Source organism: Sphingomonas sp. (assembly GCF_041661825.1).
Classification (GTDB): Bacteria; Pseudomonadota; Alphaproteobacteria; order Sphingomonadales; family Sphingomonadaceae; genus Sphingomonas.
Map to the genome: position 1 here is coordinate 281878 of NZ_JBAZTU010000003.1, position 461373 is coordinate 743250.

At 64.6% G+C, this 461373-nt stretch carries 412 protein-coding genes, 3 tRNA genes and 1 pseudogene (2 of these 416 cut by a window edge); 194 read left to right on the forward strand and 222 right to left on the reverse strand.

The features are described 5' to 3' along the window. On the reverse strand, positions 1 to 627 hold the 5' portion of the coding sequence (locus WC729_RS14265) for an SPFH domain-containing protein (protein WP_372853857.1). Its footprint begins 348 nt before the window's first position; only the first 627 of its 975 coding nucleotides appear in the window; the start codon lies at positions 625 to 627; its stop codon lies off the left edge, out of view. Between the two features lie 171 nt (positions 628 to 798). Here WC729_RS14265 and guaB point away from each other — a divergent pair, with 171 nt between their 5' ends. Continuing rightward, positions 799 to 2256 carry an IMP dehydrogenase gene (gene guaB / locus WC729_RS14270; RefSeq protein ID WP_372853859.1) on the forward strand — a complete coding sequence of 486 codons (1458 nt, stop codon included), beginning with the start codon at positions 799 to 801 and terminating at the stop codon, positions 2254 to 2256. Between the two features lie 35 nt (positions 2257 to 2291). Here guaB and WC729_RS14275 read toward each other — a convergent pair whose 3' ends face one another. Then, positions 2292 to 2816, reverse strand: coding sequence for a gamma carbonic anhydrase family protein (locus WC729_RS14275; RefSeq protein ID WP_372853861.1), 525 nt, complete (start codon positions 2814 to 2816; stop codon positions 2292 to 2294). Positions 2817 to 2998: 182 nt separating this feature from the next. Here WC729_RS14275 and WC729_RS14280 point away from each other — a divergent pair, with 182 nt between their 5' ends. Next, complete coding sequence (locus tag WC729_RS14280) at positions 2999 to 4525, forward strand: hypothetical protein (protein ID WP_372853863.1); 1527 nt, start codon at positions 2999 to 3001, stop codon at positions 4523 to 4525. 9 nt (positions 4526 to 4534) lie between these two features. Here WC729_RS14280 and WC729_RS14285 read toward each other — a convergent pair whose 3' ends face one another. The 4 genes from WC729_RS14285 to WC729_RS14300 all read right to left on the reverse strand — a co-directional run bounded on the left by WC729_RS14285 (position 4535) and on the right by WC729_RS14300 (position 11191). Next, a complete protein-coding gene (locus WC729_RS14285; protein ID WP_372853865.1) occupies positions 4535 to 5269 on the reverse strand; it encodes a GDSL-type esterase/lipase family protein in 735 nt (244 codons plus the stop codon). Between the two features lie 73 nt (positions 5270 to 5342). After that, the gene (locus WC729_RS14290) at positions 5343 to 5708 is read right to left on the reverse strand and encodes a hypothetical protein (RefSeq protein ID WP_372853867.1); all 366 of its coding nucleotides are present in this window, start codon (positions 5706 to 5708) and stop codon (positions 5343 to 5345) included. A 470-nt stretch (positions 5709 to 6178) separates the two neighbouring features. After that, positions 6179 to 8104, reverse strand: coding sequence for a pyrroloquinoline quinone-dependent dehydrogenase (locus WC729_RS14295; protein WP_372853869.1), 1926 nt, complete (start codon positions 8102 to 8104; stop codon positions 6179 to 6181). A gap of 162 nt (positions 8105 to 8266) precedes the next feature. Beyond that, positions 8267 to 11191 carry a TonB-dependent receptor domain-containing protein gene (locus WC729_RS14300; protein WP_372853871.1) on the reverse strand — a complete coding sequence of 975 codons (2925 nt, stop codon included), beginning with the start codon at positions 11189 to 11191 and terminating at the stop codon, positions 8267 to 8269. 435 nt (positions 11192 to 11626) lie between these two features. Here WC729_RS14300 and WC729_RS14305 point away from each other — a divergent pair, with 435 nt between their 5' ends. Beyond that, positions 11627 to 13357: a PQQ-binding-like beta-propeller repeat protein gene (locus WC729_RS14305; RefSeq protein WP_372853873.1), complete on the forward strand. Its 1731-nt coding sequence runs from the start codon at positions 11627 to 11629 to the stop codon at positions 13355 to 13357. Positions 13358 to 13422: 65 nt separating this feature from the next. On the opposite strand, the gene WC729_RS14310 is transcribed toward WC729_RS14305, so the two are convergent. Beyond that, positions 13423 to 13734, reverse strand: coding sequence for a hypothetical protein (locus tag WC729_RS14310; RefSeq protein WP_372853875.1), 312 nt, complete (start codon positions 13732 to 13734; stop codon positions 13423 to 13425). Between the two features lie 363 nt (positions 13735 to 14097). Between WC729_RS14310 and WC729_RS14315 the strand changes: the two genes are divergently transcribed. Further along, the gene (locus tag WC729_RS14315; RefSeq protein ID WP_372853877.1) at positions 14098 to 15204 is read left to right on the forward strand and encodes a ComEC/Rec2 family competence protein; all 1107 of its coding nucleotides are present in this window, start codon (positions 14098 to 14100) and stop codon (positions 15202 to 15204) included. A 27-nt stretch (positions 15205 to 15231) separates the two neighbouring features. Here the strand turns inward: WC729_RS14315 and WC729_RS14320 are convergent, their stop codons facing one another. From WC729_RS14320 to WC729_RS14430, 23 genes are read right to left on the reverse strand one after another with little or no spacing between them, the layout of a single operon-like run. Beyond that, complete coding sequence (locus WC729_RS14320; protein WP_372853879.1) at positions 15232 to 15813, reverse strand: T6SS immunity protein Tdi1 domain-containing protein; 582 nt, start codon at positions 15811 to 15813, stop codon at positions 15232 to 15234. Positions 15814 to 15826: 13 nt separating this feature from the next. Next, positions 15827 to 19273 carry a DUF4157 domain-containing protein gene (locus WC729_RS14325; protein WP_372853881.1) on the reverse strand — a complete coding sequence of 1149 codons (3447 nt, stop codon included), beginning with the start codon at positions 19271 to 19273 and terminating at the stop codon, positions 15827 to 15829. A gap of 1 nt (position 19274) precedes the next feature. Beyond that, entirely contained in the window at positions 19275 to 21227 is a 1953-nt protein-coding gene (locus WC729_RS14330) for an ATP-binding protein (protein WP_372853883.1), read from the reverse strand. After that, positions 21224 to 22960: a hypothetical protein gene (locus tag WC729_RS14335; RefSeq protein WP_372853885.1), complete on the reverse strand. Its 1737-nt coding sequence runs from the start codon at positions 22958 to 22960 to the stop codon at positions 21224 to 21226. The genes WC729_RS14330 and WC729_RS14335 overlap by 4 nt, the downstream gene beginning before the upstream one ends. Before the next feature lie 7 nt (positions 22961 to 22967). After that, positions 22968 to 24983 carry a hypothetical protein gene (locus tag WC729_RS14340; RefSeq protein WP_372853887.1) on the reverse strand — a complete coding sequence of 672 codons (2016 nt, stop codon included), beginning with the start codon at positions 24981 to 24983 and terminating at the stop codon, positions 22968 to 22970. Between the two features lie 21 nt (positions 24984 to 25004). Then, complete coding sequence (locus tag WC729_RS14345; RefSeq protein ID WP_372853889.1) at positions 25005 to 26330, reverse strand: IPT/TIG domain-containing protein; 1326 nt, start codon at positions 26328 to 26330, stop codon at positions 25005 to 25007. 18 nt (positions 26331 to 26348) lie between these two features. Next, positions 26349 to 27623 carry a hypothetical protein gene (locus WC729_RS14350; RefSeq protein ID WP_372853891.1) on the reverse strand — a complete coding sequence of 425 codons (1275 nt, stop codon included), beginning with the start codon at positions 27621 to 27623 and terminating at the stop codon, positions 26349 to 26351. Beyond that, positions 27620 to 28885 carry a hypothetical protein gene (locus WC729_RS14355; RefSeq protein ID WP_372853893.1) on the reverse strand — a complete coding sequence of 422 codons (1266 nt, stop codon included), beginning with the start codon at positions 28883 to 28885 and terminating at the stop codon, positions 27620 to 27622. The genes WC729_RS14350 and WC729_RS14355 overlap by 4 nt, the downstream gene beginning before the upstream one ends. A gap of 60 nt (positions 28886 to 28945) precedes the next feature. Further along, a complete protein-coding gene (locus tag WC729_RS14360; protein ID WP_372853895.1) occupies positions 28946 to 31711 on the reverse strand; it encodes a phage tail protein in 2766 nt (921 codons plus the stop codon). Continuing rightward, positions 31711 to 33975 (reverse strand): baseplate J/gp47 family protein, encoded by a 2265-nt coding sequence (locus tag WC729_RS14365; RefSeq protein ID WP_372853897.1) that lies wholly within the window; start codon positions 33973 to 33975, stop codon positions 31711 to 31713. Before WC729_RS14365 ends, WC729_RS14360 begins: the two co-directional genes overlap by 1 nt. A 10-nt stretch (positions 33976 to 33985) precedes the next feature. Continuing rightward, on the reverse strand, positions 33986 to 34375 hold the full coding sequence (locus WC729_RS14370) for a GPW/gp25 family protein (protein ID WP_372853899.1): 390 nt from the start codon (positions 34373 to 34375) through the stop codon (positions 33986 to 33988). Next, positions 34372 to 36456, reverse strand: a complete 2085-nt coding sequence (locus WC729_RS14375; protein WP_372853901.1) for a hypothetical protein — start codon at positions 36454 to 36456, stop codon at positions 34372 to 34374. The genes WC729_RS14370 and WC729_RS14375 overlap by 4 nt, the downstream gene beginning before the upstream one ends. Beyond that, positions 36453 to 37172: a phage baseplate assembly protein V gene (locus WC729_RS14380; protein WP_372853903.1), complete on the reverse strand. Its 720-nt coding sequence runs from the start codon at positions 37170 to 37172 to the stop codon at positions 36453 to 36455. The genes WC729_RS14375 and WC729_RS14380 overlap by 4 nt, the downstream gene beginning before the upstream one ends. Positions 37173 to 37174: 2 nt before the next feature. Beyond that, the gene (locus WC729_RS14385) at positions 37175 to 38242 is read right to left on the reverse strand and encodes a phage late control D family protein (RefSeq protein WP_372853905.1); all 1068 of its coding nucleotides are present in this window, start codon (positions 38240 to 38242) and stop codon (positions 37175 to 37177) included. Positions 38243 to 38245: 3 nt separating this feature from the next. Continuing rightward, positions 38246 to 38398, reverse strand: coding sequence for a hypothetical protein (locus tag WC729_RS14390; protein WP_372853907.1), 153 nt, complete (start codon positions 38396 to 38398; stop codon positions 38246 to 38248). Positions 38399 to 38408: 10 nt separating this feature from the next. Beyond that, positions 38409 to 39242 carry a peptidoglycan-binding protein gene (locus WC729_RS14395; protein ID WP_372853909.1) on the reverse strand — a complete coding sequence of 278 codons (834 nt, stop codon included), beginning with the start codon at positions 39240 to 39242 and terminating at the stop codon, positions 38409 to 38411. Beyond that, on the reverse strand, positions 39239 to 39715 hold the full coding sequence (locus tag WC729_RS14400) for a phage tail protein (protein WP_372853911.1): 477 nt from the start codon (positions 39713 to 39715) through the stop codon (positions 39239 to 39241). The genes WC729_RS14395 and WC729_RS14400 overlap by 4 nt, the downstream gene beginning before the upstream one ends. Continuing rightward, on the reverse strand, positions 39715 to 42546 hold the full coding sequence (locus WC729_RS14405) for a phage tail sheath C-terminal domain-containing protein (protein WP_372853913.1): 2832 nt from the start codon (positions 42544 to 42546) through the stop codon (positions 39715 to 39717). Before WC729_RS14405 ends, WC729_RS14400 begins: the two co-directional genes overlap by 1 nt. A gap of 3 nt (positions 42547 to 42549) precedes the next feature. Continuing rightward, positions 42550 to 43005: a phage tail protein gene (locus tag WC729_RS14410; protein ID WP_372853915.1), complete on the reverse strand. Its 456-nt coding sequence runs from the start codon at positions 43003 to 43005 to the stop codon at positions 42550 to 42552. Positions 43006 to 43017: 12 nt separating this feature from the next. Next, entirely contained in the window at positions 43018 to 45297 is a 2280-nt protein-coding gene (locus WC729_RS14415) for a phage tail sheath family protein (RefSeq protein WP_372853917.1), read from the reverse strand. 15 nt (positions 45298 to 45312) lie between these two features. Then, the gene (locus WC729_RS14420; RefSeq protein ID WP_372853919.1) at positions 45313 to 46206 is read right to left on the reverse strand and encodes a hypothetical protein; all 894 of its coding nucleotides are present in this window, start codon (positions 46204 to 46206) and stop codon (positions 45313 to 45315) included. Then, positions 46203 to 46796, reverse strand: coding sequence for a DUF4255 domain-containing protein (locus tag WC729_RS14425; protein ID WP_372853921.1), 594 nt, complete (start codon positions 46794 to 46796; stop codon positions 46203 to 46205). Before WC729_RS14425 ends, WC729_RS14420 begins: the two co-directional genes overlap by 4 nt. Next, the gene (locus WC729_RS14430; protein WP_372853923.1) at positions 46796 to 47134 is read right to left on the reverse strand and encodes a hypothetical protein; all 339 of its coding nucleotides are present in this window, start codon (positions 47132 to 47134) and stop codon (positions 46796 to 46798) included. The genes WC729_RS14425 and WC729_RS14430 overlap by 1 nt, the downstream gene beginning before the upstream one ends. Positions 47135 to 47641: 507 nt before the next feature. Here WC729_RS14430 and WC729_RS14435 point away from each other — a divergent pair. After that, positions 47642 to 48334, forward strand: a complete 693-nt coding sequence (locus WC729_RS14435; protein WP_372853925.1) for a LuxR C-terminal-related transcriptional regulator — start codon at positions 47642 to 47644, stop codon at positions 48332 to 48334. 13 nt (positions 48335 to 48347) lie between these two features. Here WC729_RS14435 and WC729_RS14440 read toward each other — a convergent pair whose 3' ends face one another. After that, positions 48348 to 49004, reverse strand: coding sequence for a TetR/AcrR family transcriptional regulator (locus WC729_RS14440; RefSeq protein ID WP_372853927.1), 657 nt, complete (start codon positions 49002 to 49004; stop codon positions 48348 to 48350). An 86-nt stretch (positions 49005 to 49090) separates the two neighbouring features. Between WC729_RS14440 and WC729_RS14445 the strand changes: the two genes are divergently transcribed. From WC729_RS14445 to WC729_RS14455, 3 genes are all read left to right on the forward strand, one after another. Continuing rightward, entirely contained in the window at positions 49091 to 49627 is a 537-nt protein-coding gene (locus WC729_RS14445; protein ID WP_372853929.1) for a GFA family protein, read from the forward strand. Further along, a complete protein-coding gene (locus tag WC729_RS14450; protein ID WP_372853931.1) occupies positions 49624 to 49920 on the forward strand; it encodes a hypothetical protein in 297 nt (98 codons plus the stop codon). Before WC729_RS14445 ends, WC729_RS14450 begins: the two co-directional genes overlap by 4 nt. A 156-nt stretch (positions 49921 to 50076) precedes the next feature. Further along, a complete protein-coding gene (locus WC729_RS14455) occupies positions 50077 to 50691 on the forward strand; it encodes a VTT domain-containing protein (protein WP_372853933.1) in 615 nt (204 codons plus the stop codon). 490 nt (positions 50692 to 51181) lie between these two features. Here WC729_RS14455 and WC729_RS14460 read toward each other — a convergent pair whose 3' ends face one another. Genes WC729_RS14460 through WC729_RS14470 form a run of 3 tightly spaced genes read right to left on the reverse strand, consistent with a single transcriptional unit; the run spans position 51182 to position 55107 of the window. Beyond that, positions 51182 to 52087, reverse strand: coding sequence for an NAD(P)/FAD-dependent oxidoreductase (locus WC729_RS14460; RefSeq protein WP_372853935.1), 906 nt, complete (start codon positions 52085 to 52087; stop codon positions 51182 to 51184). 14 nt (positions 52088 to 52101) lie between these two features. Next, the gene (locus WC729_RS14465) at positions 52102 to 54090 is read right to left on the reverse strand and encodes a LodA/GoxA family CTQ-dependent oxidase (protein ID WP_372853937.1); all 1989 of its coding nucleotides are present in this window, start codon (positions 54088 to 54090) and stop codon (positions 52102 to 52104) included. A gap of 24 nt (positions 54091 to 54114) precedes the next feature. Then, on the reverse strand, positions 54115 to 55107 hold the full coding sequence (locus WC729_RS14470; RefSeq protein WP_372853939.1) for a hypothetical protein: 993 nt from the start codon (positions 55105 to 55107) through the stop codon (positions 54115 to 54117). A 111-nt stretch (positions 55108 to 55218) separates the two neighbouring features. Here WC729_RS14470 and WC729_RS14475 point away from each other — a divergent pair, with 111 nt between their 5' ends. Genes WC729_RS14475 through WC729_RS14495 form a run of 5 tightly spaced genes read left to right on the forward strand, consistent with a single transcriptional unit; the run spans position 55219 to position 59257 of the window. Further along, on the forward strand, positions 55219 to 56025 hold the full coding sequence (locus WC729_RS14475) for a hypothetical protein (protein WP_372853941.1): 807 nt from the start codon (positions 55219 to 55221) through the stop codon (positions 56023 to 56025). A 30-nt stretch (positions 56026 to 56055) separates the two neighbouring features. Next, positions 56056 to 56262 carry a hypothetical protein gene (locus WC729_RS14480; protein WP_372853943.1) on the forward strand — a complete coding sequence of 69 codons (207 nt, stop codon included), beginning with the start codon at positions 56056 to 56058 and terminating at the stop codon, positions 56260 to 56262. 42 nt (positions 56263 to 56304) lie between these two features. Further along, a complete protein-coding gene (locus tag WC729_RS14485) occupies positions 56305 to 56910 on the forward strand; it encodes a hypothetical protein (RefSeq protein ID WP_372853945.1) in 606 nt (201 codons plus the stop codon). Further along, positions 56898 to 58091, forward strand: coding sequence for a hypothetical protein (locus WC729_RS14490; RefSeq protein WP_372853947.1), 1194 nt, complete (start codon positions 56898 to 56900; stop codon positions 58089 to 58091). Before WC729_RS14485 ends, WC729_RS14490 begins: the two co-directional genes overlap by 13 nt. A gap of 38 nt (positions 58092 to 58129) precedes the next feature. Beyond that, positions 58130 to 59257 carry a DUF3800 domain-containing protein gene (locus WC729_RS14495; protein ID WP_372853949.1) on the forward strand — a complete coding sequence of 376 codons (1128 nt, stop codon included), beginning with the start codon at positions 58130 to 58132 and terminating at the stop codon, positions 59255 to 59257. 183 nt (positions 59258 to 59440) lie between these two features. Here WC729_RS14495 and WC729_RS14500 read toward each other — a convergent pair whose 3' ends face one another. Further along, positions 59441 to 59752, reverse strand: coding sequence for an excalibur calcium-binding domain-containing protein (locus WC729_RS14500; protein ID WP_372853951.1), 312 nt, complete (start codon positions 59750 to 59752; stop codon positions 59441 to 59443). Positions 59753 to 59998: 246 nt separating this feature from the next. Between WC729_RS14500 and WC729_RS14505 the strand changes: the two genes are divergently transcribed. The 10 genes from WC729_RS14505 (at position 59999) to WC729_RS14550 (ending at position 76214) form a co-directional block, all read left to right on the forward strand. Then, a complete protein-coding gene (locus tag WC729_RS14505) occupies positions 59999 to 61633 on the forward strand; it encodes a serine/threonine-protein kinase (protein WP_372853953.1) in 1635 nt (544 codons plus the stop codon). 152 nt (positions 61634 to 61785) lie between these two features. Then, positions 61786 to 62160 (forward strand): hypothetical protein, encoded by a 375-nt coding sequence (locus tag WC729_RS14510; RefSeq protein WP_372853955.1) that lies wholly within the window; start codon positions 61786 to 61788, stop codon positions 62158 to 62160. A gap of 100 nt (positions 62161 to 62260) precedes the next feature. Next, complete coding sequence (locus WC729_RS14515; RefSeq protein ID WP_372853957.1) at positions 62261 to 62509, forward strand: hypothetical protein; 249 nt, start codon at positions 62261 to 62263, stop codon at positions 62507 to 62509. An 80-nt stretch (positions 62510 to 62589) separates the two neighbouring features. Next, a complete protein-coding gene (locus WC729_RS14520) occupies positions 62590 to 63831 on the forward strand; it encodes a TolC family protein (protein ID WP_372853959.1) in 1242 nt (413 codons plus the stop codon). Further along, positions 63828 to 65057 (forward strand): efflux RND transporter periplasmic adaptor subunit, encoded by a 1230-nt coding sequence (locus tag WC729_RS14525; protein WP_372853961.1) that lies wholly within the window; start codon positions 63828 to 63830, stop codon positions 65055 to 65057. The genes WC729_RS14520 and WC729_RS14525 overlap by 4 nt, the downstream gene beginning before the upstream one ends. After that, on the forward strand, positions 65054 to 68209 hold the full coding sequence (locus tag WC729_RS14530) for an efflux RND transporter permease subunit (protein ID WP_372853963.1): 3156 nt from the start codon (positions 65054 to 65056) through the stop codon (positions 68207 to 68209). The genes WC729_RS14525 and WC729_RS14530 overlap by 4 nt, the downstream gene beginning before the upstream one ends. A gap of 302 nt (positions 68210 to 68511) precedes the next feature. Continuing rightward, on the forward strand, positions 68512 to 69228 hold the full coding sequence (locus tag WC729_RS14535) for a M50 family metallopeptidase (RefSeq protein WP_372853965.1): 717 nt from the start codon (positions 68512 to 68514) through the stop codon (positions 69226 to 69228). A gap of 271 nt (positions 69229 to 69499) precedes the next feature. Then, positions 69500 to 70243, forward strand: coding sequence for a helix-turn-helix domain-containing protein (locus WC729_RS14540; RefSeq protein ID WP_372853967.1), 744 nt, complete (start codon positions 69500 to 69502; stop codon positions 70241 to 70243). Continuing rightward, positions 70240 to 70371 (forward strand): hypothetical protein, encoded by a 132-nt coding sequence (locus WC729_RS14545; protein WP_372853969.1) that lies wholly within the window; start codon positions 70240 to 70242, stop codon positions 70369 to 70371. The genes WC729_RS14540 and WC729_RS14545 overlap by 4 nt, the downstream gene beginning before the upstream one ends. A 3656-nt stretch (positions 70372 to 74027) precedes the next feature. Next, positions 74028 to 76214, forward strand: a complete 2187-nt coding sequence (locus WC729_RS14550; RefSeq protein ID WP_372853971.1) for a TonB-dependent receptor domain-containing protein — start codon at positions 74028 to 74030, stop codon at positions 76212 to 76214. 229 nt (positions 76215 to 76443) lie between these two features. Here the strand turns inward: WC729_RS14550 and WC729_RS14555 are convergent, their stop codons facing one another. Next, positions 76444 to 77826 (reverse strand): MFS transporter, encoded by a 1383-nt coding sequence (locus WC729_RS14555; RefSeq protein ID WP_372853973.1) that lies wholly within the window; start codon positions 77824 to 77826, stop codon positions 76444 to 76446. Further along, a complete protein-coding gene (locus WC729_RS14560) occupies positions 77823 to 78413 on the reverse strand; it encodes a TMEM175 family protein (protein ID WP_372853975.1) in 591 nt (196 codons plus the stop codon). Before WC729_RS14560 ends, WC729_RS14555 begins: the two co-directional genes overlap by 4 nt. Before the next feature lie 279 nt (positions 78414 to 78692). Here WC729_RS14560 and trxC point away from each other — a divergent pair, with 279 nt between their 5' ends. Next, positions 78693 to 79157, forward strand: coding sequence for a thioredoxin TrxC (gene trxC, locus WC729_RS14565; RefSeq protein ID WP_372853977.1), 465 nt, complete (start codon positions 78693 to 78695; stop codon positions 79155 to 79157). Positions 79158 to 79221: 64 nt separating this feature from the next. Here the strand turns inward: trxC and WC729_RS14570 are convergent, their stop codons facing one another. The 4 genes from WC729_RS14570 to WC729_RS14585 all read right to left on the reverse strand — a co-directional run bounded on the left by WC729_RS14570 (position 79222) and on the right by WC729_RS14585 (position 84789). After that, the gene (locus WC729_RS14570; protein ID WP_372853979.1) at positions 79222 to 79554 is read right to left on the reverse strand and encodes a hypothetical protein; all 333 of its coding nucleotides are present in this window, start codon (positions 79552 to 79554) and stop codon (positions 79222 to 79224) included. Positions 79555 to 79739: 185 nt separating this feature from the next. Then, complete coding sequence (locus WC729_RS14575) at positions 79740 to 80330, reverse strand: uracil-DNA glycosylase family protein (RefSeq protein ID WP_372853981.1); 591 nt, start codon at positions 80328 to 80330, stop codon at positions 79740 to 79742. A gap of 19 nt (positions 80331 to 80349) precedes the next feature. After that, positions 80350 to 81615 (reverse strand): acetyl-CoA C-acyltransferase, encoded by a 1266-nt coding sequence (locus WC729_RS14580; RefSeq protein ID WP_372853983.1) that lies wholly within the window; start codon positions 81613 to 81615, stop codon positions 80350 to 80352. Positions 81616 to 81717: 102 nt separating this feature from the next. Then, entirely contained in the window at positions 81718 to 84789 is a 3072-nt protein-coding gene (locus WC729_RS14585) for a two-component regulator propeller domain-containing protein (protein ID WP_372853985.1), read from the reverse strand. A 549-nt stretch (positions 84790 to 85338) separates the two neighbouring features. Between WC729_RS14585 and WC729_RS14590 the strand changes: the two genes are divergently transcribed. Together WC729_RS14590 and WC729_RS14595 are read left to right on the forward strand one after the other, a co-directional pair. Next, entirely contained in the window at positions 85339 to 86340 is a 1002-nt protein-coding gene (locus WC729_RS14590) for an NAD-dependent epimerase/dehydratase family protein (protein WP_372853987.1), read from the forward strand. Then, on the forward strand, positions 86333 to 87214 hold the full coding sequence (locus WC729_RS14595) for a LysR family transcriptional regulator (RefSeq protein ID WP_372853989.1): 882 nt from the start codon (positions 86333 to 86335) through the stop codon (positions 87212 to 87214). Before WC729_RS14590 ends, WC729_RS14595 begins: the two co-directional genes overlap by 8 nt. A 36-nt stretch (positions 87215 to 87250) precedes the next feature. On the opposite strand, the gene WC729_RS14600 is transcribed toward WC729_RS14595, so the two are convergent. From WC729_RS14600 to WC729_RS14640, 9 genes are all read right to left on the reverse strand, one after another. After that, positions 87251 to 87760 carry a DoxX family membrane protein gene (locus tag WC729_RS14600; protein WP_372853991.1) on the reverse strand — a complete coding sequence of 170 codons (510 nt, stop codon included), beginning with the start codon at positions 87758 to 87760 and terminating at the stop codon, positions 87251 to 87253. Between the two features lie 276 nt (positions 87761 to 88036). Continuing rightward, positions 88037 to 88477 (reverse strand): GNAT family N-acetyltransferase, encoded by a 441-nt coding sequence (locus WC729_RS14605; protein ID WP_372853993.1) that lies wholly within the window; start codon positions 88475 to 88477, stop codon positions 88037 to 88039. Positions 88478 to 88795: 318 nt separating this feature from the next. Further along, on the reverse strand, positions 88796 to 89356 hold the full coding sequence (locus WC729_RS14610; RefSeq protein ID WP_372853995.1) for a GAF domain-containing protein: 561 nt from the start codon (positions 89354 to 89356) through the stop codon (positions 88796 to 88798). Positions 89357 to 89425: 69 nt separating this feature from the next. Further along, the gene (locus tag WC729_RS14615; protein WP_372853997.1) at positions 89426 to 90802 is read right to left on the reverse strand and encodes a lactonase family protein; all 1377 of its coding nucleotides are present in this window, start codon (positions 90800 to 90802) and stop codon (positions 89426 to 89428) included. A 195-nt stretch (positions 90803 to 90997) separates the two neighbouring features. Beyond that, the gene (locus WC729_RS14620) at positions 90998 to 91669 is read right to left on the reverse strand and encodes an RES family NAD+ phosphorylase (protein WP_372853999.1); all 672 of its coding nucleotides are present in this window, start codon (positions 91667 to 91669) and stop codon (positions 90998 to 91000) included. Further along, positions 91669 to 92448, reverse strand: coding sequence for a hypothetical protein (locus tag WC729_RS14625; RefSeq protein ID WP_372854001.1), 780 nt, complete (start codon positions 92446 to 92448; stop codon positions 91669 to 91671). The genes WC729_RS14620 and WC729_RS14625 overlap by 1 nt, the downstream gene beginning before the upstream one ends. A 206-nt stretch (positions 92449 to 92654) precedes the next feature. Beyond that, positions 92655 to 93875, reverse strand: a complete 1221-nt coding sequence (locus WC729_RS14630; protein WP_372854003.1) for a hypothetical protein — start codon at positions 93873 to 93875, stop codon at positions 92655 to 92657. Positions 93876 to 94003: 128 nt separating this feature from the next. Then, entirely contained in the window at positions 94004 to 94276 is a 273-nt protein-coding gene (locus tag WC729_RS14635) for a hypothetical protein (protein WP_372854005.1), read from the reverse strand. Beyond that, entirely contained in the window at positions 94273 to 94575 is a 303-nt protein-coding gene (locus WC729_RS14640; RefSeq protein WP_372854007.1) for a hypothetical protein, read from the reverse strand. The genes WC729_RS14635 and WC729_RS14640 overlap by 4 nt, the downstream gene beginning before the upstream one ends. Positions 94576 to 94810: 235 nt before the next feature. On the opposite strand from WC729_RS14640, the gene WC729_RS14645 reads away from it, so the two are divergent. The 6 genes from WC729_RS14645 (at position 94811) to WC729_RS14670 (ending at position 101241) form a co-directional block, all read left to right on the forward strand. Next, positions 94811 to 95431: a response regulator gene (locus WC729_RS14645; RefSeq protein WP_372854009.1), complete on the forward strand. Its 621-nt coding sequence runs from the start codon at positions 94811 to 94813 to the stop codon at positions 95429 to 95431. Between the two features lie 133 nt (positions 95432 to 95564). Next, positions 95565 to 98612, forward strand: coding sequence for a two-component regulator propeller domain-containing protein (locus WC729_RS14650; RefSeq protein WP_372854011.1), 3048 nt, complete (start codon positions 95565 to 95567; stop codon positions 98610 to 98612). A gap of 358 nt (positions 98613 to 98970) precedes the next feature. Then, positions 98971 to 99204 carry a hypothetical protein gene (locus WC729_RS14655; protein ID WP_372854013.1) on the forward strand — a complete coding sequence of 78 codons (234 nt, stop codon included), beginning with the start codon at positions 98971 to 98973 and terminating at the stop codon, positions 99202 to 99204. 5 nt (positions 99205 to 99209) lie between these two features. After that, a complete protein-coding gene (locus WC729_RS14660) occupies positions 99210 to 99902 on the forward strand; it encodes a sensor histidine kinase (RefSeq protein WP_372854015.1) in 693 nt (230 codons plus the stop codon). Next, positions 99902 to 100519, forward strand: a complete 618-nt coding sequence (locus WC729_RS14665) for a sigma-70 family RNA polymerase sigma factor (protein WP_372854017.1) — start codon at positions 99902 to 99904, stop codon at positions 100517 to 100519. The genes WC729_RS14660 and WC729_RS14665 overlap by 1 nt, the downstream gene beginning before the upstream one ends. 278 nt (positions 100520 to 100797) lie before the next feature. Next, positions 100798 to 101241, forward strand: a complete 444-nt coding sequence (locus WC729_RS14670; protein ID WP_372854019.1) for a carboxymuconolactone decarboxylase family protein — start codon at positions 100798 to 100800, stop codon at positions 101239 to 101241. A 52-nt stretch (positions 101242 to 101293) separates the two neighbouring features. Here WC729_RS14670 and WC729_RS14675 read toward each other — a convergent pair whose 3' ends face one another. Further along, positions 101294 to 102709 (reverse strand): PLP-dependent aminotransferase family protein, encoded by a 1416-nt coding sequence (locus WC729_RS14675; protein WP_372854021.1) that lies wholly within the window; start codon positions 102707 to 102709, stop codon positions 101294 to 101296. Between the two features lie 90 nt (positions 102710 to 102799). Between WC729_RS14675 and WC729_RS14680 the strand changes: the two genes are divergently transcribed. The 8 genes from WC729_RS14680 to WC729_RS14715 all read left to right on the forward strand — a co-directional run bounded on the left by WC729_RS14680 (position 102800) and on the right by WC729_RS14715 (position 113921). Next, positions 102800 to 103213: a cupin domain-containing protein gene (locus tag WC729_RS14680; RefSeq protein ID WP_372854023.1), complete on the forward strand. Its 414-nt coding sequence runs from the start codon at positions 102800 to 102802 to the stop codon at positions 103211 to 103213. Positions 103214 to 103266: 53 nt separating this feature from the next. Continuing rightward, positions 103267 to 104355 carry a TlpA family protein disulfide reductase gene (locus tag WC729_RS14685; protein ID WP_372854025.1) on the forward strand — a complete coding sequence of 363 codons (1089 nt, stop codon included), beginning with the start codon at positions 103267 to 103269 and terminating at the stop codon, positions 104353 to 104355. Between the two features lie 252 nt (positions 104356 to 104607). Then, positions 104608 to 105801 (forward strand): efflux RND transporter periplasmic adaptor subunit, encoded by a 1194-nt coding sequence (locus tag WC729_RS14690; RefSeq protein ID WP_372854027.1) that lies wholly within the window; start codon positions 104608 to 104610, stop codon positions 105799 to 105801. A gap of 10 nt (positions 105802 to 105811) precedes the next feature. After that, positions 105812 to 109039 carry an efflux RND transporter permease subunit gene (locus tag WC729_RS14695; RefSeq protein WP_372854029.1) on the forward strand — a complete coding sequence of 1076 codons (3228 nt, stop codon included), beginning with the start codon at positions 105812 to 105814 and terminating at the stop codon, positions 109037 to 109039. Beyond that, positions 109036 to 110553, forward strand: a complete 1518-nt coding sequence (locus tag WC729_RS14700; RefSeq protein ID WP_372854031.1) for an efflux transporter outer membrane subunit — start codon at positions 109036 to 109038, stop codon at positions 110551 to 110553. Before WC729_RS14695 ends, WC729_RS14700 begins: the two co-directional genes overlap by 4 nt. Beyond that, positions 110516 to 112066 (forward strand): aldehyde dehydrogenase family protein, encoded by a 1551-nt coding sequence (locus tag WC729_RS14705; RefSeq protein WP_372854033.1) that lies wholly within the window; start codon positions 110516 to 110518, stop codon positions 112064 to 112066. Before WC729_RS14700 ends, WC729_RS14705 begins: the two co-directional genes overlap by 38 nt. A gap of 79 nt (positions 112067 to 112145) precedes the next feature. After that, a complete protein-coding gene (locus WC729_RS14710) occupies positions 112146 to 112598 on the forward strand; it encodes a nuclear transport factor 2 family protein (protein ID WP_372854035.1) in 453 nt (150 codons plus the stop codon). A gap of 339 nt (positions 112599 to 112937) precedes the next feature. Next, a complete protein-coding gene (locus WC729_RS14715; protein ID WP_372854037.1) occupies positions 112938 to 113921 on the forward strand; it encodes a methyltransferase in 984 nt (327 codons plus the stop codon). 359 nt (positions 113922 to 114280) lie between these two features. Here the strand turns inward: WC729_RS14715 and WC729_RS14720 are convergent, their stop codons facing one another. The 7 genes from WC729_RS14720 to WC729_RS14750 all read right to left on the reverse strand — a co-directional run bounded on the left by WC729_RS14720 (position 114281) and on the right by WC729_RS14750 (position 118423). After that, positions 114281 to 114733 carry a DUF3788 domain-containing protein gene (locus WC729_RS14720; RefSeq protein WP_372854039.1) on the reverse strand — a complete coding sequence of 151 codons (453 nt, stop codon included), beginning with the start codon at positions 114731 to 114733 and terminating at the stop codon, positions 114281 to 114283. Between the two features lie 88 nt (positions 114734 to 114821). Further along, positions 114822 to 115409: a cytochrome P460 family protein gene (locus tag WC729_RS14725; RefSeq protein WP_372854041.1), complete on the reverse strand. Its 588-nt coding sequence runs from the start codon at positions 115407 to 115409 to the stop codon at positions 114822 to 114824. Positions 115410 to 115446: 37 nt separating this feature from the next. Then, positions 115447 to 116067: a cytochrome P460 family protein gene (locus tag WC729_RS14730; protein WP_372854043.1), complete on the reverse strand. Its 621-nt coding sequence runs from the start codon at positions 116065 to 116067 to the stop codon at positions 115447 to 115449. Between the two features lie 103 nt (positions 116068 to 116170). Then, positions 116171 to 116671: a Dps family protein gene (locus WC729_RS14735; RefSeq protein WP_372854045.1), complete on the reverse strand. Its 501-nt coding sequence runs from the start codon at positions 116669 to 116671 to the stop codon at positions 116171 to 116173. Between the two features lie 56 nt (positions 116672 to 116727). Beyond that, positions 116728 to 116970, reverse strand: coding sequence for a DUF2171 domain-containing protein (locus WC729_RS14740; RefSeq protein WP_372854047.1), 243 nt, complete (start codon positions 116968 to 116970; stop codon positions 116728 to 116730). A 154-nt stretch (positions 116971 to 117124) separates the two neighbouring features. Next, positions 117125 to 118105, reverse strand: coding sequence for a CorA family divalent cation transporter (locus WC729_RS14745; RefSeq protein WP_372854049.1), 981 nt, complete (start codon positions 118103 to 118105; stop codon positions 117125 to 117127). A gap of 36 nt (positions 118106 to 118141) precedes the next feature. Then, entirely contained in the window at positions 118142 to 118423 is a 282-nt protein-coding gene (locus tag WC729_RS14750; protein ID WP_372854051.1) for a GNAT family N-acetyltransferase, read from the reverse strand. A gap of 177 nt (positions 118424 to 118600) precedes the next feature. Between WC729_RS14750 and WC729_RS14755 the strand changes: the two genes are divergently transcribed. Further along, a complete protein-coding gene (locus tag WC729_RS14755) occupies positions 118601 to 120280 on the forward strand; it encodes a cation:proton antiporter (RefSeq protein WP_372854053.1) in 1680 nt (559 codons plus the stop codon). A 111-nt stretch (positions 120281 to 120391) separates the two neighbouring features. Here WC729_RS14755 and WC729_RS14760 read toward each other — a convergent pair whose 3' ends face one another. The 15 genes from WC729_RS14760 to WC729_RS14830 form a co-directional block, all read right to left on the reverse strand. Then, complete coding sequence (locus WC729_RS14760; protein WP_372854055.1) at positions 120392 to 121330, reverse strand: VPGUxxT family thioredoxin-like (seleno)protein, type 2; 939 nt, start codon at positions 121328 to 121330, stop codon at positions 120392 to 120394. 48 nt (positions 121331 to 121378) lie between these two features. Next, entirely contained in the window at positions 121379 to 121639 is a 261-nt protein-coding gene (locus WC729_RS14765) for a hypothetical protein (RefSeq protein ID WP_372854057.1), read from the reverse strand. Positions 121640 to 121662: 23 nt separating this feature from the next. Beyond that, the gene (locus WC729_RS14770) at positions 121663 to 122184 is read right to left on the reverse strand and encodes a peptide-methionine (S)-S-oxide reductase (protein WP_372854059.1); all 522 of its coding nucleotides are present in this window, start codon (positions 122182 to 122184) and stop codon (positions 121663 to 121665) included. 164 nt (positions 122185 to 122348) lie between these two features. After that, complete coding sequence (locus WC729_RS14775; protein ID WP_372854061.1) at positions 122349 to 123122, reverse strand: SDR family oxidoreductase; 774 nt, start codon at positions 123120 to 123122, stop codon at positions 122349 to 122351. Positions 123123 to 123128: 6 nt separating this feature from the next. Then, positions 123129 to 123641, reverse strand: coding sequence for a peptide-methionine (S)-S-oxide reductase MsrA (msrA, locus tag WC729_RS14780; protein WP_372854063.1), 513 nt, complete (start codon positions 123639 to 123641; stop codon positions 123129 to 123131). After that, positions 123641 to 124087, reverse strand: coding sequence for a peptide-methionine (R)-S-oxide reductase MsrB (gene msrB, locus WC729_RS14785; RefSeq protein WP_372854065.1), 447 nt, complete (start codon positions 124085 to 124087; stop codon positions 123641 to 123643). The genes msrA and msrB overlap by 1 nt, the downstream gene beginning before the upstream one ends. Positions 124088 to 124214: 127 nt before the next feature. Beyond that, positions 124215 to 125828: a GMC family oxidoreductase gene (locus WC729_RS14790; protein WP_372854067.1), complete on the reverse strand. Its 1614-nt coding sequence runs from the start codon at positions 125826 to 125828 to the stop codon at positions 124215 to 124217. Between the two features lie 144 nt (positions 125829 to 125972). After that, a complete protein-coding gene (locus WC729_RS14795) occupies positions 125973 to 126392 on the reverse strand; it encodes a c-type cytochrome (protein WP_372854069.1) in 420 nt (139 codons plus the stop codon). A 13-nt stretch (positions 126393 to 126405) separates the two neighbouring features. Then, positions 126406 to 126978, reverse strand: a complete 573-nt coding sequence (locus tag WC729_RS14800; RefSeq protein ID WP_372854071.1) for a ferritin-like domain-containing protein — start codon at positions 126976 to 126978, stop codon at positions 126406 to 126408. A gap of 119 nt (positions 126979 to 127097) precedes the next feature. After that, positions 127098 to 127586: a sigma-70 family RNA polymerase sigma factor gene (locus WC729_RS14805; RefSeq protein ID WP_372854073.1), complete on the reverse strand. Its 489-nt coding sequence runs from the start codon at positions 127584 to 127586 to the stop codon at positions 127098 to 127100. A gap of 456 nt (positions 127587 to 128042) precedes the next feature. Beyond that, positions 128043 to 129269 (reverse strand): alpha/beta fold hydrolase, encoded by a 1227-nt coding sequence (locus tag WC729_RS14810; RefSeq protein WP_372854075.1) that lies wholly within the window; start codon positions 129267 to 129269, stop codon positions 128043 to 128045. A gap of 121 nt (positions 129270 to 129390) precedes the next feature. Then, entirely contained in the window at positions 129391 to 129663 is a 273-nt protein-coding gene (locus WC729_RS14815) for a DUF6510 family protein (RefSeq protein ID WP_372854077.1), read from the reverse strand. Beyond that, complete coding sequence (locus WC729_RS14820) at positions 129660 to 130415, reverse strand: ferredoxin reductase (protein ID WP_372854079.1); 756 nt, start codon at positions 130413 to 130415, stop codon at positions 129660 to 129662. Before WC729_RS14820 ends, WC729_RS14815 begins: the two co-directional genes overlap by 4 nt. Then, positions 130415 to 131032: a molybdopterin-dependent oxidoreductase gene (locus tag WC729_RS14825; protein WP_372854081.1), complete on the reverse strand. Its 618-nt coding sequence runs from the start codon at positions 131030 to 131032 to the stop codon at positions 130415 to 130417. The genes WC729_RS14820 and WC729_RS14825 overlap by 1 nt, the downstream gene beginning before the upstream one ends. 79 nt (positions 131033 to 131111) lie before the next feature. Continuing rightward, positions 131112 to 131540 carry a DUF1810 family protein gene (locus tag WC729_RS14830; protein WP_372854083.1) on the reverse strand — a complete coding sequence of 143 codons (429 nt, stop codon included), beginning with the start codon at positions 131538 to 131540 and terminating at the stop codon, positions 131112 to 131114. Between the two features lie 527 nt (positions 131541 to 132067). On the opposite strand from WC729_RS14830, the gene WC729_RS14835 reads away from it, so the two are divergent. The 4 genes from WC729_RS14835 (at position 132068) to WC729_RS14850 (ending at position 134781) form a co-directional block, all read left to right on the forward strand. Beyond that, complete coding sequence (locus WC729_RS14835; protein WP_372854084.1) at positions 132068 to 132589, forward strand: hypothetical protein; 522 nt, start codon at positions 132068 to 132070, stop codon at positions 132587 to 132589. Positions 132590 to 132658: 69 nt separating this feature from the next. Then, positions 132659 to 132949 (forward strand): DUF2218 domain-containing protein, encoded by a 291-nt coding sequence (locus tag WC729_RS14840; protein ID WP_372854086.1) that lies wholly within the window; start codon positions 132659 to 132661, stop codon positions 132947 to 132949. A gap of 25 nt (positions 132950 to 132974) precedes the next feature. Continuing rightward, on the forward strand, positions 132975 to 133604 hold the full coding sequence (locus WC729_RS14845; protein ID WP_372854088.1) for a glutathione S-transferase family protein: 630 nt from the start codon (positions 132975 to 132977) through the stop codon (positions 133602 to 133604). A gap of 250 nt (positions 133605 to 133854) precedes the next feature. Next, positions 133855 to 134781, forward strand: a complete 927-nt coding sequence (locus WC729_RS14850; protein ID WP_372854090.1) for a helix-turn-helix domain-containing protein — start codon at positions 133855 to 133857, stop codon at positions 134779 to 134781. Positions 134782 to 134829: 48 nt separating this feature from the next. Here the strand turns inward: WC729_RS14850 and WC729_RS14855 are convergent, their stop codons facing one another. The 7 genes from WC729_RS14855 to WC729_RS14885 form a co-directional block, all read right to left on the reverse strand. Beyond that, the gene (locus tag WC729_RS14855; protein ID WP_372855517.1) at positions 134830 to 135414 is read right to left on the reverse strand and encodes a hypothetical protein; all 585 of its coding nucleotides are present in this window, start codon (positions 135412 to 135414) and stop codon (positions 134830 to 134832) included. Beyond that, positions 135327 to 136313 carry an L-histidine N(alpha)-methyltransferase gene (gene egtD / locus WC729_RS14860; RefSeq protein ID WP_372854092.1) on the reverse strand — a complete coding sequence of 329 codons (987 nt, stop codon included), beginning with the start codon at positions 136311 to 136313 and terminating at the stop codon, positions 135327 to 135329. Before egtD ends, WC729_RS14855 begins: the two co-directional genes overlap by 88 nt. A 1-nt stretch (position 136314) precedes the next feature. After that, positions 136315 to 137601, reverse strand: coding sequence for an ergothioneine biosynthesis protein EgtB (egtB, locus tag WC729_RS14865; RefSeq protein ID WP_372854094.1), 1287 nt, complete (start codon positions 137599 to 137601; stop codon positions 136315 to 136317). 154 nt (positions 137602 to 137755) lie between these two features. Beyond that, positions 137756 to 138208 (reverse strand): DoxX family protein, encoded by a 453-nt coding sequence (locus WC729_RS14870; protein ID WP_372854096.1) that lies wholly within the window; start codon positions 138206 to 138208, stop codon positions 137756 to 137758. Next, positions 138205 to 138963, reverse strand: a complete 759-nt coding sequence (locus tag WC729_RS14875; RefSeq protein WP_372854098.1) for a putative DNA-binding domain-containing protein — start codon at positions 138961 to 138963, stop codon at positions 138205 to 138207. Before WC729_RS14875 ends, WC729_RS14870 begins: the two co-directional genes overlap by 4 nt. Further along, positions 138950 to 139849: a DUF692 family multinuclear iron-containing protein gene (locus WC729_RS14880; RefSeq protein ID WP_372854099.1), complete on the reverse strand. Its 900-nt coding sequence runs from the start codon at positions 139847 to 139849 to the stop codon at positions 138950 to 138952. Before WC729_RS14880 ends, WC729_RS14875 begins: the two co-directional genes overlap by 14 nt. Positions 139850 to 139863: 14 nt before the next feature. Further along, on the reverse strand, positions 139864 to 140145 hold the full coding sequence (locus WC729_RS14885) for a DUF2282 domain-containing protein (protein ID WP_372854101.1): 282 nt from the start codon (positions 140143 to 140145) through the stop codon (positions 139864 to 139866). A 364-nt stretch (positions 140146 to 140509) separates the two neighbouring features. Here WC729_RS14885 and WC729_RS14890 point away from each other — a divergent pair, with 364 nt between their 5' ends. From WC729_RS14890 to WC729_RS14960, 15 genes are all read left to right on the forward strand, one after another. Further along, positions 140510 to 141028 carry a peroxiredoxin family protein gene (locus WC729_RS14890; RefSeq protein WP_372854103.1) on the forward strand — a complete coding sequence of 173 codons (519 nt, stop codon included), beginning with the start codon at positions 140510 to 140512 and terminating at the stop codon, positions 141026 to 141028. 64 nt (positions 141029 to 141092) lie between these two features. Then, positions 141093 to 141575 (forward strand): redoxin domain-containing protein, encoded by a 483-nt coding sequence (locus tag WC729_RS14895; RefSeq protein ID WP_372854105.1) that lies wholly within the window; start codon positions 141093 to 141095, stop codon positions 141573 to 141575. A 143-nt stretch (positions 141576 to 141718) separates the two neighbouring features. After that, positions 141719 to 142408, forward strand: coding sequence for an antibiotic biosynthesis monooxygenase (locus tag WC729_RS14900; RefSeq protein ID WP_372854107.1), 690 nt, complete (start codon positions 141719 to 141721; stop codon positions 142406 to 142408). A 255-nt stretch (positions 142409 to 142663) separates the two neighbouring features. Next, positions 142664 to 143581, forward strand: coding sequence for an NADP-dependent oxidoreductase (locus WC729_RS14905; RefSeq protein ID WP_372854109.1), 918 nt, complete (start codon positions 142664 to 142666; stop codon positions 143579 to 143581). 60 nt (positions 143582 to 143641) lie between these two features. Next, positions 143642 to 144559 carry an NADP-dependent oxidoreductase gene (locus tag WC729_RS14910; RefSeq protein WP_372854111.1) on the forward strand — a complete coding sequence of 306 codons (918 nt, stop codon included), beginning with the start codon at positions 143642 to 143644 and terminating at the stop codon, positions 144557 to 144559. Positions 144560 to 144696: 137 nt separating this feature from the next. Further along, positions 144697 to 145314, forward strand: coding sequence for a nitroreductase family protein (locus WC729_RS14915; protein WP_372854113.1), 618 nt, complete (start codon positions 144697 to 144699; stop codon positions 145312 to 145314). Between the two features lie 68 nt (positions 145315 to 145382). Further along, entirely contained in the window at positions 145383 to 146093 is a 711-nt protein-coding gene (locus WC729_RS14920) for an SDR family NAD(P)-dependent oxidoreductase (protein ID WP_372854115.1), read from the forward strand. Positions 146094 to 146117: 24 nt separating this feature from the next. Continuing rightward, entirely contained in the window at positions 146118 to 146816 is a 699-nt protein-coding gene (locus WC729_RS14925) for a glutathione S-transferase N-terminal domain-containing protein (protein WP_372854117.1), read from the forward strand. Positions 146817 to 146827: 11 nt separating this feature from the next. Then, on the forward strand, positions 146828 to 147352 hold the full coding sequence (locus WC729_RS14930; protein ID WP_372854119.1) for a pyridoxamine 5'-phosphate oxidase family protein: 525 nt from the start codon (positions 146828 to 146830) through the stop codon (positions 147350 to 147352). A 15-nt stretch (positions 147353 to 147367) separates the two neighbouring features. Continuing rightward, positions 147368 to 147817: an N-acetyltransferase family protein gene (locus tag WC729_RS14935; protein ID WP_372854121.1), complete on the forward strand. Its 450-nt coding sequence runs from the start codon at positions 147368 to 147370 to the stop codon at positions 147815 to 147817. A 107-nt stretch (positions 147818 to 147924) separates the two neighbouring features. Further along, on the forward strand, positions 147925 to 148881 hold the full coding sequence (locus WC729_RS14940; protein ID WP_372854123.1) for a cupin domain-containing protein: 957 nt from the start codon (positions 147925 to 147927) through the stop codon (positions 148879 to 148881). A 281-nt stretch (positions 148882 to 149162) separates the two neighbouring features. Continuing rightward, complete coding sequence (locus tag WC729_RS14945) at positions 149163 to 149780, forward strand: nitroreductase family protein (protein ID WP_372854125.1); 618 nt, start codon at positions 149163 to 149165, stop codon at positions 149778 to 149780. Positions 149781 to 149814: 34 nt separating this feature from the next. Then, entirely contained in the window at positions 149815 to 150360 is a 546-nt protein-coding gene (locus tag WC729_RS14950) for a carboxymuconolactone decarboxylase family protein (RefSeq protein ID WP_372854127.1), read from the forward strand. A gap of 175 nt (positions 150361 to 150535) precedes the next feature. After that, positions 150536 to 151177: an FMN-dependent NADH-azoreductase gene (locus WC729_RS14955; RefSeq protein WP_372854128.1), complete on the forward strand. Its 642-nt coding sequence runs from the start codon at positions 150536 to 150538 to the stop codon at positions 151175 to 151177. Positions 151178 to 151180: 3 nt separating this feature from the next. Further along, complete coding sequence (locus WC729_RS14960) at positions 151181 to 151939, forward strand: SDR family oxidoreductase (protein ID WP_372854130.1); 759 nt, start codon at positions 151181 to 151183, stop codon at positions 151937 to 151939. A 613-nt stretch (positions 151940 to 152552) separates the two neighbouring features. Here WC729_RS14960 and WC729_RS14965 read toward each other — a convergent pair. The 3 genes from WC729_RS14965 to WC729_RS14975 form a co-directional block, all read right to left on the reverse strand. Beyond that, positions 152553 to 153020 carry a cupin domain-containing protein gene (locus WC729_RS14965; RefSeq protein WP_372854132.1) on the reverse strand — a complete coding sequence of 156 codons (468 nt, stop codon included), beginning with the start codon at positions 153018 to 153020 and terminating at the stop codon, positions 152553 to 152555. Positions 153021 to 153056: 36 nt separating this feature from the next. Then, positions 153057 to 153848 carry a 5'-methylthioadenosine/adenosylhomocysteine nucleosidase gene (locus WC729_RS14970; RefSeq protein ID WP_372854134.1) on the reverse strand — a complete coding sequence of 264 codons (792 nt, stop codon included), beginning with the start codon at positions 153846 to 153848 and terminating at the stop codon, positions 153057 to 153059. Positions 153849 to 153931: 83 nt separating this feature from the next. Further along, positions 153932 to 155041: an FAD-dependent monooxygenase gene (locus WC729_RS14975; RefSeq protein WP_372854136.1), complete on the reverse strand. Its 1110-nt coding sequence runs from the start codon at positions 155039 to 155041 to the stop codon at positions 153932 to 153934. A 290-nt stretch (positions 155042 to 155331) separates the two neighbouring features. Between WC729_RS14975 and WC729_RS14980 the strand changes: the two are divergent. Together WC729_RS14980 and WC729_RS14985 are read left to right on the forward strand one after the other, a co-directional pair. Further along, a pseudogene (locus tag WC729_RS14980) lies at positions 155332 to 155466 on the forward strand (helix-turn-helix domain-containing protein); the annotation flags it as partial. 65 nt (positions 155467 to 155531) lie between these two features. After that, positions 155532 to 156632, forward strand: a complete 1101-nt coding sequence (locus WC729_RS14985; protein WP_372854138.1) for a tyrosine-type recombinase/integrase — start codon at positions 155532 to 155534, stop codon at positions 156630 to 156632. 17 nt (positions 156633 to 156649) lie between these two features. Here WC729_RS14985 and WC729_RS14990 read toward each other — a convergent pair. The 6 genes from WC729_RS14990 to WC729_RS15015 form a co-directional block, all read right to left on the reverse strand. Then, positions 156650 to 156725 (reverse strand) — tRNA-Lys (locus WC729_RS14990). A 114-nt stretch (positions 156726 to 156839) separates the two neighbouring features. Further along, positions 156840 to 157952 (reverse strand): rod shape-determining protein RodA, encoded by a 1113-nt coding sequence (rodA, locus tag WC729_RS14995; protein WP_372854140.1) that lies wholly within the window; start codon positions 157950 to 157952, stop codon positions 156840 to 156842. Beyond that, on the reverse strand, positions 157949 to 160033 hold the full coding sequence (gene mrdA / locus WC729_RS15000) for a penicillin-binding protein 2 (RefSeq protein WP_372854142.1): 2085 nt from the start codon (positions 160031 to 160033) through the stop codon (positions 157949 to 157951). Before mrdA ends, rodA begins: the two co-directional genes overlap by 4 nt. Next, positions 160030 to 160542 carry a rod shape-determining protein MreD gene (gene mreD / locus WC729_RS15005; protein WP_372854144.1) on the reverse strand — a complete coding sequence of 171 codons (513 nt, stop codon included), beginning with the start codon at positions 160540 to 160542 and terminating at the stop codon, positions 160030 to 160032. The genes mrdA and mreD overlap by 4 nt, the downstream gene beginning before the upstream one ends. Continuing rightward, positions 160539 to 161411 carry a rod shape-determining protein MreC gene (gene mreC / locus WC729_RS15010; protein ID WP_372854146.1) on the reverse strand — a complete coding sequence of 291 codons (873 nt, stop codon included), beginning with the start codon at positions 161409 to 161411 and terminating at the stop codon, positions 160539 to 160541. Before mreC ends, mreD begins: the two co-directional genes overlap by 4 nt. A gap of 57 nt (positions 161412 to 161468) precedes the next feature. Next, complete coding sequence (locus WC729_RS15015; protein WP_372854148.1) at positions 161469 to 162515, reverse strand: rod shape-determining protein; 1047 nt, start codon at positions 162513 to 162515, stop codon at positions 161469 to 161471. 158 nt (positions 162516 to 162673) lie between these two features. On the opposite strand from WC729_RS15015, the gene mutL reads away from it, so the two are divergent. The 8 genes from mutL (at position 162674) to WC729_RS15055 (ending at position 173061) form a co-directional block, all read left to right on the forward strand. Beyond that, entirely contained in the window at positions 162674 to 164446 is a 1773-nt protein-coding gene (gene mutL, locus WC729_RS15020) for a DNA mismatch repair endonuclease MutL (protein WP_372854150.1), read from the forward strand. Positions 164447 to 165116: 670 nt separating this feature from the next. After that, positions 165117 to 166151 carry a DUF1963 domain-containing protein gene (locus tag WC729_RS15025; protein WP_372854152.1) on the forward strand — a complete coding sequence of 345 codons (1035 nt, stop codon included), beginning with the start codon at positions 165117 to 165119 and terminating at the stop codon, positions 166149 to 166151. Between the two features lie 74 nt (positions 166152 to 166225). After that, a complete protein-coding gene (locus WC729_RS15030) occupies positions 166226 to 166693 on the forward strand; it encodes a DUF6790 family protein (protein ID WP_372854154.1) in 468 nt (155 codons plus the stop codon). A 223-nt stretch (positions 166694 to 166916) separates the two neighbouring features. Continuing rightward, positions 166917 to 167399: an SsrA-binding protein SmpB gene (smpB, locus tag WC729_RS15035; protein WP_372854156.1), complete on the forward strand. Its 483-nt coding sequence runs from the start codon at positions 166917 to 166919 to the stop codon at positions 167397 to 167399. A 46-nt stretch (positions 167400 to 167445) separates the two neighbouring features. Beyond that, positions 167446 to 167955, forward strand: coding sequence for a DUF2062 domain-containing protein (locus WC729_RS15040; protein ID WP_372855456.1), 510 nt, complete (start codon positions 167446 to 167448; stop codon positions 167953 to 167955). A gap of 83 nt (positions 167956 to 168038) precedes the next feature. Continuing rightward, positions 168039 to 170087 carry a M13 family metallopeptidase gene (locus WC729_RS15045; RefSeq protein WP_372854158.1) on the forward strand — a complete coding sequence of 683 codons (2049 nt, stop codon included), beginning with the start codon at positions 168039 to 168041 and terminating at the stop codon, positions 170085 to 170087. A 186-nt stretch (positions 170088 to 170273) separates the two neighbouring features. Continuing rightward, positions 170274 to 172670 (forward strand): response regulator, encoded by a 2397-nt coding sequence (locus WC729_RS15050; RefSeq protein WP_372854160.1) that lies wholly within the window; start codon positions 170274 to 170276, stop codon positions 172668 to 172670. A 37-nt stretch (positions 172671 to 172707) separates the two neighbouring features. Then, the gene (locus WC729_RS15055; protein ID WP_372855458.1) at positions 172708 to 173061 is read left to right on the forward strand and encodes a response regulator; all 354 of its coding nucleotides are present in this window, start codon (positions 172708 to 172710) and stop codon (positions 173059 to 173061) included. Positions 173062 to 173184: 123 nt separating this feature from the next. Here WC729_RS15055 and WC729_RS15060 read toward each other — a convergent pair whose 3' ends face one another. Further along, positions 173185 to 173700 (reverse strand): phosphoribosyltransferase, encoded by a 516-nt coding sequence (locus WC729_RS15060; protein WP_372854162.1) that lies wholly within the window; start codon positions 173698 to 173700, stop codon positions 173185 to 173187. Next, the gene (locus tag WC729_RS15065) at positions 173697 to 174707 is read right to left on the reverse strand and encodes an adenosine deaminase (RefSeq protein ID WP_372854164.1); all 1011 of its coding nucleotides are present in this window, start codon (positions 174705 to 174707) and stop codon (positions 173697 to 173699) included. The genes WC729_RS15060 and WC729_RS15065 overlap by 4 nt, the downstream gene beginning before the upstream one ends. Before the next feature lie 187 nt (positions 174708 to 174894). Between WC729_RS15065 and recA the strand changes: the two genes are divergently transcribed. From recA to WC729_RS15080, 3 genes are all read left to right on the forward strand, one after another. After that, a complete protein-coding gene (recA, locus tag WC729_RS15070; protein ID WP_372854166.1) occupies positions 174895 to 175989 on the forward strand; it encodes a recombinase RecA in 1095 nt (364 codons plus the stop codon). Between the two features lie 219 nt (positions 175990 to 176208). Further along, complete coding sequence (locus WC729_RS15075) at positions 176209 to 177045, forward strand: class I SAM-dependent methyltransferase (RefSeq protein WP_372854168.1); 837 nt, start codon at positions 176209 to 176211, stop codon at positions 177043 to 177045. Positions 177046 to 177058: 13 nt separating this feature from the next. Further along, a complete protein-coding gene (locus WC729_RS15080; RefSeq protein WP_372854170.1) occupies positions 177059 to 177691 on the forward strand; it encodes a glutathione S-transferase family protein in 633 nt (210 codons plus the stop codon). A 292-nt stretch (positions 177692 to 177983) separates the two neighbouring features. Here WC729_RS15080 and WC729_RS15085 read toward each other — a convergent pair whose 3' ends face one another. Next, positions 177984 to 179276, reverse strand: coding sequence for a dicarboxylate/amino acid:cation symporter (locus WC729_RS15085; protein ID WP_372854172.1), 1293 nt, complete (start codon positions 179274 to 179276; stop codon positions 177984 to 177986). A gap of 97 nt (positions 179277 to 179373) precedes the next feature. Between WC729_RS15085 and WC729_RS15090 the strand changes: the two genes are divergently transcribed. Next, the gene (locus WC729_RS15090; RefSeq protein WP_372854174.1) at positions 179374 to 179670 is read left to right on the forward strand and encodes a hypothetical protein; all 297 of its coding nucleotides are present in this window, start codon (positions 179374 to 179376) and stop codon (positions 179668 to 179670) included. A gap of 16 nt (positions 179671 to 179686) precedes the next feature. Next, complete coding sequence (locus WC729_RS15095; protein WP_372854176.1) at positions 179687 to 180943, forward strand: M24 family metallopeptidase; 1257 nt, start codon at positions 179687 to 179689, stop codon at positions 180941 to 180943. Positions 180944 to 181066: 123 nt separating this feature from the next. Here WC729_RS15095 and WC729_RS15100 read toward each other — a convergent pair whose 3' ends face one another. After that, a complete protein-coding gene (locus WC729_RS15100; RefSeq protein WP_372854178.1) occupies positions 181067 to 182743 on the reverse strand; it encodes a hypothetical protein in 1677 nt (558 codons plus the stop codon). Between the two features lie 101 nt (positions 182744 to 182844). Here WC729_RS15100 and alaS point away from each other — a divergent pair, with 101 nt between their 5' ends. Beyond that, entirely contained in the window at positions 182845 to 185502 is a 2658-nt protein-coding gene (gene alaS / locus WC729_RS15105) for an alanine--tRNA ligase (protein WP_372854180.1), read from the forward strand. Between the two features lie 9 nt (positions 185503 to 185511). Here the strand turns inward: alaS and WC729_RS15110 are convergent, their stop codons facing one another. Further along, positions 185512 to 186273 (reverse strand): NRDE family protein, encoded by a 762-nt coding sequence (locus tag WC729_RS15110; RefSeq protein WP_372854182.1) that lies wholly within the window; start codon positions 186271 to 186273, stop codon positions 185512 to 185514. A 64-nt stretch (positions 186274 to 186337) separates the two neighbouring features. Here WC729_RS15110 and WC729_RS15115 point away from each other — a divergent pair, with 64 nt between their 5' ends. Then, positions 186338 to 188134 (forward strand): alpha/beta hydrolase family protein, encoded by a 1797-nt coding sequence (locus WC729_RS15115; RefSeq protein WP_372854184.1) that lies wholly within the window; start codon positions 186338 to 186340, stop codon positions 188132 to 188134. Positions 188135 to 188138: 4 nt separating this feature from the next. On the opposite strand, the gene WC729_RS15120 is transcribed toward WC729_RS15115, so the two are convergent. Together WC729_RS15120 and WC729_RS15125 are read right to left on the reverse strand one after the other, a co-directional pair. After that, complete coding sequence (locus tag WC729_RS15120) at positions 188139 to 189914, reverse strand: cation:proton antiporter (protein WP_372854186.1); 1776 nt, start codon at positions 189912 to 189914, stop codon at positions 188139 to 188141. 136 nt (positions 189915 to 190050) lie between these two features. Then, the gene (locus WC729_RS15125) at positions 190051 to 191271 is read right to left on the reverse strand and encodes an NADP-dependent isocitrate dehydrogenase (protein WP_372854188.1); all 1221 of its coding nucleotides are present in this window, start codon (positions 191269 to 191271) and stop codon (positions 190051 to 190053) included. Between the two features lie 156 nt (positions 191272 to 191427). On the opposite strand from WC729_RS15125, the gene WC729_RS15130 reads away from it, so the two are divergent. From WC729_RS15130 to WC729_RS15205, 16 genes are all read left to right on the forward strand, one after another. Then, on the forward strand, positions 191428 to 192159 hold the full coding sequence (locus WC729_RS15130) for a phosphatidylserine decarboxylase (protein ID WP_372854190.1): 732 nt from the start codon (positions 191428 to 191430) through the stop codon (positions 192157 to 192159). A 10-nt stretch (positions 192160 to 192169) separates the two neighbouring features. Continuing rightward, positions 192170 to 193024 (forward strand): phosphatidylcholine/phosphatidylserine synthase, encoded by an 855-nt coding sequence (locus tag WC729_RS15135; protein WP_372854192.1) that lies wholly within the window; start codon positions 192170 to 192172, stop codon positions 193022 to 193024. 22 nt (positions 193025 to 193046) lie between these two features. Then, a complete protein-coding gene (locus WC729_RS15140) occupies positions 193047 to 193193 on the forward strand; it encodes a hypothetical protein (protein ID WP_372854194.1) in 147 nt (48 codons plus the stop codon). 231 nt (positions 193194 to 193424) lie between these two features. Next, a complete protein-coding gene (gene rpsB, locus WC729_RS15145; protein WP_372854196.1) occupies positions 193425 to 194327 on the forward strand; it encodes a 30S ribosomal protein S2 in 903 nt (300 codons plus the stop codon). Between the two features lie 86 nt (positions 194328 to 194413). Then, positions 194414 to 195334 (forward strand): translation elongation factor Ts, encoded by a 921-nt coding sequence (gene tsf / locus WC729_RS15150; RefSeq protein WP_372854198.1) that lies wholly within the window; start codon positions 194414 to 194416, stop codon positions 195332 to 195334. A gap of 206 nt (positions 195335 to 195540) precedes the next feature. Next, positions 195541 to 196284, forward strand: a complete 744-nt coding sequence (gene pyrH / locus WC729_RS15155) for a UMP kinase (protein ID WP_372855460.1) — start codon at positions 195541 to 195543, stop codon at positions 196282 to 196284. Further along, the gene (gene frr, locus WC729_RS15160) at positions 196271 to 196828 is read left to right on the forward strand and encodes a ribosome recycling factor (protein ID WP_372854200.1); all 558 of its coding nucleotides are present in this window, start codon (positions 196271 to 196273) and stop codon (positions 196826 to 196828) included. The genes pyrH and frr overlap by 14 nt, the downstream gene beginning before the upstream one ends. Before the next feature lie 14 nt (positions 196829 to 196842). Further along, positions 196843 to 197568 carry an isoprenyl transferase gene (locus WC729_RS15165; RefSeq protein WP_372855462.1) on the forward strand — a complete coding sequence of 242 codons (726 nt, stop codon included), beginning with the start codon at positions 196843 to 196845 and terminating at the stop codon, positions 197566 to 197568. After that, on the forward strand, positions 197565 to 198359 hold the full coding sequence (locus WC729_RS15170) for a phosphatidate cytidylyltransferase (RefSeq protein ID WP_372854202.1): 795 nt from the start codon (positions 197565 to 197567) through the stop codon (positions 198357 to 198359). Before WC729_RS15165 ends, WC729_RS15170 begins: the two co-directional genes overlap by 4 nt. After that, positions 198356 to 199513, forward strand: coding sequence for a 1-deoxy-D-xylulose-5-phosphate reductoisomerase (locus WC729_RS15175; RefSeq protein ID WP_372854204.1), 1158 nt, complete (start codon positions 198356 to 198358; stop codon positions 199511 to 199513). Before WC729_RS15170 ends, WC729_RS15175 begins: the two co-directional genes overlap by 4 nt. Then, complete coding sequence (gene rseP, locus WC729_RS15180; RefSeq protein WP_372854206.1) at positions 199510 to 200643, forward strand: RIP metalloprotease RseP; 1134 nt, start codon at positions 199510 to 199512, stop codon at positions 200641 to 200643. Before WC729_RS15175 ends, rseP begins: the two co-directional genes overlap by 4 nt. Positions 200644 to 200707: 64 nt before the next feature. After that, on the forward strand, positions 200708 to 203458 hold the full coding sequence (gene bamA / locus WC729_RS15185; RefSeq protein WP_372854209.1) for an outer membrane protein assembly factor BamA: 2751 nt from the start codon (positions 200708 to 200710) through the stop codon (positions 203456 to 203458). Then, complete coding sequence (locus WC729_RS15190) at positions 203458 to 204153, forward strand: OmpH family outer membrane protein (protein WP_372854211.1); 696 nt, start codon at positions 203458 to 203460, stop codon at positions 204151 to 204153. The genes bamA and WC729_RS15190 overlap by 1 nt, the downstream gene beginning before the upstream one ends. Then, the gene (gene fabZ, locus WC729_RS15195) at positions 204150 to 204626 is read left to right on the forward strand and encodes a 3-hydroxyacyl-ACP dehydratase FabZ (protein WP_372854213.1); all 477 of its coding nucleotides are present in this window, start codon (positions 204150 to 204152) and stop codon (positions 204624 to 204626) included. The genes WC729_RS15190 and fabZ overlap by 4 nt, the downstream gene beginning before the upstream one ends. A 91-nt stretch (positions 204627 to 204717) precedes the next feature. After that, positions 204718 to 204948 (forward strand): 50S ribosomal protein L31, encoded by a 231-nt coding sequence (gene rpmE / locus WC729_RS15200; protein ID WP_372854215.1) that lies wholly within the window; start codon positions 204718 to 204720, stop codon positions 204946 to 204948. Positions 204949 to 205029: 81 nt separating this feature from the next. Beyond that, a complete protein-coding gene (locus WC729_RS15205) occupies positions 205030 to 205368 on the forward strand; it encodes a PilZ domain-containing protein (protein ID WP_372854218.1) in 339 nt (112 codons plus the stop codon). A 15-nt stretch (positions 205369 to 205383) separates the two neighbouring features. Here WC729_RS15205 and WC729_RS15210 read toward each other — a convergent pair. Beyond that, positions 205384 to 205473: transfer RNA gene (locus WC729_RS15210), tRNA-Ser, on the reverse strand. A 93-nt stretch (positions 205474 to 205566) separates the two neighbouring features. Here WC729_RS15210 and WC729_RS15215 point away from each other — a divergent pair. Genes WC729_RS15215 through WC729_RS15235 form a run of 5 tightly spaced genes read left to right on the forward strand, consistent with a single transcriptional unit; the run spans position 205567 to position 210326 of the window. Beyond that, complete coding sequence (locus WC729_RS15215; protein WP_372854220.1) at positions 205567 to 206613, forward strand: lytic transglycosylase domain-containing protein; 1047 nt, start codon at positions 205567 to 205569, stop codon at positions 206611 to 206613. After that, positions 206597 to 207529, forward strand: coding sequence for an SPOR domain-containing protein (locus WC729_RS15220; RefSeq protein WP_372854222.1), 933 nt, complete (start codon positions 206597 to 206599; stop codon positions 207527 to 207529). The genes WC729_RS15215 and WC729_RS15220 overlap by 17 nt, the downstream gene beginning before the upstream one ends. Before the next feature lie 24 nt (positions 207530 to 207553). Beyond that, a complete protein-coding gene (locus tag WC729_RS15225; RefSeq protein ID WP_372854224.1) occupies positions 207554 to 208723 on the forward strand; it encodes a D-alanyl-D-alanine carboxypeptidase family protein in 1170 nt (389 codons plus the stop codon). Continuing rightward, entirely contained in the window at positions 208720 to 209349 is a 630-nt protein-coding gene (gene tmk, locus WC729_RS15230) for a dTMP kinase (RefSeq protein WP_372854226.1), read from the forward strand. The genes WC729_RS15225 and tmk overlap by 4 nt, the downstream gene beginning before the upstream one ends. Continuing rightward, positions 209346 to 210326, forward strand: a complete 981-nt coding sequence (locus WC729_RS15235) for an AAA family ATPase (RefSeq protein WP_372854228.1) — start codon at positions 209346 to 209348, stop codon at positions 210324 to 210326. Before tmk ends, WC729_RS15235 begins: the two co-directional genes overlap by 4 nt. A gap of 317 nt (positions 210327 to 210643) precedes the next feature. Here the strand turns inward: WC729_RS15235 and WC729_RS15240 are convergent, their stop codons facing one another. Both WC729_RS15240 and WC729_RS15245 read right to left on the reverse strand, forming a co-directional pair. Further along, positions 210644 to 211315, reverse strand: coding sequence for a hypothetical protein (locus tag WC729_RS15240; protein WP_372854230.1), 672 nt, complete (start codon positions 211313 to 211315; stop codon positions 210644 to 210646). 78 nt (positions 211316 to 211393) lie between these two features. Beyond that, on the reverse strand, positions 211394 to 211996 hold the full coding sequence (locus WC729_RS15245; RefSeq protein ID WP_372854232.1) for a TetR/AcrR family transcriptional regulator: 603 nt from the start codon (positions 211994 to 211996) through the stop codon (positions 211394 to 211396). Between the two features lie 121 nt (positions 211997 to 212117). Between WC729_RS15245 and WC729_RS15250 the strand changes: the two genes are divergently transcribed. The 3 genes from WC729_RS15250 to WC729_RS15260 are packed head-to-tail and all read left to right on the forward strand — an operon-like array spanning position 212118 to position 215209. After that, complete coding sequence (locus WC729_RS15250; RefSeq protein ID WP_372854234.1) at positions 212118 to 213143, forward strand: NAD-dependent epimerase/dehydratase family protein; 1026 nt, start codon at positions 212118 to 212120, stop codon at positions 213141 to 213143. A gap of 60 nt (positions 213144 to 213203) precedes the next feature. After that, complete coding sequence (locus tag WC729_RS15255; protein ID WP_372854236.1) at positions 213204 to 213881, forward strand: response regulator transcription factor; 678 nt, start codon at positions 213204 to 213206, stop codon at positions 213879 to 213881. After that, a complete protein-coding gene (locus WC729_RS15260) occupies positions 213881 to 215209 on the forward strand; it encodes an ATP-binding protein (RefSeq protein ID WP_372854238.1) in 1329 nt (442 codons plus the stop codon). The genes WC729_RS15255 and WC729_RS15260 overlap by 1 nt, the downstream gene beginning before the upstream one ends. Positions 215210 to 215824: 615 nt before the next feature. Here WC729_RS15260 and WC729_RS15265 read toward each other — a convergent pair. Beyond that, positions 215825 to 218266, reverse strand: coding sequence for a TonB-dependent receptor (locus WC729_RS15265; RefSeq protein ID WP_372854240.1), 2442 nt, complete (start codon positions 218264 to 218266; stop codon positions 215825 to 215827). Between the two features lie 348 nt (positions 218267 to 218614). Here WC729_RS15265 and metG point away from each other — a divergent pair, with 348 nt between their 5' ends. From metG to mazG, 5 genes are all read left to right on the forward strand, one after another. Further along, positions 218615 to 220150: a methionine--tRNA ligase gene (gene metG / locus WC729_RS15270; RefSeq protein ID WP_372854242.1), complete on the forward strand. Its 1536-nt coding sequence runs from the start codon at positions 218615 to 218617 to the stop codon at positions 220148 to 220150. Then, positions 220150 to 220926 carry a TatD family hydrolase gene (locus tag WC729_RS15275; RefSeq protein ID WP_372854244.1) on the forward strand — a complete coding sequence of 259 codons (777 nt, stop codon included), beginning with the start codon at positions 220150 to 220152 and terminating at the stop codon, positions 220924 to 220926. The genes metG and WC729_RS15275 overlap by 1 nt, the downstream gene beginning before the upstream one ends. Further along, complete coding sequence (locus WC729_RS15280; protein ID WP_372854246.1) at positions 220923 to 221687, forward strand: MBL fold metallo-hydrolase; 765 nt, start codon at positions 220923 to 220925, stop codon at positions 221685 to 221687. Before WC729_RS15275 ends, WC729_RS15280 begins: the two co-directional genes overlap by 4 nt. Next, entirely contained in the window at positions 221684 to 221890 is a 207-nt protein-coding gene (locus WC729_RS15285; RefSeq protein ID WP_372854248.1) for a hypothetical protein, read from the forward strand. Before WC729_RS15280 ends, WC729_RS15285 begins: the two co-directional genes overlap by 4 nt. Positions 221891 to 221998: 108 nt before the next feature. Then, positions 221999 to 222763, forward strand: coding sequence for a nucleoside triphosphate pyrophosphohydrolase (gene mazG, locus WC729_RS15290; protein WP_372854250.1), 765 nt, complete (start codon positions 221999 to 222001; stop codon positions 222761 to 222763). 1 nt (position 222764) lies between these two features. On the opposite strand, the gene WC729_RS15295 is transcribed toward mazG, so the two are convergent. From WC729_RS15295 to dusB, 8 genes are read right to left on the reverse strand one after another with little or no spacing between them, the layout of a single operon-like run. Next, positions 222765 to 223289, reverse strand: a complete 525-nt coding sequence (locus tag WC729_RS15295) for a DUF4844 domain-containing protein (protein ID WP_372854252.1) — start codon at positions 223287 to 223289, stop codon at positions 222765 to 222767. 59 nt (positions 223290 to 223348) lie between these two features. Beyond that, a complete protein-coding gene (gene hflX, locus WC729_RS15300; RefSeq protein WP_372854254.1) occupies positions 223349 to 224641 on the reverse strand; it encodes a GTPase HflX in 1293 nt (430 codons plus the stop codon). Next, positions 224638 to 225192 carry an RNA chaperone Hfq gene (gene hfq / locus WC729_RS15305; protein WP_372855464.1) on the reverse strand — a complete coding sequence of 185 codons (555 nt, stop codon included), beginning with the start codon at positions 225190 to 225192 and terminating at the stop codon, positions 224638 to 224640. Before hfq ends, hflX begins: the two co-directional genes overlap by 4 nt. A 54-nt stretch (positions 225193 to 225246) precedes the next feature. After that, a complete protein-coding gene (locus tag WC729_RS15310) occupies positions 225247 to 226620 on the reverse strand; it encodes a sigma-54-dependent transcriptional regulator (RefSeq protein ID WP_372854256.1) in 1374 nt (457 codons plus the stop codon). Between the two features lie 3 nt (positions 226621 to 226623). Continuing rightward, positions 226624 to 228840 carry an ATP-binding protein gene (locus tag WC729_RS15315; RefSeq protein WP_372854258.1) on the reverse strand — a complete coding sequence of 739 codons (2217 nt, stop codon included), beginning with the start codon at positions 228838 to 228840 and terminating at the stop codon, positions 226624 to 226626. A gap of 53 nt (positions 228841 to 228893) precedes the next feature. After that, positions 228894 to 230348: a nitrogen regulation protein NR(I) gene (gene ntrC, locus WC729_RS15320; protein WP_372854260.1), complete on the reverse strand. Its 1455-nt coding sequence runs from the start codon at positions 230346 to 230348 to the stop codon at positions 228894 to 228896. 10 nt (positions 230349 to 230358) lie between these two features. Next, a complete protein-coding gene (locus tag WC729_RS15325) occupies positions 230359 to 231423 on the reverse strand; it encodes a nitrogen regulation protein NR(II) (protein WP_372854262.1) in 1065 nt (354 codons plus the stop codon). Between the two features lie 4 nt (positions 231424 to 231427). Continuing rightward, on the reverse strand, positions 231428 to 232429 hold the full coding sequence (gene dusB, locus WC729_RS15330; RefSeq protein ID WP_372854264.1) for a tRNA dihydrouridine synthase DusB: 1002 nt from the start codon (positions 232427 to 232429) through the stop codon (positions 231428 to 231430). A gap of 86 nt (positions 232430 to 232515) precedes the next feature. Here dusB and WC729_RS15335 point away from each other — a divergent pair, with 86 nt between their 5' ends. Beyond that, positions 232516 to 233670, forward strand: a complete 1155-nt coding sequence (locus tag WC729_RS15335) for a bifunctional 2-C-methyl-D-erythritol 4-phosphate cytidylyltransferase/2-C-methyl-D-erythritol 2,4-cyclodiphosphate synthase (RefSeq protein WP_372854266.1) — start codon at positions 232516 to 232518, stop codon at positions 233668 to 233670. 2 nt (positions 233671 to 233672) lie between these two features. Continuing rightward, positions 233673 to 234188 (forward strand): CinA family protein, encoded by a 516-nt coding sequence (locus tag WC729_RS15340; protein WP_372855466.1) that lies wholly within the window; start codon positions 233673 to 233675, stop codon positions 234186 to 234188. Here the strand turns inward: WC729_RS15340 and WC729_RS15345 are convergent. Further along, positions 234134 to 234607, reverse strand: a complete 474-nt coding sequence (locus WC729_RS15345; RefSeq protein WP_372854268.1) for a type II toxin-antitoxin system RatA family toxin — start codon at positions 234605 to 234607, stop codon at positions 234134 to 234136. The two genes, WC729_RS15340 and WC729_RS15345, sit on opposite strands and share 55 nt — an antisense overlap. Further along, the gene (lipA, locus tag WC729_RS15350) at positions 234607 to 235539 is read right to left on the reverse strand and encodes a lipoyl synthase (RefSeq protein ID WP_372854270.1); all 933 of its coding nucleotides are present in this window, start codon (positions 235537 to 235539) and stop codon (positions 234607 to 234609) included. Before lipA ends, WC729_RS15345 begins: the two co-directional genes overlap by 1 nt. Before the next feature lie 150 nt (positions 235540 to 235689). Between lipA and WC729_RS15355 the strand changes: the two genes are divergently transcribed. Then, positions 235690 to 236319 (forward strand): carbonic anhydrase, encoded by a 630-nt coding sequence (locus WC729_RS15355; RefSeq protein WP_372854273.1) that lies wholly within the window; start codon positions 235690 to 235692, stop codon positions 236317 to 236319. A gap of 21 nt (positions 236320 to 236340) precedes the next feature. Here WC729_RS15355 and WC729_RS15360 read toward each other — a convergent pair whose 3' ends face one another. Both WC729_RS15360 and aspS read right to left on the reverse strand, forming a co-directional pair. After that, on the reverse strand, positions 236341 to 237117 hold the full coding sequence (locus WC729_RS15360; protein WP_372854275.1) for a polyphosphate kinase 2 family protein: 777 nt from the start codon (positions 237115 to 237117) through the stop codon (positions 236341 to 236343). A 119-nt stretch (positions 237118 to 237236) separates the two neighbouring features. Continuing rightward, the gene (aspS, locus tag WC729_RS15365; protein ID WP_372854277.1) at positions 237237 to 239057 is read right to left on the reverse strand and encodes an aspartate--tRNA ligase; all 1821 of its coding nucleotides are present in this window, start codon (positions 239055 to 239057) and stop codon (positions 237237 to 237239) included. A gap of 103 nt (positions 239058 to 239160) precedes the next feature. On the opposite strand from aspS, the gene rnd reads away from it, so the two are divergent. Next, on the forward strand, positions 239161 to 240339 hold the full coding sequence (gene rnd / locus WC729_RS15370) for a ribonuclease D (RefSeq protein ID WP_372854279.1): 1179 nt from the start codon (positions 239161 to 239163) through the stop codon (positions 240337 to 240339). Beyond that, positions 240336 to 240623, forward strand: a complete 288-nt coding sequence (locus tag WC729_RS15375) for an I78 family peptidase inhibitor (protein ID WP_372854281.1) — start codon at positions 240336 to 240338, stop codon at positions 240621 to 240623. The genes rnd and WC729_RS15375 overlap by 4 nt, the downstream gene beginning before the upstream one ends. Before the next feature lie 29 nt (positions 240624 to 240652). Here the strand turns inward: WC729_RS15375 and WC729_RS15380 are convergent, their stop codons facing one another. From WC729_RS15380 to WC729_RS15395, 4 genes are read right to left on the reverse strand one after another with little or no spacing between them, the layout of a single operon-like run. Beyond that, positions 240653 to 242149, reverse strand: coding sequence for a Ppx/GppA family phosphatase (locus WC729_RS15380; protein ID WP_372854283.1), 1497 nt, complete (start codon positions 242147 to 242149; stop codon positions 240653 to 240655). A gap of 5 nt (positions 242150 to 242154) precedes the next feature. Continuing rightward, complete coding sequence (locus WC729_RS15385) at positions 242155 to 244332, reverse strand: RNA degradosome polyphosphate kinase (RefSeq protein ID WP_372854285.1); 2178 nt, start codon at positions 244330 to 244332, stop codon at positions 242155 to 242157. After that, positions 244329 to 244964 (reverse strand): chromosomal replication initiator DnaA, encoded by a 636-nt coding sequence (locus WC729_RS15390; RefSeq protein ID WP_372854287.1) that lies wholly within the window; start codon positions 244962 to 244964, stop codon positions 244329 to 244331. The genes WC729_RS15385 and WC729_RS15390 overlap by 4 nt, the downstream gene beginning before the upstream one ends. After that, positions 244964 to 246226, reverse strand: coding sequence for a heavy-metal-associated domain-containing protein (locus WC729_RS15395; RefSeq protein WP_372854289.1), 1263 nt, complete (start codon positions 246224 to 246226; stop codon positions 244964 to 244966). The genes WC729_RS15390 and WC729_RS15395 overlap by 1 nt, the downstream gene beginning before the upstream one ends. A gap of 61 nt (positions 246227 to 246287) precedes the next feature. Between WC729_RS15395 and purM the strand changes: the two genes are divergently transcribed. Genes purM through WC729_RS15415 form a run of 4 tightly spaced genes read left to right on the forward strand, consistent with a single transcriptional unit; the run spans position 246288 to position 249036 of the window. Next, a complete protein-coding gene (gene purM / locus WC729_RS15400) occupies positions 246288 to 247382 on the forward strand; it encodes a phosphoribosylformylglycinamidine cyclo-ligase (protein ID WP_372854291.1) in 1095 nt (364 codons plus the stop codon). Between the two features lie 27 nt (positions 247383 to 247409). Then, a complete protein-coding gene (gene purN / locus WC729_RS15405) occupies positions 247410 to 247976 on the forward strand; it encodes a phosphoribosylglycinamide formyltransferase (protein ID WP_372854293.1) in 567 nt (188 codons plus the stop codon). After that, a complete protein-coding gene (locus tag WC729_RS15410) occupies positions 247973 to 248350 on the forward strand; it encodes an MmcQ/YjbR family DNA-binding protein (protein WP_372854295.1) in 378 nt (125 codons plus the stop codon). Before purN ends, WC729_RS15410 begins: the two co-directional genes overlap by 4 nt. Beyond that, on the forward strand, positions 248347 to 249036 hold the full coding sequence (locus tag WC729_RS15415) for a hypothetical protein (protein WP_372854297.1): 690 nt from the start codon (positions 248347 to 248349) through the stop codon (positions 249034 to 249036). The genes WC729_RS15410 and WC729_RS15415 overlap by 4 nt, the downstream gene beginning before the upstream one ends. 9 nt (positions 249037 to 249045) lie before the next feature. On the opposite strand, the gene WC729_RS15420 is transcribed toward WC729_RS15415, so the two are convergent. The 4 genes from WC729_RS15420 to WC729_RS15435 all read right to left on the reverse strand — a co-directional run bounded on the left by WC729_RS15420 (position 249046) and on the right by WC729_RS15435 (position 252160). After that, on the reverse strand, positions 249046 to 249564 hold the full coding sequence (locus WC729_RS15420) for a GNAT family N-acetyltransferase (protein WP_372854299.1): 519 nt from the start codon (positions 249562 to 249564) through the stop codon (positions 249046 to 249048). Between the two features lies 1 nt (position 249565). After that, entirely contained in the window at positions 249566 to 249988 is a 423-nt protein-coding gene (gene ndk / locus WC729_RS15425) for a nucleoside-diphosphate kinase (protein WP_372854301.1), read from the reverse strand. A 102-nt stretch (positions 249989 to 250090) separates the two neighbouring features. Next, positions 250091 to 250531, reverse strand: coding sequence for a DNA polymerase III subunit chi (locus WC729_RS15430; RefSeq protein WP_372855468.1), 441 nt, complete (start codon positions 250529 to 250531; stop codon positions 250091 to 250093). Between the two features lie 162 nt (positions 250532 to 250693). After that, entirely contained in the window at positions 250694 to 252160 is a 1467-nt protein-coding gene (locus tag WC729_RS15435; protein ID WP_372854303.1) for a leucyl aminopeptidase, read from the reverse strand. A 159-nt stretch (positions 252161 to 252319) separates the two neighbouring features. Here WC729_RS15435 and WC729_RS15440 point away from each other — a divergent pair, with 159 nt between their 5' ends. The 4 genes from WC729_RS15440 to rsmA all read left to right on the forward strand — a co-directional run bounded on the left by WC729_RS15440 (position 252320) and on the right by rsmA (position 257893). Next, positions 252320 to 254557: an LPS-assembly protein LptD gene (locus tag WC729_RS15440; protein WP_372854306.1), complete on the forward strand. Its 2238-nt coding sequence runs from the start codon at positions 252320 to 252322 to the stop codon at positions 254555 to 254557. Between the two features lie 124 nt (positions 254558 to 254681). Next, the gene (locus WC729_RS15445; RefSeq protein WP_372854308.1) at positions 254682 to 256058 is read left to right on the forward strand and encodes a SurA N-terminal domain-containing protein; all 1377 of its coding nucleotides are present in this window, start codon (positions 254682 to 254684) and stop codon (positions 256056 to 256058) included. 12 nt (positions 256059 to 256070) lie between these two features. Next, positions 256071 to 257066 carry a 4-hydroxythreonine-4-phosphate dehydrogenase PdxA gene (gene pdxA / locus WC729_RS15450; protein WP_372854310.1) on the forward strand — a complete coding sequence of 332 codons (996 nt, stop codon included), beginning with the start codon at positions 256071 to 256073 and terminating at the stop codon, positions 257064 to 257066. Then, positions 257063 to 257893 (forward strand): 16S rRNA (adenine(1518)-N(6)/adenine(1519)-N(6))-dimethyltransferase RsmA, encoded by an 831-nt coding sequence (rsmA, locus tag WC729_RS15455; RefSeq protein WP_372854312.1) that lies wholly within the window; start codon positions 257063 to 257065, stop codon positions 257891 to 257893. Before pdxA ends, rsmA begins: the two co-directional genes overlap by 4 nt. A 148-nt stretch (positions 257894 to 258041) precedes the next feature. On the opposite strand, the gene WC729_RS15460 is transcribed toward rsmA, so the two are convergent. The 3 genes from WC729_RS15460 to WC729_RS15470 form a co-directional block, all read right to left on the reverse strand. Then, a complete protein-coding gene (locus WC729_RS15460; RefSeq protein ID WP_372854314.1) occupies positions 258042 to 258551 on the reverse strand; it encodes a tetratricopeptide repeat protein in 510 nt (169 codons plus the stop codon). Between the two features lie 32 nt (positions 258552 to 258583). After that, on the reverse strand, positions 258584 to 259759 hold the full coding sequence (locus WC729_RS15465) for an RsmB/NOP family class I SAM-dependent RNA methyltransferase (RefSeq protein ID WP_372854316.1): 1176 nt from the start codon (positions 259757 to 259759) through the stop codon (positions 258584 to 258586). A 67-nt stretch (positions 259760 to 259826) separates the two neighbouring features. After that, entirely contained in the window at positions 259827 to 262415 is a 2589-nt protein-coding gene (locus WC729_RS15470; RefSeq protein ID WP_372854318.1) for a M1 family metallopeptidase, read from the reverse strand. Between the two features lie 120 nt (positions 262416 to 262535). Between WC729_RS15470 and WC729_RS15475 the strand changes: the two genes are divergently transcribed. Beyond that, on the forward strand, positions 262536 to 263495 hold the full coding sequence (locus WC729_RS15475) for an NAD(P)H-dependent flavin oxidoreductase (protein WP_372854320.1): 960 nt from the start codon (positions 262536 to 262538) through the stop codon (positions 263493 to 263495). 53 nt (positions 263496 to 263548) lie between these two features. On the opposite strand, the gene WC729_RS15480 is transcribed toward WC729_RS15475, so the two are convergent. Continuing rightward, positions 263549 to 263998 carry a DUF1465 family protein gene (locus tag WC729_RS15480; RefSeq protein ID WP_372854322.1) on the reverse strand — a complete coding sequence of 150 codons (450 nt, stop codon included), beginning with the start codon at positions 263996 to 263998 and terminating at the stop codon, positions 263549 to 263551. 117 nt (positions 263999 to 264115) lie between these two features. Beyond that, positions 264116 to 264313 carry a YdcH family protein gene (locus WC729_RS15485; RefSeq protein ID WP_372854323.1) on the reverse strand — a complete coding sequence of 66 codons (198 nt, stop codon included), beginning with the start codon at positions 264311 to 264313 and terminating at the stop codon, positions 264116 to 264118. 176 nt (positions 264314 to 264489) lie between these two features. Between WC729_RS15485 and WC729_RS15490 the strand changes: the two genes are divergently transcribed. After that, positions 264490 to 264645, forward strand: coding sequence for a YdcH family protein (locus WC729_RS15490; protein ID WP_372854324.1), 156 nt, complete (start codon positions 264490 to 264492; stop codon positions 264643 to 264645). A gap of 66 nt (positions 264646 to 264711) precedes the next feature. Here the strand turns inward: WC729_RS15490 and WC729_RS15495 are convergent, their stop codons facing one another. From WC729_RS15495 to WC729_RS15510, 4 genes are all read right to left on the reverse strand, one after another. After that, entirely contained in the window at positions 264712 to 265086 is a 375-nt protein-coding gene (locus WC729_RS15495; RefSeq protein ID WP_372854326.1) for a PilZ domain-containing protein, read from the reverse strand. Between the two features lie 80 nt (positions 265087 to 265166). Further along, positions 265167 to 265631, reverse strand: coding sequence for an RNA polymerase-binding protein DksA (dksA, locus tag WC729_RS15500; RefSeq protein WP_372854328.1), 465 nt, complete (start codon positions 265629 to 265631; stop codon positions 265167 to 265169). A gap of 548 nt (positions 265632 to 266179) precedes the next feature. Continuing rightward, positions 266180 to 266827: a hypothetical protein gene (locus WC729_RS15505; protein WP_372854330.1), complete on the reverse strand. Its 648-nt coding sequence runs from the start codon at positions 266825 to 266827 to the stop codon at positions 266180 to 266182. Positions 266828 to 267133: 306 nt separating this feature from the next. Continuing rightward, positions 267134 to 267574, reverse strand: a complete 441-nt coding sequence (locus WC729_RS15510) for a host attachment family protein (RefSeq protein WP_372854332.1) — start codon at positions 267572 to 267574, stop codon at positions 267134 to 267136. Positions 267575 to 267664: 90 nt separating this feature from the next. Between WC729_RS15510 and serS the strand changes: the two genes are divergently transcribed. The 7 genes from serS to WC729_RS15545 all read left to right on the forward strand — a co-directional run bounded on the left by serS (position 267665) and on the right by WC729_RS15545 (position 274114). Next, a complete protein-coding gene (serS, locus tag WC729_RS15515; RefSeq protein ID WP_372854334.1) occupies positions 267665 to 268942 on the forward strand; it encodes a serine--tRNA ligase in 1278 nt (425 codons plus the stop codon). Beyond that, the gene (gene surE / locus WC729_RS15520; protein WP_372854336.1) at positions 268942 to 269706 is read left to right on the forward strand and encodes a 5'/3'-nucleotidase SurE; all 765 of its coding nucleotides are present in this window, start codon (positions 268942 to 268944) and stop codon (positions 269704 to 269706) included. The genes serS and surE overlap by 1 nt, the downstream gene beginning before the upstream one ends. A 9-nt stretch (positions 269707 to 269715) precedes the next feature. Beyond that, positions 269716 to 270774 (forward strand): peptidoglycan DD-metalloendopeptidase family protein, encoded by a 1059-nt coding sequence (locus WC729_RS15525; RefSeq protein ID WP_372854338.1) that lies wholly within the window; start codon positions 269716 to 269718, stop codon positions 270772 to 270774. A gap of 36 nt (positions 270775 to 270810) precedes the next feature. Next, complete coding sequence (gene tyrS / locus WC729_RS15530; RefSeq protein WP_372854340.1) at positions 270811 to 272046, forward strand: tyrosine--tRNA ligase; 1236 nt, start codon at positions 270811 to 270813, stop codon at positions 272044 to 272046. Positions 272047 to 272174: 128 nt separating this feature from the next. Continuing rightward, on the forward strand, positions 272175 to 272495 hold the full coding sequence (locus WC729_RS15535; protein ID WP_372854342.1) for a PilZ domain-containing protein: 321 nt from the start codon (positions 272175 to 272177) through the stop codon (positions 272493 to 272495). A gap of 45 nt (positions 272496 to 272540) precedes the next feature. Further along, positions 272541 to 273719 carry a M23 family metallopeptidase gene (locus WC729_RS15540; RefSeq protein WP_372854344.1) on the forward strand — a complete coding sequence of 393 codons (1179 nt, stop codon included), beginning with the start codon at positions 272541 to 272543 and terminating at the stop codon, positions 273717 to 273719. Positions 273720 to 273784: 65 nt separating this feature from the next. Then, complete coding sequence (locus tag WC729_RS15545) at positions 273785 to 274114, forward strand: PilZ domain-containing protein (protein ID WP_372854346.1); 330 nt, start codon at positions 273785 to 273787, stop codon at positions 274112 to 274114. 2 nt (positions 274115 to 274116) lie between these two features. Here WC729_RS15545 and recG read toward each other — a convergent pair whose 3' ends face one another. Continuing rightward, a complete protein-coding gene (gene recG / locus WC729_RS15550; protein WP_372854348.1) occupies positions 274117 to 276177 on the reverse strand; it encodes an ATP-dependent DNA helicase RecG in 2061 nt (686 codons plus the stop codon). Positions 276178 to 276250: 73 nt separating this feature from the next. Here recG and WC729_RS15555 point away from each other — a divergent pair, with 73 nt between their 5' ends. After that, the gene (locus WC729_RS15555; RefSeq protein WP_372854350.1) at positions 276251 to 276517 is read left to right on the forward strand and encodes a succinate dehydrogenase assembly factor 2; all 267 of its coding nucleotides are present in this window, start codon (positions 276251 to 276253) and stop codon (positions 276515 to 276517) included. 160 nt (positions 276518 to 276677) lie between these two features. Further along, positions 276678 to 280133, forward strand: a complete 3456-nt coding sequence (mfd, locus tag WC729_RS15560; RefSeq protein ID WP_372854352.1) for a transcription-repair coupling factor — start codon at positions 276678 to 276680, stop codon at positions 280131 to 280133. Positions 280134 to 280254: 121 nt separating this feature from the next. Here mfd and WC729_RS15565 read toward each other — a convergent pair whose 3' ends face one another. Continuing rightward, the gene (locus tag WC729_RS15565; RefSeq protein ID WP_372854354.1) at positions 280255 to 280689 is read right to left on the reverse strand and encodes a VOC family protein; all 435 of its coding nucleotides are present in this window, start codon (positions 280687 to 280689) and stop codon (positions 280255 to 280257) included. A 217-nt stretch (positions 280690 to 280906) separates the two neighbouring features. Between WC729_RS15565 and WC729_RS15570 the strand changes: the two genes are divergently transcribed. Beyond that, entirely contained in the window at positions 280907 to 281440 is a 534-nt protein-coding gene (locus WC729_RS15570) for a GAF domain-containing protein (RefSeq protein WP_372854356.1), read from the forward strand. Between the two features lie 4 nt (positions 281441 to 281444). Here WC729_RS15570 and WC729_RS15575 read toward each other — a convergent pair whose 3' ends face one another. The 4 genes from WC729_RS15575 to WC729_RS15590 form a co-directional block, all read right to left on the reverse strand. Continuing rightward, positions 281445 to 281972 (reverse strand): DUF4199 domain-containing protein, encoded by a 528-nt coding sequence (locus WC729_RS15575; RefSeq protein WP_372854358.1) that lies wholly within the window; start codon positions 281970 to 281972, stop codon positions 281445 to 281447. 91 nt (positions 281973 to 282063) lie between these two features. Then, a complete protein-coding gene (locus tag WC729_RS15580) occupies positions 282064 to 282492 on the reverse strand; it encodes a response regulator transcription factor (RefSeq protein WP_372854360.1) in 429 nt (142 codons plus the stop codon). Between the two features lie 52 nt (positions 282493 to 282544). Then, complete coding sequence (locus tag WC729_RS15585; protein ID WP_372854362.1) at positions 282545 to 282976, reverse strand: SgcJ/EcaC family oxidoreductase; 432 nt, start codon at positions 282974 to 282976, stop codon at positions 282545 to 282547. Next, entirely contained in the window at positions 282973 to 284958 is a 1986-nt protein-coding gene (locus WC729_RS15590; RefSeq protein WP_372854364.1) for a putative bifunctional diguanylate cyclase/phosphodiesterase, read from the reverse strand. Before WC729_RS15590 ends, WC729_RS15585 begins: the two co-directional genes overlap by 4 nt. A 159-nt stretch (positions 284959 to 285117) precedes the next feature. On the opposite strand from WC729_RS15590, the gene moaA reads away from it, so the two are divergent. The 3 genes from moaA to WC729_RS15605 all read left to right on the forward strand — a co-directional run bounded on the left by moaA (position 285118) and on the right by WC729_RS15605 (position 287032). Beyond that, positions 285118 to 286113, forward strand: a complete 996-nt coding sequence (gene moaA, locus WC729_RS15595; protein WP_372854366.1) for a GTP 3',8-cyclase MoaA — start codon at positions 285118 to 285120, stop codon at positions 286111 to 286113. Between the two features lie 10 nt (positions 286114 to 286123). Beyond that, positions 286124 to 286897, forward strand: coding sequence for an NAD kinase (locus WC729_RS15600; RefSeq protein ID WP_372854368.1), 774 nt, complete (start codon positions 286124 to 286126; stop codon positions 286895 to 286897). A gap of 60 nt (positions 286898 to 286957) precedes the next feature. Then, positions 286958 to 287032: transfer RNA gene (locus WC729_RS15605), tRNA-Asn, on the forward strand. On the opposite strand, the gene WC729_RS15610 is transcribed toward WC729_RS15605, so the two are convergent. The 5 genes from WC729_RS15610 to WC729_RS15630 form a co-directional block, all read right to left on the reverse strand. Further along, positions 287022 to 288587: a recombinase family protein gene (locus WC729_RS15610; RefSeq protein WP_262504329.1), complete on the reverse strand. Its 1566-nt coding sequence runs from the start codon at positions 288585 to 288587 to the stop codon at positions 287022 to 287024. The two genes, WC729_RS15605 and WC729_RS15610, sit on opposite strands and share 11 nt — an antisense overlap. Before the next feature lie 472 nt (positions 288588 to 289059). Continuing rightward, the gene (locus tag WC729_RS15615; RefSeq protein ID WP_372854370.1) at positions 289060 to 289650 is read right to left on the reverse strand and encodes a lytic transglycosylase domain-containing protein; all 591 of its coding nucleotides are present in this window, start codon (positions 289648 to 289650) and stop codon (positions 289060 to 289062) included. Next, positions 289628 to 292582 carry a MobF family relaxase gene (mobF, locus tag WC729_RS15620; protein WP_372854372.1) on the reverse strand — a complete coding sequence of 985 codons (2955 nt, stop codon included), beginning with the start codon at positions 292580 to 292582 and terminating at the stop codon, positions 289628 to 289630. Before mobF ends, WC729_RS15615 begins: the two co-directional genes overlap by 23 nt. Then, a complete protein-coding gene (locus tag WC729_RS15625; protein ID WP_372854374.1) occupies positions 292579 to 294624 on the reverse strand; it encodes a type IV secretion system DNA-binding domain-containing protein in 2046 nt (681 codons plus the stop codon). Before WC729_RS15625 ends, mobF begins: the two co-directional genes overlap by 4 nt. Continuing rightward, positions 294621 to 294851 (reverse strand): hypothetical protein, encoded by a 231-nt coding sequence (locus WC729_RS15630; protein WP_372854376.1) that lies wholly within the window; start codon positions 294849 to 294851, stop codon positions 294621 to 294623. The genes WC729_RS15625 and WC729_RS15630 overlap by 4 nt, the downstream gene beginning before the upstream one ends. A gap of 514 nt (positions 294852 to 295365) precedes the next feature. Between WC729_RS15630 and WC729_RS15635 the strand changes: the two genes are divergently transcribed. Continuing rightward, the gene (locus WC729_RS15635; protein WP_372854378.1) at positions 295366 to 295605 is read left to right on the forward strand and encodes a hypothetical protein; all 240 of its coding nucleotides are present in this window, start codon (positions 295366 to 295368) and stop codon (positions 295603 to 295605) included. 199 nt (positions 295606 to 295804) lie between these two features. Here WC729_RS15635 and WC729_RS15640 read toward each other — a convergent pair whose 3' ends face one another. The 5 genes from WC729_RS15640 to WC729_RS15660 form a co-directional block, all read right to left on the reverse strand. After that, a complete protein-coding gene (locus WC729_RS15640) occupies positions 295805 to 297001 on the reverse strand; it encodes a DUF2493 domain-containing protein (RefSeq protein ID WP_372854380.1) in 1197 nt (398 codons plus the stop codon). A gap of 139 nt (positions 297002 to 297140) precedes the next feature. Beyond that, a complete protein-coding gene (locus WC729_RS15645) occupies positions 297141 to 297398 on the reverse strand; it encodes a hypothetical protein (protein ID WP_372854382.1) in 258 nt (85 codons plus the stop codon). A gap of 359 nt (positions 297399 to 297757) precedes the next feature. After that, complete coding sequence (locus tag WC729_RS15650; protein ID WP_372854384.1) at positions 297758 to 297988, reverse strand: DUF6117 family protein; 231 nt, start codon at positions 297986 to 297988, stop codon at positions 297758 to 297760. 12 nt (positions 297989 to 298000) lie between these two features. Then, entirely contained in the window at positions 298001 to 299050 is a 1050-nt protein-coding gene (locus WC729_RS15655) for a DUF2493 domain-containing protein (protein WP_372854386.1), read from the reverse strand. 83 nt (positions 299051 to 299133) lie between these two features. Continuing rightward, on the reverse strand, positions 299134 to 299649 hold the full coding sequence (locus WC729_RS15660; RefSeq protein WP_372854388.1) for a DUF736 family protein: 516 nt from the start codon (positions 299647 to 299649) through the stop codon (positions 299134 to 299136). Between the two features lie 183 nt (positions 299650 to 299832). Here WC729_RS15660 and WC729_RS15665 point away from each other — a divergent pair, with 183 nt between their 5' ends. Then, complete coding sequence (locus WC729_RS15665) at positions 299833 to 300009, forward strand: hypothetical protein (RefSeq protein ID WP_372854390.1); 177 nt, start codon at positions 299833 to 299835, stop codon at positions 300007 to 300009. A gap of 196 nt (positions 300010 to 300205) precedes the next feature. Here WC729_RS15665 and WC729_RS15670 read toward each other — a convergent pair whose 3' ends face one another. Together WC729_RS15670 and WC729_RS15675 are read right to left on the reverse strand one after the other, a co-directional pair. Then, positions 300206 to 304438: a hypothetical protein gene (locus tag WC729_RS15670; RefSeq protein WP_372854392.1), complete on the reverse strand. Its 4233-nt coding sequence runs from the start codon at positions 304436 to 304438 to the stop codon at positions 300206 to 300208. After that, the gene (locus tag WC729_RS15675; protein WP_372854394.1) at positions 304428 to 305315 is read right to left on the reverse strand and encodes a hypothetical protein; all 888 of its coding nucleotides are present in this window, start codon (positions 305313 to 305315) and stop codon (positions 304428 to 304430) included. Before WC729_RS15675 ends, WC729_RS15670 begins: the two co-directional genes overlap by 11 nt. Positions 305316 to 305550: 235 nt before the next feature. On the opposite strand from WC729_RS15675, the gene WC729_RS15680 reads away from it, so the two are divergent. Further along, positions 305551 to 306462, forward strand: a complete 912-nt coding sequence (locus WC729_RS15680; protein ID WP_372854396.1) for a DUF4238 domain-containing protein — start codon at positions 305551 to 305553, stop codon at positions 306460 to 306462. 95 nt (positions 306463 to 306557) lie between these two features. On the opposite strand, the gene WC729_RS15685 is transcribed toward WC729_RS15680, so the two are convergent. Continuing rightward, positions 306558 to 307172 (reverse strand): cation transporter, encoded by a 615-nt coding sequence (locus WC729_RS15685; RefSeq protein ID WP_372854398.1) that lies wholly within the window; start codon positions 307170 to 307172, stop codon positions 306558 to 306560. Positions 307173 to 307315: 143 nt separating this feature from the next. Here WC729_RS15685 and WC729_RS15690 point away from each other — a divergent pair, with 143 nt between their 5' ends. Genes WC729_RS15690 through WC729_RS15710 form a run of 5 tightly spaced genes read left to right on the forward strand, consistent with a single transcriptional unit; the run spans position 307316 to position 314831 of the window. After that, positions 307316 to 308749, forward strand: coding sequence for a TolC family protein (locus WC729_RS15690; RefSeq protein WP_372854400.1), 1434 nt, complete (start codon positions 307316 to 307318; stop codon positions 308747 to 308749). Beyond that, positions 308746 to 309744 carry a hypothetical protein gene (locus tag WC729_RS15695; protein ID WP_372854402.1) on the forward strand — a complete coding sequence of 333 codons (999 nt, stop codon included), beginning with the start codon at positions 308746 to 308748 and terminating at the stop codon, positions 309742 to 309744. The genes WC729_RS15690 and WC729_RS15695 overlap by 4 nt, the downstream gene beginning before the upstream one ends. Positions 309745 to 309747: 3 nt before the next feature. Continuing rightward, positions 309748 to 312852, forward strand: a complete 3105-nt coding sequence (locus WC729_RS15700) for an efflux RND transporter permease subunit (protein WP_372854404.1) — start codon at positions 309748 to 309750, stop codon at positions 312850 to 312852. Further along, positions 312827 to 313498 (forward strand): response regulator transcription factor, encoded by a 672-nt coding sequence (locus tag WC729_RS15705; protein ID WP_372854406.1) that lies wholly within the window; start codon positions 312827 to 312829, stop codon positions 313496 to 313498. The genes WC729_RS15700 and WC729_RS15705 overlap by 26 nt, the downstream gene beginning before the upstream one ends. Then, on the forward strand, positions 313479 to 314831 hold the full coding sequence (locus WC729_RS15710) for a sensor histidine kinase (protein ID WP_372854408.1): 1353 nt from the start codon (positions 313479 to 313481) through the stop codon (positions 314829 to 314831). The genes WC729_RS15705 and WC729_RS15710 overlap by 20 nt, the downstream gene beginning before the upstream one ends. Before the next feature lie 65 nt (positions 314832 to 314896). Here the strand turns inward: WC729_RS15710 and WC729_RS15715 are convergent, their stop codons facing one another. The 5 genes from WC729_RS15715 to WC729_RS15735 are packed head-to-tail and all read right to left on the reverse strand — an operon-like array spanning position 314897 to position 322393. Beyond that, the gene (locus tag WC729_RS15715; protein ID WP_372854410.1) at positions 314897 to 318133 is read right to left on the reverse strand and encodes an efflux RND transporter permease subunit; all 3237 of its coding nucleotides are present in this window, start codon (positions 318131 to 318133) and stop codon (positions 314897 to 314899) included. Then, positions 318130 to 319284 (reverse strand): efflux RND transporter periplasmic adaptor subunit, encoded by a 1155-nt coding sequence (locus WC729_RS15720; RefSeq protein ID WP_372854412.1) that lies wholly within the window; start codon positions 319282 to 319284, stop codon positions 318130 to 318132. Before WC729_RS15720 ends, WC729_RS15715 begins: the two co-directional genes overlap by 4 nt. After that, positions 319281 to 320549 (reverse strand): TolC family protein, encoded by a 1269-nt coding sequence (locus WC729_RS15725; protein ID WP_372854414.1) that lies wholly within the window; start codon positions 320547 to 320549, stop codon positions 319281 to 319283. Before WC729_RS15725 ends, WC729_RS15720 begins: the two co-directional genes overlap by 4 nt. Positions 320550 to 320601: 52 nt before the next feature. Then, positions 320602 to 321102, reverse strand: coding sequence for a hypothetical protein (locus WC729_RS15730; RefSeq protein ID WP_372854416.1), 501 nt, complete (start codon positions 321100 to 321102; stop codon positions 320602 to 320604). Beyond that, positions 321056 to 322393 carry an MFS transporter gene (locus WC729_RS15735; RefSeq protein ID WP_372854418.1) on the reverse strand — a complete coding sequence of 446 codons (1338 nt, stop codon included), beginning with the start codon at positions 322391 to 322393 and terminating at the stop codon, positions 321056 to 321058. Before WC729_RS15735 ends, WC729_RS15730 begins: the two co-directional genes overlap by 47 nt. A gap of 132 nt (positions 322394 to 322525) precedes the next feature. Here WC729_RS15735 and WC729_RS15740 point away from each other — a divergent pair, with 132 nt between their 5' ends. Continuing rightward, a complete protein-coding gene (locus WC729_RS15740; protein ID WP_188064310.1) occupies positions 322526 to 322795 on the forward strand; it encodes a metal-sensing transcriptional repressor in 270 nt (89 codons plus the stop codon). Positions 322796 to 322914: 119 nt separating this feature from the next. Here the strand turns inward: WC729_RS15740 and WC729_RS15745 are convergent, their stop codons facing one another. The 11 genes from WC729_RS15745 to WC729_RS15795 all read right to left on the reverse strand — a co-directional run bounded on the left by WC729_RS15745 (position 322915) and on the right by WC729_RS15795 (position 335382). Continuing rightward, a complete protein-coding gene (locus tag WC729_RS15745; RefSeq protein ID WP_372854420.1) occupies positions 322915 to 323667 on the reverse strand; it encodes a sigma factor-like helix-turn-helix DNA-binding protein in 753 nt (250 codons plus the stop codon). 56 nt (positions 323668 to 323723) lie between these two features. Further along, on the reverse strand, positions 323724 to 324914 hold the full coding sequence (locus WC729_RS15750) for a DUF932 domain-containing protein (protein ID WP_372854422.1): 1191 nt from the start codon (positions 324912 to 324914) through the stop codon (positions 323724 to 323726). 93 nt (positions 324915 to 325007) lie between these two features. After that, on the reverse strand, positions 325008 to 325301 hold the full coding sequence (locus WC729_RS15755; protein WP_372854424.1) for a hypothetical protein: 294 nt from the start codon (positions 325299 to 325301) through the stop codon (positions 325008 to 325010). A gap of 67 nt (positions 325302 to 325368) precedes the next feature. Then, positions 325369 to 325587, reverse strand: a complete 219-nt coding sequence (locus WC729_RS15760) for a hypothetical protein (protein WP_372854426.1) — start codon at positions 325585 to 325587, stop codon at positions 325369 to 325371. 53 nt (positions 325588 to 325640) lie between these two features. Next, a complete protein-coding gene (locus tag WC729_RS15765; protein ID WP_372854428.1) occupies positions 325641 to 326144 on the reverse strand; it encodes a hypothetical protein in 504 nt (167 codons plus the stop codon). Beyond that, complete coding sequence (locus WC729_RS15770; RefSeq protein WP_372854430.1) at positions 326137 to 326595, reverse strand: hypothetical protein; 459 nt, start codon at positions 326593 to 326595, stop codon at positions 326137 to 326139. Before WC729_RS15770 ends, WC729_RS15765 begins: the two co-directional genes overlap by 8 nt. Before the next feature lie 71 nt (positions 326596 to 326666). Further along, on the reverse strand, positions 326667 to 326972 hold the full coding sequence (locus WC729_RS15775) for a hypothetical protein (protein WP_372854432.1): 306 nt from the start codon (positions 326970 to 326972) through the stop codon (positions 326667 to 326669). 162 nt (positions 326973 to 327134) lie between these two features. After that, on the reverse strand, positions 327135 to 331442 hold the full coding sequence (locus WC729_RS15780; protein WP_372854434.1) for a strawberry notch-like NTP hydrolase domain-containing protein: 4308 nt from the start codon (positions 331440 to 331442) through the stop codon (positions 327135 to 327137). 38 nt (positions 331443 to 331480) lie between these two features. Continuing rightward, positions 331481 to 332518: a hypothetical protein gene (locus tag WC729_RS15785; protein WP_372854436.1), complete on the reverse strand. Its 1038-nt coding sequence runs from the start codon at positions 332516 to 332518 to the stop codon at positions 331481 to 331483. 59 nt (positions 332519 to 332577) lie between these two features. Next, positions 332578 to 334620: a ParB/RepB/Spo0J family partition protein gene (locus WC729_RS15790; protein WP_372854437.1), complete on the reverse strand. Its 2043-nt coding sequence runs from the start codon at positions 334618 to 334620 to the stop codon at positions 332578 to 332580. 33 nt (positions 334621 to 334653) lie between these two features. Then, on the reverse strand, positions 334654 to 335382 hold the full coding sequence (locus WC729_RS15795) for a toprim domain-containing protein (protein ID WP_372854439.1): 729 nt from the start codon (positions 335380 to 335382) through the stop codon (positions 334654 to 334656). Between the two features lie 407 nt (positions 335383 to 335789). On the opposite strand from WC729_RS15795, the gene WC729_RS15800 reads away from it, so the two are divergent. The 8 genes from WC729_RS15800 (at position 335790) to WC729_RS15835 (ending at position 345431) form a co-directional block, all read left to right on the forward strand. Next, on the forward strand, positions 335790 to 336548 hold the full coding sequence (locus WC729_RS15800) for a LuxR family transcriptional regulator (protein WP_188064321.1): 759 nt from the start codon (positions 335790 to 335792) through the stop codon (positions 336546 to 336548). Between the two features lie 77 nt (positions 336549 to 336625). Then, entirely contained in the window at positions 336626 to 337252 is a 627-nt protein-coding gene (locus tag WC729_RS15805) for an acyl-homoserine-lactone synthase (RefSeq protein ID WP_372854441.1), read from the forward strand. Between the two features lie 10 nt (positions 337253 to 337262). Beyond that, entirely contained in the window at positions 337263 to 338174 is a 912-nt protein-coding gene (locus WC729_RS15810) for a phytanoyl-CoA dioxygenase family protein (RefSeq protein WP_372854443.1), read from the forward strand. A 27-nt stretch (positions 338175 to 338201) separates the two neighbouring features. Continuing rightward, the gene (locus WC729_RS15815; RefSeq protein WP_372854445.1) at positions 338202 to 338573 is read left to right on the forward strand and encodes a MarR family winged helix-turn-helix transcriptional regulator; all 372 of its coding nucleotides are present in this window, start codon (positions 338202 to 338204) and stop codon (positions 338571 to 338573) included. Between the two features lie 286 nt (positions 338574 to 338859). After that, positions 338860 to 339402 (forward strand): RNA polymerase sigma factor, encoded by a 543-nt coding sequence (locus tag WC729_RS15820; protein WP_372854447.1) that lies wholly within the window; start codon positions 338860 to 338862, stop codon positions 339400 to 339402. Next, a complete protein-coding gene (locus WC729_RS15825) occupies positions 339395 to 340465 on the forward strand; it encodes a FecR domain-containing protein (RefSeq protein ID WP_372854449.1) in 1071 nt (356 codons plus the stop codon). Before WC729_RS15820 ends, WC729_RS15825 begins: the two co-directional genes overlap by 8 nt. A gap of 155 nt (positions 340466 to 340620) precedes the next feature. Further along, a complete protein-coding gene (locus tag WC729_RS15830) occupies positions 340621 to 343173 on the forward strand; it encodes a TonB-dependent receptor domain-containing protein (protein WP_372854451.1) in 2553 nt (850 codons plus the stop codon). After that, positions 343173 to 345431: an Atxe2 family lasso peptide isopeptidase gene (locus WC729_RS15835; protein ID WP_372854453.1), complete on the forward strand. Its 2259-nt coding sequence runs from the start codon at positions 343173 to 343175 to the stop codon at positions 345429 to 345431. Before WC729_RS15830 ends, WC729_RS15835 begins: the two co-directional genes overlap by 1 nt. On the opposite strand, the gene WC729_RS15840 is transcribed toward WC729_RS15835, so the two are convergent. The 5 genes from WC729_RS15840 to WC729_RS15860 form a co-directional block, all read right to left on the reverse strand. Continuing rightward, positions 345314 to 347104, reverse strand: a complete 1791-nt coding sequence (locus WC729_RS15840; RefSeq protein WP_372854455.1) for an asparagine synthase-related protein — start codon at positions 347102 to 347104, stop codon at positions 345314 to 345316. The two genes, WC729_RS15835 and WC729_RS15840, sit on opposite strands and share 118 nt — an antisense overlap. Continuing rightward, complete coding sequence (locus WC729_RS15845; protein WP_372854458.1) at positions 347101 to 347763, reverse strand: lasso peptide biosynthesis B2 protein; 663 nt, start codon at positions 347761 to 347763, stop codon at positions 347101 to 347103. Before WC729_RS15845 ends, WC729_RS15840 begins: the two co-directional genes overlap by 4 nt. A gap of 59 nt (positions 347764 to 347822) precedes the next feature. Further along, positions 347823 to 347960, reverse strand: a complete 138-nt coding sequence (locus tag WC729_RS15850) for a benenodin family lasso peptide (protein WP_188064330.1) — start codon at positions 347958 to 347960, stop codon at positions 347823 to 347825. 172 nt (positions 347961 to 348132) lie between these two features. Next, positions 348133 to 348774: a GntR family transcriptional regulator gene (locus WC729_RS15855; protein WP_372854460.1), complete on the reverse strand. Its 642-nt coding sequence runs from the start codon at positions 348772 to 348774 to the stop codon at positions 348133 to 348135. 2 nt (positions 348775 to 348776) lie between these two features. Then, positions 348777 to 349193, reverse strand: coding sequence for a helix-turn-helix domain-containing protein (locus tag WC729_RS15860; protein ID WP_188064332.1), 417 nt, complete (start codon positions 349191 to 349193; stop codon positions 348777 to 348779). Between the two features lie 133 nt (positions 349194 to 349326). Here WC729_RS15860 and WC729_RS15865 point away from each other — a divergent pair, with 133 nt between their 5' ends. The 22 genes from WC729_RS15865 (at position 349327) to WC729_RS15970 (ending at position 371581) form a co-directional block, all read left to right on the forward strand. Next, positions 349327 to 349458, forward strand: coding sequence for a hypothetical protein (locus WC729_RS15865; protein ID WP_372854462.1), 132 nt, complete (start codon positions 349327 to 349329; stop codon positions 349456 to 349458). A gap of 662 nt (positions 349459 to 350120) precedes the next feature. Beyond that, the gene (locus WC729_RS15870) at positions 350121 to 350426 is read left to right on the forward strand and encodes a hypothetical protein (protein WP_372854464.1); all 306 of its coding nucleotides are present in this window, start codon (positions 350121 to 350123) and stop codon (positions 350424 to 350426) included. Beyond that, positions 350410 to 351183, forward strand: a complete 774-nt coding sequence (locus WC729_RS15875; RefSeq protein ID WP_372854466.1) for a DsbC family protein — start codon at positions 350410 to 350412, stop codon at positions 351181 to 351183. Before WC729_RS15870 ends, WC729_RS15875 begins: the two co-directional genes overlap by 17 nt. A 226-nt stretch (positions 351184 to 351409) precedes the next feature. Beyond that, entirely contained in the window at positions 351410 to 351727 is a 318-nt protein-coding gene (locus WC729_RS15880; RefSeq protein WP_372854468.1) for a hypothetical protein, read from the forward strand. Positions 351728 to 351835: 108 nt separating this feature from the next. Continuing rightward, on the forward strand, positions 351836 to 352102 hold the full coding sequence (locus WC729_RS15885) for a hypothetical protein (protein ID WP_188064344.1): 267 nt from the start codon (positions 351836 to 351838) through the stop codon (positions 352100 to 352102). Positions 352103 to 352143: 41 nt separating this feature from the next. After that, on the forward strand, positions 352144 to 352743 hold the full coding sequence (locus WC729_RS15890) for a type IV conjugative transfer system protein TraE (protein ID WP_223177793.1): 600 nt from the start codon (positions 352144 to 352146) through the stop codon (positions 352741 to 352743). Further along, a complete protein-coding gene (locus WC729_RS15895; protein ID WP_188064346.1) occupies positions 352727 to 353494 on the forward strand; it encodes a type-F conjugative transfer system secretin TraK in 768 nt (255 codons plus the stop codon). Before WC729_RS15890 ends, WC729_RS15895 begins: the two co-directional genes overlap by 17 nt. Further along, positions 353491 to 354795, forward strand: a complete 1305-nt coding sequence (locus tag WC729_RS15900; protein WP_372854470.1) for a TraB/VirB10 family protein — start codon at positions 353491 to 353493, stop codon at positions 354793 to 354795. Before WC729_RS15895 ends, WC729_RS15900 begins: the two co-directional genes overlap by 4 nt. 35 nt (positions 354796 to 354830) lie before the next feature. Then, positions 354831 to 355448 (forward strand): TraV family lipoprotein, encoded by a 618-nt coding sequence (locus WC729_RS15905; protein WP_372854472.1) that lies wholly within the window; start codon positions 354831 to 354833, stop codon positions 355446 to 355448. Then, positions 355445 to 357970, forward strand: a complete 2526-nt coding sequence (locus WC729_RS15910) for a TraC family protein (protein ID WP_372854474.1) — start codon at positions 355445 to 355447, stop codon at positions 357968 to 357970. Before WC729_RS15905 ends, WC729_RS15910 begins: the two co-directional genes overlap by 4 nt. Positions 357971 to 357975: 5 nt before the next feature. Beyond that, entirely contained in the window at positions 357976 to 358305 is a 330-nt protein-coding gene (locus WC729_RS15915; protein ID WP_372854476.1) for a hypothetical protein, read from the forward strand. After that, positions 358302 to 358535, forward strand: coding sequence for a hypothetical protein (locus tag WC729_RS15920; protein WP_372854478.1), 234 nt, complete (start codon positions 358302 to 358304; stop codon positions 358533 to 358535). Before WC729_RS15915 ends, WC729_RS15920 begins: the two co-directional genes overlap by 4 nt. Continuing rightward, positions 358525 to 359223: a conjugal transfer protein TraW gene (locus tag WC729_RS15925; protein WP_372854480.1), complete on the forward strand. Its 699-nt coding sequence runs from the start codon at positions 358525 to 358527 to the stop codon at positions 359221 to 359223. The genes WC729_RS15920 and WC729_RS15925 overlap by 11 nt, the downstream gene beginning before the upstream one ends. Next, complete coding sequence (locus tag WC729_RS15930; protein WP_372854482.1) at positions 359220 to 360233, forward strand: TraU family protein; 1014 nt, start codon at positions 359220 to 359222, stop codon at positions 360231 to 360233. Before WC729_RS15925 ends, WC729_RS15930 begins: the two co-directional genes overlap by 4 nt. Before the next feature lie 266 nt (positions 360234 to 360499). Then, positions 360500 to 362362, forward strand: a complete 1863-nt coding sequence (locus WC729_RS15935) for a hypothetical protein (protein WP_372855470.1) — start codon at positions 360500 to 360502, stop codon at positions 362360 to 362362. Continuing rightward, positions 362359 to 363465: a conjugal transfer protein TraN gene (gene traN, locus WC729_RS15940; RefSeq protein ID WP_372854484.1), complete on the forward strand. Its 1107-nt coding sequence runs from the start codon at positions 362359 to 362361 to the stop codon at positions 363463 to 363465. The genes WC729_RS15935 and traN overlap by 4 nt, the downstream gene beginning before the upstream one ends. Continuing rightward, complete coding sequence (locus WC729_RS15945) at positions 363437 to 364294, forward strand: type-F conjugative transfer system pilin assembly protein TrbC (RefSeq protein ID WP_372854486.1); 858 nt, start codon at positions 363437 to 363439, stop codon at positions 364292 to 364294. Before traN ends, WC729_RS15945 begins: the two co-directional genes overlap by 29 nt. Continuing rightward, positions 364266 to 364871: a S26 family signal peptidase gene (locus WC729_RS15950; RefSeq protein ID WP_372854488.1), complete on the forward strand. Its 606-nt coding sequence runs from the start codon at positions 364266 to 364268 to the stop codon at positions 364869 to 364871. Before WC729_RS15945 ends, WC729_RS15950 begins: the two co-directional genes overlap by 29 nt. A gap of 11 nt (positions 364872 to 364882) precedes the next feature. Beyond that, on the forward strand, positions 364883 to 365764 hold the full coding sequence (locus tag WC729_RS15955; RefSeq protein WP_188065568.1) for a conjugal transfer protein TraF: 882 nt from the start codon (positions 364883 to 364885) through the stop codon (positions 365762 to 365764). Continuing rightward, positions 365761 to 366342 carry a hypothetical protein gene (locus WC729_RS15960; RefSeq protein ID WP_372854490.1) on the forward strand — a complete coding sequence of 194 codons (582 nt, stop codon included), beginning with the start codon at positions 365761 to 365763 and terminating at the stop codon, positions 366340 to 366342. The genes WC729_RS15955 and WC729_RS15960 overlap by 4 nt, the downstream gene beginning before the upstream one ends. Positions 366343 to 366395: 53 nt before the next feature. Next, complete coding sequence (locus WC729_RS15965) at positions 366396 to 367823, forward strand: conjugal transfer protein TraH (protein ID WP_372854492.1); 1428 nt, start codon at positions 366396 to 366398, stop codon at positions 367821 to 367823. Between the two features lie 14 nt (positions 367824 to 367837). Continuing rightward, a complete protein-coding gene (locus WC729_RS15970; protein ID WP_372854494.1) occupies positions 367838 to 371581 on the forward strand; it encodes a conjugal transfer protein TraG N-terminal domain-containing protein in 3744 nt (1247 codons plus the stop codon). On the opposite strand, the gene WC729_RS15975 is transcribed toward WC729_RS15970, so the two are convergent. Next, positions 371578 to 372111 (reverse strand): hypothetical protein, encoded by a 534-nt coding sequence (locus tag WC729_RS15975; protein ID WP_372854496.1) that lies wholly within the window; start codon positions 372109 to 372111, stop codon positions 371578 to 371580. The two genes, WC729_RS15970 and WC729_RS15975, sit on opposite strands and share 4 nt — an antisense overlap. Positions 372112 to 372303: 192 nt before the next feature. On the opposite strand from WC729_RS15975, the gene WC729_RS15980 reads away from it, so the two are divergent. The 3 genes from WC729_RS15980 to WC729_RS15990 are packed head-to-tail and all read left to right on the forward strand — an operon-like array spanning position 372304 to position 374044. Next, complete coding sequence (locus tag WC729_RS15980) at positions 372304 to 372591, forward strand: DUF1778 domain-containing protein (protein ID WP_006960007.1); 288 nt, start codon at positions 372304 to 372306, stop codon at positions 372589 to 372591. Positions 372592 to 372599: 8 nt separating this feature from the next. Beyond that, positions 372600 to 373103 carry a GNAT family N-acetyltransferase gene (locus tag WC729_RS15985; protein ID WP_372854498.1) on the forward strand — a complete coding sequence of 168 codons (504 nt, stop codon included), beginning with the start codon at positions 372600 to 372602 and terminating at the stop codon, positions 373101 to 373103. Between the two features lie 26 nt (positions 373104 to 373129). Next, on the forward strand, positions 373130 to 374044 hold the full coding sequence (locus WC729_RS15990; RefSeq protein WP_372854500.1) for a nucleotidyltransferase domain-containing protein: 915 nt from the start codon (positions 373130 to 373132) through the stop codon (positions 374042 to 374044). Between the two features lie 95 nt (positions 374045 to 374139). On the opposite strand, the gene WC729_RS15995 is transcribed toward WC729_RS15990, so the two are convergent. Continuing rightward, positions 374140 to 374367, reverse strand: a complete 228-nt coding sequence (locus WC729_RS15995) for a hypothetical protein (RefSeq protein ID WP_372854502.1) — start codon at positions 374365 to 374367, stop codon at positions 374140 to 374142. Between the two features lie 255 nt (positions 374368 to 374622). Here WC729_RS15995 and WC729_RS16000 point away from each other — a divergent pair, with 255 nt between their 5' ends. Both WC729_RS16000 and WC729_RS16005 read left to right on the forward strand, forming a co-directional pair. Beyond that, the gene (locus WC729_RS16000) at positions 374623 to 375795 is read left to right on the forward strand and encodes a cysteine desulfurase family protein (protein WP_372854504.1); all 1173 of its coding nucleotides are present in this window, start codon (positions 374623 to 374625) and stop codon (positions 375793 to 375795) included. Between the two features lie 9 nt (positions 375796 to 375804). Next, positions 375805 to 376728 carry a DUF4007 family protein gene (locus WC729_RS16005; RefSeq protein ID WP_372854506.1) on the forward strand — a complete coding sequence of 308 codons (924 nt, stop codon included), beginning with the start codon at positions 375805 to 375807 and terminating at the stop codon, positions 376726 to 376728. Between the two features lie 5 nt (positions 376729 to 376733). Here WC729_RS16005 and WC729_RS16010 read toward each other — a convergent pair whose 3' ends face one another. Next, entirely contained in the window at positions 376734 to 377318 is a 585-nt protein-coding gene (locus WC729_RS16010; protein WP_372854508.1) for a hypothetical protein, read from the reverse strand. Between WC729_RS16010 and WC729_RS16015 the strand changes: the two genes are divergently transcribed. Both WC729_RS16015 and WC729_RS16020 read left to right on the forward strand, forming a co-directional pair. Continuing rightward, entirely contained in the window at positions 377295 to 380039 is a 2745-nt protein-coding gene (locus tag WC729_RS16015; RefSeq protein ID WP_372854510.1) for a hypothetical protein, read from the forward strand. The two genes, WC729_RS16010 and WC729_RS16015, sit on opposite strands and share 24 nt — an antisense overlap. Next, on the forward strand, positions 380036 to 380875 hold the full coding sequence (locus WC729_RS16020; RefSeq protein ID WP_372854512.1) for a phosphoadenosine phosphosulfate reductase family protein: 840 nt from the start codon (positions 380036 to 380038) through the stop codon (positions 380873 to 380875). The genes WC729_RS16015 and WC729_RS16020 overlap by 4 nt, the downstream gene beginning before the upstream one ends. Positions 380876 to 380890: 15 nt before the next feature. Here the strand turns inward: WC729_RS16020 and WC729_RS16025 are convergent, their stop codons facing one another. The 31 genes from WC729_RS16025 to WC729_RS16175 all read right to left on the reverse strand — a co-directional run bounded on the left by WC729_RS16025 (position 380891) and on the right by WC729_RS16175 (position 419641). Next, on the reverse strand, positions 380891 to 386350 hold the full coding sequence (locus WC729_RS16025; protein WP_372854514.1) for an FtsK/SpoIIIE domain-containing protein: 5460 nt from the start codon (positions 386348 to 386350) through the stop codon (positions 380891 to 380893). Beyond that, positions 386347 to 387897, reverse strand: coding sequence for a hypothetical protein (locus tag WC729_RS16030; protein ID WP_372854516.1), 1551 nt, complete (start codon positions 387895 to 387897; stop codon positions 386347 to 386349). The genes WC729_RS16025 and WC729_RS16030 overlap by 4 nt, the downstream gene beginning before the upstream one ends. After that, positions 387894 to 389657: a hypothetical protein gene (locus WC729_RS16035; RefSeq protein ID WP_372854518.1), complete on the reverse strand. Its 1764-nt coding sequence runs from the start codon at positions 389655 to 389657 to the stop codon at positions 387894 to 387896. The genes WC729_RS16030 and WC729_RS16035 overlap by 4 nt, the downstream gene beginning before the upstream one ends. Before the next feature lie 263 nt (positions 389658 to 389920). Beyond that, positions 389921 to 390385 carry an SRPBCC domain-containing protein gene (locus tag WC729_RS16040; protein ID WP_372854520.1) on the reverse strand — a complete coding sequence of 155 codons (465 nt, stop codon included), beginning with the start codon at positions 390383 to 390385 and terminating at the stop codon, positions 389921 to 389923. Positions 390386 to 390559: 174 nt separating this feature from the next. Then, on the reverse strand, positions 390560 to 391045 hold the full coding sequence (locus tag WC729_RS16045) for a MucR family transcriptional regulator (RefSeq protein WP_267251936.1): 486 nt from the start codon (positions 391043 to 391045) through the stop codon (positions 390560 to 390562). 59 nt (positions 391046 to 391104) lie between these two features. Then, positions 391105 to 391584, reverse strand: a complete 480-nt coding sequence (locus WC729_RS16050) for a helix-turn-helix domain-containing protein (protein ID WP_372854522.1) — start codon at positions 391582 to 391584, stop codon at positions 391105 to 391107. A gap of 309 nt (positions 391585 to 391893) precedes the next feature. Beyond that, positions 391894 to 392382, reverse strand: a complete 489-nt coding sequence (locus WC729_RS16055) for an RNA polymerase sigma factor (protein ID WP_372854524.1) — start codon at positions 392380 to 392382, stop codon at positions 391894 to 391896. A gap of 642 nt (positions 392383 to 393024) precedes the next feature. After that, entirely contained in the window at positions 393025 to 393711 is a 687-nt protein-coding gene (locus tag WC729_RS16060; protein WP_372854526.1) for a ZIP family metal transporter, read from the reverse strand. Positions 393712 to 393730: 19 nt separating this feature from the next. Beyond that, positions 393731 to 394066, reverse strand: coding sequence for a hypothetical protein (locus WC729_RS16065; protein WP_372854528.1), 336 nt, complete (start codon positions 394064 to 394066; stop codon positions 393731 to 393733). Between the two features lie 78 nt (positions 394067 to 394144). Further along, positions 394145 to 394630 carry an SRPBCC family protein gene (locus WC729_RS16070; RefSeq protein ID WP_372854530.1) on the reverse strand — a complete coding sequence of 162 codons (486 nt, stop codon included), beginning with the start codon at positions 394628 to 394630 and terminating at the stop codon, positions 394145 to 394147. After that, a complete protein-coding gene (locus WC729_RS16075; RefSeq protein ID WP_372854532.1) occupies positions 394623 to 397157 on the reverse strand; it encodes a heavy metal translocating P-type ATPase in 2535 nt (844 codons plus the stop codon). Before WC729_RS16075 ends, WC729_RS16070 begins: the two co-directional genes overlap by 8 nt. Continuing rightward, entirely contained in the window at positions 397154 to 397510 is a 357-nt protein-coding gene (locus WC729_RS16080; protein WP_130752799.1) for a DUF190 domain-containing protein, read from the reverse strand. The genes WC729_RS16075 and WC729_RS16080 overlap by 4 nt, the downstream gene beginning before the upstream one ends. Before the next feature lie 16 nt (positions 397511 to 397526). Then, positions 397527 to 400784 (reverse strand): efflux RND transporter permease subunit, encoded by a 3258-nt coding sequence (locus WC729_RS16085; RefSeq protein ID WP_372854534.1) that lies wholly within the window; start codon positions 400782 to 400784, stop codon positions 397527 to 397529. A 415-nt stretch (positions 400785 to 401199) separates the two neighbouring features. Next, on the reverse strand, positions 401200 to 402366 hold the full coding sequence (locus WC729_RS16090; RefSeq protein ID WP_372854536.1) for an efflux RND transporter periplasmic adaptor subunit: 1167 nt from the start codon (positions 402364 to 402366) through the stop codon (positions 401200 to 401202). A gap of 119 nt (positions 402367 to 402485) precedes the next feature. After that, positions 402486 to 403751 carry a TolC family protein gene (locus tag WC729_RS16095; RefSeq protein ID WP_372855472.1) on the reverse strand — a complete coding sequence of 422 codons (1266 nt, stop codon included), beginning with the start codon at positions 403749 to 403751 and terminating at the stop codon, positions 402486 to 402488. Between the two features lie 65 nt (positions 403752 to 403816). After that, positions 403817 to 404152: a hypothetical protein gene (locus WC729_RS16100; protein ID WP_372854538.1), complete on the reverse strand. Its 336-nt coding sequence runs from the start codon at positions 404150 to 404152 to the stop codon at positions 403817 to 403819. 18 nt (positions 404153 to 404170) lie between these two features. Further along, complete coding sequence (locus tag WC729_RS16105; protein WP_372854540.1) at positions 404171 to 404830, reverse strand: cation transporter; 660 nt, start codon at positions 404828 to 404830, stop codon at positions 404171 to 404173. A 93-nt stretch (positions 404831 to 404923) separates the two neighbouring features. Next, positions 404924 to 406807 carry an FTR1 family protein gene (locus WC729_RS16110; RefSeq protein WP_372854542.1) on the reverse strand — a complete coding sequence of 628 codons (1884 nt, stop codon included), beginning with the start codon at positions 406805 to 406807 and terminating at the stop codon, positions 404924 to 404926. 175 nt (positions 406808 to 406982) lie between these two features. Continuing rightward, positions 406983 to 407402, reverse strand: coding sequence for a helix-turn-helix domain-containing protein (locus WC729_RS16115; RefSeq protein WP_372854544.1), 420 nt, complete (start codon positions 407400 to 407402; stop codon positions 406983 to 406985). A 101-nt stretch (positions 407403 to 407503) separates the two neighbouring features. Further along, positions 407504 to 407896 (reverse strand): copper-binding protein, encoded by a 393-nt coding sequence (locus tag WC729_RS16120; RefSeq protein ID WP_372854546.1) that lies wholly within the window; start codon positions 407894 to 407896, stop codon positions 407504 to 407506. A gap of 17 nt (positions 407897 to 407913) precedes the next feature. Then, positions 407914 to 411051 carry an efflux RND transporter permease subunit gene (locus tag WC729_RS16125; protein ID WP_372854548.1) on the reverse strand — a complete coding sequence of 1046 codons (3138 nt, stop codon included), beginning with the start codon at positions 411049 to 411051 and terminating at the stop codon, positions 407914 to 407916. Beyond that, on the reverse strand, positions 411048 to 412535 hold the full coding sequence (locus WC729_RS16130) for an efflux RND transporter periplasmic adaptor subunit (RefSeq protein WP_372854550.1): 1488 nt from the start codon (positions 412533 to 412535) through the stop codon (positions 411048 to 411050). Before WC729_RS16130 ends, WC729_RS16125 begins: the two co-directional genes overlap by 4 nt. Continuing rightward, positions 412532 to 413761, reverse strand: coding sequence for a TolC family protein (locus WC729_RS16135; protein ID WP_372854552.1), 1230 nt, complete (start codon positions 413759 to 413761; stop codon positions 412532 to 412534). The genes WC729_RS16130 and WC729_RS16135 overlap by 4 nt, the downstream gene beginning before the upstream one ends. Positions 413762 to 413895: 134 nt before the next feature. After that, the gene (locus tag WC729_RS16140; RefSeq protein WP_372854554.1) at positions 413896 to 414186 is read right to left on the reverse strand and encodes a hypothetical protein; all 291 of its coding nucleotides are present in this window, start codon (positions 414184 to 414186) and stop codon (positions 413896 to 413898) included. Positions 414187 to 414288: 102 nt separating this feature from the next. Continuing rightward, positions 414289 to 414663, reverse strand: a complete 375-nt coding sequence (locus tag WC729_RS16145) for a hypothetical protein (protein ID WP_372854556.1) — start codon at positions 414661 to 414663, stop codon at positions 414289 to 414291. A gap of 46 nt (positions 414664 to 414709) precedes the next feature. Then, positions 414710 to 415156: a DUF411 domain-containing protein gene (locus tag WC729_RS16150; protein WP_372854558.1), complete on the reverse strand. Its 447-nt coding sequence runs from the start codon at positions 415154 to 415156 to the stop codon at positions 414710 to 414712. 150 nt (positions 415157 to 415306) lie between these two features. Beyond that, entirely contained in the window at positions 415307 to 416452 is a 1146-nt protein-coding gene (locus tag WC729_RS16155) for a copper resistance protein B (protein ID WP_372854560.1), read from the reverse strand. Next, positions 416449 to 418311: a copper resistance system multicopper oxidase gene (locus WC729_RS16160; protein ID WP_372854562.1), complete on the reverse strand. Its 1863-nt coding sequence runs from the start codon at positions 418309 to 418311 to the stop codon at positions 416449 to 416451. The genes WC729_RS16155 and WC729_RS16160 overlap by 4 nt, the downstream gene beginning before the upstream one ends. Before the next feature lie 54 nt (positions 418312 to 418365). After that, positions 418366 to 418929: an RNA polymerase sigma factor gene (locus WC729_RS16165; RefSeq protein ID WP_372854564.1), complete on the reverse strand. Its 564-nt coding sequence runs from the start codon at positions 418927 to 418929 to the stop codon at positions 418366 to 418368. Further along, complete coding sequence (locus tag WC729_RS16170; protein WP_372854567.1) at positions 418926 to 419366, reverse strand: periplasmic heavy metal sensor; 441 nt, start codon at positions 419364 to 419366, stop codon at positions 418926 to 418928. Before WC729_RS16170 ends, WC729_RS16165 begins: the two co-directional genes overlap by 4 nt. Further along, entirely contained in the window at positions 419363 to 419641 is a 279-nt protein-coding gene (locus tag WC729_RS16175) for a hypothetical protein (protein ID WP_372854569.1), read from the reverse strand. The genes WC729_RS16170 and WC729_RS16175 overlap by 4 nt, the downstream gene beginning before the upstream one ends. A 131-nt stretch (positions 419642 to 419772) precedes the next feature. On the opposite strand from WC729_RS16175, the gene copC reads away from it, so the two are divergent. From copC to WC729_RS16195, 4 genes are all read left to right on the forward strand, one after another. Beyond that, positions 419773 to 420159 carry a copper homeostasis periplasmic binding protein CopC gene (copC, locus tag WC729_RS16180; protein ID WP_372854571.1) on the forward strand — a complete coding sequence of 129 codons (387 nt, stop codon included), beginning with the start codon at positions 419773 to 419775 and terminating at the stop codon, positions 420157 to 420159. A gap of 3 nt (positions 420160 to 420162) precedes the next feature. Then, the gene (gene copD / locus WC729_RS16185) at positions 420163 to 421086 is read left to right on the forward strand and encodes a copper homeostasis membrane protein CopD (RefSeq protein WP_372854573.1); all 924 of its coding nucleotides are present in this window, start codon (positions 420163 to 420165) and stop codon (positions 421084 to 421086) included. Positions 421087 to 421159: 73 nt separating this feature from the next. Next, a complete protein-coding gene (locus WC729_RS16190; RefSeq protein WP_372854575.1) occupies positions 421160 to 423541 on the forward strand; it encodes a heavy metal translocating P-type ATPase in 2382 nt (793 codons plus the stop codon). Then, positions 423538 to 423924: a Cu(I)-responsive transcriptional regulator gene (locus WC729_RS16195; protein ID WP_372854577.1), complete on the forward strand. Its 387-nt coding sequence runs from the start codon at positions 423538 to 423540 to the stop codon at positions 423922 to 423924. Before WC729_RS16190 ends, WC729_RS16195 begins: the two co-directional genes overlap by 4 nt. Positions 423925 to 423974: 50 nt before the next feature. Here WC729_RS16195 and WC729_RS16200 read toward each other — a convergent pair whose 3' ends face one another. The 3 genes from WC729_RS16200 to WC729_RS16210 are packed head-to-tail and all read right to left on the reverse strand — an operon-like array spanning position 423975 to position 425374. Next, positions 423975 to 424157 (reverse strand): DUF1289 domain-containing protein, encoded by a 183-nt coding sequence (locus WC729_RS16200; RefSeq protein WP_267251979.1) that lies wholly within the window; start codon positions 424155 to 424157, stop codon positions 423975 to 423977. Between the two features lie 10 nt (positions 424158 to 424167). Then, complete coding sequence (gene dmeF, locus WC729_RS16205; protein ID WP_372854580.1) at positions 424168 to 425088, reverse strand: CDF family Co(II)/Ni(II) efflux transporter DmeF; 921 nt, start codon at positions 425086 to 425088, stop codon at positions 424168 to 424170. Positions 425089 to 425098: 10 nt separating this feature from the next. Continuing rightward, positions 425099 to 425374: a metal/formaldehyde-sensitive transcriptional repressor gene (locus WC729_RS16210; RefSeq protein ID WP_010405486.1), complete on the reverse strand. Its 276-nt coding sequence runs from the start codon at positions 425372 to 425374 to the stop codon at positions 425099 to 425101. 106 nt (positions 425375 to 425480) lie between these two features. Between WC729_RS16210 and WC729_RS16215 the strand changes: the two genes are divergently transcribed. Genes WC729_RS16215 through arsH form a run of 6 tightly spaced genes read left to right on the forward strand, consistent with a single transcriptional unit; the run spans position 425481 to position 429015 of the window. Further along, positions 425481 to 425813 carry an ArsR/SmtB family transcription factor gene (locus WC729_RS16215; protein ID WP_372855474.1) on the forward strand — a complete coding sequence of 111 codons (333 nt, stop codon included), beginning with the start codon at positions 425481 to 425483 and terminating at the stop codon, positions 425811 to 425813. An 11-nt stretch (positions 425814 to 425824) separates the two neighbouring features. Next, the gene (locus WC729_RS16220) at positions 425825 to 426352 is read left to right on the forward strand and encodes an arsenate reductase ArsC (RefSeq protein ID WP_372854582.1); all 528 of its coding nucleotides are present in this window, start codon (positions 425825 to 425827) and stop codon (positions 426350 to 426352) included. Then, a complete protein-coding gene (gene arsC, locus WC729_RS16225; protein WP_372854584.1) occupies positions 426352 to 426783 on the forward strand; it encodes an arsenate reductase (glutaredoxin) in 432 nt (143 codons plus the stop codon). The genes WC729_RS16220 and arsC overlap by 1 nt, the downstream gene beginning before the upstream one ends. Next, complete coding sequence (gene arsB / locus WC729_RS16230) at positions 426780 to 427847, forward strand: ACR3 family arsenite efflux transporter (protein ID WP_372854586.1); 1068 nt, start codon at positions 426780 to 426782, stop codon at positions 427845 to 427847. Before arsC ends, arsB begins: the two co-directional genes overlap by 4 nt. Beyond that, entirely contained in the window at positions 427844 to 428275 is a 432-nt protein-coding gene (gene arsN2 / locus WC729_RS16235; protein ID WP_372854588.1) for an arsenic resistance N-acetyltransferase ArsN2, read from the forward strand. Before arsB ends, arsN2 begins: the two co-directional genes overlap by 4 nt. Beyond that, positions 428275 to 429015 carry an arsenical resistance protein ArsH gene (gene arsH, locus WC729_RS16240; RefSeq protein WP_372854590.1) on the forward strand — a complete coding sequence of 247 codons (741 nt, stop codon included), beginning with the start codon at positions 428275 to 428277 and terminating at the stop codon, positions 429013 to 429015. The genes arsN2 and arsH overlap by 1 nt, the downstream gene beginning before the upstream one ends. Before the next feature lie 529 nt (positions 429016 to 429544). Here the strand turns inward: arsH and WC729_RS16245 are convergent. From WC729_RS16245 to WC729_RS16270, 6 genes are read right to left on the reverse strand one after another with little or no spacing between them, the layout of a single operon-like run. Beyond that, positions 429545 to 430882 carry an MFS transporter gene (locus WC729_RS16245; RefSeq protein WP_372854592.1) on the reverse strand — a complete coding sequence of 446 codons (1338 nt, stop codon included), beginning with the start codon at positions 430880 to 430882 and terminating at the stop codon, positions 429545 to 429547. Beyond that, positions 430879 to 432018: a CaiB/BaiF CoA transferase family protein gene (locus WC729_RS16250; RefSeq protein ID WP_372854594.1), complete on the reverse strand. Its 1140-nt coding sequence runs from the start codon at positions 432016 to 432018 to the stop codon at positions 430879 to 430881. Before WC729_RS16250 ends, WC729_RS16245 begins: the two co-directional genes overlap by 4 nt. A 35-nt stretch (positions 432019 to 432053) precedes the next feature. Then, positions 432054 to 435296 carry an amidohydrolase family protein gene (locus WC729_RS16255; RefSeq protein ID WP_372855476.1) on the reverse strand — a complete coding sequence of 1081 codons (3243 nt, stop codon included), beginning with the start codon at positions 435294 to 435296 and terminating at the stop codon, positions 432054 to 432056. Further along, positions 435296 to 436543, reverse strand: a complete 1248-nt coding sequence (locus WC729_RS16260) for an amidohydrolase (RefSeq protein ID WP_372854596.1) — start codon at positions 436541 to 436543, stop codon at positions 435296 to 435298. Before WC729_RS16260 ends, WC729_RS16255 begins: the two co-directional genes overlap by 1 nt. Then, the gene (locus WC729_RS16265) at positions 436540 to 437952 is read right to left on the reverse strand and encodes an amidohydrolase family protein (RefSeq protein WP_372854598.1); all 1413 of its coding nucleotides are present in this window, start codon (positions 437950 to 437952) and stop codon (positions 436540 to 436542) included. Before WC729_RS16265 ends, WC729_RS16260 begins: the two co-directional genes overlap by 4 nt. Beyond that, on the reverse strand, positions 437952 to 438554 hold the full coding sequence (locus tag WC729_RS16270) for an FMN-binding negative transcriptional regulator (protein WP_372854600.1): 603 nt from the start codon (positions 438552 to 438554) through the stop codon (positions 437952 to 437954). Before WC729_RS16270 ends, WC729_RS16265 begins: the two co-directional genes overlap by 1 nt. A gap of 233 nt (positions 438555 to 438787) precedes the next feature. On the opposite strand from WC729_RS16270, the gene WC729_RS16275 reads away from it, so the two are divergent. The 4 genes from WC729_RS16275 (at position 438788) to WC729_RS16290 (ending at position 444947) form a co-directional block, all read left to right on the forward strand. After that, positions 438788 to 440251, forward strand: a complete 1464-nt coding sequence (locus WC729_RS16275) for a PLP-dependent aminotransferase family protein (RefSeq protein ID WP_372854602.1) — start codon at positions 438788 to 438790, stop codon at positions 440249 to 440251. A 120-nt stretch (positions 440252 to 440371) separates the two neighbouring features. Beyond that, on the forward strand, positions 440372 to 440899 hold the full coding sequence (locus WC729_RS16280) for a hypothetical protein (RefSeq protein WP_372854604.1): 528 nt from the start codon (positions 440372 to 440374) through the stop codon (positions 440897 to 440899). Between the two features lie 17 nt (positions 440900 to 440916). Further along, a complete protein-coding gene (locus WC729_RS16285) occupies positions 440917 to 442569 on the forward strand; it encodes an amidohydrolase (protein WP_372854606.1) in 1653 nt (550 codons plus the stop codon). A gap of 170 nt (positions 442570 to 442739) precedes the next feature. Beyond that, entirely contained in the window at positions 442740 to 444947 is a 2208-nt protein-coding gene (locus WC729_RS16290; RefSeq protein ID WP_372854608.1) for a TonB-dependent receptor, read from the forward strand. A gap of 122 nt (positions 444948 to 445069) precedes the next feature. On the opposite strand, the gene WC729_RS16295 is transcribed toward WC729_RS16290, so the two are convergent. From WC729_RS16295 to WC729_RS16340, 10 genes are all read right to left on the reverse strand, one after another. Then, positions 445070 to 445798 carry an IclR family transcriptional regulator gene (locus WC729_RS16295; RefSeq protein WP_372854610.1) on the reverse strand — a complete coding sequence of 243 codons (729 nt, stop codon included), beginning with the start codon at positions 445796 to 445798 and terminating at the stop codon, positions 445070 to 445072. Then, a complete protein-coding gene (locus tag WC729_RS16300) occupies positions 445795 to 448347 on the reverse strand; it encodes a glycoside hydrolase family 3 C-terminal domain-containing protein (protein ID WP_372854612.1) in 2553 nt (850 codons plus the stop codon). Before WC729_RS16300 ends, WC729_RS16295 begins: the two co-directional genes overlap by 4 nt. Next, positions 448344 to 448682, reverse strand: coding sequence for a hypothetical protein (locus tag WC729_RS16305; RefSeq protein WP_372854614.1), 339 nt, complete (start codon positions 448680 to 448682; stop codon positions 448344 to 448346). The genes WC729_RS16300 and WC729_RS16305 overlap by 4 nt, the downstream gene beginning before the upstream one ends. Continuing rightward, the gene (locus WC729_RS16310; RefSeq protein WP_372854616.1) at positions 448682 to 450406 is read right to left on the reverse strand and encodes an AMP-binding protein; all 1725 of its coding nucleotides are present in this window, start codon (positions 450404 to 450406) and stop codon (positions 448682 to 448684) included. The genes WC729_RS16305 and WC729_RS16310 overlap by 1 nt, the downstream gene beginning before the upstream one ends. 2 nt (positions 450407 to 450408) lie before the next feature. Continuing rightward, entirely contained in the window at positions 450409 to 452010 is a 1602-nt protein-coding gene (locus WC729_RS16315; RefSeq protein ID WP_372854618.1) for a tannase/feruloyl esterase family alpha/beta hydrolase, read from the reverse strand. After that, complete coding sequence (locus WC729_RS16320) at positions 452007 to 452876, reverse strand: alpha/beta hydrolase (RefSeq protein ID WP_372854620.1); 870 nt, start codon at positions 452874 to 452876, stop codon at positions 452007 to 452009. The genes WC729_RS16315 and WC729_RS16320 overlap by 4 nt, the downstream gene beginning before the upstream one ends. Next, entirely contained in the window at positions 452873 to 454357 is a 1485-nt protein-coding gene (locus WC729_RS16325; RefSeq protein WP_372854622.1) for a carboxylesterase/lipase family protein, read from the reverse strand. The genes WC729_RS16320 and WC729_RS16325 overlap by 4 nt, the downstream gene beginning before the upstream one ends. After that, positions 454354 to 457578, reverse strand: a complete 3225-nt coding sequence (locus tag WC729_RS16330) for a family 78 glycoside hydrolase catalytic domain (protein ID WP_372854624.1) — start codon at positions 457576 to 457578, stop codon at positions 454354 to 454356. The genes WC729_RS16325 and WC729_RS16330 overlap by 4 nt, the downstream gene beginning before the upstream one ends. Positions 457579 to 457961: 383 nt before the next feature. Further along, complete coding sequence (locus WC729_RS16335; RefSeq protein ID WP_372854626.1) at positions 457962 to 460622, reverse strand: TonB-dependent receptor domain-containing protein; 2661 nt, start codon at positions 460620 to 460622, stop codon at positions 457962 to 457964. Between the two features lie 207 nt (positions 460623 to 460829). Next, positions 460830 to 461373, reverse strand: partial view of a TetR/AcrR family transcriptional regulator gene (locus WC729_RS16340; RefSeq protein WP_372854628.1) — the 3' portion only. The gene runs 755 nt beyond the window's last position; only the last 544 of its 1299 coding nucleotides appear in the window; its start codon lies beyond the right edge, outside the window; it ends in the stop codon at positions 460830 to 460832.

Here is a 461373-nt window from a genome sequence, read left to right on the forward strand (position 1 = left end):
GATCTGCGCCTGCTTCAGGCCCTCGGCACGGTTGATCTCGTTCTGCCGCGCCGCCTCGGATTCGAGGATGGTCGCGCGCTTCTCGCGTTCGGCCTTCATCTGCCGGGTCATCGCGTTGACGATGTCGGCGGGCGGGCGGATGTCCTTCAGCTCCACACGCGTGATCTTCACGCCCCAGGCTTCGGTCGCCTGATCGACCACCTGGAGCAGCCTCGTGTTGATCTCGTCGCGCTTCGACAGAGTCTCGTCCAGGTCCATCGAGCCCATCACGGTGCGCAGATTGGTGGTCGAGAGCTGCATGATCGCGAGATAGAGATCGCTGACCTCATAGGCTGCCTTGGCCGCATCGAGCACCTGGAAGAACACGACGCCGTCGACGGCGACCATCGCGTTGTCCTTGGTGATGATCTCCTGGCCCGGAATGTCGAGGACCTGCTCCATCATGTTCACGCGCCGGCCTACCCGGTAGAAAAAGGCCGGATAGAAGTTGAGGCCGGGCCGCGCGACGGTGGTGAAGCGGCCGAAATGTTCGATCGTGTACTGATAGCCTTGGCGGACGACCTTGATGCTGGTCATGAAATAGAAAATGACGACGACCAGAACCAGGCCGGCAAGTGTGAGAGTCATGGTGTGAAACCCCCGACAAGGGCCGCGAAGAGCGCGGCCGATGCGTCAGATTAGCAGATTGGCGGGGCCGTTATAGCGAAATGCGACACGGGCCGCGGGAGCCCTAGCGCATCAGCGGCCCCTTGTTTACATGGACCGCCACGACTCGCCCCCCGCAGGAAACTGGCACCCATGGACATTCGCCTCGGCCTCACCTTTGACGATGTCCTGCTCGTGCCGGCTGAATCGGACATCGTCCCCAGCCAGACGAACACCGCGACCAGGGTGACGCGCGAGATCGCGCTCGACATTCCCATCCTCTCCTCGGCGATGGATACGGTGACCGAGGCTGACATGGCGATCGTCATGGCCCAGCTTGGCGGCATCGGCGTCCTCCACCGCAATCTCGAAGTCGCCGAACAGGTCGCCGCAGTACGCGCGGTCAAGCGTTTCGAATCCGGCATGGTGGTCAATCCGATCACCATCACGCCGGAGGCGACGCTCGCCGAGGCGCAGGCGCTGATGACGCGCCACAAGATCAGCGGCATTCCGGTCGTCGAGGCAAGCGGCAAGCTCGTCGGCATCCTGACCAACCGTGACGTGCGTTTCGCCGGCAATCCGCGCCAGCCGGTCGCCGAGCTGATGACTCACGAGAATCTCGCGACCGTCGCGCCGGGCGTCAGCCAGGAGGAAGCGCGGCGCCTGCTGCACCAGCGCCGGATCGAGAAGCTGCTCGTGGTGGACGATGCCTATCGCTGCATCGGCCTGATCACCGTCAAGGACATCGAGAAGGCCGTCACCTATCCCAATGCGACCAAGGACGCGACCGGCCGGCTGCGTGTCGCCGCAGCAACGACCGTCGGCGACAAGGGTTTCGAGCGGACTGAAGCGCTGGTCGATGCGGAACTGGATCTTGTCGTCATCGACACGGCGCATGGCCACAACCGCGACGTGGCGCGCGCGGTCGAACGGGTGAAGCGGCTCAGCAATTCGGTCCAGGTCATCGCCGGCAACGTCGCCACGGCGGAGGCGACGCGGGCGCTGATCGATGCGGGTGCCGACGGGATCAAGGTCGGCATCGGCCCGGGCTCGATCTGCACCACGCGCGTGGTCGCCGGTGTCGGCGTGCCGCAGCTCACCGCGGTGATGGATTGCGCCGAAATCGGCCTGAAGGCCGGCGTGCCGGTGATCGCCGATGGCGGCCTGCGGACCTCGGGCGACCTCGCCAAGGCGCTCGCGGCGGGCGCATCGGCCTGCATGATCGGATCGCTGCTTGCGGGTACCGAGGAAGCGCCGGGCGAAAGCTTCCTGTACCAGGGCCGCGCCTATAAATCCTATCGCGGCATGGGCTCGGTCGGGGCGATGGGCCGTGGTTCGGCCGATCGGTATTTCCAGGGCGACATCAAGGATCAGCTGAAGCTGGTGCCCGAGGGGATCGAGGGCCAGGTGGCGTTCAAGGGACCGGCGCGCGACGTCATCCACCAGCTGGTCGGGGGCATTCGTGCCGCCATGGGCTATACCGGATCGGCGACGATCGAGGATCTGCAGCGGCGCGCCCGCTTCGTCCAGATCACCGGCGCGGGCCTGCGCGAGAGCCACGTCCATGACGTGACGATCACGCGCGAGGCGCCGAACTACCCGACGCGTTGAACTCTATTCCTCTCCCATTGGAGAGGAGACCCATTTCACCCGACCCTGGTCAGTCCCTCGGTATAGGCCTTGCCTTTGTCGACATAGTGCTGGGCGGATGCCTTGAGCATCGCGGCGGCATTTTCGTCCAGGGTGCGGATCGCCCTGGCCGGGCTGCCGACGATCAGGCTGTTGGGTTCGAAGGTCTTGCCCTCGGTCACCAAAGCGCCCGCGCCGACGATACAGCCATCGCCGATCACTGCGCGGTTGAGGACGATCGCGCCCATGCCGATCAGCACATTGTTGCCGATGGTGCAGCCATGGAGGATCGCATGGTGGCCGATCGTGCAGTCGGCGCCGATCGTCAGCGGCGCGCCGGGATCGGAGTGGCACATCGCGCTTTCCTGGATGTTGCTGCGCGTGCCGACGATGATCGGGGTATTGTCCGCCCGGATCACCGCGCCGAACCAGACGCTCGATTCATCGGCGAGATGCGCGTCGCCGATCACGTCGGCGCTTGGCGCAACCCAGACGTCAGTTCCGACCACGGGCTGTTTTCCGTCGATGGCGTAGAGCGGCATTGGCATCCTCCTCGTTTCAATCCGCTTAGCGTGGCGAAGGGAAGGCGGTAAGGCCTTTTGAACGGACGGACTGTCCGCTTCCCGTTTATGGGATCGCTACCAAAGGCGTTGGCAAATATCACCTGTCCGTATATCCTATAGGATGTGAGGCGCTCAGGCGCCCCGTCCAGGAGGGGAATGCCATGAAAGTCGCGTTGCTGCGCTCGGCTTGCGCTCTCGCCATGCTGTCCGGCATGGCGATGTCGGGATTGACCCCGGCCGTGTCGCAGCAGGGGGCAATCGCGGCCTGGACCGCCGAGCAGGACCATCAGAACATGATGGATCAGCTTGGCATCAAGGCCTTGCGCCCCGGCCATAGCGGGCAGCCCGACGGGCCCAACCCGGCCAATTACGATCCGGCCAAGGCGAACCCCTTTCCTGACTGGCCCGAGATATTGACACTGAACAACGGCAAGAAGGTCACCACCGCCGACGGCTGGTGGAAGCAGCGCCGGCCCGAGATCGTCGAGGCTTTCGAGCGCGAGGTGGTGGGGCGGATTCCGGCCAATGTGCCGAAAGTGACCTGGTCGGTCGCGAGCACCGACAATGAGTTCATCGGCGGCAAGCGCATGGTGGCGAAACAGCTGATCGGTCGGGCCGACAACAGCGCCTATCCGGCGATCGACGTCGGTATCAGGATGACCCTCGTGCTGCCGTCGGAGACGACCAGACCGGTGCCGGTGCTGATCATGTTCGGCGCGGCGCGCTACCCCGCGCCGAGCCAGCCGACGGCGGACGAAGCGGCGAAGATCGATGCGGCGCTGAAGGCCGATCTTGTCGCGCGCGATCCGTCGCTTGCGGCTGCGTTCCAGGCGCATCCGGGCTTCGTCTTCGTCAACCCGCCGAGCTTCTTCCCGGCGCCGCCGAGCGATGAGCGCATTTCGGCGCTGGTCGCGGCAGGCTGGGGCGTCGCGCTGGTCGATACGGCGAGCATCCAGGCGGACAATGGCGCGGGGCTGCGCAGCGGGATTATTGGGCTGACCAACAAGGGCCAGCCGCGCAAGCCCGAGGACTGGGGGGCGCTGAGGGCCTGGGGCTGGGGGGCGAGCCGGGCGCTGGACTATCTCGAGACCCTCCCCGGAGTGGATGCGAAGCACGTGGGGATCGAGGGTGTATCGCGCTACGGCAAGGCGGCGTTGATCACCATGGCGTTCGACCAGCGCTTCGCGATGGTGCTGGTCGGGTCGTCGGGCGAGGGCGGGGCGAAGCCGCACCGGCGCAATTTCGGCGAGGCGGTGGAGAATTTGACCGGGACCGGCGGCTATCACTGGATGGCCGGCAATTTCCTGAAATATGGGGCGTCGGAGGCGAAATTCGGTGCCAGGACGCCGGGCGATATCCCGGTCGATGCCCATCAGCTGATCGCGCTGTGCGCACCGCGACCGACCTTCATCAGCTACGGCGTGCCGGAGAAGGGCGACGCCAACTGGCTGGACCAGCAGGGGAGTTACATGGCGACCGTCGCGGCGGGGCAGGTATGGACCTTGCTTGGCGCGAAGGACCTGGGCGTCGGCAACGACTATCGCACCGCGAAGATGCCGCCGGTGCTGACCGACCTGCTTGAGGGGCAGCTTGCCTGGCGCCAGCATGACGGCGGGCACACCGATGCCCCGAACATGAAGTATTTCATCGGCTGGGCCGACCGGCAGATCGGGTGGAAGGCGCCGTAGCGAACGGCGCTATTTCCCCTTCATCGCCTTGTCGATCGCTGCCTGGGCGAGCGGGGCCATCGCCGCAAAAGCCTCCGCGTTGGGGTGGACGCCGTCATGGGCGTAACCCGGCTTCATCCCACCTTCCGGGGTCGCGATGGCGGGCCAGTAATCGACATAGACGATGTGTTTCCGCGCGGCATAATCCTTGAGCCAGACGTTGAGCGCCTTGATCTTCGGCGCGGGTTTCTGGCTCTTGCGCCATGGGAATTCGATGGCGGGCGGGATCGAGGCGAGGACCACCTTGATGCCATTGGCGTGGGAAATCTCGACCATGCCGGCGACATAGCCTTCGATCTCCTCGGGCGTGGAGGGGCCGGTGTTTTCCGCGACATCGTTGGTGCCGGCCATGATGTGGACGACCGCCGGCTTCAGCGCCACCACGTCGCTGCGGAAGCGGACCAGCATCTGCGGGGTGGTCTGGCCGGAGATGCCGCGGCCAACGAAATGCGCATTGCCCTTGATGAAGGGCTGTTCAGCCCAGCCCTGGGTGATGGAATCGCCCATGAACACGACTCGCTGCGCGTCGGCGACGCCCAGCAGCGGCCGGTTGGCGTCGCGGTAGCGGCCGATAAACGCCCAGTCGCCATTCTCGCCCTGGCCGATGGGCGGCCCGGCGGTCGGGGCAGGCGCTGTCTGCACCGGGAGCTGGGCTACGGACAGCGCGGCCGCGGCGACCAGACCGAAGGTGATGAGGGCCCGCATGCGTCTCTCCCGGTCCGCCGTTCGATCCCGAAGCCTATCGGGATCGGCGGGCGGATGCACGCGGGAAGCAACGTCAGGCGAGGGCCGCGGTCTCGGGGCGGATCATCGAGCGCAGCATGATCCGGCAGGAGCGCACCGCAACCCGCAGCGCCGCGACGAGATCGGGGCGGAGCTGATCGGTCGGCGGCGTGACGTCGTCACCCTCCAGCAGATCGAGCAGGCGGTGCTCGTCCCCGGTGATCGCGCTGTCCGACGGGGCACCGGCATCGAAGCGCCGGCGGGACGCCGCCTCGAACAGGGTCAGGAGACCATCGAGTACCGGAGCGAGCAGGCCATAGCCGCGCGTCTCGAGCGGCGCGTAGAGGGCAGGCTGAATGGAGTTGCCGGTGTCGCGTGCGATTCGCCAGCTTCGCACTGCCTCAAGAATCGCCGCTGTCATGGATGGGGCGGGGGCAGGCACAGCTATAACGAGGCTCATGGTACATCCTTCCTGAGACCCCTTTTACGCTCTGCCGCTTTTTGCGACTTGTTCGCAGTCGGTACGCCGATCCCGTTACAACGGCAAGACAGCCGGGCGGATTTCCAGCCGTTTTCGGGGGCGTATCGCCCGTTTTTCGGCTGTTACGCGGCGTGCATTTTTTCTTCCGCTGTTATGTTGGATTTTCGGGGCAAATAAGCGGAAGTTTGCCAATGGGTTAGGACCCGTTTTCCCTGTTACGCCATAACAGCGGAAAACATGCTGCGAAAATCAGTAAATCGGGGCCGAACAGGGGCTGTTTTTCCGCTGTTACCAACGAAAAGCTTCCAACCTGTCGAGCATGAGAAATAGCGGCCAGGATGCGAGACACACCCTGATGCCCGGAAGGCTGCAGCAAAATATCGCAACGTTGAATCGCCGCGCCTCAGCGATCAGCGGGCAGAGCCCTTCGGCAGCGCGAACGCGGTCAGTGCATCGCTGGTGCGCGGGCTGTTATGATAGCTGCCGCCGGTCGAGACCACCGCGACATATTGCCGGCCGTCAGTGCCGCGATAGGAGATCGGGGTGGCATGGGCCGAGGCCTCGAGCTTGTGAGTCCAGACCTCCTTGCCGGTCGCGATCTCGAAGGCACGGAAGCGGGAATCGTCGGTGGAGCCGATGAACAGCAGGCCCCCCGCGGTGGTGATCGCGCCGCCGGTACCGTGGCGGCCGGTGTCGCGCTTTCCCTCGGGCAGGCTGTCGGTGATGCCCAATGTGCTCTGCCAGACGATCTTGCCGGTCTTGCTGTCGACCGCGCTGAGCTGGCCCCAGGGCGGGCGCTGGCACATCAGACCGGTACCGGGCTGCTGGAAACGACCGCCGACGCCGCCGGGCATCCAGGCGACCGGGCCGTCGGTCTTCACCATGGTGGTGACCTGGCCGAAATTGTTGGTGTTGACGAGGATATAGCCCGTCTTCGGATCGAAGGTCGCGCCGCCCCAGTTGGAGCCGCCCTCGGTGCCCGGGAAAACGATCAGCGGACGATCGGGCAGCATGGGCTGATACTGCACGCCCTCTGCCATGTTGTTGCTCTTGATCCAGTTCTCGCACCAGTACTTCAGCTCGGGCGTGACATCGGCGATGTCCTTCTCGATCGAGAAGGTGGTGCGCGCCAGCGGCGGGGTGATCGGGAAGGGCTGGGTCGGGGCGGCGAGCTCGCCCGGCACGGTGCTGGCCGGGACCGGGCGTTCCTCGACCGGATGGATCGGCTTGCCGGTGACCCGGTCGAGCATGAACAGCAGCGCGTTCTTCGCCACGACCGCGACGGCGGGTACGGTCTTGCCGCCGACCTTCGCGTCGAACAGCAGGGGCGCGGATTCGAGGTCGATGTCCCAGATGTCGTGATGCACGACCTGGAAATGCCAGAGATATTTGCCGGTGGCCGCATCGGCTGCGACGAGCGAGGTGCCGAACAGATTGTCGCCGTGCCGGTCTCCGCCATACCGATCGTGCGTCGGCGCGCCGATCGGCAGATAGACGATGCCGCGCTTCGCATCGAGACTCATGAAGCCCCAGACATTGACGCCGGAGCGCTTCTCCGTGCTGCCCGCTGCCCAGGTGTCGTAACCGAGCTCACCCCTGCGGGGCACGGTGTGGAAGGTCCAGACGAGCTTGCCGGTGCGCGCATCCCAGGCGCGGACGTCGCCGCGGGCGCCGAGCGCCGGGTTCTCCTGCACCGAGGAACCCGTGATGATCAGGTTCCTGAAGACGATCGGCGGGGTCGTCATGCCATATTGCGCGGCCGGCGACCCGTTCATGATCTCGTCGGTCTTCAGGTTGACGACACCATTCCCGCCGAAGCCGAGCGCATAGGCGCCGGTGGCGGCGTCGAGGCCGATCAGCCGGCCGTCGCGCGTGCCGAAGAAGATGCGCGGGCCGGTCTTGCCGTCACCGGCCCAATATTCGACGCCGCGCAACGAGGGCTGGCCGGGGCCGGGAATCTCGCGGACCCAGATCTCCTTGCCTGTGGTCGCATCGAGCGCGGCGACGCGGGAATAGGGTGTGGAGATATACATGCGGTTGCCGACGACCAGAGGCGTCATCTCTGAACCGGCAAATTGCGAGGCGCGCTGGGCACCGGCACCTTCGGCCGCACGGCGGGCAGCTTCGCCCGTATCGGTTGCCGCCTCGGTATGGGCCGGCTTCATCCGATAGACCCAGGCGATCTGCAGGTCGTTCACATTGGCGGGCGTGATCTGGGCAAGCGGCGAGTGGCGCATCGCGCCCTTGTCATGACCATAGGTCGGCCAGTCGGTGCCGTCCTGCGCCAGGGCCGTGGTGGAAAGCAGGGCGAGGCTCAGGAACCCGATCTTCAGCATGTACCCACCTTGTTGCGCCGCACAGGTGCGGGAGCCTTGAATAGCATGGGCTGGATGCCCCGCGGTGTCCCTTCATGGACCTTCCCTCACTCCGCGAGAGCCGAAGAGCAAAAAAAGCCCGCCTCCCCGATAGAAGGGAAGGCGGGCCATGAGGGGGGTCTCTTAGAACTTCACTTTCAGCGCGACCGTGACGGTGCGGCCGAACGGGTTGTGGATCAGGCTGTAATAGCCAGCGCCGGTATTGTAGAAGGGTGGGTCCTGATCGAAGATGTTGAGGCCGGAGACCGACAGGCGCGAGCCGTTCAGGAAGCCGCCCTTGAACTCATAGGCCATGTTCAGGTCGAACGTGGTCTGTGCCTTCACCTTGTCGCCGCCGCCATTCGGGTTGCCATTGGCGTCACGCGTCAGCGGGGTGACCGTGCTGGACGACCAGTTGCGGAAGCCGCCGGTATAGTTGGCGAACAGGCGCGCCGAGAAAGCACCGCCGGCCCAGCCGAGATAAGCACGTGCCTTGCGCTTCAGCGACGGGAAGGTGCCGTTGTTGCCCGCAGTGTTGAGCACGCTGTATTTCGGGCCGGAGCCGAACGACTGATCGAACTTGGTGAATTCCGTACCCGAAAGGCCGATGCTGAACGTGCCGGCATTGTCAGTGCGGTAATCATAGTCGATCTGATAATCGATGCCGGAGATGTCCAGGTTCAGCCAGTTCGTGTTCAGCGTGTGGAAGATGTAGTTCGTGCACGCCGCCGTCGCGTTGGTCTGCGGAATGCCCTGCGTCACCGCCGCGATCTGCGCCGCGGTGGCGCAGTTCGGATAGAAAGTCAGCAGGTACTGCGCTGACGCCGTGTTGATGACGTTGGCGAGCTGCGGACCGGTCACGCCGCCGGTGAACTTGGTGTTCCAGTAAGTGAAGGCGGCATGGAGACCGGGGATGAGCGACGGCTCGACGTCGACGCCAAGCGACCAACCGCTACCTTCCTGCGGACCGGCATTGGGGTCGCCGGTCGTGTTCTGGATGCCCTGCAGCGAACTGATGTCGCACAACGTCTTTCCAGCGCAGTTGAGCGACGGAATGAGAAGGACATCGGGATAAGCAGCGACGGGCACCGAGATGCTGTTGGTCTGCGTGTTCCAACCGGCGGTACCGAAGGCGCCGAACTTGTCGCCGATGATCGTCAGCGGCGGCGCCACGAACGAGGTCGACCAGTTGCCGCGGAAACGCAGGCCCTGGATCGGCTCGAGGTTGAAGCCGATCTTCGGGTTCGTCGTCTCGCCGAAATCGTCATAATGATCGTAGCGGCCAGCGAGCGAGATATCGAAGCGGCGGATGAACGTGTCCATCTCAGGCGAGACGATCGGCACGTTCAGCTCGACGAAACCCGAATAGACCGTGCGATCGAACGGGAAGAACAGCTGCTGCGAGCCGAGTGAGGCCGGGCCGCTGTTGTTCGCGCGCGTTACGAGCTGGCTGAGCTGGGTCTTGAGCAGTTCGGCGCCAAACGCGATCTTCACCGGGCCGCCCGGGAGATCGAACAACGAACCGCTCGCGCTCGCCCGGAACTGCTGATAGCCGCTGGTCGCACGCAGACGGTTGGAGTTGTCGAGCAGGCGCGCGATGGTCGCCGCCGACGTCCGGTTGGTCGAGCCGGCAGGATTCCAGACGTCCAGAGCGTTGTCGGCCGTCAGCGGCAATTGCGTGACGATGGTGGTCGTGCCCGGGATCGAAATCTGGGTCAGCGAGCCGGCACCGTTGGTGGTACCGTTCAGCGCCAGGTTGGCGACGCTGCTGTTGATGACGCCAGTGGTATAGGTCGTGCTTTCGTCGCGGCCGGCGCTTGCCAGGAAATCGGCATGCCAGTCATCCGTAATCTCGTAGCTGGCCGTGAAGTTGGCATACATCGAATCGGAATCGGAGCGGCCATGTGCTGGCCCGACCAGATCCGTCGCGTCCCAGGTAATGGTCTGCTTGTCGGCCTTGGTGGGATCGACGTTCGGCGGATTTACGTAGAAGGGATTGGCTTGCGCACCAGTGCGGAACACCGTCGCCTGGACCGTGCCGGCGCCTTGCAGCGTATCGTTGCGGCGGCGGGCATAAAGCAGATCGAGGCCGATCGTCAGCTTGTCAGTGACGTCGAAGCTGACCTTGCCCATCACGCTCTGACGTTCTTCCTTGCCGACGAGGTCGGTTACACCCCAGCTGGTGCAAGGATAATTGGCCGTGCTATTCGCGGTCGAGGTGGCGGTGTAGGGCGGCAGATATATGTTGCCGGACCCGCCAGGCTGAAGAGCCGCAGGCGAGCAGTTGCGTGTCAGGAAATTGGTGCCGCCCTGCGGGATATGGTTCGGATAGGTGAAGTCGCGGTCGGCGTTCCGGAGATTGTCCTGATAGCTGTACTGCGCGCCGATCACCGCCCAGCCGCGATCCCAGGTCTGGCCGGCGAGCAGGCCCGCCTGGTAGCCGGTGGTGCCGTTACGCAAGGTGACCGAGCCTTCGGCCTGGATGCCGTCGAAGCGCTTGCGCGTGATGAAGTTGATGACGCCGGCGACTGCGTCCGACCCGTAGATCGAGGAGGCGCCCTCGGCGAGGACCTCGACGCGCTCCAGCATGATGTTGGGCACGATGTTGGGATCGAGGAAAGTGTGGTTGGTGCCGCCCGTTGGGCCACGATGGCCGTCGATCAGCACCAGGGTGGAGTTGCTGGCGCTGGCGCCAAGCTGATGGATGCTGGGCTGGTAGAAGGCCGAGGTGTTGCCCTGGCCGGTGATGCCGCTGAGCGACGGGACCGAGGCGAGGGCGCCGGTGACCGTCTGGGCACCGGTGTCATGCAGTGCCTCTGCGCCGACGGCGACGAGGTTCGAGCCGATCGGTGCGACGCCGCGGATGCTGGTGCCGGTGACGACGATGTCCTGCTGCGGTTCGGCCGCGCTCTCATCGTCTGCGGCGGGCAACGGTGCCGCCGGCGTCACCTGAGTCGCCTCGGCGCCGGGCGCGGTCTGCGCCCAGGCCGGCATGGCCGCGATGCACAGGGCAGTGCCCAGCGCCATCTTCGATCCACTACGGGCGAGATTCATCAATACCTTCGACAACGTGCATCCCCTACCTGAATTCAGCCGGATTCGGCTTGTTCGCGAATCTTGTATACATCCCGAAAAGGGGGCGTCAACTCACGTGTTCGAGCTTTTGGAACGGAGTCGAAGGGTGTGGTTTTGGGGCCACAAGGGCGCGATTTGCCTGCCGTGATCGGACCATTTTCGGTGATAAATATTACGATTTATCAGCTATCTATTTCACCGCCCCAAGCGGCACGCACTGGACTGCGTTACCGTTCCCATTCGCCCTGGCGTGCCGAAAAATCAGGTTTCGGAATCCACGGCATCGGGCTTCGGACAACCACATTGACATCGAAAACCCGGTGCATCATCAAATCATGTATACCGGATGGAGAGGCCGCCGGTGAGCGTTTCGCGTCGCCTTGAGAGGCCCTTTCTCACGGCGTACTTCACCCGTCACAAGAGGCAGCGATGTCCAGAAAATATCTCCCGCTCGTCCCGGTCATGATTGCCGCTTCTGCCGTCCCCGGCGCCGCACAGGCGCAACAGGCAGCGCCCGCTGCAGCTGCAACGGAGGCGCCGAACGACTGGACGACCTGGGGTTATGATCAGGAGCGGACCGCGTGGAACCGGGGCGAAAAGACCCTCGACAAGAAGAATGTGGCGAAGCTGAAGCTGCAATGGAGCACCAAGCTTTCGACACCGGTTACCGATGTAGTGCTGTCCACCCTGACCTCGCCGATCATCGCCGCCGGAGTCGAAACGCCGCAGGGCGCGAAGAACGTCATCTACCTGCTCGGCGCTGACGATACGCTGTTCGCGCTCGATGCCGATAGCGGGGCGGCGCTGTGGCAGAAGAGCTTCCCCAACCCGATCACGGCAAAGAAGAACGCGACCTGGCTTTGCCCGAACACGGCGAACGCGACCCCGGTGGTGGACAAGGCGCGCGGCCTGATCTTCTTCATCCCGAGCGACGGCAAGCTGCGCGCGCTGAGCCTGGGCGACGGCGCCGAGAAGATGGCGCCGATCGAGATGGTGCCGCCGTTCACGCGCGCCTGGAGCCTCAATCTGATCGACGACATCGTCTACACGACCAGCGGGCGCGCCTGCGGCGAAGTGCAGGATCCGCGATCGGCCATGGCCTCGGCGGTCGGGGCGGTCGTACGGCGCAACGCGGCAGCGGCGGCAGCACCGGCCGGGCCATCGGTCATGACCGACCCGTCCGCCGTCACTGCGGTCGACGTGCGTGACCTCGCCAAGCCGGAGCTCACCCGCTTCTATACCAGCGGCGGCCGGCCGGCTGGTCCCTGGGGCCGTGGCGGGCTTGCCCGCGGGCCGGGCAACACAGTGATCTTCCAGACATCGGACGGGCTGTACGATCCGCCGGCGGGAAGCTGGGGCGACACGATCATGAAGCTGACGCCCAAGGCGACGCGGGTGGCGGATTCGTTCACACCCGAGAATTTCAAATATATCTTCGCGCACGACCTGGCCGGCTCCGCCAGCCCGGTGGTGTTCCCATTCGGCGGCAAGACCCTGGTCGCCACGGCGCAGAAGGAAGGCGTTCTCTACCTGCTCGACGCCAACGACATGGGCGGCGGACAGGCGAAGAACCATCAGCAGTTCGTCTACAAGTCGCCGCAGCTCGGCAATGACAAAGCGGCGGGCACCGACCCGAGCCAGGGCGTATGGGGCGCCGTGACGACCTATCAGAATCCCGAGGGCAAACGCTTCCTCTATCTGCCGATGTGGGGTCCGCGCTCGACGTTCGCGCCCGCGTTCAAGAGCGATGCCGGGGAATCGCCCAACGGCAGCATCATGGCGTTCCAGGTGGTGAGCGAAGGCGACAAGATTTCGCTGAACCCGGAATGGATTTCCGGCAACATGATCATGCCCGATCCGCCCGTCGTGGCGAACGGTGTGGTCTACGCGACGCAGACGGGCGGCCAGGCAATGCAGAATCCGACCCTGCCGGACGGGTCGCGGCTGAACAGCGCGACGGCGGCATCGTCCAAATTTCGCTCGACGCCGGTCGGCAACATCATCCTGTACGCGTTCGATGCGGAGACCGGGAAGCAGCTCTATTCGAGCAAGGACCTCATCAAGGACTGGACGCATTTCAGCCAGCCGGTCGTGGCGCTGGGCAAGGTGTATCTCGTGTCGCACGATGCGCGGGTCTATGCGCTGGGCGTTCGTAAATAGGGCGCCAGTCGCGCCTGCATGAAAGGAAAGGGCGGGACCGCACTGGCGGCCCGCCCTTTCTCGTTTCAGGGAGCGGGGGTGGCCGCTGGTGCCGTTGCCGCGGCCGGGGAGTCGGAGAAGTTCTTCGTGAGATAGCCGATGACGGCGTCCTGCTCATCCGGCTTCAGTTCGGCGCCGCGATCGACCATCAGCTGGACCGTGGCGGCCCAGTCGTCCGCGCTCTTGCGCTGGGAGAAGATGGTCGCGGTGGTGTGGCAGCCGCTGCAATTCTTGTTGATCAGGTCGAGCGCCGGGCCGGGCGGCGGGACCTGGGCATCGGGCATCGTCACCGGTGGCTGAGCCGACAGGCTGTGGCCCGCCAGAAGCCCGAGGGTCATCAGGGCAGCACCTGCTGCAAAACCACGCTTGATCCGCATTGTCACATGAACTCCAGTGAGGGACAGCTTCCCGGGGCTTGTCGCCGCGCCTTGCCCCTAATCATGCATGCAAGATTGCACAACGCTGAACGGGCGTGGCGTGCGTAACGCGGGGCGGAATCGCAGCCTGCCGTAATTTTCCTCGTTCGTCTGCGGAACTATGGCTATCCCGGCTGGCTCGCAAACGGCTTCGCCCCATGCGTATTTCTGTATACAAGTCTTGTGGTGTGCATGGTGGAGCGATAGAGCGATCGAAACGACGCAGCCGCCAACCGCGGACGCGATTGCCGGCCAAACGACCGGATACCCGAGAGGAGCAGGTCTGTGACGATCACCCGACATGGCAGCATCGCACGCAGGCTTGCCGCAGCCATTCCGGCCCTGCTGCTCGCCGTGCCGGCGACGTTGCCGGCCGCGGACGCACCGGCCAAGCCGCTCCGCGTGGTGTCGATCGACATGGAGGGCGGGGGCGGCACGCTGTTCGTCACGCCGCAAGGGCGATCGGTACTGCTCGATGCCGGGTGGCCGGCCGGGATCCGCGGCACGCCGCTGGCGCAATCAAGCGCCAACCGCATCCTCGCCGCGACCAAGGCGCTGGGCGTCAGCAAGATCGATTACCTGATCATCACGCATTACCATCTCGACCATGTCGGCGGCATCCAGGATCTGCTGGCCGCGATGCCGGTCGGCGAGATCATCGACCATGGCCCCAATCGCGAGCTGGCGCCGGCCGGAACGATGCCCGGGCCCACTGCCACGGCATCGCTCTATGCGCGCTACGAGGCATTGCTCGACGGACGCAAGCATCGCAGCGTGAAGGCAGGCGACCGGATCACGGTCGGGCCTTTGACGCTCGACATCGTCTCGGCCGATCGGGGTCTTGTACCGGCGGCGCTCAAGGGGGCAGGCGGGCCGACGCCGGGCTGCGAAGCGCCGAGGCTGCCCGACATAGGCAATGGCGGCGAGGAGAATCCACGCTCGATCGGCATTGTCGCCAGCTATGGCAAGGCCCGGATCGTGAGTCTCGCCGATCTCACCGCCGATGTGGAGATCGGGCTGGTCTGCCCGGTGAACCGGCTCGGGCTCGCCGACTTGCTGGTCGTGTCGCATCACGGATCGCAGTTGAGCACCACGCCGCCGTTGCTGGCAGCGCTTCAGCCGCGCGTCGCGCTGATGGCCAATGGCGCGACCAAGGGCGGCGACGCACGGGTGTTCCAGACGGTCGCGGCGGCACCGTCCCATCCGGTGGTATGGCAGCTCCATTATGCGACCAAGAGCCCCGAAGTGAACCGGCCGGCGGAGTTCATCGCCAATCCGGACGGCGTGGAGGATGGCGGTTTTGCGCTCGATGCGTCGGTGTGGCCGGACCGGCGGATGACGGTGACCAACCTGCGGACGGGATATAGCGAGGAGTATCCGGCGCCGCGGTGAACAGGATTCTTGCGTGGACCGCTGCTTTCAGGCGTCCACCGACTGGATCGGTGCCATCTGACTCAAGAGCGACAGCGCGACGCGGGCATCCTCTTTCGCTATCTCCGCGTCGCTGCGCTTGCCGCCGAGTGCCAGCGCCGGCGCGAAATTATACATCTCGTTCCATTTGAGCGGGCCACATTTCTCGCGCGCCGCCGTAGTTTCGCCAGGCAGTTCATCATTGAAGTGGAAATCGTCCTGACGAAGCGTGGAACTGAACAGCCAATCGGGATCGCTCGTTTGACCAATGCGTGCCTGATCGTGCGGCATCACGAGCCAGAATCGGTCCCCATCCCAAGCGATCAGATCGCCGAAACTCGAGCGCAACAACACGTCGCAGGCTTTCGCATCGTCCGGTAGCCAAGGCCGTGCGGCCTCTTCCCAGTCATCGGGATCGCACGACCATATCGTCTGATCGTTATAGGACGCCCAGCCGTCGCGTTCGAGGATCTCGCGCATGACCTTGGGGATTCTGCGGCCGAGCCGTTTGCGATCCTTGGCAGTGAAAGGACGATACGCCTCATCCGGCTTATAGGCAGAGAGGAAATTCCGTGCGGCTTTCGATAGCATGGCGTCACTTCTTTCAATTGTGGTCAAGTCGTACGAGCATTCCCACTCGCCTCCACAACGCACGAGCGACCTTGAGTTTCTTCATCTCATCCTTGATCTTGCCCTCGATGATCACGACGTGATTCTGGCGACCCGGGACAGGCGCCCGGGGGCTCATGCCGGCCCAATTGGCACCGATGTCGCCATTGACGATATTGCTGCCCACGTCGGTGATCTTGTTGTAGCGACCGCCCGCATATTTGTCGGGTTCGTGGAGCACGGCCTGCCCCTCCATCGCTTTCTTCGCTTCGGCCTCGGCCGTCGCCTGACCCAGGCCACGGCGTTTGGTCGAGTCCGAATAAGGCTCGAAGATCTTCTCGATCATCGACTGCGCGCCCGGCATTCCCGCCTTGCCTGAAATGCGGCGCACCGCCGGGAACAGGTTCGAGCCGATTAGCGGGTGAGTCAAACGCTCTGCCAAAGCACTTTCGATCGCTTTCCTGGCTGCCTTGCGTGCCTTGTCGTCGAGGTTGTCGGCGTCAGGCTGAGCGGAGAATTTGGCGAATTGGGCGCGGCGCTCCATCCAGATATGGACGCTCCAGGCATTGATCTTGGCTTCCTGGCGCTTGAGCTGTCCGGTGTATTCGCCGTTGAGGTCCGGATGGCTCGCCTTGAACCCCCGCATGAACATGCAAGGTACGAGGGTCATCTTGTCGGGCACCTTGGCGCCCAGCGTGTCCAGGATGGTGACCAGGGACGGCCGAAGCGTTTCCTCCTGCGCCTCGATCTGGTCGTCCAGCGCATCGCGCTCCGCGGTGCCGATCGCTTTTTTCGCGGCAACCTTGGCGTCTTTTTCGATGCTTTTGGCAATGGGTGTCGCACTGCCGATCGCAGCAAGCACCTTGCCCTTGTCCGGTTCCTCGAGGTCCTTGGCGCTTTTCTTGAAGTCCTTGAGATGATCGGTGAGTTTCTTGGGCGTGCTCGCCATCATGACGTCGGCGCTGCCGCCCTTTACATCGACCCAGAGCTTGTGGCCGCCATCGGGCGCGCTGAAGCTCACCTTCTTGCCCAGCTCGCCGTCCGTCGGCTTGTCGCCCTTGGCCGGGGGAACCGGCTTCTTGTCCTTTCCAAACAGCATTTTGCCTAGTTTCTTGGCCTGCTCGACGATCCATGCGACCGCCTTGTCGAGCCCCTTGTCGATCGGGGCGCGGACCTTGGCGACGAGTTTGAGAACCGCGTCGGAAACCTTGCCCAGCCCGGCGATGCGGGCGAGGAAGCTGATCACCAGCGTCAGCAGCCCGGCGAGGGTCTTTTCGACGCGATTGGCGGCGGGGCCGATATTGCCCGCGGCGATCGTCGCCAGCGAATCGATGAAGCTCGCGGCCACCGCCGCGATCTGCTGGAGCCGCTCGACGAAGAACATGACCGTATTGTAGATGGCGATGATCGCCTGGATCAGCGCGCCGGCTGGGCTGAGCATGGACAGGAGCTTCGTGACCGCTGCCTCCACGACCTTGCTCTTCACGAAGTCCATCACCTGCTCGATCACCATCTCCTTGAGATTGTTGAGCGATTCCAGGATTTTCTGCCACGCCGCCGCCGGCCCGTCAGTGACGAGGGTCTTGACGATGTCGAAGCCGGTTTCGAGGGCGACGACGACGGTCTCGCTGGTCGCCTTGACCAGCTTGGCACGGATGTTCGCCCAGGTGAGGCCCAGGACCGACAGGACGAACTTCAGGATTTCGCGGAGCGAGAAACCCTGCGGGATATAGACGCCAGCGCCCGACATCGCGCCGGTGAGCCAGCCGACCAGCGATGCCTTGAGATGCGTAAGGAAATTGCTCGCGAATTGGCGGAAGCCGAGCTTGCCGGCATTGACGAGGGTCTGGACGAAGCCGACCGGGTTCTTGAGGATCTTGTTGAAGGCGGCGCCTGCTTTGGCGATGTAGGGCATCGCGCCGGGCGCCACGACCTCGACGATGATCTTGAGCAGGTCGATGACGGTGCCGAGCGCCCATGAGCCGAAATCGCCCATGAAGTTGCCGAAGACCTTGGCGAGCTTGATGAAGGCGCTGGGCAGCACCACGAAATCCATGATCTCGAGGCCCTTGAGCGCGGCGATGAAGCGGCTGGGGATACTGGAGACCAGCGCCTTGATGCCGCCCATCGCGCCTTTGAACCAGGCCCAGGCGCGGGGGATCGCCTTGGCGCGCTGGATGTTCGCCCAGAGCTCGTCCTGGCCGACCAGGGTCAGCAAGCCGCCGATCACTGCCTCGGCGGTTGGCTGGACCGCTTCGCCCGTCACCGGATCGAAGCCGATCACGACTTTTAGAAGCGGGTAGCCGGCCGACCCTTCCGCGAGCGCTGCCAGGGGACGCAGCACGGCCTCGCGGACCATGCGGAGGATTTCGCTGAACAGCGACTTGGCGAAGGAGATGATCTTGCTGATCGGATCCGTGAAGATCGACTTGGCGCGTTCCCACACGCCGCTGAGGTTGAAGATGTCCTTCCAGCTCAGCGATTCGAGGAATTTGTCGATCGCGGCCTTGATCGAGGCCCCGCTGATGCCGAGCGACTTGAGCTGGCCTTCGATCCAGCCGCCGACCTTGTCGAAGATGCCGTAGCTGTCGAGCACGCGGGTGATGACGTTGCCGCCGGGCAGGAACTCGACGATCGCGCGCAGGATGTTGGCGGCGCTCGCCTCGACCGCACTCATGTTGATCGGGTTCACGCCGATCAGGATGGTGAACATGCGGAAGCCGGGGATGGCATTGGCGGCGTCGGCGAAGAAGTTGAGCGCGTCGCTGAGGCCGAGGCGGCTGGCCTGGCGTTCGGTGCGCTGGGTGACCTGCGTATCTGCGGCCGGGTCCGCCTTGCGCTGGATCGTCTCGCCCTGCTGGATGGTGTGAGTCAGTTCATGCGCGAGCAGTTCCATGCCGCCCTTGCTGTTCGGGTCGTAGGCGCCGCCGCCGAAGAAGATGTGGTTGCCGAAAGTGAAGGCGCGGGCGCCGAGCTTGGCGGAAAGCTTTGCGGCATTCCCGTCGGTATGGATGCGCACGCCGGCGAAGCTCGCGCGGAAGCGCGGCTCGAGCGTCTTGCGGACCTTGGGCGGCAGCGCGGCACCACCGGTTGCGGCCTTGCGGACTTCTTTCTCCACATCGGGGTCGGCCCCGGCGGCGGCCTTGGTGCCCTTCTTCGCGGTCGGTGCGGCGGCGCGGTGCAGCATCGGCGCACTGCGATGCGTCGCATCCGGCGCGGGAGCCGGCATCGAGACGACGGCCCTGGCGACCCGGTCGGCCTCGACCTCGGCTGCGTCGCTTGGTTGGGAGACGCGCAGCGATGGCTGGATCGTGCGCTTGCTGAGCAGGGTGGAGCGACTGCCATCGAGCGCCGAGCGGGCAAGGGTGACGCGGGCCGGCTGGGTGGCGCGCACGGTGCTGCGCGTTTCTTCGGCCTTCGCCTGGCGCGCGCTTTCAGCCATGTCAGCCGACGGCCGCGAGCGGCAGCTTCAGGGGGCAATAGTCGCCCGTTTTGCGATATTCGCGCACCACCGCGTGGCGCAGATCGGCATCCCCGATCGGCACGCCGGCATCGAAGGCGAGCAGCCGGGCATGCAGCGCGACGTTGCGGAGCTGCCCGCCGCTCAAGGCGCAGCGGCAGGCGATGTCGTGGAGCAGGCCGGGGGATACGCGGTGCTCGCCGAGCAATTGGCGCAGGATGTCGTGGCGACGGATTTCGTCGGGCGGATGGAAGGTCAGGACGGCGTCCATGCGCCGCGAAAAGGCCGGGTCGATCCGGTCGGCATCGTTGCTGGTGACGACGAGGATGCCGTCGAAGGATTCGATCCGCTGAAGCAGGAAGTTGGTTTCGAGATTGGCGTAACGATCGTTCGAGGACGAGACGTCGGTACGCCGCGCCATCAGGGCATCGCCTTCGTCGAGCAGCAGTACGATATTCAGTGATTCAGCGGCGGAGAGCGCGCGCTCGAGGCTTTTCTCGGTCTCGCCGATATATTTGCTGACCGTGGCGGCGAGGTCGATGCGGTAAAGATCCTTGCCGAGCGCGGCAGCGATATGGCGTGCGGCGAGCGTCTTGCCGGTGCCGCTGGGGCCAGCGAACAGCGCGCGGACGCCGCGACCGCCGCCGGGCTCGCCCAGCGCCTCGCGGTGGCGGCAGCGCAAGATCAGCGCGTCGAACTCGGCAGCGTCCTGGGTTTCGAGCTGGAGCGGCTCCGGCGCGCCGTTCTCGATCGGTGTTGCCAATGCGTCGAGGCCGGCATCGCGCAGATCGCGCAAGGCGATGATCACATCCTCGCGCATGATGGCGGGATGACCGGCGAGCGTGGCACGACTGGCAGCGCCTTCGGCCGCGCGGCGGATATTGCCGGAGGTCAGCGAGAGCTCGGAGAGCGTGGCAGCGAGCGGGGCGAGGCCGACGGCGCGCCATTGCGCCTGGCGCGCGGCGGCGTCGGGCATCGGGCGCGGGATCATGATGGTGGGGGCAGTGCCGGCCGCGCGGACACCGCCGATCATGCCCGTGACCACGCCGACCGGGCCGGCGAACAGGGGATGTGAGGGCAGTTCGATCGTCTCGCCCGGGGCAGGCTGGAGCTCGGCCAGGATCAGGGCATTGCCGGCATGGGCGAGCGCGCCGGCGGTGCGCCACAAGGCCGGATCAGTGAGCAGCGCGGGGGCGACGGTCAGCACATTGAGCCCGGCGCGGCGCGCGGCGGTGCGGAGCAATGTACGCCGGCCATTGCTGCGCGGGCCGCGGACCAGCAACAGGGCGCTGCGGTTCGCGGCAAGCATGTGAGCGAGGCTGGCGGGATCCGGGTCGCCGACCCAGCCATCCGGATCGGAGAGGGTGCCGCAGGGCTCGAACAGCGCGCCATCGAGGCGCGGGAGCGCGCCCGACAACAGGTCGAGCAGCGGGTTGGCGAGGCGCAACTGCCAGTCGGGGCGCGCTGCCTGTGAATCCGTGACGGTGACGACGCCGCCGGCGATCATCTCGAGCAGCAGATCGCGCACCGCGCCGCCCTCGCGGCCGGGAACTGCCTCGCGCCACAATGCGGTGAGGCCGCCCAGGGTGGCGAAGCCGGGCGTGGCCTCGGCCAACAGGGCGAAGCCGGGATCTTCCTCGATCAGCGCGATGGTCGCGATCAGGTCGCGATGGAGTGTCGGACGGCCGGATGTCAGGCGCGTAAAGGGAAGACCGGGGGAAGCGCTTGCCCAGGCGTCGACGGCAGCAGCCCATTCGGCGGCAGCGGGCGAGCCTGGGCCGCCCCAGAGTTCGGCACATTCGTCGAGATAGTCGGCAAGGAAGGCCGGGCGATCATCCGGCGCGATCAATTCGGCGAGGCGCAGGACGGTGCCGAACAGGATGAGCCGGAAATGGCTCGCAATGCCCGGATCGAGCGAGGCGAAGCGGGTGCTCATTCGAACGCGAAGGCGATCGAGCGCCCCTCCGCAGGCTGCCAGCCGGGATTGCGGTCGAGCCCGGCGAGGCGGAGTTCGATCGAGTGCCGGTCGAGGCCGAAGACTGCCTGCAGGTCGAGATCGCGGGTTTCGATGCGCGCAGGCTGGGCCAGGAGCATGAGGCCGGAACCGGTTAGATGCTCAAGCCGGGCGTTCAGATAGAGAGCAAGGCAGGCGGCCCAGCGCTCCTTCAGCGGGAGGCGCGCCGGTGCCCTCGAAGCGAGACGAGCGCGGCGCTCGCGTGGCCGTAGATCGCGCTCACCGCCGTCGACGAGCGGGAAACCCGTTGGATGCCATAGGGTGGTTCGGCGACGACGACGTGTCAGGCGGCGAGCGACGGGGGTTTCGAAACCGGCCAGCCAGTCGGGCTCGATGCGCCAGTTCGGCGGCAGCCGGCCACTCTCGGCATGGGCGGCGATCCAGTTGGCGAGCGGATCGCGGCGATAGCGCGCACCGAACCAGTAGCGGCCGATACGGTCGGCCAGCCAGAGCGGGGAGGGATCGAGGCGTTTGCCCCTGGGTTCCGTAAAATCGGGGTAAAGGCCGAGCGCGACAAAGGCGTTCAGCAGGAAGAGCAGGCCCCCGAAATCGGTCGAGAAGCGGATGTCCGGCGCGAGAAGGGTGGCCGGCAGGACGGGGCGCGGGATAGAGTCTGTTGCCGCCGCAGCAAATGCCGGCGGCGGTGCGAATGGCCGTTCGATTGCTGCGTGGGAAGCTGCAGCAATTTGCGCTGGGTCGAGGGGCACCCGAGTGGCTTTGACGCTTTCACCCACGCTGGCCGTGCGCCGCAACCGGGTCGATTGGATCTGGCGCGGCTTCGGTCGCGGCGTGGGGCCGGCAAGGGCGGGCGGCTCAATCGGATCGACCAGCGTTTCCGGTGCATGGAGAGCGGGTCGGGCGGCGAGCCTGGCGATCGCCGCGGCGACCGCCATGGGCTGGCCGGATGTGATCGCGGGTTTTCGCGCGAGTATCGCCGTGGCGAGGAGCAGGGCACGGGCGGGCTCGGGCAGGGCGTGCCACTCATTGCCGTGCTCGACCAGCCAGGCGACGGTCTCCAGGAGGAATACAGGAGTGGCGGTCGGCGCCCCGGGTATATGGAAATGGCCCGACAGGTGCGCGGCAGGTTCCAATTTGGTCGGGGCGGAAAGCGGGAGCGAGAAGCTGGTCTCGATCCCTCGGTGCGCCATGGCAATGTCGGTGGGTTCGAAACGGGCGATCCAGCGGGCGGCGATGCCGATTTCGGCCAGGCGCGCGATTGTCGCCACCAGCGCCGGAGCATCGCGAAGCAGCATGGCGCGCTGCCAGGCAACAAGGCTCACCTGGCCGGTGGCCCGGCAAAAGGCCTCCTTCGCGGCGATCGAGCCATCGCCGATCCACAACCGCACCAGCCAGGCGGAATAAGTACCGCGACTGGTGAAGCGATAGGGGCGGTCGGGCACGAAACCCCGGCCCCAGCCACGCTCCGCCCCGGCGAGCAGCTGCCGGAGCGCGGCGAGGATGCGATCGGGCATGGGCGTCGCAGCGACCCGACCGCGGTTCGGCACGCGCACGCGCAATCGGGGCACATAGAACAGCTCGCCCTCGCCGAGCCCCAGGCTTTCGACCGGGACGCGATCGAGCCAGTGTTCGACATCACCGCGCGTGACGGCGGAACCGACCACGCGCGCATGATGGACGAGGAGCGGTGCCTCCACGAGCGGCCTAGGCCGGCTTCTTGCCGAAGATGCCCATCAGCAAGGCAAGGCAGCCCTTGGGAAGATCGTCCGGGCGGGTGCCGCCATTGCCGGGCCCGTCTCCCCCGCTCCCTTCGACCGGCTTGTCGGGTTCTTGCCGCTGCGGCTTGATCGGCTGGAAGGGGGGCGCCTTGGGCAGTTCGGAAACATCGCCATGTGCCTGGTCCCGGTTCGCCGAGATGCGCACGCCGATCGTCACCGTCCCCTTGTGCGGGACCTTCAGGCTGACCATCCCCGCGCGATGGCGGACAAGGCCGCCACCCGAGAGCGACCAGTTAAGGCTGTCGTTGACCCCCTGGTGTCGCGCGGCGATGCCGAAATCACCGGGCGCATTGTCGAGGATCTCTGCCTTGATGCCGTTGATCTCGACGGTGCGTCCGGTTCGCCGGAAACCCTCGGTGATCCAGAGATAGACCACATAATCGACCCATTGCTGGCCTTGGGTACTGACCATCGATTCCCTGGCCAGGAAGACGTCGCGCTTTTCACCGGCGTCGAAATGCAGGGCGCCATTGACAAGGTTGAGTGTCAACGGATCGATCGACCTTGGGTCCTTGAGCAACTCCTGAAGCACGATCTTGCGGCAGCGGGTGAACAGCACGAATTCGTGTTCGCCCTCGGCGGGCTCGGGATAGCCGGCGCCGCTGATCTCCGCGTCGCGCTTGATTTCGGACAGGCCGGCGAAATCCATATTCCGCCGCGTGCTTGATTGAGAGAATGTGACGTCCGTCAACGCATCGAGCTGAACCCACATGCACTGATGCTGATGCGGCGGCTTGTACTCGTCCGGTACGTCTCCGGCGTTCCAGACATGCAAAGTCTCGCCGGACGCAGGGGCCATCAATGTCCCCAGACCAAGGTTGATCAGAGGCGACGGATTATCGCAGGCGCCGGGGTGCCATGCCGTGAACTGACCAGCGCCCAGGCCCCAGTTCGCGAAACGGACTTCGGTACGAACATCGGTGACGGCCGGCCCGGTATTCTCGAGCTGGGCGACCAGCACATTGTCTTCCGTGCCGCTGATGACATTGGTGAGCGGCGCGGCCGGATTGTTCTTCGGGCGACGCCCGATCCCCATCGCGCCATTCTTGAATCGCACGCCTTCGCCTTGCGATACGGCGGATTTCATGAGCCCATGGCCAAAGCTTGCCGCCGGAATATCAGTCGATGTGCCGATGACGCCTTCGAGTTCGAGCGCGTTGCGCGGGAAGCGGAATTGGGTCGCCTGATAGCCGAGCGCGCCGCCGTCATCGAACCGCCAGGCACGGAACACGTCGACGAAGAGGCCGAAATCGTCGTTGAGATTGATCCAGTCCGCACCGCCCACCGCAGTGTTGATCGGCACGCGGATTTCGATGCTCCAGGCGCATTCGGGCGGCGGCGCATCGACGGAGGGCTTCCATGAGCGCACCCGGACATTGAATTTGTTGGTGTCGCCGACGTTCGCGGGCGGATCGACCGTCCAGTTGCCGCTGTCGGAATTGCGGGCATACCAGACCGGGCCGATATGCGACGGTTTGTTGGTGCGAATGTCGTAGGTCGCATTGTCGGGAGCTTCGGGGAGGTGATCGCCCGCATGCATCGGGTCGAGATCCGGCTTGGCCGCTCCCCAGCCTATGCCCAGGTTCATCGGATCGAAGGCATCGGGCACGTCTCCCCAGACGGGAAAAACATCGACGCGACGTTGCACGCCGTTGGAACTCGTGCCGCTCGGACGAAAGGCCACGACGACGCCGTCGATATCGTCGAAACTGGAATCTCCTCGGCAAGAAATGCCGATGACGATCGTGTCGCCGTCCTTCACCGTCTGGATGACCACCGGGGGCAATCCCGCCCCGCCGAGGGTCATCTTCCCGCCATTCACATAGCCGGGCTCCGCCTCTGGCGTGTTGACGCCGGCATCGACGGTGACGAATCCGTCAAGTGTCGGCTTGCCGGTGACTGGATCAAAATCGGCGAAGACCAGCTTGTTGTCAGCGCTCATCACTCTTCTCCTTTAGGTCGGTCACTTGCCTGCGATCGGAATGCGCACGTACGAGGTGAAGTCCGGCTGGGCGCTCTGCCGGGTCGCGAAATGCATGGCGCTGAGCAGGATGTGCGAGACGGTGTCGGTATCCGCGACCGCCGAGCTACTGATCTGCAGCTGATAGGGGATGATCTTCGTCGCACCCACCTCGACCAGGTCCTCCGGCTTCGACGAGGTGGGCTCGATCGTCCACCGGCCATTTTGCGGCCCTCCGCCTCCGGATGGCGTGCCGGGTTCGGGGACCCCCTCGAACAGATAGAATCCGCTTCCCTGCGCGTTGGTCGAGACCTGCAACGGCAGCGCCAGCTTCACCTGGGATGGGGCGATCCGGAAGCCTTTCGGCTCGCCGTTGATGTTGAGCGAACTGAGCTTCGCCGAGCTGACGAACTGCGCCACGCTCAGCAAGGCACGGTTATCCGGGAGCTTCGGCGTATCCCCGACCGCGAAGTGGAGAGGGGCGCCCTGGCCCTGGATCACATCGACGGTAGTGCTTTCGGCGCGCAGCCCGACATCCGCGACGCCCGCATTGGCCGGAACCTTCACTTTCATCGCAATGTCGAGCGAGGCGCCCGGCTCGATCGTCACCGGTCCCGGCGGAATGACCTGAACCCCCGCGAGCCATGCCGCCGCATTGGCCGTGCCCGACTGGACATTGACCGTCGGGATGAGATCGAAGGTCTGGCTGACATTGACCTGGCTGTGGATGTGCCAGGTAAGATCATAGGTCGTGCCGATCACGATCACGGGCAGCGCCGCGCCCTGATAGGTCACGTGCGGAAAACCGGTGGGGGTGATCACCTGAGGCACGACATGGATCTTGACGGCGTTGGACGTCTTGCCGTTGCACGTGACCGTTACGGGGATATCGGCAGGCAGCCCCTGGAGGCTCACCGGCACGGGGAGGATGAGGTGCATTTCATCGGATTCGAGGAAGAAGTCGGTGATCTTCACGGTGCCGAACGACACGACCGTATCGACATCGTCGGGGCGGAAATTGGCGCCGACAATCGTGATCTTGCTCGTTACCGGCTTGTCGCCTTGCGGCTCGATATGATCGATCACCGGCCCGCCCGAAGCACCCTCGATTGCGGCGAGACGGATCGACAGATCGTTGATGTCGCTGAGCATCTGGTTGAACAGCTCGGCCGTGATCAGATCGCCCGGGGCGACGCCTGACGGGCGCAAGCCGATCAGCTGTTCGAACAGGGCGTTGCGTTCCGCCTCGGTGAGCACCCCTTCGAGCGCGTCGAGGATGCTCGACATCGGGACTGAGATGCTGCCGGGGTCTGAAGTGGTTTGAACCATGATCGATCCTTTCCGGCGTCAGCCGCCGCCGAGCGCGTAGTTGGCGTAGTTCCAGCGGTGGAGATTGAAGCGGGCGTCGCCGCGGAAGGCGATGTTCGCCGAAGCGAAGAGCAGATACGGGTCGGGCTTGGCCGGATCCGCGGCTGCCTTGGCGCCCGCGATCAGGTTCTCCGCGACCGCGTAGAGCCAGACGATCTCGTTGCTTGCCGAGCGGATCGCCGGGAAGGCGAGGCTTTCCCGGATCAGCTGCTCGACGGTCGCGCTGTTGATATGGACCGGACCGCGGATCGTCATCCCGCCGAAGAAATCCTTGGCCTGGTCAGCGGTCATGCGCGGCAGGATGCCGACTGGTGGCAAATGCGGGAAATGCGTTCGGGCCTTGAGCGCGGGGGTGTTCGCGGAGCGCAACTCGTTGAAATGCGCCTGGAACTGGGCCAGCATCGCGCGGCCGGTGACGATGCGGTACGGCGCGGTGGCGCCGTGAAACGCGCCAGGGGAATCGGGGAGCGAGAGCGGGCGGCGGACCGCCCAGCTGTCGAGCAGGGTCAACTCGGCCGCGCCCTTGAAGCCGATCAGCGCGAGCGCGACCTCCTGCTGGCTGAAGCCGTAATTGGCCATCTTGTCGAGCAACGGATCGGTACGCGCACCGCCGGCAACGAGCGCCGTTGCCCAATCGACCAGCACGCCCGGGCCGAAGCATTTATAGGCGAGGCCGTTGCGGAAACCCGGGTCGGTAACGGTCAGGTCCGCATAAAGCGAGGAAGGCACTTCCAGCAGGCGGAAGCGGACGCCGTCGATGCGCCGATCGATGTCACAGGGCGCGCCGGTCGCACCGAGCCCGTTGGAGGGCGCCCGGCCGGCGGCGGTCTCGGCCGGCGCAATGGTGAGGAGATACAGGCCTTCGCCCGCGACATAGGTGCCGCCCGCGAGCGGCACGCAATCGTCGAACGCACAGCCGCCAGTGGCATAGCTGGTCGAATCGGTGCGTGACAGCCGGATGCGTTCGGGCTGGGTCAGGCGCAGCAATTGGCCGGTGCGGCTGATCGCGAGGCCGGGCTGGATCTTGATCGAGGCAAGACTGTCATCGGCATCCGGCGGCAGCGCCGACACGTCGAGCCCGAAGGCAATACCATCCCCTAGCGCCTCGCCCAACCGCGCTTCGCTGCCGCGACGCGCGCGCTGCTCGCGCTGCATGTCGCCGCCGGTGAGCAGGCGGCCATTGAAGAAGTTGACGCTTTCGATGCCGCCGTCGCTCACCGGCTGCTCGAGCGCGAGGAAATCGCCGTCGCTCATTTGACCAGGCCCGTGATGTGCCAGGTGCCGGCACCGTCGGACACCAGGCTGACCGCGCCGCGCACCGCGAGCTTGAGCTCGCTGCTGCCGTCGATGCTTGTCTTGTTGGGCGTGCCGACGGTGATCTCCGCCTTGCCGCCGGCCTTGATGCTGAGCTCCGCCCCGAAATTCTTGGACGCACCCGGAACGGTGACCGTGATCGGCACGTCGGAGCGGACGATGGCGACCCGTGTCTTGCCGGAGATCGGGCCTTTCGCGGTGAGGACCTCGAAGCCCTGGCCAGTTGAATCAGCCACGACGACCCCGCCGAAGCTCGACTGGGCTATGCCTGCCGAGAGCAGCACCGGGCGGCTGCTGTCGTCAAGCGCCACGGCGCTGAAGTCTCCGTCGACCGACCAGGTTTCGTCAGTCCTGACGATCGGGACCCAGAGTTGAGCGAGGAGCACGCATTCATTGGCAGGCACCGATGCGGCGTTGCAGCGCTGCGCCGCGACCCTGGGACGGATCTTCGTCACCCACAGGGTCTTGAGCGCGGTGCGGAAGCGAATGCCGAGGTCGGGATTGATCAGGAGCGGCGCGATGTCGCCGGCGGCCGGCTCGGCCGCGTCTGCCGGATAGACGCCGAGCGCGAGCTGGAGCTGGATTTCGGCGATACGCAGCGCCTCGGCCAGCCCGGCGGCATCATTGGTCTTGCTGCCGTCGGTGCCGAGCTGGGCGAGGAAGGTGTCGAGCGCCGGGATCGCCTCGACCTCGGTCATCGGCGGGGCTTCGAAGGCGAAGTTGATGCTGTAGTCGTCGGCGATGCGCGACGGGGCCATCAGGTTTTCATCGCTGCGGCACGGCTCGCCGGGGATCGGGACCTCGGCGACGGCGCAGTCGACATAGCAGAGCGTGAGGTACAGGTTGAGGCTGATATGATCCTCATTGGGATCGGCCAGCATCAGGCGGATCTTCTCCTTGATCTCGTCGCGGGCCAGCCAGGCGTTGAGGCTTCCGCATTGCTCGCGACCGACACAGATGAGCTGACCGCTGGGTGCCGCGGCGGCGCCCGGGGTGACGCGGACGCGGGGGCCGTTCAGGCCGTCGTCCTCGACCGAGACGGCGAGGCCCGACAGCGTGCCATAGCCGAGGAAGTCGCGGACGATCCATTTGTCGCGCGCCGAATGATAGGCGAACTCCTGACGATAATCGTCGGCGCCCAGGACCATGCCGGGCACGAAGTTGACGTGGCGGCCGGGGTCCGCCGCTGAGGCCGTTGCCACGGCCGTGAATGGGCTACAGCATCCCATGAAAAGGCTCCCCCTGTTGGGTGGTGTGTTGTGTCAGCATGCGATCCGCTCCCTGCCCTGGCGCGGGGCGTCGGGTCCGCCGACGAACGAGGCGCCGACATAGGCGCGGCCTAGCACGGCGCCCGGCACGAGCTCCGGTGCGCGGCTGCCCTGGCCGATGGCGCTGTCGAGCCCGAGGCGGGCTTCGCCGACGCGATTCATCGCCCAGTAGAAGCGGACGTCGAAGATGGTGTGCGCGGGTTTTTCCAGCGTGACGATCCGCCGCGCGAGCGCGAGGTCAGCCGCTTCCTTCGCCGGATCCGCATCGACGCTGGTGCGCGGCAGCAGCACGGCGAAGCGGTGGGCGGCGCTGCCGATCGGCAGCTGCTGGCCCTCGAAGGCGAGCCAGTCGCGAGCGGCGGCAGCCGTACCGGGCAGATAGTCGGGAAGCGGCACCGACGCGACATCGTCCCAGCCGCTATTGTGCGCAGCATTGAGTCGGTCGAGCGTACGGTACCGGGCGGCAAGGAAGTCCTGCCAGCTCCGGCGATCATGGGAAGGAAGCGCGACATAGCGCAGCCACGGCTCGCTTGCCGCGGCCGGCAGGTCGTCGGCGGGACTCGCAATGCCGATCGCGTCCTGGAATGCCCGCCAGCGAGTCCGCTCGCCCCGGCCGACGGTCGGCACGAAGCCGAACTGCGCCTGGACCAGTGTGATCCAGATCGCTTCCTTGCCCGCGGGCGGGAAGAGTGGGAAGCGGCCGGTCGGGGCAGGTGTCTCAGGCCAGCGCGCCCACAGCCCTGCCGCGCCTTCCTCCGGCATCCAGTCGCCGTCGAGGCTGCGGATGCCGGGGCTGGTGATCGGGTCGGCAGGCGGGAAGACGCGGCCGCGCGTCCGGCTGACATAGGTTTCGACGATGCGGATCGCCTTGGCCGAAGGGCAGGCGGGGCGCTCCAGGTCGAAATCCTGCGTGGCGACCCTGGTATCGAGCGCCAGCTTGAGCGCGAGGAGCAGGCCGCGGATCGTACCGCGCCAACCGAAGAAGCGTGCGGCGTTGGCGATGAACAGGCGGCGGCGGCGCTCGTCCCAGGACGGATCGAGCGCGACCTCGTACCAGCTCGACAGCCATTCGAGCATCTCGGCGGGAATGGTGCGCGGGTCGAGCAGCGCTTCGGCGCCGGCGATGCGATCCTCGATGCCGGTCTCGATCCCTTCGAAATTGGCGAGGAAGCGTTCGAGGAACGATGCCGAGGCGGGTTCCTCGCGATAGACGCCGGGCAGGAAGCGCTGGACCCAGGAGAAGCGCGGATACCAGAGGCGTAGCGCGCGCAGCCGGGGCGTGACCCGCTCGTCGCCGCTCAGGGTGATGCGCAGTTGCGCGTAGCGGCCGGTGATGTTCTGGAGCAGCAGGTCCCAGCTGCCCTTGCCCGCCGCTGCATCCGTGGCGATCGCGGCGATAGCGCGCTTGCCCGGCAGTTCGGGGCCGCTCGGCGACAGGACCAGCGCGGGCTGGGTGACCCAGGCGGTAGCGGGCGTGGCGAGGGCCGACGGCTCATCCGCAGCGCGGGCCTCGATGGTGACCGACGCGCCTGGCGGGATGCAGGCATCGAGGCGGACGCGGTCCCACACGCATTGCGGCACGGCACCGTCATAGATGGCCGTGAGGAAGCTGACGCTCTTCGCGAACCGACGATGCACGACCTCGACGACGGGAACCCAGATCGGATCGATCGCGCCGCTGTCGTAGCAGACCTTGTCCTTGATCATGACGAGCGCCCGGCCGCCGAAGCGGCGCAGTGGGAGCGTGTCGGGCAATTCTTCCGCTTCCCATTGCCCATTTTGTTCGACCAGGCGAACCCGGCGCGCCTGATTGCCGCCCGCATCGGCGAGGAGCAGGAAGGGTGCCTTGTCGAGCGTGGTCGCGGTGAAGCAGGTCGCGCGGAAATCGAGCGTGCGCAGCAGGCGTAGCGCGGTCTTGCCGGGATCGACGATGTGCAGCGCGGCCGGGGCGGCCGCTGGTGCATCGAGCAGGATGACGCTGCCGTCGCACAGGGTGGCGATCGCAACCGGGGCAGTCGCGGCGCTGACGTCGATGGTGATGAGTTCGGCGCGGAAATGATCGGCCTTCGGATCCGCATCTTCGGGCGCGAAGGCCGGCGCGTCGTCCTTGACCGGTTGCGAGGCGAGGCGAAGGTCGGGATCGAGCTGGAACAGGCGCGGGCTTGCGGCATCGAGCAGCCACAACCCGCGGTCGCAGGTCGGCGCGAGGGAGGCGGGGAAGATGCCCGATGGTAGCGTCATGCGCTCCGGCGCGCCGCCGCCGACCAGATCGAAGCGAAGCAGGCCGCCTGCCTCCGCGCCAATCGTGCCGACGACCAGGAAATCGCCGGTGGTGACTGCCAGGCCGGCAAAGACCTCGTCCGCCGGGGCGTCCGGGGTTGCGTCAGTGAAGGCGCGGGAGATGCGGCGGGGGCGCGGGGTCGACGGCCAGAAGGGCGTGACGCGGCCGTCTCCCGCCGAGCGCACCATCAGGCCGCGGCGATCGTCGGCGATGACATAGAGATTGCCGTTGCGATCAGCGGCAGCATCGCGGTGGTCGGCGGCGGTGAAGCGCTGCTCGCCAGGCGTGTCGGCGATCGGTTCGACCATCGGCAGCAACGTGAGCTGGCCGCTCGCCGTGTCGAAGGCGGGGAAGGCCGGGCTCGCTACGAGCTTCTCCCATTGATCCTTCAGCAGCACGGCATCGGACGCGGCGCTGGTGCACGCGCCCCAATTCTCCTTGCCGAGCAGCATATTGAAGCGGGAGCCGTTGACGTTCATCAGCAGGTCTCCGCCAGGATCGGAACCGGCAGGCGGCTGACACCGATCGACGGCGTCGCAGTGGCGCCGCGCAGCACGTCGAGGGGAAGCGGCGGGCCGGCGACCACGGAGATGCCGAGGATCTCGGGCAGCTGGAGACCGGACAGATCGACCGAATCCGTGCCCGGCTTGCTACCCTGGGCGAGGAGCACATCGGCGACTTCGACCACCCCGGCGGCACGGGCGACCTCGGCGAGGAGCGCGCGGGAGTGGACCGGGCGGGCGAGCGGCCAGCCCCGCAGTGACGGGTCGATATCCGGGCCATAGAGCATCGGCAGCTGCGGCATCGGCGTGGTCGGTGCGGGCAGCGGGCTTAGATAGGCCTTGATCCGGGCCTTCACTGCCTCAACCACCTCAGCCACGGCATAGCCGCCAGCGACCTCGATCCCGATCGAGATCCAGATGCCGACATAGTCAGGGCCACGCAGCACCAGCTCGGTCGTGACCAGCCGGCGTGGGTCGAGATAGGTGCACAGGGCATTGAGGAACGGCCGGTCGGCTCGTGGCGCCTCCGGGTGGTTGGGATCGCGCGTCGGGATCGCCATTACGGTCACCGCGCCGGGCGCCGAACCGATCGTCAGCGGCGCGATGTCGGGATGAGCGGCCGGCAGGACCTCGACCCGGCCGATCGCCACGCCGGGGGTGCGCCAGGCGATCGCGCGGAAATCGTCGGCGGTGACCAGGCGGTCGCGGTGGGTGATGAAACGCGGGATCTGTTTTTCGGCCGCAGCGACGCTTTCCGCTTCAGCCCCGCCCCAGGTCGGGACCGGATTGGTCGCGCTGACGCCGGCGGGCAGCATCGGACCGGCCTTGAGCATGGAGGCAGCGACATTGCCCTCGGCGCCTTCAGTGCAGGCGTAGCTGGCGTAGAGCGCTTCATCGGGACGCGGCCGGCGGCCGGTGAGGCCGTCGCCAAAGCGGATCAGGCCGGCCTCGGCGTCGCAGGAAAACACTTCGACCGGATCGCCCATGTCGGGCGCGCCGGCGATCGGCAGTTCGGGCCCGGCGGCGCGGAGATCGTCGATCTCCTTCCAGTCGTGCCGGCTATTGTTCTCGATACTCGTCACCGTCACCGATCCGGCGAGAACGGGCGACTGGCGAAGCCGGCGCGCCTGGTCGGGCGAACCGTCGCCGGGGGCGAGCTGTTCCGCGCTGATCAGTAATTGCTGGCGGATCTGCGCTGCATTGACGCCGATCCAGCGGAGCTTGACGTCAGTGCTGCTGCCCGAGCGGACACGCAACCAGGTGACCAGTCGGGTGGAAACATCGGGCGCGTCGACCGCCGGGGGCAGATCGCCGACACCGGCCTCGAGCGGATCGAGATTGTCCCAATAGTCGATACCTGCGGGGATACCGGGAAGGGCGAGCTCGACGATGCCGGGCTGAGTCAACGGATCGAAATCGGCGCGTGCGGTGAGGCGCACATAGGTTGGAGAGGGACGGCCTGTCCCGTCGAGCGCCACGGGGCCGGGGCTCGGCACCTCGAAGCGGAGCAGGCCGTCAGCGGCTGGCGGCGGGGTACCGGGGCGGGCGACGATCTGCTCGGCGCCCTGATCGGGCATGAGGCCAAGCGAAAGCGTGCGGCCGGCGAGCTTGCCGCGGAGATCGTCCCAGCCGCCGGGATCGGCCGGCGTGATCTTCTGGTCGTCCTTGCGGCCGAGCAGCGCGACCCACAGGCTGTGATCGACCGTCTGGGCGAGATCGACGCCTTCGCCGTTCACCACCTCGACGGTCTCGTAGAGCGTCAGGGTCTGGGGGACTGGCTTGTCGTAGGAGGCGTAGAGCAGGGCATAATAATCCTTCTGCTCCTGGGTCGGCGTGATCGGCCGGCGAACATAATATCTGGCCTCGACCGGCAGCACGTCGAGCGAGGTCGCGGTGCGGAAGGGGATGGTGCCGGCGAACAGCTCGCTGCCGCGCGGGACCATCAGCGTTTCGGCCGGCGCGCGTTCGTTGACGAAGGCGGCCAGGCCGCGCGCTTCCCGCGCCGGGGCGAGCGGCACGCCGAGCAGCTGGAGGAACTTGGCGCGGTTGCGTTCGGGGATCTGGTTGGTGCGGTAGAGCAGGCTCTCGGTGACGTGCGCGAAGAGCTGGATCAGCGTGACGCCGGGGTCCGACTGGGTGAAGTTGGTCCATTCCGGCGTGTGTGACGGAATGCGCGCGATCAGCTCATCGACCAGCGCCTGATAGCGCCGGTTGTCGGTGGGGGGGACGGGGAGCGGCATCCGATCCTCCTCAGCTCGTGGCCAGCGGGACATCGATCGCGACACGCTGGGCAGCGCCGGTCGCGACGAGGCGATAGGTGATGGTGGCAACCGCGGTTTCGGTCGCCTTCGCGTCGGCGGCGACATCGACTGCCTCGACGGTGATGCGCGGCTCCCATTTCTTCAGCGCGGCATCGATGGCGTGAGCGACGCGGGCATGCGTGGCCGCATTGTTCGGCTCGAACAGGAAGGCGTTCAGGCTGGTGCCGAAGGCTGGCAGCTGGACGCGCTCGTTCAGGTCGGTCCGCAGGATGACCGCGATCGATTCCTGGATGTTACGCTCGCCCTGCGACCAGAGCATCCGACCTGAGGCGTCGACGCGCGGTGGGAAGGCCAGGCCTTTGCCGAAGGGGCTGCTCATCCGCCGCTCCCCTTTCCCTTGAACTTGGGCACCGGGAAACAGAAGGCGAGGAACGGCATCCAGCGGAAGATGAAGTCGAGCAGGCTGACGATGATGATCAGCAGGATCAGCGCGCAGAGCGTGACGATCGGGATCGAGAGCGAGCAGATCATGCCGATATCGATGTTGTTGCCGTTCTTGCAGCCGCCGCCGTCGCCGGTGTCGATCTCCTTGTGGAGCGGCCAGGGCAGGACCTGCAGGACGAGATCGATGAAGCCCATGCCCTTGGCGCGCTGGACCTGGCCGCAGAGCATGTCGGACAGGACGAAGGCTGTGCCGCGCGCGTGCTTGCGCAAGCCCGCGGGGCTGGTGTCCATCGGCAGGCTGATCCGCACCGGGCGTGCCGGGGCGTCGGGGTCGAAGAAGCTGGCGAGCTCGAACGGCACGCTCGGTTGCGACAGCGTCGGCGGATGGACCGGGCCGCAATCGGCATTGAGATGGACGAAGCGCAGGCGGAACTGGCCGGTATCGCCGATGCTGTCGGCCATGGTCTGGGCAAGCTGTTGCGCGAAGGGCAGGGCGCGGGCGGTCGCCTCGTCGCTGGTGTCGAGGGCGCGGGCGACCAGCACGGTGAGCTTGTCGACCTGGTTGATGTCGAACAGGCCAGGCATCGGTGGCGCGTCGAGCGAGATGGTGAGCGCGTCGATTTCCGCATCGGGGGCGGCGCCCGGATTGGCCGGCGGCAGGCTTCGGAAGGCTCCCGCCGAGACGATGCCGTTGCCTGCGCCGTCGCTGGTCGCGATGCCGGCGAGGAGATAGTGGAAGGCCGGCCATTTGGCGCGGTCGTCCTTGTGGTCGCGATACTGGGTCTCGACGCCTTCGAGCAATGCGGCGACGCCGGGCTTGGCGACGTGACGCAGCGCCTCGGCGAGGCTGCGGACATGCTCGGGGCGTCCTGTATTGTCGCCATTGTCGGGCTTGAAGCCGTTGTTGAGCTTGTCGCGGTCGCTGGTCGATATCTGGCCGGAGAGCCAAGTGAAGAGCGCGAGCTTGTCGCCGGAGAGGGTACCGGCCGAGGACTGGCGAACCGCTTGGGCGACGGTGGGGAGATGGCGGTCGAGAAACGCCATCAGGTCGAGCAGGAGCAGCCAGCTCTGCGACTGATAGCCCCAGTTGCGCTTGCGGATGCTGAGCTGCTTGTTGCCCGGCGTTGCCTTGTCGCCGTTGTCGAGGTTGATATCGGTCGCCGCCTTCATCGCCGCCTGGATCAGCGCCTTCCATGGTTCGGCGAAATCGATCTTGAACTCAGTGGTGCGCGCCAGCTTGGAGTTGCGTGGCGGGATGGGCGCGGCGCCGGTGAGCGCCTCGGCCTGACCTTCGACCAGGCGGCGCGCGGTGCGGGTGATGGTTGCGCTGAGATACTGCTCACGCCGGCCGACCGGGATCAGGCCGCCCCACATCGTCCGCTTCAGGCCATGGCCGTCGTGATGCGCGAGCGGGAAGGCGGGGAGGCGCTCCTCGCCGGGGACGAGGACGCCTTCGTCGCCCTCGGCGACGCGCTGCCAGCGGGCGCCGCTCGCATCCTTGACGAAGCCATATTCGTAAAGCGGGCTGCCCGGCGGGGCATCCTTGGTCGCGGGCATCAGGCGACGCAGCACGAAGCCGACCTGTTCGTGGCTGCCGGCGAGCTTGCGGTCCGGCAGGCCGGGGATCGCACAAGCAAGCGTGGCGGTCGCGACATAGAAACGCTGGTGGGCGGGCTGATAGAGCTTCAGGCGCGGCGTATTGGCTGGCACGGCGGCGACCGGCTTCGGCGCACGGCCGAGGCGGGTCTTGAGGCGCGCGAGCTTGAGCGGTGCCGGAAGCGGCACGCGCTCGACCAGATCCTCGGTACGGTGGTCGAACTGGGGCGAGCGCCAGGTCTCGTGCCGGGCGACATGCTCGGTCAACGCGCCGGGATCGGTCTCGAGCAGGCCGAGCAACTGCTCCATGAACTCGTCATTGGCGAAGCGCAGGATGGTCGGGGCGCGGCCGGGCGAGGCGGCGCCGCGCCACATCGGCCGCGGCGCGGCCCAGGTGAGCGGATGCGCGAGCGCGGTCACCAGATATTCCCCGCGCCCGGCGTGTAGCTGGCCGAGACGATGCTGTTGGTGATGATCGTATCGGCCTGGACCACGCCCGAGAATTTGGACATGCCGGCATCGACCTGGACCATGCCGGCCGAGATCGCGACCTGCGAGGCGTTGACGGTGACCTTGGCCGCCGCGGTGACGGTAATGCCCGCGGTTTCGAGCTTGATCGAATTGCCGTTGGAGTCCTCGATATCGACTGCGCCAGGCCCGTCCTTGAGCGTCAGCTTTTGCCCACCCGGGGTTTCGAGGATCAGCTTCTCCTGGCCGTTGCTGTCGTCGAAGGTGAGGGTGACGCCGTTGCGCGACTTGATCACCTTGTGGTTGTTCTGGCTGCTCGCGCTCTCCGGCGGGGAGTCGGTGCCGTTCCACAGGCCGCCCAGGACATAGGGACGCGAGGGATCGCCATGCTCGAACGCGACGAGCACTTCATCGCCGACATCGGGCATGAACCAGCTGCCGCGATCCTTGCCGGCGAAGAGCGTCGCCATGCGTGCCCATGCCTCGTAACGGCCGCCGCCTGAATCGGGACACCAGGGCAGGGTGACCTGCACCCGCCCGGTGCCGTCGGGATCGGAAATGTCGATCACCGTTGCGGGCGCGACGCCGTACCAGATGCCTCCCAGCCCGAATGGCATGCGCTCATCGAACTGGGCCTGGCGGCGATCGCCTTCGAGGAGAGTCAGCACGTTCACAGCGGCTTGATCCCCGGACGGTTGCAGCGGAATTCGGTGCGCGCGCCATGCTCAGGATCGTAGAGATGCGTGACCGAGATCGCCCGGTAGCTGCCGTCGAACAGCGGGCCGAGGCCGGTGAGGTCGAGCTTCACGCCGGCGCGGAGCTTCGGGTCGGTCTCGCAAGCGCCTTCGCCGGTGACGAAGCCGCGGGCCATGTGGCGATAGCTGGCTTCGGCAAGCTGCTTCGCCTCGTCGGCCGAGCGCGGGACGCCGTGCGCGAGCGTGTCGACTCGTTCGCCGAGCGCCTTGACCAGGATGTCGCCCCCCGCGGTGTCGCCGTTGAGCTCGGACTCGATCGCCGATTTGGCGCCCTTGTGGCTGACGCCCTTCTTCTCGCTCACGTCCCAGCCGGAGGCAACGACACCGCTACGCTGATGGGCGAGGTCGGCGAGCACGGTGAAGGAGCGCAGCGTGCCCGCCCAGGCGAGCTTCACGCCTTCCTGCGTGCGTGCGGGAGCGGCGTGGAGCGCGGTGCCCTGGATGAAGATATCGGCATCGAAGCGCCGCGCGATATCGAACAGGAAAGCGAGGTCGGTCTGATTGAGCTGGGCGAGCAGCGGTACCGCGGGTGCCTGGGTATCGACCTGGGCATCGAGGCCATGTTCCCGCGCGATCTTGCGGACCACATCGCCGAGCGAGGATTGCGCGAAGCAACGCGTGCGCCGGGTCATGCGCAGATCCTGCAGCCGATCCTCGGCGAACACCGTGATCCGCGCGGCTTCCCCTTCCGGGAAATCGGCGGCAATGCCGGTGATGCGGCCTTCGAACAGCACATCGGAATCACCGACACCGACCTTCAGTTTCTTGCCGAAATCCAGAACCTTGCGATCGAAATACTGGAAGCCCGGCTTGTCCTCGCCACCCCAGTTGCCGAACGAAATCTCGGCGCGCGCCATGCCTTCGATGCTGTCGCTCAGCTCATAGCGGAGCAGGCCGGCCTCGAGCTGCGCATTGCGCTTGTCCTCGATGAAGATCGAGGGCCGCGCGGGGCGCATCGGCAAACGGGCGACTTCAGCGCTCATCGATCAACGCGGCCAGACACGGGCGGAACGGATGGCGACAGCACGGGCGCGCCGCCGGGTTTCATGCGGACGCGGCTCCTGCGGCGGGCCCGCATCGCCCTTGGCGTCATTGGACGGTTCCCCGGTCGCTTCGAATTCGTCGATGACGACAGCCATTTTCCGCTCCTCAATTGATCGACAGTTTCGGGGACGACAGCGAGACCGCAGCGCTCGCCTCGACGCCTGGCGGCGCAATCGATACGCCGGCGCCGAAACCCGCTCCGACACCGAAGCTCGCGACGCCGCCGAAGCCCACGCTGCCGCCGACACTGACGCTCGCGTCGAGATCGATCAGCGCGCCGGGCGACATGCGCAGCGGATCCTCGATATTGTTGGCGGCGGCGACGCCCTGCCAGTCGTCGCCCTTGCCCGCCGCGCCTGCCATGTTCTGGAGGCTGGCATTCTGCGGCGCCGGCGTGAAAGGCCGCTGGCCCGGGCGCGACGGCACCAGGCCGGTTGTCTTCGAATAGTCAGTGACGAGGATCTTCTGCTGCGCGAGCGTCAGGGTGACGCTCGCGCGGAGCGGCTTGCCGGCGGCCGAGAAGAATTCGAGGCTCTCCTCGAACGCCTCGACCATGCCGTCGAAGATGAACGAGCCCCAGGAGAAGCGCGTGCCGGGCGGGGCGAGCTTCTTCTTGTCGCTTTCCGCTTCCTGCGGCGTCATGAAATAGAGGATCTCGGTGGTAAGGCGGCGGACATCGTCGACCGGGTTCTTGGCCATCGCGGTCACATCGAACCAGAGCGTCAGGGCCAGCTTGGTCGTGCCCGCGCCGACGAACTGACGACCGGCGGTGCCCGCCTTCTGGTCGCCGCCTTTCGGCTCGGCGACCTGGTTGGCGAAAGTTACCTTCATCGATTCCGGATTGAATTGGACGAAGACCTTCTTGCCGCCGGGCTTCTCGATCGAGAGGTCCTGTTTCAGCTCGATCATCTGCGCCATGACGAGAACCTGCTCGCTCATTTGGCACCTCCCGCCGGGGCCGGCATGGCGAGCTGGAGCTTTTCATAGGCCACCGCGAATTCCTCGATCGCGATGGTGCCGTCCTTCGCGTTGAGCGCGGGCGCCTTGATCTTGGCGGGGATGCAGCGGCTGAGCTGGAAGCGGGCGCGTTCGGTGCTGCCGTCCTCGGCGAACATCACGACCTCCGCATTGGCGCGCAGGAACGGATCGGCGATTGAGTCAGCGAACCATTTCCAGAGATCGAAATTGTCGGTGAGGCCGCGCTTCAGGGTGAGGTTGGCGTAGCTGATCGTCCCGGGCACGCGGTATGCGTGATCATTGGCGCCGCCCGAGCGGATCGTCTTGAACTCCTGCGTGATCTCCAGACCATCGCACTCGGCGAAGCTCGCCTTGACGAGCGGATCGCTCTTGCCGTCGGGATAGATCTCGACCGCGAAGTTGAAGGCGGTGAAGGGGCGCACGGCGTCGACCATCACGCCTCCTCGAGGATCGAGAGCCGCGCGCCCTGCTGGACGAGGCGGAGGGTGAGGAACCGGATCGGCTGCGAGGGGGCGACGCCGACCTCGACGATCAGGCGGCCGGCGTCGATGTCGGCATCGCTCTGCTGCACGGCGACACGGAAGGACTTTTCCGAGTTGGCCCCGGCAAAAGCGCCGCGCAGTTGCAGGTCGTCGAGCATTTCGGTGAGGCTGCGCTCGACCGCGCGACGCAGCACAGGACCGTTGGGTTCGAACACATAGGTCATGCCACGGCGGAGCAGGGTGCGGCGGAGCAGCATCATCAGCCGGCGGACATTGATCGGACGCCATTCGCGTTCCGGCGAGAGTGTATCGGCGTCGTGCAGCATGAAGCCCGCCGGCAGCTGGCGGATCATGTTGACCCGGACGCGGTCGAGCGAGAGCAGGTCCGGCTCGGGAAGCGACGGGTCGAGGCCGACCACATCCATCAGCGGATCGTTGGCGGGTGCAATCCAGGCGCCCCGATTGCGCGCCCGCGTCGCCATCAGGCCGGCAACGGCGCCGTCGGGCGGTGCGGACAACAGGCCGCTGCCGGTGCGGGCGACCAGCCAGGGGTGATAGACCGCACCGTGCGAGAGGAGACGTGCCTCGTCGGCACCAAGCTGGCCCGGCGATCCCGCGCCCGGCGCGAGCGTCGCGAGCGCGCGAACGTGGCCGGTTGCATCCGCAGTCCGGAAATGCGCCGGAAGCGAGAGGACGGCAAAGAAATCGCCATTGGCGGCGGCGATGCGCAGGATCGCTGCATGGAGCGCGGCGAGGCGCGGCGATTTGGGACCAACCTGGGTCACCGCGAAACGTGCCTTGCGGAGCACTATTTTAACGGCGGCATAGGCCGAGACGTTTCCGTCGAGCTCGAAGCGCAGACGGTAATAATGGGCGCCCTGGGCGCGTCCGGTGACAGCGTAAGTGGAGACGTTCTTCTCGCGGAGCAGCTCGACCGCGTCGGAGAAGTCGGGCTGTGCGGCCTCTTCCAGCACGGCGATGCCGCCGGCTGGGCCGGGAGACCAGGACAGCGCGAAATCGTCGGTGCCGATCGAACCGGGCAGCGGATCGAATTCGGGTGCGGCGAGCAGACGAGTCGAGCAATCGAGGAAGCCGCTGAAATCCGGCTCGGTCAGTTCCGGCGTTGCCTTGGGCGGGCACCCGCCTGAGTGATTGCGCCAATTGGCGCGCACTGGGGCGCCTGGCTCGGGCGGCGGGAAACTGTCCGCCGTGGCGTCGAGCTCCCAGCCCGGCTGAGTGGCGTCGGGAACGGCGAGCAGGCTCGGTTCGGGGAACAGATCGCCGTCGATGTCGAACGCGGCATGGACGCCGAACAAACGCTGCTCGCCAAGATCGCGGATCGCCTGGACTCGTTCGACCAGCCCAGGGCCGCGCAGGTCGGCGAGGCGGGGGTCGAGGAAGATCCGCTCGTCGAAGCGCGACAACCCGTCGCGCACCAGTGGGTCTTCGGAGCTGGGCACCGGCCCGCACGGCTCGGCAAAATCGGCGTCGAGCCCGACCGGCAACCAGGCGGCCCGGAGCGCCAGGCGATCAGCCGCGGTAAAGCCGGGCGTGCCGAACCGTGCGGCGATCTCGGTGAAACCCGACTGACCATAGCCAAGGGCGATGAGATTGGTTTCCTCAGCGGTGATGGCGAAGCCCGGGCGGATTGCCGCAGTGCGGTTCGCACGATCCTGATGGTAGATATCCGCAGCGATTAAGCCGTGGATCGCTCCGACGCTTTCCGGGGCTGGTCCGAGCCCGGTATGGACTCGATCGGCGCCGGGCCGATGCTCGGCGATGTCGATCGTGACCTTCGACGCCGCTAACGGACCGCCGGGCATGCGCGATGCCACCTGCTGCCATGCAGGGCCGAATGCCTTGTTATCCTGGACGGCGTCGACCCGGAGTGCGTCGATGCGCAGCCAGTCTGCCTCACCCTGGTGCTGGAAGCGTACCCAGCGGCCGCGGACGAGCGGCACATTCTTGTCAGTGAACGTGAGCGTGCAAACCGTGCCTTCGGTAAGGCTTGCAGGGAAAATTCCCGTCTCGCCGGCGATCGAGGCATGACCCTGCTTGACCACGACCGGGCCCTCTTCGGCCTCGACGATACGGGCGAAGGAAGCGACCCAGAGGGCGAAGACATCGCCATCCGCCAGGCGCACCACCTTGGCGTAGCGTTTGACCATGCCGCTGCCGCCGGTCAGTTCGATCAGATCGCCCGGCGTCAGCACGCCCGGATCGGCGAAGCGCAGGCCGTAGCGCAGCTTGCTTTGCCCGGTAATGCCGACAGGACGGCGCGATACACGCGCCGCGAGGTGCATCGCATCGGACCAGGATCCGAGGCTTGCGGCACCGAGTCCGGCCGGCAGGATGATGCTGGCATTGTCGTCGATGGCGGGGAGCCGGCAGAGCAGACCGGGCATCAGGAAGCTGCCCGCGGATGCCGGGGTCGACCCCGGATCCGGCACGCCCAGCTCCGCGGCGCGGGTATCGGCCAGTTCGGTAGTCTCGGCGAGGCGGATCGCCCAGGCGCGCGTGCCGCCATTGGAGAAGAAAGCGCGGACCGTTGGCGCCAGATTGCCGGTCAGCCTGCGACCGCTTTCCTGATCATAGGCAAGCGGGCAATCGCCACCGAACACGGCTTCATAGGCGGCAACGCTCGATACGGCGATCGCCACGTGACAGGGGCCGCGTTCAGCGAACCCCGCGAACACGGCGACGTCCATGCGCGGCAGCGCCTCGGCAACAGGAGCCGGGACGATGTCGACGCGGATGCCGGGAAGGGCGTCGCCGGCGAACATGGATTATTCCATCTCCAGCCGCTCATAGGCGAGGACCAGTTCCTCCATCGCCACATCGGTGCCCTTGGCGTTCAGCGGCCCGCTGGTGTGCTTGATGATGCGGGCACGCAGCAGCTTCCAGACCTGGACGTCCTGGGTATGATCCTCGTTCTTCAGCGTGATGGTGACGGTGCGCAGCGCGTCCTGGTCGCCATTGCGGATCTGATCGAGCCATTTGTAGAGGTTGAGCGAGCCGATCACGCCCCGTTTCAGGGTGACGTCGGTCGACTTGTTCATCCCGGTGATCTTCATCACCGAATTTTCCATGCTGTTACCGGGGCGGTATTCGGAGACGGTCACTTCCATCCCGATGCCGCTGATTTCCTGAAAACCCGCCTCGGGACTTTCAGGATTGCCGTCGCCCAGATCGACCAGAAAGTTGAACTGGACGTATGGCCGTTTTGCTCTCAGCACTGCCATGACAAGGTCCCCTTATGACTTGCGGTCGGCCGTCCACTGGCCGATGCGGAAGATGACGAATTCGGCGGGACGCAGCGGCGCGACCCCGACCAGGCAGATCAGCCGGCCGTTATCCAGATCGTTCTGGGTCATGGTGGAGCGGTCGCACTTCACGAAATAGGACCGTTCGGGCTTGTCGCCGAGCAGCGCGCCGGACTGCCATTCGTTGAGGAGGAAATCCTCGATCGTGCGCCGCACATTCGCCCAGAGCCGCTCGCCATTGGGCTCGAACACCGCCCATTGCGTGCCCTTGTCTATCGAACGTTCGAGATAGGCGAAGTATCTGCGAAGGTTGACATATTTCCATTCAGGATCGGAGCTCATGGTGCGTGCGCCCCAGAGCCGCATGCCGCGCCCCTCGAAGAAGCGGAAACAGTTGATCCCCTCGGGATTGAGCACTTCCTGCTGTGCCTTGTTGATCATCTTCTCGAAGCCGAGGGCCAGGGTGACGACCTCGTTGGCCGGCGCCTTGTAGACTGCGCGCTCGATGTCGTTGCGGGCATAGATGCCGGCCACGAAGCCCGACGGCGGGAAGTAATTCTCCTGGCCCGTGTTCGGATCGATCGTCCGGATCCAGGGATAGTAGAAGGCCGCGTGGCTGCTATCGAACATGGCGCGATAGGCCCGCACATCCGCGATCGACTGGCCCTTGATGCTGTCGAGCACGGCGATCCGATATTGCATGCGCTCGGCATGGCCGATCAACGCGTTGGCGATTGCCTGTGCGTCGGTCTTGGCGGCCAGCGCATAGGTCGACCCGGGCGCAGCGACGATCGAGATATCCTCGATATCCTCGAAGGCCTTCAGACCTGACTTGCGATTGGTCGTCTGATCCTCTTCGCCGGCATAGGCATCCAGACCAGGCACCTGTCCGTCCTTGCCGCCGGCCAGGAAGAACACCGCATCGAGGAAGGGCGCCTTGCCTTCGCTGCGCGCCTTGGCCGCGTCGCTGCCGGTGCCTTCGAGATCGGCAATGACGAAACGATTGTCCGCCTTGTTGGCCGAAAGATAGTCGGAGGCGATCTTGGCGCCGTTGCGTGGCGGATTGTCGTCGCCCGCGGTCGCGAAGATGTCGGCCGCGGCCTTGGCGCGTTCGGTGGCCTCGACAAGCGCGGCGGCGGTCGCCGCCTTCGCATCGGCCGCAGGCTGTACCAGCGGGAGAGCCAGATCGATCTTGGCCTGAGCAGCGGTGACCTCGAGCTCGGCGGCGGCAACCGCCGCTGCGAGAACGTTCGGGTCGTCACCGGGATCGGGATTGGCCTGCTTGTCGAGCGCGGCGACGAGCTTGGCGTCGGCAATGCCTTTTTCGTTCTCCGCGTCGGTGACCGCCTTGTTGGCGGCGTCGAGCGCCTTCTTCGCGTCCTTGTCGGCCTTGTCGGCGTTGGTCTTGACCAGATCGGCCGCCGTCTTCTCTTCCTGGGCCTGGTCAAGCGTCAGTGCGGCGACGACGATCGGGATCGAACGGGAGGCCGAAAGATTGGCCGGTTCCGCCGCGAAATAATCGAAGATCGAGTCAGGGGCGCCGGCGGTCTTGTGCCCGCGATCGAGCGCCAGATTGGCCACGGCGAAGAAGGGGAGGCCGGGCTCGCTCGGCTCGACATAGACGCTTGCGGTGATGGTGCGGATGGTCGCGTTGGTTTCGGCGAGATCCTGCAACTCGAACTTGCTCGTGCCGTCCTTGTTCTCGAAGTTCCACAGGTCCTTCTGGATGTCGTAGGAGATGAAATAGATGCCCTTCTTGGCATCGTTGCCGACATAGACGGTGTCGCGGTCGAAGGACGAGCGCAGGATCGCCTTGTGCTTGCCGCCGCCGATCGGCTCAAGCACGAGTCGGTTCTGGCTCACCCAGAATTGCAGCCTCACGCGGGCCTCACCCGCCTTGCCCGGAAAGCGGGCGCGGATGGCGATATTGGCCGGGGGAACCAGCTTGCCGGCGACCTTCGCGCAGGCGGTGTCGATATCCCCCTGGAAAGCGCGGGAGACATAGAGCCGTTTGCCGCCTTCCTCGAAAAAGGCGCGAACCGCGTTCCACATATAATTGTCGAGCGTGGTGCCGACGAACTCGAGCTGCTGGCGTCCGCCATAGATCCGCTCGAACTCGACAAGCGAGGTGATGACGTCGGGCTCGATGTCGATCGGGCCGAAGCGCGTCGCGCCGACGAACCCGGTGGTGGTGGTGCTGACACCTTCGATCGACTTGGCCCGGTAGGAGACTTCCTCCACGAAGACGCCGGGGGCGAGATATTCAGGCATGGGCAGTCTCCTCGATCAATTCGGCTTGAGGTAGAGCGTTGAGAGGCGAACATTCGCCGACTTCAGCGAGACGAGCGTGAGCGGGCGGCCGAGTGTGAGCGGCTGGCCGGGCAGGGGATCGTCCTTCCCCAGTTGCTTGAGGGCGATGCGGGGCGGGCTGGAAAGCTGGCCCAGGATCGCGTCGAGGCCAGGCAGGTCTTCCGAGAGATCATCCCAATGGACGGCGATCTCGGCGGTCCAGGTGACCTCGTCCCGGCCTTTGGCTGCCTCGGCAGGGGTCTGGGCGGGAAGCGCCGGATAGCTGCCGACCGCGGCGATCGAGCCGTTCGCGCCGGCGATGCCCAGCGCGATGATCTTGCCATCGACAGTGGCGGTCATCGCGGCCCAGGCGCAGGGTTTGTCGGACCCATCGGCCTGGCGTTCGGCAAGCTGGGCGCGGACCGTGGAACGGGGCCCCGACGCAGCCCGCGCGATTGTCGGGAAAAGCGGGAGATAGTCGGGCTTATAGGCTGCGGGCGCGCCGGCGGGCAGCAACGGTGCGATCTTCGCCTGGTCCAGTCCGGCCCAGCCCGGCCAGACGAACCGGCCACGCACCGGCAGTTTCGCCTCGAACCGGATCGGCAGGAAGCGGCGGAAGGGATCGTCGACCGATATCTTGAAGGTGCGCGCCTTGGCGGGCCAGTCGGCAGGGGTGTCGGCAAGCTCGAAACCCAGCCCGGGGAGGCGCGGGGTCATCCAGGTGCCGCTGGGCGTCGGCCCGAGCGTCGCCCGGCGAAACGGGCGCTCGGCATCGGCGATGCGCACCTCGAGCCCGTCGCCGACAAGCCCCAGGTCCGACGCGTCGCGGAAGGCGAAACCCAGTGGCACATGCCGCACGAAGCGATCGGGCGAGACGAGGACGAGCGTCATATCGCCTCCTCGGCCATGCCCACGCCGAAGCCGCGCTCAAGCACCTCGCCATTGTCGTCGAGTGCCTGATTGCTGTCGATCAGTACCATGCGGACGAGATAATTGACGAATAGCGGGTGCTTGCGGATGCGATCCCACATGTTCAACTGGTCGGCGAGGGCGAGCGGATCGCAGACCAGGTCGACATCCTCCTCGACGGTGAAGATATTGTCCTCAGTGAGATAGTCGTTGAGCTGCGCGGCGGTGATCGGCCCGGCATCCTCCAGCGCGCGCATCACCCATCCAAGCATGCGCAACTGCTTCTCCGCCGAGGAAGCGACCGGGATGATGAGGAAGCTGAGGTCGATCGGCAGCGAGGGTCTGAAGCGACGCCCGAAGATATCGACCCGCGGTCCGCGGCCGCGGCGTTGCGTGTTGATCGTCACGCGCCAGGGCAGGATCGCAAAGCCGTCGCCGGTCAGGCCCTTCTCGATCTCCTTGGCCTGGTACATCTCGACGGTGAGCGTGTTGAAGGCATCGCGCGGATAGCGTTCGCGGATCAGGCCGCGGATCGCGGCCGCAACCGCGGCGATGGCCTGATGTTGTGCCATCAGCCGGCGCGCGCCACGGCGCGAATCGCATCGGCGAGCCCATGCTCGCCGCCGGCGGCAAAGCGCCAACCCTGGCGATCGACCCGGTAGAGGCTGCCCGCCTGTCCGTCCTCGCCGATCGCGACCACGCCGATATGCGGCGCCTCGACGATCGCCCGCAGCGCAACCGGAAAGTCACGCATCGCCGCCTGATGCAGAACGACCACGTCGACATCCTCGATAACGGTATCGGGAGAGGCTGGCTGGATCAGTTCGATATCCTCACATCCGGCGAGTGCGCCATGCAGCGCTGACCTGACCATCGCCGTGGTAGCGCCGAGCAATACGCGGATCGTCATTGCGCACCCCTTCGAGGTCAGGAACACAAGCTAGGCCGATGTCGGCGTGACGCGCATGAGCCCAAGGGTGTGGAGGAAGGCCCGGGTCACCGGACCGGGATCACGGCCCGGGAGGGAGACAGGGGCCGGTGGCCGGGCCAGCGTCCGAACCGACGGTCCGGACCATTTGGTCTATTATGTCGTATCCATACAATTGGTCGACGGAGAGTCGACCGGCACGCGACAGAGAATCGTCGAAAACACCGTATTGATCTTAAATCCAGTTTTCGAATGCCCGGATCGGGACTATGATCAGCTTAGCCTAGTTGCTTGGGGTCTCCTTTGCTCTTTTGTGACAGCCAGGACCTGTTCTTGGTTCGGTAGGCCCTGCGCTGCGTGGACAATTCAGCGTTAATCACGATGTTGGGGGACAGGGTTTTCCTTCCCAGCGAGTATTGGTCCAGACCGCACCGGCCGAGCGGCATCATGGAAAGCCGGCCGGAGCGGCGCAATCAGAAGGAGTCACGGATGGAACGCCATCGCGACGCAGGCAGCGGAAAGCGACCGGCAGCGCTCGTGGTGAGCGACGTCCTGATCTATCGCGAGGGCATTGCAGCGGGATTGACGAGGATCGGCGACATCGAGGTGGTGGGTGCCATTTCAGCCGAGGAGCTTTCCGGCGCGCTCGCCGCGAGCAAGGTGGAGATCGTCTTCGTCGATATTTCGCGCGCACCATCTCGCGAGGCGGCACGGGCCGCGCGGGCGCTGTCGCCGCCAGTACTGGTGATCGGTTTCGGCATGACCAGCGAGGATGAGGGCCTGGCCGGGGCCGAAGCGGGCGTGACTGCCTTTGTCGATCATGACGGGACGATCACTGACCTGAACCTGGCGGCCAAACGCGCGTTGAGCGGAATCCCGGTATGCCCGCCGCAGCTCACGACGCGGCTTCTGCAGCGTGTCGCGCAGCTCGCGGCGCGCGGACGGCCCGAAGGCGACGCGCACCTGACTCGCCGCGAGCGCGAGATCGCCGCACTGGTGGAGGAGGGGATGTCCAACAAGGAGATCGCCTGCGCGCTCAACATCAGTCCGGCAACCGTGAAGAACCATGTCCATATGATCCTGGACAAGCTGAACCTGCCGCAGCGGCGGATGCTGATGCTGTCGCAAATAGCGCGCGGCGGCCGGACGGGGCAGGGCGTGTACGATTCGACCGCGGCCTGACGCCACGGTTCGATCAAGGTGTTTGCCGGGCGCGGTTCCCGTAGGCGGCGAAGAAGACGCGGATACCCTCAGCCGCATGGCGACGGAGGGCCGCCGGCCCTGGGATCGCCGCATCGCCGAGGAACATGGCTCGGTTCACCGGCTCGCCCATCAGCAGCCAGTTGAGGTGAGAGGCGGCTGCTTGAGGATCTTCGATCGACAACAGACCGCGGTCGGTCCAGCGGGCAAGGGCTGATGAGAGGCCCGCCACGGCGCGTCCTGGGCCGCCCTCCTGCAATGCCCGTCCAAGCTCGGGGAAGCGGCCCGCTTCGCCGATGACGAGGCGACGAAGCTGCATCAGCCGTGGGGTCAGGACCACGAGAAGTTGCCGTTCGGCATAGGCCAGCAGCTGTTTCTCGGGATCGTCCAGCTCGCCCATATCGGCAATCTCGCGCTGCACGACATCGCCGGCCGCACCGGTCATGCTGGTGACGATCGCGACGAACAGCGCCTCCTTGCTCGCAAACTGTTTGTAGACCGTCTGCTTCGACACCGCCGCCTGCGCGGCGACCTCGTCCATGCTGGTGCCGAGATAACCCTGGTGCAGGAATATCTCGGTGGCGGCATCGAGAATCGCCGCGCGTTTGCGATCAGTGCGGCTGATCGGGTCGATCTCCGTCAGGTCTGCCATGCGCGCCATTGTCTCCAGTCATCGGTCTCGATTGACTCTTGGTACTGGACAGTCCAGTTCTGTGCAAGGTCGCAATGGAGAGTCGCATGAGCGCGCAACTGCCGGAATCCCTGACATTGTCGTGCCGGTGCGGCGCGGTCGAATTCGAAGCCACGGGCAAGCCGATCGTGACTGCCGCCTGCTATTGTGCGAGCTGTCAGGCGGCGGGCGCGGGGATCGAGCGGCTGGTCGAGGCTCCGCCGGTGCTCGACGCCGATGGCGGCACCAGCTTCGTCCTGCACCGGAAGGACCGTGTCCGCTGCACCAGGGGTGGCGAGCGGCTGGAGGATCATCGCCTTTCGCCCGCCGCGCCGACCCGGCGGGTGGTGGCGACATGCTGCAACTCGGCGATGTTCCTAGAATTCAGCAAGGGCCATTGGCTGAGCCTGTATCGCAACCGGCTTTCGGGAGACCTGCCGGCGCTGGAGATGCGGGTAATGACGCGCGACCGACGCGAGGGTGTGATGCTGCCCGACGATCTGCCCAATTATGCGACGCATTCGGGCAAGTTCATGTGGAGGCTGTTGACTGCCTGGGCTGCGATGGGCTTCCGCGTGCCTGCCGTCGAAGGGATTCGGGCGTGAGCTTGGCGGCCAAGGTTCTGATGGAGAATCCCAACAGCCCCGACCGGCCGATCCGGGTGGATGCGGACAAATATCAGGCGATGCGCGACGCGATCCTGGCAGTGTTGCCGGTAACCGCGCCGGGCCTGACGGTGGCTGAGGCGAAGGCGCGGCTGCTGCCGTTGTTGCCGGAGACGCTGTTTCCCGGCGGAGACAAGGCCGGCTGGTGGCTGAAAGGCGTGCAGCTCGATCTTGAGGCGAAGGGCCTGATCACACGACAAGACAGCAAGCCGCTGCGCCTGCACCGGCTGTAGGGCACTCCTGACCGCTCGAGATAGGGCCATTTTCGGATGCGGTTCTTCATTGCTCCCGCGCCGGCAAGGGGCAATCAAGAGAGCATCATCGCCGCCTCATCCTCCTCGAGCCTCAAGGCATCGCGCTACGCGATCGCTATGCGTTGGCTCGCTGGCGTGGTCGTTCTTCTATTGCTTACCCTGATCCCGTTCTTCCTGTTCGAGGATGATATCGGCCGATGGTCCTCGACGATGCTCACGGGGACCAGGAGCAGTTCATGGGCGAGCGCCGCCATGATCGTCCTGTTGCTTGCCAGCGATATCCTGCTGCCCGTGCCCTCCAGCCTGGTCGGCGCCTATGCGGGGGGCATGCTCGGCGTCGTTTATGGTGCCGCGGTGAATTGGGTTGGGCTGAGTCTGGGCAGCGCGATCGGCTATGCGCTTGGTCGGGGCGCCGGGCGACCCGCACTGGTTCGGCTGGTCGGGGCTGACGCGGTCGACCGCGCGCGCGCACTGTTCGCCCGGATTGGACCGGCGGCGCTGCTGGTGTCTCGCGGTATTCCGGTCGTGGCGGAGGCGGGGCTGATCGCGGCCGGATCCGCGTCGATGCCGCTTGCCTCATTCATCGGATCGGTCGCCCTCGGTAACGCCGTGGTCGCGATCGCCTATGCCGTCGCTGGTTCGGCCGCATCGACGGGCAATTATGCGCTGCTCGTCGCGGTGCTCGTGCTGGTTCCCGCTACAAGCTGGCTGGTGTGGCGCGCGCTGAAGAGACCCGCGATCGCGAACTGAGGGCATTTTCGGGAAGATATGGTGGACGCACTTGGGCTCGAACCAAGGACCCGCTGATTAAGAGTGCGTCATTCTATCAATGATATCAATCACTTAGCTGCATTCGTGTCTAACAGATATCAAGCGATAATCAACTTTATCCACTTCGAACAATTTTAGCCGAGGGCACAAAATTGCTCACACAGCGGAGCGTGGCAATGCGGGAGCTGCGGCCGATTTTCACGAAAACACCACCCCCGACGACCCTTAACGAGATAGTCGCTTCCGTAAAGCGAGCAAATGCCGCACGCGCGTTCAATAGACCGACAACTAGCCAAAGGCGTGCGGACCTCGGTTCGAAGTCAGGCCTCTTTCCGCGGCGAGCGTAGCAGGGTCTTCACCTCCGGTGCCACGGTCGACTCGTCTTGATCGGCGTGGCTCGGTGAGGCCTGGCTTCGAAACTCACGGTCAGGCTAATCGGGAGCCACAATTGGGGCGATCGTAGCGCCACTCAGGTAGCCGACGCATAGACCATCGCGCGGGCTCGATCCGCGTTGAGCGCGGTCAGGCGATTGGCGGCGTCGTAGATTTCGTTGAACTCGGGGTTGCCCATGCCGCCGGCGATTATCGCGCCGGCCGCGATCAGTGCGCTGTTCACCGCATGCTCGAGACCCTGCGAGTTGACCGGGTCGAACGCAGCAGCCGCATCGCCGATCGCCACCCAGCCGTCGCCCGCGGCGGGCTGCAGCAATCGTGGACTGGCGTCGCGCGCGTTGGGTGGCCGCTGTCCCGGTGTTGGCGGGCCGACGCGCCACGTTTCACAGCCGGCGGGGCCGGCCATCGTCGTGGTCCAGCCACCGCCCTCCCAGACCACCCGCATCCTGGGTTCGGCGAACATGTCTGCCCGCTCGACCCTCGATGCAATCCGGCGGTCGCCACGCAGGCTGCGCGCACCGAGCCGCCGCGCGATGCTGGCGGGCCGGCCAGTGCCATCAATCACCTGCTGCGCGCGGATTTCGTTTCCGCCAGAAAGGGCGAGCAGGAACTGGCCGTTCGTGCGCAGGCAGCCCCGCACCCGGCCGGCAACGAACCTGGCGCCCGCGCGCACCGCGTCATCGAGCAACGCGCGGTCGAGCCTCGACCGGTCGACGACAAACCCGGTCCCGAAATCTTGTCGCGTCGTGACGCCGTGGTGATCGACATGCTCAATCCCGGCGCAGCGCCGGGCGATCGTCGGATCGTGCAGCAGCGCGGTGAGACCCACTGCGTCGAAGGCTGCCGCCGCCCGTGGCGACACGATCTCGAGGCGGCTGTGCGCCGGTTTGTTCGGGGCGACGATCGTGACCGGACGCTGAGCGCGCGCCAGCGCCAGTGCGGCCACCGCACCGGCAGGGCCGCCGCCGATGACAACGATCATGCCTGCGTTGCCGATCAGATCTCGCCCTGTCGATAGCTGCGCCGGGGTGAGCCCTCAGCTGGCGCCGGTGCCACGGCGGCTTTCAGTACCACCGGGATCGGCGTTCCGATCGCTTCGCATTTCGCCACCAGTGCGGGCTTTGGATCGCCCCGGGTGAAGGCTGCATCGCGACCGGTTTCGACATGCATCGTAGGCGGCAAGCCGAGTGATGGATCGGTTGCGATAGGAAGGACCGTGCCGAGATCGTGCCACTCTTTCACCATCAGCGCGATGCGCTGGAAATAGCTCTGACCGCGCACGTCGCGCAGCCAGTCCGAGCGCGAGGCAAAATGCTTGATCGATTGTGTGGTGCGGCCCGCTGCGCCGTTCGCGACCACGCGAGCGTAGCTTTCGTGCGACAGCACCTGATCAGGGACACGCGGCCCCCAGAATGTCGGCATCGAAAGGAAATAGGAGGGCTTGTAGTCGGCTTCCGAATTGCACGATGCGCCATCGGTTTGCCACGGCACACCGAGGAAGCGGGTCAGTGCGCCTGTTGCGACCCCATCGAAGGGACCTGCTGCACCGATGCATGTGGTCGGGTCGAGCGTCACACCGAAATCCTGCCGCGCGGGCGCATTGGTCGCGGCCACCGCGAGGCGATACGGTTCCTTCCAAACCCGCGCCAGGCGCATCGGCCAGGTCAGCTCGATACCAGGATGAAACGGTCCGCCGAGGCAATCGTGGAGACTGGCGCGCTCGAGCTGCGCGACTTGACCCGCCGCGTCCAGTGCGGCGAAGTCGGCGATCGGTGGTGGTGCCCCGGTCCAGTCGTCGGCGAACTGCCCGCTGGCCCAGCGCGTGAGATGGGCGAATTGGGTCGGCGTGACGGCGAGGCACGCGGTGTCGTCGCCGAGCTCGCCCTCCGCGTCGGAAAAGATCTGAGGCAATTCTCCGGTGTCGGCCGCAAGCGCGTTCGCGCTCGTGCGGAACAGGTGCGCGATTGCCTGGCGCTCGGCTTGCGCTGTGGCGCCGGTGTCGCGCCAGCGGGCGACGATTGCAGGATCATGCGCGTCGAGCGAGCTGCCGTGGCCATGCAGCATGAACAAGCCCTGGTTGACCCATTGCATGTCGGTAAGCCGGGCGAAGATCGGCCAGACGTCGTTGGTGAAGGACGTGGTGGTGGGCTGCGCAATCCATCCCTCCGCCACGAAAGTCTCGCGGACCGCGTCATCGAGCGTGACGAGCCCGACAATGCCGGGCGCATTGTTCGGCGGGGTGACGGCGATATAGCCGGGATCGGCGGTGAGGCGGGTGCCATCGGCGAAGGTCACCACGGCACGCACCGGGCCATCGGCAACATCATCATGCCAGCCGACATTGTTGGCGAACGTCGTCGGTTTACTGCCATCATAGGAGTTCGATGTGCCAAACCCGCCGAGGACGAGGAGGCGGCCGTCGTCATCGACGCGGATTTCGCCGAGATAGACCGGTTTGCCGACGAACTGCCCGCCCGCAAACGCCACGGCCGGGGGCGGGGTAGCGGCGCTTGTGATGTGGGCAGCAGTGGGCACGATATCGAGTTGCGCGCGGTTGCCGGCGAACGCGGCGTTGCGGCGGTTGGCCGGTTTTGCGAGCCCGTTCGGCAGGTCCATCGCCTGGTTGAACTCATACCAGCCGGCCTTCAGATTGGCGACGGCGACCTCCCAATCGATCACGGTCCCGGCGTGCGCCAGGACCTCACGGACGGTGCCGTCGTGCAACGTCGCGTAGATGCGAAAGCGCGCTGCATGCCGCCGCAAGCCGCCGTCTGCGCCGCGATAGTCGGTAAGGTCGGTGGCCGGCTGGCCATCGGGTCGGGTCGGGAGGCCGCCGATGACTTCTGGTGACAGCAGATAGTCGCTTGGAGCGATATCGGCGCAGTCGCCCACGCGTGCGATGCCAAGCGGCGGGTAGATCGCCAGCCGGGCAATGTCGCTAGCAACGAGCGCATTCTGTGCGTCTGTGTCAGTCTTCTGATCCATCGACTTGTTCCCCGTTCGTAAGAGTCACGCGCGCGGCGTATGCGGCTCCGCTTCGGGGATGCCGTTGACCTGGTGGCGAGCGGCGGCCGACGCCGGATAGGCGCGCCGCCGTGATGCGGCGATCGTACCGAGGGGCGCGTTCGCCTCGGGCACGCGCCACGGCGAGAAAGCGAGGTTGTCGCCATAGCTTTCCTGGCCCTCGGCGTTGACATCCTGGCAGCTCAACTCGAGCGTGCCGATCGCGACGAACGGCGCGGCTGCTTCCTCCCAGCGCTGTGTAGCGCGGTCGATCGGCAGCGACGTGCCGGGAAGGGGGGTCTGCAGCTCGAGGACGAATGAGGCGGGGGCTGCAAGCAGGCGCGCGTGGAGGTCGCTGCGCAGGCGATTGGGATCGCTGTCGGGCGCGCTGCTGGCGCCGGTCGCGAGCGGCCGCAGCCTGTATTTGACGGCGACATCGGGACCGCAACGATAGGGCAGCGTGCTCCAGTAGGTTGCGGTCACCGCGCTTTCCTCGCGCTTCGTCATGTCGTCGAGGATCTGTTTGGTCTCGGGGTGCTGTGCGAACCATTCGCTATCGCGGCCGGCGAGGGCCAGATCGGTGAAGACGCACATGTCCATCCCAGTATCGACGAAGAACACGTCGTGATTTTGGAATAGCAAGTCAGCCGTGGGAGCGTCGGGGTCGATTTCGGCCAGCGTTGGCGCGGACGTCCCGAACAGCTTGATACCGAAGCCGATCGTGCCGTTGCCCGAATCAGGCTCGGTCGGACCGACATCGCTTGAAAAGCGTGCCCAGCACGCGAACTGCGTGTCGTTCGCGAAGATGCCTTGGCGCGTCCATCCGGGGCGCGACGGATCGAGCGCCAATACGCCCTTCACGATGCCATGCACCTTGCGGAACACCGCACGGCGGGCTGGCCGGTAGCCGCGCGCAATGTCGCCGCCTTGGGCGACGTCGACGAACATGTGTTTGGTATGCTCGACAAAGTCCTGCGCGCACGGACTCGCAGTCGCCATGACTATCCCCTCCCACTGATTGGTAAGACTATGTGGCCAACGCTGGCAAATATCCAGTCATCTCGGAAGAAATCCTTTAGAGGGAATGTTCGTCCTTATGCATGCGACAACTTGCGTTTCATCACCAACGGTGCGAGTGTTTTCACGATTCATGGATACATCCATTTCGGTTCGATCGGTGGTGCAGCGCGCGGGGGCAGACTTCCGACGAGACATGTTTGGTGTTGCGTGGATATGACTTGGGGAGGAGGTTTGATGACTTCTAGCGAACTGAGTGGGGGCGCCATCTCGTCCGCACAGTTGATGCAGTCCCTCGATTCGACGCCCGTTGCGGCGCTAGCCCCGGCGGCCGATCCGAAGTCCGCGGTCGAAGCGCGGATCAATGCAGGAGTTAAGCCGGGCGGCCAGCCGCTCGCGGTCCGATCGCTCGAGCTCTACGTCATCCGGGGGCTAAATACGGTCGATTTCGGCAAAGGTCCGGTGCTGGTCGTCGCCTACGATCCCGAATTTCTCTACGTCGCCGACGTCGGCCTGCCGGCGCGCGCCGGGGTTTCGGTCAGCTGGAGCAACGTGGGTGCCGGCGACCCGACCTTCCCCGATTTCCAGAAGGCCAAGCTTCGCAGCATCACCGGTGCCGGTCCCACGTCGCTCATCTACCCCGCGATCGCGGGCGAGCTTTTGATCGGCGTCGATCCGGCGACGCCCCACGCCGATATTGTAAACGGTCTCCAGGCGCACGGCTTATGGGATGTACGGATCACCGGCAGCCTGATCGAGGCACGATGCGACCTTTTCCGCGAAGCGGATGTGTGTGCCGCGCTTCCGGGACAAGTCGCATTCGTTCGCTATGCCGAATCGAACCGCGTCGTTCGTTTCGTGGACATCGCGCCGGGTTGGAGCGCGACGAAAATCGCCTGAGCATCAGCAAGATAAGTGGGAGACGCTACCATGAGTGGACACAAGACCTATCAAGGCGTCGGACCGACGCTCGAGGAAGCAACGAAAGCGGCGCACGACCAGATCCATCCGCGGCCCGGCAAGGACTTTACGGTTTCCAAGGTGCTGAGCTGGGGGATGCAATTTGGTGGTTTCTCGCAGCTGACGAGCTTCTACGTGATCGTCGAGGAGGATGAGCACGCTCCCTTTCGGACCTGAAACAATGGTCGGTTTGGCGGCGGAGAAGAGACACGGCGCGGCTTGATCGTCTGGACGGTTGGCGCGGCCGTAGGAGTCGCGCAGGCGTCGCTCGCCGATCGACTGTCAGGTCCGGTCTTCCGGTCGCTGCGTGGCCTTGACCGACGTTCGTATCTGGCGCTTGGCGTTCGTCGGAAATGGCGTCCGCCTGCTCCAATCGCGAACAGAGGCGATATAGAGAACGGATTGATGACGCTGCACGCAATCACTTGGACCATCGGAGAAACGAAGTTCAAGACGAACTACAAGCATAAGCTGGACCATCGCGACGCGACGCCGGGAAAGTCGCAATGGACGATTCCGGAAATTTCCGAACGTCAGTCCTTCACGGATGCGATGGTCAATAGCTGGGTCGCCGATGGTTGGGGCTGGGGCATACACGCCCCGGGAGGCGCGTTGGCTATGCTCGGAGTCGACCGCGACCACAAAACACAGGTTTTTTTCGCGCGTTTCGACCATGATGCCGGTGAGTGGCACGGTTATCCGGTCAATTATAAAATACCGCAGCAGAAGCCGCCCGGGCAGGTCTTGCGTGCTTGGCTCGCTAAGACCTTTATAGCCAAGGCTCAGATGCGCAAAATTGTGAAGGGCCAACCATGCAGAATCTGACCCTCGGCATCGAAGGCGAATGGTGGGATTCTCTCCTCTACAAAGGGCGATTGCATCTGTTCGGCATGGACGGTTCGCTGCAGACGTTCGACTGGGAACGCCTCATACGCGATCTCGGAGAGCAGCTGCCGGCAGGTTCGAGCGACGCCTTCCGCTTCGCGTTCGCCGAGAGCAATGCCTTATACCGTGCGGTAATTGACGGCGCGGATTTGAAACAATCCTTTGCGGCGCTCGATGCAGAGCGTTTCGAGGTCTCCAAACGCAAACTATTCGATTATCTGATCGAGCAGGGCGACACGCGCTTTCCGTTCCCGCACGCGAGCAGCACCGTCTACTATGATCGTATGCTTGTCGCCTCGCCGGAGGGTATCCACGGCGCGATCTACGACCCGTTTCAGGATCGCCTGCATGGCGTCAAACGGCTGACCGAGCTTCCCGCCAATCAGGCTTGGCCAGCATATAATTCCGTTGCCATCGCCGGTGGCAGCGAGGGACTCTACGAAATCGATCTGGGCCTGGCGCAAGACGAATGGCTTGAGCCGCGTAAGCCGACACTGATTTCGTCTCGCGCGACCGACGCCTGCGACTGGATGTTCAAGAACATCGTCGCGATGTCGATCGACAGCGGGAGCTTTCTTGCACGGTACGATTCGCAATCCCTCGAAAGCTTCGATCCCTTGGTCGATGAGCCGCAGGCGGAAGATGAAGGCGGCGGGGCCACGTTACGCGTCCTGAGCGAAGTGGACGATCTGGACGCGATCCTGCCGGCTCCTTCGCGCGGAGGAAGTTCGTTCGTGTGGGGCAGCCAGGACAAGTTCTACAAGGCCGAGAGCGGACGCATAACGGCGTTCAGATTCCTGAGGGATGGAAGAATAATCCGCGCGGGCTCGGTTGCGATGCGTCACGGTATCGAAGCGCTCGTTTCGGTTCAGACTTCATTGTTCGGTGTGGTGCTCGAATTCGATACTGGGCTGCTCGTGCTGACAAGCGACGAGGTGGCGCACGATATACCGGGAGAGCCGGTAAATTGGAGGGTCTTTCCTCGCTCCAGGCGTTACGAAAACCACCTTCATGTTATTGGCGACGACAAGCTGACCATCCACTCGTTCAACCATGACGCCGACGTTGACCAGTTCACGAAGGTCATTGGCTCGAAATATTACGACCGCGCCGAGACCTAAGCCATGGTCGAGCACCTCGGCTGCGTTACAACGCAAGCATGATCGACGTTGACGAATACCGAAACATGATCCTTTCGGCGAACCATCTGCCGAACGCGGATGGGCGCTACACCTTCTACTATGACGAGACGAACAACGTCAGAAAGCTTCACCTGACCGCGGACGGGATGAACATCCGGCGCCCGGAAAGTTTCGTGTTGGGAGGAATCGTGCATCGCGGGAGTCCGAGCACTATCGATCTTGCCCCGCTGCGCGCGTCCTTGCATCTTCAGCCGAACGTCAAGGAGATCAAGCTCAAGCATCTCGGCCAGGGCGACTTCTTGCAGTTGCTCACGTCGGCCAAGGTCGAAACCTTCCTGAAATGGGTGACCGAACAGGGCTTCCTTGTCCATTATCAGGTCACCGATCTGCTCTACTGGTCGATCGTCGACATCGTGGACTCGATCCTCGCCGAAGCCCGCGAGCCGCAATTGTACATGGCGCACATGCTTCTCAAGGATGGCCTCTATTCGGTGCTGCGTGACGACGTCGACGGCACTGCTGAATTCCTGGGCCGGTATGACTATCCCGATGTCGGGCGCGAGCGTCGGCCGGCATTTGTGGCCGAACTGCTCGAGCTGGTCGAGAGCCGCGAGGACATGCTCGAGCATTTCGCATTCTACATGCTGAAAGGCCTGTTGCAGATGGCGCGGAAGCTCACCTCGCTGCCGTATCTCGAAGACGAGACGCCGAACGTGCTGATCGAGGGTTTCGGCGAGTTTTTCCGGAATCGCCTTTGCCTGTTCAAATACTCCCGACACATCCTGGACGATGAAAAGGTGATCGAGGCCTATCTCGAAGCTCGACCTTTCACCGAGAAAGGCGCTCCGCTGCGCCACTTCCGGTTCGCCAATTCTCAGACCGAACCGGGCATCCAGATTTCGGATCCGCTGGCGGGCCTGCTCGGCAAGCTCTTCAGCCATATAAATCGTACGCCGTTGGACGATCTCGAAGTCGAGCTGGAAGCCCTGAGTGCGCAGCAACGTCGCTCATTAGCGTTGCTGGCGCGTCTCGTAGACGCATCCACAGACGAATGCCCCGGTTTCGCCCAGCACATCATCGCGGATGAGGACCGCCGGCGAGCAAGCCTTTTGCTTGAAGGCGATATCCTGCGCTACGGAGTTTAGGCTTCCCACTTATTCAGCCTGACGGGAATTCTCGTACCAGGCCGTTGGCTCGTAAAAAGCGGTCAGCCTGCAGACGACCCAATTTGGGCTGCTATTCGCTCTAATTGTCGCCACCCGCGAGCGACCGCGGCGATTGGGAAAGCAAGCATGGCTTTAGGAAGAAGCGGTGGGTTAAACGGCAGCCTATTGCCCACGATACGGCTCGCAAGCGATCCCGTCGTTGTCACCGTCCATCTCGCGACGATAACCAGGTTCGCCGCGGTAGATCGGTGCGGTTCCGGCATTGCGAGCTTCCCTGCACCCGCTCCAATAGTCCCCCACCTGCGGCTCACGCTGTCGTTTCAATCCAGCAGCGACCGCCACTTCGCTCGCGCCATGAACAATGTCCGAGCGCCCGTTTGGGGAAATAGCCAAAGAACCGACGCCGAGCGTCGCGCCAATCGCTATGCCGCCCGCGAGAAACGACATCACCGAAAGTCGATTGCGAGTGGCCATTTGGCCGTTCTTAACGCTCGTGGGTAAACGACCGGTTTGCGCCCAAAAGCGAACGAGCACCGCCCAGGCTGCTGATCCGAAAAGCGGACATCTCGCGGGACACACGCTGTCGACTTAGGTACCGCCGTGCATGCCAATGCGGTGACAGGCAGCAAGTATGAAGCGACGCAAGGAGGCTCGCTCCATGGGCCGGTTGACGGGACCGGCAATGGACGCCGATGCGGCGGGTCGGCTAACGGCCGCGGCATGGCGAGAACATACGGCAATTGGACGATCGTTGGCGACCGCTTCGCGGAAGGTGGCCAAGGCGAGATCTATCAAATCACAAATGCGACCGGGATGCCGCCCGGCATCTGGCTGCTGAAGCGCCTGAAGAATCCGAGGCGGCATGAACGATTCGCGCGCGAATTGGAGACGCTGCAGCGCCTCAAGGGAGCCGCAAACGTCGTCCAGGTGCAAGAATGGGGGATCTCCAGGGGAGAGACCACCGATTATTATGTGATGGAAAAGGGGGACGGATCGTTAGAGGATTTGGCGCCCGCCGAGGGTTACGCGCCTGAGCGCGCCTTTTCTCTCTTTGCGCAAATTCTCGATGGCGCGGAAGCCGTCCACCAGGTTCCGGCCGTGCATCGTGATCTTAAGCCCGCCAACGTCATCCTGTTCGGCAACACTGCCAAGATCGCCGATACGGGCTTGGCGCTGCTAATCGACGAACCGCGCATAACGCCGACTGATGAGGCGGTCGGCCCCCGCTTCTACATGGCTCCCGAACTCGAGCACGGCCGCAACCTTGATGTCGATGCCAGCGCCGACATCTATTCGCTCGGCAAGATTCTATACTGGCTGCTGTCCGGCGGAGTGCACCTGCCCCGCGAACGCCACCTCGAGGCGCATTATCGCTTAGGGCGAATTAAGGCGCCGTCGCTCGAAGTGTTCGAGCGCGTGTTCGACGCCACGCTTACGCCGCAGAACCGGAGGCGGTGCAAGGATGTCGCGAGTCTACGCAACCTCTTTGACGAAGCGGTGGCGGCGTACCGCGAGCATCCGGACGCGGCGCTCGCGGCGTTGCTTGCCGGGCCCGGAGTCTCCGTGGTGGAGAAGCTCGCCGGGGCCGATAGCGCGATCGGAAATGCACTGTTCCGACGGGTCGAGCTCGACCTGCTCGCCGCCACGGCAGACGAGTTGATGAGCTTGATGGAGGGGGACGAGGCACTGATCGACGGCAAGAACGTTGGGCTGATCGACAAGCCTGGGCGTCTATCGCTCGATCAGCTTGCACGTGCGGCGCAGCTCTGTTTCTCGAGCGAACGGGCGATCGCTTCGCTCACGCGCCTGTTCGGAGTCGGCCGCGAACTCCGGCAAGCGATCGCGGAGACCGCGCTAGCTTCGGACAATTCGGGGGCATGGCAGTTGATGGCGGAACATTGGCAGTGGTGGCCTGAGGATCTTCCACTTGCCCATGAGCTAGTCGCCCGGTTCGCCCCTCCTCAGCGACTGCCGAGGAAGCTAGTAAAGGACCTTTCTCTAGGTGGAATATCGGTCGATCTCGGCGATGTCCTGGTTCGCGGCATTCAAGAAAATCCCGGTGATGATGAAGTCGTCCAGCTCGCGATGTTCGGCTTGACCAGGTCGTCCGATTCCCAAGCGGAAGAAAGGCTGTTTCAGGCCCTGGTTGCCGTGCGGGCCGACCCGGCGATCCTACAGGACGCTATGCTGATAGCTGTCGTCCACGAGCTCGGGGCGGCGGCCTGGTCGCGGTTCGAAGCGCATCATGCATGCCCGAACGACGTCGCGAAGATGGCTCAGATGGTGATCGAGATGGGTGTTCGTGCTCGCGAGCGCCCGAATGAAGTGGAGGGCGAAGAAGACGAGGACGCTTGAGGCGTTGCTTGCCGCGATCGGGCCGAGACTAATCTCTAATGCAGGCACGGGGTCATGCGCTGAAAAATATCGGACGAGGAGCATCGCGTCTGTAACCGTTGCGGCACGGTCAACGAATTGACTCGTATCATGTTGCGACGCATCAAGACCCCGTGCTGAAGCTGCTGCGCCATCTGTTGTGCCTCGGGCTGCTGTTCGGTCTCGCTGGGAACAGCGTGGCCGTCGCCGCGCCGTGCATGCTGATGAGCCAGGGGCAACCGGCGGCGACGGCGGCCATGCCGGATTGCCAGATGGCACACTGCGCCGATTGCGACGCAAATACCAAAACTAGCGGCAAGTCGGGCACCGACAAGTCGTCCGGCTGCATGGCGATGGCAGCTTGCGCGGCCGTACTGGGTCTGAAGCAACCGGAGCCGGCGGCCACGCCCCGGCTGCGGGCAGCGACGGTCGGGTTCTGGCCGGCATCGACAAAACTTGCAGGGCGCGACGTCGCGCCGGAACCGGAACCACCCACACTCCTTGGCTGAACCTTCGCGCTCGCGCGGCTGACCGGCTGTGCCGTCTTCGGACGGCGGCCGCGACAGGGCTGCGCGCGCATCGATTGCGATTCATTCAAGGATTCACATAATGACCAAGACGATCATGGCTGCCGTGCTGGCAGCGACGATGCTGGCTGCGCCCGCGGCACATGCCCAATCCTCCATTCTCTCCGGCAAGGGCATTCCGACCATTTCCGTGCAGGAGCGCGAGGCACAGGAGGCCTGGTGGTCGGCACGGGCCAAGCGCCAGGCCGACCGCCACATGGCGGCCTGTGTGACGATGCCTGAATGTCAAAGCAGGCAGACGATGTCTGCTGCCCCCACGAGCAAGGGCTGACGGTCACCGCCCGCGTCTGGCGCCTGCGCGCCGGTTCGCGGGCGGTCGATCCGTGTCCGTCCCATTTCAAGGAGGCCATGATGAGATTCTCCGTGCTCGCGCCCGCGCTGCTGACCGCCGGCGTGACATTACCCTCGATCGCGCTTGCCGACCCGCTGACCTATGCCGACGCGTTAACGCGCGCTGCGGCCAATGCGCCGAGCCTCAAGGCGCGGGCCGCGTCTTCCGACGCCGCGCGCTTGTCGGCGATCGCGGCCGACCGTTTGCCTGATCCGACCCTCGATCTCGGGGTCTCGGGCTTCCCGGTGACCGGCCCCAATGCAGGCAGCTTCACCCGCGACGACTTCACGACGGCGATGATCGGGTTCAGTCAGCAATTTCCCAATCTCGCCAAGCGCCATGCGCGCGCCGAACGGGCGCGCGCCGATATCGGCCTCGCCGAAGCGGGCGAGCTGGTCGAAGGGCGCACTGTCCGGCTCGAGACCGCGCTTGCGTGGATCGACCTTTATTACGGGGAGCGGCGGCTCGCGCAGCTCGACCTGCTGACCGCGAGCCTCGACGATCTTCAAAGGACCGTCGCTGCACGACTTGCATCGGGAAGCGCGCGGCCGAGCCAGGCGCTGGAGCCCGAGCAGCTTCGTGCGGCGGTTGCCGACCGCCGCGCCGAGATGGTCGCGGTGATCGCGCAAGCACGCGCGCGGCTGGCGCGCTACACCGGCGATCCGAACCCCGAGGTTTCAGGCGACGCGCCGATGCTCGACCTGGACCCGCCCGCCTTGCGCGCCGGGATCGATACATTGCCGGCCCTACGCGGGCAGGACGCGCGCATAGCGGCGGCCGATGCCGATGTGCGGTTGGCGCGCGCCGACAAACGACCTGATTGGCGAGTCGGCATTTCCTATGGCCGACGCGATCCTAGGTTCGGCGACATGGCGTCGGTCGGCGTGTCGATCGACCTGCCGCTATTCGCCGGCAAGCGTCAGAATCCGAAGATCGACGCCAGTACCAGCATGGCGCGGGGCAGCCGGTTCGACCGGGAGGCGCTGAAGCGCGAGCTGGCGGCGACGCTCGATGCCGACCTTGCCGACCATGTCATGCATCACGAGCGCTGGCGCAACGCGCGCGAAACGCTGGTGCCGCTGGCAAAGCGCCGCGCCGAGCTCGATCGCGATAGCTATGCGGCGGGCAAGCTCGATCTCGGCACCGCCTTGCTCTCGACCCTCGCGCTTGCCGAAGCCGAGGTCGAAACGCTCAATCGCGAAGCCGACGTCGCACGCGACGCGGTGCGCATCACCATCACCTATGGGGAGGAGCGGCCGTGACGCTCGACAGGAAAACTGCGATCCGCTGGCGCGGATCGCTGCTCGCAATGGCGGTCGTTGCCGGCGGCGGGGGCTTTTGGCTTGGTCACCGCGGCGAAGCACCCGCCACGGCGGTCGGCGCGGGTGGCAAGCAGCCGCTCTATTATTACGACCCAATGTTCCCGAACCAGAAGTTCGACAAACCGGGCAAGTCACCGTTCATGAATATGCAGCTCGTCCCCAAATATGCGGACGGGGGCGGCGCGGCAGGCCCGGCGGGCGTCACGATCGATCCCGCGTCGCGGCAAAGCCTCGGCATCCGCGTGGTCGCGGCGGAAACCGGCGCGCTCGCCTCATCGCTCGACGTCACCGGCGCGATCGACTTCAACCAGCGCGATGTCGCGATCATCCAGGCACGCTCGGGCGGGTTCGTTAGCCGGGTCTATGCGCGTGCACCGGGCGATGTCGTCCGCGCCGGCGCGCCGATCGCCGACCTGCTGCTGCCCGATTGGGGCGGCGCGCAGACCGAATATTTGAGCGTGCGACGGCTCGGCAAGCCAGACCTCACGGCAGCGGCACGCCAGCGGCTGCGGCTGCTGGGCATGTCGGACGGACTGATCGCCGGCGTCGAGCGAACCGGACGGGCCAATGGGATCGTCACGATCACGACGCCGATCGCGGGCGTGATCCAGGCGCTCGATGCGCGGCAGGGCGTGACCCTGGCGATGGGGCAGACATTGGCACAGGTGAATGGCCTCGGCTCGGTCTGGCTCAACGCCGCCGTCCCCGAGGCGCGCGCCGGCAAGGTCCGCATCGGCCAGAATGCCACCGCGACGCTGATCAGCTTTCCCGACGAGACGTTCAGCGGCCGGGTGATCGCGATCCTGCCGACCGCCCAGGCTGACAGCCGGACGCTGACCGTTCGGATCCAACTGGCCAATCGCGGCGGCCGTCTCCGGCCGGGGATGTTCGCAGGCGTGGCGCTCGGTAGCGACGGGAAGCCCGCATTGCTGGTGCCGAGCGAGGCGGTGATCCGCACGGGCACGCGCACCCTGGTGATGCTGGCGACTAACGACGGTCGCTTTCATCCGGCCGAAGTGCGCGTCGGCCGCGATGCCGGCGGGAAGACCGAAGTCCTTGGCGGATTGGCCGAAGGCGAGAAGGTCGTCGCTTCGGGCCAGTTCCTGCTCGATTCCGAAGCGAGCCTGACCGGCATCGCCGTGCGTCCGATCGGCGGTGCACGATGATCGAACGTATCATTCGGGCCTCGGTCCGGGCGCGCGTCTTCGTACTGCTGGCTGCGCTAGTGCTGGTCGCGATCGGCATTGGGGCTGTGAAAACGACGCCGGTCGATGCGCTGCCCGATCTTTCCGACGTGCAGGTCATCGTGCGGACCTCGTGGCCGGGGCAGGCGCCGCAAATCGTCGAGAATCAGGTTACCTATCCGCTGGCGACGGCGATGCAGTCGGTGCCCGGTGCCCGCGTGGTGCGTGGCTATTCGTTCGTCGGCGACAGCTTCGTCTATGTGCTGTTCGACGACGGCACCGACCTCTACTGGGCGCGCAGTCGCGTGCTCGAATATCTCAGCCAGGTGCAAGGCCGGCTGCCGGCGGGCGCGACCGCGTCGCTCGGCCCAGACGCCACCGGGGTGGGGTGGGTCTACGAATATGCGCTGGTCGATAAAACGGGCCGGCACGATCTCCAGCAGTTGCGAAGTTTGCAGGATTGGTTCCTGCGCTACGAGCTCAAATCCGTCCCCGGCGTTGCCGAGGTCGCCAGCATCGGCGGCATGGTCAAACAATATCAGGTGCTGGTCGATCCGCAGAAGCTGATTTCCTACGGGATCACCCAAGGGGAAGTGACCGACGCACTCAAGCGCGCCAATTCGGAAACCGGCGGCTCGGTCGTGGAAATGGCCGAGGCCGAATATGTCGTGCGTGCAACCGGCTATCTGTCGTCGCTCGACGATTTCCGCAGCGTGCCGATCCGTACTGCCGTGGGCGGTGTGCCGGTGACGCTCGGCGATGTCGCGACGGTCCAGATCGGCCCGGAGATGCGCCGTGGCATCGCCGAACTGAATGGCGAGGGCGAGGTCGCCGGCGGCGTCATCGTCATGCGCCAGGGCAAGAACGCGCGCGAGGTGATCGACGGGGTCAAGGCCAAGCTCGCCGAACTACGAGCGAGCCTGCCGCCAGGGGTTGAAGTCGTCACCACCTATGATCGCTCGGGGCTGATCGACCGCGCCGTCGACAACCTGACCGGCAAGCTGTTCGAGGAGTTCCTCGTCGTCGCGTTCGTCTGCGCGCTGTTCCTGTGGCACGTCCGTTCGGCGCTGGTCGCGATCCTGACGCTGCCGCTCGGCATTCTCGCAGCGTTCGTCGTGATGCGGGTGCAGGGGGTCAACGCCAACATCATGTCGCTGGGCGGGATCGCCATCGCCATCGGCGCGATGGTCGATGCCGCGGTGGTGATGATCGAGAATGCGCACAAGCATCTCGAACGCTGGGCGCATGATCACCCGAACGAGGCGTTGGAAGTCGACGAACGCTGGCGGGTGATCACGACGGCGGCGGCCGAGGTCGGGCCGGCGCTCTTCCTCAGCCTCCTCATCATCACCTTCTCGTTCATTCCGATCTTCTCGCTGCAGGGACAGGAGGGCCGTCTGTTCGCGCCGCTCGCCTTCACCAAGACCTACGCAATGGCCGGCGCGGCGATCCTGTCGATCACGCTCGTGCCGGTGCTGATGGGCTGGTTGATCCGCGGCCGTATTCCGGGCGAAGAGGCCAACCCGATCAATCGCGGACTGGCTCGCGCCTATCGCCCGGCGCTCGATTGGGTACTCAAGCGGCCGAAGGCTACGCTGCTGATCGCTGGCCTGGTGTTCGCCTCGAGCATCATCCCGATCAGCCAGACCGGCGGCGAGTTCATGCCCGCGATGAGCGAAGGCGACCTGCTCTATATGCCGTCGGCGCTGCCGGGCATTTCGACGGCCAAGGCCGCGCAACTGCTCCAGCAGACCGACCGGCTGATCAAGACCGTGCCCGAGGTCGACAGCGTGTTCGGCAAGGCGGGCCGCGCCGAGACCGCGACCGATCCGGCGCCGATCGAGATGTTCGAGACGACGATCCGGTTCAAGCCCAGGGACCAATGGCGGCCGGGGATGACCCAGGCGAAGCTGATCGACGAGCTCGACGCCCGTGTGAAAGTGCCGGGCCTCGCCAATTTTTGGATACCGCCGATCCGCAACCGCATCGACATGCTCGCAACCGGCATCAAGAGTCCGATCGGGATCAAGGTCTCGGGCAGCGACCTCGGCCAGATCGATCAGGTAGCGCAGCAGATCGAGGCCGTCGCCAAGACCGTGCCCGGCGTCAGCTCAGCGCTTGCCGAACGGCTGACCGGCGGACGGTATATCGACGTGCGGATCAACCGCGCAGCCGCTGCTCGCTACGGCATGAACGTTGCTGACGTGCAGGACGTGGTGTCCGGCGCGATCGGCGGCGAGTCGATCGGGCAGACCGTCGAGGGCCTGGCACGCTATCCGATCAATGTGCGCTATCCGCGCGAGCTGCGTGACAGCCCCGACAAGCTGATCAACCTGCCGATCCTGACGCCCTCGCGCAAACAGATCACGCTGGGCACGGTCGCCGATATCCAGATTGTCGCAGGCCCACCGATGCTCCGCAGCGAAAATGGACGGCCTGCGACCTGGATCTATGTTGACGGGCGCGACCGGCCCCTGACTGCGATCGTTCGCGATTTGCAGGCGGCGGTCACTGGCAAGGTCAAGCAGCCGCCGGGGATCAGCGTTGCCTATACCGGCCAATTCGAGTTCCTCGAACGCGCAACGCAGCGCCTCAAGGTCGTCGTGCCGGCGACGCTCGCGATCATCTTCCTGCTGCTCTATTTGACGTTCCGGCGGCTCGACGAGGCCGCGTTGATCATGGCGACGCTGCCGTTCGCGCTGACCGGCGGCGTGTGGTTGCTCTGGCTGCTCGGTTACAACCAGTCGGTTGCGACCGGCGTCGGGTTCATCGCGCTAGCCGGCGTCGCCGCCGAGTTCGGCGTGGTGATGCTGATCTACCTCAAGCACGCGCTCACTGAGCGGGGCGAGGGGCCAGATGCTGCCCAGATCGAAGGCGCGGTGCGGGAGGGTGCGCTGCTCCGCGTCCGACCCAAGGCGATGACGGTCGCGGTAATCCTGGCCGGCCTGCTACCGATCCTGCTCGGCACGGGCACCGGCTCGGAAGTGATGAGCCGGATCGCAGCGCCGATGATCGGCGGCATGCTGACCGCTCCGCTCCTGTCGATGTTCGTGATTCCGGCAGGCTATCTGCTCATGCGGCGGCGAACCTCGGCGGTTCCCGATCCGCTCCGTGGCAGATCGAACGGCCCGTAACGGCCCACTTTCTGGACGCCTGCGGTGGGTTTGGTTGATTCCGGAAGCGGATGTTCGACTGGCGTGTGCGGTTTGACCGACACGTGCCCGCTTGCGACATGGACTCCGATCAAGGCCGACCCGCCAAGCCGCTGTCTGCTCCTGTTGGCGTTGCCGGATGCTGAGCCACTCAGCGCAATGGCGGCAGCAGTTCCATGTCATAGTGTGAATAAATCGCTGCGACGAACCGGCTTCGGTAGCCGGACCCGCGTCATGCCTGATAGGGGTGACTCGTAGACCTTACGCCCTCATTCGGAGCGCTGATGTCCAGTATTCTTGCTGACCAAGCCCATCGACGGCGTATCGGCCTGCTGATGGGAATTGCGGTCGCCTCAGTCATGCTTTGGCAGACATCGATCGGCAGTCTTCTACTCTATCCATTCACCATATTGGCAACCTGGTTTCACGAAATGGGCCATGGAGTCGCCGCCATGCTCACCGGCTCGTCGTTCGAACGCCTTTTGATCTTCCCCGACGGTTCTGGCGTCGCTCAGTCGATGGTGCCCGCCGATGCTTCCGGACTGACAAATGCGCTGATCGCGGCAAGCGGACCATTGGGGCCTGCAATCGCCGGATCATTGCTGATTATCGCCTCGCGAACTGACAAGGCGACGCGCGCAGCGCTGGCGGTCGTGGGTTTGGCGTTGTTCATCTCAACGATCATCTGGGTGAGGACGCTCACTGGCTGGCTGGTTCTTCCGGCATTGGGCATCGCCATCCTGGCGCTCGCATGGCGCGGTACGGCAGCTCAGCAGCGCTTTGGTATCCAGTTCCTTGGCGTCCAAGCCTGCATAAGCGTGTGGCAGCAATTCGGATATCTGTTCAGCGCCGGAGGAAGCATCGGCGGAGAGTTGCATCGATCCGATACAAGCGCCATCGCCGATGCCCTGCCGCTTCCCTATTGGTTCTGGGGTGCAGCGATAAGCGCGGTGATCGTCTTCTTGTTGTGGCGGAGCTTCGCTGTCGCTTTTCGACGGTGATGCAGAAGCCCTTGCTGGACACGCGATTGGGCACGCTCAAAAGTCTCGCGGTATCGCATGTCTATTGAAAGTGCATTCCGGCTCCAGGATCGTCAAACGGCGGCATCGTGCTCAATAGAAAGTCGTCCGCGACTGACAGCGCATATTCCGAAAGCGGCCACTTACTGTGCCAGCTATCGTCTGCCTCGTTCGCCTGACCGCCTCACGCCGTTCAAAAACTGAAGGTCGTTTCGCCCTGCAATTTTGCACCGCCATCCAGTACATCTCGATCATGAGCAGCGACGTCCAGATCGACGAGATGGTGGTTCCCGATCCCAAAGGACTGGGCGCCTATGTCCGTCTGCAGCGCGAGATGCTGCACTGGAAGCAGGCCACACTCGCCGCCATGGCCGGCATTTCGGTCACCACCGTCGAGCGGATCGAGCGTGGCGAGACCGTCCGGCCCGCAAACCTCGAGAAAATCGCGGTCGCGTTCGAAATGGAACCCGACATCTTCACGCGCCCGCGCCGCCTGTTGAGCGAGGAAGAGGCGGTCGCGAACCTCACGAAATCGCTCGACTTCCTCAACCACAAAAAGCCTGTTGCGGTTGCGCCGTTCCGCACCGAGGTCCAACTGCGCGCGTTGGCGACGACGCATTTCGTGGTGCTCGACACCGATCTCGACGACGAAGCGCACGGCGACCTCGCGAGCCTTCGCGAATGGATCGACCTTGCCGCGTTCATGAAGCCCGACCCATCGGGCCTATTTTGGCGCAAGCCCGATCGCGAATATCGCGTGCGCCGCCTGTACGGCGACGTGTTCGACCACGTTGATGAGATGGAACGCCGTCACAACGCGGTGTGCCTGGTCGGCACCTATGACGCCGAATGCGAAGACCCGACCTATGGCCTGGTGCCGATTGGCCTGCTCTGTCTGCGCTCGAAACGCCGCAACCCCGCCGCCGCGCTGCTCGACCAGGTGTGGGTTGAGAAACGGATGTCGCTCCACCGTGCCTCGGCGGAGGATCCGTCGTGAAACTGGCGCAGGAAATCCGCCGCAGCTTCGCGCGCGAACTCGGCAAGTGCGCGGCGCGTGCGGTGACGCTGACGGCAGGTGGCGCGATTCTGCTGATCGCCGACGTCGCGCTCAGGCGGCTCGGCTAGTCTAGCGCAAAAACAGCCACCTCGGCCTACTCGAAAAGGCCCTGACGTCGCGGTCGCGAGCGCCCACGCTCGCTGTCCAGCCCGCGAGCGGATGGAGTTGCTCCGCGTCACCGGCGCGGCTCGCAGCCGCTCGCTCATGTCTGCGGCCAAATGCCGGGCGCCGGCGGCGTAATCTGGCTGCGTGACGGCTTCCCGATCGTGTAGGTATGTCGGGCCAAGCAAGGCAGAACAAGAAAACGAGCATTTCGAACAGACGATGGCCAGCAACAAAAGCCGAGATGAGTTTACCGCGGCGACCAGGCGCACGATTGAACGGCAAGCACGCAGCCATTGCTCGAATCCGATGTGCCGCCGACTGACCAGTGCCGCTGCATCGGATGGCGTTGGTGAAATCAATATCGGCGAGGCCGCGCACATCTGCGCCGCGGCGCCGGGTGGCCGACGGTATGACCCCAATATGACTGTCGAGGCCCGGCGCTCGGCCGAGAACGGTATCTGGCTGTGCCGTCTTCACGCGCGCGCCATCGACTCGAACGATCCGAAGTTCACGGTTGCTCTCCTGCAGGAGTGGAAACGGCTCACCGATCAGGACTCGTGGCGGAGCGTCATGAACGAAACTCCCTTCGCCCCCAATATGCGCGATCCCGAGCCGGACGGAGCGCGTGACCGACTTCATGCGGCGGCTGATGCCGACCTCGCCGTCTTCCGCAACACAAACAAATGGCCCGCGACCGCGGTCTTGCTTACGTTAACGGTCGAAAAATCAGAGATGCCGCTGACCACGCGGGCGCTTGCAAAGGCTGTCCTGTCTCTCGATGATCTGATTCTGGTCGCGGCCCCTGGGATGGGGAAGACCACCACGATCTTTCAGGTGGCCGAGGCCATCATGGATATCGGCGCGGCGACCGCGATTATCGTACCACTCGGCGATTGGGCGACCGAGGCCAACTCGTTGTTGCCCTCAATCCTGCAGCGCCCGGCGTTCGCCGGCCTTTCGGAATCCGAGTTTCGGGCGGTGGCGACGAAGTCCGGCGTCGTCATCTTGCTGGACGGCTGGAATGAGATGGATGCTACCGCGCGTGAACGAGCGCGCGTCCAGATCGCAAGACTGAAGGCCGAGCTGCCGGAGCTCGGTCTGGTCATCTCGACGCGCAGGCAGGCTCTCGACGTTCCGATGTCCGGAACCCGGATCTCACTCCTGCCCCTCGGTGATGAGGAGCAAATGGCGATCGCGCGCGCCATGCGGGGTGAAGAAGGCGAGCGTCTCGTCGATCAGGCGTGGCGCACCGAAGGCGTCCGTGAACTCGTGACTATCCCTCTCTATCTGACCACGCTGCTGTCGCTTCCGAAAGGCACGCCATTCCCGAAGACAAAGGAAGAAGTTCTCCGACGTTTTGTTGACGCTCAAGAGATGGAAGCTGGTCATGCGGCGGCCCTTGAGATCGTCGCAGGTGGCCTTCAAAAAGACTATCTCGACGGACTGGCCGTTTTCGCAACGACGACGGCGAATACATCGATCTCCGACCATAATGCGCGCGGGGTCGTCAACGATACGGCGAAGGTGCTGCTGAGCGACGGACAGATCTCCTTCATCACGGCGCAACCGCAAACACTGCTGGATACGCTCGTCAGCAACCACGTTCTGACGCGTTCAGGCGACGCACCTGGCTATTCCTTCCAACACCAGCAATTTCAGGAATGGTATGCCTCACATGAGGTTGAGCGCCGCATGTTGCAGGCGGTCGGTGACCTCGCGACGCGCAAACGGCTGAAAGAGGAGGTGCTCGATCAACGCCCGTGGACTGAGGCGATTCTGTTCGCGGTCGAACGCGCAGCGCGCGGGGATCGGGAGCACGTAGCGGCCTGTGGCGTTGCCATCCTGGCTGCCTTTGATGTCGATCCGATCCTTGCGGCTGAAATGGTCTTCCGCGCGACGGACGATGTGTGGGACATCGTCGGCACGGACGTCCTGCGCTTCGTCAGCCGTTGGCACGCTGTCGGCAAAGTCGACCGCGCGGTACGCTTCATGATCACCTCCGGGCGGCATGAGTTTCTCGACCTCCTCTGGCCGCTTCTCACGCACGAGCGCGAACAGGTTCATCTGAACGCGCTCCGCGCCGCAGGGCACTTCCGGCCGTCCGTGTTAGGACCCGCCGCCGCGGATGTGCTCATCGGGCTCGCGCCAGCGATCCGCAGGAATGTTCTCCACGAAATCGCGTCGCGCAGCGGCATGGACGGCCTCGATCTGGCAACCGCCATCGCAAAAAGGGATGGCGAACCCGAGGAGAAAGCCCTTGTCGTGGGCGCTCTGTCATTCCGACGCGCCGACCGGCACATCGTAGACCTGCTACGCGACGCTGACGACGCAACCTTCGACGCTCTGGCGGGGAAGGGCCATCTAGATGGCATTCCCGACGAGGGCGTGCGGCGGGGCTTGGAGGCTGCGCAAGCCAGGAGGATGGCATCGGCAGCGACGCCGCGCGACCGGTTGACCGCCATCCTTCAACGGCAGGACGAGAGTGGATTGGATGCCGAGATCAGCGACTTGATTGCCGAGTTGGCGATCGACCGAAAGGACGACAGCCAGCAATATCTGTTTCACGAACTTCGCAGCCGGTATCTACAGGCGTTCGCCGATGGTTTGCTTCGTCGTATTCGCGAAGGTCAGGACCTGTTCTTCGGCGCCGACAACATCCTTGCCGCTTCGGGAGTCCTCGTCGAAGACCAGGCGCTGCTCGAGACCGTGCTTCGGGATTCGGAACGTCACGACGACCACGCTGAGGCCGCCGCATCGGTGCTTGGCCCGCGCTCGGTCGAGAAGCTGATCGCCGCCTATCTTGATTTGCTCCCTCGCCGAAAGGGCGCCGACGGCAAGTTCGACCAAGCGGTATGCGACCGTTGCACCCTGCTACGTGATCGCATCGCTCACACGCCTGGGAGCAGCCTGATCGCGGCCGTGCAAGCCCGCGCCGACAAAGCGGCCAACTCTGAAATTGCAGCTCTGGCCGAGCTCTGCACGCGCGGGGAAAGCGGTGACGACGAGCGGGCAAGGCCGTTCAATGAAGCTGATCTGGCGGCGGTAAGACAATTGGCGGAGGATTGGGGGGAACGCCTGCTGGCCAGCGAAAGCGCGACGCGCTTGCAGAAGGTCACGATCGCAACCTTGATCAGCCGCGTACCTTCGACATCGCTGCTGCCGATCCTCGAACGGCTGCTCGATGATAATTTGCGCCGGTATGCGGAGTTTCGCGCAGCGGCGAGAGCGAGCGGGTGGCAGGATCGAGATGTCGTCACCGAAGCGCAGAATCCCCAGATGCACGGGTATCAATGGGCGTTTGCCGCGATCAGGGGCCCCGAGACTGACATTCTGATGGTTCGTTACCTGAAGGATGAGCATTTCGGGGAAATTGCCGCCAGAATCCTCGCCGAACACTGGACGGATGCGAACGAACCCAAAGCCGATCGAAAGTTTGGTGGCGGCGTGGATTTCTTGGCTGTCGCCACCCGCCGCGCAGCCCGCGCCGCTGACCCAGCAGCGAGTTGTGCGGCAGCAGACGCGATTTTCGACGCGATCGATCAGCTGCTTGCCGAGGGTGCCAGCGACGAACTGAAATTAAGAGCCGTCACACTCGGCATCGTTGGCGCGCGGCTGCCCCATGGGATACGCGCCGCTACAATCGAGAGGCTCCTTGAATTCGCACCCAGGCAGGCGCGTGCTCAAGTCGCAATATGGCGGCGCATCACTCGGCTCACGCATCACTTACGTTCCGATCGGGTATCGCGGCCTTGCGCTGGATGGCGTCGCTCCGCTGATCGCCAACGCCGGTCAGCAGAACCTGGCGCTATCGCCGACCGCCACCACCGGTCCCGCCGGCGACGGCCTCTTTGCACCGCTCCTCACGCCCAATCAGAGTTACAATGCGTCGCTCACGGTGAAGCGCGACTTCGCCAAGTGGCTCACCATCTATGCGGAAGGCGGCTGGTCCCGCTACGAATCTCGCAACCTCGTGAATCCGGCAGCCGGAAATTATACATTGGATGCCGCAGCAGCGGACAATCCCTTCACCCGGTCAATCATCGTCTCGGTGCCGATCGCCTCTGGCAATCAGTGGATCAAGAATGCCAGCACCAATTGGCGCCTTTTGACTGGCGCGATCGTCAAGCTGCCCTTCGATTGGCAAGCCGCAATCGACCTGACCTGGAACTGGAATAGCTACGCCCCCGGGGAAAGCCTTGCGAGCTTCGACCTCGTGACGGCTAATGCCGTCGGGAACGGGTCGATCAATCTCCTGCGCGATCTGATGGGGACGCCCCCGACCTTCACCTATCTCGACAAGCCTCAGAGCGGGCTGATTGGTCAGGGTCATGGTTCGTCCCGCTCCTACACCCTGAAGCTTGCGGGCCCGCTGCCGCTTATACGCTTGCCGGGCGGCAAGCCGATTGCGACGTTCCTGCTCGAGCAGGGCAAGCAGACTCAGGGTCAGTACGTCAATTTCCAGAATACCGTTTCGATGTCTTCGGTCTCCTACACGCCGCCGCGGTCGCAGCGGACGGACAGTGCCTATGGCGAAATCCGCTTCCCGCTGATCGGCGAGCGGAACAAGATCCCCTTGATCCGCGAGCTCGAAATCCAGACGGCCGTCCGCTATGACCGTTATGTCGGCATCGGCGCCAATGCCAACTTGACCTGTTTTCCCAACCAGCCGGCACCGCTTCCTGAAAGCGCCTATACTGCACCATGCCCGCAAGTTGGCGCCGCTCCGGCCTTTGCGACGACGCGTAACAGCTCGACCAATCCGACGATCGCGATCAAATGGGGGGTCGACAAGAACCTGACGTTCCGCGGCTCCTATTCGACCGGCTATCGTCCGCCACAACTCAATTCGGTGATCAGCTTCGATGCCGGCGGCGCGGCGGGATCGCTCCTTGCCGGCAAGACTATCGTCAACGTGACCGACCCGTTGCGCGGTAATGAGAGGGTCGGTCAGTCACTGCTCGGTCTTTTCCAAATCCTGCCGGCACGTCTCGGCGGAAATCCCAATGTTGATCCCGAGACCTCAAGATCCTGGTCGGCCGGCGCGATCCTCACGCCGACCTTCGTCCCGGGCTTGCGCATCTCGATCGACTGGACATTGATCCAACAGAAGAACCTCTACTTCCAGCCGCAGGCGTTGATCAGCAATGGCAATTTGCCGGGAGGACAGCAGGCGTTCAACGACTTCCTTGCCGCCCATCCCGAGCGCTTCCCGCGCGACACCAACCCCGCGACGTTCGGCGCATACACCGTCGGACCGATCATCTTCGCCGATGTCACGACCGCCAATCTGTCGCACGCACGCTCCGAAGCGCTCGACTTCACCCTGAGCTACGACCGCCAAATCGGGAAGGGGCAGCTCAATGTCCAGGCGTCGGCAACGCGGCTGCTCGACCTGACCATCCAGACGACAGCGTCCGCAGCACCGCTGAACGCCACCGGCGTGATCGACAATAATTTCCTGTCGCTGCTGGGGGCCGTTGGCGGCGTCGACTGGAAGGGGAACGGCTCGATCAGCTATTCAACCGACCGGTGGACCTTGGGCGCGCGAGGTCGATACATCGGATCGTATTGGCTGAACGTGCAGCATGCGATCCAGCCGCTCCAGGGGTCGGCCAAGATTCCGGCTCAAGCCTATTTCGACCTGTTCGGCAGCTTCAAGATCAATGACAAGACCCAGCTGCGCGCCGGGCTCAACAATGTGTTCGACAAGTCGCCGCCGATCAATTCGAAGACCAGCTTGTTCTACAGCTTCTATGGCGATCCGCGCCGCGCGAACTTCTACCTCAGTATCAGTCGGCGCTTCTGAAGGACCGTGGGCGCGAGTGGCTTCTCGCGCCCATCGTCTGTTCAATTTCCCAAGACGTCCGGCAAGCCACTTCCCCACGCCGGATGGTCGACGCGTATGTCCAGGCCGCGGAGCGGCTAAAGGCGTCGGCAATCCCTATCGTCCTTAGCTTCAGCCGGTAACGAGAAAGGCCCGCATTGGCGGACCTCGTGCCTCTTGCGATAGCGCGACCGGCGATCGAGCCGCTGAGTCAGACAGCGGCGCGGGGTGCCGAGAACCATCCCGCGACCCCTGCGACAACGCTCACCCCTCCTGCCATAAGCGCCGCGGCATGGAATGCTGCGATCGACACGCCGTGACCGCCGCCGGTCAGGACTAGCCCGAGCAAGGAAACCGCGACCATCCCGCCGATCCGGGCAGTCGCGCTGTTGAACCCCGACGCCGCGCCGGCGTGATGGTGGTCGACGGCCGCCATCACCGCGGTCGTCAGGGGGGCGACGGCCATCGTCATCCCGATCCCCACCAGCGTCATCGCCGGCAGGACATGCGTGACGAAGTAGATACGCTGGTCCGGGATCGTCCACATCAGCGCGAAGCCTGCACCCGCGATTGCCGGACCTGCTGCCAGCATCCGGTGCGCGCCGACGCGCTCCGAGAGGCCGCCTGCCAGACGGGAGCCAGCGGCCATGATCACCGGAAGCGGCAGCAGCGCCATTCCCGCTGCGGTCGCGAGCCAGCCGCTTGAGATCAGCAGATAGGGAAGCAGCAACAGCACCCCGGTCAAGGCGGCGTAAAGTAGGAAGGTGAGCAGGGTAAGGGCGCTGAACCGGGCGGTGCCGAACAAGGCCAGCGGTACCATCGCCCTGTCACCCAGACGCCTTTCCCACCACAGAAAGATCGCGGCCGCGACGAGCCCGCCCATGATGTATGCCGATCCGTGCTCGCCACCCGAAGTAGCCTGTGTGAGGCCCCAGACGAGAAGTCCCAATCCGATGATCGCCAATGCGCCGCCGGCCCAGTCCGGCGTGGGAGCGTCCGGGTCACGGCCGCCCTTTATTCCGATCCCGGCGAGAACTGACGCGACGACGGCCGGCGGCACGATCAGGGCGAACACCCACCGCCAGCCGAACGCATCGACCAGCCAGCCGCCCGCAATCGGGCCGGCAGCGACGGCGACCGCGCTGGCGGCCGCCCAGGTGCCGATCGCCTTGGCCCGTGCTTCGCCGTCGAAATCGGCGCCGAGGATCGCCAGGCTGGCCGGCGACAATAACGACGCACCGATGCCTTGCCCGACGCGGGCCGCGATCAGCCATCCAAGCGTCGGTGACACGGCACAGGCGACGGAGGACAGCGTGAACAGCGCCAGGCCGATGATGAAGATGCGCTTGCGTCCGGCTGCGTCGGCGAGCGCGCCGCCGATCAGGACCAGCGCCGAGAGCGGCAGCATGAAGGCGTTGACGGTCCATTGGACTCCGGCGGCATCCGCACCGAGCCCCTTGGCGATTGCCGGGAGGGCAACGTTGATCACCGTCATGTCGATCATCGCGACGCTGGAGCCGAGCACCGTCGCCCAGAGCGTCAGCGCATTTCCTGCGCGAGCGTCGCCAACCGCGGCGGTCGCGGCTTCGTTCATGCTGCTGACGCCGGGGGGAGGCGGTGCTCGATGCGCCGATCGGGTACAAGCCAGACACCGGCGATTGTCACGTAGATCAACACCGCGATCAGCGGATGAACGAAGGCGAGCGCCGTGCCGAGGAAATAACCGATCAGGGAGAGCTTGCCCTTGCGGTCTTCGCCGAGCGCTTGGGCGAGCGCGGATTCGGGGCCGCCGTTCACCCGAATGACCTCATGCTGGAGCCAGAGGTAGCCGATCCCCGCCATGCCCAGGACGAAGCCATAGGCGGCGACAGGCAGCGCCGCGAAGCCGGCTTCATTGATCCAGCGGATCACGAACGGGACGAGGCTCAGCCAGAAGAGCAGCGTCAGGTTCGCCCATAGCGCGCGCCCGTCGATATGCTCGACCGATTGCAGCAGATGGTGGTGGTTGTTCCAGTAGAGCCCGACATTGATGAAGCTCAGCAGATAGGCGGCGAGGATCGGGAGGGTGGCGAGCAGGGCACGGGGCTCGGCGCTTTCGGGCACCTTCAGCTCCAGCACCATGATGGTGATGATGATCGCGACCACGCCATCGGTGAAGGCGGTCATCCGTTCGGTCTTCATGCGGTCTGTCCCTCCTGGCGCGCCGCCATGGTAGCGGCGGCCGATCACCGGCATGATGTCCGCGACCCCGTCTCAGCCCCGTTCGGCGAAACTGCCGGGAGCAAGGGTCATGTCACGCCAGGCGAGCTTCTCGTTACCCGCTCGTTCCAGCCGAAAGGTTACACAGCGGATCAGCCCTCGGCGGCGCGGTTCACCGACGCCGCACCGGTTGCTCCGCGTTAAACTGTCACCAACCGGGCTCATCCGGCGAGTTGGTGGGAAGAGGATGGAGGTGTTTCGATGACGAACAGGGATTGCAGAATGGTTGGCTGCGCCGCATGCGGCGCCACGAACCGCGTGCCGGCGGCGAAGGCCGAGGCCGACGCGAAATGCGGACGGTGCGGAATCGCCTTGCTGAGCGGCGAGCCAGGGGTCCTCACGTCCGCAAATTTCACGGCGCTGGCCGAACGCTCCGATATCCCCGTCCTCGTCGATTTTTGGGCTCCTTGGTGCGGACCTTGCCGACAGATGGCACCCGCTTTTTCGGCAGCGGCTGGACAGCTCAAGCCAGCCCTGAGATTGGCCAAGCTCAACACGGAGGCAGAGCAGGGCCTCGCCGCGCGGTTTGGCATCCGGTCCATCCCGACACTGATGATCCTCCACAAGGGCCGGGAAATAGCTCGGCAATCGGGGGCGATGCCGACCACGGCGATCGTCGCCTGGGCGCAACAAGCGCTATCCCACAGGGGTTTCACCAGCCTCTGATCGCCGCGAACGGTTGGGGGCGTCGGCGATCCGGGGATTCCGGGCTCAAGGCTCTCGGCCGCTATTACGGCGAAGATCGCGGACGTGGCATCACGACGGTGCAGTCCGGCGCGTCGGCTTCGACCGCCAATGCGGCCAACCCCAATTCGACACGTAACGCGTAGCGGCGGGCGAGCTCCAAATGGACCCGCCGGCAACATCCATCGGCAGCACGATCCGCCGCGCTCAATTCCTGCAGCTGCCGACCCCGATAATAGGCGATATCCGTATCGAGCGTCGCGACCGCGAGCGTCGCGACCTCTTCATATCGTTCGTCGAGGCTGGGCGAGAAAATCCCGTGGTCGCCAAGCGTCCGGAGCCTCGTCTCGTCGTTGATTTGCCAACTGCCAGCAGCCATCGATGCCTCCATATGCTCGTCGGTTATCTCGGCTATCCACCGGGCCGGGTTACATTCAGAGGCCGTGCTATGCGATGAAGCGATCAGCATAGATCCGGCGACAATCGGAGGCCGCGGCTCGGTTCCGTCTGCCAGCGTTCCCGCGCGCCGTGGGGCTCGCGCCCGGCTCGGCTCCGATCCGCTTGCTAAGCTCGATCGAGTTGCCGCCGGACCGCTGCGCGCAGCTTTGGCAGCAGTTCCGCCTCGAACCAGGGATTGCGCTTCTGCCAACCTTTGCTGCGCCACGACGGATGCGGCGTCGGAAAGACAATCGGGGCGAACCGCTCGAAAGCGCGGACACGATCCGTGAGGGTCGCGCCGGCGTCCTTGGAAAGATACCGTTGCTGCGCGTACGATCCGACCAGAAGCGTAAGGCGGTCCGCGGGAAGGAGCTCGAGGATACGCTCATGCCAGCGAGGCGCGCACTCGGGGCGCGGCGGAGCATCGCCACCGGCCGCTTTTCCCGGATAGCAGAACCCCATCGGCACCAGCGCTACCTTGGCCGGGTCGTAGAATTCCTGGCTGTCGATTCCGGTCCATTCGCGCAGTCGATCGCCACTGTCATCCTGCCAGGGAACGCCGCTTGCGTGCACCTTGGTGCCCGGCGCCTGGCCGATGATCAGAATCCGCGACGAGGCACTGAACTGCACCACCGGACGGGGACCAAGCGGTAGGTGCGGCACACAGAAGGTGCAGGCCGAAATCTCGCGTAACAGGCTGGCAGCGTCATCGATCATGGCTCGGGTTTCCGTTCGATCAAACCCGCTCGAGCAAGGCGACCGTTCCCTGGCCGCCATCGGCGCAGACGCTGATGATCGTGCGCGATCCGACGGGCATCGGCCAAAGTTCCTTTACCGCCTGGCTCAAGTCGCGCGCGCCGGTCGCACCGAACGGGTGGCCGATCGCGACCGAACCGCCATTGGGATTGACGCGATCCCACGGGAAGGGTCCGAAATCGGCATCGATACCGATCTTGGTCCGGATCCAGTCGGGGCGCTCGATAGCGGCGACGTTTGCCAGCAGCTGGGCGGCAAAGGCTTCGTGGATTTCCCAGAGGTCGATGTCGTCGAACCGCAGGCCATGGCGGGCGAGCAGGCGGGGAATGGCATAGGAGGGCGCCATCAGCAGCCCCTCGCTATGGTGGTCGACCGCCGCGATCTCGTAATCGACCAGGCGCAGATAGGGCGTGTTCGCCGGCAGCCGAGCGAGGCCGGCTTCGTTTGCGATCCAGCATCCGGCAGCGCCGTCCGTGATCGGCGACGAATTGCCGGCCGTCAGCGTTCCCATGCCGCTCGTCTTGTCGAAGGCGGGCTTGAGCGCGGCGAGCTTCTCGGCCGATGTGTCGGCGCGCGGATTGGAGTCCCGCTCGAGCTCGGGCAGCTTGATGACCAGATCGGCGAAGAACCCGCTATCCCACCCGGCGAGGGCGTGTTGGTGGCTCTTGAGCGCCCAACCGTCCTGCGCCTCGCGACTGATGTGCCACTCCTTCGCGGTCTCTTCCATATGGTCGCCCATCGTGCGGCCGGTGATGCGGTTGGCCCATCCCTTGATCGGGAGGACATAGTCCTGCGGCTCCAGCGCCTTGAGCGCAGCGAGAGCTGCGGCGGGGTCGTGTCCGAACAGGTCGGTCAACCGCTTCGATGCGTCGGACGTCAGCGCGATCGGCGGACGGCTCATCACCTCCGCGCCCCCGACCATGGTAAGATCGACGCCGCCGCCGAGCATGCCGGCCGCGGCAAACCCCGCGGTCATGCTGGTCGAACAGGCCAGCACGACAGAGAAGGCAGGGACGTTGGGGTTGAGCTTGGCGTCGAGCCAGATCTCGCGCGCGATATTACTCCAACCGAGGTTGGGGATCACGCTTCCCCAGACAACGAGGTCCGGTTCGGCATGTTCGGCCATCGCCTGGACGACCGGAACGGACAGGCTGATCGCGTCATAATTGGCGAGCGCGCCGCCGCCGCGTCCGAACGGCGTGCGCAGGCCTGCAGCGACAAAGATTGGGTGGGGGAATCGGTGCATCGCTGCTCTCTTCTCTTATGATGGTCATGCCGACGAGATCGAATGCCTTGCTCGGGCGTCGCGGCCTCACTGCAGTGGTACACGCGCGTGAGGGCCATCCAGTTACGTTACAGGCGGAAACGATCGCCCGCTCTCGCGCTTCCGCCAATTAGGGCGAAAACTACGCGATGAGGCGTAGGCAGAGCGGCCGGAAAGCGAGACGCGAATATCCGCGCCTGACCCCGGATCGCTATCGACCGCGAACACCGCCCCGATCCGGGTTGCCCGTTCGCGCATGCCGGGTAATCCATAGTGCCCCGGCATTGCGCCGGACGCCAGGACCTCCGGGGGCAGCCCGGTGCCATCATCGCGAATGCTGATGGCGAAACGACGAGGATTGAAGTCGATACGGACCTGGACGAGCGATCCCGACGAATGCGCATAAGCATTTCGGATCGCCTCTTCGCCGATGCGCTGAACCTCCTGATGCACGAGTGGATGTAGCGTCCGTTGAACGCCTGTTACCGCCAGTTCGAAGCGTTTTGAAAGCGCATTTGGCATCGACGCTGACACCGCAAGGAAGGCCTTGGCCAAGTCTCCCTCGGCCGTTTGCGCTCTGACCTCCCGCACGCGATCGCGTCCTTCGACGAGAACAGCTTCCGCCTGATCGAGGGCGTGCTCCATTTCTTTTCGCGCTGACGTGCCCGCATCGAGACGGTTCGCGACCGACTGCACGCGAAGGATCAGCGCCTGGATGCCTTGCAGCAGGGTATCGTGCAATTCGCGGGCGATCCTCTCGCGCTCGGCGAGCCGTAGCTCCAGCGCCTTGCGAAGGCGGCCCGTGATCTGCTGTAGCCGAACGAGATAGGCGATCCAGAGGAGCAGCCCGACGAGGAACGCGCACATGATTTTGAAGGCGTTCGATTGAAGGAAGGTTGGAGGTATCGTGAACTCAAGGGTCGCGCCCTCCCGGTTCCAGACGCCATTGTCGTTGGCGGCGATCACGCGAAAGCGGTAGGTCCCCGGCCTGAGATTGTTGAAAAACGCTTCCCGTCGCATTCCGGGATCGATCCAATCTGAGTCAACGCCCTCAAGCTTGTACAACACCTGGACACGCTTCGGGATTGCGAGGCTGAGCGCCGCGAAATCGATCTCACCCCTCGATGTACCGGCGGGAAATACGAGTTTCGCGGGGTCGCGATACAGCATGTTCCCGACTTTGACTGACGAGATCACGACGGACGGCATGACGCGATTCTGCCAAAAGACACGCGGATCGAGCCGGACGACCCCTGCAGCCGTTGCAAACCAGAAGCGACCATCGCCGCCTCGCGCTGCGGTGCCGTACGCTGCCGGAATCCCGGAAGCGGGGAGCCCATCTTGCTCATCGAGCAACATCGTCGGGAGCGGCGCACGCGAATCCGAAAACGCCCTGTCGAGTGCGTCTGTCCGGATGCGCACGATGCCTTTTAGAGTCATCAGCCAGGTCACGCCGTCTGGCGACAATATGAGGCCCGATGTCAAGGCAAGCCGTGGATAGCGATCGGCAGAAAGAAAATCGACGTGCCGCCCACGGATGCGCGCTAATCCGTAGACTCCGCCCACGATGAAGTCATTTTTCCTAGCGTAGCCGGAGTGGAGCGAATTCAGCGCATTGCCCGACTTGACTCGCAGCAACGAAAAGGACGGGCTCATTGATGCTAAACCGCTTGGGTTATATAGACCCACCGCAGCGCTGCCGGACCGCCTAAGTATCACGCTGCCATGCATACCAACCGGCAGCGGAAAGCTTTCCCAGTTCCTTCCTGTCCATCGAGCCCGCGCTGTCGAGCCATTTATCCATAAGGCACCGTTCTGATCTGGCGCACAATAATTGATCGGCGCATCCGGTTCGCTCGACGGAGGGAGCGGCAGATAGGACCAGTGGTTGTGTTGGAAGTGCGCGACCTCGCCCGTGGAAAAGATCCACAGGCTGCGATCCAAACCTTCGCAGATTGCGTCTGGGTCTTTCTTGGTCTTCAGGATGAGTTCCGGCCGACCGCCAGGACGGATGCGATACACGCTACCGCGCTGTCCGATATAGACCGTTCCGTCAGCTCCGGAAAACATCGGAAAACCCCGGACCCCCGGATCAATGAGCTCTGGTTCGGTCACGAGATTTACAGGTCGAAAGCGCTCGAGTGAGGTCGCTGTCCCAACCCAGATATTGCCCTCGCGGTCTGCGAGCATGGCGCTAACGGTTTTTGATGCCAAGCCGTCCTTTTCGAGATAATAATCGATGTCGCCGGACGTCGAAAAAAGGGCTCCGCGCGGATCGGGTTTTGTCACCCGGAATATGCCGTCAGCGCCGCTCTTTCCCCAAAAGTTGCCGTCCCGGTCGAACATCGTGACAGTATCTATTGGGAAGCCCGGCGTACGATAATTTTGGCGTCCAGGAAGCTTGGTGTTTCGTGGGAAGATCACCCTGCTTCCATCCGTGTCCGACAACCAGACACGCCCGGCCTGATCTTCCGTAATCCCCCCTCTAGCCTTTTGGTGATCAAGGAATCTTTCGAATCTGTTTGCTCCCGGCCGAAGGATGGAAATAACGCTGTCCTGGTCGACCCACAGTGTCCCGTCCCGGGTGGTGATGAGGCGTGCAACTTCGAGATGTGGCAGAGCCTCGTTGGGACTGAAGTCCCAGCGACCGTGGACGTATCGAGCAATACGCTGAATTGTAGACGTGAAAGCAGCCCAGATCGTGCCGTCGGGCGTCTCGCTCAGCCTCAAGACAGTGTGACTGACCAGGCCCGTGTCGCGTAGAACGCCGTTCCGATACACGGCCACGCCTCCGGTCTGATAGCCGACCCAGATTGCGCCATCGCGGGCCACCAGCAACTGGCCAATCATATCGATGCGGTTCGGAATTTTTTTCTCCGGCTCGATTTTTTCGAAGCGGATCCCATCAAATCTGAAAAGCCCGTCGCGAGCGCCGATCCAAAGATAGCCATCTTTGCCTTGAACCATTGCAAATATCGGTGCCGGCACGTCGTCGTCGATGGTCCAACGGGTGTGCTTGTATTGCGATATGCGCAGTGACGGCATCTGTGCGTGAGCCCAGCCGACGCACATCAACGCTGCGAAGGTGGCGACGATCGAGCTTAAAATGCGTAATGCGCGAGCGTTGATGCCGATGATGTGGGCCGCTGGCGCCACGGCCCTGCGCTTTCTGCTCGGATGAATGGCATCGAGGCCGTTTGGGTATAGCTCGGTGACGCAATCGCCCACAATTCCACTCCATACGCCACCTGACCGGAGAAGCCGGCGACTTCAAACCGCGGTCATGTCGACCGCCACAACCCCGTGCACGATGGCGTAACCGGGTCGATCGGCCGAACGGTTACGGGGGAGGGGCGCTAAAAGGATCCGGGCCGAGCACTGGGATGCTGCGGAGCGACCGTCCTGGCGTGAGTTTCGCTCGCCGGCCGGTTAAAGGTACAAAGAAATTCCGAGGACTTGGTGCTTTATCAGGCCTTCCCGGCGAGGCACTGTCTACCGTTCGAAAAAAGGCGCCGCGCGACCGACACGGGCGCTCGCGGCCAAGCAAATGGACAGATCGATGCTGGCACGACCGGGATATAATCAGATTGCACCAAACGGCGCGAACGCGTTTGGAGCGAGCTACAGCTCTGTCGCCGAGTGCGCCCTGCCTGCCGGCCTGATCGAGCCGGCCTACCTTCGCATCTCGGAGATCAAGAAGGGCCCTTGGCGGCGAGCACAAACCAATGCGGATCCGAATTGCGCGCGTCCGTCGCGCCTCGAAGGAGCTTTCCAATGAAAATCTTTGTCGCTGGCGCCACCGGGGCGGTCGGCCTGCCCCTGGTTCGTCAGCTGTGCACGCTCGGCCATCGGGTCGTGGGGATGACGCGTGGCGGCACCGGTGTCGATCGCTTGCGAGAACTCGGCGCCGGCGTTTCGACGGCTGACGCCTTCGACCGCCAAGCCGTGCGCCAGGCGATCGCCGACGCTGCTCCCGATGCCGTGATCGATCAACTCACCTGGTTGCCGGCCAATCCCGCGGACATCATCAAGGCGATGCCGGACGACACCCGGCTCCACAAGGAAGGCGGCGCCAATCTGCTCGCGGCCGCGGAGGAACTGGGCGTCGACCGCTTCATCATGCAGTCGCGAGCATTCTTCCTCCAGGCTCGGCCGGGGCAGCTCGGAGATGAGACGGCCCGCTTTCGCGATGATGCACCCGGCCCGGTGGGTGAGAGCGCACGAGTGTTGGAGGAGTATGAGGACAAGGTTTTGGCCTCGAACGCGCTGAACGGCGTCGTGTTGCGCTATGGGTTCTTTTACGGCCCTGGCACCTGGTACCGGCCGGGTGGCGCGGTCGCCGAACAGGCGCGGAAGGGCGAGGCGAGTATCATCGGCGATGGCCCGGCGGTGTGGTCGTTCGTCCACATCGATGACGCGGTCGCTGCAACGGTCGCGGCGCTCGGCACGGGTAGCGGCATCTACAATATTGTCGATGACGACCCTCTATCCGTCTCCGAGTGGATGCCGGCGTTCGCCCGCTGGGTCGATGCGCCTGCGCCCGCACGCATTTCCGTGAACGACGCGCTCGCGGTCGCGGGCGAGGAGGCGGTCTACTACCACACCAAACTGACCGGAGCATCGAATGCCCGCGCGAAGGCGAGCCTCGGCTTCTCGCCGCGCCGGCTGCTTTGGGCATCGATCGACAAATCGAAGAGCGATGCGTGATCGACTGACGGCGCTGAAACTGTTTGCCCGTGTAGCGCACATGGGCAACTTCTCGGCCGCCGGGCGTGAACTCGGTCTTTCTCAGCCTTCGGCCTCACGCCTGATCGCCGCCCTGGAGACCGACCTCGGCGCGATGCTGTTTGTGCGGACCACGCGAGCGGTCTCGTTGACGGAGGCTGGAGCAACCTATTTGACGCGGGTTGAACAGCTTCTCGCCGGCCTCGACGAAGCCGACCACGAAGTGCGCGGCACAGGAGAGCTGAAAGGGATGCTCCGCGTCGGTACGCCGATAAGCTTTGCCCTCAGGGAAATCATTCCGCGGCTTGGCGTGTTTATGAGGCGACATCCGGCGCTTAAGATCGAGCTTCGAGCGACTGATCGATACCCGGAGCTCGTGACCGAAGGCATCGACGTATCGTTTCAGTTCGGCGCGCAGCCAGACTCGAGTGCGACCGCTCGCCGGCTCATTCAACAGCGGAAGATACTCGTCGCGTCCCCAGAATATTTACGGCGGCACGGGATGCCGGAAGCGCCATTGGCGCTGGAGCATCACTCGGTGATCAACAGTCCAGCCCACCCCTCGCCGACTTTCTCGTTCCGCCAGTGCGAGCACCACATCACCGTACGCCCGCGGAACCGCTTGGCCATCACCATCAACGAAGGCGCCATAGCGAGCGCTGTCGCTGGACTTGGGATCGCCGCCTCAAGCGAAACAAGCGCGCGAACGGAACTGGAGGCCGGACGGCTTGTGCGAGTGCTTGGTGACTGGGATTTCGGCTCGATCGAAGTGAACGCTTTGTTCGTGAACGGGAGGGCCGTCAAACCAGCCGCGCGGGCGTTTACCGACTATCTCATCGGTGAATTTCGACGCTGAATCGCACTTGCCCCATGGCTCCCGTCCAAGATGGAATCACACCAAAGAGTCGATGCTCCATCGCTTCGAACCGGCCAAGCCGAGGAAGAGAGCGCAGCACATCGCGCCGAAGACGGAATAGTCGAAGGGCGCCTTGATTCCGAGCGAGATTGCCATCGCCGAACCGTATACGAGGAGCATGCCCGCTGTGCCGAAAGCAGCCCATCGCAGAGCAAGTCCCAGTATCAACGTTACGCCGAGAAGCAGTTCCACCGCGCTCGCGGCAGTGCCGAGATAAGGCACCATCCAAGAAGGCGCGAACGAATTTACTTCGGCCGTATAGGCCAGGAAACGCTCGAACGTTCCCCACGAAACCCCGCGGTCACCTGGTTTCCCATACAGTCCGAGCCGGTCGCATACCGACAAGACGAACGATATTCCCAGCGCGAGGCGGCTGGCGAGCGAAAGGAGATCGAGGATGGCTTCTCGACCTGCGGATTGAAGGGGAAGGATCGGCTCGCCGCGCGAGCTGCGCACGATATCGCCCAGCGTTACAGATTTGAGCATGTCCGAGATTCCTATAGAAAGGAGTGAGCCGGGCTCACCTGCGCGGGCCGGTACGATTGGTTCGTTGGCGGCCGCTTGGTGGTTGGCCGTCTGCGCAACATCGCTGAATCGGGCTCCGAGCAGTAGTATCACGAAGCAAATATGACCTATTCGGGGGGAGCATGAATCGAAGCTGCCGCTACCCTCACGGATAGTTGATCGGCGCGCTTTTGGCCGGTGGTGTGCGAAACGGACCTCCGCCGTCGTGAATGCGGCGCATCCTCGCGCGGCGTCGTCTCATTGCGCGGATAACCGCTTTCGATAGCCCTCTTGATAGGGTGGTCCATCGAGGTCGCCGGCGGGGTCCGCCTTGTAGCCGCAGGAGACATAAAGGAGCGCCTGTCGCGCTATGCCCCGGCGGGCATGTAAGCAGATTTCGGTCGCTCCTGCTGCCATTGCCTGCTCCTCAGCGAAGTCGATCAGCGCCGTCGCAATGCCGTGACCTTGCGCGCGCGGATCTACGGCAAGCAATCGCAAGTCCCACGCTCCGTCCAGCCATGCTTCGCAATGGGGGGAGGGGGGCGTGAGCGTGATCGTGCCAACGATTTCTCCATTCGCTTCGTAGAGGAAGGACGTGGCGAATGCGCGGCGGGCTGCCTGGTCGCTCAGATAGGCTCGCCGCGCCTGGGACATCTCGATACCCATCGACGCATAAAGATGCTCAAAAGTGTCGATCAAGAGGCGGACTATCGACGCATCGTCCGCAGGATCGGCACGCCGTAACTTTGCGACAAGCGGAGGGCTGGCGTTCGATGTCGTGTTTTCTCGCATTCGGAAATTGTCCTTTCTAACCCCAGTGACGGACGACAATTTTGGACAGGGCTTCTGAGCCGCGGGAACGGCAAGGACCTGCCGAATATGGCCCGGTTGAAAACCGCCGCTCTCACTGGCGGGCGCTCGGCTCCGCGGTTGCGCGCTGAACCGTCGAACAACCGGTCGCACGATGCTTCCGGGCTGCTGTTTCCCCGTTCGCATGAGCCGACGGCAACCCTGCTTTCAGGCGTATGGATCGGGTAATGGCGATAGCGACTGCTGTACGCAGGCGCCCGGCGGCATGAACAAAAGTGAGGCGCAAGCCGCGAGGCCGGATAATAAAGCTGAATCGAGAAAACAGATACCGTCGGGGCGTGGACGTTGATCCATCACCGCGAGCGTCCCGATCGATTGTCCGCCGACGATGATGGGCACACCAGCATAGAAGCGCAGGTTCGGATAATCGAGGACACACGAGAGGTCCTGCGTCCGGCTGTCCCTGCCGAGGTCGCTTATCACGAGCCTGTCGCTCCCATCCAGCCGATGAAGGCGCACCAGATGCTCTATCGCGCTTCCTGCCAGTCGGGAGGCAACGCCGCTATTGTAACAGGGGGCGTCCCGGCCGAAAATACTGATGAAAGCGATCGGCATGTCGATCATCTCCGCGGCCTTCGCGGTCAACCTGGTCAACCGAACGTTCGAAGGCGCGCCGGAGCAGGAGAGGGCTGCTGGCCGCTCCGGTCCCGGCCTTTCGTCCCCTCGACCGGGCGTTGCCGTCACCGTTCGAATGCCAATCGCGTTCATAGCGGCAATCCCGAATCTAGCATGTCGGCGGCTTCGCGGTGCCCGCGCCGGGCACCGCAAAGCTCCTCCTTACAGATCATATTGGGCGATCCCGCCCAGGTCGTAGACACCGGCCTGGCCGACGGATGCCTTCGTTGCGTCGATTGTATATTGGCCCTTGTAGGTGGGCGTGCCGTCCGAACCGACGTCGTACAGGTTGATGGAGTAGGATGAGAAGGAGCCGAGCCAATACATGTGGCGGCCATCGCGCGAGATGGTCACGTCCTTTGAATCGCTATCGGGCGCAAATCCGCTGCCGCGCGTCACGAGCGGCCGACGCTCGATCACGCGGCCTGTCTTGGGGTCCAGTTTGAACGGCGTGATGACGTTCGAGACGTAGCTCACGACATAGAGCATGTCCTTCTTCGGACTGAGCACAGTCCAGCAGGCTTCGTCGATGTCCTTCGGCGCCGTCGCCCCGGTCGCGAAGTTGGCGACCTTGGTGACCTTGCCGGGTCCGTCACGGAGCACCGTCAAGCCGTTGGCGCCCTTGGCGTTGATGATCGAGAAGTTGGAGACATAGAGCGTTTTCGCCCCCGGGCCCCATTCGAGACCGACCGAGCCGGAGATGCCCGGTTCCTCGAAGAAGCGCCGCCTGCTGACCGCACCAGCGGCGAAATCATAGACATAGACCCGGCTCGGATGCATTTCCGACAACAGCGGGTCGCTGGTCAGGAAATGCGGAATCCCCCAGGTCGAGACGACGAGCTTCTTGCCATCCGGGCTGAACGAGATCTGGGCCGTGCCGCCATTTTCACGTGGATAGGTGTCGAGCGTTCGCACGAAGGTTAGCGCGCTGGCCGCTTCGTCGAGCTGGAAAAGCACGATCGAGCGATCCTTGTCCGACGGATGGGATTTGCTGAGATCGCCCTTCAGAAACGCATCGCTCGGCAGCCGTTGCAGCTTCGCGCCTTCGTAGATGACGGTCGGCTGATCCCATTGGTTGCCGACCGCCACCCAGTATTTGCCAGGCTTGCCGGCGACCGGCGTGGCGCTGATCGAAACGGGTTTTTTGCCATGCGATCCGACATTGGCAACGAAGGAGAGATTGCCGGTCGGCCGGTCGATCCGGAAGAGCGACACCATATCGGCGCCGACATTGGCTGTCAGAAGAAAGTTGCCGACCACCTGTGTCTGGCCTTGCGCGTCATAATCGCCGAGCGCCGGGGCAAGGTGATTGGCACCCCCTCGGACCCCGGTCGAAAAGGTCTTCTCATCGCCGAGGGTTCCGTCGTCGTAGCGCGCCAGCCGGACGACCTCGTTGATCCCTTCTCCGTTGGTAGTCGTATAGAGATAGCCGACGACCCGTTTCTCGCTTGCCGAAGACGCTAGAACCGGCCGAGAAGCGCCAAGCATCGAGCCGATCGTCATCGCCACCGCGACAGCGGCGATGGCCCGTCTGTTCATTACCTTGCCCAATCCGTTCATGATATCACACTCCCAAGAGGTTGCCGTGACTTCAGCCGGAGCCTGGGTCTCGCTTAGGGCATCCTCGCCGGGAGAATGGGCGACGTTACACTGCCACTGATCGGTGGATGGGTTCTGCGTGTGTGCCGTTGGGGCCGAAAGCCACAGGCAGGCGGTATTTCCGCGATCGGCCGCTCAGACGTCGACGTAATCGATCGAAAGGGAGTCGGCGAGCCTGTGGATCTCGTCGTGACACGCCGGCTCGGCGACCGCGCGCTTGTGCAACGCTTCGAGGATATTCGCCGGCGTACGATCGCCGAACAGGACCACCGCGAATTCCGGCCCATATTGATAGGAGCTGTAGAACAGGCCTTGCGCGTTGGGGCACGTGGCATGGATACGCTCTGCCCAGCTACGCGTGATCGTGTACGTGCTCCTCGGGCCGGCCAGCAGCGCATTGGCATTGACCCCGATCTTGCGCTGATCCTTGGCCTGGAGGCTCACGAGATTGAGGTCGGCCGTGGTGCGGACGCGGCTGTGAGCGTGGCTACGATAATCGTACGGATGGACGATATCGCGCGCGGCGACGGTCGCGCGATTGCGTTGAGGTGTGTCCGGGCACCGCAGGATGATCTCACAGGTAGCGCATTCGAACGTTTGCGCCGCGTAGATCGTCGGGATGATGTCGCCGGCTTGATTCCGGATCGGCGAGAAGCGCGCGTTTCCCTTGTCCGTGCCATTGAAATCGGTTGGGCCGAAGGCATCCGAGTGAATGCGATGCAGTTCGGACCCGGCGTTCAGCAGATGATATTCTTCCTTCCCGATCTTCATGCTGGTCGGGAGCGGAATCTTGGTGCTGAAGCGCATCAGCCATGGACCTCCGGTTCGATCTCGCGCTCGAAGGCCGCGATCACGGCCTCGGGATCACTTCCGAGCGCTGCGGCAGGCGTGTCGTCAAAGTCCAGATGTGGGCGGGTCAGCCAATGCAGCACCCGGAAATCGCTCCAATGCTCGGGCGTCTCGGCGATGATCCGGCTCAGCACCGGGTAGATGCGGCGACCCTCTACGTCGAACTGGAGGAGCGGATAGGCAGCCCGTCCATCGACCGTGAAGCGGAGCAGCTCGCGCTTCTCGACCTTCCGCTTCATCGTCGCCGACGGATTGGCGCCCGAGAGACCGAGCAGCTCGCAGGCCTCGGCCTGGTCCGCCATCTGCGTGCTCGCGAGAATGCGCTCCTGAAGGCGGGCGCGATTGAGCGCGGCCTTGAGCTGCGCATCGTCGCCCTTGGCGAGATTCTCCCGGAGCATCACGCGATACTCTGAGACGAGCTTGTCGAACTCGGTCGACAGTGCATTGCTCAGGAAACGCTCAGCCACCTTCTCCAATATTGCGACGAGAAGCTTGGCCGTGGCCTCGGACGGCTTTTTGCCGGGTCCTTTGGCGGCAGCCTTTGGCGCGACGGCCAAGAGCGCGTCCTTGAGGATGACGAGATTGCCCGAATCCTGCCCGATCGAGAAATCGACCGTGATGCTGCCATTGTCGATAGCGGCCGCGGCGAGCCGTTGCGAGGCGTAGAAGGTCCGCCGCTTGCCACGCCCAGCCGCGTCGGCGGACGACTCCTTGTCGATCGGGGAGGCGGTGGCCATTAGAGCGATCCTAGTATTGCTATCTGGTGGACTCCATATAGCACATCTAGTGTAAAATACGAGTCTGATGCAGCGGACCGTTCGTGGATCGGGGCGAACTCCGCGTGGCTTGCTTTCGGTGTCTTACGCCGCGAGCTCCAGCGCAGATTCCGCATCGTTCGCGCGATATGGGCGCGAACGATGCGGATCCGGCGATCGGATTGACGTCAGTTAACGCGGTACACCACTGGGCAGTTAACGACGAAACCGACCGGCTTGGGCGGGCCACCCGCGATGCTTTCGATGATGCCGCGTTCACCGGCATCCTCGATCGCGATCGCGTCGGTCATCTTGGTACGGTAGCCCTTGCGGATGGCCTCGTCGGTCCATTTGACCGGGAACACGCGCCACATCGGGCTATAGTCGAGATTGATCGTCGGGATACCGCCCAGCACGTTCAAGGGGCCGTGGCTTCCCGCGTCGCTGAGAGCGCTGTTGATGCCCTGGCGGAACGGGTTGTCGATCCCCGTCGGGCCATTGACGAAGGTATAGAGGCGCTCGGCGGCTTCACCGGGCGAGGCGTCCTCGAGCGCGAACGGCAGGTCGCTGAGCGCCGGCGCGTACGTCGCGGTTTCGAGCGTTGCGACGGTCTGGTCGTTCGCCTCGGTCGAGATATAGAAGATCGGCTTTCCGAAGGTGTAGCCGAGCGTCAGCTTGATCGTGACGGTGCCGTCGCGCGGACAGATCGCGACCACCTTGTCGTGCACCAGATGATGATCGACGTTGCCGCTGCACATCGTGTCCAGCTTCTGCTCGGACACGTTGAACGCCATCATCGGCATGTTGAACACCGCGTTCTTGCCGTTGTCGAAGCGAACCAGCGGCGAATAGTCGGCGTTGCCGACCGAACCCGGCTGGGCTGCCTTGGGAGGGAAGGGGTTCGGCGCAGCTCCCGGCGTGATCTTCCATTCGGGCGAGAAATCGACTCGTCCCGACGCGAATACGATCGTTCCGTCTTTTTCGATATGCGCTTCGCGGACCGCTTTGCCGGTGAGCCCGTAGGCGAGTTTCGGGGAATAGGGCACGCCGTGGAGCTTCGAGAGATTCTCGTCGGTCGTGTCGGTCAGGATAGACCAGACGGTCTCACCTGACGCGAGCCGACCGCGACGGAGCGGCAGGGTGACCGTGCCCGCTTCGAGGTCGACACGCGCGGACTTCATCAGCAAGACCGGGCCGAGGAACGCCTCGTTGACGTCGGACGGCGCCGGCTCGGCGGTGATCACCTTCTGGTCCGGATAGATCGACTTGGGCGCGGGCCGGATCTCCGACAGCGGCTTCCCTTCGATGCCGCGATTGACCACCTGGGCCAGGGTGGGTGACGTCGAAAACGGGAGTGCGATCGCGCTAGCGATCGCAAGGCGCCCTGCGCGGGCGAGCATGGTATTCATACGAGGGGTCTCCGTGTTAGGCACCGTGATCATGTGCAGTTAGAAGATCGACGGGCGGGCCGAGGCCCGACGTCGGACAGCTGTCGCGATTCCCAGCTTCAGGTAGGCTCGGCGTATCGATCCTGTGGTTACAGCTGCCCCGCGGGAGCAGCAGATGCGGGAGGAAGAGCACGCACGATCTCCCGATCGGCGCCGATGGCTGCTTCAAGGAGATCGGAAATATAGAGGGCTCCTGCGCGGCTGCGGCCGGCGGCCCGACGAAGTCCCGGCCCGTCGCCGCGCTCGGCTTCGACCCAGTTGAAGGTCGCCGATATCGGCGCCCGCTCAGCGCAAGAGGCGCGATCCGGTGTGGTGAGCTTGCCGCGTTCACGGTGATGCTTCAGGCGCAGCTGCCAGTTCATGCGCGATCGCGCCATGCGGAGAAGCGGGTGCGAATGACCAGCTCATCGAGCGAACAAGCACCCGCTCCCAGGAGCAAGAGCGCAATAGCGTCCGCTGCAATCGACATGAGAGCGATCAGGTCGTTGTGATCCTCGACAATAATCAGGACGATGCTTGCGGCGGCGGCACTGCGCGTGAAGAAGCCCGAGCCGATCAGGCACCCCAACATCGCGGCGGTCACTGAAACCGGGGTTGAGACGCCGTCGGAAGCCAGGGATAAAATGGCGAGCGTGATCGTCAGGGACAGCCTCAGGATCACTGATGCTGTGTCGCTTGCGAACGATCGGTATCTGCGGGGAGGGCGCGCCATCGATGGAGAATGCCCCGGCTCACACCATAGCCGTGACACTCTGCCGATGGGCGATCCGATAGCCCAGATGGGTGAGTGAAGTCCGTCGCTGCGGGTCGCATTGAATTCGCAGCATGAGACTTGGTGGCTTGTAACCACTGAACGGGTCGTTCCGTGAGAGATGCCGTGGATTGGGTAGGGCTTCATGGCTGCGATACGGATTCTGGTTGTCGACGACCATGCGATGCTGAGAGAGGGCATCGTCGCTCTTCTTGGGTCGGAGACCGATATCGAGATCGTTGGCGAAGCCTCGGATGGCGTGGAAGCCGTCGAGCGCTACGATCTGTTGCGACCCGACATCATGCTCCTCGACATGCAGATGCCCCGGCAGGACGGCGAAGCGACGATCCGGATCGTTCGCGAACGGCACCCGAAAGCCAGGATAGTTGTCCTCACCACTTATGACGGAGACGTGCAGGCGTCCCGCGCGCTGAAGGCGGGGGCCTCGGGCTATCTGCTCAAAAGCAGTCTGCGCCGCGAGCTCCTCGATACGATCCGCGAGGTCCACGCCGGAAGGCGACGCGTTCTTGCCGAGATTGCGCAGGAGATCGCACTGCACGCCGGTGAAGAGCCGCTCAGCGAACGCGAACTAGACGTCCTTCGCTGCGTCGCCATCGGCTCGGCGAACAAGGAGATCGCCCGCACCCTTTCGATTGCCGAAGACACGGTGAAAAGCCACCTCAGGAGCATTTTCTTCAAACTCGACGTGAAGGATCGGACGGAAGCAGTGGTCCAGGCGGCTCGCCGCCGGATCATTGAGCTATGACGCACCGACAATGGGAACACCGAGTTTGAGCCCCGGTCACGCCCAAAGGAGCCTTATCCTTGGGATGATAGCGGGATGGGCCAGATTGGTCGGCAGATTTTGTGTCCCATCCCGCCGGTTCATCCATACGCTCATGTTCGTTGTCGGAGCGCTTGCGGCAGGGCCTGTCGCGGCACTCGATCCGCAGCGAATGGTCACCCAATACACGCACCGGGTCTGGACCATCGGCTTCGACGGGCTGGGCAGCTCTGCGCTGTCGATCACCCAGTCTCCCGACGGTTATCTGTTGTTTGGGGCCCAGGACGGCATTTACCGTTTCAACGGAGAACGTTTTCAGCGCTGGCAGCCATGGGCGCGCACGCCGCGTTCGATCCGTTTCGTCAATAGCATGCTATTCGCTCGCGACGGCTCGCTTTACCTTTCGCTGCGTGACGGTTTGGCGCGCTACCGGGACGGGAAACTCTTCTTCTTCAAGGAGCAACTGATCGAGCCGTCTCTCTTTGAAGACGCGCGCAACACAATCTGGATCGGCTACCTCGGATATGAAGGAGGCCATAACGAGATCTGCCATGTCGATGGGGATCGGGTCATTTGCCGCGGCACTGCGGACGGCGCCCTATGCAGCTACGGCCTCGACGCCGCGCCCAGTCCTCAAGGGGGCGTCCTGTCGTTCGGCAAGGAAGGAGTTTGTCGTCTCTCGAGATCCGGTCGTGAAAGCCGCCTCGATTATCCCGGCGGTCGGTCGATGGGATATGCGCGCGTCACGTGGGACCGCGCGGGACGTGTCTACGCGATGCTGCGTAGCACCAACCAGGACTTCAATCTCGAAACCGATGGGCTGGGGTGGAAGCCCATTTCGAGTTCGCAGAAGATCGAGGATGGGCGGACCTTTTTCAAGGATCGTGAGGGTGCGCTATGGATTGGAACATATCACTCTGGTCTGTGGCGGGTCGTCAACGGCAAGGCGGAGCACTTTACCCACGCCGACGGACTTTCCAGCAATAACATAGCCTCGATCTTCGAGGATCGCGAAGGATCGATCTGGGTCGCGACGACCCAGGGCATCGATCAATTCCGCGCCCCGCGCATCGTCCGCTTCGCCGCGCAAGAAGGCTTGTCCGGCGACCGCCCGGCCAATCTTTTCGTCACAACGTCCGGCGACCTATGGGTCCCCAACGTCAACGGCGTCGATGCGTTTCGCGCCGGACACCTCCTCACTCCAGCCCCACGCGGGTCATCGCGACCAGTTGTCCTCTCGCTCGCTCAGGACAGCCATGGTCGAACCTGGTCGCTCGTCGGCGGCGTGGGGGTCTTTTACGGGAACGAACGGACGCCGGTTCGGAACGATCAGCTCGTGCCATTGCAATATCCGAAGGACCTGGCCGCAACCCCGGACGGAAGCGTGTGGACAGGAAGCATCCGCAAAGACCGGGCGGCACGCGAAGGCACGCTTGTGCAGATGCGGGCGGGCCGGGTCGTTGCCGCGTTTCCCACCCCTGAATCCGTCGATCGCGCGGAAATCCACAAACTGGCTTCCGATGGCGGCATCGGGGTTTGGGTAGGTCTCGAAAATCACGGCGCGCTTATTTTTCGAAACGGTCGCTTCTCCTCGCTGGCGCTCCCGGCGAACACGAATGTTGAGGGAATCGCGCCGATCAAACCCGGCTCTGCCTGGATGTCGACGATGGACGGGCTTTACTATGTGACGACGCGCGGCGCCGCGCGGCGCATCGGGGTGGCAGATGGCCTGCCCTGCGAGGCCTTTCCGGGCGTGACCGCGACGTCGACGGGCGATCTCTGGCTGAAATCCGACTGCGGATTGCTCCATATCGCCCGCCGCGAGCTTGACCGGTTCATGAACAACGAAAGCGCGAGGCTTCGCGCGGATCAAATTGACGCCGCCGACGGCGCTCCAATCGACGAATTCTCCAACCATCCTGTCGAGACGCCGGATGGCAGAATCTGGTTTTCCAATTTCACCGCCCTGTTCATGGTGGATTCCGGGGCCGGTAGCGCACCTGGACGACCGATTCCTGCTTTCGTCGACGATATCCTCGCCGATGGCAAAAGCCTCCTTGCAACAAAAGGTCGTCGTTCGCCGACGCGACCGCGGCGGATCGAAATCAACTTTTCCGGAACGGACTTCGACCGGCCTGATCGTCTCGAGTTCCGCTATGAACTGTCCCGCGGAAGGCAGCTTTGGCGTGGCGAGACCAAGGGGAGAAGCGTCTCTTTCACCGATCTTGGTCCGGGACGCTATCGTTTCATGGTGGTTGCCTGCGAGAACGGCATTCGCTGCAGTCGCACACCGGCGGCCCAGACGTTCGACATCCCGCCGACCTTCGTCCAGACCTGGATGTTCAAAGTCGCGATGGCCTTCCTGGCGGCCTTCGCCGCCTGGGCCGCTTATAGGATCTGGCTCCGGCAGGTAACCATCGATGTCCAGCGCCGCACCGAAGCCCGGCTGGGCGAACGCGAGCGGATCGCACGCGATCTCCACGACACGCTGCTGCAAGGGTTCCAGGGGCTGTTGCTGCGCATCCAGGGCGTCGCGAACAGTCTTCCGCGAGAAGATCACCTTCGAGCCGGACTGGAAGGCGCGCTCAACAGGGGGGAGCAGATCATCGTCGAGGGCCGCGATCGCGTTCGCGAGCTTCGGGTCGACGAGAACGGGCTGCCCGAGATCCTGCGGAAGTTCGTCGACGATGCATCATTGGACTGTGACGTCGAGATCGACCTGGAAATCGAGGGGATCCCGCGCGATCTCCGCGGCGGAATTGCGACGGAAATAGGCCAGATCGCCCGCGAGGCCTTGTCGAACGCGTGCCGTCACGCCGATGCATCTCGAATAGTGCTTACCGTCGAGTTCGGCCCCCGTCAGTTGAGCGTGCGGATCGCTGATGACGGCAAGGGAATGAGCACGCAGCGCTCGCACCCCGATGCCACCGCTCATTTTGGGCTCAGCGGAATGCGGGAACGTGCCGAGCGGCTGAAAGCATCCTTGGCGATCGACAGCGCGCCCGGGAGAGGCACCGAAATATCGCTCTCTCTTTCGTCGAGCGTCGCCTATTCGCCCAATTCGGGTGCCATGGCGGGGCTGCTGGACCGTGCCGGGGATTTGTTCGACCGGACGTGGAGCAGGCTGCAGAAGCGCTCGTCCGACATGGAACCCTCCCCATAAGCACGGACTCGCTGACGTCATTGAACCGACTTCGAGCCGTAGTGACGTGAGATCCTGGACGGATCGCAGCGGGTGATCTCCGCGCGGACAGACCGTTCGGCTCAAGATCATGCCCATCAACCTGCACCGCGCTGCGCTTGGGCTGATGCGGGACGCCGCAGGTAGGAACTGTCCATCACCCATCAGGGTGATCGCAACTTCCACCACTCGGACGTCACGACGCGGGTCGGGCGATGTCAGTTTCCTGTCATGGCCCGCTACCCTTACGGAAACCGGCATTCTTCGATCGGCATCGCAGCGGTAACGCAGCGCGCGTCGCTCGGAGGCTCCAGCGATCATATCGATATGCTCGGGCATCATGTCCGCGCCGCGGGTGATCGCGGCTTCCGCGGTAGCGGTCCAGATCGCACTCGGTCCGTCCTCCTCGCGCGCCTCGCGCGCCGGGATGCGGCCCGCGGTGCTGCTCGGTCGCCGCAACACGAGCGCGGCCTTCCTCCTCGCGAGCGGCGCGACGGCGCTCGCGTTCATTGGCGCCGGCGCCTGGTCCTTCGATTGGATCGTCCGCGATCGGCGCGCCCACGATTGGAGCTAACGATCATGACCCCGATTCATTCGGCGAAGCCCCTTGCGCCCGAGGCGTCCTCGGAGCTCCTGTTGCGCGAACAATTTCATCGGTTTTCGAACAGCTTCCAGACCATTGCTTCGCTTGTCCGGCAATGCACCCGCCAGGCCGGCGGGCTCGATACCGCGCAGATGGTCGGAGCGCTCGAAGAGCGGCTGCATGCGTTGGCGACACTGCATCGCCTTCTCGCGACAGGTTTCGAGATGCGCGATTTCGCAGGCCATGTCAGCGCGATCGCTCGCGAGCTCGTGCGCTCGTTCGGACGAACCGACGCCGTCATCCTGCGGATCGACCGTTTCTGGCTTCCCGAGGCGCACAGGTTCCGTCTCGCCCTGATCGTCAACGAGTTGGTCACCAATGTGCTCAAACACAGCCTGTGCGACTGCGCAGCGGGCCTGATCGAGATATCGGCCCGCACGAATGGCCGGGTCGTCATGCTGACGGTCGCCGACAGCAACCGCAGCCCGCTCGACAGCGGACGCCTTCTCCCGTCGCCGATCGTCTCCGGACTTGCAGAAAGCATCGGCGGCGTCGCGGACGTCGTCGACCAGAATGGTTATGCGGTGCGGGTCGTCGTGCCCTGGGACGACCACGCGCCCCGGGTGATTGAAGGGGTCTGGTCACCGACAGCGGCGCTGCGCGCGGCACCTGCAGGAGCGCCCTGCTGATGGCCACGCAGTTTCGGCAAAGCGCGCCTGGAATCGTCAGCAAGACTCCTGAGCAGGGAGCCCCGGTTCGGCCATCCACCCGCGATGCGACGGGCAACGTCTTCGATCGGTGGCAAACATTGATCATCGCGGATCGCGCGGGGGATACGGCCGCCTACGACATCTTCCTGACCGAGCTGAGGGATTGGCTAACACGCTATTTCCGTCGACGAATGCGTGATGGGGGTGTCGAAGATGCGGTGCAGGAGACGCTCATTGCTGTTTTCCTGGGGCGCTACACCTATTCCACCGAAGACACGCTCGGGCCGTGGTTGCTGACCATCGCCTATCGGAAATGGGTGGATTCGGTACGTCGCCGCACCCGCGTGACATTCGTCCCGCTCGACGAGACACATTGTGTCGACGATGATGGCGACGCGGTCATGAGCGCGGTCGTGATCGAGGACTGCCTCGCGACGCTCAAGCGCCCGCAGCGCGACGCCATCGTCTATCGCATGATCGACGGGTTCAGCGTCTCGGATACTGCCAACATGACCGGGCAATCGGAATCACTGGTCAAGGTGAATGTCTATCGCGGTCTTCGGCGCCTTGCGGCGACCCTCGCGGCAATTGGGTAATCTCTCCGCCAGCAATGCAAAAGCCGAGAGATCGCCGGCTTCCTGGTCGGGCCTTGGGATCGCGTCAGTCGGGCCCTGTGAAGCCAGCGCTCGACACGAGGACCGGCTACAATCGCCGCCGAGCGCGCGGGCAGGAGGCGAGCCTGTTGTAACCGCGGCGGTCCGCCGCTCGGTTACCGATACGCAGTGTCGCATGTCCGAGCCGGGCCAAGCGGCCCTGCCTGGAAGGCACATCTCTCGGGAGCGGCCGATGGTCAAATTGGTGGATGGACAGATAGATGCCGGCGCGACTGGACTATAACCAGATCGCGCCGAATGGCGTGCGCGCGCTGGGCGGAGTCTATGCCTATGTCTTGGAGAGCGACCTGCCGCCCGACCTGGTCGACCTGGTCTATCTGAGGGTCTCGCAGATCAACAACTGCGCCTATTGGCTGGACGTGCACACGCGCGATTTGATGAAGAGAGGCGTGTCCGTCGAGAAGATCGCGTTGGTTCAGGCGTGGAAGGAAGGCGGCGACCTCTTCGACGAAACCGAGCGCGCAGCGCTAAACTGGGCAGAGTCCGTGACGCGCATCGCCGCCACCGGCGTACCGGAAGACGCTTATCTCGCGGCGAAAGCGGTCTTCGGCGATAAGTTGCTCGTCGACCTCACCATCGCGATCACCCTGATGAACGCTTATGATCGCCTGGCGATCAGCTTCCAGAAGGACCTTACGGGGTGACCACGACCTGGGCCGAGCGCGTTGCATCGGGCTTTTGCGCCCGGCACCGTCCCTACGCGCTGAACCGGCGCACAATATCGAAAAGCCGGTCACAAGACGCTTCCAAGCTGTGCGATGGAGACGTCGCGACGCCCAGTAGGAGACCGGTTTCGGCGTTTGGGGTCGAGGAGTACCAGGTCGAAAGAGGCGAGGGGGACATGCCAAACGCGAATGCTTCCTGCACCACAGCGACGTCCGACGTTCCCCGAGGCAATTTCAACAGTACGGCCAGGCCGGCCGTGGCGACATTTTCCGGCCCGGCCACGTTTCGAAGATATTCCACCAATGCATGGCGCTTGGCCGCGTATGTCCGCTTCGTGCGACGTAGATGGCGAATGAAATGCCCTTCACGCATGAACTCGGCGGTTGCAAGTTGCACCGCCGGACCAGGCGCGGGCGCGAGACATGCCGCCACGTCGGCAAACCGGGAGGCGTGGTCGATCGGTGCGACCACAAACCCGAGACGGATATTCGGGCTGATCGTCTTGCTGAACGAGCCGATGTGGATGACCCGGCCTTCGCGATCGAGCGAAGCCAGCGCCGGCGCCGCGCCGCCGGAAAGCTGCAGCTCGCCCAGATAATCGTCCTCAACCACCCATACGTCGTTCGCCGCCGCCCAGTCGAGCAGCCGAAGGCGGCGATCGAGGGACAAGGTGGCGCCAAGCGGCGCCTGTTGACCGGGCGTCAGCACGACGAGCTTCGCGTCGGGATGATGACGAATGCCATGATCGACGTCGATGCCTTCGCCGTCCACCGGAATTGGAGCGACCGACAACCGCGCCAGCTCAAGCGCCTTTCTGGACCATGGAAAGCATGGCTCTTCTATCCAGGCCGTCTTTCCGCTTAGTCCGAGAACGGCGAGCGTCAGGCCGAGGCCGGCACAGAAACCGCCAGTGATGATCACCTGCGATGGCTGGCAATTGATCCCCCGGGCAACGGCGAGATAGCCGGCAACCTCGCGTCGCAGCTCGATCTCGCCGCGCGGGTCGGGGTATAGCGGCGGCGCGCTGGTCGTCGCGCGAACCGCATTTGCTTGTATCCTCGCAAACAGCACTGCAGGAAATATCTCGGCCGACGGGATGCCCATCTGGAAGAGCGCGGGGCCTCGCGTCATTTCCTGATAGGTCAGCATGAACGAGCCCTCGTCGGGCGCCGGCTCGGATTTTGTGCCCACGCGCGGGCGCGGAGCAACCCGGGTGCCTTTCGCTTTGGCGGCCTCGATCAGCTGGGCTGCCGCCAGCTTCTCGTAAGCCAGCCGCACCGTGCCGCGCGCTACCCCGAGCTGGGATGCAAGATCCTGCCATGAGGGAAGCCGGGCGCCGGGTGCCAGCACGCCGGTTTCGATGGCCTTGGCCACGCCCCGTCGGATCTGCTCCGTCAAGGTGACCTTCGCCGTCCGATCCAGATTGAGGTCGAGATGCTGATCCATAGGATAACCGGTACACGACTTTAGTGGGTTCTTGGTGCTTTTTCTAGACCCAAGCGGCTGGCATCATAGCGGCATAAAGGGAGATACAAGATGAGACTCCGAGCCATCGTTGCTGCCACCGCCATCGCCATCGCCGCCCCAAGCCTGGTTGCCGCGCATGGCGGCCGGTCCGAGACGGTCGTGCCAAGATTCAATGAGGCGATACCGAACATCCCGGGCAAGTCCCTGATCGCCGTCGAGGTCGATTATGCGCCGGGCCAGGCGTCCAGGCCGCACATGCATGCCAAGTCCGCCTTCATCTTCGCCTATGTAATCTCGGGTGAGATCGAGTCGAAGGTGAATGGCGGCGAGACCCGTATCTTCAAGGCCGGCCAGAGCTGGTCCGAACCGCCCGGCGCGACCCATTCGATCAGCCGCAATCCCAGCAAGACCAGACCGGCCAGGCTGCTGGCGGTGTTCGTCGTCGATACCGACGACAAGGCGCTGACCACTCCCATCAAGTGACCCGAGAGGTCGGTGCATCTCCGGTCCGACCCCCCGACGGACATCTCTTTCCAATGACGGACACCACCGAAATGAAATCCGCCCCCGCGGCCCTGCTCGCCCTCCTGTGCGCCGCCTGTCAGCAACAGCCCGTGTCCAAGACGACGGCAGGCGGCGATCCTCAAGCTAGCGCGCCGGCGCCCGGAGACCCGGCGTACATCGCGGAAGATCCGCGACTCTCCAAGCTCGTTGGTCAGCCTGGCCCGGCCATCAAGCTGCAGATGGTGGACGGGACGAAGATCGACCTCAAGAAGGTCTATGGCGCGAAGCCAGTCTATCTGAAGCTGTGGGCGACCTATTGCATTCCATGTCGGGCACAGATGCCGGGTTTCGAGAAGATCCACGAAACCTATGGCAGCCAGATGGACGTGATCGCGGTGAACGCCGGCGTCGGCGACGATGCCGAGAAGGTGAAGGCATTCGCTGAGAAGTCGGGCATGCACATGCCGCTGGCGATCGACGACGGCTCGCTCGGGGCCTGGATCAAGCTGCAGGAGACGCCGCTCCACATCATCATCGGCCGCGACGGACGCGTTCTCTACGCCGGCCACCAGGACGGTCCCCAGGTCGAGGCGGCGATCAAGACGGCCATCGCCGCCAGGGAAAGCGGACCGATCGCCACCGCGGACGTCGCCAGCATCGTTGCGCTCAAGCCCGGCGATATCGTGCCGGCCATGACGCTGCGCGACAGCCGCGATCGGCCCGTGGAGTTCAAGGCGGGCGCCACTTCTCGTCCACGCGCGATCCTGTTCTCGTCGGTGTGGTGCGAAACCTACCTCAAGGACACCGAGCCGCAGAGCGTTCCGAAGTGCAAGTTCGCGCGTGAGGAAGTCGATCGCGTGGCCAGTTCCAGCGGCGTGGAGTGGCTCGGCGTGATGAGCCATTTATGGACCAACCCGGGCGCGCTTGCGAAATATGAGGCCGACGAAAAGCCCAGGATCAGGACAGCGGTCGATAGCGACGGGACGGCGTTTCGCACCTTCGGCATTCGCCGTTTCCCGGCGATCGCGGTTATCGACAAAGAGGGACGCCTCGTCCGCGTGCTGGGGCCCGACGAGACCGACGCCACCGGCACGGTCCTCACCATCGTCAAATCCAGATAGCTGCCCGGCCAGCCGGGCCCACCGAAGAGGCGCGCGCTCGCGGCCGGCCGATAGATGCGCCCGGTCGTGACGACGCGCGCGTCCGGTCTTCGCGTCCGACGGCCTTCCACGTCCATCCGGGTCCAGTGGAATGAACTGATGCCCACCCTGTAACCGCAATCCACCCCCGAGCGTGATCATGTCGAACCCCAGCCGTCGGCGGGGTCGCACTGAAACGACGTGGCGCCCGGAGCGCCGCAACAAGGGGTGATTATGCTTCGCATTCCGGCCGCGGTTCTGGTGTTGGTCGCGTTGGGCGCGTGCTCGAAAAAGGCGCCGCCCGCGCCTCCGGCTTTGCAGGTAGCGGTTGCCAGCCCGCTGTCGAAAGACGTAGTCGATTGGGACGAATATGTCGGCCACTTCGAGGCGCCGCAATCGGTCGAGCTTCGCGGCCGCGTCACGGGTCAGATCACGAAGGTCCTGTTCAGCGACGGCCAGAATGTGCGCGAGGGGCAGCCGCTGTTCGTCATCGATCGGCAGCCGTACAAGGCCGCGCTCGACCAGGCGCGTGCCGCAGTCGAAAGCGCCAGGGCGACGCTCCAGAACGCCATCTCGATCGCGGCGCGGTCGGCGACGCTCGAAGCAACGCATGCGGTGAGCAAGGAGGAGCTGGAGACCAACCAGGCCCAGGTCCGAACGGCGACCGCCGCGCTCCACGCCGCGCAAGCGGCAGTGGAAACTGCCGAGATCAACTACAAATGGACCATCGTGCGCGCTCCCGTCTCCGGACGGGTCTCGAGCCGTCGCGTTTCGGTCGGCGACCAGGTTCAGTCGGGGACCACTCTCCTCACGACAATCATGTCGCTCGACCCGATCTGGTTCGTGTTCGACGGCGCCGAGAGTTTCTATCTGAAATATCTTCGCCAGGCGCGCGAGGGGCAGCGGCAGTCCTCGCGGGATTATGCCAATCCGATCGACATCAGGCTGTCCGACGAAAACGGCTTTTCCCATCGCGGCAAAATGGTGTTCGTCGACAATGCCATCGACACCGAGTCAGGCACGATCCAGGCCCATGCCGTCGTCGACAATCACGACCACTTCCTGACCCCCGGCATGTTCGGGCGCGCGCGCCTGCTCGGGTCCGGCAGCTATCGCGCCATGCTCGTCCCCGACGAGGCGATCGTCACCGAACAATCGCTCAAGGAAATCTTCGTCCTCGCGCGTGACGGCACCGTCACGAAGCGCACGATCGAGACCGGACCCGAGGTTCTCGGACTGCGGGCGATCAGAGGTGGCCTTGCGTCGACCGATCTCGTCATCCTGGACCATCTCGCACTGCTCAAACCAGGAATGAAGGTCGATCCGCGCCGCACCGCGATCAGGCCGCGCAACGCCGATGCCGGCCCGTCCGCACCCCCGGTCGCTGCGCCCGAGCCGTCCACCGCGACCGCCTCCGACGCGCGCTGAGGGCTGACCGATGCGCTTCCCGCACTTCTTCATCGAGCGGCCGGTCTTCGCGGCCGTGCTCGCGATCCTGATCACCATCATGGGCCTGGTGGCTTATCCGCAGCTGCCGGTCGGCCAGTATCCCGAGGTCGCGCCGCCCACCGTGGTCGTCAACGCGCGGTTCCCCGGCGCGACCGCGGAGACGATGGCATCGACTGTTGCCGTTCCGCTCGAGCAGCAGATCAACGGCGTCGAGCACATGCTCTACATGTCGACCTCGTCGACCGGTGACGGCACGGTCGCTATCACCATCACCTTCGCGCTCGGCACGGACGTCAATGAGGCGCAGGTACTGGTCCAGAACCGGGTCGACGAAGCGCTCCCGCGACTGCCCGACGAAACGAGGCAGATCGGCGTCACCGTCCGGAAGATCACCGCGGAAGATCTTGTCGGCTTCGCATTCTACTCGCCCGACAACTCGCTCGATACCGACTTCATCTCGAACTACGTCACCTTGCAGATCAACGACCGTATCAAGCGCGTCCCGGGTGTGGGGGATACGGTGCGCTTCGGTGGCCGCGACTATGCGATGCGGATCTGGATCGACCCGGATCAAGCAGCGGCGCGGAACCTGACGGTTGATGAGATCGTCGCGGCCATTCGTGGCCAGAACGCCCAGGTCGCCGCCGGCATTATCGGCCAGCCACCATATGGCACGAAAGCGAATGCCTATCAGCTCGGTGTGGACACCGAAGGGCGGCTCACCAGTCCGGAGCAGTTCGGCAACATCGTTCTCAAGCGTCGGGCCGACGGAGCACTGACGAGATTGCGTGACGTTGCAAGGGTCCAGTTGGGCGCCCAGGATTATTCGACCAATGCATTCCTGAACGACCGCAACGCGATCGGCCTGGTTCTCAAGCAGCAACCCGGAACCAACGCCCTCGCAACGGCAGACCGCGCCAAGGCGCTCGTCGCCGAGCTGTCGAAGGACTTCCCGAAGGGGATGGCTTACTCGGTGGCTCACCACCCGCTCGACTTCGTGTCCGACTCGATCCGGGACGTGAAGGAGACGCTTCTCATCGCGCTCCTCCTCGTCTCGTCGATCGTCCTGCTTTTCCTCCAGAGCTGGCGAGCGGCCCTCGTCCCATTGATCGCCATTCCGATCTCGCTGACCGGCAGCTTCGCGACGATGGCGGCTTTCGGCTTCTCGCTGAACAGCCTGTCGCTCTTCGGACTGGTGCTGGCGATCGGCATCGTGGTGGACGACGCGATCGTGGTCGTCGAGAATATCGAGCGATTGATCGTCGAGAAGCATCTGTCCCCGAAGGAGGCAGCCCACGAAACGATGAAAGAGGTCTCCGGCGCGCTGGTGGCAATCGCGCTGGTGCTCTGCGGCGTTTTCCTGCCGACCGCCTTCATCCCTGGTCTGTCGGGCGAGTTCTACAAGCAGTTCGCGCTCACGATCGTGTCGGCCACCGTGGTCTCGGCCTTCATGTCGCTCTCGCTATCCCCCGCGCTGGCCGCGTTGCTGCTCAAACCGGCCGACAAGCGCACCGAGCCCAAAACCGGGATTCTTGGAGCTCCGGGCCGATTTGCGCGGTGGTTCAATCACCTCTTTGATCGCCTTTCGGTGCATTACGGCCACCTCACCAGCAAGCTTGTGCGCCGCCTGGTGATCCTCGCGGTAGTCTACGGCCTGCTCATCTTTACGACGGGTTGGCGCTTCTACGTCACGCCGCAGGGTTTCATTCCATCCCAGGATCAGAACCTCCTGCTCGCGGTGCTGCAGCTGCCGCCCGGCTCGTCGCTCGAACGCACGACCGAGCTCTCGAAGGAAGTGCAACGGGCGGTCGCAACCATCCCTGAAGCGGATCACTCGCTGACCTTTGCCGGGTTCGATGGGGCGACCTACACCAGTGCCTCCAACACAGCTCTCATCGCCGTCCACCTGAAATCGCAGGGCGACCGTTCCGCTAATGCCGATGCAGTCGCGGACAAGCTGCGCAAGGCGTTTTCCGGCATCACCGGAGCAAACGTCCTGGTGATCGCGCCGCCGCCGGTCCGAAGCATTGGCCTCGCGAGCGGCTTTAAAATGGAGCTCGAGGACCGCACCGGCCTTGGTTATGCCGCCCTTGAGAAGGCTGCGCAGGATGTGATTGCGGAGGCGAACAAGGACCCCGCGCTGCGGCGGGTCTTCACGACCTACAACACCGCCACGCCACGCCTTCATGTAAAGATCGATCGGGAGAAGGCGGAGCAACTAGGCGTGCCCGTGGATCGCGTGTTCTCGACGCTCAGCACCTACCTTGGCTCAGCCTACGTCAACGATTTCAACTATCTCGGCCGCACCTGGCAGGTGGTCGCTCAAGCGGACACGTCGTACCGGCAATCGGCGGCCGACATTCTCCAGCTGCGCGCTCGTTCCGATACCGGGAAGATGGTTCCGCTGGCGGCCATCGCGGAGGTGGACAAGCAAGCAGGTCCATATCGCGTCGTCCGCTACAACCTGTTCTCGTCTGCGGAGATTCAAGGTGAAGCCGCGCCCGGCTACTCCTCCGGTCAAGCCATCAAGGCGATGGAAGAGATTTCGGCGCGGGTTCTGCCGAAGGGCATGGGTATCGAATGGACCGATCTCTCATATCAACAGACGCAGGCGGGCAATACCGGCATCTATGTCTTCGGGCTGGCGGTTCTCTTCGTGTTCCTGCTCCTCGCCGCCCAATATGAAAGCGTCGTGCTGCCGCTGGCGGTGATCCTCATCGTTCCGATGTGTCTCCTCGCCGCCATTCTCGGGGTCAACCTGCTCGGCATGGACAACAACGTCCTGACGCAGATCGGGCTGGTGGTGCTGATCGGCCTCGCGGCCAAGAACGCGATCCTGATCGTCGAGTTTGCGAGACAGGGAGAAACGGAAGGGCTGACCCACTGGGAGGCAGCGACACGCGCTGCCCACCAGCGTCTCCGTCCGATCCTGATGACGTCGATAGCGTTCATCCTTGGCGTGTTCCCGCTGATCGTCGCGCACGGCGCCGGCTCGGAGATGCGCAAGGCGCTGGGTGTCGCCGTATTCTTCGGGATGATCGGCGTGACCTTCTTCGGCCTGATCTTCACGCCGAGCTTCTACGTCATCAATCGCCTGATGGCGGAACGGATCTCCGCATGGACTGCGCGTGCTCGCGCCCGGTTCGGGACGCACACCGACGTCGCTTCAGGCACACCCCAAATTGCGGCCCCGGCGCCGGCGGGAGACGAGGCATGATGCCTGTACGGACACTTTCCACGGCACTGCTTCTGTCTGGCGCACTGGGGCTCGCAGGTTGCGCGGTGGGGCCAAACTACCGACCCCCCGCCGTATCCGAAGTCGCAAAGCAGCCATTCAAGGAAGGCGCATCGACCGTCGCCGTTTCCACGGCACAAGCCTCTTCCAAATGGTGGGAGCTCTATTCCGACCCGGTGCTCTCTCGGCTGATCAATGACGCCTTCCGGTACAACACCGACATCCGGGTGGCCGCGGCAAATCTCCGGCTCGCCCGAGCGCAACTCTCCGAGGCAAGGGCGGGACGCCTTCCGACGACCAATCTGTCGACCTCCTACTCGCGCCAGCGCGTCGGAGCCGACCAGCTTGGGCCGGCGACGGGTGGTAGCGCCACGGGATCCGGGTCCGATCATAGCGACTTCTATTTCTACCAGGCAGGCTTCGACGCCAGCTACGAAGTCGACGTGTTCGGCCGCGTTTCACGATCGGTCGAGGCTGCTCGAGCCGACGCGCAGTCAACCGAAGCGACCCTCGAAGGGGTCAGAATTTCGATCGCGGCGCAGGTAGCTCAAAGCTATGCCGATGCCTGCGGCGCGGCGATGCAGGCCGACGTGGCACGCGAGACCGCGTCGCTCGAGGCGAACACGCGCGATCTGACCCAACGCTTGCTCGACGCCGGCCGTGGCACACAGCGCGACGTCGATCAGGCCAACATCCTTGTCGAGCAAGCCAACGCCCAGGTGCCGGGCTTCGAGGCAGAGCGTCGCGCGCAACTCTATGCGCTGGCGACGCTGACCGGCCGGCCGCCCGCCGACATCGACGCAGACGCCTCGGCGTGTCGCATCGTGCCAAAGGTGAAGACCCAGATACCGATCGGTGATGGCGCCGCCCTCCTGGCTCGCCGCCCCGATGTGCGCGCCGCGGAACGCAAGCTCGCGGCCGATACTGCGCGGATTGGCGTTGCTACGGCCTCCCTCTTCCCGTCTGTCTCGTTGCTCGGATCGGTGTCGCTCGGCGCACCCAAGATCGGCAACATCGGAAAGTCGGCGTCGTTCGGATACTCGCTCGGTCCGCTCATTTCGTGGACGTTCCCCAATTTCAGCGTGGCCCGGGCTAAAATCCGTCAGGCGCGCGCGGGGTCGGACGTTTCCTTGGCCGAGTACGAGGGCACGATCCTCACGGCGCTTCGGGAGACCGAACAAGCACTCGCCCGCTATGCAGCAGCCCTCGACCAGAATGCCGCACTCGCGCGCGCAACTGCGTCGGCGGAAAGTGCCGCCAATCAAACGAAGCAGCGCTTCGACTCCGGGCGCGACAACTTCCTCGACCTTCTCGTCGCCGAGCAGAACCGTGCGGCGGCACGCCAAGCGCTCGCGCAATCCGACACGAACGTCGCGAACCTCCAGGTCTCGCTGTTCAAGGCGCTCGGCGGCGGCTGGGAGGGCGCGCCACCTGTCCTCGACACGCCACCGCCCGCCGTTGGCGGCGATCAGACGAAGCCCCCAAACGGAATGTGATCCCCTGGCCCCCCGAAGGAGTAAGACGATGTCCAAATCCCCCGATTTTCAGTTCGAATTGATGCGGCCCGAGCTTTGGGACGGCAAGATGTACGTCGGCTCGTGGATCGCTGCGAAGAGTTCCATCCCGATCAGCGACAAGGCGACGGGAGAAACGATCGGCACGATGGCTGACGCGAGCGCAGACGAGATGGCCGCCGCTTGCAACCAGGCGAAGGCGATCGCGCCAAGCTGGGCGGCGGTTGCGCCGAGCGAGCGCGCCATCATCCTTCGCCGCGCCGCCGAGCTGCTGGTCAAGTATCGCGAGGAGGCGGTGTACTGGCTCGTCCGCGAAGCCGGGTCCTCTCGCTACAAGTCGAACTTCGAGATCGACGTCACCCGGGATTATTTCGTTCACGCAGCTGACCTTCTCTCCGAGCCGTGGTCGACGGTGGTCAAGGACGACGCCGAGACCCTCAGCTATTATGAGCGCAGACCACTCGGCGTCGTCGGGGTCATCGGCCCGTTCAATTGGCCGCTCGTGCTTGCCCTTCGGGCAGTCGCTCCGGCGCTCGCGGGCGGGAATACCGTCGTGCTGAAGCCGAGTTCGATCACGCCGGTGTCGGGCGGTCTGCTGTTGGCCCGCATTCTCGAAGAAGCAGGGTTGCCGGCGGGCGTGTTCAGTGTCGTGACCGCGCGCGGGGGCGTTGGTGGAGCGCTGGTGCGTGATCCGAACATCGCCATGATCGGCTTCACCGGCTCCACAGCCGTCGGCCGTGACATCGGCGGAGCGGCCGGCGGCGAGCTGAAGCGGTTTTCGCTGGAGCTCGGCGGCAAGAACCCGTTCGTGGTGCTCGCGGATGCGGACATCGAGCTGGCGGCTCGCGCGAGCGCGTTCGCGAGCTTCCTGCACCAGGGACAGATCTGCGTCGCAGTGGGGCTCCACATCGTCCACGAAAGCGTCGCGGTGGCCTATTCCACACGTCTCGCGGAACTCGCACGCGAGATGACCATCGGCGACCCGTGGAAAGAGACGGTCCAACTTGGCCCCATCATCAGCGAGCATGAGCGCGACAGGATCCACCAGCTGGTGCAGGACGCCGTAGCCGAGGGCGGAAAGGTGCTGGAGGGCGGCACCTTCGAAGGCCCGTTCTATCGCCCGACGGTCGTGACCAACCTTACTCCCACGTCGCGTCTCGTGACGGACGAGGTATTCGGCCCCATTGCGCCGATCATCACCTTCCGAGACGATGCAGAAGGGGTGCGGCTGGCAAATGCCTCGAAATACGGCCTGGCGGCATCGGTCTTCGGTGAGCTGAACCACGCGCGAGAAGTCGCGAAGGGCGTCGAGAGCGGCATGGTGCATCTCAACGATCAGACGATGAAGATCGACGTCAATGCCCCATTCGGCGGGGTCAAGCAGTCCGGGAATGCCTCTCGTATCGGCACCGCGACCGATCTCGACGAATTCACCACCTTCCGGTGGATGACCGAGATGAAGGTCATTCCGTCCTACACCATGCCGACCGAATGAACGGCTGACCGTAAACGCCAGATCAAGACTGACCCGCCGGCTGCCTTTCGGGTGAAGGCTTGCCTCGAACCGAGCGCCGGTGGGTCAACCGTCCAATCGCCAGATCAACAATCCTTCCGGAGTGACTTCGATGAATTCCGTTCATGTAGACGACTATTTCAAAGCTTTGAGCAGCCGGGACAAGCTCGGTATCGCGCCGCATTTCGCGGAAGGTATCGTGCTTCACGGGCCGATCTATGCCGATGTCATCGAGGGCAGGGACGCCGTCGTGGCGATCCTCTCCGGTTTTATCGAAACGATCGAAACCCTCGAGGTAAATCTGTCGATTACGTCGGACAGGGACGTGGCGGTGTTCTTCACCTTCGCGCGCGATGGCATCACGGTCCAGGGAAACGAGCGTCTTCACCTCGATGACGACGGTCTGATCGACAGCATCACCGTGGCCTGGCGGCCGCTCCCGGCCGCAGTGGCGCTCCAGGAAATATTCGCGGCCAAGATGGGCTTTCCGGTGATGCATCTGGTTACGGAATAGCTCGCTGCGTACCGGCGGCCTTCTTCCGCGAGATGGGTCGTGAACACCTGTTCGACAAAGGCATCCCTTCCCCTGCGCCGGGAAATGGAGGGGTCGTGACCTATTTCGAGGGCGTTTACGGCCGAAGCTTCCAGGCCGGTGCGTCGATCGGGTTTTGAGACGCATCTGACGCCCAAACTATTGAGCATCGTCTCTCGCGGATTCGCGTCCAGGGACAGACGCCTGCTGTTCCAGTCTACCGCACAACATGTGCCAGTCTACCTAGGAGTACCCATGAACAACCCCCAAGGACTTGACCAGATTCCGACCGCTGACGGAATCGATCTCGGCGAGCGCATGATGGGAATGATCACCGGCTATTGGGTCACTCAGATGGTCCGAACCGCGGTGGAGTTCGGCCTGCCCGAGCGCCTCTTGGAACAACCCATGACCGCGCAGGCGCTCGCCGAAGCGGAGGGGCTGGACGTCGATGCCACCAGGCGATTCCTACGCGCCTGCGCGTCCCAGGGGCTGACCACGGTGGACGACGACGGGCGCTTCGCCGGCACGCCGTTGCTCGGCTTGCTGCGCAAGGACAATCCGCAGTCGCTGCGCGGGTTCGCGGTGGCGCTGGCGAGTCCGGGCCACTGGAAGCCGTGGGGACATATGCCCGAGGCAGTACGCGCCGGGGCGCCGCAGACGATCCCTGTGCTGGGTGCTGGTATTTTCGAATATTATCAGCAGAACCCTGTCGAGAACGAGGCCTTCACCAATGCCATGCGCGACCTGACGGCGGCGGTATCCGCTGAGGTGGCGCGGCTGCTCGACACCAGCGCTCTTGACCATGCCATCGACGTTGGGGGTGCCGGTGGCGCCTTGCTGATCGCGTTGCTCGAAGCCAACCAGGATTTGCGCGGCACCGTATTCGATCGCCCCGATGTCGTTCCGGAGGTGCCGCGGTTTGCCTCGGCCGCCGGCGTGCAGGATCGCACGGCGGCAGTCGGGGGCGATTTCTTCGAGGAAGTGCCGTCAGCTGACCTCTACCTCCTCAAGTACATCCTGCATGACTGGAATGACGAGCAATGCATTGAGATACTGCGCAACTGCCGTCGATCGGCACCCCCCAGCGCTCGGATCGCGATCATTGAGCTTCTCGTTGGCCCGGCCAATGAGCCAGGTCTCGCGCCGCTCATGGACATGAACATGTTGGTGATGGCGACCGGCCGCGAACGGACGCTGGACGAGTATCGCATTTTGCTCGCCAAGGGTGGTTGGGGCGATGTTCAGGTGATCAGGACAGAGACGCCGTTCGTGATCCTCGACGCGGTCGCACAACCGCTCTGATTATCGATCCCCGGTCGAATGGTCAGACGTTCAGCCGGGGAGAGGCAGGGCAGGGGCAGGGTGGAAGCCGCGCTAGCGCCTTGCAGGGGAGCTGCGCCGATCGTCGCGATGTCGGAGCATTGTTTGCTGGCGCGGTCCTCATGCTGATCGGTGTCGGAGCGGCACGCCAAGTACGGCGGCAACCGGGAGTACCGCGTTCACCGGTATGCCGCGCGTGACGTTGTTTGAGCTATTCCTGACACCTGGTGTCTAGGTCGCGGTTCGGAAGCCGGGCGGCGCGGTGTGGGACATGTCCGATCCATCGATCACCGGTGGTCGACCAACGTCACCACCAGCCGTCGATGTTCCTCCCGCGGCGTTCAGCCCGCCGTCGGCGGGCGTTTCATGGTCAGCAACTCCTTCAGCTCCTCACGGTCTTCCGCCGAACCGATCGCCACCGTCAGGAACCTGCCATCAGGATAGGTCTTGGTCCCGTCATAGAGTTCGACCAATTGAGGGCGCCAGAGCGACCGCCGGTCCTCGAACTTGTCGCGTTCCAATCCGCCGAACACGACCACGACCGAAAGCCGCCGGTATTCGGGGAGGAAGGTGCAGAAGGCCTTGGTCTTCTTGTAGCGCAGCGACCAACCCTTCTTCTGGCCTCCATAGAGCCATTCCGGCGTGAACACGCCGGGATAGGATTTCTCGATCCAGCTCTGCAACTCGACCCACTGCGCGAATGCCTCAGGGCCGAGCCAGTCTCGGATCGTCTCCGCACTGGGGGTCGATGATTTATCAGTGATCCTGTCACCGATCTGGGGGGCCTGTTCCATGCCGCTTTCCTTCCATCACGTTTTCGCGTCCACCCAGGGCGGTGTCGCTTCGGTCGCCGAGGGCACCCCTTGGGCGCCCTCGGCGAGGTCATTTCCGCAAGACCGGATATCCGTTCACGTAGATCCAGTCGGTCGCCTGCGCCGGCACGTGGCAGCTTTGGCAATCGTTCTTGTAGTTGGTCGATGTGGTGTGGGTCGGGTTGCCGGCATCGAACCAGGACCATCCCCAGCCGTCGCCCCATAGGGGTTTGCCCCGGTGGGAATTCTTGCTGTCCTTGACCATCACGAACCAGCCCTTGAGCTTCTCGGCATGGCTGACGGTGCCGGTCGTCATGTCGGCCGTCTGGGTCTCGTAGACTTCCTTCACGAGGACCGTTCCGTCGGGGAATTGCCGGGTCTTCTGATAGGCGGCCGCCGCTCCCGGTGAGGCATAGACGATATGCATCTCCTTCGAGCCCTTGCCGTCGGCCGCAATCGCCCAGGTACCGAGGGTCTGGTAGGTCGTGCGATAGTCCGTCGGGACCCGCATATTCCCGCCGGCATCGACGATTGATGTGTCCGCTGCCGCAGGACCCGCGCCGGTCGCGGGTTTCTGAGCGCAGCCGGCCACGAACGCAATCGCGGACCCGAGCAGCAACGTATAGCTCGCAGCAGTTCCAAGCCGCATTTTTTTCATGTCGCGCCTCCTGAAGTTCATCCAGCGTGATGCCAGCTTATTTGAGCGAGAGATTGTCGAGCAGCGGGTAGAACTGGGTCCACACGTCGTCTTTTTTCGCGCTACCGATATGGCAAGCCGCGCATTCGTCCTTCGGCTTCGGCATGGCCGTCGCTGCCTTTGGCTCGTGATGATTGAAGTTGTAATATCCCCACCCACCGGTGGCGGCATATCGCTTCGTGTCCTTCACGCTGACGTCGGCACCATTGTAGGCGCCGGGGAAATAGCCGCGACCGGAGGGCTCCGTTCTCGACCCGTCCGGACTTTCGCCCGGTAGCGTGAGCTGCAATTCCTTGAAGAAGATCGTTCCTTCGGGAAACACCCCGGTCTTCTTGTAGATCGCGTACGAACCGGGCTCGATATAGACGTTATGGAATTCGGGGAAATTGGCTTTCCCGCCGTTCAGCGCGTTCGGGGTAAGGGGCGCGCCGATAAAGACCCAGCTTCGCCAGTTCCGAGGCAGTTTTAGCGATCCGTCCGCCGCATATTCCGGCAGGTACCGCCCATTCGGCGCATCCGGTTGCGCGGACGCCTGGGCTTTCACGCGCGACTGAGCATAGCCAAGCGACGTCGCCAAAACGGCTACGCTCGCAAGAAATGGAATCCAGGCCTTCCGCATGCCACCCTCCTTGATCGCATTGAGCATTCAAGAAGATCACGGTCCGGCACAGGCTGCGGTTACAACCTGTGCCGGGGTACGGAAAAAATCCCTTCTCGCGACCTCAGGCCGAGCGTCCGGTTTCAAACAGGAACCAGGCGCGCTGCTCGGCTTCGTCGGTCAGGGTATCGATCATGGCCGAGGTGGCATTGTCCTTGGCCGCGTCCGCCGCGGCCTTCGTGGCCCGCAGCGATTCAACCAGGTAGAGATTGTCCTTCCTCAGCTCGGCAAGCATGTCGGCGGCACCGACGAAGTCGGCATCATTGTCCTGCAACGTCTGGCGCCGGGCAATGTCGCTGATCGAGCGCACCGTCGTGTTCCCGGTCTTTCGAACTCGCTCGGCGATCACATCAGTGCCGAGGAGGATTTGACCGGCCTGTTCGTCGAACAGGAGGTGGTAGTCCCGAAACGACGGTCCCGAGACATGCCAGTGGAAGTTCTTCGTCTTGAGGTAGAGCGCGAAGCTGTCGGCCAGCGTCGCGTTCAACCTATCGGCGAGGCCGGCCGCAGCGTCTCGATCGAGATCCGTCGGCGTCCGGAGCGGCTCGGGACTCACGTTCGTCATCTTCACATTTTCCCTTTTTTTGCTCAGCCGATCACTGCCGGAGCGTGGTCCTGTGCCTATTCTTCTTCCTCAAAGGTCACCGCGACATCGCCGTTCGCGCTGAGGCGGACGGTCGCGCCTTCGACCTCGGCGACCAGGCCACGGGAGATGAAATGGTGGTGGCCCTTGTGCTGGCCCTCGCCACTGTCGGCCTTGGCCAGCTTGATGCGGTCGCCGACCACGCGATCAACGGTCCCGACGTGTGCGCCATCCGCGCCAATCACTTCCATATGCTCTTTCACGGCTTCGAATCCGGCCATTTGATTGATCCCCGTTCATGTGAATTGTGGTGTCGTTCGAAAGTCTCCGGCGAATCCGACGCCGGCGACCAACATCACTCGCGCCGCTAAGGTGCCGGGTTACAGGAACCGGCCGACACTGATCCGGAGAGCCAGGCAAATCGGACTATGCGCTTCAATTGGCCTTGCCGGGCCTCAACCATCCCAGCCGCCGGAAGCGCCAATAGAGGAAGCCGCAGATAGCGGCCATGGTGCCGAATATCGTCAGCGATTCCCATGTCGTCAGCGACGAGGGGCCACTCACGAAATTCATCCCGAAGATGCCGGATATCGCGGTCGGTATCGCCAAGATGGCGGCCCAGGCGGCGAGCTGGCGGGTTATCGCCGATTGCCGTTGCTCCTCGAGGAGACTGCTGGCTTCCATCGCAGTCCGGATCACGTCGATCAAACCATCGCTCATGGCATCGATCCGCGCGAGATGATCGAGGACATCGCGGAAATAGGGCTTCGCGCCGTTGGAGACGCAAGGAAGATCGAGATTGGCGAGCTTGTTGCACACGTCGCTCATCCGGGTGAGCACGCGCTTGAAATGGATAGTCTCGCGCCGGAGCTGGAAGATCCGCGAGATCTCCTCGCGTCCCAATGAGCTGTCGAGCAGGCGCTTTTCCATCAACAGCACTTCATCGGCGAACATCTGGACGATGGGGAAATAGTCGTCGACGATCAAATCGAGGACTTGATGGGCGACGAATTCCGGCCCCACCATTTTCTTAGCGCCTATCCGATCGATCTGCTCCCTCAGCCTGTGGCCAAAGGCGGTTTCCATCCGACAAACCGTGATGATCCGTCTCTCAGCGAGGAAGATGTTGATATCGGTATATTCGATCCTGCTGTCGCTAAGAGCAGCTGCCTTCACAGCGACAAAGATATGATCGTCATAGAGATCGACCTTCGCCAGCTGCGACGCGCTCATCGAATCCTCGACGGCGAGTTCGTGTAGCCCGAACGTGTGCTGAAGCTTGCCGATGTCGTCGCCCTCGGCATCCACGACATCGATCCAGGCGAAACCCTGTTCGGGCACAACGGCGGTAGTGCCGTCCCACTCCATCCATCGCGCAACTTCGTTGCCGTCATGCACCGCGGCCAGGATGCTCACCGCGCTGTCTCCCGAGCCACAAAACCTGGGAGCAGATCACCCATCGAGCATAACGGCATATTCAGGGTTGCGGGCGGCGTAGGCGGCCATGAACGGGCATTTGGCGACCACCCGCTTACCGTCGGCCTTGAGCAACTCGAAGACCGCATGCGCGAGCCGCTTTCCGATGCCTTGCCCGCCATATTCGGGCGGCACCTCTGTGTGCCGAAGGACCACGCGACCGTCTTCCAGGCTGTAATAGGAAAGCGCCACGGCTTCGTCAGCGATCGGCAGTTCATATCTGCTCATCGACACATTGTTGATGATCTCGTCCGTCATCGCGCCTTCCTTGTGGTTCCTTGAATGGCTCGGACGGGACAGCCCAAAAGTTACATCGGCAGTGAGGGGGCAACGGATTGATCTTCGGGCGTAACCGTCCGGCCGCTCCAACCGAGACATCTCAATAGGGTTCGGAACAAAGGCCGGGTTCTGCCAACACAACCAAGGGTAGTGCTCGTGGAGATCGCCGAAGCTGTTTTTCCGATCCTGATCATTCTGGCGCTTGGTATCGCAGCCGCGGTCCTGTCGCGGATGGCGCGAGTGAACCCGATCGTCGGCTACCTTTTTCTCGGCATGATGGTTTCCGCGGTGCACCCGGCACTGCTTTCGGCAGGCGGGACGGTTCACCTCCTGGCCGAGCTCGGTGTCGTTTTCCTGCTGTTCGATATCGGTCTGCATTTCTCGACCGCTCACATTAGACGCGAAGCAGGCGACATATTCGGCTTCGGACCGCTCCAGGTCGGGGCGTCGACGCTCCTTATCGCCACCTGTGCCTGGGCGCTGGGTCTCGCTGCGATGCCCGCGTTCATCGTCGGCACCGCACTGGCGCTTTCGTCCACCGCCATCGTGGCGGGCGTTATCGCGGACCGTCGGCAGCAGAATTGTCCTGTCGCATTGACTGCGGTCGCGATCCTGATTTTCCAGGACGTGGCCGCGATCTTCCTCCTCATCCTGACGACGTCGCTGGAGAGCGGCGCGGCAGGTCCTGCCATGCTTGCGGCGCTGTTGAAGACGGTGCTGGCTATCGGTCTGTCGCTGCTGTCGGCCCGCTTCATTGTGCGACCGCTCTTCGCGATCCTCTCGAAACACGGCGCTGAGGAGGTCTTCACCGCGACCGCTCTGCTGATCGCGCTGGCGGCAGGCTGGTTGGCCGCGACGGTGGGCTTGTCGATGACGCTTGGCGCCTTCCTCGGTGGCATGATGGTCGCCGAAAGCCCGTTCAAAGCCAGCGTTCGCTCGGAGATCGGACCGTTCCGCGGCCTGTTGGTCAGCTTCTTTTTCCTCTCCGTCGGCGCATCGCTCGACCGCGCCGTGATCGAAACCGCCTGGCCCGCGATCCTTTTGATGGCGACCGGAATCATCGCGCTCAAATCGATTGCCAATATCCTGGCGAGTCTGGCCTTTCGCTGGTCCGTCCCGGGGTCCGTTCAGCTGGGGGTGCTGATGGCCGGCGGCTCGGAATTCGCCTTCGTCGTGTTCAACGTGCCCGCCGTTCGCTCTGCTGTCGGTAGTGCAAACGTTGCCCAGCTCATCGCTGCTGTTGCACTGACGCTCGCGGTGACGCCCGCGCTCGGTTACATCGGCCGGACCGCCGCGGGTCGCTTGCGGAGCCGCGCGACGCGCAGGATGCAAACCGAACTGGTGCCGCAAGGAAATGTCAATCCGGTGATCATCGTCGGGATGGGCGATGTCGGGCGGACGATCGCCGACGCCCTCGGGGAATTCGACATCGGCTATGATGCCGTAGAGCGCGATGGCGCCCGACTTCGCCGGGCCGTGGCAGATGGCTACAACGCTTCCTTCGGGGATGCCTCGGATGCCAGGCTCTGGCGTGCCGTCGATCTCGGCGGTCGCGAATTCAGTGTGATGACGGCGGCCTCGATCGAGGCCGCCCGCGACTGGATGCCATCGTCCGTCGCGCTGTTCCCCAACCTCCACCGCCTCTGGGTGGTGCGCACCGACGACGAGGCCGCCCAACTGAACGAGCTTGGGATCGAAGCAGTGGTCTCGGCCGAGGCGTCGCACGGCATCGAGGCGGCCGAGGCGTTGCTGATGGTCCTGGGCGTCGCGCCGGACGCGGTATCCGCCTGGGCCGACCGGCAGCGCGTGCGGATGGCGAAGCCCTTGGCCGCTTGAGGCGCGCCTCGCCGTCGCTATGTCTGGCGCCGGAGGTCGGATGCGGCGATCGAGCCGTCCGACCACGGCGGGCAATGTTCGCGTGTACCCCGACCGCCGGCGGATGACGGTCTATGTGCCTTTGTTGCCGATGAGGCCAAGCTGCGCCGTCAGCGCCTTCCAGCTCTCCCGAATGTCCGCGCGATAGGTTTCGTCGCCGCTCGATTGCGTCAGCCGGGGATCGGCGAGCCATGCGGATTGCTGCGGGCTGAGCAGCTCGACGATCGAAGCGCGATAAGGCACCGCCACATTGATCCGGGTACGTTGGGCTGGCGTCAAAGGCAGATGGCGCGCGGGCGTTTTGCGCAGGTAGAATTGCGGCTCGCGGTCCAACCCGAAGCCGCCGTGTTCTATCGGCTCGAATAGCTCCCCGCGGGCATAGCCATCCAGATCCACGTGCGAGACCTGGCGCGGATCGAAATGCACGCGGACCGCTTCCTCGCCATCGACCCAGCCGGCATCGGTCGTGATAATGGCGGGATGCTGGGCGAGGCTGGTTTCGCCCGACCAGAAGCACGGCGTCGTATAAGTGGCGCACTTGCTCAGCCCATTTTCGAGCAGCAGGTCGCGACCCAGCAAGCGGAAATAGCCGGGAATCTCTTCCCCGAGCTTTTCGAGAACCGCGACCATCCATTGCTGCAGTCCCAGGGCATCATAGCGATCGGCAAACCTAGGCAACGGCTCGGCTCCGTCACGGCCGATAACCCGCACCACAGGGTTGTTCCAGGATGGCTCGTCGTAGCGGCGCAGGACCTCGGCGTCCGCGCCCGCATGGTTGTTGAAGATCGCGACCGGCACGAACCGGTCGGTGATCAGTTCCACCATCAAAGGATGCGTCAGAACGTCTTGCCCGAATCCAACGCAGGTCGAACATCCGGGGACCTCTTGGAATAACAGAAGGACGGGCTTGTTCTGCTTTGCCGCAAGCGCCAGCGCGCGATCGTGATCACGCAGCCACGCGACATCGCCGAGCTCGCGATGCTCGCGAAACGAAACACTATTTTGGTGCATGCCAACAATTTAATGGGGCCAGGCCGCGATACAATGGCGCCGGCGTCATCATGATCGTGGAGCCTCTGTCGGTCGATAGTTTCGGACAAAGCCAGTCACCTTTTCGACCGACATCTCGCAGGGTCTGAGTGCAATCCGGCCGCTACTCGGGCGGTACAGGTTCAAACTGACAATATCGGAGCCGCCGAGTTCTCTGGCAAAAAGCCACCATCTGCGGCCATCGCCGGATCTGGTGATCGTCATGCCGTAGCGTCGCCCCTCGAAATGCCCTTCGGTATAGCCAAGAGGCAGCGCTTCGAGCGCTGACATGAACTCATCCTGGCCGTCCGGCATCAATGTTGTTCGTCGCCGTCCGCATTTCCGCCGCTCGCTATAACCTCGGCAAAGTTCCGGCGGATGAAATCGAGCTTGGGGTCGATATATCTACGGCAAAATGGTCTCTCCGGGTCGCTCATATAATAATTCTGGAAGCGATCATCCGATGGCCTGAATTCGCGAAAAGGAAGCACCCTTGTCCCGATCGGATCGTCGAAACCCCGCTGGAGTGCCGAGATGGCATCGATTGCCTGCCGGTTTTGCTCTTCATCAAAGGTGTAAATCGCGCTCCGATACTTGCTTTCAGCCTCGTAGGGTGCGGTTGCTCGATGCGTTCGCAGATGGACTTCGATGAGGATCGAAAGGTTGATTTTGGCCGGCTGGAAATGAACGATTACGCCCTCCGCCCATGTACCGGAGGGTGGATCGGACCGAATGAAACCTTGATCGACCTGCGCAACGCCTGTCAGCATCTGGAAGATTCCTTCCGTGCACCAATGGCATCCGCCACCGAGCCCTATCGTCTCTGCCGAAGTCATTGGCTCATCCCTCGCCAGCTTTGATCATGTCGCACCTTGGCCGTCCGCGCTATTATCGACGGCGCAATTCGCGCCATCGGTGTCCTGGTGTTTTTCGCCGCGGCGCGCGATCTGGTTACGTTGCGCGAGCGGGGCCTGTCGACACAGGCGTCGATGCGGTGCGTTCAGTCGGTCGGGATCTTCGCCCAACTGGGCTGCAGACTGTCGCGGAACCAATCGTCGAATCTGCGAGATGCGACGCGGACATCCCATCCCGGAAGAAGCGCGCGTTCCCCGATCTCGGCGCCGAAATAGGGTGCGTGGCTGTCTGGCACGACGCTGCGCTCGTCTTCGAACGCGGTCGCGATCTCGGCGGCTACGTCACAAAGCCGGATCTGCTCGGGGCCTGCGATCTCCACGACGGCGTTGGCGGGATCGCCGAACGCCGCGCGCGCCAAGGCGTCAGCGATGTCTCCACCGGAGATCGGCTGCACGAACGCAGTCGATACCGGAATCGCGCATGCGGTACCGTCCTGCACGACGTCGCGGATGAATTCGAAGAACTGGGTCGATCGCACGATCGTGAACGGCGTCCCAGACTCCCTGATCAGATCTTCCTGAAGCTTCTTTGCCTCGAAATAGCCCGCAGTCGTGAGCCGATCGACCCCGACGATGGACAGGATGATATGGTGCCGGATGCCTCCCCGATGACCGGCCGCGATGAGATTGCGGCACGACGTGCCGAAGAAGCGGATTGCCGCGGCGCCCTCGACCGAATGTGAATTGGACACGTCGATGAGGATGTCGGCGTCGGCCAGCGCTTCCGCCAGCCCGACGCCGGTCACGCTGTCGACCCCATAAGTCGGCGCGGCCGCAAAGACCTCGCAGTCGGCCAGCAGCAGCTTCCGCGTCAATATGTCGCCGATGCGGCCGCTGGCCCCGATCACCACGATCTTCATGATGCGCTAGGCCGCTTTCCCTGGACGGTGGGGCAAGACCCAGTTTGGCCGCGCGAAGTGGCAGCTATATCCATTCGGGATCCGCTCGAGATAATCCTGGTGCTCAGGTTCCGCTTCCCAGAAGGGACCGGCCGGCTCGAGCTCGGTCACCACTTTGCCCGGCCAAAAGCCCGACGCCTCGACATCGGCAATTGTGCCTTCCGCCACCGCCTTCTGCTCGTCGCTCGTGAAATAGATCGCCGAGCGATAGCTTGCTCCGCGATCGTTTCCCTGGCGGTTGGGCGTCGTGGGATCGTGAATCTGGAAGAAGAATTCGAGCAGCTTGCGATAGGATGTCTTCTCAGGATCGAAGTTGATCTCGATCGCCTCGGCATGGCTGCCGTGATGGCGGTAGGTCGCGTTCGGCACGTCGCCGCCAGTGTAGCCGACGCGGGTGGAGAGGACGCCGGGCATCTTTCGGATCAGGTCCTGCATGCCCCAGAAGCATCCACCCGCCAGTACCGCGCGTTCCGTGCTCATCAGATGTCCTCCACTTGATCGAGATAGTCGCCATAACCCTGGGCCGCCATTTCGGCCTTCGGCACGAAGCGAAGCGATGCCGAGTTGATACAGTAGCGCAAACCCCCGCGGTCCTTGGGGCCATCGGGAAAGACGTGCCCGAGGTGACTGTCGCCATGCTTCGAGCGCACCTCGGTGCGCACCATGTCGTGGCTCGTGTCGTTCAGTTCCGCGACGTTCGCCGGCTCGATCGGCTTGGTGAAGCTCGGCCAGCCGCAGCCGGACTCGTATTTGTCGGAAGACGCGAACAACGGTTCGCCCGAGACGATGTCGACATAGATGCCGGCCTGCTTGTTGCCGAGATAGGCGCCGGTCCCGGCGCGTTCGGTTCCGCTCTCCTGCGTGACGCGAAACTGCTCCGGCGTCAGCTTGGCGATCGCGTCACGGCTCTTCTCGTACTTGGCCATCGAAAACTCCTTCCTATCCATCGACCCGAAGATGGGATGTCGCCGGATCTGATCCACTGCGCCCGGCCTGGTCTTGCCATTTGGGCGAGACTCAGGGCCGGAGCGAGACGGCTTCGGCTGGTGCGCCTCAGGCGGCCAAGCTGACGCCGCTCTTCTGCAAATCCTCGACCAACATCTTCGCGGCATGTCGGGCGAGCGCCTGGGTTGGCGCGTTCGTGTTGCCGCTCGTGATGTTCGGCATGATCGAGGCATCGATGACGCGCAGGCCCTCGACGCCCCTGACCCGGAGCCTTGCGTCGACGACCGACCGCTCGTCCTGGCCCATCCGGCAGGTTCCGACCGGATGCCACATCGTCGTGACCGCTCGCTTCGCCCATTCGGCGATCTCTGCATCCGACTGAGTGGCCGGGCCGGGTTCCAGCTCCTCCTCGATCACCGCCGCCAGCGATTGCTGGGCCATGACCTTGCGGACCGCTCGCACGGCTTCGACGGTCGCCTTCAGATCGTATTCGTGGTCGAGGAACTTAGGATTGATGAGCGGCATCGAGGTCGGATCGGCGTCGGCCAAGCGTATCCAGCCACGGCTTTTGGGTTGCAGCACGACGGTCTCCAGCGTGATTCCCGAGCGGTGGCCGGTCGGTGCGAGGTCCTGGTTCGCGATGATCGGCGCGTGATAGCATTGGATCGTCGGTTCGGCCGTGAAATCCGATGGGTTCCAATGGGTGACGCTTTCGATGCCGATGCCTGCTGCCGGGCCGTCCTTGGTAATGAGATACCTGAGGCCGGCCTTCACGACGCCGAAGCCCATTGCCGTCATCTGATAGCCGAGATCGCCTTTCACATAGGCCCGCACGGGCACCATCGGGTGGTCCTGGAGGTTCTCGCCGACGTCCGGGGAGTCGACGATCACGTCGATGCCATGGTCGCGCAGATGCTCGGCCGGTCCGATGCCCGAGTGCATCAGGATCGTCGGGCTATGAAGTGCTCCCGCCGACAGAATGACCTGGCCGGCTTTGATCCTCTTGCGGTCATGGCCGCTGAGCTCGACGCCGACGGCGCGCTTGCCTTCAAGGATGACCCTCGTGATCGTCGTCCCGGTGAGAAGAGTCACCCGGCCTGATTCAAGGTGCGGACGCAGATGCGCATCGACCGAGCTGCAGCGGCGATGATTCCCGGTCGTGGACTGGACCGGCGAGACGCCGATCTGGCTCTTGCCGTTATAGTCGTGATTGAACGGCACCCCATATTCCTGGAAGGCCTTGAGGCAATATTGGTTCAGGGGATTGATCCCCTTGGGCTGCTCGACCGAAAGCCCCCCTTTGATGCCGTGATATTCGTCGTGGAAGGTGTCGTTTCTCTCCTGAGCGATGAATACAGGGAGAAGGTCCTCGTACGACCATTTGCCGGTGTCGCCGACGGCTTCCTGCCACTGGTTGAAATCGCGAGGCTGGCCGCGGACATAGGCCATCGCGTTGACCGAGGAGCCACCGCCCAGCACCTTGCCCGAGCGATAGGCTTTCACAGCACCATGTTGCGGCACGGTTTCATACTGCCAGACATTCCGGTCATGGGCGAGCATGATGGCGAAGCCGGAGGGGATATGGACGAACGGATCCCAATCCGAGTTGCCCGCCTCGATCAGCGCGATCGACGCATCGGTGTGCTCGGCGAGATAGGCCGCGACGACGCAGCCCGCAGAGCCTGCGCCAACGATAACTACGTCATAGGCTTCCCTGGACATCTATAGCTTCCTTGTTCGTCGAAAATTGCACGCGTTCGATCGATGGTCGGATCGGCGCCGCGTCATCGCGGCGGCCTTCAAACCGATCGCACGGAAACCAGCCACAGCGCCGGTCACGCGCGATCGGTCGCCCGTCGCAGCGACCTACTTCGTCGGCGTAGAGACCGACTGGAGATAAGTGATGATGACCCGGCGTTGGGCGACATCGTCCATTTGCAGGTACATCTTGCTTCCCGGCGCCATCTTCTGTGTGCCGCTCAGCCACTGATCGAGCCTGGCCGGTGTCCAGACGCCTCCCAGCTTCTTCAGGGCGTTCGAATAGCTGTAGCCCGGCACGGAAGCGACCGCGCGTCCGACCACGTTGCGGTGACGCGGCCCGATACGGTCGGCGTCGACCGAGTGGCAACCGGCGCACCGGCTCTGATAGAGCGCCTGGCCCGCCGTGACGTCGGCGACGGCGGCGCTCGGCTGGGCGCCGGTGGGCCGGGCGACCGCAACCAGGACGAATGCCCCGAAGGACAAGGCGGCAGCGACCCGAAACCTTGCGGCGGATGACTGTGGCATCAACCGTCTCCGCTCAGCCGAAGACATAGGCGCTGGGCGGGATCGGCGTTCCGGCGGCGTTGTTGAGCGTCGTCCAATGGACCGCCTCGTCCGCCGAGATCGAGGCGAACAATTTGGCGATGCTGGGGTCCTTGAGCGCGGAGATCTGGCCGATATAAGCGCTCGCGGCACCGCGCTCGAGCGTTGTCGCAAGCGCCACGATATCGCCTTCGGATTTAAGCGATCCGAGGTTCAGTTCTTCGATATATTGCGCGTCGGTCTTGGGCTCGGCCGGACGGCCGCCAAGCTGGGTGACGAGTTTGGCGAGGGAGTCGCGGTGCTGCTGGTGATGCCCCATGAAAACGAGCGCGACCTTGAGCGTTCCAGGAGTGAGCAAGCCGGACTTTCCCGCGATCTGATAGGCAGCGATGCCTTCGTGTTCCAGCGCGAGCGCCGTCTGGATCACGCCGACATCGCCCGACTGTTTGGCGGCGGCCGCGGCACGACCGGCGATCAGGCCGGACGCGCCGATGCTCAACGTCGCGGCGCCGGCACGTAGAAGGAATGCCCGGCGATCGCCGCCACCGACAGGTTGATTGAAGCCCATGATCCGTTCTCCACAATGCGGTCGAGCCGGACCCGTCGTTCGGGTGCCAACCGCTCCTGCTTGTTTCACTCGGCGGACGGGGAGGCGCGGTTACAGCAGCATGGCCAGTCGGGCGCTCGTCAGTCCGAAAGCATCTGGCCGATACGCTTCAGGCCGCGGTGGATGTTCACCTTCACCAGCGACGGTGATTGTCCGGACGCGCTGGAGGCTTCCTCGACGCTGGCATCGTGAAGCTTGACCAGCTTGATAACCAGGGCTTGTGCCGGCTTCACTTCGGAGAGGAGAAGCTCGAGGAGAATAGCTGCTCGCGCAGCGGGCCCGTGATCGGCGATCGGCACGTCGATATCGCCGAGGCTGTCCGGGGTGCGCACATGGCCGCGCAACTGGTCGATCCATTTAAACCGGGCGATTGTCTTCAGCCAAGGCGTCATCGGCGCATTGGCCTGGTATTTCTGCTTGTGGAGGTGAATGGAAAGCAATGCGTCCTGGGTGGCGTCCTCGGCGGCCGCCGGCGGAAGCCGCTTATGGAAGTATCGCGACAGCCAACGGCTCACTTCGCTCATCAATTGATTATAGGCGCGGTCGTCCCCATTCTGAGCAGCCGTCATCAGTGCATTCCACCGGTCATCGACGGTGGCAGCAGTAGCCTTCTGGTCAGCCCTTGGCTTCCCGCAGGAGCTCGGTCCGGCATCTTGCAACGATTTTGACATTCTGGCCCTCGCGCTTGGGCCGAGCAGCGACGCGCCGTTGGGTTTCAACTCGGCAAGGGGCCGGAACCTGCGCACAGTGTTCCCACCGGAGGCCGATCAATCTGAAACCGTGTCAGCAGCACATGTCGCCGGAGACGACCTACTCAACCAGGTGGCTACCCGGAAAGTCCGGGCTCCGATCCGAGGTCACAATGAGCCGCGATTTGCGTCGTTTCCAATGCTTCCCGGAGTGGGCGACCAACTTTGGACTGTCACGCACGGCGCTTGGAGCATAGCGCACGATGATGATCGGTTTGGGTGACTGGAAGGGGTGGGCGGGCGAATCAGCGAAGGTCTCGACCTCCGCGGGAGAGGTCAGCGTTCCGATGAGTGCGCTTGGCCGACGGCTTGATCGGAAAGCCGGGTCTGCACATCCGATCCGCGTATCAGGCTAAGGTCGACCGGACACCGATCGGCGATCGCCGCGATCTTCCCGCGCTGATTATCATCGAGAGGTCCGTCGAGCGTGATGACACGGGTGAATCGGTCGGACGGCTCCATGCCGGGGACCTTGTCATGCTCCACGACGGCATGGGCGCGCTCCAGCGGAAAGCCCTTGCGGTCAGCGTAGAGCCGCATGGTCATCACCGTGCAGGCCGCCAGACCGGCCGCGACCAGTTCATAAGGCGACATGCCGCTCGCCATGCCGCCGACCGATACGGGTTCGTCGGCGAACAGCCCGTGGTTACCGCAACGGATCTCGACCTGGAACTTGCCGGCACGCGTTTCGGAGGCCGCGACGCCCTGCGCGGCCTCTGTCTGCGGGATATCGAAGGACAGCGGGCGCAAATAGCGGCTCGCCCAAACCGCGATCATGCTCGCTGCATAATTGGCATCCTCGGCTCGGGTGAGAAGGTGGTCGGCCTCGTCGAGCGACACGAAGCTCTTGGGATGCTTCGCCGCATGGAACAGCCGGGTCGCGTGTTCGACGCCGACCACGTCGTCGAGCGGCGCGTGCAGGAGGAGCAACGGCCGTCGAAGTGCTGCGACACGCCTCTCGATGTCGTGGTTCCTGACATCGTCGAGGAAGCTGCGGTGGATCATGAACGGCCGACCGGCGATCTGCACTTCGGCTTTGCCGTCGGCCTCGATCCGCTCGAGATCCCGTGCCGCGAAATGCTTCAGGACATGTTCGGCGTCGGCGGGAGCGGAGATCGTCGCGATGGCCGCAATCTCCGGTAGCTCGCCGGCGGCCTCAAGCGCTGCCGTGCCCCCCAGACTATGGCCAACGAGGAGGCCCGGCGGCATGCCCGCCGCGGTCATGACGCGCGCGGCGATCACGAGGTCGGCGACATTTGTCGCGTACTGGGGCTCATGCGGCGACGTCGCGACGTCGCCATTGCCGGCGAAATCGAAGCGGAACACGCCGATGCCCGCACGCGCGAGCGCCCTCGATATGCGGACCGCGGCCAGGCTGTCCTTTCCGCAGGTGAAGCAATGCGCAAGGATCGCCCAGCCACGCGGCGTGGTCGCCGGCTCCTCGAGCGTTCCGGCCACCTGCCGCCCATCGGATCCATAAAAAGCGAAAGCCTTGCTCGTCATTGCGTCTTTCCGTGTCATCTCGCGGCGAAGGTCCGGTGCCGCGCCGCTTCGGTCAACGGCCGCCGTCAGACTCCCGAGAGGACGCAAGACGGCAAAAAGCGGTCCGAAAATTTCCGGCGGATCAGGTTGCGCGGCCGATTTCGATCCGCGCGGCGCCGCTCAGATCGAGGTTGATCGTGCGGCCGGTCTCGAGCAGCCGGATATTGACCTCGTCGCAATGCCGGCACCGCAGCACCATCGCCTGCGGCGAGCCGAAGAACCGAAGCTCGGCGAGAGGACCCGATGCATTGCAATTCCCGCAACGGACGATCGCCATCGTGACATCGAAGGCGAACAAAGATCCGAGCGCCCCGGCGGCGGCATTACCGTCGAGAACCATTGTATCGTCGGTCATCTCGCTTCTCCCGTGGGGCCAAATCGCTCTGTCCGGATCCTGGCTTCCGCGTGGCCAAGCGTCAGAAGATGGTCGGCGACCGATTCCACGAACGGGGTGGGGCCGCAGACGAAGATCTCTGGTTCCTCGCTCGCGGCGATCGCCTGGCGGGCGAGCATCGGCTTGTCGATGCGACCATGCTCGCCCGCCCAATCCGGCGGTGTGCCCCGGGTCAGCGTGTGGATGACTGCGGGCGGGAAGGGCGTAGCCGAAAGCTGATCGAGCTCGGTCCGGTAGAGGATCTGGTCGAGGGACCGGGAGGAATAAAGCAGGCGCGCCTGACCATGATCTTCCGCAATGCGGCGGGTCCGCAACATCGCCATCAGCGGCACGACACCCGAGCCGCCGGCGATCAGCATCAGCGGCCGCGCGGAACGGGGTGTCCAGGCGAAATAGCCGCCGATCGGACCGCGCAATTCGATCTGATCCCCCAGGCGGAGCTCTTCAAGCAGGAAGGGTGAGACCTCGCCATCCGCGACCTGCTGGACAGTGATCTCGATCGTCGCGCTGTGCCCGGCCGGCGACGCCAGCGAGAAGCTGCGTTGCGCGACATAGCCGTCTTCAGCGGTCAAGCGGATGTCGAGATGCTGGCCGGCGAGATGGCCTGGCCAGTCCGCGACCTCGAACGCGATCGTCTTTGCCGTGGCGGTTTCTGCGCGGAGCTCGCTGACGGTCGCGGTAAGCCAGGGGAGCCCGGTGCTGGGGTCCGCCATCAGGGATCTCCATCATAGCGTTGTTCCCGCCAGGGGTCGCCATGGATGTGGTAGCCGAGCGACTCCCAGAAGCCCGGGCTATCCTGCTCGCGGAATTCGATCCGCCGGATCCATTTCGCGCTTTTCCAGAAATAGAGGTGGGGCACCAAAAGGCGCGCGGGGCCGCCATGGGTCGGCGACAGCGGGAGCTCGTCGAAATGGGTGGCGACCATCGCCTTCCCGGCGACAAGATCCGCCACGGGCACGTTGGTGGAATAGCCGCCGTCGCAATGCACCGTCACGAACGCAGCCGGCGCGGCGTCGAGCCCTGCCGCGCGCAGCAGGTCGTCGAAGGTGACGCCTCGCCAGCGCGTGTCGAGCTTCGTCCATTTTGTGACGCAGTGGATGTCGGTCGTGATCCCCGTCTGCCGCAGCATCCCGAAGTCGTGCCAGGACCATTTCGCCAGCAGGCGGCCGGCGACCTGCATCGACAGCGTCCAGTCATCGAGCGACGTGTGCTGGGTCGGGCCCGCTGTCAGCACCGGGAAGTCGGCGGTGACATATTGTCCGGGAGGCACGCGCGAGCGCGTCGCTTCATCCTCTCTCGGCCGGCCTTTGAAGCCTCGGGTGAAAACCATGGGCTCTTTACCTTTCAGACGGAGGTGCGGCCGCGCGCGACCCGGATGGCCACGGATGAGTCCGGGCCGGTTCCGATTATCATGGACGGAGATCCAATTGGATCATCGTCGTCTCGTCGGCGCGGCAACCGAACCAGATTTCGAGCATCTGGCGCATCAGCGGTTCGTCTGCCGCTTCGGCGAACAACGTGAGCGAGGAATGAAGGTTATGCCGATCCTCTACGGAGAGCACGTCGCCGGGCTCGAGATCGTGCAGCCAGTTGAGCGCGGCGAGACTTTCCCGCATCCGGGGGCCGAGGAGCGGGTGGGCGAGATACGCGCGCGCCTCGTCGAGCGATGCGATGGCGAAGGGTTCCGTCGATGGGTCGTGATAGCAATTGACGAACCGCGGGAACACGAACGCCATCCAGGCGGGATCGAGCAGACGCCGACGCAATGCACGGATCGCGTGGTCATAGACGCCGGATTGCGCGTCAACGAAACGTTCGAGCTGGTAATCGTCGGTCATTGGCAAACGCCTTTGATGGGTCCAACCTGGCGATCCGGAGCCGGCGGACAGGGAAGTGGGTCGGCCATCGTTGAACCCCTGCGAGATCCGCCGACGACCGTGTCATTGGGACAAACACGGCGCAGGGCGGCCGCGCGTTACACGCCTGCCAGCGGGACGATACGGACCCTAGGTCTCGCGATCGAGCGCCAACACGCCAATTTTTGTGCTGAAGCGTCCATCGTTGACGGAATGCTCTGGGAGTTCGTGACGGAGGCGCGCTAGCAATCGAATATTCTTGCGGCGACCGGCGCTTCCGAGGAGGCTGGTCCGTGCCCGCGGTCGACGGGGTCGGTCCCTGGAAAAGGAGAAGCTCAGGTGAGAGTGCTCTTTTCATTGACGTCAAATGCCGGCCCGGACCGCCAAATAGGAGCGGGCGATCCATTGTCCGCGGCAGGCGGCGTCGGCAAAGCGAGTGCATTCTCGGCCCGGGACTTTGTGACCTGCGGCCGGCGGTCGTTCGTGCCCACTGCAAGGATCGAGCATCAATGGTCTCGCTGAGCCCGGCGGTGGCGCGTCTGCGCCTCTTCTATCCGCGGCCGGTTGCCCCGATGCCGGATCTTATCATGATCGACATGTCGGGGGGCGCTCACGACACGGCGCCGACCGTTCGGCGCTGCCACCCGATCCTTTGCGAAACGATCGCCGAACAGGAGGAGTTCGAAGCCTACCTCGACGAGGCGCATGATGATCCCTTCCCATCGGATCCGCTCGACGTGCGCCCTTCGGTACTGCCGACCGAGCACACCACGATCGCGCATTACGGTCCGCCGCTCGATGGCTGGCCCTATGTGCTCGTGTGCCGCTGGCCACCCGATTTGACGGCCGTGGCGCCCAGGGACCTGAACATGTTCGCCCGAGGCGCGTACACCGTCGAGCTCTTCGACGACCGCGGACAGCTCGAAAGCGCGACAGAAAGGTTGCTGGCACTGCTGAGGCGCCTGCAGCGCATGAGGGTCGAGATCATCCTGCCGGACTGGAGCGCTGCGCCCGGAGCCCTTCCTCACTGAGACCGATGTAACTCGGTGGGGCCGCGGCGCGTGTAGAGGGCAAACCGCTACATCACGTGGAGATCGCACTTGCCCGAAGCCGAAGCACGCATCGCTACCGAAGAGGCCAGCAGATACCTCACCGAGGTCGCCCAAGCCTGGGTGCATACCTATCCGGTCCGCTATGATACGCTGACCGGCGAGGTCGAACTTCCCGGCGCCGAGCTCGTGATGACCGCCGACAGCGAAAGCCTGACGCTGCGCCTCATCAGCTCGGACGAGGATAAATTCGCAGCGGCCAAGCTATCGGTCGCGCGGCACGTCGACCGGGTGGCCGGACGCGACACCGGCGTGCCGTGCGTCTGGCGTGAGCTTGCGTGACGCCGGATCGACCGAGGCGAATGCGATGATCACCGTGCACCATCTGAACGAGTCCCGCTCGCAGCGGATACTCTGGCTCCTCGAGGAGCTGGAGGTGCCGTATGAGGTTCAATTCTACTTTCGCGATCCACACACGAAGATGGCGCCCGCCGAGCTTCAGCGTGTTCACCCGCTCGGCAAATCGCCCGTCATCACCGACGATGGCCGCGCGATCGCGGAGTCGGGCGCGATCATCGACTATATCGTGCGCCGCCACGGCGGCGACCGCCTGCGGCCCGATCCCGAGAGCAAAGACTATGACGAATACATGCACTGGCTGCATTATGCGGAAGGGTCGGCATCGCTTCCGTTCATCATGCTTCCGATCGCTAACAGCTTCGGCAAATTGGCGACGCCGCTGCGGAGGCGGGTGGATTATGAACTGGGTCTCAACCTTCGCTATATCAATGAGCGCCTGCGGGGACGCGAATTCCTGCTGGGCGCGGCGTTGACTGCCGCCGACGTGCAGATGAGCTTTGTCGGCGAACTCGCCGTGAACTTCGCCGATGTCTCGACACTCCCCGACCTCGCCGCCTGGGTTGCGCGCTTCCAGGCCCGACCCGCTTACAAGGCGGCGATCGACCGTGGCGGACCGTACGGCCTGGCGCGCGGATGAGGGACGGGAAGGGCCGCGTGAAGGGGGCCGGGCGGCGATCGCCAGGCCTCGATCGCGACGGGACGATTTACCGCCCGCACTGACCTTTGCGGCCGAGCCGACATGATCGGCGGACGCGCAAACCACCCTGACGAAGAGACGGCAAGACGTGGTATCCACCGCGTGACAGCGAGCTTGGTTCAGGATTTGGAACGAGAGTATAAGCTTTGTCTGGAGATGACCGCAGCCAGAGCAAACAAGGATTGGCATGATGCGAACATCGACGCTCGATACCCTCTTTGGAGCGCTTTCGGTCGAGATCGAAGCCTTCGCGATCTGTGAGATCGGCGACGATGTCGGCCTCATGCTGCCGCCGATCGATGCGATCGAGGTCCATCATGTCCTCGAGGGCAAGCTCTACTTGAGGGTCGGGGACGGCGAGGCCGTCGAGGCCGGACCCGGCGCGATGCTGCTCGTGCCTCCGGGGAAGGTCCAGTATCTCTCAGCAACGCGCGATACGATCGTCAACCGCCCGGTTTCCGAGGCCTGTACCCCGGTCCGCGACGGCATGCTCCTGGTCGACGTGACGGATGGCAAGGACGCGACGCTTCGCATCGCGTGCGGTGCGGTGGTGCCCGACCGCAATGGCTCGTACGGACCCATGGAAGGCCTGATCCGGCCGGTGGTCGAGAATCTTTCCGATGTCCCGGTCGTTTCCGCCGCCTTCGTTTCGCTGCTCGAGGAGGTTGCGGCGCCGACGGAAGGAACGAGGGCGTTGACGAGCGCGCTCATGAAGGCCTGCCTGGTCGTCTTGCTGCGCCGGCATCTTCAGACCAGCCGTGCCGCCGGCACGGCGCCGGCGCTGTTCCAGGATATCCGTCTCGGTCGCGCGATCGCGGCGGTGCTCGAACGGCCGGCGGTCGCGCACTCCGTCACCACCCTCGCCAGGGAGGCAGGAATGAGCCGGTCCGCTTTTGCGCGCGAGTTCAAGGAAGCGCTCGATCTCACTCCCATGGATTATGTGTCGCGCGTCCGTCTAAGCCTCGCGCATCGCTTGCTCTTGTCCACCGGCATCCGGGTGGAAACCGTCGCTGCAACAGTGGGGTTCAGCAGCCGCAGCCATTTCAGCCGTCTCTTCCGCGATCATTTCGGCACCGATCCTTCGAGCCTGAGGCGGAACAGCAAGGACGCCGGGTAGGATCGGGCACGCGGCTGCCCTCTCCACCCGATCGCGGCCCAAGCCTGTCTACATCACCAGATCGATGACCAGGCGGCGTCCATTGAACGTGCAGGCATCGCCGGCGGACTTGCCCTCAAGGGCCCTGAAGAGCGGTGCCTGGAGCGATACGCCCATCAGTTCGGTGCCGTCGCAGTCGAACCGATCGGTCGCGACCGCGATGACGAAGTGGCGATCCATCAGCTTGACGATGGCACCTTCCGCGACCTTGTCCTTCGGGCCGAAATCAATCTCCCGCAGCATGGCGATCTTGTCGGCGTGCGCGTGGACCGGCTGATCGAACGCCTCGGACAGATCGCTGGCGAATTCGGCCTGGGCCCGCTCGTCGGTTTCGATCGGTTCCGTGCGATCGAGCCGCGCCGACGATACGAACGATAGATATCTCTCCTGAGACGCATTGAACTGCTGCTGCTCGAGATCGAGCATCGTCTGCTTTACGCGTTGTTTGTCCATGATTTCCTCGTCTTGATAAAAGGGCGGTTTGGGGTTCGTCGGCATCATTGCGGTCAGGGCGCCGACCGATGCTCCGTCGCGTCGGCCAGGATGAGCATGAAGTCGTCGGCCGGATCGGACCACAGGCGGATCGGCGTCCACCCGCTTGCCTGCAGGAGCAATCTGGCTTGATCAGGCGTGTATTTGTGGCTGTTCTCGGTGTGAATCGTCTCGCCTTCGGCCATTCGGATCGATTGGCCCGACACGCTGAAAACCAGGTCGTCGGTCGCCTCGAGATGCATCTCGATCCGCGACCATTCGGCGTTCCACCGCGCGACATGGCGGAAGCGGTCCGACGGGATATCGCCCCCGAGCTCGCGGTTGATCCGCTGGAGCAGATTGAGATTGAAGCGGGCGGTCACGCCCTGGCGATCATCATAGGCGGCGATGAGGCGATCGACCTCCTTGTGTCGGTCGATCCCGATGAGAAGTTGCGACCCGCCACTCAGCGTCTCTCGCATCGAGCGCAGCAGGTCGACCGCGGTATGTGGGACCATGTTCCCGATCGTCGAGCCGGGGAAGAAGCCCAATCGTGCGGCATCGGGCACCGAACCTGGCAGACGGACGGGCCGCATGAAGTTCGCCTCGATCGGGATGATCGCGAGCTGGGGGAAGTCCACCGCCAATGTGCGGCTCGCCTGACGCAGGAACTCGCCCGATATGTCGAGCGGCACGTAGGCGCTGGCGGCCGCCGCGCGCAGCAGCAAGGGCGTCTTGACCGAGCTGCCCGAGCCGAACTCGACCACGACCCGGCCTGGCCCCGTCAGCTCGGCGATTTCGCCGGCATGGGTTTCGAGCAGCCGGGCCTCGACCCGGGACGGGTAATATTCAGGGAGCCTGGTGATCTCCTCGAAGAGCTCCGAGCCGGGCATGTCGTAGAACCAGCGCGCCGGGATCGCCTTTTGCGCCTCGGACAGTCCCTGCAACACTTCGGCACGGAAGGCGAGGTCGATGCCGTCTTCGTCCTGTTCGACCAATTTGAGTTCAACGTGCATCGCCATGTCAGAGATCTTTCGCCAAACGCAGGCCGGTGAACTGCCAGCGTTGATGGGGGTGGAAGAAGTTCCGGTAGGACGCGCGCACATGGCCGCGCGGCGTGGCGCAGCTGCCGCCCTTCAGGACGAACTGGCCGCTCATGAACTTGCCATTATATTCGCCGATGGCGCCAGGTGCCGGCCGATAGCCCGGATAAGGTCGATAAGCCGACCCGGTCCATTCCCAGACGTTGCCGAACAACGACGAGAGGCCGTCGGTCCTCGGCACGAACAGCGGACGCACCGCGCGCGCGTCATCGAGCTGGACGCCAAGCAGGGGATTGTGGCCGCGGGCTGCCGATTCCCACTCCTGTTCGCTCGGCAAGCGCGCGCCCGCCCACGCCGCGAACGCGTCGGCCTCGTACAGGCTGATATGCGTGACGGGCTCGGACGGATCGATCGGATGCCAGCCGGCGAGCGTGAAAACCTCCCAGCCGTCCGGCGCGCGCCGCCAGTAGAGCGGCGCGCTGATCGCTTCCCTGGTCCGCCAGGCCCAGCCGTCCGACAGCCAGAGCGAGGCATTCCCATAACCGTTGTCGGCGATGAAGCTGCACCATTCGGCGTTCGTGATCGGCCGATCGGCAAGCGCGTGCGGCGGCAGATAGTGCCGGTGCGCTGGCCGTTCGCAGTCGAAGGCAAACCTCGCGTCGCTTGCACCGATGTCGACCGGTCCGGTGCGGCCTGTATGCCAGGCGACTTCCGAACCGGCATGATGGGTTCGTCCAAAGGGCGTGCGCTGCCACAGTGCGGGGCCAAGCGGGTTCTGGAAGAACAGGTGCTTGAGGTCGGTCAGCAGCAATTCCTGATGCTGCTGTTCGTGATTGAGGCCAAGATCGAGCAGGTCGGCGCAGCGCTCCAGGATCAGTGGCATCGCGGCGATGACCGCTTCATCCACGTGCCGCCGATAGGCGATCACCTCGTCGAGCGAAGGACGCGTGAGCATCCCGCGTCGATCCCTTGGATGGAAGGCGCCCTCGGCTTGGTAATAGCTGTTGAACAGCTCCGCCCAGCGCGCGTCGAACCGGTGATAGTCAGGGACGCGATCGCGCAGGATGAAGGTCTCGAAGAACCAGGTCGTATGGGCAAGGTGCCATTTGGCGGGCGATGCGTCGGGCATCGACTGGGCAGTGGTATCGGCGTCCGACAATTGCGCCACGAGCTCGAGACTGAGCGCCCGCAGCGAAGCGAAGCCGGTGCAAGCGTCTTCGATCGACAGGTCGCGGGTCGCAGGTCCTGCGGTTGCTGCAATGCCCATGGTGCCACATTCTCTTCATTTGGGCCTGTCGGAACGTGGCGTTGTCTGCCGTCGTCGAGCGCCTTCACCACCAGAACACGCGCCATCTCGGCTTCGGTTACAGCGTCCCGTCGATGTGGCCGTTTCCGGCATCATCGCTCGCCGACAGCCTGCCTCAAGCGTCGGACCGGGCGGACAGGCCCTTGGAGATCAGGTGATCGATCGAAATGGCACCAGGTCCGCGAAGCAACAGGAAGAGCATGAAACCGATCCATTGGATGTGATCGGGCCACGCACTTGGATAGACGAAGAGCTGTATCGTGGTGATCATGCCGAAGAGGCCAAGGACAGACACGCGGGTGAGGAGGCCCAAGAGAATGAGCGTCGAACAGCCGAGCTCCATGCTCGCCGCCAGATAAGCCGCCGCCTGATAGGGGATGACCGGGACCTTATACTCGTCCCGGAACAACATGAGCGTCGCACTCCAGTCCGACAGTTTCACGAGCCCAGACCGAAGGAACACGCTGAAGGTCGCGGCCCGGGCGACCAAAAGGGGAAGGCTGAGCGGCACGCGATCGAGCAGGGCATAGAGGTGGCCGATGGCGTTCAGGGCGCGGTTGTTGGTCAAGGGATCACCTTTTCGTGACTGGGCCGCACGCGGGCGAAGGCGGCGGCGAAGACGTCGGTCTGGAGGGTGGTCAGCACGTCGGCAGGTTGCTCGCCGGCGGCAGCCGCCAGCGCCGCGTCCGGCGTGGCGCCGGCTTTCAGGGTGGCAAGGAAGCGCATCGCCGATGGTGCCATCGGCGAGACGACGACCGAGCGACCGGAACGCCAGACCGCCGCCGCGCGTCGGCGCGGGGTGATATCGAGTTTGCCGAGCGCGCCATCGTCACCGTCGAAGATGGCGGCGCGTATCTCCACCGCCGGGAACGCCAGAGCAAGCAGCCTCAACGACCTGGGCAGTTCGAGCGAGACCGTCTCGTCGATCACGAACCGCTCGTTCGCGGCCTCCGCTCCCTGGCAATGGTCGACTGCCCGGTCGAGCCGCGCGACATCGGCGAGGTAGGGCAGACTTTGGACGGGGGCATAGCCAGCGGCGAAGCCCGGGAAGGCCTTGCCGTAATCAGCAAGGGCTGCGTCCATTCGGAGGGAAGGGGTGTCATGATAATCGAGCGCCATGCGCTCGAAAAAGCCGGCGCCGACGAGCGCCTCGACAGTCGGATAGCCGAGCGCCAGCACGCGCATGAAGCCATTCCCGATTGTCGCCCGATGAACCTCGAGGGCGCGGCCGATCGGTACCGGTCCGGAGGCGAAGATGCCGGGTATATCGATACCGCCCTCGAGCAACTCTGCGAAATGCACCTGGAGTTCAGTTAAGCGCATGCCGTCCGTCCTGGACATGATCGACAATGGTGCGGGCGCGCTCGGCCTCGGACCGAAGAGTGTCGAAGGGCGGAAGGTTGGTATCCCACTCGATCAGGACTGGGCGAGGTCCCAGCCATCGTGTCACGGTTTCGAGCATTTGCCAGACCTCTTGCGACGCCGTCGAACCATGGTCGTCGACGCACACATGCCCGCCATCCGGGAGCGGCACGATCGAATGCCCTGCTATGTGGATTTCGCCGATCGCGGCGGCAGGAACGGCTTCGAGGACCGCCGCGAGTTCCCCCGCTGCCGAGCGACCGAGGTTGGAAGCGGAGACGAGGATGTTGTTGAGGTCGAGCAGGACGCCGCAACCGGTCCGCGCGGCCAGTTCGGCGAGGAACCCGCCTTCCGAGAAATCCGCTGCCAGGAAGGCGAGATAGCGCGACGGGTTTTCGACGAGCAGGCGGCGCTTGAGCCGGTTCTGGACGCGGTCGATATTCGCGCAGCAGATGGCGAGGGCTTCGTCCGTGTAGGGGAGAGGCAGCAGGTCGGGCAGATGGCGCGACGGGAGCGAGCTCCAGGAAACATGGTCGGATACCAGGCCAGGCTCGACGCGGTCGCACAGGTCGGCGATGCGACCGAGATGCTGCTGGTCGATCCCGTGCGATGAGCCGAGCGACAGACCGATCGCATGAACCGAGACCGGATAATCCCGTCGGATCGTCAGCAGGTCGTCGAGCGCGATCCCGCCGAGATAATTCTCCGCATGGACTTCCAGCCAGTCCACCCGAGGCGACCCGTCCAGGAACTGCTGGTGATGAGGGTAACGCAGTCCCACCCCGATGCCGTGGCACGGGGCGGCGGTGGTGGCCGCATGACCTTGAGAGGGCTGGGATCTCGGCATGCGGCCATCGTCCCTTATTTGCCGGCCGTCAGGCTGCCGGCGGCGATCTTCGAGCAGGCGCCCTTCGGCAGATAGACGAACGACGCCTTGTCCATCGGACGCGTGGCATGCCCCGCGCAGCTGTGCGCGCCGGCGGCGCAGTCGTTCCGGCCTGCCTTTGCGATGCCATAGCATTTCTCCGAGCCCGGCGGCTGGGCGACGGGGCCGGCATGCGCGGCAGTGGACATGGCGAGCGTCCCGAGGAGCGAGGAGGCAAGGGCGCCAGCGCCGGTGATCATCTTCAGGTGATTGGTCATAGGTCAGTCCTTTCAAGACAAGCGGCCGCCTGGGCAGCAATGTGTGGAAGGCTGGCGCGGGGCACGGGGGGCGGGGGGAGACGCCAACCTTCCATTGACTAACTCGGCGGCGGCGGCCGTGCGTTACATCGGCTCGACCCATTCGGTGATTTTTCCGGGATTCCCGCGTGTTCACCGGGGCCGCGTCGATGTCGCCGGTACGATCGCAGTCCTGTCGCGTTGGAACGGATTGCTGATCGCAGAGGTGTAACCGAACGCCCGCGTGGCCTCGGTAGGTGGGATGACCGCCGGCGGCGCGGCGTCCTGCTGTTGCGGCCGGGCCGCTATCGGCGTGCGGAGGTTCCACACAAGGATCGCAATCGTGATGCTGCAGACAAACGACGCCTTCCCCTCGCTCTCCTTCCCACGTGCGGGCGGCGGTGAGATCCATTTGCCCGACGATCTGGCAGGCAGCTTCGGCGTGGTGCTGTTCTACCGCGGTGCCTGGAGCGCTGCCTGCAACGAACAGCTCCACGCCTTCTCGCTGGCATCGGACGACATCGCGGCCGCGGGCATCAAGGTAATCGCGGTATCGGCTGACGATCGCGAAACGAGCGAAGCGCTGGTCAGCAAATACGGCCTGACGTTTCCGGTGGGCTACGCCGCGGACGCGTCGGGCGTCTCGGCCGCGACCGGCATCCTGGTCGGCGAGGACACCGCCTATCTCGAGGCGACCGGGTTTGTCATCGATCCCCGAGGTCGGATCCACACCGCGATCTATTCGAACACCGAGGATTTCGAGGAGCGGGTCGTGACCATGGTTTCCTCGGTCGCGACGATCGACCGGCTGATGCCGGACGATCTGCTGCGCGTGGTCGCCGATACCAGGTCCTCGCCGAGGTGAGGTCTGCGCGCGGAGCGGCTTTCGCTCGGATTGCCTAATCGCACGACAATGGGAGCCCTATTTCATGCTGCAAAATGGTGAGATCTTTCCCTCCCTCCGCTTCGCGCTGGCCGGCGGCGGCGAGGTGCGCTTGCCCGAGGATCTCGCTGGCGGGACGTCGGTCATCCTGTTCCATCGCGGCGCCTGGTGTCCCTATTGCAATGCCCAACTCGCGGCCTTTGCGCGCGCGGCGGCCGAATTCGCGGCGGAAGGCATCCAGGTTGTGTCGATATCGGCCGACGACCGCGAAACCTCCGAAGCGCTCGTCGCAAAGCATGCGCTCGATTTCCCGGTCGGCTATGGCGCTGATGCGCGGGCCGTTGCGGCGGTGACGGGCGCCTATGTCAACGAGAGCCCGCTCTGCCTCCAGGCCACCGGCTTCATCCTAGATGGCGATGGCCGGATCCTGACGTCGGTCTATTCGTCGCGCGCGATCGGCCGGTTGATGCCCGACGATGTCTTGAACTTCGTCCGCTACCTCAAGTCGAAGGCGCCGGCGAAAAGCTGAGTATCGGGTCCGGTCGCTCCGACGGTGATCGTCCCCCTCCAGTTCTGGTCGAATCCGATTTCCGCACCCGCTGTAACGACACGGCTCGTTGAGCCGTGCTTTCCGTTCAACCGCCCTGGCCGGACCATTTCTGGAGAGAGTTGATGTTTTCGGTGCTTTTCGAAATCCTTCCGCACGCCGATCAACGCCAAGCGCATGCCGCGCTCGGGGAGAGCCTCCTTCCCGACCTCGAAGCTGTGGCGGGATTCGTCGACAGTATCCTCTACAAGAGCCTTGCCCGCGATGGCTGGCTGCTCTCGTTGTCGACCTGGCGCGACGAGAAGTCCGTCGTCCGGTGGCGGACAAACAAGCAGCACCACGAAGCCCAGGTGATAGGCCGGGCCGAGATGCTGGAGGACTATCGCCTGCGCGTCTGCGAGGTCACCTATGACACCGAAGTCCCCGAGGGTTGCGAGCTACGCAGCCAGCGCCTCGATGAAAGCGAGGTCGGGTCGGGCGTGGCGATCACGCTGATCGACGCGGCGCAAGTACCCGATTGGGTCGCGTCGCAAAACGCCGAGGAAATCGCGCTCTATCTCGGCTTCGACCTCTATTCCTATGGCGACTGCATTACCTGGGATGTGTTCGAAGCCATCCACGCACCCGGTGACATCATCCTGCTCTGTGCCTGGAAGGATCAGGACTCGGCCGTGGAGTTCGCCAAGTACGCGATGGGTCCAGAGGACAGCCGTATTCGCGTGACGCGGATCGTACGCGACTATTCGATGTTCGATCGGCGCGAGGCGCCGCAATATTTCCCCGACGCGCCGGGTCGCGACAGCGTCCACGGTTGAGGGTATCATGGGCGCGGATCTCCGAGCGGCGAGCGCCTCGGGCAATTGCCGTCATGGCTGGTCCGGTATGTGCGCTGCCCCGTTTTCGCAGGTCCGCAGGAGAGGCTTGCCGACCGCGGCGCGCGTCCGGAAATTTCTGCTCAGGTGTAACCTGAGCCGCGCTCGGTCCGGTTGGATGAAGATGCGCAGGGTCACAGTGGACCGTGTTGTGATCGCCATTGATGAGGCCTGCTGCGTGGCACGAGGAGATTGCAGATGAAGGCGATCGTCGTGACGGAGGAGGCCGCCGGAACCGCCGGTATGAAGCTGGTCGACCGGCCCGAGCCGGAGGCAGGCATCAATGATGTCATCGTCCAGGTCCATGCCTCGGGGTTCACGTCCGGGGAGCTGACCTGGCCTTCAACCTGGACCGATCGCTCCGGCCATGACCGCAGGCCGGTGATTCCGGGCCAGGAACTGGCTGGCGTGGTCAGCGCGCTTGGCTATGGCACGACCGGACTGTCGATAGGACAGCGCGTGGTCGGCCTCACCGACTCGTATCGCGGCGGCAGCCTTGCCGAATATATCGCCATCGAGACGCGGAACCTCGCGCCGTTGCCGGGCGACGTCGATTTCGCCGTGGCCGCTGCCGTCGCCATGCCCGGCCTGACCGCCTGGCAGGGTTTGATCGAACATGGCCAGCTTGAAGCTGGGCAGGTTGTCCTCGTGCACGGCGCGGCCGGTGCAGTTGGCTCGATGGTGACCCAGCTTGCCCGGTCCATCGGTGCCTACGTCATCGGGTCCGGTCGAGCGGCGGACGCCAAGCGCGTGCTCGATTTCGGTGCCCATGAGTTCGTCGACCTCGAGAGCGACGTCCTCGAGAACATCATCGCGGTCGATCTGGTCTTCGATATCTTCGGCGGCGACATCGCAACGCGATCGGCGCGGCTGATCCGCGCCGGCGGGAGATTGGTGACGATCGCCGGACCGACCGACGCGCGGCCAACCGACGGTTTGACCATCGATTTCGTCGTGCTGCCCGATCGCGCCCAGCTGAACGAGATCATCCATCGGGTGCGGGACGGGCGCCTTCGACCGCATATCGGGAATGTGGCGACGCTCGACGATGCCGTCGCGGCCCTAAATCCGACCAGCCGCGTCAACGGCAAGACGATCATCCGCATTCGGCCCTGAGCAAGGCGCGCCCGCAACCGATCACAATCCACGAAACAAGTGACACAGGAGACAGCCGTCATGAAAGCGATCGTAGTAACCGACGAGGCCGCAGGCACGGCCGGAATGAAGCTGACCGACCGGCCCGAGCCGACGCCGTCGAACAATGACGTCGTCGTCCAGGTCCATGCGTCGGGATTCGTGAATACCGAGCTCAGCTGGCCGTCGACTTACACCGACCGTGCCGAGCGCGATCGGACACCGTCGATTCCGGGGCACGAGCTCGCCGGTATCGTCACAGCCCTTGGCTACGGCGCGACGGGCCTGTCGATCGGACAACGCGTGTTCGGCCTCACCGACTGGTCGCGCGACGGAACGCTCGCCGAATATGTCGCGGTCGAGGCGCGCAACCTTGCGCCGCTTCCCGGCGACGTCGACTTCACCGTCGGTGCGAGCCTTCCGATCTCGGGCCTGACCGCCTGGCAGGGACTGGTTGTCCACGGCAGGCTTCAGGCCGGACAGACGGTCATCGCGCACGGCGCGGCAGGCGCGGTAGGGTCGCTGGTCACTCAGCTCGCGCGCGAGATCGGCGCCTATGTCATCGGCACCGGGCGCAAGGCTGATCGTGAGGCGGCGATCGGTTTCGGTGCGAACGAATTCGTCGACCTCGACAACGATCCCCTCGAAAAGGTCGGTGAGGTCGACCTGGTGTTCGACCTCATCGGTGGCGACATCGGGAAACGGTCAGCCAAGCTGGTCCGCGCGGGCGGACGTCTCGTCTCGATCGTGGGACCGGTCGAGGAAATGCCTGCCAACGCCTTGGCGATCGATTTCGTCGTCGAAGCCGATCGTGCGCAGCTGACCGAGATCGTCCAGCGGATCCGCGACGGACGCCTGCGGCCGCACATCGGCACCGTCGCGCCGTTCGAAGAGGCCGTCGCCACCTTCAATTCGACCGTAAGGCGACCTGGCAAAACGATCATTCGCGTCCAACCCTGATCCGATGATGGAGGGCGTGCGCCCTCCATCATCTTTTCTCACCTGCCGCCGGTCCGGCCTCAGCTGCACGCATCGAATTCGATGCGGAAGGTGAGGGGACTCGCGTTCTTCGAACCCTCTCACGACAAGGAATCGACATGAGCAATCCCGTTATCGAGTGCATCGAGAGCCGCCGCTCGACGAAATATTACGATGCCGACGCCAAAATGACCGACGCCGAGATCCAGGAACTAGTGCGCATCGGGACCACGGCTCCTACGTCTTTCCATCTCCAGAACTGGCGCTTCATCGCCGTGCGCTCGCATGAGGCGAAGGCCCGGTTGAGCCCGATCGCCTGGAGCCAGCCCGCCATCACCGAGGCGTCGGTGACCTTCATCGTCGTCGGCCAGATGGCCGATTCAAGCGTCATCCCGGAGCGGCTCGCACCGCTCGTCGCGGCCGGCGTCATGCCCGAGGCGATGGTTCCGGAATGGGAAATCCCTGCTCGTGACCTCTACATGGAATATCCGCAGCGGCAGCGCGACGAGGCAGTGCGCTCGGGCGCCATCGGCGCCACCGCGATGATGTATGCCGCGCGATCGTGGGGCCTCGGCTCGACGCCGATGATCGGCTTCGACGCCGAAGAAGTGGCTCGCGAATTCGGCCTCAAGCGGGACGAGTTTCCGGTGATGCTGCTGGCGGTCGGCAAGGAGCGTCCCGGCAACTGGGCGCAGAAACCGCGGCGGCCTGTCAGCGAAATCCTCGATCTCGTCTGATCGTCGGGAAGGGCGATGGTCACGCGTCGCGGCGGGCCGGCGGAAACAATCAATCTTCGGGTAAGAGCATGAACAATCAGTCAAAAGTCATCGTCGTCACCGGTGCATCGCAAGGCATCGGCGCCGAAGTCGTCAAGGCATTTCGAGAGCTCGGCTACCGCATCGTCGCAACCTCCCGCTCGATCAAGCCGGTCGATGACGAGGATATCCTGACCGTTGCCGGTGATATCGGCGAGCGCGACACCGCCGAGCGCGTTATCGCCGAGGGCCTCGCACGATTTGGCCGCATCGACACGCTGGTGAACAATGCCGGCAACTTCATCAGCAAGCCTTTCACCGAGCATTCCGTCGATGATTACTCCGCCGCCATGCACGTGAATATGAGGGGCTTTTTCAACATCACCCAGCTCGCGATCGCCGAAATGGAAAAGCGTGGCAGCGGTCATGTCGTCACGCTCACGACAAGCATCGACCAGGTCGCGATCTCCGGCACGCACACCGTCCTGGCGGCCATGACGAAGGGCGGCCTCAACGCCGCAACGAAGTCGCTCGCGATCGAATATGCGAAGAAAGGCATTCGCGTGAATGCGGTCGCCCCGGGGGCGATCAGAACGCCCATGTACGCGCCGGCGGACTATCAAGCGCTGTCGGCGCTCCAGCCAATTGGCCGCATGGGGGAACCCGGCGAGATCGCAAGCGCGATCCTTTTCCTCGACCGATCTCCCTTCATTACCGGGGAGATCCTGCACGTGGACGGTGGCCAAAGCGCCGGACACTGAGCCGACCGATCAGGGAGACGCATGATGACCCTCGACCATCCGATTTTCGCACGCTGGCCGGCGCGGTTCCCGGAACGGTTGCAACTCTTTTCGCTGCCGACGCCGAATGGCGTGAAGGCGAGCATCATGCTCGAGGAAACCGGTCTCGCTTATGAATGGCACCGGGTCGACATCACGGCAGACGAAAGCCACGATCCGGCATTCCTCGCGCTCAACCCCAACGGCAAGATTCCGGCGATCTACGACCCCAAGGGACCGAGCGGCACGCCGCTTACGCTGTTCGAGTCCGGCGCGATCCTGCTCTACCTGGCCGACAAGACCGGGCAATTCATCTCCGCGGATCCCAACACGCGGTACAAGACCATCCAGTGGTTGATGTGGCAGATGGGCGGCGTCGGGCCGATGTTCGGCCAGGTCGGCTTCTTCAACAGGTTCGCCGGCAGGGACTATGAGGACAAGCGGCCACGCGATCGCTACGCGAGCGAGGCCGCCCGCCTGCTCGGTGTCCTCGACCGCCGCCTTGCCGGGCGCGAATGGGTGATGGGCGCCGACTATACGATCGCCGACATCTCGCTGCTCGGCTGGGTGCGCAACCTCATCGGCTTCTACGAGGCGCGCGAGCTCGTCGGGTTCGACCGCTTCGCCCAGGTGCAGGCCTGGCTCGATCGCGGCCTTGCGCGACCAGCTGTCCAACGCGGGATCAATATCCCGCCACGCAACTAAGAGCGCGACGGATGAACCGCCCGCTCCACACATTGAAGAGCATGCCCATGGTCGACATCACCGCCGACATGGAGGCGATCATCAAGCAGGCGATCTTGTCGTTCGTCGCCACGGTCAACGACGACGGTACGCCGAGCCTTTCGCCAAAGGCATCGCTGACGGTCCGCGGTGGTCAGCTCTATTTCGCCGATATCGCTTCACCCCGGACGATCCGGAACCTCAAGCGTTATCCCGCGGTCGAGATCAACGTGGTCGATATGTTCCAGCGGCGCGGCTACCGATTCACCGGCCGCGCGGTGATCCTCTCACCGGGCGATGACGAATATTCGATGATTGCCGACTGGGTCCGCGCGACCAACGGCCAGGAATATCCGGTCGACCATGTGGTCAGGATCGAGACCATGGCGATCTCGCCATTGCTGTCTCCCGCGCATGTCTTTGCCGATCCGCCCCGGAGCCAGGACGAGATTCGAAACACCTACCTCGAAAGGTACGGGGTGGGATCCGGAGCGTGCGCGCCGCGAGACGCCGGATAGAGTTGGGAGCATCCAATGGCATCAGTCGAGATAAGAGCTGTCGATCATAACGATTTCGATCGGTGGCTGCCTCTTTGGCTGGGCTACCAGCGGTTCTACGAGGTGGAAATCCCGCAATCCGCAGGGTTGAAGACCTGGGCACGCTTTCTCGATCCCGTCGAACCCGTTCATGCAGCGCTTGCCCTTGTCGACGGACGCGCGTTGGGATTGGCGCAATGGATCTATCACCGATCGACCTGGGCGATCGACGATTATTGCTATCTGCAGGACCTGTTCGTCTCGGACGATGCGCGGGGAAACGGGCTCGGCCGTGCCCTTATCGAACTTGTGGCAGAGGAAGCGACGCGCAACGGCTCGCCCCGCCTTTATTGGTCCACGCACGAATCGAACCGGACCGCCATACAGCTCTACGACGGCATCGCCGAGCGCTCGGGTTTCGTTATATATCGGAAACCACTCGTCTGACCGGCCGGCGCCGGCCGGGCCTTGTGCCCGCAAAAGGATGACCCTCTGCCATCCGGCCGGGTTGGGATGGGAGAGGGACGAAGGGCGCCCAATGATACCGAGGTCTTATGTCCCAAGTCGACTGGTTGAGCCGTCTCCTGCAAATGGTCACCGTTACCGGCCAGCTGGAAGTCCGCTGCGCTTATGGCGCCCCGTGGCGTGTTGCCTGGGACCGATCGGCAGCACGCGAAATTCCCTACCATGTCGTGCTCAGGGGAAGGGCGGTCATCGAGGATCCGGAGTCGAGGATGGTGAGGGAACTGACGGCCGGCGACATCGTGCTGCTTCCGCACGGCTCGCCACATCTCCTTCACGACGGCAGCGGCATTGCACCGGCGCCAACGCACGAACATTTTGCCGCGGCCGGGTGGATGGTCAGTGAAAATGACAGCCAGGAAGAGCAGTTCGACATGCTGTGCGGACGCTTCGTCATCGGGCCACCCCATGATCGCCTGATCCGAAGCTACTTGCCGACGAACCTGGTGGTGCGGACCAGCGACGATGAGGGCGGGGAAGGCGCGGGGTCGGCTTCCACGCGGCTGGCCAATCTCGTGGGTCTGATGCGAATGGAATCGACTGGCGACAAAGCCGGAGGATACGCCATCCTCAACGCGCTTTCCGCGGCACTGTTCGCGCTCGTCCTGCGCGCTGCCAGCGAATCGGACCAAGCCCCGGAAGGCTTGTTGGCACTGGCCGGCCATGCCCGGCTCGGCCCGGCTATTTCGGCGATGTTCGCGGAGCCGGCTCGGCCCTGGAATCAACTCGAACTGGCCGAGATGTGCGGTATGTCGCGCGCGACCTTTGTCCGCCACTTTCAGGACAAGCTGGGACGCTCGGCCAGCGACCTGTTGACCGACATCCGGATGGGCCTTGCCGCCAACGAACTGAAGAAGCCGGGGTTGGGGACCGAGGCAGTCGCCGACCTGGTCGGATATCAGTCGGTCGCGGCGTTCCGGCGCGCCTTCACGACGACGATAGGCATGACGCCTGGGCAATGGCGCCGTCAGGCGAACGCAAGCGGGTGATCGCCCTGATCCTGTGAGAATTGGCGAGGGCCGAACGGTCCTTGCGGCGGGTAATGCGAAACCCTTCGTGTCCCGACTGTCCAATGCGGTCGCATCCGTCGCTGTAACGCCCAGCGCGCCGGCCGCGTGTCTGGATTCGTGGGGCGCGGCGCCCAGGTGGATCAACCGGCTAGTTTTTGTGCTTTTGAGCGTTTCGAGCATCTATTTGATACTTGCGCGTCTCGAAACAATCATTCTCCCGGCGTAGCTAGATCTCATCAACCGCTGATGAAGGAAGCGCCATGACAAACCCAGTGATCGAGAACATGCTGAGCCGCAGTGCCGCGAAATATTACGACACCACGGCAACGCTGAGCGACGAGCAAATCCGCGACCTCGTGCAGATCGGCACGTCGGCGCCGACGTCCTTCCACTTGCAGAACTGGCGGTTCATCGCCGTCCGCACGCCCGAGGCAAAGGCGCGCCTCCGTCCGATCTCCTGGGACCAGCCGGCGATCACCGAGGCCGCGGTCACCTTCATCATTATCGGGCAACTGGCCGATGCGAGCGTGGTGCCGCATCGCCTGGCTCCCCTCGTCGAAGCGGGCATCATGCCGGCGCGCCTGATCCCCGAATGGGAGAACCCGGCGCGTGGTCTCTACGACGACAACCCCCAGCTCCAGCGCGACGAGGCGATCCGCACCGCCACTTTCGGCGCGAGCGCGATCATCTATGCCGCCCGCTCGCTCGGCTGGGGCTCGACGCCGATGATCGGTTTCGACTTCGAGGCGGTGTCTGAGGAATTCGGCCTCGCCGACAACGAGATCCCTGTGATGCTCTTGTCGGTCGGGCCAGAGCGCGCCGGGAACTGGGCGCAAAAGCCACGCCTCCCCGTGCTCGATGTCCTCGCCTTCGCTTGACCTTCCACCAACCCACCACCCTGAGGAGACTATCATGACCCGTACTGCCACGCTGAGCCCGGATAAGGTGCCCGCCGACTCGAAGCCAACGCTCGACGCGTTCACCAAGAATATCGGCTTCACGCCCAACATGATGGCGGCGTTCGCCCACAGCCCGATCGCGTTCAATGCCTGGGCCACGTTGCTCGGATCGCTGAGCAAAGCGCTCGACGTGAAGACCCGCGACAGCATCGGCCTCGCCGTGTCTGAAGTGAACGGCTGCAATTACTGTTTGACGGTGCACAGCTTCACCGCCGAGCACATGGCCAAGATGTCGGCGGAGGACATCATCCTCGCCCGCAAAGGCCATGCCACCGACCCGAAGCGCGATGCCGCCGTCCAGTTCGCACGCAAGGTCGTCGAGAACCGTGGGCACGTCACCGACGCCGACCTGGAGGCTGTCACCGCCGCTGGCTACACTCATGCCAATGCGATGGAGATCGTCGCCTTGGTCGCCATGTATTCGCTGACCAATTTCTTCAACAACGTCTTCGATCCCGAGAAGGACTTCCCGGCCGTCGCGCCGGCCGGCTCGATCTGATCGGAGCAGTCCCGCGCGGCCCTTTCCCGCTCCTTCAGGGCCGCGCGGGATCCAGCTGTAACGCAAAGCCCGGATCCGCCGTGCACTAGGCTGAGGCCGTATCCGGGCTTTCGCGTGTGCCGAGGAAGACTCCGGATCAGACCGATACTCGGCGGACGAGGAAGGAAACGACATCATGAAAATCCTGCATATCGATTGCAGCCCCCGGCTGGACTCGCACAGCCGCGCGCTGTCGGCGGCGATCGTCGGAAAGTTATTGGCGATCGCATCTGACGCCACCATCATCCGGCGCGATCTCGGGGTTGCGCCCCTGCCTGCCGCCACAGCGGACTATGCGACGACGCTCTCCTCGCCGACGACGTTGGCGGCGCCGGTGCCGGGGTCCCTCGATCTCTCCGAGGAACTGATCCACGAAATCGAAGCCGCCGACATGATCGTCATCGGCACACCAATGCACAACCTCACCGTTCCGGCGGTCCTGAAGGCCTGGATCGACCAGATCATGCGCGCGGGCCGCACCTTTCGGTCGACACCAGCCGGGAAGGTCGGAATGATCGGGGACCGCCCGGTTTTCATCGGGATCGCGTCGGGCGGCACCTTCAGCGGCGAACGGGCAAATCAGCCCGACTTTCTCACGTCGTACCTATCGGCCGTACTGGGCAGCATGGGGCTGAAGAGCCTGCAGTTCTTCCCGGTGCAAGCCACCGCTTTTCTCGATGCGGAGCAGGGGGCGATCGCGAGAGACGCGGCGCTGGCCATGCTCGACCTCGCCGATATGAGCCCGCCTCCACGTCTCGTCGCCGCCGGAGGAGCATAGGTCATGAAGATCGTCGTTGTCGGCGGAACCGGCCTGATCGGGACGAAGGTCGTGAAGGTTCTCGCCGAACGCGGCCATCAGATCGTAGTGGCATCGCCAAAAAACGGCGTCGACTCCGTCACCGGTCAGGGTGTTCGAGATGCCGTCGCCGGCGCCTCGGTCGTGATCGATGTCTCCAACTCGCCCGCGAATGACGGTGCAGCGGCGATGCAATTCTTCACAACCTCAGGCCTCAATCTCCTCGCTGCGGAAATCACCTCCGGCGTCCGCCATCATGTGGCGCTTTCGATCGTCGGAGCCGACCGCGTGCCCGGCCAGGGCTATTATGAAGCCAAGGTCGCTCAGGAGCGGCTGATCGCAGCTTCCGGCATCGCCTTCACTGTCGTTCGTTCGACCCAGTTCTTCGAATTCCTGGGCGGCCTCGCGGATGCGGGTACAATCGAAGGCGTCGTCCGGGTACCTCTGGGCCTGCTCCAGCCTGTCGCCGCGGACGACGTCGCCGCCTACCTCGTTGAAATAGCACTCGGCGAACCGCAAAACCGCATTGTTGAGATAGCGGGACCGGAGCGCGCCTCATTCGAGGAAATCGTGCGTCGATATCTCGAGGCGATCGGCGATGCGCGGATAGTCGTGGGCGATCCCGAGGTGCGGTATTTTGGCGGGCGTCTCGCGGAAAGCTCGCTCATTCCATTAGGTGAGGTGCGCCTCGGCAGCCAATGTCTCAACGAGTGGCAGCGCCGGCCCGCAAAAGTCGAAGTCTGACGAGCCTAGGTTCATTACTGGCGGCTTTTTGGCGCGACCATTTTTGGCAATAATTGGGTGGTTAGCGGACTGGCAGGTCTTGATTGTCAAATCGAAACAGCGGACCTTTCCACTACCCTCTAACTTTGTCTGGGAGATTGCATTGCGGGTCCGGAAAGCACCTAGCGTAGCCATCATTTCTCTGGCCTTGGCTGCGGCGCTCATAGGTTGGTCGTTCTGGACGCTTTCGGACTGGACTTTGCCCCAAATCGTCAGAGGTGGTGGGGATGTATTCAGAACGCGGATTTTGCAAAGGTATCCGGTGGGATCGTCAGAACAGGCACTCATATCTGATCTCCGGAAGGAAGGGTTTCAGATTAAGATTTATGATGCGCGGTGCCCAGTTGAACGACCCACGCTAGGGCGTAGCCAGTGCTACTCGACAGCAGACTATGACCGTCCGTTCATCATCCCAGCAGCTACGCGCGGGTGGTTCGTAAACTGGATTGGAAAAAACGGTCGCATCGCCGAAATCACAGCCAACCATGGGGCTGACGGCCCATAAAGGACTGGTTTCAGCGAATCTGATTGGCGAGTTTTCGTCCGCAACTGGGTCGTGAGCCGCCCGGCAGCTTTACGAACCGACATCATCGGTCGGCCGGAGCTCGGCGCCTGGGTTCCAACCGATCGGAGCAAGTTCGAAGCCTTCGAATTCAAATCCCGGTGATACGATGCACGATACCAGTGCCCAGTCGTCACTTGCATGAGCGGCTTGCCAGTGATCGGGCTGGATAACGTGTTGTGGTGCCTGTCCGGCGAAGACGTCGCCACCGAGGATGATGTTCTGGATCGGCCCGTCATTGCCCGGCGATGTCGAGAGCAGGACGGGCGATCCCGCGTGCCAGAGCCAGATCTCCGCAGCATCGACCCTGTGCCAATGCGAGTGCTGTCCTCGATCGAGAAGGAAGTAGATGCTCGTGGCCGAAGCGCGGCCACCGTCTTGCGGCTGCGCGCGCCAAGTCTCGCTATACCATCCGCCTTCGGGGTGCGGCTGAAGATTGAGCGATCGGATCAACTCGGCGGCAGAAGTGGACGTGGTCAATGGAAAAATCCTCCATGGCTTAGGCCTGGCTGAGTTTCAGGCGGCGCTTTGGGATTCGCGTGGCCGGGACGCCAAACCGTCAAGAAACCGGCTTGCGACGCCCTCGGCGATGACGGATGCGACTTGCTCGGAGAAGCGGGCGAAATCGATCGGGGCATCATGATCGGCGCGATCGGAAATGATCCGAATGACCGAGATCGGGATGCCGAGTTCGAAACAGACTTGCGCGACCGCGGCACCTTCCATTTCAACACATTGAAGGTCGGGAAGCTGTCGTCGCAGGTCGGCAACACTCGCGACGTCAGCGATGAAGCGATCGCCGCTGGCGATGAGACCGCGCACGACGCGCGGTCGTGAGATCGAAAATGCTGCCCGAACCTCCGCCGGAACAGCGAGCTCAAAGCCACCATCGACGAAATCGGTCGCGGCGCTCACCGCGAGGCTGACCGCTCGATCGTCGACCACGAAGCGCTTCCGACCAAGCAGCGGGATCTCGAAGCGCTCGATTCCAGGAATGGCGGAGGCGTCCATATCATGTTGAATGAGCTCGGTCGCAACGACGATGTCCCCTGGTTCGAGCAACGGATCGATCGCGCCGGCGACACCCACGAACACGACATGGTCGACCTCGAAGCGGGAAATCAGGATGGCGGTTGTCGCAGCGGACGCCACTTTTCCCCAGCGCGAGAAGACCGCAACCGCGTCGAGGCCGCGCCAGCGCCCTTCCCAATAGGTCCGGTCCCCGACGTTTTGCGGGGTTTTCTCGTCGAAACTGTCGAGAATATCGGAAACTTCTTCCGGCATCGCGCCGAGAACACCAATCTTCACGTGCTGACTTCTCTGTTGAGTTTTCCGTCGGAGCATTGCCGATCCGCCGTGGAAAATGCGGGAACATGCCTCGATCTGCGCAATCAGATTTCCTCGAGCAGCGGCCCGAAGCTCTTGGCGTAGAGGCCCGTCCCGAAGCGGCTCAGGATGAAATTGCGCACCGGTCCCGGCAGCGAACGAACCGCGTCGCGCTTTCGGCCTTGCTTCTGCACCCATTGGATCCGGCCAAGCCGGCGCGCCGAGAAGGCAGTCAAGGCAGCTTCGACGTTCTTCGTCTCGGAAAGGACTTCTGCCAGGACGAGCGCATCCTCGAGCGCCATGCCGGCGCCTTGTGCCATGCTGGGGGAGGTGGCGTGCGCCGCGTCGCCGATCAGGACCACTCCTCTCTTGTACATCGGCTGGGCGGGAACTTCCCGCAAGCGTCCCGCGTGAATTATCGCCGCTGGGTTCAGGCTGTCGATGATCGGCAGCAGCGGGGGGGCGACGGAAGAGAATAGCTCCCGCATGGTGTCGGCGGGCGTGCCGGCAAAGACACCGTCGGGGGTGGCGATATCGGCGTAGACGTAAAGCTTGCCGTCCTCCACCGGGATAGCGAGCAATGTTCGCTTGCGCCCGAGCATCGCGGTCCAGCCGGTGATGCCGAACCGATTGTCAGTGATGGTTCGCCAGCTGGCGATGCCGAGATCCACCAGCTTCTCCTGGCCAAAAATGGCGCTGCGAACGGTCGACTGGATGCCATCCGCGCCGATCACCAGATCATATGTCCGCCGCGTCCCATCGCTGAACGTCACAAGTGTACCGGCGGAATCGCGTTGAAGCAGCACAACCGAGCGGCCGTAGCGGACCGGCGTTTCGGCGAGCGCATCGCTCAACGCCCGGCGCAGCGCCGAGCGCGACAGCGAAAGGCAGCCGCCGCACCGCCGCCAGAAGGAGGCGAGATCGACTTCGTTGAGCAGTCGGCCGCGCGCGTCGAAGATCTGCTGCACGTCGATCGTCGAGGCTATTTCACGAACCCTGTCGATGACGCCAAGGCGGGTCAGTGCGCGGACCGAATTGCCGGGGAGGTACATGCCAGCGCCACGCCCGGTATCGGACGGTTCGCGCTCCACCAATTCAAAGGGGATGCCCCGATTGCGGAGCGCAAGCGCCATGGCGAGACCAGCGATCCCTGCGCCGGCGATGAGAATCTTCATTCAACGGAAACCTGATTTGTAAGCCGCCCTCTACTCGGCGCGATCCGCGCCAGGGTTACATGCTCGTTGTCGGTATCTGGTCGGAGCCGTACCGCTCTGTCTCGCTGCGCCCCCGGGGACCCGATAGCTGACTTCCGCGAAGTCGAGCCAAAGATGGCCAAACTGAGCCAAACAGCGCCCTCGACGCGGCGCAGGGCGTTCGCGACACTGGCCGCTCATCAAGGATCGCCTCAGTGCGCACTCTTTTGGTCGGCAAATATGTACGTGAGTCTGCGTGAATGGCGGAAGAGATGCTCTCCGTCAGTGAAGCTTCCGCGTTCCTCAAGGTCCACCCCAACACGGTGCGCGCCTGGGCAATCGCCGGCCGGATCCCGGGTTCGAAAATCGGTCGCGCTTGGCGATTCATCGAAGCCGACCTTGTGGCGGCGATTCGCGAGGCGTATTCTGGTTCTGCACGAATGCAGCCGAGTGCCTTTCAAGAGGAGGCAATATGGCACTCTGGAACCGTGCAGGAACATATTACGTCAAGCTCACAGCACCTGACGGAACGCTCATTAGACGCACTACTGGAACGTCCGACAGGCTCAAGGCCGAGGAATATCACGACAAGCTGAAGGCCGAGCTGTGGGATCTTGCCAGGCTCAAGATCAAGCCTAAACGGACTTGGGATGAGGCAGCGCTCAGGTGGCTGCAGGAGAAGAGGCACAAAAAGTCCTACAGGGACGACGTGTCGCGGATCCGGTGGTTCACCAGGCATCTGCGTGGCAAGACATTGGACCAAGTGAGCAGGGACATGATCGACGGGATCATTTCTCGACACCATGCTCGTTCGAGCAGTCGCACGAAGGATCTCTATGTGGCGCTGATCCGCGCCATATTCCGGATGGCACAGCGCGAATGGGAGTGGATCGAGCACATTCCGGCGTTCAGGATCTACACGAGGAGTGCGAAGGTTCGCGTGCGCTGGCTAACCCACGCACAGGCCGAGCGCCTCTTGCAGGAACTTCCTCCTCACCAGCAGGACCTGATGCTGTTCGCGCTCGCCACGGGCTTGCGGCAGGGGAATATCAAGAGGCTGACCTGGGAGCAGGTCGACTTTTCCCGCCGCATCGTCACGATCGAGCACGGAGATACCAAGAACAACGAGGCGCTGGGTGTTCCGCTCAACGATCTCGCCATCTCGGTCCTCCAGCGGCAGATGGGCAAGCAGTGCGAGCATGTGTTCAGCTATGCCGGGCGACCGATCGGGCAAGTGAATACGAAACATTGGCGAGCTGCGCTCAAGCGAGCGGGGATCACCGATTTTCGCTGGCACGACCTGCGGCATACCTGGGCAAGCTGGCTCCGGCAAAATGACGTGCCCACCTGGGTGCTTCAGGAGCTGGGGGGCTGGAAATCGGAGACGATGGTGCGTCGTTACGCGCACATGTCGGTGAAGCATTTGCAGCCTTACGCAGACCAGCTGATTTTTGAGGGCAAATCAGGTCACACCGCGCCCGAGAGAGAAACGCCGGGTCAAGGTCACAAAAATGGTCACAGTGAGAGCCCGGTCCGGCTCAAACTCGTGGCCGGTACCGACTTAAGTAACTGAGATGTAAGAAGAAAGAATGGTGGACGCACTTGGGCTCGAACCAAGGACCCGCTGATTAAGAGTCAGCTGCTCTACCAACTGAGCTATGCGTCCATACCGGGCAGCGAAAGTGGCGCGTTGGAAGGCGCCGCCGCATCGGGGAGGGCGCCCGTTAGCACCCGTCGCCGGAGTTGCAAACCCTTTTTTTGCCCGCCCGGCTCGCTGGCCCTACCAGCGCACCGTCTGGCGGTTCTGGCGATCGATCGACATCAGGATTCCGATGCACAGCATGATCGTCATCTGCGACGATCCACCGAAGCTGATCAGGGGCAGGGGGACGCCCACCACCGGCGCCAAGCCCATCACCATCGCCATGTTGATCGCCACGTAGAAGAAGATCGTGGTGGCGATGCCGGCCGCGGTGAGCCGGGCGAAGCGGCTCTGCGCGCGCAGCGCGACCATCACACCCCATTGGATGATGATCATGAAGGCGATGATCAGCCCGATGCCGCCGATCAGGCCCCATTCCTCCATCATCGTCGCCAGCGCGAAATCGGTATGGCCCTCAGGCAGATAGTCCAGATGGCTCTGGGTCCCGTTGAGGAAGCCCTTGCCCAGGATGCCGCCCGATCCGATCGCGATCTTCGACTGGCTGATGTGATAACCGATGCCGAGCGGGTCGCTTTCGGGGTTGAGGAAGACGAGGATCCGGTTGCGCTGATAACCGTGCAGCACGAAGTTCACCGCGAGCGGGATCGCCGCCCCCAGCCCCAGCGCGCCGCCGATGAACAAGCGCAGGGGCACGCCCGCCAGGAACATCACCGTGATGCCGCCGACCGTGATCATCAGCGCGGTGCCGAGATCGGGCTGGGCCATGACCAGCGCCGCCGGGATCAGGATCAGCACCGCCGCCGGCCAGATCGCCCCGAACCGCCGCGTCTCGTTTGGCGGCAGCGAATGGTAGAAGCGCGCCGCCGCAAGCACGATGAACACTTTCATCAGCTCGGACGGCTGCAGGCGGATGATGCCGAGATCGAGCCAGCGCTGCCCGCCGCCGCGTACTGCCCCGATCAGTTCGACCAGGACGAGCATGATGATCAGGGCGACATAGGCCGGGATCGCCAGTGCCTGCCACGTCGATTCGCGCACCCGCGACAGCACCACCGCGCCGGCGAGGAAGACGAAGAAGCGGATGCCCTGGATCAGCGCCCAGGGCCTCAGGCTGCCGCCGGCAGCCGAATACATCACCAGCAGGCCGAAGATGCCGATGCCCAGCACCAGCAGGATGATCTTCCAGGGAAGCTGCGCCAGCGGCTCGGGAACGAAGTTGAGGCCGCTCACCGGTCAGTCTCCGTCGACCCGGTTTCAGCCACGCCCGCACCGGCGCGGGTCGCGTTGGCAAGGGCTTCAGCGGTCGCATCGGCGGCGCTGGTCGCGGCTTCGACCGCGGGCGCGTCGGTCGGCGCGGTGGCGTTGATCTCGGTCGCGGCGCCGACGGTCGGCGGGGGCGCGTTGGCGGCTTCGCGATAGGCCGCGTTCTGCGCCGTCATGCGAGTCTTGATGTCGCCGCCCCAGGTCGGCTCGACTTCCTCCAGCGACTTCACCGCACGCTCGCGGTCGAGCAGATAGGTCAGGATGTCGCGCCCGATCATCGGCGTGTCGAGATTGCGGATGAGATGCGCGTTGTGCTCGAGCACGACCGCCGCGGCGTAGCGCGGCTTGTCCGACGGCGCGAAGCAGATGAACAATGCGTGGTCGCGCATCTTGAAGGGCAGGGCGGCGTTGTTGAGCACGCCGGTGCGCCGCTCCGCCATCGAGATGCGGCGTACCTGCGCGGTGCCGGTCTTGCCCGAAATGGTGATGCCCGGGATCTGGAGCCGCGAGGCGCCGCCGGTGCCGCCGTCATTCACCACCGCGAACATCGCGTCGCGGATAATGTCGAGATGCTCGGGCGCAACGTCGAGCGGGCCCGCCGGGTGGACCTTGTCCATCAGGATGCTGGGCGTGAGCGCGCGACCCGAGGCGATACGCGACGCCATCACCGCGAGTTGAAGCGGGTTGGCGAGGACATAGCCCTGGCCGATCGACGCGTTGAGGGAATCGGCGACGGTCCAGTCCTGCTTGTACCGCTTGAGTTTCCACTCCGGGTCAGGGACCGTGCCGTAGCGCTGCGACCCGAACGGCAGGTCGTATTTCTGCCCCAGGCCGAGCTTGCGCGCGACCGGTGCGATCCGGTCGTATCCGATGTCGCGCGCCATCTGGTAGAAATAGATGTCGCAGCTCTGCGCCACGGCGCGGCGCATGTTGACGCCGCCATGGCCGCCGCGCTTCCAGCAATGGAAGGTGCCGTTGCCGACCTTCAGCGCGCCGGAGCAATTGACCGACTGGTCCGGATGCACGCCCGCTTCGAGCAGGGCGAGCGCGTTCATCGGCTTGACGGTGGAGCCGGGGGGATAAAGCCCCTGCAGCACCTTGTTCATCAGCGGCACGTGATCGTCGTCCGACAGCATCTTCCATTCGAGATGGCTGATCCCGTCCGAGAAGCTGTTGGGGTCATAGGCCGGCATCGAGACCATCGCGAGCATCTCGCCGGTCGCGACGTCGATCACCACCGCCGAACCGGAATTCGTGCCGAGGCGGCGCGCGGCATATTCCTGCAGGCCTGCATCGATCGTCAGGCGCGCCGTCCTGCCCGGCTCGTCGGGGCGGGTCGCCAGCTCCCGGACCAGCTTGCCGCGCGCAGTGACTTCGACGCGCTTGGCGCCGGGCTTGCCGCGCAGCTCTGGCTCGAGCGTCTTTTCGAGGCCGTCCTTGCCCAGCTTGAAGCCGGGGGTGACCATCAGCGGATCCTTGACCTTCTGGTACTGCTCGGCCGACGCTGCGCCGACATAGCCAGTCAGATGCGCGACCGCGGCGCCGGCCGGATAGCTCCGCGCAAAGCCGCGCGACGGCGCGACGCCGGGCAATTCGGGCAGGTGCACGCTGACCGCAGCGAACTTCTCCAGATCGAGATTCTCCGAAACCTGCACTGGCTGGAAGCCGGCCGCGCGTTTCAGGTCGGTCTTGATCCGCTCCATCTCCTCGGCCGGGAGATTGAGGATATCGCGGAGCAGGCCGAGCGTGCGGTCCTTGTTCTCCAGCCGGTCGGGGATGATGTCGACGCGGAAGTCAGTGCGGTTGTTGGCGATCGGCACGCCGTTGCGGTCGACGATCCAGCCGCGCCGGGGCGGGACCAGCGTCATGTTCACGCGGTTGCTCTCGGAGAGCAGGCTGTAATGCTCGTTCTCGGCGACCGCGAGCCAGGTCATGCGGCCAGCGAGCAGCAGCCCGACCGCTGCCTGGCCGGCGCCCAGCACCAGCGCACGGCGCGAGAAACTGTAGGTCTGCGTCGCCTCGGTGATGACGCGGGTTGGCTGGTTCATTCGCCCCCGCGCTTGCGGTCAAGCCAGGCGCAGAATCGCGCCACCAGAGGGAAGAGCATCGTGGAGATCACGATCTGGAGTAATAGCACGGTATCGACATGCGCGCCGATAGGGGCAGCGACGAGCCGTCCCACGATGAGGCAGAAGCCGATCGCGCCCGATGCGATCAGCCAATCCTGCCAGAAATCGCGGAACACGAGGCGCTGGTCGATCAGGTCGATCATGAAGAAGCACAGGGTCCAGAGCAGCATCGCGTTGCCCAGCGGCTGCCCGCTGACCAGATCGTCGAAGAAGCCGAGCGGCAGGGGTGCCCAGATGCGGAACACGTCGGGCCGGGTCAGTCGCCAGCCGAGCAGCATCATCAGCCCGAGCGGCGGCAGGAACGGGAAGGTCGCGACGAACGGCCAGGTGGTGATCAGCGAAGCGAGCAGCACCGAAGCCGGCGGCAACAGCCGCGCGGCCGCGGGCGGTGGCGCGGCGTCGAAGGGGCCGCGGGTGGGCTGCCTCATGGTGCCGGCGTGGCCGCCGGGGTCGCGACCGGCAAGAAGGCCTGCTGGACGAGCGCGAAATCGAGCGTGTCGGGCTGCGCGAAGGTGCGGGCGAGCGCAGTGTCGCGCGCGCGCTTCAGCACCCGGGCGACCGGGATGTTGGGCGAATAGATGCCGCCGGTGCCCGAGGTCACGAAGATGTCGCCGGGCTCGAACCCGACATTGGCAAGCGAGGCGGAGCGGATGTCGAGCAGCCCGTCGCCGCGGCCGGCGGCCAGTGCGGGCAGGCCGTCGCGGGTGCGGCGAACCGGCACGATGCTTTCGGGATCGGACAGCAGCAGCACGCGGGCGGTGTTGGGGCCGGTTTCCAGGATGCGGCCGATCAACCCTTCGGGGCCGCGCACTGGCTGCCCCTGCTTCACCCCTTGCCAGGCGCCCGCGTTGAGCACGGCGAAGCGCCTTGTGCTCGATGCCGACGAACTGACCAGCCGGGCCGCGACGACCGGGCCCGGCGAGCGCTCACGAAGCTGCAGGAGCGCCTTCAGCCGGCGATTGTCATAGGACAGGGTGCGCGCGCGCATCAGCAGCGCGTGATTGTCCTCGAGCTCTTTCCGGAGCTGCGCATTCTGCTTGCGCACGCCGATATAGTCTGAGGCCGAGGAGGGAATGGAGGCAATGCCCCGGCCGATCGCGGCGATGCCGGACGAGATGGGGGTGGTCACCTCCGCCACGGTCGCGCGGAGCGCGGCGAAGGCGGGGGGATCGAGCGTCGCCAGGGCAAGCAGAACCGCGCCGACAAGCGAGCCCGCCACGGCGATCACATATCCCAGGAATAGGCTGTATTGCGCCCGCCGCGAAAAACCCGGGCGCCGGTTACGAGACGGCGCCATATTCCCCCTCACAGAAGGCCCGGCGCCGCCCATCGGCACCGGGGCCTCATCAACTGATCACGCGCTGTGCAGCACACCACGGAACACCGGATCCTCGAGCGCGCGGCCCGTGCCCAGCGCAACGCAGGTCAACGGATCATCCGCGATCGTCACCGGCAAGCCGGTCTCGTCGCGCAGCACCTCGTCGATGCCCTTCAGGAGCGCGCCGCCGCCGGTGAGCACGATGCCCTGGTCGACGATGTCCGCCGCCAGCTCGGGCGCGGTGTTCTCCAGCGCGATGCGCACGCCTTCGACGATCTGACCGACCGGTTCCGAGAGCGCTTCCGCGATCTGGCCCTGGTTGATCTGGATTTCCTTCGGCACGCCATTGACCAGGTCGCGACCCTTGACGTGGATGGTGAGGCCGATGCCGTCGGGCGGCGGCTTCGCCACGCCGACTTCCTGCTTGATGCGCTCCGCGGTGGAATCGCCGATCAGCAGGTTATGGTTGCGGCGGACGTACGAAACGATCGCTTCGTCCATCTTGTCGCCGCCGACACGGACCGATGTGGTGTAGGCGAGGCCGCGCAGCGAGAGCACCGCGACTTCGGTCGTGCCGCCGCCGATATCGACGACCATCGAGCCGATCGGCTCGGTGACGGGCATGTCGGCACCGATCGCGGCCGCCATCGGCTCCTCGATCAGCCACACCTGCGAGGCGCCGGCGTTGGAGGCGGCGTCGCGGATCGCGCGGCGCTCGACCGACGTCGAGCCCGACGGCACGCAGATCACGATCTGCGGCCAGCGCATGAAGCGCCGCTGCCCGCCATGCACCTTGTGGATGAAGTGCTTGATCATCTGCTCGGCGACATCGATGTCGGCGATGACACCGTCGCGCAGCGGGCGGATCGCCTGGATGCTGTCGGGGGTCTTGCCCATCATCAGCTTGGCGTCGTCGCCCACTGCCTTGACGCGCTTGACGCCGTTGATCGTCTCGACGGCGACGACGGACGGCTCATTGAGGACGATCCCGCGTCCGCGCAGATAGACGACCGTGTTCGCGGTCCCGAGGTCGATCGCCATATCGTGCGACATGAGTCTGAAGAAACGCGAGAAGAAGGCCATTTATCGTTCCGTTCCAGGCCGGCCGCTTTACGGTCCGGCAGTTCGCACTGTCCGCTCGCAACACCTATGATGGCCCGGCCAGAGTGGGAAATTCCACGCTCTGTTTGCCGAGTAGATGCGGGTCGCGGGATGCCGTCGCTTGGGCTACAGCCACATCCATGTCAATACGCCGTCTGCCCGAACATCTCGTCAATCGTATCGCCGCCGGTGAAGTGGTGGAACGCCCCGCCAGCGCGTTGAAGGAACTGGTGGAAAACGCGATCGACGCAGGGGCGCGCCGGATCGCGATTCGTCTCGTGAGCGGCGGCACCGATCTGATCGAAGTGACCGACGACGGATGCGGCATGACGCCCCCCGATATGGGGCTTGCGCTGGAGCGGCACGCCACCTCCAAGCTGCCCGACGAAGCGATTGAAAACGTTGCAACGTTGGGATTTCGCGGCGAGGCGTTGCCCTCGATCGCGAGCGTGGCGCGCCTGACCCTGGAAAGCCGGGTGCGCGGGGCGGAAGGCTGGTCGCGCGTGGTCGACAACGGCGTGCTGGTGTCGGAGGGGCCCGCGGCGATTCCCCCGGGTACGCGGGTGCGGGTCGAGGCGCTGTTCGAGCGGGTGCCGGCGCGGCGCAAGTTCCTGCGATCGGCGCGGTCGGAATATGCCGCGAGCCTCGATGTGGTGCGCAGGCTCGCCATGGCGCGGCCGGATATCGCCTTCAGCCTCGAGCATGACGGCCGCCGGTCTCTGTCGGTGCCGGCGGGTGAGAGCCTGCCCGACCGGGTCGCCGCGCTGACCGACCGGGCGCTGATCGAAAACGGCGTCCCGATCGACCTGGAACGCGAGGGGCTGAAGCTCGGCGGGGTCGCAGGATTGCCGACGTTCAACCGCGGTGTGGCGGACCATCAATATCTGTTCGTCAACGGCCGGCCGGTGAAGGACCGGCTGCTCGTCGGCGCAGTGCGCGGCGCTTATGCCGAACTGCTCGCGCGCGACCGGCATGCCGTGGTGGCGCTGTTCCTCGAGGTGCCGGCCGATATGGTCGATGTGAACGTCCACCCCGCCAAGACCGAGGTGCGCTTCCGCGAGCCGGCGATGGTGCGCGGCATGATCGTCAGCGGACTGAAGCGCGCGCTCGACGAGGCGGGGCATCGCAGCGTGCAGCGGCCATCCGAGACGGCGCTGGCGGCCTGGACTCAGGAACCGATGGCACCCGCATCGCCGCAGCTCTGGGAAGACCGGCAATGGGACAGCCGCCCGGGCGCCGGCCAGCATGCGGTGTTCGAACGCCGCCCGAACTTCATCGCCCCGCCCATGGCGCGGGCCGAGCCGGCTTACGCCCCACCGCCCGAGACGGTGTCCTTCCCGCTCGGCGTGGCGCGCGGGCAGGTCGCCAAGACCTATATCGTCGCTGAAGCGGAGGATGGGCTGGTGCTGGTCGACCAGCATGCCGCGCATGAGCGCCTGGTGCTCGAGCGGATGCGCAAGGCGATGGCCAATGGCGGCGTCGCGGCGCAGGCGCTGCTGCTGCCCGAAGTGATCGAGCTGGACGAGCCGGCCTGCGACCGGCTGGAGGCACGCGCCGCGGAGCTGACTGAATTCGGGCTCGACCTGGAGCGGTTCGGGCCACGCGCGATGCTGGTGCGCAGCGTGCCGGCGATGCTTGGGCAGAGCGATGTCACCGGCCTGGTCACCGACCTTGCCGACGAACTGGCCGCGTTCGACGAGGCGCTGAGCCTGAAGGAACGGCTCGACCATGTCGCGGCGACCATGGCCTGCCACGGATCGGTGCGGGCAGGGCGCATCCTCTCGGTCACCGAGATGAACGCGTTGCTCCGCGAGATGGAGATCACTCCCCATTCGGGCCAGTGCAACCATGGCCGCCCGACCTGGGTGAAGCTGGCGCATGGCGATATCGAGAAGCTGTTCGGGCGGAAGTGAGGCGTTGCGATCGGAAGTAATCGTGCCGGAATAGTGCGAGATTCGTTCAGTATTCGACCGAATGTGAGAGTCGATCAACGCTATCAATCGCGTTGCGTTATTTTCAGCCGGCGCGGCTGTCAGGCTATCGCTTCCGACATCGGTGCGTATGGCGCGCAACACGCAATCGAATAGATTGACGGGCAATATTTCGCAGTTTCTTACACAATGTGAGAGTCGCTTAAGTAATACTGTCGCTATCTTGGAGGCTAGTTGAGCTTCTGAGATCGGTGTCATCATGTCATGGCCTTCGGAATCGCGAGCCGCATCTCGGGGGCAGGCATGATATCCAACGGGGGGATATGTTGAATCGAGGGAGGCCGGATCGTGTGCAGGGAGGTCGACCCTGTCCGGCGGGAACCGATCGGGCCGATAGCGCGCGATTTTCCCGATCTCGATCCTGCCAATGGCCGAAAACGCGTGGATCAGAAAAAAGGGGGCGGAGTGAATTGTAGCGCGCTACGGTGGGCCCGGTCGATACTTCACTCTGATCCCTTTTCTGGTTTGAACGGTTCGCCGACCTGGCCGGCGAACCGATGTGAGGGTAGGACGGACGCCGATCGGTCGGGCAAGAGGGGGCGGCGTGTCGACGTTGGGGGAACTCTGGCGGGCCATCCGCGACGCCCACAGGATGCGAAAGGCCGGCATCGAGCCGGAACGCCGCTACCGCCCGACCTGCCACCGCGCGCTTCCGCGCCCGGCCTGGCTGAGAAACGCGGCTGAGCTAGAGGCATTGATCGAGCGAACCGGATTTACCGCGTCGGCGCGCGACATCCGTCGCCGGGCCGAGCCCTGTCTTTACATCTTCGAGGAGGACAGGGCGCTTGACTCGCCGGTCGGCGCGACCCGGTTCGGCGGCCTGCCCGACTTGCCGCCCGACATGCCGTGGCCGGACGTCGGCGGGAATCCCCTGCGCTTCTATGCGCAAATCGATCTGTCCGACCTTGCGGGAACCGTCATCGCCGACCGGCTGCCCGGATCGGGCCTATTGTCCTTCTTCGTGAGCCCGCTCGATCTCGATCCCGACCTGATCGTCGTTGTCGTCCCGCTGGTTCCTGACGGTGCGCCATTGGTGCGGCGCCTACCGCCAGCCGATTGCGCGCAATTCGCTTATCCGACCATCGTGACGCTGGATCCCGTTTCGGTCGTGTTCGAGCCGGGGCTGTCCTTTCCGATCTTCGATTTGCGGTGGCTGGAAGAACTCGAGCGCGCCAATCCCGATGGCGATATCGACGCGTTGATGGGGGGTCTTGGATCGGCGGTCCGCGTCTTGGGGCAGATGCTGGGGTATCCGAGCTGGACCTCGGACGATTTGCGCGAGGAGATGTATTTCGAGGAGATCGGCCGTCCTGGTGCGCAAAGCCTCCGACTCTGGACCAGCTGGGATGACTGGGAGCAGGCAAAGACGATCAGCTCCAAGTCGCGTGGCGGCACGATCTACCGGCCGTGGCAGGCGAAGGACGACGCGAACATGCGCTGGATCCTGGAGAACGAGGCCGAGATCACCGAGGGTGTCGAGCAGTGGCGCGCGCTGCTGAGCATCGAATCCAACGCTGGCATGAACCTCTGGATCAATGACGCCAACGCGATTTATTTCCTGACACGTGCCGAGCGCCTGCGCGAAGGCGATTTTTCAGCCGTTCGCGCGACGACGACCCAGAGCTGATCGCGACGTGGTTCAACGCTGGACGCACAGCCGGGTCTGACGCATCCTGCTTCGCGGGGAGCGGGGAGGGTGCGATGTATCTGGCGGTTGTTCTACTGACCATGCTCGTGCTGCCGGTGGGCTCGATGCTCGCCGAGCATCTTCACGGCCCGGCACCGTGGCTGCTGCTTGCGGGAAAATGGTTCGTGTTCTGGAGCGTCGGCGTCCGCCTGATGCTCGCCGGGGTGCGCCAGTTCGCCCAGCCGTCCTTCACCGCCGAACAGATCTTCGGCACGAAGAGCCCCGATGTGCTCCCGCTCATCCGCGAGCTTGGCATCGCCAATGTCGCGACCGGGGTGGTCGGCCTGCTATCGCTCTGGATGCCGAGCTTCACCCTGCCAGTGGCGATCAGCGCCGGCATTTTCTACGGGGTGGCGGGCGTACGGCACGCGCTCGAGCCGCATCGATCGGCCAATGAGACGATCGCGATGGTCAGCGACTTGTTCGTTTTCGTTGTGCTCGCTGTCTATGTCGGCGGGACACTGCCCCATTTTCTCCCGTAAATCCCTCTCCCAGCGGGAAAGGGAAGGAGCCGCTTCAGCGGCGGAAGGGTGAGGGCGAATTGCGTGGTCACCCTCACCCCTTGACGCATTCGCGTCTCGACCCTCTCCCGGTGGGAGAGGGTTTGGTCGCGTCGCTCTCGCTGCAACAAAGTGACGGAAATGCGACACGATCCGCGCCAACCGGCTTTCGTTCTGAGGATCAAACGCCTACATCGCCCGTCCCATGTCCCGCCCCAAGCCCCCTGTCTTCGAGAAAACCAAGATCGTCGCCGAGAACCGGCGGGCGCGGTTCGATTATGCCATCGACACCGTCTACGAGGCGGGCATCGCGCTGACCGGTACCGAGGTGAAGTCGCTGCGCAGCGGCACCGGCTCGATCGCCGAGAGCTATGCCGAGGTGAAGGACGGGCAGGTCTGGCTGATCAATTCCAACGTGCCCGAATTCAGCCATGGCAACCGATTCAATCACGAGCCGAAGCGTGCCCGTAAATTGCTCCTTCATGAGCGCGAGATAAACAAGATGCACGGCGCGGTGGCGCGCGAGGGCATGACCCTGGTGCCGCTGATGATCTACTTCAATTCGAAGGGTCGCGCCAAGGTGGAGCTCGCGTTGGCGAAGGGGAAGAAGGATCACGACAAGCGCGCGACGATCAAGGAGCGCGACTGGAAGCGCGAGCAGGGGAGGATCATGCGTGATCGTGGCTGAGCAGCCTGGCCTTTTCGCACGCGTCGCCGGCTGGTGGCAGCGTACCATGCCGACGCGCGAGAGCATGGAGCAGAACCGCCTGCTTCGGCCCGTGGCGCACCGCGTGCTCGCCCCCGAACTGTGGCGCTTTACCCGTCGTTCCGTGCCGCGCGGCGTCGCGCTGGGCATGGTCACGGGCATTCTCTTCCCCGTGGCGCAGATCGCCTTTTCGGCAGTGCTCGCGCTCCCCACGCGCGCCAATATCCCGGTTGCGGCGGCGATGACCTTCATCACCAACCCCTTCACGACGCCATTCCTCTGGGTTGCGGCCTATTGGGTCGGCAACCAGATACTGCATTTCGACGCGCAGGTGCCAGGATCCCCGATCGCGACTCAGGTGGCGGCCAATTCCGACTGGCTGCACTGGCTGTTCGCCGTCGCCGGGCCGGCGACGATCGTCGGCCTGTTCATCATCACCCTGACGCTGGCGGTCCTGGGCTATGCCGCCGCGGCGCTCGGCTGGCGCTGGTGGATCGTGCGCAAATGGCGGCGCCGGGGACACGCTCGGCCGAAATAACGCGCCGCCTGCTGCGCTGAAATTGACTGAGCGTGTTATCGACTTAGAACACGGGCGCATCTCCCTCCTTTTCAGGATGCGACATGCGCCGATCACCTTTTGCCGTTCTTCTCCTTTCCGCGACGATGCTGGCCGGCCTCGCCGCGGCAAACCCTACGCCGCAACCCCAGGCAACCGCCGCGGCAGCGCCGGCGGCCAAACCCGCCTTTGGCGATTTCGGCGTCGACGAGGCCGGGATGGACAAGGCGATTCTGCCGGGCAACGACTTCTACGGCTATGTGAACGGCATCTGGGAGAAGAACACGCCGATCCCCGCCGACAAGGCGAATTACGGCGCGTTCGACGGGCTGCAGGACATGTCGCGCGAGCGGACCCATGAGATCCTCGAGGCAGAGAAGGTCAGGGCGGACTCGAAGATCGGCGCTGCCTATGCCGCCTATCTCGATACCGCGACGATCGAAGCGAAGGGCCTGACGCCGATCAAGCCCTGGCTCGACCGGATCAAGGGGCTGAAATCAAAGTCGGGTTATGCCGCACTCGTCGCCGAGGCGGATGTCAACGGCGTCGCCGTGCCCTTCCTCGCCGGGGTCGGCCAGGATGCCAAGGACCCCGAACATTACGCGCTGCAGATGCGCCAGGGCGGCCTGGCGCTCGACCGCGATTATTATCTCGCGACGGAGGGCAAGCTCGCCGAGGCGAAGGCGGCCTATCAGGTGCATATCGCCAAGATGTTCACCCTGGCGGGCGAGCCCGACGCCGCGGCGCGGGCGAAAGCGATCGTCGATTTCGAGACGGCGATCGCGACGGTGAGCTGGAGCAACATCGAGAATCGCGACGCCAACAAGACCTATAACAAGATGCCGGTCGCGAGCCTGAAGAAGATCGCCCCCGGCTTCGATTTTGCCGCCTATTTCAAGGGGGTCGGCACGCCGGTCGATACCGTGATCGTGGCGCAACCGACCGCCATTGCGGGAATCGCGAAACTGATCGCCCAGGCGCCGATCGGCGTGCTGCGCGACCAGCTGCTGCTGCGCTCGCTCGACGGCTATTCCGCGGTGCTGCCCAAGGCGTTCGACGACGAGCGCTTCGCGATGTTCGGCACGGTCATTTCCGGGACGCCGGAACAACCAGACCGCTGGAAGCGCGCGGTCGACCACACCAGCGGGATCCTGACCGACGACGTCAGCAAACTCTATGTCGCGAAATATTTCCCGCCCGAGACCAAGGCCGCGGCCGACGCGATGGTCAAGAACATCATTGCCGCGATGGGCGCGCGGATCGACAAGCTCGACTGGATGACGCCGGAGACCAAGGTCAAGGCGCATGCCAAGCTGGCCGCCTTCACCCCCCGGATCGGCTATCCGAGCCAGTGGCGGGACTATTCGGCGCTGAAGATCGTGCCCGGCGACGCTTTCGGCAATGCGCTGCGCGCCAACCAATGGGCGCATGAGTACAACATCCAGAAGCTCGGCAAGCCGATCTATCGCTGGGAATGGGGCCTGGCCCCGATGACGGTGAACGCCCAGGCCAATCCGACGCTGGTCGCGATCACTTTCCCGGCCGCGATCCTGCAGCCGCCCTTTTTCGACCCGAAGGCCGACCCCGCGGTCAATTATGGCGGCATCGGCGCCGTGATCGGGCATGAGATGAGCCATCATTTCGACGACCAGGGTGCGAGCTTCGATCTGCACGGACGACTCACCGAATGGTGGTCGCCGCAGGATGTGGAGAATTTCAACAAGCGCACCGATGCGCTCGTCGCCGAATATGACGCCTATGAGCCGCTGCCGGGCATGAAGCTGAAGGGCAAGCTGACACTGGGCGAGAATACCGCCGATCTCGCCGGGCTGAGCGCCGCGTACGACGCCTATCACGCCTCGCTGGACGGCAAGCCGGCGCCGGTGATCAACGGCTATACCGGCGACCAGCGATTCTATCTGGGCTGGGCGCAGGTCTGGCGGCGCAGTTACCGCGAAGCGGACATGCGCAACCGGCTGCTGACCGATTTTCATGCACCCTCGCAACAGCGCGCCTGGATCGTGCGCAATCTCGATCCCTGGTATGACGCGTTCCAGCCCAAGCCGGGCGAGAAACTCTATCTGACGCCGGAACAACGCGTTCGCATCTGGTGAAATTCCCTCTCCCGTCGGGAGAGGGAGGGAACAGCGAAGCTGCGGAAGGGTGAGGGTGAAGAAACTGTCACGAGCTTCGCCCTCACCCCGCGCCGCTACGCGGCTTGCCCCTCTCCCGCTGGGAGAGGGGTGAAAAGCTGCCCTTAGCCCTTGACGCCTCGCTCGTGCGGCCCAAGACAAACCGCGATGGCCAGTCTTCCCGTTTCCTCCGCATCGACGCTCTCGCCCGCCCGCGGTGCCGCGCTGATCGCCGGCGCGTGCGGGCTGGTCTCGGCGTTGGTGATCCTTGCCGTGGTCGGTAATCTTCCGGTCGCTGCCGGGTTCCTGGCGACCGCCCTGGTGATCGCCGGCGCGCTGCTGCTGTTCCGCCGGCTCTTCCCGGCCGGCCGGGCCGATGCTGCCGAGCCCGATTGGAGCGTCGCCCGCGCGCTGGCCGCGAGTAGCCCGGAAGCGGTGGCGATCACCGACCGCGCCGGGCGGCTGGTCTGCGCCAATGACCGCTATGAAACCCTGTTCGCCGGTTTCCCGACTCCGCCGGCCTTGCCGGTAGATGAGGCGGGGATCAGCGACCTCGGAGCCGCCGGCCGCACCGCCTGGCGCGATGGCGCGGCCTCGGTCGGCCGGCTGCTCGCGCGCGGCATGCCGCTCAGGGCCGAAATCGAGCGGGCAGGGGCTGACGACGATCTGCTCGTCTGGCGCTTCCGCGGAGTCGAGGCGCTCGATCTCGCGACGACCGTCGAGGGCGTGATCGGCGGGCCGACCGGCGACCGGCTCGCCGCGGCCGGCATCATGGCCGCTTTGATCGGCCCCGACGGCCGGATCCGCGCGGCGAATCGAGTCCTGCGTGCCCGGGCGATGGGGCATGAGGAAGGCGCCGTCGCGGGCCGCGATTTCGCGCGCTTCCTGATCACCGACAGCCATGGACTGGTGCGGTTCGAGCGCGAGGGGCTGACCGGCAGTCCCTTGCGCGTGCTGCAGGTGCCGTTCCTCGACGGCGACGACGCGCCGATGCTGGTGGTGATGCTCGACGAGGAAGGCGGGGCGAGCGAGCCGGCGATCGGCGCGAGCGCCAGCGCGCATGTGCGCAGCCTCGTCTCGCTGATGCCGTTCGGCATGGCGCTGGTCGATCGCGACGGCCGCTTCCTGCAGATGAACGACGCCTTCGCCCGCGCCGCGCAGGTCGATGCCGGATCGCCGCCGCTCTATCCGGGCGATCTGCTGGTCAAGGAGGACAAGGGCGTCGTCGCCGATGCGATCCGCCGCTTCGCCAATGGCGCGACTCATTCGACCGATCTCGCGGTGCGGCTGAAGGACCATCCCGACGAGCCGGTCGCGCTGTCGATCGCCGGTGCGCGCGGGCTGGGCGATGCGGCGGTGCTGCTCAGCCTGAAGGACAACAGCGAGGAGACGCGGCTGAAGCGCGAAGTCGCGCAGGCGACCAAGATGCAGGCGGTCGGCCAGCTCGCCGGCGGCGTCGCGCATGATTTCAACAATATCCTGACCGCTATCATCGGGCACTGCGACCTGATGCTGATGCGCCATTCGCCCGGCGACAGCGATTATGACGACATCCAGCAGATCCGCGCCAATTCGAACCGCGCGGCGAGCCTGACGCGGCAGCTGCTCGCCTTTTCGCGCCAGCAGACGCTGGTGCCGCAGGTGCTTCAGCTGCCCGACGTGATCTCCGAAGTGTCGCAGCTGCTCAAGCGCCTGCTCGGCGAGACGGTGACGCTCACGGTGAAGCATGGCCGCAACCTCGGCCCGGTGCGCGCCGATCCGGGGCAGCTCGAACAGGTCGTGGTCAATCTCGCGGTCAATGCGCGCGATGCGATGCTGGCGAAGGATCCCCGCGGCGGCGGCACGCTCTCGATCCAGACCATGGCGGTGACCGCAGTCGATGTGCGGCGCATGGGATCCGACATCCTGCCGATCGCCGATTATATCGCGCTCGAAGTGGCCGATACCGGCGGCGGCATTCCGGTGGAGATATTGCCCAAGATCTTCGAGCCCTTCTTCACCACCAAGGAAGTGGGCAAGGGCACGGGGCTCGGCCTGTCGACCGTCTATGGCATCGTCAAGCAATCGGGCGGGTATATCTTCGCCGACAATCGCGACCAGGGCGCAGTCTTCACCATTTACCTGCCCGTCCACACCGCGCCGCAGCCGGCCAAGGCGGCAACACCCGCCAAGAGCAGGGACAAGCCGACCGATCTCTGGGGCACCGGCACGATCCTGCTGGTCGAGGACGAGGACATGGTGCGCGCGGTCGCCGAGCGGGCATTGGCGCGGCAGGGCTATACCGTGCTGACCGCGGAGAATGGCGAGGTCGCGCTCGACCTGCTGGCGCGCAACGAGCGGCCCGACCTGCTGATCTCCGACGTGGTGATGCCGGTGATGGATGGGCCGACCATGGTCCGCCAGGTCCGGTCGCGCTATCCCGACCTGCCGATCCTGTTCATGTCGGGCTATGCCGAGGAGCAATTGCGCAAGTCTATCGACCTCGACAATGTCTCCTTCCTGGCCAAACCCTTCTCGGTTCAACAACTTGCCGAGGCCGCGCGGGACGTGCTGGCCGCGAAATGACTTGGCGATAACGGGCGCGGACGATTATGGGGCGGTAATGAGCGGGCCGCAGAATATTCTCATCGTCGAAGACGAACCCCTGATCGCGATGATGCTCGAGGATTTCCTCGACGTCCTCGGCAAGACCATGGCCGGCACCGCCGACAATGTCGCCGACGCGCTGGCGCTGATCGAGGCGGGCGGCGTGGAGGCGGCGATCCTCGACGTGAATCTGCGTGGCGGCGAGAAGAGCTGGGCGATCGCCGATGCGCTGACGGCGCGGGGCATTCCCTATATCTTCGCGACCGGAGGCTCGACCGACAGCCTGTCGGAAGCCTATCGCGACCGACCGACCCTGCCCAAGCCCTTCACCATGGACGCGGTGTCCAAGGCGCTCGATTCGCTCGCCTAAATTCCCTCTCCCAGCGGGAGAGGGTGGCCGAGCGCAGCGAGGTCGGGTGAGGGCGACTTCTAGGGTCACCCTCACCCTTCCGCCGCTTCGCGGCTCCCTCCCTCTCCCGCCGGGAGAGGGAATTTAGGCGATCCGTTCCGGCACGGCCGCCGCATCCTCGACCAGCGACTGGGCCGGCGCGACCGCTTCCCAGGGGAACACGAACCAGTCCTTGTTGAAGGTCCGATCGATCGTGCGGGCGCGATACTCGACCTTTTGCGCCGAGCTGACATTGTCGATCAGGGTGGCGAAGCGGATGCTACCGGGCACGGCGCCGGCCCCGCTCAGGACCTCGCGCAGATGGCCGATGGTGCGGCCCGAATCGTTGATGTCGTCGAGGAACAGCAGCCGCTCGCCGGCCTGGGTGCGGCGCGCCAGCCTGGCCAGCGGCGCGTCGGCGAAATCCTTCACCTGGCTCGAATAATCGACCGACAGCATCGGCATGCCGGTCGCGTGGCTGAGATAGACCGCAGGGGCGAGGCCGCCGCGGCCGATGCCGATGATGAAATCGGGCTTCCAGTCGTCATCGGCCAGCAGCGCGGCCAGCGTGTGGACGGCGGCGACGAACTCCTCGTGCGGGATGTCGGTGAAGACGGTCATCGGCTTGCCTCCACATAAGCGTCGAGTTTGGCGAGATGCGCCGCTACCGCATCATCGGGCAGGAAGGAACCGAGGAACGAGTTGCGCGCGAGCAGCGCGAGATCGTCGCGGTCCAGACCCCGCGCGCTTGCCGCCGCGCGGTAATTGTCGGCGATATAGCCCCCGAAATAGGCCGGATCGTCGGAATTGATCGTGGCGCGCAGCCCCGCCTTCAGCATCCGGTCGATCGGGTGATTGGCCATGTCGTCGACCACGCAGAGCTTCAGGTTGGACAGCGGGCAGACCGTGAGCGTCATGCCGGTACGGGCAAGGCGCGCGGTGAGCACCGGATCCTCCAGGCTGCGATTGCCATGGTCGAGCCGGTCGATATGGAGCAGATCGAGCGCCTGATAGACATAGTCGGGCGGGCCTTCCTCGCCGGCATGCGCGACGAGGCGCAGGCCCCTGGCGCGGGCCGCGGCGAACACCCGGGCGAATTTCTCGGGGGGATGGCCGAGCTCGGACGAATCGAGCCCGACCGCGTCGATCCGGTCGAGCCAGGGCTCGGCCGCGTCGAGCGTGGCAAAGGCTGCCGCTTCGTCGAGATGGCGCAGGAAGGAGAGAATCAGCTTCGTGGTCATGCCGTGGCGGGCCTTCGCCTCGGCCATGCCGGCGAGCAGCCCCTCGATCACCGTGCCAAAGGCGATGCCGCGATCGGTATGAGTCTGGGGATCGAACATGATCTCCGCATGGACGACGCCGTCGGCCGCGGCGCGGTCGAAGTAAGCCACCGCCAGGTCGCGGAAATCCTCCTGCGCCTGCAGCACGTTCGCGCCGGCATAATAAATGTCGAGGAAATCCTGCAGCCGGGAGAAGCTGTAGGCGGCGCGCACCTCCTCCACGCTGGCATAGGGGATGGCAATATTGTTGCGCGTCGCCAGCGCGAACATCAGCTCGGGTTCGAGGCTGCCCTCGATATGGAGATGGAGCTCGGCCTTGGGCAGGCCGGCGATGAAATCCTTGGTCATGGCGCTTCATCGCGCGGGCGAGGCGGGGGAGCAAGCCGGAACAGGAGGAATCGGGTGTGAGAAGGGCTCGTTCCGCCAGCCCAGCAAAAAAGTTTGTTCCGCTCTTGTTCTTATGGAACAAACTATGTACGAGGCTTCCAACACGCATTGAATGCGTCGGCACATCGGTTTAGCGACGGAGGCTCCAATGGCGGCATCTTTGAAGGTCATCGACAACAAAATGGCAGTCTCCAACGACAAGGCGAGCTCCGAGCGCGCCAAGGCACTCGACGCGGCGCTCGCACAGATCGACCGCGCATTCGGCAAGGGGTCGGCCATGCGGCTCGGCTCCAAGGAAACCATGCAGGTCGAGGCGATTTCGACCGGCTCGCTCGGGCTCGACATCGCGCTCGGCGTCGGCGGCCTGCCGCGCGGCCGCGTGATCGAGATCTACGGGCCGGAAAGCTCGGGCAAGACGACGCTCGCGCTCCACGTGATTGCCGAAGCGCAACGGGGCGGCGGCACCGCGGCCTTCGTCGATGCCGAGCATGCACTCGACCCGGTCTATGCCAAGAAGCTCGGCGTCAACATCGACGAGCTGATCGTGTCGCAGCCCGACACCGGCGAGCAGGCGCTCGAGATCGTCGACACGCTGGTCCGTTCGAATGCGATCGACGTGCTGGTGGTCGATTCGGTCGCGGCTCTGGTGCCGCGGGCGGAAATCGAGGGCGAGATGGGCGACAGCCATGTCGGCCTTCAGGCCCGGCTGATGTCGCAGAGCTTGCGCAAGCTCACCGGCTCGATCAGCCGCTCGCGCTGCATGGTGATCTTCATCAACCAGCTCCGCATGAAGATCGGCGTGATGTACGGCAACCCCGAGACCACGACCGGCGGCAACGCGCTGAAATTCTACGCCTCGGTCCGCCTCGACATCCGCCGCACCGGCCAGATCAAGGACCGCGAGGAGATCATCGGCAACACCACCCGGGTGAAGGTCGTCAAGAACAAGGTCGCGCCGCCGTTCAAGCAGGTCGAGTTCGACATCATGTACGGCCAGGGCATCTCCAAGATCGGCGAGATTCTCGACCTTGGCGTGAAGGCCGGGCTGGTCGAGAAATCGGGCGCCTGGTTCAGCTATGACAGCGTCCGCATCGGCCAGGGCCGCGAAAATTCGAAGACCTTCCTCAAGGAAAATCCCGAAATGTCCGATCGCCTGGAAAAGGCGATCCGTGCCCGCACCGACAAGGTCGCCGAAGAGATGATGGCCGGTCCCGAGCCCGAGGACGATGACGGCGATCTCTGAGACCTGACTTCACGCGGCGTTCCCCCGTCGCAAAACCCGGAAAGGCCCGCCCGCGTCGGCGGGCCTTTCATATTGCGGGGTCTGAGATTTCGGGACCTGAGGTTTTGGGCTGGGGATTCCAGCCCTGGGGTTTGCTTTTTTGCCGTGCTGGTTCGCCCGGCGGATGCGGGATAGAGCGGTTCCAGCGTGCCTTGATCGCGCCGGCGTGGAGACAAAAGCATGACGAGCGCAAACGACTGGTCGGGCACGGTCGGCGATGTCTGGGCGGAGGAATGGCCGCAGACCGATCGCTGCCTCGCCGGGCTGGCGGTGCATCTCAACGCGGCGATCCTCGACATGGCGGCCCCGGGCAGCGCGACGATCGTCGATATCGGCTGCGGCGCGGGCGCGACGAGCCTGGCGACGGCTGCGGCACTGCCCGATCGGCGCGTGGTCGGGATCGATATCTCGTCCTCGCTGGTCGCGATCGCCACGGAACGCGCCGCCGGCCTGAGCAATCTCTCCTTCCGCTGCGGCCCGGCAGAGGATCACCTCGCCGATCTTGCGCCGGTCGACCTCATCGTTTCGCGCCACGGCGTCATGTTCTTTCCCGATCCGGTCGCGGCTTTTTCGGCGTTGCGGTCCGGGACGGTGCCTGGGGCCGGCCTGGTCTTCTCCTGTTTCCGGCCGCCCGCGCTCAACCCATGGGCAACCGAGCTCGTTTCCGCCGTCGCTGGGGACATGCCGCCGCCTCCCACAGGTTATGTGCCTGGACCTTTCGCCTTTGCCGATCCCGATTTCGTGCAGGCCACGCTTGGCGCGGCGGGATGGTCGCGGATCGACGCCAGGCCGGTCGATTTCTCCTATCGTGCCGGGCAGGGGACCGATTCGGTCGGCGACGCGCTGCGCTTCCTGCAACGTATCGGTCCGGCCGCGGCGCTGTTGCGTCAGGCGCCCGTGGAAGAGCGTGCGGCAATGCTGGCGCGCGTCGAAGCGGTCATCGCGCGCCATCGTTCCGGCGATGCCGTGGATTTCCCCGCCGCGGCGTGGTTATGGTCGGCGCACAACGACACATGAGAGAGGATCGCCCGTGACGATCATCGTCCACCATCTCGAAAACTCCCGCTCGCAGCGCGTCCTGTGGATGCTCGAGGAGCTCGGCATGCCCTATGAGGTCAAACGCTATGAGCGGAACAAGCAGACCATGCTTGCCCCGCCCGAGCTGAAACAGGTCCATCCGTTGGGCAAATCGCCGGTGATCGAGGACAGCGACGACGGGCGGATCATCGTCGAGACCGGCGCGATCATCGAGTATCTGGTCGAGAAGGCCGATGGGCAGCTCGGCCCGCAGGCGCACCGCGATTCGGTGCTCCGCTACCGCCAGTTCCTCCATTATGCGGAAGGATCGATGATGCCGCCCTTGCTGGTGAAACTCGTCGTCAATCGCATCCCCTTCCTCGGCAAGAAGGTCGCGAAGCGCATCCAGCCGATGATCGACGTGCATCTCGACTATGTCGAATCCGAGCTGGTGCAGCGCCCCTGGTTCGCGGGCGAGGAGATCAGCGGCGCCGACATCATGATGAGCTTCCCGCTCGAGGCGGCGCGCAGCCGTGCCGGGCTCGACGGTTCGCGCCCGCACACGATCGCCTGGCTCGACCGGATCCATGCCCGGCCAGCCTATCAGGCAGCGCTCGCGAATGGCGGGCCCTATGCCTATGCCTGATCGGGTTGATTCAATTTCCTGCGGGATCGTTACAGAATAGGAGTTGCTCGGAATCCTCGGGGACCGGCGCGCTCTTTCTCATTGCGATATGTCCGGATTTCCCTGTTCGGCCTGGGATTTTCCCTGTTATCCGGGTGCCAATTCCCTGTTATTGGACAACAGGGAATTGGCCTATAAAGCACTGATATTGTGGCGAAATATCGCCAGAATTTGCCGAGTAGCGCGGGAAGAATAAAAGAATTCCCTGTTAATTCCCTGTTATCGGCCCCGGAACAGGGAATTCGCCCCGCCGCTACAGCACGCCCTTTGACGGTGCGTGCGGCGGTTCCACATCGGCGGGCTCGACCGGATCGAGATCGCCCTCCCATTTCGCCACGACGCTCGCCGCGATCGCGTTGCCGACCACGTTGGTGGCGGAGCGACCCATGTCGAGGAAATGGTCGACCGCCAGGATCAGCAGCAGCCCGGCCTCGGGAATCTTGAACAGCGACAGGGTCGCCGCGATCACGACCAGGCTGGCGCGCGGCACGCCGGCAATGCCCTTCGACGTGACCATCAGCACCAGCAGCATGGTGATCTGTTCGCCGATTGAGAGATGGATGCCGTACGCCTGGGCGATGAACAGCGACGCGAAGGTCATGTACATCATCGAGCCGTCGAGGTTGAACGAATAGCCGAGCGGCAACACGAAGCTGCCGATCTTGGGGGGCACGCCGAACCGGTCGAGCGCCTCCAGCGTGCGCGGATAGGCGGCCTCGGACGAGGCAGTCGAGAAGGCGAGGATCAGCGGATCGCGGATATAGCGGACGAGCAGTGCCGTGCGCTTGCCGATGAACAGGAAGCCGATGCCGATCAGCAGCAGCCAGAGCAGCACCAGCCCGATATAGAAAGTGAGGATGAAATAGCCGAGATCGGCGAGCACGCCCGGCCCGCGTTCGGCGAGCGTGCTGGCGACGGCGGCGAACACCGCGAAGGGTGCGAACCGCATCACATAATTGGTGATCTGCAGCATCACTGCGACCAGCCCCTCGAGCGCGCGCACCAGCGGCGCGGCCTTGTCGCCGACCGCCGTGATCGCGACGCCGACGAACACCGAGAAGACCACGATCTGGATGATCTCGTTGGTCGACATCGCCTCGATCATCGAGGCGGGCACGACGTGCGTGACGAAGTCCTTCAGGTTGAAGGCAGTCTTCACAATCCCGGCATCGGCGGTCGCGGGCGGGATCGGCAGGCCGAGTCCGACGCCAGGCTGAAGCAGATTGACCAGGATCATGCCGAGGGTCAGCGACAACAGGCTGGCGCAGATGAACCAGGCAAGCGAACGCAGCCCGACCCGGCCGAGCGCCCCGGTATCGCCCATATGCGCGATGCCGACGACGAGGGTGGAGAAGACGAGCGGCGCGATGATCATCTTGATCAGGCGCAGGAACAATGTGGTGATGATCGAGAAATAGCCGGCGATCTTTTCGAGCGACGCGGCGGAAGCCGGCGTGCCGTCGTCGATCGCGAGATGCAGGCCCCAGCCCACGACAAGGCCAAGCACAAGGCCGATGATGATATAGAGCGTAAGGCGCTTGGCCATGAAGATATCCCCGGAATTTGCGGGCAGGGAAGGGGATTGCAGCGGCGCGGTCAAGCGTCTTATGTCGGCGGATGGCGATATCGAAGGAACCGCGCGCATGAGCCTGCTCCTCTTCGCCTTGCTGCAGGCAGCGCCGCTGCCCGCCCCGGAATATGCGCTTGCCGAGCAGCCCGACGGTACGGTCGGCATCGTCATCGAAACCCTGCCGGAGGCGAAGCTGGCCGAAACCGAGATCGAGCTCGATGTCGCTGCCGAGAAATATTGCGCTGACAAGAAGGCGGTCAGGGGCGAGCTGAACTACGATCAGGCAATCGACAGCAACGGCAACACCAGCCCCACCATCACCAACCTGCACGTGACCTTCCGCTGCGAAGCGGTCGCGCCGAAACCATGACCGGACCCGACACATCATGCTGATCACACGCCGCGAGATATTGGCCGGGGCCGCCGTCGCGATGCCCCTGCTCGCCACGCCATCGATCCTGCGCGCGGCGGAGCCGGATCTTTCCGCCCTGAATAATATCACCAGCGGCACGGCACCAATCGGCGCGGACGAGCGCAGGGCGCGAATCGCCCGGGCTCAGGCGCTGATGAAGGCGAACGGCATCGGCGCGGTGCTGATCGAGCCGGGTTCGTCGCTGATCTATTTCACGGGTGTGCGCTGGGGCCGCAGCGAGCGGCTGACCGCGGCCGTGCTGCCGGTCGAGGGCGATCCATGCATCGTTACCCCCTTCTTCGAGGAACCTTCGGTGCGCCAGACGCTCGGCGTGCCGGCCGAAGTACGGGTATGGCAGGAGGACGAGGATCCGCTGAGAGTCGTCGCCGGCTTCCTGAAGGACCGCAAGCTCGCCGCGCGCCCGATCGGCATCGAGGAGACGCTGCGCTATTTCGCGGTGAACGGTCTTGCAAAAGCGTTGCCGGGGGCGAAGCTCGTCTCCGCCAATCCGGTCGTGCGCGGCTGCCGCATGATCAAGACCGCGCCCGAGATCGCGCTGATGCAGACCGCGACAGATGTGACGATCGCGGCTTATCGCTGGACTCACAAGCGGATCGAGAAGGGCATGAAACCGGCCGACATCGGCGCCCTGATGAACGCGGCGACCGAAAAGCTGGGCGGCGACCCGGAATTCGCGCTGATCCTGATCGGTGAGGCGGCAGCCTATCCGCATGGCAGTCGCGCGCCGCAAGTGGTGGCCGACGGGCAGATCGTACTGATGGATTGCGGCTGTACCGTGCAGGGCTATCAGTCCGACGTCTCGCGCACCTTCGTGTTCGGCACCACGAACGCCGAGCAGCGCACGGTCTGGGATCATGTCCATCAGGGGCAGGCGACCGCCTTTGCCGCGGCAAAACTGGGTGCGCCGGCAGGCAGCGTCGATGACGCGGTGCGCCGGCTCTATGAGAGCCTGGGTTATGGCCCGCGCTACAAGCTGCCGGGCCTGTCGCACCGTACCGGCCATGGCATCGGGCTGGACGGGCATGAGCCAGTCAACCTGGTCCATGGCGAGACGATGCCGCTGGCGCCCGGCATGTGCTTCTCCGACGAGCCGGGGCTGTATCTGCCGGGCAAGTTCGGGGTTCGGCTGGAGGATTGTTTCCACATGACCGAGGCCGGGCCGAAATGGTTCAGCGTGCCGCCGCCCTCGATCGAGCAGCCGTTCGGGTAAGTCCCGAGTTCATGAAAAGACAAAACCCTCTCCTCCGTTCGTTTCGAGCGAAGTCGAGAAACTTTGCTCAGTCCCTGTGCCCTGTTTCTCGACTTCGCTCGAAACGAACGGGGAGGGAGGGGCTCAGGCTAGCTTCGCCGAAAGCCCCGCCTCGTCGCCGTGCCAGCCGCGTTTAGCCAAGGCCCGGTCCTTCGCCGCGGCTTCGGTCAGCCCCAGCGCGATCTCGGCGTCGGCGCGAAGCGAAAGAGTAACGGGGTCGTTCGGGCGCCGCGCCAGCACCAGGTCGGTCTGCTTCAGCGCCTCTCGCGGCTTGCCGGCCACGAGCAGGGCGGCGGCGTAGCTGCGGCGGACCGGGTACCACCAGGCCGGCGGGTCGACCAGCACCTGCATCATGGCCGATTCGTCGAGCTTCGCGGCCTTCTCGAAGGCGGCAGCGGCACGCATCGGCTTGCCCTCGATCATCGCGGCGCGCCCTTCCAGCACCAGCCGCGCGATGCGGATCAGCCGGGTCGTGTGGGCGGTCATGTCGTCGAGCCTGACCGGTCCGACGCCGGTCGGGATCAGCGCCATCTCGGCGCGCACGCCTGCGGCATTGCCGAGCCGCGCCTGGGCCTCGCCCCGGGCATAGTGACGGAAGGCCTGAGCGAATTTCACCCTGGCACCGGGATCGGGCAGCGCGAGCACATCCGTTGGATCCGCGAAGCGCCCCTCAGCGGCATAGGCGGTGCCCATCGCCATCTGGACATAGGCGCCGGCGCCGTGCGGATCCTTCGGCCCGTCCTCGAGCATCGGCCCGCTGAGCGCGAGCGCCACCTTCGCATCGCCCGAGATCAGCGCACCGCCCGCGCCGTACTGGACGTTGTGGCCATGATAAGGGAGCTGCCACTCGCCACCCGGCTGGGGCAGGCCCAGACGCTTCGCATTTTCCACGCCCATCGCGACAGCCCGGACATTGGCATCAGCCGCATCCTGATAGCGCCCGACCCAGTAGAAAGTGTGCGACGGCATATGGATCAGATGGCTCGCTCGCGGTGCCAGCGACGGCAGCTTGTCCGCGAAGCGTTCGGCTCGGGCGGAGAAACCGCTCATCTCGGTCGCGTGGATGTAGAAATGGATCGCCGGGGTATAGTCGGGATCGCGCTCGAGCACGGTCTCCAGCAGCGTCACCGCGCGGGGCAGGTGCGTGGGGGTGTTGGTCAGCGAGGCGGGCACCATCCAGGCATCGGCGGCGATGGTCCCAATCTCGTTGTCGTCGGGATAGCGCACAGCGAGCGCATCCATCGCCCTGGCAAAAGCGGTATCGCCCGCCCCGGTACCGCCGCCCTTCTGGTAACGCAGCTTCAGCGCCGCGATCAGCTCGCGCTCCTTCGCGGGAGATGTCGGTGTGAGCAGCTTTTCGGCCGTGGCGACCCTGGCGGCAGCCGCTGCGCTCTCCTTCGCGCCGATCGGGTAGTTGATCGTCGGCCCGTCGCTCCACGCCGCGCCCCATTGGCACATGGCGCAGGACGGATCGATGCGCACCGCCTCGGCAAAGGCCGCCGTTGCCGCCTTGTGCGCAAAGGCGTGGGCGAGCTGCATGCCATTGTCGAACCAGGCCTGCGCCTCGGGCTTTGCCGTGACGATCGGGAAGCCGCCATTGCCATAGCCGGGCAGCAACTCGGGCTTCGCCGCGACCGGTCCATCGTCTCCGCTGCAGATCGTAACGCCGGCGAGCAGCACCGACAGGGGCGGCGCAATTGCACCGTCGTTCACGGATGCCGGAAGCAACGCCATCAACGGCATCAGCAGCAACGCACGCATCGGCTTTCCCCTCGCTCGATCGCATCAGCCTACCGGATCGTCGTGCGGCAAACCACTGCGATCCGCTTGAGTAGCGCCGTTCCCTCGCCTAAGTCGCCAGCATGACATCGACCAACGACATCCGCCGATCCTTTCTCGACTATTTCGAAGCCGAGGGGCACGCCCGCGTTCCGTCCGCGCCGCTGGTGCCGCATAACGATCCGACCTTGATGTTCGTCAACGCGGGCATGGTGCCGTTCAAGAACGTGTTCACCGGCCTGGAAACGCGCCCTTATGTGACCGCGACCTCCTCGCAGAAGTGCGTGCGCGCCGGCGGCAAACATAACGACCTCGACAATGTCGGCTACACCGCCCGCCACCACACTTTCTTCGAGATGCTCGGCAATTTCTCTTTCGGCGACTATTTCAAGGAGCGTGCGATCTCGCTCGCCTGGAATCTGATCACGAAGGAATGGGGCATCTCGGGCGACCGGCTGACCGTCACCGTCTATCATACCGACGACGAAGCCTATGACCTGTGGCGCAAGATCGCCGGACTGCCCGAAAGCCGCATCATCCGCATCGCGACCTCCGACAATTTCTGGTCGATGGGCGACACCGGGCCGTGCGGCCCCTGTTCCGAGATCTTCTACGATCATGGCGACCATATCCCCGGTGGCCCTCCCGGCAGCCCGGACGAGGATGGCGACCGGTTCGTCGAGATCTGGAACCTCGTCTTCATGCAGTTCGAGCAATCGGCCGACGGCACGCGCACCAATCTGCCGCGCCCCTCGATCGACACGGGCATGGGCCTGGAGCGCGTCGCGGCTGTGCTGCAGGGCGTGCACGACAATTACGACACCGACACGTTCAAGGCGCTGATCGCTGAATCGAGCGCGCTGACCCGCACGCCGAGCACAGGCGACACCCAGGCGAGCCACCGCGTGATCGCCGACCATTTGCGCGCTTCGGGCTTCCTCGTTGCCGACGGCGTGCTGCCGGCGAATGAGGGCCGCGGCTATGTGCTGCGCCGGATCATGCGCCGCGCGATGCGGCATGCGCATCTGCTCGGCGCCAAGGAGCCGTTGATGCACCGGCTGGTGCCCTCGCTGGTGACAGAGATGGGCTCCGCCTATCCCGAGCTGCTGCGCGCCCAGGCCTCGATCGAGGCGACCTTGCTGCAGGAGGAGACCCAGTTTCGCCGCACGCTGACCAATGGCCTGCGCTTGCTCGACGAGGCGACGGCAGGCATGGCACCGGGCGCGACGCTTGCGGGCGAGACGGCGTTCAAGCTCTACGACACGTTCGGCTTCCCTTATGACCTGACCGAGGACGCGCTGCGGGCACAGGGCTTCGGCGTCGACCGTAGCGGCTTCGATACCGCGATGGCCGAGCAGAAGCGCGCCGCGCGCGCCGCCTGGAAGGGCTCGGGCGACCGCGCCTCGGACGATATCTGGTTCGACATCGCCGAGGAAACCGGCGGAACCGAGTTTCTCGGCTATTCGGCAGAGGATGGCGAAGGCCAGGTGCTCGCGCTGATCAAGGACGGCCAGCGCGTCGATCGCGCCGGGCCGGGCGACACCGTCGACCTCGTGGTCAACCAGACACCCTTCTACGGCGAAAGCGGCGGCCAGGTCGGCGATGCCGGGTCGATCGCCAGCGAGAAGGGCCTGCGCGGATCGATCCAGGATACGCAGAAGCATCTCGGCCGCCTCTGGGCGCACCGCCTCTATGTCGAGGCCGGGGATATCTCGGAGGGCGATGCCGTGCGACTGACCGTCGACCATGGTCGGCGCGGAGCGATCCGCGCCAACCATTCGGCGACTCACCTGCTGCACGAGGCGCTGCGCCAGCGGCTTGGCCTGCACGTCGCGCAGAAGGGCAGCCTTGTCGCGCCTGACCGTCTGCGCTTCGACTTCTCCCAGCCGACTGCGATCGAGCCCGTGCGCATCGCCGAGGTCGAGGCCGATGTGAACCGCCATATCCGCGAGAATGGCGACGTCTCGACGCGCCTGATGACGCCGGAAGAAGCGATCAACGAAGGCGCCATGGCGCTGTTCGGCGAGAAGTACGGCGACGAGGTCCGCGTGGTCTCGATGGGTCGTGAGGGCGACAGGACCTATTCGCTCGAGCTGTGCGGCGGCACGCATGTGAAGCAGCTCGGCGATATCGGCCTGTTCAAGGTCGTTGGCGAAAGCGCGGTATCCAGCGGCATCCGGCGCATCGAAGCGCTGACGGGCGAGGCTGCGCGGCAGTGGTTCACCGCGCGCGACGAGAAGTTGCGTGAGGCGGCGGCGGCGTTGAAGGCGTCGCCCGATGAAGTGCCCGCGCGCGTCGTCGCGTTGGTCGAGGACCGGCGCCGGCTGGAGCGCGAACTGGCCGAGGCGAAGAAGGCGCTGGCGCTTGGTGGCGGCGGTTCGGCACAGGCTGGGCCCGAGCAGGTCGGTGGAGTCAATTTCGTCGGCCAGGTCGTCCAGGATTTCGACGCCAAGGGCCTGCGCGGCGCGGTCGACGAGACCAAGCAGCGGATCGGGTCCGGCGTGGCGGTGATGGTCGCCGTCAATGAAGGCCGCGCGTCGATCGCGGTCGGCGTGACCGACGATCTGGTCGGGACCTATAGCGCGGTCGACCTGTTGCGCCGCGCCGTTGCGGTGCTGGGCGGGCAGGGCGGTGGCGGCCGGCCCGACATGGCGCAGGGCGGCGGACCGGATGGGTCGAAGGGCGCGGAAGCCGTCGAGGCGATCAAGGCAGCGCTGGCCGAGCAGCCCGCGACGGCCTGAAGCATCGGATTATCCGAGCCAGGAAAAGTCCAGGCTCGTCCTGCCCGTCTCGCTGGCGTCCGACGCGAAGCGTCGTTCCATGATGACGCCGCAGCCCTTTGTGTCGATCGCGACGACGGTACTGCACCGCGTGCCATAGACCGGGTTGCGGATGAAGATCGGCGAGTGAAGCGGTTCCTGCGGCACGTCCGACGGCGAGCGCGGTTCCACGCCGATATCGGGCAGGACCTGTTCGTGGAGACCATCGAACAGCAGCTCCGGGTCTATCGCGTCGCCGGTGATCCAGTCGAGCAGGCATGATTTGATCCGCATCGTCTTGGGCCAAGGCTCGTCAAGCCTGCCGTTGGAAAGCCCATACAGGCCCGAGGCGAGGGCGCTTCGCGTGATATCCGGCCGGTTCGACAGGAAATGCGCGTCGCGTTGGTCCGCGACGATCAAGTTGACCGGGTTGAAGGTCGACAGGTCGGCCGTGAGCGGATCGGCATAGGCGCCTCTGCCTGCCAGATAGTCCGTCACCAGAGCGCCGCGCGAGGCGAGACCAGGCACCGGCGCACCGAAGCCGCGCAGATTGGTGACGACGGCCAGCCGGCCCTGCTCGGACACGCCCAGCCAGGTCCCGCCCGACTGGAGATCGCGGCCGGCGAGCAGATGATCGGGTTCTTGCCACCGCTCCAGCGGCTGTGCCGGCCGGGCATGGAGTTCGTCACGGTTGCCGGCCAGCAAAAGCCGCCAGCGGGGATGCGCTTGCCACGCAAAGGCCAGGACACACATGCAAGCTCAATAGAGTGGCTTGGGCAATTTTGACATCGTCTCGACAGGGTTCGCCCGGTGGCGCATGACATCGTCCGAGAGCGCCGGCGCCGTGCGACCGCGCCCGAAGGGGAGGGAAAAGATGGACAGCCAGCAGCAGGATTCGGCCGATCTCGATTCGTCCCCGGCGGTTCGCCGGTGGCCACGCTGGTTGCTGGCGGCGATCGGCCTCGCGATGATCCTGGGCGGGGCGCTGCTGGCAAGCGCGATCCAGACCTCCGGCAGGGCGCGTGTGAGCGATATCCGCTTCAGGGGCGCCGATGGCACGGAGATGAGCGCGTTGCTCTATGTGCCAGCGGGGGCGAGCCCGGCCAGCCCGGCGCCAGGCATCCTCGCGGTGCACGGCTATATCAATTCGCGCGAGATGCAGGACGGCTTTGCGATCGAATTCGCGCGGCGCGGCTACGTCGTATTGGCGATGGACCAGACCGGCCATGGCTATAGTGGCGGCAAGGCCTTTTCGAACGGCTTTGGCGGGCCCGACGGGCTTGCCTATCTCCGCTCGCTGCCGTTCGTCGACGAGAACCAGATCGGGCTCGAGGGGCACAGTATGGGCGGCTGGACCGTGCTCGCTGCTGCTGCGGCGATGCCCGACGCCTATCGCGCGATCGTGCTGGAAGGGTCATCCACCGGCGCGCCCTATGCAAAGGAGGGCACGCCCACATGGCCGCGCAATCTGGGGCTGGTCTATAGCCGTTACGACGAATTCTCGCAGCTGATGTGGGGCGCCGGGCGCGCCATGGATGTCGGGCAAAGCGCCAAGCTGAAACAGTTGTTCGGCACGACGGAGACAGTGCAGGCCGGTAAGCTTTATGGCTCGATCCCGGCCGGAACGGCGCGCTATCTGATGCAGCCCTCGACCACGCACCCGGGCGATCACATTTCGACGGCGGCGATCGGGGACGCGACCGACTGGTTCGCGCGCACCCTCGCCGGCGGCCATCCGCGCCCGGCCGGAGACCAGATCTGGTTCTGGAAGGAGATCGGAACCGGCATCGGCCTGCTCGGCTTCGTGCCGCTGGTGCTTGGGCTGTTCGATCTGTTGCTGGCATCGCGCTTCTTCGCCTCGCTACGGGGCAATGCCGTCGCAGCGGGACCCGGCCGGGACGCGCGGTGGTGGCGCGGGGCGATCGTCGCCGCCGGCGTGCCGATGCTGACCTTCTTCCCGGTGTTTATCGCGATCTTCCTGCTGGTGCCGGCGACGATAGTCCTGCCGCAGACGGTGACGACTCAGGTCGCCGTGTGGGCGCTGGTCGGGGCCGGGCTCACCTGGCTGTTCGGGCGACGGGGCCTTGCTGCAGAGGAACCTCGGGTGGATTGGCTGAAGACGATCCTGCTCGCGCTTGCGGTAACGCTGGCCGCCTATCTGGTCCTAGCGCTGGTGCAGGGACTGCTACTGACTGACCTTCGCTTCTGGGTCGTGGCGGTCAAACCGCCGAGCGCCCGGCAATGGCTGATCGCACTCATCTATGTCGTGCCGATCACGATCGCGTTCCTGATGACCGGACGCGTGCTAGGCTCGCTGACGGTCATGCGCGACGGAGTCCTGGCACGCTACGCGTCGGCCATGTTGACGCTGTGTGGCGGGTTCGTCGTGCTGCTCGGTCTCGTCTACGGCATCTTCTTCGCGACCGGCACACTGGTGACGGGCTTCGATCCGCTGACGACGGTCATTGCGATCCAGTTCGTGCCGGTACTGGCCGCTGTGGGCGCGATAATGACCTTTGCCTGGAGCCGCACCGGCAGTCACCGGCCCGGCGCGGTGCTCGCGGGGATGCTGGTCACGCTCTATGTCGTGGCCGGGACGGCTACCCAGGGTTGATCGATCAGGTTTCCACAGTGGCCTTGCGGGCGCGGCGCAGGCGCGGTTCGCGCACCATATCGGCCGCTTCCTTGATCTCCTTGCGCAATTCGTCGCGCTTTTCGTGGATCGAGGCAATGACCGGGCCGACCGCTATGCCGAGATCGACCAGCAGCGCTTCGGACAATTGCAGCGAGCTCTCCAGCGTCTCGGGCACGGCATCGGTCGCGCCAGCGCGGTAGAGTTCGGCGGCGTGCGCGGTGTCGCGGGCGCGGGCGACGATGGTCAGGTTGGGCACCCAGCCGCGCACCCGGCGCGTGAGCTGAACCGACAGCACCGGATCGTCCATCGTCAGGATCAGCGCCTTGGCGCGGCCGAGATTGAGACGATCGACCAACTCCGAGCGTGCAACGTCGCCGAAGATCACCGGATAGCCGTCAGCGCGCGCGGCCTTCACTGCGTCGATATCGGCTTCGACGGCGATGAAGGGCTGGCCGTGCACCTTGAGCATGTCCGCCACCATGCGGCCGACACGGCCGAAGCCGATCACGACGGTGCCGGGGCCTTCGGCGGAAATCTCGGCATCGGGCGTGTCGCCGCCGGCGCGCAGCTCGATCCTTCGGGCCACGCGCTGGCCGAGCCAGGCGAGCAGGGGCGTGATGGTCAGCCCGATCGCGGTGACCGTCTGCCAGAAGCTCGCGGTCGCGGGCAGGATCAGGCCAGCCGCCGCCGCCGTGCCGAGCACGATCAGCGTGGTCTCGGACGGGCTGCCCATCAGCAGGCCGGTTTCCGCCGCGACGCCGTTGCGGATGCCGGCAAGCTTGAGCAGGCCGAAGGTGACCAGCGCCTTCACCGCCACCACCGCGACGATCGCGCCGGCCAGGGCCGGCCAATTCTCCATGATCGAGCCCAAGTCGAGGCTCATGCCGACGGTGATCAGGAACACGCCGAGCGCGAGGCCCTTGAACGGCGCAGTCATCACTTCGACTTCGCTGTGATAATCGGTCTCGGCGATCAGCACGCCGGCAAGCAAAGCGCCGACGATCGGCGACAGGCCGACCGCTGCGGTCGCGAGGCTGGCGACGATCACCACGAGCAACGAGGCCGCGAGGAACAGTTCGGGACTCTTGGTGCGGGCGGCCTGGGCGAAGAGGCGGGGCAGGACGAATCGGCCACCGACGAACATCGCCGCAATGGTCAGCACGCCGCCGCCGATTACCCGCACGACCGGCGCCCAGCCATCACCGGCGCCGGGGCCAAGCGCCGCCAGCACGAAGATGATCGGGACGAGCGCGAGATCCTCGAACAGCAGCATGGCGAAAGCCGACCGCCCGACGGGGCTTGTCGTGCCGGCGATCGGAAGGACGAGCGCGGTGGAGGAGAGGGCGAGGGCAAACCCCAGCCCGAAGGAACCGGCCCAGCTCAGGCCGGTGAGATGGATCGCGACGCCGATGATCAGGCCGGAGCCGATCAGCTCTGCGGCGCCAGTGCCGAACACCAGGGTGCGCATCGACCAGAGACGCTTGAGCGACAGCTCGAGCCCGATCGAGAAGAGCAGCAAAATGATACCGAATTCGGCGAACGGCTCGATCGAATGCGGGTCCGAGATGGTGATGTAGTAGAGCCAGGGATAGTCGCCGACGAGCGCGCCGAGAGCCGAGGGGCCGACGAGCAGGCCGACCAGGATGAACCCGATGACCGGGCTGATCTTCAACCGCGCAAAGGCCGGAATGACGAGGCCCGCGGCCCCCAGAATCACCAGGGCGTCGCTGAAGCCCTTATTGTCCAATCCCATTGCCATGGGGGTACTTAACCACCCCCGGAACGGTTTGTCAGCCGATGAAGGGTGCTGAAGTGTCGATTGCCTGCACAAAAAACACCGCCCGCCACACCCTGTCGGATGTAGCGGGCGGTGTTCGCGCCTCCGGCAGGTGCCCTTATTTCGAGGCGCCCATGGCCTGTTCGAGGTTGATGCGAACTTCCTCGAAGAACTGCTCGGTGGTCATCCAGGGCTGGTTCGGACCGATCAGGATCGCGAGGTCCTTGGTCATCTTGCCGCTCTCGACCGTGTCGACGCAGACCTTCTCCAGCAATTCGGCGAACTCAGTCACTTCGGGCGTGCCGTCGAACTTGCCGCGATATTTCAGGCCGCCGGTCCAGGCGAAGATCGACGCGATCGGGTTGGTCGAGGTCGCCTTGCCCTGCTCGTGCATGCGGAAATGGCGGGTGACGGTGCCGTGCGCCGCCTCTGCCTCGACCGTCTTGCCGTCCGGCGTGAGCAGCACCGAGGTCATGAGGCCGAGCGAACCGAAGCCCTGCGCGACCTGGTCCGACTGAACGTCGCCGTCGTAATTCTTGCAGGCCCAGACGAACTCGCCATGCCATTTGAGCGCGCTGGCGACCATGTCGTCGATCAGGCGATGCTCATAGACGATGCCGGCTTCCTTGAACTTGTCCTTGAACTCGCTCTCGAACACCTCGGCGAACAGATCCTTGAAGCGGCCGTCATAGGCCTTGAGGATGGTGTTCTTGGTCGAGAGATAGACCGGCCAGCCGAGGTTGAGGCCGTAATGCATCGAGGCGCGGGCGAAATCGCGGATTGAATCGTCGAGATTGTACATCGCCATGGCGACGCCCGAGGACGGGAACTGGAACACTTCCTCGTCGATCACGGTGCCGTCGTCGCCTTCGAACACCAGGCGCAGCTTGCCGGGGCCGGGGACGCGATAGTCGGTCGCGCGATACTGATCGCCGAACGCGTGGCGGCCGACGACGATCGGATGAGTCCAGCCCGGGATGAGGCGGGGGACGTTCTTCATCACGATCGGCTCGCGGAAGACGACGCCGCCCAGGATGTTGCGGATCGTGCCGTTGGGCGACTTCCACATCTTCTTGAGGCCGAATTCCTCGACGCGTGCTTCGTCAGGCGTGATCGTGGCGCACTTCACGCCGACGCCGTATTTCTGGATCGCCTTCGCGCTGTCGACGGTGATCTTGTCGTCGGTCTCGTCGCGCTTCTGGATACCCAGATCGTAATAATCGAGGTCGATATCGAGATAAGGGAGGATCAGGCGCTCGCGAATCCATTGCCAGATGATCCGCGTCATCTCGTCGCCGTCGATCTCCACGACAGGCGTCTTCACCTTGATCTTCGCCATCGATACTCGCTTTCAAGAGGGGAGGTTTCGGTGAGCGTCTAGGAGGAAGGCACGCCCGGATCAACATCGTCGTGGCGACCTTTTCTCATCGGCCGTCCCCAGCGGATCGCGACACGCATCATTGTCTTGAGGGGATGCACCGGATAGACCGCGCCGATGGCTTTACACGACACACCGCCAGAGGCGCCTCCGACGATTAAATGGCGCTTTCCGGACATGCACCCCGAGGGGCGCAAATATGTTCTGATCGCAGGTGCGATCTCCCTCCTGGCCCTTTGGTGGTTCGGCTGGTTCGTCGCCTGGCCGCTCATCGGCGTCACCCTGTGGGTCGTCTCCTTCTTTCGCGATCCGGTACGCGTAACGCCGCAAGGGGAGGGGCTGATCATCGCGCCCGCCGACGGGCTGATCACCATGATCCGGCGCGTGCCGGTGCCGCGCGAACTGGCCGGCGAGAACGGCCTGGGCGACGCGCCGCTGGTGCGCATTTCGATCTTCATGTCGGTGTTCGACGTGCACATCAATCGCACGCCGATCGCGGGCACGATCCGTCAGGTCGTCTATATCTCGGGCAAGTTCCTCAACGCCGACCTGGACAAGGCGAGCGAGGAAAATGAGCGCCAGCATATCGTGGTCGAGGGGCGCGATGGACGCCGCGTCGGCTTCACCCAGATCGCCGGGCTTGTCGCGCGGCGCATTCTTGGTTTCGTGAAGCCCGGCGACATGGTGGCGAGCGGCCAGCGCATCGGCCTGATCCGCTTCGGCAGCCGGGTCGACGTCTATCTTCCCGACGATATCGCGCCCCAGGTCGCGCTCGGCCAGCGCAGCGTTGCGGGCGAGACGGTCCTCGGCCGCCCCGGCGTGAGCGCGGCGACCGGCATCGCTCAGTGAGGACCGACCGATGAGGCGCCCGCTTCCGAGGCGAACGCCCCGCGGCCTGCCGTTGCGCGCGGTCGCGCCCAATGCCGTCACCGCGCTTGCCCTGTGCTTCGGCCTGACCGGTATCCGCTTCGCCATCTCGGCGAGCAGCGGCCTGCCCCAGACCGAAGGCCATTGGGAACTGGCCGTGACGATGATCATGATCGCCGGCGTGCTCGACGGCCTCGATGGCAGCGTCGCGCGGCTGGTGCGTGGCGAGAGCCGGTTCGGTGCCGAGCTCGATTCGCTGTCCGACGCGATTTCGTTCGGCGTGTCGCCCGCGCTGATCCTCTATCTCTGGTCGCTGAAGGAGATGCCGCGCGTCGGCTGGCTCGTCGCGCTGGTGTTCGCCGTGTTCTGCGCGCTGCGCCTGGCGCGCTTCAACGCCAATATCGACGTCACGGAACAGCCGCACAAATCGGCCGGTTTCCTGACCGGCATCCCGGCACCGGCCGGCGCCGGGCTGGCGATGCTGCCGCTGTATCTGTCGTTCTGGAACGATCTGCCCTGGCTGCGCTCGCCCTGGCTGGTGGCGCCCTGGGTCGGTTTCGTCGCGACGCTGATGGTGTCGAGCTTCGCCACCTATAGCTGGTCCTCGCTCAAGCTGCGCAACAACATCCGGTTCGAGGCGATCGTGATCGTCGTGATCCTGGGCGCGGCGCTGATCTCGGCGCCGTGGCACACGCTGTCGGCGATCTGCCTCGCCTATCTCGCGACGATGCCCTTCAGCATCAGCGCTTATCGGCGAGTCAGGCGGCTGCGCGGAACGCCTGCGGTCGAGCCGCAACTGCCATTGCCGACACCGGACGAACGCGAGCGCGAAGCCGGCGATCGCTGAGGATCAGCATCGGCGCGGTGACATGAGCAGGATCGACCTCGCCGCGGAGCAGGGCAATGATTCGCGGCAGCGCCGGAACGAGCGTGAACGCGAATACGGAAGTTGCGGCAGCAAGGGCGCCGGCGAAAACCAGGATACCGAGAACCGTCATCATCGCCCAACTCCCTGATTGCATGGGCAGAAACCTGATTCGAAAAACCGGGGAAGCCCGTGTTCCGTTCCATGTCCCTGTTGCGGACACTGTATGTTCCCTTAGTGTTCCCGTTGTCAACGCTTGATTTAAACGAAGGGCTTCGCTAGAGGGCGCGCCTTCACACCGCATGGGAAGCACACATCGCCGGTGTCCGGAGCAATCCGGATTACTCGCTTCCCAGAGGCACAACCGGAAAGGAACTACCTTATGGCGGCACCAGTCGTCACCATGCAGCAATTGCTCGAAACGGGCGCGCACTTCGGCCACCAGACCCACCGCTGGAACCCGAAGATGAAGCCTTACATCTTTGGCGACCGCAACGGCGTCCACATCCTCGATCTCTCGCAGACCGTGCCGCTGTTCGCGCGCGCTCTCGAATTCGTGAATGCCTCGGTCGCGGCCGGCGGCAAGGTGCTGTTCGTCGGCACCAAGCGCCAGGCACAGGAGCCCGTCGCTGACGCGGCCCGCCGTTCGGGCCAGCATTTCGTCAACCATCGCTGGCTGGGCGGCATGCTCACCAACTGGAAGACCATCTCCAACTCGATCAAGCGCCTCAAGACGCTCGAAGAGCAGCTTTCGGGCGACACGCACGGCCTGACCAAGAAGGAAGTGCTGCAGCTCACCCGCGAGAAGGACAAGCTCGAGCTGTCGCTCGGCGGCATCCGCGACATGGGCGGCATTCCGGACGTGATGTTCGTGATCGACGCCAACAAGGAAGAGCTGGCGATCAAGGAAGCCAACACCCTGGGTATCCCGGTGGTTGCGATCCTCGATTCGAACGTGTCGCCGGACGGCATCGCCTTCCCGGTTCCCGCCAATGACGACGCCAGCCGCGCCATCCGCCTGTACTGCGAGGCGATCGCGATCGCCGCGACCCGTGGCGGCAACGAGCAGGTCGCTCGTCGCGGCGTCGACGTCGGCGCGATGGACACACCGCCGGTCGAGGAAGCGCTGACCGTCGAGCCGGCGCCTGCCGCCGAACCGGTCGAAGCGATCGACTTCACGCCGGCAGCCGAAGCTGCGGCCCCCGTCGAAGCAGCTGCTCCGGCAGCTGACGAAGCCGTGGCGTCCGAAGCTGCCGCCGAGGAAGAGCGTCAACTCGACGCCTGAGCGTCGCTGAACTGAAATACGGGCGGGGTAGGGCGCAAGCCTTTCCCCGTCCGAACCCATATCCGAAGCACAAGAGGACAAGAGACATGGCCGAGATCACGGCAGCAGCGGTGAAGGATCTGCGCGAACAGAGCGGCGCCGGCATGATGGACTGCAAGAAGGCGTTGACCGAAACCGGCGGCGACATGACCGCGGCCATCGATTGGCTGCGTACCAAGGGCCTGGCCGCCGCCGCCAAGAAGTCCAGCCGCACCGCGGCCGAGGGCCTGGTCGGCATCGAAGTTTCCGGCACCAAGGGTGCTGCAGTCGAAGTCAATTCCGAGACCGATTTCGTCGCCAAGAACATCCAGTTTCAGACGTTCGTTCGCGACGTGACGTCGGTCGCGCTCGAGCTGGGCGATTCGATCGAGACGATCAAAGCGGCTCAACTCGGCGGCAAGACCGTCGAGGAAGTGCTGACCAACAACATCGCGACGATCGGCGAGAACCAGACGATCCGTCGTGCCAAGCGCCTCGAAGTGACGTCGGGCGCGGTCGTTCCCTATGTCCATAACGCGGCTGCTCCTGGCCTCGGCAAGATCGGCGTGCTCGTCGCGCTCGAGAGCGAAGCCGGTGCCGACGTGCTCGAGCCGCTGGGCAAGCAGATCGCGATGCACATCGCCGCCGCTTTCCCGCTGGCGCTGAACGAGGACGGCCTCGACCCCGAGATCGTCGCTCGCGAGCGCGCGATCGCAACCGAAAAGGCGGCCGAATCGGGCAAGCCCGCCGACATCGTCGCCAAGATGGTGGATGGCGCGATCGCCAAGTATCGCAAGGAAAACGCCCTGGTCAGCCAGCTGCTGGTGATGGACGGCAAGACCAAGATCTCCGACGTCGTCGCCAACGCCGCCAAGGCGGCCGGCAAGCCCATCGAACTGAAGGATTATGTCCGCTTTCAGCTCGGCGAGGGCATCGAGAAGGAAGTCAGCGATTTCGCGGCTGAAGTCGCGGCTGCCGCTGGCGTCTGATCGCTTCGATACCGTATCTGAGGGGCGGGGTTCGGCAGTGCCGGCCTCGCCCTTCTTGTATTTTGCGGCTTAAGTGATTGTGATATAGTGATTCCGCGTGATTGGTGCATCGGATTTGCACCGTTCCCGGGCGGTATCATCGCTTGGCATCGCCTCGGTGCGCTACTAAGGTCCGCGCCGCCCAGACCCTCAGCATGTTGGAACTTGTGACGATACCGCGCTTCAAACGCATCCTGCTGAAATTGTCCGGGGAGGTCCTGATGGGGCCGAACCATTTCGGTATCGATCCGGCGACCGTCGATCGCGTCGCGGGCGAGATCAAGGCGGCCAAGGAAGCCGGGCATGAACTGTGCTTGGTCGTTGGCGGCGGCAACATCTTCCGCGGGCTTGCCGCGGCAGCCAAGGGCTTCGACCGAACAAGCGCCGATTATATGGGCATGCTGGCGACGGTGATGAACGCCCTGGCGGTCCAGAACGCGCTGGAGAAGATCGGGGTCGAAACCCGGGTTCAGTCCGCGATCCCCATGGCCAGCGTGTGCGAGCCCTATATCCGCCGGCGCGCCGAGCGGCATATCGAGAAGGGCCGGATCGTGATCTTCGCCGCCGGTACGGGCAATCCGTTCTTCACCACCGACACCGCCGCCGCGCTCCGCGCTGCCGAAATGAACTGCAACGCGCTGTTCAAGGGCACCAGCGTCGACGGCGTGTATGATGCCGATCCCAAAATCGTGCCGAGCGCCACACGCTATGAGAGCCTCAGCTTCGGCCGGGTGCTCGCCGACAATCTCAAGGTGATGGACGCCGCCGCCGTGGCGCTGTGCCGCGAGAACAATATTCCGATCGTCGTGTTCAACATCCGCGGCGAGGGCAATCTCGCCGCCGTCCTGCGGGGCGAGGGCACATCGACGATCGTCCGCAACGAAGAGGAGGAAGCCAATGGCCGCCTATGACAAGGCCGATCTCGAACGCCGCATGGCGGGCGCCGTCGAGGCACTGAAGCACGATCTGGGTGGTCTGCGCACCGGCCGCGCCTCTACCTCGCTGCTCGATCCGGTGACCGTCGAGGTCTATGGCTCGCACATGCCGCTCAACACCATCGCGACCGTCTCGGCACCCGAGCCGCGCATGCTGTCGGTGCAGGTGTGGGACAAATCGAATGTCGGGCCCGCCGACAAGGCGATCCGCTCGGCCGGCCTGGGTCTCAATCCGATCGTCGACGGCACAACGCTGCGCCTGCCGATCCCGGACCTGACCGAGGAGCGCCGCAAGGAGCTCGCAAAGCTGGCCGGTCAATATGCCGAAAAGGCGCGCATCGCGGCACGCAACGTACGCCGCGACGGCAATGACAATCTGAAAACCGATGAGAAGAAGGGCGTGTTCTCCGAAGACGAGCGCAAGCGCCATGAAACCGAGGTCCAGAAGCTGACCGACAGCACGATCGCCGACATCGATGCCGCGGCTTCGGCCAAGGAAAAGGAAATCCTGGGCAAGTGAACTCGTCGCCCGCCATGGCACCGATCGCGGCCGGCGGCACGGCGGTGTTGCCGCGTCACGTCGCGATCATCATGGACGGAAACGGCCGCTGGGCGAAGAAGCGGCATCTGCCGCGGATCGCCGGGCATCGTCAGGGAGTCGAGGCAGTCCGCCGCGTCTCGCGCGCCGCTCGTGCGATGGGCATCGAGGCGCTGACGCTCTACGCCTTCTCGTCCGAGAACTGGCGCCGCCCCGAGGACGAGGTCAGCGACCTGATGGGTTTGCTGCGCCTGTTCATCCGCACGGACCTGGACGAGATGGCAAACGAGAATGTCCGTTTGCGCGTGATCGGCGACTATCGCCGCTTCTCCGCCGACACGGTCAAGCTGGTCGATGATGCGATTGCGCGCACCGCGAGCAATACCGGGCCAATCCTGGTGATCGCGCTCAATTACGGCGCGCAAGCCGAAATCGCTGCTGCGGCGCGGCGCCTGGCCGAGAAGGTGCGCGATGGCGTTATCGATCCGTCCGCGATCGATGAGGCGGCGATCGAAGCCGAACTCGACACGAGCGACCTGCCGCCGCTCGACCTGCTGATTCGCACGTCGGGCGAGGTTCGGCTGTCGAATTTCCTGCTGTGGCAAGCCGCCTATGCCGAGCTGCTATTCGTCGAGACGCTGTGGCCTGATTTCGACGCGGCCACGCTTGCAGATGCCATCGGCACGTTCGGCAGCCGCCAGCGGCGCTTCGGAGGCCTGTGAGCACCAAATCACCGACCAAGCGACCGTCCGATCTGGCGCTCCGCACGGTCGTCGGACTGGCCATGGTCGCGGTCGCCATCGCGGCCCTTTGGTTCGGCGATATCGTCTTCTGGATATTATGTTCGGTGCTGGGGCTGTTCATGATGGCCGAATGGGCCGATCTCGACGGCGCCTCGTCGTCGCAGAAGCGGCTGGCGCAGTTCGCCCTGTCGGTTCCGCTGGCGATCATGGCGCCGATGGCGGCCGGGCCCGACTTTTTCGCGCTGGGGCTGATTGCTGCCGCGGCCTTCTTCATCGTCATCGTCCAGCGGCGCTCGACGCTCGCGCTCGGGGCGATCTATGTCGGATTGCCGATCCTTGCCCTGTTACTGATCCGCAAGCAGGAGGAAGGCATCGTCTTCACCTTCTGGGCGCTCGCTCTGGTATGGGTGTGCGACATCGGCGCCTATTTCAGCGGCCGTGCAATTGGCGGCCCCAAGCTTGCCCCCGCGATCAGCCCGAACAAGACCTGGGCCGGGCTGGCGGGCGGCGTACTGCTGGCAGGGGCGTTCGGCGCCGCGATGCACGTCTTTTACGGACTGCCATGGCGGCTGACATTGGCGACGCCAGTACTGGCGATAGTGGCGCAGAGCGGCGATCTGTTTGAAAGCTGGCTGAAGCGGCGTGCCGGCGTGAAGGACAGCGGCAATCTGTTGCCCGGCCATGGCGGCATCCTCGATCGCCTCGACGGGCTGGTACCGGTCGCCCCGCTCGCTGCGCTGCTCGTCATCCTGCCGAAATTCTACTCATGAAGACCGTCACCATCCTTGGCGCGACTGGATCGGTCGGCACCTCCACGCTGGACCTGATCGAGCGCGAGCCGGAACGGTTCGACGTGCTGGCGCTGACCGCCAATTGCGACACGGAGAAACTCGCCAAGGCGGCGATCCGGACCAACGCGCGGATTGCCGTGGCTGCTGACGAAAGCTGCCTGCCCGAGTTGCGGGCGGCCCTTGCCGGTTCCGGCATCGCGGCAGCGGGCGGCCGCGCCGCATTGTGCGAAGCCGCCGCGATGGGCGCCGACATCACCATGGGCGCGATCGTGGGTTGCGCCGGCCTCGAGCCCGTCATGGCGGCGATCGGGCAGGGCGGGACGGTGATCCTCGCCAACAAGGAACCGCTGGTATCGGCGGGCGATGTCGTGCTCGCCGCAGCGGAGCGCCATGGCGCGACGCTGTTGCCAGCGGATTCCGAGCACAATGCGATCTTCCAGTGCTTCGATTTCGCCCGGCCCGAACGAGTCCGCCGCATCATCCTGACGGCCAGCGGCGGTCCGTTCCGCGACTGGCCGACCGAAAAGATGCGCGCGGTGACGCTGGAACAGGCGGTCGCGCACCCGAATTGGTCGATGGGCGCAAAAATCTCGGTCGATTCCGCCACCATGATGAACAAGGGCCTCGAACTGATCGAGGCAGCCCGGCTGTTCCCCGTGCCCGAAGAGCGGATCGAAATCATCCTGCACCGGCAATCGGTGATCCATTCGATGGTCGAATATGTCGACGGGTCGACCCTTGCCCAGCTCGGCCCGCCCGACATGCGCACGCCGATTGCCTATTGCCTGGCCTGGCCTGACCGGATGACGACGCCGATGGCGCCGCTCGACCTCGTCGCAATCGGCCGGCTCGATTTCGAGGCGCCCGATCCCGTGCGCTTCCCAGCGCTCGCGCTTGCCCGCCATGCCCTGGAGGCAGGGGGGGCGCGCCCCGCGATTCTCAACGCCGCGAACGAGATCGCCGTGGCGGCGTTCCTGGATCGGCGTGTCGGCTTCCTCGAAATTGCCGCAATCGTCGCCGATACCCTCGATTGCTACGACCCGCCCGCCCCCGACACGCTTGATGACGTCCTGACGGTGGACGCGGAAGCGCGAAGGCTCGCGGGCGAGCGTGTAAAGGACTGCGTCGCTTGATACATAGCCCCGGCCTGTTGCTGACCATCCTCGCCTTTGCGCTCGTCATCGGGCCGCTCGTGTTCCTTCACGAGATGGGCCATTATCTTGCCGGCCGCCTCTTCAGGGTGAAGGTCGAGGCCTTTTCGATCGGCTTCGGGCGCGAAGTCTTCGGGGTGACCGACAAGCGCGGCACGCGCTGGAAGTTCGGCTGGCTGCCGCTCGGCGGCTATGTCCGCTTCGCCGGTGACATGAACCCGGCAAGCGTGCCCGATGCCGACTGGCTGATGCTCCCACCGGAAGAGCGGGCGCAGACCTTCCCGTCCAGGCCGGTATGGCAGCGCGCGCTCATCGTGGCGGCGGGGCCAGTCACCAATTTCATCATCGCTATAGTGATCCTCGCCGGATTTGCGCTCGCCTATGGCGACAGCCGCACACCGACCGTTGCGGGCAATATCGTCGCAAACGGTGCTGCTGCGAAGGCCGGCCTGCAACCCGGGGATCGCATCGTCGCATTAAGTGGCCGCTCCGTCGAAACATTCGGCGATATGGTCCGCTACATACAGATCAGGGCCGGTGAACCGGTGACCATCGATTTTGTACGCGGCACGACACCGATGTCGCGCAAGGCAGTCATCGGGACGGAGCTCCAGCGCGACCGGTTCGGCAACGAATATCGTATCGGTCGATTGGGAATTGAGAATTCACAGCCTGTACTCGTGCGGGTCGGTCTGATCGAGGCGCCCCAAGTGGCGGTACGCCAGACTGGCGAGATCGTCAGCATGATGGTCGAGACGATCGGCCAGATCATAAGCGGCCGCCGTTCGGTCAAGGAACTGGGCGGGCCGCTCAGCATCGCGAAGGTCTCCGGCGAGCAGCTTTCTCTCGGGTTGCCGGCCTTTGTCTGGCTGATCGCCCTGGTGTCGATTAATCTGGGATTCATCAACCTGTTGCCAGTCCCGATGCTGGATGGTGGTCATTTGTTCTTTTACGCCATCGAGGCGATACGGCGTAAGCCCGTTGGCCCCGAGGTGCAGGAGTGGGCGTTCCGTGGCGGCCTTGCGGCGTTGCTGGCGCTGATGCTGCTCGTGACGTTCAACGATCTCGGGTCGTTCGGCTTGTGGAACAATTTGGCTGGGTTGATCGGCTGACGTGGTTGAGGCAGGGCAGGCTTTCAAGAGCGGCCCGCGTAATTTCTCCGACTGGGGTGGGATAGTGACAGCGATCAAGGTTTCAAGTTTCGGCGCCCGCGCCACCGTCCTGCTTCTTGCGGGGACGATGCTGTCAGGCGTGCCGATGGCCGCGAGCGCCCAGACGGCTCCGGCGCCCGCGACGCCACCCGCCGCGGCGCCTGTCCGGCCGGAGGCCGCACCAGTGGCGCCGCCGGTGACGCGCACGATCAAGACGCTGCGCGTCGAGGGATCGCAGCGCATCGAGCCCGATACCGTGCTGTCCTACACCAAGCTCCGGGTGGGCACGTCGTTCAGCAACGAGACGCTCGATCAGGCGATCAAGGATCTCTACGCCAGCGACCTGTTCGCCGACGTGTCGATCAGCGGCGCCGAATCGGGCGATATCGTGCTGCGCATCCGCGAGAATCCGGTGATCAACCGCGTGCTCTACGAGGGCAACAAGCGGCTGAAGGAAGACAAGCTGCGTAAGGAAGTGAAGCTCGCACCGCGGCAGATCTTCACCCGCACCGCCGTCCGCCAGGATGTCGGCCGCATCGTCGAACTGTATCGCCGCCAGGGTCGCTTCGCCGCGGTCGTCGAACCGAAGATGGTCGCGCTCGACCAGAACCGCGTCGATGTGGTGTTCGAGATCACTGAAGGGCCCAAGTCGAAGGTCCGTCAGATCAACATCCTCGGCAACGAGGTTTTCTCCGACGGCAAGCTGCGCGGCGAGATGGCGACGAAGCAGGCGCGCCTGACGACGCTCCTGAGCTCGAACACGAGCTACGACCAGGATCGCATGGCCTATGACCAGCAGAAGATGCGTCAGTTCTATCTGACCAACGGCTATGCCGATTTCCGGGTCACCTCGGCCGTCGCCGAGCTGACGCCGGACAAGAAGGACTTCATCATCACCTACGTGGTGGAGGAGGGCCCGCGCTACAAATTCGGCGATGTGACCGTCGACAGCGACATTCGCGACTTCGACAACAAGCGCCTGGCAGCGACGCTGCCGATGAAGAAGGGCGATTTCTACAACGCCAAGCAGGTCGAGGATTCGGTCGACAACCTGAGCGAATCGACCGGCCTGTTCGGCTACGCCTTCACCGAGGTGAACCCCGAGTTCAACCGCGACAAAGACACGCTGACGATGGGGATCAACTTCCACATCGCCGCAGCGCAGCGCTCCTATGTCGAACGCATCGAGATCAACGGCAACACCCAGACTCAGGACAAGGTGATCCGCCGCGAGATCCGCCTGTCGGAGGGCGATGCCTTCAACAGCTTCCAGCTCAAGCGCTCGCAGGACCGCATCAACTCGCTCGGCTTCTTCCAGGAGAAGTTCGAGATCAAGAAGACGCAAGGGTCCGCGCCCGACCGGGTGGTGCTGGAGGCGAACGTCGAAGAGAAATCGACCGGCGAACTGTCGCTCTCGGCGGGCTATTCGAGCCTCGAGAAGTTCATCATCCAGGCGTCGGTCCGCCAGCGCAACTTCCGCGGCAAAGGCCAGGAGCTGCGCGCCAGCGTCAATTATTCCAGCTATTCGAAGTCGATCGAAGTCGGTTTCACCGAACCCTATCTGTTCGACAAGAACATCGCGATCGGCGGCGACATCTTCCGCCGCGATTACAACGCGTTCAACTATATCGGCGACGATCGTCAGACGACCTATACCCAGGTGTCGACCGGGTTCCAGATCCGTGCCGGCCTGCCGCTCACCGAATATTGGTCGCTGTCCGGCCGCTATGGCCTGTCCTATGACGAGGTCGGCCTCGACAAGGGGACCTATTTCACCGCCGGGGTCTGCGATCCGCTGCGCGCCGGCCGCTATCTGTGCGACGCGATCGGCAACCGTGCGACGTCCTCGGTCGGTTTCTCGCTGATCAACGACAGCCTGAACAGCCGCCTGCGCCCGAGCGCCGGCAAGCGCCTTGTGCTCAGCGCCGATTTCGCTGGCCTGGGCGGCGACGTGAAATATGTGCGCACGCGCTTCGAGGGCGCGAAATATTGGGGCCTCGGCAGTGGCTTCATCCTCTCGGCGAACGCCGAGGGCGGTTACATCAAGTCGCTTGAGGGCAGCCGCGGCGCGGGTATCGACAAGGTCCGCATCACCGATCGCTTCTATCTCGGCGAGCCCGATTTCCGCGGCTTCGACATCCGCGGCGTCGGGCCGCGCGTCCAGCGCATCGGCTATACGACGGACGACGCCGGCAATCAGGTGCTGGTATCGGATCGCACCCAGTTCGTGGACGATGCGCTGGGTGGCCGGGCCTATTATCTCGGCCGGATCGAAATGGAGATTCCGCTGGGCGCCGGTGCGCGCGAGATGGGCTTGCGGCCGTCGATCTACATCCAGGCTGGCGCGCTGTTCGGGATCACGCGGCCGCTGCCGACCGCGACCTTCCCGACCCGCGTCGATCCGGTCACGGGCCGGACGACCGTGCTGCCGCTCGAGACCCAGGTGTTCGACGGCAACGGGCATCCACTGTTCGTGGTGCCTTCGACCGACGCGGATCATGCCGGCTTGGCGACCACCTGCCAGGTCGGTTATTCCGCGACGCTGGGCGGCACCGATTGCGCCGGCACCTCGGTCAACACCGCCTATACGAGCACGACGGCGCCGTTCTTCGAGCGCTTCGGCGGTGACTCTGCCAAGCCCCGGCTTTCGGTCGGCGCCGGCGTCAACTGGAATTCGCCGTTCGGGCCGCTTCGCATCGACGTTGCGTATGCGCTGTTGAAGAACCCGAGCGATGATACGAAACTCATCACATTCAACGTAGGGACACAGTTCTAATGAAGACGTACAAGAAGGTTCTGCTTGCCACAGCGCTCGTCGCGCCCGGCCTGCTCGTCGCCGCGGCAGGAGCCCAGGCGCAGACCGTCGCGATGCTGGACCCGGATGCTGCCATGCAGAATTCGAAGGTCTGGACCAGCACCTGGTCCACGATCGACACGACCTACAAGGCGCAGATCGATCAGGCCAAGGCACGCAATGACGCGATCAACGCCGAGATTCAGCCGCTGCTGAAGGCGCTCGACGCCAATAGCGACGGCCAGCTCTCTCAGGACGAGATCCAGCGCGCGCGCGACAGCAAGCGTCCGGAACTCGCCCAGATCGAGCAGAAGCAGGCAGCCGGCCAGACCGAACTTGGCCGCATGCTGCAGCCCGTGACCCGTGCTCGCCTGTACCTGCAGGAGCAGGTCGCCTCCAAGGTTCCCGACGCGGTGACCAGCGTCGTCAAGACGCGCAAGGTCGGCCTGGTCGTGAAGCCGGAAGCCGTGCTGATGCTGGGCGACGCCGCGGGCGACCTCACGCCAGCGGTCAGCGCCGAGATCGATCGCACCCTGACCAGCGTCGCGGTGCCGCCGCCGGTATCGTGGCAGCCCAAGGCGCAGGGTCAGCAGGGCCAGGGCGCGCCTGCGGCGGCTGCACCCGCAGCGCCCGCCGGCCGCCCCGCGCCGACGACGCCGAAGCCGCAGGGCCGGTGACCGACGCGGTGACGACGGGGACGTTGGGCCCGCTCGATATCGGGCGGGTCATGGCGGCGCTCCCCCATCGTTACCCGATGCTGCTGGTCGACCGTGTCGAGGAACTGATCCTCGACCGGTCGATCGCGGCGATCAAGGCGGTGACGATCAACGAGGGCTTCTTCCAGGGACATTTCCCCGGTCGCCCGATCATGCCCGGCGTCCTGATCGTCGAGGCGATGGCGCAGGCCGCGGGAATCCTGGCGGTCGAGTCGCTCGGGCTCGCCGGCTCGGGCAAGCTCGTTTATTTCATGGCGATCGACGGGGCCAAGTTCCGCAAGCCGGTCGAACCGGGCGTCCTGCTCCGGCTCGAGGTCGAGTTCGTCCAGAAGCGGTCGAGCGTCTGCAAGTTCGCCGGTCGCGCGATGATCGACGGCCAGCTTGCCGCCGAGGCGAACTTCACCGCGATGATCGCGGACCCGCCCAAGGCGTAACAGCCCGCAGGTTGCACTCACTGGCCGGCTCTGTTAGGGGCCGCGCCTTCGCTGCTGGTCGGAAACCAGCGGCTTTCCCGGAGATTGGCACGTGAAGAAAGATACCCATCCCGATTATCACACCATCAAGGTGCAGATGACCGACGGTACCCAGTTCGAGACCCGCTCGACCTGGGGCAAGGAAGGCGATTTGATGACGCTCGACATCGATCCGCTCGCGCATCCGGCCTGGACCGGCGGCCGCGGCCAGATGCTTGATTCGGGCGGCCAGGTCGCGCGCTTCAACAAGCGCTTTGGCGGGCTGACCCTCAACAAGAAGTAAGGTGGCGCGCGCCGTCGTTAATGGCGCGTTAGCTATCGAGGACTAGGCTCTCCCTCGTCGCAGCAACGCGAGAGGGAAGCCATGTTCGCCGCCGAATTCGAACCAGCCCTGAGCAACGGACGCCGGCGCAGCCCGCGCGCGCCGGTGTCGCTCGATGCGCGCCTCGGGCGCGGCGGCCTGGATCGCGCGCTGTGCAAGGTGACCGACATCTCGCTCCACGGCGCGCGGATCCACACCTATTCGGGCCTGCGCAAGGGCTCGATGATCTGGCTGACCCTGCCGCGGCTGGGACAGGTCGCCGCCACCATCATGTGGGCCGAGGAGTTCGTTGCCGGCTGCCAGTTCCAGCACCCGCTCGACGACGGCGCCTTCGCCACCCTGGTCGATCAAGGCTTGCAGCCCCAGCCTCGCGCGGCCTGAGCGCCGAGCAATATTTGGCGGAGAGGGTGGGATTCGAACCCACGGTGAGCTTGCACCCACGGCGGTTTTCAAGACCGCTGCCTTAAACCACTCGGCCACCTCTCCGCTCGGAACGCGCTTAGTGCGGGTGCGCTCTTTTGTGCAAGGCCTGCGACTATTGGGGTTCATGTCGTGCGGGGGCTGTGGCAAAGTCCGGCGATGCGGGGGTTTTCCACATATTTGAGCAGAACAGGCGCGGCACTCGCTGCGATCCTGTACCTTTCCGCCAGCGGCTCGGCCGCCGCGCAGGACGAGGCGGGCTTCCAATCCTATCTCGGTACGCTGCGGAGCCAGGCCGAGGCGCGGGGCGTTAGTCGGGCGACGCTCGACGCGGTGATGCCCGGGCTGACGCTCAACACCCGTGTGATCGAGCTCGACCGAGCCCAGCCTGGTGCGGCCAACAATCCCTCGGCAGTCCCCAATTTCGCGCCCTACAAGGCGCAGCATGTCGACACCGCGCGGATCACGCGCGGGCGCCAGGCCTATCTCGCCCAGCGCGGCCGGCTGGCGCGGATCGAGCGAGAGACCGGCGTGCCCGAATCGATCATGGTCGCGATCTGGGGACATGAGACCAATTACGGCAAGGTGATGGGCGGGTTCGACCTGCCGCGCGCGCTCGCCACGCTCGCCTATGAAGGGCGGCGGCGCGACCTGTTCGCCGACGAGTTCATCGCCGCACTGCAGATGGTCGACCGTGGCGTGCCGATCTCGCAGCTGAAGGGAAGTTGGGCGGGCGCCACCGGCGGACCGCAATTCCTGCCGTCGATCTATCTGCGCCTTGCACGCGACGGGGATGGGGACGGCCGCGCCGATATCTGGACGAGCGAGGCGGATACGCTTGCCTCGATCGGCAATTACTTCGCCAATGCCGGCTGGCGGCCGGGCCAGCCCTGGGGGCTGGCGGTGAGCGTGCCGCCGAGCTTCGACCGCAACCTCGTCGCCAACCGGACGATCTCGCCGCGCTGCCCGCGCGTGTTCGCGCGGCATAGCGGCTGGAAGACGATGGCCGAATGGCGCGCGATGGGGCTGGTGCCGCAGACGCGCGGCTGGGCGGGGGACAACGTGCAAGCCACGCTGATCGAGCCCGATGGGCCGGGCAAGACCGCTTATCTGCTGACGGGCAATTACCGGGTGATCCTCGATTATAATTGCTCGAATTTCTATGCGCTTTCCGTGGGGTTGCTCGCCGATGCCGTTGAACAATAGCGGCGTGGTCGCCCTGGTTCTCGCGCTTGCCGGATGCGGCGGCGGGAGCGGCCATGAGGAAGCGCCGTTCATCGCCACGCCGCCAACCGACGGGCAGCGGATCGTGCCCGGAGCTGGGCCGATCGTCCCGCAATATGATCCGCCGCGTACCAAGGTACCGGTATCGACCCTCGACCAGGAGCCGCCGCCGGCCGACCTGCCGCAAGGCGCCGGCCCGCGCGGGACCTCCGGGCAGGAGCAGCGCTATGACGCGGTCGGCTATGCCGGTTCATTCGGCGGCGGCGCCCCGCAATATTCCGCCACTGCCGTCAGCGTCGGACACGCGACCTTGCCGATGGGATCCTATGTCGAGCTGACCTCGCTCGACACCGGGCGGACGATCGTCGCGCTGGTCGCCGGGCGCGGGAACGGCGGGAGCATCGTCGATCTGTCGCCGGCCGCCGCGCAGCAGCTCGGCGTGGGCGAGGGCGCTCCGGTACGCATCCGGCTGGTCACGCCGACTCCGCAAGACCAGATGGCGCTGCGCTCCGGCCAGGCTGCCACCGCGCGGATGGAAGCACCGCAAGCGCTGCTGACCGCGTTGCGCAAGAAGCTGCCCGGCCGTACCAGCTATGCGCCCGCTCGCCCCGTACGCCCCGTGACGCCGCCACCCGGCGCGCGGTACACACCGCCGCCGGCATCGGAGCCCGTACAGGCCGCCCCGGCCCGGTCGGGTTATCTCGTCCAGGTCGCCGCCTTCTCGACCCGCGAGCGCGCCCAGGCGGCGGCGCGGCAGGTCGGCGGAAGGATCGCCGCGGCGGGCGGCATCTTCCGGGTCCAGATCGGCCCGTTCGCCGATGCCGCGAGCGCCCAGCGCGCACGTGACGACGCGGCCCGGCACGGCTATGCCGATGCCCGCATCCTGCATATCGAGTAACCCCTAGCGTCACGGACTATTGTCATGAAGAAACTGCTCGCCGCCTCCGCCCTTGCGATCGTGTTGGCCTGCCCCAGCGTCGCCGCTGCGCCCGATTTCCCGACGCCGGCGCCCGTCGCCTTCCTGACGGACCTGTCGACCGGAGCAATCCTGTTCTCGAAGGATGCCGATCGCCGCATGCCGCCGGCATCGATGGCGAAGATGATGACCGTCTATGTCGCGTTCGACCTGATCAAGCGCGGCGAGCTGAAGCTCGACCAGCAGTTCGAGGTCGCCCCGGAGACCTGGAAGAAATGGCATGGCCCCGCAGCGGGTTCGACCATGTTCCTCTCGACCGGTGAGAAGGTGAGCGTCGAGAATCTGCTCAAGGGCATCGTGACGCTCTCGGGCAACGACGCCTGCGTCGTGCTGGCCGAGGGCATTTCCGGGACCGAGGAAGCCTTTGCCAATCTGATGAACCAGCGGGCCGCGAAGCTGGGGCTGACCAACAGCCATTTCGGCAATTCGAACGGCTGGCCGGATAACGGCGTGACCTATGTCACCGCGCGCGACCTCGCGAAGCTGGCCGCGGCGACGATCCAGGACCATCCGCAACTCTACAAGAAGTTCTACTCCCTGCCGAGCTTCACCTGGGGCAAGACGCTCGGCGCAGGCGCCGACATCACCCAGGCCAATCGCGACCCGCTGCTGGGCCGCGTCGCGGGCGCCGACGGGCTGAAGACGGGGCACACCGAAGAGGCGGGTTATGGCTTCACCGGCTCCGCCGAGCAGAATGGCCGCCGCCTGGTGATGGTGATGGCCGGCCTGACCAGCGCGAACCAGCGGATCGAGGAATCGGTCAAGTTCATGAACTGGGGCTTCCGCGCCTGGCAGGCCAAGCCGATCGTGGCGAAGGGCCGCAAGGTGGAGACTGCCGAAGTCCAGCTCGGCAGTTCAAGCACGGTCGGCCTGGTCGCCCCGGCGAACCTGACCGCGACCCTGCCAGCGGGCGTCGCGCCCGACATCCAGCTGCGCGTCGTCTATGACGGCCCGATCAAGGCGCCGATCAAGGCCGGCCAGCATATCGCCGATCTGATCGTGATGACCCCCGACATGCAGCCGCAAAAGCTGCCGCTGGTCGCCGAAAGCGATGTCGCCGAGGCTGGCTTCTTCGGCCGCGCCTGGGCCGGGTTCAAGGGCCTGTTCGGCGGGTGACGACAGGTCGCTTCATCTCGCTCGAGGGCGGGGAGGGGGCCGGCAAATCGACTCAGGCGAAGCGGCTGGCCGCGGCGCTGGGCGCGCGCGGCATCGAGACGCTGGTCACGCGCGAGCCAGGCGGCAGCGAGGGTGCCGAGGCGATCCGCGGCCTGCTGATGCAGGGCGATGTCCGGCGCTGGAGCCCGCATAGCGAGGCCCTGCTGTTCGCCGCCGCCCGGGCCGACCATGTCGAGAAGATGATCCGCCCGGCGGTCGGCGCCGGGACCTGGGTGATCTGCGACCGGTTCATCGACAGCTCACGCGCCTATCAGGGCGTCGCGGGCGGGATCGACGATGCCGCCGTGCTGGCGCTCCATGCCTTTGGGTCGCGCGGGCTGCTGCCCGACCGGACCTTCGTGCTCGAGGTGGCGCCTGAACAGGGCCGCGCCCGGGCCGAGGTACGCGACGGAGCGGGCGCGGACCGTTTTGCGGCGCGCGGCGATGCCTTCCATGCCGATGTCGCGGCGGCGTTCCGGCGGTTCGCCGAGCATGAGCCCGAGCGGGTTCGGCTGATCGACGCGTCCGGTACGCCCGACACGGTGACGCAGGCCTTGCTCGCCAATCTGGAAGACCTGCTGCCGTGACGCTGCCGGTCGGCAATGACGCGGCGCACGCTGCTTTCGCCTCGGCGATGGAGAGCGGCGCGCTGCACCATGCCTGGCTGTTCGCCGGACCCGAAGGCGTGGGCAAGGCGAGCTTTGCCAAGGCCGCGGCGCTGCGCCTGCTCGCCGAAGGCGCCTCGCCTGGTACCTTGCCGCCGGGGTTCGACGTGCCCGAAGGCGACCGCACCCGATCGCTGATCGCCGCCGGATCGCACCCCGATTACCGCGAGATGGCCCGCCAGCCCAAGGATGCCGACAAGCCGGGGCAGGATCTCGCACGGAGCATCACCATCGCGCAGGTCCGCGCGCTCCAGCCGATGTTCATGACCACCCCGTCCATGTCGTCGCGGCGCGTGGTGCTGATCGACGCGATCGACGATCTGGAGCGGGGCGGGGCGAACGCACTGCTCAAGAATCTGGAGGAGCCGCCCGCGGGCACGATCTTCCTGCTGATCAGCCATGCGCCGGGGCGTCTGCTGCCGACGATTCGGTCGCGCTGCCGGCTGCTGCGCTTCGATCCGCTCGACGACAAGGTGATGAGCGGCGTGCTGCGGGCGGAACTGCCGCAGTGCGACGATGCCGAGATCGCCGCGCTGGTGAAGGCCGGGCAGGGCGCGCCGGGCCGCGCGCTGGGCTTTGCCGGGCTGGAACTGGCCAAGCTCGACGAAGCGATGACCGCCATCGCGCGCGACGGCGATCCGGGCAATGCGCGGCGGACCAAGCTCGCCAAGCTGCTCGCCCCCAAGGCCGCGCAGCCGCGCTACGAGGCGTTCCTCGACCGGGCGCCGGCCTTCATCGCCTCGGCCGCGCCGTCGCGGCAGGGCCGGCAGCTGCAGACCGCGCTCGACAGCTATGATGCCGCGCGGGCGCTGGCGGCGAGCGCGCGGGGCCTGTCGCTGGATTCGCAGGCGACCGTCTACGAGATGGCCGGGCTGGTGGCGAAGCTCGGCGAGGCCTGAGCGGTTTCTCCAACATTTCGCCGATTTTCGCGCCGTTTTTTTCTTTCCGCTGTTATGTTGGATTTCGGTCGCAAAATCCGCGAGCGTTTCCAGGCGGTTGGCGCGCGTTTCCGCTGTTATGCATAACAGCGGAAAAATCAGCGGTAACAGCGGAAAAAGCCGCTGCTTTTACCGCTGTAAAGACGAAAAGATCGTCCAACATTCTTCAACATGAGAAAGAGCCGGCCGGGACCGGAATTGCCCCGACCGGCCGGAACCTGCGACGACGAACGGCAAAATTGAATCAGAATCGCCAGTGATCCCGGCCGTCCACCGTTTCAAAGGGTGAACAGCCACGCGACGCCCATGGCGATGACGATGCTTTCGACCATGCCGAACGAAGCATGGATGAAGGCACGCCCCGGGGGCACATCCAGCTGCACGGCAAACCAGCGAGTCTGCACGATGCCGTAAGCCAGGAGCGCGACGACCATGACCGCGAGCCCGGCGATACGGACCCGGTCCCATGGCTGGGTCATCATGGTGCCGCCGATACCGAGCGTCAGCGCAAAGGGCGCGGCCAGATAGCATTGCGCGTAAAAGGGTGGCTTCAGCGCCTTCCGATCGAGCCCGACCCCGCGCTTGCGCACCAGCCGGGTGGCCATGAGCAGCGGGAAGATGCCGAACAGGATGAGGCGGAGCAACAACAGGCTGGTATTGTCGTCGACCAGGCTCGCCAGCCCATGTCGGCTCCGCACGATCGCATTCGTACCGACCAGGGTCAGCTCGAGCGCCTGCGCCAGCAGGAGCGACAGGACGAGGAAGATCGGCGGGCTCAGCGCGTCGCCATATTGATCGTCCTCGGGTAAGGCGAGCTGCGCCTCGGCATAGGCCATCATCGACAGTGGATGGCGGATGATCCGCCACAGGGTGATCGGGAAGAAGATCACCCAGCTCAATATCTCGAAGAGCAGTTCGTCCAGCGAGTTGAGCCATTGCATGAAATTCATGGGGGCGATGTCCCGTTGCCGACGTCTTGCTGCGCCGCCGCTGTACCCGGTTCAACCGGCATTGAAACCGAAACGTCCCTAACGCGCGATCGAATCAGCCTCGATTCCAAGGAGCTGGGCGACAATCGGCGCCAATATCCCGACCAGTATGTCGGGATCGGCATCGGCCAGCGCCTCCAGCGCGATCATCTGGCGCATCATCTGGACGCCCGCGACCAGCGACAGCAGCAGCGCGGCGCGCTCGGGTGCGTGCGCGGCGCGCACTGCTCCGGTGGCGGTCTTGTGGTGGATCCGGGCGATTTGTTCGCGCGCAATGCGGGCCGCTGCGGGGCTGGATGACGATCGGAACAGGATCAGGAACCCGTCGAGCGGCCCCGCGCCGGCCGCGGTGAGGCCGACCAGCGCCGACGCGAGGTCGCGCGCGATGGTGGGGGAGGCGAGGTTCTCCGGCGCCAGGATCACCGGATCGGCCATGGTGTCCGCGACGACCTCGGCGAAGAGCTGCTCCTTCGAGCCGAAATAGCGGTTGACCAGCATCGCGGTGACGCCGGCACCCGCGGCGATCTCGCGTACGCCTGCCCCGTCATAGCCCGAGGCCGCGAAGGCACGGCGCGCGGACGCCAGGATCGCTGCGCGGGTGCCGGCGGCGTCGCGGCGGCGTGGTTCGGCCGTGGATTCCATAACATATGCCCCTTTTGTCTACAGGTGTAGACTCATGCCATTCCTATAAGTATACAGATGTAGATATGTTCAACAAGACTCGCCGGCGCTTCGACAGGGGCCGACTGGCGGAAGGACAGAGATGAGCAAGACCATCCTCGTTACCGGCGGCACGGGGTTCATCGCCGGCTGGTGCATTGTCGACCTGTTGCGGCGCGGGCATGCGGTGCGCACCACGATCCGCAATCCTGCGCGGGAAGCCTTGGTGCGGGCGGCGATTGGGGCGCAGATCGATCCGGGCGACCGTTTGAGCTTCGCGATCGCCGACCTGACCGGGGACGCGGGCTGGGCAGCGGCGATGATGGGGTGCGACGGCGTGCTCCATATCGCCTCGCCGCTGGGGCGCGAGGCACCGCGCGACCGGGATGCACTGGTCGCGCCGGCGCGGGACGGCACGCTGCGTATCCTGCGCGCGGCCGTGGCGGCGGGGATCGACCGCGTGGTGATGACGTCAGCCGCGGCGACCGCGCGACCGCCGCGCGGCTCAGGGCTGGTGAGCAGCGAGACGGTCTGGGCCGATGCGGAGGATCCCCGGCTCGATCCCTATCGGCGATCGAAGATCCTTGCCGAGCGCGCGGCCTGGGATTTCATGGCGAGCGCCGCCGGGCAGACCGCGCTGACGACGATCCTGCCCGGCGCGGTGTTCGGGCCGTTGCTGGGCAATGGCGAAGCGGCCTCGGTCTGGGTGATCCAGGCGCTGCTCGACGGCAAGCCGCCGCGGTTGCTCGACCTGGCGTTGTCGGTGGTCGATGTGCGGGACCTGGCAGCACTGCATGTCGACGCCCTGTTCGCGCCCGACGCCGCGGGTCAGCGCTTCCTCGCGATGGGCGAGACATTGTGGATGAAGGATATCGCCGGCATCCTGCGTGCCGGCCTTGGCGCGCGCGCCGCGAAGGTGCCGACGCAGGTGCTGCCCAATGCGCTGGTACGGGTGATCGCGCTGTTCCTGCCGCGGCTGCGCATGTTCCTGGGCGATCTGGGCCAGCGTCGGCCGGTCAGCAACGACAAGGCGCGGCAAATGCTTGGATTTGCGCCGCGCCCGGCCCGGGAAACGATCCTGGACTGCGCCGAAAGCCTGTTGGCGTCACGCGCCGCACAGACCAGTTGAGATCGGCTGCACAAAGGATATGGGAGGGCGTCACCGACTTCCCATTGAGGGCCGAAAAACATGCGACTTCTTGTCGTGGAGGATGATCCGCGCGCGGCGAAACAGCTGGTCGCGGACCTCGAGGAACTTGGTCATGAGACGGTGATCGCGCCGGACGGCCGGGCTGCGATCGCCGCCGTCACCGATGGCAAGTTCGAGGCAGTCCTGCTCGACGTGATGCTGCCCTATGTCGATGGGGTGGGGGTCGCCAAGCTGCTGCGCGAGCGTGATATCGACGTGCCGATCATCATGCTGACGGCGCTGGCCGATCTGGACCAGAGGCTGATCGGGCTCGATGCCGGTGCCGACGATTATCTGATCAAGCCGGCCGCACCCGCCGAGATCGACGCCCGCCTGCGCGCGATCGTCCGCCGCGCCGCGCGATCGGGCGATTCGGGCATCATGCGAGTCGGCGATATTGAAGTGAACGAGATCAAATACCGCGCCACGCGCGCCGGCCGCCAGCTTGTGCTGCCCAAGCTGGAGTTCCAGGTGCTGTGCGAGCTGGTGCGCAACGCGAACAGCATCGTCACCCGGCAGATGTTCTACCAGAATGTCTGGAAGTATGATTTCGAGCCGACGACCAACATCATCGAATCCTATATCCGCCACCTCAGGCTGCACCTCAACAAGCCGGGCGAGACCGACCCGATCGTCACGGTCCGCGGCGTCGGGTACATGATCACCGACAAGAGCTGATGCGGCCCCGGTCCCTCCGCGCGATCATGACGATCTATGTGGTCGTCTTCCTGGTCGCGCTGGTGGCGATCCGCATCGTCAGTTACCGGATCGACAGCGATGCACTGCGCCGGCAGGTCGACCGGCGCCTGGCGAGCGAAGCCAGCGCAATTAGCGGTGGCATATCGCAAAAGGCGATGATCGGACGGATCGATGCAGCGCAGAACGACCATGACACGGCAGATCTGTTCTACATGCTGCTCGACAAGAACGGACGGCAGATCGCGGGCGAGCTGCGGCTGAAGAAACAGCCGCCGATCGGCTATTCCGACTTCGGCGACGACGCCCGGGTCGAGGGCGTTGCCCATGGCCGCGCGCTGGCGCGCAGGGTGGGCGGCGATACGCTGGTCGTCGTGTCCGACAATGACGTCGTCGAGGATTTCGACCGGATGCTGTTCCGGGTTCAGCTGATCGGGCTGGCCATCACCGCGCTGATCGTGATCGGGGGCGCGATCGGCATCATGATGGTGATCGGCGGGCGGATGCGCGCGATGCAGCGCACGGTCGATGCGGTGATGGAGGGGGATTTGAAAAGCCGGGTGCCGCTCGACGGATCGCGCAGCGAATTCGACCAGCAGGCAGCGGCGTTCAACCGCATGCTCGACCGGATCGACGAGCTGATGGCGAACATCAAGCATGCCGCCAAGGATGTGACGCATGAGCTGAAGAGCCCGCTGGCCCGATTGCGGGCGCGAGTGGCGGCGATTGCCCGCCGAACGGAGGAAGACCCGGTCGGCGCCGACATCGCCGATGTGCTGGAGCAGACCGACCAGATCATCGAGCTGTTCGGCAGCCTGTTGCGGCTATGGGAGATCGAGGGGGGCCATCGCCGCGAGCGCTTTGCCGATGTGGAAATGAGCGACCTGGTGCGCGATGTCGGGGAGGCGCTGCTCCACGTCTCCGAGGACGATGCGCATGTGCTGCAGCTCGATATCCTGGACGGGCTGAGCGTGCGCGGCGACCCGAACCTGCTGCGCCAGATGCTGGTCAATCTGGTCGAGAACGCCATCCGGCATACGCCGGCGGGCACACGGATCTTGGTGAGCGTGGAGCGGCGCGGACATTCGATTGCGGTGAGCGTGGCCGATGATGGGCCGGGCATTCCGGCGGCCGCGCACGATACCGTGATCCGGCGGTTCGGGCGGCTGGAGGCCGAGGGCAAGCCGGCGGGGCAGGGGTTGGGCCTGACGCTGGTCGACGCGATCGCGCGACTGCATGACGGCTCGCTGGTGCTTGAGGATGCGGGGCCGGGGTTGCGGGCGGTAGTCGTGTTGCCGCTGCATCGGTGAGGTTCCGGCGCTGGTCGATAGCTTGTTTGTTTATCGGTCCACCCGTAACCAATGGGGCATGATCCGAGACGTCATCTCCGAGATACTGTCCTGGTTCATCCCTGACGTCGCGCAATATGTGTCGAAGCGTATTCGCGGCGACAAGGCGGAACGCGCAAAACAACCTGCGCCGTCCCCCGAGCAAACGAAGCGTGGCAAGAGGCGAGCGCAGCGCCAGGCACGGGCACGTAGCCGCCTGAGCCGCTGACGAGCAAGACTGCCCTTGTGGCGACGCGGCGTACCCCGGAGGTCAGGGCCGTTGGGGCCTTTCTCGGCTGTGAGTTCATCCCTGTTCCTTCCCCGGCGGAGAGTATCGGGTCGGATCGTCGCTCCGACGATCCTTGAACATGCGGGGCATGTTCAACCCGATACTGGGTCCAGTTGGGGGACAATAGCGATTGCCGTTGCGGATCATCACTGGGGCCTTCCCAGCTGGGCCCCGGCCTTCGCCGGGGAAGGGTAGAGGGGGATAGCTGAAACGGCGAAAACAGATCGACCCGGACCGACGCGATGGTTGGTCCGGGTCGATCGTTTTCCGGCCAGTCCCGGGCGCCGCTCGGGTGCCCGGAAGATCGATCAGAAGTTGACGCTCACTTCGCCGCCGAAGGTGCGCGGCGGGTTGAAGTTCGCATAGCTGCCGAGCACGCCGTCATTGGCGCCCGAGCGGCGATAGATGTGCTGCTCGTCGAGCAGGTTGCGCGCCCAGACCGAGAAGGTCGCCTTGTTGGCCTCGCCGATCCGAACGTCAGCCAGCGCGAGGCGGCCGTTCACGATGAAGCTGGAGTCGGTCTTCACATTCTCCGCCTGGAAGCTGTAATCCGCATCGGCATAGTTGGCGTCGAGGTGAAGGCGGACCTTCATATCGTCGCCGCCGACCGGCACTTCGTAATCCACATAGCCCGAAGCGGCGTTAGGCGGCGTGTAGACGACGAACACCTGGGTCGGCATGCCGAACGTCGGCCCCGGGTTCGGGTTCGGCGTCAGCGGCACCTTGGTGTAGGTGTAAGCGTAGGACGCACCGAACGTCAGGTGCTCGATCGGGCGCACGATAATGTCCGCCTCGACGCCCCGGATCTTCGAGATGCCCGGCGCATTGGCGGTATTCTCGGTGTGCAGGTTGAAGTTCGGGTTGAGTGTCGTGGTGCCGGGCAGGAACTGGTTGGTATCGACATTGTCGAAGTCGATCTGAGTCCCCGACCGATCCATGATATAGCCTGCCAGGTTCACGCGAACCTTGTGGTCGAGCAGGTCCATCTTGGCCCCGACCTCATACGCCTTCACCGATTCCGGACCGAAGGGCGAGAAGTTCGACGAGCGGTCGTTCGCGCCGCCGGCGCGGAAACCGGTCGAATATTTGGCATAGAGATTGACGTCCGGCGTCGCGTCGAACGCCAGGGTGACCATTGGATCGAACCGGCCGCGATCATAGTGCAGCTGGTAAGGCGTCGGCACACCGGACACGATGTAGAGGGCGCCGTCGCGCTTGTCCTTGGTGTAGCGGCCGCCAACCGTCAGGTGCAGCACGTCGGCGAAGTCCGGCGTGTAGGTCGCCTGGCCATAGGCGGCGTAGCTGCGCGTGCGGGCGAAGCTGGCGCGTTGCAGGAAGCGCGAATTGTAATCCCAGCCCTGATTGCCGGAGCCGATCGGTCCGAACACCTGAGACGGGAGGATCGTGTAGGCGGTGCCATCCGCGTTCCACTGGTTCGACGACGGGGTCGCGGCCGATTCCCGGGCCTGTTCGTTGAAATAATAGAGGCCCGCGACGTAATCGACCTGCGGGATGCTGCCGACGGCCTGGAATTCCTGGCTGAACTGGCTCTGATACAGGTCCGACAGGCTGTAGCGGCTGAACTTGCCGTTCGGCACGAACGGAACGCGCTCCGGACCGCCCGAATTGTCCCACTGGTTGGTCGAGACCTTGCGCCATGCGGTGATCGAGCGAAGTTCGATCGCGGGCGAGATCTTCCAGGAGAGCTTCGCGCTTTCGCCGCTGGTCTCGTCGACGCTGTATTGCTGCGGCACGCCGACATCGGCAACCGACTGACGATCCGGATGGACGCCGACCAGCGGCGGCAGCGGTGCGATGCAGGGGCAGGCGCTCCCGGCGGGCGCGCCGAGCGTGGTGCCGGTATAGACACCGACGGTCAGGCCCTTCGGATTGTAGTTGATCAGCTGGCTGTAAAAGGGCGTGTTCTCGTCCTTGGCCTTGTCGAACGAGAAGTCGGCGGTGAAGCCGTCGAACGGCTGCCAGCGCGCGGAGATGCGGCCGCCGACGCGGTTGTACGCATTCCAGCCGATCTGGCCCGCAAGCGGATCCTTCACCATCGGATCCTGGTGCTGGATCACGCCATCGAGCTTGACCGCGAAATTGTGGAAAGCGGGGAGGTCGAGATGGATCTGACCGTCATATTCCCCGTAATTGCCGACGCCGGCCGAGACCCGGCCGTCGAACTCGCCGGTCGGTGCCTTGGTGACGATGCTCAGCGCGCCGCCTTCGGTGTTGCGGCCGAACAGCGTGCCTTGGGGCCCGCGCAACACTTCAACGCGCTCGACATCGAACAGGGCGGCGTTCAAGCCTTGCTGGCGGCCGAGATAGACGCCGTCGATATAGACGCCGACGCCCTGGTCGCGCGCCGTCTGGTTCGCGTCGAACGGCACGATGCCGCGGATGCCGACGGTCAGCGCCGACTGGCGCGCCTCGAAGGTGGCGATGCGCAGCGACGGGATGGCGCCGTCGGCCAGGTCGATCAGGCTCTGCACGTGGCGGTCGGCAATGACCGTTGGGCTGATCACCGAGATCGCGATCGGCGTCTTCTGGAGGTTGGTCTCGCGTTTAAGCGCGGTCACGACGATATCGGCGATCTGGCCGCTATCGGCGTCGGGCGCGTCGGCGGGCTTTACCGCATCCGCGGCCGGAGCGGGTGCGGGCGCGGTCTCTGCGAAAGCCGGCACTGCCAGGGTTGCCAGCAGGGCGCCGCCCAGCAGCAGCTGGACCCGGAAGGCTTTGCGATCATGCATGTGTAGAATCCCCTTAAGCGGGACATCCCGTCCCGGTATCGAGGCCGCTACAGATGATGATGGTCAGAAATGTTACAGTTTCTGTAACACAACCAATACAGTCTTGTCATTTTCACATCATTTTAATTTAATATAGCCGGACATCTTCATGAATCTGTGGATAAGGCTGACGATATCCTGGAATATTTCACGGTATTGTCTCGAATAACATTCGTATCCGATAGTGGATTTAAAATCTGTTCGTCGGATGGTCCAACGTCGACATGGCATCGACTTGATCCGACGCCTGCGGGCGCCAAAGGCCGTTGGGTGTTCTAATCGCCCGGCAACCGCGCTAGGAGGCCGGGCATGGGTCAGCCTTATTACATCACCACCGCGATCAGCTATCCGAACGGGCGGCCGCATATCGGCCATGCCTATGAAGCGATCGCGACCGACGCGATCGCGCGCTATCACCGCCAGGCGGGGCGCGACGTGCGATTCCAGACCGGCACTGACGAGCATGGCCTGAAGATGGTCCAGACGGCGCGCGACCGGGGCGTCGAAACACGCGCGCTGGCCGATGAAATGTCCGGTTATTTCAAAGAAATGGATGACCGACTGAATATCTCGTACGATCGGTTCATCCGCACGGTCGAGCCGGGCCATCATGCGGCGAGCGCCGCGATCTGGCTGGCGATGGAGGCTTCCGGCGACCTGTATATGGACAAGTATGAAGGCTGGTACTCAGTCCGCGACGAGGCGTTCTACGACGAGAAGGAACTGATTCCGGACGGGGAAGGGGGCAAACTATCCCCCCAGCGCACGCCGGTGGAGTGGACGGTCGAGGAGACGTGGTTCTTCAAGCTGTCCAAATATCAGCAGCCTTTGCTCGACCTGTACGAGGCGCAGCCCGATTTCATCCGGCCAGATGCGCGGCGCAACGAAGTGATGCGGTTCGTCGAGGGCGGGCTTTCCGACCTGTCGGTGTCGCGGACCAGCTTCGATTGGGGCGTCAAGGTGCCGGGCAGCCCGGGGCATGTGATGTATGTCTGGGTCGATGCGCTGACCAATTATCTGACCGGGGCGGGCTATCCCGACAATGACGCCGACCTGGCGCGCTACTGGCCGGCCGATCTTCACGTGATCGGCAAGGATATCGTGCGATTCCATGCCGTTTACTGGCCGGCATTCCTGATGTCGGCGAAGCTTGCCTTGCCGAAACAGGTATTCGGGCACGGCTTCCTGCTCAACCGCGGCGAGAAGGAATCGAAATCCCTCGGCAACGTCACCGATCCGATCGATCTGGTCGATCGCTTCGGCGTCGATGCGCTACGCTATTTCTTCCTGCGCGAAGTGAGTTTCGGCCAGGACGGGAGCTATTCGGAAGAGGCGATCGTCACGCGGTGCAATGCCGATCTCGCCAATAATTTCGGCAATCTGGCGCAGCGGTGCCTGTCGATCATCGCCAAGAATTGCGGGGGTGTCGTCCCCGAGGCTGGCCCGCGGACCGAGGCAGACGACGCGCTGATGGAAAGCATCGCAGCGGCCGAGGCGGGCTTGCACGACGCAATGAAGGATCTGGCGCTCCACAATGCGCTGGAAGCGGTCTGGGCCGCGGCGCGCGATACGAACCAGTATTTCGCCGACGCGGCACCATGGAGCGTGCGCAAGACCGACCCCGCGCGGGCGGACGCGATCCTGCACCTGACGACGGAAGCGATCCGGCGAATCGCGATCATGGCACGCTGGGCGATCCCGGACGGTGCCGACCAGCTGCTCGACCTGTTGGGTCAAGATGCGGCCGCGCGGAATTTCGACTCGCTTGGCGTACCGGTGGCGGCGGGCACGCTCTTGCCGGCGCCGAGCGGGGTGTTCCCGCGGCTGGAGCTGACGGAGGCCTGATGTTCGCCGACAGTCATTGCCATCTGAACTACAAAGGGCTGACCGAGCAGCAGCCCGAGATATTGGCGCGCGCGCGGGCGCGGGGCGTCTCGGCGATGCTCAATATCTCGACGCGCGAGAGCGAATGGGATGCGGTAATCGGCACGGCGGAGCGCGAGCCGGACGTATGGGCGACCGTCGGCATCCATCCGCATGAGGCGGACCAGCATCCCGATGTCGGTACGGCGAAGCTGATCGAGCGCGCGGCGCATCCGCGCGTGGTCGGAATCGGCGAGAGCGGGCTCGATTATTATTACGACCATAGCGACCGCGACCGGCAGCGGGCGAGCTTTCGCGCGCATATCGCCGCCGCGCGCGAAACCGGGCTGCCGATCGTCGTGCACACGCGCGATGCCGAGGAGGATACGGCCGAGATCCTGCGCGAGGAGATGGGGAAGGGCGCCTATCCGGGCGTGATCCACTGCTTCACGGCAAGCGGCGCCTTTGCCGATATCGCGCTGGACCTGGGGTTTTATATCTCGATTTCGGGGATCGTGACCTTCAAGAACGCGAAGGATTTGCAGGAGACTGCGGCGCGGCTGCCGATCGGGCGGCTGCTGATCGAGACCGACGCGCCCTTCCTTGCGCCGGTGCCGAATCGCGGGAAGACGGGCGAGCCGGCTTTCGTGGCGGATACGGCTGAATTCCTGGCGAAGCTGCGCGGCGAACAGCTGTCAGTGCTGGCCGACACCACGGCGGCGAACTTCCACAAACTGTTCGCCAAGACGCGCGCGTGAAAGTCCGGATCCTCGGGTCCGGTACTTCGTCGGGCGTGCCGCGGATCGGCAATGACTGGGGCGATTGCGATCCGGTCGAGCCGCGCAACCGGCGCTTGCGCGCGTCGATCCTGGTCGAGACCGACACGACGCGCATTCTGGTCGATACGAGCCCGGACATGCGCGAGCAGTTGCTGGCGGCTGAGGTCTCGACAGTCGACGCGGTGATCTGGACTCACGACCATGCCGATCACTGCCATGGGGTCGACGATCTGCGGCAGGTCTATCATGCGATGGGCCATCCGGTGCGCGGGCTGGCGCGGCCGATGACGCGGGACGCGCTGGTCGAGCGCTTCGCTTATGCCTTTCTCGGGCGCGACGGCTATCCGTCGACCGTCGAGATGGAATCGCTGCCCGATGCGATCGCCATCGGCGACATCGCGACCCGCGCGGTCGACCAGCCGCATGGGAACATCCTGTCGGCCGGGCTGCGGTTCGACACGGCGGCCGGGTCGATCGGATATGCCACTGATTTCAATATCCTGACCGATGATATGCGTATGCTCTATCAGGGCGTGGACGTGTGGATCGTGGATGCGCTGCGTTACCGGCCGCATCCGACTCATCCCGACGTGCCGACCGTGCTGGAGTGGATCGAAGAGCTGAAACCGCGGCGCGCCGTCTTCATCCATATGGACCAGTCGATGGACTACGCTACCTTGCGCGCCGCGCTTCCGGCCGGGGTTGAACCCGGTTATGACGGCATGGAGGTGATGCCGTGAACGAACAGTCAGCCGACATGATCTATTATCTGCTGATCCTGCTGTTGCCCTTATCGGCGCTGATGGCGCGCCGGCTGCCGATCAAAGACGTGTTCAAGATGGCGCTGGCCTGGGTCGCGATCTTCGGCGTTCTGTTCCTTCTGGTGGTGCTGTGGCAGCAGGCGACGGGCACTGGCGCCGCCATTGGCAGCCTGTTTGGCTGAGAAACACCGCGGGGCTTGTACTGGGGGGACTGTTTTGCGCATATCTCAATTTAACATAATGTGTATTATCGAACTGACGGATATGTCTGAGACAGGACTCCCCCGTTCGTGAGCGGCCCTTCCGATATCGAACGCCTCGTCGCGATCATGGAGCGGTTGCGCGATCCGGAACGCGGCTGCGACTGGGATGTCGCGCAGGATTTTGCGACGATCGCGCCGTACACGATCGAGGAAGCCTATGAGGTCGCCGACGCGATCGCGCGCGGCGATATGGCAGATCTCAAGGACGAGCTCGGCGACCTGCTGTTCCAGGTCATATTCCACAGCCGCATGGCCGAGGAAGCCGGCCTGTTCGCGCTGCCTGACGTCGTGGCGTCGATCAGCGACAAGATGGAGCGCCGGCATCCGCATGTCTTCGGCGACAGCGATGGCGGCCATGAGCAGCATTGGGAACGCCTGAAGGCCGTCGAGCGCACGGCCAAAGGCGATGCCGGCGCGCTGGACGGGGTCGCGGTCGGCCTGCCCGCCCTGCTCCGCGCCGAGAAGCTGCAGAAGCGCGCGGCGCGTACCGGGTTCGACTGGCCCGATCCGTCGGGCGCCAGGGCTAAGATCGACGAGGAGATCGCCGAGATCGAAGCGGCGACGCCGGCGGAGCGCGAGGAAGAGATCGGCGACCTGCTGTTCGCGGTGGTGAACTGGTCGCGCCATCTCGGCGTCGATCCGGAGGCTGCGTTGCGCGTGGCGAATGCCAAGTTCGAACGGCGCTTCAAGGCGATGGAGGCTGAGGCCGGCGACGCGTTTGCCGGACTGGATCTGGAGGCCAAGGAAGAGCTTTGGCTATCCGCCAAGAGAGCTGAACATCGGTTCGATTAGGTTAGCCTATGCGCCGAGGATGATCGGGTGAAGTCCAGCCGGGCGGCAGGGGTTCACCATATCCCGATGGCCGCGGATACGCTGAACCATAGGCAAAGCGCCCGGTCGCGCCTTTGAAGCCAAGAATATACCAGATTTCGATCATGTAACCCGCGGTTCGATCACGGTCCTCGGTGGCCAATTGATCGACCTGCTGCATCCCCTCGCCGATCAGCGCGGAAACCTTCTCGGCGGCTATGGGCGCATTATGCTGCCCGAGGATATTGTCGATAACCCTATCGACGGCCGCCACGGCCAGCTTCTCTTCTTCAGACGTCTCTACGCCCACATATCCCAATGGCGGATAATTGTTTGGCTGGAATTTGTGCTCTGCCTTTAGGCTGCGAAGACGCGCCCTGATAACCGCGGTCAATTGAACCGTTTCCGTCGAAACCGTTGGAAATAGAGCGGCTCGCTGCCCAAGGGCGCCGAATCCGGTGATCGAGGCCAACGCAATGACGCCGCAAATTATCAAGAACATCCGCATTCAGGATAGTTAGCCGCGCAATCGCCTACTGGCCAGCATGCCGGCGAGAAGATGATTGCTCAATCGTTTCGCTGATTGAATCGCTCGTAATCGCGCTCGGCCATGCGGACTTCGTAGATCGCGCTGTCGTCTTCGATTTCCTGCGAGATCACTTCGCCGTGCTGGTGCAGCCACGCAGCGCCGGCGCCGTCGGATGCCGCGAGTTCGATCCGGTAGCGGCGATGGGCCTTGGTCAGCAGCGCGGCGACCTTGTCGATCAGGGTGTCGACCCCTTCCCCGGTCATGGCCGATAGCGCCACGATATCGGGGCGATGCTCCGCCTCCCCCACTCGCTCCGTGCGGTCGTCTTCGTCGAGCAGGTCGAGCTTGTTCCAGGCCTCGATCCGCGGCGTGGTGATGGCGACGCCGATCTCGGTCAGCACGGCCTCGACATCGGCCTTTTGCGCGGCGCTGTCGGGATGCGCGATGTCGCGGACATGGATCAGCAGGTCGGCCGAGATCACCTCCTCGAGCGTCGCCTTGAAGGCGGCGACGAGCTGAGTTGGCAGTTCCGAGACGAACCCCACCGTGTCCGACAGGATCGCCTTGTCGATACCGGGCAGCGAGATCTGGCGCAGCGTCGGGTCGAGCGTGGCGAAGAGCAGGTCTTCCGCCATGACGTCAGCGCCCGTCAAGCGATTGAAAAGCGTCGATTTACCGGCATTGGTATAGCCGACCAGCGCAATCACTGGCCAGGGCGCGCGCTGGCGGCGGTCGCGGTGCAGGCCGCGGGTGCGGGTGACCTGGTCGAGTTCCTTGCGGAGCCGCGCCATGCGGTCGCGGATCAGGCGGCGATCGGCCTCGATCTGGGTTTCGCCGGGGCCGCCGAGAAAGCCGAAGCCGCCGCGCTGGCGTTCGAGGTGAGTCCAGCTGCGCACGAGGCGGCCGGCCTGGTAGTCGAGATGCGCGAGCTCAACCTGCAGCCGCCCCTCGGCGGTCGCGGCGCGTTCGCCGAAGATCTCGAGGATCAGGCCGGTGCGGTCGATGACCTTGGCTTCGAGCGCCTTTTCGAGATTGCGCTGCTGGATTGGCGTCAGCGGGGCGTCGAATACGACGAGCCCCGCCTCTTCCATGCGGACCGTCGCGGCGAGCTGCTCGACCTGACCGCTTCCGATCAGGGTTGCAGGCTTTGCCTGACGGACGCGGAATGCGACCTTTTCGGCCACGACCACGCCGATCGCCTCGGCGAGACCAGCGGTCTCGTCGAGACGAGCAGCGGCGTCGCGTGAGGACACGCCATGTTCGGGATAGACCACGACGGCCCGCGCACCCCGCGCGAACTCGTCGCGATCACGTTCGAAACCTGTGGTCAATCGTCGTCCGAACCTGCTGTTTCATCAGCCAAATTCAGCGGATGGGCCGGCTGGATCGTCGACACGGCGTGCTTGTAGACGAGCTGCGACATGCCATCGCGCTGGAGCAGCATGCAGAACAGGTCGAACGCTGCGATCTGACCCTGCAGCATGACGCCATTGACCAGGAACATGGTGACATTGTCGTCCGACTTGCGCACGGCGTTCAGGAAAATCTCCTGAAGCAAGGGCGCCTTTTTCTGCGCTTCGCCCACCGCGTTTACGATCGCGGCCACGTCGACCGTGGCCGAGGGCATGATCGTCGAGATGGCGTGCTTGTAGATCAGCTGCGACTGGCCGTCGCGGCGGAGCAGCACCGAGAAATTGTCGAACCAGGTCACGATACCCTGGAGTTTGACCCCCTTGACGAGGAACATCGTCACCGGCGTTTTCGAACGCCGGAGGGCATTGAGGAAGAGGTCTTGCAGCGAAGTCTGCTTGTCGGCCATCGGTCGATCCTTTGTTCTTGGCGGGTGGTTTGCCCGCGATGCGCCGGGTTCCCGGCGTCGGATGCGCGCCTGTCTGGCGCGGTATATCCATTTAGGAGCGACCGCGTGTTTCGTCCACTATTCGTCGCGCGTTTCCGTGATTCCAAGCAGCTTCAATTTACGATGGAGGGCAGACCGCTCCATCCCGATGAAGCTCGCGGTGCGCGAGATGTTGCCGGAGAAACGGCGGATCTGGATGCGGAGATATTCGCGCTCGAACGTCTCGCGCGCCTCGCGCAGCGGCGATCCCATGATCGCATTGGCGCTGCCGCCCATGTCGCCGGGGTCGCCGAGCACCTCGGCGGGCAGCAGATCGAGATCGATACGCCCGATCCGGTCGCCCGGCGCCATGATGACGGTCCGCTCGACCACGTTGCGGAGCTGGCGGACATTGCCCGGCCATTCATAGCTCTGCAGCGCGACCATGGCGTCAGGCGCGATCTCCGGCGTCGGCACACGGCGTTCCGAAGCGTAATGCGCGATGAAATGGCCGACCAGCGCCGGAATGTCCTCGCGCCGCTCGGCAAGGCCGGGGATCAGCACGGGCACGACGTTGAGGCGATAATAGAGATCCTCGCGGAAGCGCCCTTCGGCGATCTCGAGAGTCAGGTCGCGGGCCGTGGCGGAGACGACGCGGACATCGACCTTCACGACTCGCTGGCCGCCAACGCGGGTGAAGCTCTGATCGGTCAGCACTCGCAGGATGCGCGCCTGAGTCGCGATCGGCATGTCGGCGATCTCGTCGAGGAACAAGGTGCCGCCATGTGCCTGTTCGAGCAGCCCTGAACGGACGAGTTGCCCCCCCTCCTCCACGCCGAACAATTCTTCCTCGACTCGCTCGGGCGTCATGCGCGCCGCGCTGACGATCACGAAGGGCGAGTTGGCGCGCTGGCTCCAGCCGTGAAGCAAGCGTGCGGCGACTTCCTTACCGACGCCGGCCGCACCCATCACCAGCACGCGGCTGCCGGTCGAGGCGACACGCTTCAAGGTGGCGCGCACGCCGTTGATCGCTGCCGAGCTGCCGGTGAGATCGTTGTTGCTGCCGACCGAGGCGCGCAGCGACGCGACCTCACGCCGCAACCGCTCGGTCTCGGTCGCGCGGGCGACCATCAGCAGCAGGCGTTCAGCCTCGAACGGCTTTTCGATGAAATCGGCGGCACCGCGGCGGATCGCGGCGACCGCGGTGTCGAGATTGCCGTGGCCGGAGATGACCAGCACCGGAATCGACGGATCGCGGCGCTTCAGCTCGTCGAGCAGCTCAAGCCCGTCGAGACGCGAGCCCTGCAGCCAGACGTCGAGCAACACCAGCGAGGGGCGCCGGGCGGAGATCGCCTCCAGCGCGGCGTCGCTGTCGGCCGCGCCGCGGGTTTCATAGCCTTCGTCTTCCAGCACACCCGCGACCAGTTCGCGGATGTCGTGCTCGTCGTCGACGATGAGGATGTCGAGTGCCATGATTCAGGTCCGATTTCTCGTGAGTTCAGGAGTAAGGCGGTCTTCCCCCTCGTCGGTATCGCGCCCTCCGGTATCCATCGTCGCCAGCGATGCCGTGTCGAAGATCATCATGACCACCGTGCCGCCCCCTTCGCGGTCGGTGAAGCCGATCGTGCCGCAATGTTCCTCGACGATCTTCTTGACGATCGCGAGGCCGAGGCCAGTGCCGCGGGCGCGCGTCGTCACATAGGGTTCGACCAGCCGTTCGCGGGCCGCGGGCAGGCCGACCCCGTCATCGGCGACCGACACGATCACCGCATTGTCCTTCTGGGCGAGCGTCATGGTGATCGCACCTTCCGCACCCTCCCCGCGCGCCTCGATCGCCTCAACGGCGTTCTTGACGATGTTGGTGAAGGCCTGGCCGATCTGGCGGCGGTCGCACACCAGCATCGGCCCGGTATCATCATGCACGAGGTCGAAACGGATCGAGGGATGCGCGACCTCGTGCAGGAACAAGGTCTGGCGCGCGATATCGAGCAGCGATTCGTCGTGGAAGGTCGGCTTCGGCATGCGCGCGAAGGACGAGAATTCGTCGACCATGCGCCGGAGATCGCCGACCTGGCGGACGATCGTCTCGGTCAGGCGGGTGAAGGTGCCGTCGTCGTTCGGCAGCTGCTTGTTGTAGCGGCGCTGCAGGCGCTCCGCGGCGAGCTGGATCGGGGTCAGCGGATTCTTGATCTCATGCGCGATCCGGCGCGCGACATCGGCCCAGGCAGCGCGGCGCTGATCGAGCAACTGGCCGGTGATGTCGTCGAAGGTCAGGATCGGCCCCTCATCGGCGCGCGCGATCTTCACCGCCAGGGTCCGCGCCTCGCCATCGACATCCACCTCGACGATCGATTCGCGCGTTTCGCCGCGGATCAATGCGTCGAGTTCGGGCGAAACCTCGCCGAGCGGGCGTCCGACCAGATCTTCGTCGCCGGTGTGGAGCAACATCGCGGCAGAGCGGTTGATCAGCCGGATCCGGCCGTCGCCGGTAATCGAGATGACACCGGCGGTGACGCCCGACATCACGGCCTCGATCAGCGCGCGACGACTTTCGAGCGCGCCGGTCTGTTCCTGCAACCGGCCGGTCATCTGGTTGAACGCCGTGCCCAGCGTGCCGACTTCGTCATCGGTCCGTGGCGTAGGCACGCGTGCTGACAGGTCGCCCGTCGCAACCCGGTGCGCCGCGGCGACCAATTCACCCACAGGGCGGACAAGGCGATCGGCAACCTCCAGCGCGATCCACACGGCAATGGCGACGATCAGCAACGAAATGAGCAGCAGGGCCGCGTTGAATTTGAGCTGCAGCGAGCGCGATCGAGTCTGGAGCGTCCGATAATCGTTCAGGATCGTCTGGCCACGCTTCAACTGGGCAGCGATACGGGGTTCGAACACGCGTGCGGCGTAAAGATAGGTGTTCTTGCCATAAGCGAGCTTCACGACGGCCGCAGCGCGATCGCTGTTCTGAACAATGACGCTCGGCGCGCCATGGTCGATCGCAGCGATCATCTGGGGGGTGATGACCTTGTCGAGCGGCCGGTCGTAGGGATTGACCAGCGCCAGCGCCTGCATCTGCCCGTCAGGCATGACGCGAGTCATCACTGCCTCAGACAGGTTGCGACGGAACACCTGAAAGCCGAATCCCTTGGCGAACTCATCGCTGTCGATCGAATAGCCTTTGAGATAGCCGGCGAGATCGCCGCTCATCGTCAGCGTTTCCTCGCTGACGCGGTTCAGCTCCGCCTTGTAATTCTCCTGCGCCAGCGACGTCGCATTCTCGAGCATGCCGCGCGCGCGATCCGAGAACCAGAATTCCACGCCATACTGGAACAGCAGCGACGCGAAGATCACGACCAGCAGGGTCGGCACCGCCGCGATCACCGAGAAGAGTGCGACCAGCCGCACATGGAGCCGCCCCCGCCCCCCGATGGGCGACCGGGCGGCACGGCGCATCGCGATCCGCCGGCCGACCAGGACGAGCAGCGCGACGCCCGGTACGAGATTGGCGACGAGCAGCAAAGCGACGAGCAGCGGCGTGAGCAGAGTCGGCGACGCCTGGCCGCTTGAGATGATGAAATAGCTCACCGTCGCGATGGCGGCCGCACCGGCCAGCACCAGCAATTCGACAAACGGCGTCACGCTGAAGCGTAAACCCAGCGGCTTCTTTATGTTCGCGGGAGCCGCGTCGACCGTCATCGTGTCTTCAATACAACGTTTTGTTGCAAGGAAAACACACAAATGCGCACAGGTCAGCCCGTATCGCTACCGCCCGACCGCCCTGCGTCAGGATCGATGCCCAAGGTATCGAGTCGTTTGCGCAGGGTATTGCGGTTGATTCCCAACGCCCGCGCAGCCCTCAGCTGGTTCTGGCCGTGGCGCGCAAGCAGTGCCTCGATCAGCGGGCGTTCAACCTCGCCGATGATGCGATCGTACAAGCTTCCATCGTCGAGCGCTGCCGGCTCCTCGCGCGCCAGCCGTTCGAGCCGGGCGTGCACGGCCGCCTCGATACCGGGATCGCCAGGCGTGGCCGGCAGCGACGACGACGACGCGCCGATCATGGCCCGTACTTCGTCAGCGCCGATCCGTTCGTCGCGGCTGAGCACCGCAATGCGGCGCATGATGTTCTCCAGCTCGCGGACATTGCCGGGCCAATCATAGCTTTCGAGCGAGGTGATCGCCGCGGCATCGAGCTGCTTGCGCGGCAGGCCGCCCTCCGCGGCGCGATCGAGGAAATGGCGGGCGAGCAAGGCGATGTCCTGGCGCCGGGCCCGGAGCGCCGGCAGGCTGACCGGCACGACGTTGAGGCGATAGAACAGATCCTCGCGGAACTGGCCGGTCGCGACGAGCTGGGTGAGATCGCGATTGGTCGCCGCGACGATGCGCACATCGGCGCGGATGGTGCGTGCGCCACCGACGGTGGTGAACTCGCCGGACTGGAGCACGCGGAGCAGCCGGGTCTGCGCCTCCATCGGCATGTCGCCGATCTCGTCGAGGAACAACGTGCCCCCTTCCGCCTGCTCGAACCGGCCGGCCGAACGCGCCTGGGCGCCGGTAAAGGCGCCGCGTTCATGGCCGAACAGCTCCGCCTCGATCAGCTCGCGCGGGATGGCCGCCATGTTGAGCGCGACGAAGGGCGAGCGCTTGCGCGGACCGAGATCGTGAATCGCGCGGGCGACCAGTTCCTTGCCGGTACCCGATTCGCCCGAGATCAGCACCGTCAGGTCATTCGAGACGACGCGCGCGATGATCCGATAGACGTCCTGCATCGCGGGCGAGCGGCCGATCAGCGGGAGCGCCGAATCGACTTCGTCCGGGCGCTCTTCCGGCGCGCCGGGGCCACGCGCGAGTGCGCCCTGCACCGCCCGGGCGAGCACGTCGAGATCGAACGGCTTGGGCAGATAGTCGTACGCCCCGACTTCAGTCGCGCGCACCGCGGTGGTCAGCGTGTTGCGCGCGGAGAAGACGATGACCGGCAGGCCGGGATATTCCACCGTCAGCCGCTCGACCCGGTCGAGGCCATTGCCGTCGGGCAGCACGACATCCGTGATGAGCACGTCGGGCAGGCCTGCCGCGAGCTGCACATCGAGTTCGGCAAGGCTCGCGGCGGTGGTGACGCGGTGACCGTCGCGGCGCAGCGCCTGAGCCACGACGGTACGGATCGCCGAATCGTCGTCGACGACCAGGATGGTGCCCTGGTTCTTCATTGCGCGCTCTTCATGCTGATCCTCGGGGCAACAGGATGCGGAACACCGATTGGGGCGGCGTCCCTTCCCGGGCATATTGCACGATCCCGCCCATATCGCGCACCAGCTTGTCGACGAGCGCGAGGCCAAGCCCCTGCCCCTCGGGCTTTCCCGAGACGAACGGATCGAACAAATGATCGGCAATGTCCTCGGGTGCACCGGGGCCATTGTCGATCACGCAGATCTCGATCGGCAGCGGCTGGCGCGGGCGGCCGGGCGCCGGGCTGACCGCCATGCCGTGGCGATAGGCGGTGGCGAGCGTGATCCGGGCATCGGCCTGCTCGACCATCGCCTCGGTCGCGTTCTTGATCAGGTTGAGCACGACCTGAAGGATCGCGTCGCGATCGGTCATCACCGGGGGCAACGAAGGGTCGAAACGCTCGTCGATCGTCACGTGCCGCGCGAACCCCGCCAGCGCGACACGGCGGGCATGATCGAGCAAGGGATAGATATTCTCGGGGTTCAGACTGAGCGGACGGGTGTCGGTGAAATCCTGCATCCGGTCGATCAGCGCGGCGATTCGGTCGACCTCAGTGGTGATGAGGGTGGTCAGCTCCTCGGTGCCGTCACCGTCGCCGGCAATGAGCTGCGCCGCGCCGCGGATGCCTGAAAGGGGGTTCTTGATCTCATGCGCGAGCATCGCCGCCGCGCCGATCGCGGCGCGCGCGGCGGAGGCGCGATCGACCGACTGGCCCATCCGGCGCGACGTGGCGCCATGATGCAGGGTGATCGAGCGCCAGCCGGCATGATCGGGCACTCGCGCCTCGATATAGTCGACCATGATCCGGCCGCTACGGGCTATCTCGATCTCGGCATCGAAGGCCGAAAAGCCCTGATTGTCGCGCCGGCTCGGTTCGCCGGGTGGCGTCAGCACGCTATCGAGCGGCTGGCCACGCATCGCGCGCTCGGACAGGTTGAGCAGCGCCTCGCACTCGGCATTGGCAAAGGCGATCCGCCCCGCGGGGTCGATCACCATGACGGCGACCGGAAGAGCGGCAAAGAGAGCGGCGAAGCTTGGCTCCACCTTTTCCGTCATGGCGTCACGCCGCCGCGCGGCTGCGCCATGGCGCGTAGAACTCGGCGAGCATCGCCTGGACGGTCTTCGGATCGGGAATCTGGTTCACGCGGTTGCGGAACTCGGCCGAGCCATGCAGGCCCTTGGTGTACCAGCCGATATGCTTGCGGGCCATGTTGACGCCGACTTCATTGCCGTAATGCGAGAGCATCGCATCATAATGCTCTGTAATCAGGTCATATTGCTGTTCGATCGTCGGATCGGCGATACGCCGGCCGGTGGCGAACCATTCCATCACCTGGGCAAGCAGCCAGGGGCGACCATAAGCGCCGCGGCCGATCATCACGCCGTCGGCGCCGGATTGCTCGAGCGCCGCCTCGGCGTCTTCGATCGAGCAGATATCGCCATTGGCGATGACCGGGATCGACACCGCATCCTTGACCCGGCGGATGAATGCCCAATCGGCAGTGTCGCGGTACATCTGGTTGCGGGTGCGGCCGTGCACCGTGACCATCTTCGCGCCGAGGTCCTGGGCGATCTTCGCGAGATCCGGCGCGTTAAGGCTGGAATGATCCCAGCCCATGCGCATCTTGACCGTCACCGGCACGCTGACCGCGTCGACCGTGGCGCGGATAATCGCCCCGGCATTGTCGAGATCGCGCATCAGCGCCGACCCGGCATCGCCGCTGGTCACCTTGCGCACCGGGCAGCCCATGTTGATGTCGATGATCGCGGCGCCGCGATCCTCGCTCAGCTTGGCGGCCTCCCCCATCTCATGCGGCGTGCAGCCGACCAGCTGCATCGAGACAGGTTCCTCGACCGGATCCCAGGCCGCTTTCTGCAGCGACTGGCGGGTCTCGCGGATCGCGGCCTGGCTTGCGACCATCTCGGTCACGTTGAGGCCCGATCCGAAGCGGCGCACGACCGTGCGGAACGGCATGTCGGTGACGCCCGTCATCGGCGCGAGAATCACGGGGCGCTCGATCCGGACGGGTCCGATCTGGATGGGGGCGAGGGTCTGGGTCATGTGCCTGAAAAACGGGCAGCCTATAGGGGAGGATGGCCCGGGCGGCAAGGCTGGCGGTCGCCGGCCGGTTCGGCTAGGCGGGCGCGATGACGCGAGGGGGCACCGCAGCGCTGATCGTCGCCGCCGGACAGGGCATGCGAACCGGGGGAGCCGTGCCCAAACAGTTCGCGCTGCTCGCCGGCAAGCCGATGATTGCGCACAGCTATTCGGCTTTGGCCGCCCATCCCGCCATATCCCAGGTGATCGTCGCGATCGGGCCGGGCCAGGAGGACGCGCTGGCGGCGGCTCTTGGCGATATCGCACATGTTACCGGTGGCGCGACTCGCCGGGCGTCGGTGCGGGCCGGGCTCGAGGCGCTCGCTGGCTACGAACCCGATCGCGTACTGATCCATGATGCCGCCCGCCCGTTCCTGACCGGCCCGGTGATCGACCGGCTGCTCGCCGCGCTCGACACGCAGGAGGGTGCCATTCCCGCCCTGCCCGTGGCCGATACGCTGGCACGCGGCGGAGAAACCCTGGGCGAGATCGTGCCGCGCGAGGGCATGTACCGCGTGCAGACTCCGCAGGCGTTTCGTTTCGATGCAATATTTGCCGCGCACAAGGCGTGGCAGGGCGAGGAGCCGACCGACGATGCCCAGATGCTGCGCGCATCGGGCGGGACGGTCGCGATCGTCGAGGGGGACATGATGCTGGAGAAGATCACCTATCCGGCCGACTTCGCCGCCGCCGAGGCGCGCCATGCCGCCGGGATGCGGGTGCGCAGCGCGACCGGGTTCGACGTGCATCGGCTGGTCGAGGGCGAGGAACTGTGGCTGGGCGGCGTGCTGATCCCGCACGACAAGGGGCTTTCCGGGCATAGCGATGCCGATGTCGCGCTCCATGCCATCACCGACGCCTTGCTCGGCACCATCGCGGATGGGGATATCGGCATGCATTTCCCGCCGAGCGACCCGAAATGGCGCGGGGCGGATTCGGCGCAGTTCCTGGAACATGCCGCCTCCCTGGTCGCGGCGCAGGGCGGGATCATCGATTTCATCGACCTGACCCTGATCTGCGAGGCGCCCAAGATCGGGCCGCACCGCGAGTCGATGCGCACGCGGATCGCGGCGCTGTTGCGGCTCAAGCCGAATCAGGTCAGCGTGAAGGCGACGACGACGGAGCGGCTCGGCTTTGCCGGTCGCGGCGAGGGCATCGCCGCCCAGGCGATCGCCACCATTCGGATATCAGGGGATATGGCATGAGCATGGATACCATTCTCCCCGCCGAACTGGTCGCCGCCGCGCAACGCGTGGTCGATGCGAACAAGGCGATCGGGCGCCATATCTCGGTCGCTGAAAGCTGCACCGGCGGACTGGTCGCCGCTGCGCTGACCGAAATCCCCGGATCGTCCGAGATCTTCGAAAGCGGTTTCGTCACCTATTCCAACGACGCCAAGATCAGCATGCTGAAGGTGAGTTCCGACGTGATCGAGACGTTCGGCGCGGTCTCGATCGCAACGGCGTGGAGCATGGCGCAGGGGGCGCTCGAAAAGAGCGGCGCCGATGTCGCAGTGGCGATCACCGGTGTGGCGGGCCCTGGCGGCGGAACCGAGAAGAAGCCGGTCGGTACCGTGGTGTTTGCGCGGGCGGAAAAGGGCGGCGATCCGGGGCATGTCGTCGCCGATCGCAAGGATTTCGGCGATCTGGGACGCGGCGGGATTCGGCTTCAGGCGGCCCTGTGCGCGCTGGAACTGCTGCTGCCGGCGCCTGAAGCGCCGTAGAGCCTCGCCGCGCGCTCCTCGAACGCACCGATCATCTTGCGCAGCGCGGCGCCGAACACCTGCCCCGCCAGCATTTCGAACACGCGGTTCTTGAAGGCGAAATCGACGCTGAAATCGATCTCGCAGCCATCGGCATGCGGGCGGAACACCCAGTCGTTGCGCAGATATTTGAGCGGGCCGTCGAGATAATCGACATGGATTCGCTCGGGCCGGGTCTTGGCGACCTTCGAGGTGAAGGTCTCGCGCAGGCCCTTGAAGCCGACGATCAGGTCGGCGACCATTTCCGTATCGCTGTTCGAGCGAATACGGACGGCGGTGACCCAGGGCAGGAACTGCGCATAGCTGCCGACATCGGCGACGAGATCGAACATCTGCTCGCGCGAATAAGGAAGCCGGCGAGTTTCCGAGTGGCGCGGCATCAGCCCTTTGCGAGCCCCCTCGACAGCTGAGCCTCGCGCGCGGCCCGCATCTTCGCGAAATCGTCACCGGCATGATAGCTCGACCGGGTCAGCGGCGAGGCGGCGACCAGCAGGAAGCCCTTGGCACGGGCGATCGCGGCATAGGCGTCGAAGGCCTGGGGCGTGACGAAATCCAGCACCTTGGCGTGGCGCGGGGTCGGCTGGAGATACTGGCCCATGGTCAGGAAATCGATGTCGGCGGAGCGCATGTCGTCCATCACCTGATGGACTTCAAGCCGCTCTTCGCCGAGGCCGACCATCACGCCGGACTTGGTGAAGATCGACGGATCGTGGCGCTTGACCGATTCGAGCAGGCGCAGCGACGCGTAGTAGCGCGCACCCGGGCGAATCGTCGGGTAGAGCCGCGGCACCGTTTCGAGATTGTGGTTGTAGACGTCGGGGCCCGCCTCAACGATCGACTCGACCGCGGCCTGCGCCTTGTTGCGGAAATCGGGGGTGAGGATTTCGATCGTGGTCTTCGGCGTGGTGCGGCGGAGCGCCTGGATCACCTTCACGAACTGCGACGCGCCACCATCAGGCAGGTCGTCGCGATCCACCGAGGTGATGACGATATGTTCGAGGCCAAGTTCGGCGGCGGCATCGGCGGTGTGCTGCGGCTCCAGCGCGTCGACGGCCCGGGGCATGCCGGTCTTCACGTTGCAGAAGGCGCAGGCGCGGGTGCAGGTGTCACCCAGGATCATCACCGTCGCGTGCTTCTTGGTCCAGCACTCGCCGATGTTCGGGCAGGCCGCTTCCTCGCACACGGTATTGAGGTTGAGACGACGCATCATTGCCTTGGTCTCGGCGAAACCGGTGCTGGTCGGTGCCTTCACCCTGATCCAGTCGGGCTTGCGCTGGCGGGGGGCTGGGTTGAGCGGCGTCATCTCGTTCATGAGGGCCAGATAGCGACCCGCGCCCTCCCCCACAACCGTCGCAACCGAGCTTGTCGAAGCCCCGTACTATCTTCTAACGCGAGGGCCAGGAACGGCCACGATGCTTTGCTCGGTTTTGCGTGCGGTGGACCAGGGACGATCGGAGGTTCAGTGAGCGGCTATTGGGACTTGCTCGACGGGTATCGGCGCTTCCGCGCGCATGACTGGGCGCGACAGCGCGGTCGCTGGGAGGAATTGGGTTCGGGTCAGAATCCGCGCGTGATGGTGATTGCGTGCTCGGACAGTCGAGTCGACCCGGCCCAGATCTTCGATACCTCCCCGGGGGAGATTTTCGTCGTGCGGAATATTGCCAATCTGGTGCCGCCGTTCGAGCTCGATGGCAGTCGTCATGGCGTTTCCGCCGCGCTGGAGTTCGCGGTGACCCAGCTTGAGGTCTCGGATATCGTCGTGATGGGCCATGGATCGTGCGGCGGCGTCGAAGCCGCATTGTCACGCCGCTTTGCCGGGCGCGCGCCAGGGGCCGGCGGGTTCATCGCGCATTGGGTCGACATGCTGGACGAGGCGCGCGACGAGATCGTGGCCAAATACGGTATGGGACCTGCCGCGATACGCGAGCTGGAGCTCGAAACGGTGCGGGTGAGCCTGCACAATTTACGCACCTTCCCGTGCATCCCGGAGCGCGAAAAAGCCGGAACGCTCAAACTGCACGGCGCCTATTTCGCGATCGCCGATGGCAAATTGCACCTGATGGACGAGAGCGGCCAGTTCTCGGCGGCGTGAGCGCGCCATCGGGGGCCCGGCCTATTTGAGTCCCAGCGCCTTGCGCGCCAACTTCTCCACCTCGGGGTCGATCGGCGGCGCGTCCATCGGTACATTGGCCTCGAGCCGATCCGCTATGACGGTCAGCGCTGCGATTCGAGCAGCCTTTTTGTGGTTGCCGTCGATCGCATGCCAGGGCGCCCAGCGCGTATCGGTGCGGCGGAACATTTCGGCCATCGCGTCGAGATACTCACTGCGCTTGTCGCGGTTGCGATAGTCCTCGGCGCCGGTCTTCCACCGCTTCCAGGGATGCGCGAGCCGGGCCTTGAGCCGCTCGTCCTGCTCCGCCTGAGTCACATGGACGAACAGCTTGACGATAGTCGTGCCCGAATCGCCCTGCTGTGCCTCGAACTCGTTGATCTCGTCATAGCCGCGGCGCCACTCGGCTTCCTTCGCGAAACCTTCGACGCGTTCGACCAGGACACGGCCGTACCAGCTGCGATCGAACACGGCGATGTTGCTATTGGCGGGCAGCTTCTTCCAGAAGCGCCACAGGAAATGATGGCCGAGCTCGTCCTCGGTCGGCGCCTTGATCGGCCAGACCTGGAAGTTGCGCGGGTCCCATTCGGCGGTGAGGCGCTGGATGATGCCCCCCTTCCCCGCCGCGTCCCAGCCCTCGAGCAGGATCAGCGCGCGGCGCTTGTGGACGATATGCGCGACCTGGATATGGGCGAGCCGCTCCTGCAGCTTGGCCAGGTCGTCGTCATAGTCGCCCTGGTATTTGGCGCCGGTTTCGTAATCCGAGAGATTGATCGTCATGAGTCGCCAATTCCGTCATGCCGGACTTGTTCCGGCATCCACCGCACCGCATTAGCCGCGCGTGCGATTCATGCGGCACGGTGGACCCCGGAACAAGTCCGGGGTGACGCGAAAGCTGGTTACTCGGGGCGGACCGCCTCGACCGTCGGCTTGGCCGTCGCGACCTCGATCGTGCGGATGTTGAGTTCGCGCAGCTGCTTCTCGGTGGCGAAATTGGGGGCGCCCATCATCAGGTCCTCGGCCTTCTGAGTCATCGGGAAAACGATGACCTCGCGGATGTTGGGCTCGTCGGCGAGCAACATCACGATGCGGTCGACGCCCGGCGCCGAGCCGCCATGCGGCGGGGCGCCGCACTTGAAGGCGTTGATCATGCCGGCGAAATTGGTGTCGACATCGGCGCGGGTATAGCCCGCGATCTCGAACGCCTTGTACATGATCTCCGGCTTGTGGTTCCGGATCGCACCCGAGGAGAGCTCCACGCCGTTGCAGACGATGTCGTACTGGTACGCCAGGATATCGAGCGGGTCCTTCGTTTCCAGCGCCTCCATCTCGCCCTGCGGCATGGAGAAGGGGTTATGGCTGAAATCGACCTTCTTCGCGTCCTCGTCATATTCGAACATCGGGAAGTCCACGATCCAGCAGAATTCGAAGCGGTTCTGGTCGATCAGGCCGAGCTGGTCGGCAACGCGCGTGCGGGCGAGCCCGGCGAGCTTGGCGGCTTGCCCCTCCTTGCCGGCGGCGAAGAACACGCCGTCATCGGGGCCGAGGCCGAGCGCCTCGGCGATCTTCGCCATGCCTTCTTCGCCGTGATTGTTGGCGATCGGGCCGCCGAACACACCGGCCTTGCGTGTGGCATAGCCGAGGCCGGCAAAGCCTTCGCTCTGCGCCCAGCTGTTCATGTCGTCGAAGAATTTGCGGCTCTTGTCGGCGGTGCCGGGTGCCGGGATCGCGCGGACGACGTCGCCGCTCTCGACGATCGAAGCGAAGCGGCCGAAGCCCGAACCCTTGAAATGGTCCGACACGTCCGAGATCAGGATCGGGTTGCGCAGGTCGGGCTTGTCGCTGCCATATTTCAGCATCGATTCGCGGTAGGGGATGCGCTTGAACGGCAGCGCCGAGACGGTGCGGCCCTTGCCCTGCCAGTCAGCGAATTCCTCGAACACGCCGTGCAGCACGGGTTCGATCGCGGCGAACACATCGTCCTGGGTGACGTAGCTCATCTCGAAATCGAGCTGGTAGAATTCGCCGGGTGAGCGATCGGCACGCGCATCCTCGTCGCGGAAACAGGGCGCGATCTGGAAATAGCGGTCGAAGCCGGCGACCATCAGCAGCTGCTTGAACATCTGCGGTGCCTGGGGAAGCGCGTAGAACTTGCCCGGGTGCACGCGCGACGGGACGAGATAGTCGCGGGCGCCTTCCGGCGAGGACGCGGTCAGGATCGGCGTCTGGAACTCCGTGAAGCCCTGGCCGATCATGCGCTGGCGCAGCGAGGTGATGACCTGGCTGCGCAGCATGATGTTGGCGTGGAGCCGCTCGCGCCGCAGGTCGAGGAAGCGGTAGCGGAGGCGGATTTCCTCGGGATATTCATTCTCGCTGGCGACCGGCATCGGCAGGTCGTGCGCGACCGACTGGACGACGGCCGCGGACGCGCGGACTTCGATCGCGCCAGTGGCGAGGTTCGGGTTCACCGCTTCGGCAGCGCGTGCGACGACGATGCCGGTGATAGTGACGACCGACTCGTTCTTCAGCGACTCGATCACGTCGAACACGGGGCCGCTGACGTCGGTCACGATCTGGGTGATGCCGTAATGATCGCGCAGGTCGACGAACACGAGATCGCCATGGTCGCGCTTCTTGTGGACCCAGCCGGAAACGCGGACTTCCTGCCCGACCTGTTCAGGGCGCAGCGCGGCGCAATTATGGGTGCGATAGGCGTGCATGATCTGTCTTTTCGAACGAGTGGATGCCGGTGGGCGTGAGCCCGCGCGCTTCCCCGTCATACGCCGCTTTGTCAAGGCGGCGTCACATGTCTATGGCGTTGCAATGCATATCCATCCGTTAATCACCGACAGCGCCACCCTCGCCAATCTCTGCACCCGACTCGGCCAAGCCGACTTCGTCTGCGTCGACACCGAGTTCATGCGGGAGAACACCTTCTGGCCGGAGCTCTGCCTGATCCAGATCGCCGATGTGAACGAGGCAGCGGCGATCGACCCGATGGCGCCGGGACTCGACATGACCCCGCTGCTCGAGCTGATGACCAACAATGAGGACGTGCTGAAGGTCTTCCATGCCGGCGGCCAGGACCTTGAAATCATCTACAATCTGACCGGCAAGACCCCGCACCCGCTGTTCGACACCCAGGTCGCGGCGATGGCTTTGGGGCAAGGCGAGCAAGTGGGCTATTCCAACCTGGTCGACGCCTATCTCGGCATCCAGGTCGACAAGGGCGCACGCTTCACTGACTGGAGCCGGCGGCCGCTCGATGCGCGGCAGATCGAATATGCGATCGGCGACGTCACGCATCTGGCCAAGATCTTCCCCAAGATGCTCGAACGGCTGCGCAAGACCGGGCGCGGCGCGTGGCTCGACCAGGAGATGGAGCGGCTGGGCGATCCGAAAAATTACGCCAACGACCCCGACGAAGCGTGGAAGCGCGTGCGGATCGCGGGTCGCAAGCCCGATGTGCTGGGCCGGTTGAAGGCGCTGGCGCGGTGGCGCGAGCTGGAAGCGCGGGGCAAGGACCTGCCGCGCGGCCGAATCGTCAAGGATGAGACCCTCGCCGATCTGGCCGGCCACTCGCCGCGCAAGCAGGCCGATCTCGCCAAGGTGCGCGGGCTTTCCGCGACCTGGGCGGGCAACGATATCGGCGCGCGGTTGATGGCTGCGCTCGAGGCGGCGGTGCCGATGAGCGCGGAAGAGATGCCCGCGCGTGATGATCGCAAGCCGGGCCTCGGCAAGGACGGCGCGCTGGTCGCTGACCTGCTCAAGCTGCTGCTCAAGATCCGCTCCAAGGAAATCGACGTCGCGGCGCGCCTTCTCGCGCGGAGCGAGGACCTGGAAGCGCTTGCCGCGGGCCAGCGCGAGGGGATTTCGATCCTGGAGGGCTGGCGCTTCGATCAGTTCGGCCGGGATGCGCTCGATCTGGTCGAAGGGCGGCTTGCCTTTGCAGTGGTCAACGGCAAGCTCAAGATGACTCGAACGGAGGATGTGGAAGCATGAGAATCCTCATTCTGCTCGCCGCGCTGACGGCCTGCGCGCCGGTTCCGCCGGCGGAGACGCCAGCCGAGACACCGGCACCAGGCAATTGCTCTGCCGGGGCCGCGAACGGCCTGGTCGGCAAACCCTATTCGGCCGAAGCTGCCGAAAAAGCACGACGCGCGACTGGATCAGGCACCGTGCGCGTGATCCGGCCAGGCATGGCGGTGACGATGGATTACCGCATCGATCGGCTGAACGTCGACCTCGACGAAAAGGATATCGTCACCCGCGTGCATTGCGGTTGATCGGGGCGGTTGATCGGGGCGGTTGACGATCAGGCGGTAACGATCGGCTTCCTGCCCAATGCGGTGCACAGCGCCGCGTGGCGGCGTTCGACCGCCTCGCCATAGAGCGCGAGGTCGTCCGGGTTAACGTGGAGCGTCACGATCTCCCCATCGTCTGCCAGGCGCGAGCGGCGCAGCGGGCCGGCGAGGCCACCGCTGAGCCGCTGACCCAGACGCATCGCCAGGCCCCAGGCGATCGCACGCTTGAGGTCTTCGATTGGCGCTAGCGACTCCAGCGGAGCCGGGATGTCGGTGCCGCCGCCAAGGCTGGTGAACAGCGCCTGGGCGACGATCGCGCGGCCGCGCGCGTCGATCGCGACCCAGTTCCCATGGAGCGCAATCTCGACGCCGCGTTCGGCGCGGAATTCGGGGTTGGCGCGCCAACCCACATCGGCGAGCAGGCAGGCGGTAAGCCGCAACCGCGCCTGGGCAGGCGTATCGCGATTGAACAAGGGCGCGATCCAGTGATCGAGCAAATCGCCATGCTCGGCGAAGCGGCCATGACGCTGTCCCTCGTCGCGCGCGGCGACGATCAGCGGATCCTGCGCGCGGACCTCCTCATCGAGCGCGCCGAAGAGCAGGCCTTCGCGCAGGCCGAAGGCGGAGACGATGGTGGTGTCGGCTTGCAGGTGTTTGAGCAGCACCGCGAGCAAAGCGGCGGCATCGCCCAACGTCGCCGCACGGCCCGAGGAAAGGCCGGGAATGGCGCGCAGCCAACTCTTGGGTACGTGGCTGATCGTTCGGCCCATGCGTGCAATCGCGGGAAGCGCCATGGAATATTGGTGGATCACCGGAAGCGGGTAGTTGTTGAGGTGCATGTCGAGCCGCGCGAGCGCCCGCCACGACCCGCCGACGAGATAGAGCGGCAGCCCCTCGCCCCGCCCGAGCCAGCCGGCACCTTTCAGCGCCTTGTACACCTGGCGTTCGAGCGCGCCCTGCCCCTTTGCGCGCATCGCGCCGATACGGAGCACGCCGAACGGGAAGGACACCCGGTCGCGCACCTTGCCGCCGGATATACGGACCAGTTCGAGCGAGCCGCCGCCGAGATCGCCGACGATCCCGTCAGCTTCGGGAATGGCCGACAGTACGCCGTGCCCGGCAGCCGTCGCTTCCTGCTCCCCGGAAAGCAATTCGACCTGCAGCCCCAGCTCGCGCACCGTATCGAGCAGGGCCTGCCCGTTGGACGCATCACGGACCGCGGCGGTAGCGACGGTGCGCAGCCGCGTCACCTCCATCTCGCGCGCGACCGCGGCGAAGCGCGCGAGCGCTTCGGTGGCGACGTCGAGCGCGGGCTCGGCGATCGCACCGGTCTCGGCCAGGCCGCGGCCGAGGCCGGCCATCACCTTCTCGTTGAACAGGATCGCAGGCAGCCGTTCCGGCCCCTGATAGACGACGAGGCGAATCGAGTTGGACCCGATATCGATGATGCCGGTGCGCGGCTCCGTGGCCGTGTCGGCCTTGGGCTTACGGAAAAGAAGGGTGGCCACGCCCCCTAACGCCTCCGGTTCAACGAAAGTTTCGGGACGGCGTCGCTGGCCGACAGAGCCGCACCGCGGCCCGACAGCGACGGATTGGTCATGAAGTAGCGGTGCAGGTTGAACGGCCGGTCGCCGGGCGTAGCGCGCACATAGCTGCCATCGGCCTGAAGCTCCCAGCTCTGTTCGTTGTCGATCAGGTTGGCGACCATCACCTGGTCGAGAATCTGGTCGTGCACCGTCGGATTCTCGATCGGCAGCATATATTCGACCCGGCGGTCGAAATTGCGCGGCATCCAGTCAGCCGAGGAGATGAAGATCTTCGCCCCGTCATTGGGCAACGCCTTGCCGTTGCCGAAAGCCCAGATCCGACTGTGCTCGAGGAAGCGGCCAATCACCGACTTCACCCGGATATTCTCGGACAGGCCCGGCACGCCCGGCTTGAGGCAGCAGATCCCGCGGATGATCAGGTCGATCCGCACGCCCGCCGCGCTCGCCTCATAGAGCTTCTCGATCACCGCCGGGTCGACCACCGAATTCATCTTGGCCCAGATCGCGCCGGGCTTGCCTGCCTTGGCGAAGTCGATCTCGGTATCGATCAGGGCCATCAGACGCGCGCGAAGATCGCGCGGCGACAGGCTGACCAGTGCCATGTCGTGCGGCTCGACATAGCCGGTGACGTAATTGAACATCTGCGCGGCATCGCGCCCGATGCGAGGATCAGCCGTGAAGAAGCTGAGATCGGTGTATATTTTTGCAGTAACCGGATGATAATTGCCGGTGCCGAAGTGGCAATAGGTGCGGAACTGCCCTGCCTCGCGCCGGACGACCATCGAGACCTTGGCGTGAGTCTTCCACTCCATGAAACCATAGACGACCTGCACGCCGGCGCGTTCGAGCGCCGAGGCCCAGAGCAGATTCTGCTCCTCGTCGAAGCGTGCCTTGAGTTCGACCACCGCAGTGACCGACTTGCCGGCTTCGGCCGCCGCGATCAGCGCGTTGATGACCGCGGGCTGCTTGCCGGCGCGGTAGAGCGTCTGCTTGATCGCCACGACGTCCGGGTCGCCGGCCGCCTGGCGCAGGAACGCCAGCACCACGTCGAACGTCTCGTACGGGTGGTGGATGACGATGTCCTTGGCGCGGATCGCGGCAAAGCAATCGCCATTGAACTCGCGGATCCGCTCCGGGAAACGCGGGCTGTAGGGCGGGAATTTCAGGTCCGGGCGATCCTCGTCGACGATCGATTCCAGATCACCCACGCCGAGAAAGGCGCCGCTTTCCGTGACGAACGCATCCGCGCCACCCAATTCATCGCGCAAGGCCCTGGACAGGCCGTCAGGCATGCCGCTTTCCAGCTCGAGCCGGATGACCCGGCCGCGCCGGCGGCGCTTGATCGCATTGGCGAAGTAGCGGACCAGGTCCTCCGCCTCTTCCTCGATCTCGATATCGCTGTCGCGCAGCACGCGGAACTCGGCCCCGCCCTCGACCCGATAGCCCGGGAAGACCAGCGAGGAGAAGCGCTTCACCAGCGATTCGACCGCGACATACCGCGCCATCTCGCCCGGCAGGCGGATGAAGCGCGCCATCGGCGCCGGGAGCATCACCAGTTCGCGGATCGGCTCGTTGTCCGACAGGCGGACGAGGTCGAACATCACCGCCAGGCCCTTGTTGGGCATGAACGGGAATGGATGCGCGGGATCGAGCGCCTGGGGCGTCAGGATCGGGAAGATCTGTTCGCGGAAATGGGTTTCGAGCCAGGCCATCTCCTCGGGCGTCACCGCCGCGTCGATGGTTTTCGAGCCGAGCACGACGATGCCGGTTTCGGCCAGTTCGTGGCGAAGATCGCGCCAGACCGAGCGCTGGCTCTCGACCAGCTCGTCGGCCTCCGCCACGATCGCGGCGAGTTGCTGGCGCGAGGACATGCCGTCGGCCGAGAGGCGATCGACGTCCTGGAGCTGCTGTCCCTTCAGCCCGGCGACGCGGACCATGAAGAACTCGTCGAGGTTGGAGCCGGAGATGGACAGGAAGCGGACTCGCTCGAGCAGCGGATGCGCGGGATTGCACGCCTCCTCCAGCACGCGCCGGTTGAAGGCCAGCCAGGAAAGTTCTCGGTTGAAATAGCGTTCGCTGCCCTCGCCGGACGCAAACGGATCGTCGTCATCGTCCAGACGCACGATATGGGCGGGGCGTGTCATAGATTCTCGATCGGTAATTCGGGTGCGCGGCCGGCGATCAGCCCCACTTCCGCCAATGTGGCGCGGGCGAGCGGAATCGACAAGCGTTTGTGGCGTTCGAGTACCGCCTGATCGAGCACATCGACGGTGCGCAGGAGGGCGACATGGCTCCGCTCGACCCGAAGAATCAGCCATTGGATCAGATCGGGGCGGGCATCCAGGCCGCGCCGGAGGAATTGCCGCTCGAACAGGGCCTGCATCAGCGTCTCATCCGGAGGACCGATTCGCGCGGTCGGGCTGGCGGTGAGGCGCGAGCGAAGGTCGGGCAGCTTGACCGTCCATTCGGGCGGCGGCACGTCAGCGACGATGACCAGCGGGTGCCGAGTCTCCTGTGCGCGGTTCCAGGCGTGGAAGATCGCCGTCTCGCTCTGGCGTTCGGCATCGTCGATGATCTCGCCACCGCTTTTCGCCGCGAAGATGCGCGCGAGCAGGCTGCGTCCCGACTTGCGGGGCCCCGTGAGCACCACGGCCATCACCGGCCAGGTGCTCCAGCGTTCGAGCTGCTGGACGGCGCGTGCGTTCGAATCGCTGACGAGGAATTCGTCGTCGCGCGGGTCCGGCGGCCAATCGAATGGCAGCGCGATCTGGCTCATCAGTTGGTCGCGTTTTCCGGTGGCGGGGATGGTGGCGGCGTGCTGCCCTGCGAGGGCGCCCCCGCCCGGCGGATGCGCAGGGTCGTGCCGGTGCCCTGGACCGTCCAGCCCCGGGCTTCGAGCAACGGCCGGATCGCCGCCGGATCGCCGTCGAAGCTGACGCGAATCACCGAGACGCCGCCCAGCGCGAGGCTGGTGGTGAGCGCCGAGCGCACGCCCGGGATGCCCCGAAGTGCCGCCTCGGTCGCCGAGACGGAGGAAGCGCCGGGCGTGTCGACCTGGACGCTGATCGCGGTGCCGGAGGCGACCTGAACGGCGTCGGTGGTTTCGACCAAAGCCTCGCCCGGCGCTTCTTCCTCGACGACCGCGGTCGGCTCGGGCGGGCGATTGTACAGGCCGGGATCGGTGTGAAGTACGCCGTTGCGCAGCGCCGTCTGATAGGCATCGTCGAGCCGCTTCACGCCGGCATCGAGCAGCACCGGCAGCGCGTCGCCATTGCCCACACGCAGAGTGAAGCGCGCGATGATGTGATTGTCGGGGCCATGCCGTGCCTCGAACACGCCGATGATCGGGCCGCCCGGCCATTGGCGGGACAGTCGCACCACGGGCGTGAGGATGTCGGACGCGCCATATTGGTCGAGGATCGTGCGCCACCAGATGCGGCTCGGCCGGCCGGTCTGCCCGGTATTGAGCAACAGCGAATCGGGGCCCGAGCCGGCCGGGCGCACATAGTCGATCGCGCTGTTGCCGGTACGATAGCGGCTCCACGCCTCCTGCCACTCGGTCTTCTGCTCGAACGCCTGCCCGGCGCCGCCCGACCATTCGATCGGGATGGTGAGCATGGGTGCCGACCGCGTCGTCCGCCCGGCAACGCCGAGCAGCGCGCCGGCGCGCGCGCGGCTGAACAGCACGCCGAGGCGGGCGACATAGCGGTTGGGGCCGATCTGCTCATTCTCGACAACGATGCCGGACACCATCGAATCGAGCGTGCCGTCGGAGACGAGGCTGCCGCCGCCGCCAAGGCGCTGCGAGAGCATCTGCCAGCCCTTGCGCTGGGCGATGCGCCAGCCGCCGGTGCGTGCCGCGTCCGCCGTCTTGGCGGTCACGTCGACATCGATGCCGCCGACTTCATAGCTGCCCGAGCTGTCGCCCGGGGATACGCCGCGGCTGCCATCGTCATCATCCTGTGCCGCGACGATTCCGCCGGTGACGGCGATCATCAGGGCGATCGGGAGCAGGCGGACAAGGCGGCGGGCAATCATTGCGGGCCCTTTTGGCGAAGCAGGCGTGGAAATCCAAGCAGGATATGGCTAGGCGGCGACAATGAGCGACACTGAACCCTATACATATGCCCAGGCGGGCGTCTCTATCGCGGCTGGCAACGCGCTGGTCCGGGCCATCGCGCCCCTCGCGAAATCGACACGGCGGCCCGGGGCGGATGCCGATCTGGGCGGTTTTGGCGGGTTCTTCGACCTGAAGGCGGCGGGCTTCAAGGATCCGCTGCTGGTCGCTGCGAACGACGGAGTCGGCACCAAGCTGAAGCTCGCGATCGACCATAACAGCCATGACGGGGTCGGGATCGACCTGGTTGCGATGTGCGTCAACGACCTGATCGTGCAGGGTGCCGAGCCGCTGTTCTTCCTGGATTATTATGCGACCGCGAAGCTCGACGCCGTGGTGGCCGAGCGAGTCGTCGCCTCGATCGCCGAAGGCTGCAAGCAGGCCGGCTGCGCTCTGATCGGTGGCGAGACGGCCGAGATGCCGGGCATGTATGCCGAGGGCGACTACGATCTCGCCGGTTTCTGCGTCGGCGCGGTCGAGCGGGATCGGGTGCTGACCGGCGCGGCGATCGCGCCGGGCGACGTGCTGCTCGGCCTGGCCTCGTCGGGCATCCACTCGAACGGCTTCTCACTGGTGCGGCGGCTTGCGGCGGACCGGGGCTGGAAGCTCGACCGCCCTGCCCTGTTCGATCAGGACGTGATGCTGATCGACGCGCTGATGGCGCCGACGCGAATCTATGTGAAATCGCTGCTGCCGCTGCTTGCCGAGAAACGGATCAAGGGGCTGGCACATATCACCGGCGGCGGGCTGCTCGAGAATGTCCCGCGCGTGCTACCCGAGGGGGTGCATGCGCGAATCGATGCCGATGCGTGGCCGCAGCCGCGGCTGATGGCGTTCCTGCAGGGTCAGGGCGCGATCGAGCCCGAGGAGATGGCGCGGACCTTCAATTGCGGGATCGGGATGGTCGCGGTGGTGGCTGCGGATCAGGTCGAGGACGTGAAGCAGGCGCTGGAAGCCGCCGGCGAGACGGTGTTTGCGATCGGGACGATCGAGCCCGGCGTGCGGGGATGCACGGTGTTCGGGAGCGATGAGGCCTGGAGTGCCCGGGCTGCATGGTCGGCGACGCATGAAGCCTGATCTTCTCCCGCAGGCGGGAGTGGAGGAATGACGCGCAAGGTCGGCATTCTGATCTCGGGCCGCGGTTCAAACATGATGTCGCTCGCCGAAGCGGCGCGTGATCCGGCCTGCCCGTACGACGTCGCCATCGTCGCTTCCGACAAACCCGACGCGGCCGGTCTCGCCTGGGCGCGCGACGCAGGACTGGCGACCTTCGCCCAATCCCCCAAGGGCATGCCCAAGGCCGAGTACGAAGCTGCGATCGACACCGCCTTCCGCGACGCCAGCGTCGAGGTGATCGCACTCGCCGGCTATATGCGCCTGCTCTCAGACGATTTCGTCGCGCGGTGGCGGGGCAGGATCGTCAATATCCACCCTTCGCTGCTGCCCAAATACAAGGGCCTCGACACGCACCAGCGCGCGATCGACGCTGGCGACGCGGTCGCGGGGTGCTCGGTGCATATCGTTACCGAGGAGCTCGACGGGGGCGAGGTACTCGGCCAGGCCGAGGTGCCGATCCTGCCCGGCGACACCGTCGATAGCCTCTCGGCACGAGTGCTCGCCGAAGAGCATCGCCTTTACCCGAAGGTTCTGGCAGACTTCGCGGTGCGATGAGTCCAGACCCAGAGCCCGTTCTCGCCAAGATCCGCGACATCTGCATGGCCCTGCCCTGCGCCGCCGAGAAGATCTCGCACGGCGCGCCGACCTTCTTCATCGAGAAGGGCAAGGTCTTCGCCTATTTCTCGCACAACCATCATGGCGACGATCGCACCGCGGTGCAGGTCAAGACGAGCGGGCTGGAGGAGCAGGCGATGCTCGTTGAGATGGATCCCGACCTCTATTATGTACCCGCCTATATCGGCCATGCCGGCTGGATCGGGATGCGGCTCGACACGGGCGAGACCGACTGGGACCATATCGGCGATCGCATCGCGACGAGCTGGGAACTGGTGGCGCCGCGTAAATTGCTGGAGGCTGGTGGACGATGAGCGACGAGACCCCCGTTCCGCCTGCCCCCGAGCCCGTTCCGCCTCCTCCGCCTGCGCCCGACCCCGTGATCCAGAACGCCGCGCAACAGGCGGTCGACCGGGCGGAGGCGGCAGCGACACGGCGACGCTGGGTGACCTTGGCCGAGGTGGTCGGCGTGGCCGGCCTGATCATCGCAGCGCTCAGCCTGTGGATGAGCTGGTCCGACCGGCGCGCCGACGAACAGGAAAAGCAGGCCGAAAAGGCGAGCGAGTCCAAGGCACGCACCCTGGTGCTGCTGACCGCGACGCCGGAACATGGCGGCGCGCGGCTGGCGCTGAAGGATGAGGCGCATGCGATCCAGAGCATCGATGTGCGCTTCCCCGCTGTGCTCGGTGTGAGCGCGCAGACCAGCGTGCTCGAGCCACATATCCAGGCCGACTGGTTCGCCGACGCGATCCTGCAGGCGACCGATGGCGGACCGGATGCGCGCGAGGGCCGTCTGCCGGTGCTGATCACCAGCAGCTATTGGGATGCCGACAAGCAGCGCAGCGACAGCGCGATCTATGACGTGGTGTGGCAGACCGAAGGGCGCGTGCTGCGGGGACGGACGCTGCGGCTGAAGGGTGTGGTGCTGCGGGAGCGGACATCGCAGCCGGCGCGGCTCGAGGCGTTGTGGGCGCGTGAGAAGCCGAAGCCGTCCAGTTAGTAGTCGGGATTAGATGTCCCGCGCGAAGACCACATCATCGTGCAGGGTGCTGCCAACGAGGAACTGCCGCTCGCCGATCACCTGGAAACCCTGGCGCTTGTAGAAGCTGTGGGCGCGCAGGTTCTTGCCATAGACGCCGAGCAGGATGCGCGTGCGGCCGAGCCGGGCAGCATCCTCGACTGCGGCTTCCATCAGCGCCGGACCGAGACCAGTCCCGTGCATCAGCGACAAGGTGTAGATGCGCTTGAGTTCGATATCCGCCGGGCCGGGCTGGACCGGCAGGTCTGGGTCGGTCAGCACGGCATAGCCGACCGGCGCGAAGCCGTTCTCGACTTCCGCAACGGTCACTGCGCCGAGCGGATCGTTCGCCCAGGCGATGAACTTCCGGGGGTCGTTGTTCGCCGCGCAATGCGCGACGATGTCGTTGCCGGCGAGCACGCCGGCAAAAGTTTCGAGAAATGTGGCGGAGGCGACAAGCGACAGGGCGGCGGCATCCGCTGCACCGGCCTGTCGCACCCGCCAGCTCATCTCAGCCGACCAGCTCTTCCGGCTTGAAGAAATAAGCGATCTCGATCGCCGCATTCTCGTCCGAGTCCGAACCATGGACCGAGTTCGCTTCGATCGATTCGGCCAGTTCCTTGCGGATCGTGCCGGCATCGGCGTTCGCCGGGTTGGTCGCGCCCATGATGTCGCGGTTCCGCTGAACGGCGTTCTCGCCCTCGAGCACCTGCACGACGACCGGGCCGGAGATCATGAAGGACACCAGATCGTTGAAGAAAGGACGCTCGCGGTGGACGCCGTAAAAGCCCTCGGCTTGGTCCTTGGTCATCTGGATGCGCTTGGAGGCGACGACGCGCAGGCCGGCCTCTTCCAGCATCTTGGTGACGGCGCCGGTGAGGTTGCGGCGGGTGGCATCGGGCTTGATGATCGAGAAGGTACGGTTCGCGGCCATGACGGTCACGGGCTCCTGTATGTGAAAGGGCGGAAAAGTCGCGGCTCCCCTAGGCGGGAGCGGGGCGCGATGCAAGCATATCGGGCCGAACGGTCGAGCCGATCAGGCGGCCTGTTCCCATTTGCCGGAGTCGCTCTGCTTCCAGTAGCGGCGCTCGATCCCGTCACGATCGGCCAGCGCCTTCCAGGCCAGCCGCGCCTCGGTAATCCGGTCGCCGTCGAAGAAGTGGAAGGCGCGGTCGAAGCCAAGCGCTTCCTCGCGCCAGACACCGTCGGCCAGAGCGATATTGCGGGCGTCATTGGCCGCTGCCGGGATACCGGAAATCAGGATCGGCTGGATCGAATCACCCTCCCCGCCAGCCTGGCCATGGGCGAGGAAGCTTTCCGGGGAATAGGTCCAGAGCAGCTTGTCGAGCGCGATCCGCTGGATCTCGCTCTCCGCGACGACGAGCAGGCGCCCGCCCCCCTCGACCACGCGCTCCGCGATGCGCGGCAGGACGCGGTCGAGCGGCTGGACGGTCAGATGATAGAAGTCGACCTGCATCTCATCCATCCCGGTCGGAATATTGTCACCCCTATGGGGCATTCCGCCAAAAACCTGTCAAAACATTATCAAATAATATCAAATAAATAGACGCCAGATCCAACAGCGATCCTGTTGGAAAGTGTGACATTAATCCCGAATATTCTCCAACAACGACGCTGCTCAGCCCTCGAAATTGTCCGCCACGAACCGGTCGAGCAGGCGCACGCCATAACCGGTCGCGCCCTTGTCCCAGGTCGCACCGGGCTTGTCGGCCCAGACCATGCCGGCGATGTCGAGATGCGCCCAGCGGATACCGGTATCGATATAGCGCTGAAGGAACTGCGCGGCAGTGATCGAGCCAGCGCCGCGCGGGCCGACATTCTTCATGTCGGCGATCGGCGAGTCGATCAGCTTGTTATAGGCATCCGACAGCGGGAAGCGCCACAGCAGGTCGCCCGACGCCTTGCCGGCCGCGAGAAGCTGCTCGGCCAGCGAATCGTCATTGGCGAAGCAGCCGCCATGCTCGTTGCCGAGCGCGATGATCATCGCACCGGTGAGCGTGGCGAGATCGACGATCGTCTTCGGGTGATGCGTACGCTGGACCCAGGTGAGCGCGTCGCACAGCACCAGCCGGCCTTCGGCATCGGTGTTGAGCACTTCGATCGTCTGGCCCGACATGGAGGTGAGCACGTCGCCCGGGCGGATGGCGTTGCCGTCGGGCATGTTCTCGACCAGGCCGCACACGCCGATGACGTTCGCCTTCGCCTTGCGCAGCGCGAGTGCCTTCATCGTGCCGACGACCGCGCCCGCGCCGCCCATGTCCCATTTCATGTCTTCCATGCCCGCGCCGGGCTTGAGCGAGATGCCGCCGGTATCGAAGGTCACACCCTTGCCGACCAGCGCGAGCGCGGGGTCGCCGGGCGCGGCACCCGTCCATTTCAGCGCGAGCAGACGCGCATCGCGGGCCGAGCCCTGGCTGACGCCGAGCAGCGCGCCCATGCCGAGCTCCGCCATTTCGGCCTCGCCGAGCACGGTCACTTCGAGGCCGAGCCCTTCGATATCGGCGAGCACGCGCTCGACGAAGGTTTCGGGATAGATGACGTTGGGCGGCTCGGCGACGAGCATGCGGGTCAGCTCGAGCCCCTCGGTCAGTGCCTTTTGCGGCGCCCAGGCCGCGTCGCTGCCCTCGGGCGCATTGACCAGCGTGATCGAGGTGAGCGTCGGCTTCGACTTTTCGGGCAGTTTGGTGCGGTAAACATCGAGCCGCCAGGAACGCTGCGCCGCGCCGCCGGCGAAGCGCGCTACCGCCTTGGGGGTCGCGCCGGCCGATGCGAAATCGACAGCGGCAGCTTCAACGCCCGAGGTCAGCAGCCGCGCGGTCAAGGTGCCGCCGGCGCGCTCATACTCGCTCTCGCTGCCGCCGCCGGTGCCGAGCAGCAGAACCCGGCGCACCCCGTCGGGCTGCGACACGAACGCCTCGACCACGCCACCGGCCTCGCCTTCGAAGCGGCTGGCGCGGGCAGCGCCCTTCACCACCGCCAGCGCGTCACTATCGAGCGCGGTCGTGGTCAGCCGATCGAGGCCGTCCTTCTCCACGGGAAACGCGAGCGCGGCGGTGGAAGGAGCGGCGGAGAAACTGATCTGCATGGGAACCTCGGTTTCGACTTCTAGGCGTGAGTCGTAGCCCTCTAGGCCACCGGTGGCGTGCTGGCAAAACACGCCCCCGATTGCAGCGCAGGGCATCGGGTGCGATAGGGCGGCATCATCGCGACCGCATTCGGCGCGTTTGGGGGTGTTTTTTCCAACGTGAAGCGTTCCGATCTTCTCGCGACCTGCGCCCTCCCCTTCGCGCTGTGCCTCGGCACGGCCGCGCATGGGCAGGACATGCAGATCCCCGCCATCCCCCTGCCGCCGCCCGCCGAGACTCAGGCGGCGGACGACCAGGTGCAGTTCAGCGCCGGGCAGCTGGAATATCTCAACGACAGCGACACGGTCATCGCGACCGGCGACGTGCGCATGTATCGCGGCGGCGACCGGCTGCGTGCCGACAAGGTCACCTGGAACCGTACGACCGGCAAGGTCATCGCGAACGGCAACATCGTCGTGGTCAATCCGGGCGGCGACACCGCCTATGGTGATTCGATCGAGCTGACCGATTCGCTGAAGGACGGCGTGGTCGACAACATGCTGGTCGTGCTGGAGCGCGGCGGCAGGCTGGCGGCGCGGCGCGGCACGCGCGCGCTGGACGAGACGGTGACCCTGGATGACGCGGCCTATACGCCGTGCACCGTGACGACCTCGACCGGCTGCCCCAAGGAGCCGTCGTGGAAGATCACTGCCGTGCAGGTGGTGTACCGCCCCGAGAAGAACCGCATCTATTACAAGGGTGCGCGGATCAACCTGTTTGGCCTGCCGACCCTTCCCTTGCCCAAATTCTCGCATCCCGCGGGCGGCGAGAGCGAAACCGGGCTGCTCAGCCCCACCTTCCGCTACAATGGCGTCAACGGCTTCGAGTTCGCCCAGCCCTATTTCTTCGAGCTCGGCCCCAATCGCCAGCTCACCGTCACGCCGCGCGTGTTCACCAATGTGCTGCCGATGCTCCAGGCGGATTACAGCGCACTCGACCAGAAGGGCGCGTTCAAGGTCAGCGCCTATGGCACCGTCAGCCGGCGCAGCGACGATCTGCTGACAACGGTACCGACCAACACCGAACAGGCATTCCGCGGCTATCTCGACGGCGTGGCGCGCTATCAGCTCGATCCCAACTGGAGCCTCAGCGGATCGCTGCGGCTGACCACCGACCGCACTTTCCTGCGCCGCTACGACATCTCCAACGACGATCGCCTGCGCACCACGGCGAAGATCGAGCGGATCGATGCCGACAGCTATTTCGCGGTGACCGGCTGGTTCGTGCAGACGCTGCGCGTCAACGACCGGCAGGGCCTGCAGCCGATCGCCCTGCCCGAGATCGACTATCGCCGGCGCATGAACGACGGCCTGCTGGGCGGCAAGTTCGAATTCCAGCTGAACAGCCTGGCGATCACCCGCTCCGCCGGGCAGGATACGCAACGCGCCTTTGCCAGCGCGCGCTGGGATCTGCGCAAGCTGACCCCCTGGGGCCAGGAAGTGACCTTCACCGCTTATGCCCGCGGCGACGTCTACAATGCCAACGACACGCTGACGACGGCGGTCACCAGCTATCGCGGCGACGAAGGCTTTCAGGGGCGGGCGATCGGCGCGCTGGCAGTCGATATCAAATATCCGCTGATCGGCTCCTTCCTGGGCGGCACCCAAAGGCTCACGCCGCGATTCCAGATCGTCGCCGCGCCGAAGACCGAGAATCTCGGCATCCCGAACGAGGATGCGCGGGCGGTCGATCTCGAGGATTCCAACCTCTTCGCGCTCAACCGTTTCGCCGGGTACGACCGGTTCGAGGATTCGACGCGCTTCACCTACGGCGTCGACTGGGCGGTCGACCTGCCGGGCTTCTCGCTGGATGCGACGGTCGGGCAAAGCTATCGGCTGGACAGCCGCCCCGCGATCTTCCCGCAAGGCACCGGCCTCAGCGACCGTACCTCCGATATCGTCGGCCGCACCGAACTCAGGTTCCGCGATTTCGTGTCGATCACGCATCGCTACCGGCTCGACAAGGACAATCTCGCGGTGCGCCGCAACGAGATCGACGCGACGATCGGGTCGCGCAGCACCTATGTGCTGCTCGGCTATCTCCGACTGAACCGCGACATTGCAACGACCGCGGAGGACCTGCAGGATCGCGAAGAGGCGCGCGTCGCGGGTCGCGTCCAGTTCGCGCGCTTCTGGTCGGTGTTCGGATCCACCGTGATCGACCTGACCAATCGCGCCGAGGATCCGCTGTCGATGTCCGACGGGTTCGATCCGATCCGGCACCGCCTCGGCGTGCAATATGAGGACGATTGCCTCAGGATCGGGCTGACCTGGCGGCGCAATTACGAAGACACCGGCGACGCCAAGAGCGGCAACAGCTTCCTGTTGTCACTGGCGTTCAAGAATCTGGGGCGCTAGACGATACTCCAGGAAACTGAACTTCAAGAAGATCGGACGGCGATCTGGCCCGCTAAGCGCGGGTTCAGCAACGGCGGACGATAGCCGGGTCGCAACGGCGCGGGATGGGATTTTGAAAAACGTGATGACTTCGATGAACAAGGCGGCTGGTATCGGCCGCAGGATTGGCCTGGCCGGTGCGGGATTGCTGGCGATCGTCGCGGCAACCAGCGGCCTGCCGGCGCAGACGGTGAGCGACAACAGCGTGCCCGCAGTGGGGCTCAACATCCCCGAGAACATGCAGATCTTCGGCAAGGTCGATCCCAACGTCCGCAAGGCGACCGCGATCGTCAACGAGACGGTGATCACCGGCACCGATGTCGATCAGCGTATCGCGCTGATCGTCTCCGCCAACCAGCTGAAGCTGAACCCGGAAGAGCAGGATCGCCTGCGCCTCCAGGTGCTGCGCAGCCTGATCGACGAGACGCTGCAAATCCAGCAGGCCAAGACCAACGAGATCGAGGTCACCAAGGACGAGATCGACCAGAGCTTTGCGCGCGTATCGCAGCAGTTCGGCAAGTCGGTGCCCGACATGCGCGCCTATCTGCGCAGCGTCGGATCGTCCGATCGGTCGCTGCGCCGCCAGATCGAAGCCGATCTCGCCTGGAACCGCTTCCTGCGCCGCCGCGTCGAGCCCTTCGTCAATGTCGGCGAGGAAGAAGTGAAGGGTGTCATCGATCGCATCAACGCGGCGAAGGGCACCAACGAATATCATCTGAAGGAAATCTATCTCGCGGCCGGGCCGGACCGCGCCCAGCAGACCTTCGACAATATGCGTCAGATGATCCAGGATATTGAAAAGGGTGGAAAACCCTTTGAATATTATACCCAATTCTCCGACGCTTCGACGCGCAGCACGCAGGGCGATCTTGGCTGGGTCGGCACCAGCCAGCTCACCTATCTGCCGGCAAGCCTGTCCGAAGCCGCGCAGAAGATGGGCGTCGGCGAAGTCGCCGGACCGATCGAGGTGCCGGGCGGCTTCTCGATCCTCTATCTGATCGACAAGCGGCAGGTGCTGATGGCCGATCCGCGCGACGCGCAGCTCACCCTGAAGCAGCTCACCGTGAAATTCCCGGAAGGGACGACTCAGGCCTCGGCAACCAGCCGCGTGTCGGCGCTCGAAACCGCGACGCGCGAGATGCGCGGGTGCGGCAATGTGGCGAAGGTCGCCGCCGAGCTGAACGCCGAAGTGGTCGACAACGCCTCGGTCAAGGCGCGCGACCTGCCGCCGCGCCTGCAGGAAATGGTGCTGAAGATGCAGGTCGGCGAGGCGACGCCGTGGTTCGGATCGCCCACTGACGGCGTGCGTACGCTGGTGCTGTGCGGCCGCGACGATCCGCAGACCGCCGCAGCGCCCCAGGCCGAGCAGGTGCAGACCCAGATCGAGCAGGCACGCGTCAATCTGCGCGCCCAGGGCGTGCTCCGTGATCTTCGCCGCGATGCGGTGATCGAATATCGCTAAGGGGCATTCGCGATGATCGCGCCGCTCGCGGTCTCCATGGGCGACCCTGCCGGGATCGGCCCCGAAGTGATCGCCAAGGCCTGGGCCGCGCGCGAGAAGGAGCAACTCGCGCCCTTCTTCGCGGTGGGCGATGCACGGGCGATCAGCGCGGTATGGTCAGGGCCGGTCCAGCGGATCTTCGACCCGGCCGAGGCGAACCAGGTGTTCGCCACCGCATTGCCAGTGCTCAATGTCCAGGATGGCGGGGAGATCACGCCCGGCACACCCGATGTCGACGGCGCGCGCTGTGCGTTGCATGCGCTGGAGATCGCCGCGGGCCTCGCGCGCTCAGGCACCGCCCGCGCGCTGGTGACGGGGCCAGTCTCCAAGGCCCAGCTCTACCAGATCGGCTTCACTCATCCGGGCCAGACCGAGTTCGTCGCCGAACGCTGCGGCATTGCCGGCGAAAATGCGGTGATGATGCTGGCGGGCCCGAGCCTGCGCGTCGTGCCGATCACCACGCATGTGCCGCTGGCGAGCGTTTCCGGGCTGCTCTCGATTGACCTGATCGTCGCCAAGGGCCGTGCCACGGCGCGCGGGCTGATCCGCAATTTCGGGATATTGATCCCGCGGCTCGCCTTTGCCGGCTTCAACCCGCATGCCGGCGAACGCGGCGCGATCGGGCGGGAGGAGATCGACTTCATCATCCCCGCGATCGAGATATTGCGTGACGAGGGTATCGACGCGACTGGCCCGTTCGCCGCCGACACGATGTTCCACGGCCGCGCCCGCGCCACTTATGACGCAGCGCTTTGCTGCTATCACGATCAGGCGCTGGTGCCGCTGAAGACGCTGCATTTCGACGAAGGCGTGAACATCACGCTGGGCCTGCCGATCGTGCGCACCTCGCCCGACCATGGCACTGCTTTCGGCATCGCCGGCAAGGACCAGGCGGAACCGGGCGCGACGATCGCCGCGATCCGGCTTGCCGCCAGCGCCGCGGAGCGCCGCGCCGCCGCGGGGGCGTGACCTCTCCGTTACCTCCGTTACGCGACGTCATCGCGCGTTACGGGCTCAATGCGAGCAAGGCGCTGGGGCAGAATTTCCTGCTCGATGCGCAGTTGCTGGCCCGGATCGCGCGGATTCCGGGTGACCTGACCGATGCCGAAGTGCTCGAGATCGGCCCGGGCCCCGGCGGCCTGACCCGGGCGCTGCTCGCGGCGGGCGCGAAGGTGACGGCGATCGAGCGCGACCGGCGCTGCATCCCGGCGCTGGCCGAGCTGGGCGACTTCTATCCGGGCCGGCTGCGCGTGATCGAGGACGACGCGCTGGAGATCGATGCCGCGGCTTTGTTCGCCAATGATTCTGGGGGCAAGCCGCATATCGCCTCCAACCTGCCGTACAATATCGGCACCGCGCTGCTGGTACGCTGGCTGTCGGCCGACTGGGCGCCGTGGTGGCAGAGCCTGACCCTGATGTTCCAGAAGGAAGTCGCGGAGCGCATCGTCGCGAAGACCGATGACGACCATTATGGCCGCCTTGCCGTGCTCGCCCAGTGGCGCAGCAGCGCGAAGCTGGCGATGCCGGTGCACCGATCCGCCTTCACGCCGGCACCCAAGGTTATGTCAGCGGTGGTGCACATCACGCCGGACGCGGCACCGGAGGGCGTGAATTTCGGCATGCTCGAACGGCTGACGGGGGCGGCTTTCGGCCAGCGGCGCAAGATGCTGCGGCAGAGCCTTAAATCGGTCCATGGGGCGCTCGACGCGCTTGAAACGGTAGGAATCGAACCGACGCGACGGGCAGAGACGGTCAGTGTGGCCGAGTTCGTCGAACTGGCAAGGGTGCTGAGCTAAATTCCTTCTCCCAGCGGGAGAAGGAGGGAGCAGCGAAGCTGCGGAAGGATGAGGGTGAACGGGTGAATGAGCGTCGCCCTCACCCTCCCACTCGGCTGCGCCGAGCGGGCCCCTCCCTCTCCCGAAGGGAGAGGGAATTTAGCTTAGCCTATTCCTTGCCCGCGGCCTTTACCGAAGGCACCTCAACCGAAGCAGTCGCGATCGGCGGACCCTTGGCGATGGTTGCGGCGAGCATGGTAGCGTCGGCGCAGCCGGCCTTGCCGCAAATGGTGCGGATCTTGGTAAGATTGTCCTTCGCCCGGGCGACGGCGCCCTTGGCGACAAGCGCCTCGCCCTGCCCCTTCAGCGCCGAGACGTCATTGGGCTCGAGCAGCAGCGCCTCGCGGTAGAGGCGGATCGCCTTGCCCGGCAGCCCGCGCGCCTCGGCGACCTGGCCGAGCGTGACGAAGGCGACCCGATTACGCGGATCGACCGCCAGCGCGGATTCGAGCGCGTCAGTCGCTGCGTCGAGATTGCCGGAAGCCTGTGCCGCCTTGCCCTTGGCGAGCAGCGCCATCGAGCGCGGGTCGATCTGATCGTCGGGGCGCTGGCCGTGCAGAGAGGTCGAGATCGCAAGAAGCGTCAGCGCAGCAGCGGCGGCGACGGACGAATAACGCATGATCAACTCCAGTCTCGGCACAATGGCTCTGGCTAGCACGCACGTTGCAGTCGTGCGACAAAAAATCCGTCGGTGGCGTCATGCGCCGGGGTGAGGCGAATACCTGCGCCATGCGCCCGCCCGGCCGGCAGCGCGAGGCTGTCGGCAGTCCAGCCGGCATGATCGGCGAGAAAGGCCGAGACCTGCCCCGCCCCTTCCTCGTCGAGCAGCGAGCAGACGATATAGACCAGCGCACCACCCGGCTTGACCAGCGCAGCGCCGATTTCCAGGACGTGGCGCTGCGTGCGGGTGAGCCGTTCGATCCGATCCGGGGTCAGGCGCCAGCGTGCCTCGGGATTGCGGCGCCAAGTGCCGGTGCCCGAACAGGGCGCATCGATCAGCACGCAATCGGCGCTCTCCGACCAGTCCGACAGGATCTCCGTCTCATGGCCGGGGTTGAGCAGCCGGGTCTCGACGATCGTCGCCCCTGCCCGCACCGCGCGCGGGGCCAGGCGCGAGAGGCGCGCGCGATCGGTGTCCGTCGCGAGAAGGGCGCCTTCATTGCCCATCAGCGCGGCGAGCGCGAGGGTCTTGCCGCCCGCGCCTGCGCAGAGATCGACGACGCGCATGCCCGGGATGGCCTTGGCCGCGAGCGTGACGATCTGGCTGCCGGCATCCTGCACCTCGATTGCGCCGTCCTGATAGGCCTGGAGCGTCTCGATATTGGTGCCCGACGGCAGGCGCAGGGCATCGGGCAGGCCCGGGATCGGCTCGGCACCCTCGATCGGGTCCGGTGCGTCCCTGAGCCAGTTGAGCCTGACATCGAGCGGCGCGCGATCGATCAGAGCGGGAAGCTCCTCCCCGTCGAGGCCGGATTCCCGCAGTTTTGCGAGGATCCACTCGGGCGCCGTGCCGGGCGTGGCCGCCTTTTCGTTCGCGCCGATCGCCGCCGGACCGTGGCCGACGCCGTCGAACAGGGCGGCAAGCTCCGGATCGGTGGCGGCGAGCGCCAGCATCGCCGCGCGACCGCTTTCGGGCCGCTCGCCGAGCCGGCGGATCGCGGCATAGACCAGCTCGCGCACGGCGCGCCGGTCCTTGCTGCCGGCATAGCGGCGCTCGGCGAAATAGCGGGCGATCAGCGTATCCGCCGCCGCGCCGGAATCGCGGGCGGCGGCGACGATCGAGTCGAGCAGGTCGATCGCCGCCTGGACGCGGGCTCCTGGGGTCATGGTATCACTCCTTCACGTCTCTATATCCGAAGAGACGATCAGCGCCCCAGCTCAGGCGATCCCAGGATCAGTTTCCCGCACCCACCCATTTCGCCACGTCGGCCCGTACACGGTCCGCGCCCTGCTTGCGCACCGAAATCGCCGAGAGCGCCTTGGCGGCGCCGGCGCGCGACGCCTCGGGCAGGTTCTTTTCGGCATAAGCGGTGATTTTCCCCGGCATCGCCGGATCGTTGGACGGTGCGCCCAGCGAGACGATGAAGCCCGGGCGGGCTCCTGCCTCGATGAACCCGTTGACCAGATCCATATTGGCCGCCCCGTAATCGAACGCCATTTCCGGATGCCGCGTGGCCACGGCGCGGATCAACGACGCGTTTTGCGGCGCGGTGAAGGTGTCGGTCTTCAGCAGGTCGAGCGCCCGCTGCGCAAGGGCATCGTCGCGCGCATTGCCGAGCAGGCGGACATAGGTGTTCTTCGCCACCGGATTCTTCTCGGCCTTGGCGATGGCGAGCAGCGCCTCCCACTCGGCCGGCGTGGCGTTGGCGGCGTAGACGCCCAGGATCGGGGTGCGGATCGCCGGCGGGATCGCGTTCGGATCGGTCGCGAGCGCTGCCACATAGGCGCGCGCCCTGGCCGCGACGTCGGGATCACCGCTGAAACCGAGCCGCCCGACCAGTGTCTCGCGCAAATTGGTGATGAGCGGCGATTCGCCCGGCTGCACCTCGAAGCCGACGCGCTTCATCACCGGCGACAGCACCTGGATGGTGCGGGCGCGGAGCGGCGCTTCGAGCGGGGTGCCCTGGAACAGATTGTTGATCGAGCCGAGATCGCCCGCGATCACTGACCAGTCGAGCGGGCTCGCGTCGACCGGCACGGCCGCCAGTACCGCGAAATAGCGGTCGAGCGACTGGTCGCCGCTCAGCCCGAGCGCGAAATCGTCGCCGAGCGTGCCGACCTGGTCGGTCAGCGCCATCTTGCTGAAATCCTTCACGATCGCGGCATGGCTCGCATCGTCATACTGGACGCGGACGTAGCTCCCCTTGTCACGGTTGAGGACGAGCGTGCCACAGCCCTGCACCGCGACAATGGTCGGCGCCGCGCCCTGCACGATCGTGCTGGTCGCCGGGCCGCCGATCGGGCCGAGCGTCAGCGGCACGCGCCACGTCTGCGGCTGCTTCGAAGGGGCGTCCAGCCCGAACCGGCCTTGAGTCACGGTCGCCTGGGTGGTGGTGCCGGTGCAGGTCGCCCCGGTCAGCCTCACCAGCGGTACGCCGCCCTGCAGCGTGAAATCATGCGCAATGTCCGCAACGGGCTTGCCCGCCGCGGCGGACAGCTCTGCCCAGAGCTGATCGGTCACCGTATTCCCGTATTTGTGCTTCGCCATATAGCTGCGGATGCCCTTGCGGAACACGTCGCTGCCCAGGGTCGATTCGAGCATGCCGATCACCGCCTGCCCCTTCTGATAGGTGATGGTGTCGAACGCATCGCCGAGCTGATCGACCGTCTCGATATGGCGGATGATCGGATGGGTGGCGGAGGTCGCGTCGAGGCCGAGCCCGGCTTCGCGGTCGAATGCCACCGCGGTCGCGGCTGCATCCCAGCTCGGGTTCAGGTCGCGGCTCGACCGGCTCTCCATCCAGGAGGCGAAGCCTTCGTTGAGCCAGAGATCATCCCACCAGGACATGGTGACGAGATCGCCGAACCATTGATGCGCCATCTCGTGCGCGACGACGGTGAAGATGCGCTCGCGCCCGCTCTGGCTCGCGCGCTTCGGGTCGAACAGCAATTCGGGCTCGAAATAGAAGATCGCCCCCCAATTCTCCATCGCGCCGAAGGTCTGGCTCGAGCCGGGGCCGGCAATCATGTCGAGCTTCGGCAACGGATAGGGCTGACCGAAATAGTCGTTGTAATAGGTCAGCAGGCGCTTCGCCTCGGCCAGCGCATAATCGCCCTGGTCGACCACGCCGCGCCGGGTGATGACGCCGATCTCGGTCTTGCCCGCCATCACGGTCTTGCGCTCGACATCGCCCATGCCGAGGAACAGCAGATAGCTCGACATCGCCGGCGACTGCTGGAAGGTATAGCGTTTGGTGCCGTCGGTTAGCTTGGTCACCGTGGCGGCGGGCATGTTCGAAAAGGCCGTCTGGTCGCCCGGGGCGATGGCGCTGAGCGTGAACTTGGCCTTGAACATCGGCTCGTCCCACATCGGCGCGAAGCGGCGCGCATCGGGCGCCTCGAACTGAGTCGCCAGCATGCGCGAGGTCGATCCGTCCTCGTTGCTGTAATCGATCGCGAAGAGACCGGCGGGAGTGGTGCCGATCTTGCCGTCCCAGGCGAACGTCATCGTATGCGTGCCCGTTTTCGCGGGGGCCGGCAGAGTCACGGTGAGTTGCTGCGTGGTGTCGTCGATGGTGAAGGGCATGTCCTTTCCGTCGAAAGTGACCTTGCCCAGCTTCAGATCGACCGCGTTGAGCACGATCGTGGCGGTCGCCTGCTTGACCTGGATCGTCACCGTCTCGGTGCCGCTGAACGTCATCGCCTTCGCGTCGGGCCTGACCGTGATGTCATAGGCGATGGGGGCGACGGTGGCGGGGAGCTGACCGACGGCAAGGGCGGGCGTGGAAACGCCGAGCAACAGCGACGCGATAACGAATTTCATGAAATGGGACTCCGAAAGCAGATATAATGTATCCCGGTGTGTTGGCCTAATAAGGCATTGGCCGGTGAAGGCAAATCCCGGCTCGCTGGACAGTGAAATCAGTTGCGCTATGAAACGCAGATGAGCCTTCCGCCCTTGTTCGATCGCCTGCGGCTGCCCGTGATCGGGTCCCCGCTGTTCATCATCTCCGGTCCCGAATTGGTGATCGCCCAGTGCAAGGCGGGAATCGTCGGGGCCTTCCCGGCGCTCAATGCCCGGCCGCAGGGCCTGCTGGACGAATGGCTGCACCGCATCACGGAGGAGCTGGCGCAGCATAATCGGGACAATCCGGACCGGCCGGCCGCGCCTTTCGCGGTCAACCAGATCGTCCACCGCTCCAACGAACGGCTCGAGGCCGACCTCGCCACCTGCGCCAAATGGCAGGTGCCGATCGTGATCACCTCGCTCGGCGCGCGCGAGGATCTCAACCAGGCAGTGCATGGCTGGGGCGGAATTACGCTGCATGACATCATCGATGACCGTTTCGCGCGCAAAGCGATCGAAAAAGGCGCGGACGGCCTGATTGCCGTCGCAGCCGGCGCGGGCGGGCATGCCGGGCGGCTGTCGCCCTTCGCGATCGTCCAGGAGATCCGTCAATGGTTCACCGGGCCGCTCGCACTGTCGGGATCGATCGCGACGGGTGACGCGGTGCTGGCGGCGCAGGCGATGGGCGCTGACCTCGCCTATATCGGATCGCCGTTCATCGCGACCGACGAGGCGAACGCGGAAGCCAGCTACAAGCAGGGCATCGTCGAGGGCAAGGCGGCCGACATCGTCTATTCGAACCTCTTCACCGGCGTGCACGGCAATTACCTGCGCGGATCGATCGCCGCGGCGGGCATGGACCCGGACAATCTGCCCGAGGGCGATCTGAGCACGATGAACTTCGGCGGCGGCAATGGCAGCAAGGCCAAGGCGTGGAAGGACATCTGGGGATCGGGCCAGGGCATCGGCGTGGTCGACCGGGTCGAATCGGTCGCGGTGCGGGTGGACCGGCTCGAACGGGAATATCTCGCGGCGAAGAAGCGGCTGGGGTTGTGAGCTAAAGCCCCTTCCCTCGTTCCCTCTCCCACAAGGGGAGAGGGAGAAGAAATTCAGAAAGCCGCCGCCAGGCGCTCCAGCATCGACCGGGCCGGGCTGTCGGCAACGTCGTTGGCCGCCTGCGCCTGGTCGAGCCGCGCGACGCGGCGATACAGTTCGGCGCTTGCCTCGATCAGCGCCTGTGCGGTCAGCGGCATCGCCTCGACCGCTTCCTTCTCGCTGACCGGCGCCGGGCCGAGGCGGCGGGACGGGTCAAGCGCGTCGCGCGGCGCCATCTCGCCCGAATCGACCGCGCGCTGAGTCAGCAGCCAGGCGATGACGTGCATCAGCCGGGTGGTGACCTTCAATGATTCGCAGGAGAAGGACACGCGCGCCATCGGATCGAGCTGGTCGCGATCCGCCTTGCCGCCCTGGTCGAAATACCCGCGCGCCTCGTCGGCCAGCACCATCGCATCGATGTAGAGCGTGTCGATCAGCTTTCGATGGATGCGCGGTTCGCTCATGTTCCCCCCGGTCATGACCGAACTAGGTGCCATAATGTTCGCGTCAGCGACACAGGAATTGATCGAGTCGGTTCCGCTGCCGTCCCAATAAAGGATCGGCGCCCGAGTCGCGGCGGCTCAGGCGATGATATCGGGGATCATCTGATCCTCTAGCATGGCGATCTCGTCGCGCAGGCGCAGCTTGCGCTTCTTGAGGCGCGCGATCTGGAGCTGGTCGCTCGAGCCGGTTTCCAGCAGCGCAGCGATCGCTGAATCGAGGTCGCGATGCTCGATACGCAGGATTTCCAGACGCTTGGCGATTTGCGTGTCGTCCATGGGTTCCCCGTTCACACAACCGCCCTTAGCAAATTGCGTGAGGCCCGCGACTCGCAAAATCGGATTGTCGCGCAAATAGGCTCGACATGTCGTTTATGACCTAAATTTGGGAAGACAATTAAGGACGAGCGTGTTCTACTCCATACCCCGCCCAGCAATGTAGGAGGAACGCTTCCATGCAGACCGCGCATTTTTCGGCCCTCGAGGCCAAGCATGCCGTGCTCGATCGAAAGATCAGTGCCGAGTCGCAGCGACCACTGCCCGACTTCGCTACCCTGGCGGCGCTCAAGAAACAGAAATTGCGCGTAAAAGAGGAAATGACGGCACTTTAGGCCGTCGAGCGCCTCGCGCGGGTTCTCCCGCGCGGGGCTTCCGGCGCCGGCCCGTCCAGTACGGACCTAGCGGCGGAACACCGGCTTCACGAAGACCGGCGTTTTTGTGCCCAGCCCGACCGGCTTGCGCGCCATCATCGGATCGATCTGCCGATCGAACGCGACGCCGATCCGACCCGCGGCCGACCAGGCCACGCGGCCCGGCACCCAGCCAATTCCGCGAACGTCGAATTCCACGGGCGTGCCCTGATCGAGGCCGTTGGGGAATTCGGCCATCAGCCCGCCGGCCGACAGGTTGCGCACGCGCACCTGGATCGCATCGGGCGAGCCGGGCACGCGCATGTCCGCCATCAGAAAAAGGCTGTCACGCGCCTCATTCCGATTGTGCGCGCCGTCTTCGCCGGCAGCCGCGCTGTAAGGGTCCTGAGAATATTGGTCCATCGTAACGCTCGAAACGACCTCCGTTCGGCTGACGATAGCCGTCGAACCGTATCCAATCGCTTAAGGAACGTCAGGAGAAATCAATCTTCGCGAGAAACCTTCTCGTGACGTTCATGACGTTCCTGCGCCTCAACCGTCATCGTCGCGATCGGCCGGGCCTCGAGGCGAGCGAGCGAGATCGGTTCGCCGGTCACCTCGCAATAGCCATATTCGCCTTCCTCGATTCGCCGCAGCGCCGCATCGATCTTGGAGATCAGCTTGCGCTGGCGATCGCGGGTGCGCAGCTCGATCGACCAGTCGGTCTCGCTCGACGCGCGATCGGTCAGATCGGCCTCGCGCAGCGAATCGACCTGGAGTTGCGACAGCGTGCCTGCAGCTTCGCGCAGGATCGCTTCCTTCCAGGCTTGCAGCTTGTCACGGAAATATGCCTGCTGACGCGGGTTCATAAAGGGCTCCTCGGCATTAGGCCGATAGCCGTCACCACCCTCGCCCGCGGGCGGCTGAAACTTTTCGGATTCGTCCAATCGATTCAAGACCGTCGCCATCCCACTCTCCCGCCGGCGATACGATGCCTCTGAAGCACCTCCACCGCCGTCCCATCCCGAGCGGGCCTATAACCGCGCCGCCCGGGCATCACAAGCAAGGCCTTTCAAAACTATAGCCGGCCCTGCCGGACCGCCCTTAGACATGGGGACATTGCACTTTCGTGAATTAGCCGGCTGTCCGCACGTCGCGAGTCCAAAGTGTTAACGTTCAGCCGAGCAGGTCAGCGGCCTTAACCATGAAGCCGTACCATCCCGGCACGTTAACCAAACCAATGGCGACGTGACCGCGGGAAATCGTCCAAAGACCCTCCAAAGCTTGGTTAACATGCTTGAACTTAATTCTTTGTTCGGCACTTTGATGAATAGCGACACGTCAGATGCCGCGGTGGGCCGGATGGTTTGGCTCATCTTGGGATCGATAGCGAAAGAGTGACGAACATGTCCGTGCGGATGGCCTTGGCTAAACTATGTGCCTGCACATGCGGCGGTGCCCTGGTCGGCGGCGGCGCGGTGCATGTGGCCGAACAAACCCAGACCCGTCAGGTCTATCAGCAGAAGGCGCCGAAGCGAGTCGTTCGCACCAAGGTGGCCGCGCGCAAGATTAGCCGCGTCCGCCGAGTCGTGACGCAGACCCGCGCGACCTGCCCGCCTGCGGTGGTCACGGTCACCAGCCAGGGTGCGCCGATTCCCCTGCCCCCCAGTTTTGCGGGTTCCAGCGGCGAGATGCCGATGGTGTCGGGCGGTGGCGGCGGCGGCGGTGCGGCGGCGGTTGTCGGGGGTGGCGGCGGCTTTGGCGGCGGCGGCGGATTCTTCGCTGGCGGTTTCTTCGGCGGCGGTGGATCGAGCGGCAGCAGCGGCATCATCATTTCGTCGACGTCGAGCGGCGGGTCGACGTCAACCTCGACCGGCGGCTCTTCGACCGGTGGTTCGTCGACCTCGACGGGCGGCTCGTCGACCTCGACGGGCGGGTCTTCCACCTCGACCGGCGGATCGTCGACATCGACCAGCACGGGCGGCTCTTCCACCTCGACCAGCACCGGCGGGTCGTCGACATCGACATCGAGCGGCGTTTCGTCCTCGACGTCGTCGAGCACCTCAAGCGGCGTCTCCTCTTCCACATCTTCGAGCACCTCCGGCAGCACCTCGAGCAGCACGTCGAGCAGCACCTCAAGCGGGTCGAGCACGAGCGGCAGCACCAGCTCGTCGAGCTACGGCTCGTCCAGTCATGGATCGAGCAGCAAGGGCTGGAGCACGAGCAGCGGCTGGAGCTCGAACGGCGGATGGAGCAGCAGCGGCCATCATGGCAGCAGCGGCTCGACCGGATCGAGCGGCGGTCCGCCGGCACCGGTTCCCGCCCCGCCGATGGTTCTCCTGTTCGGCGCGGCGGCAGCGGCGCTGGTGGCCCGCAAGCGCTTCGCCAAGAAGGCCGACGCTACGGCCTGACCTTCAGGCGCGGCATTCGGAAAAAGGCCCCGGCTCAACCCGGGGGCCTTTCTTGTTTGTCAGGCAGCCTTGATCGCCGATTCGATCTCCAGAATCGGGTGATTCGTCAGATCCTTGTCGAGTTCGCCGGTGATCCGGGCGCTCACTTCAGCATGATAATGTTTGCGCAGCTCCCCGAGCATGCGCGGCGGCGCGACGATGATCAGCGATTCGAACTCGTTGGCCAGCGCGCGGCGCCTGAGCAGATCGGCCGCATCGACGGCGAAGCGGTCCTCCTCCTGCTGGTGGAAATCCACTTCGTCCATCGTGCTCCGACCGTTGCCGACGCTGGAATAGGACAAGCCGGGCGCGTCGCTCTTCTGGTCGCTGTCCTTCGGGTTCGCCTGTTCCTCGGCATGTTCGACCACCAGGTTCGGATAGACCGCGTCACCCTCGTTGCGCAGGAACAGCATCTTGCGCCCATCGACGACGAGCACGGCGGCGTTGTGGGGGATCTGCATCAAGGGGTCCTTTCGGCTGTGATACCGGGATAACGCCCCGGCAGTGCCACGGGTTGCGCGCGCGCCGAGCCCCCGCCATAGCCTGCCGCCATGCACGATATCCGCCTGATCCGCGAAAACCCCGCCGCCTTCGACGCCGCCCTTGCACGCCGCGGGGTTGCGCCGGTGGCCGATACCCTGGTCGCCCTGGACGAGCGCCGCCGCGCACTGATCACTGAGGCGCAGGCCGGCCAGGCCCGCCGCAACGAGGCATCGAAGGCGATCGGCGCGGCCAAGGCATCGAAGGATGAGGCGACTGCTGCCGCGCTGATGACTGAGGTCGCCGCGCTCAAGGAGCGGCTGCCGGCGATCGAGGCCGAGGAGAAGGCGCTTGGCGAGGAATTGCACGGCAAGCTCGCTATCCTGCCCAATCTGCCGCTGGCGGATGTGCCCGATGGCGCGGACGAAGACGAGAATGCGCTGATCGCCGAGCACGGTACACCACGCGCCTTCGCGTTCGCAGCCAGGGAGCATGATGCGATCGGTCCGGCACTTGGCCTGGATTTCGAGACCGGCGTCGAGCTTGCCGGCGCGCGCTTTACCCTGGTGAGGGGCGCTGCGGCACGGCTCCACCGCGCGCTCGGCCAGTTCATGCTCGACCAGCTGTGCGACGGCCATGGTTACGAGCAGGTCGTGCCACCCTTGCTGGTCAAGGACGAGATCGTGTTCGGCACCGGCCAGCTGCCCAAGGCGGCCGAGGACATGTTTCGCACCACCGATGGCCGCTGGCTGATCCCGACCGCCGAAGTTTCGCTGACCAATATCGTGCGCGAGAAAATCCTGACCGAGGGCGAATTGCCGCTGCGCTTCGCTGCGCTCACGGCGTGTTTCCGCTCCGAGGCGGGCGCGGCGGGCCGCGACACGCGCGGCTTCATCCGCCAGCACCAGTTCGAAAAGGTCGAAATGGTCTCGATCGTCACGCCCGACGCCTCTGAAGGCGAGCATGAGCGGATGACGAGTTGTGCCGAGGGTATATTGACGGCGCTCGGCCTGCCCTTCCGCCGCATGAAGCTGTGCACCGGCGACATGGGCTTCACCGCAGCGCGCACCTATGACCTCGAAGTATGGCTGCCCGGCCAAGGCCGCTACCGCGAGATTTCGAGTTGCTCGACCTGCACCGATTTCCAGGCCCGCCGTATGAATGCGCGTTATCGGCCGGAGGGCGAGAAGGCGACGCGCTTCGTTCATACGCTCAACGGATCGGGCCTCGCGGTCGGGCGGACGCTGGTCGCGGTGCTGGAGAATTACCAGCAGGAGGACGGGTCCGTCGCGATCCCCGACGCCCTCCAGCCTTATCTGCGTGGGTTGAACCGGCTGGAGCCAGCCTGATGCGTATCCTCCTCACCAATGACGATGGCTATCACGCCCCGGGGCTCGAGGTGCTGGAGGAGATCGCCTCGGCCTTTTCCGACGACATCTGGATCGTCGCCCCGACCGAGGAGCAGTCGGGCGCAGGCCATTCGCTGACTCTGACCCGGCCGATCCGCGTGCGGCGCTTCTCCGACCGGCGATTTGCGGTTGCGGGCACGCCGACCGACTCGGTGATGATGGCGCTGGCGCGGATCATGAAGGATTCGCCGCCCGACCTGATCCTGTCGGGCGTCAATCGCGGCGCAAACCTGGCCGAGGACGTCACCTATTCGGGCACCGTCTCAGCGGCGATGGAGGGGGCGCTTGCGGGCGTCCGCTCCATCGCGCTGAGCCAAGTCTATTCGCGCGAGGGCATGGGCGATACCGTGCCGTTCGAGGCAGCCGCCGCCTGGGGCGAGCGCGCACTGCGCCCGCTGATCGATGCGCCGCTCGCGCCGCGCACGCTGGTCAATGTCAATTTCCCGGCAGGGCCTGCGGATGCGGTCAAGGGCATCCGCGTCGCGAACCAGGGCCTGCGCGATTACGGGCGGCTGCAGATCGTCACCAATCGCGATCCGCGCGGCTATGAATATCACTGGTTCGCGCTTGGGCCGACGGTCGAGACGCCTGCGCATTCGACTGACCTGGAAGCCGTCGCCGACGGCTATGTCGCGGTGACGCCGCTGCATCTCGACCTGACACACGTGGAATCACTGGCTATGCTTAACGCCGCCTATAGCTAAGGGGGGCGCATGGGGGGATTTCACGAGAGTCGCGCGCGCCACGTCATGCCTGTGATCCTGCTCGCGCTTCTCGCCGGCTGTATCCCGCAAAGCCAATCGGCCGATCCTTCTTATGGGCCGCCGCCGATCTCCTATGAGCGCCAGAGCATCGATGACGATGTGCGCAGCCCCGCCACCGCGCCGCCCGCCTGGCAGGCGCGTCCGGTCAGCGCCACGGCGCAGACGATCGGCGCCGGCAGCTATGTCGTCGAGCCAGGCGACACGCTGCGCGGCATCGCCGACCGTACCGGTGCCGGATCGGAAGCGATTGCCCGCGCCAACGGCCTGACGGCGCCCTTCGTGATCCGCGCGGGCCAGCGGCTCGCCATTCCGGCAGGCCGCTATCATCTGGTCCGCGCAGGCGAGACCGGGATCGCCATTGCGCGCGCTTACGGCGTCGACTGGTCGCGGATCATCTCGGCGAACGACCTGAGCGAGCCTTATACGCTGCGCGTTGGCATGCGCGTGCTGATCCCCGGCGGCCCGCAGACCGTGGCGGAGCGCGCCGCTGCCTTTCGCCTCGATGTCGACGACATCGTGACCGGTGGCGAGCCGGCGCTGGCCACGAACCAGCGCCCCGCCAAGCCGACCAGCTCGCCGGTCCGAGTCCTCCCCTCCTCCGCCGCGCTGGCCGAGCCGGCGCGGCTGCGCGGCGCCTTTGCCTGGCCGCTCAGGGGAAATATCGTCGCGCGCTTCGGGCCCGGCGCGAGCGGCGAGCGCTATAACGGCATCAAGATCGCCGCGCCGCTCGGCACGCCGATCCTGGCGGCTGCGGATGGCGTGGTGGCCTATGCCGGCAATGAGGTGGCCAATCTCGGGGGACTGGTCATCCTGAAGCATGGCGATGGCTGGACCACCGTCTACGGGCATGCCAGCCAGTTGCTCGTCCAGCGTGGACAGGCGGTGAAGAAGGGCCAGACCATCGCTACCTCGGGCGATTCCGGGCTGGCGGACCGGCCGGAACTGCATTTCGAGATGCGCAAGGGGCGCACGCCGGTCGATCCGCTCGGACAATTGCCGCCGCGCTAGCGACAGGCGCCGACGAATGCTAAGCGCCGCCGCATCATGACTGACTTCACCTCCGATCTGCTCCGCCTGCTCTCGACGCGCGGCTACATCCATCAGCTCACCGATGCCGCCGGCCTCGATGCGCTTGCGAACAAGCAGGTCGTGCCCGGTTATATCGGTTTCGACGCCACCGCGCCGTCGCTGCACATCGGCAGCCTCGTCCAGATCATGATGCTCCGCCGCATGCAGCAGGCCGGGCACAAGCCGATCGTGCTGATGGGTGGCGGCACCACCAAGGTGGGCGATCCGTCGGGCAAGGACGAATCGCGCAGGCTGCTCGACGATGCCGCGATCGCCGGCAACATCGCCTCGATCCGCGGCGTGTTCGAACGCTTCCTGACCTTCGGAGATGGCCCGACCGACGCCGTGATGGTCAACAATGCCGACTGGCTCGACGCGCTCGAATATATCCCGTTTCTGCGCGACGTCGGCCGGCACTTCACGATCAACCGCATGCTCGCCTTCGATTCGGTCAAGCTGCGGCTCGATCGCGAGCAGCCGCTGACCTTCCTCGAATTCAACTACATGATCCTCCAGGCCTATGATTTCCTGGAGCTGTCGCGCCGTATCGGCTGCCGGCTGCAGCTCGGCGGATCGGACCAATGGGGCAATATCGTCAACGGCATCGAGCTGACGCGCCGCATCGACAGCAGCGAAGTGTTCGGGCTGACCACGCCGCTGATCACCACCGCTGACGGTGCGAAGATGGGCAAGACGGCAAACGGCGCGGTCTGGCTCAACGCAGACCAGCTCTCCGCTTATGACTATTGGCAGTTCTGGCGGAACACCGACGACCGCGATGTCGGCCGATTCCTGCGCCTGTTCACGGACATCCCGCTCGACGAGATCGCGCGGCTCGAGGGGCTGCAGGGCGCCGAGATCAACGACGCCAAGAAGATCCTGGCGGACGCCGCCACTAGCCTGTGCCGCGGTGCAGATGCCGCCATCGAGGCAGCCGAAACCGCGCGCCGCACCTTCGAAGAGGGTTCGGCCGGGGATTCGCTGCCGACCTATATGGTCGAGGGTGGCGAGATCGTTATCGTCGACGCACTCGTCGCGCTCGGCCTGTGCGCGTCGAAGGGCGAGGCGCGGCGGCTGATCAAAGGCGGCGGCGCACGGGTCGGGGCGGAAAAGGTGACCGACGAAGCGCTGACCATCCGGGTGGGCGTCGACCCAGTGCGCATCGCCGCGGGCAAGAAGCATCATGGGCTTCTGGTCGCGGCACAGGGTTAATACCTAAGCTCCCGACCTAAGCCGTTGATGCGCCAGCGCTTCGCGAACGGGGCAAGGTGTCGTTAAACAGTTTCGTTTCGAGCGGATTCATTCCTGCGCTGTAGCCTTGCTGCTCTAGGGAGTGAGCAATGGCGGCATTCGGGAATGCGAGACCGGTAGACGAGCGCGGCACGCCGCGTGACGAGGTGCATTTCCGTACGCGCGCCTTCGGTCCCGACGCGCGCCCGGTGAACCTGCTGATCGTCAATATCTCGGCGCTGGGCCTGATGGCGCGGTGCGACGTGCCGTACAAGATCGGCGACCGGCTGACGATCACGCTGCCGGTGGTGGGCGTGATCTCCGCCGAGATCCGCTGGCTGCTTGGCGGCCGGATCGGCTGCGAACTCGACGACGCGATCGAGCTGGCCGATTATTACGACCTGCTCGCGGTGCTGCTGCGCGGTCGCTGACTCGCGGTTGAACCGCACGCGCCAGCGTGCGAGCAAGGGGCGACCATGCAGCCCTTCTCGATCAAACGACTGAGTCACTGGCTGGCGCCGGGCCTGCTGACGCTCTGTGCCGTCGCAACGGCGCAAGACCGCCCTTCTCCAGGGCTCAGGCAGTCGTTCGACATCTCCGTCCCACGGGCGCCGACACCGGTACAGCTCCAGGGCAAGGCTCAGCTCGTTTACGAGCTGCATTTCACGAATTTCAGCGACGAAGCGCTTGCGGTGAAGCGAGTCCGCGTCGTCGACCCGGCAGGCAAGACCCTCGCCGACTTCGCCGGCGACGCGCTGGGCCAGCGGCTGACGCTCCTGTCCGGCAAGGGGGCCATCGCGCCCGGACAGCGCGCCGTGCTGTTCGTGGAAGCGGATGTGTCGCTGACGGCCGTGCCGGGGGTGCTTCGCCACATCGTCGACTATGGGATGGCCGGCAGCAACGCGATCTTCACGACCCAAAGCGCAGCACTGAAGGTCGAGAGCGCTCTGCCCGTCATGCTCGGACCGCCTCTGGCCGGTGGCCCCTGGGCGGCGGTGCATGACCCTTCCTGGCCGCGCGGCCATCGGCGGGTGTTCTACACGATCGACGGGCGCGCGCGGCTGCCCGGCCGCTATGCGATCGATTTCATCCGGCTGGACTCACAAGGACGCACCACCGCCGGGGACGCGGACAGGACCAGCGACGCGTTCGGCTATGGCGACAAGGTGCTCGCGGTGGCGGACGGCGTGATCGTCGGGTTGCGCAACGACATGGCCGAGAGCGCGCAGATCTCCCGCAACCCCGCCCACCCGCTTGGCGAAGGGGCGGGCAATTACATCGCGCTGCGCCTGCAGGGCGGGCAGATCGCCTTTTACGAGCATCTGCGCCCGGGCAGCGTGCGGGTCAGGGCGGGCGAGCGGGTTCGTCGGGGCCAGGTGATCGGCGCGCTCGGCTTTACCGGCGATACCACCGGGCCACATCTCCATTTCCATCTGGCCGAGGCGAATTCGCTGCTCGGTGCCGAAGGCATCCCGTTCGTGTTCGACCGCTTCACCCTGCTCGGGCGAATCGACGACATGGCCCAGTTCGGCAAGGAGGCCTGGCGCGCGACGAAGGATTTCGCGCCCGAACGACGGCGGGAATGGCCCGGCTTCAACACGGTGCTTTCCTTCGATGCAGGGGAATCCCTTAGTCCCGCGACAACGCGGCGTTAAACGCGTCCGGACCACTCCATGAAGGTACGCGGCCGTGTATTCGCCGTGGTTCCGAGGACAAATTCATGGGTTTGGAACGCCATTCCATCACCGACAAACGAATCGACGAGCGTGTTCCCGTCTGCCACCGCACCCGCGCCGTCGGCCCCGCCGGCCAGCCGCTGTCGCTGGTGATCGTCGATCTCTCCGCCAACGGGCTGATGGCGCGGTGCGATACCGCACTTGCCGCCGGATCACGGATTCAGGTCCTGTTGCCCGTCATCGGCATGTGCTTCGCCGAGGTTCGCTGGTCGCTCGGCGGGCGGATCGGGTGCGAACTCGAGCAGCCGATCGGACTGGAGAGCTATTATGAGGTGGTGACGATGCTCACCCGCGAGACCGATACCCGGCGCTGAGCTCAGCCCGAGCGCAACAACGCCACGCCCGCGTCGCGCTCGAACAGGTACAGTGCCGTCCGCGCCGCCTGCCCACGGGGTCCTTCCAGCCCGCCGTCGCGATCGATCAGCAGCCGCGCATCGGCGGCGGCCGCCGGCAGCAGGGCCTCGAGCGTTTCCGCCGTCGCCAGCCTGAACCCGGCCTCGCCCGACTGTTTCGTGCCGAGCAATTCGCCCGCGCCGCGCAGCCGCAGATCCTCCTCGGCGATGCGGAACCCGTCATTGGTCTCACGCATCAATGCCAGCCGCGCACGCGACGTCTCGCCGAGCTGGTTGCCGCGGATCAGCAGGCAGATCGACCGCCCGCTCCCCCGCCCGACGCGCCCGCGCAACTGGTGGAGTTGAGCGAGGCCGAAGCGGTCGGCATGCTCGATCACGATGAGCGTCGCATTGGGCACGTCGACGCCGACCTCGATCACCGTCGTCGCCACCAGCACACCAGTCCGCGCGCCGGCGAAATCCGCCATCACTGCGTCCTTTTCCGGCCCCTTCATCCGGCCATGTACCAGCCCGACCCGGTCGCCGAACCGTGCGCGGAGCGTCTCCGCCCGATCCTCTGCCGCCGCGAGATCGCTCTTCTCGCTTTCCTCGACCAGCGGGCACACCCAATAAGCCTGCCCGCCGTCCGACAGATGCCGCGCCAGCGCATCGACGATCTCGGGCAGTCGCTCCTCGGAGATGACGCGCGTCTCGATCGGCTGACGCCCCGGCGGCATCTCGTCGAGCTGGCTGACGTCCATCTCGCCATAATTGGCGAGGGTCAGGGTGCGGGGGATCGGCGTCGCGGTCATCGCCAGCAGGTGGGGCGGCCTGTCCGCCTTGGCCTGGAGCATCATGCGCTGCGCCACGCCGAAGCGGTGCTGCTCGTCCACGACGACCAGGGCAAGGTCCTTGTAGGTCACTGCCTCCTGGAAGATCGCGTGGGTGCCGATCAGGATGTGGATCGCGCCCGAAGCGAGCCCCATCAGGGTCGCCTCGCGCACTTTGCCCTTGTCACGCCCGGTCAGCACGGCAATCTCGACCGGCAGGCCGCCGAGCTGGCGTCGAAGCGTATCATAGTGCTGGCGCGCCAGGATCTCGGTCGGTGCCAGCAGCGCGCCCTGCGCCCCGGCTTCGACCGCCATCAGCAGCGCCATCGCCGCGACCAGCGTCTTGCCCGATCCCACATCGCCCTGGAGCAGCCGCAACATCGGCTGGGATTGTTGCAGATCGCCCTCGATTTCGCGCACCGTCCGCGCCTGCGCGCGCGTCAGCGTGTAAGGCAGTTCCAGCGCGTCGCGCAGCCGCCCGTCGCCGGCAAGCGCCCTGCCCCGGCGCGCCTTGGACGATTGCCGCACCAGCATCAGCGCGAGTTGGTTGGCGAACAGCTCGTCATAGGCCAGCCGATCCTTCGCCTTGGCGTCGGAGGGATCGGCATGGACCCGGGCCAGCGCCTCGCGCCACGACGGCCAGCCATGTTTCGCCAGAAGCCCCGGCTCGATCCACTCAGGCAAATCGGGTGCCCGTTCTACCGCCTGCGCGGTCAACTGCCCCATCCGCCGCGAGGTGATCCCTTCCGATAGCGGATAGATCGCCTCGCGCTCGCCAACATCGGGCGCCTCGTCGAGCGGCAGCACATAGTCCGGATGGACCATCTGCAATTCTTGCCCGTACATCTCCAGCCGTCCCGACACCCGGCGCGGCTCACCGGTCGGCAGCAATTTCTTCGACCAGCCCGGATGTCCGCCGAAATAAATCAGGCTGATGTAGTTGCCCCTGGCATCGACCGCACGGACCCGGGCCGGCCCCCGCCCATTGCCCGAACGGTGCTCGACCGCGGTCAGGGTGATCGCGATCGTCCGCCCGGCATCGGCCATGTCGAGCTCTTCGCGGGGCACCCGGTCGATCCAGCCGGTCGGCAGATGGAAGGCTATGTCGAGCACGCGGTGCAGGCCGAGCTTGTCCAGCGGCTTGGCCAGCCCGGGGCCGACGCCTTTCAATGCCGTAATCTCGGCGAACAATGGATTGAGGATATCGGGCCGCATGACTATCTGACCCTTACCTAGTCCCAGCCGACGGTTGCTCCAAGCACCGCCGGCCAATTGCCGTTGGAAATATATGGATCGAGCAACCCGCCTGAAACGCCTGCACTTTCGTGCATGGCACCGCGGCACCAAGGAAGCCGATTTGCTGATCGGCGGTTTCTGCGACGCCGCCTCGTCCGGATGGAGCGACACGGAGATCGATCTGTTCGAGGAACTGCTCGAGGAGCAGGATGTCGACATCATGGCCTGGGCGATCGGCACCGATATCTGCCCGGCGCGGTACGAAGGGCCGATCATGGAAGCGATGCGTGTTTTGACGTACGTGCCGATTTCCCGCTGACCCCGTAAAAGCCCCTCCCCTTCAGGGGAGAGGTTGGGGGTGGGGCAGCAAGGCTCGATGCCTCGAACCTTGCTCCAACGAAGCGCCCCTGAGTCTTAGAAGGCGCGCAGACGCGCGCACCCACCCCCAACCCCTCCCTTTCAAGGAGGGGGGAGCAAGAATGCCCGACCTGAACAAGATTCTCTCGGCCAGGACGCCCCTCACCCTTGCCGGCGTGCCGACGGGGTTCGAGCCGTGGCTGCTCGCCGACCTGGGCCGCGCCGCGAAAACCCGTGCGGTGTTCATAGCGCCCGACGAGGCAGCGATGCGCGCCATCGCGGCGACTGCTGCCGTGTTCGCGCCCGAGCTGGAAGTCCTGACCTTCCCCGCCTGGGACTGCCTTCCCTATGACCGCGCCTCGCCGACGCTCCATGTCATGGCCGAGCGCATGGCCACGCTGCACCGCCTGCAGCAACCGACCAAGGGCCCGCAGCTCCTCCTCACCACCGCCAACGCCGCCGCCCAGCGCACCCTCACCCCGTTTCGCATCCGCCAGCTCGTCGCCACCCTCGCCCCCAAGGAGCGCATCGGCCGCGATCGCCTGGCCGAGCAGCTTCAGGCGAATGGCTATGTCCGGGTGGAAACCGTCGCCGATTCGGGCGAGTTCGCGGTGCGCGGCGGTCTGGTCGACCTGTTCCCCTCGGGCGCCGAACAGGCACTCCGCCTCGATTTCTTCGGCGACGAGATCGAATCGGTGCGCACCTTCGACCCCGCCGACCAGCGCACCACCGGCCGGATCGAGGGCTTCACCCTGCTCCCCGCCTCCGAGACACTGCTCGACGAGGACAGCATCAAGCGCTTCCGCAGCCGCTATCGCGAGCGCTTCGGCGCCACCGCGACCGGCGATCCGCTCTACCAGGCGATCAGCGACGGCCGCCGCCTTGCGGGCATGGAGCATTGGCTGCCGCTGTTCGAAGAGAAGATGGCGACCTTGTTCGACCATCTCGGCGCGGATCCCGTCGTCGTCCGCGACGCTGGCGTGCTCGGTGCGGCGGAGCAGCGTTTCGAGGCGATCACCGATTACCATGCCAATCGCGTCAAGGCGCAGTCGAGCGATCCCGGCAGTTACCGGCCGCTTCCGCCAGACGCGCTGTATTTGACCGCGAACGACTTCGCCGAGCGGCTGCAGGAGACCCCAGCCCATCTCACGACCCAGTTCCATGAGCCCAAAAGCGCCACCGTCCTCGACTTCAATGTCGACGGTCCGCGCGATTTCGGTGCGGAACGGTCGAGCGGTGCGAATGTCTATGAAGCCGTCGTCCATCACATCGCGACGCTCCGCCGCGACGGCCGCAAGCCGATCCTCGCCAGCTACTCGACCGGCGCGCGCGAGCGGCTGTCGTCGCTTCTCGCCGATCATGGGCTGAAGGCCGGGATCAAAGTCGATACCTGGCAGGAAGCGCTCAGCGCTGCCGACAAGGGAATCGCCCTGATCGTCCTGCCGCTCGATCATGGCTTCACCACCCCGGACGTAGCCCTCCTCACCGAGCAGGACATGCTCGGCGACCGCCTCGTCCGCCGCGCCAAGCGCAAGAAATCCGCCGACGCCTTCCTCGCCGAACTGGCGATGCTCACGCCCGGCGATCTGGTCGTCCATGTCGATCACGGCATTGGCCGCTATGAAGGCCTGACCTCGATCCCGGTCGGCCAGAGCCCGCATGATTGCGTCGCGCTGACCTATGCCGGCGGCGACAAATTGTTCGTGCCGGTCGAAAATCTCGAAGTCCTGTCGCGCTACGGCTCGGACAGCGAAGGCGCGAGCCTCGACAAGCTCGGCGGCGAGGCCTGGCAGCGCCGCAAGAGCCGCATGAAGGAGCGGATCCGCGAGATCGCGGGCGAGCTGATCGCGACCGCCGCCGAACGCGCGCTTCGTCCCGCCGATGTGATCGAACCCGACCAGAGCGGCTATGCAAGCTTCGTCGATCGTTTCCCGTACGAGGAAACCGAAGACCAGGATCGCGCGATCAACGACGTGCTCGGCGATCTTGCCACCGGCACGCCGATGGACCGGCTCGTCGTCGGCGATGTCGGCTTCGGCAAGACCGAGGTGGCGCTCCGCGCTGCCTTTGCCGCGGCGATGTCCGGACTGCAGGTCGCTGTGGTCTGCCCGACCACCCTGCTCGCGCGCCAGCATTTCCAGAACTTCACTGCGCGCTTCGAGGGCTTCCCGCTCAATGTCGGCCGCCTCTCCCGCCTCGTTCCCGCCGCCGAGGCCAAGGCGACGCGCGAAGGCATCGAGAACGGCACGATCGATGTGGTGATCGGCACCCACGCGATCCTCGCCAAATCGGTCGCGTTCAAGCGGCTGGGCCTGGTCGTGGTCGACGAGGAACAGCGTTTCGGCGTTACCCACAAGGAGCGGCTGAAGGCGCTCAAGACCGACGTCCATGTGCTCACGCTCACCGCGACGCCGATCCCACGCACCTTGCAGATGGCAATGTCGGGCCTGCGCGAGTTGTCGGTGATCCAGACCCCGCCCGTCGACCGCCTCGCGGTTCGCACCTATATCATGCCATGGGACCCGGTCGTGCTGCGAGAGGCGCTGCTGCGCGAGCATTATCGCGGCGGGCAGAGCTTCTTCGTCACGCCGCGCGTCGCCGATGTTCCCGATATCGAGCAGTTCATGCGCGAACATGTGCCCGAGGTGCGGGCCGTCACCGCGCACGGCCAGATGTCCCCGACCGAAGTCGAGGAACGCATGTCCGCGTTCTACGACAAGAAGTTCGAGGTGCTGATCTCCACCACCATCGTCGAGAGCGGCCTGGATATCCCAAGCGCCAACACGATGATCATCCACCGCGCCGATCGCTTCGGCCTTGCCCAGCTTTATCAGCTGCGCGGGCGCGTCGGCCGGGCGAAGACCCGCGCTTATGCCTATCTCACCACCCCGCCGGATCGGATCGTCACCGAGACGGCGGAGAAGCGTCTCAAGGTCCTGTCAGATCTCGACAGCCTCGGCGCGGGGTTCCAGCTCGCCAGCCACGATCTTGATATCCGCGGCGCCGGCAATCTGCTCGGCGACGAGCAGTCGGGGCATATCAAGGAAGTCGGCTACGAACTCTACCAGTCGATGCTGGAAGAGGCGATCATGGACGCCAGGGCCGGCGGCCTTGCCCAGCGCCCGCGCGACTTCTCGCCGCAGATCACGGTCGATGCGCCGATCCTCATCCCGGAGGACTATGTCCCCGATCTCGACCTGCGCATGGGCCTGTATCGGCGCCTGAACGATCTCGACGAATCCCAGGCGATCGAGGCCTTCGCCGCCGAGCTGATCGACCGGTTCGGTCCGCTGCCCGATCCGACCGAGAATCTGATCCGCCTCATCGAGATCAAGCTCAACGCGAAAAAGGCGTGCGTGGCAAAGATCGATGTCGGCCCGCGCGGCGCGCTGGTCAGCTTCCACGACGACAAGCCGCCCAACATCGACGGCCTGCTTGCCTGGATCGCGCGGCTCGACGGGGTCGCGAAGCTGCGGCCCGACTCCAAGCTGGTGATCAACCGCACCTGGGGCGACCCCAAGGCCCGTCTCAACGGCGCGCTGCAGCTGTCGAAGGGGCTGGCCAAAGCGGCGGGGTAGCCCTTCAGTCCGTCATGCCGGACTTGTTCCCGCATCCACCGTGCCGCAAATTCTCCGGTCATTGAGATCGCGGCACAGTGGCCCCGGGACAAGCCCGGGGTGACGACCCTTGATTGTGCGATCACATTTCGAAAGTGATCTTCACCGAGGGCGCGCTGCGCTCGGCCTCGCCGTGGAAGACCGCCTCGATATTGTTGCCGTCCGGATCGATCAGGAAGGCGGCGTAATAGCCGGGGTGATAGGGCCGTTCGCCCGGCGCGCCATTGTCCTTCCCGCCGGCGTCCAGCCCCGCCTTGTGAAAGGCCTCGACCATCGCGCGGTCCGCCGCCTGGAACGCCAGGTGATGCCGCCCGGTCAAATGCCCTTGTGCCGCCTTGCTGTCGGCGGTCGAGACGAACAGCTCGTCCACCCAGAAATAGTCGTCGGACTCCCCGCCGATCGGCACGTCCAGCACGTCGAAGACCGCCCCGTAAAAACGCCGGCTTGCTGGCAGGTCGCGCACCACGAGCTGAATATGGTCGATCAGCCTGCCACGATGAAGTTCCTGTGCTTCCATGCTCTCCTCCTGGGTTAGCGAACCGAACGGAGAAGCCGGCCACCTGTTCCCGAGGTCGCGTTGATTTGTCGGGCAGGCGCAGGATTCGAGCGGCCATTCCGGCACGACCGACCGCATCCGATGGCGGAGGCGCGCCTGAAAAACCTCCAATATGGATCGTTCGATTACCGATCCTTCACAACGACTTGCGACATTGGCCCCGCAAAGGGGGGAATCCATGGGGCAGATAGCCTATCTCCAGCGCTGGAACGCGCTGCACGAGACCATCGCTCGCATGCAGGGGGCGGGATCGGTCGAGGGCGCGATCGAGGTGGTGCGGGAAACCGCTCGGCATGTCACCGGCGCCGAGGGTGTCACGGTCATTCGCCGTATCGGCGACGAGGTCGCGTATATCGCCGAGGATGCGATCAGCCCGTTATGGACCGGTCAGCAATTCCCGATCGAGCGCTGTATCTCGGGCCTCGCCATCCTGCACAACCGGCCGATCGTCATCCCCGATATCGAGCATGACGCGCGTGTGCCGCTGAACCTTTATCTGTCCACCTTCGTGCGCAGCATGGCGATGTTCCCCGTCGGTACGCCGATCCCGAGCGCCGCCATCGGCGCTTATTGGCGCAGCCGCCACGATATCGACGGCCGATCGATCATGCTGCTTTCCGCCTTGGCTCGCGCACTGGGCACCGTGCTCGACATTCTTCCCGCCACCGCGAGAGCCCGCACGGAACCGCCTGAGCTGCGCCGGGCGGGCTGAGCGATCAGCGCGTTGCCGGCAACAACTTCGGGTTGCGCAGCAGCGCCGCCGACACCAAAGCGACGAGCAGGCCGACCGGGAACATCTCCATAAAGGTCATCGGGATACGGTATAGCGGGTTGCGATAGTTCACCCGAACCTGCTCCCACTCGGCCATTTGCCTTGCAATAGTGGCGGCTGGAACCCCCGCAGCCTGCTTCGCGCGGGCAATTCCGGCAATGTAATTGTCCATGAACACATAGTTGGTGGAGGCGAGATAGATTTCCCAGACGAGCGCATAAGCAAGCCCCGCGACCACTGCGATCGAGAGGCCCAGTCCGAAGGCGCGGACGAACGTGATGACCCCGCCCCGCTCGATATCGCGATAGCGCTTCACCCCAACGAAGATGAAGGTCAGTGCCACCAGCATGACGAGATAGCCGAACCATTCCGAGCTGAAGAAGCTGCCCTGCTCGCTGAAGACGATGCCGGCGAGCATGGTCAGGATGATGACGAGGCCCGACAACGACCCATAGATGAAGGCGTATTTCACGATTCCAGACTCCCGCTGTTGAAGGCCGGAAAGGGCAGGAAAGCGCCCATCTCGCCAATCGCCCGAACGGGTGATTTTCGCGAGATCGCCCTCATGCCCGATCCGCCGGCGGGATCAGCGCCAGGAACCGCGCCTTCTCCACCGCCGGGATGCGCCGCTGCACCTCCAGCTTCTCGTAGAGGCGCGCGACATGAGTCTTGATCGTGTGCGGCGAAATGCCAAGCGTACGGGCCAGCTCCTTGTTCGACTGGCCCGAGGCGAGCAGTTCGAGGATCTCGCACTCGCGCGGTGTGAGCCCGAGCGCCCGGATCGCCGCGTCGTTCCGCTCGAACGCCTGGCCCGCTGGTCTCGGCGTCAGCTGGCGCCCGACCCAGATGCCCAGCGCAATGAAACCGGCCGCCAGCAGCGCGATATAGATCTCAGTCGAAAAGGCCCGGGTGAGATAGCGATATTGCAGCCATTCGAGCGCACCGACCGAAGCGGCCAGCAGGATCGCGTAGAGAATGACCGTCCGCACCATCACACGAAGCTGCCAGAAAAGACGGTGACAGGCGAGAGGGCGGCCCCTCCCCTCAGCTGCTGTGATCCGCGACGATCTTCCAGCCTTCCCGCTGTTTCTCGAACAGCAGCGAGGTGGGGCCGGTCTGGTCCGCCGCGCCCGCGACCTTCAACCGGTAGCGCGCGACGAGCAGGGCGTGCGACGGATCGATCGGGCGGAAGGCCATTTGCTCGAAGCTCAGCGCACCGCGTTTCGCCGCTGCCTCCGGCGCAAAGCGCGGCGCATAGCGCGCGGCGATCGCCGCCTTGCCGCGGATCACCCCGTCGCCGACCACGAAGGTCGCATCCTCGGCATAGACCGCCATGAAACGATCGAGATCGCGCGCCGTCCAGCCGGCTGCGCTGTCCCGCATGACCGCCATGATCGCGGCGTTGGCGTCCTCGCACGGCGCGGCGGCAGCCGGCACCACCAGCGCGATGACGGCGAGCGCTGCGAGCGCCCTCATGAGACGGGCTCCATCAACGCCACCAGCGCCTCGGTCGAGATCGCTTCGGAGCGGAGGAAGCCCTGATAGATCTGGCACCCATCCTTCGCGAGCAGGTCCAGCTGCTGCTGGGTCTCCACACCCTCCGCGATAACGACCAGGCCGAGCGAGCGCGCCATGTCGATCACGCCGCGCACCACCACCCGGTCGCGCGTCGTGCCGGTGATGTCCTGAGTCATCTTCTTGTCGATCTTGAGATAATCGAGCGGCAGCGACTTGAGATAGGCAAGGCTCGAATAGCCCGTCCCGAAATCGTCGATCGCGACACGCACCCCAGCGCTGCGCAAGGTCGCGAGCAAGGTCGAGGCGATGCCCAGATCCTCGATCAACCCGCTCTCGACGATCTCCACTGTCAGGCGAGACCGGAGAAAGCCGCTCGCATCGACCCGGTCGAGGAACAGATCGGCAAAACCCGGCCGCGCGATATCGCCCGCGGTCAAGTTGATCGACAGGCGAAGGCTGCGTAGCGCAGCCGGCCACGCCGCTGCCCGGTCCAGCGTGATGCGCTGGATATGGTCGGAAAGCCCGATCTCGAGATCGGCGCGCGCCGCCGCCGCGAACAGGATCTCCGCGCCGATCGTGCCCAGCACCTGATGGTCCCAGCGCGCCAGCGCCTCGACCCCGACGATCGCACCGGTCGTGACCGACACCTGGGGCTGGAACAGGATGTCGATCTCGCCGCGCTCCATCGCATGGCGCAGTTCGACCGCGAGGGCATCGATCGATTCCTCTCCACCGCCCGCTTCAGCGACGCGCACCGTGGCGCTGTCGGAGGCGCGGGCATCGGCCAAAGCTTCGCTCGCCCGGCGGAGCAGGCTCGCGGCGGTATCGCCCGGCTCGCGCCCGGCGATACCGATCCGGCAGCCCAGCACGGCAATCGTCTCCCCCGTCACGAAGGGCCGCGCCAGTTCCCCGGCGATCCGCTCGGCGGCAAGGTCGACCCGGGCGCCGGCATCCTCGATCGCAACGAGGAATTCCGAGCCGCCGAGCCGCGCGACCAGCGCACCGCCCGCCGCCTCCTCGATCCGCTTGAATGCCGCACGGAGCAGCGCGTCACCCGTAGCGCGACCATAAGCGGCATTGACCATGTCGAACCGATTGAGCGCGACCAGCATCGCGGTCAGCGGCCGCCCCTCGGGATCGCTCAGCCGCCGCTCGACCCAGCGCCGCGCACTCCCGGCGTCGCGCGTACCGATCAGTGCGTCGCGCAGGACGGCCGCGGGTTCCGGAGCGCTGCCCAGCGGCTCGATCAGCGCGTCGATGCGCCCGGCCTTCGCATCATATTGGAGATGCTGCACGATTCGGCCGAGCCCCGTGAGATCGTGCGCGAACGCCGTCGCCTGCCGCGTCGCCGACAGCCGCCGGATCGATGCCATTGCCGCCCGGCGCTCGACCGGGTCGATCCGCCGCCACAGCGCGACCAGCTTGGGGTGCTCATCGACATCGAGCAGCCGGGCAAAGGCGGGCGTGAGCAACAGCGCGCGTGTCGCCACGTCGAGCCGCCAGCCGAGCGGCTCGGACGGTCCAGTCGCGCGCCAGTCCCCGGCCATGCGCTCGGCATGGCGCGCGGCATAGCGCAGCGCCTGAAGAAATTCGGCCTCGCTGAACGGGCTCGCGAGGAAGTGCGTCGCCCCGGCGTCATAGAAATCACCGATCGCGGTAGTGTCGCCGCGCGAGACCAGGGCGAGCAAGGCACCGCCATTGGCCGCGATCGCGCCACCCAGCGCTGACGCTGCCTCCCGCCCCTCGCTCAGTGCGCCGCGCGCATCGACTACCGCGACCGCTGCCCCGCTCGTCACGAACCGCCGTTCCGCCCCCGCCGCGCGCCGCGCCGCCACGACCTGCCAGCCGGCACCCGCCGCAAGCTCGGCAAGCTCGTCGCGCTGCCGGAACGACAGGATGAAAAGGGGCGCAGGGCCATGGCTGGGCTCGGCGTCGATCACGGTCTCCTGTTTTCTCCGTTCGCCCTGCGCTTGTCGAGGGACCGTCCAACCCCTTCATCACGGCTTTGGCGGCGAAGAACAAGGCTTGGGCGGTCCCGAAGCCGGACGGGAATGCCAAACGGGGTTGTTAGCGCCCCCGCGAAGGCTTAGCTCCTGCACATGGCCAGTGCCCCCGCCCTGATCGACCGCCATGGCCGCACGATCAGCTATTTGCGGATCTCGGTGACGGATCGCTGCGATCTGCGCTGCCGCTACTGCATGGCGGAGCAGATGACCTTCCTGCCGCGCGCCGCGTTGCTCAAACTGGAGGAGATCGCGCTGATCGCCGAGCGCTTCATCGCGCGCGGCATCACCAAGATCCGCCTCACCGGCGGCGAGCCGTTGGTCCGCCGTGACGTCGGCGATCTGGTGCGGCGGCTCGGACGCCATGTCGGGGCCGGGCTCGACGAGCTGACCATGACGACCAACGCCACCCGGCTCGCCAACCATGCCGCAGAGCTGGCCGCAGCAGGTATCCGCCGCATCAATGTCAGCCTCGACAGCCGCGATCCCGAGACCTTCCGCTACATCACGCGCCACGGCGATGTGGCGCAGGTGATCGGCGGTATCATGGCAGCGCGCGACGCCGGCCTGGCAGTGAAGATCAACATGGTCGCACTGAAGGGCCTCAACGAGGCCGAGATCGCGCCGATGCTCGACTGGTGCGTCGACCATGGCTTCGACCTGTCGCTGATCGAGACCATGCCGCTTGGCGCGATCGACGAGGACCGCGCCGATCGTTTCCTGCCGCTTACCGCTGTATTCGACGATCTCGCCGCGCGCTTCCCGCTGACACGCGACACGCATCGCAGCGGCGGCCCGGCGCGCTATTGGCGTGTCTCGGAGACCGACACCCGGCTCGGGCTCATCTCGCCGCTCACTGCCAATTTCTGCGACACCTGCAACCGCGTGCGACTGACGACCGAGGGCATACTCTATACCTGCCTTGGCCATGACGATCAGGTCGATCTGAAGCAGGCATTGCGCGACGGCGGTCTGGCCGGCCTCGACACAGCGCTCGACCGGGCGATGGCGTCCAAGCCCGCGCGCCATGATTTCGACATCGCCGCCGCCGCGCCGGCCGTGTCGCGCCATATGAGCGTCACCGGCGGATGAGATTGCCCCAATGAGCATTCGCCGGGCGCTCGTCGCCTCCCCGACGCCACCCGCCCAGGCCGCGGCGGAGGAGCTTGCCGATGCCTATGACTGGGTGCCGGTCGAGGATGCCGAGATGATCGTCGCGCTCGGCGGCGACGGCTTCATGCTGCAGACGCTCCACCAGATGCTGGAGCGCCGCAAGCCGGTCGTGCCGGTGTTCGGCATGAACCTCGGCACGGTCGGCTTCCTGATGAACGAATGGCGTCGCCACGGGCTGGACGAACGGCTGTCCCGCACCAAGGAATTCAAGGTCATCCCGCTCAGCATGACAGCGGAGACCGCCAGCGGCGAAGTCTTCAAGCTCCCTGCGATCAACGAGGTCTCGTTGCTCCGCGAAACCCGCCAGACCGCCAAGCTGGAAGTGACGGTCAACGAGCGCATCGTGATCGACGAGCTCGCCTGTGACGGCATCCTGGTCGCCACGCCCGCCGGATCGACCGCGTACAACCTCTCCGCCCAGGGGCCGATCCTGCCGCTCGGCTCGGCGATGCTGGCGCTGACCCCGATCAGCCCGTTCCGGCCGCGGCGCTGGCGCGGGGCCATCCTGCCCGACAAGGCGCGCATCTCGCTGCGCGTGCTCGAGCCGGCCAAGCGCCCGGTCAGCGCCGTCGCCGACCAGCGCGAGATTCGCGAAGTGGCAAAGGTGGATATCGTGATCGACCGCGCGCGCGAGCTCACGCTTTTGTTCGATCCGGAGCATGCTTTGGACGACCGGATAACGATGGAACAATTCATCGCGTGAGGGGGCCTGATGGGGTTGCATCGTGCGAATCGCAGGTTATACAGCGCCTCCGCACGGTGTTCCCTGATAGCTCAGCGGTAGAGCTCTCGACTGTTAATCGAGCGGCCGTTGGTTCGAATCCAACTCAGGGAGCCAATTCTAAAAGTGGGGGTTTTTTGCCCCCTTTTGGTGCTGGGCCGGAACCGCCAGTTCCGCCGATTTTTTCAAGAATTCCAAACGGTTCTCGGAACGTGACGGTCAGCGCTCCACCCGCGAATGACGAGTTCGATAATATCAAATTCAGAGCCCGCCGCTTGGTCGCCAAGGGCTGATCCGCAAACTGGTTGTGGGCGGTCCTCGCGAAATCCAGCAGCGCCAGACCATCATCAATCAGGTCGTCCTCGGCGGCATGCAAGCTCTCCATATCTCGCAGCGTCCGATCCCGCTCTTCACGCCAGGTCGCTGAAACCCGGTCGTGGAATTCGACCGTGACCCGCCCATCGATCTTGTCGAGGTAAAGAGTGTCCAATCGGTGTTGAAGGCGATCGGCCTCAGCCCGCAAGCGCTCAACCGATTCGTCGCGGTCGCGCCGCTCGTCTGCATGACTCTCACGGATGGCTCGCTCAATGAGCCGGAATGACGCATCATCCAGCCGAAGCCGCCTGAGGACAGCTGCAAACTGCTCGTCGAGCGCCTCCTCCCGTATGTATCGTTCTGGGCAGCGCCCCTTGAACCTGGAGCAGTGGTAGTAGATGTATCGGCCCTTCTTGATCTCGGCCGTGACCGCGCAACCGCAGTGACCGCAGGTGATCAGTCCGGTGTAAGCAAATTGAAGCCGATTGCCGTGGACGTTGGAGATGCTCCGGCCATCCAGGATCTCTTGCACGTTGGACCAGGTGGCAAAGGTCGTCAGCGGAGTATGCGAGCCCTTGTAGAGTTTGCCCAGCCATTCGAACGAACCCGTGTAAATCCGGCTGCGTAGCATTGTGTTGATCGTGCTCACGCCCACTGGTTTTCCGCTCTTGCGGTACCGGAGGCCAGCCCGGACGGCCAATTGGGTAACTTCCTTGAGCGAATACTGGCCGCTCTCGAACCATTCGAACACGCGGGTCACCAACGGACCGATATCCGGATCGATTGTGATGACCTTCTTGCCGAGCGGGCCCATCACATTCACATAACCGAGGGGAGCGAATGTCGGCCAAATCCCCTGCTCTGCCTTTTCGAGCATTCCCTTGCGGGTCTCCTCAGAGAGATTGTCGATGTAGTTCTTGGCCATCAAAACCTTGATGCCATGCATGAACTTCTCCGACGATCTCGAATCCCGAGAGAGAACGACATTCTCCTTCACGAAATGGATCTCGATATCCAATCCGTCGACCGTCACCCAATCCTTGAGGTTGCGGTAGAGCCTGTCGGTCTTCTCGACCAGAATCGTTCTGACGCTCGGATGGGATCTGATGTAGCGAAGCATTTCCTCGAATCCGGTACGACCGGCGCGCTTCGCGGTTTCAACGTCAACATGTTCAGAGGCAATCGTTATGCCGTTCTGAGCCGCATACTCTCGCATCAACTTCTGCTGTGCCGGGATAGAAAATCCTTCCTTCTCTTGCTCGCTGGTCGATACTCGTGCGTACATGACCGCCTTATTGCGTTCTTGAATGATACGCTTTGCCTTCGGTTGTACGATCTTTGCGCGGGGTCTCGTCATCTCAATTACTCCTCCTTACCCCAATATACCATCCATCCTCCCATTTTTGAAAGTCATCTGGCGAAGTTCGATATGTGAATTACTTGGGGTTGTTTGGTTTTCCTTGCAGTTGGCGGTTCCTCACGATCCTATTGGCGACTGTCGAAAGCGGTGAAAAAATCCACGAAATCCCCCAGAAAGTTTCTCGCTTCATCGTCGCTGACAGGACGATCGAGGTGCTGTTCGAAATATGCTCTGGCGTCAGCGACTAGGGCGGCCGAGAACATCGCGCGTCTGGAAACCCGTCGCCTTCCAAAGCTAGGCGGAGTGTCATGCATCCCGGAGGCTACAGTCACTAAGGGTATTGGTGGCGGTTCGACGGGCTCTGGATCGTGCTCGGAATCGAATGCTGGAAGTGAGGCGACAACTTCTGCCCCTACGGGCGGTCGGGATGGTGAATTGGCTCCCAGAACCTTCGGCCGACGACGACGCCTCATGGCGTAGTCACAGACACTGGCGACGGCCCCTTTGAGGGTCGAGCAAAGAGGCTGGCCCCGAACCGTCGCCGTAGATGAACGAGGACGCTCGAGGTGTAGCGTTGTTGCCGCCATCCCGTGGGACTATGATAGACACCGATCGCCTTCCAATAGTCGCGCGTGGTGGCCAACCCGGAGAGGAATATCCAGCGCGCGGCTTCGACGTTGAAACAGGCATCCTGTTTCAACCAATGGCGGACATGTCGCTCCGGCCGACCGGTGATCGTCGCCAGCCGCGGTACCCACCAGCTATTGACCTGCAATGGCCCGAGGTCGTGGCTGCCGTCGCTGTTTGCGACTTCCGCGCCAATCCAGCCGCCTTCCTGATCACGCAATCCCCAGAGCGTCTTGGCAAGCCAATTGCGGCCGGCAGCTGACCGGGCGATGCACGTCGCGACGATCTGCTCGTCGATCGTGTTTTGACGGGTCGTTCGGGCTTCCAGGGAATGGACAGGGAATGCGAACATCAGGGCAGCCAAGACCGCCCTGATGAAGATCGGCGCGAACCTGGGTGCAAAAGCGGCCCTAGTGATCATGGCCAGCCCCATGGTCGTGCTCTTGTGCGGGGGCCGGATCGACACGTGAGGGCGCCGTCTGGGTGTGTGGCCCCTCCTCAACACTCCGCGTCAGGATGTTCGTAAGCCACCGGTCCACAGCCTCCACCGCAGACTGCGCACGACCGGCAAGCAGATGGGCCAGGCCGCCCTGTTCGGGCCGGTTGCGGGCCTCCTGCTCCGCACGCATCCGCTCCTTGCGTTCCTGGCGCTCACCGCGCTGCTGATCGCGCAGCCGATCCCATCGCTCTCCATGGCGCTCCTCGCGAGCCCTGTGACTGTCGCGATCGAGGCGGCCGAGGCCTTCCAGAGCGGAGGTCTTCTCCCCGGAGTGGCGTTCAAGCTTGTCGACGAGGCGCTCCCGATCCTCGGTCCACAGCTTTACGCCGTAACGCGCGCGCGTGATCGCGGTGTAATAGTTTTGGCCGGTCACCAGCCCGGAATTCACCGGCGCGAGCACATAAGCGCGATCATAAGTCTTCGATTGGGCAGAATAGACCGTCTCCGCGTAGCCGTGGTCCCAGCTTTTGTGCTGGGAAAGGTCGATGTCTTGGACTCGCCCTTCCCGGTCCCAGCGGATCGTCGCGACTGCTCCATCCAGACGCTCGACAGTGCCGCGCTCGGCGTTCTTCAAACCAAGGTCATGGCTCACCAAACGCCACTGGATGCGGTCACCCGTGGCCAAATCGCGCTCTTCGCTGCGGAACACATTGACCTGCGAGGCACGTCCGATACGAGGGTCCCACCGGATGGTCCGACCATGTTCGTCGACCATCCGGACCACCTGCCGGCCGTTCGCATCACGGCCGATCCCGACGACACGATATTCGGTGTCGCGGGCGACTCCCAGGCCCGCATTGTCCCGCGAGAAGATCAGGACCTGCCCGCCCGAATAGAAGCGGGTAAAGTGCTTCTCCTGATCGGTCATCCCGGCGGGCGTCAGGACTGAGAGCCGGGCGTCTTCCGCCGCAATTGCGCCCTCCGTCTTCAGAGCTTCCCGGATCTTGGTATTGACGATCAACCTGGTAGCATTCTCCAGGACGAGGATGTTGGTGTTCGCGCGGTTCTCGGGTTTCAGCCTGGTCCATTCGCCGACCAGTCCCCTGGCGAGGGCCTCTGCATCCCCGCCGCTGGTCACCTTGTCGAGGTTCTCCAGCGAGGCGGCATAGTTACCCAGGCGAGCCTGGGTCACCGCTGCCTTCATCATCCGGGTTTCCTGGCGTATGGACTCGGTAAGCTCGGCCGTCGGAAGGCCCAGCTTCTGCAACAGCCAGAAGGCCTTCCCCTGTTCGATTGCGCCGGTCTGTTTGTTATCGCCGAGGACGATCAGCCGAGCGCCGGTCATACGGCTGATCTCAAGGACGCGAAGCGCCTGCCGGTTGCCAAGCTGGCCGGCCTCGTCGAGCACGAGGGTATAGCTGTCGTCGATGTTGCGCCCGCCCCCGGCGACAAGGCTGGCGACAGTCCGGGAGTCGATCCGTGCGTCGGCGCCTAGCTTGGCCGCCGCCGATGAGGTCGGCGCGAGCGCGACGAGTGTAATTCCTTGTGGGGCAGCATCGTTCAGCGACTTCACTAACATCGACTTGCCTGCGCCGGCGACGCCATGGACACCGACAAGCCGGTCGCTGGTCGTCCCGATGTGGAGGAGCGCTGCCTCCTGGGCAGGATTGAGGCCAGCTTCAGCCATGACCTCGCGAATGCGCTCGACGGTCGCAATAGGCGTGGCATCATTGAGCGAAAGCGAGAGATGCTCGGACAGAGCCAGTTCAAGGCGCGCGGTGCGCCGGGTTGTGCGCCCCCGCGTGTGGATCTCGTCGCCGGTTTGATGCCTCGTTGCGAGCAGCTTGAAGCGGCTTTCATGCTCCTCGACCAGGGGCCGGATATCCGAGAGCCGGACCTCCCCGACATGGGAGGCAAGGGCGAGCCGGAACATCCGGCCGAGATTGTTGACGGCCTCCCGGGTTTCCGCCTGGCGGATACCGAACAGCATCGCGCGGGCCGACGTGCGGGCATCCGGCGGGCGCACATCGTTCTCGCTGCGGTCTGCATCTTCCCGGGCGGCATCGAGCGCCTTCCGAAAGGGTGCCGATCTGGAGGCCCACTGGTCGTGCAACTGCTCCAACGAGATTTTCTCCTTGGGGCCACGCGTCGCATAGAAGGATCTCTGCCGGCCGGCCTGCCCGGTCAGGCCATGCTCCTTGGCATGCTCATTGATCTGTTCAGCCCGCTGCGACATGGCCTTGGCCAGCTCGGACGGGACGCCCCGGATTTCGAATAGGCCTTTGCGGGGGTCGAAGCCGATCTGATAGCCAAGCTCGCGAAGGTCGTGCGCCAGCTCGTTGCGATAAACCTGCCCGGCGACGATCTGCTCGACGAACATCGCCCTGGTTTCGAGACTGACCATTTGATCGCCATCCTGGCGATTGGTCATGTTCATGACGACAACGTGCGTATGCAAGTGCGGGTCGAGTTCGCGCGATGCATGCTCCGTGAAGCGCGCAAAGATCAGCCGGCCGGTCGTTTCATGGACAATTTCGCCAGCGACTCGGTGCCGCAGGGAAGCATGTTCCTCGATATAGTCGAGCGCTACGCCGACGGCCTTCTCATGGGCAGCGAGGATACGTTCGTCGCCCGTGACGAGCGCCATGATCGAGACGGACTTCGGCGCATTGACCGCGAAGTCCCAGCCGGGGTGATGCTGGATCTTCGCCTCGGCGCGGTGACGGCCGAGCTGAAGATCGCCAACTTTCCCGGCGAGCAGATCCTGGAAGATAGCCGGGTCGACCTTGCCCTCGAGCCCAAGCTCGGTGGCGATTTGGCCGCCCCACTCTGAATGCTCGTCGGTGCCCTTGGTGTAGTAGTCGCCCACCGTATAGTAGCGGCTGATATTGGCGGGCTTGCCCTTGAGGCGGATGGGATTGATCATGCCGGCGCCGCCGAATTCCGGTCGCCATCATGGCGGCCATGCTGCCGCAGCCGGAACGCAGTCGGTTTCCCGTAAAGCGTAAGCGGTGGGGGCGATGGCGGTGCGTCCACTGCGCCGCCGCCCGTGTCGGTAGGCTCCGCAGCCGGCGCATCAACATTTTCTGCCGCCTCGGTCGTCGGCAAGGTAGCGGGTTGGCTCAGTGGCAGCTCCGGCCCCGTGTCCGCAGGGACCGCGCGGCGCCGTCGTGTGGTCGGACGCGGTGCCGCAGGCATTGGCTCAGCGGACGGCTCGGGCGGTGCGACCGGCCCCATGGGCATCCGGACAGGGGTGGTCGCGCGTTCCTCAAATGCCACGGCGATAGAGGGCATGCGATTGTAGCTGTCCTCGAAACGCACCACGGGCAGATTGCGCCCGAACCGAAGATAGCCGCACAGATTGGGAAGGTTAGTGACCTCGGTGTGCATCACTAGGGGCCGGGTCACCTGCATCCGCGAGAGGTTCACGCCATCGCGCATGTCGTTGACGCCGTAGGACATGCCTTCGTTCGCTTCGACCTGCTCAACTTGGCCGAGATTTTCGCTGACATGTTTCGCGGTCGGGGTGTCGTTGGCGCGTAGCGCCACCCAGGTCGAGCAATAGCCGGTGATCGCCGCGGCATCCTGGATGCCATAGGTCGCTTCAAGCTGCGGGTAGCTCTGGAAGCCCAGGATACCGCACCCGCCATATTTCCGGGCACGGGCCAGGAAGTCGGAGAGGCTGGGCAGTTTCTGGAGCGAGGGAAGCTCGTCGATCACGCAATAGAGGCGCCGGTTGCGATCGGCCGACAGGCTCATGATCGCGCTGATCGCGATGTCGAGCCAGACCGTGATCAGGGGCCGGAGCGACGGGAGCTGGTCCGCCTTCACAGTGATGAACAGCCAGCTGTCGTCCCGCTCGTTCGCCACCCAGTCGCGGATCGACAGGCCATCCTCGGTATCGTCGAGATAGGCGAAGGACCGCATCACCGAGGCGAGCTCCGCCTGGATGCCGGCCGAGGTCCGCTCCCCTTCCATGGAGATGAATGCGGCGGCGTCGGTCCCCTGCGCAAAGGCCGCGAGGTCCTTCAGCTTGGATCGCAGCAGGGTATCGAGCAGGATGGAGACCAGCGTGCGCTGCTGGCGCGCGAGCTTGCGAAGCACCGCCACCAGGGTGCCGCGTGCGGACTTGGCCCAGAACGGATCGCCGGCCTTGTCGGGGATCGTGGACTCCGCGATCTGATCATAATGATAGTCCTTGGGGACATCGACCCAGGGTGACCAGCAGTCGGATCGGACGTCCAGCGGGTTGAGGAGAACGTCGATCCCGGGCCGGTAGAATTTCTCGACGAAGGTGCCGGCGGTGTCATAGACGATCGCCCGCTTACCGCGCTGGCGGATGCCGGCGAGCATCTTGATGATGATGTTGGTCTTGCCGGTGCCGGGGGCACCACAGATCAGGATATGCTCGGGCTCGAAGATGTCGGGCACATTGACCCCGCCAATCTCGAAGCTGCCCCGCGCATGGCGCCAGAGCGCGCGGCGTACCTGCCGGACGGTCCCGAACCGGGCCCCGCGTAGGAACTGATTGGAGCCGAGCCCCCTTCCCGTGCGGGTGAAATAGAACCACGCCCAGAACAGCATGGCGAGCGCAAAGATGCCAGACAGCGCTGCGCCATGGATGAGGTAGCGCTCAAACGCCTCCAGCGTGGTGTGCGCTAGACCTGAGTCGAGCAGCCCTTTGGGGGTCGTCCAATATTCCCGACCGGCAGGCGTCTTGAACAGGATGGGTGCCGCATTGCCCGGAACCGCGTCCCCCATGAAGCTCGCCTGGCCCAGCTTCAGCAGGACATAGCGCTCATATTCGGTCGACTTCTCGAACCCGTACCAGATGATGCCGCCAATCCAGATGACCAGCCCCGCCACCAGGGTCTGATAGAAGACCTGCGTGGTCATGCGGACATTGTGGACAATGGCCTGGCCGCCGCGGGTCCAGCTCCCCAGCGTGTCGTGTCGAAAGATGCTCATGCCTGGTCCTGCTCGGGATCGAGCAGCCCCCTCTCGCGGAGGAGGCGCCGGGCATCGGCGAGGCCCTGCTCAAGGATTTCCGGCGTCCGCCCGCCGACCGAGGCGGCGAGGATGGCAAGGGTCTGGATGCCGGTCGCATGGAGCTCGTCGAATCGAGCATGGTATCCCGACGGATCGGTGCCCTCGAAGCGCCCGAGGATGTCACGGCAATAGGTTGCTGTGGGCATTCCCGCGTCGCGGGCACGGACATCAAGGCGCCTGAAGAGGGCGTCATCGACGCGGATCGTAATGCGAGCCAAGGGCGAGACTCCGGTCTGGCACCCTGACGATCATGATGAAGCGCGCCCCTTATACTCGAATTAGCGCCTGATCTCAAGGATTTATGCTGGCGGCCACTGGCAGCCGGATAGTGCCAAGGAAGATCAAGGACTTGGGTCTGGCGCACCCATCGCCTGGCTGCCACTGGCGGCCACATAGCGCCAGAATGGCTGCCGATTTGTGCCACATCCAAACTGTTATAAACGCTAAAGAAATCGCCGAGCAGCACCCGTGCGTGGGGTGCATTACAAACGCCCTCGGCGTGCGTCCTCCCTTTCGCTGCGACAGCGTCGCTGCGTAGCCTCGCACCGGAAGGGGCGCGGCTCCCCCGAAGGGGCCTCAAGGCAATTTTGGCCTTGCGCGCGTGCGCGCGCTTTTGGATGATGACGCTTGGCGGGCAGACCCATGAAAAGGACCATGGTCATGCCGAAACAAAGTGAACGCGAACGCCTTGTCGATCTGGAATCCCGCCGCCGCAAGCTCGATGACGAAGTCGAGATTGCCCGCCGCGCCTTGCGCGGCAAATATGCTGCTCTGGTCTCCGAACTTGCGGTGGAGACGCTCACGGAACGCGAGTTCCGCGACCTGCTTGGCCATGCGATCCGCGCCGGTGCTGCCCCTGCCCTGGCCGCACTCAAGGCGCTGCCCGCGCTTCCACGCTGATCGACAATGTCGCCCGAAGGGCGGCCCAGCGACGAGCATGGCGGAGCCACGCGCAGGAGGCCGGTGCCCCTTCGGGCACCGCATCGGCGGGCGACGGACCCGGCACTTCCTGCCGGGTTCCTGAGCCCGGCGATCCTGTTCGCCCGACAAAAAAGGGGACGGCCCGGGCATGACCCGAACCGTCCCCATGGCGTAAACCTTACCGCGTTCGTGCCCAGACTGGGGCCTCGCCATTGCGGCTGATGAGGCGCGGGCGGACCCCGGCCTCCCCCAATATGCGGGCGAGATGCGCCTGGATGCCCGACCCTTCGCAGATGATCGCATCGGCTGGACGCAGCGCGACGATGCGGTCGTTTCGGACGAACCCGGCGCGCTTGCCCAGACCCTTGGGAAGGCCAAGCCTGACCAGCTTGACATCGTTCGCTGCCGCCCAGCTTTCTGCGATGGCGTCCGCTCCGGTGTCCTGTGCCGTGGTGAGCAGGACCATGTTCGGGATGAACGCCTTCACCCTGTCCAGTGCGGCGTGGATCGGTCGATAATCGTCCCATGCCGCCCCGCCCGAGAAGGCGACGATCGGCCCCTGCGGATGGTGCTGATCGATCCTGCGGTTGCGGCGGGCGGCGAGGAAGTCGGTCGCGTCTATGACCGAGGCGGTGCGTTTGCTCGACACCAGTGACCCCCGCGCGCTGCCCCAAGGCTTGCCGGTCTCGGCGCTGAATGCTGCGGCGGCGTAGTCCCGCATGCAGGCGATGGCATCATTCGCTTCGTCCAGCTCCCGGCATTTCGCCTGTGCCGCCTCCAGTTCGTTCATCATCACCTCGCTGCCATCGGCGCACCGGATGAGATCCTTCACCTCCCGCGCGGCATCATCGGCCTGCCCTGCGAGGCCGCGCGCGGTGCTGTGCAGGCTGTTGACGATGCCCCAGGCGATGCGCTCGGCGACCCGTTCCAGTCGGGTGTCGCGCAGCACATCGAAGACGGTGCCGATCAGGAGTTCGGTCGCCAGTTGCACCTGCATCGGATCGGGCATGTCGGCGAGCAGTTCATCTTCGCCCCGTGCGAAGCGGACCCCGTCGAGGTCGGAGCTGAAGGCGGTGGTGAAGTCGCTATTGGGCGCGGCTGTTTCCGCGGCGATGAGATCGGCGATTTCTGTGAAGTCCCGGATGGTGCGCTTGAAGTTCGTCATGTTGACCTCCTTTTTCTTGAAAGAGGTCATTTCCCCTGCACGGGCTCCGAGCGCCGGGGTCAAGGATCGCGAAGCGACCGCTTTAGCGGCGGTGGGGGTCACGATTTTCTTTGGCGCCGCGCGAGGTGTGGGGAAGAGCGCTGCCCTCTGTTCGCCAAAGAAAATGGTGGGGCCCCGCCGTCCTTGAGGCCGGTGCTGTCCCCGTGCCATCATAAGACTTGTTGAGAGAGATATTTTACACGGAACGGTGCCGCTGGGCGCCAAAGATGACCCTTGGGCTCGATGCCCATGGGGCAGCTCTACGCACAGCCAAAGTTAGCGGGAGGACAGGATGGGAGACGCCATCATCTCACCAGTCATAGGCGGGCAGGCCGGGATGCTCCTGCGCATCGCGGTCAAGCATGATCCAATCCACCCCGGCCCGGCTTGCGAGGTCAAAGCAATCAGCAAGATCAGCGGGCAGCTCATCAGGCAAGTCGGTGGGCACATAGACGAACCATCCATAATCGCCTTTCTCGAAGGCGGCGAAGGGCGCAGTGTGCAGATAGACGTTGCACGTCTCAGCGGTGACGTTGGCGGTCGACAGGACCAGCATGCGCTCGATCATGGCTCTTGCTCCTCTCTTCCTGTGCCGGACCAGTTCACCACCTCAAAGCCCGCATCGACCGGCATGTGCTCGCAGAGCAGTTCAACGATGCAGGTGGCGACGTCAGGGGCTTCAGGGGTGCCGAAGCGGTCCCCCGCATCCTCCGATTTCCCGAAGGAAGTCAGCGCGGCCTGTTAGAGGGCAGCAGGGTCGAAGACGTTCAGGTCAAGTCGGACAACGGTCATGGGGATTGCTCCTTTTCCAGTTTCCAAAGGCCCCGGGCGACGGCTTGCGCAGCAGCCGGGCCCCGAGATCGAAATCTTCATGCTGGTCGCCCCCACCGCAAGGCGCAGCCTGAGCGACAGCATGGACGCTCGCTGTCAGTGGAGGACCGAATCCGTCGGCGGCCGGTAGGCATCGAACGGATTGCCGTCATGGAGGTGACCGAAGGGGGTGATGACATAATCACCACCCTCCCGACCCACCGCGCAGATGACATAGCGAGGCTCGCCGGTCTGCGTGTCGGTGCATTCCACAAGCGCGAGGTCTCCCGATTCCGCCGCCCGAAGCAGCGTCGAGAAGTTCCGCCTAAAGGCGTCTGGAATAGCCATGTCCCTTCCCCCTCAAGCCACTGCCGCAGCAGCACGGCGTCTTTCCACCCGCGCCGAACGGCGTCCGTCCGTGATCCTGCGCACCGGCATCCCCTTGTCGGGGGCCTGATCCGATTTCCGGAAAGCGTGGATCGGCACGCCTGCGCCATCCAGCTCTTCATAGAGATTGGCCTGGACGCCCGATCCCTCGCACAGGACAGCCATTACGGGCCTCAGATCGCGCAGCTTGCGATTGCGCGCAAAGGCGGCCTTCATGCCCGACCCGAGCAGGTTGAACCTGACCGTCTGCACCTTGCGGCTGGCGGCCCATTTCTCGGCGATCAGGTCGGCGCCGCTGCGCTGCGCGGTCGTCATCAGCACCATATGCGGGACATGCTCTTTCACCCGATCGAGCCGTTCCCAGAGCAGGTCGACATCATGCCAGATCGCCGGCCCCGAGAAGACCACGATCGGTCCCTGCGGATTATGCCGGTCGCGGACATCAAGCTGGCGGGCGCGCAGGAAGTCGATCGCGGCGATCTGACTTGCGGTCGAGATGCGCGAAGCGCGGCTCCCGCGCGCGGGCGACCAGGGCCATCCCGACATCGCCCGGTACATTTCGGCGGCATAGTCGCGCATCGTCTCGATCGCGACACGCTGCTCGGCGGTCGACTGGCAGAGAAGCTGCTTGTCTTCCAGCTCGCGGTTATAGACCTCGCTCATGTCGGGGGAACGGGCCAGCTCGCCGATTTCCACAGCAAGGCTGTCCTCGCGGCGCTCGAGCTTGCCGGCGACGAAGTGAAAGGAATTGACGAAGCCCCAGGCAATCTCGGCGGCCAGCGGCTCCAGCCGCGTGTCGGTAAACAGATCGAAGATGGTGGCGATCACGCCCGCGCTATCGGCCTGCGCCGCCAGTTCTTCGGGCATGCCATGTTCGCCGGGTTCTTCACCTTGCTCGACGATCGAAAGCGGCATGGGGTCACCAAAGGCGGCCTGGAATTCGGGGGTAGCGGTCATTTCGGCATAGAGCTGCTTGAGGTCGCCAAAGCGATCGACGCTGCGCACGGGTTCGTGCCTGGTCATCGGACAGATCCTTCTTGAAAGATGGGAATGGACAAAAAGAAGCCGGGAGGCGCGCAGCGCCCCCCGGCTCCCTCAGGCTGGCTTCAGAATGGGACCTCTTCGTCGAGATCGCCGCTGAACCCGCCGCGCGCGCCCGCACCCTCAAGCGGCGCGGTGCTTCCACCGAACCCGCCGGCGAACTGGCCGCGCTCACCGCCGCCAAAGCCGCGATCCTCGCCCTCATCGTCGTCGCTATTGCGCGTACGCGCCGCCTTGCCACCGGCCGCGCGGCCCATGTCGTCACGGCGCCACGATGCCCGGAACCCCTCCTCGGCGGTCCCGAACAGTGCGATCTGCATCGGGAAGCGCCAGGACTGGTCGTCCAGCTCGCCGGAGTAGAAAATCTCTCCGGTGGTGTGGATCGCGGTCGCTTCGAACAGCGCGCCATAGGGCACCCAGCGACCGTTGCGGTTGATCGCTTCGACCTCGAACTTGGGCGCCCGCGGGTTGTTGCTGGCGATCGGCTTCAGCCGCGCCCGCTGCAGGTCGATTTCGCCGCTGGCGATGAAACCCAGCAGCTGGCCATTGACGTTCCGGAACTCTCCAACAGTCTTGGACATGATCTTCACTCCTCTAAAATGTCGCTCATGCGACACTCTCAAAGAGCCTCCTCTTCTCTCCCGCGGTGGGCGGGCCGGCGGGCGATCCGTCGGAGATGAAGCACGACCGTGCCGCCCGTGCCCCTGTTCCCACGGCCCCGAATCGGCTAGACTGCAGAGATGGATGCGGAGACGATACGCGCGGTGGCGAAGATTGCCCGGTCTCGGGCGGAGCGCGGTGGCGGCTCGGCCGCGCAGGGCGACGGCATGTCTCGCTTGGGCGCATCACGCGCCCTGCACCAGCTCGCGACGGATCTTGAGGTGACGGCCGCAGAATTCGACCGCACCACGACCAAGCGCACCGCCAAGCCGCGCTCCTGATCCCGGCCGCTCTACCGCCCCGCGCCTTCTCCTTCTTGCGATAGGTGATCGTCACCCGCAGGGCCGAGATTCGGCGCAGCCGAAGCTCGGTCGGAGCGAAGCGGAGATAGAGCGCCGGTGCTCGCGCCAGCGGGCAATCGCCATCAACTCGCTACCTCGGTGCGCAACAAACGCGAGCCAAGAGGATCGGCGGCGATCAATCGCCTTCGTCTGGCCCGCGCTCCTCTTCCCGATCCGGGCTCATTGAATACATCGTCATCACCGGAACCACCTTCGGCACGCGATAAGCGCGCGGATCCTCGACTTGCTTGGATCCATCAAGTTTGAGGCAAACGGCGACGACCCAACCGGTCAGCCAGGCGACGTCGGTGCCGCCAAGTGTTTCGCACCAAGTGACGAGGTCGGGGTCTGGTTCCGGGGATGCCTCGTCTTCCTGCAAGGCTTCGACGCGAGCGACGATTGCGTCCGTCAGGGGATGATTGCCGAAGGGCAACGGAACCAAGGCCGCTGCTATCTGGAGTAATTCCGCGCGCTCCATTTGGGCTGCCGCCATGAGATCGTCATAGAGCGGCTCCCTCACGGCGCCGCCGCTTATTCCGAGCGCGACGAGAGCTGGTCCAGCGATCCAGCCTGGTTCCGTCAGGGCGACCAGACGAAGTTTCTCAATTGCGGCTGGTTCAATGGCGAGGCCATCCACAGCGCGGTCGAAAAATCCCCAGACGGCGGCCTGCGCGACCACCCGATAGTCGGCATCGTCATGAAGTCCCGGGTCATCCAGCGCTTCGCGGAGAACGGTCGGAACTCGGGGATCGCCACGTTTGGCAATTGCGCCGATGGCAGCGCAAAAGACGAAGGGATCTTCCGAGCATCGCGACCCAATCAAGGCATGGATCGAGGCTTCTGTCAGCGTCCCAAATGCGGCCAGCGCTCGGGCCGCCGCCCGCGCGACAGAATAGCGCGGCCAACCCCGGCTGGGGCCATGGTACCGATCAAGACTGAAATCGCGATCGTCGGAAAGGAGCGATACCAGCAATGGCTCTGCCTCACTCCACTTATGACGGCCCATAAGTTCAGCCCAGGCCAGGCGCACATCTGCTCCTGGATCGCGGACCATATTCAGCAGCGCCGCCCGATCTTCGGCTTCATTCCTCTCGACCAGATAGGTCATGGCTGCACGTCTGACGTGGTAGCGCGGATGGCCAAGCCCATTCCGAATAAGAACGCGCTCCTCGTCCCCGCCCCGGATGCGCAGGGCGATGATTGCTGGCATCCCGTCATCTTCATCGCCGGTGGCGAGTAGCCGGCGGGCGGTCTCCAGGATGTCGCCTTCGCCGGTTGCAGCAAGGCAGACAAGGATTCCCGCCAAACCGAGGGGGCTTTCCGGACAAAGTGCGGCGATGCGCTGCCGGACTTCCGGGCTGCGTCCCTGCATGAGCCGTCCGATCTCGGTTTCGCTGTCGATCTCGACGAGAATATGGGCGATAGCCCGCTCGGTCTCTTCAAGGCGATCGGCAAAGACGCGCGCGGGTGCGACCTTAGAATCGATATCACTAGGGGAGGCGCGGTCTAAATCGAGCACGAGCTCCAGTCTGCGAGCCGGTGTCATTCTGTGGATCAGCCCAGCGAGAAGATCGGCGCCATCGGGAGGCGATGCCGTGAACGAAAGCTTGGCGAGCGTAGTACGCAGGCCCTTGCTGCTAAGGTTCGTTCTCAATAACGCAGTTTCGAGTTCAGGCTGCAGTTCGTCATGCCAATTCTTTTCGATCAGTGACCAGACAGGCGGTAAGGCCCGATCGTTCGCGTGCTTGAGCAGGACCTTAAGATATCGTGCCGGGAAGTTCTCACGCGCGTTGCTCTGCGAAGACGCAAGTGCATAGACCATCGCAGCGCAGTGTTTATGCCCCTCCAGCCAATCCCAGCCCTCCGCCGCGAAGCGTGAAAGGGCAACCGATTTAAGGCCCGCGTCGGCGGTGTAGTAACGCTCGCCCGGCTCCTCGAGAATGCGATCGGCATTGATCGCGTCCACCTCGTGTTCGCGAGCGCGTCGTTGTTCGTTGTTGGCGTAGCTCTCGAACCAACAGTCGACCTCATTTTCGGCCTCGATGAAGCTGTCGATGACGAAGTCATAGCCCGGTCCTCCCGGCGCAACAGCGCCGGCAACGATTGTGTCGATGTTGTCACCGGGCGCCTGCAACGCCGCGAGCGTCTCCACGGCATCGCCGAAGGCGCCGCCAAGGGTGTCGCTGAACGAACGCGCGAACGAGAGGAAGTCCTCTTCATAGTCGCCATCGGTGAAGGGCAACACGCCGCGAATGAAAGTTTTCAGCAACTCGGCCGTTTGTGGCTCCTCGCGAAAACGCTCGATCTCTTCGGCCGACAGCTGTGGCGGCACCCAGGTTTGGCCGGGCCATGTGCCTTTTTCGCGCGGCGGGAGGCGCATGAGAAATTCGCTAAACTGGCGCGGAGCGAAATCGGGTGACGCAAATTGTGAGAGGTCAGCAAAGGCACGTTCGAACGACCCGCTGCCGGCGGGAGCCGTCACTCGGGCGGCGAGAACCGCGTCGAGACTTGCCTGGGCCGACGCGGCAAGCTCGATCTCGACCGCCTCCAGACTGGATGCAGCGCGAACGATCTCCACCGCGCCACGCGAGGCCCAGCCATCGTCACTGCCCGCGATCGTCAGAAGCGCTTCGGCGAAGGCGGTCAACACGGCCTCTGTCTCGGCACGGTTCGTGGCGAGCGCCAAACGCAGACCCTCCTCCACCCGCGGGTGCTGAAGTCTGATAGAATGGTCAACTACCCGAAGATTGCGGCCAGCACCGAGGAAGTCGATAAACCCTTCGACATGGGGCTTCTGACCGTGCGTGTTTCGCAGGATCCGCAACACCCGACGAAGGTCGGCCAGGTCGAAAGAGCCGGAGGACCGTAGGAGACCCCAGAGAACCGCGGCGCACGCAACGCCGTCGTCCCCCCAGCCCAGCGTCTGGTCCCGAATGACGGAGGAGATTGCCTCAATCGAGGAAGCATCGAGGATTTCATAGACCGACCGCGGGCTCTCCTCCTTCTCGCGAGGCAGTGCCGCCAAAAAGCGCTCGATCTCATAGGGCCGACGAACCCGGCCCAGAACGACATCGCGATGGGCGAGCGCCAAGGCGTGGGCATGTCCGCTCAGATCGCCAACATGATTGTCGTAGATCAGCGCGCGTTGGTCCGCGGTATAGTCCTCGGGCTCTATCGCGATCGTGTAGGATTCGAGAGCCTCACCCGGCTCGCTTCGTTTGAAGATGTCGTACCGCGTCGTGATCAGGAACTTATGGGCACTATCGGCCATCCGGAAAAGACCCGGGAGTTTCGACGTCCACCGAGCGGCTTCGATCGATGGCGCCGAATCTCCCCAAGGATCCCTGAGGTAGATCAGCAATGGGCCCGGATCGGTGAGAGCGCTGTTCGCTTCGCCCGCGTCCAGGGCGGGGCGCTCAAGGAATGCTGGGCTCTGGCGCGCCAGCTTTGCCGCAAGGACATCCGCCGCAAGCGATTTACCGGTGCCGGACGGGCCAACGATGATCACGGCATGCGTGTCGCGAAGCGCTTGTTCAATGGAAAGGAAGGATCGAGGCGGCACGAACTGATCGTGACGCCGATGCGCGAGGCGTGAGCCACCATTGTCGATGATGTTGGCAAGGAGATTCGCCATCGTCCAGCGGCCGCCATGTTCGCCCCCTAGGCGTTTACGCACCGCGTCACGCATGTCCTCCAGGCATTTTAGCAGCTTCTGGGGCGGAACATTCCCGTGCCTGTCGAGAAGCTTGAAGATGCGGGATTTCAGCATCTCCATGGTGATCGTGTCGCAAATGCCGATACGCTTTCCCAAGGCGGCCTTTTCGGCGGCTGTCCGCGCGTTGCGGCAATAAGGTGGCAGGTCGCCGGGGTCGGGGAACGACAGCAAGGCGATGTTCTGATGCAGGCGCAGGCCTGATTCCAGCCCCTCATTGGTGATGAAGAGATATTTGGCGGTCGGGTCGGCGACCAACATATCGAGCGGGCGAACGCGAGGCGCCGGCCCCCTGGCCTTCCCTTTCGATTTGGTCGCAGCCTCTTTTCCCAGCAGGACATCTGCGAAGGCCTTGGAGGTCCATGGCGAGGTGGTGCGCGACTTGATCTGCACGATAAGGCGGGTGTCGCGCGTGGCGGTAGAAACGCCGAGCGAAGCCAGGTTGGGATCCTTCAGCGTCGCCTCAGCGTCCTCATGGGACGGCGGTTCAATCTCAATTTCGTTACTCAGCCCCTTGGCGAGCATGATCTCGAGCGCAATCCAGATGGTGACATCGATCTGATAGTCGTAGGCCGCATAGCTCGGATTGCCAGCAGTGCCCCCGGACTCAGGACGTAGCGTTCCTCCGGCAGATTTTGTGCCGCTGCTAGGCGGCACGGTTGCTGGCTTTGAGTTGGAGATAGATGAAGGCGAACAGGCGAGTGAAGAGATAGTCGATCTGAAGGGCCGTCTCGAGCGGCTCCTGCCAGATTTCCGAGTGCCGGATCCGATGGGTGTTGCCGATCTTGGTGAGCGCGTCCGCCTCGACGCTCAGGGTCGCACGCAACTTGGATTCTGGCCGTGCGGCATAGTTCAACATGGCGTCGGCTGTGAGGCGTTTGTCATTGCCAGGCTCAAGCGTCTTGATGCGTTCAAAGGCATCCCAGAGTTTCTCCAGGCCATCGCTACGGTCTTCATGTTTGGGAGCGAGAATACGCAGGCGCGCCGTCTCGAGGAGACGATCGGTTTCCGCGTCGCCGGTCGCGAACCGCGCCTGCATCAGGGCGACGCGAAGCGTCGCCGGCAAAAGCCGCTGAATCCTGCCCTCTGGCGTCATCTCGAAAGCGAGACCGTTGCGCGCGAAGAGGCGATTCACCTCAGCGATAAAGGCGGCGAGACCGGGATCGCGATCCCAGGCAAGGTGATAATGATCGAAAAAACCATGCCAACTGCCTTCAACGGGTTGTCCAACCGCCCTCGCGCAGAATTCGAGAAGATCGAGGATGACCGGCGTCTCCGGCAATTTGTTGGGACGCAGGGGCCACTCGATCTGCGGCACCTCGGCTTCGAGCATGAAGGCAAAGGCCGATCGGTCGCAGCCACAAGGACGCTTCCCCGCGTCCGGACATGCCAACGGGAACCGATAACCGAAGGAGGCATCGTCCAGGCGGGTTTCGATCAGGCTATGAAGTCCGCCCCAAAGACGTTCATCGATCGATTCTGAGGCACGCGGCACAGCGCCGAATTCGCGATCTGTGAAATAGTCGTCAGTCATCATGGGCAATCGTGGTCTCGGTTCATTATCTCGTTTCGACGGCATAGCTTATGTCGCTCACAGATTCACAGCGTGATGTCCGCAGCGTGGTCGACGGCGCACTCGTAGGATCACCCTTGCTTTCAATCCGCAGGGATCGGGAGGCCAACTGTTATCGTGAAGGTCCCATCGAGGCGCCGCGGCAAGATCGATACCAGAACATTGTGTTCCGGTCGGTGGAGAGGCACCTTGCGGCATGACTTCAAACGACCCCCACCGTCATCATTATGTACCGCAATTCTATCTGAGCCAGTTCGCGTGCCATGATGATGAAAATAAAGTCACGACGTTGGCCGCCTATAACGGTCGTGACATCGTCGCCGAACGGAAGTCGATTTCCCGGATCGGATATGAAGAGAAACTGCACGACTACGAGTTCGAGGGAAAGAAGCGGTCGATCGAAGGGACCATCAACGATCAGATCGAGACCCCGTTCACGCAGGGAAGCACATGGCGCAAAGTCACGTCTGGCCGCACGGCGGAGTTAGACGAAACCGACATTGAGCCGCTCTATGGGCTCATCCATCATCTTCAACGCCGCAATCTCGAGGCACTGCGCTTCATCGAGATGGAACAGGCGCGCATTCGACGCCACGGTTTCTCGGCTGACGACACTGAGGAAGAGCGAGCGATGCACATGGCACTTGCCGCGCATCCCGATGCCGTTCGTGCCTTCTTTCACGAAGGAATTCTGCAGGAAGCGCCATATCTGAACGATGCGGCGGAACTGGGCATGCTGGTCTATCGAACCGGGCTGCGGCTTCGAACTTCGACCAACCCCGTCATTGCCATTGGACTGCCGGGCGAAGAAGCGGGGCGCAAGCGCGCCAATGGCGATGCCGCCCGGGCATGGTGGCTTCCGCTTACCCCTCACTGCGGCGTGGTAATGACTCTTGGGGCATCTTTCACCGGCTATTCCAACGCAGAGATCCCGGACGACAGCGCGCAAGGGCTCAACCGTCACTATCTGGTGCAACTGCTCGAAGCCCTGTCGGTTCGCTACATCTTGGCGGAGGATCGGCACATTGAGAGCGACCTTGAATGGGCGGGCTACCGCATCGAAGTGCGGACAAATCAGGGGTTCAGATACCATAAACCACCCGGCTAAAGGCCGACCGGGTCAACCCGCCCACCTTCGCTCACAAAGAACAGGGCGACGCCCAGCTTTGCCAGTCCTCGACGGGTTTCCTCGAAGAGGCATGGCTAGGGTACCGCCCGGTGTTCTGCACGAGCCGCTGCCCAGATTTCGCGCGCGGCATCGGCGTTCATCGCAGCGATAGCCAGACCAACGATCAAGTCCGGCCAAGCAGAATGCCACAGCGTGGCGGTCACGACCGCAGCGACAATGATCGCGATATTGGCCACGGCATCATTGCGTGCCGAGAGATAGGCCGCCTTGGTCAGGCTGCCCTGATGATGCCGAAACCGGGTCAGCATGATCGCGCAGGTCGCATTGACGGCGAGCGCGCCCAACGCCGCTAGCGACAGCGGAATGGGTGACGGCGCGATCGGCACGTTGAACTTCGCCCAGGCGGTCCAGAGCGTCGCGAGTCCCGGCACAAGCAGCACAAGAGCGAGCGCCATGCCGAGACGAGCCCGGCCGCGCGTGCTCCACCCTAGACCAACAAGGATCAGGAGATTGACCGAAGCGTCCTCGAGGAAGTCGATGCTGTCGGCGAACAGCGACACCGACCCAATCAACCGTGCGACAGTGAATTCTACCCCGAAATAAGCGAGATTTGCGAGCGCGACGAACAGCACGGCGCGGGCCAGCGGCTTGTTGTCGCGAAGATCGACATCGTCGTCCTGGTCGCTCATCGTCATGATCTCCCTCGGGCGCGCAGAACCCGCCGATTACTTCAAGCAACATTCGCCACGGCGGATAGATCAGGTCGGGCAAGGGCTGCACCTTGTAAATCCACAACATGCGAGATCGGCTGACGGTTGATATCGCCGCGGAGATGATCGTTGCGGCCCCCAAAACCTGCTGGTTCAAACTGCGTCTTGCGGTGCCGCTGCTGTTTTTGGCGGCGACGGCGGGCTGCGCGTCCTACCGGCCGCACCCTGTCAGTCCGGATGCGATCGCGGCTGCCCGGGATGCGCGCACGCTCGACCAGGCAGCGGTGGGGCGTCGCGTCGCCGAGATTGCACCGGTCCGCCCTGCTTCGCCGGTGATCTGGGACCGGCTGTCGCTGTTCGCCGCCGCAACGCTGTACAATGCCGACGTGGCCGCCGCGCGCGCTGCGGTCGACACCGCTGCCGCCAATGTCGGCGTCGTGCGCCAATGGCCGAACATGACACTGACGCTGACCAGCGAATATGCGCGCGACCCGTCGGCAAGCTCGCCCTGGCTGTTCGGCGGGTCGCTCGACATACCACTCGATATCGGTGGTCGGCGGACCACGCGGGTCGCCACGGCGGACCTCGCCGTGCTGTCTGCGCGCTACGATGTGGCCGAGGCGATCTGGTCGGCCCGCATCGCGCTGCGGCTAGCGCTTGCCCAGCGAATGGTCGCCGATCGGCAAATCCTGGCACTCGGTGCACTGGCCCAGGTTCGCGACCGTCAATTCGCGGCGATGGCGCGTCGCGTCGCCGCGGGCGAGGCATCGCGAGCTGAACTGGAGCGAGTCCGCGCCGACGGCGCCGATGCGGGGCGCCGTCTCGTCGACGCGCAGGCGCAGCACCGCGCCGCGGATCGGGCGATCGCAGCCGCGATCGGTGTGCCCGAGACGGCGGTCACACCGCTTGCGATGGCGTGGGACGGATTCGACGATCCTGCGCCAGACCCAGGCGGCCAGGTCACGACCGGGCTGCGTCTTGAAGCGCTGCGTTCGCGGGCCGATGTGCTGAAAGCGATCGTGGCCTACGATCAGGCCGAGTCCGACCTGCGCGGCGAGGTGGCCAAACAGTTCCCCGCGATCAGCATCGCGCCGGGCTATACCTGGGAGCGCGGGCTGGTGAAGGTGCCATTCTCGCTCGGCCTGATCCTGCCCCCGCTCGATCTCAACCGCCACGCCATCGCGGCCGCCGAGGCCCGGCGCGCCGAAGCCGGCAAGCGCCTCGAAGCGGTGATCGCATCGGCCGAGGCCGCGATCGATGCCGCACTGGTCGAGACGCGCGCGGCGCGCGCGGCGCTCCAACGGATCCGGACCGTCGAACGGGTCGCCGCGGACCGCCTCGCGCGTCAGGCGGACCGCGAACTTGCCGCGGGCGCGATCGACCGCACTGACTGGGCGGCGGCCCAGGCGGGCGCCGAGCAGGCGCGGACATCGGAGATTGACGCGCTCGCGCGCGTGCACGTGGCGGATGCCGCGCTGGAGGATGCGCTGCGCCGTCCGCTTGAAGGATCGGAGACCATGATCAGAACGGGACGAACCGGGGAGCAGCGCCGATGAGCAGGCGCACAGCGATCGGCTGGGCGGCGGTGGGTGCCGGGGTCAGCGCTGCGGTGCTGCTGGGACTTGCACCCATGCGGAACGCTACCGAGACGGCCGAGGGCAAGAATCCTTCGGCCGACCGCCCCACGGCGACGGCTTCGAGCGCGCGCGACGGCGAGGTGCGCCTTGAGCGCGCGGAGCAGCAGCGCACCGGCCTCTCGGTCGCATCAGTCACCACCACCAGCACTCCAGCGATCACGCACGGCTTTGCACGCGGGCTCGATGGCGGCGCGCTCGCGGCAATCGACGCGGAAATCGTGACGGCGCGGGCGGCCGCAGGCGCATCGCGAGCCGAGGCCGCCCGGCTCGTCCAGCTTTTCTCCCAGGATCAGAGCGCCTCGGCGAAGTCGGTCGAAGCAGCGCGCGCGCAGTCTGCGGCCGACTCCGCCCGCGTCGGGCTGGCCGAGCGTCGCATCGGACTGGAATATGGCCCCGGTCTCGCACGACTCGGGACCGGCGCCCGCCACGCGCTGATCGCGGATATCGCGGCCGGCCGGGCCGCGCTCGTGAGGATCGACGTGCCCGGCGCCAGTCTCGACACGCGGTCGCGAATGCGCATCGACGGCGGCGTTCTCGCCGTTCTCGGTCCGGCCGCCGCGGCGGACCCGCGCCTGCAAAGCGCGGGCCTGCTTGCCATCCTGCGCGGGCCGATCGCGGCGTCGGCGACAAACGGTCGCATCCTGGACGTCAAGGTCGAGCGCGGCAGCGCCGAGGCGGGTGTCGCCGTGCCGCGCGACGCGGTGCTGCGCTGGCGCGGCGGACTATGGGTGTACCGGCAGGACGGACCGGAAAGTTTCGAACGCGTCGAGCTCATCGATGCGCGGCCGATCGGTGGTGCCTGGTTCGTGCATTCGGGCCTGACCGCCGGGAACCGTGTCGTGACCGGAGGCGCGGAAACGCTGCTCGCAATCGACCGCAGCGGCGGATCCGCCGCGGAAAGCGACGGAGACTAACCCATGCTCGGTCGCATCGTCAGGCTCAGCCTCGCTCATCCCGGCATGATCATGCTCGCCGCGCTCCTCCTCCTGGGCTTCGGCGTGCTCACCATCCGCAACGCGCGCTACGACGTGTTCCCCGAATTCGTTCCGGCCCAGGCCAGCGTGCAGACCGAGGCGCCGGGCATGACCCCCGATCAGGTCGAGGCGCTCGTCACCCGCCCCCTTGAAACCGCGATCAACGGCGCGACTGGCGTGCAGTCGGTCCGGTCCGAATCAATCCAGGGCCTCTCGGTCATCCAGGTCGTATTCGTCGAGGGCAGCGACCCCTATCGGGCGCGTCAGATCGTGGCGGAAGCCATCTCCGAAGCCGCCGGCCAGTTGCCGGCCGGTGTCCAGCCGCCCCGCATGGGGCCGCTGACGTCATCGACGATGGACCTGCTCAAGATCGGCTTCACCGGCGGGCGCGATCGCAAGTCGCTGCGCGATCTCGTACGCTGGACGATCGTGCCGCGGCTGCTCGCGTCGCCCGGCGTCACCCGCGCCATCATCTTCGGCGGCGAGCAGCGCCGGATCGAAGTACGCATCCGCCCGGCGGATCTCGTGGCGCGCAACGTGTCGCTCGCCGAAGTCGAAACCGCGGTGAAGGCGATGACAGTCATTCGTGGCGGCGGCTTCGCCGAGACGGCGAACCAGCGCATCCTGATCGAGCCGACCACCGGCGCCGTCACCGCGCGTACGCTTGCCCAGGCGGTCTTGCCGCTCGGCGCTGGCCTGCCCGTCCGGCTCGGCGATCTCGCCGATGTCGTCGATGCCGCGAGACCCAAGACCGGCGACGCGCTGATCATGGGACAGGACGGCGTCCTTCTCGCCCTGGCCAGCCAGTACGGCGCGAACACGCTCGACACGACGCTCAAGGTCGAAGCCGCACTCGCCGAACTGCGGCCGGCGATCGAGGCACAGGGCGTGCATATCTACCCCGCCCTCCATCGTCCGGCGAATTTCATCGAGTCCGCGCTTGGCGGCATCCGAACCGACCTGTTGATCGGCGCCGCGCTGATCGCGTTTGTGCTGCTGGCCTTTCTGCGCGACCTGCGCGTCGCCTTCATCGCCTTCGCGTCGATTCCCCTGTCCCTGCTGGCGGCGCTGATCGTGCTGGACCGCACGGGGCAGACGATCAACACGATGACGCTGGGCGGGCTCGCGGTCGCGCTCGGCGTGGTCATCGACGACGCGATCGTCGGGGTGGAGAATATCGTGCGGCGGCTGCGCGATGCGCCCGAGGGCGACGGCCGGGCCGCGATCATCGAGGCGGCGTCGGTCGAGGTGCGTGCGCCGGTGGTCTATGCGACCTATGTGCTCGCGCTGACGGTCGCGCCGATCCTCTTCCTGACGGGATTGCAGGGCGCCTTTTTCGGGCCGCTCGCCTGGTCGTTCCTGCTCGCGACGCTGGCCTCGCTTGTGGTCGCGATCACGGTTGCGCCCGCCATGTCGCTGCTGCTCCTCAAGCGGGTCAGGCTGCACGACGAGCCGGGCTATGTGAGCAGGCTGAAGGACGCGCATGCGCGGTTGCTGGCACCGGCGTGCCGGCATCCCCGCTTCACCGTGATCGCCACGACCGTGATCGGCGTGTTCACAGCGCTGATCCTCATCAGCTTCGGCGGCGAGCTGCTGCCAGCGTTTCGCGAACGGCATTATGTCGTCCAGGTCAACGGGCCGGTCGGGGCGTCGATCCCCTGGATGAAGGGCATTGGCCGCGGGATCACGCATGATTTGCTCGCCATTCCGGATGTCGCCACCGTCGAGGAACAGATAGGCCGCGCCGAAGCGGGCGAGGACACGTTCCAGCCCAACCGCAGCGAGTTCCATGTCGAACTCAGGCGCGTCGGCGGCGCTTCCGAAGACCGGACACTCGCGCAAATCCGCGCTGTGATCGCCCGCTATCCCGGAATCCAGAGCGAGACCCTCACCTTCCTTGGCGACCGGATCAGCGAGACCCTGTCCGGCGAAACCGCCAAGGTCGCGATCGGCGTCTACGGTGCCGATCTCGACGGGCTCGATCGTGTCGCCGCCGATGTCGCCCGGGTGCTCGCGACAATCCCGGGTGCCGCCGATGTCCGGGTCAAGGCACAGCCCGGCGCCCCGGCGCTGCGCATCACGCTCGATGCCGATCGCATGGCGCTGCGCGCCGTAACGCCAACCGACGCCTATGATGCGATCGAGACCGCCTTCCAGGGCCGGACGGTCAGCGAGATCGCCGAAGCGGATCGTATCACCGAGGTCGCCGTCACCCTGCCCGACAATGAGGCGCGCGATCCCGAGGCGGTCGGCTCCATCCTCGTGCGTGCCGCCGACGGCACAACCACGCCGCTCTCCGATATTGCCACGATCCGCGCCGCCGAGGGGCGGACGACGATCAGCCATCAGGACGGCCGCCGACGGCAGGTGGTGACCGCCAATCCATCGGCATCCGACGTGGCCGGGTTCGTCCGCGCCGCACGCGCGAAACTCACCCGTGAGGTGAAGCTGCCGCCGGGCGTCTATCTTGACTATGCCGGCGTCGCGGAGGCCCAGGCTGCGGCAACGCGCCAGATCCTGCTCAACGTCGCGGCAGCGTCGATCGGCATCGTCGCGCTGCTCATTCTTGCCTTTGGCGGCGGCCGGCCGGCAGGACTCATTCTTGCTGGCACGCCCTTCGCGCTCGCCGGCGGTGTGATCGCCGTTGCGATCACGGGCGGGGTACTCTCGCTCGGGGCGCTGGTGGGCTTCGTCACGCTGTTCGGGATCGCGGCGCGCAACTCGATCCTCCTGATCAGCCATGTCGATCATCTGGTCGAGGAGGAAGGGGCGCCGAGGAATCTCGCCACCGTCATCCGCGGCGCGCGCGAACGTGTCACGCCGATCCTGATGACCGCGCTGGTGACCGGGCTCGGGCTTGCGCCGCTGGCGTTCGAGGCGGGCCAGTCGGGCCGCGAGGTGCAGGGGCCGATGGCCGCGGTCATCCTCGGCGGGCTGGTGACCTCGACGTTCATGAGCCTGGTGCTGTTGCCCGCGCTCGTGCTGGCCTATCGTTGGCCCAGGGATCGAAATGGAACGAGCGATGCGGTTGCTGCTTATCGAGGATGACCAGAGGATGGCGGAGACGGTCGCGGCCGCGCTCGCCGAATCCGGCCACCAGGTCGACATCGTCGGTGACGGCGCTGAAGGCTTCGATCGGGCGTTGAACGGCAGATATGACGTCGTCGTCATCGACCGAATGTTGCCGGGCATGGATGGACTCGCGGTGGTTGCGGGTCTTCGCGACCGCGACATCAAGGTGCCGGTCCTGTTGCTGACCGCGCTCGGCTCGGTCTCCGACCGGGTCGCCGGCCTGCGCGGCGGCGCCGACGACTATCTCGTCAAACCCTTCTCGATGGTCGAACTGGAAGCCCGGGTCGAGGCGCTGGGCCGCCGATCGAGCGGTCTGTCCGACGCCCTGCTCACGGTCGGCACCCTGGCGCTCGATCGGATGCAGCGTCGGGTCTGGCGAGGCGACAAGCTGGTTCATCTGCAGCCGCGCGAATATCAGCTGCTCGAGATGCTGATGCAAAATGCGCCGGCCGTCGTCACGCGCATGATGTTGCTCGAGCAGATCTGGCGGTTCCGGTTCGATCCTGGAACCAACCTGGTCGAAAGCCATGTCAGCCGGCTGCGCACAAAGATCGACCGCGGTGGCGATCCTCCCCTGATCCATACCATAAAGGGTGAGGGCTATGCCGTTCGCGCCGGCTAAGAGACTCCTCCGCTCGACGGTTTTTCGTCTTTCCTTGCTGAATGCGGCGCTGCTTGTACTCGCCATGGCCGGGGCCGGTATCGCTGGCTGGCTGATGTCGCAGAACATCGTGGAGAGCGATGCACGCGAACGGATCGCGCTGGAGGTGCATGCCGTCGCCGTCGAAGTCTCGCAGGAAGGCCTCGTGCGCGCCGCCGACGCGATCGGCGCGCGATCGGAACGTCCGGGCGCGCTCGAATATCTGCTGGTCGATCCGCATGGCCGGATCGTGGCGGGCGATCTGACCACCGCTCCGCGGGCTGCGGGCTGGCACGCGATGGCAGCGCGCGAGGGAGCGCCCGGCCTTGAAGGCAAGGAACATCTGCTGGTCCTGACGAGCCGCTTGCCCGATGGTTCGCTGCTGGCCATCGGGGAGGACATTGAGCGCGGCGAGGCGGTCCGCGAAGCCGTGTTCAGCGCGCTCCTGGTTTCGGGCGTTATCGCTCTCATCGTCGGCCTCGCCATCGGTTTCGTGGCCACGCGCCGCGTGCTGCGCGGTATGCAGGACATCCTTGGCACGGTGCGAGCCGTCGAACAGGGCGATCTTACCGCGAGGATTCCGCACACCGGACGTACGCGTGATGATCTCGATGAGCTCGCCTTGGCGATGAACGGGATGCTCGATCGGATCAATAGGTTGGTCGGCACGGTGCGGCGAGTGTCAGCCGAAATCGCGCACGACTTGCGCACGCCGTTGACGCGCGTGCGCCATACGCTCGAAGCGGCTAAGCGATCGCATGATGTCCAGGAACTGCGGCAGTCGATCGACGATGCCGGAGGCGGCATTGACGGCGCGCTGCGACTCTTCGAGTCGATGCTCGATCTTGCCGAGATCGATTCCGGCGACGCGCGCAAGGAGTTCGCGCCCGTCGATCTGGCAGCGGTCGCTGAACAGGTTGTCGATGCCTATCGCCCCGAGATCGAGGGATCGGGCCGGTCGATTGACTTGCTGGTCAGCAGCGAGATCCTTGTCGAAGGCGACATCGATCTTCTCACGCGCGCCGCCGCGAATCTCGTCGACAATGCCTTGAAGCATTCGGCGATGGGCGCCCGGATCGTGGTTCGCGTCGCACCTGCCTTCCTCTCCGTCGAGGACGACGGCCCGGGCATCGCCCCGGATCACGTCCCCACCGTCCTTCGTCCGTTCGGCCGGCTGGACGCTGCCCGGACGACGCCCGGTAACGGGCTGGGCCTTGCGATCGTGGAGGCAGTGGCCCGCCTCCATGACGCTCGGATGGAGATATGCCATCTCGCACCCGGCCTGGCGGTGCGGCTTACATTTCCTGTGCAATAGAAAATCCGGCAGTCCGGCAACATCGAGACAGGCTGCCCTGGCGGTCTTCGCCAGGGCAGCATGCTTCATGCCTGCACCAAATCGGCCGGCGGTTCCTCCGCAGTCTTCCGTTTCGCGAGTATTCGGAACATCAGCGCCGAGATTGCCGGAAGAACGAGCAGCGTCAGCGCCGTCGATGTGATGAGCCCCCCGATCACCACGGTCGCAAGCGGTCGTTGCACCTCCGCTCCGGTACCGGTGGCAAGCGCCATCGGGATGAAGCCCAGGCTCGCTACAAGGGCAGTCATCAGCACGGGCCGCACACGTTCCATCGCGCCACCAATGATGGCTCCGTCGATCCCTTCGCCGTCGTCAAGCCGCTTGCGCATCGCACTCATCATGACGAGTCCGTTGAGGACCGCCACACCCGACAGCGCGATAAACCCGACCGACGCCGTGATGGAGAAGGGTATCCCCCGCAAGGCCAGAGCGAACACCCCTCCTGCCAAGGCCATAGGGACGGCCGTAAACACAACCAGGGCGGGCCAGGCGCCGCCCAGTGCCATGTACAGCAACGCGAAGATCAGAACGAAGCAAAGCGGCACGACGATCGCCAACCGCTGGGAGGCGGACTGGAGGCTCTCGAACTGGCCGCCCCACTCGATGAAAGTGCCGGCGGGCAGCTTCACGTCGGTGATCTTCGCCTGGGCTTCGGTGACGAATCCGCCAAGATCGCGGCCGCGCACATTGGCCTGGACCACCACCATCCGTTTACCGTTCTCGCGGCTGATCTGGTTAAGCCCCTCTGTGTAGGTGAAGCGCGCCACTTCGCTGAGCGGGATGGAACGCGCGTTCCCGGCACCGCTGGATGGTAGCATGACCGGGATCGAACCCAGGGTCTCGATATCGTCGCGCTGTGCGTCGGGCAGTCGCACCACGACATCGAAACGCCGGTCGCCTTCGAACAACAAGCCAGCTTTGCGTCCACCCAGGGCGGCCGCGACCGTACTGGCGACCTCCTCGACCGACAGGCCGTAACGGCCCGCCGCCTGGCGATCGACCTTGATGTCGAAGGTCGGCGCGCCAGATGTCTGTTCCGCCTGCACGTCCGCCGCACCCGGGATTGTTCGAAGGGCGGCTGCGATCCGGCTCGCCGCTTGGCTCATGGCGTCGAGATCGTCGCCATAAAGCTTGACGGCCACGTCCGAGCGAACGCCCGCGATCAGCTCATTGAACCGCATCTGGATCGGTTGCTGAATCTCCGTGCGGTTGCCGATCAGCGGCTTCATCCGTTCCTCGATCCGCCGAAGAATATCCTCCTTGGATTTGACCTCGGCAGGCCACTCCTTTTCAGGCTTGGGGATGACATAGGTATCCGACGCATTAGGCGGCATCGGATCGGTGCCAAGATCGGCATTGCCGTTCTTGGAAAAGACCAACGCCACCTCGGGCAACGTCTTGAGTGCATTTTCGATCTGGAGCTGCATCGCGGTCGACTGATCGATCGAGGCGGATGGAATACGGAAGTTGGTGACCGTGATGTCCTTCTCGTCGAGCTGCGGCATGAACTCTTGTCCAAGCGTGCCGAACAGCAACACGGCCGCAGCAAACACGCCTACGCCGCCCATGATGAACGGCATGGGCCGCGCCACGGCGCGGGTGAGCGCCGGCTGATATTTTTCCTTAAACCAGCGGATTGATCTGACCTCGGTCTCGCTCACCTTGCCGGTCACCAGCAACGCGACCATCGCCGGCACGAACGTGATCGACAGAATGAACGCGCTGGCCAGCGCCAGCATCAGCGTGATCGCCATCGGTGCGAACGTCTTGCCCTCCACGCCCTGGAAGGTGAGCAAAGGTATGAACACGAGGAAGATGATGGCCTGGCCATAGACGGTTGGCCGGACCATCTCCTGCGCGGCGTGAGTGGTTTCGGTGAGGCGTTCGAGCCGGGTAAGGAGTCTTCCTTCCTTGTGCTGCCGCTCGGCCAGCCGCCGGAGCGCGTTTTCCACGATGATAACTGCGCCATCGACGATCAGGCCGAAGTCGAGCGCGCCGAGGCTCATCAGATTGCCCGAGACACCCAGCTCATTCATGCCCGCCGCGGTCATCAGCATGGTGATCGGGATCACGGCCGCCGTGATGAGCGCCGCACGGATATTGCCGAGCAGCAGGAACAGCACGACGATGACCAGCAGTGCGCCTTCGACCAGATTTTTCTCAACCGTGGCGATGGTCGCATTGACCAGTTTCGAGCGATTATAGGCTTGGCTTGCAACAACGTCCGGCGGCAACGTCTTGTTGATCTCGACCAGCTTGTCGGCGACGCGATTGGCGACGATGCGGCTGTTCTCGCCAGTAAGCATCAGGATGGTCGAAATGACCGCTTCCGATCCCCCGACGCTGCCGGATCCGGTCCGTACCGCGCCGCCGATGACGACCTCGCCGACGTCCTTCACGCGGATCGGCACGCCGGCGCGTGTGGCGATCACCGCCTCTTCTATGTCGGAGACCGACCGCAACCGCGCGTCGGCGCGGACGAGGAAGGATTCACCGGCACGGCGGACATAATTGGAGCCTGCCGACAGGTTCGACCGTTCGAGTGCATCGGCTAGTTCGGTGACCGAGACGCCATAGGACGCAAGCGCGGTCAGATTGGGCTCGACGACATATTGTTTCACATAGCCGCCGTTGGAATCGACACCGGCGACACCCTGAACGGTGCGCATTTGCGGACGGATGGTCCAGTCCTGTACGGTGCGCAGGTAGGCGGCCTTGGCGACGACGGTTGTCAGCTTCTCGCCTTCCGGCGTCAGATAAGCCCCATCCGTTTGCCAGCCCGGCTGACCGTCGACCACCTTAACACCCTTGCCGTCGGGATGTTCGAACGCGACGCTGAACATGAAGATCTCGCCCAAACCCGTCGTGAGCGGCGCGAGTTGGGGTTGAACGCCGGCCGGCAGGCTGTCCTTGGCCTGCGCGACCCGTTCGGTCACCTGCTGCCGAGCAAAATAGATGTCGGTGCTGTCCTTGAAGACCGCGGTGACCTGGCTGAACCCATTACGTGTGAGCGAGCGGGTCATCTGTAGGCCGGGAATACCGGCAAGCGCTGTCTCGACGGGAAAGGTGACCTGCTTCTCCATGTCGACCGGTCCCAGGGTCGGCACGAAGCTGTTGATCTGCACCTGGCGGTTGGTGACGTCCGGGACCGCGTCGATCGGCAGCAGGGTGATCTGCCAGGCACCGAACAGGACGACGAGAAAGGTGAGGAAGGCGACGGCCCATCGGGCCCTGACCGAGAGGCCTAGTATCCGCGCGATCATTCTGCCGATTCCTTGCCAAGCTCAGCCTTGAGAAGAAAGGCATTGGTGGTGGCGATCACCGTGTTTGCAGGGAGGCCCGAGACGATCTCGACCATGCCGCCGCTGCGCGTTCCTACGCGCACGGTCTGCGCCTTGAACCCTTGGCGTGTTCGCACGAACACCACCGAGCGATCACCGATCGTCTGGACCGCGTCCTGCGGCACGTTGACGCCCGTGGCCCCGCCGCCGCCGCTGGCGAAAATACGCGCCTGGACGAGCTGGCCCGGCGCGATCGGAATGCCGCCAGCGCCTGGCGTCACGATCACGGTTGATTGCCGCGTCTGCGGATCGACCACGCCCGTTGCCGAGCGGACCCGGCCTTCGACCTTTCGGCCATCGCTGGTTGTCAGCTCGACCCTGTCACCCGCCTTCACACGCGATGCGTCCGCTGCCGGTACGCTCGCCTCGATCTGGACGCGGAGCGGATCGGCGACGCGGAACAGCTCGGTCTCAGCCTGGACGAACGCGCCAAGATTGCCGGGTGCGGACGTGATGCGTCCGGAGATCGGGCTGACCACCGCGACCGACCGGCCATCGCCAGAGACCTTTGCCGCGCTGGCGGCGGCACTCGCCTGCCGGGCTTCCGCCTGGGCGACCGCAAGATTGGCTTCAGCGGTCTCATAGTCTGCCCGGGGCGACACCCCTTGATTGAGCAGTGTTCGCTCGCGCGCCAGTTGCCGGCTTGCAAGCGTAACCCTTGCGGCAGCCGTACTGCGATCGGCGGCGATCGCCGACGCATCGCGGCTCTCGACCAGGGCGATCGTTTCGCCCGCGCTGACCGGATCACCGATCCGCTTGAAGATCCGGGTAACGGTGCCCGCTGCCCGGGCAGTGAGCACCGCTTCGGCGTCAGGCGTTGCCTCAACTGTGGCGCTGGCGAGAATAATGCCGGCGACGCCACCGGCTGCCGCTTGTGCAAGGCCAATCCCCGAGGTCTTGACACCGTCCTGGGTAATCGCGACCGTGTCGGTCGGAGCGGTGGAGGCGGCCGCCTCCGTGTTGACTGTCGGTGCGGACGGGCCAGTCATCCTGGCGACGCCGAAACCGGCGACGGCGGCGAGGACGAGACCGATCGCGGCCCCGGCATAAAGCTTGTTGCTGTCGGGGTTCATTGGATCTCATCTCCGGAAAGGGTGCGGCCCTGAAGGCGGGCGAGCTGCGCGCGCGCCTCGAAACTGGCCACTTTGGCGTCGAGGACGATACCGCGTGCCGCGCCAAGACCTTGGCGCGCGTTCAGCAGCTCGACGAGCGGGGATTTGCCAGCCTCATAGGCAATGCGGGCGAGACGATAGGCCTCTTCGGCGGTGCGTTGCGACGCCTCCGCAGCGGCAACCCGCGACTGTGCGGCCACAATCTGCGCCCCGGCCGCGCGGGTTTCGGCAATCGCATCGTTGCGAGCCATAGCCAATCTGGCGGCGGCTGCCTGTGCCTCTGCTTGAGAGGCAGCAATATTGCCACGGTTGCGATCGAAGATGTTGAGCGGGATCGAGACGCCTGCCGTCAGTGCGGTCGCATTCTCATAATCGAGACGCCGCACGCCGACGATTGCCGTAACATCGGGGATTGCCCGCTTCTGTTCGGCGGTCAGGCGGCGCTCGGCAGCCTCTCGCTCTGCCTGTGCGGCAAGGAAGGACGAACTCTTCATCGGATCGACGGGACCATAAGCCGGTGCCGCGACCGGCACGACCAGGAGCGATTCCGACAAGCCGGTGAAGGTCTCCTCGACACCAGCGAGTGCGGAGAGGCGGGCATAAGCCGCAATGCGATCTGCTTTCGCCCCTTCAAGATCGGCGGTCACAGCGTTCAGCGCGGCCTCTGCTTGCAGGGCGCGCAGCCGCGCTTCCTTGCCGGCATCGACCAAGACGCGAGCGGCGTGCAGGATTTTCTGCGCTTGCTCGACCTCGCCCTCGGCCAGCATTATCCTCTGGTCTGCGACGTCCGCCGCTGCATAAGCGCGTGCAAGATCATAAGCGTAGCGGATCTTCGCATCACGATCGCGCGCGCGGGACGCGGCGACGCCGGCCTGTCCGGCTGCGATCCTCGCCGAACGCTTGCCGCCGATTTCCAGCGGCTGGCTATATTGCAGCGTCGTCTCGGCGCGATCGACCCCGCGATAGGGAGACGATCCCGCGACATTCTCGGTGAGAATGCCGATCGTCGGATTGGGTCGGGCGCGCGCCTGGCGTGCAAGACCTTCGGACCGGCGGACCTCAGCTTCGCTTTCGATGCGCCGGGGCGCGTCGGCGGTCTGGCGTAGCAGTGTAGCGAACGGCGGCGCCACTTGCGCCTGTGCGGGTGCGCACAGCGCCGCGACGCAGGTCGCGACCATCATACCGGACACCACGCGACGCGGCAGCCGGCCTATAAAGGCTCTCATAGTCTTATCCCCAAAAAAGGCTGCAATGACGGCACGCGCTACGCGCGTGAATTCAGCCTCGCGGGGGACGCAGAATTGACGAAGGTGCGATAGACCGCGCCGCTTCGGCAGGTTCGCGCGCCCAGATTGCGGTGACAGGCTTCAAGAGCGCAACAATCACAGCCTGCGCAGGCACGTCGATTGTCTGGAGCACCGCATGAGCCGCCAGATGCATCAGGTCGGGTGTGTCCGGCTGCTCGGCCGGGGCGTGATCATGATGATCCCGATCGACGCTGGTGACATGCGCGGCATCATGGACGTGCGGCATAGCGTCATGCCAGGTGGCAAGCGCCAGCATCCCGAACAGCGCCAGAATCGCCGAGAGCGCAAAAAGGCGCATGCGGGCACAGGCCCGCACCGAAGCGCGCAATCTGACCGACGATGCCGTCATGTCGATACGGGTATCGCGAACACGGCCGGTCCACAAGCGCGCCGCAAGGCAGGGATCATGACAGTCGAGATGAAAGTCATTGGTGTGGCCAGCGCTGATGGAGATCGTCGATGACGAACGCATGCTCCCGCGCCTTGCCGTGATCGCCGCGCAGATGGGGATGATCGGGCGCGAGATCCGCATGATCATGGTTCACCGTATCGGGATCTGCGCTGGGCCAGAGCCACGATGCGGCCAGGGTTCCGACGGCCGCAATCGCCGCCATTGCCGCAAAGGCCGCCGTCTGCCCGATACTGGCGCCCAACAGACCCACCAGGGGATAGCAGATCAGCCAGGCGCAGTGGCTGAGCGCGAATTGCGCGGCGAACAAGGCCGGGCGGTCGTCGGCATTGGCCGACCGTCGAAGCAATCGGCCCGATGGCGTCACGCTCATCGAATAGGCGATCCCGAGTATGAACCAGCCGATCAGGACCATGCGCCAATAACCGGGCGCTGCTCCAAAGCTTGCCGTGAGCACCGCCAGAAGGGCAAGGCCGATCGTCATTGCTGCCGCAGCCCCAATCATGATCGTACGATCGGCGACCCGATCGAGGATGCGTGGCAGGATCAGCGCGGCAAGGATCGAGCCTGCGCCAAAAGCGGCAAGCGTGAAGGCAACATCGCGCTGCGTGAGGCCGAGATTACCACGCACGATTACCACCGTGTTGACGATGACCATCGAACTGGCCGCAGCTGAAGCGAGGGTCAGCGCCAGCAGCCCCCGCAGGCGCGGCGTCTTCAGATAGATGCGCGTACCCCGCGTGGTCTTGGCGTAGATGCCCCCACTTCTCGGTTCTGATTTCGCCGCGCGCGGCAGGACCGTCGTCAAGACGAGCAGCGCCGAGCACAGAAACCCGATCGCCGTTCCCGAGAATAGCCAGTGGAAGTTGATGACGGTCAGCAGCCCGGCAGCGAGGATCGGGCTGGTCAGGCTTTCCATGTCATAGGCGAGCCGCGACAGCGACAGCGCGCGGGTATAGTCGCGCTCCGCTGGCAGGATATCGGGGATGGTTGCCTGGAAGGTCGGCGTGAACGCCGCGGAAGCCGATTGCAGCACGAAGATCAGGACATAGACCTGCCAGACCTGGCTCACGAACGGCAGACAGATCGCCACCGCCATCCGCACGAGATCCATGCTGACAAGAAATGCGCGACGCGGCAGACGGTCGGCAAAGGCGCCAACGACCGGCGCGACACCGATATAGGCCACCATCTTGATCGCGAGCGCCGTGCCGAGCACCGCGCCCGCGCTGCCGCCGGCGATGTCATAGGCAAGCAGGCCGAGCGCAACTGTTGCGAGCCCCGTGCCGATGAGCGCGATGACCTGAGCCATGAACAGATGGCGATAGGTGCGGTTTGCCAGGACGGAGAGCACGTGGCGTTTGTTCCGATTGATTGCGACCCTATCCCCCATGGGGGATATAGGACGCGCTTGAGCTAACCTCCCCAGGGGGATATGTAAAGGGCCTGAGTGTCCCGCTCGCTGATCTACAGGATGACCATTTTGATGACCGATCACAGGCACGCCAGCCATACAGCGATTGTGAAACGGCTCAGCCGGGCCGGGGGACATTTACGCAGCATCGTCGAGATGATCGAAGCGGGTCGGCCTTGCGTGGATATCGCCCAGCAGCTCCATGCAGTCGAAAAGGCAGTGGCGAACGCGAAAAAGGCGCTGATCAACGATCATATCGATCACTGCCTGTCCCACGCAGAGGCGGACAAGAACGTAGGCTCGGCCGTCGAGGAGTTTCGGACGATCTCCAAATATCTATGACGTAAGCTGCCACGATCGTGGAGACAGCGATCGCATTGACCCTGACACCAGAAAGCTCGGCGGCATTGATGGCCCGCCGATCGTGCCGTGCGGACGAAGGAACAACGACCTAGCCGGCATCACTCCGGGTGATCGGGATCTCCCCGGAGGCACATCGCCAGGTGGGTGAGCGCCGCAGCGATCTCTCGCTCGATGTCCGCGACGGAGGTGCCGGTGCGTTCGGCGACTTCGGTATAGGGTAGGCCCCCGATCTGGTGCAGCTCGAAGATTGCCCGCCGATCCGGTGGCAGTGAAGCAACCGCCAGTCGATAGGCGGCCGCGTCAATCGCCTGAACGGACAAGATCTCGGCAGGCATCTGATCAGGGGTGGTTTCCAGCTCTATCGACCCGGTATTTGGAAGAGTTCGAGCGCCACCAGACAAGACGCGGGCGGCGGGCGGCTTAGCGGCAATGGCGAGCCAATTGGCGAAGTCGTCCCCTTCTGCCCCGCAATCGTCGCAGGTCTCATTGTCGAAGAGCCCCGAAATCGACCAGCATTGTTCGTCTGGATCCCATCTGGCGGTGGCGTCGCGGGCGACCCCATCGCTTCCGCAGTACGGACAGACTGGCTTTTGCGCGGCCGCGGGACAAGGCGATTGAGGATCGGGATCATCCCCGTCCGTGATCGGCACGACATGGGCGTGAAGGCCCAGATCGGGAACACGCGGGTCGTGGTAGATACTGTCCTCTGCTTGGATGAGGGCAAGGCGGACGGCCTCGGCGACATCCTCAGCCTCGATATCATATTGTCCGCTGGCGAAGCATTGGTCGCCGCTTAGGAAATCGACGGCAATGCAATAGGCGCGCGTCGGCGCCACCGAATTCTCGGTCATGGCAAGTCTCCAGAATCTGGAAGCGTGGCGCCGGACCGCGTCCGGCGCCGACGCGGTCAGTTGGCGCGTTCCATCAGCTTCCGGGCCTTGCCCTCGAGATCGAGGCGGTCGTCCTGATGGGTCTTGTGTCGCGCGACGGCGGTGATGCCCTGCACGAAGTCGTAGAGTGACGCGGCGGGGTGCCCCTCCTCGTCGAGGACGGTGGCGATGACCTTTGCGGTGTCGGATTTGGAGAAGCCGCGGTTGCGCAGGAAGCTTGAGCGATCCTCGTCGGTGCGCGCGACGATGCGGTCTCGCGCGGTGCGGATGCCGTTGATGAAATGTACGGCTGAGGAATCCGCGAAGTGAGTCAACGCCGGCTCGGCCTGCTGCGCGAACCGATTGGCTGCGAATTTCGAATGGCGGATATTGATCTCCTCGAAATTCTCGACGCCCCAGAGGTTCCGGTTCATGCACACCGCGCGGAGATAGAAGGTCGCGATGCCGAGCGTCTTCGAGCCGACTTCCGAGTTCCAGCAATAAAAGCCGCGGAAATAGAGGTCCGGGTCACCATTGGGCAGCCGGCCGGCTTCGATCGGATGGGTATCATCCACCAGAAAGAGGAAGACGTCGCGATCGGAGGCATAGAGGGTGGTCGTGTCACGGCTGACATCGACATAAGGGTTATAGCGCATCGTGCCCCAGTCGAGCACGCCCGGAACCTTCCACCGTGTATCCCCGACGCCGTCGCCCGCGAATTTCATCACCGCCGCGACCAGTTCATGATCCCAGATCCGGCCATAGTCGGGGCCGGTGACCGCCCGCAGTTCGGTGCGGCCATCGTGCGTCTGAAGCAGCTTCACCTGCTCGCCGCGATGGGCGATCAGACCATGCTGGAGATTGATGCCGGCAAGCGCTGCTGGCAGATCGCGCAGATAAGAGGCCGGCGCGCCGACCAAACTGCACATCTGGCCGAACGACCAGTTGGTGGGAGCAACCGGTTCGTCGCTGCCGGGTACCAGGAGTGAGAGGCGCTCGGGATTGTCGCTGCGCGCCTCGACGCGGACAGCGCGGCTCTCGACGACCCGGGTTGTCGCCGCCTCGGCGCGGGCGCGCACGCGGTCATAAAGGCTGGTGAGGGAGAGGTAGCGTTCGTCCTCGGGGCGCGAAAACCATTCCGAGGAAACGCGGCTGACGTTCCGGCCGCGGCTGATATCAACCTTATAGGCGCCCGATACGGGGCGGTCGACGGTGGCGATCATGTTCATGGGGACCTCCTGATGCTGGCTGCGCGCGCGGAACGTCGTTGCCTCCACCCGCCGCACATCCCCCAAGGCCCCCTTCCCTCCGCCGGTCCGGCGTCATTGATCGCTCGCGCAAGGCTCGCCGCTGACCACGGGCTCGGCCCGGCAATTGTCGGGTTGTGAATCGAGGGCGGTGAGGCGACGCGCGGCGGCGTCGAGGGAAGAGGGCCGAAGGGCGTAGAGCCAGGTCGGCCCAAGCTGGTTGCGCACCATTCGCAGCGATGCCGAGAAAGGCTCGAACTCGTCGCTCCCGTTCATCCATTTGAGCGAAAGGGCGCGCTTCCAATAGCGCCCATGGCGCGCCCGGAAGTCGAGCAAAGCGCGCCACATTGCGGGGGTGGGGTCATCCATCGGAGGTCTCCCGGGGTGTTGGTTGGACAGCGGCAAGCCCGCTTGAGCGGGTATTCGGTCATGGCCACTAAAGCTGTTGGGCCACAAAGCGGTCGGATACGCCGCTGCAGCCCAGTTCGACCTCGAACGTCGTATCGCCGGTTTCGGCTTTCTCGCGCGCCTCTTCGAGTGTGTCCGCCTCGACTTGATACTGCATCTCGAAATTGCGGGTCTCGGTGACCGCGAACTTGAACTGGGTCATCTCATTGCCTCCTTCGGTTTTTGGCGCTGCGATGGTCATGAGCATTTGCAGCGCCTCTGACGGTTCGGGCGAAGCTACGCTTCTACGGCTCGGCGAATTTAGAGAACGCCGCCAGAAAGCGACGCCGCGAGGGCTTCGCCGGTGCTTTCAATCTCGACCCGATCGTGGAAGATCGCGCACCATCCGCCGCCGAACTCCCCGACGCGCATTCGCGAACAGGTGACGCTCCATTCGAAACCGATCGGACCGGTGAGGAGCGTCGCCGAGCAGCAGCGGTGGACCAGCTTGGCGAGTGCCTCGGGGTCGAGGGCGATTTCCGAGGTGACGACGGCGGCGACCACCAAAGGATCAGCGAGGTTGCTGCCTGTCAGCACCGCGCCGAAGGATGGAAAATCGCGGTCGGAGAAGATGTCGCGAAAACCGGCCCAGCGGTCGTCCTCGGAGGCTGGAAACAGCGCCAGGAATTCGGGGCTCGGGCTTACCGTGTCGGGATCGTAGCCCTCGCCAAGGCCATAGCTCGCCTGAAAGGCCTCCTCCAGCAGCGCCATCTCCATTGGCGAGCAGGAGAAGGCAAAGCAGCTCTGGACATAGGTGTCAGCCATGATCCTGCTCCTCATCGACGATGGTCAGCGGCGGCAAAGCGACATTGGCCGACTGTAGATAGGCGCTGACGGCCTCGAAGGTGCCGAGTGAGCGAAGTTCCGGCTCGGTGACCACGACGATGTCGTTATCGGTTACGGTGTAGGAGCGCGGGTCGGTCGCGTCATCGAACACGATGCGCTCGGCCTCCCAACTTCCGGGATAGCTTCCGCACCAACGCTGGAAGGGCAGCCGATTGTTGATACAGAAGGCCTCGAGAGACTCAAGCCGGCCCCAGGAAACTTCGTCGGCGGCAAGTTCGAGCGGGCTGAAACCAGTGATCTGGTCCATTGAGAAATACTCCCCGAGCGGATCGGTGAGCGCTTCATCCTCGATAACGGCGATGAACGCGGCAAGTTGGGCACGCGGCAGCGAGCCACCGATGCGGATAGTGACGGAAACACGGTCGGCCATGATGGGCCTCCTGCGATGATCGATGAAGGGATGCCGCATCGAGGCTTCAGCCCTGCGATGCGGCGGTTTGTTCAGGCAGGATCGCCGGCAGCAGCTGCACCGATCAGGTATCGCAGCTTCGCCCATGCAGCGGCCTCGCCCACACGAACGCCGTGGTTGAGGCCCTGCCCGTAGAGACGGTAAGCGATCGCCACCATTTCGGGAGAGGCATCGGCGGGCACGAAGGAGATGAAATTGCCCTCATCGTCCTGCAGTTCGAGCACGTCGCCGTGATTGCCGTTCGACGGCAGGGCGACACGGGCGGCGGAATGGAGTTCGGCGAGATCGAGATTGAAGCTCTCGACGAACAGCGCGCTGATCGGATCGGGGTCGGCCATGATTGGTCTCCGGTGTGCGCCGACGACCTATTCGCCGACCACATCCAGCCCCCTCCCTTCCCTCCATGCGGCCAATATGCGCGACCGGGCCGCAGCCCGAGACCGCTCGGCCTCGGTCGCTCGTCGCAAATTGGATGTGTCGGGCATCTGTCAGCCCACTATTCAGAGAGCGGCATTTGCGGAAATTGCCTCGAGGATATCCTCGGCGCGATTGGTCGGAACGAACAGGCGCGTCTTGTAGTTGATGATCTCGGTAAAACAGCCGAGCGACTTCAGCCACTCGCGTTTATCGGGTGGGAAGCTTTTGATCTCCAGCCGCGCCTCATCGTTGACATAGGAACGCTGAAGGCGCGCGCCCGGAAGTTCAGGGATTGCGATGCCGTCGCTGCCGCGGGCCGCTGCGACGATCTCGGCCGGCGACAGGGCGATTGCCATGGTTATGCCGAACGCCTGTGCAAGCTTCTCGAAACCAGCGGGCGAAACGATCCTGCCCAACATCGAATTGCCCTGGGCATCGGAGATCCGCCAGACACGGACATCGTCATCGGGCAACCGGTTCCAGACTGGTAAAAGCAACCCTGTGGCGATGTTAATGGTCTCAACGTCGATCCGGGTGGCGATGTCCGCGCATTCCGCCTCCCAGGCAGTGCGAAAGCCGGCCATGTCGATCTCGCGCCAATGGCTCTCCGCGAGCGCTGACTGGCGAATGCGCTCGGAGCTGACGGGACGGATCAGCTCCCAGACCTGAATGGATTGCCCGTCATTGTCGAGGATCGACCAGGAAGGCACCCGTAGCGCGATCCGGCCCGAGCGGCCATTTTTCAGGAACGCGATTTCCTTCGTCCCGGACCAAGCCTCCATGAGACGTTCAAAGGCAGTCGCGCGGCGCCGATGATGAAGCTCGATACGGCAGAGTCTGGTCTCGGCGCCGGTCACCGGATCGCGGCGAAGGATCTGCTCTTCGAGCGGCACGATCCGCTCAGCCTTGATCGTCTCGACGCCGACATCGAGGGTCCCAGCATCGCGCGCGGCATCGATGCGGGCCTGGATCAGCGCCATATACTCCTCGAAGATCGCATTTTGGGTGCCGATCCGCAGCGCCAGCAGCCGGTTGAGCCAGCGTTGTATCGGGGGCAAAGTTTCGAGCAGGCCGCCGCCATTCTGATCGACGAGCTTGAGTCCGGTCATAAGCGAAAAATCGTCGAGCGTGACGCTGGTGAGTCTTCCCAGATAGAGCAAGCGATACCATTGGCTTAAAGCATCTCTCGCATAATCGCTCTCAAGATTGTCCGCCGGATCGAAAAGGTTCTGGCCCCCGGTCTGCCGCTGCCCCCGGGTGAGCGCGCCAAGACTGTCGAGGCGTCGGGCGATCGTGCTGATGAAGCGCCGTTCGCCCCGGCAGTCTGTCGTCACCGGGCGGAAGATCGGCGCGCTGAGCTGGTTGGTTCGGTTGGATCGCCCCAGACCCTGGATTGCGCTGGAGGCGCGCCAACCCGGTTCGAGCAGATAATGGACGCGGCGGCGGTCGGCCGTCGGACAGTTGCGATCGGCGTGATAGCTGCGCCCCGTCCCACCGGCATCCGAGAAGGCAAGGATCGCCTTGCGGCCAGACATGAAGGCGTCGGATTCGACAATATTACTGCGCGCGGTCCGGCGTTCGATCTGTTGTCGTCCGCTGCCGTCGATCACCAGGCGCCGCGTCCGGCCAGTCACCTCGGCGACTGCGTCGGTGCCGAAGTGACGGATCAGTTCGTCGAGCGCGGCGGGGATGGCCGGCATGGCACATAGGCGCTCGATCAGGTCGTCACGCGCCTGGAGGGCGACCTGACTATGGACAGGGTGGCCATCCTCGTCGACCATCAACTCCGAACGGGGTTCGCCATCGGAGCCCTTGAAGACGCGCATCATCCGCGTGGGGAAAGCGGATTTCAGATAGTCGATCATATACTCGCGCGGGGATAGTTCGATGTCGAGCTGCGCGCGCTGGTCGGCGGAGAGGCTCGCCAGACGACGGTCCAGCATCGCCTCGGCCGTGGTGACCAGCTGGACGATGGCATGGCGCCCTTCGGCAACATCCGCCTCGATCGCACCGATGACGGTCGGCAGCTTCATGGCGATCAGCAACTGGCCGAAAAACCGCTGTTTAGCGCTTTCGAACCGCGACAGCGCCGAGCCCTTGGCCTGGGCATTGAGCGCCCGGCCGTTCATGCCGTCGATGATGTTGGTCGCTTCGAGGACGGTGTCGAGATTCTGGTGGATCAGCGCCCAGGCGTCGGCATAGGCATCGTAGACGGCAATCTGATCGCGCGTGAGCTTGTGTTCGAGCGGATCATATTCGACGCCGCAGAAGGTGAGTGCGCGTGCCGTATAGAGGCCAAGCGCCTTCAGGTCGCGCGCGACAATCTCCATGGCCGCGATCCCGCCGCTGCCGATCGCCGTCATGAACGCTTCGCGGGTGTCGAAGGCAGAGCCCTGCCCCCACAGACCTAGCCGGCCCGTATAACAAAGATTGGCGGGATCGGTGGCGCCGGTGGCACTGTTGTAGAGGATGCAGGCGCGCGGCAGCAGGTTCTGCAGCCGCACGCCTGCCAGCCCCTGCTCGGAGCCTTTCTGGGTGCCATATTGTGTGTCGGTGCCGGCGGCGTTGGCGAGTTCATGGGCCTCGTCGATAGCAATGACCCCGTCGAAATCCTCGCCAAGCCAGGCGAGAAGCTGTTGCAGGCGGGATTGCGCGTCCTCGCGTTGGGAGCGGAGCGTCGCGAAGGTCAGGAACAGGATGCCGCTGTCCATTGTGATCGGCGTGCCGAATGCGAAGGCATCAAGCGGCTGGATGTCGATCGCCATGCCGCCGAGCGCGCTCCAGTCGCGTCGCGCGTCTTCGAGCAGCGCGCTGCTCTTGGAAATCCAGATCGCGCGGCGCTGGCCGCGGCACCAGCGATCAAGAATGCAGGCGGCGATCTGCTGGCCTTTCCCGACCCCGGTTCCGTCACCGACCATGAAGCCGAGCCGATAGATGTGGCCGTCGGTGTCGGGCGTGAGGAGGGTGCCGGCCTGGTTGGGCACGAAGCGGCCGGGCAGATCGCGGGCGAAGGCCTGCCCGGCATAGATCACGGTCTCGAGTTGGGCTTCCGACAGCGCCGACACAGCACGCGGCGGCAGCATCGGCCGATAGGATGGCAGCGGCGGCAGGATCGACGACATTGCCACGGATTCGACAAGTTGGTCAGGATGGGGATTGGCATCGGTGAAAGCCATGCGGGCGAGCCGCCAGGGGACATAGATGCCGATCTGCTCACCGGCGGCCGGCGGCGTGGCCAGCGCTTCGTAGGCAAGAAGTTCCGGCTCACCGGCGATCATCGGCGCTGGAGGTGGCGTTATAGGCCGGAGTGGCTCAACGCGCGCGAACAGGCTGCCGGCGCGCGCCGGGGCTGCCAGTAACGGTCTGGCCGGCTCGAACTGCTCGACCGCCACGGGCGGCAGTGGCGGTTCGCCGGCATCCAGGCGCGGCGGCACGTTGAGGACGATCGGCAGCGCGCCGCGCAGATCGGCGACGACGTGACATTCGGTTTCGCCGGTCCAGCCCTTGTCGAAGATCACCAGCCTGATCGAGATCGCGGTACCATGCTTGGCATAAGGCTGGCCGTTGATCGTGATCTCGAACCGCGCCGGGACAAGCGACGTGACGGCATCATAGCCCTTCGATCCCGTGCCATCGCGGGCGAAGGCCGGCGACATGATCGCGACGCAGCGTCCACCGTCGGCAAGGCGCAACAAGGCGGAACGAAGATGACGCGCGCCGGCATGACGATCCCGGCCTCGGCCCTCGCTGCGTGAGAAGGGAGGATTGATCAGCACGACGTTGGGGCGATCGGCGGGATCGAGCATGTCATGGATGAATTCGGCATCGTGCCGGCGGACCTGCTGGTCGAGGGTCAGTGCCAGAAGATCGGCGCGCAGCGGGTCGCGCTCGTTGAGGATCAGTTGGGCGCCAAGCTGCCGCGCATGAACGGCGAGCATACCGGTGCCGGCCGACGGTTCAAGCACCGTATCAGCGTCGGTGATCCGGGCAGCATGGGCGGCGAGCCACGCCAGATGCAACGGCGTGGAGAATTGCTGCAGGTCGACCTGGCGCTCGCTGCGATAACTCTGGGTCGGCAGCAATCGGGAAAGGCGGTCGCGTGCGGCGGTCGCGGCGACAGGGTCGTCATAGTCGATAAGGCCAATCGCGGGATCGAGGGCGAGCAGCACCTGGGCGGCCTCGAGCGCCTCATAGGCGTCACGCATCGACCAATCGCCCCAGGCGTCCGAACCGCCGAAGCGCTCGCGCATCATGGCTTTGAGCTTCTGGCGGGAGACGCTTGTCCCCTTGGCGAGACGGCCCGTGAGGAGCCTGGCGATGTCGAGGAGCGAGATTGCCTTGGCGCACGGTTCGGACACCGCGGCAGGCGCGGCGAAGAGCGGATAGGTCATGGGCGGTTCTCCAGCAAATGATCGAGAGCCCCTGGCCCTCACCCCGCCGCTTCCCCCTTCCCTCCCCGGTCCCCGAACGGGGCGCGGTAGATGTCTGCCGCCCATTGCTCGATCCACGCATCGGTGATTTCGTCATGATCGAGGTCTCCGCTTTCGATCAGGTCGCGAATCTCCGCTCGGGCGTGCCGAATGGCCGCCTCCCAAGCGTTCGCGGGAAAGCTCGAACAGGATCTGACAGCTTGGTGTCGAAGGCGACGGGGAGGTTCGGTGAGGCGGACGAGCTGCTGATGCGTCCATCGTTCCATATGCTCGGCGACCAGCGCGTCCGACTTGGACACCCGGCGCCGATAGGCATCCCGTCGTGCGGCGACGCCATAGGCCTGGCTGTCGATCGACGCGATCCGCCCGGAAAATGGGGCAAGATAAGGCAGTGCCGACCCTTTGACGCCGAAAGCGTGAAGGGTGACGCCGGCTGGCAGAATGCGGTCGAGCTGCTCGATGACGGCAATGAGGCCTTCAGGTCCGGCGATCTCGCGGCGGCACATGCTACCCACGCCAATGACCTTTCCCTGCTGAATCGACAGCCAAAGCGCGTCGATACAGCGCTCATAATCGCTCGGGCGCCGTCCTTGGATCACAGGCATCAGGCGATCGAGTAACCCCAAATCGGCGGCACGCTCGCGGCAGTCCCGGTTAGCGCGGATCGTCCGCGAGATGCGGTCGAGAACCTCCTCGCGATCGGCGGCGACTTCCGTTTCGGTGCAATAATCGAGACTCGCAATGCGCCGGAACGGAAAGGCACTGGCGAGACGAAAATAGTCGTCCACGCTCCAGGGGAAGCCGCGGTAGCGGGCCATTGCCACGAATCCGGCGCTGTCGAGGTCGAGCGCGGCAAGGCCATAAGCATTGGCGAGTTGCCCGAGCCGCCATCCGGTCCATTCGCGCCGGCCGCGCCGGTTGGACCAGGAAGATAGGGCATTGGCGGATATCAGCATGGGCTGCTGCAGGCGTCGCGCCCGGGCGAGGATGGGACCCTCGTTCAGATGGGGCAGGCCGATGACGATCTCTATCGACATGGCGACACGGGAAAATCGGGGCCACAGCCTATGCCGCGACCCCGATTCCCTCGTTTCGATCAGGCCGCCTCGGGCAGCATGACCGGTTTGTCGTCCTGCATCTGCTCGGTGTCGTTGAGGTCCTGATCGTTCGCCACCATCGGCGCATCTCCGAACAGGGTCTCGTCGGCCTCCACATCCTCCGTGGCAAACCGCATCGGTCCGGGAAGCCAGGCGATCGCCCGCTCCTTGACCTCCGCCTCGGCGATGATCTGGCCGGCGAACAACTTTTCGGACGATGCGGCAAGATCGAACTTGCGCGATGCCGCATAGCGGCTCTTCAGCTCGTTGCCGCCAATGGCCTCGAACAGCTTCAGGATCGCAGGCTTGGTGATGCGATCGAAGAAGTTGCGCGCGGTCGGACGCCACCAGGCCGCGACATCGATGCGAAGCTTGGCCCCCAGATGATTGAGGAAGCTGCTGCCGGTCATGCCGTCGGGCACGGCATGGAGCGTCCGGGCAACCGCCCAACCGAGCCAGGCCGCGCGGGCGCCGTCATCGAGCGCGCAGAAGGCATCATAGCGCTCATGGATCTCGCTATGGTTGATCCAGCTCCTATCGAGCGCCTCGTCGAGTTTCGCCCAGGCCTGTGCGGCCGGAGTGTCGCTCGTAAAGCCGGAGACGCGCGGGCTCGGCGACCTTGCCCGAAGTTCGCTAGGCATCCCGTAATAGCCCGCGCGGCAGGCATCATCGACCATGATGAAGGTGCCGAGATCAAGGGCGAAGTGCGGGTCATTGGCGATATGAAGCGCGAGCAGCTCGGTTTTCATCATCGCCAGTTCGTCCTTGAGCTTCTGGCTGTAGCTCTCGGTCGCAGGCGCCTCTGCGTCCTCCCCATCATGCTCGGCCGGATCCTCGTCATCACCGATGTCTTCGTCTTCGTCCTCCTCGTCGGGGTCTTCCGAAACCGCGACATAGAGCTGCTCGTAGATGCAGGGCTGGCCGTCCTTGCCGATCATGACATAGGCGATCGCCGAGGCCTTCTGCGTTTCCGTGATGACCTCCTGCGTGTCGATGATCGCGCCGATCTCTTCCTCGAGCGCCTCCACCCGATCGGACTGTTCCTCGGTATAGCCGTCGGCTTCCTCGGCTTGCCTTTCGATTTCGGCGATCTCCGTTTCGATCTCCGCCTTGCGAGCTTCGGCCTCGGGTGCGAGCGGGACAGGCTCGCCGACGAGACGCGCCAGCTGGAAGGTCTCCGAATAGGGAATGGTCGTTGCCGGGATCGTGCGGACTTCGGCAAACCCTTCACGGTCGCGGATCGTCTCCGCTGCCGTCGCGAGCGCCTCGGCGGCGAGACGGTCGACCAGATCGCCGTCGCGCCAGATCTCTGTGATGGTGTTGGAGAAGAGATCGCTGTCGATGTGACCGCCCGCCGCGACATAGGCTTCGCGGCCGACGAGCAGTGCCTTGGGATCGCCACCATTGTACGAGCCGCTGGCGAGATGCCGCCGGATCTCGTTCACATTATGCCGGTGGTAGCTGGTCGCCATCTGCTCGAACACCTTCGCCTGCCGCTCGGTGTCGGAGGTGCTCGCATAGGCCGTGGCGACTTCCAGCGTGATCTCGCTTGTGCGCAGCGCCTCGAAGACCGGTTCCGCCAAGCCTGCAAGGCGCAGCCTCCCGAGTACGAAACGCTCGGTTTTGCCGAAGCGCTTGGCAACGTCGACGGGCGTCTTCTTTTCGCGCTCGATGATAGCCTGGAAGCCCCGGCATTCGTCAGCCGGATTCATGGCGAGATTGAAGTAGTTTTCGGCCATGCTCATCTCGATGGCGTCGCGGGCATTCTTCACCGGAAGGACCGGGACCATGAAATCCTCGCCGAAAATGCCCTTGGCGATGAGGCTGTGAATACGGTCGAGCCGGCGACCGCCCCCGAAGATGCTGTAATGGCCCTTCTTGCGCGGCACGGCGACGCCGATCAGGTTCTGAAGGACGATGCCGCTCTCGCCGATATTGGCTTCCAGTTCGGCATCGGCATCCGCATCGCTTTGGGTGCGGACATTGTGAGGCGATTTGGTGCAGTCCAGGGCCCGCACGTAGATGATGTTCGGGTTCGTCATGGGGTTCACTCCAATGGCGGAGCCACCTGACCATCAGGCCGCTAACCGCACCCGATCACCCACCTCCTTCCCCTCCCGCAGCAGCACGCGGTTCCAATCGTTCAACCGGTACCAGGGCCAATGGGTCACGATCTCGCGACCGGCGCGCGCATAGGCGAGCTGGGCCTGTCGCTCGGCCAGGCGGCCGGCGAGATCATTGTCGGGCAGGAGAATGAGGCGCTCGACGAAATCGGGGATCGCGATACGGGCCAGTCGTTCACTGCCAAGAGCCGCCCAGACCGGGATACCCAGCAGAAGCGCCGCGGATTCCGCGGTCTCGATCCCCTCAGCGATGCCGAGGCAATTGCCCGGCCGGTATAACTGAACGGCGCCTGCAAGCGGTCGCCCCAATGTCAGCTTGGGCTTGGGAAGATCGGCTGCAAGTCCGGCATCGGCGCGATCGAGAAAGTTTCTCTGGACCGCCACGATCCGCGATTGCTCGCGGACGGCCGCTATCAGCGCTGGCCGAAAGCGAACGGCGCGCCCTCGTCCGAGTGGCGTGCGCGGATGGAACCGCAACGCTGGTGACAGATGCACGATGCCCCGAGCCGCAAGATAGGCGGCTGCAGGCGTCCCGGTGATGGGTTCGGCCTGGCTCCAGATCGCGCGAGCACGCTCGGCCATATCTGTGTCGTAATGCGACGACGCGAGCGGTCCCACATTATGCTCCACGGGAACATCCAGCTTCATTCGCCGGACCGCTCGAATGATGTCGACGCCCAAGCAACCGGCGAAACATTTGAACAACAGGCTCCGATCGCCAATGCGTACCGACAGACTGGGCGTCCGGTCGGCATGGGCAGGGCAGCAGCACATCCCGCCATTGGGACGCCAGACGCCGCCAAGCCTTTTGACGAGCTCGGACGCCGCGGCCTCGAGTTCAAGATTACGTGCTGAAGTCGACATGGGGCTGGGTCCACTGAGCTAGAGACTGACCAACAGCCCGATCCCCCTTCCCTTCTCCGGTCCCGCTCACATTCCTGCAGCGCGACACGACGGCCGTTAGACCGCCGCGCGCAATTCGATCCGAAATGGTGATTATTGCGGAAAGCTGCAATTTCTGCGCAAAATGTTACAAGAAGCCCGTCACCAAAGGGAGATGCTCAGCCTCTCAACTTTGGAGCGAGCAGATGGTGGACCAGTTTAACTTCAAGAAGATGATCAACGGCTTTCTCAGCGTGCAGATGGAGGATCAGTTACATCTCCATTTGGAACAATGTGCCTTTGATCTTGGATTTCGACAGTTCGCCATGGGGCATCATGTCGACCTCTCAGGGCCTCCACAGGACGCCATTCGTATCACCAACTATCATCCCGCATGGATCGAACGATCGCTCGGCGAAGGTTATTTCGTCTACGATCCCGTCCATTTGGCGAGCACCCGGACCGCGATGGGCTTTCTCTGGTCCGATGTGCCGACGATGATCCGGCTCACCCAGAAGCAGAAGATCATCCTCGATGCCGCCCGCCCCTATGGTCTCAGCGAAGGCTATACAATTCCTGTGCATGTTCCTGGAGAGTATCGCGGCACCTGTTCCTTCGGCGGGGACTCGCTGGAACGGCTTCGCCCCAACGCACTGCCGATCGCCAACATGATCGGGACTTATGCGTTCGAAGCGGCGCGCCGCATCATGCGAACGCGCCGCGGGATTCCCGAGGGTCTGGACGCGCTGCCCCAGTTGACCGAACGCCAGCGCGACTCGCTCGTTCTGGTCGCACGCGGAAAAGGAGATCCGGAAATCGGTGTTCTCCTCGGAATCTCGGCGGCGACCGCGCATGAACATGTCGAGAATGTCCGCCGCGCCTATGGCAACGCGCAACGCCCGCTCCTGATCGCGCGGGCGTTGTTCGATGGTCAGATCTCCTTTTCGGAAGTGTTTGGACGCTGACAACCCCCTGATCAGCGGGTCGCAACCGGGGCGTCTTTGGTTGAGCTGTTCTTCCGCTAACCAGCGGGAGAAGCTCCATGATTCAATATTTCGCAGGCCATGCCGGTCCGGGCGCCTCGGCTACACTCGACAATATGCACCGGGACCGCAAGCGCGTGTTCGTCGATATGCGCCAATGGGAAGTTCCAGTCGTCGATGGGCAATTCGAGATCGATCAGTTCGACGGCGAGGATGCCGTCTATCTGATCAGCGCGGCAGAGGACGGCGAGCATTTCGGATCGATCCGCCTGCTGCCGACCGACCGGCCGCATCTGCTGGGCTCGATCTTCCCACATCTGTGCGATGGGCCGCCTCCGTCCGGAGCCGATATCTGGGAGATCACCCGCGGCTGCCTTTCGCCGCGCCTGCGCGCGGCGGAACGGCTGCGTGTTCGGAACCGCCTGACGACGGCCGCGGTGCAATATGCACTCCTGCATGGCATCACGCGCTTCGTCTGCGTCGCGGATTCAGGATGGCTGACCCAGATCCTGACGCTGGGTTGGCACTGCGAGCCGCTGGGAGAGCCCCGGATGATTGCCGGCGCCACGACAGGCGCGTTGCAAATCCATATCTCCGGGCGGACAATCGAGCAGCTCCGCCAAGCCGGCACCTATGCCTCGGTTACCCTTCAACTCGGCGGCGTCACAACGCCGCTTGCGGCGTAGGGAGGCGACCATGCTCATGGAGCCCATCCCTGACCCAAGGGACACTGCCGTCGCCACATGGGTGGAAGCGCTGTCCGCTGACGGCTATTGCATCATCCCCGATGCGATCTCACCTATCGCGGTCGACGCTCTCGCCACCGATCTTGCGGACGATTTCGCCAGGACGCCACATGCGTCGGGACCATTTTACGGCGAATGGACCAAGCGCTTTCATGGCTTGCTGCGGCGATCACCCCACATGGATGCGTTCGTTCGTCACGCGCTCGTGCTGGAGATCGTCGAGAGCATCCTGGGGGCCGGCTGCGACAGCATCCAGCTCAACCTGACCCAGGCGATCGAAATCCTGCCCGGCGGTCGTGTCCAGCCCCCGCACCGGGACCAGGATATGTGGCCGGTGCGGGCGCCTGGCATCGAATATCTGGTCAATGTGATGTGGCCGTTCACGCCGTACACCGAAGCCAATGGCGCCACGCGCATTTGGCCGGGGAGCCATCTGCGACAGGACGAGATCCTCATCGATCCTGTAGAAGCGATCCCGGCCGAGCTTGATCCGGGGGCCGCCCTCCTGTTTCTGGGCTCCACGCTGCATGGTGGCGGCGCGAACCGAACGGCGATTTCGCGACGCGGCATGATCGTGAGCTACAGCCTGGGCTGGCTCAAGCCTTATGAATTGCCGTGGCTGGCTTATCCCCCCGAGGTCGCGCGCGCGTTCCCTGCCGGCCTCGCCGCGCTTGCGGGCTATCGGGCCCATCGGCCCAATCTCGGCACGTTCGAAGGGCGCTGTCCCTCGACACTGCTCGACGAGAAGGCCGCTGGCTCCCTTGGCGCTGTCGATGCACTGAGGCCGGAACAGGAAGCGCTGATCGAGCAATTTTACGCTGGAACACTGCCGGCCGGGCTGCGGCTGGCGGATCGGAGGTGACCCATGAGCGGCGCCCTACCCAGCGTCATGGCAACGCTCGACCGGTGCGTGATGATCAGCCTTGCAATTCGCGCGCACTGCCTCCTCGGCAACCGATTTGGCAGCGACCTATTTTCGATGCCGGCTCTCAACATGCTGTTCGATCTGTATGCGCGCGAGGATCGCCGGCCCAGATCGTTGACCAGCCTTTGCGGCGCATCGAAGGCGCCGGCCCGGACTGCGTTGCGGATGATCCACCGAATGATCGAGCGTAATCTGCTCGTCCGGACACCCGATCCGCGTGATCAGCGCCGGATCAATGTCGACCTATCGCCCGAGGGAACCGCGTTGCTCGACGCCTATTTCGATGGCCTTCTCGACATACTTGCGAAGCCCGAACTGAAGGAGTGTCCGCCATGAATCATGGGTGGCAACGGTCCCGTCCCTTTCAAAGGCAATTTCGTGACATCGTCCTCTTGCATCCGATATGGAGTTAATGCACATTTTGGGTGCAGCGCGGAAATAGGCTGGAAGCCGTCTGCAGGATAAACCTACCAGGCATAAAATGCGCCGATCCATGACGGTTGGGCGCGCGCATTGGACTTAAGTAGGCCGGCCCGCCTGGACGGATTCGTCGTGACTGAATTTCCTGACACGCTCACCGGCGCGCTTCGCTCTGCGCCCTCGTGGTCCCGTGCTTGACGCAATGCCGGAGCCGGACGCTGGCAACGGTCAGAGCACCGAGCCGGAGGGTATCGATCGCAAGCAGCTCGAGGCGGTCTATCGCTCCGAGGCTCCGCGCCTCAAACGGCTTCTCAAGCGCAAAATCTGGATCGAAGACGACCGCAACGATATCGTCCAGGAGGCCTTCACCCGTCTTGCTGAATCCAAATCGGGTGCGGCGTCGCAGAATCCCGGCGCGTACCTGCAGGGAATTGTCCGGCACCTCCTCGCGGACCGGGTACGGCGATGGGCCAGGGCACGATCGCATGCCATGTTGGATGTGGCGATCGGTCCAGAGTCGTTTGGTCCCGATGCGGCGGCCGAGATAAACCAGATGCGCGAGCGTTACCGCGCTGCCGTCGACACCCTCCCGCCGAAAACGCGCGAGGTCTATATGCTACACCGCGCGGACGAACTGGAATATAAGCAGATCGCCGAGAGGCTTGGTATTAGTATCCGCACAGTGGAATGGCACGTGGCTCAGGCAATCATCCGGATCAGCAAGAGCATCAATACCGATGGGTGAAAATGAGATGCCGGGCGATGCGCCCCGGCAGGATCAGTTGCTTGAAGAGGCCTCGTTCTGGTTCGCGCGCATGCGTGGTCCGGACGCTGAACGGTATCGTGCGGATTTTGACGCCTGGCTGGCCCTCGGGGCCGTGCATCTTGGCGCCTATAATCGCGCCGGGGAGATTTTTGCCCTCGGGAAGTTTCTGGCCGAATCGCCGAATGCGGCGGCCGACAGCGATGACAATGATGGCTCTTCGACACCTTCGCGCTGGCGTGGATTTGCGCTGCTGGCCGGTTTCCTGATGGTCGTTGGGCTCGGTGCTTGGGTCGGACAGGACTCCCTCTCGAGGATGTTTGGCAGAACCCCCGAGATCGCTTCCGTGGATCCGGCAGCGGCGCCCGACGGCCAACGGCTCTCGACGGTGGGTAGCGCGCGCCGCAGCTTCAGGCTGGACGACGGCTCGACGGTCACCCTGGACGCCGAAAGCGTTGTTTCGACGGCGTTCGACAGCCAGCGGCGCGCGCTGCGCCTTGAGCGCGGGCGGGCGCGTTTCGAGGTCGCCCATGAAACCAGGCCCTTCGTCGTCCTTGCTGGCGGAGGAAGCGTGACAGCAAGGGGAACGATCTTCGACGTCATCATCAACCCGGACAGCGGCGTGACGGTACGATTGTTGCGCGGCGCGGTGGATGTCGTGCGCCCTAGCGAAGCGGGCGACGCGGACCAAGACAAGCAGGCGATCACGCGCCTGGTCCCCGGGGAAGCGCTGAGCTTCGGTGATGACCGAATGCCTGACCTCGTCGCGACGACGAAGGTCCGAGACGTCGTTGCAGGGGCTGCGTTACCGGATATTCCTGCCGCCAAGGAATTTGATATGGCGCCATTGTCCCAGGTGATCGCCGAGGCCAATCGGGGTTCTGTAATCCCGATCCGCGTCGCCGATCCAGCGGTAGGAGCGCTCAAGGTCTCGGGTCGTTTCCGAGTCGACAACCCCGAGCTGACGGCCGACCGGCTCGCGGCCTTGTTCGACCTGAAGATCGATCGAACCCGTCACGATGAGATTCTGCTCCGCTCCCGGTGATAAATATGAAAGAAATATTGCAGTGGTGACCCCGTAGTTAGCATCTCTGCTGCGATGCACCCTGAAACCTCGCCAAAATGGCGGGATTGAAAAGGGGGTAGATCATGGGGTTAGAGCGGAGCCGGGTACGGATTCAGCTTCTGGCAGCGGTTGCAATGAGCGCGATGACTATCGCGTCACCCGCCAGGGCAGATGGTGGTCAACGACAGGAGTATAATGTCGAGACCGGGAATCTCGGTGACGCGCTGCGGAACGTCAGCCGCCTTTCGGGTCGCGAAATCATCTTCAGTGCAGAGGCGGTTAACGGCAAACGTGCCCCGCGCCTCCGAGGTCGCTACAACGCGGACGAGGCAGTGAAGGCGCTGCTTGTCGGCAGCGACCTCACCGCCGAGTTCAGGAAGGATGCGATCCTCATTCGGGGGCGATCAGACCCGTCGGGCGAAGTAGCAGACCGCCCGGCGGAGGATGCGGACATTGTAGTCACAGGCACTCACATCCGGGGAGGTGAGTCCACGTCTCCCATGATCGTAGCGAGCAGATCGAAGATCCAAGACGAGGGGCTGACGGACCTTGGCGCATATGCGCGTACCCTCACTCAGAATTTCTCCGGGGGTCAGAATCCGGGTGTCGTTGGCGGCGGAGGCCAGGGCGGATCCGAAAATACCAACTCGTCGTCCGCGCTCAATTTGCGTGGCCTCGGCCCCGACGCCACGCTGACCCTCATTAATGGTCACCGAGCTGCATACGACGGAATCTTTCAGGGAATCGACCTTTCTGCCATTCCTTTAGCCGCGATCGATCGCATTGAAGTCGTCGCGGATGGTGCATCTGCCCTGTATGGCTCCGACGCGGTTGGCGGCGTGGCGAACATTCTGCTCCGCCGCGATTTTCGGGGGGCAGTGACATCGGCCCGCCTTGGAGCCGCAACCGACGGCGGCGATTTCGAACAGCAGTACAACATCGTTGCTGGAACTCGGTGGCGTAACGGCGGCATCATGGTGGCAGTCGACTACAAGCACGTGACAGCAATCACGGCAGGTCAACGAGCCTATACGCAGGGTCAGGATAGCGATGCGACGTTACTTCCGCGCCAGGAGCAGATCGGCGCAGTTGTTTCGGGGCATCACCAGCTCGCGGCCGGGGTCCAGCTGGAATGGGACGGATACTTCAACAAACGCGACGCCGTCATGTGCAATGCCTTCCAGGCGACATCAAATTGCACAACGAATGGCGCCAAGATCGAGACGAGCGTCCGCTCCTATTCGATGACCCCGACATTTCGCTTCGAATTGCCCCATAGTTGGGAGTTGAGCCTATCCGGCACCTATGGTGGAAGCAAAACCGAGATATATTCCCCCACGTACAACCAAGGGAAAATCACGGCTACAACACGGCCGAACTATAATAACACATTCACGACGATAGAAGCGGGAGCGAACGGCTCGCTGTTTCAGATGCCGGGCGGTATGGCACGACTAGCGCTCGGGATGGGATATCGTTCCGTCAAGCTTGACGTGAACTCAATTCGAACGACCAGTACCGGCGCAAACACTCCAGTCTATCTCTTCAGCGCCAAGCGCGACATTTACTTCGGCTACTCCGAGTTATCCATACCGCTGGTGGGCGCGGACAACCGCTCCCCGCTGTTCGAGCAACTTCTGGTTACCGGAGCCGCGCGTTATGAGAATTACCGGGGTGTCGGCGATGTGCTTACCCCCAAGTTCGGGCTCATCTACAAGCCGACTACCGAGGTCACAATTAAGGGAAGCTGGGGAAAGTCGTTCAAGGCGGCGACGCTCTTCCAAGCGGGACAGGCGCGCGAAGCGTTTCTCGCTCCGGCATTCATCTTCTCACCGGGTAGCCCGGGCGGTTTGCCCGTCATTCTGATCGATGGGGGCAACTCCACTTTGAAACCCGAACGTGCGACGACCTGGACCGCGTCGGTTGGCTACGCTCCGGGCTTTGCCGAAGGGCTCCGGATTGAGGCGAGCTACTTCCACATCCTCTACAAGGATCGCGTCGCCGCGCCCATCTCGTCGATCGTTACGGCGCTCGATCCCATGTACGCGGACTTGTATGTCCTGAATCCCACGCTCGAGCAGGTAAACTCCACCTTGGCGAGCCTGAACACGGGTCTCACAAATCAATCCGGCGGTCCGTTCAACCCGAGCGCGGTCGGGGCGATCGTCGACAACTCACTTCAGAACATTTCCCGCCTCACGGCCCAAGGCATCGACCTTGCGATCGACTATCGGCATAAACTTGGGTCTCGTGACCAACTGCAACTGAATATCGCTGGAAGTTATCTGGAAAGTGACCAGCAGCTCGCCGGTGGGATGCCTGTGGTTCAACGTGCGGGGATCATCTACAATCCGCCGCACTGGCGCGGTCGCGCTGCAGCGACATGGCAACGGGACAATTTCAGCCTGACCGGTGTCGCAAGCTACATCGGCGGGACCCTCGACAACCGATTCCAGCCCTCCGCCCGCGTCGGGTCATTCACCACTCTTGATGCCGTCGCGCGGATACAGACAAGCGAAGAGCGGGGCCTTCTCGGAGGCGTAGACGTCACGTTGGCAATCCAGAACATTCTGAACGAGAAGCCGGATTCGATCCGGACGACGAACCCGGCAGCATTTCCTTTCGATTCAACAAATTACTCCAGCATCGGCCGAACGATCAGCGTCACTATTTCCAAGACGTGGTAATGACGACGGCCGCTCTCATCTGGGGGCACGGTCTCGCCGTTGCGGGCGGATCGCTGTTATTGGGTTTACCCGCTGATGCGCAGTCGAAGGCTCCTTGCCCGTCTGTGCGAGCGGCGGGACCATCCGACGATAGCGCTCTCCGGCCACTAACCACGTCTGATCTTGCACGCCTCCGCGACATTGGTCCGCCAAGTAGCGACGACTTAGGGAGACCCATCCTCACCATCTCTCCGGACGGCTCGGCGATCGCGTTCCAGCTGACCGAGCCGAATCCCGAGCAGAACCAATTCTGCATCGACTTCATTGTGTTGCCGCTCGAACCAGGCGCGATGCCCGTGAATGTGGATGGAGGCAATGAACTCATCCGGCTGTCACTGGAGATACTCGGTCGGGCAGCGTCGCCGACCGGGATTGCAATGCCAATCACGCTTCGATGGACACCGGACAGCCGGTCTGTCTTGTATTTGAAGCGCGTGGGAGGAAAGACTCAGGTCTGGCGGGCAAGCACGGACGGGGCGAACGCGGTCCAGCTTACAAATGGTCCGGACGATGTAGATGATTTCAGAGTTACTCGCGATGGCACGGCAATTATATTCACGACGCGACCTGGTTTGCGCGTGGCCGAAAAGAGCTTTGCGCAGGAGGGTCTGACCGGCTTACGATACGACGACCGTTTCTCCGCGGCCTCGGGCAGCTCTCCGTTTACCCCTGGTCCCCTGCCCCGCGAATTTACTGCTATCGCGCTTCGGGACGGTCGCCGCCGGGTTGCTACGGACGCTGAAGCAGCTCTGCTCACCGCCCTCCCCACTGACGCACCGACGAATGCGATTGCCATTGAACGATCGACATCGGAGCGCGTCGCGTTCCTACGAACCCGTGCGCCGGCGAGCTTTCCGCCGTCAACTGAATTGGTCGCCGACGGCTTGGTTGGACGCAAGAAGGTTTGTGCGTACGAACGCTGCCGCGACATTTCGACACCGATCTGGTGGACGGCGGATGGCAAGCGCGTTCGCTATATGCGACGGGAGGGTTGGGGCAAGAGTCAGACCTCAATCTATGAGTGGACACCCGGATCAAGCGCGCCCCGGAGACTGTATTCCACATCGAATTACCTGGTCGAATGCCACCCTCTGACCGACGACCTTATCTGCCTCCAAGAGGAAGCTCGCAGCCCTCGGCGCGTCATCCGGCTCAATCTCGCGACCGGTTCCACCAAGATCTTGTATGATCCTAATCCCCAGTTTCATGAACTGCAGCTCGGTCAGGTCGAGCGCCTTCAATGGGTCAATTCCTTCGGAATAGAATCATTCGGAGACCTGGTTTACCCGACCGGCTATATCGTAGGGCAACACTATCCGCTGATTGTCGTTCAATATCAGTCCCGGGGTTTCCTGCGTGGCGGCACGGGCGACGAGGTTCCGATCCAGGCTCTCGCGAATCGTGGATTTGCCGTGCTCAGCACGCAGAATCCGAGCTTCTTGCCTTTGATTGCAGGATCGAAGACGCCGAACGAGGCGGACGCAGCGCTCTTGCAGGATTTTGCAGGCCGCAGAAGTATTCTATCGTCCATCGAAACGGCTGTCAGAGCTCTTGTCGACCGCAGGATCGTTGATGGAGAGCACGTCGGAATATCCGGATTGAGCGATGGTTCATCCACCGTCCAGTTTGCCGCTCTCAACAGCCATCTCTTCAAGGCGGGATCGGTGAGCGGCTGTTGTTGGGAGCCGGATCAAGATGCAATTCTCGGCCCCAGAATCGCGCAGATGTTTGCGAAAACCGGTTGGCCAAAAATGACTGAGACGCGGCCGGATTTCTGGAAATATATCTCGCTCGCTCAAAATCCTGACCGCGTGCGCTTTCCGATTCTGATGCAGATGTCGGATGACGAATACACGCTTGCATTGTCGAGCCTTACTGCCCTTCGGCAGTCCGGCCATCCAGCCGACATGTTCATTTACCCGAACGAACATCATATCAAATGGCAGCCTAGCCATCGTCTCGCCGTGTATGACCGCAACGTCGCCTGGTTTGAATTCTGGTTGCGGAACATCATTCCTCCAAACGGGCGAGGCCGGGAGGAAGCGCTTCGGTGGCGCGATATGACCAATTTGCGCGTCGCTGGCAACCAGCGCGCCGAATGTCAGCCCGCACTATGCACATCCTGTATTGGGTCAGTTAACTTGCTGGCGCCCGTCCAGTGTCGAGCCCATGCTTCCGCATCGGCTAAGAGCAATAAGCGGACATATGAGTTTCCGTAGTCCCCCATCGACGGGGTAAGCGCGCGTGCGATGGCGGCGCGGTCCACGATCCCCTGGGCCGACAGTATTCCGTCCATCAGGCGGTCTCTGATCGCGTCCCGGAAGTGGCCAAGGATCTGCGCCGCAAAGCCGTCTGGACCACCCTTTGTTCTACGGTGGACGATTACTGGAGGCAGTCGCTTCCCGAACGCTTCGCGGGCGACGGCCCGGTCCCTTCCTCCCGCGCACGCCTCCCACGAGGGGATTCCGAGGCACAATTCTACAATTGGTTGAGAGGTGAGCGGATTTAGCACCGCTGGACCAATTTCCCGATCAAAGCCCTCGAGATGGTTGTGCATCCGAAGGAGCATTGCAATGTGCGCGGCTTTGCCTGGGAGCGCTTTAGCCGGCGCGTCGAGCCACGGGTGATGGATCTCATGCTCGATACCGGCCGGGACCACATCCGGCTCGAGAAAGGTTGAGTTGATCGGCCATCGGTAGTTGCATCCCGGCAGCCGAGCGATCCTGATCGCCTCTCTGACAGCCTGCGGGATGCTGCAACCCGTTAGGGTGCAGATATCTCGCACTGTCTGGACAAGGTTCCAGCCAAGACCTTCAACTCTAAACCGATCAACTATCGCGCGAGCGGAATGGCTGAGGAAAAACACATTGTCACCACCATTGCCGGTACAGAACGCATCGATTGAATGACGGTTGACCGCGTCCAAGACTTGTCTGTCATATGCAAGCGCCTGGCTGCGCCCGCCTGGTCGGGGAAGATGCGCCCCGACCGAACAATCGATATCGATGTTTTTCAGCAGATATGGCGCCTCAATGAGTTCGGCCCCTACTGCGCGGCACATGACGCGCGCATACTCGCGTTCGTCTCCAGACGGGTCGTCGGCCGACAGCGTTATGCAGGTCAGCTCGGCCTTCGTGGCGGCAAAGCAGTGCGCCAGGATGGAGGAATCCAGACCGCCTGAGACGCCGAGGAGAATGCCATTGAAGCACGATGCCCAAGCGCTCGTACAGGACTGGATCGTCCGTTCCAGTTGAGGCGGGTCTGACTTCGAATGTAATGGAGAATGCGGCGTCACATGGTCCCAAGGAGACCAGAGCGTAATGATGCGGTACCCTTCGCTCGACTCCAATGAGGCCGAGCCAGGCATGACTTGAGACACTCCATCCAGCGCCGTGGCAGCGAACGGAAGATCCGGGAGGTAGAGATGCCGGGCAAAAGCCTGCCAATTGATCGAGGGCGTCAGGAGTCCGGCGGCCATCAAAATGGCGGGATCGGAACAAAACGCCGTAAATGTCGCAGTTCGGATCGTGTAGCACGGCATCCCACCGGAGGGATCGCGGAGGACCATGATACCGTTGCTGTTCGGGATTATCGCGACGTAGGCACCCCAGTATTTTTCAATGAGTTTCGCGCCTCCCGATCTCTGAATTGCGAGGCCCTCATGCTCATCAATTTCCCGAATTTGATGAGCATGTCCAAATCGATGGAAGAGCTTCCCAGCGACCGCGCCATCGGGGAAACTGATCACATCGCTCCCGTCAGGGGTCAGCAAAGCGAATTGCGGCCCCGAAGCCGAAACCACAAGCCCCGACATGTGAACAAACCGATCGGTCAGCGCCCGCGAATCTGAAAGATCACGGAATACGACGAGAAGATATCGGAGCGGCTTCATATGACCAGGATCGGCACAAACAGTCGGGCGTGCTCAGCGGTGTCGTTGAGCACAACGTCGCGGAGCTGGACCCAACTATGAGCCGAGAAGGGATTTGTGCGAACTCCAAAGATCAGCCGTGGCGCGATGCCATAGGCGTGCATCATGGACATCAGAGCAAGGGATCTCACCAGACATCGATCCGCCGACGCAAGGACCAGGCTGGTACGTTCAAAGGCGGCAGAAATCTTGGCGATTTCTGCGTTCGGCAACTGGCGTGAGCACCTCCGCACTCGCGCCGACCGTTCAGCGATCTTGAATTTGACTGCCGCTAAGGAAGTGTAGCGGAGCGAAAGTGCGGCGGAGATTTGATATCCGATCGCGCGCGCGACTTGAAACGCCGATGGATCAAGGGAAGCCCATGCCCCAATCTCGCTTATCGGGATCGGTGGGGGGACGCCTGCTGCAATTCTTTCCGACATTTTGTCCGGGACAAGCACCCCTCGAGCAACGAGCGTGTCGAGTTCGTGATGTGCGGTGCCGGAGCTGCCTTCAATATATCCCGCAAATGCCTGCTCCATAGGGTCGGACAAGCAGAAGTATTTGTTTGCATCGACGTCGAGGAAGATTGATCTCCCGCCAGATCGACAATGATAGAGATTATCCCGAAGCCGATACATGCTGAGTTCCCCCCGGAATCAAACGGGCGCGCGACCTTGCGGAAGCGCGCCCAAGGTGGTCAGTCGTCGGACAGGCCGGGAAGGCCCTGCTGCTGGCCGGCGCTGTCATTGCTGACAATGGAGCCGCCCTTGGTCTCCTCGGTGACGGCGCCGAGGTCGATCAGATGGTCCTCGCGATGTTCGTCGATGCTCTGCATGACACGCTCCTCTTGATCCGCCGCAACAATTCGCGGCAGTTCACAGTTAGCGCGCTCCAATTGTTCACGGACCTAAATATATCTGGACAAAATGGCGCGATATCCGTGAGTTTCCAGTGATAAGCTTCACTGATGGAAACAGAACCCGGCTTCGCGCGACTAAGTGTCTGGATTATTGTTCCAATGCCTCTTGAGCCAAGATTTGGATAATTTTCTGTTGATGGACGATTCTCCGCTCATGGTAGGATTCAATACGCCGATGGATGCTCTTATGGATATCGGCCACAGCGGAATTTGTCATTGTGCGGAGCTCCTTGGCCGCTTCTTTGACCTTGGCTGCGCCAGCGACTCGCGGATAAAATAGACGATCATTGATCTGTGCGACGGTGTCGACGGCCTCCGGATTTCCTGTGGATTCGGCAAGTGCGAGGAAGATCGATCCGGTAAGTGTCGCGATCTCAACGGGGGTGGTGCCGAATCCGGAACGCGAGAAGCGGTCCAGAGTCTGACTGAGAACCGATTTCTTCATTTTCTGGGCCAAGCTCAACAGCAGATGTGCATTCCAGGCATAGAGGTGGATCAGCACTAGCGGGGGCGCGAGCGTGACCCGAAATCCGCCGGCGCTATCTGGCTCGACCAAGCCCTCTCCCATCAGTCGACAGGCTGCTTCTCGCACGGGTGTTTTACTCGACCCGTGGCGGTCTGCGATGTCCTGGATTTCGAGCTTCTCACCAGCGTGAAACAGTCCCGCCAGATAATCTGCCTTGAGTGCGCGATAGACGCGCTCTTGCGTGATCGGATCGGCGGCAGACATCACTAGCTCGCCCCTGCTGCGAACGCCGAGGGCTGCCATCGGGGCGTGAGGGCGTTGGTCAACTGGCTGAGATTTCGCTCGGCGACCACTTCAACGCATAGCCGCTCGAGATCGCAAAGATCGCCGGCGGCCAGCTGCCTTGGAAAGCACATGCGCTGGCCCGCGAACAGCAGGGGGATGAGAATATGGCCGGTCGACAGACCAAGCCGATATGCACAGCGCAGATGATCATCGAGCTTCGACTTCGGATTTCCGGATTCGATCTCGCGCAGCCAGCGGACTCCCATACCGAGATTCCTCGCCAGCTCGCGCTGCGTGATACCTATCTTCTTCCGTGCTTCCTCAATCTGCCGTCCCGACTGTTCTTTCACATACGAGAGCGGTGCGTCAGCAACGGAAGCCGCGCAATCCAGCGACATGTCCGTGTCTCCTTACGGGAGATACCGCCCGCCAAGGCCATTTCGGACCCTATTGCTAGGTGTGCATACCACCACTGTCAAACGGAACCGCCGCCAATTTGGCCAAGCATCGACTGCCAGCATTCTGAAATCATTGACCAATCTTGCCATCGGCGATGAGCGGCCTCTTCACCGGCGGGCTCGCGCGCTCGAAAGCAGCCAGGAGCTGTGCGCCATCCGCGCGCGCAAGATGCTGAAGCGCGAGGATGTAGATGCTCCCGAGTGAGGGCGGCTCGCGATCCGGCGTGGCACATCGGACACGCTCGGCGATCTGTGAGGCAGTATCCCAAAGACGATGCGGCGCGCCGACGTGATGCTCCTCCGATCCGCTCAATGGTGCTTCTCGCAGGGCATTCAAAGAGTCGACTATAGCGCTTGCTGGGACCGTATCGAGATAGTTCACCGCCACATGCAGGGTAGTGCCCCACGCAAGAAGGCAGCGCGTGGTGCGAATCAGATGGCAGTGCGAGTCGATTAGTACATCCATCCCGGCCGGCGAGAGCCGGAGTTTGAAGGTTCGTGTTGCTCGGCCCATTCGCTTATTACCCCCTTCCCGATGGCGATTTGCTGTTGTTTCGGGGCAAATGTCAGTCTTCACCCTACTCCAACCATGACTAAAGCGGCACTTCAGTGCCGCTCGGTTCCATTTAGCGCCCATCTGGGCGCGTGATGGCCTGCAATATTCAAGTTGCGGACTTATAAGCTTTCTTTCGCCGCTTCGGCATCTCAGTGCCCTCCCTATTGCAGGCATTTCAAGACATCGGCATTGCTCGTGGCACACCGGATCGGTGGTCATGGGCGGCTCTAGCTAACGCCCGCAGTCCCTCGATCCGCACCTTTCAAACCCTGAACCAAAGCGCGGATTCGCGCCACGAGGAGACGCGTCTCATGACCTTTCCATGCCCATCGACCAGGCTTGCTGCGATCCTTGCGGCCAGCCTGCTCGCGTCCCAGGCCCAGGCGCAGGATTATCGGCCCGACGCCGAAGGCTATCCCTGTGCCGCCCGCAGCCAGCTCGCGATCGTCCAGGACGATCAGGGCTATTCGATCCGCCTCCGGCAAGTGGCGGGACAGGCCGCCAAGCCGGTGGTTGCTACCGCGATCCCGATCGGTGCCGCGTTCAAGATCGACGCGAGGATTTTCGCGCTTTCGACCCAAGCGAGCGGGGAGGCTTCCAGTGCGTCGCGCCGCTGAATTGCTGGCAGCTTCGCTGCTGATCGCGGGAACATCCGCTTTCGCGCAGGATGCTCCGATAGCGCGAACGACCGATCCCCTGCCTGCGGCGGCTGCAGACGCCCAGCGTCAATTGCGCCAGACCTTTACCAACCTCAGCTTCGAGGAATTCGGACCGGCGCCCGTCAAGGGACCGATCTATCAGGCAACAGCCGGTGGGCGCATCATCTATTTCGCGCCGGAGAGCGGTCACCTGTTGTTCGCAGCCGTCTACGACAAGAACGGCATCAACGTCACCGCAATGGCCCAGGACGCGAGCGCGCGAAAGCGGCTCGGTGCGATCGACCCGGCTGACGCGCTTGTGATCGGTCCGGCCGGTGCGCCCCAGGTGATCGAGTTCACCGATCCCGACTGCCCCTATTGCCAAGCGCTCGATCGCTTCTGGGCGGCGAAGGCTGCGGAGGGCAAGCCGGTTCAGCGGCTGATCTACTTCGTCAGCACGATCCATCCGGATGCCGCGGCGAAAGCCGAGCATATCCTCTGCTCCCCCGACAAGGAGGCCGCGTTCAAAGCGGTCTACGCCGGCGCGAAGCCCACAGTGCTCCTCAAATGCCAGATCGGACAGCAGAAGGTCGCGAAGGACGCGCTCACCGTCAGCAAGATGGGCATCGCCGGTACGCCGACACTGTTCGTCGATGGCAAGCTCGTCTCCGGTTTTCAGCAAGCCGAACTCCAGGCGTTCCTCGATCAGAAGGGCAACGCCGATGCGCAACCCTGACTCGCCGAGTGCAGTGCCGAACGCCTGCACTCCCCTCCCCTATCTGGCGGGCCTCACTGCCACTCCACGCCGCTGCTCCAATGAGCGTGCGCCGAGGGGTGCGAGGGCCGGGATGCCGGCGGCCGCGCTCCTTCGGAGCCGTCCAGCGTCGCCGTCGGCCGACAACGATTTCCATCGGTGCCGGCAGGCATGTGTTCGGACGGCTCCGTTGCCAAGGAGACCATCAATGCTCAGTCTGCTCCCCAACCGGACTTTCCGCACCATCGACGCGGCGGTCTTGTTCTTACTGGTTGCCATCGCCTGTACCAGCGCCGCCCATGCCTTCCAGGCACCGGCAGCCGGCGATCTTGGCTACGACATCTACGACATCGTCGTGAACAAGGGCGTCAAAGGCCCGCTCGGCTTTGTCGGCGGCGTCGCCGCCTTCCTGTTCGGCGTCTCGCGCCTGTTTTCCAACATCATGATCGGCATTCCGACGATCGTGGCGGCGGTCTGCCTGATCAAGGCGGATTCAATCCTCCAGACCTTCGGCATGGTGATCTGAGCCTTGGCGCCGCGCCGGGTCGTCCGGCTCGCGCGCCTTTCGAGACGGGGGGTGGTGGTCACCTCTCGGAAATCACGCTGACGCGTGATGAAGCAAGGGAGAAGGGCGTTGGAAGAACGTCTGCCGCAGTTCCTGCACCGGCCGGTCCAGATCCTCTGGTTCGACAGTCAGGAGTTCATCGTCGTGATGTCCACCATCTTCGTCGCCGTAATCGTCGGCGGGATGATCGGCTGGGCGCTCATCGGCGCTCTTCTCCTCTTCATTCCCTGGAAGCGAACCAAGCCGCGCGGGTTCATCCCGCATCTGGCCTGGCGCTGGGGTCTTCTCCGCTTCCGTCATTATCCGGGTCCGACCCAGACCCGCTTTTTCGAGTAGAGCGCATGGGGCATCCATTCAGACGCAAAGTCGATGCCGACATGATCGGCGACACCCGGCCGAGCTGGCATCTTCACCGCTATCTTCAGGGCTCGGCCAATCTCTTCGAGGAGAACCGGCTCCTGAAGTTCGCGATCGCGGGGCTCTTCGGGATCACCGCAGTGCTCGGCACCGTCGTCTACACGTCGAACCAGAACCAGCGCACCGTGATCGTCCCGTTCGGTGCGGGCGGCGACCTCTATGTCACCGGCAACAAGCCCTCGACGACATATCTGCGGACCATCACGCGGAACATCGTCAGCCTGGCCGGCACCTACTCGGCCTATTCGGCCGATCGCCAGTTTCAGGAGCTGCTGAGCCTTGTCCATCCGAGCGCCTATAATGGCCTGCGCGACAGCCTGAACCGGCTTCTTGACGAACTCGACAGCAATCCGACGCTGTCGATCGCAACGTACATCCGTGGCGATCAGCCGGTCACCTACACCGACACCGAGATCGTCGTGCCCGTCGAGAAGGTCCGCGTCATCGGCGGCGTCATCCGCAAGTTCCGCGGCAACCTGCGCATCCGCTTCGCGATCGACAATGGCCGCTTCTGGCTGACCGCCCTTCAGGAGGAGAATTTCAGTGCCGAGATTCGGTAGAAGCTCGAGGCTTGCCTGTGCCCTGGCGGTATTCACCACCACAACGCCGGCACTCGCCCAGTCGGTCGCGGCCCTCCCCGACCAGACCAGCCGCATCCGGCTGTCCAACCACGACGTCAATCATATCGTCTGCGTCGGCGGCGATATCGACGATGTGAAATTCTCGGCCGAGAAGGGCCTCGCCGTCGAGCGCGGCGGCTCTGACGCCTGGGTCAAGTTCCTGGTGCTCGAGACCGACGACATGGGCGCAAAGACCCGCACGTTCGTGACGACGCCATCGGAATTCTTCGTCTCGTGCAATGGCGCGATCTATCCGCTTTACGCCGAACCGTCGGACATCCCCGCGCAGACCGTGACGCTTGTCCCCGGAGCGTCCCAGCGGGCACGCGCCAATGATGCACTGCTGGGCCCGCTGGTCGAGGAGGAGCGCGCGGTCGGCATCGTCCTCGCACTGCTGCAGGATCGCGTGCCCGCTTCCTTCTCGGAAGTGGCCCCAGGCCGGAATCCGCTGACAATCGCTGATCTGCCGACCGTCACCCTGACCGAGCGCCGGCGGCTCGATATCGAAGGCGCCGGGCTCTCGGCAAGCGAGTATCTGGTTCGCACGAGCGCGCAGGTTGCGCTCGACGAGCGTGCGTTCCTCGACAGTGCGCTCGGACCCGACATTTTCGCTGTGACGATCGACAGGCTCGCGCTGGGCCAGGGCGACAGCGCGCGGCTGATCGTCGTGCGGCGGAGTGTGACGCAATGACCGGCCCGGCTGATCCCGCCACGCCCGGCGCGGCACCGCTGCCCGGAGCGCCGTCCGGCATGGACGCATCGCTCGACGAGGCCGGCGATCGTCCGGCCCTGCTCGACCTGCGGACGCAATGGGCACGGCTCACATCGGACCAGAAGCTGCGCGCGAAGCAGGCAGGCGTCGTCGCCACGATCGCGGTGCTCGGCTTCGGCCTCTATACTGCGAGTTCGAGCGGCACGCAGGAGCTGGCAAAGACCCCTGAAGCGTCCAAGCTCGACATGGGGGCAGGCCTTCGCGGCGACAGCCTCGAGGTCAAGATGCGCGGCGACCTCCAGAAGATCCTCGACGGGCAGTCCCTGCTCGGCGACCGCGTGACCGCTATCGAGCAGGGCCGCGTCACGCCCGACGCCAACGCTGGTGTCGGCGATCATGGCGCGGATGCGGGATTGCCGCCGGCCCTGCCCGGAGAGGCGCCTGCCTATCCGCCGGCACCCCCGGAAGCAAAAACCGAGGGCGACTCCCTGCCCCCGCCGCCCGCCGCTCCGGCAGCGCCTCCGGCGCCGCCCGCGCCGCCGACCGAGCGCCAGGTAGGCGCGATCGGCGCGGCCACGAACGCGGTCGCGGCGGAGGGAGGCGCGGCCGGCGGGGCACGATCAAAAAAAGCCAATCGGACGATCTATTTGCCACCTGGTTTCATGAAAGCGAGGCTGCTGACCGGGATCGACGCGCTCGCCAGCCGCGATGCGACCAGCAATCCGGAACCGATCATCGCGCGTGTGCAAGCCCCCGCCGTACTGCCCAATGACGTCAAAGCCAATTTGTCGGGATGTTTCGTCATCGGCAATGCGACCGGCAGCCTGGCGAAGGAGCGGGTCGAGATTCAGCTCGTCTCGATCTCCTGCGTCGACTTCGATGAGCATGCGGTCGTCGATCAACCGATCAAGGGCTTCTTCGTCGATGCCGACGGCAAGAAGGGTCTGTCCGGCAAGGTGGTGACCCGCGCCGGGGCGACGCTCGCGCGCTCATTCATCGCCGGCACGATCGCGGGCATCGCCCAATCGGTCGAGGGCACGTTCGGCAATGTCTCCACCTCGGCGCTCGGCAGCGTGCGCACGCTCGATGCGGGCGATGCGGCGAAGACTGGCATCGCGGGAGGTCTCTCGCGCTCATCTGACAAGCTGACCGATTTCTATCTCGATCTCGCCCGTCAAGCGGGGCCTGTCGTCGAGGTGGGCGCCGCCAAGGACGTGGTGGTCGTCATCCAGGAGGGCGTCGCCCTCGAGATCAAGCCTTCGGTGGGAGCCAAGTTCTGATGCGCCGACCGACCATCCTCCAAGGAGCACCAGCAATGTCCAAGCATGTCATACGCGGTGGAGCGCTCACATTCGCCTGTGGAGCAGGACTGTTGCTCTCCGGCTGCGCGACCATGGGATCGCTCATGTCGCCCTATAGCGAGAAGTTCTCGTGCAAGAATGATGATCACGGCCAGTGCATCCACCCCGAGAAGGCCTATGAGGACGCGGTCGCCGGTGTCGCGTCCAAATCCGATCCGGCGGTCACCAACGACCGCAAAATGCTGCACGACCAGACCGCAGCAAAGCGCGGTCAGCGCGGCGATCGCGCCGGGTCTCCAAGTGTCTACGGCACCTATCGCGACAGCGTCTATCAGGAGCTGAAAGGCCTGATCGACGCCCCTGTGACGCCGATGCTCAAACCTGCGCGGACCGTCCGGACGTTGATCCTGCCTTATGCCGATCGCCAGCGGCCGGATCGGCTCTATATGCCACGCTACGTCTATTCCATCATGGACAAGCCCGTCTGGGTGGTCGGAGGGACTCTGGTCGCACCGTCGAGCCAGGCGGCAAAAGCGCCGATCCTTGGCCAGGTCCAGGAGCCCACAGCCGCGACGGCAGGCGGCGATACGCCTGAATCCCCGATCGCGTCCACGACGGAGCCGCGGCGATGAGCGCGCCTGGCTCCAAGCGAGGCCGCGGGCTCTCTTATTCTCGCCTGCGCAATGCGGTCCGCCGCGACGCCTATTCCGATTACCTGCCGCTCGTCGCCTGGGACGCGGAGAGCGAGGCGTTCCTCTGCATCGACGATACATGGGGCCATGCGTGGGAAATCGTGCCGACGGCGTACATGTTCGCGCATGTTCAGGGTGCGCTGCAGGGCCTGCTGAACGTCAATTTCCCGGACGGCACGGTCCTCCAACTCCACACCTTCGCCGACCCGCTGATCGACGACGCGCTCGACGCGTTTCTCGATCTCAAAACCCGCGACGACCCCCTCATCCAGGCGTCCGCGCGGCGCACCCGCGAATATCTGAGCCAGGGCCGACATGGCCTGAAGGCCCTGCACGGCATCCCTGTGCGAAACTTTCGCACGCTGCTGTCGATCAAGACCCGGCGCCCCCTCGGCGAGGATCTTCGGCGCCAGGTCGAGGAGCAGCTCGCCAAGCTCGGTATTCGCCGGCTCGAACCCGAGGAGATGATCTCCTTCTACCGCCGCATTTTCAATGGTGTGACGCAATCAGCACCCGGCGTGTTCGCCGATGGCGCGACGATCGGCGCGCCGACGCTCGCCAAGCAGATCATCGACGCTGGCCCCGACCTCCTGTTCGAGGGACCGGAGGTCTTTCTCGGCAACCAGGTCGCGCGCTGCCTGACGCCCAAGGCACCCGCGCGGCGCATCACTGCCGAGCGCGCGAACCGCCTTCTGGGCGGGATGCGCGGCTCGGCGGAAGACAGCGACCAGATCGGCGGTCCGTTCCTCTACACGCTCAACATCCTGTTCGACCATTCACAGTTCGAGATCCACAAACGCGCGCAGATCCTTTCTGCGCAGAAGGCTGCGGGCTCCTTCGCGGTCGAGGTCGGCAAGCAGATCGAGGAGATCGGCTGGATTCTCGATGAGGCGGGCAACTCGAAGTTCGTCCGCGTCATCCCGATGGTTTGGGTGTTCGGTCGTGACCGCGCCCATGCGCGCGAGCTCGCCGCCCGCGCAAAGCGTCTGTGGGAGAGCGAACCACTGCCCTTCTCGATGCAGGAGGAGAGCTATCTCAATCCAACCCTGCTCCCGATGAGCCTGCCGTTCGGGCTGTATCCCGACCGCACGACGCTGCGCATGCTCGAGCGCGACTTCCGCATGCCGGTCAAGGCGGCTGTTCTGCTGGCGCCGATCCAGACCGACTTTCGCGGCGGCGGCCGGCCGGCATTGCTCTACACGGGCCGCAAAGGTCAGCTCATCACGCTTGATCTCTTCGATCCGCGTATCAACAATTATAATTTCATCGTCTCGGCGGAGTCCGGAGCGGGCAAGAGCTTCCTCCTCAATAATCTCTGCCAGCAATATTATGCCTGTGGCGCGCTCATCCGCATCATCGATATCGGCGGTAGCTACCGGAAACTCTGCACGCTCTGTTCCGGCCGCTATATCGATATCGGCGAGGAGCAACTGGTCCTCAATCCGTTCGATATGGGCCTGGCGCTGGACGGTGACGACAAGCAGTCGGCGATTACCATGGCGGTGGCGATCGTCGCCGAGATGGCCAATGCCTCGACGCGCAAGGGTGTCTCGACTTCCGAATGGAATTTGCTGAAATCGGCCGTCCAGTGGACGATCGACACTGGCCGTGCCGATCATGGCATCGACTCGGTGCGCGAATGGCTCGGCACCTATCCGGCGCAAACTGGAAGCGACCTCGACCGGGTCGAGCACCTCATACCCGTAGCCCGCGAGCTTGCCTTCAACTTGCGGGATTTCGGCTCGGACGGCGCCTATGGCCATTATTTCAACGGCCCCTCGACGCTCGACATCAGATCGGACGAGTTCGTCGTACTTGAGCTCGAACGGCTTAAGGCGATGCCCGATCTCTTCAATGTGATCGTCATGGTGGTGGTCAATGCCGTCACCCAGGAGCTCTATCTCTCCGCCCGTGATCGGCCGCGCTTCGTGCTGTGCGATGAAGCCGCGCAGTTCATGACGCGGACCGAGGGACAGGACCTGAGCCGCCTCGCCGAGGCTTTCGGCCAAGGCTATCGGCGCGCGCGCAAATATCGCGGTTCGTTCGGCATCGTGCTGCAATCGATGAACGACCTGACTCTGTTTGGCGGCACCGGACAGGTGATCCTCGAAAATGCGGCGACCCGGTTCCTGCTGCAGGGCTCGACCTATGATCGCGCGGTCGAGAACAAGATCCTCGACTATTCGGGGTTCGTTCTCGACCTCCTGAAATCGGTCCGCAACTCCAAGCCGAACTATAGCGAGGTCTTCATCGACTCCCCACTGGGCCTGGGCATCGCCCGGCTCGTCGTCGATCCCTTCTCCTACTGGATCAATACGTCTGCGCCCGATGAGGTCGCAGCCTTCGAGTCCCTGATCGGGCTGGGTCTGTCGCCGCTCGAAGCGGTCTGCCGCCTCGCAGGCGTCGATCCCGCCGAGATCCTCGGGTTGCCGGATCCGGTCCGTCTGGCGGCAGCGGAGTGACCGTGATGCGCCGCGCCAACCCTTCCCACCCCGATCAATTGCCGCTCGATCTGACGGCCGATCTCGAGCTTGAACGGGTGATCGAAGCGCGGGTTGCTGCGCGCTGCGAGGCGGAGTCCGTCCTCTGGAAGTTCCGCCTGGTCGCAATTGAAACACTGATGATGGGGGTGCTCGTCGCAGCGGCCGGCATTGTCCTCGCCCAACCCGCGATGCTGGTCCTGCGCGCCGCCATATTGGTGGCCGCCTCCTGCTTTGTCAGCGGACTGCTGCTGCTCGGTCTGTCCGCGTGGAGCGCGCGGCTGCTCACCCGCTTCAAACAATGGAGGGCGTCATGAACGGCCTCCTTGATGACAATCCCTCACCCGGAGCCGTGCGTCTCGTCGTCGGCGGCTCCCTTCTGCTGTTCGTGCAGACATTCCTGCTGATGCTCGAGCCGGGCGTCGCGAGCCATCTGCGCGTGGTCGTCAGCCTAGTCAGCTTCGTCTCCGGCGCATCGCTCATCGGCGCGCTCGTCGGGTTCCCCGATCCTCCTCCCACCGACTGGAGGCGCCGCCGTGGCCGCTGATCCTCTCATCCCGTCCAGCGCCAAATTGGTCGTTCTTGGGCAGGCCGCGACTGTCGTGCTGCTGCTGATCGGCGCCGGCGCGCTGGCTTTTGCCGCCCGCGCCGAAACCTCCGGCATGGATCGCAGCACGATCGGCAGAACCTGGCCAATCGTCGAGCCCGACGCGCTGACCGAAATAGAAGCCAAGGTCGCGACGTTGCCGCGCGATATGTCGAAGGCATTCGGTCCACGCGAGAAATGGAGCGCCCTCAAGGCCGCAGCGCTTGCGCCCGCGACGTCGGATCGGGTGCGGACCGTCGTGCCCTTCTACACGCTCGATTTCGACATTCGCCTGCCCAACGGCAAGACGCTCTACCCCAAGGGCTTCACCTTCAATCCGCTGACCTTCGTCAAACTGCCGCAGCGGCTCGTGGTCGTTCATCCGCGCGACCTGGGCTGGGCGCTCCGGACCGCACGGCCGACCGACTTCATCCTGCTGACCGCACTTGGCGGCGATAGCGGCGACCCGATCGCGCTCACCGAGAAGACTGGCCGCGCGATCTACATCCTGGAGGAAAGGGTCAAGGAGCGCCTCGGGTTGACCGTCGCGCCCGTCGTCGTCGCCCAAGCTGGCCAGAAGCTCGTGTTGACCGAATTTGGCCCGCGAAGCCGCCGGCTGCCGAGCAACCTCATAGGAGCGGTTCGATGATCCGGCGCTGTCAAATCTTCCTCATCGGGCTTGCGATCGGCCTGGTCGCGACGCTCGCCTGGCCAAGCCAGGCGCATGCGTCGAAATGCGAGAGCAGTGTCTTCAATCCCATAACCAAGGTGCGCTGGACGTGCATCTTTCCGATCACCGTCGGCGGCGTCCGGATCGGCAGCTTCGACAAGCTCGACAAGGCGCTGGATGCGCAATCGGCGTCGAAACCGCTCTGCGCATGCCGCAAAGGGGTCCAGTTCTGGTTCGGCGTGAAGGTCTCCTACTGGTCGCCCAACCGCATGGTCGACGTGGTGACGGAGCCAGGGTGCATGATGGCACTCGGCGCCGATCTCATGCCGACGGGCGGCAAGCTCCAGGGCAGCCAATCCTCGATCGCTGATGGAACGAACACGCGCAAGATGTTCGCGCAAATGCACTATTACATCTCGCCGGTCTGGGCGATGCTCGACATGTTCACCGATCTTCCATGCCTGGAAGATGACGGGTTCGATGTCGCGCTGATCACCGAGATTCTACCGACGTGGCAATCGGGCACATTGGGCGCGATCATCCAGCCCGAGGGCATATTGTTCGGCAATCCTGCCGCCGGCCTGGCGTGTATGGGCGACAGCGCGGCAGCTGCGGCCGGCAAGGTCATCGATCCGCTCTTCTGGTGCATGGGCTCCTGGGGCGCGACCTATCCGATCGCCGGCGACATTCATTTCGATGACTCGGTCGAGGCCTGGGCGGGGCTCGCGGCGCGCGGCACATTCATGATGGGGCGCCTCGGCGCGCTCACCATCAGCTCGTCCGATGGCTGCTCGTTCAAGCCCAGCCCGATCTGGACCAAGTCGCGCTACAAGCTCCAGCTGATGGAGCCGGTCAAGGGCGGCAAGTGCGTCAATATCGGTCGGCCCGGTGCGCTCTGGACGAGTGGCAAGCACGCACCCGGCAAGGACAACGCCCAGTTCATGCTTTTCGAAAAGGTGATCTGCTGCGCCGGGATTCCGGTGCCATGAACGGGTCGCTTTCCCCCCCTCCCTTTCAAGAACGTCTCGCGCACGCCGCCGGCAATTACCGGAGGTCTGCCCGCCAAGGCCCTGACGGCCGCTGGCGCGCACGCGAGGCGGGAGCGACGCCGACGTCCCCCCGCGGCGTCGCTCCACCCACGGCCAGCGCGGTCGTCACGCTCCCCTGGCGGTCCGGGCTGCTCCCCCTGGTCTGGACCGTTACCGCGACCGCGCTGGTCACCCTCTTTTCAGCGCCGCCCGCGCTCGCCCAGACGATGGAGGAGCGCGCGCGGACAGCGGCCGATGCCGCGCGCGCCAAGTCCGGCGACAGCGAGGCTCTACAGCGCAACTATGTCACGCCGGGGCTTTCGGGGCAGCCGATCAAGACGGTCGACAGCAGCAAGACCTTCACACCCAATCTGGCCTGTCAGAAGACGGCGACGCTGATGGAGGTGCTGGTCCAACCGGCCTCCTCCGGCGACCTGGCCTCAGTTCAGATCGCGCGGGACACCGACTTCGATGGCACGGTTGATAGCCGCATCAACCTGCCGGTGCCGGTCTCGGGCATTTGCGCGAACGGCGTGATCTCCTGCCAGCCCGGCACCTGGAACCAGTGCAACTATTTTCGCTGGGACATGGATACGGCGCGCAACCTGAAGCTCACCCAGGTCGACATGCCGCAGCTCGCCGGTTGCTACTGCATCAACAATAGCTGCGGGACCAATCTCGCTTGGGGCAACATGGCCTCGGTGCTCGGGGATCTGGGCGGCGGGATGATCGGCGCGCTCACCACGGCCGATCCGCGCATCGGTGTCGCGCAGGCGGTGATCGACGGCCCGTCGATCCGCTATGTCGGCGCCCAGTCGACCGCCTGCACGAGCGACCCCTCGCTTGCCCAGACCGCTTATCGCGCCAACCCCGGCGCGCTCGCGGGCGATGCATTCGCAGCGGCGTCCAGCAACCAGGTGTTCCAGTCGCTATCCGGCTCTCCGGTCGGCCTCGGGACCGCGCAGCAACTCCGGCACTGCACGGTCGAACGGCAAGTGACGGTCGTCAAATCCGGCATCGACGATATCATCACCCGGACGAGCGGCGGCTATTCGACGATCAAGAGCGGCAAGGCGGTCGACTTCTATCTGGGCTCGCCGAGTGACAACAGCCTTTCCGGCGGAAGCTGCCGCCTGTTCGACTTCAAGATGACGCTGCATGTCGGCGATTCCGACCGCATCGTCGATGCACGGCTCGCGGAGTATTTCGCGGACGATTGGGGGCAGGTCCGGATCGACGGGACGCTCGTCGCCTCCGGCCCGACGCCATGGACGTCGACCGGCTTCCCGCCCGGTGGATGTGAGAAGAAGAAGACCTTCTACGTCTATCCCAATCTGGATCTGAAGCCCTGGCTCACCCCTGGCGATCATGAGATCTGGCTGCGTGTGGCCGTCGGCGAGGGCGGCGAGGGCATGGCGCAGGTCCATGTCGACGTCGATGACAGCTGCCGAACGGTCGAGCAGCTGGTCGACCAGTGCGGTGCGATCGCGGCCGATCCTAAATGCCGCGTCGACACCGAGATGGTCGATGGTGTCCAGACTTTCCGCAACGGCATCAGCACGGGCTTGCGTCCGCTGCGCCAGACACGCCTCCTCGGTACCGAGGCCTGTCCGGTATCCCTCACGCGGGACTTTTTCCAAAAGGACCGGACCTATCGATGCGCGATCGACAGCGCATCGCTGCCGAAACCGGACACGAGCCGCGGCGCCTATATCATCGACCATTCGACCGAGACGATGCTGGCTGACCGCGCGCGGCAGGGGGATGGCAGCTTCGCGGAATCGACGCGGCCATTCAGCCTGCCCGATCGTGGCAGCGTGCCGGCGTGCGAGCCCATCTGCAAGACCCGCGCCCCTCGCGTGAACACCGCCGCGGCGCCGGCCGGCGTCGTCGGCAGCCAGCAGAACAATCCGACCGCCTACGACAGCTTCTATCATGCTTGCGGGAGCGACAATGTCTGTCCGACCGGCCCTGGCGAGGAGATCGTCTCGGCTTGCGGCTGTCTCGACGATTTTCCCGAGGCGGTCGTGATGATGCAGACCGTGCGCCTCGGCGGCGCGGACCTTGTCTGCACGGGGACGGTGCGATGATCGCGCGGTGGCTCCTTTTGCCACGCGGTGCGGCACATGCTGTGCTGTTCGGCTGCGCCTTGGTCGCGGCGTGCCAGGCACAGCCGGCTTCCGCACAGCAGATGTGCGCCGCCGATCTCAACGGCAATGGCGACGCAGCCGACGCCGGCGAGATGGCCTATTGCACCATCACCTCGAGCGGCCAGTATCAATGCCCGCTCGAGGAGACCGCCTGCGTGGCGGCCCCTTCCGGCGATTATAGCTGCCCGCTCGGGTCCCAGTTCGCCTGCCTGCCCAAGAATGGCGGCGCGACCTGCTCGCCCCATGCCTGCGCCGATGTCGCGAGTAACCCGGTCGTCGAGGAGCCTCCGATCGAAGATCCTGGCACGGCGCCTGACGGCCCGGTCGATGCCGACGGCAACTGCCTGGGTACGATCGAGATATTCAGCGGCCGCGCGATGCGCTGTCGGCCCCCCGGGCTCAGCACGACCCTCTCGAACTGCTGCAAGGATAAGGGCAAGATCGTCAAGGACGGCATGGGATCGTCGATCGGTTCGATCGGCACCAAGATCGCGGTCGCCAAGGGCGTCTTCACCGGCATGAGCGCGGCCTTTACAGCGTTCCGTGCTGGGGCCACCGCGGGTCAGGCAGCGAATGCCGGCGCCAATGCCCTGATCATCGGCCTTGATCCAACCTCGATCGCGATCAGCCTCGCGATCAATTTCATGATCGAGGTGCTGCTCCAGGGCTGCGACCAACAGGACATGGAAGTCGGCATGCTGCGCGGCTCGGGCATGTGCCATGAGGTCGGCAGCTACTGCACCTCGAGTTTCCTCGGCATCTGCCTGCAGAAGGCGCGCGGCCATTGCTGCTTCAACACCAAGCTCGGCCGCATCATTCAGGAGCAGGGCCGCCCGCAATTGAAGGCGTTCAACGGCAATCTGTGGGGCACGCCCAAAAAGCCGATATGCCGGGGCTTCACGCCCGAAGAGTTCCAGGCGCTGGATTTCAGCAAGATGGACCTCTCCGAATATTATGCGGACATCGAGGCCCGCGCCCAGTCCGATATCCAGATCGATATGAAGGAGCGCGTCGATGCGTATCTCAAGGCGGTCGGCGAGTAGCGCCCTCGCCCTGGCCGGGCTGGCCATCGCGACCGCGGCGCTCGCCCAGGATTCAGCGCGAGAGCGCATCCAGGACCAGGGCGACGCGGCGATGGAACGGGTAAAAGGCGCTGTCACGCGCGCCAAGGAGGGGCGCGCTGATGTGCCGGACCCCAAGCTGCCGCCTGGCCCCAGCGAGGCAGAGCGTCGGCGTGCCTTCGAGGGGCTCCGCAGTCGGCTTCCCACGCCCGCGATCGACGCACGCGCCCGCGCCGCTCTCGCTGCCGGCGAAGCGCGGATGGCTGCCGAACGCGAGGCGCAGGCGAAGCGACTGCGGCAAGCGCTCGGACTCGAGCCCGGCGAAATGGAGGCGGTGGCCAAGGCGGCGCCCTCCCCCACGATCAAAGCGTGGGTGCCGGTGCTGTTCGTCTCATCGTCGATACCCGTGCCGATCCTGCGAACCTACGCCGCGCAACTCGAACGCGTGCATGGCGTCCTCGCCTTTCGCGGCATGCCGGGTGGTCTGCACAAGGTTGGGCCGATGGCGAAGCTGTCGGCCGAGATTCTCCGGATCGATCCAGGGTGCGAGGGGCCGTCCTGCGCGATGCGCAACGTCCAGCTCATCGTCGACCCGATCGTGTTTCGGCAGCACGGGGTCGCCCGCGTACCCGCGCTGGCCATGGTCCCGGGAGATCCGACCCAGGCCTATTGCGAGCGCGAGGATGAGAGCCCGAGAGCATCTCATGTCGTCTATGGCGACAGCGCACTCCCGGGTCTGTTGGAAGAATATGCCCGATTGGGCGGCGACAAGGAGGTGCGCGATGCTCAGGCTCTTTTGGGCGCTCGTTAACGCCGTCCTTGGCCTGTGGCCGCGGCTCCGGCGCCTGCCGGGCAAGGCTGCGGTCGCGCTCGGAGCACAGGGCCTGGGCGAGCCGGCACGGCCTGCGCGTTTGTGGCGCGCGCTTGCGATCGTCCTGCCCGTGGCGCTGCTCGCGGCGATTGTCCTGCCCCAGATCAGCCTAGTGATGAGCCCCTCGATCGGCGCCTGGGCCGTCCGCAAGGCGCCGGGGCCGATCGCGAAGGGCGACTATGTGATGTTCACGCTCCACCATCCGATCGCCGGACCCAAGCCGGTCAGCGTCACCAAGCACGCGCTTTGCATGCCGGGCGAGCGGCTGACACTGATCGAAACACCGTCGGTCGGTGCGCCCAAATCCTGGGACGCTCATTTTTTCTGCAATGGCGTGCTGCTCGGCGTCAGCCTTCCCTTTGGGATTCACGGCCTCAAGCTCGAGCATTTCCAGTGGAGCGGCGTGATCCCGCGCGGCATGGTCTATATCGGATCGCACCACCCCCGTGGGTTCGACAGCCGCTATTTCGGCCTGGTCCCGATCAGCCGGCTAACCCGGATGGAGCGGCTGCTGTGAGCCGCCGCGTCATGCTCGGCGCCGCGGCGATTGCCACCAGCCTGTTGCTGCCGGCAACGGCGTTCGCGCAAAGCTCCGGCGATCCGGCGAAACTGAAGCAAGGCTATTGGTGGTACGAGGCGCCCAAGGCTCCGCCGCCTGCGGCCGAGGATCCAGAAGCACTGGCCAAGCCCGTCATCCCGCCGATGGCCGAGCTTGCGACCTGGACGCCGCCCAAGATCCGCAAGCTGATCGAGCAGCAGCGCGACTATGCCGCCACGGTGCTGACTGTCGATGCGGTCTCCGACTTCTGGCGGCTGCAGGACTTCGCGCGGCGCAAGGCGCGGGCGTTTGCGGGTGTGACCCAGATCGCAATGCTCCAGCACCCCGAGCTCAATTCGAAATCCGCGAACCCAATGGTTGGTGACGCGCGATCGGAACTCACGGCGCAGAAGGATGCGATCCGCCGCGGCTATTTGCGCGCACATGCCAACGAATTCGCGCTCGTCATGTTCTCGCGTTCGACCTGCGGCTATTGCCGTGTCCAATGGCCGATCGTCCAGCGCTTCCAGGAAGAGATGGGCTGGCAGGTCACGCTGATGGACGTCGGCAAACGACCTGAGGTCGGGCAGCGGTTCGGCGTTGAAATCACGCCGACCACGATGGTCATCCGGCGCGGCAGCGCGCAGCGCATGGTGATCGCGAGCGGCGTCGAGGCTTATCCCAATCTCGCGCAGATGGCCTATCAGGCGGTGCGGCTGCTGCGCGGCGACATACGCCCCGAGCAGTTCATGACCGGTCCCGGCGAGGATGACGGCTTCTTCGATGCGCTCGGCAACGGCCCGGTTTCGGCGACCGATCCGCGAGCCTTGGGCGGCGATCTCGTCGATGCCAGCCTGGAGCCGAAGCGGTGATCCGGCTTGTCGTCCTGATCGGCATCCCCGGCCTGGTGATCGCTACCGGATCCGCAGCCACCGCGCAGTCCGTCACGCGCGAGCAGGCGATGCGCGCCGCGATCCATCCGGTCGCAGAAAACAATAGCATGCGGGCCTGGTTGTCGCGGGTCCCGATGACGCGCGACTTCCCAGATGACTTCAACGCCACGCTGCGCGGTCAGGGTCCGGCGTTCGTCATCGAGATGACCACCACACCGGGATGCGTTCCCTGCGGCGATCTCTGGACCAAGCTCACGGCGCTTGGAGCACGTTATGGCTGGCAGGTTCGGACGATCAGCGCGCAAGAGGCGATGATCCGATCGGGGCGGCTCGGTCTGCCCTGGGTCGGGCATCCGGTTTCCTGGGCGCGCCCGATCGCCGACGCGGGGCGCGTGGTGCCGATCGCGATCGGCACCGATCACAGCGCCAACCTTGCGCGCAACCTCTATCTCGCGGCGAAGATGTTGACCGGCGTGCGGCCCGCAGTGGGGGTGCGCGCCATGTCCAAATTCACCGGCATCGTCGGCATGCCGGCACAATCACAAGGGAGGCGCTGAGCAATGGCGGGCGCAGCACCTCTCCTTCCCTTTGATTTCAACAGGAGCCCGCCATGTTCCCAGCCCCCACCCGCGTCCGCCTTTTCCTCTCGGGCCTGATCCTTGCGACGGCTGCGAATGCCGCGCCAGCGAGCGCGCAGAGCTGGGCCGAGAGCTGGTTCGACAATGTCACCTATACCAGTCCGGGCAGTTTCGAGGACCAGACGCGCGGTTATGTGACCGCAGGCGGCATGTCGGGCCGGGTCGATGTCCATAACGACTATCTGATGTCGTTGACGCTTCCCAAGGTGAAAGCCGGCTGCGGCGGCATCGACATGTTCCTGGGCGGCATGTCGTTCCTGGACCCGGACTATCTCGTGCAGAAGCTCGAGAGCATTCTGCAGGCCGCGCCTGCGGTCGCGTTCCAGTATCTGCTCGAGACGCTCGACGAGAAGATGGGGAACATCATCTCGAAGATGGAAGCGGCGACCAACTTCCTGAACTCGATCCAGGTCAATGACTGCCGCCTCGCCAACCGCATGGTTCAGATCGCCAAGGGCGACGACAATATGTCGGGTATTATCGAGGAGATGACCGGTTACAAATCGGTCAAGCAAGGCTTCGCCAAGAGCTACCAGAACTCTCGCGAGAAAATACAGGCCAACAACAACAATCCGACCGAGGATCTGCGCGACGCGCTGACCAATTGCCCGGCCGAGGTCACCGAGATCTTCCGTACCGGCTCGCTTTTGAGCCATGCGGCGACGCGGGTCGGAGCGGGCGACTGGGCAAGCGTGATGCGCGCCAGGGTCGGTGACGTTTATATGCGCTGGGATCCGACGGATAAGGTGCCGCTGTTCACCGCGATCCCGCAATGCCCAGCGCAGGATACGGAGAGCCCCCAGGATTTCCTGACAGGTCGAGTCCAGAAGCGAGCGCTGAACATTCCCCCGACCGGCGCCGATTGCGCGCAGGATGGGACCGGGCGCGGGGCATTGATCCTGGCGCGTGAGCGAATGGAGTCGATCGCTACCAAGATTCGCACGCGCGCTGCGCTGTCAGCCGAGGAGCGGCAGTTTGTCGCCAATGTGCGGACCCTGCCAGTCTATCGCATGTTGGAATGGGGCGTGCGTCAGGGCGTGGTGAACTCGGTCATTGGCGACACCGACGAACTGGTCGCACTCACCCTCGCCTATCAGATGCTCAACGACCTTACGCGCACGATTGACTTCGCGGTGAGCAATGCCGAGCGCGGCGCGAGCGCTGCGGGCGCTGCGGACGGCAATAGCGCCACGATCTGCCAGACCCGGATCCTGTCCAAAGGCATCGAGCAACTGCGCGACCTGCGGGACGAGGTGCTGCGCCAGCGCGCGCAGATGCGCCAAAGCTATATGGCAGCGCTCAACCAGGCGAACCTGTCGGCCAACTATGCCGGCCTCGTCCGACAGCGCGACCGCGACGCGCGCGATGCCGCCGGCGCCGCCGCCACTCGCAACCAATAGCCGAAGAGATCGCCATGCGCCGCCTCGCCAAGCCCCTCGCCTTCCTGCCCGCGCTTTTTGCCGCGACCCCGGCGTTTGCAGTCGATACCAGCTTTCACACCTATGACGGGTTCGCCGAGACGGTCGATGCGTTCCGCCTGGTGTCGATGATCTTCGCCGATCCGCGTTATGAGACGCTGGTGCTGATCGTCGCGACCGTCGGTATCGGCCTGGGTGCGCTGCTCGCCAGCGTTCGTGGCTCGGGCATGGGACTGGTGGCGTTCGGGTTCCAGATCCTGGTCGGCATCGGCATCTTCGTCGGGCTGATCGCCACCACCGGCACGGTCCATGTCTACGACAGGGTCCGCAATGCCTATCAGCCGGTCGGTGGCGTGCCCACTTTGCTGGTGCTGGTGGCGGGTGCGACCAACATGATCGAGCGAGCACTGGTCGAGACGATCGACGACAACACCCTCGATCCCAATGCTAAGATCGAGTTCGGTGCCGGCGGCCACAGCTTCGACCTGTTCCTGAACGCGGTCTCGCCGCGCGGGCCCATGACCGACACGTTCCTGGACGCGACGATCAAGGATTACGTCCGTCAATGCTATCCGGTAGCGCGTGTTTCGGCTGCCTATGGCGTCGACGACGACAAGCTGTTCCGCACGACCACCGACCTGCCTGCGGCGTTCGCGGCGATGGCGGGGCCAGCGACCTTTTCGACGGTCTATACCGAGTCCGACAAGGGCGGGACAACGGTGAGCTGCACCGATGCCTGGGCGCATATCTCGGACCGGCTGTCCGACCCGACCCTGTTCGAGAGCTATAGCCAGCAGGTCTGTGCTCGGACCGGATTCGATACGGCCAATGCCCAGCAGCTCGCTCGGTGTCGCCAGCAGCTCGGTGAAATGGGACAGATGATGCTCGGCCGTCCCCTGACCACCCAGGCGCTGATGTCCCATATCCTGCTCGGCAACACGGTGGGCGAAGTGCTGTTCGAGGATTCCCCGGCGACAGCCGCGCGCGTGATGGCCAACCGGGCGGTCGTTTCGAACGGCTTGGCGACCATGTCTGTGGCCAATGAATGGATGCCGACAATCCGCGCGACGGTGTTCGGGATCATGCTGTTCATGATACCCGTCGCGCTGCTGTTCATCCTGACGCCGATCAATCTACGTGTCGCGAGCTTCGCGCTTGGCCTGTTCGTATTCGTGGCGCTCTGGGGTGTCATCGATGCCGGTATCTATCAGCTGACGCTTGGCCGCGCTGCTGATGCGCTCGCCGAGATGCGATCGAATGCGCTCGGCGCCAATGCCTGGTTGCTGGCCCCGTCGGCGGCAATGAAGGCACTGGCAATCTTCGGGAGCTTCCGCACGGCTGCCGCTGGCTTAGCCGGCGCATTCGTGTTCACCGTCTTTCGGTTCAGCGGCAATGTCTTCACTTCCTTCACCAGCGGCACCCTTGGCGTCACTGGCCAGGCCAGCGCGGCCGCGGCATCGCTCGGCACGAGCGAAGGCTACGCCTCGGCACTGGAGAGTCAGGCCTCGGCCGCAGGCACGCGCGCGCGCGCCGGCGCGGCTTCCAGTTTCGGCGACTTTGGCGAGCGTTCGACCTTCGGCGCCAATCGCGTCTATGGTGAGGCTGGCCGTATTCTTGGCGAACGGCCGGGTGCGGCGGGTGGCACCGCGTTCGCGCTCGGTGGCATCGAGGGCGCGCGGCAGATGGGCAGCCTGTCGCCGGCCCTCAACGGCCGTGACCTGGGCGACCCGCAAGTAGCCCGCGCGGTCCAGGCCAATGCCGCCACCAGCGCAATTCACCAGTTCGCCGAGAAGGACGCGCTTCGGTCACTCGGCAACACTTATTTCGGCCAGGGCGAGACCGGCGAGAAGGCATTCGCGGCATTTTCGCAGAACCTCGTCCAGTGGCGGGCATTTGGCGACCAGCGGGCATACGGCATGATGATGCAAGGGGCGACGCGCCATTTCGAGCGCGGCGGCTATTCGGCGAAGGACGCCGAGCTGAAGGCGTCGGGCGTGATCGGTGAAGCCCAGTCCGACCCGACCTTCGCCAAGCTGATCGCCAATGCCTACGACCAGGAGCAGATGATTGCCAACGACCTGACATCGGCCCAGGTTCATGTCGGCGCGATGGAAGGCCGGCGGGATTTTGCCGGGGATAGTGTCGCCGGGATCGAGCGCGGCAACGTCGCGACCGAGCAGGCGCTGCGCACCGGCACCAACCAGGGCCAGCGCGACGCCGCGCAAATGCTCGGCCTTCCTCCACAAGAGACCGCGCGCCGCATCGGCTTCGTCAACGCGCTATCCGGTGAAGCCCGCAGTTCCGCAATCTCCCAACTCTCCCGCGCTACTGGGCGCAACGAGGCGCAGGTACTCCACGCGCTCGAGACATATAATGCCGCCAGCCAGGTAGGCACCGCCGACGGTGCAACGGCCGAGGCCGGCCGCGAAGGCACAAGTGTCTATGGGCGGACGCGCGAAGCGGCAGGATATGATTTCGCCGAGCGCTCCGGCAAACTCGACGCCCAGCGCGAGGTGGGCACCGGCGGCACACGGTCGGCTGCGCGGATCGGAGAGCAGCGTCGGCAGTCCGATAATTTCGGGTTTGCAGAAGGCGCCGCAGCAGCCGGCGTCTCAACGCGCGAGGCGGCGCGCCTCGACAGCTTCATCCAGGCCCTGAGCCGGACGGCCGGCAATCAGGTCGATATGGCTGAGGGCGGTGCTGCAGGCATCGCCGATCGCGCCGGGAACGAGCGGCTGACCAGGATCGTCGATAACGAGCGGCTGAGCCGGATGCAGGGGCTGCTGCGCAGCCACGGCATCACCATGTCGAAGCGCGAGTTGGCGATGGCGCAGAATGGCGATCTCGCAATGAACCTGACCGCGGATCAGGCTGGTCAGTTGCTCCGTGCCGGGCTTATCAACGACAGCCAGTTCGGTGCTCTCGCACAGGGAGGAAATGCTCGCTTCAGCTTTGCCGAGAATGACCTGCTCGTATCCAGCAGCGCAGGGTTCCAGCAATCCGCGCGCAATGACACCAGCACGCGGTTCGAAGCGGGCAAGCAGGCTGGCCCCGACACGATCGAGCACTTCATGGGCGGCGGCGAGGAAGGCCGTGCTGCGATGGCCAACTGGCTGCAGGGCGGGTTCGAGATGGACCGCAAAGGCGACTGGCGGCTGAAGCCGCAGGTTGCAGACACGCTTCAGCGCGATGTTCAGGCGGTCATGGCGCAGACAGGGTGGCAGCGGTCGCTGAGCCGCTCGGCGGACAAGCAAAATTCGATGGGGACCACGGTTGGTTTGAACATCGGCGGCGGGGCGTCAATTGGGTCAGGGGGACAGGGTTCGCCCGATGGAAAAAAAGGCAGTTCGGGCGGAGGCCGCACCGCACGAGGGCAGGCTGGCGGCACCTTGGGATTCAATAGTACCGAAACCAGTCAGACCAATTCGAGCGCGATGGCGACGATGGACATCGTCAATTATGATGTTCGCAATGCGATCGCAGCGGCGGAACGGGTCGCTTCCAGGTCAGGCAATCCGCAAAGAGCCTTTTCGGAGGAGTTGGGACGGCAGGTGTTTGGGGCCCAGGGCCTTCGAAACCGCTATCTCGAAAACGCGGACTCCGGCAGAGGCACATTCGACTATGCAGCACCTCTCGTTTCCGGAGAGCAATCCTCAATCCTGAGCAGTGGAAGACTACGCGGCGATCGCGATCATGGCAGCAACGATGGTGACCCATCGTTCAAGACGCGCAAGGATTAGTGCCCCCGGCGCCGTGCCCGGCTTTCCGCGCTCTCGTGGTGGATGGCTTGATACAATGGGCTAAGGGGATCCGCATACGCTGGAGGACTGTAGGGCGTTCGCCGATAGAACAGGCTCGAGCTGTTATGCTCGCCGTCCGAAATGTCGACCCAATGCTCGCTGTCGCGCCATTTTCGGGCATAGCCGAAGCCGAGCACGAGGAGAGCGGTTATGGGAAGAAAGACAATGTTGAGATAGATACCGACGCTGCTGCCATAGAAGTCCGCGAGGAAGTCGATTCCGAACGGCGATCCAGCAGGAAGCCAGTAGATTGGGATCGCAGCCCACCAGAGCTTTGCGTACCATGGACGCCACAGATAGTCCGCAGCGCGAGGCCGAACCCACTCCTCGGCCGGGACGACCGATTCATCCATATTGGTGGTAGAATCTGGCGACATTTGATCCGAGTTCCTGTGCGTGACGGATGTAGCAAAATCCGCACGCTTTTGGAATCTCCGATCTGGAATCGATGGGAAATGTTCGTGGCGCATAGCCAATCTCCTCCAGCCCCGACCGCCCCCTTCCCTCCAGCCCGGAAACTGGCCCAGGGTCACGCCTTGTCGACCGGTTTAAGACTTCCAATCAACAATGCGTTGCGCCGACCGTGTAGTATAGAAAAGCAAATTATGTCATGACATTGTCCGGCGTATCGGCTATCAGGTTAGATCGAAAGGAGGTGTGTCATGGCTTCTGCTACCGCCCGAACTGAGAAACTCGATCTACGCCTGTCACCCACTGCAAAGCGGACGCTTCAGCAGGCTGCGCTCGCTGCCCATCGCTCTGTCAGCGAATTCGTGCTGGAGAGCGCATTGGCGCGCGCCGAAGAGACGCTCCCCGATCGTCGGGAGTTCAATCTGGACGCGGACCAGTGGGCGGCATTCCTGGCGGCACTCGATGCGCCCCCTCGCCACACGCCAAGGCTGGCCGAACTGCTTACAAAGCCGAGCGTGTTCGAGCAGGACCCTGGTTAAGCGCACCGATGGCGGCCCAGTTTCGCATTGAAAAGCTTCGCCGTGACCATGCCATCGATGCTTTCGATTGCGGTCGTGAGGAGCTCAACCGGTTCCTGTCGCGCTACGCCTGGCAGGCGCAACAAGGCGGGGCATCCCAGTCCTACGTTGCCCTAACCGGAGACGAGGTTGTAGGTTTCCACACTCTGGTTGTGGGGCATGTCGATCATAGTGATGCGCCCGATCGCCTGACAAAGGGAATGGCGCGGCACCCCGTTCCGTTGATGATCCTTGCGCGGCTCGGCGTTTCGACTGGTTATCAAGGAAAAGGGCTCGGCTCCGGTCTTCTGAAAGATGCCCTCACGCGGACTTTGCAAGCAGCCGATATCGCTGGAATTCGTGCAATTGCAGCACATGCCAAGGACGACGCTGCACGCCAATTCTACCAGAATTTCGATTTCATCCCAGGGTTATCGGATCCAAATCACATGTTCCTATTGTTGAAAGATGCCCGGCGGTATCTCCAGGGATAATTGCGAAGAACAGAAACAGGACAGCCATGCGAACAGAACTCGATCATCTCCCTCCAGCGAAGCGGCGCGAACTTGATCGTGTCGTTCAGATTCTGTTCGAGGAATTCGAGGATGCACATGGCAAACCTGACGGCCAGCGCAAGCTTGGCCGCATCCTGAAGGTCATTCTCTACGGCTCCTATGCGCGCGGCAACTGGGTTGATGAGCCGCACACGGCAAAGGCATATCAATCGGACTTCGATCTGCTCGTCATCGTCAACCAGAAGGAGTTGACCGATCGCGTGGCTTACTGGGAGAAGGCCGATGAACGCCTGAACCGTGAGCGGACGATTACCCAGAATTTAAAGACGCCTGTAAACTTCATTGTCCATTCTCTTCAGGAAGTGAATGACGGGCTCGCGCACGGGCGCTCCTTCTTCATAGATGTCGCGCGCGATGGAATCGCGCTTTATCAAGCCGAGGACAGCGAACTTCATCAGCCGAAGCCGAAAACACCGGATGAGGCGTTCACGGCTGCTTCCGAGTATTTTGAGGAGTGGTTCTCTGCGGCCGTCAGCTCCAGAAAGATATTTCACTTCTGTATGTCGCAGGAGGAATACCGGGATGCCGCCTTCAATCTGCACCAGGCATGTGAACGGCTGTATCATTGCGTCCTTCTCGTCACGACCTTCTACACGCCACACGTCCACAATTTGGCGTTCCTGCGCACCCAGGCCGAGCGGCAATCCAATCATCTTTTCGAGGCATGGCCCCGCGACAATGCCCGAGCCAGAGCGCGTTTCGCGAAACTCAAAGACGCATATGTGAAGGCGCGCTTCTCAAGGCATTATCGGATCACAGTGGAAGAACTGACCTGGCTATCCGAAAGGGTGGAAGAGCTTGGCCGCCTCGTCCATGAGGACTGCACGGCACGCCTTGCTGAGCTGCGCGCAGCACTGTGATCAGATCAGCCGTGGCGGTAGTGACTGCTGTTCTGGCCGCGACAGCAAGCCCAGCCCTGGCGGATCCCTGCAAAGGTGCCCTCCCCCGCCCAGGCTCAACCTTCACCGGCAAGGTTCGCTATGTCGGTGATGGCGACAGCCTCTGCATCGGACCGGCTCGCCACCAGGAATCCTGGGTCGAGATCAGGCTGGCCGACTTCAACGCGCCCGAACTTCATGACGCGGGCGGCGAGCGCGCCAAGCGCCTCCTCGCGGTGATCACGATGGACCAACCACTCGTTTGCAAGGCGGACCATCGTAGCTATGACCGCATCGTCGCCCATTGCACTATCAAAGGTCGGCGCCTCGGAACGGTTCTTCGCGCGCGAGGCGGCGCAGAGGGCGGCCGTTGATTCGAACGCCTCACCCTTTGGGCTTGCTCCGGGTATCCGACTGCGGCCATTACCCGAAAAAGCCTTTCAGCGAACCAAAGTCCTCGCATCGCTGGCTGTAAATGCCCGCGTCATCTACAGGGGATGTCATGCGTTATCTGCAACCTCATAGCACTTCGTGCGCGTTGGCACACACAACGCAATTTCATGGCTGACGCCCCCGTCTATCTGGACGGGTTCTCCACGCTTCCACTGGCACCGGAAGCCCGTGAGGCTATGCTTTCAGCCTGGGATCAGCCTGGAAATGCCGGGTCCGCGAACGGCGCGGGAGAGCGTGCCGCGCGAATCATAGCCGATGCCCGGGCAGATGTCGCCGAGCTCATCGGTGCAGTCCCGTCTGAAATCATCTTCACCTCGGGTGCAACCGAAGCCAATAATCTCGCCATTGCCGGCGTCGTGGCGGCGACGGCCGGACAGTCACCGCAGCGTAACAGGGTCATCGTTTCGGCGGTCGAGCACAAAGCGATCCTCGAACCGGCTGCAGCGCTAGAGTCTCAGGGTTTTGAAGTTGTTGCCGCGCCAGTGGATGTGCATGGGCGCCTGGACCTTACCCGTTTTGCGGCGCTGCTCGACGATCGAGTGTTGCTCGTCTCAGTCATGATGGTCAACAATGAAACCGGGGTGGTACAGCCCGTTGCCGAAGCCGCTATTCTTGCCCATGCTGTCGGCGCGTATATTCACAGCGATGCGGCACAGGCCGCCGGCAAGATCACGATCGACGTCACCGTTCTCGACGTGGATTATCTCAGTCTGTCGGCGCACAAATGCTACGGGCCGATGGGCATCGGCGCTCTGTATGTCGCAGCGGGAATGCCGTCCCCTGCGCCCTTGATGCGGGGCGGCGGACAACAATCGGGAATCCGGCCAGGCACGGAACCGGTCGCGTTGATCGCGGGCTTTGGTGCTGTGGCGCGCGGCGCGATGGACCGGTTGGCCGCAGATGAGGCTTCGGGCGCGGCGCGGGCCGCCAGATTGCTCGAGGGGCTTGCGAAGCGGCAGGTGCGATTTACGCGGATCACCGGAGACCACGCCGTCCTCCCCGGCAGTGCTTCCATCGCGCTGGACGGCATCGATGGCGATAGTCTGTGCACGATGATCGCACGCGAAGTTTCGCTTTCCACTGGCTCGGCCTGTACTAACGGGCAGATCAGAATCTCGCATGTCCTTGAAGCAATGGGACTTTCCGATTCTATGGCGCGATCGGTTGTCCGAATTTTCTGCGACCGCACGCTCAGCGATGACGATATTGATCGTGCTGTGGACGTGATTGTTGCGGCGATCCGACGTTCCCGGCTTGCGACTGGAGAGGTTCGCCAGTAGCGTTCCCACATGAGACAGGGTGCGTTTGAAATTGATTCGAGAGGGCAGTTTGCGGGGCATGAGACTTTCCCGCTTCGGCTCCTGTGGCTGAAGAAGGCTTTTGACGCCGTTGGCGAGGGATCTCCGTCCGGAACATTTCAAGAACAAGACGCTATCGCACGCTTTGGCGTCGGCCGCAATATGGCGTCCTCCATGCGTTATTGGGCGCTGGCTTCGCGCTTCTTCGAGGAGACCGACAAGCATATCCGGCCAAGCGCGCTCGGCGCGCTGATCCTCGCTGATCAAGGCTTTGACCCTTATGTGGAGCAAGCCGCTACGGTCTGGCTGACGCATTGGCACATTGCCAGCACCGCGCAGATGACGACCACCGCCTATTATGCCTTCAATGCGCTGGCTGCGATCGAGTTCGATCCGGCGACACTGATCGAAGAATTGTTAGCGCTCGTCACCGCGCGTGGATGGCGGGCGACCCGGGGCACACTCAAGCGCGATGTCGAGGTGTTCCTGCGCAGCTATGTCCGTCGGAGCGACGCCTTGAACGAGGATGCTGCCGAGCCGTTGCTGGCAGAGCTCGGCCTGATCCGCGAAGCGCGACTAGGCGGCTGGTATGAATTCGTGCGTGGTCCGAAACCGACATTGCCGGACGGCGTATTCGCTTATGGACTGGCGCAGTTCTGGGAACGGCAAGGCGGCTCAACAGCGCTGACCGCGGAGCAGATCTGCTATGCGCCCGGCTCTCCCGGCCGGGTCTTCAAGCTCGATGAAGACAGCGTCATCACGCGGCTGATGCGGCTCGACAACATGACCGACGACGCCTGGCAGTGGACCGACACCGCTGGCTTGCGCCAGATTCAGCGACGTGCGGACGTCGATCCGCTGAAGTTGATCGAGCATGCCTATGAGCGCCGCGGCGCACTGGCGGTCGCGGCATGACCAGGCTAGCCAAAGTCGTCGAGATCGATCGGCGCTTCGCGCGGTCGGCGCGCATCGATGCCGATCTCAATGGGACCCCACCGCTGGTGGGGTATGTGATGCAGGCAAGTGTCGCCAAGGCGCTTACAACCCTCGCGGATAGCCAGATTGAGAGCCAGCAAGGCGCGTTCACCTGGACCGGACCCTATGGCGGCGGCAAATCGAGCGCCGCGCTGTTGATCGCGAACCTGGTCGCGGGCGCGCCTGAAAATCGCAAGATCGCCCGCAAGATCGCGGGAAAGGCGCTCAGCACCGTCTACCAAAAGGCATTCCCGGAAACCGACGGCTCGTGGAACGTCGTCGCGGTGACCGGGAGCCGGGTGCGGCTGCGCGATGCGATCGCGGACGCAGCAGCGATCAGTTTCAGATGGGACGACGCCTGCCGCCTGAAGGCAGGCAGCAGTGACGACGCGCTGATCGGACAGATTAGGCGATCGAGCGACGCGCTCGGGAGCGGCACGCTCGTCATCCTCGACGAGCTCGGCAAGCTGCTCGAGCATGAAGCGCTCGAAGGCGGCGACGTTCACTTGCTCCAGGACATTGCCGAACATGCCTCGCGCAGCGGCGGTCGATTGGTCGTGGTGGGGATCCTGCACCAGTCCTTTGAACAATATGCGGCGCGCGCGGCGCGTGATGCGCGACAGGAGTGGGCCAAGGTTCAGGGCCGCTTTCACGATATCGCCTTTCTAACCGGGGCCGACGAGACGGTCGCCTTGCTCGGCCGCGCGATTTCCTGCGCGAGGCATCCGGAAAATGCCGAAACCAATGCGCTGGCGGTGGCGAATGCAGTCGCGCTGCGGCGGCCCACCGAAGTCGAGATTTTGAGCCACGCCCTCGCCGATACCTGGCCACTGAACCCCGTCACCGCGTTGCTTCTGGGCCCGGTCTCCCGCGCCCGGTTCGCCCAGAATGAACGCAGCGTTTTCGGCTTTCTCAGCTCGGCGGAGCCAGCGGGGTTTCAGGAGTTTCTGCAGGCGACCGAGGTCGGCGACGCCACCTATGATCCCGCGCGGCTCTGGGACTATCTGGCTTCGAACTTCGGCATGGCGCTCGCCGGAGGCAATGACGGCAACCGGTTTAGTCTCGCTTTCGAGGCGATCGAGCGCGCGGCGGTCAAAGGGGGCGATGTCCATGTCGCGCTGACCAAAGCTGCCGCCGTTATCGAGTTTTTCCGCAACGGCTCGGGCCTGGCCCTCGCGGACGATATTTTGGTGCAGGCGGTGCCAGGGATCGATCCCGATCATCGCCGCGACGCGATTGCCGACCTGCTTGATTGGGCCGTGCTGATCCGGCAGCCCCGCCTCAAAGGGTATGCGCTATTCGCCGGCAGCGACTTCGATCTGGAGGATGCGATCGGCCGTTCCGTCGCGCCGATCGATACCGCACAACTCGAGGGCATTCCCCAGCGTGTCGGCTTCGGTTTCGCAACGGCGAAACGGCATTATTTCGTAACCGGGGCACTGCGGACCTTTGAAATTGGGCTGCATCTGGCCGGCGCCAACGACACGGCCGACAGCATCGCTGCGAGCATCCTCGCCAAACCGGCACGCGGCAGCGGGACATTGGCGCTGATCCTGGGCGACGGATCCGTTGGCCAAGCCGAGATCGAGCCACTCTGTAAGGCCATCGCCAAACTGCTCAAGAAGAGCGGCCGAGTTGTCGCTGTCGGCGGCGCCGTCGATAGCTTTGCTCTGCGGTCAAGCGCGGCGGAGTTGATTGCGGTCGAACGCGTTTTCCGCGACCATCCGCAACTCGAGGGCGATCGGATCGCGCGCCGTGAAATAGCCGCACGCCAGTCCCAATGCATCGACGTTCTCCATCGAACGCTCGAGGCGGCGCTGGAGACGGCGAAATGGTCGCTCGCGCCGCGGCCCGGCAAGGTTCTGCGCGAGCCGCTGGCGCTGATCGCGAGCGCGCTTGCGGATGCCGGCTATCCGAGCGCGCCGATCCTGAAGAGCGAGTTGCTCCAGCGCGACCGCCCATCTTCCAACTCGATGGCCGCACTCCGCGATCTGGCGCATGCGATGGTCGGCCGGTTGGGCAGTCCCCATCTCGGGATGACCGGCTACCCGGCCGAACTGGGCCTTTATCTGACGGTCGTAAGGCCATTCGGCCTGCATCGGGAGATCGAGCCGGGACGCTTCGATTTCGCCGAACCGGATGACAGTATTCAGGGCATGTCGTTGCAACCTGCCTGGGCCGTGATCGATAGTGTGGGCGATCACAATCTTGAGGAAGTCTACGCACAGTGGGGGAAACCACCCTACGGCATCAAGGCAGGCGTCATGCCTGTGCTGGCGCTCGCCTACATGCTGGCCAAACGCGATACCGTAGCGGTCTATATCGATGGCGTGTTTCAGACGGCGATCGATGATGTCGCCGTCGACAAGCTGCTGCAGCGACCTGCCGATTTCCGGCTGCGCAGGATCGACCGATCTGTCCGGGAGACGGCGTTTCTAAGTGGTCTGGCCGTGCATTTCGGCGTAGATCATCAAGGTGCGTCGCTACCGGTTGCCCAAGCACTTTTCCGGCGGTTCGAAGCGCTGCCGACCTTCGCCTCCCGGACCAACCGGCTGAGCGAGGATACCCGGCTCGTCCGCCGTGTCGTGCTGAAGTCGAGTGATCCGGAGGCGATGCTCTTCGACGATCTACCGGCCGCATTTGGCGAACGGCTGACGCCCGATCTCATCGTGGGCGCGCTCGCCGAATGCGAGGCAAGCTATCCGGCGTTGTTGGACGAACTCCGCACGGCGCTGGCGCGTTCTCTCGGAGTCGATGCTGCCAGCTTTACCGGGGTCGGCGAACGTGCGGCGATTACCCATGGCCTGACCAACGACTATAATTTCGAAGCGTTCGCGGATCGGGCCGCGGCGCTGGAGGCAGGCAGCGGCGATATCGAGGGTCTGGTCAGCATATTGCTGCATCGCCCTGCCCATGGCTGGTCCGACCGCGACCGCGAGCAGGCGCTGACCGAGGTTGCGCGCTATGGGCGCCGCTTCCGTGAGCTGGAAGCGCTGGCGATCGTTCGCGATCGCCGATCGCACACTGAAGCTCTGGCGCTGGTCGTTGGGCTCGATCCGCTGACACCGCCGCTCATGCGCAGTTTCGTGTTGACCGAAAAGGAGAAGAAGGATGCGGCCGGCCTAGCCGAGCGCGTGCTCAAGACCCTTGGTGCGGATCGCAATGATCGCCGGATGCAACTTGCAGCGCTTGCGCGGGCCGTGGCGAGCCTGGCTGCCGAGGACGATCAGGATGAGGCGGAAGCGGCATGAGCGGCGAGCGACACATATTGGGGATATCTGGTGGCCGCGACAGTGCGGCGCTTGCCGTCTATATGCGGCAATATCACCCCAAGCTGCCGATCGAGTATTTCTTCACCGACACGGGCAAGGAATTGCCCGAGGTCTACGAGTTTCTGGACAAGCTCGAAGGCTTTCTCGGCAAGCCGATCAAACGGCTCAATCCCGATCGTGATTTCGATTTCTGGCTGTCGGAATATGGCAATTTCCTGCCGTCGCCGCGGACCCGCTGGTGTACCCGGCAGCTCAAATTGCGGCCTCTCGAGCATTGGCTACGCGCCGACCTCGACGCTGGCACCACCGTGCATTCCTATGTTGCGATCCGGTCAGACGAGCCAAGCCGTGAAGGCTATCAGTCGACTCATGCCAATATGAGGGTGCATCTGCCGTTGCGCGAGGCGGGCATTGATCGGGCAGGCGTCATCGAGATCCTCGACCAGGCCGATGTCGGTGAACCAGCCTATTATGGCTGGCGGTCTCGCTCGGGCTGCACCTTCTGCTTTTTCCAGCAGAAAATTGAATGGGTGCGGTTAGCCGAGCATCATCCGACGCGCTTCGCCGAAGCGGTCGATTATGAGAAAACGGCGCTCAAAGACGGATCGCCCTTCACCTGGAGCCAAGGCGAGAGCCTAACCGACCTGATCGAACCCACGCGCGTCGAGCAGATTAAGCTCGACTATGAAAAGCGTCGCGAACGGCTTCGGCGCAATCGCAAGGTCAATCCGCTCTCAGCGCGGACCTCGGAGACGATCGACGACGTCTATGGCATCGACGAGGATGCCGGTGGCTGCGTCATCTGCCACAAATAGGCAGGCGCCGTCGGTTCAGCCTGGCCTGGCATCGTTGGCAATGATGGCGTCCACAGCACGTTCGATGTCATCGTCGGACAGGAACGGCGCCTGTGCGTAGATGATCCCCTGTTCTCCCGAGAGGCGCGCTGCCAGGTGGCCCAGCCCGAGCAGCTGCTCGGCACCTTTCACACCCAAGGCAATTTCGGACGTGCCGACGCTTGCGACCTTGAGGATCAGGCGGTTGCCGAGATTGTCGCGCAGCTGCATCGGCATCACATTGGCGTCCGGGCGCTGCGCCGCGAAAATCAGATGGATGCCGGCGGCCCGTGCCTTGACCCCGAGACGCGAGACGTTGGCGGTCACTGCGGCCTTATAGTCCTCGGTCAGCATCCACTCCGCGAATTCGTCATGGACCAGGAATTTGAGCGGCAGCCTGTCTAATGGCCCGGCCTTGGTGTTGAAGGCCCGGATATCGCGCGCGCCATGGGTGCGGAACAGCTCGTAACGGCTTTCCATCTCGGCAACGAGCCCCTCCATTACTTCGATCGCCTGACCTTGCTCAACGATGACCCCGCCCTGCAGGTGAGGAAGTCGCTCCACGGCCGCGTAATCGACGCCCATCTTCGGATCGATCAGGTGGATATGCGCAAGCGCGCTAGAGTTGGTCGCGGCAATGTCCAGCAACAGCGCCTGGATCAGAACCGATTTGCCGCTACCGGTCGCGCCCGCGACCAGCGTGTGCGGTTCGTGCGGTTGCCCGCCAGCGAACGCGCCGCCGAGGTTAAGATAGAGAATGTCGCCGTCGAGCTCCTTCAGGCCTAGAACGAAGGAGGTGTTGACGCCTGCGGCGTTGCGATTGATCTCCCGGCGCGCCCAGACATCCCACAGAGAGACGATCTGACGCTGCGGGCGCGCGACACCTACGACGATTTCGCCAGGCAGAGGAGATATCGAAATCAGCCGCAATCCATGCGTCGTCAGCAATGCCGACTGGCGTGCCTCGATATCCTCGACACGGAGCCGATCGCTTCCCATGAAGCGAATGAGGGCCGCGTTGGGGGTCAGGCGCGTGCCGACGATCTTGGCTTGAAGACTGTAGCCCAGAAGCGCCGTGCGCAGCTTCTGCGCCGTCTGTTCCAGCCAGGCTTGTTCCTCGGCTGAATCCTCATGCGACTTCTCGGCATTGCTCTGAATAAGCGCTTCAAGCGACTTGCCTGTTGGCTTCCGCGCTGTCGTCGTCGGTGTTGCTGGTAGCGCCTCTGCTATCGTGTCCTGCCCAGATGCGAGCGCTGCGGAGCTGGATTCTATTTCAACTTGCTGCTTCTCGGCAGCGGGCGTCGGCGGTGGCGTATCGATGGGCGCGGAGGTTTCAACGGAATGTGCGAGTGGTGACTCTGGCATGGCCGAACCCGGCTGTGGCGGCGTTATCGGCGAAGGCGGTACGGGCATGCCGCCATCGATCTCATCATCGTCCTCATCGTCATCATCGGCGACCGTGATCACCGGTGTCGGCAGCGCAGACTTGGGGTCGACGGAAATCGCCTTGGTCCAGTCGACACGCGGCGCCGGATCACGATAGCTCGGCTTGTCCCACAGGTGGATTTCCCCGAGCGCGCTGCGAATCGGACCGAGCGGAGTCTTGGCCTCATAGGCCTTGATCAGCTGCCGCAGGCCTTCGCGGCTGAAGATCTCCTGCAGGCCATTGGCGATGTCGGTGATCGGCTCCTGCTCACCAAGCGAGCTGCCATCGTCTGCCGGGCCCGAGATCAGAATGTGCGAATAGCCGCGCAGGTCGATCGGAACGGAGCCTCGGCGGATCCCGTCGCGGACGCGCTCGAGAAGCGCGGCTTGACCGAGCGCTGCGGTGCCGTCGAGCAAAAGATCGGCGATGCGGGACAGCCAGAGATCACGGTCGAGGCGGCCAGGATCGCCGAACAGCGCATCGTCCATCCGCGTGACGGTGTGGCGGAGTTGCTGGCGCGACTTTCGTGTCGCTTCGGCAAGGCCCGAAGCGTCGACATATTTTGCCTCGGTCACGATCGCGCGAAGTGTCGCGCCGCCATCAGGCGTTGGTGCGACGGAAAGAGCGAGGATGTCGGCGATCCCCTCCTCGCGCTGGCCGAGCCATTCGGCATAGTCGTCGAGCAGGAACCAGGCGACCGTCGCATTGCCGCCGAGCTCCTCGGCGACAAGCGCACGGCTGAGGATGAGTCCGATCAGTTCGCCTGCCGAAACGCCCCGTTTGGCCGCACGCAGGACAATGTCTCCCGATATGGCGGCGGCATCATCGATCATCCGGCGCGCGAGCGCAGAAAGCTTGTCCTCGGGCAGGCCGAGTGAAAGCTCGGAGAGACGCCGTCGGACTAGCACGTGAAGGATGCGCAGTTCCGACGTCGAGGAGACGACCATGTTCCGGCCGTGAGTGCGCTGCCGCCGGTAGCGAATGACGCTGATGCCCTGAGCGGCGAGCTGCCGCTTGTCGAGCAGGTCGTCATAGGTGGCCACCCATTCGGCAAGGGCATGCACCTCGTCGAACATCGATTTCAATCCATGGTCCTGGAATGATATCTGGCGCGCCGGCAGATAATGTTCGTTCGCGCCGTGCGACTGGCGGCGAATGACCCCAGCGACCGCATCGACATAGGCCCAGCCGGCGTCTGGCTGGCGTGGACATGTCAGGTAGCTGGTCGCCTTGAGCTCGTCCTCGGCTGTCACACGTCGATAGGACCAGCGCGCGGGCACATGTTCGAGCAGGCCGGGATTGGACGCCTCTGCGGGAACCGAGAACCAGGCCTCCCGAGCCTGGCGTGACACGACGTCATGCAGGAAGGCGACATCGATCTCGCGGGTCTTACCATCGCTGTTGCCGGTGCCGCTATCGAGCATGACTCCAATGCGGAGCTTCGACATGAAGTTGCGCGAGGTCTCACTTACCACGACGGCGTCGGGATCACCCTCGGACCTGTCGAGCAACTCGCCATAGACATGGCCGAGCTTGGACCGGTCGCGATGACGAACGAGCACGTTGCAGTGGACCTCATCCTGATCCTGCACCGAACTCAGCGCGTTGACTGTGGCGAGCGGCAGGCCCGCTGCGTCGCAATTGTAGAGCATGATGCTGAGATTCGAGCGCTCGTGCGGCTGCAAGTCGAGGTAGCGCTCGATCAGGCCACGTATCTGTCGGGACGCTTCGGCGGGATCGACATCGGTCGATGCCTCGGACGGGTCACGGACCGGCCTCTCCAGCAACGAGTAGTCGTTGGTCGTGCTGGTCTCGGCGAGGAGGACAGGTTCGGAGCCGTCATATCCGACAGCGATTTCGGGATAGAGCGGGTGTGCGAGTTCTTCGCGCAGGTCCGAAAAGAACAGCCGGGAGTCGCCGAAATTCACCTCGACGTCCGACAGGAGATAATCGACCAGACCGGTCAGCGACCGGGTTTTCACCGCTGTTCCCGCCAGTCGCATTGGATGCCAGGGGGCAATGATTGCCGAAGGCGCAGCTCCCGTCACCATCACCGCGCCGATACCGAGGACTGGCTCCCATAGATCACGGCGGCTGATGTCGCCGCCGGCATGTGCAGTCAGGCTGCGGAGCAGTGCGCCATAGGCTTCGGCCTGTTCCAGCAGGGCAGGAGAGGCGTAGCCCGCGCTTTGCAGCGCTGTCAGGGCCGCAGTGTATTTCTCGACGAATCCTGCCCAGGCGCCTTCGATCACAGCGCCGCCCTCGGCACTGATGCGTCCGGCGCTCACCGCGAGCTTGAGCTGCTTCGGGAAAAGCTTGGCAACATCCTCGCCGGCGTTGGTGCGCGGGACAAGCGAGCCGGCATCCTGGCCGAAGGCAGGCTGCAACGTCCCGACATCGGTGAGGGAAACCGACTGCAGCGCACCCTTATGACTGACCGCGAGCCGAGCAACGTCGGTCCGGACCAACGGCCGCTTGAGCAGACGGGCAAGATCGCTCGGCAGCTCGAGGCCGATGGCGTTGGGCTGCGCCTGCCACACCAGCTGAACGACAGCGCGTTCGCCGCTCGCCCCGGTGCCGACCTCAAGCACGATGTCGAACTTGATCTGCAAGCTGGCGCGCGAGACGGACACGTTCGGCCGATATTTCTTCCGGCGCTTTGCGCGTTCGAGCAGCGCTTCATATTCGAACAGGTACGGCACGTCCCATGTGACGGCCGCGCCCATCAGCGGCTTCAAGCCGCGGTAGCGCAATCCGAAGGCGAGACCGACATCGGCATTGACGTCGAGCCACTGTGCGCGGCTTCGCCGTGAGGATCGAATGGTCAGCTTTCGGGCGTTGCCATAGGGTGTTACTTGACCGAACAGCCGCTCGATCGCGCGCAAGAGTCCCTCAGCGAAATCGCTGCATTCGATCGGGCGCCCGAAGATGAAGCGCTCCCATTTCGCCCGGAGCGCCTTGTCCTGCGCCAGGTCGTCACGATGGTTCTCGAAGAACTCGCGATCATCGTCGCGGGTCTCCTTGAGCGACCGTGTCTTAAGAACCTTGAGGTAATCGACGTCGGCATCGCTCAGCCTGCCCGGCAGCTCGAACTCGAAATAGTTGACCGTCTCCTCGGGGAGCGTCGTCTTTTTCTGCTTCAGCCCGGAAAACAGCTGGAGGATATTTTCGGCCTCCCACTCAAAAGTGGAGAGCGCCTCGGCTTCCTCGCCCCAACCCGGCGCCGCCTCTATAAATCCTTCGATGGTCTCATAGGCCGCGGGTACGATATCCTCTCGGACCTGCTCGAACTGGGAACGAAGCTCCTCACCTTCGATGATCTGACGATTGGACCGCTGCTTGGCCAGTAGGGGCTTTCGATCGGTGACCAGCTTCTCATAGAGCCGCTTCCAGCGGCGGAACTGCTCAAGGTCCTTTTCGCGAAGTCCGAGGAAATAACCGCTGTCGCGCGGAAGATGCAGCGCGGGAAGTGCCCAACCCAGCGCCTCTGTAACCGGTCTGGACTGCTCTTCGATACATTGCCGCGTGAGCGCGACATAATGGGAAATCTGGTGCAGCGTCCAATCGTCGGCCTCGTTGAGCCCACGCAATGCTGCCTTCCAGGCACCGACCTGGCTGGACGGAAGCCCCAGCCCGACGCTAGCGGCGTCAACCCAGGGCTGTGGATCCTCCGTCAGCTGCTTGGCGCCGAGCAACGTCACATCTTGGAGCGACGCACCCTGATCGTCGTCAGTATTGGCAAGCAGCAGCGCCGGCCGGTCACATTCGGCATTGCGGACGGCGACGGTTCGTTCGTCGGTCACGACATGGTCGGGCAAGCCGAAGTCGGCGACCAGGGTCCTTGGGATCGCGATCTTTAGGCGCTGATCGATGGTCGGGTCCTTGAGCAATGCGGCTGTGATCGCAGCGACTTGCTCGCCGGTCAGCCGATCAAGCAGAAAGCGTGCAACGCCGTCATCCCCTGCGATCGCGTCGAGACGTAGTCGCAGCGAAGTAGCGCCCGCGGCGCCGATCAGTTCAGATGGTTTCACGCCGCCTCGGTCCGCTGGAATGGGTTTTCGACATAGGCGCAAGAGTCCGAGAGACGCTTGAGCAATCCGAGGCTCGCCAGCCGCTCTTCGAGCCGCCGCGCGTTATCGGAGAAATCCTCCTGATCGGCATTGCCGCTGGCGATCAGGTCGCGTGCCTGTCCATCACCGATGACGATCCCGTAGCGATCGAACAGAAGCGTCAGGAAGTCCTTGAACTCGAGCCGCTGATCGACACAGGTGACGACCAGTGTCTTAAGCAGGCGATCGGTCGGAGCATAGCGGACCCTGCGGCTGGAGCGGCGCGAAGAAAGGCCGATCGCGCGCGCCCAGGTCGCGTGAACCTTGCCGACATGCTGTTTGTGGCGCGTGACCGCGCGCTCGATGAGCTTGTTGACGAGCTGCTCGGGCTCGCCGGCAATGTCCTCGCTATCGTCTGGATCGGGCCAGTCGAACGCCTTTTTCAGGATCTCGGCAGCGTTGAGCAACGGCTCGTCGGAGGCGATGGCATTTGCCCACTCAGGGGTTTCGGTTGTGGCACGGATGAAGCGTTCGAGCGCCTGCTGCGGGAGCATGTTGTTGTGCTGGTAGGAATCCCCGGACAGATCGCGGACCACTGACTTTTTGGGAGAGACGATTTCGCAGACCATCGTGATCGGATCGCGGTCAAGGACCTCACGCGAGCGGTCGAGCTGATAAAGGATAAGGTTCAGGCCAGTGGCGTAAACCAGGTGCGGGATGGCATCATAGGCCGGGATTGGCAGGGCGAGGATCGCGAGCCAATCTTCGGCCAACCGGTCGAACGCGGGATGTGTCGAGCAAGGCAGGAATGCGCCGCCGCGTTCGGCGCGGGCGAGCTGCGGATCGCCCTGCAGAGCGCGCACCATACCGTCATAGGGTGCGGCGTTCTCCAGAAAGCGCTCGACCAGCAGGGTTCCTAGCTCAGCGGCGCGGCTGCTGCGGCAAAGCATCAGATAGAGGATCTCGCCCGTGCGCGCGAAGAAGCGGCGATCGGTCGAGATGCCCCCTTTAGGGCTGACGCTGATATCTTCGTAAAGGGCGTTCGGACCGAACGGAAAGACGAATTTCGAGCTCCACCGCTTGTTGCTGGTTCCTTCGATCGCGGAGCCCTGGAGGAACTTGACGACGGCCGCGAAGTCCTGAAAATTCTCGAAACGCTCGCGCAGATAGCCGAAATCGGGCTGATCGAGCCCACCCGCGCTCTGCGCCATCTTCTCGAGCCACAATGTCCAGGCCGCTTCATCAGAGCGCGTCTCGGCCTCGACCGTCATGATATGCGGGTTGTTGAAGATGAGATTGCGCAGCTTGAGTTGAACCTGCGGGCGGTAGGACAGGCTGTTGAGGACGTCTTCATTCAGCGCGCGGCCGGCGGCATGCTCGGCGAGCAGCACCGTCAGAAATTCCATGAAGGTTAGCCACGGCGATTGCTCGTCATGGAGACGATGGCCCCAGATCGCTTCATCGACCCAGATTTGCGGACCGGTTTTGTCCTCGAACAGTGCCGGACGGTTGAGAATCTCCATAGTCATGCCCGCACCATCACGCGCCGCTGCGTGGCACGCCCGTCGCTGCCAAGCTCGATAAACCGCAATACCAGCTCACCATCCACGGCCCGATCGTCACCATCAAGCGCACGCCGCTTCTCGGTCTCGCGCAGGAGCCGCGCTTTAAAAGCAAGCAGATCCTCATGGCATTCAAGCGAAAAGCTGCTTGGCAGCGCGCCCTCCGCAACCCGCCCCAGAAACTCGAATCGCGTGGGCGAAAGTGCCAGCGTGACTGGCGGGATTTCATTGCCGCGCACCAGTCGGACCGACACGCAGAAGCCGCCGGCACCGTCGGCGTTCAGGCTAACCTCTTCTCCCGATGCGCGCGGGACCGAGATAAGTTCATCAAGCAGCGGGCTGCGCTTGGACTGCGAGTAGCTTCCCGAGGTAGCCAGCACCAGTTCGTCCTGGTTCTGAACCAGCATGCCCGTGAAGATGCGATTGAGGCCGCGCACGACCTGCCCGAGAGCTTGGCGAGGCAGCGGCTGCTTTGCGGCAAGTTTTTCGGCAACCTCGAGAAAGAGCCCGGCGAAGCGAAACACCGTAAGATCCCAGAGCTGGTAGCTCTCGGCAAGGGTATCGGGGAGCGTGAAGAAGAGCCGTTGACGCTGCGCGCGCAGGGCCGAGAGAAACTGGCTTCGGTCGTTGCCCTCATCGCCTTCGAGATAGGCGCGCTGGGCCTGCGCAAAGGCCGGCGTCGCGCCGTAGATAGGGTCCGATAGTACGAGTTCGGCATAGGGTTCCGCCTGAGCCGGATCGTCAGCGCCATAAACCAGCAGATTATCGACGCGGTTGCTGGTTTCCGCACCGATTCCGAAAAGATTGAGCTTCTTGAACAGCTCAGTTTTCTCGGCCCGACTCTGCTTCAGATTCTCCCCGAAAATGTTGCGATAGACACTCGCTAGGTCAGCGCGACCGCTTTGCTGGATTGCCGGTACGTCAGCGCATGACATCAACCCGTCTCGTGCCGAGGGATGGCCTAGCAAGCTGTTGGCGACAAGGGCTAGGAGCTGGCGTACCGGAAAGTGCCCGCCATTGCGTTCGCTCAGTTCGATCAATGCCGTTAGCCGGCGTTGAAACGGGTCACCATCATCCTCGGCCATGAGCCGGCGCCGGTTTTCAAGGATAGGACAGCTTTGTCCTTCGGCTTGCGATGGACATCCGCCACAGCCACCCCAGCCCTCATGTTGGGTAATGGCTTCGATAATCTCAACGGTCATTTGGGCGGCCGGCGCGCGGCTCAGATCCTTTAGCTGAAGCCGCATTGTAAGGTCGGTCGTCGACCTGGTGACCAGCAAATCCTCAACCACCGTCGCCAGGCGTTTGACGGCCAGAGTGTCGGGGGCGGTCTTGAGCTTTTCGAGAAGCTGGCCATGGTTGGCGGCCAACAAGTAGTAGGTCGAAGAGGTTGGATCGGCGACGTCCCGAGCGACGGCCTCAATCAGCTCGGCACCCTCATGATCCATGAGTTCGCTGAGATCCTTAACGATGATGAGCGTCCGGCCCTCAAATGCAAGCTGCTGGATCTTAGCGCCTTGATTCCAAACCGTATCCCCGCCCCCGAGTGCCAGCCAGACTTCGCGGCAATGGTAAGTCTTGCCGTCACCCGCGGTGCCGGTGATGATCTGCGAACGTGGCGTTTCGCCGCGAAAATTGGCGAGCAAGACGTCAAGAAACTGCGCAGGCAGCGTGATGGGTTTGATCTTGTGCTTCTTCAACGCTCGCTGGATCGACTCGTCATACATATTGTCGTTGGTAGGGATGGGACCATAATTCCGCAGGAATCGCACCCAAGCCGCTGTTAACGATGATCCCGACAAGCCCTGCCCCCTTACACTTCGAAGAACGCTCTACGGCATGACACGGATCTCGCAAAGGATTGACACTCACCTTAGCCAAGCGCGTCGATGTAAGTGACGTTAAAAGAACCAAAATGGACGAAACCGCAGGAAAACTGAGCCAAGGCACAACGCCCCCATCGCTGTCAGCGTGAGAGAAGCCTGACCACCTATTCGATGAAATTGGCAAGGTTCTTGAGCGTCGATTCCATGCCTGCACGATGATCGGCCGCGCTGATTCCCGGTGGCACATTCTCTGCCATGATGCTGACCTTCGTGCCGCCCGTCACCGGCAGTAAGGCAGTCGTGATCGTCATCGTGCCGGCGAACGCAGGATTGTCAGACTCGAACTGGACCTCTTCGACAATCAACTCGTCGGGGATCAGTTCGACGAAACGGCCTTCGAAGATGTCGGCATCAGCTGTCGACTTTCCGCGACCGTGTTCGGTCTCGGGATAGATAAACGCCATTTTGTAGATGCCGTCCGGGCGCGGATCAAACGCGAACACCTTTGCCGACATGCCCTTCGGCGGTCGCCAGGACGCGACCGCTTCCGGGTCCAGAAAGGCTCGGAAAATGGCTCGTTGCGACGCGATGATTGTCCGAGACGCGGTATGGGTTCGTGAGTCGCTCATTTGAGAGGACTTTAGAGAGGGGCGATCACACGCTGCAAGCGTGCGGGATGAGTTTAAGTTGGTGGCTCGAGCAACGAAGTTGGGTCGTCAGATCGGGCGCCCCCAGACCTGCCATCGTGACGAAACCGTATCGCCGGAGGTTTCGGTAGTGCCGCTGCGACCCTCCATCCGCGATCAGGATGCGGTTGCCTTCGGCTTCCGGCCGCGCCGCTTTGGTGCTGATGGCGCCGGCTCGGGGAGCGGCGGCGTTCCCCGCCCCTTCCGTCCAAGCCCGATCTTCTTTGCAAGGCTCCGGCGCTGCTCAGCATAGTTGGGCGAGACCATGGGATAATCTGCAGGAAGCTTCCACTTCGCGCGATAAGCGTCCGGCGTCAGTTGATAATGGGTCATGAGATGCCGCTTGAGCATCTTCAGCCTCTTTCCGTCCTCAAGGCAGACGATGTAGTCCGGCTTGACCGAGGTGCGGACGGAGACCGCCGGCTTCTGCTCTTCCTCCTGCACTGGCGTTGGCCCAGTGCCGAGGCCGGCGAGTGAGCCGTGGACATTGGCAATAAGCACCGGAAGATCACCGACCGCAACGCTGTTATTGGCCACGTGCGCCGAAACAATGTCGGCCGTGAGCGAGAGAAGATCGAGCTTGCTGTCGGTCGTGTCGTTCATGAGCTTCCTTTGTGATGGAAAAGCGTCGCGGCCGAGGCAGCCGGTCTTGGTGAATGATGCTATTTCGAACAAGGGCGTCTTGGCAATGATCGTTCGCCCCAGACCTCTCGTCTCCACTGGAGGGGCGTCGTACCAACTCTGCGGACAAAGGTGTTGGTGAAATGGCTTTGATCGACGAAGCCGCATTCGAGAGCGATCTCTGCCAGCGGGGAATGCGACTGCGCCAGGAGGGTCTGGGCGAGAACAATCCTCTGTCCGATAAACCAGGTGTACGGCGCGATCCCGACCGTGTTCTTGAAAGCCCGGACGAAATAGCTCATGGACAACCGGCAAGCGCGAGCGAGATCCGAGATCACGACGGTTTCCCCGAGCTTCGCGCTCATGGTTTCCTTCGCCAGCCGTTCTTGCCATGATGCCAGGCGAGGCCCCGCGGGCGAGTGGACCGCCCGGCGATCGCCCCTTCCCGTCTGCGCCAAAAGAGACGGCGCGCACTCGCCCTGCCGCGAAACGCGCGCGTTGAGATACTCGCCGGCCTTCAAGCGCGCCTTGCCGCCATCGCGACCCCCGGAGGGACAATGGGCAGGCTACGGACGCGGAACGCGGTCTGATTGCCGTTCCCAATAGTCGCCACGCGTGGGTCATTGACGCCTGGAAAGGGCGCCCGTGTCAGAACACGGCGTGAGGACCCTATTACTCCCTATCGTCCCTGACACTTGGCGGGACGAAAAGGCGGTCCTCCCGGTTCAAATATTTCTTGGAGATAGAGGGGGCTGCGGTGGGGCGGTCGCAGGGGTTCGGAACCTGCGCATCGTCCGCGCGCTGCGGTCAGCGGTCAGATTGCTCCGATGCTAACGTAGCGTGCCGGCGGGAGATGCAGGTTCGCAGGAAGACTCGTTACAAAGCGCGGTCCGCAGATGCCGTTCCGCGCGCGCCAGTTCCTTCTGGACGGTACGTTTGTGGAGCCCGAATTTGGCAGCGATTTCGACCTGCGTCTTCTCGTCGCGCCAGGCCGCCAGGAAGATGTCGCGCCTCTGGGCTGGCAGGGTCTCAAGCGCGTCGAGCACTCGATCCAGAGCAAGCCTTGCGCTCGCCGCGCGCTCGGGATCCGGCGCATCGTCGGTGAGATCAACGACTGCGGCGGCATCGGCGGGCGTGAACAGCATTTCATGACGTCGCCGGTTTTTCGCCAGATTGATGGCCATCCGATAGAGATAAGAGAGTGGATTTCTGACCTCCCCTATGACGGGGCCGCTCTCGAGCTTGAGATAGGCGTCGTGGAGCGCCTCAGTCGCGGCATCTGGCGATCGCAGCGCACCGCTGAGCCTGACGAGCAGCAAATCATATTCTGTTTCGAGCAAAGTACGCAGACGGTCGAGAGACGCGTCCGCGATGTGGGCGGACCGGAACGGGGCGCCGGCAACCGCAAGGCTCCGCCCCACAGATGGACCGCCTGGCCCGCCCTCCCCGCGACGGGGTAAAGTGGCACCATCCTTCACGGGCTTCGTCGGCACAGCCGCCTCGCCATCCGGTCAGGATGGTCCCAGCACTTGCGCCGTGCGCGCCAAAACCCATCGGTCCTGAGAATCCGACCAGCACGAGAGAGCCGCGATATTATGTGCTCATTGGGCATGGAAGCGTCCATCATCTGAGGTAGCGCGACCGGCGGCGTCAGCGCGTGGTCGATCCCCCAATCTGGCTTATGCCCAAACTTGCGAATCAATCGCAACAACATAGCTGCTGTTATCCTTCGACACAACGCGACGGGCCGCCAGACGGACGTATCGGCTGAGAGCATCCGCTTCCCGAAACATGCTTATATTCCATCGCAGTCGAGGCTTTAAGCGCTGCAGGCACGCGGTCCACAAACCGCCGGCTTGACGGAGGGCGAAGACGGCCAGACTATTCTGCGGTGTCGGCACCAGGAAGCCTGTACTCCTACGAAATAGCGCTCGGCAGTGATGATCTGCTGGCGGATCGTCCTAACCAATAATCTCCTCGATGAGCAGCAAGCCCAGAAAGCCGACGAAGAACATCGCGCTGATGAGCGGGCTGTCGGGCCGCTCATGGGCCTCGACCAACAGTTCCTCGGTGACCAGATACAGCAGGGCCATGAGGCCGAAACTCAGGAAGCCCGCGATGACCACGGGCGGAAAGGTAGCGACCGGGGTCGAGACCAGTGCGCCAACCGGAAGGAGCAACGCCAGTCCGAACGTGATGGCGATCACCTTGCGCCTGGAGCGCACCGTCTCCCCGAGTTCGGCTGTCACCGTCAATCCGAGGAACAGCACTTCGAGCGTGAGCGCGATCGTCAACAGAAGGCCAGCTTTGGCACCCGCGATGAATGCCAGCCCGAGCACGAGTCCATCGATGAGAATGTCGATGCCGATCGCGCCCAACATCGCAACCGGCCCCTTGGTCCGCCCTTCCAGGCCTTTCAGCGACAGCATGACAGCGACCCCGAGCGCACCGCCGATGAAGGTCGCCAACGGAGATGCTTCGTGCATGACTTGCGGCAATATTTCCGCGGCGGCGGCCGCGAACACCACGCCAGCGGCAAGATGCTGCATGGCGCTGACGAATCCAGGGCTCGGTTGGCGCCAGCTTGCCCATATCGAGCCCAGGATTACCGCCAGCACCGGAATGAGCGTATATTGCAGCGCCAGCATATTCGTTCTCCTGCGAGCCCTAGATCCGACGACAGGCTTGGGCAGGATGGCCTTGACGGTTGATCGTCATCTGCCCGCCCGTTGCATCGGCCGTGATCCGATCGCCGATATACTGAAGCCCTTGCCCCGGGGCACTGAGCCGTACCGGCTTTCCGCCAGCCGTGCTGCGCATCTCGATGGTCAGGCCATCGGCAAGGAAGTCGACGGTGATTTGCGCACCGTCGTCACATCCATAGATGTGACGCCCGATGATCTGCGGGTTTGTCCCGGCGAAATGATCTTCGTCGTGCGGATTGGACGAGGGTGCCTGGCTGGAGCAGCCTGCCTCGCCCAATATAATCAGGGCTGCGACCACGAGAGAAGCCCCTGAAGGTCTCAAGCGTCGTGGCACCTGCTTCACTGCCGGCCCAATTTCCTTAGACGCGACGAGCACCTAGTGCGACTTCCGTTTGGCAACGCGGCGATCGCCGCGCGAAAGCGGTCGCGCGGCCGGGGAGCCGGGTCTGAGGTAGCGCTCGAGAGCCCGGTCCGATTCCTTCATGCTGCCCAGAATGCGGCCTTTCATCTTGCGCGCAGCCAGAATCGAAACGAGGCCCCAGCAGCGCGTGGTGTGACGGATCTCAGTCCCAGAGGAAACTGCGTCGATCCGATAGGTTTCCTCGAGCATCATCAGGCCCCGCAGCCCTGTCTTCCAACTGATTGCCGCGGGTTTGCGGAAGCGCGTGATCGTCGCAGGCGCCGTCAGGGGCTTGCGCAGCCAGGTGGTGTAGTACGTGTACCCGACCGCGCTACCTTCAGAGGCAACGCCCGACAGGCGGATGAACGGGTGCCACCGCGCAAAGCCGCCAAGGTCGGACACCGCCGTCCACACACGCAGCGGTGACGTCGACAGGCACGTCACATGCTCCACCTCAAACATGATCGCGATCCTTGAAAGCAAGCAGCCGCAGTGCATTGAACACGACGACCAGCGTCGATCCTTCATGCGCAAGGACCGCCGGACCGATGCCGAGCCCAAGGATCGTTGCCGGCAGCAACACAGCGACGACACCAAGGCTCATATAGAGATTCTGCCGGATGATCCGGCTTGTCTGCCGGCTGAGGCCAACCGCGAACGGCAAATGCGCGAGGTCATCCGCCATAAGCGCGACGTCGGCCGTCTCGAGCGCGACATCCGATCCCGCTGCCCCCATGGCGATGCCGACGGTCGCGTTGGCCATGGCCGGCGCATCGTTGACGCCGTCGCCGACCATCGCAACCTTGTCCTGCGCCTTCAGTTTCTTGATGGCTCCGACCTTGTCCTCGGGCATGAGATCGCCCCAGGCCTCATCCAGTCCCACCTGCTTCGCGATCGCGTCGGCGACACGCTGGTTGTCGCCCGAGATCATGATCATGCGGGTAATACCAAGCTCGCGCAGCCGGGCGAGTGTCGCGACGGCAGCGGCACGGGGCGTGTCCATCAGCCCGATCACGCCAAGATAGCGCTCGCCCCTGCGGACGATCATCGTTGTCCGGCCCGTCTCCTCAAGTTTCACACCGGCATCGCGCAGCCCTTCCGGCAACGGAGCACCGTCCACCTCTCCAAATAATTTGGGACTGCCGATGTGAACCGCCTCCCCTTCGACCATCGCCTGGACACCCCGACCCGTGATGCTGCGCAGGTCGGTAGCGGCCGGGATCGCCACCTCGCCGAGCCGCGCACGACCGCCAGAAGCAACGGCGGCGGCGAGCGGATGATCGCTCAGGCTCTCAACGGCGATGGCAATGCGCAGCAAATCCGCTTCGGTGGCGCCGTCGGCGGGAATAACATCGGTAATCTGGGGCCGGCCTTCGGTCAGCGTTCCCGTCTTGTCGAAAGCGATGGCCCGCAGGGTTCCAAGATTCTCGAGCGGCCCTCCTCCTTTGACCAGAACGCCACCGCGCGCGGCCCGCGCAATTCCCGAGAGCACGGCGCTGGGCGTCGCGATCGCGAGTGCGCAGGGACTGGCAGCCACCAGCACCGCCATGGCGCGATAGAAGCTGTCACGGAAGGGTTCGTCGATCACCACCCAGGCAAACAGCAACAGCACGACGAGCGCCAGAACGGCGGGCACGAAGATCCGCTCGAAGCGGTCGGTGAAGCGCTGGGTCGGCGACTTTTGTGCCTCAGCTTCGCCGACCATCTGCACGACCTTGGCAAGCGTCGTGTCCTTGGACAGGCGGGAGACCTGCACCTCGATAGCGCCCGCGCCGTTGATCGTCCCTGCAAAGATCCGATGCGCCGCCGCAACCTTGTCAGGCTGCGCCGCAGCGCCCGCGGGATCATCGACCGGTCGTTTGTCCACCGGCATGCTCTCGCCGGTGACCGGCGCCTGGTTCACGCTCGAGGTGCCGACCACCACGAACCCATCGGCCGGCATGCGTTCATTGGGCTTGACGATCGCGATGTCGCCGACCGCAAGCTCCTCGACAGGGATTTCCCGGGTTTGCCCGTCCCGCCGTACCAGCGCGGTCTGAGGCGCGAGTTCGGCGAGCGCCTCGATGGCACGCTTGGCCCGGCCCATCGCATAATGTTCGAGCGAATGCCCCATGCTGAACAGGAACAGCAGCAGCGCGCCTTCTGCCCAGGCACCCAGCGCGGCTGCGCCGCCGGCGGCAACCAGCATGAGCGTATCGATCTCGAACCGCTTCATGCGCAAATTGTCGATCGCCTCGCGCAGCGTGAAATAGCCGCCCAAGCCATAGGCCAGAATGTAGGCAGCCATCGGTATCCAGGTCGGAGCGTTGGTTAGCTTTTCGACGCCGAAACCGACCGCTGCGAACAGACCGCACAGTATCGCGAAGATGATCTCGGTGTTTGCGCCGAATATCATCCCGCCATGCGCGTGATCATGGCCCTCGCCTTCTTTGCCCGCGCCATGGTCATGCCCCTCATGACCCTTTTCATCGCCATGATCATGGCCGGCATGGGCGCCGGCAGCGTCCGTCGTCGCGGGCGATTGTGGTGCCCTCCCCGGCTCGGCACGGACACCGAGGCCCATTTCCCCGAGCAGACGACGAACATCGCTCTCTGAGATTGCCTCACGGTCGAAGTCCAACCGCACGACGCCAGCAGCGGATGCATCGGCCTCGACGATACCAGGAGTGCGGAGCAGTCGTTCCGCGACGGTCCGCGCGCGGCGCTGGTTGGAGAGCCCTTCGACGTTCCAGCGCAGATGTCCAAATCGCTCTGTGATCTTCGCGCCTTCGCTTTGCGCGAGTTCACGAATACGCGGCAAGGACAGGAAATCCGGGTCGTAATGGACACAAAGCTTTGCCGGTGCATCGCCTTCTGCCGCGACGACATGTGCCTCGCGAACACCCTCCCGCGCGCTCAGATTGGCCACGAGACGTGCCACACAGCCATCGGCCGTGTCATCGACTTCGGGCAAGAGGAGCGGCAATTCCAGGCGCAGTTTTTCGGTCATTGCGCCTCTCCCGGCGTGTCGCTCGGGGCGAAGCTTGCAGCTTCGCCCCCCACGATCTCGACGACTTCCAGGGTCATGAGGCCAATGCCGGTCACATCGGCGAGCGAAGCGACAAAGGCCCGGAGCCGTGCGTCCTCATCCACGATCTCGATAACCAGCGACTGATCATCCTCGAGGACATGACGGCGGTGGACATGTGCTGATCGGCCAAAGCCGACCAATGCCTGAAGCACCGTCACCCCGGCCACTTTCGCGTCACGCGCGCGCGTCGCAACCACTTCGAATACCTTGCGGTCGCCGAAGTAAGCGGCTTCGTCGGTGTAGATGCGCAGCAATTTTGCTTGTTCGTTCATCTTCTTGTCCTCTCTCTCAGGCCGTTGCTGGCGAGGCATTCGGGGTCGCTTCATCGTGCGGTTTTGCAGGCCGGCGACCGATCCGCTCGCCCAAGCCCAATACAACCTTCGAAATGGCAGGCAGCACGAGCAGGGTGAGGATCGTCGCCGCAATCAGACCGCCGATCACGACGGTTGCGAGCGGCTTTTGCACCTCGGCGCCGGTGCCGTGCGCGAGCGCCATCGGTACGAAGCCGATCGCCGGCACGAAGCCCGTCATGATGACGGGCCGCACTTTCTCGAACGTGCCCTCGATGATGGCCCGGCTCAGCTCGACACCCGCCTCCAGCTTCTCCCGGATCGCTGTCATCACGACGAGGCCATTCAGGACCGCGACCCCGGCAAGGCAGATGAATCCGACCGCGGCGGAAACGGAGAAGGAGATGCCGGTCAGCCAGAGGGTGAATACGCCTCCTGCGAGACCAAGGGGCACCGCGAGGAACACCGACGCTGCCCGAGCGAGGCCGCCCAGCGCCATATAGAGCAGGCCGAAAATCGCCAGGAAGCACAGCGGCACGACGATCGCGAGACGCTGCGACGCCGCTTGCAGGTTCTGGAACTGGCCGCCCCACTCCAGATAGGAGCCCGATGGCAAGGCCAGCTTGTCGACCTTGGCCTGGGCCTCGGCGACGAATGACCCGACGTCACGCCCGCGCACATTGGCCTGGATGACCACACGCCGCTTGCCATTTTCGCGGCTGATCTGGTTCAAACCTTCGCTGAACCGGAACTGCGCGACCTGCGAGAGAGGGACGGACCCCCTGTGTCCGCTGGCTTCCTGGGGAAGCAAGACAGGAAGCGCGGCCAGGGCATCGAGGCTTTCGCGCGTGGCCGCCGGTACGCGCACGGTCACCTCGAAGCGCCGATCGCCCTCAAAGAGCAAACCCGCCTCACGCCCGCCCATCGCGGCCGCAACCGTGTCGGCGACTTCCTCGATGGTCAGGCCGTAACGCGCGATCGCCGCACGATCGAACTTCACGTCGAGCGTTGGCGAACCGCTGGTTTGTTCTGCCTTTACGTCCGCAGCGCCGGGAACGGTCTGGAGCGCACGAACGATTTCCTGCGCAGTGACGCCCATCTTGTCGAGATCATCGCCGTACAGCTTGATCGCGACATCGCCACGCACGCCCGCGATCAGCTCGTTGAAGCGGAGCTGGATGGGCTGGCTGACCTCGAAGGCATTGCCAATCTTCGCGCCCGACTTTTCTTCGATCCGCTTGAGCACGTCGGCTTTCGTATTGACGCCGGCAGGCCATTCTTCCTGTGGTTTGAGGATCACAAAGCCATCGGAAATGTTCGGCGGCATCGGGTCGGTCGCTACCTCCGCCGTGCCGGTTTTCGAGAACATGACCTCAACTTCGGGCAGGCTGGTGACCGCCTTTTCGACCTCGCGCTGCATCTCCAGTGACCGCTCAAGCGACACGGACGGCACGCGGGTCGAGGCAAGCGCGACATTCTTCTCGTCGAGCTGGGGGATGAACTCCTGCCCGAGGAAGCCGAAGACCAATGCCGACGCCGCGAAGAAAGCGAAGCCGGCGCCGATGAACGGCCATGGCTTTGCCACCGCCTTATCGAGCAACGGAGCATAGCGCGCCTTGGTCTTGGCGATGATCCAGACCTCTTTTTCCGAGACCTTGCCTCGGATCAGGAGCGCAACCATCGCCGGTACGAAGGTGAGCGCAAGGATGAACGCCGCGACCAATGCGAGCATGATCGTGATGGCCATTGGCGAGAAGGTCTTGCCTTCCACGCCGGTGAACATGAGCAGCGGCGCGAAGGCGAGCAGGATGATGCCCTGGCCGAACACCGTCGGCTTGATCATCTCCTGGGACGCCCGCATCGTCTCTTCGAGACGTTCGCGCAGGTTGAGCAACCGGCCTTCATGCTCCTGGCGGTGGGCAAGCCGCGCCAGGCAGTTTTCAATGATGATCACCGCGCCATCGACGATCAGGCCGAAGTCGAGGGCGCCCAGGCTCATGAGGTTACCCGGCACGCGAAAGGCATTCATGCCGATCGCCATCATCAGGAACGAGAAGGGAATGATGAGGACTGCGATGATCGCCGCGCGGACATTGCCGAGCAGCAGGAACAATGCGGCCGCGACCAGGATCGCGCCTTCGATCAGATTCCTTTGAACCGTGGCGACGGTTGCGTTGACGAGCTTCGATCGGTCGAGGACCGTCGTCACCTTGATCCCTGGCGGCAGCGACTTGCCAATCCCGTCCAGTCTCTCCCCGACATTGCGCGCGACGACGCGGCTATTCTCGCCGATCAGCATCAACGCGGTGCCGATGACGGCTTCATGGCCGTTCTGGCTCGCAGCGCCCGTGCGCAACTCGCCGCCGATCTTCACATTGGCGACGTCCTTGACCGCGATCGGCAAGCCGCCACGGGTCGCGACGATGGCGTCGGCAATTTCGTCGATATCGCGAATGCGCGCGTCCGCGCGGAGCAGGAACGCCTCACCGCCGCGATTGAAGTAGTTGGCGCCGACTGCAAGGTTCGATGCCTCCAGCGCCTTGGCGAGTTCGGAATAGGAGATGCCGTAGGAGGACAATTTCACCGGATCGGGCTCGACGATATATTGCTTGGCGTAGCCGCCAATCGAGTCGATGCCAGCGACGCCCTTTACGGTGCGAAGCTGCGGACGGATGATCCAGTCCTGTACCGTGCGCAGATAAGCGGCACGGCCCACCTCGTCGGTCAGGCGCGCCCCTTCCGGGGTCAGAAAGCTGCCATCCGACTGCCAGCCCGGCTGGCCATTGCGAACGGTCGCGCCTTTCCCGCCGGGATTGGCGAAATCGACCGAATACATCAGCACTTCGCCAAGGCCTGTCGTGACCGGACCAATCTGCGGCTGGACACCTTCGGGAAGCGTATCGCGTGCCTGTGTCAGCCGTTCGCTGACCTGCTGGCGAGCGAAGTAGAGATCGGTCTTGTCGGTGAAGATCGCCGATACCTGGCTGAACCCGTTGCGCGACAGCGAGCGGGTCGTTTCAAGGCCGGGAATGCCAGCCAGGGCAGTCTCGATCGGGAAGGTGACGCGCTTTTCGATTTCAATCGGCGACAGGCCGCGCTCGACGGTGTTGATCTGGACCTGGTTGTTGGTGATGTCCGGCACTGCGTCGATCGGCAGCTTTGTCAGCTGCCACGCGCCAAAGCCGGCGATGACGAGAAAAAGGAGAACGACCGCCCAGCGTGCGCGGACGGATAGCGCCATAAGGTTCGCGATCATGGGTTCATTCCTGGGATCGTGCCCGCTACGTCAGCGGTTGGGGCGTAGGACACGGTGATGTGGGAGACAGCGGCAGCGTCCGCGATCGGCAAGCGCACGGCATATGAACCTGTGCGTGAACCCTTGGGGGCGATCCTGCTCCAGCGCGTGTCGGCGGTTACGTCGGGGCGACCATCTGAAAAACGAGCCACGACGTGCAGATGCCCATGAAGCATGCCAAGGGCCAATGCTGGGCGCCGGACCAGTCCGTGAACCAGAACGGTGTCACCGCCGTCCTCGGCATGGACGCTCCAGATTTTAAGCCATTTGTCGGATCTCGCTTCAGGCGTGATAGCGAGCGCCGGATTATTGGCGCAGGCTGACGTCAAAAAGCCGACCGCGCTTCCTGCCACGATCTGCAGGGCTGTAGCGCGCCTCATTCCTCTTCCCCCGCGCCCTTGCCGAGCTCGGCTTTGAGCAAGAAGGCGTTGCGGGTGGCGATGGCCCGCCCAGCAGGGAAGCCCGACGCGATTTCAATACGGCCAGCGCTGCGCTGGCCGGTCGTCACCGGCGTCGCCTTGAAGCCGTTGGCGGTACGCACGAACACGACGTCGCGACCGCCCACGGACTGCACCGCTTCTTCGGGAACGACGATCGCATTGGACGTCACGCTCCGGCTCGGAATCATCCGTACGCGGACCGCAAGGCCGGGTTGAAGCAGGCTGCTGGTCACGTCCAGGACCGCAGTAGCAGCGCGCGTTTCGCCGCTGAGCGTGGGTGTTACTGCCCGCACCCGCGCATCGACAGTGCGGCCATCAGGGAGTTCGATGATCGCCTTGTCCCCTGCTTCGAGACGAGCGGCATCAGCGGCACCGACCGCCGCTTCGATCTGGATCTGGCGCGGATCAGCGACCCGGAACAGCTCTGTCTCCGGTTGTACATAGGCTCCGAGACTGACCTTCATTGCGGTCACGCGACCCGAGATCGGACTGGCGAGGACAACGCCGCGACCATCGGACGTGATGTTGGCAGCACCCGCTGCAACCGCCGCTCGCCGCGCTTCTGCAGCGGCCGAGGCCGCTTCTGCCTGTGCGGTCTCCAGATCGACCCGGGCGGATACCTTCTGGTCATAGAGATAGCGTTCGCGGGCCAGCGCCTTCTGCGCCAGCGTTGCCTTCGCGCCCGCGGCCGTGCGGTCCGCCGCAATCTGTGCCGCATCGCGGCTTTCGACCACCGCCAGCGCCTCTCCGGCACGAACCGGATCGCCCAGCCTCTTCAGGACACGCGTTACGGCGCCACCCGCCCTTGCGGTCACGATCGCCTCACCGGTCGGCGACGGCGTGACGACGGCCTGGGAGATAATCTCTGCCCCAAGCCCGCCTGCGGTGATCGTCTCGGTGACAACCCCGGCATCCTTGATCGCGGCCGCAGTCATCGTGATCGTATCGGCGGGTGCATCGGCCTGAGCCTCGTCGCCCTTTGCCGCGGTTTCGGTCGTGGCCGCAGGGGTATCGCTCGTGCAGCGCGCGACGGTAAAACCGCCGACAGCGGCGAACAACACGGCGCCCGCCACGCCGCCCAGAAGGCGCTTGTCTTGGATCATAGGATATCTCCGGAATGGGGCTGGCCTGGGCACGATGGCCCGGCGATCGACGGCGCAGGTGCCGTCTTGAAGGGAATGTGCGCGGCGAACCGCAGCTTTAAGGAGGATGGCAGCATCGCTCAGCGCTCCCGCAATTCAGGCGCGGGCGCGGTCAGTCGCTCAAGGCGAGCCTCGGCATCGTGATAGGCTGCCAGGGCATCGGTGAACGCCGCGCGTGTCTCGGCAAGCGTTCTTTCCGCCTCCAGCAGGTCGAGCTGACTGAACTTGCCCTGGGCATAACCGACACGGGCAATCCGCGCGGCCTCCAATGCCGCGGCAAGGCCAGGGCCGCCCATGGATCTGGCCGATGCCGCCGCATTGGCGAGTTGGGCCTGCGCGCCTGCAATGGCCTGCTCGGCCTCGATGATCGCCAGCCTGCGATTGGCGTCGGCGCGATCTTGCTCCGCCCGGGCCTGGCTGACAGCTGCGGAACCGTTGTTGAAGACGGGAAAGGGAATGGCGATCCCCACCACGGCCGCCATGTCGTTGGTCTGCGCGAGACGACGTGCGCCAGCGCTGATCGTGATGTCGGGAATGCGCTGGGATCGTGCGAGCCGAACCTGGGCGCTGGCCGTATTCACGTCCGCTTGGGCGGCGGCAAGCGCCAGCGTTCCGTCGGGCGCGATCGTCATCACCGGCCCGTAGCCGCCGATACGGTCGAACCAGGCCAGATCAAGCGCACCATCGATGGGCTGACCGATCAGGCGCGCGAGATTGCCGCGTGCCACTTGGGCCTCGCGGGTCGCCCGTTCCAACCCAAGCTCGGCGTTGACACGCAGTACGTCGGCACGCTGCTGGTCGATCGGTGCCCCCGCGCCGGCAGTCACGCGAACGCGCGCCGCCCTGAAGGCATTACCCGCGATCTCTGCTTGCTGGCGTGCGACGTCCACCCGCCGTTCGGCGGCGGCCGCCTCGATATAGGTTTGCGATATTCGCAGATTGAGGTCTGCAAGCGCGATAGCTGCGTCGATGCGAGCGCGATTGCTGCGGGAATCGGCGACCGCGATGCGGGCCGAACGCTTGCCGCCCAGCTCGATCGGCAAGGCAAGACTCGCGGTCGTTTCGGCGCTTCGGACGCCGCGATAATCACCCGACCCCGCGACATTCTCCGTCTGCACCTGAATCTCAGGATTGGGCCGAAGGCCAGCGATGGTGCGGGCAGCGCCAGCCGCACGCAGGTCGGCGCTCGCAGCATCGATACTGGGGGAGCTACCCCCCGCGATGGTACGGGCACGTTCCAGCGTGAAGACAGGTTGATTGGCAGACGGCGGCGATGTGGCCGTCTGCGCCTGCGCGATCGACGCGCAGGACGTTACGGCCAATAAGGCCGCGATGACACGATGCATGGATAAAGAACTCCTGACGAACCTTGAGAGCCCACCGGTCAATGCCGGAGGGAGCTAGGGAATCGTCAGGCTTGTGGAGGTCGTAGCGCCGGGTCAGCGGCCGCGGTTGCCATGGCTATCGCCTGGCTGGGCCGCATGATGGATCCAGCTGAATCGTGTCCAAAGGGTTCGGACTTCGCCAGCGGTGCTGCGACATGATGGCCATGGCAACTGCCATGATGGTGTGGATAGCCCTTGTCGCTATCGGCGGGTACCTGGTCGCCATCGCCATCGGCATGGCCAATCTCGGCAGTGCTATTGGCATCGATACAGACGATCGGCTCCATTGCATGCGTGACCGACCCGATCCCCAGGGACAGGAACACGGCCAGGCAAGCAAAAAGGATCGTCAATCGATGCATCTACGCTCCTTCTAGCAACTATCGGCTCGTAGAGGCCAGAGAATGTTGTGCCGAACCTTCACTTGCCGGATTCGGGCGCAGTTCTGCGCGGGCCTGGCTGATGATTTGCAGACCACCCCAGATACCCAGGGCCGCCATGATCAGGGCGACAGCAAGATCTGGCCACGCGGTACCGGTGCCGACGACACCGGCTGCCGCTAGCAGGACCGCAAGATTGCCGATCGCGTCATTGCGCGAGCAGATCCAGACCGAGCGCATATTGGCGTCGCCACTCCGGTAGCGATAGAGCATGAGTGCAACACTGCCGTTGGCGATCAGGGCGATGACCCCGACGATCCCCATCGTCTCTGCCTGCGGCACGCCGCGGCCCAACGCCGCAAGGACCGTGGTGACGAGCACATAAAGGCCGAAGGCGAGGATCGTACCGCCCTTGAGCAGCGCGGCGCGCGACCGCCAGCCCAGCGCCATGCCGGCGACCCCGAGACTGATCGCATAATTGGCGGAATCGCCCAGGAAATCGAGTGCGTCCGCCTGCAGGGATCGCGATCCCGAAGCGATACCCGCGACGATCTCGCCCAGAAACATTGCCAGATTGATCGCGAGCGCGATCCACAACATACGCCGCCAGCGCGGATCGGGCGCCGGCGGCGCGTCCGACTGGCAGCTGCTACAGACCATGGATCGAGACTCGAACAGACATCATGAACATCTCTATGCACCCTCTAGTTGCTAGAGGGTCAAGGCAAATAATGTTCGCTCGCGCAGCCCGCATCAGCCGGTTGCAGCAGCGGCGCGGCGCCGGTTGAGAATGAAGCCGCCGAACACCGCGATGAGCATCAGGAGCTGGGCGGCCATCGATTGCATGGTCGGGAAGATGCCGAGCATGGAGATGCGGATTCCGCCGCCAAGCGGCGCGATATCGATGAGACCGGCTTCCTGCAGCGCCGACACGCCCTTGCCGGCGAGAACGATGGTCAGGATCGCCATCAACCAAGCACTGTAAGCGAAGAATTTCGCAATCGGCAGGTCACGGCTGTAGCGCAGCATGGCCCAGGCGATGAGCCCGAGCAGCAGGACCGCCGAGCCGGCGCCGGCCAGCATCATGCTGCCATTGCCTTGGGTCCAGAGCGCGGCATAGAACAGGATCGTCTCGAAGACCTCGCGATAGACGACGATGAAGGCCAGGCCGAACAGGAACCAGGCCGACTGCTTCGACAATGCGCGCGACATCTTCTCCCTGATGTAGCGTTGCCATTGGTCCGCCTGCGCCTTGCCGTGCATCCAGATCCCCACGGAGAGCAGGACGACGGCCGCGAACAGCGATCCGAACCCTTCGGTAAGCTCCCGGCTCGCGCCGCTGATCCCGATCGCATAGGTCGCGATTCCCCAGGTCAGGGCGCCCGCCGCCAGCGCCCCGATCCAGCCGCCATGGACGTAGGGCAGCACTTCAGGCCGCTCCGCCTTGCGCAGGAAGGCGATCATCGCAACGACGATCAGCAGGGCTTCGAGCCCCTCGCGCAGCAAAATGGTAAAGGCGCCCAGGAAGGTCGATGCGCTGCTCGCTGCGTCGGGGGACAATGCCGCATCGGCGTCGTCGAACAGGCCGTCGAGCACCTGGACGCGGGTGGCGATCTCGTCCGCGGGGCGCCCCTGCTGGAGCCCCGCCCGGAATTCGCCCATGGCGCTTTCGATATGCCCCATGAGCGTTGCATCGCGCGCGGTCAGCATCGGCTCGAGTGGCTCGAAGCCATCGAGATAGGCGGAGAGCGCGAGTTCCTGGGCGGCGTGGCGGTCGCCACCACGATAGGCGGCAAGGCTCTGTGCCAGCTTTTCGCGCGCGATGGTCAGCGAACCGGGGGCCTGCCGGATCACCGCGTCCGGGTGGCGGCGCAGATAGGCGATCACCGCGTCCGCCTTGGCAGGTCCAATCGTCTTCGCAAGCGCCTCGGGTGTCAGCCCCGCCAGCGTCGTCAGGTCAGGGATCATGTGCCGCAGGTCGGAATCGGATTTCCACAGCCGCTCGCCCTGACTGGCAAGACCATCGGGAAATGCGAAGCGACCGGCATAGAAGGCCAGCGCCCAGCGATCTTCGCTCGGCAAGGTCGCAAAGCTTTGCATTGCCGTGCCGTCAATGCCCTGACCGATCACTTGGTACAGCGCGAAGGGACTGCGCTGCCGCGCGCGCTTCACCTCGCTAAAGGCGATCGGTGGCGTCGTGAGCTTTGCAGCATCGGGGCCATGCCCATCCCCGGTCATGCCATGGCAGCTCGCGCAATTCTGCGCGAACAAGGAGGCGCCCCGGGCCGGGTCGGGCGCCTTGCTCGGCGCGAGGGGCACCGGATAGGCCTTGAGTAGATCGGCGGCGAGACCGTGGGCGATGCGGGCGACTTCCTCGGGGGTGCCTTTCGCGGCAATCAAACCCTGGAGACGGGTTGCGCCGGCGATCAGCGGTCCGCGCGCCGGTGTGGGCGGCAGAGCCGCGAGGCGGCTTGACACCGACGCCGCGAATTCGGTCATCTCGGCATATTCGGAAGGACTCTTCACCCGTCCACCGCTGACAGCACCGCCATAATCGACCGCCATATAGTCGAGCAGCCGCCATGCCGTCTGCACGTCAGCAGTATCGGCGTGGGCAATGGTGCTGACACCGGCCATACAGAGAAATGCTGCCAGGACGGCCAGGGCGCGCCGAAACAACAGCTTTGGTGCCGGTGTGACGGGAGGACTCGGGCGGCGAGATTCGGCAGGGTGGAAGCGAGGCATCCCGGCCTCATAAACCCTCTAGCAGCTAGAGGGTCAAGCAGTTCTGCAACTTAGTTGCAATAGCGGGTCATCCCAAGCGCTCGACATCTGGCGCCAAAGTCTCGATGATCCGACATTCCGAGATAGTCCCCTGCCCGCATTGGACGATGAGATTGCTCAGCTCCGAACGCAAGGTCGCCAGATCCTTCAACTTGCGATCGATCTCGGCGAGATGTTCTCGGGCGATGAGATCCACCGCCGAGCAGGAAATGTCCTTCTGATCCGCCAGGCCGAGCAGCGCCTGGACTTGGTCGAGGGAAAAACCCAGAGCCCGCGCGCGACGGATGAAGCTGAGCCGCGCAAGGTGCTGGGGCGAGTAGGCACGATAATTGTTCTTCGTGCGTTCAGGCGCCTCCAGCAAGCCGGCGCTTTCATAATAGCGGATCGTCTCCACCTTCGTTCCCGTGGCGGCGGCGAGCTTGCCGATGCTGAGCGACCCTGACGCCATCGACCATGACCCTATAGTGACTTTAGGCTTCTATAGAGATCTTTGGCACAAAGAGTCGAGCAGGCTGTGGCGCCGGAGAAGGCCGGCGCCATCGAACCTGGTCAGGGCTGCTTGTGGATCGCGGTCACCTCGCCCGCGCTGCCGGTCAACGTAAGGTCAAAATCGACCTTGTCGCCGACCTTGGCAGCATCGGTGATCGCCGGTGCAGCCTTGAACGCCATCGTCATCGCCGGCCATTTGGCTTCGGGGATCGGGCCATGATCGAGCGTGATCGTGCCTGCCGCCTTGTCGATCACGGTGACCGTACCATGACCCTTGGCCATGATCGGCGCAGTGGCCGCCGGTGCCATCGCCATGTTGCCCATGTCGCTGTTCATGGCTGCGGCAGGCGCCGCCTGGTTGGTCTCGGCCGCAACGGGCGTCTCCGCTTTCTTGCCGCACGCGGCGGTCAAGGCGGCGAGGCCAAGGGCAATCGTCAGTCGTACATAGGTCATGGTCTTCTCCTTGCAGGTTAACCAGGTTGGCGGATGGATTTTGCCCGTCGCCGCCGGAGCAAAAGATAGGCGGCGGGAAGGACGAACATGGACAGCAGTGGCGCGGTGAGCATGCCGCCGATCATCGGGGCGGCGATCCGGCTCATCACTTCGGAGCCTGCGCCCGATCCGAGCAGGATCGGCAGCAGGCCGGCGAGGATGACCGCGACCGTCATCGCCTTGGGCCGGACGCGAAGCAACGCGCCCTCGCGCACCGCCGCCTCGACCTGACCGGCATCAAGGTCGTCACCGCGCTCCTCCAGCGCATTTTTCAGGTAGATCAGCATCACCACGCCGAACTCGGCCGAGACGCCGGCGAGTGCGATGAACCCGACCCCGGTTGCGACCGACTGGTTGAATCCGAGCAGATAGAGGATCCAGATCCCGCCGGTGAGCGCGAACGGCAGCGTGCCCATGATCAAGGCCGCTTCGTCGAACCGGCCGAAGATCATGTAGAGCAGCACGAAGATGATCAGCAGCGTCGCAGGCACGACCAGCTTGAGCTTGTCGACCGCGCGCTGGAGATATTCGAACTGGCCTGAGTAAGCGATGCTGACGCCCGGCGAGAGCCTGACCTGCTTCGCCACCGCGCGTTGCAGATCGCCGACCACCGAGGCGAGGTCGCGCCCGCGCACATCGACATAGACCCAGGTCGAGGGCCGCGCATTCTCGGTCTTGAGCATCGGCGGGCCTTCGGCGATCGATATGTTCGCCACCGTGCCGAGCGTGATCTGCTGCCCCGACGGGGTCAGGACCGACAGTGTCCGCAGGCCCTCCAGGCTGTCGCGCAGTTCGCGCGGATAGCGCACGCTGATCGGATAGCGGGCCAGCCCCTCGACTGTCTCGCCGATAGTCTCGCCGCCGATCGCGCCCGAGACGATCGCCTGCACATCGGTGATGTTGAGCCCGAACCGTGCGGCGGCGGCCCGGTCGATATCGACATCGACATAGCGCCCGCCGGTCAGCCGTTCGGCGAGGGCGGAGGAAACGCCCGGCACGGTCTTGGCGACCGTCTCGACATCATGCGCGATGCGATCGAGCTGGGCGAGATCGGCGCCGGAGACCTTGACTCCGATCGGGCTCTTGATGCCGGTCGCCAGCATGTCGATGCGGTTCCTGATCGGCGGCACCCAGACATTGGCGAGGCCGGGCAGCTTCACCGTCCGGTCGAGTTCGTCGACCAGTTTCTCCGGCGTCATCCCGGGACGCCATTGGTCGCGGGGCTTGAACTGGATCGTCGTCTCGAACATCTCCAGCGGTGCCGGATCAGTCGCGGTCTCGGCGCGACCGGCCTTGCCGAACACGCTCTCGACCTCGGGCACCGTCTTGATCAGCCGGTCGGTCTGCTGGAGCAGTTGCGAGGCCTTGGCCGCAGAGAGGCCCGGCAAGGCCGAGGGCATGTAGAGCAGGTCGCCCTCATCAAGATTGGGCATGAATTCGCCGCCAAGCCGGGTGAGTGGCCAGGCCGTTGTCGCGAAGACCAGCGCTGCGATCAGCAGCACCGCCTTGGGTTTTCGCATCGTCCAATCGATCGCAGGCCGGTAAAGATCGGTCAGCCAGCGGTTGACTGGATTGGCCTGCTCGGCGGGGATACGGCCCCGGATCAGCCAGCCCATGAGTATCGGAACGAGGGTCACCGACAGGATCGCCGCCGACGCCATCGCATAGGTCTTGGTGAAGGCGAGCGGCGCGAACAGCCGGCCTTCCTGCGCCTCCAGCGTGAACACCGGAATGAACGACAGCGTGATGATCAGCAGACTGAAGAACAAGGCCGGCCCGACTTCGGCCGCCGCCTCGGTGACGACGGTCCAGCGCATCTCGCCCTCGAGATGCTTGCCAGGATGCTCCTGCTCCCAGCGCTCGATCTTCTTGTGGGCATTCTCGATCATCACCACGGCCGCATCGACCATCGCGCCGATGGCGATGGCGATACCGCCCAGCGACATGATATTGGCGTTGACGCCCTGGAACCGCATGACGACGAACGCGGCCAGCACGCCCAATGGCAGGGTCAGGATCGCCACCAGCGCCGAGCGGACGTGCCACAGGAATAGCCCGCAGACGATCGCGACGACGATGAACTCCTCGATCAGCTTGTGGGTGAGGTTCTCGACCGCGCGATCGATCAACTGCGAGCGGTCATAGACCGTCACCACCTCGACACCTGGCGGCAGGCTTTTCTTGAGATCGGCGAGCTTGTCCTTGACCGCCGCGATCGTTTCTCGGGCATTCTTGCCCGAGCGAAGGATCACCACGCCGCCGGCGACCTCGCCCTCCCCGTTCAGCTCGGCGATGCCGCGCCGCATCTCGGGGCCGATCTGGATGGTGGCGACGTCGCCGAGACGCACAGGCACTCCACCGGCCGCCGTCTTCAGCGGAATCGCCCGGAAGTCGTCGAGCGACTTCAGATAGCCCGAAGCGCGGACCATATATTCGGCTTCGGCCATCTCCAGCACCGAGCCGCCCGCTTCCTGATTGGCCTGTTGGATCGCCTGGACCGCCTGTTGGTGGGTGATCCCGTAGGCGGCGAGCTTCACCGGATCGAGCAGCACCTGGTATTGCTTGACCATGCCACCGATGCTCGCGACCTCGGCGACGCCGGTCACGGTCTTCAATTCGTAGCGCAGGAACCAATCCTGAAGCCCCCGGAGCTGCGACAGGTCATGCCGGCCGCTCCGGTCGACTAGCGCATATTCATAGACCCAGCCGACCCCGGTGGCGTCAGGGCCGAGCGCGCTGCGAGCGCTCGGCGGCAAGCGCCCCTGCACCTGATTCAAATATTCGAGCACGCGGCTGCGTGCCCAATAGAGATCGGTCCCGTCCTCGAAGATCACATAGACGAAGCTGTCGCCGAAGAAGGAATAGCCGCGCACCGTCTTGGCGCCGGGCACCGACAGCATGGTGGTGGTCAGCGGATAGGTGACCTGGTTCTCGACGATCTGCGGCGCTTGCCCCGGATAGGAGGTGCGGATCACGACCTGCACGTCGGACAGGTCGGGCAGCGCATCGATCGGGGTCGAGCGCACCGCCCACAACCCGGCGCCGACCAATGCCAGCATCGCGATCAGGACGAAGAAGCGGTTCCTGACCGACCAGCGGATGAGATGGGCGATCACTGGCCAGCGACCTTCACCATGCGCCGCACGGTCGGCCCCGCCGGTGGCCGGTCGAACCCGAAGCGGACGCGGTCGCCGGCCTTCAGGCCCCGCACGACCTTCGGATCGGGAAGCTGGAACGTCATCGTCATCGCCGGCCAGCTGATGGCGGGCACCGGCTCATGGCTGAGCGTCACCGAATTGGCGGTGATCTGCTCTATCTTGCCGACGGTCTCGTAGAGCGCGGCCGTAGCTGCTGGTTTGACGGCAGCCGTCGGCGTGCCCCCGATCGGCCGCGCCTCCACGCCCGAGAGGCTCGCCTCGGAATCAATCAGGAACTGGCCCGACGCGACGATCTTCTCGCCTTCGCCGAGGCCCGCCAGGATCTCGGTGTCGCCGCCGGATTCACGGCCGGTCTGCACTTCGGCAGGCCGGTAGCGCCCCTTGTCTAGTGCGAGCATCACCAATGTCCGCTTGCCGGTGCGGATCAACGCTTCGGATGGCACCAGCAGCGCCGGTTGTGCGCTGCCGCCGAACGACACGGTGGCGAACATGCCGGGACGCAGACGCCCGCCGCGGTTGGGAAGCTCGATCCGCACGGTCAGCGTCCGGCTATCCGCCTGTGTCTGGGGCAGGATCGCGGAAACACGGCCCGACAAGGTCTCGCCGGGAAATGCCGCGAGCGTTGCCTGCACGGTTTGCCCGGGCCTGAGCGGACCGGCGATCGCCTCGGGCACGGCGGCGTTGAGCCAGACCGTGCCGAGGCCGTTGACCTCGGCGAGTGTCTGCCCCGCCGTCATCGTCATCCCTGCCCGAACGTCCAATGTCTTGATGACCCCACCGGTCGGCGTGGAGATCGTCACCACGTTATGCGGTCGCCCCGTCCGCTCGACCGACGCGATCGTGCCAGACGGCATTCCAAGCAGCGCGAGCCGCTGGCGCGCCGCCTGGATCAACGCTGCGTTCCCGGAGCGGCGAACCGCAAGAAACTCGGCCTGTGCGCCCGCCCATTCGGGAACGAGCAGATCGGCAAGCGGGGCACCGGCGCCGATGATGTCGCCGGGCGCACGGGCATAGACACGGCTAACGAACCCGCCCGCGCGCGCCTGGACGATCGCGACATCGCGCTGATTGAAGTCGATCGTGCCGGTGGCGGTGAGGCTACTGGCGAGCTCCCCGCGGCGCGCCGCAACTGTGCGGAGCCCCAGCGTTTGCGAGGTCGCCGGATCGATCCGCACGCCGGGTGCGTCGCCCCCGCCTTCGTCGGCATATTTGGCGACAAGCTGCATATCCATGAACGGCGATTTGCCCGGCTTGTCGAAATGCTGCGACGGCACCATCGGGTCGTACCAGTAGAGCGCCTTGCGTCCGGCATCCGCTGTTTGCAAGGGTGCGCTTTCGTGTCCGCCGAGATGGGCGATGCCATAGCCAGCGCCGCCGGCGATGAGCGCGAGCGCTGCGGCTGCAAGACCCAGCCGGGCGCGCGGTGATATCTCGAGGCTCATCGGTCTTCGCTCCGGTAGGTGAGGGTCAATCGGGCGCCGTCAGCGGCAACCAGGGCTTCGCGGTCGAGGACAGTCAGGGTGGCATCGGCGAGCGCGGCATAGGCGTCGGCGACATCGACGAGACTGGCGCGTCCGGCGCCGTAGCTCGCCGTCTCCAGCCTGACCCGCTGCTCGGCGAGCGGCTGCAGCGTGTCCCGCGCGCGCATCCACTGCTCGTGGTGCATGACATGGTCGGCGAGATCGGCATCGAGGTCGGCGGCGAGCGCGCGCCGGGCGGCCTCGCGTTCGGCCAGGACCCGCCCGGCATTGGCCTGGGCCGCGGCGATCCCGGCATTCTGACGATTGCGGGTGAAGAACGGCAGGCTGACCGTCACGCCAGCCGAGACGTAGTCGCCGAAACGGGGATCGCGGCGCTGATAGGCCAGGTTGACGCCGAAGTCGGAGCGCCGTCCGGCGTCGGCCAGGCGAACATCGGCATCCGCTTGCCCCGCCTGGGCATCGATCATCCGGATCGTGGGCTGGCGATCGAGTCCTGCGCGCAGGGTTGCCGCATCGACCGCAAAATCGGGGATCGGTCCGGCGATCTCGGGCGCGGGATCGCCGGTCCAGCGGGTCAGCGTCGCGCGTGCCCGCGCCACATTCGACACCAGTTCGCTGCGGCGATCCTGCATGGCGGCGACCGCCTGCTGCCCGGCGAGGGTCTGCGCCGGCCGCGCATTGCCCGAGGCGACAGCGCCCGGCGTCGTTCCGACCACGCGCTCGAGGCGGGACAGGACATCGTCGAGTGCAGCAAGTCTGCGTTCGGCATAGGCCAGGTTGATCCAGGCGAGCGCGGTGCCAACCTCGACCGTGCGGGCCTCGACCGCGGTATCGGCCTCGGCCGCCTTGATATCGCTATCGGCGCGCGCCTGCTGGGCATGGCGCTTTGCGAGGTTGGGGATCTCCTGGGACACGCCGACCCGCGCCATGGTGAAATCGTCTCGCTGCGGTTCGAACGCGAGCGGTCCCGAGATCGGGAAGCTCTCGACGCTCACGCCAAGCGTCGGGTCGGGCAGCGCGCCTGCCGCGCCGCGCGCGGACCGCGCGGCATCGGCGCCGAGCGCCTTGGCCTTGATCGACGGCGCTTCCTGCCGGGCGCGCTGGAGCGCGGCTTCGAAAGTGAGCGGCCCGGCAAACGCGATCCCGGGGATCGCCGCGAGCAGCGGCAGACATAGAAACAATCGCATGGAAAACTCCTGATCGAGCGATCAAGCCGACATCGCGCACTATGACGGGCATGTCAGTGGCGGCAGGATGGGGGTATCCCGCCGCCACTGCTGGCCTAGCCGTCTATGCGACCTGAAGCGGCCAGAACCTGCGCCTAGCCAACCGAAGTGGCCGACGGCGACGCCATGCTGTGCATCTGCTTCATGCAATCAGCAGCAGCAGTGCTGCTCATCTTCATCATGTCGCAGTCGCAAGCCGCCACTTGCGTGGCATCGGGCACCCATACACGCCGCTGGGCCGGTCCCGTGGCGCGCGGGCCATATTGCGGAACCGACTTCCACTCATAGTGGCCCGACTGTTGGCTGTGGTCGGGTTGGCCGGCGAACGCGGCGACGGGTGCGGCAAGGGCGAGCCCCAGCAGGGCATAGAAAACACGGTTTTTCATGACTGTAATCCTTTGGCAAAACATCGTGGTAGCCGCAGGTTGAGCAGGATGTTTGGTGCGCGACAGGCGCAACGACCCTGTCAGCCTGACGGCCGGTTTCGATCAGCCAAGGAGAGTCGGTGGTTCCGGTTCAGGAGTAAGATCACTGCCGCGCAGGACCGTGGTGGTTGTCCAGAAAGCCAGGGTTGAACCGGCTTCGCGGCTGCCAAGCACCGGTGCGTCATTGCGCACGGCCATGGGAATAACGCAGCCCATCGCGGCGATGCAGGCCAAGGTCATGCCCTTGCACGGTTTCTGCGCAGGCTGCTGTTGCTGCGCCATCATCTTCATGCAGTCTTCGGACATCCCGGAAGCGGCCATACTCGACATCGCCATCGGCGCAGACACCGCAGGCGGGCCGGACGCAAAGGCGGCTTCCTGGCCGAGCAGACCGATCAGGGCTCCAAGCAGGAGAAAGAGATGAAGCGCACGTTTCACAGCCGTAACCGAATACACCACCCATGATCCAGGGACAACGCCATACTCATCCGCCGTGGCGGGCGAAGATGGTTTCGCGGCCCGCCCCAAAGGCAATGACATTGAAGGGTTGGGCCGCCTGCCCCGGGACTTCCATGCCCGGTGATCCGACAGGCATGCCTGTTACGGCGAGACCGCTCACACCACGCGGACGCTGCGCGAGAACGCGCTTCATGTCCGCGATGGGGACGTGTCCCTCGAAAACCATGCCATCGACGATCGCTGTATGACACGATGATAGCCGAGCCGGTACGCCGTGCGCGCTCTGAAAGGTGGATCGCTGCTGATCGTCGACGATGGATAAGCGCCGGCCGAATTGCTGACGGACCTGGGCAGCCCATTGCTCGCAGCAACCACAGCCGGGATCCCGGTGAACGACGATGTCCGCAGCCGCTATCGCAAGCGAAGGAACGCCGAGGGCGAGGCACGCTGCAAAGAGGGAGGCAGACTTCATATCGTCATTCCTGTTCGTACGTTCGATAACCACCGCCAGCTGCGGCCAATCACGCACTTGACCCTATTATACAGCTGCGATGCCCTTATCGTTACATACGCAGCAGAAAGATCCATCCCTCAGAAAAACACATTGCACCGGCGACCGACGTCAAAACCAGCTTCTCAAGCCGATCACAAAGCTCGTCGTTCCGACATTCTTGCCGTCGAGCCGCGCATAGCGAGCTGTATCGCCAACTTTCCGATCATAGGACACACCGATATAGGGCGCGAACTCCCGCCTGATCTCATAGCGAAGCCGCAGACCCAGTTCGGCGTTCGATAGGCCCGAACCAATCCGGTTCTCGGGTACATCCTGCGCCGCGAAATTCAGCTCGACGCGCGGCTGGAGGATCAGGCGTTGGGTGATCCGCTGATCATAATAGCCCTCGGCTCGAGCGAGAACATCGCCCTTGTCAGACAGGAACAGCGCGCCTTCGATCTCAAACCAGTTGGGCGCCAGTCCTTCGATGCCGATGGTCGCATAAGTACGCGAGGGGTTCGGCTTGAAATCGTACCTGACACCCGCCTGCAGGTTCCAGTACGGATCGATCGCACGGCTGTAGAGCGCCTGCACTTCGGCGCTATCGACGCCGCCGCCCTTGAACGCCCCTTCGCCCTCGCTCTTGACGACCAACCGGTTGATGTCCCCGCCGAGCCATGCCTCTCCGTCCCAGCGAAAGCCGTCGCCGCCCTTGCGCGCCTGATACTCGGCCAGATTGAACATGACCTGGTGGAAGCTGCCGCCGCCATGCTCCCTGTAGAGATCGGTCCGCACGCGCGCCATTTCCGCAGCCGGAAAGGCGCGATCGGCATAATGGTCGGTCGGCGGCGCAGGCGCCGGGGCGTTGCCGGGCGCCAGGGCGGTGCCGCCCGTTCCATGGTCAGCCGTGCCTGGTCCCATCTCCATGCCGGGCATGGTGGCCATGTCGTGCTTTCCCGCGCTCACCGCCGCCGGAGCGCCGGGCATGGCCATCCCGGGCATCGTCGTCATGTCATGGTCCGCATGCGGATCTGCTCCCCCAGCGACTGCCGGAGCGGGCTTTGCGACGGCCGGACGCGCTGGCGTGGATGCCGACGCGCGCGGAACAGCGGGCCGCGGTCGTTGCGTCGGCGGCTTTCGCATTGTCGGCTTTGCCGCAGGCTTCTTCGGCGCCGGCATCTGCATGCCAGGCATGTTCGACTGATCCATCGCCTGCGCCGCGACCGGGGCGGGGATCGCGAGCGGCGCGAGCGCAAGGAGAAGGATGCGGTTCATGCCGCGTCTCCTCGCGGACGGACCGAGACAACCTGCATCATCCCGGCGTGCATGTGGTAGAGCATATGGCAGTGGAACGCCCAGTCGCCGACCGCGTCAGTGGTGACGTCAAAGGTCACCTTGCCGCCCGGCAGTACGTTGACCGTGTGCTTGCGCGGCGCATATTCGTCATGGCCGGTCACCAACTCGAAAAAATGGCCGTGCAGGTGGATCGGATGCGACATCATCGTGTCGTTTACGAGCGTCACCCGCACCCGCTCGTCCTTCAGGAAAGGGATCGGCGCCTTGACTTCGCTCATCTTCAGCCCGTCGAACGACCACATGTACCGCTCCATATTGGCGGTCAGGTGGATCTCCATCGCCCGGTCCGGCGCGCGTATATCGGGATTGCGCGTCAACGCCATCAGGTCGCGATAGACCAGCACCTTGTGACCGACATTTTCGAGGCCCTGGCCCGGATCGCCGGTGCGGTCCATCGCCATCGGCGCGATCGTCTGCACCCCCGGCCCCATGCGAACCTGCGGCGCATTCTTCGGGTCGCGCATGTTCATCCCGCCCATCGCGGAATGATCCATTCCGGCCATTCCGGCGCCGGCTTGCGGCGCCATGCCTGCCATCGCGCCAGCGGCTCCCGCCGCCATGTCGTGGCCCATCGCGGCATGGTCCATGCCGGCCATGCCGCTGTCGGGCTTGCTCAGGTCGATCGTGCCGCCGCTTGCCCCCGACATGTCCATGCCCGACATGTCCATCCCCATGTCCTTCATCGTGGCGACTGGCCGGGAGCGGAGCGGCGGCACTCCGGCGGCCATGCCTTCGCGCGGCGCCAGCGTTGCGCGCGCCAGGCCGGAGCGATCGACCGCCTCGCCGACGATCGTGTAGGCCCGTTCGTCGGTCGGCGTGACGATCACGTCAAAGGTCTCGGCGACCGTGATCTGGAATTCGTCGACCGTGACCGGACGCACATCCTGCCCATCGGCCTGGACGATGGTCAGCGGCAGGCCGGGGATGCGGACGTTGAAGATCGTCATCGCCGAGGCGTTGATGAAGCGTAGGCGCACCCGCTCGCCCGGCTGGAAGAGAGCCGTCCAGTTGTCACGCGGGCCATGGCCGTTGACGAGAAAGGTGTAGGTCGAACCCGTCACGTCGGACACGTCGGTCGGGTCCATCCGCATCTTGCCCCAGTCCATCCGCTCCTTGAGTGGCTGATCGCGGCCTGCCAGCAGCCCGGCCAGCGTCTGCTTCTGATAGTTGAAGTAACCCGCCTGCTGCTTGAGCTTCAGGTAGATCGCATGCGGGTGCATCGGACTGTGATCCGACAGGACGATCACATGCTCGCGGTCGTAGCGAACAGTATCCTCGCCCTCGGGGTCGATCACGATCGGGCCATAATGACCCATCTGCTCCTGCAGGCCCGAATGGCTGTGATACCAGTAGGTGCCCGCCTGGATGATCGGAAATTCATAGACGAAGGTCGATCGCGGACGGATGCCCGGGAAGCTGATACCGGGAACGCCGTCGAACTGCGCGGGCACGAGCAGTCCATGCCAGTGGATCGAGCTGTCCTCGTCGAGATCGTTGGTTACCGAAAGCCGGACTCTCGTCCCCTGCTTCAGCCGGATGAGCGGTGCCGGAATGGTCCCGTTGACTCCGATCGCATGGGTTTCGCGGCCATCGACCGTCATCATCTGATGGGCAATTTTCAGTGCTATATCGGTACCGCTTACCGTTGGTAGCGGGCGGACGATTCCGGCTGACACCGGCTGCGCCCACGCCGGAAACCAGTTCGCGAGGGACAGCCCCGCACCGCCAAGCGCGGCGCCACGCAACAGCGACCGTCTATCGAGGTGGGAGATACGCATGGCAGGAAGGCCCCTGAATGAAAAAGCTATCGATCAGGATACGCAGCCAGAGCATCAGTCCCTCAAACTTTCCTGCAATTTGGAACGCGCGCGATAAAGCCGCGTCTCGACCGCCTTTTCGCTGATCCCCAAAACCTCGGCCGTCTCGATCTGCGACAGCCCCTCGATCGTTCGCAGCACGAGGGTATCGCGCAGCGCCAAGGGCAAGGCCCCGATCGCCGCCATCGTGCGCTTCAACTCCTGGCGGTCGGAAAGGATTGCCTCGGGCGTCGCAGCATCGTCCGCGACCTGGCTCGCTTCGTCGATCGGGAGTGCAAACGACAACAGCCTGCGGACCGCGCGGCGACGCGCCCAGTCATGGCATTTGTTGATCGCGATGCGCGCGATCCACAGACGAAACGGTCGCGCGCCGTCATAACGGCCAAGCGCGGAAAAGGCGGACAGAAAGCTTTGCTGGGTGACATCGAGCGCCGCATCCGCGTCTCCGATATGCCCACGGATCAGGCGATATACGCCGTCGCGATGGCGATGCATAAGTTCGCCATAGGCGGTCTGCCGACCAGCCAGAGCAAGCGCGGCCAGTTCGCCGTCCGTACATCCGGCGAGGTCGACCGTCACCGATCCTTGGCCGTGAGCGCCTTGACCACTGCGGAATCGAATTTGGCCGCCTGATCGGCGCGCAGCACGCTACGCATGGCGAAGACATGTTCGAGCGTTTCTTTCTGAAGCTGACCCATCGCCTGATGCGAGCGATCGACCGCCGCACTCACCTGGGGACCATAGCCATGCTCCGCCTCGATCGCGTCGGCGAGGCGCGCATTGTCCGCGCGAAGCTCGAGTTCGAGCGCCTGCTTGCGCACCGCGAACCGCCGTTCGATCTCCTCGATCCTCGCGTGCTGGCCGGAATCCAGTTCCAGCTGGCTGTGAAGGAGCGTGTGCAGTTCGGTTTCGACTGGCGTTTGTCGGACCACATAGGCCCGGCCCACGAGCACGCCGACAACCGCCGCGACAAACGCGATCAGCGCGATGAGCAACAGGCGGCGACGGTCGTTCATTCGCTGCCGCCGAGAAGGGACGAGGGAACAAGCGCAGACGGCGCACCAAATGGCGTAACCGAGGCCGCCCTGACCGGGGTACCGGGAATGATCGAGCTGGCAATCCCGATCGAAAGCGCCGCCAGCGCCGCCAGGCCGAAGACGCTTCCAGAAAGCGGTCGAGAGCCAAGCGCGCGAGACGTTAGGCCCTCCAGTACCGCGCCGTCGATCGCCCCCAATCCAGGATGGACGGGCAGTTCGCGCAGCCGCGCCAGCGCTCTATCAATATCGGTCATGCGTCAATCTCCACGCTCTCTACCGATACTACGCATCGGTGCCGGCGATCCCTCATAGCATATCGTCACAGCGCTATGAGGGGTGAGGCCCTACCCTGCGTATTCAGCAGGGAAACCAAGAGGAGTCCCCCATGAAGTCCGTTCGCGTCATCGGTGCGGCCATTGCTGCCGCCCTCATCACCATCACCGCTCCGGCCATCGCGCATCCGAAACTGATATCATCAACTCCGGCGGCGCAGGCGACAGTCACCAATGCAACGCAGGTATCGCTGACTTTCAGCGAAACATTGATGGCGCCCGTGTCCGGGATCGACCTTGCCATGACCGGCATGCCCGGCATGGCGAACCACGCCCCGATGAAGATGGCCGGCTTCAAGACTTCGGTCACCGCAGACGGCAAGACGTTGGTTGCGGTCTTTCCGCGCCCGCTGCCCGCTGGCACCTACAAGCTCGACTGGCATGCGGTATCGACCGACACGCACAAGATCACCGGAACGCTCGCCTTCACCGTCCGATAGGTCATGCTGGACTGGCTTCTGATCGCCACGCGGCTCGCGCTTTACCTCGATCTCGGCCTGCTGTTCGGCGCGCCCTTGTTCGGCCTCTATGCGCTGCGTGGCGATGAGCAAATCCATATGGTCCGGTTCAGGCCGTTGATCGGCAGTTTGGCGGCAGCCGGGATCATCGCGACCCCGCTAGGTTTCGGTCTGATGTCTGCCACCATGAGCGGAACCGATCTCTGGAGCATCGACAGGAATATCGTGACGATGCTCCTGACCGAAACTGCGGTCGGCTGGGCCTTTGGAGTCCGCGAGGTCTCTCTCGTCCTGATCCTGGCGTGGGCAATGTTGGTGCGACGTCCTTCAACTGGCTCCCTGGCGGTAGTTTCGGCTCTGGCGGCGATCGCGGTCGGGACGCTTGCCTGGTCGGGTCATGGCGCCGGGACCGAAGGAACCAGCGGCCTGTTCCACCTCACCGGCGATATCGCGCACCTCCTTGCCGCGTCGGCCTGGCTTGGCGCGCTCATGATGCTCATCTTGTTGACGCTTCCTGCGCGGGTGACCGACGTCTCGCGGATCGAGGTCGCGCACCGCGCATTGAACGGGTTTGCAGGGGTCGGATCGGTCATTGTCGGACTGATCGTCATCACCGGAATTACGAACGGCCTTTACCTGATCGGCATCGACAAGATCGCGAACCTTGCGACGGACCTTTGGGGCCAGCTGCTGCTGGCGAAGATCGCGCTGTTCGTCGCCATGCTGGTCATGGCGGCGGCCAACCGCTTCCGGCTTACGCCTCGCCTTGAAGAGGCGATCGCGAACGGAAGTCCTGGCCTGGCGCTTTCAAGCCTGCGGCGGAGCATAGCGCTGGAAGCCGCGATGGCGATCACGATTCTTGCGTTGGTCGCGTGGCTCGGGACGCTGGAGCCCCTCGCCGCTGGATAGATAATTTGTAGCGGCCCTTGACCCTGACACGATGTCAGACCCTAGATAGGGGGCGTCGATAAGGAGAACGGGAATGTCCGAACCAAAATCCACGGCGCATGGCGGCCAAAATCATGCTTGCTGCGCTGGTCACGCGAAGAGCGCGCTCGTTCCCGCAGGTTCCGAGCAGGCCCTCGATCCCGTTTGCGGGATGACAGTCGACCCGGCGGTGACACAGCATCACGCCGATCATGACGGCAAGGCCTATCATTTCTGCAGTGCCGGCTGCCGCGCCAAGTTCGTTGCTGACCCGGCGCGCTATCTCGCCAAGGCCGATCGTACGGCGCCGGACGAACCAGCCGGCGCGATCTGGACCTGTCCGATGCATCCCGAAATCCGTCGGCCGGGGCCGGGAGCCTGTCCAATCTGCGGCATGGCGCTCGAACCTGAGGTCGCGACCGCCGACGCCGGTCCCAGCCCCGAACTTGTCGATATGACGCGGCGCTTCTGGATTGCTCTGGCGCTGACCGTGCCCGTTTTCCTGCTCGAAATGGGCGGCCATCTGTTCCCGGCGCTCCACCATCTCGTCCCTGAGCGGATATCGGGATGGATTCAATTCGCGCTGGCAACCCCCGTCGTGATCTGGGCGGGCTGGCCCTTCTTCGAGCGCGGTTGGGCATCGCTCCAGACGCGAAACCTCAACATGTTCACGCTCATCGCGATGGGAACCGGTGTCGCTTGGGCCTACAGCGTAGTGGCCACGCTTGCCCCCGGGATATTCCCGGCAGCGTTCCGCATGATGGACGGCACGGTCGCAATCTATTTCGAGGCCGCCGCGGTCATCACCGTCCTCGTGCTCCTTGGGCAGGTTCTCGAACTGCGTGCTCGCGAGCGCACCTCGGGCGCGATCAAGGCTCTTCTCAATCTGGCACCCAAGACTGCCCGCCGGCTCCTGCCGGACGGTAGCGACGAGGAAGTCGCGATCGACTTGATCGCCGTTGGCGACAGGTTGCGGGTCCGCCCCGGCGAGAAGGTGCCTGTGGATGCGATTGTCGAGGATGGCCGCTCTTCGATCGATGAGTCTATGGTGACCGGCGAGTCGATGCCGGTGACGAAGACGGTCGATGCCCATGTGGTGGCGGGCACGATAAACCAAACGGGATCTCTCGTCATACGCGCGGACAAGGTTGGCCGCGATACGATGCTGGCGCGGATCGTCCAGATGGTCGCGGATGCGCAACGCTCGCGCGCGCCGATCCAGCGCATGGCCGACAAGGTTGCCGGGTGGTTCGTGCCGGCGGTTCTTGGCGTTGCGCTGCTCTCTTTCGCGATATGGGCGATATGGGGTCCTGAACCGCGACTGGCACACGGCCTCGTAGCCGCGGTCGCGGTGCTGATCATCGCGTGTCCCTGCGCGCTGGGCCTGGCGACGCCGATGTCGATCATGGTCGGGATCGGACGGGGTGCGGGCCTTGGCGTCCTGATCAAGAATGCCGAGGCGCTGGAGCGAATGGAGAAGGTCGATACGATCGTCGTCGACAAAACGGGCACGCTGACCGAAGGGCGACCTTCGGTGACGAGCATCGTGGCGATAGACGGCTTTTCGGAGCACGACCTTCTTCGCCTGGCGGCGGGCGTCGAGCGGGCGTCGGAGCATCCGCTGGCGCTCGCGATCGTCGCGGCCGCAAAGGACCGTGACATCGACGTTCCCGAGGTCTCCGACTTTGACTCGCCTACCGGCAAGGGTGCGGTCGGGACCGTGGACGGCAAGCGCATCTTTCTGGGCGGCGCGGCCTATCTCAAGGAGAATGGGATTGATGTGTCAGCCGCAGCTGCACGGGCCGATGAGCTGCGGGCGGACGGGGCGACGGCGATTTTCGCCGCCGTTGACGGCCGGGTCGCCGGGATTCTCGCCATTGCCGACCCGATCAAGGCAACGACAGCGGAGGCGCTGGCCGCCTTACGAAAAGAGGGCGTGAGCGTCGTCATGCTGACGGGCGACAACCGGACGACCGCCGAGGCGGTGGCCCGGAAACTTGGCATTGATGCGGTTGAAGCCGAGGTGCTGCCCGATCAGAAGAGCGCTGTCGTCCTGCGGCTGCAACGCGAAGGCCATGTCGTCGCGATGGCAGGCGATGGGGTGAACGATGCGCCCGCTCTCGCGGCAGCGGACGTCGGCATCGCCATGGGTTCGGGCACCGATGTCGCCATCGAAAGCGCTGGAATCACGCTGCTCAAGGGCGATCTCAATGGCATCGTGCGAGCGCGGCGGCTGAGCGAGGCGACGATGGCCAACATCCGCCAGAACCTGTTCTTCGCCTTCATCTACAATGCCGCTGGCGTCCCCATCGCCGCCGGCCTGCTCTACCCGGTGTTCGGCATCCTTCTGTCGCCTGTCATCGCTGCCGCAGCAATGGCCCTGTCATCCGTCAGCGTCGTCACCAACGCGCTGCGTCTCAATCGGGTGACGCTGTGAACATCGGCGCGGCCTCCGACGCGAGCGCTGTGTCGCAGCGGATGATCCGCCATTATGAGAAGATCGGGCTTATCCCGTCGCCGCCGCGACGTGACAGCGGGTATCGTGACTACTCGCAAGCCGACGTGCATCGCCTGCGCTTCATCGCCAACGCCCGCGATCTCGGCTTTCCCATCGAGGAAATTCGCGTGCTGCTCGATCTCTGGTCCGACCGCGATCGCGCCAGCGCGGAGGTCAAGGCACTGGCGGAATCGCGCGCCGCAGATCTCGGCCGGAAGGCGGACGCGCTCAATGCGATGCGCGAAGCATTGCTCGACTTTGCGAAGGGCTGCCACGGCAACGAGCGGCCCGAATGTCCGATACTCACGCGCCTGGCTTCCTGAGCCTATCTGGCGGGGTCGGACAGGGCGCGCTAGCCGCCAGGCTAGCCGATTCACTTATGCAGGCCGCGTCCTGCCAGCTTCGCGAGCCGGCGCGGTAGGTCGGCAGCGATCTTGCGTTGCTGTTGCGGCTGCGCCTTCTTCCATGTCCTGCATTCGGGTTTGGACCTGCCGCACCCTCGGCACCAGCCAGTCGAACCGTCGAACGCGCACAAGTCTATGCACGGGGACTTCACGGGTGCGCTTTCAATGGCATTCGATTGTTAGATGCTTCAACTCGTGGACGGGGACGAGCCGGTTACGGATAACACCCGCATCGATGCCCACGCCACCAACAACACCGACGATCGCGGCATGGGCGTCAGGGCCGACGCGCCAGACATGGAGATCGGAAATGCGCGCATCTCCTGGTCCTTCGACCAGATCCTGTATTTCCTCGGCGACGTGATTGTCTGTCGTATCGAGAAGGACTGCGGCGGTATCGCGCATCAAGCTCCAGGACCAGCGAGCGATCACCACTGCCCCAACGATTCCCATGATAGGATCCATCCAGACCCAGCCCAGATAGCGGCCTGCCAGAAGAGCCGTGATCGCCAACACAGAGGTGAGAGCGTCGGCGAGGACATGCACATAGGCTGAGCGGAGGTTATTGTCGCCGCCATGGGCATCATGGTCATGGGCGTGATCGTCATGACCGTGATGATGGTGGCTACCCGACAGCAGGAATGCGCTGACGATGTTCACGCCGAGCCCAATGACCGCAATCACCGTTGCTTCGCCAAACGCGACCTTGATAGGTTCGAACAGCCGCAGGATCGATTCGACCCCGATTCCCAAGGCGATAAGGCCTAGCACGAGCGCCGAAGCGAAGCCTGCCAGGTCGCCGACCTTGCCGGTTCCGAAGCTGAACCGACCATTGGAAGCATGCCGCTTGGCATAGCTATAGGCAATCGCTGCGACACTCAGCGCCCCGGCATGGGTCGCCATATGAAAACCGTCGGCAAGGAGCGCCATCGAGCCGGTAACATAGCCGGCGAAGATCTCGCCGATCATCATCACAGCCGTCAGCACCACAACCCACAAGGTCCTGCGAGCGTTCTCGTCGTGAGAGGCCCCAAGATACACATGGTCGTGCGTAAAGGCTTCAATGTCGCGGGACGTGGTCAATATCTCAGCCTCATTTTGCGTAGCGGCGTATGACCGCGATCAGTTCTTCCGCCCCTGCGGCGCGCTCCTCGGCCGGAAGATCGGGATGCGCCACATGGGCGCGGACATGCTCTTCGATAATCTCATCCATGAGGCCGTTGATGGCACCGCGTGTCGCTGCAACCAGATGCAGCGTCGTCGTGCAGTCCGTCCCTGCCGCCAGCGCTTTCTCAATCGCCGTGACCTGACCGGCGATGCGGCGCACCCGCTTCAGGAGTTCATCATTGCCTTCGGTCAAATGTCCCATAGCATACCCCCCTATCCTATATACGGGCGTGCCGCCATAGCGATCGACTCGAAATCGGATTCACATGGGGCTGGCGTTCTCATCATATATCTATAATATCGGATATATGGAATCAGCATCTGCCATCTTGGCGCTGGGAGCGCTTGCGCAAACAACGAGGCTCGACGCCTTTCGTCTTCTGGTTCGGCTCGAACCCGATGGACTCGCCGCGGGCGAGGTCGCGCGGGCGCTCGACGTACCTCAGAACACCATGTCGGTGCATCTGGCGACTCTCGCACGCGCCGGGCTCATTCGTTCCGAGCGACGCAGCCGGATCATCAACTATCGTGCCGACCTCGACCAGTTGAAGGCGCTCACGCTCTTCCTCGTCAAGGATTGCTGCGGCGGCAAGGCGGAGTTGTGCGAGCCGCTGATCGCCGAACTCTTCCCCTGCTGCTGATGGAGCCCATCATGTTCGATCGCGTCTTCAACATCCTCTTCCTGTGTACAGGTAACTCGGCCCGCTCGATCCTTGCGGAGAGCGCGCTCACCAGGCTGGGCAACGGACGCTTCCGTGCCTTCTCCGCCGGGAGCTATCCCAAGGGCGCGGTCAATCCCGACGCGATCGCCTTGCTCGAGCGGATCGAATATCCGACCGATGGCCTGCGATCGAAGAGCTGGGATGAGTTCTCCGGGCCTGACGCACCGGTGATGGATTTCGTGTTCACTGTCTGCGACGACGCGGCCGGCGAGACCTGCCCGATCTGGCCCGGTCATCCCGTCACCGCCCATTGGGGGATCGAAGACCCGAGCCACGTCCGGGGCACGCCTGTCGAGCGCGAGCGCGCCTTCGTCACGGCGCTTCACTATCTCGAGAACCGCATCAAGCTTTTCATCGCGCTCCCGTTCGAGAAACTCGAGGCTCGTGCGCTGCAAGCCCAGGTTCGCGAGATCGGCCATGGCGAAGGTGCGAGCAGCCGTCGCGGGGATGCGGCCTGATGCCAATCGACATGATCATCTACCACAACCCCGAGTGCGGCACCTCGCGTAACACGCTGGCGATGATCCGTAATGCCGGGATCGAGCCGCATGTCGTGGAGTATCTGAAGACCCCGCCGTCGCGGCCTATGCTGGTGTCGCTGATCGAACGTATGGGGATCGCACCCCGCGCCCTCCTGCGCGAGAAGGGCACGCCGTTTGCGGAACTGGGGCTTGGTGATGTGTCGCTCGGCGATGACCAATTGATCGATGCGATGATGGCGCATCCGATCCTCATCAACCGCCCGATCGTCGTATCGCCGCTCGGCGTGAAACTCTGTCGCCCTTCCGAACAGGTGCTCGACCTGCTGCCGAACTCGCAGCTTGGCGCCTTCGCCAAGGAGGACGGCGAGCAGGTCATCAACGCGGCCGGCAACAGGGTCGGCGCATGACCGCCACGATCGCGGCACCGGCCAAGCCGGCAATCAGCACGTTCGAGCGCTATCTCAGTTTCTGGGTTGCGCTCTGCATCGTCATCGGCATTGCCCTTGGCTATGCATTGCCTGGGCTGTTCAGGGCGATCGCATCGGCCGAAGTCGCGCGGGTCAACCTCGTGGTCGCCGTGCTGATCTGGTTGATGATCATCCCCATGCTGCTCAAGATCGACCTTGGTGCGCTCGGATCGGTCAGGCAGCACTGGAAGGGCGTCGGCGTGACGCTCTTCATCAACTGGGCGGTGAAGCCGTTCTCGATGGCGCTTCTCGGCACGGTCTTCCTTGGCTGGCTGTTTCGGCCGCTCCTGCCGCCCGCCGATGTCAGTTCCTATATCGCCGGCCTGATCCTGCTAGCTGCCGCACCCTGCACCGCGATGGTGTTCGTCTGGTCAAACCTTTGCGACGGCGACCCGACCTATACGCTGAGCCAGGTCGCGCTGAACGACGTCATCATGGTGTTTGCCTTTGCGCCGCTGGTCGCCCTGCTGCTCGGCGTCGCCTCGATCACCGTCCCGTGGGACACGCTGCTGATCTCGGTGGCGCTCTACATCGTGGTGCCGGTGATCGTTGCACAACTTGTCCGTCGCGCCCTGCTGTCATCGGGCGGGCAGCCGACACTGGATCGGATATTGGCCCGGCTGGGTCCGGTGTCACTCATGGCGCTGCTGACGACGCTCGTCCTGCTGTTCGGCTTTCAGGGCGAGGCGATCATCGCCCATCCTTTGGTGATCGCCCTGATCGCGGTGCCGATCCTGATCCAGGTCTATTTCAACGCGGGCCTCGCCTACTGGCTCAGCCGCCGGTTCGGTGTCGCCTGGTGCGTGGCGGCGCCCGCCGCGCTGATCGGCGCCTCCAACTTCTTCGAACTGGCGGTGGCGGCCGCGATCAGCCTGTTCGGACTCAACTCGGGCGCGGCGCTGGCAACCGTGGTCGGCGTACTGGTCGAGGTTCCGGTCATGCTGTCGGTGGTGAAGATCGTGAAGGCGACCCGGCCCTGGTACGAGGAGCGGGTGCCGGCATGATCATGACGGCGCTCGACACCACCGCGCTACCCGATCTGGCGGCCGATCTTGCTGACGCCGGGCTGCCGACCAGTGACCTTGCCGAACCGGATCGTCGCTTTTTCCGGTTCGAGGACGACGCCGGCGTCGCCGGATATGCTGGCATGGAGGGCAACGGGCCTGACCGACTGCTGCGATCCCTGGTCGTGAAGCCGGATCGGCGCGGCGGCGGGCTGGGCACTGCCATTCTCGGCGCGATCGAGCAGGCGGCAACTAAGGAAGGCGTAGCTTCCCTCTATCTGCTGACCACCACGGCCGAACTGTTCTTCCGGCGGCATGGCTATGTTTCGGCCAACCGTGCCGATGCGCCCGACGCGATAACCGGATCGGCCGAGTTTCGATCGCTCTGCCCGGCGAGCGCCGCCTTTCTCTCCAAACGGATTGCCTGATGTCACGCCTTCGTATCCTTGCCGACCCTGATGTCATGCCCGCGCTCGATCGCGACTTGGTTCGCCCGCACCTTGCGGCAGGGCTCGGCTCATTCGAGCATCCACCCCGAATCCTGCTGCTCTACGGTTCGCTGCGCGAGCGCTCGTTCAGCCGGCTCGCGGTCGAGGAAGCGGCACGGTTACTGATCCTGTTCGGCGCTGAGGTCCGGATATTTGACCCGAGCGATCTGCCGTTGCCCGACCAGGTGAAGGCCGATGACCATCCGGCCGTCCACGAATTGCGCGAGCATTCCTTGTGGTCGGAAGGTCAGGTGTGGTGCAGCCCCGAGCGGCACGGCCAGATCACCGGCATCATGAAGGCCCAGATCGACCATCTTCCGCTGGAGTTCGGCGGCATGCGGCCAACGCAAGGCCGAACGCTCGCTGTCATGCAGGTGTCGGGCGGATCGCAGTCCTTCAATGCCGTGAACACGCTTCGGCTGCTCGGTCGCTGGATGCGGATGTTCACGATCCCCAACCAGTCGAGTGTCGCGATGGCGTTCAAGGAGTTTGACGAAGCGGGGCGAATGAAGCCGTCCAGCTATTATGATCGCATCGTAGATGTGATGGAGGAACTGGTTCGGTTCACTGTTCTTACCCGCGGTCATGCGGATCAACTCGTCGACCGCTATTCCGAGCGCAAGGCCGATGCGGCGAAGCGGGATGCGGCGAACGATCTGGCTTCACGATCGATCGCCTGAACTGATGCGGTCAGCGCGACAGTGCCTTCGACGTTCGATCCTGGCTATGGGCCAACGAGGTGCAAAAAGGGCAAATTTGTGCCCTTTTGCCGGCCCTGACGCGCAAGCGGCACTTTAGTGCCCTACCCATTGCAGCGATCAGAACCCTGAGCCATTACCACGTCAGACCGAACCGAGAGAGAGTCGAGCTACACGCTTTCACGAGTGATGAACCGCTGGATCTTGTGCCACGATCTGAATTGAATGCTGAGTTAACACGATCGCTCGCAAGACAACAACCACCCCAAAGCGGGAGGTAGAAAACTATCTTGCGACATGGGCGACGGTGAAAGAGGTATTTGGCATAGTATAGATATAGCTCAAGCCGCGTTCTTGAACGCGGCACGGTAACGCGTGATCAACTTCCTAGCCTCCATCGTTGGAAGCCTAAAGAAGTTCGCAATGTGGATTATAGGGGGAGCCATTTTTTGCCTTGGGGCGTTTCCGCCCCGCGCGCGGATTAAACCGATCCCCAGCCCGCACGTCGGCCTCAGTTCATATGCCCGGCGCGGCGCGGTTCCCGCATCGATAGCGCGGTCAGGAACGACACGGCGCATACGGCCGCGACATACCAGCCGAACAGATCCTCATGCCCTGCCTGCTTGAGCGACAGTGCAATGAACTCGGCGGTTCCGCCAAAGATGGCCGACGCGATCGCATGACCGAGGCCAACGCCCAAGGCGCGTACGCTCGCCGGGAACAGCTCTGCCTTGAACAGGCCTGAGACCGATGTGTAAAAACTCAGGATGGTCAGCGCCGCGACGACGAGCATGAAGGCCATTCCGGGGCCCTCGACACGCGCGAGCCCACTCAGCAACGGCACCGCGGCCAGCGTCATGCCCCCGCTGAAGATCAGCAGGCAAGTCCGCCGGCCGATACGGTCGGACAGGGATCCGATCGCCGGCTGGAGCAACAGGAACACAATGGTCGCCGCAATCATGATCGTGCTGACCGACGGCACCGCCAGCCCGGCGGTATTGACCAGATATTTCTGCATATAGGTGGTGAAGCTGTAGAGGCTGAGCGCACCGCCCGCGCTCAGCGCCATCACCGTGAACAGCGCGCGCGGATGCTTGGCCAGCGCGCGCAACGTCCCCGCATCCTCGCCGCCCTTCGCCGGCTCGACCGTCTCGTGCATCATCCCGCGCATCAGGAGGATGGCGGCGGCCAAAGCCGCCCCCAGAAAGAACGGAATGCGCCAGCCCCAGGCACGGAGTTCGGCCTCGCCGATCGTCGCCTGCAACAATCCAAGCACCAGCAGCGCGCTCAACTGCCCACCGATCAGCGTGACGAACTGGAAGGAGGCGAAGAAGCCCCGGCGTCCGGGTTGGGCGATCTCGCTGAGATAGGTCGCCGCGGCGCCATATTGGCCGCCGCTCGAGAAGCCCTGCATGAGTCGGGCGACGAGCAGCAGCGCGGGCGCCGCCGCGCCGATCTGCGCGTAGACCGGCAACACTGCAACGACCAGGGATCCAGCACCCATCAGCAGCACTGATGCGATCATTGCCGCCCGCCGGCCGCGCCGATCCGCGTAGCGCCCGAAATACCATCCCCCAAGCGGCCTGATCAGGAAGCCGGCGGCGTAGATCGCGGCCACGTTCAACAACTGCGCGGTACGATCCCCGCTCGGGAAGAAGGACGACGCAAAGTAGAGCGCGGTATAGGCATAAGCATAGAAATCGAACCATTCGATGAGGTTGCCCGCCGATCCGGCAAAGGCAGCCCGCACCCGCGTCCGCTGGTCGAGCGGCACAGCGGTGGCGGGACGAGTATCGAGCGGTGCGTCGCCATCGGCCGGTACACCGATCGAGCTGCCGGGAATGGTCATGCGCTCATCTCCGCCAGGATCGCGGCCGTGTCCGCGCCGAGCGCCGGCGCCGGCCGGTCAGGCGCCGCCTCTCGCCCGATCACCGCAAAGGGGGACCGCACCGTCCGCAGCCTCCCTTCGACCGGATGCTCGACGGTGCCGAATATCCCCGCTTCGGTAAGGTGCGGATCGCTCAGCAGGTCGTCGATCCGATTGACTCGCGCGCACGGGATCCCCGCCGCGTTGAGCGTCGCGATCCAGTCGTCGGTCGTCCGGGCCGGGCTCGCCTCGGCGATGATGCCGTACAGCATGTCGATATGAGCACCGCGCAGCTTGGCGTCGGTGACGCGCGGGTCGTCGATCAGATCCTGCCGCTCGACCAGTGCGAGATAGGCCCGCCAATGCGCGGCGGTATAGGGCATCACCGTGACATAGCCGTCGCGCGTCGCGTGCGGCCGCCGCCCGGGCGAGCTCAGCCGGTCATAGCCGGTCGGCCCCACCGGCGGATCGAAGGTCATACCCCCGAGATGCTCGATCATCAGGAATGAGACCATTGCCTCATACATCGGCGTCTCGATGCACACGCCTTCGCCGGTGCGTTCACGCGCGGCAATGCCCGCCGCGATCGCCAACGCCAGATGCAACCCGGCGATCTTGTCGCACAGCACCGTCTGGACGAAGCGCGGCGCCCCCGCCGCATCCGCGTTGAGCCATGCCACCCCCGACGCCGACTGGATGCAATCGTCATAGGCCGGCTCGTCGCCCTGCGGCCCGGCGCCGAAGCCGCGCGCAGTGCAGTAAACGATGTCGGGCTTCACTGCCCGTACCGCCTCATACCCGATCCCGAGCCGCTCGGCCGATCGCGGCCGGATATTATGCACTACGACGTCAGCGGTGGCGATCAGCGTCATCAGCGCGCCGAGCCCCTCCGGGCTCGCCACGTCGAGCACGACCGAACGCTTGTTGCGGTTGAGGTTGAGGAAGCCCGCCCCGTCCCCGCCGGCATGCCCCGGCGGTGCGGCGCGGAACAGGTCACCGGCTGGCGGCTCGACCTTGATCACCTCGGCGCCGAAATCGCCGATCAATTGAGTCGCATAGGGGCCCAGCACGATCGTCGAGAGATCGACGACGCGCACACCCTTCAACAGGTCGAACATCCTTGCTCCTTTTCCGGCCCGCACGGCCGGTATTGTCATTTCCCCGGCGTCAGTGCCTGCGTCGGCAGCCATTGTTCGGCCGGTTGGCTCGCGAACCAGGGCGGCGGAAGCTTGCGCGTGACTGGCCAGATTTCATCCAGCGTCGCGCTGTCGTAGAGCCGGCCGCCCCGCATCACCTGGGCGATCGACCGGGTATCGGCGATGTCGGCCAGCGGATCCCGGTCGAGGATCAGCAGATCGGCCAGCTTCCCGGCCTCGACCGTGCCGATATCGTCCAGCCGCCCGATCGTCTCGGCCGACCCGGCAGTGGCGGCGTGCAACACTGCCATCGGCGCCATGCCGCCCATCGCATGCGCCTCCATTTCCCAATGGAAGCCGATCCCCGGCACCTCGCCATGCGCACCCATGCCGACCAGGCCGCCAGCACGCTGCAGCGCCGCCGCACCGGCCGCGATGACCGGGAAGCGATAGTGATCAAGCGGCCGCCACGGCCGGTCAGCGAGCTTCTGCTCGATCGCCCAGCGCGGCCAGAAATGCGCGGTGCGCGGATCGTGCTGCGGATCGTCCCGCGCGACGAACCAGTCGGACGCCGGTGCTGCGCTGTTGGTGATGACGAGCGTGGTCGTATAGCTTGTCCGCATTGCCTTCAGCAGACCGATCGCGTCGCCGCCCAGGGTGGTCACCGGCAAGGCGTGCTCGTTGCCCGCGAAGCCGTCCTGGATCTGCGACAGGTCCAGCTTGAGCGAGAGTGCTCCCTCAGTGGTCGGCAGCAGCCCGAGTTCCCGCGCGGCGATCGACATCCATTGCCGTACACGCCGGCTGCCGGTGCGATATTCCTTGATATTGTGCAGGCCGTACGCGTCGCGGTATCGCCGTAGCACCGCGCGCACCTCGTCGAGCGAGGCGAAGCGGTTCATCGAGAAGATCGCCGGCCCGGTTGAGCGCAATCTCGGCCCGAGGATCAGCCCGGCATCGGCCATGTCCTGATAGGCCAGTGTGTCGATGCTCAAGGTCGAGGGGTCGAAAGCCGTCGTGACGCCATAGGCAAGCCGCGCGCGCAGGCCCCAATCCTCAGTCGCCAGCACCTCGCGCCGGATCGAGCCGAAGTGATCGTGCACATCGACAAAACCCGGCAGGATCGTCTTGCCGGTCACGTCGCGGACCGCGGTGCCGGGCGGCACCGTCAGGCTACCGCGTGGTCCGATCGCCACAATCCGGTCGGCCGTGACCAGGATATCGGCATTGTCGAGGATCCGGTCCCCGTCCGTCATGGTCAGCACCCGCCCGCCGCGCAGCAACAGGCTTCCATCCGGCCGGTCGCGCGGCAGTTCGACGTTCAGCGCGACCCCCTCGCCCGCCTTGGGGATGCCAGCGCTCGCCAAGGCATCGGCGAGTGCGAGGCGGTGGAAACGCGCACCGACCGACCAGGTGATCGCTCCGTCCTTCGTCCATTCGAAATAGTCGGCGCCGACGTCGGTGAGACGCCGGCCCGGCGTTTTCTCGGCGAGCAGATCGACTTCCGGCGCGCCGGCCGGGGGAACGGGCAGCAGATAGAGCTGCTGCGCCACCTGAGCGAGCAACCACTTGCCGTCCGGGCTGACCCGCATATCGTCCACGGCGACGCTGCCTTCGACGAAATAATAGCCTGCGCCCTTCACCTGGGCGATCCGCGTGCGCGCGCCGCTGGCAAGGTCGATCGCCGCCAGCCCCTCGGGCGTCAGGATAAACACCTTGCCGGGCAAGGAGGCGAAATGCGGCCGTCCGCCGAACCGGCCCGTTGCCACGACCCATGACGTCCCGCCGCCCGCCGGCAGCGCGACCAGCTCGCCATCGCGCACCTTGCCGAATTCGAAGCTGCTCTGCTGCCGCGCCGCCGCGGCGGATCGAACGGCGACGATCGTTTCCCCATCCGGCGTGAAGGTCGGATAGCTATAGTAACCGGGCGCACTACTCACCTTTCCGGCAGGGCCCCGGCCGTCCGCCGGCGCGGTCCATATCGCGCCGCCCGTACCCTCGCTCCAGCGTACAAAGGCGATGCGCGATCCGTCCGGGCTCCAGCTCGGCTGATAGCCCTCACCGATCCTCAGCGCAGGGCCGGCGCCATCGGCTGGCTGGATATAGATCGCTCCCAGTGCCGAGAAGGCAATCCGCCGTCCGTCAGGCGAAGCGACTGGCGCCATCGCGAGCCGCGCCCGCACTGGCCCATTGTCCTCGCGGATCCGGATCCGGGTGCTCGGGGCGACATCGACGCGCAGCGAGGCCTTGAACGGCAGCTTCGTGGATATGCCGGTCGCCACCGCGATCCGTTCGAACCCGCCCTTGTGGCTGATCACGATCGCCGATCCGTCCGGGGTAAAGGCGTAGCGCGCGCTCAGATCCTGCCAGGACGATGCCTGTAGCGTATCGGTATCGATCGCCGGTGCGACCAGCCAGTCCTCTCCGGTCGCCAGGTCGCGCACGCGCAACTGGGTCGCGACGCCGCGCCGCGTCGCATAGGCGAGCAGCCGGTCGTCAGGCGACAGGATCGGCCGGAAGAACGCTTCGCTGTCCGCGCCCCGCGCGCCCGACCCGGCGATGAGCGGCGTTTCCGCGCTGCTGCCGAGATCGCGGCGCACGATCGTCCAGGGCTTCACATCCTCGAACTCGATCCCGCCCGACCGCCGCGCATAATAGAGATATTTGCCGTCGCGCGAAGCGATCGCGCCGACGCTGCTCTGCCAAGCCGACCGCGGTGCCGTAGCGGACAGCTTGATCGGCGCGATCAGGTCGGCGCTGCCGTCTAGGCCATAACGCCACAGCTCGTAATTGTTGAGATCCGGCCGGAAGCGGCTGACGAACGCTGCCTTGCCGTCCGCGCTCCAGGCCGGGGAAAGCAAGGCGGTGTCGTCGTTGCCGAAGGTGATCTGGCGGGGCTGGCTGCCATCGGCGCGCGCCACCCACAGATTTTCCGCACCGGAACGATCGCTGATGAACGCGATGAACCTGCCGTCCGGCGAAAACGCCGGTTGAGCGTCGAACCCCACGCCTCCGCTGATGAGGCGCGCACGACCGCCGGCCGCCGGCATGACATAGAGATCGCCCAATATGTCGAAGACGATCGTCCTCCCGTCGGGGGAGACGTCCAGCGACATCCAGGTGCCGTTGGTCGTCTCGATCGAGACCTGGCGTTCAGGCTTGATCGGCAGCGTCTCGCCCACGGGCTGGCGCGGCCTTGTATCGGCCGCAAGGGCCGGCGCGGAGACGGCTGCCAGTGCGGCGACCGCAACCAGCCGCCGCATCACGGCGCGACGGCCAGCGGCGCGTAGCGTTGTTGCAACGCGCTCTGGCGGGTCGTCACCGGCACCTGGCGGCCTTCGATAATCACCGCGGCCGCCCCGCTCGACGGCTCCAGTGGATCGCCGTCCCACACCACCAGGTCGGCGGCACCGCCAGGTGCGATCGTCGCCGGGCGACCGGCCCAGATCGCGGCCGGGTTCACCGTCACCGCGCGCAGCGCCTGGATATAGGTCAGCCCGTTGGCCACCGCGATGCCGGCGCCTTCGCGCAGCACCAGCCCGGCATTGTAGTTCTGCTCCAGCGCGCCGCCGACCAGACCGAACGCCACCGTCACGCCGGCGCGCGTCAGGATCGCGGCATTGTCCTGCCGCGTGCCAATCTGGTCGAAGGTCGCAGGCATGTTCGCCTCGGGATCGAGCACCACTGCGACATGCGCCGCCGCCAGCGCGTCCGCCGCGCGCCATGCCTCGGAACCGCCGATGATCACCACCTTGATGCGATACTCCTGGGCCAGCTTCGCGGCCTGGCGGATATCGGATTCGCGATGCGTAACGATCGCCAGTGGCATCGCACCCGCCAGCACCTGCCGCACTGCCGCCACATCGCGTCGGTTGAGCAACGCATCGTCGCCGACCGGCGACGTGGCCGGCAGCCGCGCCTCGTCAAGCGAGGCACGCAGCAGGCCCCATTGCCCAGCGCGCGACCCCGCGGCCTTGTCCCATGCGCCGCCGCCGATCACCGCGACCATTGCTGCCCGCGCATGATCGAGAATGTCGACCCCGGGACGCAGCCGCACGGTCGATGCCTGGCCTGAAAAGGGCGCCGTCTCCGACGCGCCGGGAAAGCTGAGTGCTCGCGTAACGCCATCGGCGCGGGCAAGCTCGACCAGCGTCGAATTGCCATTGAGCGCATAGCTGACATCGAAGGATGGACCGCTTGCCCGCCCGGTCGCCACTGTGTCGCGCGTGTCCTGCGCCGAAGAAACCTCGGTCAGGCCGATCTGCGTCGCGCCGTTCATCAGGCCGGGCGTCACCGGCTGGCCCGCGGCGTCGATCACCGTCACGCCGGCCGGCACCGCACCACCGGTCTTCACCGAGACGATGCGCCCGTCGGCGATCAGGATCGTCGCATTCTCCACCGGCGCATCGGCCAGCATGGTCCATGCCTTGGCATGAACGATCGCAATCGATTGTGCGGCAGCTGGCAGCGGAGCCGCGACCAGCGCGACCATGGCGAGGGCGCGCTTCATGGCCGCACCGCCGCGACACGACCCAGCTCGAAATCGGATGCCGGACTGGCCGGCGGCGCGCTGCGATCTGCGGCAATCGCCCCATCGATGAACACCAGATCGGCCTTGGTGTAGACGCTGAACGGATCACCAGACCACACCACCAGATCGGCATTATAACCCGGCGCGAGCGTGCCGATCCGGTCCTCCAGCCCCAGCACCTTCGCCGAATTGCTGGTGACCCATCGGATCATCCGTTCGGGCGGCACGACGATTCCCATGCGGCGACCCGCGCCTGCGGCCTTGGCGGCCTCGATCGTCAGCCGCTGGCCCGACCCGGGCGAATCCGAATGCATCGTCACGCACACTCCCGCCCGGTCGAGCATCGGCGCATTGGCGCGTACTGCGTCCAGCGCCTCCATCTTGTACCCCCACCAGTCACCCCACACCGCAGCGCACGTCCCCGCCTCGCGCAGGGCGGCCGGCATCTTGTAGGCCTCGGTCGCATGGTGGAACGCGGTGATGTGGAAGCCGAATTCCTTCGCCACCGACAGCATCGTCGCCATGTCGTCCGCGCGATAGCAATGCATGTTGAGCCGCAGGTCGCCCGCCATGATCCCCGCGAGCGCCTCGCGCTTCAGATCGGGTCCGCGGCCCGCCGGCGGGCCGCGGCGTGGGCCGGGCTTGCCGTCCTCCCCCTTCTGATCACGGAGGATCTGCTGCGCGTCCATGAACGCCTTGCGCACATAGGTGACCACGCCTTGCCGGCTGGTCGGCCCGCGATGCGTTTCGGCGCCATTCTCCTTCGGGTTCTCGCCGCACGCCATCTTGAAGCCATAAGGCGCGCCGGGGAACTTCATCGCCGCCACACTGGTCGCGCGGATCGGCTTCACCGTCACCGCGCGGCCGGAGAAGATCGGGCTCGATCCGGGCAGAATCTGGATCGTCGTCACGCCATTCCGCAACGCGCGGGAAAAGGCCGTGTCCTGCGGGTTCACCGCCGTCTCGATCCAGGTGTCGGCGACATTCACGTCGCTGCCTTCAGAAACGTCGCCCGCCTCGCGGTCGATCGTGGTGAGCGGCAACACATAGGTGCCGTCATGGCTGTGCACGTCGATCACGCCTGGCGTAATCCAGCGCCCGCGCGCATCGATCTCGCGCGCGCCGCCGGGATTGGCCAGAGCCCGGCCGACCGCAGCAATCTTGCCACTGCGCACCAGCACATCGCCATCGTCGATGCGATTGCCCGCGCCGTCGAGGATCGTCGCATGGCGCAGCATCACGTCGCTGCGCGGCAGCGGTACATAGGTGCTGGGAAAGGGGTTCTCGAGCCAGGGCGCCCCATGATCGGCAACCTGCGCGGCGGCGCTTCCCGCCATTGCCCCCAGGGCACAGGAAGCGGCGAGCAGGCGGAGCAGAGGCCGCGCCATCACACCCGCTCCGGATTGAAGCGCCGCATCCAACGCGCCAGCGCCGGATCGGAGACATGATCCAGGATCATGCTCAACGTCTCGGGCTGCTCGTCCTGCCCCAGCTTGAACTTGCCGCTCAATCGCGTCACGCGCGCCCGGAAACCGATGATCTGACGCTCCATCGCCGTATAGCGGTCGCCCAGCTCGATCACCTTCCATGGGTTCGCGCGAGCCGATTCCATCGCACCGACCAGCAGGGACAGAGCTTCGCCCGATCGTTCGGGCTCGAACACGATCTCCGCCTCGATGCTGATCTGCGCATAATTCCATGTCGGTGCCCAATCGCGCGTGCCGGCATATTCGGGCGAGATATACCCTTCCGGTCCGCGAAACAGTATCAGGGCGCGGGGACTCCCGGAAAGCGCCGCGTGGAGGGGATTCCGGCGCCCCATATGTCCGATGAGGTGAGTCAGCCGCCCGTCCGCGTCGCATTCGGCGAGCAACGGCAACAGGCTGACATGGGCCGCGTCGCCATCCGCCGCGCAGACCCATGCCAACGGATATTCGTCAATCAGGTCGCGTACGTCGCGATTCTCGAAATCGTCGAATGCCGCGCTCATGCGCCGAACGCTCGACTGGTGCCGCCAATGATGTCGAGGTCTCGCCCCCTGCACGCGATCGTCACGCTGATCTCCCAAACACGCCCGGCTTCAGCCTATTTTCAGCGCGCGCAGGACCGGCCGCAAGCACCAAGAGATAAATTCCAGATGGACCAAGGTCCCATTGCCGAGCAGTAGGGGCGAGCGTAGGCTGGCCCCCTGGTTGCGCCTCGATCTGGAAGGATACCGGTCCAATGCTGCGCCCCTGGAAACTCGGCTTGAGCGAACGGATCGATGCGTCACGCGGCACGCCAGTCTATATGCAGATCATCCAGGCGCTGATCCGCGACATCGAAAGCGGCCGCCTGACCTCCGGCACCTTCCTGCCAAGCAGCCGCGAACTGGCGACCGCCGTTGGGGTCAATCGCAAGACGGTCGTGCTCGCCTACGAGGACCTGATCGCCCAGGGCTGGCTTGAATCCGCCGGCACGCGCGGAACCATGGTCTCGGCGTCACTGCCGGAGCCGGCGCGCGGTACCGGCACACCGACCCCGCCCGACCAGGACGGCGGAGTCGACTATCGCTTCGCCGAGCCGCCGGCCCGACCACTCGCCTTGCCCGGCGGCACCGGCCACAAGCTGGACGAGGGCGCGCCTGACGGCCGCCTGTTCCCGGCCGAGCTGCTTGCGCGCGCCTATCGATCCTCGGTGCAGCGCGCCTCGCGCGAGAATCGGCTGCAATATCGCGATCCGCGCGGATCTGAGGCACTGCGCGAAAGCATCGCGGTGATGCTCAAGAGCCAGCGCGGGCTGCCCGTCACCGCGCGCAACATCTGCATCACGCGCGGCAGCCAGAACGGCATCTTCCTCGCCACGCGCGTGCTGATCCAGCCGGGCGACACGGTTGTGGTCGAGGCACTGACCTATGAGCCGGCGGTCGCCGCCTTCCATGCCTCGGGCGCGAAGATCGTGTCGGTCCGGCTCGACGAGGACGGGATCAATATCGACGATCTCGAACGCGCCTGCCGGCGCCACGCCGTGCGCGCCGTGTTCGTCACGCCGCATCACCAGTTCCCGACCACAGTGGCGCTGCGCCCGGAACGACGGATGCGGATGCTCGAACTGGCGCGCCAGTTCGGTTTCGCCATCATCGAGGACGATTACGACCATGAATTCCATTTCGAATCCCAGCCGCTGCTGCCGATGGCGGGCTATGCGCCCGGCCAGGTGATCTATGTCGGATCGCTGTCGAAGCTGCTGCTGCCGGCGCTGCGCATCGGCTATATCGCGGCACCGGAGAAGGTGATCGACGCGATCGCCCATCAGGTGTCGCTGATCGACGGTATGGGCAACACGCTGACCGAGGACGCCGCAGCGGAGCTGATCGAGAATGGCGAATTGCGCCGCCACGCGCGCAAGGTGCGGCAGGTCTATGCGCGGCGCCGTGCGGCCTTTGCGCGCACCGTCGATGCCGAGCTTGGCGACCTGGTCGATTACACCATGCCCGATGGTGGGCTCGCCTTCTGGCTGCGCTTCAAGCGTCGCGAGGATCTCGACCGGGTGGAAGAAAGCGCGTCGGCGCAAGGGCTTCGCTTTGCGTCCTCACGTTCCTTCATCACCAGCGACGACGCCGAACGAGGCCTGCGCATCGGCTTTGCCAGCCTCACCGAACATGAGGCGCGCCAGGCGATCCGGATGCTGCGCGCCACCGCTGGATGACTATCCGCCTATTGGTCCGGTCACGATGGGCAAACTGGATGTTTCCGGTGGACCAGCACTGGAAGATGACGGGCATGGATCAAAATGCCCACACGGGCTCGGTTTCCGGGGAGACACGATATGACCGCCTTCTTCCAACGCCTCGCCATTGCCGGTGCGACTGCCTTCACCCTGACGGCATCCTCCGCCGCACTGGCCCAGACGGCGGCACCCGCCGCAGCGGCTGCGCCGGTCCAGGCTGCCGCGCCCGTCGTCGAGGCGCCCTGGCCCGAGGCCTGGTTCGAGATTTTCAAGCTGGCGCCAGGCAAGCAGGAAGCCTTTATCCGTCGCATCGCGCGCGCTGACGAAGTTGCGGCCGCCGGCGGCCAGCCCCCGATCCAGATCTTCGTGCATGAGGACGGTGCCGACTGGGACGTGCTGTTGTTCAAGCCGGTCCGCAACGTGAAACCGACCGCCGCACAGCAGGCCGCGATGGACGCGAAGCGCAAGGAACTGCACATGGAAAGCGGCCCGGCCTATTTCGTCGGTATCCGTGAGAACATCGCGGCGCACACCGACAGCAAGGCCTATGGCCCGCTCAGTGCGGCGCAATGGCTCGCCAAGCTGGACAAGTGGCGCGCCGAGAACCCTGAAGGCGAGAAGAAATAAGCGGAAAGGGACGCGAGATGATCGATCGCCGGCTGTTCCTGGGCGGTGCCGCCGCGCTGCTCGCCGCGCCGGGCCATGCCGCCCGGTCGACGCTCGATATCGCTTATATCAATGCGGCGTTGTGGACCGGGCGCGGCGCGGCCGACCGTAGCGACGCGATCGGCACGATCGGGTCGCGGATCGCCGCGATCGGCAACGGCCCGGTTCGCGCCCGTATCGGCAAGAGCACGCGCGTCGTCGATCTGGGCGGCGCGTTCGTGCTGCCGGGGCTGACCGACTGCCATACGCATTTCACGCGCGCGTCGATGATGCTGGGCCAGGCCTCGCTCCGCGACGCCAACAGCCCCGCCGAGTTTGTCGTGCGGATCGGGGCAGCGGCCAGGGCCCTGCCGGCCGGCCGATGGCTTGAGGGCGGCAATTGGGATGCCGATCGCTGGGGCGGCGAGATGCCGACACGCCAGTGGATCGATGCCGTCACGCCGGACACGCCGGTGGCGGTGATCCGCTACGATCTGCACATGCTGTTGCTCAACTCGCTGGCGCTGAAGCTGGCGGGGATCGATCGCAATACGCCGGACGTGCCCGGCGGCGTCATCGTCCGCGACGCGCAGGGCGATCCCACCGGCCTGATCAAGGACGCGGCGCGCGACCTCGTCACCCGCGCCATTCCGGCGCCGACCGATGCGCAGATCGAGGCCGCGATCCGGCGCGGTATCGCGCTCGGCCTCAGCAAGGGCGTGACCCAGATCCACAATACCGACATCGATGAGGTCACGCACGATGCGCTGCGCCGCCTGCGCGCGCGCGGCGAGACCGATCTCCGCTTCTATTCCTTCACCCCGTTGAAGAACTGGGAAAAGATGGCAGCGCTGGTGAAGGCCGAGGGGCGCGGCGACGACTGGGTGCGCTGGGGCGCGTCCAAGGTCGTCTATGACGGCTCGCTTGGATCGCGCACTGCCCGCTTCTACGAGCCTTATGAGGACGAACCCTCGACCCGCGGCATCATCGTCACCAGGCGCGAGGATTTGCGCGACTGGATGGGCCATGCCGACCGGGCCGGGCTGCAGGTTTCCGCTCATGCGATCGGCGACGAAGCCAATGACGACGTGCTCGACGTGATGGCGGAAGTGGCCGCCGCCAATGGCGTCCGCGATCGCCGCTTTCGGATCGAGCATGCCCAGTCGCTGAGCAAAAAGGCCATCCCCCGCTTCGCGCGGCAAAAGGTGATCGCCTCGGTCCAGCCCTTCCACGCGGTCGACGACGGCCGATGGGCGATCAAGCGCATCGGCGCGGAGCGGCTGACGCGCACCTATGCCTTTCATTCGCTCGTCGCTTCGGGCGCGCATGTCTGCATGGGCTCGGATTGGCCCGTGGCGCCATTGGACCCGTTGACCGGACTGAAAGCCGCGGTGCTGCGCGAGACGACCGATGGGAAGAATCCCGGCGGCTGGTACCCCGAACAGCGCCTGTCGCTGGTCCAGGCACTGGCTGGCTATACCCGCGAGGCAGCCTATGCCGGCTTCACCGAGGATCGCACCGGCCGACTGGTCCCCGGCCACCTCGCGGATTTCGCGGTGCTGGATCGGGATCTGTTCGCGATCGACCCGGAAACCATCACTGATGCCTGCGTGCTGCGCACCGTGGTCGGCGGAAAACAGCGCTTCGGCTGACGGTGGAGCTTGGTCCCCTGGACTGTAACCAAACTGGATGTTTTCAGGTCCTACCCCGAAGCGGACGATAGGCACGATCGCTGGAGACAGCATCGCAGGGATGGAACGGGGCAGGCACGCGCGCAAAGACGCACCGCCCGATCGCATCGGTTCTAGTCGGGGAAAAACACATGGTTCAGTCCATCGCCATTGCCAGGGGAGCCAGCCTCTCGGCGCTCGCGGCCATGCTCTTCATCGCCGCGCCTGCCTTCGCGCAGGACAGTGAGCCGTCGTCCGACGCGGACATCATCGTCACCGCGCAACAGGCGCAGAAGCAGGTGGTCAGCGACGGCAGCCTCGGCGTGCTCGGCAACAAGGACGCGCTGTCTACGCCGTTCAACCTCACCTCCTTCACCGCGCAGCTGGTGCTCGACCAGCAATCGGAAACGATCGGCGACGTGCTCGAGAACAGCCCGTCGGTGCGCACCACTTATGGATCGGGCAACCAGTCAGAATTGTTCGTCATCCGCGGCTTCGCGCTGAACGGGGACGACGTGTCGATCGACGGCCTGTACGGCGTCACGCCGCGCCAGCTCGTCTCGCCGGAGCTGTATGAGAGCGTGCAGGTGCTGAACGGCGCTAGCGCGTTTCTGTTCGGTGCCGCGCCCGGAGGATCGGGCATCGGCGGTGCGATCAACCTGGTACCCAAGCGCGCGCAAAAGACGCTACTGCGCGGGACCGCGAGCTACAGCGCCGACAGCATCTTCGGCGGCAATATCGATGTCGGTACCCGTTTCGGTTCGGAGGACGAGTTCGGCATCCGGGTGAACGGGGTCTATCGCTCGGGCGACACCGCGGTCGACAATGAGCACCGCGTCGTCAAGGTGCTCGGTGCGAGCTTCGATTTCCGCAAGGGACCCGGCCGCTTCTTCCTCGATTTCGGCTATGAGAACCAGCAGGCGAGCTGGAGTCGCCCGACGGTGCGGCTCAACGCGAACATCGCAGTGCCGAGAGCGCCCAAGGCGACCGACAATTACGGCCAGCCCTGGACCTTCACCAAGCTGCGGGACATCTACGCGTTGTCGCGGGTCGAGTTGGATATCGCCAAGGACTGGATGCTCTACGCCGCCGCAGGCTTCCGCGACGGGGCCGAGGCCGGCGATTATTCGACGCTGACCATCACCAACGCGACGACGGGCGCGGCCACCGCCTCGCGGCTCTATGTGCCGCGCGAGGACAACAACGAAAGCGCCCAGGCCGGCATCCGCGGCAAGCTCAACTTCGCGGGCATCACCAATGAGTTCAACGCGGGCGCCTCGGTCAACTATACCGACAACCGCAACTCCTTTGCGTTCGGCGCCTTCCCCGCCAGCGTGCGCGCCGCCTGCGGCGCCAGCGCCACCTCCTTCTGCACCAATCTCTACAATGCGACGATCGTCGACCGGCCGCCCAATTCCACCACAGCCGGCTTCGTCAGCGGCAGCTTCTCGGTCCTGCCGCACGTCTCGACCAGCGAGTTCAGGAGCCTGTTCATCTCCGACACGATCGGGCTGGTCGATGACCGGATCCTGGTGACGGTCGGCGCACGCAAGCAGGACATGATCGTCGATGCGTATAACCGGACCACGCTGGTCCGGACCTCGCGCTACAACAAAAGCGCGACGACCCCGGTGATCGGCGTGATCGTCAAGCCGACCGGCAACCTGTCCTTCTATGCCAATCGCATCGAGGGCCTTTCGCAGGGCCCGGTCGCACCGCTGACCGGCGTGACCAATCCGGGCGAGGTCTTCGCTCCGTTCAAATCGACTCAGTATGAGATCGGCGGCAAGTTCGCCATTCACGGGCTTACCGGCACGCTTGCCCTGTACCAGACGAAACAGCCCAGCACCTACCTGACCCCGCCGGTCGGTGGCGTCTCCACGTTCGTGCTGGACGGCGAGCAGACCAACAAGGGCATCGAACTGTCGTTCAACGGCGAGCCGACCGACTGGCTGCGCTTCATCGGCGGCCTCACGATCAACGACGCCAAGATCACCAAGTCGCTGAACGGCGCCAACAATGGCAAGAAGGCGATCGGCGTCCCGGACTATCAGGTCAATTTCGGCACCGAGATCGTACCGCCGTTCCTCGACAAGATGACGCTGACCGCGCGCGTCGTCCTGAACGGCAAGCAGATGATCAACATCCCGTCCTCGACGGCGACCGCGCAGGAACTCCCGGACTGGACGCGCTTCGATCTCGGCGCGCGTTACGTCGCGGTGCTTGGCGATCACCCCGTCACCTTCCGCCTCAGCGCGGAGAATATCGACAACCGGCGCTACTGGTACTCGGCCTTTGGCGGCTATCTGCTGCAGGGCTCGCCCCGTACCGTGAAGGCATCGGTCACCTTCGAATATTGAGCTGCCGTCCCGCCGCGATCGGAGGGCATGATCCAACGAGCGGCACCTTGGTCGCGGCGTGTGAGAACGCCGTGGCCAGGATGTCGAACGGGACGAGATGGCAAGGGACAGGCGCGAGAAGGTTACAACTCCTGGAACGGATGATCCTGCAGGCGCTCGTCGCGGACAGTCGAGCCGAGATCGCGCGAGAGGGCGTCGGCCGCGTCCCGCACCGCCCGTTCAAGCGCTTCCCCGCGCCCTCCATCTGCTTCCCGGGCCGGGCTCGATAGCGCGAGCACGGCCACGATCTCGCGCCCGGCCCCGCGCACCGATGCAGCGGCGCAATAAATCTGTCCGCCCTCTTCGCAGTCCGCGGCGATGTCGGCGCCGAGAAGCGCCCGTCCGATCGCCGACTCGAAAGGCTGGCGCTCCCCGATGCGGCGCGCCACGATGGTGCGCCGCCTGCCGAGGACGACGTCGAGATGCTGGGCGATGTCCCCGCGCGGTGCCACGAGGCTGACGGTATCGCCCGTCGAAGCGGCCAAGGCCTCGAGATGGGGCCGCGCGATCTGGATCAAATCGAGCTGACGTTGCGCCTCGAACCCGATCTGCACCGCGGCCGGGCCGAGGCGATAGCCGCCGCGCCGGATCGGGACGAGATAGCCCCGCTCGACCAGGACTCCGGCAAGACGGTGCGTCGTGCTGTAGGTGAGTCCGGTCGTCGCGCTCAACTCGGCGGGCAGCGCGTCCCCGCGCGCGACTGCCTCGATCAGGTCGAGGCCGCGCTGGAGGGTCTTCGACGCCGGATGCGTCTCGGCCGTTTTCGGCCGCTCGCCCCGTGTGCGACGGGACCGATCACCGGCGGCCGTCATTTGGAGACAGTGATAGTGCGGACCAGCCTGATATCGTCCGACGACGACCCCGCCATCAGCTTGTACGCACCCGGCCTGACCTGCCACTCTCCGGCAGCGATGTCGTAACAGGAGAAGGCGCGAGGATCGAGCACGAGCTCCACACGGCGCCGGTCGCCTGCCGGTATATCGACCTTGGCGAAGGACCGGAGTTGCTTCCCTGCCTCGCCCGCGAGCGGAACCACCGGCGCGACATAGAGCTGGACCACTTCCTTGCCCGAGCGGCGGCCGCTGTTCCGCACCGTCAAGCGCACCTTCACTGGTGTGCCGCCCCGCGTCGTCGCGGGAGCCTCCAGCCCGGAATAGGCGAAGCGCGTGTACGAAAGGCCGTGACCGAAGGCGAACAGAGACTTCACCCCCCGCGCCTCATAGCCCCGGTACCCGACCAGCAGCCCTTCCGAATAGGCGCTCTTCGGATTCCTGAGATCCACCGCATCGTCCTCCGTCCGGGCGGGAAACGAGACGGGCAGCTTGCCCGACGGATTCGTCCGCCCGAACAGCACATCCGCCAGCGCGGCCGAACCGCCTTCGCCGGGCAACCACATGTCGAGGATCGCCGGCGCCTTGTCGTGCCAGGGCATCGTCATCGCCGCGCCAGCATTCACGACCACGACGGTGCGCGGATTGGCCGCGGCTATCGCCTCGACCAGCCGGTTCTGCTCGCCAGGCAGATCGAGCGACGTGCGGTCATAGCCTTCGCCTTCGGTGGTCGAGGAAGAACCGACCAGCACGATCGCGGCATCGGCCGCCCGCGCCGCGGCGACGGCGGCATCGATCGAGGGGCGCGGTTCGCGGATACCGAAGCTCAGATATTCGTACGGCGTCTGTCCGGTTTTGTAATCGAGGCGGATCGGATAGCTGTGCCCCGCAACCAGATCCACGGTGACGGTCCGCCGGGGGATGGGAAAGCCCAGCACGTCGCGAATATCCGGCGTTGATGCAGTGCTTTTGTCGAGAAGAATCTTGCCGTCGAGCGTGATCGTCGCATTCCCTGTCCCGCGCACGCTGAATTCATGCGGCCCAGAGGTCTTGGGCCAGAAGAACCCCTCCCACCGTAGCGCGCTGTAGCCGGTGACCTGTGGACCCGCGACATTGCCACTGATCCGTTTCAGGAAGCTGGTGGCCCGCTCGCTGCGCACCGGCGTTCCGGAGGCGTCGGCGGTGGCATAATAGGTCGCGGCCATGCCGGTTTCGGCGCGGTCCGATCCCGGGCTGAACATGGTAGGCAAGGCAGCGGGCGGCGTCTCCTCATTGTCGACGCCCTTGGCATAGGTCACCTCGACGCCGGGCAGCAGCGCCCTGAGCGCCTGGAGCGGCGTGGTCAGCGCATCGAACGGCTCGACGGCCGAACTGCCACCCCCCTGGATGCGGGAGACATCGGCATTGGGGCCGATCACGGCGAGCGAGCGGATCGAAGGATCGAGCGGCAGTACGCCGGCATTCTTCAGGAGAACGATCGCTTCCTCCGCCGCCTTTCGCGCGACGGCAGCATGATGCTGCGCGCCCGGCTTTGCCTCAGGCAGAGCCATACGATCCAGCGCACCGCTGCGCACGATCAGGCGGACCATGCGGCTGGCATTGTCGTCGATCTGCGCAACGCTGACCTTGCCGGCATCAAGCGCTGCCTTCAGCTTGGCACCGAAATTGGACGGCGGGCCCGGCATCTCCAGGTCCATGCCCGCATTGGCCGCCGCCGCCGTCGAGTGCGTCGCGCCCCAGTCGGACACGACGAAGCCCTTGAAGCCCCATTCCTTCTTGAGCACGTCCGTCAACAGCCAGCGATTGTCGGTGGCATAGGTGCCGTTGAGCCGGTTGTAGGATGCCATGACCGACCAGGGATCGGCCTGCTTCACCACGGTTTCGAACGCCGGCAGGTAGATTTCGCGCAGCGTCCGCTCATCGACGATCGAGTTGACGACGAAGCGGTTGGTCTCCTGGTTGTTCGCCGCGAAATGCTTGATCGACACGCCGATCCCGGTGCCCTGAGCGCCGCGGACATAGCCGAGTGCGATCTGGCCGGTGAGCCAGGGATCTTCGGAATAAGTTTCGAAATTGCGCCCCCAGCGGGGCGTCCGCACGATGTTGACCGTCGGTGCCAGCAGGACATCGGCGCCGTGCGCCCGCGTCTCCAGGCCGATGGCGGTGCCCACGTCGCGCGCGAGATCGGGATTCCAGGTGGCCGCCAGCGCAACGCCGACGGGGAAGACGGTGGCCGGCTTCCCTTCTGGCGACCGGACCCCGGTCGGGCCATCGGTCATCCGGATCGAAGGAATGCCGAGGCGCGGAATCGCGTTGAGCGTCATCGACGTCTCCCCCGCCAGGAGGAGGATCTTCTCGTCGAGCGTCAGCCGGCCCATCAGGTCCGCGACGCGCGTCTCGATCGGCGCGGCGCGGTCCTTGTAGGCCGGTGCTTCCTGCGGCGGTGCCGCCATGCCCGGCCCGGTCGGCACGACGCCACCCATCAGCGCGAGAACCGCAATGCTGCCAAGATACCGGCCGCCTTTCTTCATTTGATCGCCGCCAGATCGGCTTCGGCCTTGGCGAGGATTTCGTCGGTGAGCTTGCCGTTCGAATAGGGCTGGACCTGATGCAGGCTCAGCGCCTTGAACATCTCATATTCCGGCAGGGCGGTCATGCCCGGGAAATTCTTGTCCATCACCACCTTGCCGTGCTCGTCCGCCACGATTTCCTGGATCGGCGTGTCGAGGGTGAACTTCGCACCGGTGGCCGGCACCGGCGCGGGTGCGGCGGTAGGGGCAGCCGCCGCTGGGGGCGTCGTCTGTGCGCCGGCCGGCGAAACGGTGGCAAAAATCGTCAGGGCAGCGCCGATCAGGTACAGCTTCATCATTTCACCTCTTGCTTGGGATTGGTTGGCGATGGGGCGCCGGCGGTTTCGCCGAGCCCGAGTTCCGCGATCATCGTCTCGCGGATCAGATATTTCTGGATCTTGCCGGTCACCGTGGTCGGAAAGGCATCAACCACCCGGATGTAGCGCGGGACCTTGTAGTGCGCGATCTGACCGCGGCAGAATTCCCGCAGCGCTTCCGGATCGGCATCGGCGCCCGGCCGCAGCCGCACCCAGGCGCAGAGTTCCTCGCCCATGCGCTGGTCAGGCAGGCCCACGACCGCGACGTCCTCGATCCCCGGATGGCGGTAGAGGAAACCCTCGATCTCGCGCGGATAGATGTTCTCGCCGCCGCGGATCACCATGTCCTTCAGCCGGCCGACGATATTGCCATAGCCCTGCGCGTCGACCGTCGCGAGATCGCCGCTGTGCATCCAGCCGTCGCTGTCGATCGCCTCGGCGGTCCGTTCGGGGTCGTTCCAATAGCCGAGCATCACCGAATAGCCGCGCGTGCACAGCTCGCCCGGCTGGCCGACGGGCACCACCTCCCCATCGACATCGACCACCTTGCATTCGAGATGCGGCAGGACCCGCCCGATCGACCCGACGCGTTGCTCGAGCGGATCGTCGAGCCCGGTCTGGAAACTGACCGGGCTGGTCTCGGTCATGCCGTACGCGATGGTCACGTCGCGCATGTTGAGCCGACCGATCACCTCACGCATCAGCGGTTCGGGGCAGATCGCGCCGGCCATGCAGCCGGTGCGGAGCGAAGACAGATCGACGCTGTCGAAGTCGGGATGCGCGAGGACGGCGATCAGCATCGTCGGCACGCCGTAGAGCGCGGTGCAGCGCTCTGCCGCCACGGCATTCAGCACGGCACCGGCATCGAACCCCGGGGACGGATAGACCATCGCCGCGCCGTGCGTGAGGCTGGCAAGATTGCCGAGCACCATGCCGAAGCAATGATAGAGCGGCACCGGGATGCAGATGCGGTCGTCCGGCCTCAGCGCCATGCCGCGCCCGACAAAATAGCCATTGTTGAGGATATTGCGGTGGGACAGTGTGGCGCCCTTGGGCAAGCCAGTGGTACCGCTTGTGAACTGGATGTTGATCGCGTCGTCGGGGCTGAGGCCGATCTCGATCCGGTCCATTTGTGCGCGCGCATCCGAGCGCGGCGCGGTGATGTCGGTGAACTGCACCCAGCCGAGCCGCGGCGCGCCGTCGATCTGGATCGCGCAGCGCAGCGACGGCAGCCGTTCGGCGTTCAACCGGCCCGGCCTGCTGCGGCTCAGCTCGGGCGCGAGCGCCTCGATCATCTCGACATAGTTGCTGGTCTTGAACGTCTCGGCGGTGACCAGCGCGCTCAACCCGACATGGTTGATCGTGAACTCGACCTCGGACAGACGGTAGGCCGGGTTGATCGTGACGAGGATCAGTCCGGCGCGCGCAGCGGCGAACTGGGTCAGGGTCCATTCGGCGCAATTGGGCGACCAGATCCCGATCCGGTCGCCCGGCTCGAGCCCCAGCGAGAGCAGGCCGGCCGCCAGCGCGTCAGCGCGCGCCAGCAGTTCGGCGAAGCTCCAACGCACGCCCTGTGCCACCGAGACCAACGCATCGCGCTCGCCCCAACGATCGGCCGCGCGAACCAGCGCTGCGCCGATCGTCAGGTCAAGCAGCGGCGGCTCTGTGGGCCCCTGGACGTGACTGAGGGAGAGCGGCGCCATGATCAGCTGTTCGGCGCCGAGCAGACAAAGCTCGCCGCATCGTCAGTCGAGCCAGTGCCGTTCCACCGTGCGACCTTCGGATAGGCGCAGAGCGGCCGGGTGCGGATCGGCTTCGACGGAAAGCCGAGATAGCCGAACAGATCGCTGTCGAACTTGGTAGCGGTCATCCGCTCGGGTGCCGCCCCGCCCTGCCGCCAGGCATCGAGCGTACCGAGCGCGTCGAACACATTCGGACCCGGGCCCATCAGGCAATGCGACATGCCCGGCACCATGAACAGCCGCACGGAACTGGCCGCGCCCTTGGGGTTCGCGCGCTCCACCCGTTGATAATAGTCGATCGTGTTCTCGGGTGGGATCGCTGCATCCTGCCAGCCATGATAGAGGATCAGCTTGCCGCCGTGGCGGAAGAAACCTCTCAGGTCGGGGTTGTCGGCATCGAGATTGGCGCCCTGGAGCCGCTTCGCCAGCGGATAGTCGCGTGCCAGATCGAAGCTCGATATCTGCCATTCCGGATTCGAATGGATCATGTAACGCATGAACTCGGTCGCGAAGCGGCCGTGCTGCGCCTTGGGACCGGTCAGCCAAAGGTCCCAGGTGCCGGCCACGGCTTCGGCACCGGGCTGGAAGCCGAAATAGAAGGGCTTGCCGTCGAGGCCGACCGGGCCGCGATACAGGGAGCGAGCCGCCTCGACCTGCGGCGCGGTCATGCAATCCGGGCCGTCACTCGCCTTGCACTGAAGCTCGGCCGGATCGAAGCGGCACTGGCGCGGATCCTCGATCACACCGTCGGCCACGCCATCGAGCTTGTCGCACTTCGCCAGCGAGGCGGTCTGCAACAGCTTGAGCTTCGGGTTGGGAATGCTGGATTCCGGGCGGGCGAATACCGCCAAGTGATTCATCGCAAAGGCGCTGGTCATCCGCGTCCAGGGAATGGCGGGCGCACCGGCGATGATCGCGTCGTAGTCCTCGGGATAGCGCTGTGCCTCGGTCAACGCCTCGCGGCCGCCGTCCGAACAGCCATGGAAATAGCTCGCGGCAAGCGGCGTTGCATAATAGGCCGCGACCACCTTCTTCGCGGTCTCAGCCGCGAGATGGTTGGCGCGCCAGCCGAAATCCTTGATCTTCTCGGGCGCGTTCAACGCCCATTTCGCGTCGACATCGCTTTCGCCGAAATGGCCCATATCAGTGCCGACCGACGCATAGCCTTTCTCGACTCCGCCGCGCATCAGCAGCGAGGGCACGGTCAGGTTGCTCCCGAACCCGCCATTGCCCGCGCCGAGCAGCTTGCCATTCCACGCCGCGCGCTCGGGCAGCCAGACCTCGACCTTGATCGACGATCCCGGCACCGGGGTCAGCACCGCCTGGACCCGGCAAAAGGCGCCCGCCGAGGGCAGCCCCGGTTTGCCGGCCTCGGTGGAGACCCCTGCACCCTTGGCAATGGGCACCGCGGCCTCGATCCGCCCATTGCCGAGCGGCAGGCCGACCAGCGCCTCGCAGGTCGCGATTTTCTGCACGGCGACCGCTGGCGGCGCAATATCGCTAGCCGAGCAGCCCGCCAGCATGGCGACGGCCCCAAGTGAGCCGAACCGGATAAGATCGCTCATTTGGTCAATGCTCCCTGAGACTGCAGCCAGGTCCGCATGCGTGCGGTCCATTCGTCGGTGGGCTTGCCCTTGAGCTCCATGCCGAAGCCATGACCGCCCTTGGGATAGGTCACGAACTCGGTGCTGGCCCCGCTTGCCCGCCACGCGGCTTCGAGCCGGCCGCTGTCGCCTCGCGCGATCGTGTCGTCGTCGGCCACCAGCACGAACAGGGGTGGCGCCTTTTTCGGCGCGACGATCGGGTCGGGCAGCAGGCCCGGATAGATGGTCGCGGCGAAATCCGGGCGGCTGTCGGGGTGGTTGGCGAGCATCGTCCAGACCGTGACGGCACCGCCCGCCGAGAAACCCATCATGCCGATGCGGTTGGGCTTCACGCCGAAACGTCTGGCGTTCTTGCGAACATAGCGGACCGCGTCCTCGCCATCAGCGGTAGCGGCCGGGCGCAGCGGCTCGACGGCAGTGGCCAGCTCGGGGAGGTGAGTCAGCAGCCGGAAGAAGTGCGGCACGAAGCCGTCATCGGTCTGCACAAGCCGGTATTTCAGCACGAACGCCGTGATACCCATGCCGTTCAGCCAGCGCGCCGTCGCGACGCCCTCATTCTCGATCGACAGCATGTGGAAGCCACCGCCGGGCGCGACGATCACCGCAGTGCCGGTCGCGATCTTCGGATCGGGCAGATAGGCAGTGAGCGACGCGTCGGAGACGTTGCGCACGATCTTGCCGAAGGGGAAGCGAGTCTCTGTCACTTCGGGCTGGGGCGTTGCGGGCGCGCCGGAGCGGAGGCGGATCACCTCCTGGGCATCGCCCGAGGCCGTCACCGCAAGCAGGGCGAGCACGACAAGCAGGCTGCGCATCTGGAATACCTTCATTGGACTGTATCGCGGGCGGCGGCGATGGCATCGAGCGCAGGGCTCGAGGCAGGCGCCATGCTTGTGCCCGTGATGCCGATCTCGAGCATCGCTGGCGCCTTGGGATCGACCCGACGCCAGGCGGGGATGCCCTTCCCGTTCGGATCACCGGTCTTTGCGAAATTGGTCCAGGCTGTCGCCAGCAGATTGGCTGCGGCCTGGTCGGTGGCGGTCGGCGCGACATCGCCTTTCACCAAATCGTCGAACTGGAAGATCACGTCAGTCGCATGACCGGCGCCGATGCCATCCTTGCGCTTGGCTTCCGCGACATAACCGAAGCGGTAGAGCCAGGTCGGCGCCCCCGCTCGGGCGTGGCGAAGGGCGAGCGCCAATGCCGGTTCGGTGAACATGATATCTGCGGCGACATGGCGTTCGGCCTTTTCGGGGGAGCCATAGGCAGCGGTCACCGCTTTGGCCCCTGCCCCCAGCCCCGCCAGTGCCGGCGTGTTGACCATCGGCAGGAACGGCGCCGGCACGAAGCCGAGCTCATCGTCATTGTTGCCGACGATATACGGGATGTGCGCCTGCTTGCCCTCGGCGAACAGGCGGTCCGCGTCGCCGGGGATGATCGCCCCATCGGTGATCGGGCCCGAATAGCGATCCTCTTCCTTGCTCAACAGGTTGATGCCGCCGATCACGGTCGCGGTCGGGAGCGCGCGCAGGGTTGCGGCGTCGGCGTTTGATGCGAAGACCTTCCCCTTGGCTTCAGCCGCGGCAAGCGTCGGCCATTTGTCGCGACCGCCGCCTGACGAGGCGATCGCCTTGGCGAACAGGCCTTTCGCGGCGGGCGAGGTCATCAGCCGCGCGACCGATTCACCGCCCGCGGATTCGCCGAAGATCGTCACATTGGTCGGATCGCCACCGAAGGCGGCGATGTTCCTGCGCACCCATGTCAGCGCCGCGATCTGGTCCATCAGGCCCCAATTGCCGGCGGGCTTGCCCGCGCCTTCGGCGGCGAGCGCCGGATGCGCGAAGAAGCCCAGCCGCCCGAGGCGGTAGTTGAAGCTCACCAGCACCACTCCACGGCTTGCGAGCCGGGCACCGTCAGTCTCGGCAAGCGCGCTCGATCCGCTGACGAAGCCGCCGCCATGGATCCACAGCATCACCGGAAGCTTCGCGCCCGCGACGGGTTTGGGCGTCCAGACGTTGAGAAACAGGCAATCCTCGCTGGTCGGCTGGCCGCTGCCGGTTGCGCCGGGAAAGGCGTTCTGCGGACAATCCGCCCCGAATTTCGATCCGTCGCGAACCGCGCTCCAGGCAGCAGGCGCGGCTGGTGCGCGCCAGCGCAGGTCACCGATAGGAGCGGCGGCGTAGGGAATGCCCTTGAAGGCGACCACGCCGTCAGCCGCAGCGCCGTGCACCGGCCCGGACTCGGTGCGCACGTCCTGCGCAACCGCCGGTGTGGCGACCAACAGAGTCAACCCGATCAATATCCGGATCATCGCGTCTCTCCGCCTTTGAAGTCATACATGCCCGGGCCAGTGCGGTAGATCGCATAGCCCGCTTCGCTGCGGACCAACGTCGCGCCGGCCGGGGCGGTGACGGTGCCGAAGCGCGTCGGCACCCAGATTTCGCCGCTGGCGTTCGGCGGCACCTCGGCCTGCAGGGTCAGCCTGCCCTGCTCGACCCGCCAGCGCGACGCGGCATGGCCAAGCACTGTCTCCATCGTCGCTTCCGCGCTGGCGAGCCCGGTCGGGATCGCCGGCTTGACCAGCACGGTCTTGTAGCCCGGCGCCCCCGGCCTCAGCCCGGCGAGCCGCTGGCGCATCCAGTCGCCGATCGACGCGAAATAATGATGATCGCGGGAGCGGCTACCGAGGCTCCAGCTCTCGAACATCGTCGAATGGCCGTTCGCGATCCACCAGCCCCAGCTCGGTTCGTCAGTGCGGGTCGCTGCGCGATAAGCCAGGTCGGCATGGCCATGGTCGCTGAGCATCTCAAGCACATAGCGCGTGCCGAACACGCCGGTGCGCAGGCCTTGTTTCTCCACGTCGCGGGCGATCGCATCGGCGACGCTTTGCTCGCGGCCCTTGGGCGCCATGCCGAAGGCGAGCGCCAGGACATTCTGGATCTGGAGCGGTGGCCCCGCCACGCTTTTGGCGTCGATCGTCCGGTACCAGCCGTTCTTGTCGTCCCAGTAGCGCGCATTATACGCCGCGCGGATCGCCTCGGCGAGCGCCTGGTAGCGCGCCGCATCCTGCGTCTCGCCGATGATGCCGGACGATGTCGCGAGCAGATCCGCTTCATGGAAGAAATAGGCTGTGGTCACCGCATCGACGCCGCCGCCGCGGGCGTTGAAGAAGTCCAGGCTTCCCGGCGGCGACCATTCGCTCAGGCCCTTGGCGCGGTAATAATCGGGGGCCGTGATGACGGTCGCGGTGTAATCGACCAGCCGCCGCTGCATGTCGTGATTGCGCGCGAGGATGCGCGTGTCGCCATAGCTGGTGTAGAGTTCCCATGGCAGGATCAGCGCTGCCACGTCCCACGGCGTGGTCGGCCCTGAGATCAGGCCCCAGCCCGGCGTATCCTCATAGCCGTAATAGGGCGTCGCGGGCACGATCTCGGGAATCTCGCCCTTGGCCGATTGCGCATCGCGGAAATCGCCGAGCCATTTGGTCCAGACCCGCGCCACATCCAGGCTGCGTGCCGCCGCGCCCGCCGAGGCCTGGGCGTCGCCAGTCCAGCCATTCTTCTCATAGGTCGGCGTGTCGGTCTGGAAGCCGTGCATGTTGTTGAGGATCGTCGCGGTGCCGGCCGCATCGATCTTCCCGAGCAGCGGATCGGCGCTGGCGAAGCTCCCGGTCTTCGCGACGGCGGAGTGCGCCACGCGTGCCGTCAGGGTCGTCGTGTCCGGCGTACCGGGAACGCCCTCGAGTTGGACATAACGGAAGCCGCGATAGCCGAAGCTCGGCTCCCAATGCTCGCGGCCCTTGCCGGCCAGCGTGTAGCGATCGGTCTGGAGTTGCGCGTCGATCAAGCCGGATGCCGGAATGACCCGGCCCGCCGCATCGAGCTGCTCGCCTGCGACCATCGAGACGGTGGCGCCGCGCGGTCCTTGTACGTCCAGCGCGGTCCAGCCCGCGACGATGCGGCCGAAATCATAGACCCAGATGCCAGGCGCGGCCTGTTTGACCGAGACCGGCGCAATCGCCTCGACCGGAGTGATCAACTCGGAATTGGCAGCGACCAGAGCACCGGTCGGACCTGTGACGACACGGGCCGCGTTCCAGCGGATCGGCCGAAAGCCCGGCTTGTCCCAGCCCGCGGGGAACAGACGCGCGTCGTAACCCTCGCCGCGATGGACGGAGTCGCCGATCGTCGGGCCGGACACTGTCTGCCAGTCGGCCCCGGTCGCGACCTTCTGGGTCGTGCCGTCAGCATAGTCGATCTCGAGTTGCGCCTTCAGGGCCGGCTCGGCGTGCCAGGGCGCGACGTGGAAATACCATTCATTGGGATCGGTCAGGCCGTACCAGCCCCGGCCAAGTTCGGCGCCAAGCACATTCTGCCCGAGCCGCAGCAGCGCGGTCACGTCATAGGTGTAGGTCAGTACGCGCTTGTCATAGGCAGTGAACCCGGCCCCCAGCGGCGAGCCGACCGCGGTTCCGTTCAGCACCGTGCGTGGCATGCCCGCGCCGGCGACATAGAGCCGCGCGCGGGCGACCTTCTTGCTGCCGACCTGGAAAGCGCGCCGGACGAGGGGCGCCGGCGCCTCGATCGGCAGGACCAGGTCGACATTCTTCACCCCGCTGGCGACGACCAGCCCTTCGGACGAGACGCTGCCGCCCGTGAAGGGATTGTCGTTGCGCGCGAAATCGGTTCGCGCCGCCGGGCTGCCGGTGCCGGAAACCGCGACCGCATGGATCACCGCCGCGCGCTCTTCCTTGCCGCTGAAGCCGATCGTGCCGTGGCCGTGGGTGCGGTCCTCGAGCGTGTCGATTGGCTTGCCGTCCAGGCTGGTGACGATCGTCGCGCCGGTTGCCCGAATCGTCAGCCGATGCCGTTGGCCCTTGAGCGGCACCGACAAGGGCACCCGCTTGAGCACCGCCGTCTTGACCGCTGAACTGATGCCGCCCGGATAGGTCCGCACGGATTCGACAAGGACCGCGCCGTCCTTGCCCTCGCTGAGCGTCCAGACATAGGCGTCGCCATAGGTCTTGCCGTGCGGCAGCGCGCGAAACAGGATGTCGACTGCGTTACCCGTAAGCGTCAGATCCACATCGAGCGTGACGTCGCTCCAGTCGTGATCGCGCCGCTCGGGGCCGGAAATCCATTTCGCCTGCCAGTCCGCCGGCGCGAGCAGCCCCATCTCCCACCAGCCGGGCGTGCTCCAGCCGCTCGCGCGACCTGTATCATCCCAGACCTGTACCTGCCACGAGTAACGCCCGCGCGCCTTCAGCGGCTGGCCGGCATAGGCGATCTGCACGTTCGCATCGGACGTGACCTTGCCGCTGTCCCAGACCAGATCGTCCTTCTCCAACGCCTGCGGAGAAGCGGCGACGCGGATGCGATAGGCGGTCTGCCTACCCACCGGCGACCGCCAGGCGAGACGGGGCGCCGGCTCGTCGAGCCCGAGCGGCGTGGCGCTATATTCGACCGCGAGTTTCGACGGCACAGGGTCCGGCTCGGCCTGCACAGGCTGAATCAGGCAGAAAGAAACCAGCACGGCCGACAGGAACGGGAGGAAACAAGCGCGTCGAACAGGTGTTGGAGATGGCACGGCGCTGCGGAAAAAGGGTGTGAATTCGACGGAATGTGAGAGTCGGTTTACGCTATTTTTTTGACGACTCTTCTTCGAGCCCCCAACAGCAATTTCTGAGTCGTCCTCCCCTCCGTCTGCACCAATAGCCATAGTCCGCGCCGAACAGGCCCGATCCGTGCTTTGACTATAGTGACCTGTTACTTGCATAATGTGAGAGGGCCTTAAGTTCGTCTTTCGCTCAATCGCCGCCCCGGCCCGCCTCGAGAGGAGGCGGGCCGAGGGGTTCCGATGGATTTCAGCAGAAATGGCGCCTGGGTTGAATCGACGGAAGCGGCATCACCTTCTCCCTAGAATTTGGTGCGGACGCCAATCGAGACCACCCGCCCGAGCGTGCTGCCATTGGTATAGCCGCTGGCGCTGTCGAGATAAGGCGGGTCCTGGTCGAAGACATTGTCGATATTGAGCGTCAGCAAACTGTTCTTGACCAGCTTGCCCAGATCGTAGCTGAAGAACAGATCGACCGTCTTGAATGACGAGACATGGTTCTGGCTGAGAATGCCGAGGATGGGATATCCGCCGCGATAGTTCAGCGTCGCATGTCCGGTCAGGTCGCCGACGCGCGCGCCAACGCCCGCGGCAAGGGCCGTGCGCCCGACGCCGTTCTTGAGATTGTCGCTGAACGGGCCACCCGCCACCGCGGAGGATTTGCGGTTGAGCGTATAGGTGCCGGAGATATTCGCGTTGACCGACCCGAAGCCCGTCTCATGCGCATAGCCGACATTGAAATCGATGCCGTCGGTATGGACCGACCCGAGATTGGTGCGCCGCGCGTTGAACAGCACATAGGGCGTCGAGGTAGGGGTATAGAGGCTGGCCAGGCTGGGTGCGCCGGTAACGATCAGATTGCCCGCCGCCGCCTGGGCCTGGGCCAGGGTCGGATTCAGGATATAATAGCTGGCATAGTTCGGGTCCGAATAAAGCACCGGAGAGGTGATCGGCGGCACCGAGATCGAGTCAGTGAACTTCACGTTCCAATAGGTTGCGCTGGCAACCAGGCCGGGCACAGCCTTGGGCACCCAGTCGAAACCGACCGACCAGGTGTCCGCCTTTTCCGGCCGCAAATCGGGATTGCCGCCAGCGATGACGATCATCGGCCGCAGGATGTCGAGCGGCGAGCTGTTGGCCGCGCGGTACGGACTGAACAGGAAGACCTGAACGCGTGAGTCAGCCGTGCTCGTCGTATCGGCAAGGCTCGCCGCATGGAACGAGGTCCCGTAATTGCCGCGCAGGGTGAAATCCTCGAACGGCTTGTAGGTGATGCCGATCTTCGGGTTGGTCGTGCCGCCGACGTCGCTGTAATCGTCATGGCGGATCGAGCCCGAGACCTGCAGGCTGCGCATGCCCGGCCCGCCATTGCCGGCCCCGAAGATCGGGATCAGCAATTCGGCATAGGCCGATTTCACGTCGCGATTGGCCGACGAATTGATCGCGTTGGTGAAGACGTTGCGCCGGTCCTGCGCGATGCGGGAATCGAGCTGCTCGTAATGATATTCGGCGCCGACCGCGAGCCGGATGTCGCCGCCGGGCAGGCTGGCCAGCGAGCCGTCCAGAATCAGCCGCCCCTCGGCCAGCGCCTGGGTGGCGTCGCCGAAATTCTCGAAATCGGCGATCGTCGCCAGCACGGCCGGGTTGGTCGCCGACAGATTATAGGGGTTGAGCGCGGTCGCGATCGTCGTTCCCGCCAGCGCCAGGGTGGCCGCGGTCGAGTTGATCGTCTGCTCACGCACCAGATTGTAGCTCTCGCCGAAATTCGCCATCGCGCGGAGCTGCCAGTTACCGCCGAGACCGATCGAGATGCTCGGCGTGACGCCATAGGAATCGAACCGCGCCCTGCTGGTAGCGCTCTTGCCGAAGACATCGGCGAAGGACAGCGCAACGCCCTGGACCGGCGAGAGGCCGATCGGGCGGAAATAGGGGTTGGTGAAAATGATGTTGCCCGTGAAGCCCGATTGCGAGCTGAGCGTCGTCGTGTCGCGCCGCGACCAATAAGCCGACATGTCGAACGTGACGCTGTCGTTCAGCTTCTGAGTCAGGCTGGCATAGACCGAATGCCGCCGCTCGCGCGGATAGATATCGGCATAGTCGTTGCTGTCGCAGAGGTTGCTCGTGTTGGGCAGGAGCCCCGGCAGCGCATAGCTGACGCCCGCAGCGGTAATGGTGCCCGGCGCGCAGGTGGTGGTGCGGTTGTCGAGGCCGCCCTTCGCCCGGTTGTCGGCACGGACATAATCGCGGTCGATGCCCAGGATATTGTCGTGCCAGGCATAGGCATAAGACACGAACAGCGAGCCGCTGCCCCAGTCGCGACCGACCGTCAGATTGCCGTCAACACCCTGATAATCGTCGCCAAAGCTGTACCGGGCGCTGGCGCCGACGCCGTTGAAGCGCTTGCGGGTGATGAAGTTGATCACGCCGCCGATCGCGTCCGAGCCGTAGATCGCCGAGCCGCCATCGGGCACGACCTCCACGCGCTCGATGATGTCCGGCGGAATCGCCGATGGGTCGAACGTCGTCTGGAGCACGCCCGCGCCGACCATGCGGTGGCCGTTGACCAGCACCAGCGTGGTCACGCCGCCGGAGGCGCCCAGATTGCGAATGTTGGGCCGCACGACCGGAAGGGCGAAGCTCGCAGTACCGACCGGGACCGTGCCGAAATTGCCGACCTGCGGGATCGAGGCGAGCAGGTCGTTCGACGACGCCGCACCGCTGACGAGCACATCGTCCCGGGTCACGCTGACCACATTGGTGCCGGTCGGGGCGACGCCGCGCAGCAGCGTGCCGGTAACGACGATATCGGCTTCCTCCGAAGGCACGTCGCCGCTCTCCGGGTCAAGCGACTGCCCGGGAACGGTGCCGGCCTGCGCGGCGGGCAGCGGCGTGGTTTGAGCCTGCGCAATGCTTGCCCAGGCAAGCCCGCTGGTCAGCGCCGCAATCGAAACGCCCAGGCGCAACGACCGAAATCCAAAGACACCAAGTGGTGAAAAATCGCCTCTCATCTCATCCTCCCCGACGCGCCGCTGGCGGGCGCTTGATCCGACTGGAGGCTGGCGAGGCAGTCGCCGTCGCTTCCCCAGACACAGGCCGTTCTTCGACGGCTTGCGTGATGGGGCAGTACGGCTTCGAAACGCGCTCGTCAATATTTTTAAAAGAATGTACCGTTATTTGGTATTCGCGATGATCGCACTCCTGAACTCCCCCCGGGCAAGGGCGAGATGCGCCAGCGGTGAGCCGGTGGAGAGAGCGCGGACCTGCTTGCCGATGAAGACCGCCTGCATGCGCATCGCCTCGAGCGGGCCAGCCTCGGGGACCAGCAGTTCCAGCCGGCGCTTCCACGCCTTGGTCTGATCCATGATGACGTCCCAAACAGCGGGTCGCAGTTCGAGTCGCCGCGACGATTCGAGGCCGATCGAATAGATCGCGATCGCCGCCCGGCCATGCTGGGTGACTTCGCGGACGAACACCGCGGCGGTCAGGTCGGCCAGCACGTCCAGGGGCGCGCCCGTCACCTGGGCTGACGTCACCATGTCGCGATACCGTCCCTTGGAGCGGGCGAACAGCTCGGCTTCGGCAGCCTTGAGCAGCCCCTCGATCGACCCGAAATGATAGGCCGGCGCGGCGGTGGTCAGCGCGCTCTGCGCCGCCACGGCATTGTAGGTGATCGCGCCCGCGCCCTGCGCGATGAGCACGTCGATCGCGCCGCCC

Bases quoted from the DNA above. Each gene is read 5' to 3' on its own strand.
- WC729_RS15830 (WP_372854451.1), top strand. From the start codon at position 340,621: ATGAGCGCGATGACTATCGCGTCACCCGCCAGGGCAGATGGTGGTCAA.
- WC729_RS14305 (WP_372853873.1), top strand. From the start codon at position 11,627: ATGTCCAGAAAATATCTCCCGCTCGTCCCGGTCATGATTGCCGCTTCT.
- rpsB (WP_372854196.1), top strand. From the start codon at position 193,425: ATGGCGGCACCAGTCGTCACCATGCAGCAATTGCTCGAAACGGGCGCG.
- ndk (WP_372854301.1), bottom strand. From the start codon at position 249,988: ATGGCCGCGAACCGTACCTTCTCGATCATCAAGCCCGATGCCACCCGC.
- WC729_RS15955 (WP_188065568.1), top strand. From the start codon at position 364,883: ATGCTCGGCGCCGCGGCGATTGCCACCAGCCTGTTGCTGCCGGCAACG.
- dksA (WP_372854328.1), bottom strand. From the start codon at position 265,631: ATGGCGACGGTCTTGAATCGATTGGACGAATCCGAAAAGTTTCAGCCG.
- WC729_RS14505 (WP_372853953.1), top strand. From the start codon at position 59,999: ATGGCGAGAACATACGGCAATTGGACGATCGTTGGCGACCGCTTCGCG.
- WC729_RS15565 (WP_372854354.1), bottom strand. From the start codon at position 280,689: ATGGAAGCACAGGAACTTCATCGTGGCAGGCTGATCGACCATATTCAG.
- WC729_RS15900 (WP_372854470.1), top strand. From the start codon at position 353,491: ATGACCGGCCCGGCTGATCCCGCCACGCCCGGCGCGGCACCGCTGCCC.
- WC729_RS15800 (WP_188064321.1), top strand. From the start codon at position 335,790: ATGGTGGACCAGTTTAACTTCAAGAAGATGATCAACGGCTTTCTCAGC.
- WC729_RS16020 (WP_372854512.1), top strand. From the start codon at position 380,036: ATGAGCGGCGAGCGACACATATTGGGGATATCTGGTGGCCGCGACAGT.
- WC729_RS15910 (WP_372854474.1), top strand. From the start codon at position 355,445: ATGAGCGCGCCTGGCTCCAAGCGAGGCCGCGGGCTCTCTTATTCTCGC.
- WC729_RS14435 (WP_372853925.1), top strand. From the start codon at position 47,642: ATGGAACGCCATCGCGACGCAGGCAGCGGAAAGCGACCGGCAGCGCTC.
- WC729_RS14950 (WP_372854127.1), top strand. From the start codon at position 149,815: ATGACCCGTACTGCCACGCTGAGCCCGGATAAGGTGCCCGCCGACTCG.
- WC729_RS16300 (WP_372854612.1), bottom strand. From the start codon at position 448,347: ATGAAGAAAGGCGGCCGGTATCTTGGCAGCATTGCGGTTCTCGCGCTG.
- WC729_RS15805 (WP_372854441.1), top strand. From the start codon at position 336,626: ATGATTCAATATTTCGCAGGCCATGCCGGTCCGGGCGCCTCGGCTACA.
- WC729_RS15770 (WP_372854430.1), bottom strand. From the start codon at position 326,595: ATGGCCGACCGTGTTTCCGTCACTATCCGCATCGGTGGCTCGCTGCCG.
- WC729_RS15720 (WP_372854412.1), bottom strand. From the start codon at position 319,284: ATGAACCCCGACAGCAACAAGCTTTATGCCGGGGCCGCGATCGGTCTC.
- WC729_RS14550 (WP_372853971.1), top strand. From the start codon at position 74,028: ATGGGATACGCGCCGCTACAATCGAGAGGCTCCTTGAATTCGCACCCA.
- lipA (WP_372854270.1), bottom strand. From the start codon at position 235,539: ATGAACGAGATGACGCCGCTCAACCCAGCCCCCCGCCAGCGCAAGCCC.
- WC729_RS14815 (WP_372854077.1), bottom strand. From the start codon at position 129,663: ATGACCGACGATACAATGGTTCTCGACGGTAATGCCGCCGCCGGGGCG.
- WC729_RS16120 (WP_372854546.1), bottom strand. From the start codon at position 407,896: ATGACCTATGTACGACTGACGATTGCCCTTGGCCTCGCCGCCTTGACC.
- mobF (WP_372854372.1), bottom strand. From the start codon at position 292,582: ATGATCAATCCCATCCGCCTCAAGGGCAAGCCCGCCAATATCAGCCGC.
- WC729_RS16150 (WP_372854558.1), bottom strand. From the start codon at position 415,156: ATGAAGTCTGCCTCCCTCTTTGCAGCGTGCCTCGCCCTCGGCGTTCCT.
- WC729_RS15480 (WP_372854322.1), bottom strand. From the start codon at position 263,998: ATGAGCGAACCGCGCATCCATCGAAAGCTGATCGACACGCTCTACATC.
- WC729_RS15935 (WP_372855470.1), top strand. From the start codon at position 360,500: ATGGAGGAGCGCGCGCGGACAGCGGCCGATGCCGCGCGCGCCAAGTCC.
- WC729_RS16280 (WP_372854604.1), top strand. From the start codon at position 440,372: ATGACCGCCTTCTTCCAACGCCTCGCCATTGCCGGTGCGACTGCCTTC.
- WC729_RS14850 (WP_372854090.1), top strand. From the start codon at position 133,855: ATGCGAACATCGACGCTCGATACCCTCTTTGGAGCGCTTTCGGTCGAG.
- WC729_RS14925 (WP_372854117.1), top strand. From the start codon at position 146,118: ATGACCCTCGACCATCCGATTTTCGCACGCTGGCCGGCGCGGTTCCCG.
- WC729_RS15050 (WP_372854160.1), top strand. From the start codon at position 170,274: ATGGCCAGTCTTCCCGTTTCCTCCGCATCGACGCTCTCGCCCGCCCGC.
- WC729_RS14775 (WP_372854061.1), bottom strand. From the start codon at position 123,122: ATGAAGATCGTGGTGATCGGGGCCAGCGGCCGCATCGGCGACATATTG.
- WC729_RS14465 (WP_372853937.1), bottom strand. From the start codon at position 54,090: ATGGATCAGAAGACTGACACAGACGCACAGAATGCGCTCGTTGCTAGC.
- WC729_RS16255 (WP_372855476.1), bottom strand. From the start codon at position 435,296: ATGCGGCGGCTGGTTGCGGTCGCCGCACTGGCAGCCGTCTCCGCGCCG.
- WC729_RS14880 (WP_372854099.1), bottom strand. From the start codon at position 139,849: ATGCCGAGATCCCAGCCCTCTCAAGGTCATGCGGCCACCACCGCCGCC.
- WC729_RS14820 (WP_372854079.1), bottom strand. From the start codon at position 130,415: ATGGCGGACCCCAGCACCGGGCTCCCCTGGCTTACCGCGACCGTCAGC.
- WC729_RS15135 (WP_372854192.1), top strand. From the start codon at position 192,170: ATGAGGCGCCCGCTTCCGAGGCGAACGCCCCGCGGCCTGCCGTTGCGC.
- WC729_RS14680 (WP_372854023.1), top strand. From the start codon at position 102,800: ATGAGACTCCGAGCCATCGTTGCTGCCACCGCCATCGCCATCGCCGCC.
- WC729_RS14540 (WP_372853967.1), top strand. From the start codon at position 69,500: ATGAGCAGCGACGTCCAGATCGACGAGATGGTGGTTCCCGATCCCAAA.
- WC729_RS15705 (WP_372854406.1), top strand. From the start codon at position 312,827: ATGCGGTTGCTGCTTATCGAGGATGACCAGAGGATGGCGGAGACGGTC.
- WC729_RS14530 (WP_372853963.1), top strand. From the start codon at position 65,054: ATGATCGAACGTATCATTCGGGCCTCGGTCCGGGCGCGCGTCTTCGTA.
- moaA (WP_372854366.1), top strand. From the start codon at position 285,118: ATGGCCAGTGCCCCCGCCCTGATCGACCGCCATGGCCGCACGATCAGC.
- WC729_RS15660 (WP_372854388.1), bottom strand. From the start codon at position 299,649: ATGTCCAAGACTGTTGGAGAGTTCCGGAACGTCAATGGCCAGCTGCTG.
- WC729_RS15690 (WP_372854400.1), top strand. From the start codon at position 307,316: ATGATCGTTGCGGCCCCCAAAACCTGCTGGTTCAAACTGCGTCTTGCG.
- WC729_RS15750 (WP_372854422.1), bottom strand. From the start codon at position 324,914: ATGAACATGATCGCCACCGTCGACCGCCCCGTATCGGGCGCCTATAAG.
- WC729_RS16215 (WP_372855474.1), top strand. From the start codon at position 425,481: ATGGAATCAGCATCTGCCATCTTGGCGCTGGGAGCGCTTGCGCAAACA.
- WC729_RS14800 (WP_372854071.1), bottom strand. From the start codon at position 126,978: ATGGGCTTCAATCAACCTGTCGGTGGCGGCGATCGCCGGGCATTCCTT.
- arsN2 (WP_372854588.1), top strand. From the start codon at position 427,844: ATGATCATGACGGCGCTCGACACCACCGCGCTACCCGATCTGGCGGCC.
- WC729_RS15815 (WP_372854445.1), top strand. From the start codon at position 338,202: ATGGCAACGCTCGACCGGTGCGTGATGATCAGCCTTGCAATTCGCGCG.
- WC729_RS14295 (WP_372853869.1), bottom strand. From the start codon at position 8,104: ATGCTGAAGATCGGGTTCCTGAGCCTCGCCCTGCTTTCCACCACGGCC.
- WC729_RS16305 (WP_372854614.1), bottom strand. From the start codon at position 448,682: ATGAAGCTGTACCTGATCGGCGCTGCCCTGACGATTTTTGCCACCGTT.
- WC729_RS16060 (WP_372854526.1), bottom strand. From the start codon at position 393,711: ATGCTGGCGCTGCAATATACGCTCATTCCGGTGCTGGCGGTAATCCTG.
- WC729_RS15240 (WP_372854230.1), bottom strand. From the start codon at position 211,315: ATGAATTTCATGCAATGGCTCAACTCGCTGGACGAACTGCTCTTCGAG.
- WC729_RS14395 (WP_372853909.1), bottom strand. From the start codon at position 39,242: ATGAGCGAGCAGGTTCTCGTCATGGCGCAGATGATCGAGCTGAAACAG.
- WC729_RS14750 (WP_372854051.1), bottom strand. From the start codon at position 118,423: ATGACGGACGAGATCATCAACAATGTGTCGATGAGCAGATATGAACTG.
- WC729_RS14400 (WP_372853911.1), bottom strand. From the start codon at position 39,715: ATGGTCGACGCCGTGCGCCCCTTCACCGCCTTCAACTTCGCGGTCGAG.
- WC729_RS14795 (WP_372854069.1), bottom strand. From the start codon at position 126,392: ATGCCACAGTCATCCGCCGCAAGGTTTCGGGTCGCTGCCGCCTTGTCC.
- arsB (WP_372854586.1), top strand. From the start codon at position 426,780: ATGACCGCCACGATCGCGGCACCGGCCAAGCCGGCAATCAGCACGTTC.
- WC729_RS15685 (WP_372854398.1), bottom strand. From the start codon at position 307,172: ATGAGCGACCAGGACGACGATGTCGATCTTCGCGACAACAAGCCGCTG.
- WC729_RS14620 (WP_372853999.1), bottom strand. From the start codon at position 91,669: ATGCGCTTCAGCACCAAGATTCCGCTCCCGACCAGCATGAAGATCGGG.
- WC729_RS15785 (WP_372854436.1), bottom strand. From the start codon at position 332,518: ATGTCGATAGAGATCGTCATCGGCCTGCCCCATCTGAACGAGGGTCCC.
- WC729_RS15675 (WP_372854394.1), bottom strand. From the start codon at position 305,315: ATGACTGACGACTATTTCACAGATCGCGAATTCGGCGCTGTGCCGCGT.
- WC729_RS15920 (WP_372854478.1), top strand. From the start codon at position 358,302: ATGAACGGCCTCCTTGATGACAATCCCTCACCCGGAGCCGTGCGTCTC.
- WC729_RS15335 (WP_372854266.1), top strand. From the start codon at position 232,516: ATGACGCGAGGGGGCACCGCAGCGCTGATCGTCGCCGCCGGACAGGGC.
- WC729_RS15190 (WP_372854211.1), top strand. From the start codon at position 203,458: ATGAAGACGTACAAGAAGGTTCTGCTTGCCACAGCGCTCGTCGCGCCC.
- WC729_RS15465 (WP_372854316.1), bottom strand. From the start codon at position 259,759: ATGACCCCAGGAGCCCGCGTCCAGGCGGCGATCGACCTGCTCGACTCG.
- WC729_RS15630 (WP_372854376.1), bottom strand. From the start codon at position 294,851: ATGCCCACAGCAACCTATTGCCGTGACATCCTCGGGCGCTTCGAGGGC.
- WC729_RS15415 (WP_372854297.1), top strand. From the start codon at position 248,347: ATGAGCGACGAGACCCCCGTTCCGCCTGCCCCCGAGCCCGTTCCGCCT.
- WC729_RS15130 (WP_372854190.1), top strand. From the start codon at position 191,428: ATGGCTTTACACGACACACCGCCAGAGGCGCCTCCGACGATTAAATGG.
- traN (WP_372854484.1), top strand. From the start codon at position 362,359: ATGATCGCGCGGTGGCTCCTTTTGCCACGCGGTGCGGCACATGCTGTG.
- copC (WP_372854571.1), top strand. From the start codon at position 419,773: ATGAAGTCCGTTCGCGTCATCGGTGCGGCCATTGCTGCCGCCCTCATC.
- WC729_RS14695 (WP_372854029.1), top strand. From the start codon at position 105,812: ATGCGCTTCCCGCACTTCTTCATCGAGCGGCCGGTCTTCGCGGCCGTG.
- WC729_RS15140 (WP_372854194.1), top strand. From the start codon at position 193,047: ATGAGCAGGATCGACCTCGCCGCGGAGCAGGGCAATGATTCGCGGCAG.
- WC729_RS15945 (WP_372854486.1), top strand. From the start codon at position 363,437: ATGCGTATCTCAAGGCGGTCGGCGAGTAGCGCCCTCGCCCTGGCCGGG.
- WC729_RS14625 (WP_372854001.1), bottom strand. From the start codon at position 92,448: ATGGCCACCGCCTCCCCGATCGACAAGGAGTCGTCCGCCGACGCGGCT.
- WC729_RS15850 (WP_188064330.1), bottom strand. From the start codon at position 347,960: ATGCAGAGCATCGACGAACATCGCGAGGACCATCTGATCGACCTCGGC.
- WC729_RS15580 (WP_372854360.1), bottom strand. From the start codon at position 282,492: ATGGTGCGGACGGTCATTCTCTACGCGATCCTGCTGGCCGCTTCGGTC.
- WC729_RS16270 (WP_372854600.1), bottom strand. From the start codon at position 438,554: ATGAGCGCGGCATTCGACGATTTCGAGAATCGCGACGTACGCGACCTG.
- WC729_RS16115 (WP_372854544.1), bottom strand. From the start codon at position 407,402: ATGGCGTCAGGGTCGCTCAGCATCGGCAAGCTCGCCGCCGCCACGGGA.
- WC729_RS15310 (WP_372854256.1), bottom strand. From the start codon at position 226,620: ATGGCACTCGACATCCTCATCGTCGACGACGAGCACGACATCCGCGAA.
- WC729_RS15125 (WP_372854188.1), bottom strand. From the start codon at position 191,271: ATGGCGAAGATCAAGGTGAAGACGCCTGTCGTGGAGATCGACGGCGAC.
- WC729_RS14955 (WP_372854128.1), top strand. From the start codon at position 150,536: ATGAAAATCCTGCATATCGATTGCAGCCCCCGGCTGGACTCGCACAGC.
- WC729_RS16325 (WP_372854622.1), bottom strand. From the start codon at position 454,357: ATGATCCGGATATTGATCGGGTTGACTCTGTTGGTCGCCACACCGGCG.
- WC729_RS15970 (WP_372854494.1), top strand. From the start codon at position 367,838: ATGCGCCGCCTCGCCAAGCCCCTCGCCTTCCTGCCCGCGCTTTTTGCC.
- WC729_RS15740 (WP_188064310.1), top strand. From the start codon at position 322,526: ATGACCGATCACAGGCACGCCAGCCATACAGCGATTGTGAAACGGCTC.
- WC729_RS14725 (WP_372854041.1), bottom strand. From the start codon at position 115,409: ATGAAAAAAATGCGGCTTGGAACTGCTGCGAGCTATACGTTGCTGCTC.
- alaS (WP_372854180.1), top strand. From the start codon at position 182,845: ATGACATCGACCAACGACATCCGCCGATCCTTTCTCGACTATTTCGAA.
- WC729_RS14650 (WP_372854011.1), top strand. From the start codon at position 95,565: ATGTTCGTTGTCGGAGCGCTTGCGGCAGGGCCTGTCGCGGCACTCGAT.
- WC729_RS14290 (WP_372853867.1), bottom strand. From the start codon at position 5,708: ATGACAGCGGCGATTCTTGAGGCAGTGCGAAGCTGGCGAATCGCACGC.
- WC729_RS15555 (WP_372854350.1), top strand. From the start codon at position 276,251: ATGGATCGAGCAACCCGCCTGAAACGCCTGCACTTTCGTGCATGGCAC.
- WC729_RS15340 (WP_372855466.1), top strand. From the start codon at position 233,673: ATGGATACCATTCTCCCCGCCGAACTGGTCGCCGCCGCGCAACGCGTG.
- WC729_RS15525 (WP_372854338.1), top strand. From the start codon at position 269,716: ATGGGGGGATTTCACGAGAGTCGCGCGCGCCACGTCATGCCTGTGATC.
- WC729_RS15315 (WP_372854258.1), bottom strand. From the start codon at position 228,840: ATGACGGTCGACGCGGCTCCCGCGAACATAAAGAAGCCGCTGGGTTTA.
- WC729_RS15095 (WP_372854176.1), top strand. From the start codon at position 179,687: ATGCTGATCACACGCCGCGAGATATTGGCCGGGGCCGCCGTCGCGATG.
- WC729_RS14570 (WP_372853979.1), bottom strand. From the start codon at position 79,554: ATGGCTGCTGGCAGTTGGCAAATCAACGACGAGACGAGGCTCCGGACG.
- WC729_RS16030 (WP_372854516.1), bottom strand. From the start codon at position 387,897: ATGACTATGGAGATTCTCAACCGTCCGGCACTGTTCGAGGACAAAACC.
- WC729_RS14825 (WP_372854081.1), bottom strand. From the start codon at position 131,032: ATGGTTTTCACCCGAGGCTTCAAAGGCCGGCCGAGAGAGGATGAAGCG.
- WC729_RS14610 (WP_372853995.1), bottom strand. From the start codon at position 89,356: ATGAACGCGATTGGCATTCGAACGGTGACGGCAACGCCCGGTCGAGGG.
- WC729_RS16160 (WP_372854562.1), bottom strand. From the start codon at position 418,311: ATGCGTATCTCCCACCTCGATAGACGGTCGCTGTTGCGTGGCGCCGCG.
- WC729_RS14555 (WP_372853973.1), bottom strand. From the start codon at position 77,826: ATGAACGAAGCCGCGACCGCCGCGGTTGGCGACGCTCGCGCAGGAAAT.
- WC729_RS15725 (WP_372854414.1), bottom strand. From the start codon at position 320,549: ATGAGAGCCTTTATAGGCCGGCTGCCGCGTCGCGTGGTGTCCGGTATG.
- WC729_RS15395 (WP_372854289.1), bottom strand. From the start codon at position 246,226: ATGATTGCCCGCCGCCTTGTCCGCCTGCTCCCGATCGCCCTGATGATC.
- WC729_RS16130 (WP_372854550.1), bottom strand. From the start codon at position 412,535: ATGAGCCTCGAGATATCACCGCGCGCCCGGCTGGGTCTTGCAGCCGCA.
- WC729_RS15835 (WP_372854453.1), top strand. From the start codon at position 343,173: ATGACGACGGCCGCTCTCATCTGGGGGCACGGTCTCGCCGTTGCGGGC.
- rnd (WP_372854279.1), top strand. From the start codon at position 239,161: ATGCATATCCATCCGTTAATCACCGACAGCGCCACCCTCGCCAATCTC.
- WC729_RS15460 (WP_372854314.1), bottom strand. From the start codon at position 258,551: ATGCGTTATTCGTCCGTCGCCGCCGCTGCTGCGCTGACGCTTCTTGCG.
- WC729_RS14960 (WP_372854130.1), top strand. From the start codon at position 151,181: ATGAAGATCGTCGTTGTCGGCGGAACCGGCCTGATCGGGACGAAGGTC.
- WC729_RS16035 (WP_372854518.1), bottom strand. From the start codon at position 389,657: ATGTATGACGAGTCGATCCAGCGAGCGTTGAAGAAGCACAAGATCAAA.
- WC729_RS15880 (WP_372854468.1), top strand. From the start codon at position 351,410: ATGCTCAGTCTGCTCCCCAACCGGACTTTCCGCACCATCGACGCGGCG.
- WC729_RS14285 (WP_372853865.1), bottom strand. From the start codon at position 5,269: ATGCGGGCCCTCATCACCTTCGGTCTGGTCGCCGCGGCCGCGCTGTCC.
- WC729_RS14280 (WP_372853863.1), top strand. From the start codon at position 2,999: ATGAAAGTCGCGTTGCTGCGCTCGGCTTGCGCTCTCGCCATGCTGTCC.
- WC729_RS14275 (WP_372853861.1), bottom strand. From the start codon at position 2,816: ATGCCGCTCTACGCCATCGACGGAAAACAGCCCGTGGTCGGAACTGAC.
- WC729_RS14520 (WP_372853959.1), top strand. From the start codon at position 62,590: ATGAGATTCTCCGTGCTCGCGCCCGCGCTGCTGACCGCCGGCGTGACA.
- WC729_RS15820 (WP_372854447.1), top strand. From the start codon at position 338,860: ATGCCGGAGCCGGACGCTGGCAACGGTCAGAGCACCGAGCCGGAGGGT.
- WC729_RS15040 (WP_372855456.1), top strand. From the start codon at position 167,446: ATGCCGACGCGCGAGAGCATGGAGCAGAACCGCCTGCTTCGGCCCGTG.
- WC729_RS15990 (WP_372854500.1), top strand. From the start codon at position 373,130: ATGCGAACAGAACTCGATCATCTCCCTCCAGCGAAGCGGCGCGAACTT.
- WC729_RS14890 (WP_372854103.1), top strand. From the start codon at position 140,510: ATGCTGCAGACAAACGACGCCTTCCCCTCGCTCTCCTTCCCACGTGCG.
- msrB (WP_372854065.1), bottom strand. From the start codon at position 124,087: ATGGCCAAGTACGAGAAGAGCCGTGACGCGATCGCCAAGCTGACGCCG.
- WC729_RS14740 (WP_372854047.1), bottom strand. From the start codon at position 116,970: ATGGCCGGATTCGAAGCCGTGAAAGAGCATATGGAAGTGATTGGCGCG.
- WC729_RS15600 (WP_372854368.1), top strand. From the start codon at position 286,124: ATGAGCATTCGCCGGGCGCTCGTCGCCTCCCCGACGCCACCCGCCCAG.
- WC729_RS16175 (WP_372854569.1), bottom strand. From the start codon at position 419,641: ATGACCGATATTGATAGAGCGCTGGCGCGGCTGCGCGAACTGCCCGTC.
- tsf (WP_372854198.1), top strand. From the start codon at position 194,414: ATGGCCGAGATCACGGCAGCAGCGGTGAAGGATCTGCGCGAACAGAGC.
- WC729_RS14935 (WP_372854121.1), top strand. From the start codon at position 147,368: ATGGCATCAGTCGAGATAAGAGCTGTCGATCATAACGATTTCGATCGG.
- WC729_RS15015 (WP_372854148.1), bottom strand. From the start codon at position 162,515: ATGGCCTTCTTCTCGCGTTTCTTCAGACTCATGTCGCACGATATGGCG.
- WC729_RS14835 (WP_372854084.1), top strand. From the start codon at position 132,068: ATGGTCTCGCTGAGCCCGGCGGTGGCGCGTCTGCGCCTCTTCTATCCG.
- WC729_RS14645 (WP_372854009.1), top strand. From the start codon at position 94,811: ATGGCTGCGATACGGATTCTGGTTGTCGACGACCATGCGATGCTGAGA.
- WC729_RS14810 (WP_372854075.1), bottom strand. From the start codon at position 129,269: ATGACGAGCAAGGCTTTCGCTTTTTATGGATCCGATGGGCGGCAGGTG.
- egtB (WP_372854094.1), bottom strand. From the start codon at position 137,601: ATGGGCATTGCAGCAACCGCAGGACCTGCGACCCGCGACCTGTCGATC.
- trxC (WP_372853977.1), top strand. From the start codon at position 78,693: ATGACGAACAGGGATTGCAGAATGGTTGGCTGCGCCGCATGCGGCGCC.
- WC729_RS15495 (WP_372854326.1), bottom strand. From the start codon at position 265,086: ATGGACCAATATTCTCAGGACCCTTACAGCGCGGCTGCCGGCGAAGAC.
- WC729_RS14635 (WP_372854005.1), bottom strand. From the start codon at position 94,276: ATGAACTGGCAGCTGCGCCTGAAGCATCACCGTGAACGCGGCAAGCTC.
- WC729_RS14905 (WP_372854109.1), top strand. From the start codon at position 142,664: ATGAAGGCGATCGTCGTGACGGAGGAGGCCGCCGGAACCGCCGGTATG.
- WC729_RS14500 (WP_372853951.1), bottom strand. From the start codon at position 59,752: ATGGCCACTCGCAATCGACTTTCGGTGATGTCGTTTCTCGCGGGCGGC.
- WC729_RS15390 (WP_372854287.1), bottom strand. From the start codon at position 244,964: ATGAGCCAGATCGCGCTGCCATTCGATTGGCCGCCGGACCCGCGCGAC.
- egtD (WP_372854092.1), bottom strand. From the start codon at position 136,313: ATGGCGATGCACGTTGAACTCAAATTGGTCGAACAGGACGAAGACGGC.
- WC729_RS15275 (WP_372854244.1), top strand. From the start codon at position 220,150: ATGTTCGCCGACAGTCATTGCCATCTGAACTACAAAGGGCTGACCGAG.
- WC729_RS14845 (WP_372854088.1), top strand. From the start codon at position 132,975: ATGATCACCGTGCACCATCTGAACGAGTCCCGCTCGCAGCGGATACTC.
- WC729_RS15745 (WP_372854420.1), bottom strand. From the start codon at position 323,667: ATGACCGAGAATTCGGTGGCGCCGACGCGCGCCTATTGCATTGCCGTC.
- WC729_RS14765 (WP_372854057.1), bottom strand. From the start codon at position 121,639: ATGTCAGCGCTCGAAGCGCTGCCTCTTGGCTATACCGAAGGGCATTTC.
- WC729_RS14875 (WP_372854098.1), bottom strand. From the start codon at position 138,963: ATGCGCTTAACTGAACTCCAGGTGCATTTCGCAGAGTTGCTCGAGGGC.
- WC729_RS15950 (WP_372854488.1), top strand. From the start codon at position 364,266: ATGCTCAGGCTCTTTTGGGCGCTCGTTAACGCCGTCCTTGGCCTGTGG.
- WC729_RS15650 (WP_372854384.1), bottom strand. From the start codon at position 297,988: ATGGCTATTCCAGACGCCTTTAGGCGGAACTTCTCGACGCTGCTTCGG.
- WC729_RS15420 (WP_372854299.1), bottom strand. From the start codon at position 249,564: ATGAGCTGGCGGGTGCGACAGGCCGGTGCAGCGGATGCCGCCGCCCTG.
- WC729_RS14910 (WP_372854111.1), top strand. From the start codon at position 143,642: ATGAAAGCGATCGTAGTAACCGACGAGGCCGCAGGCACGGCCGGAATG.
- tyrS (WP_372854340.1), top strand. From the start codon at position 270,811: ATGACTGACTTCACCTCCGATCTGCTCCGCCTGCTCTCGACGCGCGGC.
- guaB (WP_372853859.1), top strand. From the start codon at position 799: ATGGACATTCGCCTCGGCCTCACCTTTGACGATGTCCTGCTCGTGCCG.
- WC729_RS15535 (WP_372854342.1), top strand. From the start codon at position 272,175: ATGGCGGCATTCGGGAATGCGAGACCGGTAGACGAGCGCGGCACGCCG.
- pdxA (WP_372854310.1), top strand. From the start codon at position 256,071: ATGATCGCGCCGCTCGCGGTCTCCATGGGCGACCCTGCCGGGATCGGC.
- WC729_RS16275 (WP_372854602.1), top strand. From the start codon at position 438,788: ATGCTGCGCCCCTGGAAACTCGGCTTGAGCGAACGGATCGATGCGTCA.
- WC729_RS16220 (WP_372854582.1), top strand. From the start codon at position 425,825: ATGTTCGATCGCGTCTTCAACATCCTCTTCCTGTGTACAGGTAACTCG.
- WC729_RS15845 (WP_372854458.1), bottom strand. From the start codon at position 347,763: ATGTATCGGCTTCGGGATAATCTCTATCATTGTCGATCTGGCGGGAGA.
- WC729_RS14360 (WP_372853895.1), bottom strand. From the start codon at position 31,711: ATGAACGTCAACGGCTCCCGCTTCAATATGCTGCTCGGCAAGGAGAAT.
- msrA (WP_372854063.1), bottom strand. From the start codon at position 123,641: ATGAGCACGGAACGCGCGGTACTGGCGGGTGGATGCTTCTGGGGCATG.
- WC729_RS14345 (WP_372853889.1), bottom strand. From the start codon at position 26,330: ATGGTTCAAACCACTTCAGACCCCGGCAGCATCTCAGTCCCGATGTCG.
- WC729_RS16100 (WP_372854538.1), bottom strand. From the start codon at position 404,152: ATGCATCGATTGACGATCCTTTTTGCTTGCCTGGCCGTGTTCCTGTCC.
- WC729_RS16260 (WP_372854596.1), bottom strand. From the start codon at position 436,543: ATGAAGCGCGCCCTCGCCATGGTCGCGCTGGTCGCGGCTCCGCTGCCA.
- WC729_RS16190 (WP_372854575.1), top strand. From the start codon at position 421,160: ATGTCCGAACCAAAATCCACGGCGCATGGCGGCCAAAATCATGCTTGC.
- WC729_RS14415 (WP_372853917.1), bottom strand. From the start codon at position 45,297: ATGCCTGAATATCTCGCCCCCGGCGTCTTCGTGGAGGAAGTCTCCTAC.
- WC729_RS16265 (WP_372854598.1), bottom strand. From the start codon at position 437,952: ATGGCGCGGCCTCTGCTCCGCCTGCTCGCCGCTTCCTGTGCCCTGGGG.
- WC729_RS15790 (WP_372854437.1), bottom strand. From the start codon at position 334,620: ATGACGAACCCGAACATCATCTACGTGCGGGCCCTGGACTGCACCAAA.
- WC729_RS15115 (WP_372854184.1), top strand. From the start codon at position 186,338: ATGACATCGTCCGAGAGCGCCGGCGCCGTGCGACCGCGCCCGAAGGGG.
- WC729_RS14325 (WP_372853881.1), bottom strand. From the start codon at position 19,273: ATGGCTGAAAGCGCGCGCCAGGCGAAGGCCGAAGAAACGCGCAGCACC.
- WC729_RS14495 (WP_372853949.1), top strand. From the start codon at position 58,130: ATGATCGACGTTGACGAATACCGAAACATGATCCTTTCGGCGAACCAT.
- WC729_RS14945 (WP_372854125.1), top strand. From the start codon at position 149,163: ATGACAAACCCAGTGATCGAGAACATGCTGAGCCGCAGTGCCGCGAAA.
- WC729_RS14690 (WP_372854027.1), top strand. From the start codon at position 104,608: ATGCTTCGCATTCCGGCCGCGGTTCTGGTGTTGGTCGCGTTGGGCGCG.
- WC729_RS14390 (WP_372853907.1), bottom strand. From the start codon at position 38,398: ATGGCTGTCGTCATCGACGAATTCGAAGCGACCGGGGAACCGTCCAAT.
- WC729_RS16140 (WP_372854554.1), bottom strand. From the start codon at position 414,186: ATGAAAAACCGTGTTTTCTATGCCCTGCTGGGGCTCGCCCTTGCCGCA.
- WC729_RS14930 (WP_372854119.1), top strand. From the start codon at position 146,828: ATGAACCGCCCGCTCCACACATTGAAGAGCATGCCCATGGTCGACATC.
- WC729_RS15510 (WP_372854332.1), bottom strand. From the start codon at position 267,574: ATGCAGATCCCCCACAACGCCGCCGTGCTCGTCGTCGATGGGCGCAAG.
- WC729_RS14655 (WP_372854013.1), top strand. From the start codon at position 98,971: ATGTCCGCGCCGCGGGTGATCGCGGCTTCCGCGGTAGCGGTCCAGATC.
- WC729_RS16290 (WP_372854608.1), top strand. From the start codon at position 442,740: ATGGTTCAGTCCATCGCCATTGCCAGGGGAGCCAGCCTCTCGGCGCTC.
- WC729_RS15260 (WP_372854238.1), top strand. From the start codon at position 213,881: ATGCGGCCCCGGTCCCTCCGCGCGATCATGACGATCTATGTGGTCGTC.
- purN (WP_372854293.1), top strand. From the start codon at position 247,410: ATGACGCGCAAGGTCGGCATTCTGATCTCGGGCCGCGGTTCAAACATG.
- WC729_RS14470 (WP_372853939.1), bottom strand. From the start codon at position 55,107: ATGGCGACTGCGAGTCCGTGCGCGCAGGACTTTGTCGAGCATACCAAA.
- WC729_RS14700 (WP_372854031.1), top strand. From the start codon at position 109,036: ATGATGCCTGTACGGACACTTTCCACGGCACTGCTTCTGTCTGGCGCA.
- WC729_RS15655 (WP_372854386.1), bottom strand. From the start codon at position 299,050: ATGACCAGGCACGAACCCGTGCGCAGCGTCGATCGCTTTGGCGACCTC.
- WC729_RS15540 (WP_372854344.1), top strand. From the start codon at position 272,541: ATGCAGCCCTTCTCGATCAAACGACTGAGTCACTGGCTGGCGCCGGGC.
- WC729_RS15325 (WP_372854262.1), bottom strand. From the start codon at position 231,423: ATGACGGAAAAGGTGGAGCCAAGCTTCGCCGCTCTCTTTGCCGCTCTT.
- WC729_RS15760 (WP_372854426.1), bottom strand. From the start codon at position 325,587: ATGCTCATGACCATCGCAGCGCCAAAAACCGAAGGAGGCAATGAGATG.
- surE (WP_372854336.1), top strand. From the start codon at position 268,942: ATGCGTATCCTCCTCACCAATGACGATGGCTATCACGCCCCGGGGCTC.
- WC729_RS14830 (WP_372854083.1), bottom strand. From the start codon at position 131,540: ATGACCGACGATTACCAGCTCGAACGTTTCGTTGACGCGCAATCCGGC.
- WC729_RS14735 (WP_372854045.1), bottom strand. From the start codon at position 116,671: ATGACGAACGTGAGTCCCGAGCCGCTCCGGACGCCGACGGATCTCGAT.
- WC729_RS15780 (WP_372854434.1), bottom strand. From the start codon at position 331,442: ATGACCTATCCGCTCTTCGCCGCGCCTGCCGCGGTGTCCGAACCGTGC.
- WC729_RS15825 (WP_372854449.1), top strand. From the start codon at position 339,395: ATGGGTGAAAATGAGATGCCGGGCGATGCGCCCCGGCAGGATCAGTTG.
- WC729_RS14805 (WP_372854073.1), bottom strand. From the start codon at position 127,586: ATGACGGCTGCTCAGAATGGGGACGACCGCGCCTATAATCAATTGATG.
- WC729_RS15635 (WP_372854378.1), top strand. From the start codon at position 295,366: ATGCCGAAACAAAGTGAACGCGAACGCCTTGTCGATCTGGAATCCCGC.
- WC729_RS15545 (WP_372854346.1), top strand. From the start codon at position 273,785: ATGGGTTTGGAACGCCATTCCATCACCGACAAACGAATCGACGAGCGT.
- WC729_RS14630 (WP_372854003.1), bottom strand. From the start codon at position 93,875: ATGAATACCATGCTCGCCCGCGCAGGGCGCCTTGCGATCGCTAGCGCG.
- dusB (WP_372854264.1), bottom strand. From the start codon at position 232,429: ATGACCCAGACCCTCGCCCCCATCCAGATCGGACCCGTCCGGATCGAG.
- WC729_RS15625 (WP_372854374.1), bottom strand. From the start codon at position 294,624: ATGAGCATCTTTCGACACGACACGCTGGGGAGCTGGACCCGCGGCGGC.
- WC729_RS15065 (WP_372854164.1), bottom strand. From the start codon at position 174,707: ATGACCAAGGATTTCATCGCCGGCCTGCCCAAGGCCGAGCTCCATCTC.
- WC729_RS15695 (WP_372854402.1), top strand. From the start codon at position 308,746: ATGAGCAGGCGCACAGCGATCGGCTGGGCGGCGGTGGGTGCCGGGGTC.
- WC729_RS15445 (WP_372854308.1), top strand. From the start codon at position 254,682: ATGACTTCGATGAACAAGGCGGCTGGTATCGGCCGCAGGATTGGCCTG.
- WC729_RS16090 (WP_372854536.1), bottom strand. From the start codon at position 402,366: ATGATCCAAGACAAGCGCCTTCTGGGCGGCGTGGCGGGCGCCGTGTTG.
- WC729_RS15385 (WP_372854285.1), bottom strand. From the start codon at position 244,332: ATGACACGCCCCGCCCATATCGTGCGTCTGGACGATGACGACGATCCG.
- WC729_RS14420 (WP_372853919.1), bottom strand. From the start codon at position 46,206: ATGACGCTCGTCCTCGTCTCGCCCGATCGCTTCGTGCGGCATGTGCCA.
- WC729_RS15060 (WP_372854162.1), bottom strand. From the start codon at position 173,700: ATGACCGTCTTCACCGACATCCCGCACGAGGAGTTCGTCGCCGCCGTC.
- WC729_RS14975 (WP_372854136.1), bottom strand. From the start codon at position 155,041: ATGAAGATTCTCATCGCCGGCGCAGGGATCGCTGGTCTCGCCATGGCG.
- WC729_RS15645 (WP_372854382.1), bottom strand. From the start codon at position 297,398: ATGATCGAGCGCATGCTGGTCCTGTCGACCGCCAACGTCACCGCTGAG.
- WC729_RS16285 (WP_372854606.1), top strand. From the start codon at position 440,917: ATGATCGATCGCCGGCTGTTCCTGGGCGGTGCCGCCGCGCTGCTCGCC.
- WC729_RS15715 (WP_372854410.1), bottom strand. From the start codon at position 318,133: ATGATCGCGCGGATACTAGGCCTCTCGGTCAGGGCCCGATGGGCCGTC.
- WC729_RS16105 (WP_372854540.1), bottom strand. From the start codon at position 404,830: ATGGTCTGTAGCAGCTGCCAGTCGGACGCGCCGCCGGCGCCCGATCCG.
- WC729_RS15585 (WP_372854362.1), bottom strand. From the start codon at position 282,976: ATGAGGGCGCTCGCAGCGCTCGCCGTCATCGCGCTGGTGGTGCCGGCT.
- WC729_RS15410 (WP_372854295.1), top strand. From the start codon at position 247,973: ATGAGTCCAGACCCAGAGCCCGTTCTCGCCAAGATCCGCGACATCTGC.
- arsC (WP_372854584.1), top strand. From the start codon at position 426,352: ATGCCAATCGACATGATCATCTACCACAACCCCGAGTGCGGCACCTCG.
- WC729_RS16010 (WP_372854508.1), bottom strand. From the start codon at position 377,318: ATGTTCGGCAATGTCCTGGAGCAAGTGAACGTCGCCGCCTTCGAGCGC.
- WC729_RS14370 (WP_372853899.1), bottom strand. From the start codon at position 34,375: ATGAGCAGCCCCTTCGGCAAAGGCCTGGCCTTCCCACCGCGCGTCGAC.
- WC729_RS16295 (WP_372854610.1), bottom strand. From the start codon at position 445,798: ATGACGGCCGCCGGTGATCGGTCCCGTCGCACACGGGGCGAGCGGCCG.
- WC729_RS16095 (WP_372855472.1), bottom strand. From the start codon at position 403,751: ATGCATCGTGTCATCGCGGCCTTATTGGCCGTAACGTCCTGCGCGTCG.
- WC729_RS15490 (WP_372854324.1), top strand. From the start codon at position 264,490: ATGCAGACCGCGCATTTTTCGGCCCTCGAGGCCAAGCATGCCGTGCTC.
- WC729_RS15030 (WP_372854154.1), top strand. From the start codon at position 166,226: ATGTATCTGGCGGTTGTTCTACTGACCATGCTCGTGCTGCCGGTGGGC.
- WC729_RS14595 (WP_372853989.1), top strand. From the start codon at position 86,333: ATGCGTGATCGACTGACGGCGCTGAAACTGTTTGCCCGTGTAGCGCAC.
- serS (WP_372854334.1), top strand. From the start codon at position 267,665: ATGCACGATATCCGCCTGATCCGCGAAAACCCCGCCGCCTTCGACGCC.
- frr (WP_372854200.1), top strand. From the start codon at position 196,271: ATGGCCGCCTATGACAAGGCCGATCTCGAACGCCGCATGGCGGGCGCC.
- WC729_RS14365 (WP_372853897.1), bottom strand. From the start codon at position 33,975: ATGCCGCTCCCCGTCCCCCCCACCGACAACCGGCGCTATCAGGCGCTG.
- WC729_RS15965 (WP_372854492.1), top strand. From the start codon at position 366,396: ATGTTCCCAGCCCCCACCCGCGTCCGCCTTTTCCTCTCGGGCCTGATC.
- copD (WP_372854573.1), top strand. From the start codon at position 420,163: ATGCTGGACTGGCTTCTGATCGCCACGCGGCTCGCGCTTTACCTCGAT.
- WC729_RS14770 (WP_372854059.1), bottom strand. From the start codon at position 122,184: ATGACTTCGGCAGAGACGATAGGGCTCGGTGGCGGATGCCATTGGTGC.
- WC729_RS14940 (WP_372854123.1), top strand. From the start codon at position 147,925: ATGTCCCAAGTCGACTGGTTGAGCCGTCTCCTGCAAATGGTCACCGTT.
- WC729_RS14920 (WP_372854115.1), top strand. From the start codon at position 145,383: ATGAACAATCAGTCAAAAGTCATCGTCGTCACCGGTGCATCGCAAGGC.
- WC729_RS14985 (WP_372854138.1), top strand. From the start codon at position 155,532: ATGGCACTCTGGAACCGTGCAGGAACATATTACGTCAAGCTCACAGCA.
- WC729_RS16250 (WP_372854594.1), bottom strand. From the start codon at position 432,018: ATGTTCGACCTGTTGAAGGGTGTGCGCGTCGTCGATCTCTCGACGATC.
- WC729_RS14405 (WP_372853913.1), bottom strand. From the start codon at position 42,546: ATGTTCGCCGGCGACGCCCTTCCCGGCATCCGCGTCGACATCGTCCCG.
- WC729_RS15470 (WP_372854318.1), bottom strand. From the start codon at position 262,415: ATGAAATTCGTTATCGCGTCGCTGTTGCTCGGCGTTTCCACGCCCGCC.
- WC729_RS16085 (WP_372854534.1), bottom strand. From the start codon at position 400,784: ATGATCGCGAACCTTATGGCGCTATCCGTCCGCGCACGCTGGGCGGTC.
- WC729_RS16170 (WP_372854567.1), bottom strand. From the start codon at position 419,366: ATGAACGACCGTCGCCGCCTGTTGCTCATCGCGCTGATCGCGTTTGTC.
- WC729_RS14320 (WP_372853879.1), bottom strand. From the start codon at position 15,813: ATGCTATCGAAAGCCGCACGGAATTTCCTCTCTGCCTATAAGCCGGAT.
- WC729_RS15225 (WP_372854224.1), top strand. From the start codon at position 207,554: ATGAAGAAACTGCTCGCCGCCTCCGCCCTTGCGATCGTGTTGGCCTGC.
- recG (WP_372854348.1), bottom strand. From the start codon at position 276,177: ATGCGGCCCGATATCCTCAATCCATTGTTCGCCGAGATTACGGCATTG.
- WC729_RS14440 (WP_372853927.1), bottom strand. From the start codon at position 49,004: ATGGCAGACCTGACGGAGATCGACCCGATCAGCCGCACTGATCGCAAA.
- WC729_RS15110 (WP_372854182.1), bottom strand. From the start codon at position 186,273: ATGTGTGTCCTGGCCTTTGCGTGGCAAGCGCATCCCCGCTGGCGGCTT.
- WC729_RS15870 (WP_372854464.1), top strand. From the start codon at position 350,121: ATGACCTTTCCATGCCCATCGACCAGGCTTGCTGCGATCCTTGCGGCC.
- WC729_RS15860 (WP_188064332.1), bottom strand. From the start codon at position 349,193: ATGTCGCTGGATTGCGCGGCTTCCGTTGCTGACGCACCGCTCTCGTAT.
- WC729_RS15905 (WP_372854472.1), top strand. From the start codon at position 354,831: ATGTCCAAGCATGTCATACGCGGTGGAGCGCTCACATTCGCCTGTGGA.
- mreD (WP_372854144.1), bottom strand. From the start codon at position 160,542: ATGAGGCAGCCCACCCGCGGCCCCTTCGACGCCGCGCCACCGCCCGCG.
- WC729_RS14460 (WP_372853935.1), bottom strand. From the start codon at position 52,087: ATGATCGTTGTCATCGGCGGCGGCCCTGCCGGTGCGGTGGCCGCACTG.
- WC729_RS14885 (WP_372854101.1), bottom strand. From the start codon at position 140,145: ATGACCAATCACCTGAAGATGATCACCGGCGCTGGCGCCCTTGCCTCC.
- WC729_RS15610 (WP_262504329.1), bottom strand. From the start codon at position 288,587: ATGACGAGACCCCGCGCAAAGATCGTACAACCGAAGGCAAAGCGTATC.
- WC729_RS16000 (WP_372854504.1), top strand. From the start codon at position 374,623: ATGGCTGACGCCCCCGTCTATCTGGACGGGTTCTCCACGCTTCCACTG.
- WC729_RS16310 (WP_372854616.1), bottom strand. From the start codon at position 450,406: ATGGCGCCGCTCTCCCTCAGTCACGTCCAGGGGCCCACAGAGCCGCCG.
- WC729_RS16005 (WP_372854506.1), top strand. From the start codon at position 375,805: ATGAGACAGGGTGCGTTTGAAATTGATTCGAGAGGGCAGTTTGCGGGG.
- WC729_RS14425 (WP_372853921.1), bottom strand. From the start codon at position 46,796: ATGGCACAACATCAGGCCATCGCCGCGGTTGCGGCCGCGATCCGCGGC.
- WC729_RS15890 (WP_223177793.1), top strand. From the start codon at position 352,144: ATGATCGGCGACACCCGGCCGAGCTGGCATCTTCACCGCTATCTTCAG.
- WC729_RS15570 (WP_372854356.1), top strand. From the start codon at position 280,907: ATGGGGCAGATAGCCTATCTCCAGCGCTGGAACGCGCTGCACGAGACC.
- WC729_RS14430 (WP_372853923.1), bottom strand. From the start codon at position 47,134: ATGACGATCCGCGTATTGCTCGGCGCTACCACGGCGATGGTCAGGTCA.
- WC729_RS15025 (WP_372854152.1), top strand. From the start codon at position 165,117: ATGCGAAAGGCCGGCATCGAGCCGGAACGCCGCTACCGCCCGACCTGC.
- WC729_RS14915 (WP_372854113.1), top strand. From the start codon at position 144,697: ATGAGCAATCCCGTTATCGAGTGCATCGAGAGCCGCCGCTCGACGAAA.
- WC729_RS15055 (WP_372855458.1), top strand. From the start codon at position 172,708: ATGAGCGGGCCGCAGAATATTCTCATCGTCGAAGACGAACCCCTGATC.
- WC729_RS15730 (WP_372854416.1), bottom strand. From the start codon at position 321,102: ATGCGTTCGTCATCGACGATCTCCATCAGCGCTGGCCACACCAATGAC.
- WC729_RS15840 (WP_372854455.1), bottom strand. From the start codon at position 347,104: ATGAAGCCGCTCCGATATCTTCTCGTCGTATTCCGTGATCTTTCAGAT.
- WC729_RS14480 (WP_372853943.1), top strand. From the start codon at position 56,056: ATGAGTGGACACAAGACCTATCAAGGCGTCGGACCGACGCTCGAGGAA.
- WC729_RS14615 (WP_372853997.1), bottom strand. From the start codon at position 90,802: ATGAACAGACGGGCCATCGCCGCTGTCGCGGTGGCGATGACGATCGGC.
- WC729_RS15255 (WP_372854236.1), top strand. From the start codon at position 213,204: ATGCGACTTCTTGTCGTGGAGGATGATCCGCGCGCGGCGAAACAGCTG.
- metG (WP_372854242.1), top strand. From the start codon at position 218,615: ATGGGTCAGCCTTATTACATCACCACCGCGATCAGCTATCCGAACGGG.
- ntrC (WP_372854260.1), bottom strand. From the start codon at position 230,348: ATGAAGAACCAGGGCACCATCCTGGTCGTCGACGACGATTCGGCGATC.
- WC729_RS14790 (WP_372854067.1), bottom strand. From the start codon at position 125,828: ATGTCCAGGGAAGCCTATGACGTAGTTATCGTTGGCGCAGGCTCTGCG.
- WC729_RS15755 (WP_372854424.1), bottom strand. From the start codon at position 325,301: ATGGATGACCCCACCCCCGCAATGTGGCGCGCTTTGCTCGACTTCCGG.
- WC729_RS16245 (WP_372854592.1), bottom strand. From the start codon at position 430,882: ATGACCATTCCCGGCAGCTCGATCGGTGTACCGGCCGATGGCGACGCA.
- aspS (WP_372854277.1), bottom strand. From the start codon at position 239,057: ATGCACGCCTATCGCACCCATAATTGCGCCGCGCTGCGCCCTGAACAG.
- WC729_RS15435 (WP_372854303.1), bottom strand. From the start codon at position 252,160: ATGCAGATCAGTTTCTCCGCCGCTCCTTCCACCGCCGCGCTCGCGTTT.
- WC729_RS15475 (WP_372854320.1), top strand. From the start codon at position 262,536: ATGAGCCTTCCGCCCTTGTTCGATCGCCTGCGGCTGCCCGTGATCGGG.
- WC729_RS14895 (WP_372854105.1), top strand. From the start codon at position 141,093: ATGCTGCAAAATGGTGAGATCTTTCCCTCCCTCCGCTTCGCGCTGGCC.
- WC729_RS14660 (WP_372854015.1), top strand. From the start codon at position 99,210: ATGACCCCGATTCATTCGGCGAAGCCCCTTGCGCCCGAGGCGTCCTCG.
- WC729_RS16080 (WP_130752799.1), bottom strand. From the start codon at position 397,510: ATGAACGAACAAGCAAAATTGCTGCGCATCTACACCGACGAAGCCGCT.
- WC729_RS14385 (WP_372853905.1), bottom strand. From the start codon at position 38,242: ATGAGCGCTGAAGTCGCCCGTTTGCCGATGCGCCCCGCGCGGCCCTCG.
- WC729_RS16070 (WP_372854530.1), bottom strand. From the start codon at position 394,630: ATGTTTGAGGTGGAGCATGTGACGTGCCTGTCGACGTCACCGCTGCGT.
- WC729_RS16110 (WP_372854542.1), bottom strand. From the start codon at position 406,807: ATGGCCGGTGTCAGCACCATTGCCCACGCCGATACTGCTGACGTGCAG.
- WC729_RS15810 (WP_372854443.1), top strand. From the start codon at position 337,263: ATGCTCATGGAGCCCATCCCTGACCCAAGGGACACTGCCGTCGCCACA.
- WC729_RS14310 (WP_372853875.1), bottom strand. From the start codon at position 13,734: ATGACCCTCGGGCTTCTGGCGGGCCACAGCCTGTCGGCTCAGCCACCG.
- WC729_RS15265 (WP_372854240.1), bottom strand. From the start codon at position 218,266: ATGCATGATCGCAAAGCCTTCCGGGTCCAGCTGCTGCTGGGCGGCGCC.
- WC729_RS15985 (WP_372854498.1), top strand. From the start codon at position 372,600: ATGGCGGCCCAGTTTCGCATTGAAAAGCTTCGCCGTGACCATGCCATC.
- WC729_RS15915 (WP_372854476.1), top strand. From the start codon at position 357,976: ATGCGCCGCGCCAACCCTTCCCACCCCGATCAATTGCCGCTCGATCTG.
- WC729_RS16135 (WP_372854552.1), bottom strand. From the start codon at position 413,761: ATGCGATTGTTTCTATGTCTGCCGCTGCTCGCGGCGATCCCCGGGATC.
- WC729_RS15045 (WP_372854158.1), top strand. From the start codon at position 168,039: ATGCGCCGATCACCTTTTGCCGTTCTTCTCCTTTCCGCGACGATGCTG.
- WC729_RS16040 (WP_372854520.1), bottom strand. From the start codon at position 390,385: ATGAGCGACTCACGAACCCATACCGCGTCTCGGACAATCATCGCGTCG.
- WC729_RS15245 (WP_372854232.1), bottom strand. From the start codon at position 211,996: ATGGAATCCACGGCCGAACCACGCCGCCGCGACGCCGCCGGCACCCGC.
- WC729_RS16320 (WP_372854620.1), bottom strand. From the start codon at position 452,876: ATGAAGGTATTCCAGATGCGCAGCCTGCTTGTCGTGCTCGCCCTGCTT.
- WC729_RS14350 (WP_372853891.1), bottom strand. From the start codon at position 27,623: ATGAGCGACGGCGATTTCCTCGCGCTCGAGCAGCCGGTGAGCGACGGC.
- WC729_RS15100 (WP_372854178.1), bottom strand. From the start codon at position 182,743: ATGCGTGCGTTGCTGCTGATGCCGTTGATGGCGTTGCTTCCGGCATCC.
- arsH (WP_372854590.1), top strand. From the start codon at position 428,275: ATGTCACGCCTTCGTATCCTTGCCGACCCTGATGTCATGCCCGCGCTC.
- WC729_RS14900 (WP_372854107.1), top strand. From the start codon at position 141,719: ATGTTTTCGGTGCTTTTCGAAATCCTTCCGCACGCCGATCAACGCCAA.
- WC729_RS14760 (WP_372854055.1), bottom strand. From the start codon at position 121,330: ATGCACCAAAATAGTGTTTCGTTTCGCGAGCATCGCGAGCTCGGCGAT.
- WC729_RS15930 (WP_372854482.1), top strand. From the start codon at position 359,220: ATGATCCGGCGCTGTCAAATCTTCCTCATCGGGCTTGCGATCGGCCTG.
- WC729_RS15980 (WP_006960007.1), top strand. From the start codon at position 372,304: ATGGCTTCTGCTACCGCCCGAACTGAGAAACTCGATCTACGCCTGTCA.
- WC729_RS14515 (WP_372853957.1), top strand. From the start codon at position 62,261: ATGACCAAGACGATCATGGCTGCCGTGCTGGCAGCGACGATGCTGGCT.
- WC729_RS15085 (WP_372854172.1), bottom strand. From the start codon at position 179,276: ATGGCCAAGCGCCTTACGCTCTATATCATCATCGGCCTTGTGCTTGGC.
- WC729_RS16045 (WP_267251936.1), bottom strand. From the start codon at position 391,045: ATGAACGACACGACCGACAGCAAGCTCGATCTTCTCTCGCTCACGGCC.
- WC729_RS15360 (WP_372854275.1), bottom strand. From the start codon at position 237,117: ATGACGATCAATCTCTCGGATTACGAAACCGGCGCCAAATACCAGGGC.
- WC729_RS15710 (WP_372854408.1), top strand. From the start codon at position 313,479: ATGCCGTTCGCGCCGGCTAAGAGACTCCTCCGCTCGACGGTTTTTCGT.
- WC729_RS15345 (WP_372854268.1), bottom strand. From the start codon at position 234,607: ATGCCGCGCCACTCGGAAACTCGCCGGCTTCCTTATTCGCGCGAGCAG.
- WC729_RS15855 (WP_372854460.1), bottom strand. From the start codon at position 348,774: ATGTCTGCCGCCGATCCGATCACGCAAGAGCGCGTCTATCGCGCACTC.
- WC729_RS15215 (WP_372854220.1), top strand. From the start codon at position 205,567: ATGCGGGGGTTTTCCACATATTTGAGCAGAACAGGCGCGGCACTCGCT.
- WC729_RS15680 (WP_372854396.1), top strand. From the start codon at position 305,551: ATGACTTCAAACGACCCCCACCGTCATCATTATGTACCGCAATTCTAT.
- WC729_RS15700 (WP_372854404.1), top strand. From the start codon at position 309,748: ATGCTCGGTCGCATCGTCAGGCTCAGCCTCGCTCATCCCGGCATGATC.
- smpB (WP_372854156.1), top strand. From the start codon at position 166,917: ATGTCCCGCCCCAAGCCCCCTGTCTTCGAGAAAACCAAGATCGTCGCC.
- WC729_RS15175 (WP_372854204.1), top strand. From the start codon at position 198,356: ATGAAGACCGTCACCATCCTTGGCGCGACTGGATCGGTCGGCACCTCC.
- WC729_RS15640 (WP_372854380.1), bottom strand. From the start codon at position 297,001: ATGGCACGGGGACAGCACCGGCCTCAAGGACGGCGGGGCCCCACCATT.
- recA (WP_372854166.1), top strand. From the start codon at position 174,895: ATGGCGGCATCTTTGAAGGTCATCGACAACAAAATGGCAGTCTCCAAC.
- mfd (WP_372854352.1), top strand. From the start codon at position 276,678: ATGCCCGACCTGAACAAGATTCTCTCGGCCAGGACGCCCCTCACCCTT.
- WC729_RS15075 (WP_372854168.1), top strand. From the start codon at position 176,209: ATGACGAGCGCAAACGACTGGTCGGGCACGGTCGGCGATGTCTGGGCG.
- WC729_RS15430 (WP_372855468.1), bottom strand. From the start codon at position 250,531: ATGCAGGTCGACTTCTATCATCTGACCGTCCAGCCGCTCGACCGCGTC.
- WC729_RS16210 (WP_010405486.1), bottom strand. From the start codon at position 425,374: ATGGGACATTTGACCGAAGGCAATGATGAACTCCTGAAGCGGGTGCGC.
- WC729_RS14575 (WP_372853981.1), bottom strand. From the start codon at position 80,330: ATGATCGATGACGCTGCCAGCCTGTTACGCGAGATTTCGGCCTGCACC.
- WC729_RS15995 (WP_372854502.1), bottom strand. From the start codon at position 374,367: ATGGGCGACGATGCGGTCATAGCTACGATGGTCCGCCTTGCAAACGAG.
- WC729_RS14715 (WP_372854037.1), top strand. From the start codon at position 112,938: ATGGGAATGATCACCGGCTATTGGGTCACTCAGATGGTCCGAACCGCG.
- purM (WP_372854291.1), top strand. From the start codon at position 246,288: ATGAGCGACACTGAACCCTATACATATGCCCAGGCGGGCGTCTCTATC.
- mrdA (WP_372854142.1), bottom strand. From the start codon at position 160,033: ATGAACCAGCCAACCCGCGTCATCACCGAGGCGACGCAGACCTACAGT.
- WC729_RS16315 (WP_372854618.1), bottom strand. From the start codon at position 452,010: ATGAGCGATCTTATCCGGTTCGGCTCACTTGGGGCCGTCGCCATGCTG.
- WC729_RS15765 (WP_372854428.1), bottom strand. From the start codon at position 326,144: ATGGCTGACACCTATGTCCAGAGCTGCTTTGCCTTCTCCTGCTCGCCA.
- mreC (WP_372854146.1), bottom strand. From the start codon at position 161,411: ATGGCGCCGTCTCGTAACCGGCGCCCGGGTTTTTCGCGGCGGGCGCAA.
- WC729_RS14445 (WP_372853929.1), top strand. From the start codon at position 49,091: ATGAGCGCGCAACTGCCGGAATCCCTGACATTGTCGTGCCGGTGCGGC.
- WC729_RS14490 (WP_372853947.1), top strand. From the start codon at position 56,898: ATGCAGAATCTGACCCTCGGCATCGAAGGCGAATGGTGGGATTCTCTC.
- WC729_RS14720 (WP_372854039.1), bottom strand. From the start codon at position 114,733: ATGGAACAGGCCCCCCAGATCGGTGACAGGATCACTGATAAATCATCG.
- WC729_RS14410 (WP_372853915.1), bottom strand. From the start codon at position 43,005: ATGGCAGTGCTGAGAGCAAAACGGCCATACGTCCAGTTCAACTTTCTG.
- WC729_RS15165 (WP_372855462.1), top strand. From the start codon at position 196,843: ATGGCACCGATCGCGGCCGGCGGCACGGCGGTGTTGCCGCGTCACGTC.
- WC729_RS14675 (WP_372854021.1), bottom strand. From the start codon at position 102,709: ATGGATCAGCATCTCGACCTCAATCTGGATCGGACGGCGAAGGTCACC.
- WC729_RS14330 (WP_372853883.1), bottom strand. From the start codon at position 21,227: ATGAGCACCCGCTTCGCCTCGCTCGATCCGGGCATTGCGAGCCATTTC.
- WC729_RS15485 (WP_372854323.1), bottom strand. From the start codon at position 264,313: ATGGACGACACGCAAATCGCCAAGCGTCTGGAAATCCTGCGTATCGAG.
- WC729_RS15975 (WP_372854496.1), bottom strand. From the start codon at position 372,111: ATGCGCCACGAACATTTCCCATCGATTCCAGATCGGAGATTCCAAAAG.
- WC729_RS14730 (WP_372854043.1), bottom strand. From the start codon at position 116,067: ATGCGGAAGGCCTGGATTCCATTTCTTGCGAGCGTAGCCGTTTTGGCG.
- WC729_RS14600 (WP_372853991.1), bottom strand. From the start codon at position 87,760: ATGCTCAAATCTGTAACGCTGGGCGATATCGTGCGCAGCTCGCGCGGC.
- WC729_RS15120 (WP_372854186.1), bottom strand. From the start codon at position 189,914: ATGGCAATGGGATTGGACAATAAGGGCTTCAGCGACGCCCTGGTGATT.
- WC729_RS14560 (WP_372853975.1), bottom strand. From the start codon at position 78,413: ATGAAGACCGAACGGATGACCGCCTTCACCGATGGCGTGGTCGCGATC.
- WC729_RS14685 (WP_372854025.1), top strand. From the start codon at position 103,267: ATGACGGACACCACCGAAATGAAATCCGCCCCCGCGGCCCTGCTCGCC.
- WC729_RS16075 (WP_372854532.1), bottom strand. From the start codon at position 397,157: ATGACCGAAAAACTGCGCCTGGAATTGCCGCTCCTCTTGCCCGAAGTC.
- WC729_RS15250 (WP_372854234.1), top strand. From the start codon at position 212,118: ATGAGCAAGACCATCCTCGTTACCGGCGGCACGGGGTTCATCGCCGGC.
- WC729_RS14535 (WP_372853965.1), top strand. From the start codon at position 68,512: ATGTCCAGTATTCTTGCTGACCAAGCCCATCGACGGCGTATCGGCCTG.
- WC729_RS15090 (WP_372854174.1), top strand. From the start codon at position 179,374: ATGAGCCTGCTCCTCTTCGCCTTGCTGCAGGCAGCGCCGCTGCCCGCC.
- WC729_RS15220 (WP_372854222.1), top strand. From the start codon at position 206,597: ATGCCGTTGAACAATAGCGGCGTGGTCGCCCTGGTTCTCGCGCTTGCC.
- WC729_RS15295 (WP_372854252.1), bottom strand. From the start codon at position 223,289: ATGCGGATGTTCTTGATAATTTGCGGCGTCATTGCGTTGGCCTCGATC.
- mutL (WP_372854150.1), top strand. From the start codon at position 162,674: ATGTCAATACGCCGTCTGCCCGAACATCTCGTCAATCGTATCGCCGCC.
- WC729_RS14340 (WP_372853887.1), bottom strand. From the start codon at position 24,983: ATGAGCGCTGACAACAAGCTGGTCTTCGCCGATTTTGATCCAGTCACC.
- WC729_RS15375 (WP_372854281.1), top strand. From the start codon at position 240,336: ATGAGAATCCTCATTCTGCTCGCCGCGCTGACGGCCTGCGCGCCGGTT.
- WC729_RS14580 (WP_372853983.1), bottom strand. From the start codon at position 81,615: ATGCACCGATTCCCCCACCCAATCTTTGTCGCTGCAGGCCTGCGCACG.
- WC729_RS14670 (WP_372854019.1), top strand. From the start codon at position 100,798: ATGCCGGCGCGACTGGACTATAACCAGATCGCGCCGAATGGCGTGCGC.
- WC729_RS15615 (WP_372854370.1), bottom strand. From the start codon at position 289,650: ATGGGGCTGGCCATGATCACTAGGGCCGCTTTTGCACCCAGGTTCGCG.
- WC729_RS15205 (WP_372854218.1), top strand. From the start codon at position 205,030: ATGTTCGCCGCCGAATTCGAACCAGCCCTGAGCAACGGACGCCGGCGC.
- WC729_RS15775 (WP_372854432.1), bottom strand. From the start codon at position 326,972: ATGGCCGACCCCGATCCGATCAGCGCGCTGTTCGTCGAGAGCTTCAAT.
- WC729_RS14665 (WP_372854017.1), top strand. From the start codon at position 99,902: ATGGCCACGCAGTTTCGGCAAAGCGCGCCTGGAATCGTCAGCAAGACT.
- WC729_RS16155 (WP_372854560.1), bottom strand. From the start codon at position 416,452: ATGAACCGCATCCTTCTCCTTGCGCTCGCGCCGCTCGCGATCCCCGCC.